We start from the raw sequence: 461,373 nt of genomic DNA, 5'->3' as shown, positions 1-461,373 counted from the left end.
TCGGGCTTGGCGCCAAGCTTGGCGGCAGTGGCAGTGTAGGTGTCGGGGTGCGGCTTGCCTTTGGGTACGTCGTCTTTGCCAATGACGACGTCGAAATGCTGACGCAAGTCTAGATAGTCGAGCAGGTAGCTCAGGGTGGGGCCGCCTGAGCCTGTGCCAAGGCCGATTTTAAAGCCTTCGGCCCGGGCCGCCTTTAGAAATTCGACCAGGCCCGGCAGGGCGCGTCGCTTGGTCCAGTACAGGGTGCGGTAGAGGAACTCACGTTGCTCGGCGTAGATTTCGAGCTGCTCTTTGTCGATGGGGTGGCGGAAAACGCTTTGGATGATTTCGCCGGCGGGCATGCCGTTGAGTCGCTTGAGGAGCTGGCGGGCGTTGGTGGTGAGGCCAAGGTCGCGGAAGAGGAGCTGGAAGGCGCGGGCCTGCACGGGCGTGTTGTCGACGAGGACGCCGTCCATGTCGAAGATGAGAGCGGGTTTCATAACCTTGCCTACGCACGGTAGGGCAGGGGCGGCGGTATCTTTGTCGGGCTTTTGCTTTTTGCTAATCTATGAAAAAGACGATGTTGCTGGCTTTGTTGGCGTTGCCCACGCTAGCCGCCAAGCCCGAAAAACCCGTGCCGCGCCCCAAGCTGGTGGTGGGCATTGTGGTGGACCAGATGCGCTACGACTACCTCTACCGCTATTGGAACAAGTACCCGGCTGGCGGCTTCCGGCGCCTGCTGGGCGAGGGCTTCAGCTACGAAAGCTGCCACTACAACTACGTGCCCACCTACACCGGTCCGGGCCACGCCAGTGTGTACACGGGCACCACGCCGGCCATCCACGGCATTGTGGGCAACAACTGGTTTGAGCGCGAAACCGGCAAGGGTACTTACGTGACCGAGGACAAGACCGTGCAGGCCGTGGGCGGCACCGAGGCGGCGGGCCAAATGTCGCCGCGCCACCTGCTGAGCACCACCATCACCGACGAGTTGCGGCTGGCCACAAACTTTCAGGCCAAAACCATTGGCGTGAGCATGAAGGACCGGGGCAGCATCCTGCCGGCCGGCCACGCCGCCACCGCCGCCTACTGGTACGACGGCGTGAACGGCGCTTTCATCAGCAGTACCTTCTACCAAAAGGCGTTGCCCGATTGGGTGCAGAAGTTCAACGCAGCCGGCCACGCCGGTGGCTACTTGGCCAAGCCCTGGAACACGCTGCTGCCCATTGCGGAATACACCGAAAGCTCGCCCGACGACGTGCCCTGGGAGGGAGCTTTCAAGGGTGAAAGCAAGCCGGTGTTTCCGCACGACCTGCCGGTGCTGGCGGCTGGCGCCCCTGCCTCGGTGACGCCGGCGCTCAACAACTCAGGTGAAACCAAGAACCCGCAGGCTCCTACTCAGAACTTCGACCTCATCCGCAGCACGCCCTTCGGCAATAGCCTGACTACCGATTTTGCCCTCGAAACCCTGCGCCAGGAGCAGATGGGCCAGCGCGGCATCACCGATTTCCTGGCCGTGAGCTACAGCAGCACCGACTACGTGGGCCACCAGTTCGGCCCCAACTCCATCGAGGCCGAAGACACCTACCTCCGCCTCGACCGTGAGCTGGCTCGCCTGTTTGAGGCGCTTGACAAGCAGGTAGGCAAAGGGCAGGTGCTCGTTTTCCTCACCGCCGACCACGCTGCGGCCCACGCCGTGGGCTTCAGCAACGCCCACCGGCTGCCCGGCGGCGGGGTGGGCCCCAACGTGATGCGCGACTCGGTGCAGCGCGCCCTCACGCGGCAGTACGGCCCCGGCCAATGGGTGCTGAGCTACGAAAACCAGCAGGTGTACCTCAACCGCCCACTGCTCAAAAAGAAAAACATCGACCTGGCCAAGGCCCAGGCCGACGTGGCCGCTGCCCTGCTCACGCTGCCCGGCGTCACGCAGTCGCTCACGGCGCTGGATTTGCAGCGCGCCCACTGGAGCGAGGGCCTGGGCATGTACCAGGAAAACGGGTTCTACGCCCCGCGCTCGGGCGACGTGCTCACGGTGCTGGCGCCCGGCTGGCTGGAGGCCTACGCCTACCCCGTGGTGAAGGGTACTACCCACGGCTCCAGCGGCGCTTATGATACGCACGTGCCGCTGCTGTTTTGGGGCTGGGGCGTGAAGCACGGTGCGTCGTCGGCTGCGGTGCGCATTATCGACATAGCGCCTACCATTGCGCAGTTTTTGCACATTCAGGAGCCCAGCGGCTGCTCGGGCGTGCCCCTGCGCGACGTGCTGGGGCGGTAGCATGTACCGCTATTGAACGTCATGCAAAGCATCTTGCCCGCCGTCACTAACTCAATCGATTGATTTGCGTTCAGCGACAAAACGCTTTGCTGCGCTCTGCGTGACCGGCAAGTCTTTTTAATTATCCAAACTCCAACCATCCGCTTGTAATTTTGACCACCCCAACCGCTAAGTCGGCGGTTGTTCACTCCTCTTATGGCCCATTTTAACCCTTGGCACGACGTGTCGCGCGGCGACGAAACGCCCAGCATCGTGCAATCCATCATCGAAATCCCCAAAGGCAGCAAAGGCAAGTACGAGCTCGACAAAGAAAGCGGCCTGCTGAAGCTCGACCGCGTGCTGTTCTCGGCCGTGCACTACCCTGCCGCCTACGGCTTTATTCCGCAAACTTATTGCGACGACAAGGACCCGCTTGACATTCTGGTGCTGTGCTCGGTCGACATCGTGCCCATGTGCCTCGTGGAGGCCAAAGTCATCGGCGTGATGCAGATGGTGGACCAGGACGAGGAAGATGATAAAATCATCGCCGTGGCTGCCCACGACATTTCCGTGAACCACTACAACGACATTTCGGACCTGCCGCCGCACACGCTGCTCGAAATGCAGCGCTTCTTTGAGGACTACAAGGCCCTGGAACACAACAAGCACGTGGTGGTGGAGCGCTTCATGGGCAAGGAAGACGCCTACCGCATCATCAACGACAGCATCAAGCTTTACGAAGAAACTTTCGGCAGCCGTCAGGCTTAATTGCTACGGCTGAGCTACCTTTTTTTTAGTCGCCCGTAAAGGCGAAGCATGGCAATATCACGTCCTGCTTCGCCTTTTTGGCGTTTTTTATACGAGAACAGTCTTATTCTCGTCATCCTGCTGCTTACGCTGGGCACGCTGGCCGGCCAGTTCGTCACGGGCTGGCACGACTACAACGACGAGCTGCAGGATATGGGCCTGGCCCAACTCTCGGCCGGGCAGTATTTCCACTCCGGTCACTTCCTGGAAGCCACATTCGAGAACTGGGAAAGTGAATTCCTGCAGATGGCTCTTTATGTGCTGCTCACCGTGTGGCTGCGGCAGCGAGGCTCCTCGGAATCGAAAAAGCTCTACGAAGAGGAGGAGGTAGATGCTGAGCCCGACTCGTCGAAGAAAGACGCGCCCTGGGCTGTGCGACAGGGCGGCTGGGTGCTCAAGCTTTATAAAAACTCGCTGAGCATTGCGTTTTTCCTGCTGTTTGCCATGTCGTTTTTCCTGCATGCCCGGGGCGGGGCCGAGGTTTATAGTATTGAACAGGTGCACGACGGCAAAGCAGCCGTAAGCACGTGGGAATACATGGGTACTTCGCGGTTCTGGTTTGAGTCGCTGCAGAACTGGCAGAGCGAATTTCTCAGCATCCTGAGCATTGTGGGGCTTAGCATCTTCCTGCGCCAGCACGGCTCGCCCGAGAGCAAGCCGGTGGATGCTGCCCACAGCGAAACCGGGAAATAAGCGCCGCATATTTTTCTGTCATCCCGAGCGCAGCGAAGGACCTTCTCACGCCTGAACTGCCAGCGTGAGAAGGTCCTTCGCTGCGCTCGGGATGACAGCAGAATTTATGCTGCTCAGGCGCCCCGGTTTACCTTCGCTCCGTGGATTCTTCAGCTTCCCTTGCCGCCCCCGGGGCCGGCCGCGGCTTGGCGCGGCGGGCGCTCGATGCCGTGCTGTTCAGCAGCGTGTGGCTGGCTGGAGCGGCGGCGGCCCAAACGGCGGCCTCGTTTCACCGCTGGCCCGCGGAGGGCGGCGTAAACGGCCGGGTGGTGGCGCTGGTATTTGCCGCCACACTGCTCGTCTACAACCTCGACGCCGTGCTGCCCTTCAAGCACCGGCAGCCGGCGGCGGGTTCGGGGCGCAAGGCCTGGCAGCAGCGGCACCGGCGCACGCTGGCGGCGCTGGCTGGTGCCGCTGCCCTTGCGGCCGGGTATTTCTTTCTGGCCGATGGCTGGTGGCGCTACCTGCCAGCGCTGCTTCCGCTCACGGTGCTGGCGCTGGTGTACTCGTGGCCGCTGGTGCGCTGGCAGGGCAAGCGGCGGGCCGTGCGCGAGGTGCCCCTGCTGAAGGGCTTTTTGATTGCGGGCGTGTGGTCGGCCATCACGGTGGGGCTGCCCGCGCTGGCTTTGCACCGCCCGCTGGCCGAGGCGCTGGGCCTGCTGGCGCAGCGCTTTGCCCTGGTGCTGGCGCTCACCATTGTGTTCGACATCCGCGACCTGACCCGTGACCGGGCGGCCGGCACCCGCACCTTTCCGGTGGTGCTGGGCGTGGCCGGGGCCAAGGCCGCCGCCCTGGCCTTTCTGGCCGCGGCCATGACGTTGGGCTACGAGCGGGGTGTGCCGCCGCTGGGGCTGGCCCTCACGGCGCTCGCCGCGGCAGCTGTGATTTTGCTGGCGGAGGAACGGCGGAGCGACTATTTCTTCGCCCTGGTGGCCGATGGGGTGCTGCTGGTGCCGGCAGTGCTGTATCTGGTGGGCAAATAGCTCTCGTTAGCATTCGTACTAGACTTCCGCCAGCGCCGGGCCGATGTGCCGCACGATATCCCCCGCCACCAGCCCGGCCTGCCCCGTCTGCAGCGCCGTTAAATCGCCGGCCCGGCCGTGGGCGTACACGCCCAGCCGCACCGCCTCGAAGGGCGGAAGCTGGGCGTGAGCGCGCAGGGCCAGCAGCACGCCCGTGAGCACGTCGCCGCTGCCGCCGGTGGCCATGCCGGCGTTGCCGGTGCTATTGAAGTGCAGTTCGCCGGTGGGCGTGGCCAAGCAGGTGTAGGCGCCTTTCAACACCACCAGGCAGCGGTGTGTGGTGGCGAAGGAGCGCAACAGTTCCAGCCGGTGGTAGTCGTCGCGGGCGGGCTCGGTGAGGCGCTCGAATTCTTTGGGGTGGGGGGTAAGAACGGTGTTTTCGGGCAGCAGCTTGAGCAGCGCGCGGTGGCTGCCCAGCAGGTTCAGGGCGTCGGCGTCGATGACGAGGGGCAGGGGCTGGCCAGTCTTTTCGAGGGGGTTGCCGGCCACTTTCAGCAGCTGGCGCAGCACGGCGAGGCTGGCAGCATCCTGCCCCAGGCCCGGGCCGATGCCTACGGCCTGGTATGGGTGCAAGTCTGGCAATTCGCTGATGAAATCGGGCTGCTTATCGGTCAGGCACATGGCCTCAGGCTGGCTGATTTGGAAGATGTCGTAGCCACAGCCGGGGATGTGGGCCGTAAGCAGGCCCACGCCGCTGCGCAGGCAGGCACCGGCCGACAGCACGGCCGCGCCCATCTTGCCCCGGCTGCCGGCCAGCAGCAGCGCGTGTCCGAAAGTGCCCTTGTGGCTGAACTTGGGGCGCGGCGGCAGCGCGGCGGCCACGGCCGTGGCGTCGGTGTAGTGCCAGGGCGAGGGCGCATCGGCGATGAATCCGGAACTCAGCCCGATGTCCGCTACATGCCACTCGCCCACAAATTCGGCATGCTGCGGCAGCAGAAACGCCAGCTTAGGCAGCCCGAAGCTGACGGTGTGCCAGGCCCGCACCACGGCGCTGTTGGTGGGCTGGGGCGCGTCGGCGAAAAGGCCGCTGGGCAAATCGATGGCAATGACGCGGGCTTGGGCCTGGTTGAGCTGCGCCACCAGGGCCGCGGCTGCGCCAGCCAGGGGGCGCGAGAGGCCGGTGCCAAATAGGGCATCAACTACCAGCGTGCCGGGAGCCAGGGCGGGCAACTGTTCGGTTTCGACCACGGCCACGGCTTTGGGCAGGCTGTGCCGGTTGTATTGCCAGTCGGCCGAGTGCTTTTCGGCGGGAAGCAAGGCCACGTGCACCGCGTAGCCGGCCTGGCACAGCAGCCGCGCGGCGGCCAGGCCGTCGCCGCCGTTGTTGCCGGGGCCGCACAGGATGAGGATTTCGCCTGCTTCGACCGGCGTAAACCGGCTCTGAAACCACGCCACAAAGGCCGTGGCGGCGCGCTCCATGAGGGCAACGGAGGTAATGCCCTGCTCCTGAATGGTGGCCTGGTCGAGCTGGCGGGTTTGGGCGGCGGTGAGGATTTTCATGGACGCAAGAGCAAGCGGTGGCGGCTACTTTTGAGCATGCAAGAAACGACGCGCGTCTTCACCGTGCCCGGCCTCGGCAGCTCGGGCCCCGACCATTGGCAAACCCACTTCGAGCGCACCCTGCCCGATTGCACGCGCATTGAGCAGCGTGCGTGGGATGTGCCCGACCGCGCCGAATGGGTGGCCCGCCTCGAAGACGCCCTGGCCGGCGAAGACCTAAGCCAGGTGGTGCTGGTGGGCCACAGCCTGGGCTGCGTCAGCATTGCGCACTGGGCCGGGCAGTACGGCCACCGCATCAAGGGCGCGCTGCTGGTGGCGCCCAGCGACGTGGACACGGCCCACTACGCCGCCTTTCCCACCACCGGCTTTGGGCCCATGCCGCTGGCACGGCTGCCGTTCCCAAGCAAAGTCGTGTTCAGCCAAAACGACGAGTGGGTGACGCCCGCCCGGGCCCGGCAGTTTGCCGAAGCCTGGGGCAGCGAGCTGGTCGACATCGGCGAGGCCGGCCACATCAACGTGGCCAGCGGCTATGGGCCCTGGCCGGCCGGGCTGGCGCTGCTGCGAGAATGGCTGTAAGGAAAAGTGCGGCGGCGCGTCTATCCGGTGCGGCCCAAAACCTCCCGGGGCTGGCCGCGTTTACTTAATTCCTCCCTCAACTCTGCTGCATATGCAAACCTGGAACGACGTCATCCGCCTTGCCAACCACCCCATTCCCTCGCCCCGCCGCGTGGAGAAAACGCCTGCCGAGTGGCGCGCCCAGCTCACGCCCGAGCAATTCCACGTGACCCGGGAGCACGGCACCGAGCGCGCCTTCACCGGCGAGTACTGCGAGGCCCACGAAGCCGGCCTCTATGCCTGCGTGTGCTGCGGCACCCCACTCTACGACTCGCGCACCAAGTTCGAGTCGGGCACTGGCTGGCCCTCGTTCACGCAGCCCGTGGATGAAAGCGCCATCCGCTACAAGAAAGACACCAGCTACGGCATGGTGCGCGTGGAAGTGCTCTGCAACGTGTGCGACGCCCACCAGGGCCACGTATTCCCCGACGGGCCCGCGCCCAGTGGCCTGCGCTTGTGCATCAACTCGGCCAGCATCAAGCTGGTGCAGAGCCAAGACGCAGCCGTAGCTCAGTAGCTATTGGCTGAGCGATAATTTAGTAGCGCGTAATTTTAAGCCGAGCTTCCGCTGCGTGTGCAGTGGGGGCTCGGCTTTCTTATTCCCACCCATTTTTCTCTTTTAAATGAAGAAAGAATTACTCCCGACAATGTTGTTGGCAAGTGTGTTGGCCCAGCCGGCAGCTGCTCAGCTGCGCCGGCACCGCGAGCCTCAGGCCGCTGCCCAGCCAGCCGCGGCCCAGCGCCTCACGTCCAATAGCGGCTTCCGCCAGCTCACGGCCCTCAAGCAGCAATACCGCGGCGGCGCCTGGCTCGATACTCTGCGCTTCACCTACTCCCGCTTCACGGCCCTGAACAAGCCCTTGCGCGAGCTGCGCGAAAATGCCCCCACCCGCGGAGCGGCTCTGCGCGCCCTGCGCCAGGAGAACTATCAGTACAACGCAGCCGGCAAGCTCACCTCGGACTCTACCTTCGTTTACACCAACGGCACTCTTACACCAACGGCACTCTCAGTACCACTGCCACCCTGGCCCTTAACTATATCTATGACGCCCAGGGCAACCTGCTGCAGGAACTGCAAAGCGTGCGGGTGAGTGGTAACTGGCGCCCCTACGGCCGCACCACCTACACCTACAACGCCCAGGGCCAAAACACGCGCATCCTCGACGAGTCATACTTCGGCTCGTCGTACCTAGCCGACGACCAGGAACTGTTCACCTACAACGCCCAAGGCCAGGTGACGATGGACGAGTTTCAGCTGGCGGATATTTCGGGCACCACGTTCAGCCCCTTTCAGCGCGATTTGTTTACCTACAACGCCGCCGGCCAGCGCCTCACCGACACCCAACAGGGCTACACCAACGGCGCCTACGTCAATACCTACCGCGTCACGAATACCTACACGGCCGCGCCCAATGGCGTGCCTGCCGCCACGCAGTTGGCCAGCTATGTGGTGGAGCGCGCCAACGGGGCAACGGCCTGGGTGCCCTATTCGCAGGGCATCGAGACCTACGATGCCGATGGCAACCTGACCACCGACCTGTACCAAGTGTACACCAACGGGGCCTATGCGAACGACTACCGCTACGTGTATACCTACCAGCGCGTGCTGGCCACCACGCCCGCAAAAGCGCTGCGGGCCGGACTGGCCGTGGCACCCAACCCCAGCCCCGCCAGCCAAACGCTGCAGCTGCACTACACCCTGCCCGCCGCCGCAGCGGTATCGGTGATGGTGTTTGATGGCGTGGGGCGCATGGTATGCAGCCAGCCGGTTGGTGCTCAGGCGGTGGGCGAACACACCCTGCCCCTAGCACAATGGTCGTCGGCGCCCGGCATTTACGCCGTACGCCTCACGGCTGGGGCACAAAGCCAGACCGTGAAGCTGGTGGTAGAATAGTAGCACACAGCTGCTTAATGGAAAGCCGCTTCTGCTTGGCAGGGGCGGCTTTTTTGTGCCTAAAAAGGGCAAGAACGAAGCCGCCTCGAGCAGCGAATGCCTAGCCGTGCCGATTTAGCGGCCGGAAACGTACACCTTTGCACCCCGCTGGCTGGCAGCGCGCCACCCTTCCCGAAACGAACCCGTTGCTGCTTGCTGTTGTACGTGTTCGACCAAGGCCCACTTTTCCCCTCAATCCCACCCATTATGTCTTTGCTCTTCACTGATTTTGCTTCCTGGCAAGCCCACTGCGCCGAAACCGGCGAGCCGCTCTACCAGCCCGTGCTGGCCTATGAGATAGAGCAGAAGGGCCGCACCGAGGAGGAAATATGGGCCGGCCTGCAGCGGGCCTACGACGTGATGCGCGACGCCGTGCACGAGGGCCTCACCGGCAACATGACCTCGCGCTCGGGCATGATAAACAACGGCGCCAAGAAAATTGCCGCCTCGCCCGTCACCGTGCTGTCGCCCGAGTTTAAGCAGCTCGTTACCCGTGCGCTGGGGGCCAAGGAAGTGAATTCCTGCATGGGCCGCGTGGTGGCCGCGCCTACGGCCGGAGCCTCGGGCATCCTGCCCGGTGTGCTGGTCACCTTGCAGGATTTGCACAAGCTCGAAGACCGCCGCATTCTGGAAGGCCTGCTCGTTGCGGCCGGCATCGCCCTCATCATCGAGCAAAATGCCTCGCTGGCCGGAGCCGTGGGCGGCTGCCAGGCCGAAACCGGCTCGGCGGCCGCCATGGGCAGCGGGGCCATTGTGTACTGCCTGGGCGGACCGGTGGAGCAGGTATTTGCCGCCGTGGCCGTCACCATTCAGTGCATGCTCGGGCTGGTGTGCGACCCCGTGGCCGGCCTGGTAGAGGTGCCCTGCGTGGTGCGTAACGCCTCGGCCGCGGCCATCGCCTTTTCGTCGGCCCAGATTGCCATTGCCGGCATCGACCCGGTCATTCCCGTCGACCAATGCGTGGCGGCGTTGGGCGAAGTGGGCCAGGCCATGGAAACCCGCTACAAGGAAACCGCCCTCGGCGGCCTGGCCGCCACCAAGCGCGGCAAGGAAATCGAGAAAATGGTGCTGGTGCAGGACGTCAACATCCTGCCCGACGAGGAAGCGAACTGAGTTCGGCCCCTTGAACCAGGCAAGCAAGCCCGCCTAATAAGTCACAAAAAAAGCCCCGCTGGCATTGCCAGCGGGGCTTTTCTATGGCCTGCGAAAGGCTATTCGCGCACGATGCGACGCAGGTCAGTACCGCCTTCGGTGGTCACGCGCAGCGTGTACACACCCGCAGCGGCGGCCGACAGGTTCAGCTGCGTTTCCGTCTGGCCAGCGGCTACCTGCTGGGTGAGCACCACGCGGCCCAGGGCGTCATACACGTTCAGCTGCACGGCTTTGGAGTAGCCTTGGAGCTTCAGCGTGAGCATGCCGGTGGCGGTGGGGTTCGGGAACAGGTACAGGGCCGAGCCGGCGAGCGGCTGTGCCGTGGCCGTCACAGTTATCGGCGTCGACAGCGCCGACTGGCAACCGCCCGTGGTGGTGATGAAGCGCACCGAGTAGCCGGTTGGCGTGGTGGTGCCCACGGCGGTGTAGGTCTGGCTGGTAGCGCCCGTGATGGGATTGCTGCCCTGGTACCACTGGTAGGTGGCGCCGGCCGGAGCTGCGCTGCTGGTGAACACGGCCGTGCCGCGCGAGGGGTAAGCCACCGTGACGGTGGGCGTGGCCGGGAGCGGAATTGCCGTCACCTGGATGGGGGTACGGGTAGCGCCCACGCAAGCCGTGCTCAGCGTGATGTTGTAGAAGTAGTAGTAAGCAGCCAGCGGCGTCACGTTCAGGCCGCCCGTGATGCTGAAGTTGCCGCTGGGCGAGGTGATGGGGAAGCTAGCGCCGGCGGGCAGCGGGTTTTCGCGCAGCAGGTCGGTGATGCCGGTGTAGGCCTTCACCACCAGCTGGTAGCCGGTGCCAGCGCTGGGCACGGTCAGGTTCAGCTGCACGGTGACAGGCGTGGTGGCACCGGAGCCGGTCACGCTCAGGGCCGGCGTGGCCGCAATTTCGGCGCCGGTGTTGTCGCGCAGGGCGAAGGTGATAGTACCCGTGCCCACGGGGTAAATCACAGCCGACTGAATAGTCAGGCCCGTAGTAGTGCTGAAAACCAGACCCGTGTCGATGCCGAGGAAGCCGGTCGTTACGGTGGGGGCCTGGCGGCCGCCAACCTCCGTCGAGCCCGTCGAAGCCTCAGCGTAGAAGGTGGTGTTCGTGGTGATGGCCGAGGTTACGACCGAGGTGGCCGTTCCCGTCGTGGTGGCGCCAGCCAGGGGCGTGCCGCCCGTGGCCGCGGTGAAGAACTGCACCGTGGTGCCGGCCGGGGCGTTGGCCGTGAGCGTGGCCGTGCTACCGGCGCATACCGATACCGGCGACGGCGTGCCCGTCAACTGCGGGTTGCTCACCGTCACGGCTACCACGTTCGAGGTTACCACCGTGGTGCCACAGGTCACCTGTGCGCGGTAGTAGGTGGTGCTGTTGATAACCGGCGTGGTGTAGGTGGCCGACGTAGCGCCTGCAATGTTGGTGAAGGTGCCCGTGGCGCTGGTGCTGCTCTGCAGCTGAATGGCGCCGTTGAGGGCACCGGCCAGGTTGAGGGCCGTGGTACCCGAGTTGCACAGCGACGGCGAAGCGGCCGACAGCGTGCCCGCCACCGGAGCCGACACCGTGATGGTGGGGTTGGGCGTCAGGGTGTTGTTGGCGGCGTTGGCATCGCCGGCCACACTGGCCGTGATGGCAAACGAGTAGGAGCCCACCGTCGAGAGGTTCACCGTAGTGCCCGCGCCGGTCAGCGGCACGTTCAGGGTGGCGCCGCCGGCCAGCGTGCCGGTGTTCAGCGTGTAGGTCAGCGTCTGGGTGGCCACGCCGGTGGGGCCGGTCACCACCACCGTGATAGTGGCAGGCGTCGTAGCAAAGTTGAGTGCAGCCGAACCCGCGTTGCGGATGCTCACCGTGACGGCTTCGGCCGAGCCGTAGCAGGCGCCCGAGGTGCCAGCTACTGCCGGGGCCACCAGGCCTGCGGCCGCGATGTCGACGGCCACTACCGTGAATTCGTACGCGCCAATGTCGGGCGTGGTGCTGCGGGTAGCGCCGGTGAAGTCTACCGTTACACCCGTGATGGGCGTGCCCACGTTATTGAGGGCCGAGTTGGTGGGCGTCAGGTCGAAGGGCACCGTCGTGGTTTGCACAAACTGCGGGTCTACGCTCAGTGAGTTAGCCTCCTGGCCGGTAGCGGTTTGCCAGGCGGCCAGAGTAGTAGCGTCGGTGCCGTTGAGGCGGCCGATGCGGGCGGCGCCGGTGGCGCCGGTGGTCACGTACAGGTCGTTGTAGTTCAGGGTGCTGCCCGTGATGGCTGTGCCCTGCTCGTAGTGGGCATACAGCGGCGTGGTAGCCGAGCCGCCCGTGCCGCCGATAATGCTGAAGATGTTGTTGCGCACGTCGATGTTCGTTGCGGTGGTCGATACGCTGGGGTTACCGTTGGCGAAGGCGGCCGAGCCGGCCGTGCCGCCGGCCGCGCTCAGCTGCCCGCTCAGGTACACCGTGTTGTACACAATCTGGTCGCCGTAGCCGCCGCCCAGGTTGATGCCCACCGTATTCCACGTCGCGCTGGCAGTGGTCGAGTTGATGTTATACAGCAAGTTGTTGTCGAGGCGCACGGCGCTGGGGTTAGCGGCCGTCGAGAGATTGGCTTGCTGCGAGTTAATGGCCCATACCTTATAGGTGCTAGTGCCCGTGTAAGCCAGGTTGTGAACCGAGTTGCGGCTCACTACGGCATTTTTGGTGTCGACCAGGTAAATACCGTAGAGGTTGTTGGTATTAGCACCCCGCACGTTTTGCACTTCGTTCGACGTGATGGCCGGGGCCACCGCGTTTGAAACGAAGATGCCCCACAGGCCGATGTTGGTGGCCGAAGCAGCCGTAGCTGGGCCCACCACGTTGTTGCTCACCACAAAGTTGTCCATGCCGCCGGCCGAAGCAGTGGCCGAACCAAAGGCATAAATCCCGTAGTAGCTGCCCTGCACGCTGTTGTTGGTCAGGGTCACGTTGTCGTTGTCAGGGCCGTTGCCCACGTAAATGCCGAAGGTGCCCACCGTGTTGCTGCCGCTCACCACGTTGGCGTTGCGCACCGTCACAAACTGATTGCCCGGGCCCGTGGAGGCCGTGCTAATGAGGCCGATGCCATAGGCGCCTGCCGTGGCGCTAGTGCTAGTCACGGTGAGGTTGCGGGTAGCACTGCCAGCGGTGTTAGACCCGTCGAGAATGATGTAGCGGGCGTTCAAAAAGGCCAGCGCTGAAGCCGCCGAAGTGATGGTCGACGTAACGCCGGTGTTCGGCCGAATGGTCAGCGTATTAGTCGCGCTGGCAGTCGTATTGTTGCCAAACACAATGGGAAAGGTTTCGGCCGTGCTGTAGGAGTTGTCCAGCAGCACAAACGTCACCGCGCCCGCCAGCGTAGCCGTGTTGTAAGCGGATGCCGCGGCGGTGAGGGTGGCGTAGGTGCGCGTGGGCTGAGGCGACGTGCTGGTGCCCACGTAGTAGGTGCCGCTCAGCGTAGCGCCGGCCTGCGTCGTGAACGTGCCCGTGCCCGCGGGGCTGCCCTGGCCCTGGCCCAGCGCCACCACCTGCACGGTGTAGCCGGTGTTGGCCGACAGGTTGGAAAAAGTAGTCGAGTAGGTCGTGCTCGTGCCGGCGGTAGTGGTCGAGGGCACGATGGTGGTGGTAGCCGTGCCGCCCGCCGTAGGCGTAATGGTCACGGCAAAACCGTACTCGTTGGTCGAGTTGTCGGTGAAGGTAACCGTGCCGCCCGTGGTGGTAATGGCGCTGAAGGTGAGGCCCGAGGGCGCCAGCACGGCGCCGCCGGCCGGCGTAAAGGTGTACACCTGGCCAGTGGCCGGCTTGGTGGTGATGGCAGTCGTTTCGGTGGTGGAGCTCGCCGTGGGGGCTGCCACCAGGTCGCTCAGCGACAAGAAGTTGCCCGCGCCCGTGCCCACGCCGGTGATGCCCACCGACGCGCCGCCCGTGGAGCCGGCGTTGTAGGTACCTGCCTCGGACCGGTACACAAACTCAATGTGTCCGTCGGCTTCGTAGAGCTTGGCCTGAAACGAAACCACGGCTGCGGTGGCCTGGTAGTTCCACTTCTCATTCAGCCATTCCACGGTCAGCACCCGGCTGCCGGCCGTGCCCGTGGTGGCGTAGGAAATGTCGCTGGCGGTGGTCAGCTGCAGGTCGTCCCAGAGCGGGGCGATGAAGGGCCGCACGCCGGTACCGGTGCTCAGGTTGTTGCCGGCGTTGCTGGTCACCTGGCCGCCCAAGCCCAGGAATCCATTGGTGCTGGCCGAAAACGTGGTGTAAGCCAGGCCGTTGTAGATAAAAGTGAAGCCGATAGGCTGCACGGCCGTCACGCCGTCATCGGTTGACGAGGCCGTAGCCACCGTGCCCCCGCTCAGCGGTGTGAAAGTGCCTGTGCTGGCCGCAAAAGTGTAGTTGGCAACGCTTTGCGCCTGGGCGCTCGCCATGCCCAACAGGGGCAGGGCCAGGGCCGCTACCGCACGGGCCCAGTTGCGCCGGGTCCGCGCCCAGCCAGAGCCGGAAGAATGTAAAGGTGTGTGCATGAAAATGAAAAATTTGGTGAGAGAAGGGGATGGAAACGGTAAGGGTTGAAGCAAGAGCCAATTGGCCCGAATGAGACGTAAATTAAGAACTATTCTCATACTCCATTGGAATGTAAGAAAAAACGTCTGATTTTCTGCGGCAACGTCCTGGTTTGAAACGCGCCATGCTTCGTTATTCGCCGTGCTTCTGCCATTCGGTTTTTCTGCATTTGGTACCGGTCGGAACGCGAGCACAGAGGCCGCCGGCCTGGCCGGGGCACGTTCGCCCTTCGCAGACAGTGGCGGCGCCGAAAGCTATATGGATGGGTCAATGCCGCGAGGTGGCAGGCCAAAAAGCAAAAATCCCCGCCGGTAACGCCGGCGGGGATTTTCAATTCGCAAACCCGAGTGGTTACTCGCGCACCAGTCGGCGGGTTTCCACGCCGTCGGTGTTGCTCAGGCGCAGCATGTACACACCCGTGGCCATGCCCGTCAGGTCGAGGGCGTGGGTAGCGGTGCCTGCGTTAGCCGGCAGCAGCTCGCTCGCCACCACGCGGCCCAGGGCGTCCAGCACCGTGAGTTGAGTAGCCAGGCGGTAGCCGGTGAGCTCCAGGGTCACCTGGCCGTTCGGGGTGGGGTTGGGGTAGAGACGCAGGCTGGCCCCGGCAATGCCGTTCTTAGCCGACGTCACCACGAGCGGAGCAGAAGGCAGCGACACGCAGCCGTTGGCGTTGGTCGTCGTCACGGTGTACGAGCCCAGCTGAGCCGGCAGGCCGGTGAGCACCAGGGTCTGGCCGGTGGCACCGGGCACTTGGTTCGGGCCCAGGTACCACTGGTTGCCCGTGGCCGCGCTCGAGGTGAGCGTGGTGGTCGAGCCGTTGTAGGCCGGGGTGATGGTGGGCGTGGCCGGGCGCGGGTTCACCGTGAAGGTGGCCGTGGCCGTAGCCGCCGCACAGCCGCCAGCAGCGGCCACCGTGTTGGTCACGGTGTAGGTACCGGCCGTCGAGGTAGCCAGGTTGATGGCACCCGTGGTGGCGTTAATCGTCAGGCCCGTGGTCGAGCTGAACGTGCCAGCCGAAGCGCCCGTGCCCAGTGTGGGCGTCACGGCGCTGGTGCTGCCCACGCAGCCGGCCGAAGTGGCGTAGCTGAACGTGGCCACCGGAGCCGCCGTGATGGTCACTGTCGTGGTGGCCGTTGCGGCGGCGCAGCCGCCCGAGGCAGCTACGGTGTTGGTCACCGTGTAGGTGCCCGGCGTCGAGGACGAGAGCGTGATGGCGCCCGTGGTGGCATTAATGGTCAGGCCCGTGGTCGACGAGAACGTGCCGGCCGTGGCGCCCGTGCCCAGCACGACGGCCGGGGCCGTGGTGCCGCTCACGCAGAACGTGGGCGTGGTGCCGTAGCTGAAGGTGGCCACCTGACCCGAAGTAATGGTCACCGATTGGGTGCTGCTGCTGCCACAACCGCCCGTTACCGTGTACGTCACAGTGTAAGTGCCGGGCGTGGAGGCGCTCAGGTTGATGGCACCCGTCGTGGCATTAATGCTCAGGCCGGTAGTCGAGCTGAACGTGCCGCCCGCCGTGCCCGTCACGGTCGGCGTCGGGTTGGTACCCGTAGCGCAGAACGTGGCGCCCGAGTAAGCAAACACCGCCGAAGTAGCCGGTGCGATGGTTACCGTAGCCGTGGCCGTGGCCGCGGTGCAGGAGCCCGAGGCGGCAATGGTGTTGGTCACGGTGTAGGTGCCGGCCGTCGAGGTAGCCAGGTTGATAGCACCCGTGGTGGCGTCAATCGTCAGGCCCGTGGTCGAGGAGAACGTACCGGCCGAAGCGCCCGTGCCCAGCGTGGGCGAAACCGTGCTGGTGCTGCCCGCGCAGTACGTGGTAGTGGTCGGGTAGCTGAACGAAGCCACCGGAGCCGCCGTGATGGTCACCGAAGCCGTGGCCGAAGTGCCGCAGGCGCCGGCCACCGTGTACGTCACGGTGTAGGTACCCACGGTCGAAGCGCTCAGGTTGATGGCACCCGTCGTGGCATTAATGCTCAGGCCGGTAGTCGAGCTGAACGTGCCGCCCGCCGTGCCCGTCACCGTGGGGGTGGGGTTCGAGCCACTGGCGCAGAAGGTGCCCGTAGCGTAGGCAAACGCCGCCGAGGTAGCCGGAGCAATGGTAACCGTGGCGGTTGCCGTAGCGGCCGCGCAAGCACCGCTGGCCGCCACCGTGTTGGTCACGGTGTAAGTGCCAGCCGTCGAGTTTGCCAGGTTGATGATACCAGAAACTGGGTCAATGCTCAGGCCCGAGGTCGAGCTGAACGTGCCAGCGGTAGCACCCGTGCCCAGCGTGGGCGTTACGGTGCTGGTGCTGCCTGCGCAGTAGGTCGTAGCCGCGGGGTAGCTGAACGAAGCCACCGGGGCGGGGCTGATGCTCAGGGCCAGGGTGGCCGTGGCGGTGGGGCAGGTGCCCACAGCGGTCGAGGTCAGCGTGATGGTCACGGTGCCGGCGGCCACATCAGCAGCCGAAGGCGTGTAGGTGGCACCAAGCGTGGTGGCGTTGGGCGAGAACGTGCCCGTGCCGCTCGTAGTGTAGGTGCCGGCTGTGGCCGAGCCGCCCACCGTGCCGGCCAGGGTGTAGGCCGACGTGCCGCAGGTGCTGGCCGTAGCAGCCGGGAAGCTGGCCGTGGCCGGCGCCGTCACGTTCACCTGTATAGCCGTGCGGGTGGCAGCGGCGCACTCGTTGGTGAAGGTCAGGTTGAAGAAGCTGTTGTAGGTGGTGTTCGAATACGAGGTCGAGCTGAAGAACGTGTACGACCCTTTCACCGACAGCACGCCATCAGCCGAGTTCAGCGGGTAGGTACCCGAGTAGGTGCTGAAGCGGCCCAGGCCGCCGGCGAAGTTCGACAGCTTGTAGTCGCCCGGGGTCAGGACGTAGTTCAGCGGTACCGTTACGCGGGTGCCCACTTGCGCGGCCGTCACCGTGATGGTCACGTCGCTGCCGGCTACGGCCGTGGAGGTGCCCGCAGGCTGCGAACCACTCACGCTGTACAGCCGGATGGTGAGGGCGCCGGCTGCAGTCGGGTACACATCAACCGAAGTCAGTATGCCGGCCTGCGTTACGGCAAAGCCCAAGGGGTAGTCCGTGGCAGTCGACTGCGAGTAGGTGCCATTGCTGGCGTTGTTGTCGGCCAGGCCGGCCACGCTGGGGCTGCCCGTGAAGGCTTCGGCGTAGTAGGTGGTATTGGCCGTGAGGGCCGGCGTGGTGTAGGTGCCGGGCGTGGTCGTGGCCAAAGGCGTGCCGCCCGTGGCGGTGCTGAAGAAGCGGATGTTAGCTCCCGTGCTGGCCGTGGCCGTCAGGGTGGCCGTACTGCCCGAGCATACGCTAACCGGCGTGTTCGTTGCCGTCACCAGCGGGTTGTTCACCGTGATGGTGCTCACGTTGCTGGTAGCGGTTTGGGTGCCGCACCGCACCTGAGCCCGGAAATAGGTGGTGCTGGTGAGCACCGGCGTGGTGAACGTAGCCGAGGTGGCGCCGCTGATGTCGGTGAAGGTCGTGTTGTCGGTCGACTGCTGCCACTGGATGTTGCCGTTGGCGGCACCAGTCAGCGTCAGGGTGGTCGTGCCGCTGATGCAGAGCGAGTTGATGGGCGTCGAGACGGTGCCGGCTACCGGGGCGGCCACAGTGCGCGTCACAGTGGCCAGTACGTCGTTGCTGGTTACCTGGTCGCCGGTCACGGTGGCCGTGATGGCGAACGAGTAAGTACCCACGGCCGCCATGTTCAGCGTAGGGGTCAGCGTCACGGTTTGCAAGGCGTTCGGAGCCAGCGTGCCGCTGCTCACCGTGCCCGTCAGGGTCTGCGAGCCGCTGGGCGTGGTCACCACGGCCGTCACGGTGGCGGGGTTCACGGCGAAGTCCAGCGTCTGGGTGCCGAAGTTGCGCACGCTCACGCTCACAGTTTCGGCGTTGCTGTAGCACGCCTGCGTAGCGGTGGGCGTTACCAGCGCCACCGGCGTCAAGTCGATGGGCAGCGGGCTGTTTACGTTGATGTTGTCGAGGTGGAAGTCGTAGTCCGGGGTGTCATCCACGGTGCCTTCCGAAGCGAAGAAGCCGAGGATGATTTGCTGCCCGGCGTAGGCGCCCAGGTTGATGGAGTAGTTGGTCAGGCTGCCGTTGCTGGGCTGGTTGGCCGCGTTGAACTGCGCGAAAGCCGGGATGCGGGCGAAGGTGGCGCCGCAGTCCGTCGAGATGCGCACTTCCACGAAGTCGTCGGTGCCGGTCATACCAGCCGGGTCGGCCGTAGCGGCGTTGTAGTCGGTCAGGCCGGCGTCAAACGTGAGCACCGTGGAGTTGGTGGCCAGGAACTTGGGCGATACAATCCACTCGTTCTTGCCCGTGCTGAACAAGTTGATTTTGGCTGTCGTGTTGTTCGCGCCGCCCACACCTGTCGTGGAAACCCACGACGACGTGGTGCCGGCGGGCAGGGTGGCGCCGCTGGCTTCCGTCCAGCCCGGGAACGCCGTGCTCAGGTTCGAACCCGTGAAGCCGGTGAAGGTGACGAGCTGCGGCTGCGTGGCCACGCCCACCACCGTGCGGGTGGCCGTTAGGTTGTCGTTGGCGGTGTTGCCGTCGCCCTGCACCGTGCCGGTGATGGCGAACGAGTAGGTGCCCACCGCCGTCATGTTCAGCGTGCCCGGCAGGGTAATGTTCTGCGTGGCGCCGCCGGCCAGGGTGCCGGTGCTCAGGGTAGTCGTGAAGGTCTGGGTAGTGCCACCCGGCAGCGTCACCACTACCGTTACGGTAGCAGGCGCCGTGGCAAAGTTCAGCACCGAAGTGCCGTTGTTTTGCACCTGCACGATAACGGGCTCGGCCGCGCCGTAGCAGCCCGTGGCGCTCGGGCCCACCAGTGCGGCAGGCTTCAGGTCGTTGGTGGCGGGGGTGAATTCGTAGGCGCCGATGTCGGGCGTCGTACCACGAGCCGCACCCGTGTAGTCCACCGTGACGGCCGCAATGGGCGTGGCCACGTTGTTGATGGCCGTGGCGCTGGGGTGCAGGTCGTAGGGCGTGGTGCTCACCTGCACAAAGGCCGGGTCGGCGCTCACCGAGTTGGCTTCCTGGCCGGTGGCCGTGCGCCAGTCGGCCAGAGTAGTAGCGTCGGTGCCGTTGATGCGGCCGATGCGGGCCACGCCGTTGGTGCCGCCCACGGTCACGTACAGGTCGTTGTAGTTCAGGGTGCTGCCGGTGTAGCTGGTCAGCGTGGTGTAGTGCGCGTAGAGCGGCGTGCTAGCCACGCCCGTGCCGCCGATGATGCTGAAAATGTTGTTGCGCACGTCAATGTTAGCCGCGGCGGTGCTGGTGATGCCGTTGCCGTTGCTGAACGCGGCCGAGCCGGCCGTGCCGGTGCTGAGCTGGCCGCTCAGGTACACCGTGTTGTAGTAGTATTGGTCGCCGTAGCCACCGTTGTTGTTGATGCCGCTGGTGTTCCACGAGGCGCTGGTGGCCGTCGAGTTCAGGGCATACACCAGGTTGTTGTCGAAGCGGATGGCCGAGGGCGTGGCGGCGGTGTTGAAGCTGCTCGTCGAAACTTGCGTCGAGATGCCGTAAAGCTTCGCGGTGCTCGTGCCATTGTAGTTCAGGTTGTGCACCGTGTTGCGGGTCACCACGCCGGTTTGCACGTCCTGCATGAGAATGCCGGTCATGTTCGCGGAGAACGAAGCGGTGGGGTTCACGATGTTTTGCACCTCGTTGCGGCTCACCACCGGGCTCAGGGCGCTGGCCACCACAATGCCGTACTGGTTGATGTTGGCCCCGGCAGCGGCCGTCGTCGGCCCCACCACGTTGCCCGTGATGAGCAGGTTGTCCAGCCCACCTGCCGAGGTGTTGGTCGAGCCGAAGGCCTGAATGCCGGTCGTCACGCCTTGCACGCTGTTGTTTTGCAGCGTCACGTTGTCGTTGTCGGCGCCGCCTATGGCAATGCCCACGGTTGCGTTGGTCGTCGCCCCGCCGCCCACGGCGTTCACGTTGCGAATGGTAGCAAACTGGTTGGCCTGGGCCTGGCCGGTTTGCGAAAGCAGGCCCAGGCTGTAGGTGCTGGCCGTCTGCGTGGTATTGGTTAGCGTCAGGTCTCGCGTGGTGCCGTTGGCCGTGTTCGAGCCGTCGATGGTCACGTAGCGGGTGCTGGCCAGCACCAGCACGCTGCCTGCCGCCGTCACTACCGGGGTAGCACCCGTGTTGGGCTTAATGAGCAGCGAGTTGGTAGCGCTGGCGTCGGGGTTGTTGAAGAAGGCAACGGGAAAGGTTTCGCCCGTAGCGGCCGAGTAGGCGTTGTCGAGCAGCAGGAAGGTAACCGCCCCGGTCAGGCCGCTGGTCGAGTAAGCATTGGCCGCAGCAGTCAGGGTGGCGTACGTGCGGGCCGGGTTGGGCGAGGTGCTGGTGCCCACGTAGTACACGCCGCTCAGGCCCTGCAGGATGGTGTATTGGTACACCGACCCCGGGTTGGTGGAGTAGGTGCCCCCCGAGGGGTTCGACGACACGTTGCCCGGCACGTCCTGCGCCACCACGTAGTATTGAATGACGTCGCCGGCGGTTACCCCGCCCAGTGCGGCGTAGTCAAGCGTGAAGGTGTAGGAGCTGCCGCTGGTGCTGGTGGCCAGCGCCGAGGTGAACGTTCCGCTGGTGCCTTTACGGTAGAACAGCCGCGGTGCCGTGGTGGTCGAAACGCCGCTGGGGTCGGAGATGGTGGCCACCAGCGTGCGGTTGGCCGTGCTGGCCGTGGCAGTCAGGGGCGTGAGCGTGATAACCGGGCCCGTCAGGTCCAGCGGGGTAAAGGCGCCCTCATCGGCCCCGATGTCGGGCGTGCTGGCGTTGCGGGTGTCGCCGTCGAAGTCGGTGGTAAAGCCGCTGATGGGTAGGGCGGCGCTTTCCACCTGCGTGGCCGTGCCCGTGGCGATGTGCAGGAAGTTGCTCGCCGTGCCGGTGGTGCTGGCAAACGGCGGGTTTTCGGTCACGGCTTGCTGGTCGCGGTTCACCATGAAGGCTTTATAAGCCGCCAGGGTTTGCTGGGCGTTGGTGGCCGTGGTGGTGCCTTCCACGTAAATCAGGTTCGTGGCCGAAGGCGTGCCGGCGTAGAACAGGTTGTTGTTCGACGTGGTGGCGTAGTTGCTCGGCACCGTGCCGGCCGTGCCGCTCGTGCGGCGGAAGGCCACGGTGTAGCCGCCCGTGCCCGCAGCCGTGCTCGTGTTCACCACGATGTTGTTGCGCAGGTCCAGCGTGGTCGTGGTCGAGTTCAGGTACACGCCCGAGGTGCCGAAGGTGGCGCCCGTGCTGCTGGCGTTCAGGTAGAGAGTGTTGAAGTAGGCGTTGACGGCGGTGCCGCCGGCCACGTTCAGGCCGGTCACGGCCAGCAGGCCGGTGGCCGCGGGCGCCCGCAGGTCGCCGATGAGGTTGTTGGCCACGGCGTAGGTGCCGCCGGCCGAAATCAGCAGGCCCGTGACGCTGCCAGCCGCGCCGGTGGCGCTCAGGTCGTAGATTTTGTTGCGCGAGAGCAGGCTGCCCGTGCCACCGCCGTTGGGCACCGAAATGCCCGTAACTGTGCCGCTGCCTGAGGCAATGGCTAAGCCGCCGATGGTGTTCTGGTTCAGCGTCTGCACGTCGCTCGAGCCGTTGGAGGCCGTCAGGATGCCGCGCAGCACGTGCGTAGTGGCCGTGCTGGTACCGCTGATGCTCAGGCCTGTTACTACGTTGTTCGACAGGTTCTCGCTGGTCGTGGAGCTAGCCGAACTGTTGATGCCCACCAGCGTGCCCGCCGTGGTGGAGGAGCCCGCCGTCACGATGCTGTTGTTAGTGATGGTGTTGCCGGTGATGGTGGTCAGGGCCGAGCCCAGCGTGATGCCCAGCAGCGTGGCGCTGGATGAGGTGCCGGTGGGCGTTTTGCTGTTGTTGGTGATGGTGTTGTTGCTGATGCTAACCGGCGAAGCGGCCGCCACCAGGCTCGACGAAATCAGCGTCATAGTGCCGGTGCCGGCAATGACGTTGTTGCTCACCGTGTTGTTGTTCAGGTTGATGGCCGAACCGGCCGACGAGGTGATGCCGAGGAACGGGGCCGTGGTGGCAGCCGCTGCCGTCGAGTTCTGCACCGTGTTGCCGGTGATGTTCACCGTGGCCGCCCCTCCCGAGTTGGTAATGCCCGTGATGGTGGCCGTGGTGGCCGTGGCGTAGGTCATCGTCACGGTATTGCCCGTGATGTTGACCGTGTTCGAAGCAGGCGTGCTGCCGATGCCGTTGTCGATGCCCGTCATCAGCGAAGTGGTGCCGCCGCTGGCCAGGGTCACGGTGTTGCCCGTGATGTCGATGTTGGCCGAGGGGCAGGCATTGCCGTAGATGCCGCGCAAGGTGCTGGTGACGGTGCTGGCAGCCACGGCCGACGTGGTGCCGCCGGCGTAGTTCAGCGTGTTGTTCACCACGTTGTTCACCACCTTGAAGGCGCTCTGGTAGTTGCCCCCAATGCCCCAGCCCGTGGCCGTGGTGCCGAAGTTGTATACTTGGTTGGGGGTAATCACCCCAATTTCGTTGCTCGTGTCGTAGTTGGCCTGCGTCGTCGAAGTCGAGGCCGTGAAGTACATGCCCGTCGCCGTGTTGGTGATGATGTTGCCGTCCACCTTGTTGTTGGAGTGGGCGCCGGAGGGTGCTGAGGCCGCCACCGACGTGGAAGAAGCCGGCGCCGAAGCTGCCCCGTAGATGCCGAAGGTGCCCGTGTTGGTTTTGTTCAGCGTCACCACGCAGTTGCGGATGATGTTGTTCTGGCAGCCATCGGTGGGCGAGGGGCGGAACAGGGCAAAGCCGAATTCCATCTGCGTCGTGGCCGTGGTGTTGGCCGCATTTTCGGCCAGCTCCAGCCCGTCAAACGTCACGTAGTCGGACCCCGCCAGGCTGATGATGGCATCAAAGCTGGTGGAGGTGCCCACGCCGGCCGTGATAACCGGCCGTGCGCCCGTGCCCGCCCGCTGAAACACGATGGGGTTGGCCGCCGTGCCCGTCGCCGTGATGGCGCCGGCCGTGGGCGAGGCGAACGTTTCGGTGTAGCCCGCCGCGATGTTGAACGTGACGCCGCCCGCGCCCACGCCCCCGGCGTTGAGGGCGGTGATGGCCGCCGCCACGGACGTGTAGTCGCCCGGAATGGCCTTCGCGCCGGTGAGCTGCGCGTGCGCCGAAGTGGCGCTCAGCAACGCCAAAAGCGTCACTGCCAGCCACCGACCCAGCCGGTGCCTTAGAAAATGTGTATGCATAGAGGTTTGGAAATAGGTGGGAAAGTGAGTGTGTTTGAAAAAGAGAAAATTGAAAATGGGTAATCGAAAAGTTACAAAGGACAATAGCGGCGTAAATTAGTCATTATTTCAAGGTGTTGCTGTTTTATAGGGGCATATTGGCCCACAAGCCAAAAAAAAATGGCTTGCCACGCCGGAGCTTTCTTTAGCTCACCCAGGCCGATGGCCGCTTATTGCTTAATCACGCGCAGCCGCACCGGCTGGTCGGTCAGCGCTACCTGCAGCACGTATAGCCCCGCTGGCAAGGCGCCCAAATCATTGATTGGCACCTGGTTATTGCCAGCGGTCAGGTCGAGCGACCTAACGAGTACCCGGCGGCCGGCGGCGTCGGTGAGCGTGAGCAGTGCGCCGGCTTGCGCCTGCGCCGCGCGCAAGGCAATGGTCACCTCTGTGGCAAAAGGCTGGGGCACGGCGCTCAGCGCCTCCACTTCGGCAAATGCCACAGCGCGTACGGGCGAGTAGGTGGCGCTGCCGTCGGCATCTTGCTGGCGCAGGCGGTAGTAGCGCCGGCCGGCTTTGTCCTTTTCGGCATCAACAAACTGGTATTGGTGGGCCACCGTGCTGCTGCCCGCGCCGGCCACAAAGCCCAGCGCGTGGAAGTCCTGCCCGTTGGTGCTCACCTGCACCTCAAAGCCCCGGTTGTTTTTCTCCGAAGCTGTAGCCCACTTCAGCGAAGTATTGGCGCCCTGGCGGGTGGCCTCGAAGGTGGTCAGTTCCACGGGCAGCGGGCCCGGACCGGGAGCCGTCACGGTGAAGCTGCCTTGGTAGTTGTTGCTGTTGTTGGAATAATAGCGAGTGCCATTGCCGCACTGGTCGTAGTCCGAATCGCCGTACACTTCCAGGGTGTAAGTGCCCGGAGCCAGACCGGCCGCCACATCGGCCGTGTTGTTGAAGCGGCTCCATTGCTGGTCGCCACCCGTCAGGTTGGTGTCGAAAGGCAAGTTCACCTGCGTGAAGCTGCCGGGCGTGCCGCCGCTGGTGCTATACACGCGGTAGTAGAGGTGGGCGTTCAGCACGTTGCAGCCGCTGTTCTTGTATGTTTTGAGCTGCCCGCCCACAAACACCAAGGACTGGCCCTGCACCACCGTGCCCAGGCTGGGACCCACAAAATCGTAAGAGGTAGTCTGGGTTGAAGGGTTGAGGTCGTAGGTATTCGTGCCGCCGTTGTTGATGTTGAGAAACACGTAGCCTTCAAAAATGCCGGTGTCGGCCTGAGCCGGTCCGGCCGCCAGCAACAGTACCAGGCCGAGCAGCGGCCACCAGGTGCGCATGGGGCGAAGGAAAGAGAAAGCGGGTAAAGAAAACTGCATAAGAACGATGTGGGAATTGGGTTGGAAAAAGCAAAAAAGAAGCATTGGCTGGGCCCAAACGAGCCCAGCGCACCGGCCCGAAGGCCAATCCGTAGTCTGGAAAGGGGGGTGGCCCGAAGACCGGTCATCGCCCCGGCCGCGCCCGAGGATGGCGCAGCCAAAACAGCCTCTCATTAAAATGCCGGGGGTAGAGGCAGAGAGGTAACAAAGTTCGTACATATTGCGAACTTTAGCAACGCACGCGGACCCGCTATTTCTGTGCCGGTTAGCGCCTTAGCTGCCCGCCCCTAAACCGCCGACTGACGCGCCGGCGCCATCATAATGCGGCTCAGGAATTCCAGCGCCGGCTGATAGCGGCTGCGCAGTTCCTGGTATTGCGCCCAGGCCGCCGCCCGGTCTTCGCACAGGCGCAGGCCCTTGTCGGCCAGCAGCTGGCAGGCCTCGTCGAAGTCGGCGCGGTGGGGGGCCTCATCATTGTCGGCGGGCAGCAAGCTGCTGGGTTCGGCGCCGGCTTTGGCGTTAAAGAAACGGTATACCCGGTTCAGGGCCAAGCAGCCGGCTTTGAAGGTGGTTTCGGCCTGCCGGGGCCGGGGAACGTCGACGGCGGCGAAGAGCAGCGCGGCCGCGTCCAGAATCAGCCCGCCGGCCGTCACCCAGGAGCGGCCCGGCTGCGGCGAGCGGAAAAACGAGAGGATGGGCAGCGAGGTGTGGCTTTCCTCAATCTCGACAAACCATTGCTCCCAGGCAGCCCACTGCGCGTCGTCGTTCTGCACTGAGCCGTCGTGGTTGAGCCAACCCAGCAGGCAGGCGGCGGTGGGCGGCGTGCCGGCCCGCAGTTCGAGCAGGGCCACGGTGGTTTCGCGCCGGGCAAAAGCCTGGTAAATGGTAGGCAGGTAAGAAAGAAGCAGCGTGAGCAGCAGCAGCCCCAGCGTGGCTTCGGAATAAGTAAGGATGCCGCCCACCACGCTGAAGTCATCAATGGTGCCCAGCGTGAGCAAGGAGCTGCCACTCAGCTGGTAGCAGTGCAGCCAACTGCCTTCGCCCACGGCCCAGTACATGCCGGTGTAGCCGAAGCTCACCAGCGCTTCCCACACCACGGGCAAAGCCACCAGGGCCACCGGGGCGTAGTGGGCCATGATTTTGTCGCGTCGCTCGTAGGAATTGGCCAGCTTGGCGGCCAGGTCGAACACCACCCTGATGCCCATGAACACCCACACGTTCAGCCGCACCACCTCATTGCGCGGCAGCACAAACGAGCGAATAGCCGCCGATAACGTGGTGATAACGAGCATCGCGCCGCCCAGCGCCGTCACCACGCGCAAAGCTCCAAACAGGAAGTCCGACATACTGAAGCAAAAACCCTGATACGGACAAGTGCCTCAAACCGCCGACCATTCAGCGGATTACCTGGCCTAGCGCGGGGGCTGCCGCTGCTGCCACAGCTCCCGGAACGAGGGCCCGCCGATGTGCAGGGCCTCGCGGCGCTTGCTCCAGCCCACCTGACCCAGCAGGCGGCCCAGGCTCCAGTCCTTCACCTTGGCGGGCAGAATATCGAGCGCCCAGCGGTGCTGCATGCTCCACTTCCACAGGCCAATGGCGAGCTTTTCTTCGGTGGGCGCGTAGCCTTCCTCCACGCTCTGCTTGCGGTTGAGCAGCAACAGATTGTGCAGCGGAATGCGCACGGGGCACACCGAGGTGCAGGCGCCACACAGGCTGCTGGCGTAGCTCAGGTGCTTGTGCTCGGGCAAGCCGCTCAGGTGCGGGCTGATGACCGAGCCGATGGGGCCGGAATAGGTGGTTTCGTAGGTGTGCCCGCCGATGTTCTTGTACACCGGGCACACGTTGAGGCAGGCGCCGCAGCGGATGCAGCGCAGAGCGGCGCGCTTGTCGGGTTGGGCCAGCAGGTTGGTGCGGCCGTTGTCGAGCAGGATAACCACCATTTCTTCGGGCCCGTCCACCTCGTGGGCCTGGCGCGGTCCGAAATACACAGTATTATAAACTGTGACCTGCTGCCCCGTGCCGCTGGTGCTCAGCAAGGGCCAAAACAAGTCCAAGTCGGTGAGCTGCGGAATCACTTTCTCAATGCCCACCACCGCAATGTGCAGCTTCGGGAAAGTGGCCGAGAGGCGAGCGTTGCCCTCGTTCTCGGTCACGGCAATGGCGCCTTCTTTCGCAATGAGGAAGTTGCCGCCCGTCACGCCCACTTCGGCGCTGGTGTACTTGTTGCGCAGCAAATGCCGGGCCGTGAGCACCAGCTTTTGCGCGTCGTCGGTGGGCTCGATGCCGAGGTGCTTCACGAAGATGTCGGCGATGTCGGCCTTGCTCAGGTGCATGGCCGGCGTCACAATGTGGTAGGGCCGCTCCCCATTCAGCTGCACTATGTATTCGCCCAGGTCCGTCTCCACCGACTCAATGCCTTGAGTAGCGAGGTACTTGTTCAGGTGAATTTCCTCGGTGGTCATGCTCTTGGCCTTCACCACCGTTTTGGTGTGGCGCGCCGCCGTCAGCTTGCCAATTTCGGCCAGGGCCTCGGCCGCGTCGCGCGCCCATATCACGCGGCCGCCGCGGGCCGTGAAAGCGGTTTCGAACTGCAGCAGGTACTCGTCCAGCTTTTCCAGCACGGTGGCCTTGAGGTAGGCGCCCCGGTCGCGGGCCAGCTCGTGCTGCTCATACAGCTTCATGCCGGCGCTCACGGCCGCGTCGTACTTGCCGATATTGAAGCGGATTTTGCGGCGGTGCTCGCGGTCGAAGGCTTTGGCTTCGGAATCGAGCTGGAACTGGTCGGCTTTTACTTTCATGCGGTCGGGCAGGTGAAATGGGCTTCACCCGGATAGTTCAGTACTTGAAATTAACAGAGAACGTCATGCAGAGCGCAGCCGAAGCATCTCTACCGCGCCGTCTGTCATCCTGAGCAAAGCGAAGGACCTTATCAAGTAAGAACGACTGTCGTCCTGCGGTGATAAGATGCTTCCTTCGTCAGCATGACAAACGGCGCGGTAGAGATGCTTCGGCTGCGCTCGGCATGACGTTCTAAACGTTCACACCATGAGGCGCTAACTACGGTTTGTTCGAATCAACCACAATGCGCCCGTCGCGGTTGGCCAGCTCCCAGGCCAGGTGAAACACCAGCTTGGCGCGCTTCTCCATCTTCGGAAACTCGATTTTGCTGATTTCGTCGGTTTCCTTGTGGTAGTCGGCGTGCACGCCATTGAAGAAGAAGGCCACCGGTACCTTGTTCACCGCGAAGTTGTAGTGGTCGGAGCGGTAGTAAAAGCGGTTCGGGTCGGCCGGGTCGTCGAAGCGGTAATCCAGGTCGAGGTTGCTGTACTGCTTGTTCTCGGCTTCCAGAATCACCTTCAGCTCCGACGCCAGCTTGTCGGAGCCGATAACGTATACGTAGTCGGGCTTGCCCTCGTGCTCCACGTCGGTGCGGCCTATCATGTCCACGTTCAGGTCGGCCTCGGTTTGGGCCAGCGGGAAAATGGGGTGCTTGGAGTAGTACTCCGAGCCAAACAGGCCCTTTTCCTCGCCCGTCACGCTCAGGAAGAGCAGGCTGCGACGCGGACCGTGGCCTTCTTTCTTGGCTTGGGCAAATGCCTCGGCCATCGACACAATGGCCGACGTGCCTGAGCCGTCGTCATCGGCCCCGTTGAATACCTTGCCATCCTGAATGCCCAGGTGGTCGTGGTGGGCCGAAATCACGATGATGTCCTCTTTCTTATCGGTGCCCTCAATGAAGCCCAGCGCGTTTTCCGTGCCCAGCGGCGTGCGCTTGCGCTCGGCCTTAATCTGCATCGGCTTCACCTTGAAATCCGATTTCACCGGCTGTTTGGTGCTATTGATTTTGGCCAGGTAGGTCTGCATGGCCGCATCCTTGGTGCCCAGCAAAGCCAGGCCCACGGCCGGCGAAATGGCGAACGTCGGCACGCGGCTCGGTTTCTGCCCTTCGCTCATCATCGCCACCGACGGGCGGCTAATGTAGGGCGCCAGGCGGGCCGTCTGCTTGGCGAAGTTGCTGGTCGGGTTGAAGCTCACGAAAAATACCGAGCGGGCACCTTTCTGGGTGGCCAGCTGCACCTTGGTGCGGTCGTTGCCCCATTTCGAAGGCGACCCATCGGCACTCAGCAAGGCTTTGCCGCCGTCGCCGGTGGGCTCGCCTTGCATAATGAGTAGGTCCTTGCCCGCTACGTCGAGACCGGCGTAGTCGGAGTAGCCGGGCTGCTCAATGCCGTAGCCCACGAACACGGGCGTCACGGTGGTTTCGGTGGCGAAGGGCGAGTCGCCGGTGCCATAGAAGTCCGTCAGCCAAGCGTAGCTGGTTTTGCCCACTTTCAGGCTGGCGCCGTCGGCCCAGCTCACCTGCTCCACATTGAACTGTTGCAGGTAAGGGTCGGTGCCGGTGGTCACGGGGCCGGTCAGGCCGGCGTTTTTGAACTGCTCGGCCACGTAGGCGGCGGCCATGTGCTGGCCCTTCATGCCCGTTTCGCGGCCCTCGTACTCATCGGAGGCCAGCACGCCCAGGTGCTTGCGTAGGCGTTCGGCATTCACGAGGTCGGCGTATTTCACGCTCCAGTCCTCGGCCACGGGCTGCGTGGCGGGAGCGGCTTTATCGTCTTTGATTTTGGTTTTGGCGGGCGCCGTCACGCCGCCTTTGGTCTTCACTTTGACCTTGCCCTGCGCATAGGCCGGGGCAGCGCTGGCCAGGGCCAGAAAGGCCAGCAGGAGAGGGGTTTGCTTCATCTTATAAGTTGTGGTGGGAATGAGTTTTAAAGGCCGTCATGCAGAGCGCAGCGAAGCATCTCGCGTGCCGCCACTAAATTCTTTCGATTGATTTACAGCTGCACGCGAGATGCTTCGCTGCGCTCTGCATGACGGCATTTTTCAGTTACGGAGTTTAAACTACGATTTCACAATCAGCACGCTGGCGTAGGCCGCCACTCCTTCCTGCCGGCCCACAAAACCCAGTTTTTCGGTGGTGGTTGCTTTGATGGAAATATCTTCTTCGGCCACGCCCATCACGGCCGCCAGCACGCGCTGCATTTCCGGGATGTGCGGGTTGATTTTGGGGCGCTCCAGGCAGATGGTCGAATCCACGTTGCCCACCTCGTAGCCACGTTCGCGCAACAGGCGCATCACGCCCGCCAGCAGCTTCTTCGAGTCGATGCCCTTGTACTGCGGGTCGGTGTCGGGGAAGTGGAAACCGATGTCGCGCAGGTTAGCGGCGCCCAGCAGCGCGTCGCAGATGACGTGGATGAGCACATCGGCGTCGGAGTGGCCGAGGGCGCCGTGGGTGTGGGGCACCTCAATGCCGCCCAGCCAGAAGGGCAGGCCCTCCTGCAGTTGGTGAACGTCGTAGCCGAAGCCGGTCCGGATTTTCATAAGCAGCAAATGCAAACGGGCCACCGCGGCCCGGCGCAAAAGTACCCGCATCCAGCACTTCTGTTGCACAAGCGCGCCGGGGCAGCTTCACAAATAAATAATGTCATTTACTTATGCTATTAAGCTAAATATATTAGCTTTGCATTGCCAACTAAATTAGTTGTCTATGCAGCCAGCCGCGCACTTTTTTTCGGCTCGGGCTAAAGTAAACGCGGGGCATCTGCGTCTTGACCTGCGCAAAAAGGCCTTGCACTGGTTGCAGACCGTAAAAATGCGTTGGAAACTTTGGGTACATTGAAAGTTTCCATTGTATCTTTGCGGCGTCAATTATGGAAATCAAAGACCGAATCCTGAACCACGCCCAAAAGCTTTTCCTGCGTAACGGCATCAAAAGCGTGAGCATGGACGACATCGCCGCCGATATGGCCATGTCGAAAAAGACCCTTTACAAATGGTTCGAAAACAAGGACCAGATTGTGATGGCCGGCATTACCAACCACCTGAACGGGGTGCAAGGTGAATGCGCCGGCGTAGCCAGCAAAGCGACCAACGCCATCGAGGAAATGCTGATGCTGGCCAAGTGGGCCGACGAGCAGTTTGCCGACATCCACCCCAGCATCTTCAACGACATGAAGAAGTACCACCCGGCGGCCTGGGAGCTGTTTCGGGCCCACAAAAACACCTTCATCCTGGCCCAGATAATCCAGAACCTGCGCCGGGGCATGGCCGAGGGCCTGTTCCGGCCCGACCTCGACGTGGAGGTGCTGGCCCGCCTCAACCTGGCCCAGATTGAGCTGGCCTTCGACTCCGAGCTGTACCCGTCCTCACAGTTCAGTCCGGTGCGCGTGAACCGGGTGTTCGACGAGCATTTCCTGTTGGGCGTGGCCACCCTCAAGGGGCACAAGCTCATCAACGAGTACCGGCACATCACCGAGGCTGAATAACCTTTCTCTGCTTACCCGTTTCTTTTTTAGCTGTTTATGAACATGCTGTTTCCAACCAGATTCCTGCTGGCGGCTGCCCTGAGCGCGGCCGTGCCGCAGGCGCTGCTTGCCCAGTCTTCGCCCGCGGCGATGCCGGCGGCCCCGCCCACCACGGGCACCATGCCGCTGAGCCTGCAACAGGCCGTGAGCTACGCCATTCAGAATAAGTCGACCTTGCTGGCCACCCGTTTGGGCGAGGCCACGGCGGCCGCCCGCGTGGGCGAAATCAAGAGCGCCGGCCTGCCGCAGGTGAATGTAGGCGCTACGGTCACCGACAACCTGAAGCTGCAAAAGTCGCTGGTTGACTTCGGCGCCCTAGGCGGTGGCTCGTCGGCTACGCCGCTGACGGCGGCCGACATCGCGGCCGCGCAGGCCGGCCAGACGGTGAACATCAAGCCCATTTCGCTGCCCTCCGAACCGGTGCCGCCGCAGGCTTTCGCCTTCGGCCTGCAGTACGCCGGCAACGCCAGCGCCTCGGTGTCGCAGCTACTGTTTGATGGTTCGTACTTAATTGGCCTGAAGGCCGCTAAGGTTTACACTGAGCTGGCTAAAAAGCAAACCCAGCAGGCCGAAATCGACGTGGTGGAGCAAGTGAGCAAGGCTTACTACAGCACGCTGGTGGCCCGCTCGCGCCTCGCGCTGCTGGCCCGCAACGTGCAGCGCCTCGACACGGTGCTCTACCAGACCAACCAGACCTTCAAGGCCGGTTTTGCCGAGAAGCTCGACGTGGACCGGCTGCGCGTGCAGCGCAACAACCTGGTGGTGGAGCAGCAGAAAGCCCAGCGCCTCACCGAGCTGAGCGTGGCGTTGCTGAAATTTCAGATGGGCCTGCCGCAGCAACAGGCTGTGCAGCTGACGGATTCGCTCAGCGCGGCCGTGGTGGACGCCGGCGCCCTGCGCCAGCGCCTCGGCGTGGCCAGCTTCAGTGTCGGCGGGGCCGGCGCGGGCAATGTGCCCACCGCCCCTGCCCCCGCCACGGGTACCGACCCCGCTACCCAAAGCCGCCTCGACCAGCAAACAGCTCTCGCGGGCGGCTTGGCCCCGGCCGCCCTCGGCGCCTTTAACTATAACAACCGCATCGAGTTTTCGACCTTGGAAACCCAGCAGGCCCTGGCCGGCCTCGACCTACGCAACCGCCAGGCCGGTGCCTATCCGCGCCTGCTGCTGACCGGTGCCTACGGCTTCACCGGCTCGGCCAAGACGATGAGCGACCTGTTTGCCTTCCGTGGGCCGGATTCGCGTAGCGGCAACGGCTTTCCCAACCAGAATTGGTTTGGCTTCGGTAACGTGGGCCTGACGTTGCAGGTGCCCGTGTTCGACGGCTTCCGCCGCAAGTACCTGGTGCAGCAAAGCCGCATTCAGCAGCAGACGTTGGAGCGCGGGTTTGAGACGCTGAAGCAGAGCATCGACCTGCAGGACGCCCAGAGCCGCACCACGTTGGTGAACGCGCTGGACGTGCTGGACAACCAGAAGGCCAACCTCGACCTGGCCACCGACGTGGCCCGCGTGACGCGCATCAAGTTCAATGCTGGCGTGGGCTCCAACCTGGAGGTGATTACCGCCGAAACCGACCTGCGCTCGGCCCAGACCAACTACTACGGCGCCGTGTACGACGTGCTGGTGGCCAAAGTCGACCGCGACAAGGCTACTGGCGAGCTGTACAACCAAGTGAAAAAATAACGCTGGGCTTAGCCCGCTTCTCTTTTAAAACACCGAAATACCTGCTTACCCATGCGTTTCAACCCAACCCAACCCGCCGCGCTATTCCTCGCCAGCACCCTGCTGCTGGCCTCCTGCGGCGGTGAAAGCAAAGACCCCAAAGCCGAGCTGGCCAAGCTGAAAAAAGAGCAGGCCGCCACGCAGGCCAAAATTGCCGAGCTGGAGACCAAAACCGGCGCCGGGGCCGAAGCCGCCGCAGCCAACATCACGCCCGTGTCGGTGCTGAACGTGCAGCCCGAGAGCTTCAAGAGCTACTTGGAGGTGCAAGGCCGCGTCGATTTTGACCAGAACGCCACCGTGGGCGCCCGCGCCGCCGGCTCGCTCACCAGCATCCGCGTGCAGCGCGGCGACCGGGTGGGCAAAGGCCAGGTGCTGGCCACCATCGATGCCAGCATCCTCGATGCCAACATTGCCGAGCTGCGCACTCGCATGGACCTGGCCCGCACCGTGTATGAGAAGCAAGCTGGCCTGTGGAAACAGCAGATTGGCACCGAAATTCAGTACCTGCAAGCCAAGAATAACTACGAGGCCCTGCAGCGCAACCTGGCCACCCTCAATCAGCAGCGCTCCCTATACAATGTGATGGCACCCTTCAGCGGCACCGTGGATGAAGTGTTGCCCAAGCTGGGCGAAATCGCCGCTCCCGGCTCGCCGGTGGTGCGCCTGACCAGCGGCTCGGGTGGTAAAATCCTGGCCGATGTGTCGGAAGCCTACGGCAACAGCATCAAGGCCGGCGACAACGCCGTGGTAACCATTCCGGACCTGGGCGGTGAGGAAATCCCCGCCACGGTGCGCGTGGTGAGCCGCAGCATCAACGCCACCAGCCGCACCTTCACGGTGGAGCTGCGCCTGAAAGGCAGCAAAGCCGCCGACCTGCGCCCCAACATGGTGGCCACGGTGCGCATCCAGAACTACGACCGCCAGAACGCCACCGTCATCCCCGTGGACCTGGTGCAGAAGGACGAGCAGAACAGCTACGTGTACGTGGTGGGCCAGGAAGGCGGCAAGGCCGTGGCCAAGAAGCGCATCATCCAAACAGGCAACGCTTACAACGGCAAGATTGAAGTGACCAGCGGCCTGAAAAACGGCGACCAGGTGATTTCGGCCGGCTACCAGAATTTGAATGACGGCCAGGTGGTGAGTGTCGCCAAGGCCTAACACAGCCCGCAGGCTGTGATTTCTCACGCTTTTTACTAGAACGCTAGAAAAGCTATGCAAGATTTAGAGAAAGAATTTGGGCCGACCTCGTGGTCCATTAATAACAAAACCAGCATCTACATCATCACGGTGCTGCTGTGCGTAGCGGGGATTTTTGCCTACATCAAGCTGGGCAAAGAGAAATTCCCCGACATCGTGATTCCGCGCATCATCGTGGCCACGGTGTACCCCGGCACCTCGCCGGCCGACATCGAGAACCTGGTGACGCGCCAGCTCGAAAAGGAGATTAAGAGTGTGAACGGGGTGAAGAAAATCAACTCCACCTCGAACCAGGACTATTGCATCGTGGACGTGGAGTTCAACTCCGGCGTGGACGTGCAGTACGCCAAGCAGCTCATCAAGGACGCCGTAGACAAGGCCGCCACCGAGCTGCCCAACGACCTGCCCACCGCTCCCACAGTGAAGGAGATTAACATCTCGGAGCAGCCCATTATGTACGTCAACCTGAGCGGCAACTTGCCCGCCGCCCAGCTGAAGAAGTACGCCGACGACTTCCAGGACAAGATTGAGGCCCTGCCCGAAATCACCCGCGTCGACATCATCGGTGCCCTCGACCAGCAGGTGAACGTGGATGTGGACCTGAACAAGCTGCGTGCCTCGCGCCTGGGCTTCTCGGACATTTCGCGCGCCATCGGTGGCGAAAACCTGACCGTGTCGGGCGGCTCCATCGACGTGGGCAACCAGAAACGCGCCGTGCGCGTGGCCGGCCAGTACGCCCGCGCCGAGGACATTGCCGACATCCAGGTGAAAAACCTCAACGGCGCCGCCGTGCGCCTCGGCGACATTGCCACCGTGACCGACGGCTTCAAGGACCGCGAAAGCTTCGCCCGCCTCGACGGCCGTCCCGCCATCACCCTGAACGTGGTGAAGCGCCAGGGCGAAAACCTGATTGATGCCTCCGACAAAATCAAGGCGCTGGTAAAGGAAACCGAGAAAACGCTGCCCAAGGAGCTGAAGGTCACCATCACCGGCGACACCTCGAACGACACCCGCGTGACGCTGCACGACCTCATCAACACCATCATCATCGGCTTCCTGCTCGTAACGGCCATCCTGCTGTTCTTCATGGGCACCACCAACGCCATGTTCGTGGGCTTGTCGGTGCCGATTTCGATGTTCCTGGCCTTCCTCATCATCCCGGGCTTCGATTTCTCGCTGAACATGATTGTGCTCTTCGCCTTCCTGCTGGCGCTGGGCATCGTGGTGGACGACGCCATTGTGGTCATCGAGAACACCCACCGCCTGCTGCACGAGCACCCGAACCTGAGCACCGAGAAAGCCGCCAAATTCGCCGCCGGCGAAGTGTTTGTGCCGGTACTGGCCGGTACGCTGACTACGGTGGCGCCCTTCGTGCCGCTCATGTTCTGGCCCGGCATCGTGGGCTCGTTCATGTACTACCTGCCCGTCACGCTCATCATCACGCTCATGTCGTCGCTGGTGGTAGCCTTCATCATGAACCCGGTGTTTGCCGTGAGCTTTATGAGCCGCGATGAGCATTTCGAAGAAGACCTGCACAGCAAGCCCAAGGCTACGCGCGGCTTCCTCATTGCCATCGGCGTGCTGGTGGCGTTGGGCATCCTGTTCAACGTCATGGCCATGGGCAAAACGCCCGAAGTGAGCCCCGAAGGGGTAACGACCGGCCTGCTGGGCCACTTCCTTGGCAACCTTTGCCTGGCCCTGGCCGGCTTCATCATCCTCGACAAGTACGTGCTGGTGAAAATGATTGCCTGGTTCCAGACCCGCGCCCTGCCCAAGTTCCAGAATGGCTACGCTAGCCTGGTGCGCTGGGCCATCGGCCACCCGGCTCTGGTGATGGTGGGCGTGCTTATCGTCTTCATCGGCTCGTTTGTGGCCGTAGGCATCCGCGGCCCGAAGGTGGACTTCTTCCCCAAAGGCGACCCCAAGTTCATCTACACCTACCTGCGCATGCCGGTGGGCACCCGCGTGGAAGTGACCGACTCAGTGACGCGCATCCTCGAAAACCGCATCTACGGCGTCATCGGCCGCAACAACCCCGACGTGGAATCGGTGATTACCAACGTGGCCATCGGCGCCGGCGACCCCAGCGAGGCTACAGCTTCGGGCGTGTCGCAGTCGCACATGGGCAAGGTGGGCGTGGCCTTTAAGGAGTTGAGTGACCGCAAAGGCCCCGCCACCAGCACCTACATGGATAAAATCCGCGAGGTGGTGAAAGGCATCCCGGGCGCCGAGGTATCGGTAGACCAGGAGGCCAGCGGCCCGCCCCAGCAGAAGCCCATCGCCATCGAAGTGAGCGGCGACGACTACCCCGCCCTGGCCAAGCTCTCCAAGAAAGTGGAGCGCTACGTCGACTCCCTGCACATCTCCGGCATCGAAGACCTGCGCTCCAACCTGGAAGACCGCAACCCCGAAATCGCCGTCAACATCGACCGCACCCGCGCCAACCGCGAGGGCATCAGCACCGGCCAGATTGGCCTGGAAGTCCGCACCGCCATCTACGGCTCGGAAGCCAGCAAATTCAAAACCCCGGATGATGAATACCCCATCCAGGTGCGCTACGCCAAGCCCTACCGCAACGACGTAGACGCCGTGGTGAATGCCCCGCTTACCTTCCGCGACGCCACCGGCGCCGTGCGCCAGGTGCCCATCTCGTCCATCGCCACCGTGAGCTACGGCAGCACCTACGGCGGCATCAAGCGCAAAGACACCAAGCGTGTCATCACCATCTCGTCGAACGTGCTCAACGGCTTCACCGGCCCCGACGTGGCCGCCCAGGTGAAGCAGGCTCTCAAAGCCTTCCCTGTGCCTGCCGGCTACAACGTGAAGATGGGCGGCGCCGAGGAAGACCAGAAGGAAACCACCGACTTCCTGCCGCTGGCCGGCCTGGGCGCTCTGGCGCTCATCTTCCTCATCCTCGTCACGCAATTCAACTCGTTCAGCAAGCCGGTCATCATCCTCTCCGAAGTGCTGTTCTCGATTGCGGGCGTGTTCTGGGGCCTGGCCATCACCGGCATGAACGTCAGCATCGTGATGACGGGCGTGGGCATCATCGCCCTGGCCGGCATCGTGGTGAAAAACGGCATTCTGCTGGTCGAATTCACCGATATTCTGCGCTCGCAGGGCATGCCGCTGCGCGAGGCTATTGTGCTGGCCGGCCGCACCCGTCTCAACCCCGTGATTCTGACGGCCACCGCCGCCACGCTGGGCCTCATCCCGCTGGCCATCGGCCTGAACATCGACTTCTACGAGCTGTTCGCCTCCGGCAACCCGCACTTCTTCATCGGCGGCGAGTCGGTGACGTTCTGGGGCCCGCTGGCCTGGACCATCATCTTCGGTCTGGTGTTCGCCACGGCCATCACCCTGCTGGTGGTGCCGGTGATGTATCTGCTGAGCGAAACGCTGAAAGGAAAAATTTCCGGAAAAAATCCGGATACCATTGCAACCAATTTGCAAGAGGTGGACTCTGAAGAAATACAGGCGGCTACGCCGCCTGTACTAGCCTAGTATTTTCCGCGTTTTGGCGCCCGTCGGCCGGTTTTTGTTGCAGCACTAACCGCTTTATCCCACCCCGACGGGCGCCTCCCCGCAGAACGCCCCTTCAGCAGACTCACCGCTTTTTTCGCAACTATTATGTACGTATCCACTAGCACCGCTCATCACACCCCCAGCATCGAGCAGCAGGTTTTTCGCATCATCAGCAAGCGCAAGGCCATCCGGGCCAGCCGCGTGCGCAAAACCGCCAGCCTCGCCCGCGACCTGCGCTTCGAAACCCTCGACGTCGTCGACATCATCCTCGAACTGGAGCGCAACTTCAGCATCACCATCCCCGACGAAGTGCCCCTCACCACCGTGGGCGACTTCGTGCGCTACGTGCGTGAGCACGCCGCCGCCGCTTAATAAGGCTGCCCGCTACCAGGCTATTACTTATTAGTTGCTATGAATTGAAAAAGGCCCCGGAACCAGGTTCCGGGGCCTTTTTGCGTTCTGTTACAATTGACTTAGCGCACGTTGCCGCCGGTGTCGAGGCGGCCGGCGTCGCTTTCGTTGCGGCTGCCTTCCCAGGTGCGCACCGTGGCGCCGCTGGTGTCGGCGGTAGGCTGCACGTCGTCGCCCTGTGTGTGCACCGGGGCCGCGCTGCTGCTCTCGGGTGAGCCCAGACCAGAGTCGGTGTTCGACTGCTGGCTGGAGGAATTGGTGGCCGACTCAGGGTGCGTGCCGTGCTGCTTGGCCGACTCAGCAGCGGGCTGGGGCGAGGAAGAATGAGCGTTGCTCGCGGGCGAGCCCGAGCGGGAGTCAGTAGTGGGGTTGTTGCTGGTGCCCGCGTTTTTAGCCGATTCGCGGGCGGGTTGGGCCCGGTCCTCATCGTAGTTGATAGGCGTCAGGCCACCCATCGAAGCGGCAGCGTTTTCGGCAGCGGCTTTGTTGGCATTGACTGCCACTACCGGCCGCGTCAGTTCCCACTCGTGGAATCTGTCCATCTCGTGCTTCAGCGTGGTCGAAAACCAGGCCACCAGCGCCACGTCGTCGAGCAAACCCAGCACCGGAATGAAGTCCGGAATCAAATCAATGGGGCTCAGGAAATAGATGAGCACGGCCACCGCGGCGGCCACCGTGGTGCCGGGCACACCGGTGTACTCGCCCGAAATCGAGGCCTTGATGAGCCGGAACATGGTTTGGAGCGTGTCCCAGGCTTCGTGGGCCAGGGTGCCGACCTCGTTCTTCTGGCTGGCTTTCTGGTAAGCGTCGGTCAGCAGCTTTTTCATACGCGTGGGCTGCTTGATGTAGCCCTCGGCGGTGCTGAGGAATTTCTTGAAAATGGCCGAGCCGGCGACGTCGTTTCCGGAGGGCGGGGTTTGTTGGTTTTGAGCCACGGAGTGCAGGTTTAGAGAGTGGAGTGCAGAAAATGAGAGGGACGAGTAAGTCTTCCTTTTTAAGGCCTGAATACTACAGTAGATGGGCTAAGGTTGTGGAAAATAATGCAGCGCGCTTTTAAGCAGTGAAATAGTCTGCCCAATGCGACAAGCGACGGAGACCTATCGCAGGCAGCCCAAAGGCATTACAGCACAACGGCCCGCTTCTGAAAAGAAACGGGCCGTTGTCGTAAGCAAAAGCGGAGGTATTGAGTTAGTTTTCAAACACCTTCACTACAAACACGTAGTCCTGCAGCTTCTTCAGCTGCTGCGGGCGGGCCGCGCCAGTCAGCTGGTTCGACTTGGGCAGGCGGTAGGGCGTGGCGGGCTGCGTGTTGCGCAGCGAATCCACGAGCCGCACCAGATACGACGACTTGGTAGCGAAGGAGGTGCCTTCCAGGTCGTTCTGCCGGGCGTTGATGACGCCAATCAGGTTGCCCTGCGCGTCGAGCAGCGGGCCGCCCGAGTTGCCGGGGTTCACCGGGATGCTGATTTGGTAAGCCGCCGTGTCGCCCTCAAAACCCGAGCGCGCGCTCAGCGAGCCTTCGCCGTACACCACGTCTTCGCGCGGGTAGCCCAGTGTAAACACCCGCTCGCCGAGGTCGGCCTGGCCAGCTTTGAAGGTGTAGGGCAGGCGGCCGAAGCCGGTGAAGCGCTTGTCGGTGATGCGCAGAATAGCCAGGTCGTGGGCTTTGTCGGAATACACCGGCTCGGCGCGGTAGCGCTGCCGGTCGCGGCCCTCCACCAGCAGCGAATCGGCTTCCTTAATCACGTGGTAGCTCGTCACCAGGTAGCCCTCAGAGGTCAGGGCAAAGCCCGTACCGCCAAATTTACCATTATTAATAGGAGGCACCACTGCCGTGCCGTCGATGCGGCGGATGGTGCGGTTGATGGCCCGCTGGTTTTGCTTCAGGTTATTGATTTCGCGGCGCATCCACTGAATGGAGGCCGGCGCCTGCACCTTTGAGCTGCGCCAGATGTCCAGGCCCAGCAGGGTGGCAAACACGGCCATCACGGCCACCGAGGCGGCCACGCCCACCGTGGCGCGGTGCCCGTTCCAGAACTCACGCAGTTTGCGCTCGGTGCGCGAAATGCGCAGCATGGGGTTCACGGAGTGCGTAAGGGGGCTGGTTTTTTCGGCCACAGGGGCTTCAGCCGGGGCCTCGGCGGCCAGCATGGCGGCGTGGATGCCGCGCAACTGGGCGCGCGTTTGCTGGCGCTGGCGGTAGGCGCGCAGCGTGCCGGTCAGCTCGTTGAAATCGGCGTAGCGGAGGGCAAAGTCCGGGTCGGCCGCCAGGCGCGCTTCGAGGCTGGCGCGGGCGGAGCCGGCCAGCTCGCCGTGCGAGTAAGCTTCAAATAAGGCGTAATAGTCTGCTTCAGTCATCATGGGGTAAGCCTGCCGGTGGGAGCGGCAGCGGTAAGCGTACTGGTTGTGAGTAGCAAGTATCGAGTAACAAGTAGCAAGACTTGGCTGGAAACGGCAATGCGTCTAACATCTTGCTACTTAGTTCTTATACTTGATACTATTCATTAAATTGGCTCTTCTTTATAGTGGGTAAAGAATAATTTTTTGAGGCGCACGAGGCACTTGTATTTCTGGTTTTTGGCATTGTCGGCGTTGGTGTAGCCAAATTCTGCCGTGAGGTCCTGCATCGACTTGTCGTGCAGGTAGAAGCCTTCTAAAAGCGACCGACAGGGCTCGCCCAGGTGGTTCAGGGCCTCGCTCATGGTAGCGAAACGGCGGTCCTGCTCCTCGGCAGCCAGCACATCTTCCTCGGCCCCCGTGTTGAGGTAGGGACCGTGCTCCTCGTCGTCGAGCAGGCGCACGCCGAAGCGGCTTTTGCTCGTGAGGCGCTTCAGCCACAGGCGGCGGCACACGGCGTAGAGGTAGGTTTTAATCTGGCAGCTAAGCTCCAGGGAGCCGTCGCGTACTTTTTCATAAAACACCATCACGCCTTCCTGGTACACGTCCTGGGCGTCGTCTTCGGAGCCGCTGTTTTGCAGCACGAAGTGCGACACCATAGGCCAGTGCAGCCGGTAGAGGTGGGCCAGCGCCCGCTCATCGCCGGAGCGAATGGCGGCAATCAGCGCATCGTCAGTAGGAGTCAAAGAAGAGGAAGTTGGATTGCCCCTGCTCATTCACTTTGGGGGTTAATACAAAAGCGGGTATCAAGTAACCCGTCGAAAAAATATTTTTCTAGCCCGGGTTACCTTTTCAAAAGGGCAGAATAAAGGGCGTTTTTAAGTTAACCCATTTTCAAAATTACCCCCAAAATGAACAACCTGTTCAAAGTTGCTGCCCTGGGCCTGGCCCTCACCGCTGGTCTGACCTCTTGCGAGTCGAAGAAGACCGAAGAAACCACCGTTGAGACTCCGGCTGCTAGCACCGAGACTTCGACCACCACCACCACCGACAGCACCGCTATGGCTGCTCCGGCTGCTGACGCTACGGCTCCCGCCGCTGGCGCTACCACCGAAGGTGCTGCTGCTCCTGCTGCTACCACCGAGGCTCCTGCTGCTGGCACCACCACCACGACCACCACGACCGAAGAGAAGAAGTAATTGGCCGCTGGTCTTGCGCCAGCAGTTAGTTCTTTTAATCAGGAAACAGCCCGAACCCACGTTCGGGCTGTTTTTTTATGCCCTGTACTCAAAGCAATTAGGCAATCAATGCCAGCAAATCGGCCGCAATGCCGGCCCAGGGCTGGTGCAGGTTGAGGGTGACAACGCGCACCGGGTGGCCGCCCAGGGTGTAGCGCACGTCCACATCCTGGGTGGCGGCAGGGTAGAGCAGAATCCCTTCGAGGGCCTGGCCGGGGGCAGGGCGCTGGTTCTGCAGGTAGGCGTAAAGCTGGTAGAGGTGGGGCGAGATGAGGCGCTGCCGGTCGTAGCGCGGGCGCAGGGCCGCGGCGTAGTACTTGGTGTCGAGAATGATTTTGCGGTCGGGTGCGTCGAGGGTCGTGTCCGTGAGCATGGTGGGCAGCAGGGCCAGGTCGTCGGGCAGCGCGGCTTCGGCCTGCCAAGCAATAGTTTCGGCGTACACGCGGTAGCGGCGCTGCTCGCGGCGGAAAAAGTTGCGGGTGAACTGCTCGAAGAGCCGCGCCATCAGGGCCTCGTCGCGCTGGAAGTCGGCAAAGCGGCGCCGGCCGTTCGCGGCTGGCTCGGGTAGGGCCGTAAGCCATACCAGCTCGCACACGTGCAACAAAAAGGCTTCCTGGCTGCCGGGCCGCTGCCGCCGCAGCTCCCGGAAAGTGGCGGCGGAGGGCGGCATCGGCGCATCGGCGGGCAACCGTCGGCGTACATGGCCCAGCTCGCGCCGCAAAGCCAGGGGCAGGTCCGTGGCACGAGCCAGCTCGGCCAGCGTTTGGGCCAGCAGGCGGTGTAGCGGCGAATCAGTGGTTAACTCATCAAACGAGCACACCGCCCGGCCCTGCGCCAGCAAGCCCTGCCCCAGGCTAGGCGCTAGCTCCACGCGGCCGCGCAGGCTGGTTAGTTCGGCCGTTTGGTTTTCAAACGTGCGCGGCAGGCCCGACTTGAGCAAACGGCGCGTGGCGTGCAAAAGCACCTGCGCCAGCAGCCCCAGTGGCCGGTGAAACGGCGTAGCCTCGGTGGCTTGCAGCACGGCGGGCTCGGGCAGCCGGTTCCAGGCGTAGCACAGGAAGTAGTAGAGCGTGGCGAGCGGTATCACGGATGGCGAAGCTAGGGGCAGGGTGGTATTTCAGTATTGCAGCTAGTGGGCTGGCAGTGCAGAAAGATGGATAGGTCTTTGATTAGAAGACCTAAGCAATAAGGCGCTGAAGGGCACCGAATGGTTGAAGACAACATAGCAAACGGCGTTTAAGCCGTAATGTGTTTTTGTTGACTGGGAAAAAGGGTGTGTTAATCGTTTGAGATACCGGGTTGGGCGAAGCACAAAAAAGCCGCTAAAAGGCTGCGGTAGCTTTGCATTGTTCAATTAACCCACCGATTCTCATGTCCCTCTTTCGTCAGTTGCTCGCCGTTATCTTGCTAAGTGGTTTGTTTGCTTCGGCCGCTCAGGCTCGGGGCATAGTAGCCGACAGCAGCAAGGTGGGAACCCCGCTGGTTGCAACGCGCACCGCCAAGGCCGTAGCTGTAGCATCACCTGTGAAGACCATTAAGCTCTCTGGCAAAATTGTGGACGGCGTGCGGGCGCTGCCGGGCGCAGTGGTCGTACTCACCGCCACCCACCAAATGACGGTGACCAATGCCGCTGGCGAGTTCTCTTTTGATGTACTCCCGCAAGCTGGCCCCTTGCAGGCCAACATCTCCTACGCCGGCTACACCGAAGCCGAAGTAACGCTAAGCACCAAGTTCAACGAGGCCACGGTGGCCCTGCTCAAAACGCGTGCTACCGGCCCGGCCCGGTCCGGGCGTCATACCAAGTAGCCTCTAGGTCAGTAGCGTGCGCAATTGCGCCGCCGCAGTCGCGGGTTGCTCCCGCCAATAGTCGGCCAGCAGCGGGCCAATTTCCTGCTCAAAAATCAGCCGTAGCCACGCGGCAGCTTGGGTTGGCTCGGCCGGTGGCTGGCAGAAATAACTGTGGCCAATTTCAAAATCAGGACCTAATTCCGGGTCGTCGGCAATGGTTTGGTTGAGCGCGGCCATGCGGGTGCAGAGCTGTTCAACCACCGCCGCAGGCACCTGCCGCGCCGCCAGGTACTGCCGCAGCGGCGCGCCAAACTGCGGCGCCAGCGCCACAAAGGCAAAACGGCGGCGCAGCGCGTAGTCGAGCGGGCTCAAAGAGCGGTCGGCCATATTGAGAGTGCCAATGACATACAGATTCTCGGGCACGAAGAACCGGGGCGCGTCCGGCGGGGCGTAGGGGAGGCGTAGGGCTTGAGCCGGGCCGCGCTTGTCAGCTTCGAGCAACAGCAGGAGCTCGCCAAAAATGCGCGGCACATTGCCGCGGTTCACCTCATCAATCAGCAGGAAATAAGGGCGGTCGGGGTCGGCAGCGGCGCGCTGACACAGCAGCGGCAGCACACCCGGCACCAAGTGGAAGTGCCCCTCCGCGTCGGGCCGAAAGCCAAGCATGAAATCCTCATAGCCGTAGCTGGGGTGAAACTGCACCAGCTCCACGCGGCGCTCGTCTTGGGCACCGAGCAGCAGCCAGGCCAGGCGCCGGGCCAGAAAGGTCTTGCCCGTGCCGGGTGGGCCCTGCAGCAGCAGGTTGCGGCGGCGCTGCAAGCCGGCCAACGCCGCATCCAGCGCGGATTCATCAATGAATAACTCGGCCAGTGCCTGTTTCCGGGTATAAGCCGACGGCGTGTAGGGAACGGCTGGCTCCGCGGCGTTGGCGGGTGCCGTGGCATCCTGGGTTTCCTTGGGCAGGCCGGTGTACAAGTCCTCCGCCTGCTGGCGGGCTACTTCCTCTCCGTCGGGGCCCGAGCCGGAGGTGAGTACCGGGCGCTTGGTGCTGATGGTGAAATCGAGGCCTTCGAGCAGAGCATTGGTGGGGGCGCCGGCGGCGCGGGGCCAGCGGGCGGCGGGGTTGCCGGTGGCCAGCCGGTAGGCCAGCTCGGCCACGGCGCGGGGTGGGTAGCGGCGGCCCCGGTACACCAGTTCGTACACGGTGCTCGGCGGCAGCGTCCGGCCTTCGCGGGCTATCTGGCGCAGGGCGCGCAGCACGTGCTCACGGGTGAGCAGCGAGGCAAGCGTACTGGCAGCATTGAGCGAATCGGACGGCATGAGGGGCAAGGTAGAACCGGAATCGGAAACGGCAGGAATTGAAAAAAGTCTCCCGGACGAACCAAGAGACTTTCTCAAATCAATAACAAAAAAATAACGGGCGGCTGCTTACGGGGCTACCGTGAATTTGCGCGTTACCGAGTTGTACGGGCCTCGGATGAGCGTGCCGCTGCCGTCTACCAGCTCCAGCTTCACGGTGTTTTCGCCAGCGGGCAATCCTTCCATCATGTAAGGCTGCCACTTCTCAATCATAAACTCGGTGCCGTTGATGGTGGCGCGCACGCGGTTGCCGCCGGGCTCCAGTGTGGTGTTTACGAGGTAGAAATCCAGCATCACGCGCTTAGCATCGGCACCGGAGTAGGTGTCTTTGGGGCGGCTGTAGAACAGGTTAGGGCCGTTCACGTTGATGATGGGCGTGGCCGGTTTGGCGCCGTTGCCCACGTTGATGATGCGCAGGTCGTAGGCACCGCGGTGCTTGAGGCTCTCATGGTAGGAGCGCGACAGGAACGACAGCACTACGTGCTGGCCATCGGGAATGGCCTTGGTGAAGGTGGTTTCGTAGTGGGCGGTGTAGGGCTCGTTGTCCACGATGTTGTGGATGTGCTGGCCCTTCATCGAGTTGGCCATTTCGGCCATGTGCGGGCCGCCGCTCATCTTGGTGAGCTGGAAGTTGGTAATCTGATAGTTAAACGTTACTTCGCCGCTGGGTACAGTAGAGTTGGCGATGGGCTGGCGCAGCTGCATCTGGGCCTCCGGGAACTTGGGCGAATCGTTAAAAGGCGTCAGGCGGATGCCGTTCGACTCCATGCTTTCTCCAGAGGTGCTGGTGCGGTTGGTAGTACCGGCCGTGCCAGCCGAGGCGCTTACGTCGGTGGCCGGCTTGCTTGTTTCGCAACCGGCGAGGGCGGCCAGCGTCAGGGTGCTGCACAGCAGCCAATGGGAAGTTTTCATGGTGTAAAAGAAGCTCAAAAAAAGTTTAGCAGTAACTTTAAGGGGTAGACCCGAAGCCGAACCCCCTTACGCAGGGCGACCGGTTCAGGGTTTTTCTTATCTTGCGGCCTTGCCCCACGGCCACTGCGGGGCTTGACGGCTCAAAGTAAACCTAAATTTCCCATGCAAGACCAACTTCTTGACCAAATTCCCTCGCTCGACCTCGCCGATTTCCGCTCCGGCGACCCCGAGCGTAAGGCCCGTTTCGTGCAGCAGCTCGGCGAGGCCTACCAGAACATTGGCTTCGTGGCCCTGAAAAACCACGGCCTCAACGACGAGCAAACCAAACAATTGTACGCCGACGTGCAGTCGTTCTTCCAACTGCCCGACGCCGCCAAGCAGCGCTACGAAAACCCCGAACTGGCCGGCCAGCGCGGCTACATCAGCAAGGGCAAGGAGCACGCCAAGGGCCGCAACACCGGCGACCTCAAGGAGTTCTACCACGTGGGCCAGGAAGTAGAAACCGAAGACCCCATCAAAAACGAGTACCCGGCCAACATCTGGCCCGAGGAAGTGCCTTCCTTTAAGGAGAGCACCTTCCGCGCCTACCGCACGTTGGAAAGCGCCGGCCAGGACGTGCTGCGCGCCATTGCGCTGTACCTGCACCTGCCCGAAAACTACTTCGACGACAAGGTGAAGCACGGCAACAGCATCCTGCGTCCCATTCACTACTTCCCCATCGAAGACCCCGACGCGGTGCCGGCCGACGCCGTGCGCGCCGCCGAGCACGGCGACATCAACCTGATTACCTTGCTGATGGGTGCCAGCGCCGACGGCCTGCAGGTGAAGCGCCGCGATGGCAAGTGGATTCCCATCACGGCCCTGCCCGACCAGATTGTGGTGAACGTGGGCGACATGCTGCAGCGCCTCACCAACGGCGTGCTCAAGAGCACCATTCACCGCGTGGTGAACCCGCCCCGTGAGAAAATGAACACCTCGCGCTACAGCATTCCCTTCTTCATGCACCCGCGCTCCGAAATGAGCCTGGCCGCTTTGGACCACTGCGTGACGCCCGACAACCCCAAGAAGGAGGCCGACATCACCGCCGGCGAGTTCCTGAACGAGCGCCTGATTGAGCTGGGCTTGAAGAAGAAATAAGGCAAGCCTAACAACAACGAAGAACGTCATGCTGAGCGCAGCCGAAGCATCTCGCTTGTGTAGCTAATCCAATCAATGGATTACTACCCCACGCGAGATGCTTCGGCTGCGCTTAGCATGACGTTCTTTTTTTGCGCTGCATGACCCTCCTGCCTCCAACGAATAACCCCGCCCCGCCGCCCTCGGCGCCTGTGTCGCTCACGCCGCCCCCGCGGCGCTCGGGGCAACGCACGCGGCGGGTGAGGGGCATTATTTTTTTGAAGGATGTGGCCCTGCTGGCCTGCACGGCCTTTGGCGGGCCGCAGGCGCACCTGGCCATGTTTTTCCGGTTGCTGGTGGAGAAGCGCCGCTACATCAGCGCCGCCGAGCTGCTGGAGCTGCAGGCCCTGTGCGCGCTGCTGCCGGGGCCTACTTCTACGCAAACCATCACCGTCATCGGCTTCCGGCTGGGCGGGCCTAACCTGGCCTACCTCACGCTGATAGTGTGGGCCGCGCCCGCCGTGGTGCTCATGACGCTGGCGGCCCTCACCCTCAGCTACCTCGACCCCGCGCGGGTGGCGGCGCTGGTGCAGTTTGTGCAGCCGGTGGCGGTGGGCTTCGTGGCGTTTTCGGCCTACAAGATTTCCGAAAAGGTCATTCACACCAAAACCGCGGTAGGCCTGATGGTGGCCGCCGCCATGCTGGCCTACTTTTTCCAACTGCCCTGGATGCTGCCGCTGCTGCTACTGGCCGGCGGCGCCGTGACCACGGTGCGCTACCGCAAGCACGCCATCGAGCAGGAGAAAAAACCGCTGCGCATCGAGTGGGCTAACTTTTTTTTGTGGTTTGGCACGCTGGCGGGAGCGGCCCTGCTGGGGCACTACACGCGTCTGCTGCCGGTGCGCTTGTTCGAGAATTTCTACCGCAACGGCTCCCTGGTGTTTGGCGGCGGGCAGGTGCTGGCGCCGCTGCTCTACGCCGAGTTTGTGGAGTTTAAGCACTACCTCACGGGGCCGGAGTTTCTGTCGGGGCTGGGGCTGGTGCAAGCCATGCCGGGGCCTAATTTTTCGATAGCGGCCTACATTGGGGCGCTGGCCATGCGGCCTACCGGCGGCACTCATATGCAGCTGCTGGGGGCCCTGGTGGGCGTGACGGGTATTTTCCTGCCGGGCACCTTCCTCATCTTCTTCGTCATTCGTTTCTGGGACCGGTTGCGGCAGTACCGCGTGGTGAAGGCCTCGCTCGAAGGCATTAATGCCGTGAGCGCCGGGCTGGTGTGCGCAGCTACGTTCCTGCTCTACCACCCGCTACCTTACCGGCTGCTCGATTTGCCCTTCCACCTCGGGCCCATCGACTCCTTGCCCCTGAACCCGCTGCTGGTGGGTACCACGTTTCTGCTGCTGCTGTGGGAGAAGGTGCCGAGCGTGGCCATTGTAGCGGTGGCGCTGCTGGCCGGGGCGATGCTGGGGTAGGAGGGAGAGGGAAAAGCGGTGCGCGGCACCTGTCATTGCGAGTGCACAGCCCGTGGCAACCGAAGGCCGGCGTAGCTAATCCGTCCTGTTTTCAGCGACCAGCCTCCTATTGCGACCAGCTCATAAAAAGCCCCGGTACCGTAGCGGTGCCGGGGCTTTAGCTTCGCTGACCTTCGGTTCTGGTAAAAGAGCGTGCCTGGTTTTGACAGGACGGATTGCTTCGCTGCGCTCGCAATGACAGCCGATTTTGTTCCTGCTACGGCTGGCGGCTCCGTGCCAGCACGGACGGGAAAATGCCCATTGGCACGGATTGACGGGGGTGGGGTGGGCCGGTTCCTTTGTGAAGGCCAATGCGTTGGCCGTGCCCTCCATCCTTTTTCTGTTCGTGCTTATGAAACCCCACGCCCCTGGGCGCTGGCTGCCGGCTGTTGCCGTAGTCGCCGCGCTGCTCCCTGCTCCCACCTTGGCCCAGAAGCTGGCCCTTGAGAAAACCCACGATGTATCGGGCAAGGCCAAGCGCGGCTTTCTCGACGATGTGAAGATTGACGAGCCGACCAACAAGGTCGACCTCGTGTTCTGCACCAAGGCCAACAACCGCAAGGTGAAGTTCGAGACGTATCACTTCGATAAGCAATTCAACTTCAAGGGCATGGACGAAAGCGAGGAGCCCGTGGAGAAAGTGAAGCGCTACAAGGGCGACCTCTACGACGTGCTGGGCGTGACCGTGGAGCCCAACATGATGGGCACGCTGGTGCTACGCCGCAAGCAGGTGCACTACAAGTGGGACTGGGTGTGGGGCGGCTACAACAAGAAGGTCGAAATCCTGGAAAAGGTGAAGCCCCGTGGCGACAATGGCGCCTACTACCAGTACCTGGCCCACGCCGACTACGACCAGACCGGTACCGTAGTGGTGCTCACCTCGGTGAAAGACAAGCTGGGCAAGGGCATGGACCCCATGAAGATGTACAAGGAGTTCCACGTCCTCAAGTTCAACAAAGACCTGGACCTAGTGGCCGACACGCCGCTGAACTTTGACAAGCCCATGAGCGTGGTCGAAGCCAAGAAGCTGGACCCGCAGGGCGACCGCGACGAAGACGCCGACGACAGCGCCGACCCTGAATACGACCTGGGCTTCGTGTTTGCGCCCTCGCCGGTGGGCGGCAAGAAAACCGCCGACGCGCCCACCAACTACGCCTTCGTGCGGGTGGGGGCCGACACCAAGGAGCGCGCCCGGGTGGCCCTGCCCTCGCCCAACGGGGCCTGGCTGGTGAACGGCATGGCCCAAAGCGCCGACGGCACGCTGTCCATCTTCGGGCCGGCCAACGACAAGGCCGACGAGTACTTCGCCAAGTATATTCCCTCGCAGGCGGCCAACGGCGGCAACCGCGAGCCCGAGGAAGAAGCCTTCAAGGCCAAGAATTTCCAGCTGGCCCAGATTAAGGACGGTGCGGTGCGCTTCGTCACTAGCACGCCCATTGATGAGTTTGAGAAGAAGCTGCAAACCCCACCGGCCCAAAAGCGCACGCCCGAATACACCGGCAAACGCTTCAAGGTGACGGGCGGCAGCATCCTGCCTAATGGAGACCTGCTCATTCAGGGCCAGGCGTTCAAGTTTGAGCGCAAGGGCCTGATTGGCGGGGCGCCGAAAACGGCATCGAGCGGCGGGGGGCTGGCCGGGGGGCTAATGAGCCTGGCCGGCAAGGGCGGCACCACCATGAGCACCACCGAAACCCTGAAAGACTACCGCGACGTGATGATGTTTCACTTCGACAATAAGGGCCAGCTGCGGGCCCAGTACGGCGTGCGCCGCCAGGAAAACAACAAGTACAGCGAGCAAAACCCCAACGAGCAGCACACCTACCTGGGCCAAGACGGCCGCAGCGTGTACTGGATGATAGGCGAAATCTCGGGCGTCCGCGAATTGAGCGGCATGGAATCGGGCACGGCCAAGGTGCTCTACTACCCGGCGGTGGCCAAAATTGACCTGGCCTCGGCCAAGCTCAGCAACTTCGCCAAGTTTGGCAACGAGCAGTATTTCCTCAACAACTCGATGCCGCAGCTGCCCATGGGCGGCAAAAACAGCATCGTGTATTTCGGCGAGAATAAGAGCGGGAAGACTATGTGGTTCGGGCAGATGCCGTTGGAATAGGGCCATTTGTCATTGCGAGGCCGTAGGCTGTGGCAATCTGGCCTGTCAACACCAGACGTTTTCTTTTACCAGACCGCCCCAGCTCCGGGAAACCTCACCCCCAGCCCCTCTCCTTGAGGAGAGGGGAGCCTGATGAATCTCTAAAAAGCCCCGACACTGCACAGTGCCGGGGCTTTGTCACAAAAGAACGGGTCTGGTGTTGACAGGACGGATTGCCGCGCTTCACTGCGTTCCGCTCGCAATGACAAACGGCACTTTAGCCCTTTTCCCGGCCCGCCAGGTATTCCTTCCGTGCTTCCTCCAACTGCCGCACCAAGCCGGCGCGCCGCTGCAGCAGCTCCTCGCCCAGCGTGGGCGTGGCGCGGAAGAAACGCAGCACCCGCAGCCGCTCGAGGCGGGCGCGCAGGGTGGTCCAGTAGCTAAGGGCGTAGAAGCCGGTGAGGGGCAGGCTGAGCACGTAAAGGGCCGTGAGGCGCCAGTCGTGCGTGAGCCAGTGCTGCACTGCGGCCGCCTGCAGCGCATAGGCCAGCGGGAAGGTGAGCATGCCCACCACCAGCATGATGGGCGCCACAAACTCCACCTCCTTGGTGGCGCGTTTGGCTATGACGGACGGCAGGATGTAGGGCAGGTAGTTGTTCAGCACGCCGTAGAGCCACACCGGCACCCCCAGAAACAAGTTGAGCAGGCCCGCGAAAGTGCCGCGGCTTTGGCCTTCCACGGCCTCGTCGGTGAGGTGATGGCGGCGCAGGTCTTCCAGATAGGTTTGGAACTGCAGGCGCATGGCCACTAAGCGGGTAGGAGCGTGCTGCTCGAACCAAGCCAAGGCCTGCAACAGCGTTTGGCTGAGCTGGAAGTTGTCGTAGAGCGTGGTGGGGTCGTCGTCGGGGTTGAGGTGGCTGCCGAAGGTGCGCTCTACCTGCTGCACAAAGGCGTCCTCGGCCGCGTCGCGGGTGATGACCAGGCGCCGCTCCAGTGCCTCCCTGATGGCGTCGGTGAGCTGGTCGGCGGCGGCTTCGGGGTCCTGGGCGTAGGCAGCGGCGTAGTCGGCCACCACAATGGGCGGGGCCACGTTCAGCAGCACGTCGGAGCGAAAGCGGCTGGGGTCGAAGTAATTGGTGGCAATGGGCACCACCTTCAGGCCCAGCTTGAAGCCGTGCCGGGCCTCGGCGCCCAGCGCAATGCGGGCGGCGCCGGTTTTGAGCGGGCGCAGGCGGCGCTCGCTCACGCTGGTGCCCTCCGGAAAAATCATGATGGTACCGCCCTTGTCGAGGTAGTCGTAGCAGCGGCCGAAGACGGCCTCGTTCTGGGCCATCACTTGCTCGGGCGTGGCCGGAGCGCCGCCCACTTCAGCGTCTTGCCGCCGGTAGATGGGGATGGAGTTGCCCGACTGCATGATGGCCCGCACAATGGGGTTGACAAAAAACGTGCTTTTGGCCAGAAAAGCCACCGGCTGCCGGGTGTGAATGGCCGTGAGCAGCGGGTCCATGAGGGTGTTGGGGTGGTTGCCGGCAAAGAGCAGCGGGCCGGGCTGGTTCAGCCGCTCGCGGTGCCGCACTTCCATGCGCCGGAAGAACACGCGCAGCGCCACCTGCACCAACGGCTTCATCACAGTATAGAAAAGCATGAGCGGGAATACGTAAGGCCTGCGAAGGTAGCCGTAAGCTCCGCAATCCGTGTGGGCACCGCCGCGTGTCTACTGCACCGAAAACCGGAAGGCCGCCGGCGTGAGCCCGGTCTTACTCTTGAACAGTCGCGTGAAATACTGCGGGTACTCAAAACCCAGCCTAAACGCGGCCTCGTTCACTGTGAGCGAGGTGCTGAGCAGCAAGTGCTTGGCCTGCTCGATGAGGGCGTGGTGCAGGTGCTGCTGGGTGGTTTGGCCGGTGAGGCTGCGCAGCATGTCGCTGAGGTAGGCCGGCGACACGTGCAGGGCATCGGCGAAATGCTGCACGGTGGGCAGCGGCCGCGCGTCCTCCGCCGCAAAGTAGCTGGTGAGCAGGCCCTCGAAACGGCTGAGCAGGTCGTGCTCGGGCGTGCGCCGGGTCAGGAACTGGCGGTGGTAGAAGCGGTTGGCGTAGCTCAGCAGCAAGTCGAGCTGCGAAATGAGTACGTCCTGGCTGAAGGCATCAATGGGCTGCTCGTACTCGGCCTTCATGTTGCGCAGCAGGCCGTCGAGCACGGCTTCTTCCTTGGCCGAGAGGTGCAGCGCCTCATGCACGTCGTAAGAGAAAAAGCTGTAGCTCAGAATCTTCTTGGCCAATGGGTACTTTGTCAGCAAGTCGGGGTGAAACACCAGCATCCAGCCGCTGATTTCCGATAAATCCAGCGTTTCATCAATGGCGAACACCTGCCCCGGCGCCTGAAACCCCAGCACGCCTTCGCCAAAATCATAGGACTGCCGGCCGTAGTGAATATTGCCTTTCAACCCCTTTTTCAGCCAGATGCTGTAGAGCTGCGGCACCACCGGCGTGAGGCCCGTGGGCCGCGCCTGCCCGCGCGTTTCGGTCAGGTCGATGATGGTGAGCAGGGGATGAGCTGGCGCCGGGCACCCGCAAAAGCGCGTGTAGTCTGTGACGGTTGGCAGCACGCGGAAGTCTTTGCTAACCTGTTTCATATCCTGTTTTTTGAAATCAATCAACGTCTAGCTCCTGCGTCAAAAACGCCAGCACCTCCGCATTCATCTCTTCGTGAAACTGCAACCGGTCGAAACCCGGCGGGTCTTGCGACGGTGGAAACGCCGCACTCACCCGCGCCGCCGGAAACGGGCTCAGGAAGGCGAAGTGCCCGGCATTGGGTACCACGCGGTGGGTGAGCCGCTGCTGGTCGGGCACACCGTTCAGCACAACTTGGGTGTGGAAATGCGTGGTGTGCTCGTCCTTTTCCGCCTCCATCAACAAGATGGGCACCCGAACGGCGCGCAAAGCGCCCTCGGCCATAAACCAGGGCGTGGCCGGCGCCAGCAGCACCAAGGCTTTCACTCGCTCGTCGTGCGGCACCGGAATAGGCCGGTTCTGCCAATCGGGCGTGTCGCGCGGTGTGGCGGTTGGTTGCCCGCCGGCCAGCGCCAAAGCCGTGTAGCCTCCCATTGAGTGACCAATGAGCCCCACCGCACTTGGTTTCAGCGAAGATGGAAATTGCTGAAGCAAGGCATCGATGCACAGTTGCAGGTGCCGCGGCCGGGCCCGCAGGTTCTGGGGCGTGTGGGCCCAGGAGTCGTCGTCGCGGTTATTGTGCGGGTGTTCCGGCAGGCCCACCACGAAGCCGTGGCGGGCCAGGTGGTGGGCCAAGTTCCGGTACACCAGCCCCGAGCCGCCAGTGCCGTGCGACACCAGTACCAGCCGGAACCCGCCCGGGCTAATGGGCGCCTCCCGCGCCACATCCAGCGTGTACGGCCCCACGCTTTCGGCCCGGCTGGGCGTTGGGCTAGGATAAAGCACGCGCAGGGGAAAAGTGAGGTTCAGCTCGGGGTCTGTCACCTGCAGCTCGCGGTAGCCAACAAAATGTTCCATGCGCTATGGGGAAATGGCCAGCAAGTTCGTCATTTCCCCGTTCGGCTAAAACCCTTCCGGGTAAGCTGCCCCGGCCTGGCTGCCGATGGGCATAATGGCTTCCAGCTCCGCCAACTCGGCCGGGCTAAGCGTGAGGCTGGCCGCCGCCACGTTGGCCTCCAGGTACTTGCGCCGCTTGGTGCCCGGAATGGCCACTACGCCCTGCGCCAGCACCCAGGCCAGGGCCAGCTGCGCCGCCGTCACGCCCTTGGCCTGCGCCAGCGTCTGCAGCTTCTCCACCAGCTCCAGGTTTTTGTAAAAGTTCTCGCCCTGGTAGCGCGGGAAAAAACGCCGCGAGTCGTTGGACTCGAAGTCGTCGGGCGTCTTGATTTCGCCCGACAAAAAGCCCCGGCCCAGCGGCGAATAGCCCACGAAGCCGATGCCCATGTCCCGAGTGGCCTGCAGCACGCCGTTGGCTTCCACGCCCCGGTCGAAGAGCGAATACTCGGTTTGCAGCGCCGTGATGGGGTGCACCGCGTGACCCCGGCGCAGCTCGTCGGCCATCACCTCACTCAGGCCCAGGAAGCGCACTTTGCCTTCTTCCACCAGCCGGCTCATGGCGCCCACAGTGTCTTCCAGTGGCGTTTTCGGGTCGATGCGGTGCAGGTAGTACAGGTCCACGTAGTCGGTGCCGAGGTTGCGCAGGGAGCGTTCGATGCTCTTGCGCACGTACTCGGGCCGGCCATTGTAGCCGCCGGTCCAGGTTTCAGCATCATCGACTTCGAAGCCGAATTTGGTGGCCAGAATCACCTCTTGCCGGCGGCCGGCAATGGCGCGGCCCACCAGCCGTTCGTTCAGCATGGGCCCATATAGGTCGGCTGTGTCGAGCAGGTTCACGCCCAGTTCCAGGGCCCGGTGCAGGGTGGCCATGCTTTCGGCCTCGTCGGCCTCCCCGTACACGCTCATGCCGTTCACGCCGGCCGTCATGCCCATGCAGCCCAGGCCTTCTACCGGTACTTCCAGGCCCTGGCTGCCCAAGGCTACTCGTTTGATGTTGCTCATCCTGATGTGGTTTAAAGTGAATGCTTTTCAGCAGCACAAAGCTCCGACCCGTGCGCCGGGCCAGAACTACACAAAACCACGCAACTGCAACACAAATCGCAGTGGGCCCCAAAGCAAAAGCGCCGCCCCACCCGGAGGCGAGGCGGCGCGGGGCCGGCTAGTGAAGCCAACTATTACTTTTTGCGGCGGGCGGCTCGCTCGGCGGCTTTCTCCTTGTTCTTGAGGCGCTCCTCGGCCAGCTTGGCTTTGGCTTTTTCTTTTTTCTCGCGCTCTTTCTCCATCTTATCGCGCTTGCCGGGGTGCAAGGCATCGAAAGACCGGAGCTTGGCCAGGCTATCGGCCACCACAATTTCCCGGCGGGTGGTCACGCGCCCGCTTAGCGACACGTGGTCGCCCTCGTTTATCTGGGTGGTGGTGCCGTTGGTGGCCGTCACCAGGCCCGTGGTGCTGATGGTGGTGCCGTTAATCAGCTTCTTGTCGGCCGTAAGCGGATTCGAGACACCCAACTCGGTGAGGATGATGCGGCCTTTGTCCATGGTCAGGCCGTCTTTGCGGCCTTCGCCGTTGGCGGCGAGCTTGGCCCGGGCGGGCACAGCGCCTCCCGGGCGGCGGGGCGGCAATTTAGTTTGTGCCTGAGCCACGGTGCCCGTCAAAAAGAACAAGGCAATAATGCTCCGAATGATGAGTGGGTATTTCATGGAAAAGTTAAAAATAGAATAAGTTAAGCAGTGGATGAATCGTTAATAGAGCGCAAGTTACACATTTTATTGCATTCGCCTTCATCTTGTCTTAATGTACGAGTGCAAAATATAAAAAGGTTTTGCGGGTTTGCGTTGGCTGTCTTTTGTCCAAAAAAAGTTGAGTAAAAAGTAGCTAATCAATTTTGATGCCCATTTATTGCCTTGCATCCGTACGGTGCGGCGCGTATCTGGGATTTGAACTGCTTCACCTGGGCATTTGCGGCGGTATAAGCCAGCTTGCAGTGGGCACCGGCATCGCGCTGCAACCAGGAGCCTCGAATGCACGAATACCGAATAACTTGCTGCCCGGCCGCGTTCCGGCCATCTTCAACCTTCTTCGGCAATGGACTATAAAGACTATTATAAAACGCTAGGGCTCGACAAAACGGCCACCGCCGAGCAAATCAAGAAAGCCTACCGCAAGCTCGCCCGCCAGCATCACCCCGATGTGAACCCCAACGACAAAGGCGCCGAGCAGAAATTCAAGGAAATCAACGAAGCCAACGAGGTCCTCAGCGACCCCGAGAAGCGCAAGAAGTACGACCAGTTTGGGGCCGACTGGCAGCGCTACCAGCAGCAGCCCGGCGGCGGGGCTGGCCGCGGCGGCCAGCCCGGTGGCGGCTTCGACTGGAGCCAGTACACCCAAGGCGGCGGGGGCGGCGGTTTCGGGGGCGGTTTTGGCGAGGGCGAAGACTTCTCCGACTTCTTCGGCTCGCTCTTTGGCAACATGGGCGGCGGGAGCGGCCGCAGCAGCCGCCCCGGCGCCGGCCAGGACTACCAGGCCGAACTGGAACTGAGCCTGGAGGAAGCCTACCACGGCGGCCCGCGCACCATCACGGTGAACGGCAAAAACCTGCGCATCACCATTCAGCCCGGCGTGGCCGACGGCCAGACCATCCGGCTGCGCGACCAGGGCGGCCCCGGCCGCAACGGTGGGCCCAACGGCTCCCTGCTCATCACCTTCCGCATCCGGCCCGATGCCCGCTACGCCCGCACCGGCCACGACCTCACCCAGGACGTGCCCGTGAGCATTTACAAGGCGCTGCTCGGCGGCGAGCAAACGGTCGACACGCTCAGCGGCCCCGTCAAAATCAAGCTCAAACCTGAAACTCCGAACGGCACTCGCCTGCGCCTGCGCGGCAAAGGCTTTCCCGTGTACCGCAAGGAGGGCCAGTTTGGTGACCTGTACCTACGCCTGAACCTGACGCTGCCTCAGCACCTCACCGACCAGGAAAAAGAACTGTTTCAGCAGCTGGCGGCCCTTCGGCCCGACGCCTAACCCCCTGTTTCGTCGCCATGGAAACACACCTCATCACCCTCACCTTCCAGGAATGCTCGGCCCGCTACGGACTCGACGTTCTGGCCTTGCAGGATTTCCTGCGCGCAGGCCTGCTCCGCTCAGCCCCCGCGCCCGAAACCGTCATCGTCGACGAGCCCGATGACCTGCCCCGCCTCGCCCGCCTTCACCACGAGCTAGGCCTGGCCCCCGAAGCCCTCGATGTAATCCTAGCCATGCGCCAGCGGCTGGTGCGCCTGCAGGCGCTCTTGGCTAGCGAAACCGCCCGCGCGCGCCAGCTGGAAAACTTCCTACGCGGCAGTGGGGCAGTGGAAGATTTCGGGTAGGAAAATCAGAGCGTCAATACCAATCCGTCATGCAGAGCGCAGCGAAGCATCTCGCCTGCAGTGGTAAATCTTATCGATTGGATTACCATTGCAGGCGAGATGCTTCGCTGCGCTCTGCATGACGTTCTTTTTCTCCCTTCTCCCGCTACGCCACCGCCAGTGCCAGCAGCAGCCCGGCCAGCGTAGCGGCCAGCTTGGGCCAGTTGAGACGATGCTCGGGGCTGGTTTCGAAGAGAATGGTGGTCGAAACGTGCAGGAAATTGCCCGCCACCAGTCCCAGCAGCCCCGCGTACAATCCGCTGCTCAGCAGCTTGCTCAGCACCACGTAGTTGCTGAAAACGATGCCCACCGGCGACGCCAGTGCGAAAATCAGTAGCCCCGGCCACACGCGCCGGAAGCTGCCCAGCCGCAGCCGTAGCAGCGTGGCCAGCGCAAAAGCCGCCGGCATGTGGTGCAGGGCCACGCCCACCACAATGGCGTAGAAATTCTGGCTGATGTCGCCCACTGCCGGCTCTTTCACCAGGATGCTGCCTTCCAGAAACGAGTGCACCACCAGCGCCCCCAGCAGCAGAAAGGGTACCCGGCCTGGCGCGTCGTGCCCGTGGGCAGCCTCGTGGTGTACGTGCCCGTGCTCCACGCCCTGCGACAGCACCTCCAGCAGCAACTGCCCGAAAAAGCCCGCCAGCACCCAGTAGCCCACCCGCTCCGAATGCTCCGGCAGCAGCTGCAGCGCCTCGGGCAAAATGTGCGTGACCGTGAGCGTGAACAGATACGCGCCGCTAAACGCCAGCAGCGGCTTCAGCCACTGGTTGCCGTACTTTCCCGGCACCCACGCGGCCGCCGCGCCGGCACTCAACACCGTGAGCAGCAGCAAGAAAATTGCAAACCCCATACAGAAAAAATGAGGAATGAAGAATGAGGAATGGGGAAGGAGAAGCGGGCCACCCAGGCATCAATTTCTCCTTCTCCATTCCTCATTCCTCATTCTGATAATGACGCAAAGCGGCAGCCCTGCTACCGCCAGCCGGCGGGCAAAGCTGCCACCCATGATGATAACCGAACGAAGCCGCGCGGGTTAGCGCTGCATTTGGTGGCCGTTTTCGGCCGTGTCTGCCTGCGTCGATTTGCCGGCGTCGTGCAGTTGGCCGCGCTTAATCATGCCCTCTTCGGCATTCGCCGAGGTAGCGGAGGCCGGCGTTACCTGCGTGGTGGCCGTGGCGGGGTCCTGGTTGCCGGCTTCGGCCGCCTTCATCAGCGGCGAGTGCATGTTTTCGATGGAGCCATTGGGCACCGAGTGGTCGTAGTTCTCGTCGTTGCGGGTGCCGGGGGCTACCTGGTCGAGCGACACTTTCTCGTCCGGGCGCCAGTCGGAGGGCTCGCTGCTGCAGGAGGTCAGGGCCAAAGTAGCGGCAGAAACGGCCAGCAACAGGGTGGAGGTCAATTTCATCGAAGTAAAATAAGCAGGGGTTGAAATTTTAAACGGTAGCCGCGCCGGCCTCGGCCGGCAGCAGGTTTTTGCGACGCAACAGGGCCTCGAACAGCTTGCGGTCGTTGTCGGCGTTGAAGATTTTGAACGGCAAATGTAAAAACACCGGCACATCAAACGTACGCGCCAGCCACAGGCGCCACGCCGCCAGCCCTTCCGGCGGCGTGCCGGGCTTCAGGTACAGCAGGTAGGCGTCGGCGTCGCGGCGGGCCCGGTCTATCATGTCCCAGGTCAGCTGCATGGCCTTGCCTTCCTTCTCAGGGCCTACGCGCAGCAGGAGCTGCTTGTTATCCATTTCAAACGCCATGCGCTCAAACAACGGCTTGCTCTGCTCCATTTGGGTGATGCCCGTGACCTGCGCCGAGCGGAACAGGACGAACAGGATGGTAAGCACTACGGCCAGTGCTATCCACCACCACGAGGGCAGGAACAGGGCCGGCAGTAGCCCCAGCACAAACGGAATCAGGGCATAGGGCCAGTCTTTTTTCCATACCTCGCCCATCACCATCTTGGTGTAGGCGTCGGTGGTGAGCTGCGTCTTTTTGGTGCGAATAGCCAGCGGCGAAGCCTGCTGTGCCTGGCGGAAACCGCCGCTTCCGCCCCGTTGGTTGGGTTGGTTCATTTATTCAGTGTAATTGAAACGTCGGAACGTTATGCAGAGCGCAGCGAAGCATCTCGCGTGCAGCAGTAAATTCTAATGATTGAGTCACTTGAGCACGCGAGATGCTTCGCTGCGCTCTGCATGACGGTCTAATTTAATATGCTTTCAGACTCAAATCTAGGCTCTTGACGGAATGGGTGAGCGCCCCTACCGAGATGTAGTCCACGCCCGTTTGGGCCACTTCGGCAATGGTTTGCTCGGTGATGCCGCCGCTGGCCTCGGTGGGGTAGCGGCCGGCCACCAGGGCCACGGCCTCACGCAGCTGGTCGGGCTTCATGTTATCGAGCATGATGCGCGTGATGCCGCCGGCGTCCAACGCCTGCTGCACCTCGTCCAGCGAGCGGGTTTCGATTTCGATAGGTAGTTGCAGGCCCTTTTCCTTCAAGTAGGCGTGCGTGGCGGCAATGGCCGCACCGATGCTGCCGGCGTAGTCCACGTGGTTGTCTTTCAGAATAATCATGTCGAACAGCCCGTAGCGGTGGTTCACGCCGCCGCCGATGAGCACGGCCCACTTTTCGCAGAGGCGAAAGTTGGGCGTCGTCTTGCGCGTGTCGAGCAGCTTGGCGCTGGTGCCGGCAATCAGATTATTAAGGTGCGCGGTGTAGGTGGCGATGCCGCTCATGCGCTGCATGCAGTTGAGTACCAGTCGCTCGGCCGTGAGAATGCTGCCCGCCGGGCCTTCCACCGTAAAGGCGATGTCGCCGTGCTTCACGCGGGTGCCATCGGCCAACAGGGGCGTCATCTGCAGCCTGGAGTCTACTTCCTTGAAGATGAGCGGCGCCAGGGCCATGCCGGCCAGAATGCCTTCGCCCTTCACCAGCAGGTGGGCCCGGTTGCGGGCATCGGCCGGGATGGCGGCCAGAGCCGAGTGGTCGCCGTCGCCTACATCCTCGGCCAGGGCCGTGCGGATGAAGGTGGTGAGGGCTTCGGGCGTGAGGTACGGGGCGGGAAGGTTTTGCACAAGGCAAAGGTACGGCCCCTGCGGCGGCTGGGAAAACTGAACGGAAACCGTCTGTCATCTAGAACGCCGTCCGTCACCCTGAGCGCAGCGAGGTACCTTCTCACCTCAGACTCTTTTAGCGTGGGAAGGTCCTTCGCTGCGCTCAGGATGACCGATGGCGCTTAGATAACAGCCATTGGCCACAAAAAAGCCCCGACCTACTCAGGTCGGGGCTTCAATCATTCTTTCGTGAAATCCAGTGTGTCTATCAGCGGGGTACCGCGTGTGGGCTTGAGCTTCACATACAAGCGGTAGGTGCCGCTGCGGCCGGTGTAGCGTCCGATGGCGTACTGAATGCCTTCGCTGCTCTGGCCCTGGTGGATGAACTCGAACGTGCTGGGCGCATTCTTGGCGAAGATGTCCTTCATCACAATCTCGGCCTGCGTGGAGTTATAGTTTTGCTTGTCACCATCAAAACCAATCTCGACGGTGGGAGCGAAGTACTGCGACAACTCGCGGGAAGAGCCATTGCGGAGGGCGGCGCGGACAGCGGAAAGGTTATCGGACTGCGCGTGCGCCGCGACGGAAACCAACAGAAAGAGCCATCCTAAGAATAGCGTCCTAACAAAATAGCGTTTCATTATAAGGGTAATAAGTGCGTCATACGCGAATAGCTTGGAGCGAAAATGGTGCCAAGAAGTGAATCGACCGGCAAACTATGGCAAAAAAGGCGTCGTCAAACTTAACGAAAAGAAAAACAACGCCAAGCCGTTGCAAAGTTAGATAATTTCAACCCATCGACGGGCTGGCCGTATCTTCGCGGCATGAATAAACAGGTTTTGTTGGTGATTCTGGATGGGTGGGGCATTGCCCCGAATACGGCCGTATCGGCGGTGGACGCCGCTAATACGCCGTTCTACCACGAGCTGTTGCAGCGCTACCCGCACAGCAAATTGCAGGCATCGGGCGAGGCCGTGGGCCTGCCCGAAGGCCAGATGGGCAACTCCGAAGTGGGCCACATGAACATCGGGGCCGGCCGCGTGGTCGACCAAGAGCTGGTGCGCATCGGCAAGAGTATTCGGGAGCGCAAGCTGGGCCAGATGCCCGCGCTGGTGAAAGCGTTTGAGTACGCCGTGGCCAACGACAAGCCGTTGCACCTCATTGGCCTGCTGAGCCACGGCGGCGTGCACTCGCACATCGACCACGTGAAAGCCCTCTGCACCATTGCCCACGAAGCCGGCGTGCGCCGTGTGTATGTGCACGCCTTCACCGACGGGCGCGACACCGACCCCAAGAGCGGCGTGCGCTTCATCAACGACCTGGAGCAGCACAACGAGCGCAACGGCGCCAAAATCGCCTCGGTCGTGGGCCGCTACTACGCCATGGACCGCGACCGCCGCTGGGAGCGCGTGAAAGTGGCCTACGACCTGCTGGTGAACGGCGTGGGCACTCCCTCGCAAAACCTGATTCAGAGCGTGCAGGAGCAGTATAAGGACGGCGTGACCGACGAGTTCCTGAAGCCCATCGTGAAAACCGGGGCCGACGGGCAGCCGCTGGCCACCATTCAGGAGGGCGACGTGGTGCTGTGCTTCAACTTCCGCACCGACCGGGGCCGTGAAATTACGGAGGTACTGACGCAGCAGGACATGAATGCCTTCCAGATGCACCGCCTCAACCTGCATTACCTCACGCTGACAAACTACGACGACACTTTTGTGGGTGTGACGCCCATTTTTGAGAAGGACAACCTGGATAATACGCTGGGCGAGGTACTGTCGAAAAACGGCAAAACCCAGATTCGCATTGCCGAAACCGAGAAGTACCCGCACGTCACGTTCTTTTTCTCCGGTGGCCGCGAAAACGAGTTTGTCGGGGAGAAGCGCATCCTGCGTCCCTCGCCCAAAGTGGCTACCTACGACCTGCAGCCCGAAATGAGTGCCGCCGACCTGCGCGACGCCTTGGTGCCGGAACTGCAGGCCCGCTCGGCCGATTTCGTGGTGCTCAACTTTGCCAACCCCGACATGGTGGGCCACACCGGCGTGTTTGAGGCAGTGGTGAAGGCCGTGGAGACGACTGACGCCTGCGCCCGCGCTGTGGTGGAAGCTGCCCGCGCCGCCGGCTACGCCAGCATCATCATTGCCGACCACGGCAACGCTGAGTACATGCGCAACGCCGATGGCTCGCCCAACACGGCCCACACCACCAACCTGGTGCCCTGCATTCTGGTGGATGACAACTACCACGGGACGCTGGCCGATGGCAAGCTCGGCGACCTCGCACCCACCATCTTGGAACTGATGGGCGTGCCCAAACCGGCGGAAATGACGGGCCTGAGCATCCTCCGTCCGGCCGCGCCGAATGCGTAAGCGCGTGCTTGCCCGGGTGGCTGCGGTACTGGCTGGGCTGGGTTGGCTCACGGCTTGCAGCGATGCCGGCCCCAGCGCGCCCGCTGCGCGCCGGCCTCTGTATTTCGACGTAAAAGGTCTGCTCGACCAGCAGATTGCGCAGCTAGCGCAGCGTCGGGCTGCTGTGACCAAGCGCGTGAGCCTGCGCAGCCAAGCCACCGAAATTGTTCGGGTGCCGGCCGTGAAGTGGGCCGATGAGCTGCAGATTTTCTTTCAGGCCGACATCAACAAAGCGGCTTTACGCGGGGCCTACGCCGTCGATTCGGTGGTGCTACCGGGCGGGCTGCTGCGCCGCACCTACACCCGCCGGCCCGGCCAGCCCAACGCCCCAGTGGCCCGTCTCACGGTGGTGCAGCAAAACGGTGCTCCGGTGGACGTGGCGGCTAGCATCGACCAGGACAACCCATTGTTTTCAACCCAAAAGCAGCTTCAACTGCAGCTGAGCGACGGGCAGCTACGGGCCTACAAAGTGGCAGGTACCCAGAAGCTGGTGCTGTTCGATACGCTGCGTTATGCGGCGGCGGCGCGGGTCGAATAAACTACTTGGGATATTCGTAGGCACCCAGCGCTGGATTGGATGGCGTAGCTGGGCGGCTCCGGTTTGGCAAATCGTTGCTTGGCACGGTGGTGCCCGGTGCCGGCGTACGCCCCCGGGCGGGCGAAGTGGGCTGCAACCGATAATTGGGGAGGCTGCTAGTGAGCGAGGTGCGGATGAACAGCGGGTCGGTCACCAGCACCAGGTTAGCCAGAGACTGGGCGCCCAGGCCGGGTTTTTTGGGGGCGTTGGTGGTGGCCTGGAAATCCTTGGTGCGCAGCAGCGTGTTTCGGATGTTGAGGGTGGCGAGGTAGTCGTCGCTATTTACAAGTTCGAGTTCGTTCTCGTAGTTGCCCCAAACAATGCTATTGGTCAGATTGACTACCAGGGAAAAATACTGCGGGTTGCCTTGGTCATCGCGCAACTCGTTGGAGAAGGAAACCGACGAAGTCTGCCGTTGGAACGAGGGCGTGTAGTTGGCAATGGTGCAGAAGTTGAGGTTGAACGTGCCACCGTAGCCGCGCACGGCGTACTCGCCGCAATTAGTGAGCAGGCAGTTGGTGGCCGTGATGCTGCTGCGCACGCCGACGATGCCGCCCGGCGGCAGCCCAGTGCCCACGTAGCTGGGGTTGGAGCCGGAAATGTTGCGTATCACCACGTTTTCTAGCTGCAAATCGGGCGGCGTGGTGTTGGTGGCATCGGTGTTGAGCAGGGAGAAGCCGAAGTTGGCGTTTTTGATTTCGGTGTAGCGAACGACGTTGTTGCGGCTGGTGCCCGTGAAGAAGATGCCGCCCCATTGGCCGGGAATTTCATTGTAGAACGGCTCCAGCCGGTCGCCTCGGAAAAGCACCGTCAGGCGCTTCGCGGCCGTAGTGTCGCCGGCCGTCGGGCTGTTCGTGTCGTTGATTTTCAGCGTGCCATTTACCTGAATGGTAGCGCCCGCGTGACAATAAATTTTCGCGCCCGGCTCAATCAGAAGGGTCGAGCCGCGTTCCACGTAAACCCCGATATCAAACGTGTTGGTGCCCTGCTTGTAGGGGGTATTGATGATAACGTGGGGCTTGTCGTTGCGCCAGACCTTCGTTCTATTGCCCGTCGGTATGTCGATTATATCAGCCCGGTGGAAATACGCATTCTGCCCATAGGCCACCAGCTTCACGTTCTGCTCGTTGCCGTTGGTGCGGAAGTTAATCTGGTCTTCGAGCAGGAAGGGCTTGGTGGTGCTGTTGTCGCCCAGCACGGCGCGCACCAGCACCAGCAGGCTGTCGTTGCCGCGGATGGTGACGCCGCTAGCCGTGTTGCCCGCGTCGCCGTTGATGATGAGCGAGTAGGTGTTGCCCTGCTGGCCCGCCAGGCTAACGTCGGTTTTCACGGCGCTGCTGTTGCGGTTGTACACCCACAGGCGCTTCGTCACGGTTTTGATGGTGGTAAACACCGTGTCGAACTTCACCGAGTCGCGGTCAAACTCCAGCTTGCCGGTGGTTTGCACCAGGTCTTCCTTCGGCTCGCAACCGGGCAGGAAGGTGAGGCAGCTGCTGAAAATGAGGAACAGCGGGAAGAGGTAGCGCATAGATACGGGCGCCCCAGTTGGTGGCGCGGCAAACAAACGACAAAGACCGGAAAAGAATTGCGATGCCAGCAAAAGGGCCGGCGTTGGCCGGCCCTTTCGTCAAACTTACTTCGTTACGCCTTCCTGCAGGCGCTCGGCGCTGTCGGCCAAGCGGAGCTGCTCCACGAAGTCGTCCACGTTGCCTTCCATCACGCTGGCCAGGTTGTACACGGTGTAGCCGATGCGGTGGTCGGTGACGCGGCCCTGCGGGTAGTTGTAAGTGCGGATTTTATCGGAACGGTCGCCGCCGCCAATCATGCTTTTGCGCACGGCGCCGTCGGCTTCGTTCTTCTTGGCCAGCTCCATCTCGTATACACGGGAGCGCAGCACGGCCAGGGCTTTGTCGAAGTTCTTGAGCTGCGATTTCTGGTCCTGGCACTGGGCCACGAGGCCGGTGGGCAAGTGGGTGAGGCGCACGGCCGAGTAGGTAGTGTTCACCGACTGGCCGCCGGGGCCGCTGGAGCAGAAATAGTCCTTGCGGATGTCGCTCATATTCAGCTCCACGTCGAATTCCTCGGCTTCCGGAATCACTACCACCGAGGCCACGCTGGTGTGGATGCGGCCCTGGGTTTCGGTTGCTGGTACGCGCTGCACGCGGTGCACGCCCGATTCGAACTTGAGCTTGCCGTACACGTCCTCGCCGCGCACGGCCACGATGATTTCCTTATAGCCGCCGGCGGTGCCTTCCATGGCGTCAATCAATTCCATTTTCCAGCCCTGCTTTTCGGCGAAGCGCATGTACATGCGCTGCAGGTCGCCGGCGAAAATGGCGGCTTCGTCGCCGCCCGCGCCGGCCCGGATTTCCACGATGACGTCCTTGGAGTCGTTGGGGTCTTTGGGCAGCAGCAGGTCTTTGATGACTTCTTCGAGGCGCTCCTGCTCGGGCAGCAGCTCGTCGAGCTCGGCCTTGGCCATCTCGCGGAAGTCCTGGTCTTTCTCGGTAGCAATGACCTCGCGGGCGTTGTCGATGTTGCTGAGCACGCCTTGGTAGTTGCGGTACTCGGCCACAATCTTGCCCAATTCCTTGTATTCTTTATTCAGGGCCTTATAGCGTTTCAAGTCCGACATCACGTCGGGCTGCATCAGCTCCTCGTTCACGTTCTCGTAACGCTGGTTGATGGCTTCTAATTTATCGAGCATCGGTGTTCAGGAATTAGTCAGTAGTTTGCAAAGATACTGAATCTAAACACCGCTATGTAGGCGAGGGGTTCATTCAGCATCTTCACCCAACAGCGGCCCCGCGGCCGGAGTTTATGCAAGTGTTGAAATTCGGAGGCACCTCGGTGGCTTCCGCCGAGAATATTGCCAAGAGTTGCGACATCGGGTTGCGTGCGCTCGAAAACGGGCCGGTGGTAATGGTGGTGTCGGCACTGGGAGGTACCACCGACGCCCTGATTAAAGCCGGCCGAGCGGCGGCCGAGGGAAACCTCGCTTATCAGGACATCCTGCAGGAACTAGAACAGCGCCACCTGACGGCTGCCGAGGAGCTCCAGCTGCCACCCGCGCCCTTGGACACCGCTACCGCCGTGATTACGGACGGCTTTCTGGAGTTGCACCGGCTGTGCGACGGTATTGCGTCGTTGCAGGAGCTGTCGAGCCGCACGCTGGACCGGCTGGTGAGCTACGGCGAGCTGCTGTCGTCGCAACTGGTGGAGCTGCACTTTCACAGCTTCTGGCTTGATACGGCGTGGGCCGACGCCCGTCAGCTCATCCGGACCAACTCGCGTTTTGGCAATGCCGAAGTAGACATTGCTACCACAAGTCGGTTAGTAAAAGAATTTCAGGCCCTACACCCCGGCGATTCCTGGATAGTGCCCGGCTTTATTGCCGCTGATGCCCACGGTAACACCACTACCCTCGGCCGCGGCGGCTCCGACTACACCGCCGCCCTGCTGGCCGCCGCGCTCGATGCCGAGAAGCTGGAAATCTGGACTGATGTGAGCGGCATGATGACGGCCGACCCGCGCCTGGTGCGCAGCGCCCGGCCCATTGCCCGCATCAGCTACCAAGAGGCCATGGAGCTGTCGCACTTCGGCGCCAAGGTGCTCTACCCGCCCACCATTCAGCCGGTGATGAAGCGCGGCATTCCACTCTGGATTAAGAATACCTTCGCCCCCGACGACTACGGCACGCTGGTGGAAGTGGCACCGCCGCGCGCCGCCACGGTGGTGCAAGGCATCTCCAGCATTGGCAACCTCACGCTGCTCAACCTGGAAGGCAGCGGCATGGTGGGCATTCCCGGCTTCTCGAAACGACTGTTTGAGGCCCTGGCCCGCGAGCGCATCAACGTGATTCTCATTACGCAAAGCTCTTCGGAACACTCCATTTGCGTGGGCGTGAACGCGCAGGACGCCGCGCCCGCACAGGTGGCCGTGGACGAAGAGTTTGCTACTGAAATAGCTGCCGGGCGAATTGAGCCGCTGCGGCCGGAGCGCGACCTAGCCATTGTGGCGCTGGTGGGCGAGAACATGAAAGACCACCCCGGCATCAGCGGCAAGCTGTTTGGAGCGCTGGGTCAGAACGGGGTGAACATCCGGGCCATCGCGCAGGGTGCGTCGGAGAAGAACATCTCGACCGTCATTCGAGCGCAGGACGTGCGCAAGGCCATCAACGTGCTGCATGAGGCGTTTTTCGAGGCCACTAAGAAGCAGGTGAACCTGTTCATTCTTGGCCCGGGCAACGTGGGCAGCAAGCTGCTGGAGCAACTGGCCCGGCAGCAGCCGCACCTGCTCGAAAAGCTCGGCCTGCAGGTGCGCGTGGTGGCCATTGCCAATAGCCGACACTGCCTAGTGGATGAAAACGGCCTCGACCTCACCGCCTGGCCCGAAGAGCTGGCCCAGGCGTCCGCCCAGACGCTGGCCGAGTTCAAGGAGCTCATCATTAGCCGCAACCTGCGCAATTCCATCTTCGTGGACGTGACGGCCAACCCGGCCACCGCCGACATCTACGCCGACTTGCTGGCCAAGAGCGTGGCCGTGGTGGCCTGCAACAAGGTGGCGGCCTCGTCGGACTACGCGCACTACGCCCAACTCAAAAGCCTGTCGAAGGAATTCAACGCCAGTTATTTGTTTGAGACGAACGTGGGTGCGGCCCTGCCCGTCATCGGCACGCTCAACGACCTCACGCGCAGCGGCGACGTAGTGCGGCGCATGGAGGCCGTGCTTTCGGGCACGCTCAACTTCGTGTTCAATAACTATGACGGCAGCCGTCCTTTCGCCGAAGTGGTGCGCCAAGCCCAGGCCGAAGGCTACACCGAGCCCGACCCGCGCCTCGACCTGAGCGGCACCGACGTGGCCCGTAAAATCCTCATCTTGGCCCGCGAGGCCGGTGAGGTGATGGAAATGGCGGATATCAAAATCGAAGGCTTTCTGCCGCCCGCTTGCTTGGAAGGCGACGTGGAGGCCTTTTACGCCCAGATGGCCGCCCACGAAGCGCACTTCAAGGCGCTGTACGATGCGGCGACAAGTGCCGGCAAACGTCTGAAATTTGTGGCCCGCTACGCCGACGGCCACGCTGCCGTGGGCCTGCAACAAATAGCGTCCGGCCACGACCTTTACGACCTGCGCGGCAAAGACAACGTGGTGCTTTTCTACACCGACCGGTATGTGGAACAGCCGCTGGTGGTGAAGGGCGCCGGAGCAGGGGCGGAGGTCACGGCTTCTGGCGTATTCGCGGATATTATCCGCGCCGCCAGATTGTAGCGTGGACTCTGCGAGTCCGCGCATGCCCTCATATCTTGAATCCTCACTATTTCATGCGCGGACTCGCAGAGTCCACGCTACAATTCATGCTTACCTCTGTTCTCGTTCACTCACCCGCCACACTTTCCAACCTCGGCTGCGGCTTCGATGTGCTGGGCCTGGCCCTTTCCGCGCCTTATGATACTATTCGCCTCACGCGGAGCAGCACGCCCGGCATCCGTATTCAGCACCTCGACCCTTACGGACTGCCCACCGACCCGCAGCAAAACGTGGCTGGCGTGGCCCTGCAAGCGCTGCTAAAAGAGGTGCCCGAAGCCATCGGCTTCGACGTGGAAATAAGCAAAGGCATCAAGCCGGGCAGCGGGGTGGGCAGTAGCGCCGCCAGCGCGGCCGGCGCGGTGGTGGCAGCCAATGCCTTGCTGGGCAACCGCTTTAGCAAGATGCAGCTGGTGGATTTTGCGATGGAAGGGGAGGCCTTAGCATCCGGCGCCCGCCACGCCGACAACATCGCGCCCGTCATTTTCGGCGGGTTCACCGTGGTGCGGGCTTTGCAGCCGACTATTGACATTGTTGCGCTGCCTGCCCCCGAATTGTGGATAGCCGTGGTGCACCCACAGATTGAGCTGAAAACCAGTGACTCACGCAAAGTGCTGCCTAAGGAGGTGCCACTGGGCTTGGCCGTGCGGCAATGGGCCAACGTGGCGGGCCTGGTGTCCGGCTTCCTCACGGCTGATTACGACCTGATTGGCCGTTCGCTCGACGACTACATTGTGGAGCCGGCCCGGCTGCCGCTCATCCCGGGCCTGGCTGAAGCGAAAACGCGCGCGTTGGCGGCCGGGGCCATCGGCGGCGGTATCTCTGGCTCGGGCCCGTCCATCTTTATGCTGAACCGGGATGAGGCCACCGCGCAAGCCGTAGGTGCGGCGCTGGGCGGCGTGTTTGCTGAGTTAGGGATAGAATTCAACGTATACGTTGGACCAGTGGGGGCGCAGGGGGCGTATGTGGTTTCGGCGGAGTAGCAACTCGCCTTGACCGTCATGCCGAGCGCAGCCGAGGCATCTCGCTCGCATTCGTCTAACGATTGATTTACTATAGCACGCGAGATGCCTCGGCTGCGCTCGGCATGACGGTCTCAAAAGACTATAATCTGCATGAAATACTACAGCCTCCGCCACCAGTCGCCGCTGGTTGATTTCCGCCAGGCCACCATCAACGGGCAGGCGCCGGATGGCGGCCTGTACTTCCCCGAAACCATCCCCAGGCTGCTGCCCGGCTTCCGGCGCGAGCTGCGCACGCTGAGCAAGGCTACCGTGGCCATGAACGTGATGCAGCCCTACGTGGGCAACACCATCCCTGACGCCGACCTGCACCGCATCTGCACCGAGGCGGTGGATTTTGCCTTTCCGCTGGTGCCAGTGGCCGAGGGCGTGGCAGCGCTGGAGCTGTTCCACGGGCCCACGCTGGCGTTCAAGGACGTGGGGGCGCGGTTTATGAGCCGCTGCCTGGGCTACTTCGCGCAGCGCGGCGACACGCCGCCCGTGACGGTGCTGGTGGCCACCTCCGGCGATACCGGCGGGGCCGTGGCCAGCGGCTTTCTGGGTGTGCCGGGTGTGGAGGTGGTCATCCTCTACCCCTCGGGCAAGGTGAGCCCGGTGCAGGAGCAGCAGCTTACCACACTGGGCCAGAACATTACCGCACTGGAAGTGCAGGGCACTTTCGACGACTGCCAGGCGCTGGTGAAGCAGGCTTTCCTGGATAAAGAGCTGTCACAAAAGCGCTTCCTTACGTCGGCTAACAGCATCAACGTGGCGCGCTGGCTGCCGCAGCAGCTCTACTACTTTTTTGCCATGCAGCAGTGGCCGGAAGGGGCCGCGCCGCCGGTGGTGTCGGTGCCGAGCGGCAACTTCGGTAACATCTGCGCCGGGCTGCTAGCCCAGGCCTCGGGGCTGCCGCTGGGGCACTTCATTGCGGCCTGCAATGCCAACGAGCCCGTGCCTGCTTACCTGCGCACGGGTACCTTCACGCCCCGGCCCGCCGTGCCCACCTTCTCCAACGCCATGGACGTGGGCAACCCCAGCAATTTCGTGCGTATCCTGGAGCTGTTCGACAACGACCTGACCAAGATGCGCGCCGCCCTGGGCGCCGACACAGTGAGCGATGCCGACACCGTGGCCACCATCCGACAGGTGTGGAACGAGCATGGCTACCTGCTCGACCCGCACGGTGCCGTGGCCTACATGGCCCTGCGCCGCTACCAGGCCCAGCATCCCGGGGCGGCCGGGATGATTCTGGCCACGGCCCACCCCGTGAAGTTTCCCGACGTGGTGGAGCCCGTGCTGGGCCGGCCCATTCAATTGCCCGAGGTGGTGCAGGCCCTGCAGGGCCGCACCAAACGAAGCGTGCCTATTTCGGTTGATTACGAAGCGCTGAAAGCCCATTTGATGTAGTCCGGCGGCCAGCTTGGGCCATTGGCGCGGCCAGCCAGACCTTTGTTGGAAACTCACCCCACGCCCGCGTTTGTGAAAACCCTGCTCTATTTAATTGCCTGGTCGGCTTTGGCACTCGGCTTCTCTGCCTGCCGGCCCGACCAGGTCGAACACCTCAAGGACAGCAAGCGCATTGGCATTGAGGCCGAAAACTGGGAGGTAAAGCGCATCATGCCCAACGACCTGCTGCGCGCCACCCGCTGGGCCGGCGACTCGCTCAGCGCCACTGCCGACACACTGCTGCGCCGCACCCTGGCCCGCGAGCTGGCCGCTGGGGGCGTGGCCCGGGCGGCGGCCTTCTGCCGCCCCGAAACCTACGGCCCTGTCGATTCGCTGGCCCGGGTGCTCAAGGCCACGGCCCGGCGCGTGAGCGAGCACCCGCGCAACCCGGCCAACAAAGGCACGCTGGCGGCGGCCGAAATGGCTGCGGACACCCTGCGCGTTGTGAAGCGGGAATCGCAGGAGGTATTTTTCTACCAGCGCCCCATTGTGCTGAACAACCAACTGTGCCTGCGCTGCCACGGCGAGGTGGGCAAGGACATTGCCGCCGCCGACTATGCCTTCCTGCAAAAGCAGTTTCCGCAGGGGCAGGGCACCGGCTACCGCTTGGGCCAGCCTCTGGCTGCCTGGCAACTGCGCCTGCGCCGCGACGGCATGGCTGAGTTCTGGACCATGAAAACGCGCAAGAAGTGGCGGGAGCATAAGATGCCCAAGCTGTTCTAGCCGCCAGACGGGCCGGCAATATCCGGGAATGATTCCTGATTAATTTTCCGACAAAAGCCGACGGCTTTTACTTATACCTCCTCATTCGGAATTGAAATGCGTGTGCAAAATTGGGCCCTGGTGTTGAGGGGGCTAATGGTGGGTCTTCTGTGCGGGTGGGGGGCAGCACCGGTGCTGGCGCAAGTGCCGGCCGGGGCCGAAAAAGCGAAAATGGCGGACTGTGTGCAAGAAATTACCGTGGACAGCGTATTGCTGTTTTACGACCTGCGCTACAACCTGACTCCTACGGCCTGCGCCGCCATTCGTCGGCATGCCCGCATCACCAGCCAGGGCGACTTCCGGGGCCAGGTGCGCGACTACACCATTGCTACCAACCAGCTACGGGCCGAACTGTATTTTGACCAGGGCCAGCGCAATGGGCCGTACGCGACCTTTTACCCCAATGGCAAGCCGGCCATGCGGGGCCAGTTCACCCACGATGAGCCTACCGGCACCTGGGAGTTTTGGTACCCCAACGGACAGCATCAGCAGACCTTTGAGTGGACCGGACAGCTGTCCCCTCGCCTGCGCATCGTGGCCTATTGGGATTCGACCGGTCAGCCCGGCGTGACCAACGGCAATGGCCGGTGGCAGGACCTGTTGCCCCAGGCCCGGCTGCGCTATGGCGGCCCGGTGCTGAACGGGCTGCCCGAGGGCGTATGGGAAAGCCATTCTTTATCGACCGACAAGACGTTGCTTACAGAGGTGTATGAGAAAGGTCTTTTTCGCAGTGGCAAAGCGCTGGACGCTCCCGCGGGCATGGCCCGTTACAAAGGCGCGTCGCGGCTGGAGCCACAGATTGAAGACCCCACCGCCCGCGGCGACCAACTGCACCTGGGCCCCACCTGTGCGGGTAGTCTGGCCGACCGGGAGCGGCTGCAGGCCATGCGCCAGCAAGTGGCCGGGGCGGCTAGCAAGAAGACCACGCCGCCCAAGCCACCGGGCGACATCACGTCCTACCTGCACCTGGTGCTCGACAACCTGTACCAAACCAACCAGCGCAACCAGTGGGAAAACATGATTGACGGCCAGGAATTTATCATTCGGGCCAGCGTTGATGACACGGGCTTTCTGCGGCTGGTGAGCGGGCAGGGAGGCAGCGGCATCGTCACGGCGCTGGGGCAAGCGGTGAGCGGGCTGCCCCGCTGGCAGCCCGCCGCCACCGACGGCAAGCCGGTGGCCAGCGACGTCCGGTTTTTAATTGTCAAAACGGGCACCCGGCTGAATATTTCTTTGCAAACCCTGGCGCGCTGAAAACCCTGGGCCCGCCTGTCCCCGTTAGCCATACACCACCTACCCGACGGGCTTTTCATGGAATCAACCACCAAACCTATCATCATCATCGGTGCGGGCATGGCCGGGCTGGCCTGCGCCACCTGGCTGCACCGCGCCGGCCGCCCGGTGCTGCTGCTCGACGCTTCTGATGCCGTGGGCGGCCGCGTGCGCACCGACGTCACACCCGAGGGCTTTCGCCTCGACCGCGGCTTTCAGGTGCTGCAAACCAACTACCCCGAGGCCCGGCGCCTGTTCGACTACGGCGCCCTGAACCTGAAGGCCTTCCGCTCCGGCGCCGTCATCCGGCTGGCCAACGGGCGCGAAACCACCCTGCAAAACCCGCTGCGTGAGCCGCTGGGCGCCTTTGCCACGCTCACGTCGCCCATCGGCACGGCGGCCGACAAACTGCGCATCCTCAGCCTGGTGCGGCACGTGCTGAAATACACGCCGGAGGAATTGCTCAACCGCCCGGCCACCGACACGCGGAGCTTCCTGCGCCGCTACGGCTACAGCGAGCAAATCATTCGCTCATTTTTCGAGCCCTTCTTCGGCGGCGTCTTTCTGGACCGTGACCTGACCACGGCCAGCAACTTCTTCGAGTTTGTCTTTCAGCAGTTCGTGACCGGCGACGCAGCCATTCCCGCCCTCGGCATGCAGCAGCTGCCCGAGCAGCTGGCGGCCCGCCTGCCCGCAGGCACCGTGCAGCTGAATGCGTCCGTAGCGGCTATCGTCGACGGCTCGCAGGTGCGGCTGACGACGGGCAAGGTGCTCGAATCGCAAGCCATTGTGCTGGCCACCGACGGCCTGACGGCCGCCCGCCTGCTGGCCGGCCGCAGCGGCAAGCCCGACGATGCCGTGAACCTGGAAGCGGCCAGCTACCCCACGGCGGCCCGCATCACCACCTGCACTTACTTCGCCACCAACGGCGGCCACTCGCCCGGCCGCAACGACAAGCTGCTGCGCCTCAATGCTGCGCCCGATGCGCTGGTGCACAATGTGGCTTTCCCGGCCGATGTGAGCGGGGAATATGCCCCCGCCGGCCGCGCCCTAATTTCGGTGAGCACCCACGGCGAGCGGGGCCTGAGCGAAGAAGAAATTGCGGCCGGCGTGCGCGAGGAACTGGCCGCTTGGTTTGGCCCGGCGGCCCGGCAGTGGGAATACCTGCGCAGCTACCGTATCACCAAGGCGCTGCCGGTGTACTTAGCCGGCCAGCCGCCCCGGCAGCCTCTGCAACTGGCGCCCAACCTCTACCGCTGCGGCGACTGGACCGCCTACCCGTCGCTAAATGCGGCGCTGGCTACTGGGCGAGAGGTGGCAGAGATGCTGATTAATGGTTAGCTATACACAAAAAGTATTCAGGCTACTCGTTAAACAACAAGGCCGCTTCCAGAGATGGAAGCGGCCTTTTTTCTGGCTGGAATTAGCGTTAGCCTAAATAAGCGCTACACCTGCGGATTGGCTGGTGCCAAGGCGTCGTAGCCAAGGCTTTCGGCGGGCTCCTGCACGGGCAGGCGGATGTCGTCGGCGTCGTGCACGCGCAGGGTGAGCAGGCCCGAGAGTATCATCGAAACGCCACCCAGCACGAGGGTGTAAATGGGTTGGTCGTGGAAGACGTGCTTGGTGAGCGGGCCCAGAATGAGGCCGGCCGCGCCCTGCGGAATCACAATGAAGAAGTTGAACACGCCCATGTAGTAGCCCATTTTGTTGGCGGGCAGCGCGCCGGCCAGCATGGCGTAGGGCACGCTCAGGATGCTGGCCCAGGCAATGCCCACGCCCACCATCGACAGCAAGATGTAGTGGTAGTCCTGAATGAAGTAGATGGAAATCAACCCCAAACCGCCCAGCACCAGGGCCAGCATGTGCGTGACGCGGCGGCTGGTAGCCTTGGCCACGATGGGCAGCAGCAGCGCCACCACGGCCGACAGGCCGTTGTATACCGAGAAGCACACGCCCACCCAGTCGCCGCCCTGGTTGTAGAGCGCTGAGGTGGTGTCGGTGGTGTGGAACACGTGGCTAGTAACGGCCTGCGTGGTGTAAATCCACATCGAAAACAGCGCAAACCATGAGAAAAACTGCACCAGCGCCAGCTGCTGCATGGTTTTGGGCATGTGGAAAATGCCCTCAAACGACTCGCGAAAGCCGTTGGCGAAGCCGGCGGTGCGGGCCTTTTCGGCTTCGAATTCGGCCAGGTCGGCGGGCGGATACTCTTTAGTGCGCAGCACCGTCCAGAGCACGGCCAGGAAAAATACCAAGCCACCCACGTAGAACGAATACTTCAGCGACAGCGAGATGTGGCCGGGCTCGGGCGTGTTTGATACGCCAAACCAGTTGGCGAACATCCACGGCAGCGAGGAGCCCACGATAGCACCCACACCGATGAAAAACGTTTGCGCGCCAAAGCCCGAAGTGCGCTGTTGCGAGGGCAGCAAGTCGCCCACCAGCGCCCGGAAGGGCTCCATGGAGATGTTGATGCTCGAATCGAGAATCCAGAGCATGCCGGCCGCCATCCACAGGGCCGTCACGTTGGGCATCACCACCAGCGCCAGCGAGGCTAGTAGCGCCCCAATGAAGAAAAACGGCCGGCGCCGGCCCCAGCGCGGGCTCCAGGTGCGGTCGGATAGGTAGCCGATGATGGGCTGCACCAGCAGGCCGGTGATGGGTGCCGCCAGCCATAGAAAAGCAATTTCATCGGTCTTGGCGCCCATGGTTTCGAAAATCCGGCTCATGTTGCTGTTTTGCAGCGCAAAGCCAAATTGAATACCAAGGAAGCCGAAGCTCATGTTCCAGATTTGCCAGAAGCTGAGGCGGGGCTTGGCACTGGTGCTAGTAGTGGGTGCGGCGGTGGGAGCGGCCATGAATGGGATGGGAAAGAGTGAAGGCTGCGACGCGCCCGAAACCGGGGCACCGCAGCCTTCAAATTTAGGGATTTACGCCGCACTGCGCATACGTTAGCGCGGCTTAATCTCGAAAATATAAGCCGACAGCGGAGCTAGCGTGAGGCTGAGGCCGTTGCGAGGCTCATCGGTGTCGAGCAGGTCGGTGTAGGTGTAGAATTTGGTAGGGCTCAGGCCCATGGCTTTCATGGCCTCGGCTGGGATGGTGATGGTGGGCCGGTAGGTTTTGTCAGTCGAGAAGTTGACCACCACCAGCACCTGCTGCTTGTCAGTATAGCGCAGGTAGGAATAGATGCGTCGCTGGTCGTACTCCTTGCCCAGGTTGTTGGCGTCCTGCAGCTCGTAGAAGCGGCCTTTGCGCAGGGCCTCGTTCTGGCTCGTGACGGTGAGCAAGCGGCCGTAAAACTCGCGCAGGCTTTTCTGCTCGGGGCTGAGCTTGGCGCCGTCGAACTTGCCCTGGTTCAGCCACTTCTGGTGCTCGGGAACGCCCCAGTAGTCGAAGATGCTGGTGCGGCCGTCTTCGCTGCTGAAGCCCTCGGCGCCGTGCGCGGGCTCGCCCACTTCCTGCCCGAAGTAAAGCATCACCGGGCCGCTGGCCAGGGTGGCCGTCACGGTCATGGCCGGAATGGCGCGCTTGGGGTCGGTGGCAAAGTCCTTACTGGCAATGCGCTGCTCGTCGTGGTTTTCCAGGAAGCGCAGCATGCGTGAGGAGAAGCCGTTGCTTTCTTCCTTCCACACCTTGGTGATATCCTCGGTGTTGCCGCCGCCCGTCATCAGGCGGCGCAGGCCGTCGTAGAGGCCTACTTTGTCGTAGAGGAAGTCAAATTTGCCCTTGTCGAGGTAGGTCTTGTATTCCTTGGCATTGTAGGCTTCGCCCATGAAAATGATGCCGGGCTTCACCTTTTTTACTTCCGGAATCACCCAGGCCCAAAACTCGACGGGCACCATCTCGGCCATGTCGCAGCGGAAGCCGTCTACGTTTTTGCCGGCCCAGAATAGGAGAATGTCGCGCATCTTCTTCCACGTGTCGGGCACGGTTTCAAAATGCGTTTTGCGGCCGTTCTGGTAGTCCACGCCGTAGTTCAGCTTCACCGTCTCGAACCAGTCGTTCACACTCGGCGCTTCCGAAAATACGTCGTTGCCGGTGGCCTTGGCGGGCATCTCGCTGTACTTGCCATCCTCGCGCGGGCCTTTCAGCGGGCCGAGCGGGTTGTAGTTGGCCGGCACTACGAAGCTCTTGCCGGGCAGGTAGTAAAAGTTATTGTTGGGCACGAAGGCCTTGGTCTTGTCATCGGCGGCGCCCAAATCGACCACGCCCTGCGGCTTGGCGTCCGACTTATAGGAGCGGGCCACGTGGTTCGGGATGAAGTCCATGATGACTTTCAGGCCGTGGTCGTGGGTGCGCTTGATGAGGGCCTCGTACTCGGGCATGCGGTTTTTCACCACCACGGCCAGGTCCGGGGCCACGTCGTAGTAATCCTTGATGGCGTAGGGCGAGCCCGCGCGGCCCTTCACCACGTCGGCGTCGTCGGCTGGAATGCCGGCGGCGGTGTAGTCCGTCATGGTGGCGTGCTCAATCACGCCAGTGTACCACACATGGCTCACGCCCAGCTTCTTGATTTCCTCCAGAGCCTTATCGGTGATGTCGTTGAACTTGCCGCAGCCGTTCTCGGTGATGGTGCCGTAGGGCTTGTTCAGGGCCACTTTGTTGCCGAACAGGCGCGTCATCATCTGGTAAATGACGAGCTTATTGTCCTGGGGCACTTCCGCGGTGGTGTTGGGGTCCTGGGCGGCGGGGCGTTTTTTGTCCACGGGCGGGTTGGGCAAAGCGAATGCAGCCAACGCAAGGAGGCTGCCAGCCAGCAACAGTTGTTTCATGATGCGGCAAGATAAGGCAGTTTTGAGTGTTGAGGGTTGAATGTTAAGTGAATGGTCGGCAGTAGGAAAAGCGCCAACTCAACATTCAACCCTCAACACTCAAAATTTCAACTCACTACCATTCCTGCGTAAGCGGGTGCAGCATCAACTCGTCCACCACTACATGGGCGGGAGCTTCCAGCACGTAGCGCACCGCCTGGGCCACGTCGGCGGGGCGGAGGTGGGTTTTCTCGGCCTCGGGGCTGCCGGGCGTGGTGTCGTTGAAGTAGGTATCGACCAGGCCCGGGTAGATGGTGCTCACCTTCACGCCGTGCGGCCGCACTTCCTTGCGCAGGCTGCCCAGCACGGCGTCTTGGGCAAACTTGCTGGCGCCGTAGGCCGTGCCGTGGGCGAAGGTGCGCTTGGCCACGTCGGAGGTGATGCCCACAATGTGGCCGCGTTTCTGGCCTTTGAAGTGCGGCACGGCCGCCTTGCAAAGCAGGAAGGTGCCCTTCACATTGGTATCGAAAATCCGGTCCCACTCGGCCGCTTCAAAGTTTTCGAGCTCGTTGAACGAGCCCACCCCGGCATTGCAAATGAGGATATCCAGGCGGCCGTAGTGGCGCAGGGTTTCCCGCACCACGTACTGGGCGTCTTCCTCGTCGGCAATGTCGGCTACGATGCACAGGCCGCGCGTTTTCTGGGTGAGTTCTTCCAGCTCGCTTTCGCTGCGGGCCACGGCTACTACTTTGGCGCCCTGCAACGCCAGCAGCAGTGCAATGGCCCGGCCAATGCCGCGGCTGGCGCCGGATACGATGGCTACTTGGTCGGTAAGGTCGGTCATGGGCGCAAGGTCAAGAGATTTAGCTTTTGTACGAGGCTATTGAAGTTACAAAGACCTGCTTTGCGAAACCTCATATGCGTAACTGCGCGCTACTTCCGCAGCTCCAGCACCCACGCCGTGTGGGCCGGCACGTTAAGCGTTTTCAAATCCGAAACCGTGGCGCCACTCACCACTTCCACGCCCGACGCAAAGCCGTCGGTGCGCTCGGCGAAGCGGGTGCCGTCTACCTTCTTGGGGTCTTTGGTGTTATTGGCAATAATCATCACGCACTCGCCCGCGTCGTTGTAACGGAAGTAGGTGTATACTCCATCCTGCGGGATAAACTGCATCAGCTTGCCGCTGCTCAGCACCGGGTGCGCCTTGCGGTAGTTGGCCAGCTTGCTGATGTAGTCGAAGGCCTCGCCGGCCTGCCCGGGGCGGCTCACGAAGTAGTTGGTTTTGTCGCCGGCCCAGCCGCCGGGGAAGTCCTCACGCACCTTACCGTCGGGGTTCGAGAAGTTCTTCATCAGCACCTCGGTGCCGTAGTAGAGCTGGGGCGTGCCGCGCAGCGTGAGCAGCCAGGCCATGCCGGTCTTGAACTTGTTGAAGTCCTCGCCAATCACCGAGTAGAAGCGGCTCATGTCGTGGTTATCGAGGAAGGGCACGTTGCGCGTGGCATCCACGTACATCCAGTCGCCCTGCAGGGCATGGTAGAGCTTGCTCAGGTCGCCATTCTCCGTTTTCAAGGCGTCGGCCACCGCGAAGCAGATTTGGAAATCGAGCACGCCGGGTAGGTTCGACTTGAAGCCATTAACGGGCGGAAAAATATTCTGCGCGAAGAAGGCCTGCTCGGCCTCGGTGCCTTCCCAGGCCTCGCCAAACAGCGCCAGCTTGGGGTATTCTTCCTGAATGGCCTGGCCCCATTGCATCAAAAACTTGGGCTCCGAATACGGGTAAGTATCAATTCGGTAGCCGTCAATACCCGTCGACTCTACCCACCACAGGAAATTCTGAATCAGATAGGTAGCCACCAAGGGGTTGCCCTGGTTCACGTCGGGCATGGTGGTGTCGAACCAGCCGTCGTTGAACAGCGTGTAGTCGCGCTTCGAACCGTAAGGGTCATTCAGCGCGAAGGCGTTGTAGTTCGAGCGCGTGAATTTCGGGAAGGCGTGGAACCAGTCGGCCGCCGGCTTGTCGAGGAACAGGTGATGGTAGCTGCCCCAGTGGTTGAGCACGATATCCTGCACCACTTTCAGGCCGTCGGCGTGCGCGGCTTTCACAAATTGCTGGTACTCGGCGTTGGTGCCGTAGCGCGGGTCAATCTTGTAGCAGTCCGTCACGGCGTAGCCATGGTAGCTAGCCTTGGGCATGTCGTTTTCAATGATAGGCGTGGGCCAGATGGCCGTGGCGCCCAGCTGCTTGAAATAGGCAAAGTGGTTCTGAATGCCTTTCAGGTCGCCGCCGTGCCGGGCATACATCGAGTCGCGGGCCACGCGGGGCGCCCGAGTACCCTTCACCACGTCGTTCTTCGGGTCGCCGTTCGCGAACCGGTCGGGCATCAGCATGTAGATAAAATCGGCCTGGGTGAGGCCCTGCGTGCGCTGCGGGTCGGCGTTGCGGGCACGCAGCTCGTAGCTGTAGGTTAACTTTTTGCTGCCTTTGAAGTCGAGTTTCAATTGGCCTGGCTTGGCGTCAGGGCCGATGTTGAGGTTGACGACGAGGTAGTTGGGGCTTTCCATTTTCTGCACGCCCTCCAGCGTCACGCCAGGGTAGGAGGCCAGCGTAGCCGTGCTGCCCCCGATGCCGGGCGCGTTTACCAATAGCTGCAGTTTGGGGTTTTTCATGCCCACCCACCAGTAAGTGGGGTCGATGCGGACGGCAGGCGCAGCCTTGGCTGTGGCCGTAGGCGGGCTCAGCTTGACTGACGCTGAAACGGGAAGCGCTAGCAGCGCCGCTGACGCGGCTAACAGTAAGTGGGAAAGTTTCATGGGCAGGGAGAGAATGAGGGCTGTGCCAACTGAAAAGCGTGCCTTGGGGGAAGTAGGCAATGGCAAAAATGAGTCAATTGCTGCACCAAGGACGCCAGATAAAGCGGCCCGTTGGAGCTCGGAACAGCACCGGTGTCAAGTTGTGCAATCGTTTGCTTTGTCAAATGTAGTATTTATCGGACGATGAGCCAATTAATCCCAACGCGAGGCTGATGGCCTGCGTTAAGAAGCAAAACTGAACCGGCCTGAAAACCAGTCAGGTCCCTTTCCTCCACCCAATTTGACTTTCCCCCATGGCTGAAAACTCCAAATTAGCTGACACGCTCAACGAACTGACCCTTTTCGTCAACGACCGCATCGAGGGCTACAAAACCGCCGCCCACGAAACCAAAGACTCTCAAAATAAAGCCTACTACGAGCAGCTGGTGCAGCAAAGCGAGCAGTTCGTGAGCCAGCTCAACGGCTTTGCCAAAGCCGCGGGCGGCGACGCCGAAAGCAGCACCACGCTCAAAGGCAAATTCTACCGCGGCTTCATGGACGCCAAGGCCCTCGTCACCAACCGCAGCGAGGCCAGCATCCTCGATTCCAACATCTACGGTGAAGAGTGGGCCATCAAAGCCTATGTTGAAGCTTTAGCCTCCGAGGAACTCACCGGCCCGGCCCGCCAGGCTGTGGAGCGGCAGCACCAGGCCTCGCAGGAAACCCTGCGCAAGCTGCAGCAAATGAAAGGCACCGCCAGCGTAGGCTAGGGCTTAATCAGCTCTTTTAATGTACCATGACGCGACTTGAGAAATAGCTTCTTGGGTCGCGTTGGCGCGCCCGTGCAGCAAGCTTAATATTGGGTTACTCCTTTATTTGTCGAATCGTTTGCACATTGCGGCTTCGTTGCGTTGGCATCTAGCTGGCCGCGACTCCCTCTTCAACCCGCATTTTCTCTCTAACGCCAGCTCCGGCCGGCACCATAATTCTCTATGGCTTTTACCTTCAAACCTTACGCGCCCGCGGCCAAATACAAGACGGCCGCGGCGTACTTCTCGATGGAATTCGCCGTCGACCAGGCCCTGAAAACCTATTCCGGCGGCCTGGGCTTCCTGGCTGGCTCGCACATGCGCTCGGGCTATGAGCTGAAACAAAACCTGGTGGGCATCAGCATCCTGTGGAGCTTCGGCTACTACGACCAGGGCCGCGCCGAAGACCAAACCATGCGCGCCGAGTTCCGCCAGAAGCACTATTCGTTTCTGCAAGACACGGGCATCATCTTCCCCATCACCATTCACGGCGCCGACGTGAAGGTGAAGGCCCTGTACCTGGCCCCGGAGGTGTTCGGCACGGTGCCCATGTTCTTCCTCACCACCGACATTCCCGAGAACGACTACATCTCGCGCACCATCTCGCACCACCTCTACGACCCGGACGCGGCGGCCCGCGTGGCCCAGAGCATCCTGCTGGGCGTAGGCGGCGGCAAGCTGCTCGATGAGCTGGGCCGCAAAACCGACGTTTACCACCTCAACGAGGGCCACGGCCTGCCGCTGGCGTTCTACCTCTACGAAAAGCACGGCCGCGACCTGGCCGAGGTGCAGAAGCGCCTGGTGTTCACCACCCACACGCCCGAGCTGGCCGGCAACGAGGAGCGCCCCATGAAGCTGCTGCTCGACATGACCTTCTTCGGCACCATGTCCGAGGCCGACGTGCGCCGCGAAGCCCGCATCGGCGAAGGCGACGCCCTGAACTACACTCTCACCGCCCTGCGCTTTTCGCGCAAGGCCAACGCCGTGAGCAAGGTGCACGGCCGGGTGGCCAACGAAATGTGGGGCCACTACGAGGGCATCTGCCCCATCATTCCCATCACTAACAGCCAGAACGGCACCTACTGGCGCGACCCGCAGCTGGCCGCTGCCCTCAAAGCCAAGGACGACGCGGCGCTGCTGGCCCGCAAGCAGGAGCTGAAAAAGGAGCTGTTCAAGATAGTGGCCGACCAGACCGGCAACGTCTTCGACCCCGAGGTGCTCACCATCGTATGGGCACGCCGCTTTGCCGGCTACAAGCGCGCCGACCTGATTCTGCGCCACTTCGAGCGGTTCGTGGAGCTGGCGGCCAATGCCAAGCATCCCATCCAAATGATTTGGGCCGGCAAGCCTTACCCGAAAGACTTCGGCGCGGTGGCTTTGTTCAACGACATCATCAAGCGCACGGCTAATCTGAAAAACTGCGCTGTGCTCACCGGCTATGAGCTGGGCCTATCAGCCGCCCTCAAAAAAGGCTCCGACATCTGGCTGAACACGCCGCGCTTCCCGCGCGAGGCCAGCGGCACAAGCGGCATGACCGCCGCCATGAACGCCAGCGTGAACCTGAGCATCGCCGACGGCTGGATTCCGGAGTTTGCCAAAGACGGCGAGAACAGCTTCATTATCGCCCACGCCGATGAGAACCTGCCCGAAAACGTGAAGGACGACCAGGAAGCTACCACTCTGCTCGATGTGCTCGAAAACGCCGTGCTGCCGCTGTACTACGACCGGCCCAAAAACTTCCTGAAAGTGGTGAAAACCGCCATGAAGGACGTTGAGCCGGAGTTTGAAAGCGGCCGCATGGCCAAGGAATACTACGAGCTGTTGTACAAAGCGTAAGGACGGCTCCTGCACCCCAGTATGAAATAAGCGCCGCGGCCCACAGGCCACGGCGCTTGTTTTTTTAAGGCCTATGACGGCTGATTATTCTTTCACGAAGCGGCGGGTCAGCGTCTGGCCGTCGGCTGCGCGCACTTGCAGCAAGTACATGCCAGCGGGCAGCTGCTGCACGGGCAGCGTGGCAGTGGCTTCGACGGTTTGGCGCAGCATCAGTTTGCCCGACACCGCGTACACGGCCAGTTCCTGCATGCCGGTGGTGCCAGCCAGTTGCACGCGCAGCGTTTCCCGCACGGGGTTGGGGGCGAGTTCCAGCGTCAGGCGGGCAGCTTTGGCCGTGGCCGAGAAAGCCAGTACCGGCGAGTAGTGGCTGGTGCCATCGAAATCGACCTGCCGCAGGCGGTAGTAGGCCGTGGGCTTGTCAGCCAAAGGCTGGCTGTCGGTGAAGCGGTAGGTGTGGGCCACCGACGAGCTGCCGGCCCCGGCCACTTCGCCGATGGTAGCAAACGCCAGACCGTCGGCCGAGCGCTGCACCTCGAAGCGCAGGCAGTTCTGTTCCTGCGCCGTGCCCCAGGTCAGCTGCACGCCTGCGGCCACTGCCTGACCGGTGAAGTAGGTCAGCTCCACGGGCAGGGCTTTGCTGTTGCCCAAGTTCACGGTTGTGGTCAGGGAGCTAAGGCCGATGGTGCAGCCCGTATTGCTGGTAGCCACCGTGAAGGTATAGGTGCCGGGGCTGAGCTTGGTGCGGTCCGTAACCGCGAGCACGCCGTTGTTGCCCGAAAGCTGCAGGGCCGTGCCGGGCGGCAGCGTGCCGTTGGTGAGGACAAGGCTGGCAATAGCGCCGTCCGGGTCGGAGTAGGTGGTCAGCACGTCGCCATTGGTGTAGTTTTCCAGTACCCGGTAGGCACCGCCGGCTTGGGTGGCGGCCTGGTCGGCATTGAAGACAAGAGCATTGGAATTGCCCGTGCTAAACGTCTTCGTCGTCTGTCCGCTTGCGGCGTCGGTAGTCGTTACCGTAAACGAAGGGGCCGTGCCAATGGGCAAGTTGGCCGGGTTGCTCACGCTGATGGTGCCGTCATTGGCCAGCGACAAGCCGGCGGGCAAACTGCCTGCGCTAATGACTGCATTCGTGATGGCGCCGTTGCCGTCAGTAGCTGTGTATAGTACATCACCGGTAGCGTAACAAGTCGTCTTTTTCGCAACGCTATAGGCGCTGGCGGTATACACGGTGGGCTGGTTAATATCTACAGCTTTGGTACTGGCGGCGCTGGTGCAGGTGCCGTTATTGGCCGACACTGATACCGTGCCGCCCGCCGTGCCGGTGTTGACGGTAATGCCGGTGGCGGTAGTGCCGTTGAGCGTGGTGCCACCGTAGGTGCCCGTAATGGCAGGCGAGGTGCCGGTAATGGTCCACCCCGTGGGCACCGTCCAGTTGTAGCTGGTGGCGCCGCTCACAGCGGTGATTTTGTATACCAAACCGGTATTCGAGGCCGTGGGGATGGCTTGGCCAGTAATGGCGCCCGGCATAGTGGCGCCCGACATCACGGCGTAGGTAGCGGCCGGGCTGTTGCAGCCGTTGCTGTTGGTGAGCGTGGCCGTCACGTTGCCGGCCACGGCAGCCGTGCCTGGCGTGGCCGAAATGCTGGTCGTTCCCTGGCCCGAATCGATGGTCCAGCCCGCGGGCACGGCCCAGGTCACGTTGTTGCCGGCCGGCAGGGTGCTGATGGTAAAGGTTTTGGCCACGCCGCCGCAGAACGAGCCGCCACCGGCGCTGCTGATGCTGGGCGCCGCCGGCTGGGCCAGGGGCGCTACGTTGAGCTGAGTGTTCTGGGTGGGCGAACTGTTGCAGGTGCCCGTGAGCGTAACGGTGATGGTGCCGCCGGTGCTGCCGGGCGTCACTGTAATCGAGTTGGTACTGGTGCTGAACGTGGTGCCGGAGATGCCGGTGGGGGTAGTCACCACCCAGCCGCTGGGCAGCGTCCAGTTGTAGAGGGCACCGGTTTGGGCCACAATGGTGTAGGTGTAGCCAGCGTTGTTGGCGCAGGGCGCGGTGCTGTTGGTGGTGCCGCTGGAGGCTGCGAACTGCGGCGTGTTCAGCGTCTGGCCCACGGCCACGGCGTAGCTGGCGCTGGGGCCGGTGCCGCAGTTGTTAATGGCCGTGGCCGTCACATTGCCCGACGTCGTGCCCACCGTCACGTTGATGGTGGCCGGGTAGAGGCCGGCCGTGGGCTGGGTTTGAATAATCCAGCCGCTGGGCACCGTCCAACGGTAGCCGCTGGCGCCACTCACGGCGCTGGCCGTGTAGTTCTGGCTGCTGTTCTGGCAGGCCGAGGCCGGCCCGCTGATGGCGGGCGCCGTCAGTGCCGCCGGGGGCGTCACCGTGTAGGAAGCAGCCACGCTGTTGCCGCAGGCGTTGCCGGCCGTCACCGTCACGGTGCCGCCGGTGGCGCTGGCCGTGGCCGAAATGCTGGTGGTGCCCTGCCCGTAGTTGATGGTCCAGCCGCTGGGTACCGTCCAGGTGTAGGTGCTGGCCCCACTCACCGGCGCAATACTGAACACAAAGCCACCGCTGCCCGCGCATACCGCCGCGCCCGGCCCCGTGATGGCGCCCGGCGTTCCGGGTGTGCCACCCGACATTTTCACCAGCTTGGAAGTGTAGTTGTAAGCCGCGGCCGTAGCCCCAATCGTCTTCAGCGTAATCACGCCTGCTGCGCTGCCCGCCGTCACCGTAATGCTCACCAAGCCTGTGCTGGCCGTGGTGTTGATGGTGGCCGTGGTGCCCCCGCCTGCGATGGTGCCGGCCGGCGACGTGGCCGTGATGGTGTAGCCGCTGGGCACCGTCCACACGTAGCTGGTAGCGCCGCTCACCGCCGGCACCGAATAGGTGTTGGTGGTGCTACCGGCGCATACCTCGCCGTTGCCGGTGATGTTGCCTGCATACAGCGAGGCCGTGGTGGCCACGTACTGGCAGCGCGTGGCGCTGGTCGAAACGCCGTAGTTAGAGCCTTGGTTGCTGTTGTTGTTAACGTCGAAAATGAGCGGGTAGCCGTTGGCATTGTTGCCGCTCACGCTGGCGTCGCAGATGTCGACCGAGCCCGTCACCTGTCCGTTCGAGGTGTTGGTGGAAGTGCCGCCGATGGTGTAGCCGCCGCCGTTGCCGCCAATGGCCTTGTCGTTCGAGAAGTTGCCGGTAATCTGCACGAACCCATCGTTGCTCAGAATGGAGTTCGTCTTGTTAATCTGGGTGAAGTTGGCCCCGATGCGGATGTTGGCCCCGGCGTAGTTCGAAAAAATGTCGCCATTGATAAAGTTGCCACCCACCATCACCGAGTCGGTGTTCATCATCAGGGCGCCGTCGTGGGTTTCGAGGTTCAGCACCCCGATGTAGTTCTCGTTGTTGATGGTAGTGCTGCCGGCCTGGTACAAGCCGCCGTTCGGCATTTTCAGCCGCCCCGTGGGCCGGTTGTAAAACGAGCTCCCGCTGCCCTGCAGGTAGAAGGCGTAAGTGGTGCCGTTCGAGTTGCTCACGATGCGGCCGGTGTTGTCCCAGCGCGTGGCCCCGTTCAGGGTAACGGTGCCGCCCACGGTCAGGGTGCCGTAGATGGCATCGTTGCGCAAGGTGCCGTCGGCCTGCGTGATGTTGCCAGTCACGGTGAGGTAGCCCTTGTTTTCGAGGTAGCTGCCCGAGTTCCAGGTTTGGTCACCGTTGAGGGTGGCGGTGGCGTTATTGGTGAAAGTGGCACCAGTCCCGTTGAAATTCAGGGCATTGATGTTCAGCGTGCCGTTGTTGGTGAGGGTATAGGCCGCGTTGCCCGTGATGCTCAGCGCCTGCGAGCCGCTGAGTGAGCCGCCGTTGTTCACCGTCAGGCCGCCGGTGCCGTTCTGACCAATGGTGAAGGACCCATCCAACGCCACGGTGTGGTCTATCACCACAAAGTCGCACGAGGTAGGTACGATGCCGCCCACCCAGGTGCTGCCCGTGTTAAAATTCCCATTTTGGGCCGAGCGAATGAGGCGCGGGGTGTTGCAATCGGCCTGGGCACGCAGAGCCCCAAACAGGCATAAGGCGCTCATAAACAAGAGCTGCCGGAGCTGTGGCGGTAAAGAGATACGCATGTGCAGGAAAGGGTTGGAATGAACTATTCCCAAAATTATCCTGCACTGAAAAGCACCTAATATGTTATTAGGCGAATACGTCCATTTGCGCTACGAATAAGCGCGCTAGCACAGTAAACGTTTCGGCCGCCCATGGCTTAGCACGTACTGCCCAACTATTTAGCCCGACGCTTCACTGCCTTGCCTGCCGCTGGCTGCTGCAGCTTCAGTTCGATGGGCACCACCACCACATTGTTGGTTTCGTCCGACTCCTGGTAGAGATTCAGGGGGTCGACTTCTACCACGATGACGTAGCTGCCGTTGGGCGTGCCCGCCGGTATCGGAATGGCCTGCCCCTCGAAGCTGATGCCGTAGTGGTCGATGCCGCCTACCGAAATGCCCTGGGTGGCGGCTTCGCAGTCCACATAGTGCCCGAAACCGAAATTGGGCAGTGTGCTTTGGCCCACGGTTTGGCCGCGGCCGTTCTGGCACACGCCGTCGGCCTCGCCGCAGTTGCCCGAGTCGAAGAGGCAGTAGCTGGCTTTGGTGCCCTTGCCCAGCACGGGCCAGCGGCGCGGGTCGGGCTGGCGCGGGTCGCGCCGTCGCAGGGTGAAATCGACCCAGGCATCGGCGTGGTAATGGTTGTGGCCGGGGCGTTCGTCGAAGTAGTTGCTGCCGGCCACGCGGGTGCGCGTGGCCATCCGGTCGCCCTCGCGCCGGTATATCACCTGCACAATTTCCTGGCGGGCGCGGCGGCCGTCGGGGCAGGTAGCTTGGCCATCTTTCACGGCTTCGGTGCCGCAGGTCCAGCGGCCGGTGCCGTGGGTTTCCATCGGGCCCCAGCCAATGTTGGCCGTGGCCACAGCCAGCCGCACCTGGCGCGGGTAGGTGGGGTCGGTGGCGCCGTATTCTTGGTGCAGCTCGCGCACTATCTTCTCCGACACCACTAGGTCGGGCAGCAGGTCGCAGGTGCCGGAGCCGTCGGGGCAGCGGCAAGCGGCGGCGCTTTTGGGGTTGCACACCGCAAAGTCGGGCTGCGCCGGATGCGGCCCGAAACTCATGCTCCACTGGTCGACGGTGCCGGTGTGGCCAGCGGCCAGGTCGTGCACCAGCAGGTACCACGTGCCGTTGGGGTTCAGGCCTTGGTTGAAGAATTGCAGCTTACCATCAGGAATGTAGGTGCCGGTGAAGGGCGACTTGCCCTCGTACACGTAGCCATTGAAGCCGTCCATGCGGAAGCAGGTGCTGCGGTAGTCGGCGCCGCGGTCGCCGCCGTTGCGGTTGGTGAGCCAGATGCTGGTGCCGTCGGGGGCCAGCAGCTCAATTTTCAGGTCGGCCGTTTTAGGATGGGTGAGGCTGAGGCAGGCGCCTTCCAGGCCGAATTGCGCGGAGGTTTGTGCAGCCAGGCCTTTCACCACCAATGGAAAGCGCATGGCCTCATCTTTCCCCGCAAAGTCTGGTACCGGGCCGCCCTGGCCAAAAAATACCTGCGCCCGCACGGGCCCCGCTACGAACATCAGCGGGAGCAAAAGCAACACAAACAAGCGAGAAAGAGCTGCCAAGCCGGCGGGCGGGCGGTGCAATACAAACAAGGCCATGCAAGGAAAATTTCTCAAAGTAACATGGCGCCCCGGGCAACTTGACAAGAAGCGGCAGCATGTAAGCCGGCACGGCCAAGTTGAATGGCGCGTCGTGAATTAGCACACCGACCCGCAGCCCCATTCCCAACGCAGCCGGGCCCTGGCGCGTAAAATCCAAGTCCCATTCTTCCTTCCCATGTGTGGCCGTTACACCTTCATCGCCCCGGCGCCCACCGTTGAGCAGCGTTTCGACGCCACGTTCAGCGAAGCTGCTCCAACCACCTACAACGCCGCGCCCTCGCAGCGCCTGCCCATCATCACCAACGCCGCCCCCGGCCAGATTCAGCTGCTGAGCTGGGGCCTGGTGCCCGGCTGGAGCAAAGACCCCGCCGCCGGCCCCAAACCCATCAACGCCCGGGCCGAGACGCTGGCCGAAAAGCCCAGCTTCCGGCAGCTGCTGGGCCGCAAGCGCTGCCTGGTGCTGGCCGACAGCTTTTTCGAGTGGCAGGCCACCCCGGCCGGCAAGGTGCCGCATCGCATTTTGCTCAGCAACGAGCAGCCTTTCGCCTTCGCCGGCCTGTGGGACGAGTGGGTGGACCGCGCTACCGGCGAGCTGCACCCCACCTTCACCATCATCACCACCGAGCCCAACAGCCTGATGGCCAACATCCACAACCGCATGCCTGTCATCCTACCTACCCGCGCCGCTGAGCAAGCCTGGCTTGACGACGGCCTTGGCCTAAAAGCTCACCAGGAGCTACTGGTGCCCTACGATGCGGCCGCCATGCAGGAGTATGTCATCAGCAAGCGCGTGAACTCGCCGGCGAATAACGACCCGGAAGTGCTGGCCGCGGCTTGAGCCTTAGTCAGCACCTGTCATTGCGAGCGCAGCGCGGCAATCGGTCCTGTTAGAACCACACACGCCGTTTTACCAGAACCGAAGGTCAGCGAAGCTAAAGCCCCGGCACTGCGCAGTATCGGGGCTTTTTCACGTTATCTAGGCTGGTCGCTGAGAACAGGACGGATTGCCGCGCTACGCTCGCAATGACGGTTTCTGATGCACAGCTCACTATCTTGCCCGCATGAACTGGCGCAACCCCTGGCTTTTACCGATACTCATTCTCGTGCTGGCCTCGGCCGTGCAGCTGGACCTGCCGTGGTGGAGCTTGGCCGTGGTGGCCTTCGTGGTGGGGCTGGCCATTGCGCCCACAGGCCGGGTCGCTTTCTGGGCGGGCTTTGCAGGGGCGGCGCTTAGCTGGTTGCTGCCTGCCGCTTGGCTGGCTTACCAGAACGAAGGGCTGCTGGCGCACCGCATGGCGCAGCTGCTGCCGCTGGGCGGCTCGGTAGCGGCGCTGGTGCTGGTGGCGGGACTGGTGGCCGGGCTGGTTGGTGGGCTGGCTGCCCTGACGGGCACGTGGCTGCGCCAGGCCTTTCGGCCAAGAGCATTGGCCCGCTAGGCCCTTACGGCTTTAGCTGCTGCACCACCCACTCCCGTATGGCTTCCAGCGCATCGGCCGAGGCCGTAGGGCGTTGCTCGGTGCCCGCTGCTAGTGCTTGCGCACTGTCCGGGGTCAGGAAATCGTGGTTAAGGCCGTCGAGCTTCTGGCTGCTGACCCGCTTGTTGGCCTTGAGGCCTTTTTCGAGCAGCGGCAAGTTAGCGGCGGGGAGCACCTGCGAATCGGCGGCGCCGTGCAGCAGCAGCGTGGGGCAGCTCACTTTGCCAAGGTCGGCCTGCGGGTTGTAAGCCAGCAGCGACCGGTACCGCGGACTGGTGAGCTGGGCGGCCCGCTTTTGGGCAGTGGCCGACGGCAGGCTGGGATAAAGCTGCTTCAGCATGTTGGCCACAATGGCCTGGGCCTGCGCGTTGTCGCTCGTTTGCCGGATGATTTCCAGCATGGCGTACTGCCGCTTATACAGGGCGTCGCTGCGTTTCTGTGCTTCGGTGTTCAAGCGCATCTGCTCCTGGGCCACGCGCACCTGCACCTGCTGCGCGGGCACACCGGCGGCCAGTTGCTTCTTGGCCTCGCGGCGGGCCAGGGTCATCACCTGTAGTTCTTTGCGGCCCCAGGCCAGCTGGGCAGTGTCGGGCTCGCCAGGCTGGTTCACCAAGCCGGTTTGACGGGCCAATAGTTCCTGGCCATTCACGCCCGCTGCCCCCAACGATACCAGAAAAGCCAGGGTGGGGGCCTGCGACGCCACTTGCAGGGCCACATTAGCGCCCTCGCCGTGTCCCAGCAGGCCTACCCGCAGCGGGTCGATTCCGGTGCGAGAGCGCAGAAAAGTGAGGGCCGACTGCGCATCTGCCACCAATTCATTGCGGGAACTTGCCGCCGGAATGACGGCCGAGCGGCCCGTGCCGCGGCCATCGAGCCGCAACACGGCCAAACCTTGCCGCGTGAGGTAGTCGGCCAGCTCATCGAGCAGGGGGTAGGTACCGACGGCGCGCTCGGCTTGGCCGCCATCGGCCAGCAGCACCACGCCCGGGAAGGGGCCAGCGCCCAAAGGCATGCTGAGGGTGCCGCCCAAGCCCAACTCGGGGTTGGAGCTGCCGGGCGTGCTCACGCGCACGTCTTCGGTTTGGTAAGCCAGCGTTTTGCCTTTGAGCACAGACGACGGCAGTGCGCCACCGACGGGTAGGCGCTCGAGCACCAAGGTGGTCCGAAAACCTGGCTGCTGCCACTGCCCACGCAGGCGCTTGCCTTCGCCTACTGACTGGGCCACAAAGCGGTAACCAACTTTGTCGGCGTAAAAAGCCACGCTATCGGGGGTATTCACCACTCGCAGCGGAGTGTTTTGCAATGCAGCGGCGGCCACTTCGAGCAAGGCCACGGTGCTACCGTCGCGCTGCTCAGCAATGGTGATGGCAACCTGTTGGCTGCCGCCGGGCATTTCTAGTCGTCCCAGCCAACGGCCTGCCAGGGAATGCCTTGTAACCGAAGCAGTGTGCGCCAGGACGCTTAAAGAGCCGGATAGAGTGACAAGTGTACTGAGAACGAGGGCGTAGTAGAATGGTTTCATGGCCAGACAACCCCGTTTTTTGACTTCAAATGGCCTGCTCAGGCGTTATCTCGACGAAGTTGTTTTCAAAAGTACAATAAATTCTTGCTTTATGGATGAACTATGTATAAAATTTATTAAAGTAATTAATGATAAAGTGTTATAAGTGTCATTGTGAATGTCTGAATTTGCTTTGATTCATTGGTGAATGGCCATAGAAAAGCCCCTTGGGCGCTGGTGCGTGCGGCCAGCGCCCAAGGGGCTTCAGCAATAGTGAAATGGGCTATGACGCCGTGTACCAGGCTAGCACTTCAAGGCCAGCGGCGTCGTCGTCGGCCTCCACTACTTCGTTGATGACGTATTGCACTTCAGCTTCCGACCAGCCTTCGTCTTCGGCGGCGGGCACCCAAAGGTCGAGGGCGGCGTAGCGGTTGGTGCCGGGCGGCAGCGTCCAGTGGACTTTCTTGCGGATGTTCATATGGGGAGGGTGTTTCTGAAAGCAAAGAAACGGTTTACGGCGCGGCCTTGATAACGGTGACGCGCACCGGCACCACGCCCGCCGAAACGATGTCGAGTTGCTCGGCGGCGCGGCGCGACACGTCTACGATGTAGCCCTTGGTGTGCGGGCCCCGGTCGGTCACGGTCACGTCGACGGAGCGGCCATTGCGCGTGTTCGTGACGCGGATGACGGTGCCGAAGGGCAGCGTGTTGTGGGCGGCCGTCATCTGGCCGGGCCGGTAGGTGCTGCCGCTGGCCGTGGGCCGGCCATTGAACTTGTCGGCATAGTAAGAGCCAAGGCCGGTTTGGATATAGGTGCCGCGCGGGGCTTTGGTGCTGCCGGTGCCAGCGTTGCGGCTGCCCCCGCACGAAGCCAGCAAAAACAGGGCCGGCAACAGCCACAGTAGGCAGCGCAAAGGCGTGCGGTATAGAATTTTGGCTTTCTGATTTTGCTTCATCTGAAATTAATGATTGGCGGCCACCTTTCGGACGAGTTTCTCACCCAACACCACCTCTTTTAACCAACTTACAACCATGAAAAACCTATTGAAACTGGCTTCGGCCGTCGCCCTTTCGTGCACCTTCCTGGCCGCCCACGCTCAGCAGGGCGACGACAAGATGATGAAAAAAGAAGCCAAAGCCGACGGCAAGATGATGAAACACGACGGCAAAATGGCCAAAGACAAGATGATGAAGAAAGAAGGCAAAGCCGTGAAACACGACGGCAAGGCCATGACCAAAGACAAAATGTAGGCCAACCGCACAGCTATATGAACGGCCGCCCGGCTTGCGCGCTTCCTCGGAGGCGGCAGGCCGGGCGGCTTTTTGTTGGCTCAGCGGCGCTGGGGCTTGGCCGCAGGCGCTTTGGGCGGTGCCGGCACGCGCAGGGCCTGCAGCTCCTCAAAGTTGCCCTGAAACACATTGAAATCGACCACGCCGCGAATGCCGGGCACGTAGGCCTCGTCGGAGTGCTGCCAGATTATCCACTTCTTGCGGGGCATGGCGGGGCGTTCCACCTCGTAGTGCGCCAGCCAGAGCGGGTAATTGTCGAAGTGCCCGGCCAGGTGGCGCTTGTAGAAGCTGTGGTTGGAGTAGAGAATGGGTCGCACGCCGTAGTGCGCCTCGATGAGGCGGAGCCAGCGGGCCACTTCGCGGCGCAGCACGGCCACGTCGTGAAAATTCGGGGCTTCCACGTCGAGCACGGGCGGCAGGTCGCCGGGCGCCAGGGGCACGGTGCGGGCAAACAGGTCGGCCTGCACCTGGCCGTCGCGGTTGGGCTGGAAGTAGTGGTAGGCCCCGCAAAGCACGCCGGCCTTGCGGGCCTCGCGCCAGTTGCGGGCAAAACGCACGTCACGCATGGTGGCGCCCTCGCTGGCTTTGATGAAGGCGAAACGGACCTTGTTGCGGGCCACCTCGGGCCAGTCGATGCGGCCCTGGTAGGCCGACACGTCGATGCCGTGCACCGAGTAGCCGGCCAGCAGCGGCGTCTTTTCGCGGCCCGTGAGGCCGCCTTTGGTGAGCGTAGCCCAGGCCCGGCGGGCGTAGCGGTTGAGCTGCACCTGGTGGCGCCAGTAATATACCGTGCCCAGGGTGAGCAGCGCCAACAGCCCCGCCAGCAGCACGCTGCGCCAGGCCCGGCGCGGGGCGCGGGGTGGGGCAGGAGGCACGGGGCGGCGGGTGGTGGAGTTCGGCATGGGCGGTGCGGCCCAAAAATAACGACCGGCCCGGCCCCGTCGTGCCCCGGCCGCCGGCTTTTCGCCAACTTTGCATTTGCCACCATCCGCCTTTGCCATGTCTTTCCTCCGCGCCGCCGACGCCCGCGACGAATCCGGCCACCTCATTAGCGAGCTGCACGGCGTCACGCTGGCCGCCATTCTCGAATACCTCGTGGCCGCTTACGGCTGGGCCGAGCTCGACGCGCGCCTGCGCATGAACTGCTTCGCCGAAAACCCCAGCATCAAGTCCAGCCTCACGTTTTTGCGGCGCACGCCCTGGGCCCGTGCCAAAGTGGAGGCCCTCTACATCAAAGCGCGCTCGGCCGAAGTGCAGGGCCGCCCGCGCCCCTAACCGCCATGGCCGACGTCTCGCAAAAATCATCGAAAGAGTCGCTGTTTGTGGGCCTGCTGCTCTTCGTGGCCTTCGAAACGGTAGCCTTCTACGGCCTGCAATACCTCACCTCGGGCCTGGGCGAAAGCAACCAGATGCAGCCTGAAAACACCATCGTGAGCAATTGGCTCAAAACGATGGTGTTCTTCGTGCTGCACCTCGCCCTGGTCATTGCGGCCATGCTGGTGCTCAGCAACAAGCTGCCGCGCCACTACCGCGGCCAGGTGATGGGCTGGTTCTACCTGGCCCTGCTGATGAGCTTCGTGCTGCTGATACCGCTGTTTGGGTAAGTGGGCGTAAGCAAAAGAAACAGTCATGCAGAGCGCAGCGAAGCATCTCGCTCGGGGTAACTAATTACTTGTTGCAAGCGAGATGCTTCGCTGCGCTCTGCATGATGTTAAAAAACAAAACCACCGCTGCGGGCGGTGGCTCAATGGTGGAACCTGGAAACTTAAAAAGTAACCGGTCGGACCCGGCGTTATCGATGGACTGCGGTGCCGGTCGGTCCCGGCGTTATAGATAGTTAATAAACAGATTGCCAGCTAAATTAATTCGGGATGTGCGCCCAGATTAATTGTGGCGAATGTCGATTTCGCGCTGCTGGTCGGTGGGGCTGACGAAGGGGATGCGCACCTGCAACTCGTGGCCTTCGTGCACGGCGTCGATGCGCGTCAGGTCGAGGTTGTTGGGCAAGTCGAGCGTCTGCACGAAGAGCGGGGCGGCCAGCTGGTCGTCGGGCTGGTGGCGGTACTCGCCGAACACGGTGAGGCGCTGCTGGTTGAGCACCACGCGGAAGCTGTCGGCCGGCACCGTAGGCATGGCTACGCGCAGAATTACGCCTTTCGGGCGCTGGTCGACGCGCAACTGGGGCTGGGCCACGCCGCCGCCGATGGTGTTAAGCAAATCGAGCTGCGGGGCAATGGAACGGATAAATTTCGGGCTGATGAGTTTCATGGCAGGGAGCCGGGTTTAGGCGTCGGCTTCGTACCTGCTATTACAAATGATGTACCAATCCGAATCAGGGCTTATCCTGTCTGAAAATCAGCCGTATTGGCCGATAAATTGGTCGAGAATTCTGTGTTTCGGCCACGCTGGCACAAAACGAATTTTCGAGGCTTAAAAAGCCGACGAAATGGCGGTTTCTCTGCGCAGTAAACACCTCAAAAGCGGCTCGTCAACCCGAAGTGAATCTTCGACGCGTTGAGAGCAAACTTCTGCCCAATGTAGTTGGACTGGCCTACCGAGTACACAAACTGAAACAGACCCGCCCCGGTGCGAAAGCTCAGCCCCGCCCCCAGGCCGGTGGGCTGGTCGCTGAACTTCTCGTCCGCGGCATCGTGGCGCAGATAGGCTTGGTCGGCGAACAAAAACACGTAGGAATCGGCGCCGATGAACTGGCGGAATTCGGCCGTAGCCAGCGCGAATGAGCTGGTGTAAAACTGGTTTTCGTTGAAGCCGCGCAAGGAGTTCAGGCCCCCCAGGCGCAGCAAGTCGTTGGTGAACAGGCGCGGGTTGAGCAGACCTTCGTTGCGCAGGCGCACGAGCAGCACCCCGGCCCGCTTCACCGGAAAGTAGCGCTCGGCCCGCAGGGCAAAGGAGGTTTGGGTGGTGTGCAGGGGCACGCCGCTGTAGAATTCAGTCGGAATTTGGGCGTTCTGGGTGATGGCCTTGGTGCCCACCGCGGCCTGACCGTTGAGGAGGTAGCCGCGGTGCGGGAAAAACAGGTCGTCGAGGCTAGTCCAGGCGTAGCCCAGCCCGTAAGAGGTGTATTTCGAGTCGATTTCCTCGGGCAACTGGCGCAGATTGGCGTACGTGATGCTGTCGTAAGTCAGCTGCGAACTGCGCTGCTCCGCGAAAAAGCTGACGCGCCCAGCCCGCACCGTGGGGTAGGTGATTTGCAGGCGCGGCCGCACCGTCAGAAAGCTGTTGGTTTGGTTGTAAAGGTTAAAGGTGCCCGACACTTCCAGCGGCGTGCCGAAGAAATTGGGGTGCACGTACTGCGCATCGAGCAGTTGCGAGAGGGCGTCGGTTTTGCGCCATTGCAGCCCCAACTGCTTGCCACCGCCTTTGATGTTGCGCAGGTTGATGGTGACGTCGCCGGTGAACTGCACGCTCGTTTGGCTGGCGTTGGCGTTCGGCAAAATGCCCACAATGGCGTCGAACTGGTTGCTGGGCCGGTCTTCAAGCAGCAGGTACACGCGGGCCCGGCCCCGGGCAAAGCGCACTTCGGGTTCGGCGCGCAGGCGCAGGTAGGGCAGCTGGCGCAGCAGCTGGGCAGCGGCCGCCACGCGCTGCTGGCTGAAGGGCTGCTCCGGAAAAATCTGCAGGTACTTGGTCAGGAAGCGCTTCTTGGTCTTGGTGTTGCCCACGATTTGCAGCGAGTCGAACACCACGGCTGGGCCGCGCTTGAGCACCACGCGCCCCGCAATGGCGTGCCCGCTGAGTTGCAGCGAATCGAGCCCGACGGTGGCAAAAGGGAAGCCCTGGTTCTCGGCCTCGGTGAGGATGCGCTCCTGCAGCCGGGCCCAGTCGTCGGGCCGGAAGGGCGTTTGGCGGAACAGCTTTTCGCGGTAGCCCGCGCGGGTCATCAGACCGTCGCCGAGGTTGCCGTTGCGCAGGTAGGCCCAGCTGAAGGCCTCGCCCACGTAGAGACGCACCCGCACCGTGTCGCGTCGCCAGCGCATCTCATCGGCCGAGGCCGTGAGGTAGGCGTCGGCCTGCAGAGCCAGCACCAGCTCACGCACCTCACGCAGTGCCGTCAGCGAGTCGGGTACGGTGGCCGGCAGCTTGTAGCGGCGCACGATGGCCCGGTCAGCGGTTTCGGCATCAATCTGCAGCACCCGCGGGTGGGCCAGGGCGCGGCGCTGGGCAGGGGCCGGCTCCGGGGCCGCGCGCGGCGGCAGGGGCGGGGAGGCTAGGCCCGGCTGGTTGGGCGCGTTGGGGTCGAGGCCGGGCGTTTGGGCGCGGGCGCGCGGGCCAGTCGCCAAGCCGGCCAACAGCAGCAGGCACCCCCAAACGCAGCGCATAAACCTGTTCATCGGGGACACAACGCCAAAGCCGGTTTTTAATTTCCCGAAGGTAACGCTGCGCGCCGAGGGCCGCCCGGCACGGGGCGCTCTACCTTTGTGCAACGCCAGCGCACGATGCGCGCCGACGCGGTGTTTCATTCCCATCACCCGGGCCCATACGCCCCGCTCTGCCATGGCCGGCCTCTACCTCCACATTCCCTTCTGTAAGCAAGCCTGCCACTACTGCGACTTCCATTTCAGCACCTCGCTAAAGCTGAAAAGCCGCCTGGTGGAAGCCCTGGTGCGCGAGCTGGAGCTGCGCCGCCATTACCTCGGCCCGCAGCCAACACTAGAAACCATATACTTCGGGGGGGGCACGCCGTCGCTGCTCACGGCTGAGGAACTGAACCAGGTTTTTACGGCCATCCACCGCCATTTCGCCGTGGCTCCAGAGGCTGAAATTACCCTCGAAGCCAACCCCGACGACCTCAGCGCCCCGAAGTTGCGCGAGTTGCAGGCAGCCGGCGTCAACCGGCTCAGCATCGGGCTACAAAGCTTCTACGAACCCCACTTGCGGCTGATGAACCGCGCCCACACCGCCGAGGAATCGACCACGGCCGTGCGCCGAGCCCAGGACGTGGGCTTCGAGAATATTTCCATCGACCTGATTTACGGCGTGCCCGCGCCGGGCCACCACATTTGGGAAGCCGATTTGGCCAATGCCTTTGCACTGGGCGTCCCGCACGTGTCGGCCTACGCTCTGACGGTGGAACCGGGCACGGCCTTCGGCCACCGCCTGCAGAAGGGTACGTTCAAGGCGGCGCCCGACGAGTTTGTGGCCACGCAGTTTGAAACGCTGCTGGCCGCCATGCGCGCCCACGACTACGAGCAGTACGAAATCAGCAACTTCTGCCAGCCCGGCCGCGAGAGCCGCCACAACGGCAACTACTGGCGCGGCGTGCCCTACCTCGGCCTGGGTCCCAGCGCCCACAGCTACGACGGCGAGAACCGGCTGTTTACCCTCGCCAACAACCCGCAGTACGTGGCCGCCGTGCTCGAACGCGGCGAAGTACCCGTGACCGTGGATGCCCTCACGGCCACCGACCGGGCCAACGAGTACCTGCTCACCACCCTGCGCACCGCCCGCGGCTGCGACCTGGCGCACCTGCGCACCCACCTCGGCTTCGATGTGCAGGCCGCCCACGCCACTTATCTGGCCGAGCTGCAGGCCAACGGCTGGGCCCGCCTCCAAAACGAAGTGCTGACGCTGACCGACGCGGGCAAACTCCTGGCCGACCACATCACGCTCGAGCTGTTCCAGGCCGCCGGTTAAACGGATTTTAGCGGACGGGAACGGATTTTTTGTGCGGCCGTCCGTAGACCTGTGGCTGCCCTATACATTTGTGCGAAACCACAAACAATCCGTTTTCATCCGCTAAAATCCGTTTCATCTGTGGTCAAGTTATTGAGCGACAGCATTGCCGACGATGCTGATTTTTTTGTGGAGCAAATTCACGTCGTGGCCATCGTCTTCGATAACACCGATGACGTGACCGTGTGGGCCACCACGCTGTTCGATGGCGATACCCATTTCTTTCACCTCGCCCTGCCCTTTAAGGCCCTCGACACACTCCTGACCCTGACCCACGACCGCGCCGACGCCTTGCAGGAGGAAGTAGCCGATGCCCTGGCCGCCCAGGAGTGGCCCGCTCTGCTCGAATACAACTCCGACGACCGGCCACCCGTGCCGCTGCCCAGCGTAGCCCTCAAGCTGTCGGTGACGTACCCGGCCACTGAAGACGGCGAGTTGGACGATGACGACCCGCAGCCGCACAACATCTTCTACCTCGAAGGCGTGTTTGTGCGCCTCGATACCTGAGCCCCATGGCCGGGCCGCCCGTCTTCTACCTCATCCCTGGCCTGGGTGCCGATGAGCGGGTGTTTCAGTTCTTGCGGCTGCATGGCGAAGTGCACGTGCTGCGTTGGCTAACCCCACAAAGCCCCACCGAGCCACTGCGGCACTACGCGGCCCGGCTGGCGTCGGCCGTGCCTGCTGGGCAGCCCTGCTGGCTAGTGGGTGTGTCGTTTGGAGGGGTGCTGGCGCAGGAGGTGGCGGCTCTGCGCCCCCTGGCCCGGGTAGTGCTCATTTCCAGCTTCATGAGCCCGCGCGAATTGCCTTGGATTGGCCGCCTGGCTCGCGCCACCGGCCTGTACCGCCTGGTGCCGACACAGGTATTGCCCCTGTTACCCCGTGTGGCAAAGTGGTTTTTCGGTGCCCGGAATGGCGGTGAATACCGGCTGTTAAAACAAATCCTGCGCGATACAGACCCTGACTTCACCCGCTGGGCTGTGGCGCGGTTGCTGCAGTGGCCGGGCCGGCCGGGGTTGCCCATCGTCCGCATCCACGGCACCCATGACCGGCTGCTGCCGGCTGGGGCCATGCTTAGCCAACATGCCTTGCCCGGCGGCCACCTCATCATCATTAGCCAGGCCGTTAAAATCAGCCGGATTCTGAATGAGTTGGCAACGTCATGCTGAGCGCAGCCGAAGCATCTCTACCGCTGGAGTAACTAATTGCGTTGCGCAATAGAGATGCTTCGGCTCCGCTCAGCATGACGTTCTTTGCTAACTGCTAACTGCTAACCGCTAATGCTTCCCACCTATCCCTTTGCCGGCCGCACCTATAGCTTCGACCCCGCCGCGCCGCTTGACATTTCCTTGCCCCTGGCACCCGGCCCCGAGCAGGTGAATTGCTTCTGGGCCGAGCCGGTGCAGTTCGACACCATTCGGGTGGGAAGCTTCGTGGGCAGCGTGGCGCTGGGCGGCAGCACCAACTACCAGCGTGTACACGTCACGCCCCACGGCAACGGCACCCACACCGAGTGCTACGGCCACATCTCGCCCGACCCGGCCGTGACGCTCAACCAGTGCCTGCGCCGTTTCCTGTGGGTGGCGCGGCTGGTGAGCGTGGCCCCGCGCCCCCAGCCCAATGGCGACCTAGTGGTGATGCTGGCCGACCTGCAAGCCGCCCTGGCCCTGCAGCCCGACCGCGCCATTCCCGAAGCCCTCGTGCTGCGCACCCTGCCCAACGACCCGGCCAAGCGCCACCGCCAGTACTCCGGCACCAACCCCACATACATCGAGCCCGCCCTGGCCGAGTGGCTGGTGGAACACCGCGTCCAGCACTTCCTGCTCGACCTGCCCAGCGTCGACCGCGAAGAAGACGCCGGCCAGCTGCTGGCCCATCATGCCTTCTGGCAGTACCCGGCGCAGCCCCGCTACGCCGCCACCATCACCGAGCTGATTTTTGTGCCCGACGAGGTAGCCGACGGCCTCTACCTGCTCAACCTGCAGATTACCAGCCTGGAGCTGGACGCCAGCCCCAGCAAGCCCGTGCTTTATGCTCTGAACCCTTTGCCCGCGGTGTAAAGCAATTAAAGGCAGCGCTACCATGCGCCGCCCTGCTCATGTTCAGCGCGTATTCTGAACGTTAGGCTTGGCAAGTGCAGCCATTGGGCCAGTAGCACCAACCAGTTTGCAAGGCATTTGCGATATTGCTTACCAGTTGAAAATAAGGTGGAAAGCCGTGCTTTGGCCGCTTTATTTCAGCTATTCGGCTTTACTCGCTTCTCTGCTATGTCGATTGTTCGCACGCTAAAGCTTTTCACCTTCAGCATCAGCTTGCTTTCGGGGCCATTGGCCACGGCCGCTGTCCTTCCTGCTGCTGAGGTGCCACCCACGCCGCCCGGGACACCCCGGCTGTTGCTCAAGGGTGGCTTGCGCCTCAACCACCTTTTTTATTTACCCGACCAGCAAAGCTGGCAACTGGTGTTGCCTTCCTCGCTGGGGCTGGAATACCGCTTCACGCCTCGCTTCAGTCTCTACAGCCAGTTGGAAGCCGATTTGTCGGCTGGCCGTGCGCCCCGCGGACGTCGGCGCGCTCAGCTTCCTACCACTTCTACCGACTTTGCCCTCGGCGCCCGCTACTACTTCAACCAACCAGCCGCCGGCAGTGCGGCCGCGCACCCCGAGCCCTGGGGCAATTACCTGGCCTTGGAAAGCAGCGCGGAACTGGCCCAAATTGGCCGGGGTGGGCGGCGTGGCCACAACCTGACGGTGGGCCGCGTCACGCCGGCCCTCTTCGTGCTGTGCGGCACCCAGCACGGCGGACCCGGCCGGCACTTGCTCTATGACCTCAACGCCGGACTGGGCATTGTGGCCCCGCCCGCTTACGCCGCTGAAGCCAAGGTTTCGCCGCCCTGGACTGTGGCTTCGCAGGTAAATCTACGGGTGTATCTGGTTAATCATCAGCGGCCGCCTAAGCTGGCCGGCCACTAAGCGAAACCAAACGCGAAAAGGGCTGCCCGGTAGGAGCAGCCCTTTTCTATGCTAGCGTGCTGGCAATTAAGCCGGTACGGAAACGACTTCGCGGGGAATAACCGTCACGAACGAACGGTCTTTGCGGCCTTTCTTGAACGACACTTCGCCGTCAACGAGGGCGAACAGCGTGTGGTCTTTGCCCATGCCTACGTTCTCGCCGGCGTGGTGCTTGGTGCCGCGCTGACGCACGATGATGTTGCCGGCAACGAGGGCCTGGCCCCCGAAAATCTTGATGCCGAGACGTTTGGAATGCGATTCGCGGCCGTTGTTGGACGAGCCGACACCTTTCTTGTGAGCCATGGTATTGAAGCTATTGCTACCGGCAAATGGCCAGTAGCGGCTGGTTTAAAATGGGATAGATAGCAGGCAAACGGCTGGTAATTAGCCGATGCTGTTAATCATTACTTTGGTGAACTGCTGGCGGTGGCCATTCATCTTCTGGTAGCCCTTGCGGCGCTTCTTCTTGAAGACGAGAACTTTGTCGCCTTTCACGTGGGCGAGAATGGTGCCGGTTACGGCAACGTTCAGCTCGGGAGCGCCTACGGTGATGGTGCCGTTGTCATCGGTCAGCAGGGCGTTGCCCAGCGTTACGGTGTCGCCAACATTGCCGGCCAGTTTGTGAGCGTAAACGAATTTGTTGGCCTCAACCTTGGTCTGCTGGCCAGCTATGTTAACAATTGCGTACATCAGCTTTCGCGGGTTTTTTCTAAAATGGGAAGGCAAAAGTACGGCTTTGATTTGGCAATTCCAAACCTAAGTTGTTAATCGTCATTGGCTGGCCCCCGAATGTGCGCGCAAAAGGCCGCGGAAGCACCCGGCAGCTGTGTTACGGCACCGTGAAGAAAAACGCCCGGGTACGTACGTACAATAAGCAATTTTGGGGACAAGTGTACTTATCCACAGGCGAAATGTGGACAACTCGGGCAAAAGCAACTGATTTTGAGGCAAAATTAGTATTGAACGGTGTCGTTAGCTTGTGGAAAACCCCTATGCCGCGCTGTGAAAAAAGCCCGGACTTAGCAAAAAATTAACGAAGAAAAAAGCTCGGATGGGCGCCCATCGGCCTAGGGGTCGGGCCTATATTTGAACCAGCAAGGTGAACTTCATCTGCGGCGCGGGAGCCAAACATCTGCCCGCTGCTGCAAGTTGAGGAACGACCTTCCCCGCTGAAATCCGTCATCAAAGACCCGAGAAAATATGGAGCCCCTCCTCGCCGAAAATCCCAACCGCTTTGTGCTTTTCCCCATCCAGAACGATGAGGTGTGGCAGTACTACAAGAAGTCGCAGGCCTCGTTCTGGACGGCGGAGGAAATCGACCTCTCGCAGGACCAGAAGGACTGGAACACCCTGAACGACAACGAGCGGCACTTCATCAAGCACGTGCTGGCCTTCTTCGCCGCCTCCGACGGCATCGTAAACGAGAACCTGGCCGTGAACTTCATGCAGGAAGTGCAGATGCCCGAGGCACGCTGCTTCTACGGCTTCCAGATTATGATGGAAAACATTCACAGCGAGACGTATTCGCTGCTGATTGATACCTACATCAAAGACCCCAAGGAGAAGGATTACCTCTTCAATGCCCTCGAAACGGTGCCCGCCGTGCAGAAAAAGGGCGAGTGGGCCCTGCGCTGGATTAACTCCGAGAACTTTGCCGAGCGCCTCATTGCCTTTGCGGCGGTGGAAGGCATTTTCTTCTCGGGCTCTTTCTGTTCCATTTTCTGGCTCAAGAAGCGCGGCCTGATGCCGGGGCTGACGTTCTCGAACGAGCTGATTTCGCGCGATGAAGGGCTGCACTGCGACTTCGCCTGCCTGCTCTACAGCTACCTCGTGAACAAGCTGCCCGAGGCGCGGGTGCAGGCCATCATCCGCGACGCGGTGACGATTGAGCAGGAGTTCGTGACCGACGCGCTGCCAGTGAACCTCATCGGCATGAACGCCAAGGCCATGTCGCTGTACATTGAGTTTGTGGCCGACCGCCTGCTGGTGTCGCTGGGCTGCAGCAAGATTTACAACGCCACCAACCCCTTCGATTTCATGGAGATGATTTCGGTGCAGGGCAAAACCAACTTCTTCGAGAAGCGCGTGGCCGAGTACCAGAAAGCCGGCGTGATGAGCGAGCGGAACGACAATGTGTTCTCGCTGGACGAAGATTTCTAAGCCACCCGCGGCCAAATATGATAAGCCCGCAGCCGCCCGCTGCGGGCTTTTTTGTGCTTGCTTCTCAACGGGCAAGCAACCCCGGGCGGCAGAATATTTTCTTTAGCAGGCACACTCACCTTACACTTCTTCTGCGCCATGACCAAAGCTTTATTACTCGCTATCTGCCTGTTGCTACTCAGCCCGCTGGCCCGCGCCCAGGCCGGCTTTGCGGCCCTCAACGCCCAGGCCATGACGGCTTACACGGCCAAGCAGTATACCGAGTCGGCCAAGCTGTACGACCAAGCCTTCAAGGCCAAAGACAGCAAGCCTACCAGCACCGACTTATACAATGCAGCCTGCTCCTGGGCGCTGGCCGGCGATGCTAAAAAAGCTTTTGCCTACCTCGACCGGGCCACCATGGCCGGCTGGGACAACCCAGCCCACGTGAAGCAGGATGCCGACCTGCGCGGCCTGCACTCCGACAAACGCTGGGCCCCAATGCTGCAGAAGCTGGAAGCCACCGTGGCCAAAACCGAAGCTAACCTGAACCAGCCCCTGAAGCGGGAGCTGGAAGGCATCTACACCACCGACCAGGGCGTGCGCAGCAAGGTGGATTCGGTGCGAAAAAAATTCGGCATGAAGTCGCCGCAGTGGGACGCTCTGATGGCCGAGATGCGCACGATTGACGAGCGCAACACCAAGCGCGTCACCGAAATCATTGACCAGTACGGCTGGCCCGGTAAGAACCTGGTGGGCCGCATGGGCAGCCTCACGGCATTTCTGGTCATTCAGCACGCCGACGCACCGGTGCAGCAGAAGTACCTGCCCATGATGCGCGAAGCCGCCGCCAAGGGCGAGCTGGCCAAAGGCAACCTGGCCCTGCTGGAAGACCGGGTGCTGGTGCGGCAGGGCAAGCCCCAGATTTACGGCAGCCAGCTGCGCACCAACCCCGATACCCAGAAGATGGAGTTTTCACCCATCGAAGACGAGGCCCACGTGGACGAGCGCCGAAGCGCCGTGGGCCTGGAGCCCATTGCCGTGTACGCCAAGCGCTTCGGGCTGGATTACGCCCCGCCCCAGAAGTAAGCACTTGCGAGAGTAGAAGAAAGAAATGGTAGTTTTGTAGGATTGCGGCCATCCAAAAAGTTGGGCGGCAGGCAACGCTGGCCTGCTCGAAACCGAGTAGGCAAGCGGACGGCCCGGCGGGCTTTCCTTCCGCATATTACCATTCCTTTTATCCCTACTGCTTACATGAAATACGGTTTACTACTTCTGCTTGCGCTGCTGGCTGCCGAGCCTGCCGCTCATGCCCAAACAGCTCCGGCAGCTGTTGCTCCCACTGCGTCGACAGCTAAGCTGCCGCGCTACACCACGGCCACGGGCCTCATCACCTTCTTCTCTTCGGCCCCGCTCGAAGACATCGAGGCGCTGAACTCGAAGGTGGCGGCCGTGTTTGAGCTGGCCACCGGGCAGTTGGCTTTTTCCATGCTGATGCGCGACTTTCAGTTCAAGAACACGCTGATGCAGGAGCACTTCAACGAGAACTACGCCGAGAGCGAGAAGTATCCGCGGGCACGCTTCACGGGCACGCTGGTGACCATGCCCGACGAGGCCACGCTGCGCAGCGGCCCGCAGCCGGTGTACGTGCAGGGCGTGCTCACCATCCACGGGGTGAAGCGCAAGGTGCGGGTGCCCGGCACCCTGCACTTGCGCGACAACGACCTGGTGGTGACTTCGAAATTTGCCGTGGCTCCGGCCGACTACAAGATTAAAATCCCGGCGCTGGTGCGCAACAACATCGCCAAGAGTATTGACGTGAGCGTGATAATGACCTGCCAGCCCACCACGGCCGCCACGGCCAGCATTGCCAAGTAGCGCCTACCTTAAGGGCATGAAAAAGCCCTACGCCAGCAATCCGGTTTGCCTCGGCTTGTTGCTTCTGGGTTGGACGCTGGTGTGGATAGGGCACGCCTACGTGGTGCCCACGCTGCGCACGCCCTGGCTCATTGGGCTGGCCGACCCGGCGGTGCACGGGCTGGTATCGGCGTTGCTGGTGCTGCCCCTGTGGCTGCGGCGGGTAATCGATTTTCGGGTGGCCCTGCTGGCGGTGCTGCTGGGCGTACTCATCGACTTGGACCACGCCGTGGCGGCGGGCTCGTTTTCATTTAAAGCCATGCTCTCGCTGCCGGGCCGGCCGTTGGGGCACAGCTTGCTGGTGGCTACGCTGGAAGCCACCATCGTGGCGCTGGCTTTGCGCGGTTGGAGCGCCCGCTACGCGAGTTGGGGACCGTTTTACCTGTTCTGGGTTTCGTTGGCTTCGCACATTGCGCGCGATGGGGTGACGCCCTGGGCCTGGCCCGTGGCTGCGCCACCCATTCCGGCGGCGGTGTTTTTTGGCCTGTTCGTGCCGCTGAGTCTAGCGCACTGGTGGGCCGGGCTGGCGTGGCAGCGCAAGGCCAAGGCAAGCATGAGGGCGGAATACGAAACCTGAGCGGCTTGCCGTTGCGGAGGCTATGACAAAGCTTCGACGCTTCCGGGAGTGGCTGCGGCCGCGCATGCCTTATCTGAACATTTGGTTGGCGGGGGCGGCGTGGACGGCGAACTATTGCATTCAGGTTTTTTGCCAGCCGGTAGCCTGGGCGGCCGTCGCGTTGGTACTGGCTTTTGGAGCTTTTTTGGCTTGGCCGTGGCTGCGCCACGCTGCAACGCCGATACGCTATGCGGCAGTGTTTCTGCAGGGCCTTGGGCTAACCATTTGCGGGTATTGCGTGCTGTTTATGGGCTGGGGTACCATGCTAATCAGTACGCTGATTGGGTTCTTGCTTTTCCCGTTGCTGGCATGGGTTCCGGTTGTTTTCGGCCTTCAGATAATCTGGCGGCTGGCGCGGAACCCGCTCCGTGGTGCGTGGGCAGTGGGGCTGCTAGGGGGCTTTGTGCTGCTGCCCGCACAATGGTGGTTTTACCGCCAATACCGGCAAATTGAAGAAACCGCAACCCGTTTGGAGCAAGCCAACAGCCTGACCGTTGATGCATTGGCGCGGGAATTACCGCGCAGCTACGTGGCCGAACGCGTGGTGGGGATGCACTTTCGGTACCATACCCGGTTTGAAGAACTGGACGGTTGGCGCCCGCCGCTGCACGACCCGTTGCTGGATGTCTGCTGCGCGGATGTAAAGACTCGCTCACGCTGGGGATAAATCTTAACCGAGTGGCATTGTACCGTCTTTTATTTCCCGACTTGCCCCTGAAACCGGACTGCGTTTGCGCCCATAGTCGAGACGGAGAATCGTACCGAAACTGGCAGCCAGACTCTACAACATTGGTATATCTCAGGTAAAGTGGATACAGCTGGCTCTAGGAGAAAGCAGGTCGTGGATTTCAAAAAATGGCCTGGCATCGCCCTTCAGGTCCTATGTGGAAAACTTCCGGAACTTTTCCTTGCCCTTCGAAAACACAGGAGGTAATTTCCGGGATTCAATATCGAGCCGGCTGTTGATACCCCAGCCGTCGGTTCAACTCTTTCACAACTGCCTCAACAACTTGCCGCCGGTACTGTGCCGCGTCGGCTCCTTCAGTATATAAGCAAAAATTCCCAACCAAACACCACTGGTATGCTAGTAATTAAACGCGATGGACGCCGCGAATCCGTCAAGTTCGACAAAGTGACTGCCCGTATTGAGAAGCTCTGCTACGGGTTGAACCAGGACTACATCTCACCCATTGAGGTGGCCAAAAAGGTGATTGACGGCATCTACGATGGCGTAAGCACCATTGAGCTGGATAACCTGGCCGCTGAGACGGCTGCCTCGCTCACCACCCGCCACCCCGATTACGCCATTCTGGCGGCCCGCATTGCGGTGAGCAACCTGCACAAGGTGACCAGCAAGTCCTTCTCGAGCACGATGAAGCGGCTCTACACCTACGAGGACCCCAAGAATGGCGACAACGCCTCGCTCATCGCCACCGACGTGTGGGAGGTGATTCATAAGAATGCCGCCACGCTGGACTCGGCCATTATCTATGACCGGGACTACAACTACGACTTCTTCGGATTTAAGACGCTGGAACGTAGCTACTTGCTGCGCCTGGAGGGCAAGGTGGTGGAGCGGCCCCAGCACATGCTGATGCGCGTGTCGGTGGGCATCCACAAGGACGACATTGACTCGGTTATCAAGACTTATAACCTGCTGAGCGAGCGGTGGTTTACCCACGCTACGCCCACGCTGTTCAACGCCGGCACGCCGAAGCCGCAGATGAGCAGCTGCTTCCTGCTCACGATGAAGGACGACTCCATCGACGGCATTTACGACACGCTGAAGAACTGCGCGCTGATTTCGCAGAGCGCCGGCGGCATCGGGCTGTCGGTGAGCAACGTGCGGGCCACGGGCTCCTACATCAAGGGCACGAACGGCAACTCGAACGGGCTGGTGCCCATGCTGAAGGTGTTCAACGACACGGCCCGCTACGTGGACCAGGGCGGCGGCAAGCGCAAGGGCGCTTTTGCCATTTACCTGGAGCCCTGGCACGCCGACGTGTTCGAGTTCCTCGACCTGAAGAAGAACCACGGCAAGGAGGAAATGCGCGCCCGCGACCTGTTTTACGCCCTCTGGACGCCTGACCTGTTTATGAAGCGCGTGGAAGCCAACGGCGACTGGACGCTGATGTGCCCCCACGAGTGCCCGGGCCTCGACACGAGCTGGGGCGAGGAGTTTGAGAAGCTCTACATGAAGTACGAGCGCGAGGGCCGCGGCCGCCGCACCATCAAGGCGCAGGAGCTGTGGTTTGCCATCCTGGAAAGCCAGACGGAGACGGGCACGCCCTACATGCTGTTCAAGGACGCGGCCAACGGCAAATCGAACCAGCAAAACCTGGGCACGATTAAGAGCTCGAACCTGTGCACCGAGATTATTGAGTACACCGACGCCGACGAAATTGCGGTGTGCAACCTGGCTTCGCTGGCGCTGCCCCGCTACCTGGTGACCGACGCCCAGGGCAACACCACCTTCGACCACCAGAAGCTGTACGAGGTGACCTATCAAGCGACAATCAACCTGAACAAGGTGATTGACGTGAACTACTACCCGGTGCCCGAAACGCAGAAGTCGAACTTCCGCCACCGCCCCATCGGGCTGGGCGTGCAGGGCCTGGCCGACACGTTCATTGCCCTGCGCATGCCCTTCGAGAGCGACGAAGCCTCGGGCCTGAATAAGGACATCTTCGAAACCATCTACTTCGCGGCCATGACGGCCTCGAAGGACCTGGCCATCAAGGACGGGCACTACGAGTCGTTCCCCGGCTCGCCCCTGAGCCAGGGCAAGTTCCAGTTCGACCTCTGGGGCGTGACGCCCGACTCGGGCCGCTGGGACTGGGAAAGCCTGCGCGCCGAGGTGGTGAAGCACGGCGCCCGCAACTCGCTGCTGGTGGCGCCCATGCCCACGGCCAGCACCGCCCAGATTCTGGGCAACAACGAGTCGTTTGAGCCCTACACGAGCAACATTTACGTGCGGCGCGTGCTCAGCGGCGAATTCATGGTGGTAAACAAGCACCTGCTGAAAGACCTGGTGGCCCTGGGCCTGTGGAACGACGCGATGAAGCAGGAAATCATCGCGGCCAACGGCTCGGTGCAGAACATCCAGCGTATTCCGCAGCACATCAAGGACCTGTACAAGACGGTGTGGGAGATTTCGCAGCGCCGCATCATCGACCAGGCCGCCGACCGCGGGGCCTACATCTGCCAGAGCCAGAGCCTGAACCTGCACGTGCAAAACGTGAACTTCGGCAAGCTCACCAGCATGCACTTCCACGCCTGGAAGCGCGGCCTGAAAACCGGCATGTACTACCTGCGCACCAAAGCCGCCGCTGACGCCATCAAGTTCACGGTGGAAAAGCAAGCCGCCGAAACCCTGGAGCCCCTGGCCCTGGTGGAGCAAAACCAGTCCGACATGGCCTGCTCCCTGGATAACCCGGAAGGCTGCGAGGCCTGCGGGTCGTAAGGAGAGTGTTTCAACAAAAAAGAAGGCGGCTGTAAACTAGCCGCCTTCTTTTTTGTTGAAATAGGTGCAAGTCGAGAAAATTTCTCTTCTTTGCACCTATAAAAAGCCAATAAGATGCTAGTAAGACTCACAGTGGAGAATTTTCTGTCCTTTAAAGAAAGGGCTGAACTTTCTATGGTTCCCGGTAAAACCCAAAGACAAGAGAGCCATGTTTATAAGTTTAAGGGTAAAAGCGCTGTCAACCTCTTGAAGGGAGCAGTAATCTATGGAGCTAATGCATCAGGTAAATCGAACCTAGTTAAAGCTGTACAGTTTGCCAAAAAGTTGGTGACGGGAGGCACTCGCTCAAATTCTCCCATTCCTACTGCTCCTTTCAAATTAAATTCAAATACACCAAAGCAGGCTACGAGGATTGAGTTTGAGGTAAACCATAAAGGCATGCATTTAGCCTATGGATTTGAAGTAACTGCTAGCCGAGTTCTAGAGGAATGGTTATACAAAGTGAGTTCTAAATCAGAACGCAAAATTTTTACGCGAAAGTGGAATTCTGCTACCCAGAAATTTGATACTGAATTCAAGAATATAAAGTTTAAGAATAATGATGAGGCTCAATTTTTAAACTTTATAGCCAAAGCCACTAGAGAAAACCAATTATTTCTGGCAGAAGTATTGGACCGCAAGGTCGAGGGCAATGTGGATGGTATAGATACTATTCTTGCAATGCTTAACTGGTTTGATAAAGTACTTGTAATTATCACACCGACATCAATATTTCATGGGCTAGAGGGGCGTATTCAAGACAATGCAAGAACATCAGATATTTATGCAAAGTATTTGAGTTACTTTGACACAGGAATATCAGGTTTAAGTCTTGTATCAACAGATATAGACCAAATACCTGATATGCCAGCGGATATTAAAGATGACTTGCTGGAGGCCACAAAGACAGAGAAAAAAGCTAGGGCATTCATTGGCGGACCGGATAATCAGCGATACATGTTTTGCAAAAACGGTCCTGGAGAAGACGAATGGGAAATGATGAGACTAGTTACTCAGCATAAGCACTCGGATTCAGATGCAGTATCATATTTTGAGATTAACGAAGAATCAGATGGTACTCGAAGACTAATGGATTTGATTCCTGCTGTATTGGATTTCGGTGTGGAGGAAAAGGTGTTTTTTGTTGATGAGTTAGACAGGAGCTTGCATCCTATAATAACTAGGACTATCGTTGATAACTTTTTTAACAGAAGCCCAAATGCAAAATCCCAGTTGATTGTCACAACTCACGAATCAGGTATTCTAGACCAAGATATTTTGAGGAAAGACGAGGTATGGTTTGTTAAAAAAGCTAAGGATAAATCTTCGATGCTCTACTCTCTTGAGGAGTTCAAACCACGTTTCGATACCGATATCCGAAAAGGTTACCTTAACGGTCGGTTCGGTGCTATCCCATTTATTCACTCTCAAGAAGGCCTGCAAGGGCTAATAGAAAGCTAGTCTTTCAAGTATATGGGACGTGAGCGGAGGCCGTACACAAGAACATCAGAAGTCCGTGATGCAAGGCTTTTTGCCATAGTTACGGAGGGGCAAAAAACAGAATATGAGTACTTTTTAGGTTTGAGAGAACATTTAGACGGAGAGCCTACTCGTATTCATGTTAAAGTTTTAGAAAGAGAGGAGAGCAATAGCTCACCTAAGTATATTATTGGGTTAATGGATGAGTTTGTAGAAAAGCATCAATTAACGCTCGATGATGACGATGAATTATGGTTAGTCATTGACCGGGACGCACAAAGCTGGGGGGAAGGGCAAATCAGTGAGGTAGCACAAGAATGCTTTCAGAAGGGGTATAGTTTGGCACTGAGCAACCCCTGCTTCGAATTATGGTTGCTATTGCATTGGCGGGATGTCGATAGCTACTATTCAACAGAAGAGAAAGAGGAATTATTTCTTAATAAGAAGATTTCAAGTTCTAGAACAGTATTGAAAAGAGAAGTGGGGCTGGTGATGACTGGCTACAATCCTTCAAATCCAGATATGGGGAAATTATTACCATTTATAAAAGACGCTGTTGAACGCGCGCGCGCACTAGACATAAACCCTGCTCATAGGTGGCCACTTTCTCTTGGTACGCGGGTGTACTTGCTAGTTGAGAAATTGCTTGTGTATGCCAAATCATAAGCTTCGCCAGCCGCTGCCGCCCCGGGAGCGGCTGGGTTTGTTTAATGCCAGCGCCTTATAAATTGCCTGCTACAAAATCTAGCTCACACGACATTATGCAAGTCAAGAGTATTCAGCACGAGGCAAAGCTGTCGTTTCGAAAGATTTGCGAATTATTAGGCAATAGCTCTTTGAGGCTAGACGATGAGATAACGCCGTTAGAAGTGCTGCGCATACGAGATTATGCATCAAGGCAAGCAGAAGCTAGAAGGAAGGATGAGCAGCAGAAGGCTATTGAGCAAGCAAAGCCTAAGGGACAAAGGAAAAAGGAGAAGAGAGCGAGAAGAGAGGCTAAACATTCCCCTAAATCGAAGCATAAGCCGGTTAATCCATTGAACCCAAACGCTTATGTTTTCTCCAAAGAGGTGATAAGCAAAGGTGTTATATATACCCCGGTTAATGGGAAGGTGAAATAGGGCCTTAAGCTTCTTCAGTCGCCTTCGCCCCGGGGGCGGCTGGGGTGGTGTTGAGGTGGCTCGCGCCATTAGGTAGAAACACGAAGCATCGCTCAGCCGCGGCGGGACCGGGGGCGGCGGGGTGGGGTTGGGGCTATTCGTAAGTTTCGGGTATGTATAACTTCTCACCTTCCACGCTTGCATACCTAACCCAAGCCGGCTGGGAGGTTGGGCGAAAGGAGTGGACCATCAAGTACCGCGCTTTTCTGAGCGGTGAGGGCTATGACTGGTTTCCCGCAGTAGCTGATTTTCTGGCTGAGTTTGGCGACCTCCTGATAAGGTTTAAGCGGGAAGACGGTAGCTCCGACACCATCGACTTGGATGCGTGCAACGCCAGTTCTGGCTTCGATTCGCGCTGGGTGACGGAAGATTATACTCGCCGAATCGGCCAGACGAAGTTCTGTGCCATTGGTCAAGCCTACAGCAACCACATGTTACTGTTCATGGACGAAGCGGGCCGAGTGTACGGCGGCTTTGATGACTTCTTATGCTTCATCGGCAACAGCGGAGCCGAAGCCATTGAGGTTATCAGCTCGAATCAGCGGGAGCGGATAAAGGAGATACCAGAGTAGTATCACTAAGCCGCTTCGCCCCGGGAGCGGCGGGGGTGGGTTTGGGGTCGCTCGCGCGGAATGGCGAGAAACACGAAGCATCGTTCAGCCGCGGCGGTGCCGGGGGCGGCGGGGGTGGGGCCGTGCAACTCACTTCCCGTGTTGGCTTGAATTTGGTAACTTCGCGGCATGTCGAAGGCCGAAAGCATCCCCGAGTTTTACCAGTACTACTTCAAGGAGCTGCCGGCTAGTTTGCAGCCTGAGGCGGGGCAGGCCAATGTGTTTCGGCTGGAAGACTCGCTGGCGCCCGGTGCCCAGCCCAAGCAGTACAGCCGCCGCGACTACTACAAGATTACCCTCATTCGCGGCCACAACGCCTACCACTACGCCGACAAGAGCCTGCAGATAGACGGGCCCACGCTCATGTTCTTCAACCCCCAGGTGCCCTACACCTGGCAGCCCCTGGCCGACGACACCACTGGGTATTTCTGCATCTTCCGCGAGGAGTTTCTGAACGCGCCGGGCGGCCAGGGCCTGCTCGACCTGCCGCTTTTCCGGCCCGGCGGCGACCCGGCCTACGCCCTCACCGCCGCCCAGGACCAGGAGGTGAGCGCGCTGTTTGAGAAGATGCTGGCCGAAATCGAATCTGATTATGCGCTGAAATACGACCTGCTGCGCAACTACGCGGCCGAGCTGGTGCACTACGCCCTGAAGCTGCGCCCCTCCACCACCCGCTACCAGCACCCCGACGCCAAGTCGCGCCTCGCAGCCGTGTTCAGCGAGCTGTTGGAGCGGCAGTTTCCCATCGAGTCGCCGGCCCACCGGCTGGGGTTGCGCTCGGCCAGCGACTTCGCCCGGCAGCTGGCGGTGCACGTCAACCACCTCAACCGCTGCGTACGCGACACCACTGGCAAAACCACCACCGCTCACATTGCCGACCGCCTCGCCGCCGAGGCCCGGGCCCTGCTGCGCCACACCGACTGGAACATTGCCGAGGTGGGCTACAGCCTGGGCTTCGACGAGCCGGCCCACTTCAACTACTTTTTCAAAAAGCAAACCGGCCAGACGCCCTCGGCTTTCCGCTTGGTTTGAATTTGGTAAGCATCGGCTTGAATTTGGTAAGCAGTGGCCTGAACGGCCGGCGGACCTTTGCAGAGTCAATCAGCAACCCAAAAACAACCCCATGGAAAAGCAAAAAGTGTGGTTTATTACCGGTGCCTCCAAAGGCTTCGGGCTCGAACTGGTGAAGCAGCTGCGGCAGCAGGGCCACCAGGTAGCCGCTACCTCCCGCAACGTGGCCGAGCTGCGCCAGGCCGCTGGCCCCGAAGCCGACGATTTCCTGCCCCTGGCCGTGGAGCTGGCCAGCGAGGCCAGCGTGCGGGAGGCCATCGCGGCCACGGTGGCGCAATTTGGGCGCATCGATGTGGTGGCCAATAACGCGGGCTACGGCCAGCTCGGCAGCCTCGAAGAGCTATCCGATGCCGAAGCCCGGGCCAATTTTGAAGTAAACGTGTTTGGCACGCTCAACGTGGTGCGGCAGGCCCTGCCGCAGCTGCGCCAGCAGGGAAGCGGACACATTCTCAACTTCTCGTCCATTGCCGGCATTATGGGCAGCTTCCCCGGTTGGGGCATTTACTGCGCCACCAAGTTTGCCGTGGAAGGGCTGTCGGAGTCGCTGGCGGCCGAGGTAGCGCCCTTTGGCGTGAAGGTTACGCTGGTGGAGCCGGGCTACTTCCGCACCAACTTCCTGGATTCTGGCTCGCTGCGCACGCCCGAAAATCAGCTGGATGCCTACACGCTGGTGCGCGAGTCGGAAGCGGTGCACCTCCAGCAAATCAGAGGCAGCCAGCCCGGCGACCCGGTGAAGGCCGTTGCCGCCATCATAGCCGTGGCCGCGGCGCCCAACCCGCCCCTGCACCTGCTGCTGGGCCAGGACGCCTACGACATGGCCAACGCCAAAATCAAGGCCTTGCAAGAAGATATGGCGCAGTGGAAGCACGTGACTGTGGCTACGGGCTTTGCCGAGCCGGCTACTGTTTAGGGGCGCGTCCCGCCGGCATGATACCCAGCCGCTGCCGCTTAGGTAGCGGCTGGTTTGTTTTTGGAGCCTAGGTACCCAGGGGCTATGGCCCCGGAGTAGCGGGAGGGGCTGTAGCTTGCGGCATGAATTCTTTCCGGAGTAGCTGCAAGGGGGCCGGGTGGCAATTGGTGTCGGCCCTGTTGGTAGCCGGTTGCAATGCAGCACCACAGGAAAAGAGTCAGGCGGCTGGCTCCGGCACCCCGCCCGTAGCCACAGCGGCCAGGTCAGAGGACAGCGTGAGGAAGCCACTGCCGGCCTTTCGGCCAGGCATCAGCTGCAAGCTTCCTATCTACCGACTTGCCAAGCTGGAGCCAGCGCCAGCCCGGCGGCTAGATTCGGCATTTGTTGCGCGGCTGGTGGTTCAGGTATCGCGGCTGCAACGCAGCTTCGGCAGTTACTCGCGCTACGACGACATATTTGCTTTGGATACCGTGGCCTGCCAGGGCTTTTTTCTGGTGTCGTGGCTGCACCGGCACGAAGACTGCTGCGAGGAGCTGTACTACCTGACCTTCGACAACGGAGAAAGAAGGCTGCTCGACATAAAGCAAGTGGCCTCCGGCGGCGCCGACGGCGACTGGCAGGCGCGCAGCACGATGCGGCTGGGGAAAGACGGACGGCTGCGCACCACAACCACCGCTCACAACGCCATTTCCCCGCGCGACGTCCGGCCCGACGGCAGCATTCTGGCCTACGAGCACACCGATGTGGTAGTAAAGGAATTTGCCCTGAACCCCAACGGCCAAATCAGCTGCGTGCTGAAAGACAGCACACGGCGTTGAGGTGCATTTGCAGCCGTCTTAGCTTCTTCAGCCGCCACGGCCGTGAAGGCAGGCGGCACAGGAATAAAGGGGCTTGCTGATTACGCAAGTATGGCAATATATTCGGCCTTCAAGCTCCTTTGCCTGTATCCCTGCTTATGAACAGCCGATATTTTGCCCCGCTTTTCCTGGCGTGCTTGCTGCAGCTAAATGGCTGCAACAACGAAAAAACGAACCAGACCACCGCCGCCGCCGCACCCCCACAAGGGTCCGCCGACCCGCTCGACCACTTCGCTCGCTTCTTCATGCCGCTGGCTGGCTGTGCCGGCATCATGGAGGTGGAGCTGGGCAAAATTGCCGCCCAACGAGCCACCGAGCCCCGTGTCAGGGATTACGCCAACCAAATGGTGAAGCAGCACACGGCCATAAACAACGAGTACCGGGAGCTGATGCGGCGCAAAGGGCTGGTGCCGCCCGATACCATGATGCGCGAGCAGCAATTGAAAGTGGACAGCCTCCAGCACATGAGCGCCGCCGAGGTAGACCGGCGCTACACCACCATGATGGTGAACGACCACGCCATGGCGGTTAAGCTATTTGATATGGCCTACGACAGTGCCCAGGATGCCGAGTACCGCGAATGGCTGGGCCGGATGCGCCAGGTGGTGCGGGAGCATCATGCGCACGCCCTGGCCTTGCGCACCGGGGCGCAGCACCATTAGTATGGCCAGCGGCCAAAGCCGCGCCTCGCGCCCTTAGTCCGGCGAGAGGCGCGGGCCGGCGGGCAGCATGCCGTGCTTGCGCATGAGGGCGTCGCGCTCGGCCTGGGTAGGGTTTTGCAGCTGGCGGGCCTCGGCGAAGTAGGTTTCCATGGTGCCGGCCGGGGCGTGCATGATGACGAGCCGGGCGGGGCCCTCGCTGGTTTTCACGAAGGCGTGGGGCACGTTGCGCGGCCCAAACAGCGAGTCGCCCGCCTTCAGGTGGAATAACTCGGCGCCAACCTGGAACTTGAACTCGCCGGCCGTCACGAAAAACCATTCGTCGAGGTTGGTGTGCGTGTGCAGCGCGGGGCCAACTTTTTCGAAGCGCGTGGTGTCGTAGATGCTCATGGCCCCGTTGCAGTCCTTCCCCGATACCTTCAGGTCGAAGTGTGCGCCCAGGAAGGTGAAGCTTTTGCCGAAACGGTCTTGGCCCGCGGGCACCAGGATGCCGGTGGCTGGTCCATCCTCGCCCCCCGATAATACAGCGGCCAGAGAGGGCACGGCGGGCAAGGCCAGCGGCAAGGCGAAGAAGGTGCGGCGTTTCATAAAGCAGAGCTGACAGGAAGCAAAAACGTGAAACAGCAGGATTTGCATTAAATATAAAAAATAATATTTGTTTATAATCAGGCTGTCGAGCATGCTGCCGGTTTCGCATCGATAAATAGAGCCCCTGAGCTTCCCTCGCTGCTTTGCCCTCGGTGCTGGGGGTGGCTAGTGTGGTCCAAGGCACCACCACGGCGGCCCAGGCCGGAAGCTCCGGCTACGTCATTCAGACGGTGGCCGCAACCCCGGAAAACCTCCTGCGCTAAGCCGCTGCTCGGGTGGCCGGTGCAGGGGCTTGGGGTTGGCAGGCTGGCTTGCAAAGCCCCTACCGGAATCAGGTGGCGTTTGGGGGCGTGCGCCTAGTGTCGGGCCGCTACCGCCTTTGACGCCGGCTGGGCGCTAGGAGAGCAGGTGAAAAGAATGGCCGGGCAGTAGCTTGCGCGACCTTTCGCTACCCGTTGCTTTCCATTCCTGCATGAAGCTCACCTTCTATCCCGGCCGTATGTTGGCCGGCGTGGTTTTGTTGGCGGGCCTGGCTGCCTGCGCCGGCACCAAAAACCAACCCGCTGCTCCAGCCTCGGCCGCTACCACCGACATCCTGCTATTGGGCTGCAGCCACTTGGCCCAGCTGTATAAGGCTGATAATCCAAACTCCGACGTGCTCACGCCCAAGCGGCAGGCCGAGCTAAGCTCCGTGCTCGACGGCCTGCAGCGCTACCGCCCCGACGGCATTTTGGTGGAAGACCTGCCCGAAAACCAGACCCGCCTCGACAGCCTGTACCAGCGCTACCGCCAAGGCCAGCTCGACCTGAACACACTGCCCGGTGGCCGAAGCGAGGTGTACCAGCTGGGGTTTGCGCTGGGCAAGCGCCTCGGGCTGCCTCGTATCTATTGCGTGAACGCACCAGGTGGCACCTCGCAAAGCATCCTGCACGAGGGTAAGAACATTGAGCTATACAAGCAGGGCACCGACCAGTGGCGCGCTTTTTCCGACCCCATTGGCCAGCGGCTGCTGGCGGGCAGCAGCACCATCGGGCAATACCTGCGGGCGGTGAATGAGCCGGCCACCCTGCGCCAGCTGCACACGCTGGTGTACCGCACCCCGGCTCGCGTCACCGAAGGCCGGCTCAAGCCCGACGAAATGGTGGACGCGGCGTTCATCAACCCCAGGTACGTGGGCGCGGAGTTCATCTCGGTGTTCTACAACCGCGACCTGAAGGTGTACTCCAACATCGTGACCACCCAGCTGCAAACCCGGCAGCGCCGGCAGCTGCTCATCATCGGGGCGCGGCACGTGGCTTCGCTGCGCGGCATTCTGGCCGACGACCCGGCGTACCGGGTGGTAGCGCCGGCGCGCTACCTGGGCCGCTAGTGGTGGCCTTGAGGTGTAATTTAGGCGTTCAAAACCGCCACCCTCTGCCTGTCCTTCCCTGCTATGAACAAACGTATTAAGACCGCCGCCCTGCTGCTGAGCCTAGGGGTAAGAGCTATTTCGGTAGCCCACGGCCAGGCCACGCCCGGCGTCGCCCAGGCCGTGGCCGACCCGGAAGCTGCCAAGAAAGCCGCCGAGTGGACGGCGGCGCTCCAGCTGAAAGACGCCAAAAAGGAGGCGGCCGTGCAGCAGGTCATTTCCACGCACCTGGCGGCCATTCGGGAGTACCACAACGCGCACCCCTATACCGAAACCCCGGCCGGCCTCAACCCCGGCACCGGCCAGCCGCTGAGCACCATGGACCGGACGCTCATCACGGTGTCGGCCATGCCGAAAAGCATTCACGACAATCTGATGGCCGGCCTGCGCCAGCAGCTCACGCCCGAGCAGGTGGAGGCCGTGCTCGACAAGTACACCATCGGCAAGGTGGCTTTCACGCTGAACGGCTACAAATCCATCGTGCCCGACCTGACGCCCACGGAGGAGGCCGTCATTGTGGCCAACCTGAAGCAGGCGCGGGAGCAGGCCGTGGATTTTAAGAACATGAAAGAGATTTCGGCCGTGTTTGAAATCTATAAAAACAAAAACGAGGCCTACTTGAACACCCACGGCCGCAACTGGCGCGAGCTGTTCAAAGCCTATGTAGACGCTGCGAACGCCAAAAAAGCCGCCGACAAGGCCAAGGCGGCCGCGGCTCCGGCCGCAGCGCCGGAGTAGCAGCGGCCCGGCTCTAATGTTGGTAGGGCCGTATGGATGAGGTATCACCATCATCGGCGGCCGCGGCTTCGCTGCGGGCTGCGGGTGCTCCTCGTTCATGCCCTACTACACCATTGCGCTGCTGCTGCTCGGCGTGGCCATCCTGGGGGTGGCCTGGCTGCCGTCGTTGCTGGAGCGCTACCCGCTTTCGTACCCCATCCTCTACATCTTGCTGGGGCTGGGAGTGTGCAGCCTGCCGCTGCACCTGCCCCCGGCCGACCCGCTGGCGCACCCGGTCTTCGTGAAGCACCTCTCGGAGCTGTGCGTGATTGTGGCCCTCACGGGCACGGGACTGAAGATTGACCGGGCGTTTTCGCTCCGCACCTGGCGCTCGCCGCTGCTGCTGGTGCTCGTGCTCATGGTGTTCATCATTGCCGGGCTGGCGCTGGCGGGGCACTGGCTACTGGGGCTGGCCCCGGCCTCGGCGCTGCTGCTGGCCGCCGCCCTGGCCCCCACCGACCCCGTGCTGGCCGGCGACGTGCAGGTGGGCGACCCCGGCGAGGGCCGCGAAGACAATGTGCGCTTTGCCCTGACCGGCGAAGCGGGCTTGAACGACGGCCTGGCTTTTCCCTTTGTGTACCTGGCCCTGGCGCTGCTGCCCACCGCCGTGCCGCTGAGCGAACGGCTGCTGCACTGGCTGTGGATGGACGTGGGCTACCGCGTGGGCATGGGCGTGCTGCTGGGGTGGCTGTCGGGGCAGGTGCTGGCGTACCTGATATTCAACCTGCCCAAGCGCGTCAGCATCAAAACCGAAGGCTACGGGTTTGTGGCGCTGGCGGTCACGCTCACGTCCTACGCCGTCACGGAGCTGCTGCACGGCTACGGGTTTCTGGCCGTATTCATTGCCGCCATCACGTTGCGCAGCCGCGAGCGCAAGCACGAGTACCACCGCCTCATGCACGCCTTCACCGACCAGATGGAGCGGCTTTTCATCGTGGTGATTTTGCTGCTGCTGGGCGCCGCCATTGCCGACGGGCTGCTGCGCGCGCTCACCTGGCCGGGCGCGGCGCTGGGAGTGCTGCTGGTGTTGGTGTTGCGTCCGCTGGGCGGCATGCTCACGCTCATCCGGTCGTCGCGGGTGAACCTGGCCGAGCGGGCCGTGATTTCCTTTTTCGGCATTCGGGGCATCGGCTCGGTTTTCTACGTGGCCTATGCGCTGGGCGAGGCCGACTTCCCACAGGCCCGCCAGATTTGGGCCGTGCTGGCCTTCACCATGCTGCTGTCCATCACGGTGCACGGCATGCTGGCCACGCCCGTCATGAACTGGCTCGACCGCCGCCACGGCCGCCAAACCGCGGCCGAGCTTTCGCAAGCCCTGGCGGAATAGAAAAACGGGCGGTGCTCAACGACAAAAAGCCCGCGGCGGACGACGTCAGGAACCTTCCCGTCGAAGCAGGCGCCCAGCCACGCACCCCTCGGAAGGCCGGGTGCGTTGAGCAAAGCAGAAGCGTGTCGGCTGGCCGCGAGAGGCAGGCTAGCTGGTTAGTTTTGTTTTCTGCTCCACAAAATGAATACGGCCATGGATTGGAAGGATAAGGAAGCACTACCCCAGCCAATTCCTGCTTCGCAAGCCGCATCCACATGGCGCACTCGCCTGGCGGAGTGGCAGGATGCCGCCCGCGAACCCGCCCTGAGCGTGCTACTGGCCGTGCAGGTGGTGTTCATCTTCGTGGTGGAGCCGCTGGTGAACACGGGCGTGCTGCCGCACTGGCTGCTGGAGGTGTTTCAGCTGCTGCTGCCGCTGGTTTCTTTTTTTGTGATGCCCCGCCGCAGCAAGGTGCGGCCGCTCATTCTGCTCACGGCGGGTCCCATTCTGGCCCTGGAGCTCATTGAGGACGGCGTGTTTGCCGGCCTGCTGCTGCGCATGCTGGTTACGGTGGCCATCACCATTCTGGTGGCGCGGGCCGTGTTCCGGGCCGAAAACGTGACCACGCACCAGTTGCTGGGCGCCGTGGTGGTGTACCTGAATCTGGCCCTGCTATTCATGGGCATCTTCTCAGCCATCCGGCACGCCGTGCCCGCGGCCTTCGAAACCTTCACCCACCAACCCCTGAAGCCGGGCGAATTGCTGTACTACAGCATCACCACGCTCACCTCCACCGGCTACGGCGACCTCCTACCCGTGCACCCCCTGGCCCGCAGCATGTCCAATCTGGAGGCCGTGTCGGGCCAGCTGTTCTTGGGCACCTTCCTGGCCCGGGTGGTCACGCTGCACGGGAGGAAGAAGCGGAGTTAAGAGTTAAAAGTGAGGGCTTAGGCGTCTGTCATCCTGAGCGCAGCGAAGGACCTTATCAAGTTAGAACGGCTTTCGTTCAGCGGTGAGAAGGTCCTTCGCTGCGCTCAGGATGACAGACGCTCCTAATTCCTCGCTTCTGGCTCTCAACCCAAACTTCCTACTCCTTCATCACCCGCCGCGTCTGCTGGTACCCGGTGCCGCTCAGCTTCAGCACGTAGATACCGGGGGCCAGGTGGGCGGTGTATTCGCGCAGCTGGCTTTGCAGGGCCGCGGGCGTGCCTTGGAGCGAGAGCATGGGCGTGCCCTGGGGCAGGGAGAAGTCGAGTGTGAGGCGGCCGACGCGGGCCGGCACATCGGCCAGGCTGAAGGGCACCTGCCCGGCGGGCGGGTTGGGGTACACAAACAGGCGCGAGGTGGGCCGCGAGGTGTTTGCGTTGGTCATGCCCGAGAAATTCACCCCAATGAGCACCGGGTCGTGGTCGGAGGAGCGAAACGGGGTGTTGATGTCGGTGGCCGCGCCGGCGTTGGAGTACTCCAGCACGCTGGGCTCGGCCGAGTTGATGTGCCACTTCTGCACGTCGATGAAGCCCACCAGGTTGTTGGTAATCACGGCGTGGTCGAGCGAGCCCGTGAGGCCCTTGAACACGTAGGAGGCACTGGTGGGCGGCGTGGCCGGCACCAGCCCCGCGGCCCGCATAATGTCCATGGGGTCTTCCTCGTAGTTAGCGTTGTAGTCGCCGGCGCTCACCACGCGGGCCGCCCCGGCCGGAATCACGGTCTTGTTGATGAACTGCACCAGCGCGGCGGCCTGCAGCTTGCGGCGGGCGTTGGAGCCGCCCTGGCCGTCGTTCTGGTCGGCGTCGGCGCCCTTGCCACTGCCCTTGCTCTTGAAATGGTTGATGACGAAGCCCAGCGTATCGGGCCGCTCCTTGCGCTTGGTGATGAAAATCTGGGCCAGCGGCGGGCGCTCAAACACGTCGGGGGTGGTGAAGAGCAGCGGCGGCCCCATAGGCGCCACCACAGCCGGCTTATACAGGATGGCGCAGTGAATGAGGTCGGTGTTGTTGGGCTGGTGGTTGGCGTCGCCGTCGTTCACAAAAATGTAGGTACCCGCGCCCATCACCTTGTTCAGGCCGTCCACCAGGTCCTGAATGGCCGAAGTGGAGCCATTGCCGTCGTTTTCAATCTCGGTGAGGCCCACCACATCGGCATTCATCTGGCTGATGGCCAAAATAATTTTGGCCCGCTGCCGGGCAAAATCCTCGGGCGTTTTGGCCCCGCGCGGCGTGGGGAAGCCGCCGCCCACACCGTCGCCGTTGAAGTAGTTGAGCACGTTGAAACTGGCCAGCTTCAAGTCGAGGGTGCTAAACACGGGCGGCCCCTTCGGCCGCGAGGTGCGCACCACCGGCGCCGCCTCGCCCGGCAGCGGCTGCACGCGCCACTTGCCATACCCGTAGCCCATGATGCCGCGCAGGCCCGTGAGGGTGCTGCCAATGCGCACCGTGCCGGTGTTGGGGTCGAGGTAGGGGGTAGGGGAGGGGTTATTGGCCGAGCTGCCGTCATCGAGCACCAAGGACTTGTCCTCGTTGGCTTTCTGGTAGGCGTTCACGGCGGCCACGTTGCTGGTGCCGCTGCTGTGGGTGCCGGTGGCGGGGTCGTCGTTGGGGTCGATAAACTGCGTGGGCTGGTAGGTGAGGCCCTGGGCCGAAACGGTAAGCTCGCCGCGCTGCTTGAGGCTGTAATTATCCGTCACCGTCATGGGGGCCGAAAACTGCACCCGCATGCCCTCGTACCGCTCGGCGTTGGCGGCCGAAAACGTGGTGTTGTCGATGGTGACGAAGGCCGGCAATGCCTGGCCCGAAGCCAGTACTTCAATGCTGGGCTCCGTCAGAATGGCTTGGTTGAAGGAGGGTGCGCCCGCATCCTCGCGCACCACGCCGCTGATGCGCACCTTGTCGCCGATTTTCACGGTGGGGTTGGGCGCCACCACAAACAGCGCGTCCGAAGTAGCCGGGTTGCCGTCGGCCGTGGCCGTTTCGTCCTGCACGTAGAAGCCGGCCGGGTTCAGGCCCGCGTACACGCCCGTCACCACCGCCTCGATGGTGTAGGTGCCGGGCTTGGCGGCCGCACCGCTGCCCTGAATGGCGCCAATGGGCGTGGCACCGGCCGCACCAGCGCCCAAAATAAAGCCAGTAGAAAGGAGGAGCTTACCGAGCATTAAGCAAGAAAAAAATAGGATGAAAAGCGGGCTAAAGATAGACCCACAATCATTCTAAGCGGTAGCCCGGCTGATTTTAGCTTACCTGTTGCCCCAGCCACTGGGTAGCCTGGGCGTCGGTGTCGAAGGTGCGATACGTCAGGGGCAGGCCCTGCACATTGGTGGTGACGAAGGCCGTGGCCAGCCGCACCAGCACATCGGGCGACACCACCACGGCACCGAAACGGTAGCCACCCTCGGCCACGGCGCGCGGCAGCCAGTCGGCGGCCACCCACTGCTGCTCGGCTGGGGTGAAGGGCATCATGTGGATTTGATTGATGAGAATGCGGCCCCAGCGGCGCTGTTGCAGCCCGCGCAACATGGCGTTGAACAAGCCTTGCGTGTCGGCCAGGGTGCGGCGCTTGCTGCTCCAGGTGGTGCGCAGAAAGCCCGCGGCATCCGCTTCCAAACGCCCCGCCTGGTTTTCAAAAAGTAGCTCAGGCGTTGGTCGATTCATCAAGGCAAAGGTACCGCCGGGCTTTGTTTCGGTGGCTTGTTTTTAAAATGAAATAGCCGGCCTCGCCGACGCGCCCGGCTTAAAAGCCGTATACTGCGGCCTATGATTCCGCTGATAACCCAAACGCCCCGCCTCACCATTCTGGCCGCCAGCCGTGCGCTGCTCACGGCCGAACTGCACAAGCCCCACTACTTCCCCGTGCTGCTGGGCGCCGCGCTGCCCGCCGACTGGCCCTCGGGCGAGTACGACCGCGCCACCGCCGAACACGCCCTCGAAAAGCTCACCGAAGGCGGCCGCCACGCCGCCGGCTGGTACGGCTGGCACGCCCTGCGCAAAGCCGAGGGCGACACGCCCCGCACCCTGGTGGGCAGTGCCAGCTTCGCGGGCCCGCCCGATGCGGCGGGCACCGCCGAAATCGACTTCGCCATTGCCGCCGACTGGCGCCGGCAGGGCCTGGGCACCGAGCTGCTGGCCGGCTTGGTTGCCCACGCCGCCGATACCGGCATGGTGCGCCGCCTGGTGGCCCACGTGGCCTCCGACAACCCCGGCGCGCAGGAGGTACTGCGCCGCAACGGCTTCGAACCCACCGGTGCTGCCGACGACGGCCGCCAGCGCTTCGAGCGGGCCGTGGAGCCGGCGGCGAAATAAGCTCTTTCGAAAGGGGCGGGAAGGCGCCGGGTGTGGCCTACATTTGCCGCATTCCTCCCTATATGCCCGGTTATTCCATGAAAAACGCGCTGCTGAAATTCGGTTCCTTCGTGCTGCTCCTCGCCCCGCTGGGCTGCAAAACCAGCAGCCCGGCTGCCACGCAAGCCACCACGGCCGAGGAATGGACGCCGAAAAAGGCCGATAAGTGGTTTCGGAGCCGCGTGTGGGCCAATGGGCTGAAGCTGAACGTGCAGGAATCGGTGGATAAGGTGGAGTTTGCCAAGCAGTATGCCGCCAACAAGGCAGCCTGGGACAAGGCCTTTGCCTACTTCCGCGACACCAACCTGGAGGAACTGCCCGTGGGCAAGTACCCCATCGACGGCGACAACGTGTTTGCCGCCGTCACCGACAACCCCACCAAGGAGTACGCCGACACCAAGTGGGAGTCGCACCGCAAGTACATCGACATGCAGTACGTGGTGCGCGGCGCCGAGAAAATGGGGCAGGTGCCGCTGGCGTCCGCCACCGTCACCAAGCCCTACGACGAAGCCCGCGACGTGGCCAACTACAGCGCCGAAGGCCCGCAGTACGAAGCCAAGCCCGGCACCATTTACATCTTCTTTCCGCAGGACGTGCACCGGCCCAACATCAAAGCGCCGGGCTTCGACAAGGACAAGAAGGTGGTGGTGAAGGTGCGCGTGGCGCAGTAGAAAGCCTGAGGCGCCGCCTACCAGGGCCGTAGCTTCTTGACAGCCAAACTGGCACTGGGGCCGTAGAAGGCGGAAGAAACCCTTCTTCCACTTCACTTCCCCCTGCGCTATGTCTAAACTGCTGTTTCTCGTTTTCCTGTTTGTGTCGGCTGGGCTGGGCGTGCCCGCGGCCGCGCAAACCGGCACATCCGACGTGCCGCCCCGGCCCAACCCGTTCCATTTTGTGAACGACGAGGCCAACCTCATGGCCCCGGCCGACGCCAAAAAGCTCGACAACGGCCTGCGCCGCTACGCCAATAACAACGGCACCCAGATTGTGGTCGTGACCGTGCCCTCGCTGGGCGGGCGCGACGTGGCCGCCTACGGCAAGGCCATTGGCACCGCCTGGGGCGTGGGCCAGAAAGACAAAAACAACGGCGTGGTCGTCCTCATCAGCGCCCAGGACCGCAAGCTCAGCATCCAGCCGGGCAGCGGCCTGCAAAGCACCATCACACCAGAAGTCACCCAGCAGGTTATTGCCCAGATGGGGCCCAACTTCAAGCAGGGCAACTACTTCGCCGGCCTGCGCACCGGCCTCAATACTCTGATGGCCGCTGCCGACCCCAACGCCGGCCAGCGCCAGCAAGCCGGCAGCCCGGCTACCGGCGCCGGCACGGCTGCCAGCACTGCTGCCACCGAGCCCACGCAGTCGAGCCTCGACCAGCAAACCACTACCTCGACCACCACCAACGACCCCATCATGGCGCCGCCGGCCGAGCCCGCCTCGTCGGGCCCCGGCATGGGCACGCTGCTGATTGGTGGTTTGATAATCGGCGGCATTCTGTGGTTTGTGATAAAGATGTTCCGCGGCCGCAGCGCGGCCAACAACCAAGCTTCTTACAATAACCCGTCGGGTGGCACGCCCAACTTCCTGCCCAACCGGCCAAATGGCCCCAGCGGCGGCTACAGCCAGGCCCCCGGCAACTACGGCCCCGGCTACGGCCAGGCGCCCGCATCGGGCGGCGGCATGGGCGTGGGCGGCATGCTGGCCACCGGCGCGGCCGCGGCCGCCGGTGCCTACCTCGGCAACCGCATGGCCTCGGGCCACGACACCTCGGGCAACAGCTACATGGGCGATGGCAACAACTCCAACCTGAACGCTGGGGCCGGAGCGGCTGGCATGGCTGGTGCGGCCGGCTCGTCGGCAGGCAGCGACTACTTCTCGAACCGCGACGGCGGCACGGCCGACAGCGGCGGCACCGACTATTTCTCCGATGCCAACACCGCTTCGGACAACTCCTCGGACTACTTCTCTTCCGACGACAACTCTTCCTACGACGACAGCTCGTCGGGCGACATGGGCGGCGGGGGCTTCGACAGCGGCGACGATAACAGCGGCTCCTGGTAAGCCGCTAGCTGAGCCGATAAGTATAGCGGGCTCTCATGCGCAAAGCATGGGAGCCCGCTTTGTTTTTAGGGCAGGACAGCTGCCCTAGAATTGGCCGCGTGCTTGGGTAAAATCGCCCTATCTTTCGCCCTCACTTCATCGCCCAAAACGACTGCCCAATGCTACAAGGACTGCGCACCGTGGTGTATCCGGTAGGAGATTTAGCCAAGGCCACGGCCTGGTACAGCACCGCCCTGGAGCAGGCGCCCTACTTTGAAGAACCGTTTTATGTCGGCTTCAACGTAGGTGGCTACGAGCTGGGCCTGATACCCCAAAACACCGCCGCCGGACAGGCCGGCCCCACCGCTTACTGGGGCGTGCCCGATGCCGCCGCGGCCTACGCCCGCCTGTTGGAACTCGGTGCTCACCCCAGCGAGGAAGTGCAGGACGTGGGCAGCGGCATCCTGGTCGGCGCCGTGCTCGACCCGTTCGGCAACCTGCTGGGCGTCATTCAAAACCCGCATTTCAAGCTGCCCGCCTAAGCCGGCGGCCTTGTTTTCCACTGCTGCTATGAGCGTCACCAGCCCCGCCCTGCCCGCCGTCCCCGTCCTCGAAACCAGCCGGCTGCGCCTGCGCGGCTTCCGCGCCGAGGACTTCGATACCTGGTTTGCCATCAGCCGGAGCATCGAGTACCACCGCTATTTCACCCCCGAACCCATGCCGGCTGAGGAGGTGTGGAAGCTGCTGCTGCGCAGCGCCGGCCACTGGGCCGTTATGGGCTACGGCTTCTGGGCGGTGGAGGAGAAGGCCACTGGCCGCTTCGTGGGCGGCATCGGCTTCCTCAACCTGAAGCGTGACATCGACCCTCCCCTGGGCGACGCCCCCGAAATGGGCTGGGTGCTCGACCCCGCCATCCACGGCCGCGGCTACGCCACCGAGGGCGTGACGGCCGCGCTGGAATGGGCCGAAAACCACTTCGGCCCCACCCGTATGGTATGCATCATTCACCCCGAAAACCTGCCCTCGCTGCGCGTGGCGGCCAAGTTCGGCTTCCACGAATACGCCCGCTCCACCTACCACAGCGCGCCCATTGTGCTACTGGAGCGGCCGGCATCAGAGTTAAAAGTGAAGAGGTAGAGGCTAAGAGTTGCCGCTTTTGCAACACTTGCTACTCAAAATTAACTTTTAACTCCTAACTCTTAACTCATCCATCCCATGCCTCCCCGCCCTTACATCCTCGCCGAAGCCACCTGGAAAACCGTGCAGGCCAATGCCTACCAGGTGGTAGTGCTGCCCTGGGGCGCCACCGAAGCCCACAACTACCACCTGCCCTACGCCACCGACAACATCCAGTCGGACTACGTGGCGGCCGAGGCGGCACGCAAGGCCTGGGAGCAGGGCGCCAAAGTGGTGGTGCTGCCCTGCATTCCCTTCGGCGTAAATACCGGCCAGCTCGACATCACCCTCGACATCAACATGAGCCCCAGCACGCAGCTGGCTTTGCTGCGCGATGTGGTGCAGGTGCTGGCCCGCCAGGGCATCCCCAAGCTCGTCATTCTGAACGGGCACGGTGGCAACGACTTCCGCCAGATTCTGCGCGAGCTGCAGGCCGAGTTTCCAACGGTGTTTCTAAGCACGCTCAACTGGTTTAAAGCGGCCGACCGCAACCAGTACTTCTCAGCACCCGGCGACCACGCCGATGAGCTGGAAACCAGCGCCATGCTGCACATCGTGCCCGACCTGGTGAGCCCCCTCAGCGAAGCCGGCGACGGCGCCGCCAAGCAATTCCGCATCGCGGCCCTGCGCCAGGGCTGGGCCTGGGCCCAGCGCGAGTGGAGCCAGGTATCGGCTGATACCGGTGTGGGCAACCCCGCCGCCGCCACGGCCGAAAAGGGCCAGGCGTTCCTGGAGGCTTGCACCACCAACATTGCGCAGTTTCTGGTCGAGCTGGCAGCTGCCGACCCGCGGGATTTGTATGAGTAGAGGCAATGAAAAGTGAATAATTAACATCAGGAAGCATCCCCTGTTCATTGTTAACTATCCACTGCTAACTGATTTCATGCCTACCCAATTCGATAGTGTGATTTTTGACCTCGACGGCACCTTGTGGGATGCCTCCGAGGCCATTGCCCGAGCGTTCCAAGCCGCCAAAAACAGCGTCGACTACATTGAGAACGACGTAACCCTAGCCCAAGTGCAGGCCGTGACGGGCCAGCCCTATACCGTGGTGTACGAGCGGCTGTTCCCCAAGCTGCCGGCCGATAAGCTCGACGAATACCGCGCCCTCTGCGCCCGCCACGAGCTAACCGCGGCCGAGGAGCACGGCGGCGCACCCTACCCAGGCCTGGAAGACGCCCTGCGCTACCTGCGCGGCCAGGGCTACCGCCTGTTCATTGTCAGCAACTGCCAGCTGGGCTATGTGGAGGCGTTTTTCAAGCACAGCGGGCTGGGACATTTCTTTGAAGGCCACCAGTGCTTCGGCACCCGGCTGTTGCCCAAATCGGAGAACATCCGCGAGGTGGTGGCCCAATACGGGCTACAGGCGCCCGTGTACGTGGGAGACACGCCCGGAGACCTCGCCGGCAGCCAGGCGGCCGGCGTCCCCTTCATCTTCGCCACCTACGGCTTTGGGGCACTGAGCGAAACCGAAGCGCCCGTACGCATTCAGCAGCCCGCCGATTTGCAGCGAATACTTTAAAAAACCTGTCCGGCGTAGCCTTAGCATTTGCCGGGCTGCGGCAAATGCGTAGTTTTGAAGGAATGAAGTTCCCGGTCTCTCCCCGCATCACCATCCATCCGGCCATTTGTGATGGCCAGCCCACTGTGCGCGGTCTGCGCTACCCCGTGTGGCAGGTGCTGGAATGGTTGGCGGAAGGCACCCCGGAAGCCGAAATCCTCGCGCAGCACCCGGAGCTGGAAGCCGCCGACCTGCGCGCCTGCCTGGCGTTCGCCGCCGAGCGGCTGAAGCCGCTGCAACGCGCCACGCAAGGGCCCGAAGACAAGGAATCGGAGGAGTGGATGCTGAACCGGCAAAGCCAGTGGCTGGCCGAGCAGGAGTTTCTGAAGCAACTGTGGGAGCGCAGCCCCTCGCCGGCCCGGGCTAGCATCAGCGCGCCGCATTCCGGCCAGCCGCAGAGCCCCCGCAAATAGCCGCAAAGCTGGAATAGATGCGTAGATTTGAGTGCCAGGCTGGCCGCCCCTGACGGGCGTCGGCTGGCCTTCTGCTATGTATCAGGAACTTGCTTCCACGGCTTTTCTGCAGGTTGTTTACCGGCCCGATTCGTGCCTGCTCATCGGCCGCTGGCTGTGCTCCATCACCGAAGAGCAGCTGCACGAGGGCTACGAAACCATGCGCCTCGCGGCCCGGGAGCACAAGTGCCGCCACTGGCTGATGGACGCCCGCCGCCGCACCGACCGCCGCCGCAACGGCCCCGAGTGGGTGGTGACCAGGTTTCTGCCCCAGGTGCAGCAGGAGATGGGGGGCAAGCTCTACGTGGCCTTTCTGGTGCTGCCCAACCACCTAATCGAAATTGAGGCCGACCCCAGTGTGCCTGAAAAGCCACCCGGCGCCTCGGCACCCTTCCAGTACGCCCGCTTCATCGACGAAGGCGCCGCCAACACCTGGCTGGAGCAGAAGCGACGCGGGAAAGCGCGGGAGTAAAATGGGTATGCGGGCTGCCGGCTTTTCGCCGGCTGTCCGCTCGTCGTTGGGGCGAAATCGTTTGGCCGACGAGCGGACAGCCGGCAGCCCGCCCCTAATTCTCACCGCTGGCTTTCCTGCGTTTGCATGGGGGTGGCTACCTCCACGTTGGAGGCATTGGGGAAAGCCAGGAAATGCGTGACGCGTGGCCGCTCCGGGCCGCTGTGCAAGCTCAGCAGCTGTGCCTCCACCACCTGGTCTTCTACCGTGAAGCGGTGGTGCTGGCGCTGGTGCTCGCCCCAGGTGGCCACGTAGTAGAACTCGGTGAGGCGCGTGGGGTGGGCCACATCAGCAAACATGCCGGCGCGAAGGGCTCCGTCGCGCAGGCGCAGGCGCCGGAGCTGCTCGGCCGCGGCGCGGAAAGCGGGCCAATTGGCCGGCTCCACGTGGTATTCAATCATGACCACCACGGGGCCGTCGTCGGGGTCAATGGCGCCTTCGGTTTCGGGGTCGGGCCAGTGCTCGGCGGGCGTCAGGTTGAGGCCCTCGGCCGGGCGCATGGGAAAAGGCAGGGCCAGCACGGTGCTCGCCAGCATCCAGCCGGCGGCAATCAGCAGGGACGTTTCGAGGCTGAGGCGGTCAGCCAGCTCGCCCCAGGCCAGGCTACCCAGCGACATGCCGGCCTGAAACACCAGCATGTACACGCTGATGACGCGCGCCTGCACCCAGCGCGGCACGTTGAGCTGCACGGTGGTGCTGAAACTGGTCATCACCATCAGCCAGGCAATGCCGGAAAGGAACATCACGCCGTAGAGCAGGTAGATATTGTCGATGAGCGCCAGGGCCACGTTGGTGCCCGCAAACGCCAGCACGCCCAGCAGCACCCGCTGGTTGAAGCTCAGCCGCGAGCCCGCCCGTCCCATCAGGAAAGCACCCGTGACGGCCCCCGCGCCCAGCCACGACAGCATCACGCCGTAGTGTCCCGAACTCAGATGCAGGCGCCGGGCAATGACCACCGACACCAATGCCCACATGGCCGTGGCCCCAAACGAAAACGCGAACGTGCGCACCAGCACCCCGTAAATGGCCGGCGAGTACTGCACGTAGCGCAGCCCGGCCCGCAGCGCGCCCACGAAGTTTTCGGCAGGCCCGCTGGCCACGTCCGGCTCGCGCTTCCAGAAATACACCACCGCCCAGGTGCCCAGAAACGACAGTCCATTGAGCACAAACACCCAGCCGGCCGAGTAGTACGCAATGATGACCCCGCCAATGGCCGGCCCGATGGCCCGCGCAATGTTGTTGCTCACGCCATTGAGGGTGATGGCAAACGGCAGCACCGGCCGCGGCACCAGTTCCGTAGTCACGGCCTGCCAGATGGGCGAGTTCAGGGCCGCGCCCATGCCCAGCAAGAAGGTAAACCCCAGCACGCCCAGCGCTGACACGTTGCCCGAGAGTGTGAGCACCCCCAGAATAGTCGCCACCACCGCCATAAAGCCCTGCGTGAACAGCAGCAGCCGGCGGCGGTCTACCAAATCGGCCATGGCCCCGGCCGGCATGCTCAGCAGAAAGGCGGGCAAGCTGGTGGCGGCCTGCATCATGGCCACCAGCAGGGCCGAGGTGGTGAGGGTGGTGACGAGCCACACGCCGGCCACGTTCTGCATCCAGGTGCCCACGTTGCTTACCAGCCCCGCAATCCAAATAGCCCGGAAAATGGCAATGGTGAACGGCGTGAGCAGCGTGGCCTTAGGGGCCGGGGCGGTGGTGGGCGTCATCGAAAAGTAGTAGGAATCCGCTTGTGTAACAGGCAAGCGGGCGGAATGGCTTCCTACGGCTTTTGAGTGGAGCGGGGTTAATAGAACTTCACACAACAGAACGTCATGCCGAGCGCAGCCGAGGCATCTCGCGTGTGGTAGTGAACCCTAACGATTGGATTACTTCGGCACGCGAGATGCCTCGGCTGCGCTCGGCATGACGTTCTGTTGACTCAATATCTCCCCGACTACCGCTTCTGCGACGACTCGCGCACCAGTAGCTTGGGCTTAAGCACGATGGGCTTGGGCGGCGTCTGGCGGTTGGGGCCGCCTTTGAGCATCTTTTGCAGCAACTGCACCGCGGTTTTGCCCATTTGCTCGCAACGCTGGTCCACGCTGCTGAGCATGGGCTCGGTGAGCAGTGTGAACATCTCGTTGCTGAAGCCTACCACGGCCACGTCGCGTGGCACGCGCAGGCGCGCACTCTTCACCGCCTGAATGGCGCCGATGGCCGCCAGGTCGTTGCTCGAAAACACCCCATCAGGGCGCTTGGGCAGCTTCAGCAGCTGGCGCATGGCCTGGGTACCGCCCTTCTGGTTCATCTCGCAGAACACAATCAACTCCTCGTCGATGGGCAGGCCGTGGGCCGTGAGGGCGTCGCGGTAGCCCTGGTGGCGGTTTTTGTGGATGTTGAGGTGCAGCGGGCCGCTGAAGTGGGCAATGCGCGTGCAGCCTTGCTCGATGAGGTGCGTCACCACCTGGTAGGCGCCCTGGTAGTCGTCAATCATCACGGCGCTCACGTTGCTGCCGCTAAAGTCTTCCACTACGCGGTCGAAAAACACCAGCGGAATGTTCTGCTGGCGCACGGCCTCGAAGTGGCCGAAGCTCTGCGTGGTGTTGGCCAGCGACACCAGGATGCCTTCCACCTGCGAGTTCATCAGCAGGTCGATGTTTTTCTGCTCCTGGCGGGCGTCTTCGTTGCTCTGGCAAATCATCACGTTGTAGCCCAGCTTGGTAGCCTCGGTGGCGATGCCGTGCACCACTTGTGGGAAAAAATGGCCCGTGATGTGGGGCACCAGCACGCCCAGCGTGTTGCTGCGGCCGCGGCGCAGGGCGGCGGCCAGCTGGTTGGGCTGGTAATGCATTTCTTCGGCCAGCTGGCGCACGCGGGCCTTGGTGGCTTCGCTCACGTCGTCGTGGTCGCTCAGGGCCCGCGAAATAGTAGAAGGAGAAAGTCCCAGCACTTTGGCCAGGTCAGTGATAGAGGCGCGACGATGGGCCATCTGTGAGTTGTAGCGAGGTGAAAAAATACCCGCGCCGGGGCCAGGGGCAATGTTTATGCCCCCCGACGCCAAGCCCTAATCGGGCCGGCACGCGGTGCTGACAAGTTACCGAAAGCAGACCGGTAGTACGGCTATCGAGCTACCGCTTTCGGGCATAGATGGGAATTCAGCCGCAATCTACTAGCCGCAAACGAAACCGGAAGTTGCCCCGCGCATTTTTGTCCTTGCTTTCGGGCTGCACCGCGTTATTCTACCACCAGTCCGAACTTGGCTACCACGCCCAGCAAACCGTGCAAGGTGAACTTCGCCCCCTGCAGCGGGTTGGTTTCGGGGTCGATGACGAAGCCGGTGGCGGTGGTAAAATCAGCACCCGGCAGGCGGGTGTTCTGAAACACGGCGCCGGCCAGATTGCAGTCCTGAAATACTGCCTGGCTCAGGTCGGCGTCGGCAAAATCGGCTTCTTCTAAGTGGCAGCCCACGAAGCGGGTGCCCGGCATGGTGCGCCCGGCAAACGAGGCATAGCGCAGCTGGCACTGGTCGAAGTGCACGCTGAAAAGCATGTCGCGGCAAGCCGTGAACTGTAGGCCCAACAGCTTGCACTCCTCAAACGCCACGTTTTGCAAGGCCGTGCCCGCCAGCTTGGCTGCCGCCAGGTTGCAGCGCTCAAACCGGCACTCGCTGAAGCGCAGCCGGCTCAAGTCGGCCCCGCCAAAGTCGCAATTGATGAAGTGGTATTCGTCGAACTCCGTATGGCCCAGCAAGTGCCGGGCATCCCAGCCGGTGACGATGTTTTCCTCGGGGAATCGGTCGGGTTTGCGCAGGGCAGGGGCGGGCTTGCGGCGGGGAGGTTTCATGATTGTAAAGCGTACCGCAAAGAACGTCATGCTGAGCGCAGCCGAAGCATCTCTATCGCGCAAGTAATTCTCTCGATTGAATTAGTATTGCGGTAGAGATGCTTCGGCTGCGCTCAGCATGACGTTCTGTTTGTTCGCAGAAGAAGAAACCTACTCCTTCACCACCCGCTGCACCTCGCTCAGCCCCTCACCGCGCAGGCGCACCAGGTACGCGCCCGGTGCCAGCGCAACTGTGTGGCGCGCCAGTTCAGCCTGCAACTCAACTGCCGTGCCGCGCAAGGCCAGCACCGGCTGCCCAAGTTCCGAAAGCACTTCCAGCGTCAGAGGTTTCCCATCAGCATTAATGATGCGGATGTTGAACGCGCCGGGGGCGGGATTCGGGAATACTTGCAGGCGCGTGGTGGCTTTTGCGGCCGTGGCGGCCGTCACGGTGCTGCGGAAATTCAGCCCCACGAGCACGGGGTCGTGGTCGGAGGAGCGGAAGGGGCTGGTGATGTCGGTGGCCGCGCCGGCCACGTCGTATTCCAGAAACTCGGGCTCGGCGGCGTTAATGTGCCACTTTTCCACGGCGGCGTGGCCCACTAGGTTGGGCGTCAGCACGGCGTGGTCGAGGCTGCCACTGAGGCCGTTGAAGAGGTAGGAGGCGCTGGCGGCCGGGCTGCCCAACACGAAGCCCGCGGCCCGCAGGATGTCCATGGGGTCTTCTTCGTAATTGGCGTTGTAGTCGCCCACGCTCACCACGTAGCGGGTGCCGGCAGGCTTCACCACGTTGTTGATGAACTGCACCAGCGCCGTGGCCTGGCCTTTGCGGCGCAGGTTGGAGCCGCCCTGGCCGTCGCCCTGGTCGGCGTTGAGGCCGGTGCCGCTGGCCTTGCTCTTGAAGTGGTTCACCACGATGGCAAACGTGTCGCGGGCGGCCGTCGGGCGGTTGGTGGTGAAAAGCTGGGCGATGGGCGGACGCTCGAACACGCCCGTCACGGTGCTCAGCAGGAAGTTGCCGTAGGGCGTCACCACGGCTGGTTTGTAGATGATGGCGCAGTGAATCAGGTCCGTGTTGTTGGGCTGGGAGTAGAGGCCGCCGTCGTTAATGAAGGCGTAGGTGCCCGCGCCCTGGGCCTGGTTCAAACCATCCACCAGGTCCTGAATGGCCGAAATCGGGCGGGTGCCGTCGTTCTCAATTTCCATCAGGCCAAACACGTCGGCGTTCATCTGGGTGAGGGCGGCCAAAATCTTGCTGCGCTGGCGCTGAAAATCGGCCAGCGTGGCGGCCCCGCGCGAGGTAGGAAAGCCGCCTCCCGCGCCGTCGCCATTAAAAAAGTTGAGCACGTTCATGCTGGCCAGCTTCACGTCGATGTTGCTGAAGGTGGGCACCGCGGGGCGCACCGTGATAACCTGCGGCGCGTCGGCCCCGGCCAGCGGCTGAATGCGCCAAGCGCTGCCGCCATAGCCCATGATGCCGCGCAGGCTGGCAATGGTGCTGCCCACGCGCACCGTGCCGAGGGTGGCGTCGAGGTAGGGGGTGGGCTGTGGGTTCACGGCGGCGCGGCCGTCGTCGAGCAGCAAGGACTTGGCCACGTTGGCGGCCTGGTAGGCGTTCACGGCGGGCACGTTGCTGGTGCCACTGCTACTGGTGCCGCTGGCCGGGTCGTCGTTGGGGTCGATTATTTGGGTGGGTTGGTACACCAAGCCGCGCACCGAAATGTCCAGCTCGCCCCGCGATTTCAGCGTGGACAAATCCGATACCGTGACCGGGGCCAAAAATTGCACCCGCATGCCTTCGTAGCGCTCAGCGTCAGTGCTCGAAAACGTGGCGTTGTCGAGCATGGTGAAGGCTGGGAGCGGGCTGCTGGCCGCCAGCACCGTGATGCTGGGGCTGGTGAGCACGGCCTGGTTGAACGAGGGTGTGCTGGCAATTTCCTGCACGGCGCCCGTAATGCGGACCTTATTGCCCACGACCACGGTGGGGTTGGTTTGCACCACAAAAAGGGCGTCGGAAGTGGCGGGGTCGCCGTCGGCCCCGGCCGCGTCGTTTTGCACATAGAAGCCCGCCGGACTCAGGCCAGGGTAAACAGCCGTCACTACCGCCTCGATGGTATAGGTGCCCGCCGTGGCCAGCGCGCCGCTGGTTTGGATGGTGCCAATGGGCGTCACCGTTTGGGCCTGAACGGTGCCGGCCGCCAGCAGCGTGCCAAAACCAAGGAGAAAAGAGCGGGCGAAAACCTTCGTCATAGAATCGAAAATCGAAATAATCCCAATGCGGGGCTATAAATGTACTGGGGAATTGGCGGTTGGGAACGGAACGGGAAACGGCTGGGCGCTCCAGTACCGGGTAAGCTCAACCGCAACGGTGCGGCCGGCAACTTGCAGGCGGTTCGGGCACGTAAGCAAAGCCGTTCATTCCTTAGTTCCACTTTTCCAATCCGTTTCCGCATGCTCCAGGAAAATCCCTACGTGCCCGCCGTGGCCGAAACGACGCCGGACGACGCCGGCTGCGACACCTCGCGCCGGCAGTTCATCAACCACGCCGGGCGCGGCTTGCTGGCCGTGGGCGTGGCCGGCGCTCTGCCCGTGGCCGCGGCCAAAGCCGCCAAAGCGCCCGACGCCACCCCGCCGCCCGCCACCGGCCCGCTCGACATCAAGCTGCCGCCCCTCGAAGCACCCACCGACCCCAAAGGCGCCGAGCCCTTCAACCCCGACGCGCCCGAGCGCCGCGTGGGCTACGCCCTGGTGGGCCTGGGCCACCTCACGCTCAATGAAATCCTGCCCGCTTTCGGCCAGTGCAAGCACGCCAAGCCGGTAGCCCTGGTGAGCGGCGACCCTGAGAAGATGCGCAAAGTGGCCCAGCAGTACGGCATTAAGCCCAGCAGCTGCTACTCCTACCAGACCTACGACCAGCTCAAGGACAACCCCGAAGTAGAGGTGATTTACATCGTTCTGCCCAACTCCATGCACCACGAATTCACCATTCGCGGGGCCAAGGCCGGCAAGCACATTCTCTGCGAAAAGCCCATGGCCAACAGCGCTAAGGAGTGCGAGGAGATGATTGCGGCCTGCAAAAAAGCCGGCAAAAAGCTCATGATTGCCTACCGCATTCAGTACGAGCCGCTCAACCGCATGGTGCAGAAAGCGGTGCGCGACAAGACCTACGGCCGCACCAAGATGATTCAGATGATGAACACGCAGAACCAAGCCCACGACCAGCAGTGGCGCCACAAAAAGGCCCTGGCCGGCGGCGGCTCCCTGCCCGACGTGGGCCTGTACTGCCTCAACACCACGCGCTTCCTGCTGGGCGAGGAACCCACCGAGGTTTCGGCCCAGATATACACCACGCCGGGCGACGACCGATTTAAGGAAATTGAAGAAAACGTGAGCTTTACGCTGCGCTTCCCCAGCGGCGTCATCTCGCAGTGCATGACGGGCTACGGCTCCTTCAACAACAAGAGCTACACGGTGTATGCCGAAACCGGCAGCATCGAGATGGACCCCGCCTTTCCCTACCACGGGCTGCGGCAGGAGCGTACCCACGCCCCCGGCGGCAAGCAAATGAAAGAGGTGCCCAACGACCCGCAGAAAGACCAATTTGCTCTTGAAATGGACCACATGGCCGAATGCGTGCGCCAAAACAAAACGCCCTACACCCCCGGCGAAGAAGGCCTGCAGGACCAGCGCATCATGGAAGCTATCTATCAGTCGGCCCGCGAAAACAAGCCCGTGAAACTGCCCGCCGTGAGTAAGCTCGATGCCTTCCGGGGCGAGGCGCCCAAGGATGAGGAAGCCTAAGCCGCGGCGGTTTCGTCGGCCATAATAGACGCTTTAACAAAAAGATGAGCCGACAAATAACCTCGACCGGGGTTTTCCGGTTGAAGCCCACAGCCGCTCGCGCCGATGCGTGGGCGGCTGTTTTTTGTTTGCTTCGATGGTGTTAATGGCTGCTGCTACCCGTACCCTTTATTTTGAAAACAGCCACGGGCGCATCTGGGAAGAGCCCGCTGGCTACGTGCGCCTCGAGTACAAGGCCGGCCCGCGCGAGACCGTGCAGTTTCGGGCCCTGCTCACGCACGCGGCCCAGGCCATGAGCCGCCACCGCTGGAACGGCATGCTGGTCGACCAGCGCAACATGGCGCCCTTTAGCACTACCGAGCAGGACTGGATGACCAGCAAGTGGCTACCCCGCGCCGTGAACGAGCACGGCTACCGCCGCGGCGCCGTGCTGGTGGCCCATAACGTATTTGCCCGCCTGGCCATGAACCAATTTGTGATGGCCTCGCGCGGCCTCTCGCACACCTACCGCACGTTTGAGGACGAAGCCGAGGCCTTGGCGTGGCTGACCGGCCCGGGGGCATAGCATGCCAATGCTGGGCAGTTCTGAAAGCCTACGCGTAGGTAGCTTTGAACCTTATCCTTTCTTTCGACTGATGCGCAAAATTCTCGGCTTCTTCGCCCTGCTGCTGCTTGCCTCAAGCTCCGCTTTTGCCCAGGCGCCGGCTGCTTCCACTCGCAGCGCCGCTTTGCAATATGAACACTGCATTTTGGTGGCAAGCAGCCGGGATTATGACCAGGTTGAGCTAAACTATGGGCAGCACGGCAAAGGGGGCTCCAGCGATGCGGCGATGATGCGAACCGACCAGGAGGTCCGCAAGCTGCGTTCGGCCGTGGCCGCCCTAAACTACCTCAGCACCTTAGGGTGGGAGTGCATCGGCGTTAGCACCATCCCATCCAACACTATTACCGACCAAACGGGCTACCTGCTGCGCCGCGCCAAATAACGCGTTGCCTACCCGACCTTTTCCTCGGCCACGGCGTCTACCTGCCCGGCTAGCAGGTCCTCAAACGTCTGGCGCTTACGAATGAGGCGCAGCTCGCCGCTTTCCGTCAGCAGCACTTCGGCCGGGCGGGTGCGCGAGTTGAAGCTACTGCTCATCTCGAAGCCGTAGGCGCCGGCGTTGTGGAAGGCCAGCAGGTCGTTTTCGTGGATTTCGGGCAGCAGCCGGTCCCAGGCAAAGGTGTCCGTCTCGCAAATGTTGCCCACCACGGTATAGAGCCGCTCGGCGCCCTTGGGGTTGGTCAGGTTGCTGATGTGGTGGTAGCTGTCGTAGAACATGGGCCGGATGAGGTGGTTGAAGCCCGAGTTCACGCCCGCAAACACGGTGGCCGTGGTTTGCTTCACCACCGCCACGTTCACCAGCAGGTAGCCGCTTTCGCTCACCAGGTACTTGCCCGGCTCAAACCAGCACTCCAGCTCGCGGCCGTATTCTTTCTCAAAGGACTTGAAGGCCTTGGCCACCTGCTCGCCCAGCGAGTTCACATCGGTTTCGGGGTCGCCGGGCTTGTAGGGCACCTTGAAGCCCGAGCCCAAGTCCAGAAATTCCAGGTCGGGGAAGCGCGTGGCCGCGTCGAACAGGATTTCCAGGGCGCGCATGAACACGCCCACGTCCTTAATTTCGGAGCCGGTGTGCATGTGCAGGCCGCGCACGTGCAGGCCGGTGCCCTTCACCACGCGCTCGAGGTGGCGCATCTGGTGAATGCTGATGCCGAATTTGGAGTCGATGTGGCCGGTTTGAATCTTGTAGTTGCCGCCGGCCTCAATGTGCGGGTTCAGGCGCACGCACACCGGGTAGGAGCCGCCAAACGTGGCCCCAAACCGCTCCAGCAGCGAGATATTATCAATGTTGAGGTTGACGCCCAGGTTCTTGGCTTCCACCAACTCCTCGAACGTCACGCTGTTGGGCGTGAACAAAATATCATCGGGCGCGAAGCCCACGTGCAAACCCAGCCGCACCTCGTTGATGCTCACGCAGTCGAGCCCCGAGCCCAGGCTGTGGATGTGGCGCAGAATGGCCACGTTGCTCAACGCCTTGCAGGCGTAGAAAAAGCGCGTTTTGTGCCCCGCAAAAGCCGTCGTCAGCTTCTGGTATTGGCGCGTAATAGTAGCGGCGTTATAAACGTATAGCGGGGTGCCGAACTGGTCGGCAGCGGCGCGCAGCGCCTCGGTAATATCAGACATAATCACAAAAGTACGGCCTAAAGAGGGTCGTTACATGGGCTGTTCCCACCCAATGAACGTCATGCAGAGCGCAGCGAAGCATCTTTACCGCAATAGTAAATGATTGCGTTGCGCGGTAGAGATGCTTCGCTGCGCTCTGCATGACGTTCTTTCTTGCCGCTTAATTCCCCTATAGCATCCTCACCTCATTCTCTATGTCATCTCCCGCACCCCTCGAAATTTGGCTGCGCGGCCCTATAGCCGGCGTGCCGCCGCTGCTCCAGCCCGTAGCCCATGCCCTGCTGCAGGCCCGCGACGAAGTGCGCACTGCCATGCAGGATTTCCCACCTGAATTGGTGAACGAGCGGCCCGGCGGCGTGGCCTCCGTAGGCTTTCACCTCCAGCACCTCGCGGGCGTGCTCGACCGCCTGCTCACCTACGCCCGCCAGGAAACCCTGACGGAGGCCCAGTTCGCCGCTTTCAATGCCGAAGTACCGCCCCTAGCTATCAGCCATGACACGGTTGAGAAACTAGTGCAGGAGTTCAGCAGCACGGTGGAGAAGGCCCTCGCGCAACTGCGCGCCACCGACGAAGCCACCCTCACCGAAGTGCGTGGCGTGGGACGGGCGCAAGTGCCGTCCACGCACCTGGGGCTGCTGTTTCACGCGGCCGAACACACCATGCGCCACCTAGGGCAATTGCTGGTAACGGCCCAGTGGGTGCGAAGTCTGGCTTAATGAAATCGCTCGTCATCCTGAGCGCAGCGAAGGACCTTGTCACGTTCGAATGATTAACTGTTCCAACGTAATAAGGTCCTTCGCTGCGCTCAGGATGACAAACGTTTCCAACCATTCATCATATTCAGCAACGCGCCCTTACCGTGGCCCCGCTGCTACTTCTTTGTGCACGCGCGGCTTGGCGCGCTCATACTGGGCCGGCCAGGGCACTTCCACGCCCAAGTCCTGCGCAGCGAAGAGCGGGAAGTAAGGCTCGCGCAAAAACTCGCGGGCCAGCAGCACCAGGTCGGCCTGGCCGTTGGCCAGGATGGCTTCGGCCTCGACGGGGCTGGTGATGAGGCCTACCGCGCCCGTGCGGATGCCCGCTTCGGCCTTGATGCGCTCGGCAAACTGCACCTGGTAGCCGGGGCCCACGGGAATGGGGGCCTTGGGTACGTTGCCGCCGGTGGAGCAGTCAATCAAATCCACGCCGCGCGTTTTGAGCATGGCCGCCAGCTGCACGGCCTCGTCGGCGTTCCAGCCGCCCTCGGTCCAGTCGGTGGCCGAGATACGGACGATGAGCGGCAGGTTTTCGGGCCACACCTCGCGGGTGGCAGCCACCACTTCCAGCAGCAGCCGAATGCGGTTTTCAAAGCTGCCGCCGTAGGCGTCGGTGCGGTGGTTGCTCAGCGGCGACAGAAACTGGTGCAGCAGGTAGCCGTGGGCCCCATGCAGCTCAATCACCTGAAAACCGGCTTCCAGGCAGCGCTGGGCGGCGGCGCGGAAGTCGTCAATGACTTTCTGGATGCCGGCCACGTCGAGCGCCTGCGGCTGCGGGTAGTTGGGGGCAAAGGCTTCATTGCCGGGGCCTACCACGGGCCAGCCGCCTTCGGTTTCGGGCACGGCGCCCTCGCCGCGCCAGGGGGCGTAGGTGCTGGCCTTGCGGCCGGCATGGGCCAACTGCACGCCCGGCACGCTGCCCTGCGCCGCGATGAAATCGTTGCTGCGGCGCAGCATGGGCACCTGCTCGTCGTTCCAGATGCCCAGGTCTTCGGGGCTGATGCGGCCCTCGGGCGACACAGCCGTGGCTTCCTGGATGATGAGGGCCGCGCCGCCCACGGCTCGGCTGCCCAGGTGCACCAGGTGCCAGTCGTTGGCGAAACCGTCTTTGGCGCTGTACTGGCACATGGGCGACACGACAATGCGGTTTTTGAGCGTGATGCCGCGCAGGGCCAGGGGTTCAAATAGCTTAATCATAAAGGGTAAAAGTGAAGTCAGAAAGCAAGCTCTCTTAACCGGGTTTGGGCTTGTGAGGTTATAGGCGGGCGCCCCACTGCCGTATTTTTGCCGCCTCCCTTGTATTCCCACGTAAACATGTCGGCCCCGGCCTTTCTGCTGCTTTTCAACCTGCTTTCGGCACTGCTGCCAGCGCAGAAGCCCGCCACTACGTTTCCGGTGCCCAGCGGCGTGCCCAACCAGCTGTTCTACCTGCAGCGCGACCCCAACACCAACACCGTTATCTACCAGCTGAACGTGGACCGCGCCGGCCGCCTCAACGAAGACGAACCCGTGAACGTGTTCTGGATTCGGTACGACGAGCACGGCGAGCGCAAGGACCTGAACTTCATTCAGCGCAAGTTTGCCTACGGTCTCACCGCCGAAAAGCTGGCGGCCGAGAAGTACGAGCTGAAGTTTGCGGCTTACAACAAGGTGCGGTTTTTCCTGCTGCGCTCGCCCGTTGACAAAAGCTTCCACGTCTACACCACCCTTGGCGGCAAGCAGCTTCAATTGGAGCGGGTGTTCCTGCGCATCGAGGGCGGCACGTTCTGGGTGCCGAATGTCAAGTATATCGAGTTCAAGGGCTTAAACACGGCTACCCGCGAGCCGCTGGTGGAGCGCATCACGCTGTAGCGCCGCCTTTCAATTCGCTCCTGGCAAGCACAACTTCATTTGCATTTCTGCCCGCCGTGCCTACCTTGCAGCCGCAAACCACCTCATGATGCTCCAGTCGCGCGCCCTGCTCAGCTATTATTACCTCTACGCCACTGCGTAGAGCGTGCCGCCGTTTGTAGCTAACCCTCAGACTTTTTCAGCGCCGCTCCTTCATTGGGCCGGCGCTTTTTTAATGCCTCATTCCGTCATGTTTTCTACGCCGCAAGTCGCCTCTTATTACGCCTATTACTACTTCTTCCCGAAGAAGCCGGCCCGCTGTTGCCTGAGCTAACCGCTCGCTGCCAACACCACCAGGGCCCCACACGGAGGCCCTTTTTTATTGCCCAAACCCCACGCTCACCTTCCCCGGATTCACCATGCAAGTTTCCGTTGCCAGCCGCCTGGCCCATACCGGCGAGTACTACTTCTCGCGCAAGCTGCGCGAACTGGCGGCCCTAAATGCGGCCGGTGCCAACATCATCAACCTGGGCATCGGCAGCCCCGATTTGCCACCGCACCCTAGCGTGACGGCGGCCCTCGCTGCCAGCGCCGCCCAGCCCGGCGCCCATGGCTACCAGGGCTACCAGGGCACGCCTGCCCTGCGCAGCGCCATGGCTGGGTTCTACCAGCGGCACTACGGCGTGGCGCTCGACCCGACTAGTGAAATTCTGCCGCTGCTGGGCTCGAAAGAAGGCCTGATGCACGTGGCCATGACCTTTCTGGAAGCTGGCGACGCGGTGCTCATCCCCAACCCCGGCTACCCCACCTACCGCGCCGTGGCTGAAATCAGCGGGGCCGAGATGCGCGAATACGACCTCACGGCCGCCACCGGCTGGCTGCCCGATTTGGAGGCCCTGGCCGCCACCGACCTCACGCGGGTGAAGCTGATGCTGGTGAACTACCCGCACATGCCCACCGGCGCCGCAGCCGATTTGGCCTTCCTGACGCGGCTAGTGGCCTTTGCTCGGGCCCACGGCATCCTGCTGGTGCATGACAACCCTTACGGGTTCATTCTGAATGAAACGGCGCCCCTGAGCCTGCTGGCCGTGCCCGGCGCCCACGATGTAGCCTTAGAGCTTAACTCGCTTAGTAAGAGCCACAACTTGGCGGGCTGGCGCGTGGGCATGCTATGCGGCCGCGCCGACCTCATCGCCGCCGTGCTGCGCTTCAAGAGCAACATGGACTCAGGTATGTTTCTGCCGGTGCAGCAGGCAGCGGTAGCCGCGCTGGCGCTGGGCGACGACTGGTTCCAGGAGTTGAATGACACCTACCGCGCCCGCCGCGCACTGGTGCTGGAACTGCTGCAGGCACTAGGCTGCGAGGCGGCGGCCGGCCAGGTGGGCCTGTTCGTGTGGGCCGCTGTGCCGGCCGAATATGCCGACGGCTACGCCCTGAGCGACGCCGTGCTGGCCGAGGCGCGGGTGTTCCTCACACCGGGTGGCATTTTCGGTAGCAATGGCCGCGGTTACGTGCGTGCTAGCCTGTGCCAGCCGGAAAGCGTGCTGCGGGAGGCACTGGCGCGGGTGCAATCGGCTGTAATCCTGAGCGCAGCGAAGGACCTTATCACGTCTTAGCCAACCTAATTGCGCGCGGTAGTTCAGGCTTGATAAGGTCCTTCGCTGCGCTCAGGATGACAGCCGACTGCATCATTCTACCAATCCACCACTCCACCATTCCACAACCCCACCACATGACTGTCACCATCATCGGCCTCGGCCTCATCGGCGGCTCGCTCGCCCTCAGCTTGCGGCAGCACGGCTTGGCGCAGCACCTCATTGGGGTTGAAGCCAATTCATCGCACGCCCATCGCGCCCAGGAGCTGGGCTTGGTTGATGCCATTGAAACCGACCTGACTGCAGCCGTGCGCCGCGCCGACCTGGTGGTGGTGGCTGTGCCGATGGATGCCATGCTTGCGGTGCTGCCCGCTGTGCTCGACGCTGTCGGGCCGCAGCAAGTCGTCATCGACGTGGGCTCCACCAAACGCGCGTTGCTGGCCGCCGTGGCCGAACATCCCCGCCGCAGCCGCTTCGTGGCCGCGCACCCCATGGCCGGCACCGAGTATTCGGGGCCCGATGCGGCAGTGCAAGGCCTGTTCGAGAACAAAACCGTGGTGTTGTGCGACACCGAATGCAGCGACCCGGACGCCGTGCTACTGGTCGAGAGGCTGTTTCGGGAGCTACGTATGCGGCTGCTGCATCTGGATGCGGCGGCCCACGACCTGCACACGGCTTACGTGTCGCACATTTCGCACCTCAGCTCGTTTGCGCTGGCCCTTACGGTGCTGGAAAAGGAGAAGGAGGAGCAGCGCATCTTCGATTTGGCCGGCGGCGGGTTCCAGTCGACGGTGCGGCTGGCCAAGAGCGCGCCGGCCACGTGGGTGCCCATCTTCCGTCAAAACCGCCTGAACGTGCTCGATGTGCTCGACGAGCACCTGCATCAGCTCCAGCACCTGCGGGAGCTGCTGGTGCGGGAAGACTATGACGGGCTGGCGGCGCAGATTCAGCAAGCCAACTACATCCGGAAAATGCTGCCCTGATGAATTGTGAGAACAACTAAACGATAAAAAAAGAACGGTCATGCCGAGCGCAGCAGAGGCATCTCGCGTGTGCCACGCAATTCAATCAGTTCAACGAAGCGAGCGAGATGCCTCGGCTGCGTTCGGCATGACGGTTGAAGCCGACTTCTAACTACTCCAAACAATCAATAGACAAATGAATCAAGCCTCCATCCCCGCCATGAAGTCCGCCTTATTCAACCGCCAGCCCGACGACAAGCCCTTCCTCATCGCCGGACCGTGCTCGGCCGAAACCGAAGAGCAGGTGCTCGAAACCTGCCAGCGCCTGGCCGCCACCGGCAAGGTGCAGGCCCTGCGCGCCGGCATCTGGAAGCCCCGCACCAAGCCTGGCGGCTTTGAGGGCGTGGGCACCCGGGGCCTGCCCTGGCTAAAACGCGCCAGCGAGCTGACCGGCCTGCCCACGGCCGTAGAAGTCGCCACCGCCAAACACGTGGAAGACTGCCTGGCCTTCGGCATCGACATCTTGTGGGTGGGCGCCCGCACCACTGGCAACCCATTTTCGGTACAGGAAATAGCCAGTGCCCTGCGCGGCGTCGACGTGCCGGTACTCGTCAAAAACCCCATTCACCCGGAATTGGAGCTGTGGGTAGGCGCCGTGGAACGCCTGCAAAAAGCCGGCGTGCCGCAAATTGGCCTTATTCACCGTGGCTTCTCCAGCTACGGCAACACCGATTTCCGCAACGCGCCCATGTGGCATCTGCCCATCGAGATGCGTCGCCGGCTGCCTGGTTTGCCGCTACTCTGCGACCCCAGCCACATTTGCGGGCGGCGCGACACGCTGGCCGCCGTGGCCCAGCAAGCCCTTAACTTGGGCTTCGACGGCAACATGCTGGAAAGCCACATCGACCCGGATAATGCCTGGAGCGACGCCAAGCAGCAAATCACCCCCGAGGTACTGCGCGCCCTCATCCAGGACCTGGTGTGGCGCCACGAACCCACCCACGAGCAGGAATTCCTCTCGGCCCTCACCGGCCTGCGCGAGCAAATCAACCAGCTCGACGCTGAAATGATGCAGCTCTTGGGCCGCCGCATGGCGGTAGCGGAGAAAATAGGCCACTACAAAAAGGAAAACGACCTCACCATCCTCCAAACCAACCGCTGGAATGAAGTGCTTGAACGTGCCCAGCGCCAGGGGGCTTCCGTGGGCCTCACGCAAGAATTTGTGGAGCAGTACCTGGCCGCAGTACATTTGGAATCCATCAACCGCCAGAATAAGGTGATGGAAAGCTGAATCAACGGGTACACACACCGGGTGAAACAGTAAGCAAAATGCGTTTTGTGCGCGTTTTATACTTGTAGTATATAAAAAAGCCGCCTTAGCTCATGCAAGGCGGCTTTTTAATGCTGTTTCGGTAGGTAATTAAGCTCTGTATCGTTTGCGCAGGCGCTTCAGACCATAGGCCGCGCCGGCCGCTAGCAGCAGCGAAGCGCCGCCATCGAGCGGCACATCAGTGGGCGTCGTCGGCGTGGTGGGCGTGCCCGGGCCGGGGCCACCGCTGCCGGGCTGCGCCAGCGCCTGTGATACTGCTCCCGTGGCCAGCCACAGCGCGGCGGCTGTTAGCGCCAGGCGCCAGGTGTTGGGGTTTTTCATGTTGAGAAGAATGCAAAAGATGAGGAGAATGCTCACGCCCATGCTGGTAGGAGCCCCCGGCCGTCCACAGCAGCCGGGGGCTTGGGACGGGAGGTATTATTCAATCGTCAGGCGCTTGCTGACGGTGCCGGCGGCCGTTTGCAGGCGCACGGTGTAGATACCCGGGGCCAGGCCGGGCAGCGAAAGCGGGCGGAGCAAGTCGGTGCTGGCGGGCAGGGTTTGGTGCAGCACGGTTTGGCCCAGGGCGTTCAGCAGCGACACGGCCACGGCCTGCGAGCCCAGCGCGGCGGGGAGGCTCAGCGAAACGCTGCCGTGGGCCGGATTGGGGTAGAGGGCCACTTGCTGGCTGAGGGCGGCCGGCGCCGTGGCCAGCACCCGGTTTTGGGTGATGAGCAGCGCGAAGCGGCCGGTGGCGGCCGGGCCAGCTGCCAGGCTCACGGTGTAGCCAGCGGGCTGGCTCAGGTCGAACAAGATGCCAGTTTGGGCGTCGCGCAGGTAGGCATAGCGGCCGGCAGGCAGGTTCAGCAGCTCGGTGGCGCGCAGGGTGTACGCGCCGGCTTGCGGAGCCACCACGCGCAGGGCCACGCTCACGTCGGCAGCGCCCAGGGCCGGCAACGTGTTGATGGACAGAAATTCGGTGGCGCTTATTTCGCTGGCCAGCACAGGCGCGCCGCTGGCGGTCAGCTTGTAGGCATCGGCAGTGGCATCGAAGCCGGCGCTGGCGCCGCTGGCGAAGCTGACAACGGTTTCATCGGCGGGGCCGGTGGCGGCGCGCAGGTCCAGGCGCACCAGCGGGTCGGTGGTGGTGCTGCGCTGGAAGACGGGGCTGGCGTAGGTAGTGGCGCGGGCCGTGTTAGAGAAGTTGATGGCGCCCGGCGTGGCCGCCGAGCTGGTGCGCACAAAGAATCCCTGCGCCACGGGCAGCAGGTTGGCGCCGCCGTTGGTGCTGGCGCCGCCGCGCACGTAGCTGGAGTAGGTGCCGGCGTATTGGCCGCTGGAACGGAACACGTACACGGCCGCATCGAGGCCCGTGGTACTCACGGTTTCCCAGTCGAGCGGGGCAGGATAGGGGTTGCCCAGCAGCTGCCAGCCCGACTCCGGCTGGGCGGTGCGCGTGAGGCCGCTGCGGCTGATGGCGCCGTTGTTCAGCGCGCCCACAAAGTCCACGGTCTGGCTGGCCGGAATGTTCACGGTGTAGCCCTGGCCGGGGTTCAGCGCGTCGCTCAGCGCAGTGGGCGATTCCCAGCCGTAGTCGAACGCGCTGGTGGCGAGGTCGGCCGAGGCGAACAGGCGCGACGGGTTGTAGGCGAACACCGTGGGGAAGGTCGTCACGGTATTACCCTGCGTGTTGTAAGCCGGGTTCACCACCGGCGTGTAGCCGCTGGTTTGCAGGTCGGCCACGGTGCTGCCGCTCACCGGCGGCGCGTAGTGGCGGTAGCCCAGGCCCGGGTTGGCCTGGTCGATGTAGCGCTGCACAGTGGCATTGCCCACCACGGTGCCGTTGGCGTTCACCACCATAGCCGTGCCGGTGGCATCGGAGAGCAGCGTGAAGGTGCGGCCGTTGGTGGTGAGGTTGCCGGCCAGGCTCAGCAGCTGGCGCACGCCGGCGGCGGCGGCCAGGTTGGCTCCGGCCGCGCCCACAGTCAGGTTCTGAAAATTGGAAACGCTGGTGCCGCCGATGGTTTGGGCGGCGGTGCCGGCCAGCACAATGGTGCCGTTGCCGCTGCCGGTCAGCGCACCGCCGTTGTTGGTCAGGTTGCCCGTCAGGGTGAGGGTGCTGCCGGCGGGGGTAGTGAGGGCGGCGCCGCTGCCCGATAGCGTGACGCTGCGAATGGCCTGCGCCCCGCTCACCGTGGGTTGGTTGGCGGCATAGCCGGGGAAGAAGGCGTCGTCCGTGGCCAGGGGCAGGGTATAGGTCGAGTTCCGCGACACCAGGGCGTTGGCGGGGGCGCCGTTGTTGGCTATCCAGTTGCTGGCGGTGCTCCAGGCGCTGCTGGTGTTGCCGGTCCACATGGGGCCGGTGTAGGTGCTGGCCACGTAGTTGCGCAGCCACACCAGGGCCGGGCGCTCCGTGTTGTCGGCGTTGGCCAGGTTGGCGCCCTGGGCGGTGCGCCAGTGGCCCACGCGGTAGCCCCACATGGTGATGCCGCGCACGGCCGGGTTTTCCCAAAACAGCGGAAACACGCGCTGGTAATTGGCGAGCTGGTCGGCATCGGCCAGGCCGTCGAGGTCGAACTCGGTGACGTAGAGCGGCAGGTTGGTGGCGGCCAGCGTGGCCATGTTGGCCTGAATGGACGCCGTGGACGTGGACGCCAGCGAGAACGAGTGCCCCTGAATGCCAATGGCGTCAATCAGCCCGCGGGCCTTCAGCAGGTTGGCGATGGTGACGTAGGTGGCGGCCCGCGCGGGCTCGTTTTCCACGCTGTACTCGTTCAGCATCAGCTTGGCATTTGGGAAATACTGGCGGGCCAGCTGGAAGGAGGTAATCACCCAATCCCAGCCGGTGGTGCCGCTGCCGCCCAGCGCGGCGATGTAGCCGCCGCAGTCGGCCACGCCGGCCCGTACTACCGGGGGCTGGTGCGTGGGCTCGTTCACCACGTCAATAAAATCGATGCGCTTGCCCGCGAAATGGTCGCGCACGGCCGCAAACCACTGGTTGATGGCCGTCAGCTGGTCGGCTTGCGAGAGGCCCACCAGCCAGGTGGGCTGCTGAGTGCCCCAAATGAGCGTGTGAAAGCGGAACGGGCCGCCCGTGGCCACGGCCTGCGCGTAAGCCGCGTCGGCCTCGGTCCAGTTGTAGGTGCCGCGCGTGCCTTCCACGCTGCCCCACTTGCCGCCATTTTCGGGCGTCACGGCGTCCCAGTAGTTGCCGAAGAAGGGCGCCTGGGCCGAACTGTAGGCGCAGCCTAGGTACTTGGGCTTGCCCGTGGCAAAAGGCGCACCGGTGGGCGTGAAGGTGACCGGCGGCGTGCTGGAGCCCTGCGCGCCGGCATCAAGGTTGGCCACTGTGAAATACCGCCCGGTTTCGCCAAACACGAACTTGTCAAAATCAAGCCCATCCTCGCGGGCCCCAATCTGGAAGGTCTGGATGAGGGCGCCGGCCGGCACGGTGAAGTTCACCAGCGCGGCCCCGCCGAATGTGTACTTTGAAAGGTTAATCCATTTCCACACGCCGGTGCCGGCCGCGCCGCCGCCGTCCACTACCTGGGTGGCGCCGGTGTAGCCGATGTTGAAAAGGTTGTTGCAGTTCACCCAATCCGAGGCTGTGGTCACGCCCTTGGCCCCGAAGCTGTTGCCGTAAAAAAAGCTGTCGTCGTTGGCTCCGTTGGCCCCCACGCGGATGCGGGCGTACAAATCGTAGGTGCCCGCTCCGGGGAAGGTCACGGTGTAGCTCAGCACCCGGTTGGCGTTGCCCGGAAAGCTTCCGCCGCCGGTGATGGACGTCACATCAGTAAGCGAGGTGGCATACGTGACGGCGGGAGTGCCCGTGGTGCGGAAGGCCCAGTCGCCCTGTGCCGCGCCCGCAATAGCCCCGCCGGCCGAGGTGCCGCTTTCGGCTTGGAAAGGCACGGGCGCATTCTGCGCCGAAAGGGTGAGGTGGCCGCTCAGGGCAACTGCCAGCGTGAGAAAAACGCGTTGAAGTTTCTTCATAGGAAGGACGGGGGTTGGTGGGAATTGTAGAAAAGAAATCGGCTGCTTTTGCCGCGTCCGGCGCTGGCATCCGGTTTAAAAGTATGCCCCGTCCTTATTGAATAAATGCCTGTTTTTCTGCTGGAAAGACACTTTTTTCAGCGGCAACGATTGTGATAGTTACCCAATCGTTTGCGATAGCCGGGCCAGCACAAAATTTTATTGCTTACCCGCAGCCGCTATTTTCCTCATCCACGAAAAAAGGGGCTCCCGCTGCCGCGGAAGCCCCTTTTCGTAAGCTCATGTGTAGTGTTTAAACGGCTTATTCCACCACCAGCCGCTGAGTGCCGACGCTGTTGCCGGCGCTCACCTGCACCAGGTAGAGACCGGGGGCCAAGTTGCGCAGGTTCAGCTCGTGGCGCCGGCCGGCGGCGGGCAAGGTCACGGCTTCAGTGCGCAGGGTACGGCCCAGCGCGTCGGTCAGCATCAGCGTGGCGGAAGTGGCGCCGGGCACGACGGGCAGCTGCACGCTGGTGGTGGCGCGGGCCGGGTTAGGCGCTAGCTCAAATGTGAAACTGCGGCTGGGAGCTGCCGTGGCCGTCACGGTGGCATCGGTGAGGGTGGCCAGGAAATTGGTAGCGCCGGCCACGGTGCTGGTCAGCGTTTGGGAGCCGAAGGTGGCCGTCCGCTGGAAGCTGCCCGCCACGTAGAGCCGGGCGCCGGCCAGGGCCAGGCAGGCGGCGTCGGCGCTGGCGGGGGTGCCGCCGTGTTGCACCCAGTTGGCCGTGGCCGTGGGGCCGATATCGGCGAGGCTGGCCACCAGGGCGCTGCCGCTGGTGTTGGCAAAGGAGGCACCGCCCAAGGTAATGGCGCTGCTGGTGAAGGAGCCGGCCAAGTAGAGGCCGCTGGTTCCATAGGTAGTCAGTACGGTGGCCTGGTCGTTGGCAATACCACCGGCGGGCTGGGCCCACTGCCAGGCGGCGGTGCTGCCGCCATCAGCCACGGCCGCCAAAAAGGCATCGGAAGTGCCACCCGCGTCGGCATTGGCAATGCTGAGGTTGCCTAGCGGCATGGTGGTACTCGTGAAGCTGCCCGCCACATACACCCGGTTGGCGCGCACGGCCAGGGCCTGGCCCACGTCGCGGCCGGCGCCGCCGGCCTGCAGCGCCCACTGCCAGGTGCTGCTGGTGCCAGCATCGGCTATTTTGGCCACGTAGGCATTGGCCGTGCCGCCGGCATTGGGCAGGCTGCTGCCGCCAAAATTCACCAAAAGCCCCCCAAAGGACCCCGTGGCGTACACGTTGGCTCCGCTCACGGCCAGGGCGTTGACGGCCTTGGCCGCCGGGCCCGTGATGGCCTGCGCCCAACTCACGCTGGTGCTTGTGCCGCCATCCACGAGCTTGGCGATGAAGCCGTCGGCAAACGTGGGCGAGGCGGTGGAATTGGTGAGCGAAACGCTGCCGAAGCTGGCCGTGGAACTGGCAAACTGCCCGCCCACGTACACGCTGTTGCCGTTGGCCACCAGGGCCGTGGCGGCGTCTTGGCCGGTGCCGCCCAACTGCTGTGCCCAGTTGAAGCTGGCGGTGTTGCCGGCATCGGTGAGCTTGGCCACGAAGGCATCGGTGCTCACGGTGCTGTAGCCGCTGGCGTTGCTGATGTTGATGCTGCCGAAGCCAGCCGAGGGGCTGAAAAAGGTGCCGGCGAGGTATACCTGGTTGCCGTTGAGTGCCACGGCCGTTACCTGGTCGAGGTCGGAGCCGCCAAGGCTGCGGGCCCACACAAAGTCGTTGGCGACGGGGCTCCACTTGGCCACAAAGCCGTCGGTGCCCCCTAAGCTTTGCAGCGTAGTGTTGCCGATGGTGACGAAATTGGAAAAGCTGCCGGCCACGTACAAATCGCCGCTGGCCGACGCGGCCGTGGCCTTAATGAGCAGATTGGTATTGCTGCCGCCCACCATCATTGCCGACTGCCAGGTGGGCGTTTGGGCCCGGCCGGCAGCGGCGGCCAGCACCAACAGCAGCACCCATAGCCAGGTCGGCGTAACAGGTCGTAAAAGGCGGGTAAATAGTATCTTCATGGGTGGGTGACGGAGAATAAATGACGCCAATACGTGACGTCTGCTACGAATGTTGGACCTGAAAAAAAGCTTCAATGCACGGCATCAGTGCTGCCTTATTCTACTACCAGCCGCTGGACGTCGCGTGTGCCCTCGACCTGCACCTGCACGGCGTAGAGGCCGGGCGCGAGGCCGCGCAGGTCCAGCTCGTGGCGACGGCTGGCGGCGGACAGCGGCACGGTTTCATTGCGCAAAGTGCGGCCCAGCGCGTCGGTCAGTGTCAGAGCGGCGGCGGTGGCCCCGGGCACGGCGGGCAGCTGCACGGTGGCGGTGGTGCGGGCTGGGTTGGGGGCCAGAGAGAAACGCAAGTCGCCTTTTGCCGCCGTAGTGGCTGTGAGGGTGGGGTCGGTGAGGGAGGCCAAGAAGCCAACTTGGTTGTACGTGCTCTGGCCGCTGGCCGTGTTGATGGTTTGCGAACCGAAGCTGGCCGAGGGGCCCGCTGCCCCTGCTACCATAACGTTTGCCCCGACTAAGGCAATGGAATTGGCGTAGTCGCCCTCGCTGCCGCCGGCTTGTTGCGCCCAGGCAAAGCTGCTGCTGGTGCCGGCATCCACAAGCTTGGTCACAAAGATGTCGCGCGATAATCCACGGGTCATGCTTCTGGCATTGCTGAGCGTGGTGGTGCCAAAATCGGCTTGCTGGCTGTCATAAGCGCCCGCCACGTACACGTTGTTGCCGCGCACGGTAACGGCCGTGGCCGAATCCATGCCCGTGCCACCACCGCGTTGGGCCCAGGCATAGCTGCTGGTAGTCCCCGCGTCCGTTATTTTGGCCACGAAGGCATCGTAGGTGCCACTGTTTGGCAAGGCGATGGTGCCGAAGGAGGCTGGCGGATACGCTGGTCCCGCCGGGTTCACGTTGTTGCTGCCGTAGTAGCCGGCCACGTACACGCTGGGGCCGTTCACGGCCAAAGCGAGGGCCAGGTCGAAGCCCGTGCCGCGCACCTGCTGCGCCCAGGTGAAACTGGCGGTGGAACCGGCATCGGTTAGCTTGGCCACAAAGGCGTCGCATGCAGTAGCGGTAACGCCCCCCGCAAATTGCGTTGTATTGGTGAGGGTGATGGCGTCGAAAAGTGCGGTGTTGCTGTAAAAATACCCCGACACGTACACGTTGGCTCCTTCAACGGCCAACGCCGTGATGGTACCATAATTCAACGCGCCGCATTGCTTGGCCCACACAAAAACCGGCCCCGTGCCGGTGTCAGTGAATTTGGTTACGAAGCTGCCCCCCAGCTGATAGGGATTGGTCAGCACCGTGCTGCCCAGGGTCAGCGTGGGATAGAAGGGGCCGGCAGCGTATACACTGGTGCCGTTGGCGGCCAGCGCCGAGGCCCCCACACCAGGCTGTACCCACGCGAAGCTGGCACTGGTGCCGGCATCGGTCAGCTTCGCGATGAAGTTAGTAGACAGCTGGTTCGGGTTGGTGGGGGGCGGAACGGAAATGGCTCCGAAGGTGCCGTCGCCACTAAACGAGCCGCTGATGTACACATTGTTGCCGTTCACGGCAATGCTGCGGACATGCATTGCGAACCGGCCGTCGCTCCCGGCTTGTTGCGCCCACACGAAGCTCCGGCTGGCCGTGCTCCATTTGGCTACAAAGAGATTGAGGTAGTTTCCCGTGGGAGTCAGGGTGGTGTTGCCAAAAGTGGTGGTGCTGGTGAAGGTGCCCACCGCGTACACGTTGCCATTGGCATCGGTGGTGGTGGCGCTCACCTCTGAAATACGAGGGAATCCCACCTGGTCGGTCGCCACGGCCGTTTGCCAGGCCGGGGCTTGAGCAAAAGCCGACGGTCGGGCCAGCACCAAAAATAAAATCAAGCCGACCCAGTAGCCCCCGAAAGTGCGCGTAAGAAGTTTTTTCATAGGGATTTGTGGGAAAGGAAACACGGCGGAGCCTCAATGGCAGGCGCCAGTTATGGCCGTGCAATAACCAAGCCACTGCTCCCAGTGCCCACCGACCACCATAGTCCCGCGGCTGTCCCACATAGCACCTGCTTCGTGCCACCCAACCCCCAAAGCCTTATTCAACTACCAACCGCTGGGCGCCGTGCGTGCCTCCCGCGCTCACCTGCACGGTGTAAAGGCCGGGCGCGAGGCCGTGCAGGTCAAGTTCAACACGGGCGCCGGGCATGGCCGTTTGGGTGCGCATGGTGCGGCCCAGTACGTCGGTAAGCGTGAGCAGGGCCGTGGCGCCGCCGGGCAGCTGCACGAAGGCAGCGGAGCGGGCCGGGTTGGGGGCCAGCGAGAAGCTTAGGCTGCCCTGGGGCGCTGTAGTGGCTGTGAGGGTAGGGTCGGTGAGGGAGGTCAGGAAAGCGGAAGGGTTGCCTGCCGAACTTGCTACCGTGTAGCTGTCGAAAGTAGCTGGCGGGAAAATGTAGCCGTATACGTACACTGCATTTCCGTTAATAGCGACCCCGTTTGCGGTGTCGTTTCCGGCACCGCCGAATTGCTTGGCCCACGTGAAACCGGCGCTGTTTCCTGCTTCCGTGATACGTGCCAAGAAGCCCTCAAGAGAGTTGGTGGAGTTGGATAATGTGGTGCTCCCAAAGCTTGTCGAAACACTGCCGATGCTGCCCGCCACGTAAACATTGCTGCCGCTCACCGCCAAATTAAAGGGAGTATCAACGCCTGCGCCCCCCGCACTCAACGCCCAAGTGAAGGCAGCGCTGTTGCCAGCATCGGTGAGTTTGGCAACAAATACATCTTCCCGGCCCGCGCTTGTTGCCGTTAGATTGCCAAAGCTGGTGGTTGGGCCATTGAAAGTCCCCGCTATGTACACGCTGCTGCCACGTGCAGCTATGGCGAAGTCTAATTCCTGGCCAGTGCCGCCTGCTTGCTGCACCCAAGCGTAGCTGCTGGTGCTGCCTGCATCTACTAGTTTGGCTACAAATACATCGTAGGAGCCCACGGCGGTCAGCGTAGTGTTTCCAATAACAAGGGTCCCTCTGAAACTCCCTAGCAGGTACACATTTGCTCCGCTGACAGCCAGTTGAACAAACGCAGCCCCACCCTGACTAGCGACCAATCGTGCCCAGGCATAACTGCTGGAGTTGCCTCCATCCGTCAGCTTGGCTACAAATGCGGGGTCACCAGAGTTTGCGGTCAACGTCGTATTGCCCAGGGTGAGGGTAGTAGACCGAAGCGCGCCTGAGATGTATAAGGCGGTGCCGCTAGTGGCTAAGATAGCAGACGCATCGCCGAGCTGCTGGACCCACGGAAAAGCGACCGTGCCTCCGGTATCCGTCAGCTTAGCCACGAAAGAATCGTAGCTTCCTGCGCTAATCCTATTCAGGGTATTGCTCCCGATTGTAACCGCAGGACTGTAAAAAGCACCGGCCAGATAGATGCTCGTACCGCTCACAGCCACAGTGGAAGGAAGCTCATTTCCGGTTCCCCCGATGCGCTGCGCCCATACAAAACCGCTGTTGTTGTACTTTGCTATAACGATATCGGTGCCGCCAGCGCTTGTCAAGGTAGTGGCGCCTAAGGTAACTGTGCCCGTAAAAGAGCCCGTTACGTAGCCGTTTCCGGTGGCATCCATTACCACGGTTCCGAAAGAACTGGTGGCGCCGCTACCATGAACTGGCGTAACGGGCATTTGCCACGCCGGTGCCTGGGCCCACACCGCCGGCCCCGCCAGCCACAAAAGGACCAACAGCGCCACTGGGCAGCCGCGCCACAAGGAGAAGAAATGCTTCATAAATAAGAAGAAAAGGCACGTCATTAGAATGCCGGGCTAAATATAGCAGCATGAAAAAGCCCCGATGCACGAGCACCGGGGCTTTGTTCTCAACGGGCAATCAAAGGACAATTAAGCAGCGCGAAGGCACGAGTTAAACGTCCGTCCTGCCTACCAAATCACCGCCCTATCGGCCGGTTTGCGAATCATCTTGTCGCCCTCCTTGCACCCAAACGCTGCCTGAAACTGCGGCATGTTCATCAGCGGACCGATGGTGCGGTACTGGCCGGGCGAGTGCGGGTCGGTGGCAATTTGCTGGCGCAGGGCTTCGGGCCGGATGTTGGTGCGGCGCAGCTGGGCCCAGCTCAGGAAGTAGCGCTGCTCGGGCGTGAAGCCGTCGTACTTGGGGCGCGGGCCGTTCCCGTAGCGCTGCTGCAGCTGCTTCTGCAGCGCCCCATACACCACCGTGAGGCCGGCGAAATCGGCCAGGTTTTCGCCCATGGTCAGCTGGCCGTTCACGTGCACCGAGTCAAGCGGCGAGAAGGCGTCGTACTGGCGGCCCACCACGGCGGCGCGCTTCGTGAACTCGGCCGCGTCTTGTGGCGTCCACCAGTCGCGCAGGTTGCCCTCGGCGTCGTACTGCCGGCCCTGGTCGTCGAAGCCGTGGGTCATTTCGTGGCCCATCACCCCGCCAATAGCGCCGTAGTTCACCGCGTCGTCGGCGTTGGGGTCGAAGAAGGGCGGCTGCAGGTAGCCGGCCGGAAACACCATCTCGTTCATCACCGGGTTGTAGTAGGCGTTGATGGTGGGCGGCGTCATGCCCCACTCGTTGCGGTCGATGGGCTGGCCCAGGTGGGCAGCCTCGCGGCGGTTTTCCCACTGGCGGGCGGCCAGCAGGTTTTTCAGGTAGCTCTCGCGGCTGATTTTCAGGGTCGAATAATCCTTCCACACATCGGGGTAGCCAATTTTCACGCGCAGCGCGGCCAGCTTTTTCAGGGCTTCGGCCTTGGTGGGCGCGCTCATCCAGGTGTTGGTTTGGATGTGCTCGGCCATGCTGGCCTTGATGTTGTTCACCATTTCGAGCGCCCGGGCCTTGGCCGCAGGCGGAAACGCCTGGTCCACATACAGCTGCCCGAAGGCCTCGCCAAGGGTCTGGTCGGTCACGGCCTGCATGCGCTTCCAGCGCACCGCCTGCTGCTTGGCGCCGCTCTGGGCCTGGCTGAAGCGGAAGGCCGCCTCGGCAAAGGGCGTGGGCAGGGCCGAGGCCGTGCTGCGCAGCAGGTGCCAGCGCAGGTAGGCCTTCAGGTCGGGGATGCTCTCGGTTTTGAGCACGGCATTCACCTCATCAAAAAACGCCGGCTGGCCCACGATGATTTCCTGGGCCTTGCCCATCTGCAGGCCCGCCAGCAGGCCCTTGGGGTCGAGGGCGGGGTAGCGCTTCTGGGCCGCAGCCACGGTCATCTTGTTGTAGTTGGTTTGCGGGTCGCGCAGTTCCACGGGCGTGCGCGAAGCCTTGGCCAACCGCGTTTCGATGCGCTCCACAGTGGCCGCGTCGAGCTGGGCCATCGGGGCCGGCATGCCCAGCAGCTCCAGCACCTGCTGCATGTAGGCGCGGTAGGCGGCCTTCACCTTCTCGCTGCGGGCGTCGGTTTTGAAGTAGAACTCGCGGTTGGGCAGCGTGAGGCCGCCCTGGTTCAGCTGCACGGCGTACTGGGTGCTGATTTTCTCGTCGATGTCGACGCCCACCCGGTAAAACACGCCAATGCCTAGGTCCTGCAAATGAATGATTTCGGCGCGCAGGGCGGCCGCGTCACGCACGGCGCCCACGCGGTCCAGCTCCGGCTTCAGCGGCGCAATGCCGGCCCGGTCGATGGCCGCCGTGTCCATGGCGGCGGCGTAGAAGTCGCCTACTTTCTGCGCGTTCGAGCCGGGCGCGGCGTTGCGGTTGGCCGCTGCATCTTCCAAAATCTTGCGCAGCATGTCCTGCGTGCGGTTGCCGAGCAGGTTGCGCGGCCCCCAGCTGCTGGCGTAGCTCGGCACGGGGTTGTTGCGCAGCCAGTTGCCGCCCGAAAACTGAAAAAAGTCGTCGCAGGGGTTCACCGTGCGGTCGATATCAGCCATGTCGAGGCCCACGCCTTTTGGGTAGGTTTCGGTGGGCGCTGAAGCCGGCGTGGCGGCCGTGGTGGCAACGGGAGCAGCGGGCTTGGTGCCGGCGCAGCTGGCCAGCACCAGCGCGGCCGCCAGCCAGGGGCGGGAGGAGCGGTTTTTCATAAGCAGTTCAGGGTTTCAGGAGCAAAGTAGCGCCAAAGACCCTGAAGGCGGCTGGGGATTGCATGAGTGGCTCCTGATTAAGAAGGATGTCCTCCCGAGCGCAGCGAAGGACCTTGTCGTGTCCGAACCCAAAGCTCAAACTCGATAAGGTCCTTCGCTGCGCTCGGGAGGACAGGCGGTTTCAGGGTAGTAATCTGCTCTACCGCAGCCCTAGCCGCTCGCGCAACTGCTGATACAGCTTTTCGCCGTCGCTGGGGTGGTAGGCGCTGGCTTCCACCAGCTGGCCGTTCTTATCGAAAACCATGTACGTAGGCAGATACGGCACTACCTTCTCCAGCGACTTCTGCACGGCTTCCGAGGCCAGGTAGTGGGCGCCGCGCAGGTTGTTTTTGGCCGCCAGCGCCGCCCACTTGTCCCGAAAGCCGGCTTTATCAACCGAGATGTAAAGCACCTCAATCCCGTTTTTGCTGGCAAACTCGTGCAGGCCCGGCTCGTACTTGAACTCCGCGATGCACGGCCCGCACCACGAGGCCCAGAAATCGACAAACACCGGCCGGCCCGCAAACTGCTGCCGCACCAGGCTAGCCAGCGTCCGCACCGTGTCGAGGCCCGGGGCGGGGGCGAAGGCCAGCGCGTGCGTGCCCGCGGCCAGGGTGCCAAATGTCTGATTCTGGCCGGCGGCGACGGGGGGCGGCACCTTGGGCAGGGCTTTGGTAATGATGGGGGTGTACGGACTCGCCGGAAACAACCGTTGGTAATCGGCCGCCAACTGGGCAAAATCGGCCGGGCTCGTGGTATTAAAAGCCAAGGCGGTGAGCGTCAGGTCGCCTACGGCCTTGGCCTGCAACGGGGCCGGCAGGTAGTCGAAGCGCCCCAGGTCGCCGTACACCTGCTCGAACTTCGGGGCGTGGCCGGCCCAGGTGTGGGCCGTGGGCGCGGGGCTGGGCAGCACGCCCTGCTTGCGCAGCCCCGCCACAATGCCCAGGTTGCCCAGCGCGGAGTAGCGGTAGCGAGGCAGGGCGGGGTCGTAGCGGGCGCACAGGGCCTGGGCAAGCTGGCGGGCCTCGCTCTCGGACATTTGCAGGTGCAGGTCGGCCTTGATGGGGTTCTGAAAGTGAAAATCCAGCGCCTGCCCGGCCCAATACAACACGCGCTGCTCCACCTCGGCCGTGAGCACGTCATAGCAGCGCTGGCTGATTTGGTGCTCGCGGAGGGCGGCCGTCAGCAGAGCCTTGGGCGCAACGGCTTCGGCTTCGAGGGCGGCCAGGCCGGCCGTGGCCGTAGGGGCAGCGGCCAAGGTGGCGCGCATGCGGCTGCCATCGGGCGGGCCGCCGTTCAGGAGCTTGCCCTGCACCAGCAGGTTGTTGCCCGCCGCGTTGGTACCCTCAAAGACTACTGTGGGCGGCGCGTTGTCGGCGGCGGGCTTCAGGGTGAAGGTGATGCGGGCCCCCGGCTCCACAAACGACAGATTGCGCGGAACATACTGGCCATCGTAGCGCACAAAGCCCGTTTGGCCGTGCCGCAGCTGGTAGCGAAGGCGTCCCCCGCGCACCACTGCCTCATTAGGCCCGTCGGTGAAAAAGTAGTTCAGCGGCACGCCCGGCATCGGCTCAAACACGGCCACTGTGGTAGAGTCCGGCACGCCGTTCATTTGGCCCGAAATGGTAATGGGCGCCGCCGGAGCCGCGGCTTTTTGGGCACGCAGCCACCCCGGAGCGACGGCGAGCGCCGCCCCAAGCAAGCAGATTTGGTACTTCATTGCAGAAAAAAGGCGAGCTAGCGGGTGTATGATTCTGAAAGAAACTTGCCCGCGCCATCAAACGTGAGGTAGGCCGGCCGGCGGCCCAGCACAATCTCGGCCTGGTAGCGCGAGGAGCCGCCGTTGGCGTCCTTCAGCTCCGTCACGCCCAGCAAGCGGGCGGCGGGGTAGTGCTGGGTGATATAAGCCAGCGCGGGAGCAGCCAGGTAAGGCACGCTGGCGGCCTGGGCCGGCGTTGGGGTCGGCGCGGGGGCGCCGTTCAGTTTGGCATTGAAGGCGGCTACCTCAGCACTGTTTTCGTTTGCTTTGGTGGTCACTATTAACACGCCTTTGCTGGCGTCCGCCCCGAAAAGCTCGAGTGCCCGGCCGTCCTTAAACACGCTGATGTTGGCAATATTATTTGGCCCAATGTCTTTGATGTCGCCCGTATAGCGCTGGCCGTCCAGGTACACGAGGGGCGATCCCTGCTTGCCCGGGACATGCAAGGTTTGGTCAGTAGGGGCTGCTGCGGAAACGGCCTGCCTCGAGCGAGCCGCCGCGGGCGCCTCCACCAGCTGCTCATTGGCGTTGAAAAACAGCTTGTGCTTCTCGCCGTCGCGGGTCGTCACACTGGCGTAGTATTTCACGTGCGGCGCCTTCTCCGACGCCTTGTCGCTGATAAAATAGCCGCCGATGGTGCTGCCGGGGTAGGTTTTGGCAACGTAGGCCTTGATGCCGTCAGGCAGCTGGTGGTCGGCCGGGTTCACAGCCGCAGTGATTTTAGCAGAGGTAGCGGCCTGCACCGTGGCCGTAGCGTGTGCGGGGGCACTGGCTGAGGCCACGGCTGGCGGCACAGCCGGCCCAGCGCCCTGCGCCCGCGCGCCCGAAAAGCCCAGCGTGGCGGCCAGCACCAGCGGCCCGGCCAAGAAGTAGCGGGCCAGCTGCCCGGTCGAAGAAAGCGGTGTGTTCATCATGGCAACACGGTTTTTGAGGGTTGGAAATGTGAAATGAGAAACGAGGGCGGGGCCGGGCTGCGCCTGGCTCAGGCGCAGCAGGCTGTACTGATAGGTGCGCCGGTCGAGGCCGGTTTGCAGGGCGGCGTGGTCGGCCAGGTATTCCAGATTGTCGAGCAGAGCGCGGCGTAGCAGCCAGGCGGCCGGGTTGCACCAGGCGGCGGCCTGCGCCAACTGGGCCAGCAGCACATCCAGCGTGTGTCCCTGGCGCACGTGCACCTGCTCGTGGCGTAGCACGGCCGCCAGCTCGGGCGCCGGGTGCTGCGCGGGGTTCAGGTAAATAGTGCTGCCAAAGGAGAACGGGCTGACCTCGCCTTGCAAGGCCCGTACCGCCACGCCCTGCACCACCGCCGGACGCGACCGACGCCGCAGCCGCCAGAGCGACAGCAGCTGCACCAGCAGCCGCCCCAGCCCCAGGGCCGCGCCGGCGCCGTATACGGCCAGCGCCACAGCGTTCCAGTCGGTGGGCGCCGGGGCGGGGCTGGCGGCCACCGCGGCCCCGGCGGCCGTGTCCATCACCACCACGGCTACGGGCACGGCGGCCACCGGAGGCAGCAGCGCCGGCATCGGCAGCAGCGGGTACACCGCCGAAAACAGCAGCGCAAACAGCAGGTAAACCCGGTTCAGCGTGAAAAACGTGAGCCGGCGCAGCAGCCCAAAATACGCCAGGGCGAAGAGCAGCAGCGCACCATTGGCTTTCAGCAGATAGAGGAGGGTGGGCGAGAGCATGGCTAGTCCTCCTTCTTGCTTTCGATAAGCTTGATTATCTCCTGCAGCTCCGCGGCGCTGATTTTATTGTCTTGCGCGAAAAACGACACCAGCTCCTTGTAAGAGTTCTGGAAGTGCTGCTTCACCAGCGTACCCAGGGAGCGGCGCTGGTAGTCGTCGGCCGTCACCACGGGCACGAAGCGGTAGGAGTTGCCTAGCTTTTCGGCGCGCACGTAGCCCTTGCGCTCCAGGTTGCGCAGGGTGCTGGCCAGGGTGGTGTAGGGCGGGCGCGGCTCAGGCAGCTGGTCGAGCACGTCTTTCACGAAGCCGCCAGCGGGCAGCGGCCACAGCACGCGCAGGGCGTCTTCTTCGGGTTGGGTGAGGCGTTCCATAAGCGGCTTGGCTTGGTGATTACGATTGTGTCGTAAATCTACGAAGTTTTCGTAATTGTGAAACGCTCCACTTGAAAATAAGTTGTGCTAATAATAAAAAAGCCCGTTCCAAGGTCTGAAACGGGCTTTTTGATGAAAAAATAAATGTTGTCATGCAGCGTGCAGCGAAGCATCTCGCGTGCTGAAGTAAACCAATCCATTGAGTTACCACCCCAAGCGAGATGCTTTGCTGCGCGCTGCATGACGTGCAAACGCTCAAATCCAGCTACGTCCGCACCTTGTCGGTCTGCTGAATCTGGAGCCAGCGAATAGCCGCGCCTTCATCGTTGAAAAACGAGGTGGCAAAGGGCTTGTCGTCGTAGGCCTCGGCCGACACGTAGCCCGGGTGGCTCACAATGGACTCGTGTAGGGCCGGGCCCACCAGGTAGGCAATGTAGAGGCGGCCGCCCAGTCGGTTCGCCATTTCCGGAAAGAATTTATTGAGCAGCCAGTTGGTGGTGCCGGGGTCGTTGAGAGTGCGCCGGCGAATGTCCTGCAGCCAGAAGCGGGCCTGGTCGCGCACGGCGGCCTCGCACATTTGCCGGTAAGCGGCGGGCAGTTCGTGCGGGTCGGGCTGGTAGGCCCAGCGGCTCACCAGGATGTCGAGGTCGGCGCGGTACGAAAAATCGAGGAGCGGGGCAGGAATGTCGGAATTCATAGCAAGGTGGAAGCAGTACTGGCAAATTACGCGTTTGCGGCCCGGCCTGTTTGCTCACGGCCCGCCGGCCGACCTTAGTGCGCGGGCATGGCCTCGGCCGCGGGGGCGCCGGCTTCCACGGGCGGGTGCCGCCGCAGCGAGCGCAGGGCCAGCGCCGCGCTGCCCAGCGCCAGCACCGCTCCTAGCAGAAACGGCGCGCCCGGAAAGTGCACCGGCGCTTCGTCGCGGGTGAAGTAGCGGAACAGGCCCGTCATAAGCAGCGGGCCCACCACGCCGGTCACGCTCATCAGGCTGGTGAGGGCGCCTTGCAGCTCGCCCTGCTCGTTGGCCGGCACCTGGCCCGAAATGGTGCTTTGCAGCGCCGGCCCCGCAATGCCGCCCAGGCAGTAAGGCGCCAGAAACGCTAGCATCATCCAGCCGCGCCAGGCAAAGGCAAACAGCACGAAGCCCACCGTGTAGCACAGCAGCCCCAGCACGATGGCCCGCGCCGCGCCCAGTTTTGGGATGGCCACGCGCACCAGCCCGCCCTGCACCAGCGCCGAAAACAAGCCGATAACGCCCAGCGAAATGCCCACCATCTTCTCCGCCCAGCCAAACTTAAGCTCGGTGTAAAACGTCCAGACCGACTGAATGGACGAGCCGGCCAGGTAGATGAGCACCAGCGAGGCCACCAGGCCCAGCACCGCCGGGTAGCGCTTCAGGCGCAGCAGCGAGGCCACGGGGTTGGCCCGCGTCCACTCAAAAGCCCGGCGCTTGTCGGGGGCCAGCGACTCGGGCAGCACCAGCAGGCCATACAGGAAGTTGCACAAACTCAGCCCCGCCGCCACCATAAATGGCACCCGCGAGCCGAAGCCCGCCAGCAGCCCGCCCACCGCCGGCCCGATGATGAAGCCCAGCCCAAAGGCCACACCCACCATGCCGAAGTTCTGGGCCCGGTTTTCGGGCGTGCTGATATCGGCAATGTAGGCCGTGGCCGTGGTGAAGCTGGCCCCCGTGATGCCCGCCACCACGCGCCCCACAAACAGCCAGGCCAGTGTAGGCGCGAAGCTCAGGAAGATGTAGTCGAGCCCCAGGCCCAGCAGCGCCGCCAGTAGCACCGGCCGCCGCCCCCACTTGTCGCTGAGCCCGCCCATGATGGGCGCAAAGCAGAACTGCGCCCCCGCGTAGGCAAACGTGAGCCAGCCCGAGTACACGGCCGCTTGGCTCAGCCCCTCGCCCGTGAGCTGCCGAATGAGTGTGGGTACCACCGGAATGATGATGCCAAGCCCGCTGACGTCAATCAGCAGCGTGACGAAGATGAACCCAAGGGCCGGGGAGCGCTGCGATGCCATGGCAATAAAGCTAAAGTAGATAGCAAAGATGGGGAATTAGGCCGGCGCGGGCTGCGGTCCGCGCCCGCCAATGGCGCCGCGCCGGGTCGCCTTTCGACCGGGCGCCTATCCATTTGCCGGCCGTTGGCGTATGAGGCGCTATCCCGGCCCGGCCGGTTTTCCTTGACTATCTTCTTTTAAGACTTTACAGCCATGAATCAGAAACGCACGTTTGGCACCATTCTCACGGTTTTAGGCATCGTCGGCATCATCATCGGCGCGCTGGCTTTCCTGGGCATTGGCGGCATCGGCCTCAGCAAGATGAACTCCATCGTTCCCTTCGTGGTGGGCCTCATCTTCTTCTTTGCCGGCATCAACCTCGTAAAAGCCACCGGCGACCGGGCCTAGCGCCCGAGCGACGGAAAAATTACCAGCTGTTGGCTAGCAGGTTAGCCGTGTTAAGCAATTATTATCGACCAAATAATTGCCGGCTCAGAAAAACGCCGTACTTTTGCAGAACCAAACAGTGCGGGGTGGAGCAGTTGGTAGCTCGTTGGGCTCATAACCCAAAGGTCACTGGTTCGAGTCCAGTCCCCGCTACCTAGTAAAAAGGCCGTTTCTAATCTGGAAACGGCCTTTTTTTTCGCTACAAATCGCCTCCGAAAAGGTGAAAAAAGGGCCCCGACCTTCACCGGACGGGGCTCTTTTCATGCGGGGCTATTTATGCTTGCTTGGGCCGCCTACTCTACCGCCACGCGCCCCACGTATCGCTGACTTTGCGCATCGGTGGCCCGCAACGAGTACATCCCCGGCGCCAAGCCCTGCACCGACACTTCGGCTGCGGCCGAAACGGTGGTTTCGCGCACGACGCGGCCCAGCGCATCGAGCAGCTGCACGCGGGTGCCGGCGGCGAGGCCCGGCAAGTGCAGCTGCGCAGTAGCCGGGTTGGGGTAGGGCTGCAGCGCTTGGCCGGGGAGGGGAGCATCCTCGAGGGGCTCGGCCGGGGGCGCGGCCTGCGGCGAAGCGGCTAGCTCGGCCACAAAGCCGGCCCAGGCATAGCCGTAATAAACCGGAATGGCATCGAAACTAGCGCTGGTACCCGTGTAGCCAAACACGCGCAAGCGGCCTTCGGCGGTGAAGCCCAGGCTGAAACCCTCGTCGTCCTGGGTGCCGCCGGCCCGCTGCAGCCAGTTCAGCTGGCCCTTGGGGGTGAACGCAGCCACCACAATATCCAGCTGGCCAGCCGAAGCCAGAGCCGTGCCGCCAAGGCGGGCCTGAGGCGCATAGCCGCCCGTGACGTAGGCATTACCAGCGGGGTCTACGCACAGGCCGCGAAGGATGTCGGCGCCGGGACTGGTCAGCGACTGCGCCCACTGCTCAACGCCCTCGGGCGAATATTTTACCAGAAAGCCGTCCTCGGCGCCGGCGCCGGCCAGCGTGGTACTGCCAAACCGGAGCGACTGCTTAAATGAGCCCGTGATGTAGAGGTTGCCAGCGGCATCGGTGCGGGCATCGGTTAGCTCGTCCCAGTCGGGGCCACCAAAGGTGCGGGCCCATTCTACCAGGCCCGAGGCGTTGTATTTGGCTACCAGCACATCGGGGCTGGCCGTCTCAGCGAAAGCCAGCCCGGTGCTGAACGAAGGAGCTGCCACGTAATTGGCCACCAAGTAGGTGCCGCCGGTAGGGGTGGTAAGCAGGCGCTGCTGAAAGGCCAGGCCGCCAGCCGTAACCGATGGGGAAATGTACAGGATGGGCTTTAGGCTCAGCGGCGTGCCGGTAGTAGCCGAAAAGCGGGCCAGGTATACGCTGTTGGCTCCCGGCTTGCTCCGGTTGGGCAAGGGCGTCGACGGCAGCATGCCACCGAAGCCGAAATTGGTGGCCAAACCATAGACGCAGGTCACGTTTACGTGATTAGCCGAATCGACCTGTACCCCGAGCACGCGGGCTGTAGGCGGGCAGGTGGGTAGCATCGTGCCAGGGTAAGAGTCATTGTGCTGGGCCCACAGCGGGGTGCCGTTGGGGGCGTACTTGGCGATGAATACCTTCTGGCCGGAATTGGGGGCTGCATCCAGCCTGACGCCGTTGCCCAGGTTCAAGGCCTCCGTGTAGGTGCCCACTACATAGGCGTTGCCGGCCGCATCGAATGCTACATCCGCGGCTCCATCCTCGCCCGCAGAGCCAAACTGCCGCACCCAGGCCGTGGTGCCGTCGGCGTTGTACTTGCCCAGGTAGCCATCGTAGCTGCCTTGGCTATACAGGTAGGTTCGGCCCACACTGGCCGCTACGCTAAATTGGCCCACTTCGTACACGTTGCCCGCGGCATCGAGATGGCGAATGCTACCACTGTGGATGGACAGGTAGTCGCGTGTGCTGGCCGCGCGGGTCCAGGCGGGGGTGGTTTGGGCGTGGGCACTGCCCTGGCTGCACAATAAGCCGCCTAGGAGCAGGCCGGCAATTCGAACGGATGCAAGAGTAGGAGTAGGCATAAGCGGCTCAGGGGAAAGGTGGAAGATTAAATGGCGTAAGCTTCTTCGTGCGTTTTGCGGAGTAAGGGTATTGTTGCAAGTGCTTGGAGGAGAGGCTGTATTTTGTTTGCTTTTACACGTTTGAAACCGGCGGCTGCCTGGGTGGCTGTTAGTGGCTGGCCGGCTTGCTGCAGGGCGTGGCGCCGGGCCTGCATCTGCTGGGCCAGTTCGGCGGGCCAGGCTTGGAGAGCGATTCCCCCCGTCTGAAGGGAGGACCGGCCGGGGGCCGGAAAGGCTGCTGCGGTGAGCAAAGAGAGTTTCGCCTGCTTAGTTTCGGGGGCTTGGTAGGCGGGGCGCAGGTAGCGCTGGTGGCCGGCCTGTTCCTCGCGGGCGCGCTCGTGGTTGAGGCGCACCAGGCGCGTGAGCCGCTCGGCCTCGGGCAGGGCGCGCTACTCTACCGTCACGCGGGCAGCGTGCGGCTGGCCTTGCTTGTCGGTGGCGCGCAGGGTATAGATGCCCGGCACCAAGCCAAGCACGAATACTTCTCCGGTAGCCGAAACAGTGGTTTCGCGCACGGTGCGGCCCAGGGCGTCAAGCAGTTGAATGCGGGCCCCCACTAGCGTTGCCGGCAGGTGCACTTGCGCGGTGGCCGGGTTGGGGTAGGCCGTCAGTGGCAACGTACCCGCCACACGGGTGCTCGTGATGGTGGCGTCGATGCCCAAGCGCGCCACAAACGAGTCATCCGCAGCACCGGCTGGGAGCGTGAACAGGTTGGCGCCGAAGTAGCAGTAGAGGCTGTTGTTGCAGCGCCCGAACACGGACAGCTCGTTGTTGGGGCCAAGGGTTAGTTGCTCGGCCACTTCATGGCCGGGGCCGGAAGACTGCTGCACCCAGAGCACCTGCCCTTGCGGGGAGTAGCAGGCCACCACGAGGTCGAGGGAGGTGGTGTTGCTGGTCACGGTCAGCGGCCCAAACTGCGCGCTGGCCGAGAAGGTGCTCGCCAGATAGGCGTTGCCGCTCGCGTCGAGGCGGAGGCACCGTTCGCCCATCATGCCATTGGTGGGGCCCCCGCTGGTTTGCACCCACTCCAGCGTGCCTTGGGGCGTATACTTGGCCAAGTAGTTGTCGCGGGGGCCGGCACTGGCCACGGTGGTGCTGCCAAAGGTGGCCGCGGCACCGCAGGTGCCGGCCACGTACACGTTGCCCGCGGCATCGGTTTTCGTGCCGCATACCCAGTCGGCGCCGACGCCGCCCAACTGCTCTATCCATTCGGCCTGGCCCTGGGGGTTCAGCTTGGCCAGTAGTACATCGGAGCCACCCCGGCTACTGAACGCGCTGCTGCCGGTGTTGGTGTTGGCCTCCAGTCGGTTGGAGAAGAGCGCGGCCAGGTATAATTCGCCGGCGGGGCCGGCGGCCACCTGCAGGTAGGCCGAAAGGCCGTTGACGGCGGGTACGCGCACATAAACGGGCATGGCCAGCAACTGCGGCTGGCCGGTGGCCGTCGCGAAGCCCGCCACGAACACGCCTTGTCCGTAGGGCGAGCCGCCGGGCACGGCCACCGTGGTGGCCCCCAGCCGGGCGGCCACGGTGAACACCCCGGACACGTACAACATGCCGGTGGGCGTCACGGCCATGCTGTTGACGGACGTGGTGCTGGCCAGCGCCGGAGAAAGAACCGGCGAGGTGGTTTGCTGCGCCCACTCGGGCTGGCCCAGCGGGGAGTAGCGCACCACAAAAAGGTAATTGGTGGGACCATCGCGAACGGGCGCAAACGCCAGGGCCAGCGTTGGGCTCAACTGAATGTTGCCGCCGAAGGTGCCCGAGACGTACACGTTGCCGGCCGCGTCCAGGGCCAGGTCGCCGGCCTTTTCGTTTCCGGGCGAGCTAAGCTGGCGCACCCAGGCCAGCTGGCCGGCCGGCGTGTACTTGGCCAGGTACACGTCGAAGCTCTGGCCGCTGCTGAGGCTGGTGCCGCCCACCGACACGGTGCCGGTAAAGTCGCCCAGCACGTAACTATTGCCGGCGGCGTCCGTCTCGGCCGCCTTCATGCCCAGGGCCAAGTGCCCATTTGAGTTGTTCAGGCTGCGCACCCCCACCCAAGTGGGTACAGTTTGGGCCACCGAACCCAGCGCAAGGCACAGGCCCATGCATACGGCAACCAGCCGGGCCACCAGAAAACGTGTAGAAAAGTGCATAGAACCCAGCTAAAGCGTGAAGCCGCCCGAGCCGACCGGCCCGAACCCTACGGAGCAAACTGCCCCGCAGCGGTTTCTCGGAGCAAGGATAGTGCCGCAAGTGTATTTAAAAGTGGCAATACTTTGTCCGCTTTCACGCGGCGGAACTGCGCGGCTACCTGCGCGGCCGTCACGGGTTGGCCGGCCTGGCCCACGGCGTCGCGCAGGGCCTGCATCTGCTGGGCCAGCTCGGTGGGAAAGGGGATAGGGGCGGAAGGCACAGGGGATGCGGCCAGGGCCAGGTCGGCCTGGGTGGCCGTATTCCCTATCCCTTGTTCCTTATTCCCTTTCGCCTGGTAGGCGGGGCGCAGGTAGCGGACGTGGCCGGCCTGCTCCTCGCGGGCGCGCTCGTGGTTGAGCCGCACCAGGCGCGTGAGAATCTCGGCGTCGGGCAGGGCGGGGGGCCAGGCGTAGGCCTCGGCCACGGCGGCGTCGAGCTGCTGGTGCAGGCTGAGGACGACGGAGGCCAGGCCCTGCTGATTCACGGTCTGGTCTTTGGGGGTGAGGGGCTGGTTGGCGCGCAGCTTCTCCACCACGTTGTAGAGGTCGGTGAGGCTGCGCTCTGCATGACGCGCTAATTGATTTTAACGACTGCTTAAATAATCTTTTAAGGTGGAACACGTCTGGGCAGGATGCGCGTCGTCCCTTCCCAATTCCTTCAGAATCGAGCGCGATGTTTGGCGCAGTAAATGCGTAAGCGCCTGTTATGAAGAAAATCCCGGAAGTCACCCTGCTGTTCTGGATAATGAAAATCTGCGCTACCACGCTGGGCGAAACCGCCGGCGACCAGCTGGCCCAGACTATGAAGGTGGGTTATGCCGTTAGCTCGCTCATTCTCATTGGGTTTTTCCTGGCGACGCTTGCCGGGCAGCTGGCGGCCCGGCGCTACATTCCGGCGCTGTACTGGGCCGTGATTCTGGCCACCAGCACGGCCGGCACCACCATGTCGGACTACATGGACCGCACCCTGGGCCTGGGCTACGCCACCGGCGCGGCCCTGCTGGTCGCCATCCTGCTGGCCATCCTGGGCGGGTGGTGGCTGAGCGAAAAGTCGCTTTCCGTAACCGAGGTGCAGTCGCGCCGGGCCGAGCTGTTCTACTGGGCCGCCATCCTGTTCTCAAACACGCTGGGCACGGCCCTGGGCGATTTCCTGGCCGACGACTCGGGGCTGGGTTTCGGCGGCGGGGCGCTGCTCATCGGTGGCGCGCTGGCAGTGGTGGTAGCGCTGTACTACTTCACCCACATTTCGCGGGTGCTGCTGTTCTGGGTAGCGTTTGTGCTCACCCGGCCCTTCGGCGCCACCTTCGGCGACCTGCTCACCAAGCCGGTTGAGAAGAACGGGCTGGGCTTCGGCACCCAGGGCTCCTCGCTGATTTTGCTGGGCCTGCTGGTGGCGCTGGTGGTGTACGACTCGGTGCGCAAGCGCCCGGTGGCGGTGCGGCCGGAGGAAATGATTTGAGCACGGAGCCCAAGGCCCAGCCGCAGAACCCTGCTTAAAGCGGGCCCGCGGCAGCACCGATGGCGCGGGTACCTTTGCCGCGTTAACCAACTCGCAAAGGGCACTTGAAAACGTATTTCCCGGCCCTGACGGGCGTGCGGGCCGTGGCGGCCTACATGGTCGTGCTGGTGCACTTCGCCTCGGTGGAGGCGTCGCCCACGCTGCCGTTTTTCAAAATGTGGGTGGTGCAGTACCTGAGCCAGTTCGGCCTGGGCGTGGTCATTTTTTTCGTACTCAGCGGCTTTCTCATCACCATTCGCTACGCCGAGGGCCTCGAGCTGAGTTGGGCCTGGTTTCGGCGCTACCTCCAAAACCGCTTTGCCCGCATCTACCCCATTTATTTCCTGCTCACGGCCTTCACGTTCGGCATCATGCTCTTGCGGCCCACCCACGGCTGGTGGGAATGGACCGCCGCCTACTCGGGGCCGGAAAAGGCGGCGGCTGTTTTTTTAAACCTCACCCTGCTGCGGGCCTATTTCGGCCAGTTCGCCACGCTGGGGGTGCCCACGGCCTGGTCGCTCACCGTCGAGGAAACGTTTTACCTGTGCGCGCCGCTGTTGCTGCTAGGCTTTCGGCGGCGCCCCCGCGGCCTGGTGCTGGTGCCCGTGGCCCTGCTGGCGCTGGGGCTGGCGCTGATGGCTTTTTGCACGCGCGAGCTGCCCTATTATGGCCTGATGCAGGATGCGCGCTTCGTGCTGGGCACGACGTTCTTCGGGCGCAGCGCCGAGTTTGTGTGGGGCATGGCGCTGGGTCTGTGGGTGGTTCGGCAGCCGCGCCCCCTGGCCCGACGCGGCCACTACACGCTGCTCGGGGCTGCCGGCATTCTGCTCTACATGCTGGCCACGGCCATCATCAACCACCAGTGCCCCACCTGCTTCGATAGCACCGGCCCCGACTGGTACCTCGTCGAAATGCTGGCCGGCAGCGTGGTGCTGCCGGTGTTCGTGTGCAGCCTGCTTTGGGGCCTGATAAGCGAGCAAACCTGGTTGCGCTGGGTGCTCGAAACCAAGTTGCTGAGCTTGCTGGGCCGCGCTTCCTACGTGCTCTACCTGCTGCACCTGGGCACGGTCGATTACCTGTTTCGGGTGTATGTGTCGAGCAACAGCCTTGTCTGCCTGCTGGCTTACACGCTCATCAGCATCGGCCTGTACCAAGTGGTGGAGCGTCCGCTGCAGCGGTGGCTGCGGGCGCGGCCGGCAGTAGCGAGTGCGCATGCCTAATGGCGCGGGCGGAGCCCTACTTCACCACCGCCTGCTTGCTGGCCGAGCGGCCGAACTTCGTGGGGAAGTACACCAGCTCGGCCTTGGCCGGGTTGATGGTGTAAGTGCCCTTGAAGCGCGGCTGCAGGGCAATGCGGAACTGGTGCCGCCCCACGGGCAGGTAGTCGACGAAGATGCCGGTTTGGTGGCGCAGGTATTCGCGGTGGGTTTCGAGGCCGTTGGTGGGGGCCGGGTCGCCGTAGGAGCAGCCGGCCGGGATGGGCACTTCCAGCAGCACGTAGCGGGCCTCGGCCTTCACGTCCACGGTCACAAGCAGCTCGGCGGGCTGGCCGGCGCGCAGCGTCACGCGGTTGCCGGCCTGGCCCGCTAGCTCCGTCCGCACCGTGAAGGCGGCCGACACCGGCGCCGGGGTGGGGTTCCAGTGGCTTTGGTAGGCCGTGGCGTAAAGCGGAAGCAGGCCCTCCTTGCGTAGCGTGAGCGGCCCGCTGCTGGCCGCCAGCTTGGCGGTGAAAGGAAACTTGGTCACGGTTTCGCTGAGCCCGCCGCTGAGCTGGGCGCGGGCAAAGGTGGCCGGGCGGCCCGCCGCAAACAAATCAGGCCCAATGGTTTCGAGGATTTCGGCTGCTTCGTAGGTGCTGGTCCAGTGGCCGCCCACGCGCAGGTTGAGCAGGCCCACGCGCAGGCGGGCCAGCTCGGCCTCGTGCCCGCCAATGGCGCGCAGGGCGCGGTAAGCCAGCAGGGTGGTACCCACCCGGTCGCGCAGCAGGTAGCCGTAGTAGGTCGATTGATGCAGGGTGTCGCCATAAAACACGCCGCCGAGCTGGGTGCGCAGCCGGTAGCGCCGCAGCGTGTCGAGCTGATAGGGCAGGCCCAACTGATGGCGCAGGGTCAGGAGGGCCAGGTAGCGGTCGAGGGGTTGGCGGCCGGATTGCAGGCGGTTGAAGCGGGACACATAGGTTTTGAAATCGGCGGGCGCGCCCAGGCGGTGCAGCAGGGCCAGCAGGCGGATGAGGTCGTCGGGGGCGTGGTAGTAGGCGTAGTAGCTGGGCAGCGGGCGGCCGCGCAGTTGGGCCACGGTGGCGGCTTCGCTCAGGTGGTCGTCGAGCTCGCCCAGCAGATAGCGTTGCGTCGCCGCCCGGTCGAAAGTCACCTTGTAGCCGGCCTTCTCAGCCTCCAACAAAGCTTCCAGTACGTGGGTGGTGGCCCAGGGGCTCACTGACGAGGTAGGCCAAGTGCCCCACAGGTGCTCGGGCTTGTGCTGGCCGGCTAGCAGCTTCTTGATGAGAAAGTTCACGGCCCGGTCGCCGCGGAAAGGCTGGCCCTGCACCTCTCGGATGCGGCGCTCCAGCAGCAGCGCCTTCAGCTTGGAGGCGGCCTGCTCGTTGCAGAGGTAGGCATAGTGCTGCAGGTGCTCAATTTCGGAGAGCAGCAGGGGCAGGGCGTCGCTTTCCAGGTGCACCGTCACCTCGCCCAAAGCGGGGTTGATGGGCAGCTGCAGCGTGGTATCGGCAGCGGTGAGGGTGGCGAAGGTGCCCACGCGCTCCAGGGTGCCGGCGGGCAGCAGGGGCAGGCTGCGCTGCTCGCCGTCCTGGTAACCGTTGGGCTGGGCCAGGGCGAAGCTGAGCGTGACCGAGTCGGGCGCCGTGGCAGCGGGAGCAGTGAAGGTGAGTGTATCCAGCGCCACCGGGCTCACCCGTTGGTTTTGAGTGCGCAGCACCTGCGCGCCGGCCCGGAAGGTGGTCGTCACTTGCGCCGTATCAAAGCCGTAGTTCAGACTTTTGCCCAGCAGCTGGGTGCGGTCGCCGGCCACCAGGAAGCGGGGCGTGGCCAGCTCGGCCCGCAGCTGCTTGAACGACTTGAGGCGGGCCGTGGCCCGCCCCAGGCGGCCGTGGTTGTCGGAGGCCAGCACGAAGCTGTCCCAGCTGGTCACGTCGTCGGGCAGCACCACCTCGGCGCGGGCCTGGCCGCGGGCGTCGGTTTCGAGCAGCGGGTGCCACCAGGCGTAGTCGCGGAAGTGACGGCGCAAAGCCAGGCGCGGGTCGGCGCCGTTGGGCACGTCATCGGCACTGCCTTTAGTGGTGATAATGATTGCGCCATTGGCCGCCTGCGAGCCGTAGAGGCTGGCTGCTTCGGTACCCTTTATCACCCTTAGGCTGGTAATGCTGGCCGGGTCGATGTCAGCTTGCAGGCCATCAAAGGGTAGGCCATTGAGCAGAATGAAGGGCTTGTTGCTGGCGCTGATGGAGGCAGCCCCGCGAATCATTATGCGGGCGCCGGGGGCGCCTTCAATCTGCACGCCTGCCACTTGGCCTGCCAGGCCGCGCAACAGCGGTGCCGCCGAAACGGTCGAAACGGCTGCACTCATGTTCCGCCGTTCCGTTGTGCCGTAGCCTACGACCACCACTTCATTCAACTGCTTGGTATCGGCAGCCAGCTTTATCACCAGCGTGCTTACCCCGCTCACGGCAACTTCTTGGGTAATATAGCCCACGCTGCTAATTCGAAGCGTGCTGCTTCCATCCGGCGGCACTTGCAAGGCAAAGCTGCCGTCGGCATTAGTTGAGGTGCCCATGGTGGTACCCTTGATAAGCACCGTCACCCCGGGCATACCTTCCTCGCTGGCCCGGTCGAGCACCTGGCCGCGCAGGGTACGCCAGCCGGGCTGGGGCGTGGCGGGCGTTTCCACCCGGATTTCGCGGCGGGCGGGCACGCTGTCGGCCGGGGTGACGTGCATTGCCTTGGGCCGCCGCAGCCACAGCTGCTGGTTGATGCGGCGGCTGAGGCGGCCGGCGGGCACCTGGTCGGTGCGGCGGAGCTGGAAGTAGGTCTGACCGTTGGGTTGGACGAGGACATCCTCGGCCGGGGCCAGGCAGGAGCTGTCGGCCAGCAGCATGGCTACGCGGTAGCGGCCCGGCGCCAGTGCGTGGATGAGGCCGTAGCCGCGCTCCAAACGCAGGAATTTGGGCTGGCCGGGGCGGGTGAGCAGCACGTAGCGCGGTGCCGCCAGCTCTTTATAGGTGGGTCCGGCATCGGCCGGCCGCGGCGGAAGGCGCAGCTCCAGCCGGCCCTGGCCTTGCGGCGTGGCGTAGGGCACGTCGAGCCGGGCGTTGAGGTATTCGGGCGTGACAGCGGCCTGCCACTCGGGCTTGCGCTTGAAATCGGCTTCGGTGTAGGCAAAGCCCTGTAGCGGCAGCGCCTTGCCGTAGCCGTTGTACTCATAGCCATTGAGCGGACCCAGCAAGCCGGCATCTAGGCACTGCATTTTCAGCAGGTTGGCTCCAAACGAATATTTGTACAAGGGCTCAAACAGAAACTTGCGCCGCAGTCCGTAAGCATCACGCAGCAGCACCGAATCGGGCCGGAAAGGGCCGCTGACCACGGCCTCGCGGTAGTAGCTCCGCGTGAGGGGGCGAAGCGTCGGGCCCTGTCGCAGCGTGGCGGCGGCCAGAAACGTGCCGTCAAGCACCACCACTGAGCGTTGCAGGCCCAGCAGCTCGGCGGGGGCCAGCTCCGGCCGGCGTGTTTCCACGCTCAGCTCGGCGCAGGGATGGTTCACGTCGATGCTCAGCGTGAGCTTGTGCAGCGGGCGCAAATACACCTCTCGCAGCCGCACGAAGCGCGTGGCCGTGCGCACGCTGATGGTGTGAAAGCCGCTGTCGGCCACCACGGTGTAGGGGTCGTTGTGGTTCACGTCGTGGATGTAGCCGGGCTGCCCGTCCACGTACACCGCCACAGGCGGCAGCACCCGGCCGGAGTCGACCAGGAAAACCGCTACCTGCGTCAGCCCGCCCGGCGCCGGCCGGTACTCGTGAAAGCTGCCCGTTTCGGGGTACAGAAACTGGTAAAACGTCAGTGAGTCGAGCCCCAGCACGTGCCGCCAGCGCGCCCAGGGCAGCAGCTTCTGGGCCGAGGAACCCGCAAAATCCTTGCCCAGCTTGAAGCGGCGCAGCGACTGCCGGCCCTGCACCGGCCGGGCCACCCGCAGCTGCGGCAGCGCAGGCGCGGCGGTTTGCTCAAACTTGCTGGTGTAGGCGTAGCTCGTCAGGTCGGCGTGGGGCACGGGGCGGCCCCGCTCGTCGGTCACGGCGTAGCGCAGGCTGATTCGCTGGCCGGGATACGCCACCGCAGGCTGCTCGGCACTGATGAGGAGCTGCGGCGCGGGCAGCGCCATCGTGAATTCGGCCGAGCGCAGGGCGTCGCCCCACCAGTAGTGCAGCGAGGCAAACCAAGGCTCCGCGCCCGCGTGCGGAATGGCCATATTGAGGGCATCGGCGTAGCCGCGGTAGCGCAGGCGGTTGCCCTGATAGAGGTAGTACCAGAAGTGCAGCCCGTGCGGGTTGCTCACGGCCAGCACCAGCGAGTCGGCCCGGCGGTCCGAAAGCAAGGTGAGTTCGGCGTTGCCTTCATTGATGTCGAGCCCGGCCCAGCGGCCCTCTGCATCACGCAGTTCGTAGGAGTCGGCGTGGGCGTCCACTTTCAGCGCCAGCGGCAGCTGCACCGGCCCCCGAAACAGCCAACCGCTGCCCAGCTCGCTGGCCGTGGAGATGCGGAGCGTGGCCGCGTGCGGCTGGCTGTGGCCCAAGTGGCGGTACTCCAGGTGCACCGAGTCGGCGCGCAGCTCGGCGTGCAGCTCGCCGGCGTCGTGGCGGAAGTCGACCTGGGCGCTTTCGGTGCGGCGCTCGTTGTCGGAAGTCAGCAGCGTGGCCTGCACGTTGTACTTGAAATCCACGTCGGGCAGGGCGTTGGCGGGCAGGTTGAGGCGGGTTTCGCCCAGCGCGTCCAGCGCCTGGCGGTGGGTCCAGAGTGTGTCGGGCATGAAGAGCTGGCGGCCGGGTAGGGCGCCCGGCGCGCCGGACGGCGTCACGCTCAGCCGCAGGCGGGCGTCGAGCAGGTTGAGGTCGTTGGCGTCGGTGCCGCGCACAAACACGGCCTGCGGCTGGCCCTGGCGCTGGGTTTTCTCCGCCACGCGCAAGGTGTAGTGGCTGTTCTTCAGTTCGTAGTCTTCGAGCCGAAACTGCCCGCTGGCCCGCACCTGCCCGCGCCGGTCTTTCAGCCGGAAGCCCACGTAGGTATCGGGCCGCAAGCCCAGCGAGTCGGTCAGCGGCAGGGTGTAGGCGTAGCTGCCGGGCCGGCTGGGGCGCAGCCGGGCAATGCGCTTGCCGGTTTCGTCGCCGTAGCCATTGCCGCCCAGCCAGAGGGTGAGCGGACGGCGGTAGGGGCGGCCGTTTTTCTGGCGCAGCACGCGGGCCTTCAGACGCAGGGTATCGGCGGTGGGGCGGTAGCGGGGCTGGCTGGTGGCCACGTAGCTGGTCCAGCGGGGATGGGCTTCTGTTCGGTCTTCGCGGCGGCTTTGGCGCTCGTCGCGCACGTCTTCGTTAAAAATGGAGCGCAGCAAGCCAATGGGGCCGGTGCTCACGCCGGCCGGGTAGTGCAGCTCCTGCACCAGCTTGCGCACCGGCCCGCTGAGGTAGCCCAGCGGAAAGCCGTAGAGCACACGCCAGCCCGCGCGCCGCAGCCAGTGCCCGTGCTGCCGGACTCGCTGCCCGCCGCGCGGAAACGTCTGGTCGAGGGCATGGAAGGTGGTGCGCCCGCCGGACGTCACGGCCACCAGGCCGGCGCGGCCGCCGCGGGCTTGCAAGTAGGTTTGGGTGGCGGCGTCGAAGGCTAGCGGCTTGCCGCGCAGGGCCACCTGGGCGTCGGGCAGCAGCCGGCCCAGCGAGTCGCGCACCACCAAGCTCAAATCCACCTGATTGTCGACCACCAGCACTTCGCGGTCGGCTTCGGTGCGGAGCTCATACACCAGTTGCGGGCCTTCGGTGTGGGCCACCAGGTAGTAGCCCAGCGGCAGCCGGCGCGAGGCGGGCTTGTCGGTGGGAAAGGAGTCGACGGCCTGCGTAAAAAACTCGGGCCGGGCGGCGTCGAGGCCGCGCTCGTACAGTTGGCGGGCCTGCTCGTCGCTGAGGCGAAACACCTTGGTGAGGTAGCTGGTTTGGCGGGCCTGGGCCACCAACTGCTGGGCGCGGGCTGGGTGAAAAAACAGGCAGAACAGGGCGGCGAAAAGTAGCAGAGGGCGCATACGCAGGCAGAAAAGCGTTTCCCATCCGATGCAGCCCTGCTGCGGAATGCACATCGCCGGACGCAAAAAGGCCCGGCGGTGGCCGGGCCTTTTCGTGACTAAAAGCAGAAAGCGAGAGCTTAGATGTTGAGCTTCACCAGCTTCATGCCCATTTTCTTCTCCTTCTTCAGGTAGTCTACCAGCATCACGTAGCCGGGCTTGGCCGGGTACAGGAAGGAGGTGGTGGCGTTGCTGGTGCCGTCAATCTTGTCAAGTTTGAACTGGCCGTTGTCGCCAAAGGCCACGTTGCCAATGATTTTCTTGGTGGCTTCGCCCTTCTCCTTATCGTAGTTGATATACACCACGTTAAACTGCGAGTTGGCGTCGTTTTTCTGGATGAACTGGTAGTCGAACTGGCCCGACCGTTTGAAGTAAGAGCCTAGCATGCCCGTACCCGACAAGCTCTCGTACTGCGGAATCACGACTTTCGACGCGTCCTTGGCGTAGAATTTTACGTCGGTCAGCTTGTCGTTGGGGTCGAGGGCAAACACCAGTAGGTTGGCAACCTGACCTTTGGCGAAGGAGGCCGTGCTCGAACCCAGCAGCGAGAGGGCAATGCCCAGGCCGTCGCCCACCACTTTGTACTGCTCGGCCACGATGTAGGTCTTGCCGTTGGAGCCGCGCACCACCGACTGCGTGTAGTTCACGAAGCCGTCTTCCAGGCTCTGGCGGGCTTCGGCGGGCAGGGCGGCGGCCACCTCGTTGTGCCAGCCGTAGTTTTTCACGCCCAGCAGCTTGCCATCTTCGCTGTAGCGCTTGATGAAGAAGCCCTGGCTTTTGTTCACGAATGGTTTGTCGTTCAGCTTGTAAAACTCGCCCATGGCGATAAACTCGCGCTTCAGCGGGTCGAAGGTGAACGAGGTGAGCGACAGCTGCTCGGTGGCGCTGTTTTCCACCGGCAGGTCGAACAGCTTTTTGCCCGTCGTCACCTCCAGGGCCACGATGTAGGCATCGATTTTCTTCGACGCCGTGCTGGTGCGACGCTGAATGGTAGCCAGAATGTACTTGTCGACGGCCTGGGTTAGGTTTACCGACTCGACGAATTTCGACTTGGGGTCGGTGCTCAGGCGCCAGCGCGGCGTCAGCTTGTCGTCGTACATCTGCAGGTTGAAGCCCTTCATGGTGCCGTTGGCGCCCATGCCCTCGAAGCTGTTGCGCACAAAGCCGTAGTTCGGCACCGGAAACAGCGTCATGTTCTGGCCCGTGTCGGTGCCCTCGATGCCCTGCGTGCCGAAGGCTTGGTAGGTCATGTACAAATCGGCCTTGTTGAGGTCGCCAATAGCCTTGGTGGCAATTTTCTTGAGGCCGGTGTCGTAGGTTTCAATCTCCAACGTCTTGTCCTTCATGTTGTAATAGTACATGGCGAAGGCCGAGCCGTTAAAGGCGTTGCGCAGCAGGAAGTACTTGCCCGCCGGCTTTTGCATGGTGATGCTGCTCACCTTGGTGAGGTCCTGGTCATAGAAATCGAGCAGGAAGTTGTCGTTCTTCTTGTCGGCCTTGTCGCCGCGCGAATACATCACGTAGCCCTTCACTTCGTTGCCGGCATACACCGGCTCGATGGCCGAGCGGCGCACGGAAGCCACGCCGTCGAGGGTTTGGGTTTGGGCGTGCAGAGCCGCCGAGGCCGCCAGCGTCACAGCAGCCGCCAGCAGGGTATTTTTAACAAGCATGTAGAGGGGGTAAAGGGTTGGGAATAAGCGGAATGTTTAATGGAGTATGATGGTGTGTGGCTTCTGCGTCGTCTGTCATCCTGAGCGCAGCGAAGGACCTTCTCACGCCAGAATGAATGTGAATAACCTAACACTATCTAACGTGAGAGGGTCCTTCGCTGCGCTCAGGATGACAGACGTATAGCGCGTACTAACGGGCGCTACCGCAGCGACTTCTTGCCCGTCGAAACAACCGGTTTCGGGAACAGAAGCTTCGTGAACTTGCCGTCGTGGTAGCGGCTTTGGTACTGCTGCTGCAGGGTGGCGGCGCCGGGCTCGCCGGCCAGGGCGGCAGCAGCGTAGGCAGCGGCATGGGCGTACTCGTCGGCGGGGGTGGCCGGAGCGGAGGTATTCTGGGCGAAGCAGGCCAGCAGGCCTTTGTAATCGTCGGCCTTCCAGGCGTAGAGCGTGGTCAGCATCTGATTGAAATTCTCGGGGTGGTGCTTCGATACGTTGCCCACCACTTCGTAGAAATCGTGCTTGATGAGGTGCTCGCGCAGCTCGTACAGGCTCAGCGTCACCACTGAGCGCAGGTAGGCATTCTGAGGCTCCTCGTGCAGCAGCTGCAGCGCTTCAAACAAGGCGTGGTCGTAGCAGTCGTAGTCGAACCAGCTTTGCACAGACTCCAAACGGCTCAAGGACACGATGCGGGCAAAGGCCGGCGTGGGGGCCGTAGGGGCGTCGGTAATCTGGCCCTGGGCCAGCTCGCTCAGGAAGCGCATGCGCTTGGCGCAGTCGGGGTGGGTTTTGAGGGTGTCGGTGGTTTCGAGCACCGTCTTGGTGGGCGCCGCTACCGTGAAAATGGACTTGGGCTTGGCCGGGGCCTCGGGCAGCGGGTAGGGGAATTTTTCGCAGCCGAAAAACTGGCCCATTGCCAGGGGCTCGGGCGAGAGCGGCTGGTCGATTTTATCGAGCAGCTGCAGCACACGGTAGGCCTGCTTGGCGTCGAAGCTCGTGCGTTTCAGCAGGGCATAGCCCAGCGAGTCGGCCTGCTTTTCGTACTGGCGGTGGTGGAAGGTGCTGTTCAGCGACAAGCCCAGGGCTAGCGCCTTCAGCTTCGAACTGATGTTGTACTCATCGGCCACAATGCGCTTCACTTCCTTGCGCACCTGCTTGCTGTGGATTTTGGTGAGCTGCGAGCGCAGGCCTCGCTCCATGTGCCCACACTGGATGTGGGCCAGCTCGTGGCACAGCACGTAGGCCAGCTGGCTTTCGTTTTCGAGGCGGCCCAGCAGGCCCACGTTCAGCATCACGGTGCTGTTGCCTACGGCGTGGGCGTTGGGCTCGGGGTTGCGGCTGAGCACGAGCTGTACGGCCGGCAGCTGCGGGTTGGCCTTCTGAATTTGCGCGAACACGCCCTGCACGTAGGGGTTCAGCACGGGGTCGACGAGGGCGGAGTAGCGGACGGTGTTATACACGTCGGTGGCTGCTTCCTGGGCAATTTTCTTGTAGTGGTCCTTGTACTCGCCGCTTACCGATTTGGGCGTTACCAGGTACTTCTGCACGGCCGCGCGGTGGGCCACCGCCATGTCGTGCACCCGCACGGTATCGGAAGAGTAGTAGGGGAGGTAAGGCGCCTGTTGCGCCAATGCCGGGGTAGCCAGCAAGCTGCCCAACGCGGCCAGCCAAGATAAAAGACGCATAAAGCCGTCGCAGGGATAAAATTACAGGAAGGGAGCCAATTGGTCGAACCAAAGGTAGAACGACGAATTGCTATAATCCTAGCTGCGCATCTGCGACGGCAAAAGATTTTTTGGCTGTGGCAGCCAACGCCTTAAAGCGGGTAGCGCGGCCTTTTGGCCAGCCGCGAAGCCTGCCGCCGGGCCAGGCCTCAGCGCGGCGCCACCCGGGCCACTACGGCAAAAAGCGGGTCGGAGCGGCCGGGCGGCAGCGGGCTGCGGTCGAGCAGCTCAATGGCGTGCCAGCCGGCGGCGGCAGTGAGGTACTCGCGTACCAGGGCGAGGTGGCCGCGGTCGTCGAGAGCGTGCCAGGCGGCCACGGCCTTGCTGGGAAAGGAGCGGTTGGAGAAAGTGATGACCAGCGGGGCCTCGGGCCGCAGCACGCGGGCCAGCTCGCGCAGCACCGCCACCGGCTGCGTCAGGTAGTCGACGGACACGCAGATAGCCGCCCCGTCGAACTCATCGTTTGCGAAGGGCAGTACAGGCTGCTGGTTGAGGTCCTGCACCACGAAGGATTCGAGGCGCGGGTTGGCCGCCAATTCGGCTTGGTTCATGCCCAGGCCCACCACGCGGCGGTAGGGCACCTCGGGCGGCAGGTGGCTCACCCAGCTGCTCATCAAATCGAGCAGCGCGGAATCCAGTGGGAAGTACTCGCGGTAAAGCTGCGTGACGGCCGCAATGGCGCGGTCGTCGATGTGCGTGACGAAGCGCGGGTGGTGGTAGAATTCCGCGTCGGGTGTTTCGTTCTGGCGGCGGAAGAGGTTAGGTGGGAGGGCGTCGTTGGGGTTCATGGAGGTGTGTATTGATAAAGAAGAAAAGCATCATGCAGAGCGAAACATCTTTGTTGCTTCTCCCTCCGTGCTAACCTCACCCCCGGCCCCTCTCCTTGGGGAGAGGGGAGCCTGACAATTCCAAAAGTCTGCTGACGACTGGCACCCATCTCCCCAAGGAGAGGGGCCGGGGGTGAGGTTGGCGTTGCGTCTTTACCCCGCCAGAAACTCCCGCAGATACGGCGCTGTGCGGCTCTCGCGCACTTTGGCCACCTCGCGCGGCGGGCCCGCGGCCACCACGCGCCCGCCGTCTTCACCCGCGCCGGGGCCGATGTCGAGCACCCAATCGGAGCCGGCCACCACGCGCATCTCGTGTTCCACCACGATGACGGTGTTGCCGGCTTCCACCAAGCCTTCGAGCTGGAGCATCAACTTCTCGGTGTCGGAGGGGTGCAGGCCGGTGGTGGGCTCGTCGAGCACGTAGAGCGTGTTGCCGCGGCCGATGCGCTGCAGCTCGGTGGCGAGCTTGATGCGTTGGGCCTCGCCGCCGCTTAGCTCGGTGGCGGGCTGGCCCAGGCGCAGATAGCCAAGGCCCACCTCGCGCAGCACGGTGAGGGCGCGATGGATGGCGGGCTCGTCGGCGAAGAACTCCCAGGCGTCGTCCACGGTCAGGCCCAGCACCTCGGCGATGTTGCGGCCGCGGTACTGCACCTCCAGGGTTTTGGCGTTGTAGCGGGCGCCGTGGCACACCGGGCAGGGCGCGTACACGCTGGGCAGAAACAGCAGCTCCACCATCACGAAGCCCTCGCCCGAGCAGTTCTCGCAGCGCCCCTTGGCCACGTTGAAGCTGAAGCGGCCGGCGTCGTAGCGGCGCTTGCGGGCCTCGGGCGTGGCGGCGAACAGCTTGCGCACGTGGTCGAACAGGCCGGTGTAGGTGGCCATGTTGGAGCGCGGCGTGCGGCCGATGGGCTTCTGGTCGACGCGCACCAGGCGCTTGATTTTGTCGAGCCCGGCCGTAATATGGCCGCCGAGTGTGGCAGGGGCGGGCGGGGCCAGCGGGTCGGTTTCCTCTTCTTCGGCCTCAATGGCCTGGCCCAGGCTTTCGGCCACCAGCTCCACTAGCACCTGGCTCACCAGGCTGGACTTGCCCGAGCCCGACACGCCTGTTACCGTCGTGAACACGCCCAGCGGAAATTCCACGTCGAGGTTGTTGAGGTTGTTGCGCGTCACGCCGGCCAGTTTCAACCAGCCAGTGGGCTTGCGTGGCGGCACGTCGGGCAGCGCGGAGGTGTCGAACAGAAACTGGCGCGTCTGCGAAGCTTCGACTGTTTTTAGGCCTTCGGGCGGGCCGCTGTAGAGGATTTCGCCGCCTTTCTCGCCGGCAGCGGGACCCACGTCCACCAGCCAGTCGGCCCGGCGGATGACGTCCAAATCGTGCTCCACCACAAACAGCGAATTGCCAGCGCCCTTGAGGCCGTCCAACGCCTTAAGCAGGGCCTCAGTATCGGCCGGGTGCAGGCCGGCACTGGGCTCATCGAGCACGTACACCACGCCGAACAGGTTGGAATAGAGCTGCGTGGCCAGCCGCAGGCGCTGCAGCTCGCCGGGAGAGAGCGTGGGTGTGCCGCGCTCCAACGACAAATAGCCCAGCCCCAAATCGAGCAGCACTGCCAGCCGCGCCGCCAAATCTTCGGCAATGCGCTGGGCCACAATGGCCTGTTCGGGGTGCTCTTTGTCGTGGGCCTGCTTGCGTGCTTTGCCTTCGGCAAAAGGCTGCAAAAGCGCCGCCAGCCGCTTCAGGGGCAGGCGCGACATCTCGGCAATATCCAGCCCGGCAAACTTCACGCTCAGCGACTCCACCCGCAGGCGCTTGCCGTGGCAGGTGGGGCAGTCGGAACCCAGCATGTACTGGGCCACGCGCTTCTTCATCAGCGCGCTTTGGGTGGTGGCAAAGGTGTGTAGCACGTACTTCTTCACGCCCATAAACGTGCCCATGTAGTTCGGCGGCTCACGGCGCTTGATGGCGCGCTGCGTCTGCTCGGGCGAGTAGCCCGGGTACACCGGCAGCACGGGCTGCTCCTCGGTGAAGAGTATCCAGTCCCGGTCCTTCTGCGGCAGGTCTTTCCAGGGCGTGTCCACGTCGTAGCCCATGCTCACCAGAATGTCGCGCTGGTTTTGGCCGCCCCAGGCTTGGGGCCAAGCCGCAATGGCCCGCTCCCGGATGGTAAGCGTGGGGTCGGGCACCATGCTCTGCTCCGTCACCTCGTACACGCGGCCCAGGCCGTGGCAGGTGGGGCAGGCGCCCTCGGCGGTATTGGGCGAAAAAGCTTCGGCGTAGATGATGCCCTGCCCGGCGGGGTAGTCGCCGGCCCGCGAGTAAAGCATGCGCAGCAGGTTCGATAGGGTTGTCACCGAGCCCACCGACGAGCGGGTGCTCGGCGCGCCGCGCTGCTGCTGCAAGGCCACCGCCGGCGGCAACCCCTCAATTGCTGTCACTTCGGGCACGGCCATCTGGTGGAACAGCCGCCGCGCGTAGGGCGACACCGATTCCAGGTAGCGGCGCTGGGCCTCGGCGTAGAGTGTGCCGAAGGCCAGGCTGCTCTTGCCCGAGCCCGACACGCCCGTAAACACCACCAGCGCATCGCGCGGAATGTCGACGTCGACGTTTTTGAGGTTGTGCTCGCGGGCGCCGCGCACGCGCACGAAGCCGGTGAAATCCTGCTTGTTCGATGGATGAGTGGACTGGGCCATGCGGTTGCGCTAAAGAATGCCGGGCAGCAATGAAAGGAAATAGGGCATACGGATGCCGGGTCGGAGTATCCATTTGCAAAACCGGAAAAATTTAGGCCGCCTCAAGCAGGTGACGTCCTAATTTGTTCAGCCAATGGTTATTTAAGTGACTTCTATTCTTCGCAAATCCCTAAAAACACCGCGCCCAATCCGTATCGGTTGAAGGGCACTAAACCCTTAGGTGTTTTCTCACCTCATGTCAGCCTACGGTTCGTCGTCGAAATTGCGCAGCCGCTTTTTGCTGAGCTCGTAGCTCAGAATGGCGGGGATGTAGAACGTGACATCGGCCAGGAGCTTGGCCAGCAAAATACCCGCCGCAAAGTGGCCCAGCCAGCGCGGCAAATAGTACATCAGGGCCGGGCGGATGACGAGGCTGTCGAGCACTTCGGCCGCGCCAAACTCCACGGCCAGCGCCCGTAGGTTTTGGCCGAAGGTGCGCCAGGTATAGGCGTAGCCCCGCTGACGTCGCGCCCGCCGGGCCAGGCGCACGTCCTGGGCCAGCAGCAGCCCGAAGTAAGCCACGTTGCCGGCCCAGGTGCCGGCCAGGGCCGCCCGCACGCCGCTGCGCGAGGCCCGCATTACCAGCCCGGCCGCCGCCAGCGTGGCCAGGGCCGAGAGCAGCTCGGCGGGCAGGTAGCGCCGCAGCCATTCGCGCAGCCGGTGCTTCATGGCAGACAGAAAACGGGCTTGTGGAAAGTAATGATAAGTAGTGCCCAACCGCTGGCTCAATCCTGCTTTTCCAGGCTGGCCGAGTTCATGCAGTAGCGCAGGCCGCCGGGGGCGGGTCCATCGGGGAATACGTGGCCCAGGTGGCCGCCGCACACGTTGCAGCGGGCCTCCATGCGCTCCATGTTGAAGCTGGTATCGAAGAAATACGCAATAACCCCGCGACTGGCCGGCTGCCGGAAGCTGGGCCAGCCCGAAATGGCGTGGTACTTCTCGTCCGCCTCGAACAGCACGGTGCCGCAGCCGGCGCAGGCGTAGCGGCCGGGCGCGTAGGCGCGGCAGTAGGCGTTGCGGTAGGGCGGCTCGGTGGCGTGCTGGCGCAGCACGGCGAACCGCTCGGGCGGTAGCCGCGCGGCCCATTCGGCTTCAGAAAATGCCACGCGGTGGGGCGGCTCGGGGTTGCCGTATTTGGCGAAGGTGATGATGTCTTTCCAGCGCAGCATTCAGAGGCTTTGGCAAAAAACTCATTGCGCCAGCGAAGCCTCCGAAGGAGCCGCGGCCGGCTGGGGCTGGGCTGCTGCCGTTGAAACGGTAACCGCCATCCGCCCGCGCATCAGCCCCAAGTACACCACCCCCGACACCAGGAAGCCCACGAACCAGGAGTAGTTGTAGAGGCTCACCAGCGCGGGCCACACCGCTTCCTTACCCAACGCACCTACCACCACCAGGAAGCCCGGCACGTTGGGCAGCACCCCCAGCACCAGGGCCCAGATGGCGGCCCGGTTTATGCCGCCCTGGTAGGCGTAGAGGCCGTGGTACTGGTAGAGGCCCGCCAGGTCGAGGCGCTGCTTGCGCAGCAGGTAGTAGTCCACTATCATGATGCCGCCAATGGGGCCCAGCAGGCCCGAATAGCCCACCAGCCAGGTGAAAATGAAGCCCGTGGGGTCGGCAATGAGCTTCCAGGGGAAGGTGAGCAGGCCGATGATGCCGGTGAGGTAGCCGCCGGTTTTGAAGCTGATGCGGGCGGGCGAGAGGTTGGCGAAGTCGTTGGCGGGGCTCACGATGTTGGCCGCAATGTTGGTGGCCAGCGTGCTCAGGGCCACGGCCAGCATGGCGAAGCTCACCAGCAGCTTGCTGTCGAACTTGCCGGCCAGCACCACCGGGTCCCAGATGGTGTGGCCGTAGATGACAAACGTGGCCGACGTCACGACCACGCCCACGAACGAAAACATGGTCATGGAGGTAGGCAACCCGATGGCCTGGCCTAGCTGCTGGGCCCGCTGGCTGATAGCGTAGCGCGTGAAATCCGGAATATTGAGCGAGAGTGTGGCCCAAAAACCCACCATGCCCGTGAGCGAGGGAAAGAAGAACGCCCAGAACTGAGTGCTGCTCGTAAACTTGCTGGGCTGCGCCAAAATCGGCCCCAGGCCCTTGCCCGCCGCAATGGCCCACCACAGCAGCGCCAGCGCCGCTATAGGCAGAAAAAATGCCTTGAAGACGAGTAGCTTACGAATGCTGTCGACGCCCTTGTGCACCACGTACATATTCAGTGCCCAAAACAGCAAAAAGAGAAAGGCCGGCCCCGTAGCCAGGCCCCAGCTGGCCGGAAACACGGCCGGCAGTGTGGCCAGCGAGGGCACCCACAGCACCGCCATCTGGTAGAGCGCGTAGCCGCCTATCCAGGTCTGAATGCCGAACCAGCCGCAGGCGATGACGGCTCGCAGCAACGCCGGCACGTTGGCCCCGCGCACCCCGAAGCTGGCCCGCGCAAACACCGGGAACGGAATGCCATACTGCGCGCCCGCCCGGCCATTGAGCAGCATGGGCACCAGCACAATGGTATTGCCCAGGAAGATGGTGAGCAGGGCCTGCCACCAGTTCATGCCGCCCTCGATGAGTGAGCTGGCCAGCATGTAGGTGGGGATGCACAAACTCATGCTTACCCAGAGCGCGGCGTAGTTGCCGGTGCCCCAGGTGCGCTCGGCGGGTAGCACGGGCGCCAGGTCGGGGCTGGTGAGGCCGGCATCGGGGGCGGTTGCGGTAGCGGTGTCCATGGCGGTTGAGAGCAAAGAAGTTACCGGAAAATGGTCTAGTGCTTTTCGGCTGCCGCGCGGCGCTGGCGCCGCACGGTTTCGGCTTGGTAAAAGGAGGCCTCGTCGGCGTAGGCGTCGACGGCCCAGCTGGGGCGGTCGCGCGCAATGAGCTCGCGCGAGCTTTGGAGCATGGCCCAGGTTTCGGCGGTGCCCAGGGCGCTGGTGGAGTCTGCCAAGAGCGCCGCCTGGCACTGCTGCAGCAACGATTCCTGGTAGGCAATCTGGGGGCCGCCGGGGCCTTTGAGCTTGCTGGAAGGTGTGCGCTTCTGGTAGTAGGAGGCGCCGTGGTAGGTAGCGGTTGTCACGTAGCGGTCGGAAGAAGCGTCCTGGTGCTTGCGGTTGCCCGCCACGGCGGCATCAACGCCCAGCCGCGTGCCCAGCGAAATGGCATGGATAAGATTGGCTTGCGCCGAGGCCGCGCCGGCCGCGCCCAGCAGCGCCAACAGAAGTAGAAAGTGTTTCATACGAAGAAGTTGGATGAGCAGGAGAGGCCCGACAAGGGGCAGCCAAGATACACGGACGGCTGCAAAAAACGGCATCGCCCTATTCATGGCAGCTCGGATGATGCAGGGCGCGATAACCCGAAATCCGGCCCCAGGGGTTAGGGTTACTTTTGAGTTCTTTGACTGAGCATTTGCCGATGAATTTCCGCTTCCTCAACCACAATTCGGCTGGCGTCTTGCTGCTGGCTCTGCTGGCCGTGGCCTGCCAACGCCAGCCCATCTCGCAAACCGTGGTTTCGCCCGCTGCCCCGGCTCCGTCGGTGGTGCAAAGCGCCCTGCCACCTGTTGAGAAAGGCGTTTCGGAGGCCTTAGCCGTAGCGCGCAAGCAGCGCATCAGCCGCGTGGTTTATGACCTCAGCCTGAATATTCCGTCGGAGCAAGCCAAGCCCATTGCGGCCGAGGAAACCGTGACGTTTACCCTGCGCGACGTCGCCGGCCCGGTACAGCTCGATTTTAAAGCGCCCACCGCCAACCTGCACGGCCTCAAAGTGAACGGCCGGCCGGTCGAAATCGACCACCGCAACGAGCACCTCGTGCTGCCCGCCGCCGCGCTCAGGCCCGGCCGCAATGTGGTCGACATCAGTTTCACGGCCGGCGAGCAGTCGCTCAACCGCAACGCCGATTACCTCCATACGCTGCTCGTGCCGGACCGCGCCCGCACGGTGGTGCCGGTGTTCGACCAGCCCGATTTGAAGGCCGCTTTCAGGCTGACGCTCACCGTGCCGAGTTTGTGGCAGACAATGGCCAATGCGCCTTTGATTGACTCTCTTGAAAGACGTAGCAGCTTCTTGCCTGGAATAAAAACGTACACCTTTGGCCCCTCCGACAGCATCAGTACCTACCTGTTTTCGTTTGCCGCTGGCAAATTCAGTCGGGTAAACCGCACGATGGAAGGCCGCGCCATGAGCTTGCTGCACCGCGAAACCGACCCCGCCAAGCTGCGCTTTAGCCTCGGCCCCATCTTCCAGCTACACACCAACGCGCTGGCGTTTATGGAGCAGTACACGGGCATTTCATACCCGTTTCAGAAGTTCGATTTCGTGGCCATTCCCGACTTTCAGTACAACGGCATGGAACACGTGGGAGCCATTGATTATAAAGCCTCCACGCTGTTTCTGGACGAGGGCGCCACGCAGGACCAGGTGCTGGCCCGCGCCAACGTCATTGCCCACGAAACAGCCCACATGTGGTTCGGCGATTTGGTGACCATGCGCTGGTTCAACGACGTGTGGATGAAGGAGGTGTTTGCCAATTTTATGGCCGACAAAATGGTGGCTGCCAACGGCACTGTGGCGGTTCCGGACCCAGAGGGCAATTACTGGTTGGGCAAGCCTCTCGATGCGGTGCCACCGCCCAATCAACTTCAATTACTCAAGTTCGTCATCGACCATTACCCCGCCGCTTACGGCGTAGACCGCACCGCCGGGGCCAACCCCATCCGGCAGCCGCTGGCCAATTTGCAGGACGCGGGCTCACTCTACGGCAACATCATCTACCACAAAGCGCCCATCATGATGCGCCAGTTGGAGCGCCTGATGGGCCCCGGAGCATTTCAGACTGGCTTGCAGGAATACCTGAAGAAGTACGCCCACGGCAACGCCACCTGGCCCGACCTCATCGCCATCCTCGACGCCCGCACCCCCGCCGACCTGCAGGCCTGGAACCAAGTGTGGGTGAACCAGCCCGGTCGCCCGGTGTTCAGCTACCGCATCAGCGGCGGGCACGACCAGCGCTACGGCCTGTATGTGACGCAAGCCGCCGAGGACGGCTCCGACCGCCTGTGGCCGCAGGAGTTTGAGGTTTTGATTGAGTCGGCCAGCGGCGAGCAGCGGCAGCTCACCGTGAAGATGGAAGGGAAGGAGGTGGGCGTCCGCATCCCGTTTTTGCCCCGCCGCATCGTGTTCAATACCAGCGGACTGGGCTACGGGGTGTTTCCGGTGGCGCCGGAGTTGCCCCCGCACACACCAGCCAAGCCACTGCGGCTGGAAAGCCCGGTGGCCCGCGCCGCCAACTACATCAACCGCTACGAGAACATGCTTGCCGGCCGCAGCCTCCAGCCCCGCGAGCTCCTGTTCGATTGCCTGGCGCAGCTGTTTGGCGAAAGCGAAGAGCTCAACACCCGGCTGCTGACCACTCAGCTGGGCACCATTTTCTGGCAGTTTTTGCACCTAAGCCCCGCCGAACGCCTGAAGCTGGCCGACACGCTGGAATACGAACTGTGGCAGGCCATGGAAGATGCTCCGACGTCTGGCCGCAAGAAGCTGCTGTTTCAGGCTTACCAGCGGGTGGCCCTCACAGGGCGGGCGCAGTACAAGCTTTACACCATTTGGAGATACCAGCATCCGCCCAAAGGTGTTGTGCTGACCGAGGACGACTACACCGCCCTGGCCTTGGCGCTGGCCGTGCGCGACTACCCGGCGCCCGAGCCCATTCTGCCCCAGCAGCTGGCCCGCATCAAGAACGCCGACCGCCGCCAGCGGCTGGAATTCCTGATGCCGGCGCTGGCGCCGGACGTGGCCACGCGCGACGCCTTTTTTGCCTCGCTCAAAGACGAGAAAGGCCGTGAGAAGGAAGCCTGGGTGACGGCGGCTTTGGGCTACCTGCACCACCCACTGCGCCAGGCTACGTCGGAAAAATACCTGCCCGCCAGCCTCGATTTGCTGGAAGAAATTCAGCTCACGGGCGACATTTTCTTTCCGTATTCTTGGCTGCAGGCCACGCTGGGCAGCTACCAGTCGGCCACGGCCGCCGCCACGGTGCGCGCCTTCCTGGCCGCCCACCCCAACTACAACCCCCAGCTGCGCGCCAAGCTCCTGCAGGCCGCCGACGACCTGTTCCGGGCCGAGAAGCTGGTGCGGTAGCGCCCGGCTAACTTGCGTTGGCAAAGCCCGCTTGGGGCGTCATCCCACGCCATGCCTGACGAGTACCCCCTGCTCACCGTTGAAGCCATCGGCCAGCCCGCGCCCGGTGCCCGCACGCTGGTGCTGCGCCCCGCACCCGGCCAAGCCCTGCACTACGCGGCCGGCCAGTACCTCACGCTGGTGCGGCAGATTCACGGCCGCGAAATGCGGCGGTCCTACTCGTTCAGCTCGGCGCCGGGGCTGGGCGAGGCGCCCGCCATCACCGTGAAGCGGGTCGATAACGGCCTGTTTTCGCGCTGGCTCGTGGATGACGTGCGCGTAGGCGATGTGCTGCGCACCAGCGGCACGGGCGGCTTTTTCACCCTGCCCGCCGATGCGCAGGCCTACCAGCAGCTCGTTTTGCTGGCGGCCGGCAGCGGCATCACGCCCATCTTTTCTTTGCTCAAAGCGGCCCTGCACCAGCAGCCGCACCTGTCGGTATTGCTGTGCTACAGCAACCGCACCCCGGCCGGGGCGCTGTTTCTGGAAGAGTTGCAGGCGCTGGCCCGGCAGTTTGCCGGTAGGCTGCACCTGGAGCTGTTTTTCAGCCACGACCCCGTGCTCTATCGCGCCCACCTGCACCGCGAATTGCTGGAGCAGCTAGTAGCGCAATACGCACCCGCGCCGCCCGCGCGCACCCTGGCTTACCTCTGCGGCCCGCTCGATTTCATGCGCATGGGCACCTACGGCCTGCACGAGGCTGGCTTGCCGCTCGCGCACATTCGCCGCGAACTGTTTCAGACCGGTGCGCCGGCGCCGGCCCCGCTCGCGCCGCCCGATATGGCCGCGCACACCGTCACGCTGCAGCTGCGCGGCCAGGCGCACCGCCTCGTGGTGCAGTACCCGCACACCATTTTGCAAGCCGCCAAGCTGGCCGGCCTGAGGTTGCCTTACAGTTGCGAGGTGGGCCAGTGCGGCAACTGTGCCGCCCGCTGCACCCAGGGCCGGGTGTGGATGAAAACCAACGAGGTGCTCACCGACCGCGAGCTGGCGCGCGGCCTCGTGCTCACCTGCACGGGCTACCCCGTGGGCGGCGACGTGACGCTGCAGTTGGATTAATTTTGTGTCCTGTTATGGGTGCGCAGTGCGGCTTGATGGCACGCCATGCTTTGCCGCGCCTGGTACCACGCTCCCGAAAACGGCTATCCGCCTAGCCCACGTACCGCCGCTTCCAGATGCGGTACCAGTGGGGGTTTCGGGGGTAGTTGCGGGTAGGAGTTATATTATTGACCACCAGTGCCACAGCCAGCAGCACGCAGGCGCCCGATAGCACCGGCACCAGCACGTACCAATAGCCCAGGGCCTTAATCTGCGCCGAGCCAATGACGGCAATCAGCGCCGTGGCGCCGCCGGGTGGGTGCAGCGTTTTGCTGATTTGCATCAGCACAATGGACAGGGCCACGGCCAGCGCCGCCGCCAGCCAGGGCTCCTGAGGCAGCAGGCGTTGCGCCGTCACGCCCACTAGGGCGCTCAGCACGTGGCCGCCCACCAGGTTGCGCGGCTGCGCCAGGGGGCTGTTGATGACGCCGTAAATCAGTACCGACGAGGCGCCGAACGAGCCGATGAGCAGCGGCGCGTCGGCCGGGGCCACGTGGTAGCGGTGCAGCAGGCCAACCAGCCCAATGCCCACAAACGCGCCCAAAAACGTCCAAAGGTGTTCGTTGAAATCAAACAGGGTTTCTTCGTAGACCACCACCTTCAATCGGCGGGCGTGTCGACGCAAGCGGGTTCGCATAGCTGAAAAGGGAAGGGTGAGGGGCTGCGACAGCCCGGGCGCAAAGGTAAACTGCCCGCAAACAGCGCCCCTTTGCACCCGTCTCGCCACACCCGTCCGGCTCCTCAGGCCAGCGGCTTCTCCAGCACCAGCAAGGTCAGCGGCTGCTTGGGGATGCCGAAGCGCGGGTCGGTAGGGAAGGGTTCGGTGGCGCCGGTTTGGCGGTAGCCCTGGCGCTCGTAGTAAGCCAGCAACTCGTGGCGCACCGAAATGACGGTCATCTTGCTCACGGTGCAGCCGTGTTGCCGGCCATAGTCCTCGGCCGCCTTAATGAGGAATTTGCCCACGCCCTGCGCCTGGCCGGTAGGCTCCACGGCCAGCATGCCGAGGTACACTTTCGGGCCCGTAGCGTGCGCGTAAAAGCTGCCCAGCAGTTCGCCTTTTTCGTCCAGGCACATGAGAAAGGCGGCGCCTGGCACGGCCAGCATCTCCCGCAGCCCGTCCTCGTCAATGCGCTGGCCGTCGAGCAGGTGGGCCTCGGTGGTCCAGCCCTGGCGGGAAGCATCGCCGCGGTAGGCGCGGTTTACGAGGCGGACGAGGCGGGGGACGTCAGTGGCGGTGGCGTGGGAGAGGGAAAAGGCGGATTTCATAGTTCAAAAATAGAAGCGTCTGGCACGCGCATGGGGCTGAGCAGGGGCGGGCAGAAGCCTGGAAAGACCTTTGGCGCACGCCAAGCGCGGAGTTGCCACTGCTGCAAAGCCACGCTTATTTGTCTCAGTGACTGGGCGTAATTTCGACTTCTAACGCTACTTGCCAGGCGATTGGTCCGAAAAGAATAATCTATGAAAAAATACGTTGCCTTTGCCTTGGCGAGTGCCGCCCTGCTGCTGGCTTTCCGCCCGGCCCCACCGCCCACTGAGGGCCTTAAAGCCGAAGCGTTGCAGGATTTGCAGGCCCATTACGCCGAATACCGGCAGGCGGCCCAGCGCATCTGGGGTTTTGCCGAGGTGGGGTATAAGGAAACCAAAAGCGCGGCCCTGCTCCAGGACATGCTGCGCAAAAACGGCTTCGCGGTGCAGGCCGGCGTGGCCGACATGCCCACGGCCTTTGTGGCCACCTACGGCAGCGGGCAGCCGGTTATCGGCATTTTGGCCGAGTACGATGCGCTGCCCGGCCTGGCCCAGCAGGCCGTGGCCGAGAAGGCACCCATTGCCGGCCAGGATGCTGGTCATGGTTGCGGCCACAACCTCTTCGGCACGGCCAGCGTGGCGGCGGGCATCGAGCTGAAAAAGCTGCTGAAGGAAGGTAAGCTGCACGGCACCATCAAGGTATTTGGCTGCCCGGCCGAGGAGGGTGGCAGCGGCAAGGTGTACCTGGTGCGGGCCGGCCTGTTCAAGGGCGTCGATGCTGTGTTGCACTGGCACCCGTCGAGCGTTAACGCCACCATGGTGGGCAAGTACATCGCCAATACATCGGCCAAATTCCGGTTTCACGGCACTGCCGCGCACGCGTCGGCCGCACCCGAGCGGGGCCGCAGCGCCCTCGATGGCGTAGAGGCGATGGACCACATGGTGAACATGCTGCGCGAGCACGTGCCCCAGGAAACCCGCATTCACTACGTCATCACCGGCGGTGGCAAAGCGCCCAACGTAGTGCCCGACTTTGCCGAGGTGTACTACTACGTGCGCCACCCCAACCGCGCCGAGGTGGAAGCCGTGTTTGCTCGCGTGGTAAAAGCTGCCGAAGGGGCGGCCCTGGGCACCGGCACCACCATGGACTATGAAATCATCGGCGGCACGCACGATTTGCTGGTGAACGAAACTCTGGCCCACGCCCTGCAGCGCAACCTCGAGCGGGTGGGTGGCGTGCCCTACACGCCGGAGGAAGCCGCCTTCGGCCAGAAAATTCAGGCCTCGCTGGGGGCGCCCGCGCCGCCCGTGGCACAGGCCGCCGAAGTGGCGCCTTATACCCGCGCCGACCTGGGCGGCAGCTCCGACGTGGGCGACGTAAGCTACGTGGTGCCCACTGTAGGCTTATCGGCCGCCACCTGGGTGCCTGGCACGCCCGCCCACAGCTGGCAAGCGGTGGCGTGCAGCGGCCAGGAAATTGGCAGCAAGGGCCTGATGGTGGCCGCCAAAACCATGGCCCTCACCGGCATCGACCTGTTCAGCGACGCCGACTTGCGGGCCAAAGCGCAGGCCGAGCTCAAACAACAGGTGGGCAGCTACGTGTACAAACCTCTGCTGGGCGACCGCAAACCCGCGCTCAACTACCGCGACTAGCCGGCTGAGCCAGCGCTACTGCCGCAGGTACCCGCTCAAATCCGACACGCTGGCAATGCCCAGCGCCCGCGCCTGCGGCCCGCGCATGAGCAGGGCGTAAGTGTTGTTGAAGCCCAGCGGGGCCAGCCACTCCAGCCCGTAGCGCCGCCGAAACTCGGTCCGCACGTAGTTGAGCACCGCCGCGGGCCGGCCGCCCAGCGAGTCGACCACCGCCGGCCGGGGCTGCAACAGCACCAGCAAGCCGGTGCCAGTGTATTCGGGGTACAGGTCGATGGCGCCGCTGCGCAGGGCCTCGAAACAAATGTTGGTGGCCCCCAAGCCGGTTTTGGTTTCCACAGCCAGGTCGGTCTGGCTTCGGATGAGGGCCGCGTACATTTCGATGAGAATGTATTGCTCAGCAAAAATCTTGGAGCCCAGCCGCACCACGGGTTCGCCCGCTACGGCCGGGCGCGGGGCCCGCCACAGCCCGCGCTGTTTAAGGAACTGCGCGGCAATGGCCTTCGGGTCTTCGTGCAGGTAGTCGGCCCGGTAGTTCAGCTCAGTCATCACCGAATCGGAAATCTGGCCGTCGAGCTGGGCCAGCACGGTGCGCAGTTCGGGGTGGGCGCGCAGCAGGGCGGGGCGCACCACGGGCACGGCGTAGTAGGGCGGGAAAGCGCGGCGGTCGTCGCGCAGCACGCGCAGGCCGTAGGCCCGGATGCGCCCGTCGGTGCTGTAGCCGTCGATGACATCGACGTGGGCGTTGTGGGCCGCTTCGTACACCAGCGCGGGGGCCAGCACCACGCTGGGCAGGTGCGTGAGGCCATAAATTTTAGTGAGCCCGGGGAGGCCGTCGGCGCGGCCCACAAATTCGGGGCTGAAGCCGGCCATGAGCTTGCCCGTAGCCCGGGGCAGCAGGTAGCCGCCGGCCAGCAGCGGCAGCGCCAGCAGTAGGGCCGCGCCGGCCTGCCGCAGCCGCCGGGCGCTGAGCTTCTGCACGCCGCCCAGCAGCGCATCGAAAGCCAGTGCCAGCCCGGCCGCGGGCAGCGCCCCGGCCAGTATCATCACCGGGTTGTTGAGGTTGATGCCGCCGAAGATGAACTCGCCCAACCCGCCGGCCGCCACGTAGGCTGCCAGCGTGGCCACGCCCACGTTTATCACCGCTGCCGTGCGAATGCCAGCCATGAGCACCGGCAGCGCCAGCGGCAGCTCCACCTGCCGCAGCACCTGCCCGTTGGTCATGCCCAGGCCGCGGGCCGCCTCCACCACGGCCGGCGGCACGCCCCGGATGCCTTCGTAAGTGTTGCGAATGATGGGCAGCAGCGCATATAAAAACAGCGCACAGATGGCCGGCACCGCCCCAATGCCCAGCAGCGGAATCAGAAAGCCGAGGAGGGCAATGCTGGGTACCGTCTGCAGCACGCCGGCCCCGCCCAGCACCGCCGGGGCCCAGCGCGGCCGGCGCGCTAGCCATAGCCCCAGCGGCACGCCCACCAGCACCGCCAGCAGCAGTGAGGCCGCCGTGAGGCCGATGTGCTGCACCGTTTGTTCGCCCAGCTTGCCGGCCTGCTCGTGCCAGAAGGCGAATAGCGCGGTTAGCGTTTCCATGCGTCCTCCTCTCGTTGCAAAGCCGCGCCAAAGGCTGCCATGAGCTGGGCCACACTGAAGCGGCCAGTGGTGCCGACGGCGGTGCCCGTCAGGGTTTCCAGCGCCTCATGCACGGTGGTATGTGGGTTGGCGTCATGTAAAAATTCATTATCGAAAACATCGTCCAAAGTGAGCGTGCGCAGCTGCAGGGCCAGCCGCTCGGCCGCAAAAAAGTAGCGCACAAAATCGTTGGCGGGCCGAAACAGCAGCTCGCGCGGCGTGCCCAGCTGCTGTACCCGGCCAGCGTTGAGGAGCAATATCCGGTCGGCCAGCTCAAAGGCTTCGGCCACGTCGTGCGTCACAAGCACCACGGTTTTGCTGCGCAGCTCCTCCAACTCCCGAAACTCGCGCCGGATGCCGGCCCGCGTGATGGGGTCGAGGGCCCCGAAGGGCTCATCCATCAGCACGATGGGCGGGTCAGCGGCCAGGGCGCGGGCCAGGCCCACGCGCTGCTGCTGCCCGCCCGAGAGCTGCTGCGGCAGCTGGCCGGCATAGCGCGCAGGCGGCAGGTGCAGGCGGGTGAGCAGGGCCTCGGTGCGGGCCGCAATGGCCGCCGGGGCGTGGCCCAGCAGCCGGGGCACCACGCCAATATTTTCGGCCACGGTGTAGTGCGGCAGCAGGCCCACTTGCTGGATGACGTAGCCCATGCCGCGGCGCAGCGTTTCGGCCGGCTGCTGGCGCACATCGCGCCCGTTGATTTCGACGCTGCCGCCATCGGGCTCAATCAGGCGGTTGAGCATTTTGAGCAGCGTGGTTTTGCCACAGCCGCTGGGGCCCAGCAGCACCAGCGTTTCGCCGACGGCCAACTCGAAGGACACGTCCTGCACCACGGCGTGCGCGCCGAAGTGCTTGCGCAGGTGCGAAACGCGGATAACGGGCGGGGGAGAAGCAGGCACACGGCAAAGTAAGCCCAACCGGAATACCAGCGCCACGTCTGTCATCCTGAGCGCAGCGAAGGACCTTCTCACCTCTGTACTAATTGCCCAAATGTAAGAAGGTCCTTCGCTGCGCTCAGGATGACATGGAAGTTTCTGTTTTGCTCTCTACCAAAGCCGAATGTCCGTCATGCCGGTAGGAATGGGCGGCAATTCGCTGAAGCCCAGTACGCACCAGTTGGCCTGCACGCCGAAGGCACCGCCTTGCAGCACGTAGCTGACCCAGCGGGTCAGGACCTGGCCGGTGAATTGTTCGGTTTCGGGTTCGAATTCGCGCAGCAGCAACTGGTCGCCCACCTGAAAGCCCCGGTCGTTTTCGCGCACGTCGAAGGGTTTGGTGCCGGCCTTCACGGCTGCGAAGCAGGATGGCCAGATTTTGAGCTCGTGCGATTGACGTTGCGAGGGGTTGGAGGTGTGAAACTGCGGAACGAAAGCTTCGGGGAAAGTGAGATTCGAAGTCATGGTATGAGTTGTTTAGGGAGGGAGCGGCTGGCGGGCGGCTCACGCGGGTGGGCGGCGGGGCAGGGCTTAGGCTCCCTTGGTTGATGGCCTGTTTTCTCAAGTTAAGCAGAAAATTGAGGCCAAGTGAGTTCAACGCTAAGTAAATCAGTGTAGTTCTGGTGCAATGGCCACAGCGTAATGAGCAAGCCTACTGCCGGGGCTGCCCCATTTCGCCCTCCACACAATCGATTGGATGGCCTGCATTCGGGGCTTTGAGTCCGCGGCCAGGCCGCTCAATTAACGCCGGGCGCCGCGCATGCCGCCTGCCGTCCGGTCCGAAAAAATAACACGCGCAATGCCCGGCATGCCGTTCTTTGAAGCCTCACTTTCGAATTCATTTATGAAAGCTCTTCTCTCCACGCTTGCCTTAGGCGGCCTGCTGCTTGGCGCTGCCGCCCACGCCCAGGCCCCGCTCACCGTGCCCAAGCCCGTGACAGCCGCCCTGGAGCAGGTCAAGCCCGCCGACATCAAAGCCCACATTGCCTACCTGGCCGACGACCGCCTGCAGGGCCGCAAAGCCGGCACCCCCGGCTACCAAATGGCCGTCGACTACGTCACCCAGCAGCTCAAAAGCATGGGCGTGCAGCCGGCCGGCGAGGGCGGTACCTACATCCAGAAAGTGCGCCTGCGCCGCGCCTTCCTGCAGCCTGGCGCCACCTTCGAGGCCCGCGACGCGCAGGGGGCTGCGCTGCCCCTCACCGCTGGCCAGGACTACGTGGTGTACCCCAGCCCCGAACTGCCGGCCACCAGCATCAAGAACGCGCCGCTGGCCTTTGCCGGCTTCGGCATCAGCGCCCCCGAGCTGGGCTACGACGACTACGCCAGCCTCGATGTGAAGGGCAAGGTGGTGATGATAGTGCGCGGCGCGCCCCGCACCTTCGTGTCGACGGTGGCCTCGGCCAGCCAGGATTTAGCGGTGCTGCTCAAAACGGCCGTTAGCCACGGCGCGGTGGGCCTGCTGGTGGCCTCCACCCACGCCACGCCGCCGGCCAGCATTAAGGCCGGCACCTACAGCGTGCTGGGCGCCAACGGCAAGGTGGCGGCCTCGCGCACCTTCGCGCCGGGCAGCCAGCAACAGTTCTACGGCGCGGTGAATGCCGTGGCGCTTCAGCGGTTTTTGCAAACCGCGGCGCTCGATACCACCCAGGTTTTCGCGGCAATTAAGAGTGGCAAGCCGGCCTCGGCTGTGCTCAAAACCAACCTCACGGCCAGCGCAAAATCGACTTATCAGGACATTGAGAGCTACAACGTGGTGGGCAAATTTCCCGGCTCCGATGCCAAGCTGAAAAGCGAGTACGTGGTGCATTCGGCTCACCTCGACCACCTCGGCATTACGGCTCCGGTGAAGGGTGACTCCATCAACAACGGCGCCCACGACAACGCCTCGGGCGTGTCCTGCGTGCTCGAAATCGCCAAGGTTTACTCCAAGCTCAAGGAAAAGCCCAAGCGGAGCATGCTCTTCGTATTCATGACCGGCGAGGAGCTGGGTCTGCTGGGTTCAACCGCCTTCGCTGCCAACCCCACCGTGCCCAAGGCCAGCATCGTGGCCGACATCAACATGGACATGCCCACTATCATTGCGCCGCTGCTGAGTGTGGTGGCCCTGGGCGCCCCGCATTCCACCCTCATCGAGCCCGTGAAAAAGGCCTGCGCCTACATGGGCATCGACCTCGAAAACGACCCCGAGCCCGAGCAAAACCGCTTCATCCGCAGCGACCAGTACAGCTTCGTGACGGCCGGGATTCCGGCCCTGCACATCAAATACGGCAACAAAACCGCCGACGGCCGCAACAACCTCAGCGAAGAAGTGCAGAAATGGCGCGCCGTCACCTACCACAAGCCGCAGGACGACATCAACGGCCGCTTCGATTTTGATGCCGGCCGTAAGTACGTGCAGCTCTGTTTCCTTATCGGCTACCAGGTGGCTCAGGACCCCACGCGGCCGACCTGGAACAAGGGCGACTTTTTCGGGGTGCGCTACGGCAAGCGGTAGGCTGGCCAATTTATAAATCGAGCCCCGGCGGGACGACAATTTCTCACCAAATGTCGCCCAGCCGGGGCTCGATTTATTGCGCTGTAATTGGCCGTCTATCGGCATCGATTGCGGTAGATTCACGATAAAATGGGTTAAAAACCAATTGGTTGCGCGCGTCAAAGGCGCTTCTATATTTGCGCCCATTCCCAGCCGAAGCCTGTTCCCTTTTTATCTAGAGGAGCTCCGGCCTGGCCCGTTTCTCCGCGTTTTCAATACCCAAAATTCCCATGCGCAACCCCCTGAATCTGAAAGCTCCTGCTGCCGCCCTGGCCGCCTCGCTGGCCCTGCTGGCTGCCTGCCAGTCCACCGAAACCAAGCAGGAAACCACTGCCACTACCGTCCCCGCCGAAACGTCTAAAACCGATTCGGCCGCTGGGCCCAAGTTCCTGTCGCAGCCGCTGGTGAAGGACATTTATACCGCCGACCCTTCGGCGCACGTCTTCGACGGCAAGATTTACATCTACCCCTCGCACGACATCGAAACGGGGATGCCGGAAAACGACAAAGGCGACCATTTTGCCATGAACGACTACCACATTCTGTCGATGGACAGCGTGGGCGGCCCTGTAACCGACCACGGCGTGGCCCTGGCGGTGAAGGACATTCCCTGGGCCGGCCGCCAGCTGTGGGCCCCCGATGCAGCCTTCAAAAACGGCACCTATTACCTCTACTTCCCCGTCAAGGACAAGCAGGACGTGTTCCGCATCGGCGTGGCCACCAGCAAAACGCCGGCCGGTCCCTTCAAGGCCGAAGCCACGCCAATTGCTGGCAGCTTTAGCATCGACCCGGCCGTGTTCACCGATACCGACGGCAAGTCTTACATGTACTTCGGCGGCCTGTGGGGCGGCCAGCTCCAGCGCTGGCAAAAAGGCACTTACGACGCCAACGCTCCCGAAAAAGAGCCCAGCGGCGACGTGCCCGCCCTCAGCGCCCGCGTGGGCCAGCTGTCGGCCGACATGAAGCACTTCGATGGCCCGGTACAGGACGTGAAAATCCTCGACGAAGCCGGCAAGCCCCTGCTGGCCAGCGACACCAAGCGCCGCTTCTTCGAGGGCAGCTGGATGCACAAGTACAACGGCAAATACTACTTCTCTTACTCTACCGGCGACACCCACCTGCTGGTGTACGCTGTGGGCGACAAGCCCACCGGCCCCTTCACCTACAAAGGCGTCATCATGGAGCCCGTGCAGGGCTGGACCACCCACCATTCCATCATCGAGGTGAAAGGCAAGTGGTACATCTTCTACCACGATACCCAGTTGAGCGGCAAAACCTGGCTGCGCAACATCAAAGTGACGGAGCTGAAGCGCAAGGCCGATGGCAGCATCGAGACGATAGTGCCGTAGGGCGCACTGAAAAGAAACTCAAACCGTCATGCCGAGCGTAGCCGAGGCATCTCGCGTGCTGTAGTAACTCCTAACGTCAGGATTACTTCGGCACGCGAGATGCCTCGGCTACGCTCGGCATGACGTTCTTTCACTAGCTGCTATACCTCCGAAACTTTCCACCGGCCTCATTGCTTTAAGCATTCGTATTTTTGCATCCTCATGCGGCCGCGCCGCTTTTTTATAAATCATTACGACAATGGCAGTTTATCCCGAATACATGGTGGCGCCCATCCGCCAAGACCTCACCGAGGTTGGTTTTGAGCAGCTGATGACCCCCGAGGAAGTAGAATCGGCCCTGGCCGACAAAGAAGGCACCGTGCTGGTGGCCGTGAACTCGGTGTGCGGCTGCGCCGCCGCCAAGGCCCGCCCCGCCCTGAAAATGGCTCTGGCCAGTGCCGACAAAAAGCCAGGCAAACTCGTGACCGTTTTCGCCGGCATGGAAACCGACGCCGTGGCCAAGATGCGCGAGCACCTGCTCCCGTACCCTCCTTCCTCGCCCTGCATCGCCCTGTTCAAAGACGGCGAGCTGGTGCACATGATTGAGCGCTACCACATCGAAGGTTCCGACGCCATGCGCATCGTGAACAACCTGCAAGGCGCGTTCGAGGAGTATTGCTAGTCAGTCCTAAGCCCTCGGCTTGGATTCGTAGATGGTCGTCCCGGTTTCGGGGCGACCATCTTTTTTATTATCCGTTGGCTTCTCAGCCGGCTTGGCGAAGGCAATAAGCAAGGCGCCGCCCGCCATGAGGGCCGCGCCCAGCATCACCTGCCACGTCAGCTTCTCCTTGAGGAAAATGGCGGCCAGCGTTACCGAAAACACCAAGGCTACATTGGTGAGCGGCGACACCCGTGAGGCATCGCCGAGCGAGAGCGCCCGAAACGACAGCAGCGATGACGTGGCCGTAAGGACGCCCGCCGCAATCAGAAATATCCAGCTTTTGCGCTCAATCTTGCCCAGGTCGGGGAGCAGGTTCTGCCACAGCACCGTACCCCATGAAACAATGATGATGAGCACGGCCTGAATGGCGAAAGCCAGGCTGGGCGGCACGTTCTTGATGCCGGCTTTCGACAAGGTGACCACCGTAGCCGACACCAATGCCGCCAGCAAAGCAAAAACAACCCACATATATAATTTGCTAAGTGTTTGCCAAGCAGCACGCTAAGCATCTCTGGCAATACGCGGCGATGGGCCTAGAGTTCGACGCACTTGTGCTGCCGAAAACAAAAATGCCGCTCGGAGAAGCGGCATTTTTGTTTGCAGGAGCCCAGTTTGTCCATCGGCCGGCATTACAGCCCCAGCGACTTGAAGAAGGCTTCTTGGTTGGGCTCGCGGCCCAGGAAGTTTTTCACCAGGTTGTATTCCTCGTCGGTGCCGCCTTTGGCCAGGATGTAGTCGCGGTAGCGCAGGCCGGTTTTGCTGTCCATGATGCCGTTTTTCTCGAACACCGAGAACATGTCCTCGGCGTACACCTTCGACCACATGTAGCCGTAGTAGCCCGCGCCGTAGCCCGTCAGGTGCCCGAAAGCAGCCTGCATATTGGTACCGTCGAGGTAGGCGAAGGGTGTAATCTGGTTTTGCAGCTTTTTCAGCACGTCGGTGGTCGTTTCGGTGCCGTTCGGGTCGAACCGGTCGTGCAGGGTCATGTCGAGGGTGCCGTACAGAATCTGCTGCGAGGCGGCTAGGCCCGAGCCTACGTTGCGGGCGGCCCACATCTTGTCATACAGCGGCTTGGGCAGCACCTCGCCGGTCTGGTAGTGCTTGGCGAAGGTCTTGAGGGCGTCGTAGTTCCAGGCCCAGTTTTCCAGAATCTGCGAGGGCGCCTCCACGAAGTCGCGCTTCACGCTGGTGCCCGACTGACTCGACAGCTCGGCCGTAGTTAGCAGGTTGTGCATCACGTGGCCAAACTCGTGGAAGAAGGTCACCACCTGGCTGTGGTTCATTAGGGCCGGCTTGCCGGGCGTGGGGGCGTTGAAGTTGCAGAGCAGCGCCGCCGTGGGCAGCTGGTAGCCCTGCGCCGTGGCCCGGCCCGACTGAATGCCGAAGCAGGCCGCGTGCGTGTACTTGTTCTCGCGCGGAAACAGGTCGATGTAGAAGCGCCCGATGAGCTTGCCGTCGCGCTGCACCTCAAACATGCGCGCGTCTTGGTGCCACACCGACGGACTCTTCACCTCGTTGAACTTCAAGCCGAACAGCTGCTGCGTGGTGTTGAAAAGACCGTCCACCACGTGGTTCACCTCGAAGTATTCTTTCACCTTCTCGCCGTCGAGCTGGTACTTGCTCTGCATCAGCAGGTTGTTGTAGAAGCTGGTTTCCCAGGGCGCAATGGTTTTCACGCTGGGGTCCTTCAGGTAGGTGCGCTTCACGGCCAGCAGCTCCTCTAAGTCCTGCTGGCTTTTCTGCTTCACGCGGTCCACCAGCTTGGTTTCGAAGGCCCACACAGTTTCAGGGTTTTTCACCATGCGGCTGCTGGTTTGGTAGGCCGCGTAGGTTTTGTAGCCCAGCAGCTGGGCCTTTTTCTGGCGCTCGATGAGCAGCTGCTTCAGCACCGGCAGGTTGGCTTCGGATGCGCGGTTGTTGTAGAGCGTGTAGAGCTTTTTGCGCAGCGGCTCCGACTCGGCGTACTTCATGAACGTGCCGTAAGAAGGGCCGTCCACGTTGATGCGGTAGGCCGCGCCCTCGCGCGGGCGGCTCTTGATGTAGTCGTCGGGCAGGCCTTTCAGGTCGGCTTCGCTCACCAGCATGTGGCTCCGGTCCTTGGCAATGTTGGCCCCGAAGGCCAGGCTCAGGTCCGCAATTTTGTCGTTGAGCTTCTGCAGCTCCTGGCGCTTCTCCGGGCTCAGCGCGAAGCCGTTGCGCTCGTACTCTTCCACCGTTTCGGTCAGGAACTTCTTGCGCGGGCCGGTCAGGGTCTGGGCTTCCTTGGTTTTCGAGTAGTCCTTCACGGCCCGATACAGCTTCTCGTCCAGCTCCAGCTCGTTGCCATACTTGCTGATGAGGGCCAGGCTGCGCTCGGCCTGGTTGCGCACTGCCGAATCGGGGCTTGCATTAAATAAAATGCTGATGGGACCCGCCACGCTGCCAAAGTTGTCGTTCAGCGCATCAAGCGGTAGCATGGTGTTGGCAAACGTGCGCTTGGCCGTGGGCACGTTGTAAATAGCCGTCAAGGCCGTTTTGGTGTTGGCAATGGCCAGCGTCGTAGCCTGCTGCACATCAGCCTTGGTAGCCTTGCTGAAAGCAATAGGCTGGTTAAAAGATGGCATCAGCGGGTTGGCCGGTGCGGCCGTAGGATGGCCAGCCGCTGCCGCATCCAGCGTAGCTGCCGAGAGCAGCACCACCGCGCCGCGCGAAGCGGCTCGAAAAGAGAAAGAAAGCATCATACTTTAATGCAGAAAAATGAAAAAGTCTGGCAATTTAATAGGCTTCTGGTTTTGGATGAATGTTTTCAGGCGCCTGTCATCCTGAGCGCAGCGAAGGACCTTCTCACGTTAGAAACCTTGACGTGAGAAGGTCCTTCGCTGCGCTCAGGATGACAGGCGTATCAAGCAAATGCCCCAACGAAACAGCCTCTGGGAATAGGTTGCTTCGTTGGGGCTTCTGCAGCCGGCAAACGCCGGAATTAATTAGCTACCTCACTCAGGAATTTCACGCGCACCAGGCGCAGCTCCTCTTCCGTAAAGTCGTTGCCCAGCTCCTTCATGGCCACGGCAATGTTGTCGGTGCTGGCCGTCATGAAGTAGTCATAAATCTCGTCGCGCACTTCTTCTTCCACCATTTCCTCCAGGTAGTAGTCGATGTTGAGGCGGGTGCCCGAGTAGCAGATGTGCTCTATTTCCTCCATCAGCTCCACCATCGAAATGCCCTTGGAAGAGGCAATGTCTTCCAGCATCATCTTCTTGTCAATCTGCTGGATGACGTAGATTTTGATTTTGGAGCGGTTCACGGCCGACTTCACCACCACGTCCTCGGCGGTTTCGATATCGTTGTCTTCCACGTACTTCTTGATGGCTGCCACGAAGGGCGCCCCAAACTTCTGGGCCTTGCCCTGGCCCACGCCCGACACGTGCGTGAGGTCGTGCAGCGTGGTGGGGTAGGTGGTGGCCATCTCCTTCAGGCTCGGGTCCTGGAAGAGCACATAAGGCGGCAGGTTTTTCTGCTTGGCTACCTGCTTGCGCAGCTCCTTGAGCTGGGCAAATAGGGCCTCGTCGTGGCCGGCGGCTTGCTGCACTTCCTCTTTTTCCTCGTCGGCCTTCTGCTCGGCGTCAAAATTGTGGTCGCGCGTGAGGGTGATGGAGTACGGGTTTTCGATGAAATCCATGCCCTTGTCGGTAATGCGCACCAGGCCCAGGCTGTCGATGTCCTTCTCCAAAAAGCCGTTCAGCAGGCACTGGCGCAGTACCGAGTGCCAGAACTGTGCGTCGCCCAACTCCTTGCCCTGCCCGTAAATCGGCAGCGCGTTGTGGCCGTAGCTCTCGATGTGCGGGTTCATCAGCCCTAGCAGCACCTGCCCAATGTGCGTCAGATTGAACCGGGCCTCGGTTTGCACCACGGCGCGCAGGGCCAGGCCCACGGCCGCTTCGCCCTCAAACCGCTCCTTGGGGTGCTTGCAGTTGTCGCAGAAGCCGCAGTCCTTCTCCAGCGTCTCGCCGAAGTAGTGCAGCAGCTGCCGGCGCCGGCATACCGAACTCTCGGCGTAATTCGTCATCTCGGCCAGCAGCTGATGGGCGTTGTCGCGCTCGGTCACCGGCTTGTCCTTGCTGAACTTTTCGAGCTTCAGAATGTCGTCGTAGCTGTAGAACATCAGGCAGTTGCCTTCCAGGCCGTCGCGGCCGCCGCGGCCGGTTTCCTGGTAGTAGCCCTCAATGGATTTGGGCGCGTCGTAGTGCACCACGAAACGCACATCGGGCTTGTCGATGCCCATGCCGAAGGCGATGGTGGCCACAATCACGTCGCACTCCTCGTTGAGGAAGGCATCCTGGTTGTCGATGCGGGTCTGCTGGTCCAAGCCGGCGTGGTAGGGGCGGGCGCGCACGTCGTTCACGCGCAGCAGCTCGGCAATTTCCTCCACCTTCTTGCGGCTCAGGCAGTAAATGATGCCCGCCTTGCCCTTGTGCTGCTTCACATACTGAATCAGCTGTTTCTTGGTGTTGTGCTTGGCGCGCACCTCGTAGTAGAGGTTGGTGCGGTTGAAGCTGGTTTTAAACACCGAGGCGTCGTCCATGTGCAGGTTTTTCTGGATGTCCAGTTGCACTTTGGGCGTGGCCGTGGCCGTGAGGGCGATGATGGGCACGTTGCCGCCCAGGTTGTCTATGATGCCGCGAATCTTGCGGTACTCGGGCCGAAAGTCGTGGCCCCACTCCGAAATGCAGTGGGCCTCGTCGATGGCCACGAAGCTGATAGTGCTTTTCAGCAGAAACTCGATGGTGTCGTCCTTGGTGAGGCTTTCAGGAGCCACGTACAGCAGGCGCACCTCGCCGTTCATCACGTCTTTTTTGACGCGATTCATCTCGCTTTTGGTCAGGGTCGAATTGTACACCTGCGCATTCACGCCGAAGGCGCCGAGTTGGTCGACCTGGTTTTTCATCAGGGCGATGAGGGGCGAAATCACAATGGCCGTGCCTGGCAACACCAGCGCCGGCAGCTGGTAGCAGAGGCTCTTGCCCGCCCCGGTGGGCATGATGACGAAGGTGTTGCGCCCCGCCAGAATGTTTTGAATAACAGCCTCCTGTGTCCCTCGAAACTGGCCGTAGCCAAATACTTCCTTCAGTGTGTGTTTCAAATCGGCCGTCAGGACCGGGGATTCTTGCAGGGCAGCTGTTGACATAGCTTGTAAACTCAGATGAGAGGCGTGGGGAAGCGCGGTTCTTAACGAAGATAAGCAAGCCGATTGGTTTTTATCGTGAAAAATGGTGTTTTTCTTGAATCAGAAGCAACAATTTCATAACCCCAAACCCAGCTCAGTCGGCTCCAAAAAAAGCAAATGCCAGACGAACAGAAGGTTTTGAAAAGCGCCGCGAATCGTCAAGTATTAGGTGCGTGAAAACGTTTGTTCAATTATCTGCTTTCCATGCCAGCGCCTGCGTAGCAGCCGGGTCAGCCACGGCTAAGCTTCTGTGCCCGAATTTTGCGAACTCATCTCCGCTTTGTCTATGTCCGCATTCCCCGAATCCGCCCCTTCCGCCACCAGCGCCGCTTCGGCCGATGTGCTGCGCATTGCCCGCCAGGTGCTGCACGAGGAAGCCGCCGCCCTGCACGACGTAGCCAACGCCCTGGCCGCCACGCCCGACTTTGAGCGCTGCGTGCAAGCCATTCTGCAGCTGAAGGGCCGCGTGGTGGTCACGGGCATTGGCAAAAGCGCCCACGTGGCCGGCAAAATTGTGGCCACGCTCAACAGCACCGGCACGCCTGCCCTGTTCATGCACGCCGCCGATGCCATCCACGGCGACCTGGGCATGATTCAGCCCGAAGACTTTGTCATCGCCATCAGCAAGAGCGGCGATACGCCCGAAATCAAGGTGCTGGTGCCGCTGCTGCGCCGCAAGGGCGTGCCCCTAGCCGCGCTGGTGAGCCGGGCCGATTCTTACCTGGGCCAGCAGGCCACTTACATCCTGCACGCCCCGGTGACCAAGGAGGCCTGCCCCAACAACCTGGCGCCCACCACCAGCACCACGGCCGCCCTGGCCTTGGGCGACGCCCTGGCCGTGTGCCTGCTCGAAAGCCGGCAGTTTACCGCCGCCGACTTTGCCCGCCTGCACCCCGGCGGCACCCTCGGCAAGCGCCTCTACCTGAAAGTGGGCGACCTCAGCCGCCAAAACCAGCGCCCCCAAGTACTAGAAGACGCCCCCCTGAAAGAAGTGCTGCTCGAAATCTCCGGCAAGCGCCTGGGCGCCACTGCTGTGTTGAATACCGAAGGTGCCCTGGCCGGCATCATCACCGACGGTGACCTGCGCCGGATGCTGGGCAGCTTCTCCGACCTGGAAAGCCTACGGGCCCGCGACATCCTCACGCCCCGCCCGGCCACCATCGACATCGACGACTTCGCGGCCGAAGCCCTGGCCCGCATGCAGCAGCGCAACATCACCCAACTGGTAGTGACGGAAGCCGGAGGGTTTGCCGGCTTCATCCACCTACACGACTTGCTGCGCGAGGGGCTGGTGTAAGAGAAATCAGACTTAAGTAATGACGTCATGCTTCGGCTGCGCTCAGCATGACGTTTTGGTTTGTGGACTGTGGCCTGACGCGGCCCACGTTCGGCTCCGGCGTTACCTTTGCTATAATGAATTCCACTTATCTCGTTGTTATGGCTGGCGGTATTGGCAGCCGCTTCTGGCCCTTCAGCCGTACCCACCACCCCAAGCAGTTCCACGACGTTCTGGGCGTGGGCCGCTCCATGTTGCAACTCACCGTTGACCGGTTTGAAGGCGTATGTCCGCGCGAAAACGTGTTCGTCGTCACGAACCGCGACTACACCCAGCTGGTGCAGGAACACTTGCCCGACCTGCCCGCCGACCAGATTCTGGGCGAGCCCATTGGGCGCAACACGGCCCCGTGCATCGCCTACGCCAGCTACCGCATTGCCCAGCGCGACCCTAAGGCCACTATCATTGTGACGCCCGCCGACCACGCCGTGCTGCGCGAGGATGAGTTCCGCCGCCTCATCCGCAAGGCAGTAGATGCCGCGCGGGCCCATGATGTGCTTATCACCCTCGGCCTTCAGCCCTCGCGGCCCGATACCGGCTACGGCTACATCCAGTACATGGACGAGCAGAGCCTGCCCGGCGGCGAGCTGCACAAGGTGAAAACCTTCACCGAGAAGCCCAATCTGGAGCTGGCGAAAATGTTTGTGGAAAGCGGCGACTTCCTCTGGAATTCGGGCTTGTTTGTGTGGCGGGTCGATGTCATCATCAACGCCTTCCACCAGTACCTGAGCGACATTTCCGAGGTGTTTGAAGAGGGAGCCGCCCAGCTCGGCACCGCCGAGGAGGAGAATTTCATCAGCGAAGCCTACTCGCGCTGCCGTAACATCAGCATCGACTACGGTGTGATGGAAAAAGCCGACAACGTGTATGTGCTGCCCGCCGACTTCGGCTGGAGCGACGTGGGCACCTGGGATTCGCTGCACCGCATCGGCGAGCGCGACGAAAACAACAACATGGTGAGCGGCGATGTGCTACTCTACGACACCACCGGCTGCGTCATCAAAACGCCCTCGGAGCGTTTGGTTGTGGTGCAGGGCCTAGAAGACTACATCGTGGCCGAGTACGACAACGTGCTGCTCATCTGCAAGCGCACCGAGGAGCAGCGTGTGAAGGACTTTGTGGCCGATGTGAAGGCGAAGAAGGGCGCGGGGTATAACTAAGCGCCTGCGCTTTGTCTGTCATTGCGAGGCGGAGCGAAGCAATCCGTCCTGTCAAAACCAGACACATTCTTAAGCGAAAAAGCCCTGGCACTACGCAGTGCCGGGGCTTTTTCACAACTCAGAGCTGGTCGCGGTCGAGAGGACATATTGCCGCGCTGCGCTCGCAATGACAGACGGAGCTCTACTCCGCTGCCACCCGCTGCCGGGCCACCTCAAACAGCATAATGCCAGCGGCCACGCCCACGTTCAGGCTTTGAATCTGGCCGGTCATGGGCACCTTCAGCTTCACGTCGGCCAGGTTCAGCAGGTCGGGCGAGATGCCGTCTTCTTCCGAGCCCATGAGCACGGCTACGGGGCCGCTTAGGTCAACGTCAGCCGAGCCAATGGCTTCTTCGGCTTTCTCAGTACAAGCTACCACCGTGATGCCTGACTGCTGGAGGAAGCGCACGGTTTCGTGCAGGCTCATCTCGCGGCATACCGGTAGTATGTTGAGTGCGCCGGCCGACGTTTTTAGCGCATCGCCGTTGATTTGGGCGGCGCCGCGGCTGGGCACCACAATGGCCTGCACTCCCAGGCACTCGGCCGTGCGAGCAATGGCGCCGAAGTTGCGCACGTCGGTGATGCGGTCGAGCAGCAGCAGAAAGGGCACCTTGCCTTCCTCAAACAGCCCCGACACGATGTTGTCGAGCGGTGCGTAGTCGATGGGCGACACGAAGGCCACGGCGCCCTGGTGGTTTTTGCGCGTCAGGTTGTCGAGTTTCTCCACGGGCACCATCTGTACCTGAATACCGGCCTCGCGGGCGGCGGTGGAGATGTCCGTTACGAGGCTGTTTTTGGTGCCGCGCAGCAGGAAAATCTTTTCCAGGGTGCGGCCCGCGCTCAGCGCTTCCAGGATGGGGCGCAGGCCAAACAGCATGTCGATGCTGGACGATTGGGCTTGGCGGTTTTCGTAGCGCGGCCGGTCCGTGCCGCCTTCGCGGCGCTCGCGGAAAGGCGGGCGGCTCTCGCCCCGGTCGTTGCGCGGGGGGCGGTTGTCAGCGCCAAAGTCGTCGCGGTTATCGGAGCCGCCACGACCGCGGGGGCGGGCGGGGCGGTCGTCAAACTCGTCGGCCCGGCGGTCGGGGCGGAACTGCTTGGGCGTGACGGGCCGGTTGGCGCCGTCGTAGAAGCGGCGGCCGGCTACCGGGCGGGCAGGGCGTTGGGGGCGTTCGGGCCGGTCAGGGCGGTCGGTGGGGTTCTCCATTTTTCAACGGCGGCATACCAGGGCAGTTCGTACTCGGGTCGGCGCACCAATTCGTAATAATCAGGGGCAAAGGTACTCGGCCGCGGCCGGAAGCTGTAGGTGATGGGGCCGCCGTCGGTGTTACCGTCGGGATAGTACCACCGCTCCTCGCCGTCGGACAGGCGCCGCACGCTGGGCGGCGGCCCCAGCACCACGTACAACAGGCCCCGGTCCGTGAGCCAGCCGGCTTTGTGGGCGGCAAATAATTCGTTGGCCGCCATCACGCGGTTGTAGTAGCGTCGAATCAGGTCTTTGCCCAATTGTTGGTCACCTTTGGCGATGTCGAGCCAGAACTTATCGACGGCGCGCTTGGGGTTGGGGGCGTCGGTGAGTTTCTGGCGCTCCTGGCTGGTTGTGAGGTAGCGCAGGGGCTCGATGAGCTCGGCGGCCGTGGTGAGCTCAGGGTAAAGGTTAGGCGCCACCAGCACGGCTAGCACGGGCGGCTTGGTGTTCAGCGGGCCCACGCGCAGAGCATACAGGCCAGGCTCGGCGAAGCGCAGGGGCTGGCCGGGGCGGAAGGCAGCTGAGTCGAGTACGGGCAAGGTGCGCGGCCCGGCGGGCATGGCGGCCGGGTTGGTCATGGGCGGCAAGGCGGGGGTGGGCGTCACGGCGTAGCGCTTGCTGCGCACGGGCTGGTACAGGCCGAAGCAGTCCACGCCGAAGGTTTCGCCGGCCTGCACGTAGCGCCGCAGCAGGGGCTGGCCCACCGAATCGACGAGCACGAAGGGTCGGGCCAGCACGGCTTCGGTGAGGCGCAACCAGGCCGTGGTAGTGGGCTCCTGGTAGTCTTCCTTGGCATCGGGCGGGGCGGTGCTGATTTGCAGCACGGTGCCCGCGGGCAGGCGCGACGCGGCCACGCAGAAGCTCAGGCGCACGCCGTCGGGGAAGGGGATGGGATGCTGCTGGCGGCGGGGCACGCTGTCTTGCCACAGCGGCGCGCGCGCCTCGTAGCTGGGCCAGGCCGTGAGGCGCAGCGCGTGGCCGGGGCCCAGGCGGGCGGGCGGGGGCAGGCGCAGGTAGACGCGCAGGCTGTCGCCCTCGCGGCGGGTGTCCACGTCGAGGCGGGCCACGTCGCGGTAGAGGCCGGCAAAGTCGGGACGCGGGGCTTGGGGACGGCGAGCCACCGTGGCCGCTAGGGTGGCCCAAAGCAGCAAGCCCAGGAGGCAGAGGCCGGAAATGCGTTTTAGAGGCATGATAATGCGGGGCGCGGGGAAGGGCTGATGAAGGTAGCCATTTCACCCGGCAAACGCCGCCGGGCGACCATTGTTGCGGCCGAAAAGTCCTTTTCTGCGCCCTGCGAATGTGTCCTGACGGCCTCGTAAAGCTTTCAATACCACCAATAACATCGACTTCATGACAGTTCTAAATGTCTGATTTGCACAAATTTTTATTTGCGTTTCATTAAACACCCCGCTACGTTTGAACAGTGCCCGACCCGCAATGACGGCCTCCGGATTCTACCAAACCCAGCCATGAAATTAACGCCTGCTTTGCGCGGCAGCACCGGCTACGTCCTTGCCGCTTGATAGAGTACAGGCTTAGCAATTCATTTTTCGCCATGAAGCCAACCCTGCTTTTTCCTCTGGCCGCCGCGCTGCTGGCCGCGGGCTGCAAAAAAGACGACCCCAAAGCTATGTTGCCGCCAGCCACACAGGAAGGTAAAAACGTGGGCGGCTGCCTGATTGAGGGAGAGGTATGGCAGACCTCCCCGGGGCAAGGCCTTTTTGCGTCAGCTACCGGCACCCGGGCGCTGGTCAGCAAGAGGGCTGGACAGAGCACATATACTATCAAAATCGGCTTATCGAGCGATTCCCCCTCCAGTCGGCTCATAGAATTTGCCTGCTTCGGGGCATCTGGGGTGGGGGCATACAGTTTCACGCAGAAGTTACCGTCCTACACTTCGCCGACGCCCGAGCCGGATAATGCCCAGTACCATAACCGCAAGGGAAATGGACCGACCGGAGACTTTTCAACCGGACCCGCGGCGCCCGGCCAAATGACAATCACCCGCTTCGATTTACAGAAGCATATTGTGGCGGGTACCTTTTCTTTCGTTGCGCAGGATTCGGTAAGTGGGCGCAAAGTCAACCTAACCGATGGCAGGTTTGATGTCGAATTCGTTTATCTAGAACTTCCCTAACGTGCAGGCTCCCGGCGCAGATGCGCACCGGCGCTGCCCGCACGAAAAAGGCCGGCCCGCACTGCGCGGACCGGCCTTCGTTCATTTAAGCAACTACCAACTTACCGTGGGTAGTACTGGCTCATCAGGCCGTAGGCCTTCTCGGCGCGGGCTTTGTCGCCGGCCGCCTCAGCAGCGCGGTACACGCTTTGCAGGCCCAGCAGGTAGCCGCGCATGTCGTCCTCAAAGAGGCTGCCGTCGGGCTTGGTGCTGTAGTAGGCCAGCATCTGCTCCGAGCGGCGCGTCATGGTGTCGAGCAGTTGGTCGGCCTTCTGCTTCTCGCCGCCGGCTACCAGCGCGGGCACCAGCTGCGGCGAGTAGTAGTCGTAGGGAATGGCCGCGTCGGGCATCAGAGCCAGGCACTTGTCGGCCACTTCCTTGGCCTTGGCGGTGTTGCCATCGGCCAGGTAGGCGTTGGCTAGGCGGGCAAACTTGTCGCGGTAGTTGGCCGGGAAGCGAAGGTTGTTTTCGTCGTAGAAGATGTTGGCGTCGGTCAGGCCGCGGTAGCTGAACTGCTTCATCAGGCGGTCGTAGGTGAGGTCTTTCTCCACAAAGCCCTCGTCGCCGCCGCGCGGGTCGTAGTTCGGGTCTTTCAGGGGCAGCAGGCGGTAGGCCATGCCTTCGAGCTGGAAGTAGGGCTGCAGGTTCATGTAGTCCTGCGGGGCCACGGTGCTGCTGAAGTAGATGGGCCGTTGCCAGTTATTGGTGGCAATCATGTCGAGAATCACCAGGTTTTTCTTCTCGATGGCGCGCTTACCCATGCTCCATTCCAGTTGGGGCACCAGTTGCTTTTCCCGGTCTTTGGGGATGATGCCGAGGCGCTTCACCGCCGCCGTGTCCACGGGCAGGAAGAAGTTGGGGGTGGGGAAGGAGTTCATGCTCGGGCCGCCTTCCTGGTACTGTACCTGCAGCAGCGGGTTATTGGTGTTGATGAGCTGCAGGAACTGCTTCAGGTTCACGCTCTGCACGGCCGGGTTGGCGGCGTAGGGCAGCATGTCGTTGGTACCCTGGGCGTAGGCCTCGGGGCCCATGCTGATGGGGAAGGGCTGCGACTTGTAGGCGCGGCGCTTCATCTGGGCAATGTACCAGTCGGTGTTCAGGTAGCTCAGCACGGCCACGCGCACGTCGGTCCGAATGCCTTCCACTTCCTGGGCGTACCACAGCGGGAAGGTGTCGTTGTCGCCGTTGGTGAACAGGATGGCGTTCGGGGCGCAAGAGTTGAGCAGGTTCTTGGCTGAATCCACCGAGTTGTAGCGGTCGGAACGGTCGTGGTCGTCCCAGCCCTGAGCCGCCATGATGCCCGGCACGAGCAGGCCCACCACCAGGGCTAGGCCGGCACGCAGGCCGTCGTTTTTCACGGCCCTGCCAAACAGCTCGGCTAGACCTAGCACGCCCAGGCCTATCCAGATGGAGAAGGCAAAGGTGGCGCCGGTGAAGGTGTAGTCGCGCTCCCGCGGCTCACGCGGCGGCTGATTGAGGTAGAACACGATGGCCAGGCCAGTCATGATGAACAGGAGGCCCGTCACCCAGGCGTCTTTGCTGTCGCGGCGGCTCTGGAAAAACAGGCCAATGAGGCCCAGGATGAGCGGCAAGGCCAGGAAATTGTTGTGCGCTGGGCTCTCGCCGATGCGGGCGGGCAGCGAACCTTTGCCCGGGCTGAAAGGCGTCACCACGCCGGCCTGCTGAATATCAGACTCGCGGCCCACGAAGTTCCACATGAAATAGCGCCAGAACATATGGCCCATCTGGTAGCGGAACAGGAAGCCCAGGTTCTGGCCCATGGTGGGCTTCACGCCGTCCTGAATATCCACCCACTTCTTGTAGTTGGCAATCTGGTCGGGCTCGTAGCTGTAGATGCGTGGGATGAGCATCTTGTCCTCGTCGGCGTAGGTGTACTCCGGCTGCGGAGGCAGCTCCTTGTACTTGCCGGTCTTGGTGTCACGGGCGTAGCGGGCCGCGCCGGGCTCCTGGCCATTGGGCTGGGCGTTGAACTGCGGGCCGTAGAGCAGCGGGCGCGAGCCGTACTGCTCCCGCTTGAGGTAGCTCACGAACGACAGCACGTCGCTCGGGTCGTTTTCGTTGATGGTGGGCTTGTAGCTGGCCCGGATGGGCACAATCAGGTAAGACGAGTAGCCAATCAGAATGAACACGAAGCAGAGCATCGACGTGTTCAGCAGCTGGCTGCGGCGCTGGTAGGAGAGGCGGAAACCAAACCAAATCAGCCCGATAAACAAGGCCAGGAAGATAATCAGGCCCGAGTTGAAGGGCAGGCCTACGCTATTCACGAAGAACACCTCGAAGCCGCCCGCCAGCGTGGGCAGGCCCGGGATGATGCCCACCAAAATGGACCCCACGATAATCATGCTTACTACCATCACAATGAGGCCGCCCGCGAACGAGGGGTTGGCGTTGCGGCGGTAGTAGTAGATGAAGCCCAGCGCCGGCACCGTCAGCAGGTTCAGCAAGTGGACGCCGATGCTGAGGCCGATGACGTAGGCAATGAGCACAATCCACTTGTCGGAGTCGGGCTCGTCGGCGTGGCCTTCCCACTTCAGCATCAGCCACACCACGGCCGCCGTGCAGAGGGCCGACATAGCGTATACCTCGCCCTCTACGGCATTAAACCAGAACGAATCGGAGAAGGCGAAGGCCAGCGCGCCCACCACGCCTGCGCTCAGGATGAGGAAGCTCTGGCCCTGGGTCGGCTCGATGCTTTCGGCCTTGAGGTTGCTGTTGCCTACGGCCTCGCGCAGCACCAGCTTGCGGGCCATGCGGGTAATAATCCAGAACAAAAACAGGACGGTAAACGCGCTGCTCAGCCCGGAGAGGGCGTTGATGAGCACGGGCACCTTCGTCACGTCGCCAAACGAAAACAACGAGAACAGGCGGCCCAGCAGCAGGAAGGTGGGCGCTCCCGGGGGGTGCGGCACCAGCAGCTTGAAGGAGCAGGCAATGAACTCGCCACAGTCCCAGAACGAAGCCGTGGGCTCCAGGGTGAGCAGGTAGGTGACGGCGGCAATGGCAAAAACCAGCCAGCCCACGAGGTTATTCAGGCTTTTAAAAGAACGCATACAAACGAATGAGGCACGCAACGCCGGCCGTCGGCATCAAACCGCAACCGGAAAAAGAAGCTAGTAAATCAGTTAAAGGGCAAAAGTAGGCAACACGAGGTTGCACTCGGCACGAATCTGGGGACCGATTCAGCCCAGAAACACAAAAAGCAGCCATTGGCTGCTTTTTGGTTCTCCGTTTCGGCAAAGAAACCGCTAGTTCTGCAACACGAGTCGTTTCGTGCTCACCACTTTGCCATCCACGAGCAGGCTGTAGACGTACAGGCCGGCGTGCAGGTCGCTCAGGTCGAGGGGCAGGCCGGCGGCGGATAAGTCGGGCTTGAGGGCCACGGTGCGGATTTCCTGGCCAATGATGTTGCTCAGGCGCAGCTTGTAGTCGGCGCCGGGCTTCTGGTCCAGCTTCACCGTGACGAGGCCGCGGCTGGGGTTGGGGTACACGCTCAGGTTAATGCCGGCGGCGGCGGGGTCGAGGGTGGCGGAAGGGGTGCGGGCCACCACCGTGAGCACGCCGTACTGGCCGAGGCCGGGGGCGCCGTGCGCCGTGCAATGGTAGGGGTAGGTGCCCACCGTGTTAAACGCCGGCAGCGTGACCGAGCGGCTGGTCGAGTTCATCTGGAAGGTGGCCCAGGCGCCGTTGTCCGACATGGTAGGGTGGCTGGACTGGCCCGAATAGGTGAACGTCACCACGTCGCCCTGGGTGATGGTGCGGATGTCGGCGTCGTTGGTGGTATTGCCCGGGCCGTGGTAAAAGTTGTCGCCCACCACAATGGTGATGTTGGCGGCTAGCACTGGCGCCAGCGGCATGGCTAAGATGGCCGCAACGGCTAAAACGCGAGTAAAGAGTTTCATGTGAACAGCAGAAAAGGGTAAGGTGAAGCGTAAGATACGAGTTAAAAATGTAAAGACAAGCACCGTGCCGGGTTTGGTAATCAACGCCGGCCCAGCATTTTCGGTTTGATGGACTGCCGAAAAAGCCATAGGTTGATTATCTCAACAAAAACAACTCGGCAAAAAAGGCAGGATGGTTGCTTCGTTGTGAAATTTTTTTATTGGTAGGTTTGAATATTCTGCTAGCCCAGGGGGCAGAGGACGCGGGCTGCCGGCTGCCAGCCGGCTGTCCGTTCGTTGCTAAACAATGACCGCCTGCCGACAAGCAGACAGCCGGCCCAAAGCCGGCAGCCCGCTCAATTGATACCCAAACCGCCACTAGAGTTGCTACAGGTACCGAATTTCCTGCAAGCCGAACCGGTGCAGCTCGTTGCCTATGGCCACGGCCAGCCGTCCATCTTCTTCCACCCCAACAATTTGACCCCGCACTTCCTGCCCATCCACCAGAAACGAATGCACCTCCTGATAGCGATACAAGGCCTGCAGATAGGCCTGCCGCAACGGCCCCACTTGCCCGGCCCGCAGCTGCAGGTACCGCCGCTCCAGGCATTCGAGCAGGCGGGCCGTCACGGCGGCGCGGTCGTAGGCGCGGCCGGTAATCTGGCTCAGCGAGGTGGCGGTGGGTACGGCAAAGGACTGCTGGTTAACATTCAGCCCAATTCCAATGATGCTATATTGAATCTTTGGCCCGCTGAGGGTGTTTTCAATCAGAATGCCGCCAAATTTTTGGTCGCCGTAGTACAGGTCGTTCGGCCATTTCAGCTTCAGTTTGGGGTCGGCCCCCAGCAGGGTGGCGGCCCAGTCGTGCACCCCTAGGGCCACGGCTTGGCTGAGCTGGAACTGCTGCGCGGCCGCCAGAAACGTGGGTTGCCACACCACCGAAAGCATCAGGTTTTCGGCGGGGGCGCCTTCCCACCGGTTGCCGCGCTGGCCCCGGCCGGCCGACTGAAAGTCCGTAATGACGGTGCAGCCCTCGCTGGCCCGGTTTTGGACTATCAAGGCTTGCGCCTCCGTGTTGGTGGAGGGGCAGGCCGGCAACCAAACCAGTTGCTGGCCCGTGAACAGGGTTTGAGGGGTGACAACCACGGCCTTCTTTCGCGTATCGTAACTTCGTAGACTTTCGGCTGCAAAGCTCACACCTAACCCCACAATATGAAAAGCACGTTGGTCCGGCAGGATTCGGACACATTGGCAGATTTGGTCATCCGCGGGATGCAAGACAAGAAGGCATCTGACATCGTGGTGCTGAATCTGAAAGAATTAAAAAATGCCGTGGCCGATTATTTCGTTATCTGCTCGGCTAACTCCGATACCCAGCTCGAAGCCATTGCGCGCTCGGTGGAAGAAGAGATTGAAAAAGTAACCGGCGAAAGCCCCTGGCAAACCGAAGGCCGCACCAACCGCGAGTGGGTGCTGCTCGACTACGTGGACGTGGTGGTGCACGTGTTTCTGCGCGACCGCCGTCAGTTCTACGCCCTCGAAGAGCTGTGGGGCGACGCCGACATTCGCTACGTAGAGGAAGAGCCGGCGTAAGTTTTTGTCATCCTCATCTGGCGTCCGCGCAGCGAAGGACCTTATCAGGTAAGAACATTATTCGTTCGCACGTGATAAGGTCCTTCGCTGCGCGGACGCCAGATGAGGATGACAAACGATAAAAAACGTTGCCAGCCAAAATAAAAAGCCGGCCGCCGCGTCTTCTGCCTGGCCGAACATTTGCTTCTGAGGCGATGTTAGGTTCGTAGTAAAACCTGATTCTAATTAGCTATTTTCATGTCGGATAAAAATCCCAATAACAGCAAGAAAAAGAAGCCCCTGACCCCGGCGCCCAACCCGCGCCCAGGGTTGCAGCTGTGGGTACTGGCCGGCTTGCTGGTGTTCGTGTTCGGGGTATATGTGATGAGCAGCCTGAACGCGCCGGCCAAAATCAACCAGCAGCGGTTCGAAACCATGTTGGCCGCCGGCGAGGTGAAGGACATCACCATCGTCAACGAAAAAGTGGTGGAGGTGACCCTCAAGCCCGAAGCGTTGGCCAAGCCAGAGCACCGTCAGGAGCTTACGCGCCGCACGCCGTTTGCCGCAGCCGGCACGGGCGCCCAGTACTTCTTTCCCATTGTCGATGCCAAGCTGTTTCAGGAAAACCTGGACAAGCTGCAGGCCAACTTGCCGCCCACTCAGCGCTTGCCGCTCAACATCGATACCCGCTCGAACCCGACCGAATACTTCTGGAACGGTGGCTTCATCCTGTTGATGATTTTCGGCTTCTGGTTCCTGATGCGCCGCATGGGCAGCGCCGGCGGCCCCGGCGGCCAGATTTTCAACATTGGCAAGAGCAAAGCTGCTTTGTTTGAGGGCGGCGATAAGGTGAAGGTTACCTTCAAAGACGTGGCCGGCCTCGAAGAGGCCAAGGAGGAAGTGCAGGAGATTGTGGAGTTCCTCAAGAACCCCAGCAAGTTCACCATCCTCGGCGGTAAGATTCCGAAGGGCGCGCTGCTGGTGGGCCCTCCCGGCACCGGCAAGACCCTGCTGGCCAAAGCCGTAGCCGGCGAGGCCGACGTGCCGTTCTTCTCCCTGTCGGGCTCCGACTTTGTGGAGATGTTCGTAGGTGTGGGTGCAGCCCGTGTGCGCGACTTGTTTAAGCAAGCCAAGGCCAAAGCACCCTGCATCATCTTCATCGACGAGATTGATGCGGTGGGCCGCAGCCGTTCGCGCGGCTCGGTGCCCGGTGGCAACGACGAGCGCGAGAACACCCTGAACTCGCTGCTGGTGGAAATGGATGGTTTTGGCACCGATTCGGGCGTCATCATCCTCGCTGCCACCAACCGCCCCGATACGCTGGACTCGGCCCTGCTGCGCCCCGGCCGTTTCGACCGCCAAATCAGCATCGATACGCCTGACATCAACGGCCGCACCCAGATTTTCCAGGTGCACCTCAAGCCGCTCACGCTGGGCCCCGATGTGGATGCCAAGCGTCTTTCGGCCCAGACGCCGGGCTTTGCCGGCGCCGAAATTGCCAACGTCTGCAACGAGGCCGCCCTCATTGCCGCCCGCCGCGATAAGAAGTTCATCACCAACCAGGACTTCACTGATGCCATCGACCGTGTGATTGGTGGTTTGGAGAAGAAGAACAAAATCATCAGCCCCGAGGAAAAGAAAATTGTGGCCTACCACGAGGCCGGCCACGCTATTGCGGGCTGGTTCTTGGAGCACGCCGACCCGCTGGTGAAGGTGAGCATCGTGCCCCGCGGCGTGGCCGCGCTGGGCTACGCGCAGTACCTGCCCAAGGAGCAGTTCCTCTACAACGTGGAGCAGATGACCGACGAGATGTGCATGACGCTGGGCGGCCGTGCCGCCGAGGAACTGGTGTTCGGCAAGATTTCGACCGGTGCGCTGAGCGACCTGGAGCGCATCACCAAAACGGCGCAGTCGATGGTGGCCATCTATGGCATGAACAGCAAGCTGGGCAATATCTCCTACTATGATTCGAAGGGGCAGAACGAGTACGGCTTCTCGAAGCCTTATTCGGAAGCCACGGCTCAAATCATCGACGAGGAAATCCGCAACATTATCGAGCAGGCCTACATCCGCACCAAGGAACTGCTGACCGAGCGTCGACACGAGTTGGAAGTGGTGGCCAAGGAGCTGTTGGAGAAAGAGGTGCTGCTGCAGGACGACCTGGAGCGCTTGGTGGGCAAGCGTCCCTTCGAGTCGCAAACCACTTACCAGGCCCACATGCTAGGCACCGACCGCAGCGAAACTGCCAGTGAGATTAAGGGTGAGCACGCTGCTGGTGGCCTGCTCAACGACCTACCTGAGTTGAAGCTGCCGGGCATCGATGACAACCGCAGCAACGAGGCGCCCGCCGCCAGCGGCAGCGCCGTGGCGGGGTAGTCGAGCCTGTTTGATTTGAGAAGAAAAGCCAGTCCTTGCGTAGGGCTGGCTTTTTTATTTCCCCCACCGGTACTTTTGTCTTATGTCCGAATCATCCCGCGATGCTGTATTGGCCCGCATCCGCCAAGGCCTAGCGGCGGGGCCAGCGGCGCTGCCGCCCCGGCCCGACTTCACTACGCCTGTGCACCCACCGTTGAACGACCCCGACCCGGTGGTGGCCTTTGCCGAAAGCTTCCAGCGGGTAGGTGGGGAGTTTTACTATTGCGAGTCGCTGGCGCACCTGGCGGCGCAACTGGCGGGTTTTCGGCAACGGCAGCAGGTGGGCGCGCCCTACGTGTGGGAGCCAGCCATGCAGGCACTGCTGGCCGAAGCCGGCGTGGCGTTTCGGGCCGATGAAATGGAATTTATTGAGCAAGCCGACTTGAGCCTGACTTCCTGCGAAGCGTTGGTGGCGCGCGCGGGCAGCGTGCTGGTGTCGGCCGCCACGGCCAGCGGGCGCCGGTTGAGCATTTACCCCGACCAGCACCTGGTGCTGGCCCGGCCCAGCCAAGTGGTGGCCGAAATTGGCGATGCGCTGCAACTGATGCAACGCCGCTACGGCGCCCAACTGCCGTCGATGGTGTCGCTGACCACCGGCCCCAGCCGCACGGCCGACATTGAGAAGACCTTGGTGCTGGGTGCGCACGGCCCGCGCCGCATTGCGCTGTTTTTGCTGGAAGAGGAGTAGCCGTTAGAGAGAACGTAAGAGAATGTCATGCCGAGCGCAGCCGAGGCATCTCGCCTCGGGAAACTAATTACTGCCACACGCGAGATGCCTCGGCTGCGCTCGGCATGACGTTCTTTAGACCTGATTAAACCGAATGAAGCAACCCCATACCCTGCCCGACCTTGCGTTGCCGCCCGGCAAGAAGGTGTACTTCGCCTCCGACTTCCACCTCGGCGCGCCTAACGCGGCGGCTTCACTGGCAAGGGAGCGGCGCATCGTGCGCTGGCTGGACGAGGTGGCGCAGGACGCGGCGGCCATCTACCTGCTGGGCGACTTGTTTGACTTTTGGTTTGAGTATAAGCACGCCGTGCCGCGCGGCTTCATCCGGCTGCAGGGCAAGCTGGCCGAGCTGACGGACGCGGGCATGCCCATCACCATCTTCACCGGCAACCACGACATGTGGATGTTCGGCTACTTCACGCAGGAAATGGGTATTCCGGTGCTGCGGCGCGAAGTGTCGCAGCGCATCGGCAACCAGCTGTTCCACATCGGGCACGGCGATGGGTTGGGCCCTAAGGATTACAGCTACAAGGCCCTGAAGCAGGTGTTTACGTCGAGCATTGCGCAGTGGCTGTTTGCACGGCTACATCCCAACTTCGGCATCGGCATGGCCAACCGCTGGAGCCGCCGCAGCCGCATGCAGGCCGGCAAGGACGACACCAAGTATTTTGGCGACGAAGAATGGCTGCTGCAATACTGCCGCGAAGTCGAAACCCGTTCTCACCACGACTATTACGTGTTTGGCCACCGCCACCTGCCGCTCGACGTAGAAGTGGGGCCCGGTAGCCGCTACATCAACCTAGGCGAATGGGTCAATTATTGCAGCTATGGCGTGTATGATGGCAACGAGCTGGCTTTGCGGCATTTTGAGCAGTAACGGTGGGCAGTTTAGGTGCCGCGCCTTCTTGGCTATTGGTTCTTGGTTCTTGACTGTGAACTTAGCTCACGCCCAGGTTACTGTCCCCTCGGCTGCCTCCACGGCCCCGGCCTCTCAGCAAGTTGTGTCGCCGGTAACGCCGGCCCCCGCGCCACCGCTTGACTCCGGCCCGGCCCCTACGGCCGCGCCCTGGAAGCTGCTGCGCGACATTAAGCTGCCCAACCCCGGCGCGGCCTCGCTGGACCGGCGCGGGGCGCTGTACGTGGCCGATGCCGACAACAACCTGCGCCAGTACGGCCCGGAGGGCCTGCCGCTGAACACCTACGCGCCCACCCAGCCCGGCCACGTGGCCCAGGTAGAGGCTTGGAATGTGACCACCACGCTGGTATTCAACGACGACCGGCAGCAGCTCATTCTGCTTGATAGGTTCCTGGCGCTCATTGGTGAGGTGCGGCTGGCCGACTACGTGGACGGCACCATTCGGGCGGCCACGCTGGCGCCCGACAACCGCATCTGGCTGCTCGATGAAAGCAACCTCGTATTGCGCGCCTTCGACCCCAACGCCCTGCGCATGGTGCAGAATACGCCGCTCGATTTGCTGATTGGCCGCTCCCGACCCGACTTTCGCTTCCTGCGCCAGTACCAGAACAACATCTATCTGGTGGACCGCAGCACGGGCATCTATGTGTTCGACAACCTCGGCAACTACAAGAAAAAGCTGCCTTTCACCGGGCTGAGCTTTATTGGCTTTCGGGGAGATGAACTGTATTACCTCGACGCCGGTGCACTACATTTTTTCCATCTCTACAATCTGACCGAGCGCCGCGTGCCACTGCCCGCCGGCCTCGACCCTGCGGCCGTGCGGCAGGTGCTGGTGGGCGAAACCTACGGCTACATTTTCACGGCGGCCGGTGTGGCTGTGTATCAGCTGCAATAGGGCGGGATAATGCTGAGATTGACTCATATTGATGGAAAGTAACGGTAACCCCTGAGAAAGCGGGGCCGTTAGGAATGGAAGTTATTCCTTTCCACTTCCAACCCCTTTTTCATGAAAGCTCTACGCATTCACGGTGCCCGCGACGTGCGGGTCGACAACGTTGACGACCCCGAAATCCAGGACTCGCGCGACGCCATCATCCGCGTGACCAGCACGGCCATTTGTGGTTCCGACCTGCACATCTACAACGGCAGCATTCCGCAGCCCCGGCCCATGACGCTCGGCCACGAGTTCATGGGCATTGTGGAGGAAGTGGGCAAGGGCGTAAAAAACCTGAAGCGCGGCGACCGGGTGGTGGTACCGTTTCCCATTGCCTGCGGCCACTGCTTGTTTTGCAACCACGACCTGCCCGGCCACTGCGAAAACTCCAACCCCGAGCACTACGGCCCTGAAGGCGGCCTGATGACCGAAAAAGGCGGCGCCCTCTTCGGCTACACCGACCTCTACGGCGGCTACGACGGTGGCCAGGCCGAGTACGCCCGCGTACCCTACGCTGACTACGGCCCGCGTAAAGTGCCCGATAACCTGACCGACGAGCAGGTGCTGTTCCTCACCGACATCTTCCCGACGGGCTATTCCGGCATCGACTGGGCCAACGTGAAGGGCGGCGAAACGGTGGCCATCTTCGGCTCGGGCCCGGTGGGCATCATGGCTGCGAAATCGGCCTGGCTGCGCGGTGCTTCGCGCGTCATGATTGTGGACACCCAGCAGTACCGCCTCAACTTGGCTGCCAAAGCTGCCCGCGCCGAAGGCATCCTCTGGGAAAGCCACGACCAGGTGGTGGATGAAATCCGCAGCAAAACCCGCGGCTATGGCGCCGATGTAGTGGTAGAGGCCGTGGGCTTCGAGCCCGACCGCAACCTGGCCGACCGCGCCAAGGCCGTCATTAACATCGAGAAAGGTTCCGACAAGGTGATGCTAGCCTGCTTCAGCGCTGTGCGCCGGGGCGGGTTTGTGTCCATCCTGGGCGTGTATTCCTCGCCCTACGACAACTTCCCCATCCACCAGATTTTTGACAAAGGCATCATCATCCAGGCCGGCCAGGCTCCGGCCCACAAGCACATCGACCGCCTGCTGAAGCACGTGTCAGATGGCGACGTGCGCTTGGATGACATCATCTCGCACCGCCTGCCGCTCTCGCAGGCCCCGCACGGCTACGACATCTTCCGTCACAAAAAAGACAACTGCACCAAAGTGGTGCTGAAGCCGGGCGCGTAGGCCCGCGAGTAGCTTTAAAAACCTAAGAAACGCCCCGGCCGGTTTGGTCGGGGCGTTTTGCGTTGGAAAGAATACTTTTGGCTAACGCTTACTTTTCATCTTCATGAGGCTTTGCTGGAAGCACTGGTGTGCAATGCTACTGCTTCTGCAGCTAGTTGTGAGGGCTAAAGCCCAGGTCATTCTGTTCGTTCCCGGCAAGGAAGCTCCCTACACTTCGCGGGCTGAGGTAAGCACGCTGGCCGGCGCGGCCGAAAAATGCAGCGTTGATGCGGTGGGTACCAAAGCACGGTTTGCTTATCCCATGGGGCTGGCAATAGCTGCCGATGGAACCCTGTACGTGGTCGACGAGGAAAATCAAACCATTCGCAAAATCGCGCCAACAGGCACCGTGAGCACGCTGGCAGGGGCTACCGGCAGCAAAGGCAGTGCCGATGGGGCCGCATTGGCTGCCCGCTTTTTCCACCCCGTAGGCCTTGCGCTGGCTGCCGACGGCGCCCTCTACGTGACCGATGCCGACAACCATACCATCCGGCGGGTTTCGCCCACCGGGGTCGTTACTACCATAGCCGGTACGCCCAGCCGCAAAGGAAGCGTTGATGGCCGTGGCCCAGCGGCCGCGTTTCGCCGCCCCCACGGGGTGGCGGTGGATGCTAACGGCACCGTGTTTGTGGCTGATACCGAAAACCACACCATCCGCAAAATCACGCCCGAGGGCAGCGTCACCACGCTGGCGGGGGCCAGCGGGCACAAGGGCAGCGCCGATGGAGTGGGAACTGCCGCCCGGTTCTACCACCCGGCTGGCCTGGCGCTTGATGGCGCGGGCAACCTCTACGTGGCCGACAACGGCAACCACACCATTCGCAAAATTGCGCCAGATGGCACGGTTAGCACACTGGCGGGCCAGGCCGGCCGCCACGGGGGCACCGACGGCCCCCAATCCACCGCCCGATTCCTGTTTCCCACCGGCGTGGCAGTAGACGCCATCGGCAATGTGTATGTGGCCGACCACCTCAATGCTACCATCCGCAAAATCTCGCCCACTGGCGAAGTGTCCACGCTAGCCGGTAGCGTGCTGCGTGCCGGCCAGGAGGATGGTCCCGGGCCAGCGGCGCGTTTTGTCGGGCCCTTCGGGATTGTGGTAGACGCCAGCGGCGGCCTATACGTCACGGACGGACCAACTATTCGCTTAATTAAATAGGGCTAGGGCCGCATTTCGTAGAGTGAATAGACCATGGCTTCTGCCAGGCTCCTCGCCTCCACCGGGCATCAGTATATTTGGCAAGCATCCTTTCCACTACTCTACAATCACCCTTTCGCCTATGCGGCCTTTCCCAAGCACCAACGCGAAACGCCATTCGTCTCGGCTGCTTGCGCTGCTGTTGCTGCCTCAGTTACTATGGGCACAGGCCCCGCCCGCCCGCCTCGCACCCGTCAGCAAGCTCGCCCCCGGCTTGCAAGCCATGGCCAATGCGCCGCGCCTCCTGCGTGTGCGGGTAGCCGACGGCGCGGCCTTCCGCCACTGGGCGCGGCAGCACCAGCCCGCCGCGGAGGTCGGGCCAGCCAATGCTGACGGCCGCACGCTCACGGTGAGCGGCCTCACGGCGGCGCAGCTGGCCGCTGCCCCGGGTGTAGAATTTGTGGACGTGGCCGACCGTCGCGCTCACGAGGAGCGCCGCCTCAGCAACTCTGATATTGCGGTGAATGCCATTTCGGCGGTGCACGCTCGTTTTCCCGGCCTCACCGGGCAGGGCCTCACGGCATCGGTAAAGGAAGGTGCTTTCGACCCCGAGGATATTGACTTGAAAGGCCGCGCTGTAAATCCGGCCGCGTTTGCCAAGCCTGCTTCCGACCACGCCACGGCCATGGCCACCCTGCTCGGCGGGGCCGGCAATTCCGATGTGCTGGGCCGGGGCGCGGCCCGCGCTGTGCGGCTGGCTACGTCTGATTTCGCCCGCCTGCTGCCCGATGATGCGGCTCAGCTCACCCAAGCCGGTATTTCGGTGCAAAACCATTCCTATGGGGTGGGTATTGAGAATTATTACGGCCTCGAAGCACAGGCTTACGACCAGCAAACCCGGCAGCTGACCGAGCTATTGCACGTGTTTTCATCAGGCAACGTGGGCACTTCGGCCAGCCCCAGCGGCCCCTATCAGGGCCTGGCGGGGTATGCCAACCTTAGCGGGCAGTTCAAAATGTCGAAGAACACCCTGACTGTGGGGGCCACCGACCCCAGCGGGCAGGTGGCCACCCTGAGCTCGCGCGGCCCGGCCTACGACGGCCGCCTCAAGCCCGAGCTGGTGGCCTACGGCGAAGGCGGCTCCTCCGAGGCCGCCGCACTGGTGTCGGGCACCAGCATACTGCTGCAGCAGCAGTACCGCGACCAGCACGCCGGTGCCCTGCCGCCCGCCGCCCTCGTGAAAGCCGTTCTCCTGAACAGTGCCGACGACTTGGGCGCAGCGGAGGTTGACTACGCCAGCGGCTTCGGCCAGCTCGATGCGCTGAGAGCAGTGAATGCGATGCGCGCCGGCCAGTTCTTTGGCGGCAACGCCACCCAGGGCACCGACCAGGTATTCCGTTTCACTGTGCCTGCCGGCCAGCAGCAGCTAAAGGCGACGCTTGTGTGGAGCGACCCCGCTGCGGCCGCCAACGCCGCTACGGCCCTCGTCAACGACCTTGACCTGGAGCTGGTGGCCGTGGGCACCGGCCAGCGCTGGCTGCCCTGGACACTCAGCGCCTACCCCAACGCCGACTCGCTGGCCCGCCCCGCCCGCCGCCGTCCCGACCACCGCAACAACGCCGAGCAAATTACCCTCACGCTGCCTGCTGCCGGCGTCTATGAGTTGCATGTGCGCGGCTACGCCGTGCCACAGGGACCACAGGCCTTTAGCCTGGCCTACGAGTTCAGTGCCCCAAGCCTCACCTGGACCCGGCCCGTACGGCCCGACAACTTGCGCCCCGGCCCCGCCACCCTGCGCTGGCAGTGGAGCGGCCCGGCCGGCGCCACCGCCCGCCTCGATTACCGCCCCGTAGGCCGCGCCGGCTGGCGTGTGGTAGGTTCGGCGGTGCCGCTGAGCGACTCTAAAACCACCTGGGCCGTGCCCGATACCGCCACCCTGGCCCAGCTGCGGCTGGTGAGCGGCGGCAATGAGTTCGTGACGGATACTTTCAGCATTGCCCGCGCCCCGGCTCTGCAAGTTGGCTACGCCTGCGCCGAGGAGGCTTTGCTGCAGTGGCCCCGCATCCCGGGCGTGGCCCGCTACCAGGTGTATCAGCTAGGCGCCGCGTACCTGGAGCCGCTGCTCCAAACCACTGATACGGCCGTGGTGCTCAGCCGCGCGCAGCTTCCGGCGCTGTACTTCGCCGTGGCGCCCGTGGTAGGCGGGCGCGTGGGCCAGCCCGGCGCCACCATCAACTACACCACGCAGGGCACGGCCTGTTATTTCCGTTCCTTCCTGGCGCGGCAACTAATCGATGAAACCATTCGCTTTGATGTGGTGCTCGGCACTGTGTACCGCCTACAGTCGGCCACGCTGGAGCGCCAGCGGCCCGATGGCAGCTTCGCGGCGGAACAAACCATCAGCCCGGTCAGCAGCCCCACGTTCACCTTCACCGACCAGCCTTCAGCCGCCGGCCGCTACCACTACCGTGTGCGGCTCGATAATGTAGCCGGCCAGCAATTCTACAGCAACGTTGAGGAAGCCTTCCTGCTGACGGCCGGCCAGGTGCAGGCCTACCCCAACCCGGTCACGGCCGGCCAGCCGCTCTACCTGGTAGCCAACACAACCGGCCCGGTTACGGTGCAGATTTACGACTTATTGGGGCGTATTCAGCGCACGGTGAGCATTGATGGCCAAATCAATGAGCTTGATACCAGTGGACTGCGTCCGGCAATGTATCTGTTGCGCATGCAGGCCCAAGGGCAGGCCACTCAGGTAATAAGAATGGTGGTGCAATAGGCTGTCATCCGGAGCATTTCGCTTGATGCGCTGAATGCTTCGGATGACAGACGGGCCTCGCCTCCTGGAAAATAAGCCAAACAAAAAGCCCCGGCTCATGCGAGCCGGGGCTTTTTGCCACTTACTAACCGAAGCTAGTAGATGTAATTTAGAGCGGTGCGGTCGTTGGTGGTGAAGGGCCGGTTTACGCCATTGCCCACGCAAGCCAGCATCCAGGAGTTCGGCTCGGCCGTGGAGGGCGTGCCGGGGATGAGGATGGCACCCACCGTGCTGGCGCCTTCGTTGGAGGCGCTGCCGCCGCAGCTATAGGCGCGGTTGTAGTAATCGGTGTGGCGCATGCCCACGCAGTGGCCCATCTCGTGCGCCATGATGGTGGCGATGTAGTTCACGTTCGAGCTGTTAATCACGTTGGGGACCAGCGTAAAGCCAGGTGCAGGGTTGCCGCCGCTGGGGAAGCCGCCCGACTGGCCTAGCACGCCCGGGCCGAGGTTAGACGAATACTTCACGGGCATTTCAGCCCCCGAAGACACCCGGCGGAAGGTGATGCGCAACCCTTCCGCGTTGTAGCGACGGATGGCTTCATCGATGGCCTGCACGTAATAGGAGTTGAACGAGCTGCTGATGCTCACGGTGATGACGCGCGGCAGGTTGCCCACCAGGTTGGTGGTACGGTACTGCTCCACGTCGCCCACGCGCAGGGTAGAGTAGCCGGGGGCACTGGCGAGCAGCTCATTGGTGAGGAGCATGTCGCCCTCCACCACGTAGCCGCCGTCCACGGCTTTCACGTCTTGCGTGCCAAAGCCCAGGGCTTGGATTTGGGCCTTGACCTCTTGCGAAACGGCTGCGGGGGTAGCCACGGTCGCTTCTTCTTTTTTGCTGCACGATGTGGCGGATAGAGCCGCGCCGGCCAGCGCAATCAGGGGCAGAAGTTTGAATTTGTTCATAGGGTTTTTGTGGTATGAAGGTTTGGTGAAGGATGGGCGAATATATAGAGCTGCAATTGCGAATTGCATCATCAATTATTGTGAAGGTTGAAAATAATTTAACCAAAATGCCGATTTGAAGTAATAGGCCCACATATCATTGATTTTTATTGAAATAAATGACAAAATTTTGTAAGTGCCAGTTTAATAAACTATTGTAATAATTATACACGTTGAGTACCCACCGCAGTGCTTAAGGCGCGAAGCGTGTTGCGCAAGCGAATTACCCCTTCTACATGGCCCGCCAAAAACGCCCTCTACTAATTGCGTATCTTTGCTAGTAACCGAATTTTCGTGGAAAACCGGGCGCTGACGCCGTTTTCCCTCAACTATATATTCTCAGCCAGATGGCTTGTTCAACTTGTTCCACCGGTGGGGGCTGCGGCACCACCAAAGTAGGCGGCTGCGGCTCCAAAGGGGGCTGTAGCTCCGGCTGCACCCGCCTCAATGTGTTTGATTGGCTCCAGGATGTGGAGGTGCCCGACTCATTTGCCGGGTTTGACATTGTCGAAGTCCGCTTCAAGGGCGGCCGCAAAGAGTTTATGCGCAACGACCAGCGCCTGCCCCTCGTGACGGGCGACGCCGTGGTGGTAGACGCCGCCGGCTCGGGCTGGCACCTCGGCCACGTGTCGCTCAAAGGCGAACTGGTGCGCCTGCAGATGCGCAAAAAGAAAGTGCCCACCGACTCGAAGGAAATCCGCAGCATCCTGCGCATTGCCACCCCCGACGACGAAGAGCGGTGGCAGGCCGTGCGCGACCTCGAAACCGGCACCATGTTCCGGGCCCGCGCCGTGGTGAGCGAGCTGCGCCTGCGCATGAAGCTCAGCGACGTGGAGTACCAGGCCGACCGCACCCGCGCCCTGTTCTACTACTCGGCCGAAGACCGGGTGGATTTCCGCGAGCTCATCCGCCGCCTGGCCGACGAGTTTCGGGTGCGCGTGGAGATGCGCCAGATTTCGCTGCGCCAGGAAGCCGGCCGCATCGGCGGCCTCGGCATCTGCGGGCGCGAGCTGTGCTGCTCCACCTGGCTCACCGACTTTAAAACGGTGAGTACTACCGCCGCCCGCTACCAGAACCTCAGCCTCAACCCCCAGAAGCTGGCCGGCCAGTGCGGCCGTCTCAAGTGCTGCCTCAACTACGAGCTGGACGCCTACCTCGACGCGCTGAAGGACATCCCGCAGGTGCAGCGCCCGCTCAAAACCAGCAAGGGCGAGGCCTTTCTGCAGAAAACGGACATCTTCCGCCGCCGCATGTGGTTTGCCTTCAAGGGCGACAACAACTGGGTGATGCTGGACACGGCCCGCGTGCGCGAGCTGCTGGACATGAACAAGCGCGGCGAAGTCATCGAGAGCCTGCTGCCCCCGCGCGAAGAAGCCCCCGCACCCGAAGTGTCGGCCATTGTGGAGGGCTCGCTCGACCGCCTCGACGACAAAATCAAGACCAGCAGCAAGCGCAGCAAGCGCAAAAAAGGCAAAGGCGACAAAGAAGCCGCTGGCTCCGGCGAAGCTGCCGAAGCCAAAGCGCCACGCGAAGGCCGCGAGCCGCGCGAACCCCGTGCCCCCCGCCCCGAGCGGGAGCCCCGCGCTGCGCAAGAAGCTGGCACAGAACAGCCCCGCGAAGGCCGTGAGCCGCGCGAAGGCCGCCCGCCCCGGGAAGGCCGCGAAGGCCGGCCGGGCCGCGACGGCCGCCGCCCGGCTGGTGTCGCGCCCGGCGGCCCCCGCCCGCCCGAGCAAATGACCAGCCCCGGCCCCGGCGACCCCGATAACCCCGTGCCCGCTTTGGGCGATACGCCCGAGCAGCGTGGCCGCCGCGGCGCCGCCGCTCGTCCGCTCAACCGCCGCGGCGGCCGCGGCCGGAGCGACTCGCAACGCCCTGCCGACGCCAAGGACGGGGCCGCTCCCACCGGCGCCACCCCGCGCCCCGAAGGCGGCCGCAACCGTCGGCCCAACGCCGAAGGCGGCGAGCCCCGGCCCCGCCGCGAAGGCAGCGAGCCGCGTGGCGAAGGCAGTGGCGAACGCCGCGAGGGGCGCGGTGGCCGTAACCGGCGCGGTGGCCGGGGCCCGGCCGGCGAAGGCGGTGCGACCTCCGCTCCGGCGCCGGCCGGCGCTTAGGCCCGCGGCCGTGTTGTTTTTTCGAATGCCAACTCCCTTTATGAATCAGCGTTTTGCTTTCCGGGCGGCCGTGGTGGCCGTGCTGCTCTGCGTACTTTCGGCCTGCGACCCCAACCGGGTGTTCGAGCAGAACATCGACTTTGCCAACAACTCCTGGGACGTGCAGCAGAAGCCGTCGTTCTCCTTCACTATTGAGGACACGACAGCCGTGTACGATGTGCATTTCAACGTGCGCTACGCCTCCGTGTATAGGTATTACAACCTTTATGTGAAGCACACCCTCACCGGCCCCGGCGGCCCGGTGGGCCAGCCCGGCCTGCACCAGATGCTGCTGATGGACCCCAAAACCGGCGAGCCCAAAGGCAGCGGCACCGGCGACATCTACGACATCCAGTTTCTGGCCCTGCCCAAGCGGCATTTCTCCAAGGCGGGCCAGTACACGCTCACGCTGGAGCAGTACATGCGCCAAGACCAGCTGCCGGGCCTCATGGCCATGGGCGTGCGCGTGGAAAAGCACACAGAGAAGAAGTAAGGCCTAAAAGAGCAAACCAAAAAGCCGGCCCCGCGCAATGCGGGGCCGGCTTTTTGGTGGCCGATGAAGCTAAGACGACGCGTGTTTAAAGGCCATGTTGGCTGTGTTCAACATGACCGGAATTGGGCTTGCTCCTACGCTATTGAATGCGCGTGACTTGCACCGCGTTGGGACCTTTCTTGCCGGCTTTGATGTCGAACTGCACCCGGTCGCCCTCCTGAATTTCGTGGATGAGGCCGGTTTGGTGAACAAAGATTTCCTCCTGGTTATCGTCGGCAATGATGAAGCCGAAGCCTTTGGTGTCGTTGAAGAATTTGACGGTGCCGGTAAGCATGTGCGTAGGGATAAAAGTGAATGACCGGGAATAAAAGCCGGTGCCGAGACAAGGCTCAGGCCGGGCAAAGGTAAAATGGGCGTAATGAACCAAAGCTGCGCCGCCCGAAATGCGAGCCGGCGCCGGACCGCCGAAAACAACCAACTAACCGGCGCGTATAGACGAGGAGTTTATTTCTCACGCTTTCCGCCCCCGCGCCACCCATGGACAACGAGCAACTGAACCTGAACACCGAGCCCAACGACATCGCCGGCAACCGCATCGACGGACCGGTGGGCAACACGGCCACGCAGCACACCGCCCCGGGCGCCGGGGTAGGGTTGCCCGGCGGGCCGCCCCAGCAGCAAGGTGGTGCTACGGCCACGCCCGACGTGAGCAGCCCCGCCGCTCCGGCGTCGAGCGAGTCGTTGGCCGCGTCGGAAACCAGCATGGGCAAGGGCGCCGTCGAGGCCAACCCCCAAACGCAGGAAAACAAAGAAGCCGACCCGGCCGACGTAGCCCCGGAAGGTGCCTACGGCGGCAATTTCAGCAACAGCACCCAGGGCAGCTACCACGACCAGGCCCGCCGCGACAACCAGGACAGCGACGCCAGCCGCGGCGAATTTGGCGCGCAGGACTTGGGCGGCACCACCCACGGCGGTTTCGGCAACCAAAACCGACTGGCCGACTACGAGCCCCACAACACTGCCGAAGACCGGTACTACGGCGGCCCCGGCGCCCCCGGCCCGCAGGACAACGCCTACCGCGCCTACGACGGCCGCGACGAGCGGCCCGACTCACGCACCCAATATGGCTTCGAAACCGGTACTCCGGTGAACCAAAATTTTGGCGCGGGCCGAACCCTGCCCAACGACAACGGCTCGCCCCAGGGCAACGACAGCGGCTACGCCGACAACTACGGCACCACCTCGCTACGGGGGCAGAGCACCGCCACCGCTGCGCCTCAAGCAGGTGCCACCGTGCAGCCCGACCAACGCAACCAAACCGAAAACTACATGCCCACGCCCGGCGCGCCAGCCGATAAGCAGCAGGTGGCCCCCTCCGCTGGTTCCGCGCCCGCCGACCCCGAAATCGGTGGCCACCGCCCCGCCAGCAGCCAGGGCTACGGCGACCGGGGCCGTGAGCAGCTCCGCGAAACGCCCAATTTTGCCACCGGCGACGACCGCAACGGCTACGCCCAAAACCCCGAGGCTAACAAAGGCGACGCCAGCCAGGGCATTGGCTCGCGCGGCGGCTCCTACAACGACGCCTACGACGACAGCCAGCCCGGCAGCCGCACCGGCTCGCCCGCCCAGGGCGAGCAGCGCCACGAAGACCGCGCCCAGAACTACGGCCAGGAGGCCCGGCAAGAAAACCGCTCCGGCGATGCCAACGACGCCGACCACGGCTCGCCCCGCCGCAACGCCGGCCGCGACGGCGAAAAGGACGAGTAGGGGAGAGGGGGAAATAGGGAGAAGGGAAGAGGGGAAGATGGGAAAATGGGAGGTAGGAGTTCTGCTTGTATTAACAGGCAAAACACCCACCTCCCATTTTTTAACCTCACCTTCTTCCCCTCTTGCCATCTCCCTCTCTACCGATGCACCTTCACTTTGATATCGTATTGATAGCGAGGGGGACCTCCTAGCGGAATGGCGAAGAAGGGCAGGGCGGTGTCGTACTGGTCGGTCACATACATTACCATGTCGTTGGGCGCGGGCTTGGTCGACGTCAGGCGGAAATCGAGACTGAGGCCGTGCTCTTTGTCGGCAATGGGCAGGGTGCTACTGGTCCAAACGCCGTCGCCGCTCATGGCGCCGGGCTGGCCGTTTTTGGCAATGCTGAACACGTTGAGCGTGGCGGCGTTGTCCACGTCGTAGTTGCTTTGCTTGATGCTCACCACCTTGTCATTCACGAAAGGGTAGAGGTGCACGGTGGTTTTGCTGGCCGTGGCCGGCAGGCGGAAGCAGTACTCGTAAGTGAAAGCATTACCGCCTTCTACCGACACGTTGGCGGTGGGGCTGGTGCTAAAAAAGTAGCGGTACAGGTTGCCGTCGTTGCCGCTCAGGCCGCGCGCCACCAGCTTGAAAACGTGCCCTTTGAACTCGTCTACCTTTTCGCCCTCCAGCGGGTTGAGAGGGCCAAAGGTGTACCACTTGCCGTCGTACTTGGCATCGGCGCCGAAAGTGACGGTTTTGAGCAGGCGGCCCGGCGGCACGGGGTTGGTGGGGCGCGGTTCGCGGGCCTGGGGGCCGCTGAAAGTGCCCGCACCACCGTACAGGCTAAACGAAGTCGTGGTGTTGGCGGGGCCTTTCAGGTCGTCGTTCTTGCCCCCGCAGTCGGGGTCCCACACGCGGATGTAGACAGGAGTGCGCTGGTTTTCCGGCACCAAAAAGAAGAAAGTCTGGCTGAAATCATCATCGCCCCACTGCTTGTCCGACTGCGCGCCGAAGGTGACAAGGCTCTCCACCCGCTCGCCGGGGTTGGGCACGGCCTGGGCCACGGCGTCGGCCACAGGGGCCGCCAATAGCGCCGCCACGGCACTCTGAAGTAAGAAACGGTGTTTTCCCATGCAGCCAAGATACCTAGTGCCGGCCAATTGCCTAAGCGAAGGCAGAGGTATTGCGGCCGCCAGTGGTCTGAATCGATTGCTAAATTGTATGTTTACGGCTCGTTAGTTCCTGCGCCCATGCCTGCTGCCGTCCGCGCCACCGCTGATTTCTTCGACCAATTGACCAACGACCTGCTGGTGTTGCGCGTCGTGGCGCAGCAGCGTTTCCGTCCTTTGAGCGCCGAGGAGCTCAACCGCCGCCCCAGCCCCAGCCGCTGGAGCGCCGGCCAGTGCCTGGAGCACCTCAACATTGTGGGCGGCTATTACCTGCCCAGCATTGCGGCCCGCATTGCCAAGGCGCAGGCCCGCGGCTCCAAGCCGGCGCCGTTTGCTAAGTCGGGCTACATCGGCCGGCGGTTTATTGAGGCCATGCGGGCGCCGGTCAGCGTCAAAACGTATGAGTCGCCCCAGCGCTACGCGCCCACCGGCACCCGGCTGCCGCGCACGGTGGCCGAGGTATTCAGCCGCCAGATTGACGAGCTGCTGCGCCTGGTGCTGCTGGCCCGCCAGGTAAACGCCAACGCCATCCGCATTCCGAACGCCATTTTTCCGCTCCTCATGTTTCGGCTCACCGACCAGTTGGAGTTTATGGTGGTGCACATTCAGCGGCACGTGGCCCAAGCCGAAGCCGTGCTCGTGGGCAACGGCGTGACGAAGAGCGCCAATGCCGCCTAAGTAGCCTATTAGTCTGTCATCCCAAGCAAAGCGAAGGACCTGATTACGTTAAAACGGCTCTCGTTTCAACGTAATCAGGTCCTTCGCTTTGCTTGGGATGACAGCGCCTCAATGACTCTCAACCATTATTTGCCGCCAAAGAAGTAGTTGGCTGACAGTTGAAACACGCGGTTGTAGCTCTTGGCGCCGGTGTCGTTGCCGTTGGTGTCCTTGGGGGTAAAGTTCACGAGGCCCAGGCCGTAGCCCAGCTGTGCCTGAAACGGCCCCACGCGGTAACCAATGCCGGCGTTGAGGCCGGCATCGAAGCGCTTCACCGTGATGGTGGCCGTGAGCGTGCCGGGGTTAGTGGAGGTGTTGTTGTTATTGGCGTTGTCGTTCTGCTTGTCGCCGAATTCAACTTTGAGGGTGGCCGGAAACGAGGTCATGCCGCCCAAGGCCATCTGCAGGTCGGGGTCGTTGGTGTTGATGGTGGCCTTGGCCGAACCCTCACCGCTCACGCCCATGGCCACGTAAGGCCCGGCAAACACCTGAAAGCCGTCGTGGCCGCCGAAGGTGTACACAAAGTTCAGGGGCAGTTCCAGGTAGCCGATTTTGGGCGTGGCCGTGGCTTCGATGCTGGTTTTGTAGGCTGGGTTGAAGGGGAAATCAGACTTGCCGATGAATTCAGCGCCTTTGCGCGAGTAAATCAGCGACGGCTGGAACGAGAAGTTGTCGTTGATGCCCACGTTCAGGGTGGCGCCTACTTGCACGCCCACAATCGACTTGGTTTCCTGGCTGAATCCAGAGCCGGGGTCGGGGGTGCCGCTTTCCTTCACGGTCGACACGTTTAGCCCAAGCCGCGGGCCGAACTCAACGGTGGACTGGGCCCGGGCGGTGGTAGCGGCGCCCGCGAGGCCAGTCAGTAGCATTGCAGAGAAAAGGTTTTTCATAAAATGAGGAAAATTGGAAAGGGTAAAAAAGTGAAAAAAAGTCCCGCCTTGTGGTGGGCACATACCATGCAAAGGTAATGCTGCCGCCGGCCCGAACGCGCCAACGAATTAGAAGCCGGAAAACGTCTGGGGCATGTGCAATAAAACCCGGTGGGGCATCTTTATAACCTCAGCCCTGCATTGGGGCTTGTTCCTGCCTATGCGTTTTCTCCTCGCTGCCTGCCTGCTTCTGCTCATGACGTTCAGCGCCGACTCTGCTTCCACTCCGCCACCCGGCTCCTACGCCGCCCGCTGGAAAAAAATTGATGCTTTGCTGGCCAAAAGCCAGACTGCCACGGCCGCGCCGCTGGTGGAGGCCATCTACCAACAAGCTAAAAAGACGGGCGACAACCCCGCCTACGTACGGGCGCTGCTTTACAAAATCAGGCTGCTGGAGGCCAAGGAGGAAGATGCCGAAGAGAAAGGCATTGCCCTGCTGGAGCGCGACGTGAAAACGGCCACCTTCCCGGCCCGGCCCATTCTACACTCGCTGCTGGCTGAGCTTTACACCGACTACCTCAACCAGAACCGCTACCGCCTCTACCAGCGCACCGCCGGCGCCACGCCCACCACCGAAGAGCAGGAACCGGCGGCTGCCGGCACCGGCCTCGCTACCTGGGACATGGGCCGGCTGGGCACGGCCGTTGTGCAGCACTACTACCAATCGGTGGAAGACGAGCCCCGCCGCCAACTTCAAACCACGCTGGCGCAGCTGGGCGACCTTGCAACCGGCGGCAACGCCGAGGGCCGCGCGCTGCGCCCCACACTGTACGACCTACTGGCCCAGCGCGCCATCGAGGGCCTGCAAAACCAGGAGCTGTACGTGACCAAGCCCGAGCAGCAGTTTCAGCTCACGCAACCCGAACTGTTTGGCCCCGCGGCCGAGTTTGCGGTCCTGAAACTGACGGCTCCGGCCGGCGACTCGCTCAACGGGCAGTATCACGCGTTGCGATTGTTGCAGCAGCTCACGGCAGCGCGCCTGCCGCTGGCGGCGCAAAACCCGGCCGCGCTGGCTGATGTGGATTTGCAACGGCTCGACTACCTGCACGGCATTACGCAGGGCACCGACCTGGCCACGCAGTACGCCCCGGCACTGGAGCGTCTGGCGGAAGCGTACAAGGCGCTGCCCATCAGCACAGAATTTATGGCGCGCCGCGCCGAAGCCCTGCATGAAGCTGGCAACAACGTGGCCGCCGTGCGCCTGGCCAAAGAAGCCGAGGCCCGGTTTCCGAAGTCGCGCGGCGCGGCGCGGGCGCGGCAGCTGCAGCAGGAAATTGAAAAGCCGGAAGTAGCCTTTGAAGCGTCCGAAATGGTGGTGCCCGGCCAGCCCTGGCGACTCGACCTCAAGGCGCGCAATGTGACCGGCTTGCACGCCTGGGCTTACCGCATCGCGCTGAAGGATTGGGAGAAGTCGAAGCAGTACGATGAGCGAAACCGCACCATTGCCCAGCGCTACGCCCGGGCTTTGCGGGCCGCACCGGCCGCTACCTGGGCGGTACCGGTGCCTGCGCATTCGCCAGATTACAAGGAGCAGAAGTTTGCGGTGGCGGGCGCGGCGCTGCCCGTTGGGAATTACCTAATTATAGTTAGTAATCACGCTGCGAAGCCGCTGGAGGCGCGGTCGGGGGCCGTCACGGCCACGGCGTTTGTGGGGGCGAGCGAGCTGAGCGTGGTGCACCGAACCGCGTTGCGCACCGGTAATACGTCGCTGCTGGTGCTCAGTCGCCGGAGCGGCGCTCCGCTGGCTGACGTGCACGGCCAGGCCCTGTTTCGGAAATATAACCGCGAGCGGGAGCGTGACGAGCAACGGCTGGGCGCCGTGCTCCAAAGCAGCGCAGCAGGTGAAATGGAGATACTCGGGCCGGACAGTGGCAACGATGCCTTGGGCCGTGAGCAACTCGCCAATGTGCGGATGTGGCGCGGGCGCGATACACTTTTACTGCCGCTCAACACCAATTACTATCCGGGCCGCTACGACCAGCCTGAGCAGGCCCAGCGCCACACCTTTCTCTTCACAGACCGCGCCATTTATCGGCCGGGCCAGACGCTGTACTTCAAGGGCATTCTGACCGAAACGCTACGCGGAAAAGCTAGCTTGCTTAAAAGTGAACCGGTGAGCGTGCGCCTACTCGACGTGAACGGCCAAACCGTGCAGACGCTGAATTTCACCACCTCTGATTTTGGCTCGTTCAATGGCTCGCTGGTGTTGCCCACGAGTTTGCTGAACGGGGAGTTTCAATTGCAAACTGACCAAGGCAGCCTGAGCTTCGCGGTGGAAGACTACAAGCGGCCCACCTTCCTGGTCACGCTCGATTCGGTGCCGGGCCGGCCGCAGCTGGGCCAGCCGCTCACAGTGGGTGGGCGGGCCCGGGCCTACTCCGGGCAGGCCACCGACGGCGCCACCGTGCGCTACCGCGTGACGCGCCGCGAGCTGTTCCCGCTGTTCGACTACGGCTACGGCGGACGTGGGCGCTACCTGCCCGGCGCCAACCGCAACACCCAGGAAATTGCCCACGGCACCGCCACCACCGATGCGGAGGGCCGCTTCAGCCTCACTTTTACGCCGCCGCTGGTGCCCAAGCCCACGGGCCGCCGTTGGGAGCCGGGCTACTTGTTCGAAATCACGGCCGACGTGACCGATGCGGCCGGCGAAACCCGCACCGGCACCCGCAGCGTGTCCATCGGCCGCAACCCGCTCAGCCTGCAGCTCACCGGCCCCGAACTGGCCAACAAGCAGCAGCTGCCCGCCTTCCGCCTGTTAAGTACCAATGCCACCGGCGAGCCCCTGCCCGCCACCGGCACCCTGCGCCTGCTGGCCCGCCGCTACCGCCCCAACCCGCCCGGCGTGCAAGGCCCCGCGCCCGAAACCGATGAGAACGAAGCCCAGCCGGAATTGGTCAAAACGCTGCCCTTCGACACCAAGGCCAGCGCCGTGCTCGACCTGCAGGCCGCGCTGGCCGCCCTGCCCACCGGCCGCTACCGCCTCGAAGCCTTTGCGGCCGAAACCGACACGGCCCGGCTCAACTTCACGCTCTACGACTCGCAGGCTGCCACCGTGCCCTACGCCACGCCCGATTGGGTGGTGGCCCCGGCCGATACAGTGGCGCCCGGCCAGCCCGCCACCCTGCTGCTGGGCAGCAGCGAAACCGATGCCCGCATCCTGCTGGAAGTGGAGCGCGAGGGCCAGCTGCTACGCTCCGAATGGCTGACGCTGCGCGCCAACGAGCAGCGCCGCCTGAGCATCGAGAGCGGCCCGGCCACGGCCCTGAGCCCGCTCTACATCCACACCCTGCAGGTGCGCGACGGCCGCCTCTACCGCCACGATGCCACCGTGCAGGTAGCGGAGAAACCGCAGCCGCTGCGCCTCAGCATCGCCACCTTTCGCGACAAGCTCCAGCCCGGCCAGAAGGAAACCTGGCGTGTGAGCATCCGCCAGGCCAATGGCCAGCCTGCCGATGCCGAACTATTAGCCACGCTTTATGACCAGAGCCTCGATGTGTTTCGGGCTCATAGCTTTATGGGGCTGGAGTTTTGGTCGGCGTATTATCCGGCGCGGTTTGGGTGGCAGGGAGAGTTCGGGGATATAAGTTCGGAGGAAATGTTCGGTAGCGAAAACGCTGGAATGTTGCTTGGTGTGCGCTACCCGCAGTTAATGACTTGGGAGAGATATGCGGAGGAAGTTCCCGACCAGGAAGAACTACAGGATAAAGCTGTGGTTACGGTGACTGTCCGCGGTAACGCGGTGATGAATGAAACGATGGCTGCTCCTGCGCCAATGGCAGCTAAATTGAGGTTTACTGCACCAGTTGTCAAGAGGGATGAAGAGGTAAAAGTCTTAGCAGGTCGAACTTATGCTCAGGACGCAGGTGTGTCCGCTGGTGGCGCCCCCGACCTCTCCGCCGTGCCCACCCGCAGCGACTTCCGCGAAACAGCTTTATGGCAGCCAGCCCTGCGCACTGACAAAAACGGCGAGGTGGTGCTCGAATTCCAGATGCCCGAGGCCGTGACGCGCTGGCAGCTGCTGGCCCTGGCCCACGACCAGCAACTGCACAGCGGCCAGCTGGCCCGGCAGCTCGTCACCCAAAAGGAAATTCAGATTACGCCCAACGCGCCGCGCTTCCTGCGGCAGGGCGACACCTTCACCTTCCCCGCCAAGTTCTCAAACCTAACCGACCACGCCACCAGCGGCACCGCCCAGCTTTTCCTGCTCGACGCCGCCACCGGCCAGGACCTCACCAGCCAGCTGCTAAAGGGCCCGGCGCAGCAGGCGGTATCAGCCGCCGCGCACCAGAGCGCCGCGCTGGGTTGGGAAATCAGCATTCCGGCCGATTTTGCGCCGGCCGCCGTGACGTACCGAGTAGTTGCTAGTTCTTCGTTGTCAGTTGTTAGTGAAGAAAAAGGCAGGGCACCAAAAACCAAGAAAAGGAAGAAACCGACAACTGACAACCGACAACTGACAACTACTTTCTCCGACGGCGAAGAAAACACCCTCCCGGTGCTACCCAACCGCATTCTGCTCACCGAGAGCCTTCCGCTGCCCATTGTGGGGCCCGGCAGCCGCACATTTGAGCTGAGCAAGCTCACGAGCACCAGCAGCCCCACGCGGCGCAACTACTCGCTCACGCTGGAGATGACGGCCAACCCCGCCTGGTATGCCGTGCAGAGCCTGCCCTACCTCATGGAGTACCCCTACGAGTGCTCCGAGCAAACATTCAGCCGCCTCTACGCCAACCTACTGGCCGCTCAAATTCTGCGAGCCAACCCGCGCTTCAAAACCGTGCTGGCCGAGTGGACGCGCCAGGCCCAAAGCGGCACCGCCGCCCAGAAAAATGCCCTCGAAAGCAAGCTGGCCCAAAACCAGGAGCTGAAAAACCTGCTCCTCCAGGAAACACCCTGGGTACGCGACGCCCAGAACGAAACCGCCCGCCTGGCCCGCCTCGTCGAGCTGTTTGATGAGACCCGCCTCAAAGGCGAAACCAGCCGCGCCTTGCTCAAGCTCCAGCGCATGCAGTTAGAGAGCGGCGCGTTTCCGTGGTTTGAGAAGATGCCCGAGGACCGGTACATCACCCAACTCATCGTGGCCGGCTTCGGCAAGCTGAAAAAGCTAAGCGCCTTCGATGCCAGCCAGGACGACGTGGCCCGCGGCATCCTGCAGAATGCCCTGCGCTACCTCGATGCCAAGCTGGCCGACGACTACGCCCGCTTGCGCAAAACCAAAAACGTGAAGCTGACCGACAACTACCTCGGCGACGAGCAGATTCAGGCCCTCTACGCCCGTAGCTTCTGGCCCCAGCAGCCCGAGGCCGCCAGCGCCAAAACCGCCTTCGCCTACTACCGCGAGCAGGCGGCTAAGTACTGGCCCGCCCAAACGCGCTACTTGCAGGCCCAGGCGGCCCTGGTGCTGTTCCGCCACGATGCCAAGGCGCCCGCCGCTGCCGAGATGCTGCGCGCCTTGAGCGAAAACGCCCTGCACTCGCCCGAACTGGGCATGTACTGGAAGGAAGTGCGCGGGGGCTACTACTGGCGCGAAGCCCCCACCGAAACCCAGGCCACGCTCATCGAAGCCTTTGATGAAGTGAAAAACGACCAAAAGGCGGTGGACGAAATGAAGCTCTGGCTGCTTAAGCAGAAGCAGACGCACAGCTGGGAAAGCACCCGCGCCACCGCCGACGCCTGCTACGCCCTGCTGCTGCGCGGCTCCGACTGGCTGGCTCCCACCCAGCCGCTGCAAGTCACGGTAGGCGGTCGAGCCGTGAAACCCGAGGCGGCGCAGGCTGGCACCGGCTACTTCAAAACCAGTTGGCCCGCCGCTGAGGTGCAGCCCGCCCAGGGCAAAGTGACCGTGACCAAGCCCGACGCGGGCGTGGCCTGGGGCGCGCTCTACTGGCAGTATTTTGAAGACATGGACAAGGTGACGCCCGCCGCCACGCCGCTCAGCCTGGAGCGCGAGCTGTACCGCGAAACCCGCACGGCAGGTGGACCGGTGCTAGAAAAGCTCACACCCGCCTCGCCCTTGAAAACCGGCGATGCGCTGGTGGTGCGCCTCGTGCTGCGCACCGACCGCGCCCTCGAATACGTGCACCTCAAAGACCAGCGCGCCGCCGGCCTCGAGCCCATCGGCCAAACCAGCGGCTACCGCTACCAGAACGGCCTGGGTTACTATGAAAGTCCGCGCGACGCGGCCACGAACTTTTTTCTGAGCGAAGTGCCGCGCGGCACCCACGTCTTCGAGTACCGGCTGCGTGCCAGCCAGGCGGGCGACTTTTCGGGCGGCCTCAGCCAGGTGCAGTGCCTGTACGCCCCCGAGTTTGGGGCGCATGCGGCCGGGGGGCGGCTGCAGGTGGCGCCGTAGCCAGTCAACTGGGTAAAATAGGCCGCTGGGCTGCGGAAACGGCTCCTATAGCGTTTAAAACCACTTTGGCCTTGCATTTAAACGGGTCAAACAGTAGATTTGTCTTCTGTTGGTTTTACATTATTCGTTTATGAAGCATCTGTTAGTCGTCCTTTTAGCCCTGCTTACGTGGAGCAGTGCCCAAGCCCAAAACGAGAAGCAAGTACCCGTTACGAAGCTCCCCGGCGAGGAGAACCTGAGCCTCCGCGAGCGCGCCGAGCGCGATTTCCTGATGCCCGTGCGCCGCAAGAAAATCGTGACCGAGGCCCCCAAAGCCGCCGCCGACGACAACACCGCCGCCCCCGAAACCGACGCCACTGCCCACTACTCCGAGGCCACCGACGAGTCGGCCACCATCACGGCCCGCACCGCCCGCAGCTACGAAGCCAGCCACGCCGAAGCCCGCGCTGCTGCCCGCGCTGCTGCCCGCCGGGCCGCCGCCCGCCGCGAAGAGGCCCGCGCCGAAGCCCGGGCCGAGGCGCGCGCCGAAGCCCGCCGCGCCGCCCGCCACAGCAAATCGAAGTCGCACAAGTCGTCGCACAGCAGCAAGTCCAGCAAGTCGAAGTCGCACAAATCGTCTTCGCACAGCAAGAGCAAATCGAGCAAGTCGAAGTCCAAAGCTAAATCGGAGTCGCACTCGAAATCCAGCAAATCGAAATCGAAGAGCAAGAGCAGCAAAAGCAAATCGTCTTCCAAGAAAAGCTCCTCGCACAAATCCTCCTCAAAAAAGAGCACGCCTTCGAAGTCGAAAAGCAAATCGAAGAAGCACCGCCGCTAGCCGGCCGCCTTTCTTAAAACAGCAACGCCCGACACATCTGTGCCGGGCGTTGCTGTTTGTTAGGTCTATAAGAGTATCGAAGAATCGTCACGCAGAGCGCAGCGAAGCATCTCGCGTGTAGTAGTAATCAAATCAGTTTCACGATTGAGTTACTTCGGCACGCGAGATGCTTCGCTGCGCGCTGCATGACGTTCAGTAGAAAATTGTAAAAGCGAAAGGCCCGGCCATCCATGAGGACGGCCGGGCCTTGTCATTGTTAGCAAACCTGACTTACCGCTTGTTGCGCACGATGAAGTTGTTGAACATCGCTGTTGTATCCTCGGCGCCCTGGGCTACGAGGGCCACGCGCACGCCCCGGTCCCAGGGCGGGAGGTAGGTGCCGTTGAGGGAGAAGCTTTCGGTGGGCAGGGGCTGCCAGGTGGCGCCGTCGGTGCTATAGGCGAAGCGGTAGCGCTGGCCGCCCCATACTTCGAGGCGCAGCGTGAGCGTGTCGCAGGGCTCCACGAAAAGCTGGGCCAGGGTTTGCTGCTTGCCGCTCTTCAGGTGCCAGATTTGCACCTGGCCGTTGCCGGCCACCAGGGCCAGAGCGTTGTAGGGGTCGCCCACTGCGGCCAGGCCGGCGTAGGTATCGACGGGCAGGTTGGCGAAGTCGATGGTGGTGGCAGCTTTGTAGGTGGCGGCGTGGGTGCGGCGGCCCACGATGGTGCCCAGGCGCGAGGCGCTGGCTGCGAGGTGCAACTGGCCGTCGCGCACGGTAGCCTCAGGCTTGGGGGCGCTGATGGGCCACTGCCATTCCAGGCCTAGGGCATCGCCTTCAAACTCCTCGGCAATGTTAAACTGGCCCATATCGGTGAGGGCGGGAGCCTGGGGGCTGCGGTTCACGAATTCGGGCCACTCCTGCGCGTTCCAGGTGAACTCGGAGAGCAGGCCCTGGCGGCCCACAAACTCGTGGCTTTCGGCGGCGTAGGCGTGGTGCAGCAGGAACCAGCGGCCGTCTAACTCGGTCACGGTGCCGTGGCCGGGGCATTTCCACACGTCGTTGCGGTCGAGGATGGGGTTTTGCTGGTGCTTCTCCCAGGGGCCGAGCAGGCTGCGCGAGCGGGCCACGCCGGTGGCGTAGTTGCAGCCCTTGCCGCAGCAGGAGTTGCCGGCAAAGAAGTGGTAGAACCAGCCGTTGTGGCGCACTAGGGCCGAGCCTTCCACAAGCGGGCCTTCCCACTTCACGTCGTTGGTGAACAGCTCGGTGGCTTCGCCAATGAGGGCGGTGCGCTCGGAGTTCAGGCGCTGGGCCCAAATGGGGGTTTCCTGCTGGCAGGAGTTGCCGTCTTCTTTCCAAACGAGGTAGAGGTCGCCGTTTTCATCGGGCATGGCGAAGCCGTCGATGGAGCCGGCTTCCTGGCCTACCAGGGGGCCGTGGTCGCGGTAGGGGCCGGCCGGGTGGTCGGCGCTGGCCACGGCCACGCACAGCATGCCGCCCTGCTTGCTGCGGGCGGTGTAGTACATGTAAGTGCGGCCGTTTTCGTGGTGGAACTCGGGCGCCCAGAAGTTGGAACTGGCCCAGTCGGGCTGCTTGTCAGGGAACACGTGGCCGACCAGCTCCCAGTCGAGCAGGTTCTTCGAGGAGAAGATGGGGAAGATGGCGCCCCACTCGGCGGTGGTGGCGCTGGCCCAGTAGGTATCGCCGATTTTGGTGACGGTGGGGTCGGGAAAGTCGCCGGGCAATACGACACGGTCGTAGGTGGTGCGGGCCGGAAACGTTTGGGGGGCGGCGCCGAGCGATACAGGGGTCAGCGGGGCCGACATTTCTAGTTCGATGGACACAGGAGAGGGGTGCAAAGAGGATAGAAAAGAAAGCCGGTCGGATTGAAAATGGCTTTCGAGGTTAGAAAGGTAGGGGTTTGAATTGAAACCAAAGCCCAAAGTATACTTTTTTGGGTCGAGCCCCCTAAAATAATCGGCGAATGAATAGTTTCGGCAGGTGAAAAATTTACGAATTTATACGGGTCAGCTCCATTGGAAACTGCACCCGCTAATAGCAAAGGGCTATATTTTGCCAGTCATATGCCTGTAAAATACGTAAGCACATTTTGGGCCAAGCTAATGAGCGGTACTGTATAGTATCAGGCCGGAATTTAACTTTATAAAGAAGGTGGGCTGGATTTAATACGCAGTTAGGTCTTTAACTGAAGGGCTGTTAGCGTAAAAAATCCCTCTTGCAGAAAAGGCGAGTTTAATGAAGAGGGGGCTCTTCGTTAGTCAACCACTTTTCAGCATCCAAGGGGTTGTTAAAAGCGTGCCAGATTACTTTGCTGGCAATTGAGGTGTTATGTAGTGCTTAATGATAAAGGCCTTACATCCAGGATTGAGCGTAGTGAATGCCGGCGACTCCTTGCGGGTGGTAAAGGCAATGGAATGGGCCAATTGCCAAGCCCTTGTAGAGAGCACGGCAAGGCCAGGTTGTTTGTGGCCCAAGCCACAAAACGAAGCTGCCCGCTTCGGTAGGGAAGCGGGCAGGGGGTAGGGCATTTGCGAAATTTGCTAGTTGGCCGTCAGTTGGTTCATCACATCGGTCAGGGTGGTAAGGCCCCAATGCTCGATGAGCCGGCCCTCACGCAGGCGGTAGATGTCGATGACGTCGATGGTGACAGGCCGATGGGTGGGGGCAAGGCCCAGCAGCTCGCCAGTGTGCAGGCCTTTGATGGCTTTGCGGGTGGTTACCTTGTCGCCCTCGGCTACCTGGTCGAGGATGTCGACCTGCAGGTTGGTGAAGGCGGGCTGCAGGATGTGAAGGAAGAAGTAGTGCATGCCGCCGGGGCCGGCGTCCATGCCGGCGGGAGCGGTGCGATTGACGAAGTCGGGTGCCAGCAGCTCGTTGAGAGTAGCCACGTTGCCCTGGGTGATGCCTTCGTGGTTGAAGCGGCGAATAATGGCCTTGTTTTCCTCGGTTTGGGTGCTCATGTCAGCAGCATTTTAGGAGTGAAAAAGAATGCTGTAAAGTTGAGCGGAGGCGAGAGGGGTGAGTTAGGGCGTTTCGGTCAAAAACTGTGGCAGGGCAGTCAAATTGGGGCGTGTTGTTCTGACTAGGGCCTCCCCCAGGCCCCCTCTCCAAAGGGCGAGTCTGGCAATTGAGTTTACTATAGGACGCGAGATGTCTCGGCTGCGCTCGGCATGACTTCCTTCCTTCCTTCCTTCCTTCCTTCCTTCCTGAGCAAATGCGCTAGCCTGCCACCAAGCCTTGCTGCTTGAACTTAGTGGGCGACACGCCGAAGGCCTTCTTGAAGGCTTCGGAGAAGCTGGAGTGGCTTTCGTAGCCCACCTGCTGGTACACGTCGCTGGGCGGCTGGTGCTGGTGGAGCAGGGCGGCAGCGCGCTGCATGCGCTGCTGAAGCAGCCATTTCTGCGGAGGCTGACCGTAGCTGGCGGCAAACCGGCGTTGGAACGTCGACACGCTCATGTGGCAGAGGAAAGCCAGCTCATCCACGGTGATGGGCTGGGAGAGGTGAGTTTCGACCACCTGGCGCAGGGCCAGTTCGGGCGAACTGGCGCGCGGCGTGCGCTGGAATTTGCCCAGGGCGGCGGGGTTGGTGTGAAGCAGGTAGAGCAGCAGCTCCTGTAGCTTGAGGCGTTGAATTTCAGAGCTGGGCGGCGTGGGAGCCGCAAGGAGCAAACGCAGCGACTCGATGTAGTTGCGAATGAAATCGTCTTTGGCGAAGGTGACCAGGGGCGAGCCGGCGCTGGCCGCGGGCAGCTGAGCGGCGTGCCGGGCGTAAAACTCGGCCAGCACCGCAGGGCTGAAGTAGAGCAGGATGCTGCGAAACTGGCCGTCGTCGGAGAGCAACTCGCTGGTGAGGGTGTGGCCCGCGGCCATAAGCAGGATTTCGTCCTGGAAAATGGTAACGGTACCGGCGGCCTGCACCAGGGTTTTGCGCCCTGCTATAAGCAGGTTAATCATGTGGTAGTGCAGCACCAGCCGGTTCTTGACGGACGGCTGCTGCGAGGCGTAGCTGCGGATGAGCACGTCGGTGGGGGCGGGGCTACCGGCCGGCAGTAGGTCGTGGGGAAGGTTGTAGACGGTCATGCTGAGTTGAAAATACCGCAGGGCAAGCAGTATTGGCCACCAGGCTAAGCTTGTTCTCTCTGATGTTGGCAATTAGTATTAGCCCATTGCTACCCGAAGCTCCGCGGCCAGGGTGCGCACCAGCTCGGCGGCGGGCAGGGCCCGGGCGCGGCCGGCGCCGGTGCCCGCCCACTGCACGGCAAACCCGGGCTCGTGGGCCTGCTGGGCAGCGGCCACCAGGGCTTTGCCGGCGGCGTAGGCACGGGAGTAGGCGGCCACGGGCGGCCGGCCGGGTTGGTCGACATCAAGCACGAAGCGGTTGACGAGGCCGCGGGCGGGGCGGCCGGAAATGACGGCGGTGAGGGCCGTGGGCAGGGGCGGCTGTTGGAGCAGCGCGGCCCGGTAGGCGGGTGCAGCGGACGACTCCGGGCTGGCCACAAAGGCAGTGCCGAGCTGGGCGGCTACGGCGCCGGCCTGCAGCGCCGCCGCGATGTCGGCCCCGTCCATCAGGCCGCCGGCGGCCACCACGGGCAGGCGGGAGGTGCGTGCCAGGTGGCGGGTGAGGTCGAGGGTGGGGATGCCAGGCTCAATGTCCTGGTTGAAGGTGCCGCGGTGGCCACCGGCTTCGATGCCCTGGGCCAGGAGCATGTCCACGCCTGCGGCTTCGGCGGCGCGGGCCTCGGCGGGGGAGGTGACGCAGGCCAGCAGCAGGCTGCCAGCTTGCCGCAGGGCGGCCAGCTGGGCGGCGGCGGGCAGGCCAAAGTGAAAGCTGACTACCCGGGGCCGGGCTTGCACCAGCACGGCCAGCAGGGCGTCATTGCCCAAAAAGCTGGGGTATAGCTCCTCTAGATGGGGTGGTGGTGCGCTACCCAGCTCCGTAAAAAACGTCTGCAGGTAGGCCAGCCACTGAGCGTCGTGTGCGGGGTTGGGCGGGGCGGGCTGGTGGCAAAACACGTTCACGTTGTACGGCCGGGCGGTGGCGGCTTGCAGCTCGGCCAACTGCCGGGCCACGGCCTGGGCATCGGGAATGGCGCCCGTGGCAAACGACCCCAGCGCCCCGGCTTCCGACACGGCCGCGGCCAATGCCACCGTTGATACCCCCGCCATGGGGGCCTGGATGATAGGGTGAGCGAGGCCGAGCTGTTCGCAGAAGCTGTTCATACGAGGTGCGTAAGGTGACAAGAAACAACCGACCTACGAAAAGAAAGGTTGAAAGCGGCATCGGGCCTAGGCCGCTCGGGGAGCCAGTGGCTGGCGCCGCCGCTTTAGGTAGAGGTAGGCAATTGCGGGCAAGGCCAGCACTTGGAACAGGAACACCACCAGCGACAGCATGTCCTGCAGCCTGTGTTGATTGGCCGGCACCAAGAGCTGCGGCCCCAGCGGGCCCGCGGAGAAGACGACAATGTGGGTAAGGTTCCAGCCGAAATGCAGGCCGATGGGTAGGTAAAGGGAGCCGGTTTGGGCGAAGGCCTGGGCATACATGAGCCCGGTGATGGCCGTCATGAAAAAGATGAAAGCCATTTGCACGGGGTTGCCGAAGGCGCCGTACGAAAACCAATGGTAGACCCCAAAGCAGGCGGCCGACAGCAGGCAGGCTTTGGCAGTTCCGAGCCGCTGCACGGCCAAGTAAAGCAGTGCGCCCTGAAAAATCAAAGTTTCGTACAGCACCGATTTTAGCACCCAGAAGCTGCTCCTGGCAAACGCGGCGGCGGTGTAAGCAGGATTAAGCGCCCAGCCATTGCCCGCCAAGTACATGGCGGCGTGATAAGCGGCGCACACCAGCCCGGCCATCAGCATCCCCGCTATTAGCTCTAGCCCCCGCACCTTGTCCGGCCATAGCCCCAACGCCGCCAAGCTGCGGCTGGCAACCAGCCGGAGCAGCAGCCACGACAGCACAAGCTCAACGAGGATGCCAATCATGGAGGCGGGGCTTGAAAATCAGGAATTAGGGAAGAGGGGAGGCGCGGGTGGAGTTCACGCGTCGAGTAAGCGGCGATGGTAGTTGATTTGGCCCAGATGGTAGGTGAGGTGGGTGGTGAGGTGCATTAGGAAGTGCACAGTTGTCATCTTGTTTTCGAGCACCAGAAGGGGGTATTCCTGGCCCAACTGTTCATCGGTGAATGGGGCGAGGGCCGCGGCCACCACAATGCGCGTGGCTTCGATGCTGGCCACGAGGTCGGCGCGGGGCACGTATTGCTGGGAGAATTCCAGCTCCCGCTGCCGGATGTAGCCGCTGCCACCCAACTCGGCCCCAATGTAGGTGTTGAGGTTACCGATGAGGTGCAGGCAGAGGTTGCCGGCTGAGTTGCTGATGCCTTTTTCGACCCGCCAAATGGCTTCTTCGCGTTGGTAGGATTCGATTTCGACGCGCAGCTTGTGCAGGTCGCGGTCGAAGAGGGTTTGGAGGGTGGCGGCTAGCATAGGGGCAGTGAGGGTTAGTGGAAAGTCGGCGGGTGACCCGTGGCATACCCGGAGAGCGAAGGTAATCAGCGCTGGAAGTGCGGCCCGGGGAGACCTACTGGCCGAGCTGCTGGCGGGGGTGCGTACCCTCGACGAGGACATGAAGAACTTTAAGCTGCTGAACTGAAAGCTGTACGCGGGCTACTTGCAGGCGCGCAAGATTCTCAACTCCGGCGGCGGGAAGCCGGAGAAGCAGGCGTAGCTTTCCGTAGCGTTGGAAATGAAGCCGCCCGCTGCCGTGAGGGGAGCGGGCGGTTTTTTGGTGTTAATTACTGGCAGACTAAGGGCATCCAGATATTCCTAAAAAGAATTCTTTCTGTTCGGCAGTAAGCGCCTTTAAACCTCCCATAGATTCTACTTCTTGGCGCAGCTTTCTTTCTTGCTTAAACGTGCCACTATTTAAGTTGGCCTCCTCGTAGAGTCCAGGAGCGTCTATCCGCTGACCATTATCAATAAGAAGCGTAAGATAGGCGCCAGGTCGAATTTTCTTTTTGCTAAAGAAAGTAACTATACCATTTTCTGGTACGGTTCCATGCATCCGGTGCTCCACCGTTAGCTTATAATGCTGATGGGCGATTTTTTGCACCAGACCAGATACCAGAACGGATGTATTGGTAACTGCTGGATTCTGCCTTTTGCTAAGTAGTTGGCCAGATGTTATGTCAAATACAAACGTGTTTAATTCATAGGTAGAAATCGTCAGGGAATGGGTTAAAGGAGCGAATCTATAGTCGACAAACCATCTGAAATGACTTACTGACGATGAAATACTGCCACAGGAACAGAGAAAGTCGTGAAGGACATATTCTTTGATTTTGCGGCCGCGTTCATAAAAGCTGAGAACCCCATAATTATAGAAGGGAATTCCAGCGCTCCAATCATCTAAGACAGCAATTCGGTTGCCATTATCTGAGATGAGCGCCGTTTTTGAAGCAATGTTGTCGTTGCTTTCCTCAAAGGAATACAGTTCCTTATGGGTGGCTACGATAAACATTCCCCATCTACTGGTAATAGGATAAATTGCTTTACCTGCTTCATTAATATACTTTCTAGCAGTGTCTTTTCTAGTTCGAAGTAGTTGGAGTTCATATATACCGTCCTTACTCTTGAAATTAGTCTGGGAACGTGGCTCGTCAGCCCTGCAATTCAACGCTAATAGAACAAAAAATAAGGCTTGGAGGAAGGGTTTCATATTACTAGAAAAGAAATATTAAATATAATTATACATTAGCTTGCCGCCCTTCGTCACCTTTTGCTGCCCCAGAAACCACCGCGCCCGCCGCTGCCCGCTGAACCAGCCGCGGGGTGGTGGAAGCGATAGGTGCTGAATTTTACCTCGTCGGTTTTGAGGGGGCGGCCATCGGCGGAGTGGAAGCCGCCGTTGATGACGAAGCCGTAGGGGCGGCCGGGTTTCAGGGCTACTTTGTAGGTGTAGGATTTCTTGCCGGCGGAGAAGGCGCCCCGCGATGGGCAATTGGGCTTCGCCGCCTACTTCTTAGCTCACCGCTACGGTGGCGGCCGGCAGGTTGATGGTGAACGTGGTGCTCACATCTGGGCTGGATTCGACAGTGATGTGGCCCTTGTGGGTTTTCACGATGTCCTGGCTGATAAACAGGCCCAGGCCGGTTCCTTTGGAAGTGGGCTTGGTGGTGAAGAAGGGCGAGAACAGCTGCTCCTGCTCGGCGGCAGAAATGCCCGTGCCATTGTCGCGGACCTGAATTTCGACGCCTTCTTCCTGAAAAACCGTGGCCACGGTGAGCGCGGGGCGGAAGTCCGGGTTGCGCAAGGACTTCTCGTGTACGGCATACAGGGCGTTGTTGAGCAGACTGGACAGGACCGCGGCCATCTCCGTGGGCACTAGCCGCACGGTTATGTTCTCGGGGTTGTCGCCCGGCATCAGCTCCAACGGTACCCCCCGGTAGGCCTCGTCCAACTCCTGCCGGTACGCTGCCAGCTGCTCAGCCACAAACACGTTGGGGTCGACTTCCACGAAATCCGTCGACTTGACTTGCAGCAGCTTGTCCATGCTGCGCACGATGCGCGTGAGGCTGGTGCCGTGCTGCTTGATTTTGCCGATGTTGCTTTCCACCATTTCCAGTAGGGGCACCACTTCCTCCTGCAGATGCTCATCGGCGGCGTAAGGCTCGGCCGCGAGCAGCTCGCGGCATTCGGCCAGCAGCTCGGTCGACACGTCCGAGAAATTGTTGACGTAGCTCAGCGGGTTCAGCAGGCGGTCGACGAGGCCCTTGGTAAGCTGGCCGATGGACGCCAGCTTCTCCTGCCGGATGAGCTGCTCCTGGGTGTCGCGCAAGTCGGCCAGGGTGCGCTGCAGGCCTTCGAGCAGGTCGTCGGACTTTCGTTTTTCCACCATCAGCTCGCTGGTGCGGGCTTCGAGCTGCTGGCGCGTGGTTTCCAGGTCGGTCACCATCTTGTTGAAGGCGGTGCCGAGCTCGCCAATCTCGTCGCGCGAGTTGCTGTCCACGCGCTGGGTGAGGTCGCCGCGGCCCACTCTGGTGGCGGCGTCGCGTAGCTTGAGCACCGGCACCGAAATGTTTTTGGCCAGCACAAAGCCGATGCCAATGCCGATGCTGAACACCAGGAAGCTGAAAAATAGCGAGGTGACGCGAATATGCCGCTTGCTTTGCACGATTTCGCGGGTCGAAAAAGCCAGCATGATTTCGCCGCTCATCATGGGCGTGCGGAAGGCGGTGCGCTTCACCACCGTCGAGTCGTTAGACATGGCGTTGACGTCGACCTTTTTCGCCTCGGGATAAGTCTTGAACACCGTGCGCGTGATGCGGTACCGGGTGTGGGCGGCGTCCCAGGCGGTGTCGGTTTGGAGCAGGCTCACGAACTGCAGCAGCGGGTCCTTCTTCACAAAATCCATGGCCGTTTGCACGCCCTGGAAGTTCTGCTCGGTCATGGCGATTTTCACGCCCAGCGCCACCGTGTTGGCGTGGTTTTGCACGTCCTTATTGAAGTTGGCCAGCAGGCTGCGCTCCTGAATGACGGGCAGGTAGAAGAGGACGAAAAACGAAAACAGCAGCACAATGCTAGTCACGGCCAGCCAGATTTTGGTCTTGACCGTGAGGCGCAAGTGGCTGATGACGCGCAGGATGGACGGGTGGCGGAGGCTCTTTACCATACCAAGCAGGGGCTGAGTAAACGGATGAAGGCCGGGGCAGCCCTTACAGATACTTTTTCCCCTCGACGGTGATGGTTTTGCTGGTGGGCACGGGTTGATTTACCACGCCAATGGCCCCAGCGGTTTGCGCCACAAACTCGGCCAGCTCGGCTTCGGAGTTGAAGAAGTTGGGCGCATCGGCTTTGCCCTGGAACACGAGCGCCAGCCAGTACTTGTTCAGCTCGTTGGCGCTCATGTTGTAGATTTTTTTGCTGGTGCTCTGGCCGATGGGCGTGGTGGTTTTCAGCAGCGCAATCACCACCTTGCTGCCGTCGGGCCAGCGCAGCTTTTCGCCGCGCATGGTGGCCCGGAGCTGGGCCATGTTCATGTCGTTGGGCACGCCCTTGCCGTTGCCAATAATTACGAGGTTCTGGTCCTGCGCCCGGGCCGGGGTGAGGCCCGCCACGAGGAGGAAAAGCAGAAACAACGTCAGTCGATAAATCCGGGCCATCTGCATCACGAATTAAAAGCCAACGGCAATTTGAAAGGTTACCTTGTCGGCGATGGGATACATGTGGCTTTTGGTGCGCTGGTATTCCAGCTTCAGCACGGCCAAGTAGCTCATTTCGTAGCGCAGGCCCCCCACGAAGGACTGGGTGTTGTTGTCCATGAAATACACTTCCCGGTTTTCGGTAAACCGGATGTCGTCGACGCGCACGTAGGGAATGATTTTGTCGGTGACGCGCAGGCCCACGTAGGCGTAGGTGGCCATGGCCCGTTGCGTACCCAGGCTGTCGGAGCGGTTGTTCACCATGCTGGTTTCGGCCAGCAGCTCAAATTTCTTGGAGAAAACGGAGTCGTTGTAAGCAATGGAGCCCGTGAGAATGTCCTGGTTGACGCGGGTGAGGGCTACCGGCGTAAGGCCGCTACCCCCGTGGTTGTGCGCGGTACTGCCCCTCGAGATGGCGTCGTGGTAGTAGGAGGCCCCCAAGCGCATGCCGTCCCGGGGCTTGATGTGCATCGCCAGGGTGACAGACTTCACGGGGTTGTTGTCGGCCACGTCGCCCGAGCCGATGCCGTTGCCTACCATGGCGTCGTAGCCAAAGCGCATGGGGCCCAGGTTCTGCCCCTGCAGGCTCACGCCGGTGGTGTGCAGCGGGATAATGCCCTGGGCAAACAGCAGCGGCCGGTCGATGGTAGGGAAGAATACCCGGCCGTGGTGGTAGGTGTCGTTCCAGTAGTTGATGGGCGTGTGGTGCTTGCCCAGCAGCACGCTGTGGTTGCCGGCGTAGTTATACTTGAGAATGACGCGCTCGATGCTGATGTCGAAATCAGTAGCCGACTCGGGCGAGAACTTGGCCACGGTTTCGCCCAGAAACGACAGGCGCTCAGTAATCGTGGAGGTGATGAACAAGTCCTGCTCGCCGAGGCCAAAGTTGACTTTGCCGTTCTGGTAGTAAGCCAGCGCATCTACAAAGCCACGTACCTGGGTGCGTTGGGCCCGGGCGCACGGCACCGCACCCAGCAGCAGTCCCAGCAGTAGAAACAAGGGTAAAGAGTAACGGTTTATCTTCATACACTTCGCTTGGGAAGGGGTCGGGACTTGGAGGGAGCAGGCTGGCAGCCTTGGCGCGTTTCTCAAGAAAGCGCAACGGTAGCTCCAACAATTGTGGGTCAGCAGGGTATTCTGTGGCTAATGTGCCAAAGGTACTGCAAGAAAAAGCTCTTTTAGTGCTAAAAAGTAGAGGTGTGGCGGTGTATTCAAAGCGCACTTCAAGGCCGGGGTGTTGCTGCACTGATTGTCGCGAATAGCCGAGAGGCGCCGGTTAAGCCGCTCTTGAACGGCTACCCGTGAGCCCGCAATTATTAACGCTGGCGACGAGGCGCAGGTATCGGTAGGGTTGGAAATGAAGCCGCCCGCTTCCGGTTGGGGAGCGGGCGGGAAGTCATGTTTATCCGGCTAAAAAAGGTTTTCGTCAGTTGTCTATACTCTCCCATGTACCTTTCTTAAAATACATGTTGCCGAATTTCGGAGAATTAAACACTAAAAAGAAACTCCGTATGCCGCGGTACACTGTGGGGTCGGTGGTCAGAACGTGGTGCGTCGGCGCGGGCATATGGATGATGAGTCGGGCTGAGCCGTAGGGGTCGGAGGTTGAAATATGTCCTTCGTATACTGTTGCCGGCCCATCCTTAGGGGTTGAATAAAAGCGAATGGAGTTGTCGAGGTTGATGATGAAATGAAAATTGCTGTATTGCCAATTGGCTTGTTTGCCAGGGAAGTAGCTGCGGTCGATGACGTACTCGCCATAGTAGTCCTCCTGCGTAAGAACTTTCTTTTCAGACAGGGGCCGAGCAATGGTCGAGCAAACACCAAGCGCAAGGGCTGAAAGCCAGATGACGCCCAACGCTTTGCCAAAAAATGCTTTTCTGGTTAACGCCCAAATTACCAGTAGCAACAACGTCAGCGGGATGAGAAAGAGGCCGACAAGCATGTTGCAATCGTCGCTGGTGGAATAATAATTTACTTCCGCGCCGGCTTGGCCCCCATCACAAACACCAGTGTGCCGCCCTTCGCCACATCCGCTTGCGCCAGAAACGGCTGCGCCAGCCGCTGGCCGTTGAGGGTGGCCGACTGCACGTAGACGTTCTTGGCGCTTTGGTTTTTCACCTGGATGGTGAAGGTCTGGCCGTTTTCGAGGTGGAGAACGGCGCCGTGCACCAGCGGGCTGCCCAGCGCGTACTGACCCGAGGACGGCGCCACCGGGTAGAAGCCCAGGGCCGAGAAGAGGTACCAGGCGCTCATCTGGCCGCAGTCGTCGTTGCCGCCGAGGCCGTCGGGGGTGGGGTGGTACTGGCGGGCGAGGATGTTGCGGACCTGGGCCTGGGTGTGCCAGGGCTGGTCGGTGTAGTTGTAGAGGTAGGCCGCGTGGTGGGCGGGCTCGTTGCCGTGCACGTAGCCCCCGATGATGCCCTCGCGGGTGATGTCCTCGGTTTCGGCGAAGAAGCTGTCGGGCAGGTGCATGGTGAAGAGCGAATCGAGGTGGGGCACGAACTGGCGGTTGCCACCCATGAGGGCGATGAGGGCCTTGGGGTCGTGGGGCACGGCGAGGCTGTAGTTCCAGGAGTTGCCCTCGATGAAGCCCTGGCCGTTGGTGCTGAGCACGTCGAATTTCTCGCGAAAGTTGCCGTTGGCCAGGCGCGGGCGCATGAAGTTGTGGCGCGGGTCGAACACGTTTTCCCAGAAGCCGGCCCGCTTGCTGAACTCCTTCTCCACATCGGCGTGGCCGAGCTTGCGGGCCAGTTGGGCAATGCACCAGTCGTCGTAGGCAAATTCGAGGGTGTTGGAGACGGAGGTACCGCTGCGCTCGTTGGGCACGTAGCCGAGGTCGAGATACTCGCCCAGACCGTCGTACCAGCGGTGGCGGGCGGTGGCCACGCAGGCGGCCAGGGCGCGCTCGGCCTGGGCGGGCGGGACCACGCCGTTGATGACGGCATCGGCCACTACCGATACGCTGTGGTAGCCGCTCATGCACCAGTTTTCGTTGGCGTGGTGGCTCCAGACGGGCAGCATGTGCTCGGGGCTCTGGTCGTAGTGGGCCAGCATGGACTGCACCATGTCGGAGTTGCGCTTGGGCTGGAGTAGGTTGAAGAGCGGGTGTAGGGCCCGGAAGGTGTCCCAGAGCGAGAAGGTGGTGTAGTTGGTGAGGCCCTCGGCGCGGTGGGTTTGCTGGTCGAGGCCGCGGTACTGGCCGTCGGTGTCCTGGTACACGGTGGGGCTGAGGTAGGCATGGTAGAGGGCCGTGTAGAAGTTCTCCTTATCGGCCCGGTTGGGCGTCTGAATGGCCACTTTCTGCAGCTCCTGCTGCCAGAGTTGCTGGCTGGCGCGGCGGGCCTGGTCGAAGTTCCAGCTGGGCAGTTCGGCGCGCATGTTGGCCAGAGCGCCATCCATGCTCACGGGCGAGAGGGCAAACTTGACCTTGATTTTCTCGCCCGCCACGGTGGCGAAATCGAAGTAGAGGCGCAGCTGGCGGCCGGCCTGCTCGGGCCAGTTCTTGCTTTGGTCGAAGCGGCCCCAAAAGCCGCGGTAGGTTTCCTTGGTGTCGTACTTGCGGGCGCCGTAGCCGCGGAAAGGCTTCGAGAACTGCATGGCGAAGTACTCGGTGCGGGTGCGGCCCCAGCCGGTGGTTTGGCGGTAGCCGGTCACCAGAGAGTCGTTCACCACGCGCACGTAGCTCCATACGTTCTTGTCGGGGTAGTTGTAGATGCCGGCCATCATGTCCAGAATGACGTGGGCCGGCTCGGTGCCCGGAAAGGTGTACTGGTGAAAGCCCACCCGGGTAGTGGCCGTAAGCTCAGCCAGGATGTTGTGGTCGTCGAGCTTCACCCGGTAATAAGCTGGTTCGGCCACTTCATTCTGATGAGAAAACGCGGAACGGTAGCCGCTTTGGGGTCGGTCGGCGGTGCCGGGGTTGAGTTGCAGCGGGCCGGTGGTGGGCATGAGCAGGAAGTCGCCCAAATCGGAGTGTCCCGTGCCGCTGAAATGGGTGTGGCTGAAGCCCACGATGGTTTTGTCGTCGTAGTTGTAGCCCGCGCAGTACTTGTAAATGTCGGGGTTGTACTTGCCGTTCTGCTCGTAGCTCAGCGTGTCGGTATCGGGCGAGAGCTGTACCATGCCGAAGGGAACCGTGGCACCGGGGTAGGTGTGCCCCATCTTCTGCGTGCCCACGATGGGGTGGGCGTACTGCACGAGGTTTTCGGGGGTAGTGGATGCTTTTTGGGCGAGAGCGACGAAGGGCAGGAGGACCAGGGCTGGGAGCAGTGACTTCATGCGGCAAAATACAGCCGGACAAGGGCTCTGGCATATGGCTCATGCACAACCAGGGCATTGCTTGATTTAAACTACTTACAAGGAAAGTAAGCGGCTGCCGTTATTCGAGGCCACATCAGGCATTCCTAACCATGGCGCGACAGATAATCTACTCGATAATTGTTGCCCTACTGGCGGGCGGCCTGTTTTTTCAACACCACCGTCATCAGCAAGAGCAGCGCCGAATCTGGGTGAAGCTGCGGCTGCTCAACGCTTCACTACTAGTCGCAAATGAGCAGAATGAGGAGGCCGCTCGCCGTTCTGCAAGAGAAACTGAAAGCTTAGTGAGGCGCATTGGTAGCCAACAACAGGGCGTGCGCGTGGTGAAGCAAAACGAGGAAATTCTTCGTCGAACAACTCAGGTAGTGGGCGTGCTGCGCAACATGCGCTCCCGCCTATTGCACATCCTTCCCCGGGTAGAGCATCTGTCAGACCTTGCCAGCAACAAAGGAGGAGTAGCTGCGGTGCTGGCCGACTCCACGGGCGGCGCCAGTGTACACCGCCAACTGGCTGATTACACCGCCTTCATCAGGCAGTTTCTGCCGGAGCTTCCGCTGTTGCAAGCCCGCCAAGCCCGGGACCCCGTGCTGAAAGAGGCGCTAGCGGACGCGGGCGGCGCCGGCCAGTTTTATTACGACCAAGCTTCCTTCTCCGAAGCGTTGGTGATGCTCACGCAACAAGAAACGGCGGTGTGGGCATATGCGACCGCAGCGCTCGGCAATCAATCCTTAAAAGTGACCTATTGTGGCGTGCTCGATAAAGTAAGGGCTCGCGTTATGACGGTTGCCGACACGGTGGCGGCGGGTGAGAAATACCGTGCGGCGCTGTTTTTGGGAGCTTTGCAAGACTACCGCGACTTGCGCATGAGCGTGAATGGCAAGGCCATATCCGTGCTGCCAAATGGGGAAGGGCGCGTAGAATTTATTGTGCCGAAGTCGGGCGCGGCCCCGGGCGTATCGCCCACGTTCTGGAGGGGAGCCATTCAAACCTCCATGTATGGGCGCGACAGTACGTTTGAAGTATTGGTCCGCTACTTCGTTCGACACAATTAAAAACCCGCCCTGCAGCACGCAAAGCGGGTTTTGTCTCATGTAGCCGCGACGAGAATCGAACTCATATCAAGCGTTTAGGAAACGCCTATTCTATCCGTTGAACTACGCAGCCGTAGCGCAAAGATAAGAACAGACGGCACGCCCTACATCTTATACAGCAGCGCGATGCCGAACGACAGCGCCGTCAGAATCAGCCCCACCATGAAGATGGTGTAGCTGGTGCGCAGCAGGCGGTACTTGCGCGTCAGCACCTCGCCGAGGTAGTACACGTCGGTCACCATGTTGTTGTAAAGCATGTCTTTGGTGCGCATCAGGTCGCGCATGCCGTGCTGGAAGTTGTCGAGGCTGAGCTTGGTGAACTGCCCGAAAAACAACAAGTTGACGCGGCGGTTGGTGGCAATTTCGGGGCTCTTTTTCAGCCAGGCAAAGCTGGTCACGTCGGGCTGAGCCGAGAGGATGGCCGTGATAACTGAGCCCAGCGCCGTGACTAGCAGGATGCCCATTGGGATGCCCAGCACGGGGTTGCCGCTCATCATGGGGCCCAGGGCGCCGGCCTTGCCCATTTTGGCGCCTAGGTATGTGATGATGACCGACATTAGCACGGCGTTGAGCTGTATCATCATGCTGGCTTTTTTGTCGGCCATGTCGCTCAGTTTCATGTGGTTCGAGTACATGGTGCGGAACATGGTTTCGATGCCCCGCTTGGGCTCGGCGAAGGTGTCGTTCTTCTCTTTGGCCTTCTTCTTGTCTTTCTTCTCGCGCTTTTTCAGCTCGTCGCGCTGGTCTTCGATGTTGTCTTTGAAGGCCTTTTTGTAGCGGTCCTTGCCGGCGTCGGAGTGGTACTTGTGGGCCAGCATGAAGTTGAGCTGTAGCTCGGCCCACTCGGGGTTCGAGTAGGTTTGGCCCAGCACCAGTTCCCACTCGGTGCGCAGCAGCTCGGCCCGGGAGCGGAAGTCGTCGCGGGCCAGGTTGCTCATGTCGGCGTCGACGAGCAGCTTTTGCAGCTCGGTTTCGGGCTTCTCGTCGCGGTGGGTAGCCTTTATCATGTCCTTCACCAGCTGCACGCGGTTGGCGGGCACGCCGTGCTCGGTGAGCCAGGCACCGGCCCGCTCCATGCTGCGATACTCGTGCCCGTCGTACACATCAATGTAGCCGGCGTCGTGAAACCAGGCGGCCAGCAGCAGCAGCTCGGTGTCGTCGGGGCTGAGGTTGGCGGCGGGGGCCAGGGCGCGGGCTTCCTTCACCACCGCTTCTGTGTGGGCCAGGCTGTGGTAGGTGAGCTTGGGCGGCAGTTCGCGGCTAAAAAGGTCGGTGAGGTAGGTCTCGGCTTCTTTCACCAGGGGCGAGGCTTTGGCCTTGGGGGGCTTGGCATCGGCCGCGGCGGCGGGCGGTGGAGCAGATTTATCTAGGGAGGCGTCCGGGGCGTCGGCGGGGGCCGGGGTGGGGGTGGCCTCGACGGCTTCGGGGGAAGTTTCTTTCATGGGGAGCGAAGCTACGGGCGGTTCGGTGGGCCGGCTTTCGGGCTTTCAACGCGAAGCACCGGCCGGAAGTTGAAACCCCCGCCTTAACCGCACTGCGGCGCTTTGCGTAACGGGCCCTACCGGAGGTGTCGGCCCCAGGCCTGCGCGCCGGTATTTCGCTTTCAGTACCCCTTTACATGACCTCATTTCGCCGCCTCCTTTTTCTGCTTGCCTGCTGCCTGCCTTTGGGGGCTTATGCGCAACCAACCCAGCCGGCCAACGCTAAGGCCGTCAAGCCTCCGAAGCCACCCAAGGAAACCCAGAAGGAGATTCCCTCGCCCGGCGAGTCGGACCAGAACCCGCACCGCAGCCGCCCCAACTACCGCAAAACCGGCGTGAACTGGCAGCGCAACACCCCACCCGATTCCACGCGCATCCGCTACCGCGTGTTCCTCATCGGCGACGTGGGCAACCCCATTCTGCCCGACAAAGGCGGCGAACCCAGCCTTAACTACCTGCGCCAGCAGATTATGAAGGCCGGCAAAAACAGCACCACCATCTTTCTGGGCGACAACGTGTACAACTACGGCATGCCCGAAGAGGGTGCCTATGACCGCAAGATTGCCGAGAAGCGCCTCACCACCCAGCTCGACATCTTCCGGGGCTATCCCGGCGAGAAGTACATGACGCCCGGCAACCACGACTGGATTCAGGGCAACCCCGGCGGCCTGGAGCAGGTGAACCGCGAACAGGCCTTCGTGGAAAACTACATGATGAAGGACTCGGCGGCCTTTGCCTACACCGGCGACTTCTTTGTGCCGCGCGACGGCTGCCCCGGTCCCTTCGAGGTGCGCGTGCAGGACGACCTCGTGCTCATTGCCCTGAACTCGCAATGGTTTGTGACGCCGCCCGCCAACCGCCCCTCGGGCCGCGACGGCGGCTGCGGGGCCGACAACGAGGATGATGTGTACGCCGCGCTGGAAGAAGTCATTACTCGCAATAAGGACAAGCACATCATGGTGTTTGCCCACCACCCGCTGTTCTCCGATGGCATTCACGGCGGCTACTTCACGCTGGCCGACCACATCTTCCCGCTCAGCATCGTTTTCAAGTACGCCTTCATTCCGCTGCCGGTCATTGGTTCTATCTATCCGTTTGCGCGCAAGTACGGCGGCATCAACCAGGACATTCCGCACCCGGCCTACCAGGCTTACCGCAAGAACCTGCTAGAGATTTTCGGCCGCCACCCCAACGTGGTGTACGCGGCCGGGCACGAGCACAACCTGCAGTACTATAAGGAAGGCAGCTCGCACTTCATTGTGAGCGGCTCGGGCTGCAAAACCCAGCACGTGAAGCCCGGCGATGGCGGCGGGGCCATTTTCTCTGATAAAGAAAAGGGCTGGGCTGAGGTGAACTACTACGACGACGGCCAGGTGTGGGTGGAGTACTTCATTCCGCAGGGCAACGGCACCGCGGCGCGCCGGGTGTTCCGCACGCCCATGTACGCCAAAACCACCGGCGCCATTGCCACCAACCCGGCCCAGCCCGTGTCGGAAACGGCCCTGACGACCACCAACGGCGTGCCCGGCGGTAAGGAGCTGCCCCAGACCAAAGACGACATCAAGGAGAAGGAAAAGGACAAGGAGAAAAAGAAGGAAAAGGAAGCTGAGGCCATTGCCAAAGCTCCCATCCCGACCAAGCGGCCCGACTTCCGCGACAGCTCCGTGACCGTGGCCATCAACCCGACCTACGACCGACACGGTCGTTTCCACAACTGGCTGCTGGGCGAGCACTACCGCAAGGAGTGGGCCACGCCCGTGAAGTTCCGCACCCTGGACCTGGCCAACGACAAGGGCGGCCTGATGCCCTACAAAACCGGCGGCGGCAAGCAAACCGCTTCGCTGAAAGTGCGCAACGAAGCTGGCTACAACTACTCGCTGCGCGGCATCGACAAAGACCCCGCCGCTGTGCTGCCCGAGCAGCTGCGCACCGGCCTAGCCAAGGCTGTGCTGCAAGACCAGATTTCGGCTCAGCACCCGTATGCCTCGTTTGTACTGCCGCCGCTGGCCACCGTGGCCGGCATTCTGCACACCAACCCCGAACCGGTCTACATTCCGCAGGACCCCCTGCTGGGCCAGTACTACGCACAGTTTGCCAACCTGCCCGCCGCCTTGGAAGAAGACGCCAAAGACAGCCAGGACAATGTGGCCAGCCTGGGCTTCGCCACCAAGCTGGTGAGCACCGACAAGATGCTGACCAAGCTGATTGACGACAATGACAACCAGGTAGACCAGGTGGCCTTCGCCCGCTCGCGCCTCTTCGATATGTGGATAGGCGACTGGGACCGGCACGAGGACCAGTGGCGCTGGAGCGAAACCAAGCAAAAAGACGGCGACCGCACCTACACGGCCGTGCCCGAAGACCGGGACATTGCTTTCTTCAAGGGCGACGGCGTGCTGCCCTACCTGATTTCGCGCAAGTTTGCAGTGCGCAACTTCCAGAACTTCGGCTACGACTACGCCGACTTCAAGGGCCTGAACCAGACCGGCATGAGCAACGACCGGGTGTTTATGAGCGGCGTAACGCGCGAGCAGTGGATAGCCCAGGCCGAGTACATGAAAAGCCACCTCACCGACGAGGTGATTGAAAAGGCCTTCCGCGACAAGTGGCCCCAGCAGATTTACGACCTGCACGGCAAGGAAATCATCGCCAAGCTGAAAAGCCGCCGCGACCTGCTGCCCAAGCTGGCCGGCGACTACGCCGACGTGCTGGCCGAAATAGTGGAAGTGCGTGGCTCGAAAAAGCGCGAGAAGTTCATTGTGGAGCGCCTGCCCGAGGGCAAGACCCACGTGACGATGCGCAAAATCAATAAGGAAGGCAAGCTGACCAAGACGCTTTACGACCGCACCTTCGACAACAAAGTGACCGACGAGGTGCGCCTCTACGGCATCGCCGGCAAGGACGTGTACGACGTGCGCGGCGACGTGAAAGACGGCGTGAAGCTGCGCATCATTGCCGGCAAGGGCCGCGACACCATCCGCACTGCCGACCACGTGGGCGGCCTGCTCCACAAAACCCAGATTTACGACGCCGACACCGGCAACGTCATCAACGCCAGCTCCGAAGCCCGCCTGCGCCTGGAGCCCGGCTACGAAGTGAGCCGCTACGACTACCCCCACCGCTTCGACCTGAAAGACTACCGTCTCGACTACGTGGGCCCGGCCCTGTACTTCGGCTACAACATCGACGACGGCGTGCTGGTGGGTGGCGGCGTTACCTACCGCCACTACGGCTTCCGCCGCGAGCCCTACTCCTGGGAGCAGAGCATTGCCGCCAACTTTGCGCCGGCCCGCGAGGCCTACAACATCCGCTACACCGGCCAGTTCACGCGCATTTTCAAGAAGACCGACCTGCACATTGCGGCCCAGTACTACGGCCCGCAGCTGCTGTACAACTTCTTTGGCATCGGCAACAACACCGCCAACCTGGCCACCGAAGACGAAAACCGCGACCGGGTGACGAACCGCACCGTGAACAGCGCCTACCGCGTGCGATTCGAGCGCCTCACCATCGCGCCCACCTTCGAGCGCAAGCTGTTCACCTTCCTCAAGTTCGGTATCGGGCCGCAATACGACCAGTTCCGCGTCGACAAAGACAAAATTGGCACCGTCATCAAAGACAGTCTCACCAATAAGAACGGCGACCTGACCTACGAAAACCGCCGCTTCGGCGTGCGGTCGTCCGATTTCCAGGTGAACCAATACCTCGGCGGGCTCATGTACCTCAACCTTGATGCCAGCTCCTCGGCCAAAAACCCGCGCATTGGCCTGCGCTGGTACAACGAGTTCCAGTACAACTGGCAGCTCAACCAGGAAAGCCTGAGCTTCGGCCGCATCAGCACCGAGTTCCGGGCCTACCTCACGCCCAACTTCCCCTTCCACCTCACCTACGCCGGCCGCATCGGCTACCAGCGCAACTTCGGCGACTACCGCTTCTACCAGGCCAACACCCTGGGCGGCACCACCAACCTGCGCGGCTACCGCCGCACGCGTTATGCCGGCCGCACGGCCGTGTACGCCAACTTCGAGCCGCGTCTGGAGCTGTTTTCGTTCAACGCCTACCTCTTCCCCGGCAAGTTCGGCATCATGGGCCTGGCCGACGTGGGCCGCGTGTACTCCGACAACGACACCGGCGAGCACAAAGGCCTCAACGCCTTCCATAGCGGTTTCGGCGGCGGCATCTACATCGACATCCTCAAGCAAGCCGTTATCAACGCCACCTATTCGGTAGGGGAGGAGAAGTTGGTTTTCGTGGGCTTCGACTTCCTGTTTTAAGCCCAGCGCTGGTTACTGACAAAAGCGCCCGTCTCCGGTTCGCGGACAAAGTCTGCAACGGGGACGGGCGCTTTTTTTCGATTTGAAAGCGTGCGAAATTTTGGCTTTGCTCAAAGTCCCTCAGGATGCCAGGATGTAGGGGTGAGATAAGTCGAATTTTAGTAAGTTCAATAATTAATTAAAATTATTACAATTATTGATAGTTATTATGGCTCAGGAATAATAAACTGTTAAAGAAATAAATTTGGCTAGTCAAAATATTTTGCTAGTTTAGTCGCCAAGTAAACCACATTTTTCACTCCTTTCCCCAACCTATTTTCCACAGCTACATGAAAAAGACTTACCTCTCCGCGTTGGCCCTGTTGGGCAGCGCCGGTACCCTGATGGCCCAGGACGTGGCTAGCCGCATGGCCCCGTCGGTTAAAGATGACGTAACCCCCGTTATCCTGCGTCGTTCCTGCGCCTCCCACGATGTGCTGCAGGCCCAACTGGCCGCCGACCCCGGCCTGGCCCAGCGTATGGCAGCCATTGAGGCTCAGACGCAGCGCTTCGTAGCTGCTCGCGCCGCAGCCCAGTTGCGCGGCGGCAACAACACCGGCGGTTCCACGGGTGGCTCCACCAGCGGTACTACCTCGCAACTTAGCGGTATCGTTACCATTCCGGTGGTGGTGCACGTGGTGTATAACACGGCCGCCGAAAACATCAAAGACGAGCAGATTCAGTCGCAGATTGACGTGCTGAACGAGGACTTCCAGAAAAATAACGCCGAGCGCAACAACACTTATCAATATTCCAACCTGTCCGTAGCCACGCCGGTGCAGTTTGTGCTGGCTCAAGTCATTCGCAAAGCCACCAAAACTCGTTCCTGGAGTACCAATGATGCGGTGAAAAGCTCCAAGCGCGGCGGCGACGACGCCCTGGACGCCAGCAAGTACCTCAACCTGTGGTCGTGCAACCTGGGCAATGGCCTGCTGGGCTACGCCCAGTTCCCCGGTGGCGCCCCCGCCACCGACGGCGTGGTGATTCTGTACTCCGCCTTCGGCAGCCGCGCCAAGTTTCCTGGCGGCACCTACACCACCACCTACGACCTGGGCCGCACCGCCACCCACGAAGTGGGCCACTGGATGAACCTGCGCCACATCTGGGGCGATGACTCCGGTGCTTGCACCGGTTCAGACCAGGTACTCGACACCCCCAACCAAGGCGCCGAAAACTACGGCTGCCCGGCCGTTGGCAAAGCTTCGTGCAACAACGGCGGCGACATGTACATGAACTACATGGACTACACCGACGACCGGTGCATGTTCATGTTCTCGCAGGGCCAGTCCGACCGCATGACGGCCATCTTCAACACCGGCGGTGCCCGCTCTAGCTTCGCCGCGGCCAGCGGCGCCCTACGCCAGACAGCTACCAGCCCGGCCCTCTCCTTCTTCCCGAACCCTGGCCGCGAAGCCGTGAGCCTGACCCTGCCCGCTGGGGCTGATGCCGCCGCGTACTCGGTGCGCGTGTACGACATGCGCGGCTACGAAATGCGCCAGGCTCGCTATAGCGGCACCGGCGAACTGAACGTGGCGGCCCTGCCCAAAGGCATCTATTACATCAGCATCGGCAACGGCGCCACCACCACCCGCCAGCGCTTTGAGAAGGAATAGCGCCATCAATTTTCAGTAAAAATCATGCTTCAACGCCCTGCCCATCCGGCAGGGCGTTGTTGTTTTTAAAGATTTGTATAAGAGTTCTTAAAAATATTTTCAGAAGCACAAACGATTGCAAAATGAACGATTGGTGAAATTGCCAATTATTGTAATAATTATTAGTGATAAAGTGGTAAAAATTAGAAATAGTATGGTATATGCCCGTATTTTATTGTCATTGTTGTAAATTATTTTCAATAGCTTGCCGGCGTAATTTTTCCACAAACCAACCTTTTTCACATGAAGAAAAATGTTTACGCAGTAGCCCTGGGCTTACTGGGATTGTCGTGCGCCGCTACCCCGGCTTACGCGCAAAAGGCGCAGCCGCGCACTTGCGCCAGCGACGATGTATTGAAAGCGCAACTGGCCGCCGACCCTGGCCTGGCCCAGCGCCTGACGGCCATCAACCAGCACGCCTTGCAATACGCCGCTTCTCATGCCGGTGCCGCGCAGCGCACGTCAGCCATTTCGGTCACCATTCCGGTAGTGGTGCACGTGCTCTACAGCACGGCCTCGGAGAATATTTCCGACGCCCAGATTCAGTCGCAGATTGACGTGCTGAACGAGGACTACCACAAGCTCAACGCCGATTACACCAAAACCCCCAGCGCCTTTGCCGGCTTGGTGGCTGATGTGGGCATCCAGTTCACGCTGGCCAAGCGCGACCCCAACGGCAACGCCACCACGGGCATTGAGCGCAAAAGCAGCACTACCACCAGCTGGGGCACCGCCGACAAGATTAAGAGCACCAGCACCGGCGGTTTGAACGCCTGGAACTCCAGCCAGTACCTGAACCTGTGGGTGGGCACCATTGGGGGTGGCATCCTGGGCTACGCGCAGTTTCCAGGCGGCGCGGCCAGTACCGACGGCGTGGTGATTTCGCCTGTGTACTTTGGCCGCACCGGCACCGTGACGGCGCCCTACAACCTAGGCCGAACCGCCAGCCACGAAGTCGGCCACTGGCTGAACCTGAACCACATCTGGGGCGACGACAACGGCGCCTGCACCGGCACCGACAACGTGAGCGATACGCCCAACCAGGGCGCCGAAAACTACGGCAAGCCCACCTTCCCGCACGTGAGCTGCTCGAACGGCCCGAATGGCGACATGTTCATGAACTACATGGACTACGTTGACGATGCCGCCATGTACATGTTCTCGACCGGCCAAAGCTCGCGCATGAACGCGCTGTTTGCCAGCGGCGGCGCCCGCGTCAGCCTGCTCACCTCGCAGGGCGGTGTGGCACCCAGCGGCGGCACCACCCCGCCGCCTACCGTCACGTACTGCACCAGCAAGGGCAGCAGCGTGGCCTACGAGTACGTGGACCTGGTGCAGCTCGGCAGCATCAGCCGCAGCTCGGGCGCCGACGGCGGCTACTACAACGGCACGGCGCTGAGCACCAGCGTGGCCGCTGGCTCGACGCAGACCATCTACTTCTCGGCTGGTTTCGCTACTAGCTCGGCTTACACCGAGTACTTCAAGATTTACGCCGACTGGAACCAGAACGGCGTGTTCACCGACGCGGGCGAAACCATTGTATCGGCGGCTGGCAGCACCAGCTCGGCCACGCGGTCGGCTTCGTTCACGGTACCGGCCACGGCCAAGAGCGGCAGCACCCGCTTGCGCGTGGTGATGAGCGACAACTCGGCCACCACCAGCTGCAACAGCTACAGCTACGGCGAAACCGAGGACTACACCCTGAACGTGACCGGCGGCACAGCCCGCACCGAAAGCGCCGTGGTAGCCCGTGCCGGCAACACCAACGCCCTGCCCGACCGCTACACCGTGTACCCCAACCCGGCTACGGAGGTGCTAAGCATTGCCCGCCCGCTGAACGCCGACCCGGCCCAGCCCTTCACGGTGCGCGTTTTCGACGTGCGTGGCGCCGAAATCAAGGGCCTTTCCTTCGACGAAGGGCAGGTGAACGTGTCGGGGCTGCGCAGCGGCATCTACACCATTTCCATCAACGACGGCAGCAGCACCACACACCAGCGCTTTGTGAAGCAATAGGCGCCGGCCAAAGCGCTAATAGCGCTGCCGCATGATTCAAAAAGCCCCGGCTGCCAAGTCGGGGCTTTTTTTGCGAAGAGAATAAGGCATTGGCAATAATAGTCAAATTGCTGGTGTTGAATAGGTTAGTGCGGAAAACGCGGAAGATTGTGACCTGGTTATGAACTTTTACTATTGAAAATCGTTGGGCAAAAAAGATAAACGATGTACATACATTTTATGTACAAACATTTGTTATCTTTGCATCACCAAACCAAACTCAAAACCCCAAACGCCATGTCTGAAATCACTGCTTCCGCCGCCAACACCACCGCCACCAAATGGACGCTGGACCCCACGCACTCCGAAGTGCAGTTCAAAATCAAGCACCTGGTTATTTCCACCGTAACGGGCTCGTTTAAGTCCTTCCAGGGCACGATGGAGTCGGCCAGCGAAAACAACTTTGAGAATGCCCAGGTAGAGTTTTCGCTCGACGTGGACAGCATCGACACCAACCAGGAGATGCGCGACGGCCACCTGAAAGGCGAGGAGTTCTTCGACGTGGCCAAATTCCCGACCATCAAATTCGTATCGACGTCGATGGTGAAAGACGGCGACAGCTACAAGCTGACCGGCAACCTCACCATGAAAGACGTAACCAAGCCCGTGACCCTGGAAGCCGAATACGGCGGCTCGGCCGTGGACTTCTACGGCAACACCAAAGCTGGCTTCGAGGTAACTGGCAAAATCAACCGCAAGGAGTTCGGTCTCACCTGGGGTGGCATCACCGAAGCCGGCGCCATTGTGCTGGGCGACGACGTGAAGCTGATTGCCAACGTGCAGTTTGCCAAACAGGCGTAATTGCAGCAAACGGAGCGTATAGTGTAGCGGCGGCCTCGAAAGAGGCCGCCGTTTTTTTATGGGCGGTGCAACGCCAGCGAGCGGTTGGCGGTCAGGGCCCTGATTCCGCTTCTCGCACTTTAAAGGCCCCGCTCATGCTTCGTACTTTTTCCGCTCTCGGCTTGGCTGCGCTGCTGGCCGGCACGCTCCTTGGCTGCAAAAAACACTGTGCTGACCCACAGCCTGCCTGCTACAGCGGCGCGGTGGTGGCCTCCACGTGCATGCTGGGCATGTTGGTCGACGTCGACCCGGCTTACCCCATTGGCGCCAAAGCCTATTCGGTGTACGGCAACCGCTTTTTGGGCAACAACGTGGTGGCCGTGTCCAACACGGGAAGCCTCCCACGCCTGAACCGCGTTGGCCAGCGCCTGCATTTCACCTACACCAGCGCGCAAACCAATCCCGGCATGGTGTGCCTGGCCGCCGATGGAACCACCACGCCGGTGCCCTTCGTGACGCTCAGCAACGTCTCGACGCTGTCTTGCGACTCGGTTCAGGCCCGCTAAGGGGTTTGTTGTCAAATAACTATACGCTTTTTTGCCATGTTGACCCAACGCTTTTTTTTTGCTCTCGCGCTGGCAAGCGCCGGCCTTGCCAGCTGCCAAAATGCCGATAAAAACGATGTGCCACCCACGCCCACGTGTATTTCGGGGGTGGTGCTGGGCGACCGGTGCTGGGACGGCGTCCTGATTCAGGTCGACAGCCAGTTTCCCATTGGCAAGTCCATTCAGCCGTTCACCGCTCCAGATAGCCTGGGCAATACCAACGTCGTGGCCGCGGCCAACTTCGCCGATTTGGGTACCCTCAACAAGCGGGGCCAGCGCGTGTATTTCACCTACGACCCCAAGGCCGGCGAACAACCCGTGCAGCGCTTCTGTCCCGCCAACGGTGCCCCCTTTCCCGTTCCACACCTGCGGCTGACCAGCGTGTACGGCGTGCACTGTGATATTCCCAATCGCTAAGCGGGCGCGTGTGAGCGGCAGGCACCACAACGAAAAAGGCGACCCAACGGGTCGCCTTTTTTCATTAAGAAAGGGTAGGGGCTAGGCCGAAAGCAATTCCTTATCCGGCACGCTCTGGTCTTTGAGCGTGGCCGTGCCGCGCTCCTTGCGCGTGATGCGCGAGTAGAGGCTAATTTCCTGGTCGAAGAGGAAGCGGAAGAAAAGCTTGGTGTAGCTGGTGTGGGCCAGCAGCGGCTCGTAGAACTCGGGCGCCACGGATTTGAGCTTGGGCAGGTTGTTCCACGGAATGCTGGGCATGTCGTGGTGCTCGTTGTGGTAGCCCACGTTCATGTTGATGCCGTTCAGGCGGCCGTAGTAGGAGTAAGTTTCCTGCTCGGGGCTGAGGGTGAGGTAGTGCTCCTGAATCCAGCGGGCGCCCAGCGGGTGCAGGCCCACCGAAAACCAGAAGCTCAAAAACAAATACAGCAGGGCCGTCCAGCCGAAGAAATAGACGATGGCGGCATCAAAGGCTACCTGGGCCACAATGTTGGCCGCCACATACTTATCGATGGTAGCTACCTCGCGGCAGCGCGCCGTGCGAATGACCTGGAACACCGGGAAGAAAAACAGCCAAATGGCCTTGCCGATGCTGTAGTTGCGAATCAGCTTGGCCTCGTACCAGTCGGGCAGGTCGGCATCCAGCTCATGCACGCCCTGGAACACGTGGTGCTTGATGTGGAAATTTTTGAAGCTGATGGCCGTGGGAAACACCGACGGAAAATTGGCCAGAATGCCGGTAGCCACGTTCTTCCACAGCCCGCGAAACACCAGGTTGTGGGCCGCCTCGTGAATGACCACAAACAGCGTGTGCGAGAAAAATGCCCCTACCAGGTAAGCTACCGGGATGGTCCAGTACCAGGCTTGGTTGCGCAGGAAGTAGGCCAGGCCCACCTGCGCCAGCACGCAGCCCAAGCCGATGAGAAAGGTGGCGGGGTTGCGCGTCATCAACTGCTTCACCTCTGGGTGGGCCTTGATGATTTGGCGGGTGCGCACGCGGTGCGGCTCGGTGGCCGTTACGAGGGTAAAAGCGGTGGGAGCGGAAGCCATAGAAGAGCAAGCCGGCGCGGCGGAGTGAAACCGCGCTTCGGGCTATCGACAAAAATACGGCAAATAGGTTCCGCTCCGTGCGCGCCGCCCTACGGCAGGCTGCGCAGCCAGGCTTCGGCGTCTTCGAGCCGGTCGAACATCTTGATTTCGAACTGGTCGCTGATGCGCTGGTGCAGGTCCTGCATCGAGAGCTGGCCGAAGATGCCCGGCGCCAGCACCTGCGCAAAATAGCGCAGCCCCGCCTGCATAATGCGCGGCGTCCAAACCTCAGCAATCCACTCGTTGGCCCCCACGAAGCGGCCCACCAGCTCGCGGTGGTCGTTCAGCAGCTTGGGGCAGGGCTCGGCGGCCAGCATGTCGAGGTAGGCCAGGCCGCCGGTCTGGATGGTTTCCAGCGTTTGCACACCGCTCCACTGGGCATGAATCCAGCCGTTGGCCCGGTCGCGGGTGGCGGTGAGAAATACGTGGCCATCGGGCCGGCGAAAAATACGGGTATCGGCGGGGTTCACGAGCAGAAAGGCGGGGCGGAAAGGATGGCCAAGTTACAACCCCCGCAGCCAGGCCTTGGCGGTTTCGAGGTCGTCGAAGGTCGACACCACCGGGTCGGTGCCGGTGAACTGCAGCGTGAGGTCGGTGGAGAGGCGGCTGTAAACGTTGGGCGAGTACACCCAGGCGAAGTATTGCAGGCCGGCGGCCGTCATGGCCGGAAACCACACCTGGCCGCCCCACTCGGCAGCCTCGCTCCACATACTGGTCACGCGGGTGTTGTCGTTCAGTACTTTGTGGCTGCGTTGCTGGCCCATCAGGCGCAGCATTTCGAGGGCGCCGTGCTGCACCGAGGCCAGGTTTTGGTCGCCGTGCCAGTCGGCCAGTAGCCACTGGTCGGAGTGGTCGTAACTAATGGTGATATGAGGGGCTTCGAGTAAAGTCTGTAAGGACATAGCGGGCGTTGAGAGGGCAATCGACCTACTACGGCAAATACGTAGCGAAGGATGTGGCGTCTGCTTAAAATAGGCCGCATAGCTCCGCTGTAGTCGTGCCAAGCAAACATTTCGCTTGCCTTTTGATAAACCTGAATAAATACGTAGGTGGCCATTGGGTGCACATTTCAACAGCCTGAAATGCGCTCTGTTCCAGCCCGCCTTTCGGCTACCGGATTAGCTTGCTGCCCCAGGGGGGCGCAAGCCGCGAAGGGTTCTGTTTCGTATAGACTTGCGCTACGCGCTTGTAAGGGCGGCGGCACTGACGCGTCTACCCGCCCGAAACCCACCGCTTGGGCCATCCCGACTTCTCTCATTCTTATGAACAACCGACTGAAATCCTTCGCCAGCGTCAGCCTGCTGGCTTTTGCCGTGGCCTGTGGCTCGCCGCAACCGGCCGATGCGCAGAACCCGCCGCGCTCCACGGCCGGTTTCGCGCCCACCAACCTCACGGGCCTGGCCGTGGCCACGTTTGCCGGCGGCTGCTTCTGGGCTCAGGAAGAGGCTTTTGAAGAAATCAAGGGGGTGAAGCAGGTGGTGAGCGGCTACGCCGGCGGCACCAAGGCCAACCCCACCTACGAGGAAGTGGCCGACAAAACCACCGGCCACACCGAAACGGTGCAGATTTACTACGACCCCAAAGTGGTGAGCTACCAGAAGTTGGCCGACATCTTCTTCACCGCCTCGCACGACCCCACCCAGCTCAACCGCCAGGGCAACGACGTGGGCCCCGAGTACCGCTCGGCCGCTTTCTACCGCACGCCCGAGGAAAAGAAAATCCTGGAAACCACCATTGCGCGCGTCAACGCCTCGAAGGAGTACCCCGGTAAAATCGTGACCGAAGTAGTGCCGTTCCAGAAGTTCTGGCCCGCTGAGGACTACCATCAGGGCTACTACCGCCTGCACCCCGAAAACCCCTACATCACCCACGTCTCGGCCGTCAAGGTGGAGCACGTGCAGCGGGCCTTCCGCAAGGATTTGAAGAATCCATTGTAGCGGCTGGTATCGTTGGTTCTGGCTTTAGCCCACAAGCCCCGGCCGTTTTGGTTGGGGCTTTTTTGGGCGTGTCGGTTTGGCACAGCCAGGGCCTTATCTTTGATAACGGAAGCGGCATATACCGGCTTCGTGTTGCCGAGTTCTGCCTGCTATGCCTCCCCCCGCCGTTCTGCCCGCTCTGGATTTTGAGCTGCTGTTTGCCGCGCTGCCTGCCCCGCACGCGGTGCTGGCCTCCGATGGCACCGTGGTGGTTTTGAACACGGCCCTGGCCCGTCTTCTTCCGGCCGAAGCCGCAGCCACGCTGCCCGGCCAGCCCCTGGCCTTCTTGCACACAGCCATTGAAAGCGCCGGTATGGTGCTCGCGGCTCCCGTGGCCTGGGAAGCTGGCCTGACCGCTGCGCTGAACGGTACTCCCCAGACGCTGACTCCCATCTGGCTGGCCACTACGCCCCAGCCCGCTCCGGGTGGGTATTGGGAAGCTTCCTTGCAGGCGGTCCCAGCCACCGGCGCGGCCCGCTACGTGCTGCTGCGGTTGCTTGAAGTAACGGAGCAGATGCGCAGCCGGCAGGCTGCCGAGCTGGAACACGAACAATTCCGGTTTCTGGCCGAAAACCTGCCCCAGCTGGTGTGGATTACCGCCGGCAACGGGGAGGTGGAGTACACCAACCAGCAATTTATCAACTACACGGGCCAGGATGTGGTGCAGTTGGACGAAGCGGGGCGCACGGCTTTGTGGGACGAAATCATTCATCCCGACGACCTGCCGAACATGTACGCGCGCTGGGGCGAGGCCCTGGCTTCGGGCGAGCCGTTCGACATTGAATTTCGGCTGCGCGGGACCGACGGGGCCTACCGCTGGTTTTTGTCGCACGTGATAGCGCAGTTTGGGGCCCACGGGCAGGTGCGGCGCTGGTTTGGGGCCTGCACCGACGTAGACGCCCAGCACCGCGCCCAGCTGCAGCTGGAGCAGCAGCAGGGCCACATGCAGCGCATTCTGGACCAACTGCCGCTTACCATCAGCACCATGACGGGGCCGGACCTGACCTTTAGCTTTTTGTCGGCCAAAGCCAAAGAAGCCATGGGGGCGCGGGCCGAAGTAGGCCGCAGCGTGGCCGACAGCCTGCCCGAAGTGGCCGCCCAGGGCTACGTGCAGCTGCTGAACCGGGTGCGGGAAAGTGGCGAGCCGCACTTTGGCACCGAAGAGCCCACCGAGCTGATTGACCCCGCCACCGGCGAGCTACATACGAGCTACAACGACTACGGCTACGTGCCCCTGCGCGACGCGGATGGTACCAGCGTGCTGGCCTATGGCATGGATGTGACCGCGCAGGTGCTGGCCCGCCAGCGTAACGAGGCCCTGCAGGCCGACGCCCGAGCCGCCGACCAACGCCTGCGCCGCGTGACCGAAAGCCTGCCTTCCATCACTTTCATCAGCGACCAGGAAGGGCAAGTGCTCTACCTGAGCCCGCAATGGTATGCCTACACCGGCACCACCCCCGATGACGACCTGAACCAGACCTGGCAAGCTTGCGTGCATCCGGCCGACCATGTTCGGGTGGCAACGGAGTACGCGGCTGCCTTGGAGGCCGGTACCCCCTGGCGCTACGAGCTGCGCCTGCGCCGGCACGACGGCCAGTTTCGCTGGTTTGTGAGTCAGGGCGTGCCCGAACCCTTGGAAGAAGCCCAGGCCGCCGGCCGCCTGCGGCAGTGGTTCGGCTCCGACCTCGACATTCACGAGCTGCACGAAACCCAGGAGCGGCTACAGGCCAAAGACCAGCAGCTCAGCCAGATTCTGGAACAGCTGCCGGCCTTTGTGGCCACGCTGGCCGGGCCCGAGCACCGCTATTCCTTCTTCAACCCCGCCTATGCCCGGCTGGTGGGCCACCGTGCCCGCCTGGGCGAGCCCGTGGCCGAACTGCTGCCCGACCTGGCCGAGCAAGGCATGGCCAAGCTCCTGGACCACGTATACAACACCGGCGAAACGCAGGTGCGCCAGGAGCTGGCCTTGCGCTTGCGCAACCCCGGCCAGCCCGAAAGCCTCACCTACCTGGACCTGACGTACCTGGCCCTGCGCAACGAGCGCGGCGAGGTGGAGAGCGTGCTGAGCTTTTCGAAGGACGTGACGGTGCGCGTGCAAGCGCGTCAGCAAGCCGAGCAGCTGGCTACCGAAATGCGCCGGCGCGACGAGCAGGTGCGCGCCCTCACGTCCTCGGTGCCGGTATTCATCTTCAACTTCGACCCGCAGGGCGACATCACCTACACCAACCCGTACTTCTACGAGTACACCGGACTGTCCTCCGACGGCCCGTCCAACGACGCGTGGGAAGTGCTGCCCGCCCCCGACCGGCACCGGGTGGGGGCGCTGGCCCAGGCCGCCATGGCGCAAGGGCAGGGCTGGCAGGCCACGTTTCAGGTGCGGCGGCGCGACGGCGAGCTGCGCTGGTTCACCACCAAAGCCCAGCCTTACACCGATGCCGCCGGGCAGCTGGCCGGCTTCAGCGCGGCCACGGTGGAGGTGCATGAACTGCAGGAGCGCACCGAGCAGCTCACCCGCAGCCGCGCCGACTTCGCCACCCTGGCCGACAACATGGCCCAGCTGGCTTGGATGGCCGACGCCACGGGCTACATCTTCTGGTATAACCAGCAGTGGTACGACTACACCGGCTCCGACTTTGAGGCTATGCAGGGCTGGGGCTGGCAGCGGGTGCACGACCCCGCCCTGGTGGAGGGCATCAAGGCGCGCTACGAGGCGGCCATTGCATCGGGCGAGCCCTGGGAAGATACTTTCCCGCTGCGACGGCACGACGGCGAGATGCGCTGGTTCCTGAGCCGGGCGCGGCCCATTCGGGACGCGGCCACCGGCGCTGTGCTGCGTTGGTTTGGCACCAATACCGACGTGACCGAGCTGCGCGAGCTACAAAACCGCCTCGGCGAAAGCGAGGAAGAGCTGCGCATTCAGGCCGAGAGCATTCCGCAGCAGGTGTGGACGGCCCGGCCCGACGGCACGGTGGATTTCTACAACCACCGCACGGCCGCCTACGTGGGCCAGGCCATGGAAAAAGACGGGGCTGCCCACTGGCTGGAATTTGTGCACCCCGACGACCGCGCCCCGATGCAAAAGCGCTGGGAGCAGGCCATTGCCACGCAGCGCTACTACGAGGCCGAGTTCCGCCTGCGCCGCTACGACGGTGAGTACCGCTGGTTTCTGGGCCAGGCGCAGGCCCGCCGCGCGCCCGGCGGCCAGGTGATGAAGTGGTACGGCACCAACACCGACGTGCACCAGCAGCGCCTGCTGCAGGAGCAGGTGCTGGCCAGCCAAACGCGCTTCCAGCAGCTGCTCGAAACCCTGCCCCAGATGGCCTGGACCTCGCGCCCCGACGGCGCGGTGAGCTACTACAACCAGCGCTGGTACGACTTCACGGGCGGCACCTTCGAGGAGCTGCAGGACTGGGGCTGGGAGCGGTTTATTCACCCCGACGACCTGCCCGGCACCCTGCGCCGCTGGGAGCACAGCCTGGCCACCGGCGAGGCCTTCGAGGCCGAACACCGTTGGCGCGACCTGCAGGGCCAGTACCGCTGGTTTCTGGCCCGGGCCGAGGCCATTCGGGACAAGGAGGGCGCCATTGCCGTGTGGGTGGGGGCCAACACCGACGTGCACGAGTTCAAGCAGGTGCAGCAGCAGCTGGAGGAGCAGAACGCCCGCCTGCTGCGCACCAACGAGGACCTCGACAACTTCGTGTACACGGCCTCGCACGACCTCAAGCAACCCATCAACAACATGGCCGGCATCTTTGAGGAGCTGACGCGCACGGCCTACTTCCGCGACCCCGACGCCATCAAGCTCATCAGCTACTTTGAGCGGGCGCTGGGCCAGATTTTTGGCACCATCGACGACCTGACGGCCATTGTGCGCGGGCAGCGCCAGCAGCAGGAAGTGCCCGCCGAAGCCGTGGCCCTGGCCCCGCTGGCGGCCGAAATCATCAACAGCCTGCAAGACCAGGTGACGCAGCTCGGCGCCACTTTCGAGCTCGATTTTGACACCTGCCCCACCATCACGTTTGTGCGGCCCAACCTGCAAAGCCTGCTCTACAACCTCCTCAGCAACTCACTCAAGTACGCCGACCCCAAGCGCGCGCCCGTCGTCCGCCTCAGCTGCACGCCCGATGCAGTGAGCGGCCGCCCCATCCTCACCGTGCAGGACAACGGCCTGGGCATTGACATGGAACGCTATGGCAACCAGCTGTTTCAGCTCTTCCGCCGCTTCCACACCCACGTGGAGGGCACCGGCATGGGCCTGTACCTGGTGAACCGCATCGTGCAAATCCACGGCGGCCGGCTGGAAGTTAGCAGCGCCGTGGGCGAGGGCACCACGTTCCGCATTCATTTGTAGGTGGCTGCGGGCTCATGATTGCAGGCTGAAACAATGCGCCCGCTGGCGCATCTGGCTGGCGAGCCCCGACCGTGCGTGCTTTATTTGCGAACCCCGTCCTTGTTTCTTTGCCTATGAACGCACCATCCCTACCCGCCGTGGCGCTGCAATCCAAACTCCCCGATGTCGGCGTCAGCATCTTCTCCCAGATGACGGCGCTGGCCCAGGAAACCGGCGCCATCAACCTGGCCCAGGGCTTCCCCGACTACGACCCGCCGCAGGCGCTGCTGGAGTCGCTGGCCCGCCACGCCCGCACGCCGGGCCACCACCAGTACGCGCCCATGCCCGGCCTGCCGCGCCTGCGCGAAGCCATTGCCGCCCAGGTGGCCCGCCTGCAGCCAGAGGCGCCCGCGCCCGACCCGGCCACCGAAATCACCGTTACGGCTGGCGCCACCGAGGCGCTCTATGCGGTGCTGGCCGCCGTGGTGCGCCCCGGCGACGAGGTACTGGTGTTTGAGCCGGCCTACGATTTGTACGGCCCGGCCATCCGGCTGCAGGGCGGGGTGCCGCGCTACGTGCGCCTGCCGGCTCCGCATTTCCGGCCCGATTGGGACGCCGTGCGCCGGGTGGTGTCGGCTCGCACCCGGCTGGTGATGGTGAACACGCCCCACAACCCCAGCGGCGCCGTGTTCACGGCCGAGGACTGGGACGCCCTGGCCAAACTGCTGGACGGTACCAACGCTCTGGTGCTGAGCGATGAAGTTTACGAGCACCTGGTGTTCGACGGCGCCCCGCGCCTGAGCGCCCGCCAGCACCCGGCGTTGCGGGAGCGCAGCTTCGTGCTTTCGTCCTTCGGCAAAACCTACCACGCCACGGGCTGGAAAGTGGGCTACTGCATCGCCCCGCCGGCGCTTACCACTGAGGTGCGCCGGGTGCACCAGTTTCTCACCTTTTCGGTGAGCACACCCACCCAGCACGCCCTGGCCGACGCCCTCGAAGCCGACCCCACCGACGCTCACGCCCGCGGCCTGTCGGGCTTCTACCAGGAAAAGCGCGACTTGTTCCGCCACTTGCTGCTCGACGGCGGCTGGGACCTTCTGCCCGTGCCCGGCGGCTACTTCCAACTGGCCCGCTACGATGCCTTCTCGCCCGCCAGTGACCTGGCCTTTGCCCAGTTTCTGGCCCGTGAGAAGGGCGTGGCCGTGGTCCCGGTATCGGCCTTCTACCACGACGGTTATGACGAGGGACTAATTCGGTTTTGCTTCGCGAAGGAAACCGCCACGCTGGAAGCAGCAGCGCAGCGGCTGCGGTAAAGAAGAAATGTTAAGGTGTGATGTGGCCACACTGCGCAATAAAGCAGTGACGAAGCACCTTATTGCGCAGCGTGTTCTGCCGTTGGCGTGTTTCAGAACGGCTTCACCGGAAAGGGGTTGCCCGAAGGCCGCTGCGCTGTACTTTGGCGCACTCATTCCCCTTCCTTATGTCGAAACACTTACGCTTAGCCAGCCTTGCGCTGGCCCTCGGTACCAGTCTGGCCGCCTTTGCCCAAACTCCTAAGCAGGATGCCGAAGCCAAAGGCCTGAATGCCATTCGACTCATGGACGAGGGCAAGCTTGATGAAGCCATTGGCCTGTTGCAGGAAGCGCAAAAGCTCGACCCCGCCCGCTCGGACTATGCGTACGAGCTGGGCTACGCCTACTACCAGCAAAAAAAGTATCCGCAGGCGCTGCAAATGCTGGAGCCACTGATAAAGCTGCCTAATGCCAGCGACCGCACGTTTGAGCTGCTCGGCAATGCTTACGACGATAATGGCAATCCTAAAAAAGCCATTGAAGCCTACGAAGCCGGGATGCGCAAATTTCCGGCTTCGGGGCGGTTGCCCTTGGAGCTGGGCATTGTGTACATGGGGCAAAAAGACTACGACAAAGCCATCGGCTACTTCGAAAACGGCATCCGGGTGGCGCCGGAATTTTCTTCAAACTATTACTGGGCTTCCAAACTCTTCTGCAACTCGTCGGAGGCGGTGTGGGGAATGATTTACGGCGAGCTGTTCATCAACCTGGAACCCAACAGCAAACGCACCTTTGAAATCAGCCAGCTGCTGTACGACACTTACAAAAGCCAGATTACATTCGCCGGGGCCGACACGGTGAAAGTGAGTTTCAGCAAGAACAGTATCATTGTGCCGGCGAAAGGAAAAAAGCTGAAGCTGCCGTACGGAAGCATGGTGTATGAGCCGGTGATGCTGATGTCCACTATTGGAGAAAAAGGCGTGAACCTGGACGCGCTGGACCGCATTCGGACCAATTTTGTAGTGAATTACTACCGCTTGCCAGCGAGCAAAGACATCCCCAACGTGTTATTTGACTACCAGCGCCAAATCAAACAAGCCGGGCACTTCGAAGCCTATAACCACTGGCTGCTGCTGGCCGGCGATGAAACGGGATTTACTCAGTGGGAAAAAGCCAACTCAGAGAAATGGAACGGCTTTCTCAGTTGGTACAAGGCTAACCCATTGCAGGTCAACAGCAAGCATTTGTTCTATCGGGCGCAGTACTAATGATGCGTTGTTCATAGTTCCCGCGGTTAAGCTCATCATTTCTATCCATGTCCGACCTCACCGTCTCCTTCCTCCAAACCGAGTTGCATTGGCATGATGCCGCAGCAAACCGGGCGGCCGTGGCCCGGCACCTGGCCGGCCTCACCCGGCCTACCGACCTGGTTGTGCTGCCCGAGATGTTCACCACCGGCTTCAGCATGGAAGCCCGCGCCCAAGCCGAAACAATGGCCGGCCCGACCGTGGCCTGGCTGCGCGAGCAAGCCGCTGCCCACAATGCCGTCATCACCGGCAGCGTCATCATCGAGGAAGACGGTGCTTACTACAACCGCCTGCTGTGGGTGCGGCCCGACGGCAGCCTGAGCCACTACAACAAGCGTCACCTCTTCACGCTGGCTGGCGAGCAGCACACCTACACGCCTGGCCAAACCCGGCTGGTAGAAGACTGGCGCGGCTGGCGCATCTGCCCGCTGGTGTGCTACGACCTGCGCTTCCCCGTGTGGAGCCGCAACCAGCCCGCCGCGCCCTACGACCTGCTGGTGTACGTAGCTAACTGGCCGTCCGTACGTCGCACCGCCTGGCGCACCCTGCTGCGCGCCCGCGCTATCGAGAACGTGGCCTGCGCCATTGGCGTGAACCGCACCGGCCACGACGGCCCTGGCCACGAATACAGCGGCGACTCGGCCATCATCGATGCCAAAGGCACTTACCTGGTGGAGGCCCACAGCCAGAACGGCCTGTTTACTCACACCCTCAGCCGGGCCGAGCTGGATGATTTTCGCAGCAAATTCACCGCCCTACAGGATGGCGACGCCTTTGAGCTGATAGGGTAGGGGCCAACTGTCATTGCGAGCGAAACGCAGTGAAGCGCGGCAATCCGTCCTGTCAATACCAGAAACCTAATAATGTGACTAAGCCATAATAAAAAGCCCCGATACCATTGCGGTACCGGGGCTTTCTGGTAAAAGGGCGTGTCTGGTGTTGGCCGGACGGATTGCTTCGCTGCGCTCGCAATGACAGCCATTTTTGCAACGACAGGCGATGCGTCTACTGCACCGCCAGGCGCTGCACGGCGGTGGCACCGTCGTTGCCTACGGCGCGCACCAGGTACACGCCGGGGGATAGCCCGCTCAGAGTCAGCGCGTGGCGGCGCTGGGCAGTACCAAGGGTTTGCACCACGCGGCCAGTGAGGTCGAGCACGGTGAGGCGGGTGGGCTGGGCGGTTTCGACGGTGGCCGTGGCGATGGCCGGGTTGGGGTAGATGCTCAGGGCCAGGGCTGCAGCGGCTTCGGCGCGGGTGGCTGTGGTGGTGCGGTTGATGGTGCCGAAGCTCAGCAGGCCACCGGCCTGCGTGCCCACCAACAGCTCGGGGGCGCCGTCGCCGTTCAGGTCGGCGGCGGTCAGGCCGTAGTGCGCGTACACGTCCAGCCCCAGCCGGGCGGGTTCGTAGCTGGCTTTCAGCGGATTGTAAATCAAGTCGGTACGCTCCGTGAAAAGGGCGGCACTCTGGGCCCGAAAGTTCGAGAACAGGCGCAGGTAGCCCGAGGCATCGGCCGTTACCAGGTCGGGCAGGCCGTCGCCATCAAAATCGGCCACGGCGGGGGCCAGGTTGAGGGGGCGGGCCCCATTGGCGTCCCGAATCCGTCCAAAGTCGTTGTTCACCAGTACAAAGGCGCTGTCCAGAGGGCCGCGGGCACGGTTGCGGAAGTAGCGCAGTGCCATACCGGGCTCGCGTATCTCATTGGTGCCGATGAGCAGGTCGACGTAGCCGTCGTTGTCCACGTCGGTGAAGAAAGGCATGTCGCCTTGGCGGTAGGGCAGGGTGCCGTCGGTGAGCGAGGGGTTGGTGGGCGGCGTGGTGGTGCCGGAGCCCTGGCCCTTGAAAGTCCGCACCGCTGCCGGGTCGAACGAGGCGGGCTGGCCGGCCCGGGCCGTGTTCAGAATGTAATAAATCTGGTTGGTGGCGAGGCCCCAGGCCGCATAGGCCAGGTCGAGGGCGCCGTCGCGGTTCAGGTCCACCAGCATGGGCTTGAGGCCTTGCAGGTTTTGGGCCGACAGGCCCAGGTAGTCGCGGCTCACAAGCTGAAACACCGGGCGGGCGCGGGTGCCCACGTTGCGGTAGTACGCCAGGGCGGCGCGGTACACGTTGTTCACGCGGTCGGCGTGGTTGCCGATGAGCAGGTCGGGCAGGCCGTCGCCGTCGATGTCGCCCAGGGTGGGGGCGGCGCCTTCGCTTACGTCAATCATCGTGTTTTGCAGGAAGCCCGCGGCCTGGTTGGTGTAGGCGGGCGCGCCAGTGGCGGCCGCGTTGGTGAACAGCTGCACGTTGTTGCGCATGCTCACCTGGTCTGCCTGGTTGGTCAGCATGTTGGGCGCCACCACCAGGTCTGGGGTACCGTCGAAATTGGCGTCGAGCAGGTAGCCGGCCGGAAACACCGGCACCCGCGCCGGCGTGGCCGCCGACGGGAAGCTGGCCGAAATGCCCGCCTGCGTGAGCAGCGGCGCCGCCGTGGTGCCTTGGTTGAGCAAGCGGGTCAGCTCGGGGCAGTTGTCGCGGCCGTCGAGCAGGTCCTGGTCGCCGTCGCCGTCCAGGTCTACCAGCAGCAGGTTGTGGCCGCCGGTGTGCGTGGTTTTGGCGGCCGTGAAGCAGGGGGCGGTGCCGATGCCAAACTCGGCGCAGGCGCCGCAGGCCCGCAAATCGCCCCACTGGGTGGCGGTGCGGGCGAAGGTGAGGGCGCTGCCGCAGGTGCCGGGGCTGGTGTTGATGTATTGCTCGATGACCACGGAAGCAACGAAGTCGTAGCTCATGATGTCGAGCTTGCCGTCGCCGTTCACGTCCTGAATGGCAGGTAGGTTGTAGGCCCCAATGTTGAGGTTGGCCGTGCCCGAAAAGTTGCCCGAAAAGCGCAGCTGGCTGAACGCCCGCTGGAAGCTGGGGCGGCCATTGGCCAGCACGTTGCGCAGCACGGCAATGTTGCCACCGCTGGTGTACGTGAAAATGTCGGGGCGGCCGTCGCAGTCGTAGTCGCGCAGCAGCACCCAGTTGCGCAGGCTGTCGGGGAAAATGGACTCGTATTGCGGGGCGTATTGCCAGCGGCGGCCGGCGGTAGTGCCCGGCGCGGCCACGTTCAGAAAGGTGTAAACGCGGCTGCTTTCGTGGTCGAAGGCAAACAGGTCGGCCCGCCCGTCGTTGTCCAGGTCGATGTGGCTGAACTGGGGCGTGTTCAGGCCGCCGGCCCAGGCATTGGATAGCGTGTCGGTGCCTTCCACCACCTTGGCCGCGGCCCGGTACTCAAAGCCGAAGCGCGACTGCGCCCGGGTGGCGAAAGAAAAGGCCAGCAGCGCCAGCAAAAACGCGTAAGAACGAAACATAAACAGCAGGTGAAATGGGTTGAAAAGCAGGACTGCCCCGCGCAGTACAAAAATCACGCCCACCTTTGTAGCAAGTTACACCCGGTCATCCGTTTCCGTTCATGCCCACGCCGCTTTATTCCCAGTACCTGGCCGCGCACGGCCTCGTCAGCACCGATTCGCGCCAGGCCCAGCCCGGCACCCTTTTCTTCGCCCTCAACGGCCCCAGCTTCCGGGGCGCGGCGTTTGCCCCACAGGCCCTGGAGAAAGGCGCGCGCCACGCCGTGGTCGACGATGCCGACCTGGCCGCTACCGACCCCGCCCGCTACACCTTTGCGCCCGACCCGCTGCTGGCCCTGCAGGAGCTGGCCCGCGAGCACCGCGCGCAGTTTGAGATTCCGGTGCTGGCCGTGACGGGCTCCAACGGTAAAACCACCACCAAAGAGCTGCTCACGGCCGTATTGGCCCAAAAATTCCGGGTGCTGGCCACCATTGGCAACCTCAACAACCACATCGGCGTGCCGCTCACGCTGCTGCGCTTGCGAGCGGGCGAGCACGACTTTGCCGTCATTGAGATGGGCGCCAACCACCAAGGCGAAATTGCGGCTTACTGCCAGTGGGCCCGGCCCACCCACGGCCTCATCACCAACATCGGCCTGGCCCACCTCGAAGGCTTTGGCGGGCCCGAAGGCGTGGCCAAGGGCAAAGGCGAGCTATTCGACTACCTGGCCCGTACCGGCGGCACGGCCTTCGTGAACACGCTGGATGCCCGCCTGCCCGGCCTGGCCGCCGCCGTGCCCACCCGCCTGAGCTACCCCGGCCCCACTGACAGCTACCCCGCCACGCTGCTGGCCGCCGACCCTGCCGTGGCCCTGCGCCTGGCCGACGGCACCGACGTGGCCGTCCAGCTCACCGGCGACTACAACTTCCCCAACCTGGCCGCCGCCGCCGCCGTGGGCCTGCACTTCGGCATTGCCCCAGCTAAAGTGGCCGGCGCGCTGGCTCAATACAACCCCCAGAACAACCGCTCGCAGCTGGTGCGCACCGGCCGCGGCAACGACCTCGTTCTTGACGCCTACAACGCCAACCCCAGCAGCATGGCCGCCGCGCTGCGCAGCTTTGCGGGGCGCCCCGGCGCGCTGGCCGACAAGGTGGTGATACTAGGTGATATGTTCGAGCTGGGTGAGGCCAGTGCACAGGAGCACGGCGCGCTGGGCGAACTGCTGGCCGAATTAAACTTCGGCACCGCCGTCCTTATCGGCCCCGAAATGGCCCAGGCCGACAGCAAAAGCGGCTCTGCCACCACGCGGCATTTCGCTACCAAGGACGCTGCCGCCGAGTGGCTCAAAAGCCAGCCGCTGGCCCACCGGCACATCCTGCTCAAGGGCAGCCGCGGTATGGGCCTGGAAACGCTGCTGCCGCTGCTGTAAGGGGAGAAAGGAAAAAGGGGAGGTGGGGAGTTTGATGTTCTATGTGCGCAAGCCGCGCCAGCAGAACGTCAAATTCCTCACCTCCCCTTTTCTTTCATTAGCCATTTAAAATGGACTGTCTAACTCTGCGAGGGTGGGCAGCACGGCGTCTTTGGGCGAGATGATGGGCTCCTCGACGCCCCAGGCGATGCCCAGCGCGGGGTCGTTCCAGAGCAGGCCACCCTCGGAGGAGGGGGCGTAATAGTCGGAGCACTTGTAGAGAAACAGCGTATCTTCTTCCAACGCCACAAAGCCGTGGGCAAAGCCAGCGGGCACAAACAGGACGTTGCCCTTATCGGAGCTTAGCTCTACGGCGGCGTGCTGGCCGTAGGTGGGCGAGTCGCGGCGAATGTCCACCACCACGTCGAGGGCGCGGCCCTGGGCCACGCGCACCAGCTTGGCCTGCGCATGGGGCGGGCGTTGGAAATGCAGCCCGCGCACCACGCCGGGCTGCGATTTGGACTGGTTGTCCTGCACCCAGTGCAAGTCGGCGGGCAAGCCCAGTTCCTGCATCAGGCGGGCGCTGTAGGTTTCGTAGAACACCCCGCGCGGGTCGCCAAACAGGCGGGGCTGAAATTCGATGAGGCCCGGCAGGGCGTGGGATTTTGCTTGCATCAGGGGCAAAGGTAGGCGGGCGGCCCGGGCGGCGCCGGGCCCGGCAGGCGTTATTTTTTCACAGCGGCCACGGCCGCGAGGTACTTATTGAGCACGATTTGCTCGTCGAACTTAGTTTCGGCCAGGTAGCGGCTGTTTTGGCCCATGCCGCGCAGGTCGGCGTCATTTAGGCGCAGCACCTGCAGCATTTTGGCAGCCAAATCCTCGCCGCTGCGCACCTGGCAGAGGTAGCCGTTGCGGCCGTCCACCACGGTTTCGCGGCAGCCGGGCACGTCGGTGGTCACCACGGGCTTGCCGCAGGCAGCCGCCTCGAGCAGGGTTTTGGGGGTGCCCTCGCGGTAGCTGGGCAGCACCACGCAGTCGGCTTGGTGGATGTGGGCGGCCACATCATCGGAGCGGCCCAGGTATTCGATGTCGCCGCTTTTCAGCCACTCCTCAAACGTGGCGCGGGGCACACCTACACCGCCGGCCTCATCGAGCCCGCCCAGCAACTGGATGCGGGTGCCCGGCACGGCCTCCCGAATGATTTTGGCGGCTTCGAAGTACTCCACCACGCCTTTCTCGTACAGCACCCGTGCCACCATCAAGAACACGAAGGGCTGGTTGCGCCGAAACTCGGCCGCCGGCCGAAACTTGTTGGTGTCGACACCGGAGCCGGGCAGCAGGTCGGTGATTTCACGCTTCACCAAGCCATTTTCCAGGAACAGCTGCCGGTCGTCGCCGTTCTGGAAGAAAATTTTGGCCGGGAAGCGGAAGGCAAAGCGGTAGAGCCCCAGCGCCACCTTGCTCACGAAGTTCTTAATGATGAACACCGTGCCCAGCCCGCTCACGTTGTTGATGCTGGGAATACCGGCCAGCTTGGCCGCAATGCTGCCGTAGATGTTGGGCTTGATGGTGTAGTGCAGCACCACATCGGGTTTTTCGCGCTTGTAAATCTGGTAGAAGCGGCGCGTGAGGGCGGCGTCCTTCACCGGGTTGGTGCCCTTGTTTTCCATCAGGATGGGCACGTAGCGGCAGCCCAACTCGGTTTCGAGGCGCTTGGAATAGTCGTCGGGCGGGGCAATGGCCAGCACTTCGTGGCCGGCCGCCTGCAAGGCCCGCACGAGGCTGGCCCGGAAATTCCAAATATTCCAGCTGGTGTTGATGACGAGGGCGACGCGCAAAATGGTGGAGTGGTGGGTTGGTGGAGTGGTGGATTAGACCAGTGTTTTGGGCCTTCTCAACGCAAAGGTCGGAGCTATGTTCCTGTTTAAGGATGTGGCATCAGAACAATCCACCAACCCACCACCTCATCAATCCACCATTTTCGCCGGTACTTTGTGGCCCGATTTTGTGTTAGGCCCGTTATGATGTTTCGTTTCGCTCTGTTTCTTTCGTTGCTGCCGCTGCTGGCCCAGGCCGGTCCGCCGGTACTACCCGGCCAGGCCATTTACCAAAAAAACTGCGCCCGCTGCCACGGCGCCGACGGCAGGAAAGGCGCCAACGGCGCCCACGACCTCACCAAAAGCAACCTCAACGCCTTCGGCCGCACCTACATGGTGACGAAGGGCATGGGCAAGATGCCCGCGTTTGAGAAAGTCCTCACGCCGGCGCAGGTGCAGCAGGTAGTGGCTTATTCGCTGACGCTGAAGTAGCGTTTGACCGTTGAAAAATTTGTCATCCTGAGCGTAGCGAAGGACCTTTTTACGTTTGCTGCGTTTGATATTGCTGCAAACCGTTCTTTGGTGATAAGGTCCTTCGCTTTGCTCAGGATGACAAATAGCACCACCCACCCAACACCTAGCATTCATTCATGGCAACTTCCCAATCCGGCGGCCGCAAGCACACCAACAGCACCCGCCACCCCGGCGCCACCGACAACGTGAAGGGCCGCGCTGGCCGCATCCTGGCCAAATCGGCCGACAACGGCACCTACGAAACCGCCAAAGAGCAGGAAACCGCTGTGCTCGTGAGCGTGCCCCCGCGCCGGCAGTCCGAAGCCCAAACCACCGAGTACCTCGACGAGCTGGCGTTTCTGATTGAAACCGCCGGTGCCACCGCCACCAAGCGCTTCGTGCAGCGCCTCGAAAAGCCCGACATCCGCACCTACGTGGGGGAGGGCAAGCTAGCCGAAATCAAGGCCTACGTGCAGCACGAGGGCACCAGCATGGTCGTGTTCGACGATGACCTGTCGCCCTCGCAATTGCGCAATCTCGAGGCCGAGCTGCTGGTCAAAATCGTGGACCGCTCGCTGCTCATTCTTGATATTTTCGCCCTGCGGGCCAAGTCGGCCACCTCGCGCACGCAGGTAGAGCTGGCCCAGTACCAGTACCTGCTGCCCCGCCTGACGGGCCTCTGGACTCACTTGGACAAGCAGCGTGGCGGCGTGGGCATGAAGGGTCCGGGTGAAACGGAAATCGAAACTGACCGCCGCATCGTGCGCGACCGCATTGCCTTCCTCAAGGAAAAGCTTGAAGAGCTGGACAAGCAGAGCCACACCCAGCGCAAAAGCCGCGGTGGCCTGGTGCGCGTGGCCCTGGTGGGCTACACCAACGTGGGCAAAAGCACACTGATGAATGTGCTGGGCAAGGCCGAAGTCTTTGCCGAAAACAAGCTTTTCGCCACCGTCGACGCCACCACCCGCAAGGTGGTGCTCGACAACCAGCCCTTCCTGCTGTCCGATACGGTTGGGTTTATCCGCAAGCTGCCCACCAAGCTCATTGAGAGCTTCAAGAGCACGCTCGATGAGATTCGCGAAGCCGACCTGCTGCTGCACGTGGTGGACATCTCGCACCCCGGCTTCGAGGAGCAAATTCAGGTAGTGAACGACACGCTGGCCGACATCGGCGCGGCCGACAAGCCCATGCTGTTGGTGTTCAACAAAATCGACCAGTACAAGCCCGACGACGCCCAGCACGACCCCTTTGGCGAAGTGCAGGAAGACGAGGGCGAGGAGGCCGCCGCGCCGCGCCCGCCGCTGCAGCAGCTGCAAGCCACCTACATGGCCAAGCTACACGACCCCGTGGTGTTCATTTCGGCCCAGGAGCGCACCAACCTGGAAGAGCTGCGCGAGCTGGTGGCCAAGCGCGTGGCGGCCCTGCACCAGCAGCGCTACCCCTACCAGAGCGCCGGCTACGGGCAGGAGTAAGCACGGCCTTGGCCGTTTTAAGTTGTTGTGAAAAGGTCCGTTTGTCAGCAAGCGGACCTTTTTGTTTTTTGACTGGGCGGAGCAATCCTCATTTTTTCTTCATCTGATAACCTTGGCCGTTGGCCATAGCGGAGGTTTTCGCGTAAGGGAGCGAACCGGGCCGGACATGCCTGGTTTGTCTTATGTCATCTTCTATTCTTCGGGTTGGGCTGCTGACGGCTGCGTTAGCGGGCAGCATAGGGGCGGCGCGGGGCCAGGTGCAGGAGCGGGTGTACCCGCCGGCTGCGCCCGTGGGTGCCGACAGTGCCGCCGACCGCCAGACCTTCGCCAACCCTTCGGTGCTGGGCATGGGCCCGAGCAAGGGCCTGATAGTGCGCTACGAGCGCATGCCCCGGTTCGGGGTGTCGTCGTCGGCGCAGGTGCAGGGGCTTAGCGACTTCAGCACCGAGGCCACCAAAAACGCCCGGCTGTCTATCAAGGGCTACATTCCGGCTTGGAACCGGCCCCACCTCAAGGTCATCGTGGGTTTGAGCTACGAGCGGGAAGAGTTCAAATTTGAAAAGCTTCCCACCAGCTACGAGCTCTACGACAACATCGAAAACAAGGGCCTGAAAAGCACAGCGGCCCAAATTGCCATCATCCGGCCCGTCGACGAGGTTCACTGGTACCTGGCCCGCGTGAAGGGCGAGCTCAGCGGCGACTACACCTCCGACCAGCTCACCAAATCGGACTATTCGCGCTTTTCGGCCGAGGCCATTTACGGCTGGAAGCGCAGCCCGAACTTCTCGTGGGGCGTTGGCTTTCAGTACGGCTACACGTTTGGGCGGCTGAGTATTTACCCGGCCGTGGTGTACAACCGCACCTTCAACCGCCGCTGGGGCATCGAGGCGCTGGCGCCTGCCCGCATCACGCTGCGCTACAATGCCAACGAAAGCTCCATTTTCTACGCCGGCTACACCGTGGACGGCTACAACTATATCGTAAAGCTGAACCGGGCCCCGCTCACCCGCAAAAACGCCGACGGCAGCCCCGACCTGAGCAAAGCCGCCCTCAGCACCCTGGAGCTGCGCGAAACCGAAGTAAAATTCCGCCTGCGCTGGGAGCGCGAGCTGCTGAGCTTCTTGTGGCTGGGCGCCGAGGCCGGCTACCGCTACAACTACGCCTTCGACGCCTTCGACCGCACCAACGCCGACCGTGAAAAAATCATCGACTCGCAGCTGAACGGCGCGCCCTACGCCAGCCTGGAGCTGTTCATCACCCCGCCGCGCAAGCTGCTGGAGAAGTCTGGCGTGCGCCGGTAAACAATTGGCCAGCGACCCATTGGTCCTCAAGGTTTTTCAAGGCTCGCCCCTCGGGGCGGGCTTTTTTGTTGATGCTCATGCTGACTTCATGCAATGGGTGTTGATTTGTATTTGTGAAGGTGTTTTTAGATTTAAGGCATTGAATTGGTTTCAATTAACCTGATGATTGTCGAGTTTGTATTTCGAGGGTTGGTTTAAACTTTCTGGGTTGGCGCCCATCTAGACAGCCAGAGCAAACCATGCTCTGGCTGTCTTCTTTTTATCATCTTCAGAATGCCCCACAACTACATGAAGCCACTTTTCTCTTTGCGGCCCGCCACCGGCGTGGTGGCGCTGCTGTTGCTGCTGCTGGCCGGGCCACGCGCGGCCCGGGCCTATGTCATCACCACGCAGGCGGTGCAGGGCGGCACCAGCTTTTGCGCCGGCGCCGCGGTGCGGGTGCCCTACAGCGTCGACCAGCCCTTCAACAGCGGCAACGTGTTCACGGCCGAGCTGTCGGACGCCAACGGCTCCTTTACCGCGCCCGTGACGCTCGGCAGCCTCTCGGGCACTTCCAATGGCATTGTGCAGGGGGTGATTCCGGCCGGCACAGTGGCCGGCACCGGCTACCGCATCCGGGTGACGGGCTCCGCCCCCGCCACCGTGGGCGCCGACAACGGCACCGACCTGACCGTGAATAACCTGGGCGCACTGACGGCCAGCGCCAACACGCCGCTGTGCGTGGGCGACAATCTGCTGCTCTCGGCCAGCTTGGTGCCCGGTGCCAGCTACTCCTGGACTGGCCCCAACGGCTTCACCTCACTGCTGCGCAACCCCAGCATCGCCAACGTGAGCACCAGCCGCTCGGGCACCTACACGGTGACGGCTGCCGCCAACGGCTGCTCCGTTTCGGCCCAGGTGGTAGTGGCCGTGAGTCCGCTGCCGGTGGTCAGCATCACGCCGGCTAACAACGCGGTTATCTGCTCCGGCTCGTCGGTGCAGCTCACGGCCTCGGGCGGCGCCACGTATTCGTGGAGCCCCAGCACGGGGCTGAGCAGCAGCACCATTGCCAACCCCATTGCCTCGCCCACCACTTCCACCATTTACACCGTGACGGCCACCTCGGCGGCGGGCTGCTCCAATACGGCCCAGGTGACGGTAACGGTGCGGGCCACGCCCACCGTGAGCGTGAATCCTACCGCGCCATCCATTTGCGCGGGCTCGTCGGTGACGCTCGCGGCCACGGGGGCGCAGAATTATCAATGGTCGCCCACCACGGGCCTCAGCAACCCGTCAGCGGCCAATCCCATTGCTTCGCCCACCCAAACCACCACCTACACCGTGACGGGCACCAGCAACGGCTGCACCAGCACCAGCCAGGTGACGGTGACCGTGGAAAACCCGCCCGCCGCTAATGCCGGCCCGGCTCAGGTGTTGTGCTCGGGCCAGGCCACCACGCTGGGCACGGCCGCTGTGCCCGGCCTCACTTACTCGTGGAGCCCCAGCACGGGCCTGAGCTCGACCAGCGCCGCCCAGCCCACCCTGACGCCGACTAATACCACGAACGCCGCCCGCACCACTACCTACACCCTCACGGTGGTGTCGGCCTCGGGCTGCGTGAGCACCAGCTCGACGCAGGTGACGGTAAACCCGGCCGTGACGGCCACGCCCGGGCCTGCGCTCAGCCTCTGCCCCAATCAGCCGGGCCAGCTGGGCACCACGGCCGTGGCCGGCGTCACGTACTCGTGGAGCCCCACCACGGGCCTGAGCAGTGCCACCGTGGCCAACCCCACCGTGACCTTGCCCAACGCCACCAATGCCCCCATCACGCAGACCTATACCCTCACGGCCAGCCGCAACGGCTGCCAAAGCACTGGCACCGTGGCCGTGACGGTGAACCCCACGCAGAATGCGGGCTTCAGCTACGGGGCCGCGGTGCTGTGCACGGCCGGCGGCAACCCCACGCCCACACTCAGTGGCTCGGCCACGGGCACCTTCACGGCAGCCCCAGCAGGCTTGGTGTTCGTGAGCGCCACCACCGGGCAGATTAACGCTGCTGCCTCGACGCCCGGTACTTACACCGTTACCTACACCACCAACGGGCCCTGCGCCAGCACTGCTACCAATACCATTACGCTCACCACCACCCCTAGCGCGGCGTTTCAGTACCCGAATGCCACCTACTGCCTCGGCGGCGGCACGGCCGTGCCCGTGCTGGCCAGTGGGGCCATCGGCGGCACGTATACTTCCACGCCTGGGCTTAGCCTGAATGCCTCCACCGGCGTTATCGACCTGACGGCCAGCACGGCGGGTACCTACACCATCACCAACACGGTGGGCAGCGGCGGCACTTGCTCGGCGGTAGCCACCACCACCGTCACGCTCACAGCCGGGGCCAACGTGGCCGTGTCGGCCGGCCAGCCCACCCTGTGCGCCGGCCAGAGCACCACGCTCACCGCCACCGGTGGCATTACTTACACGTACACCGGCGGGGGGCAAACGCTGACCGGCGCCACCGTTACGGTTTCGCCCACTCAAACCACCACCTACACCGTGACCGGCACTACGGCTGGCGGCTGCACCAGCACGGCTACCGTGACGGTGACCGTGAACCCGGTGCCCGTCCTCACGGCGGGGGCCAGCGTGGCGGCGGTGTGCCCCGGACAGTCGGCCACGCTCTCGGCCAGCGGGGCCAGCACTTTCACCTGGACGGGCGGCGGCCAGACGCTAACCGGCCCGCTCGTGACCGTGACGCCCACTCAAACCACCACCTACACCGTGACCGGCGCCAATGCCAGCGGCTGCACTGCCACCAGCACCGTAACGGTGACGGTGAACGCCCTGCCCACGGTGTCGCTCACGCTGCCCACCAACTCGCTGTGCTCGTCTTCGGCCACGCTCACGCTCAGCGGCGGCAGCCCCGCCGGGGGTACTTACAGCGGCGTGGGCGTGTCGAATGGCGTGTTCAGCGCGGCCAGCACTGGCCCCGGCACCTACACTATCAGCTACACCGCCGCCAACGCTCAGGGCTGCACCGCCACGGCCACCCAGCAGCTGACCGTGACCACCTGCCTGGCCACGAAATCGACCGCCCCAGCCGCCGAACTGGCTGTGTTCCCCAACCCCAGCACTGGCTTGGTCACGCTCACGCTAACGGGCGCACAGCGCGCCACGGCCGGCACGGGTGCGGTGCTTAACACGCTGGGCCAGGCAGTAGCCCGCGTCGAGTTGCCAGCGGCCGGTTCCGGTCCGCTCACTCAGACGCTGGACTTGCATGAGCTGCCCAGCGGCGTGTACCTGCTGCGCCTCAACCTGGGCCAGGACCAGTGGCTAACGCGCCGGCTGGTGCTGCGGCACTAGGCAGTTGCAAGTTTGAGAATAGTGTAAAAAAGCCCCGGGAACGAGTTTCCCGGGGCCTTTTTATTTCAAAAATCAAAATCTCCTGTCATCCTGAGCGCAGCGAAGGACCTTGTCACGTCTGGCCAACAATTGCGTTGATGTAACAAGGTCCTTCGCTGCGCTCAGGATGACAGGCGTGAGAAACACGCTTTTTCTAAACAGCGTGAGAACATTTTTCTGCCGTTACGCCCGCTTCCGTTGCTGCCGCCGCTTCAAGCCTTTCAGCCAGGCATAAGTTGCCTCCTGCGCCCGCAGCGGCTTTCCGCCTTCTGCAGGCCCGATAAACTTGTTGTCGAAGTCGCGGGCTTTCACGTTGTCGTGACGCTGGAAGTCGAGCAGCTGGCGTACTTCGGCGCGCAGGCCCTCATCCAGGATGGGGAAGGCAACTTCCACGCGGCGGTCGAGGTTGCGGGTCATCCAGTCGGCCGACGACACGTACACCTTTTCTTCGCCGCCGTGGCCAAACACGTACACCCGGCTGTGCTCCAAGTAGCGGTCCACGATGCCGCGTTGGTGGATGTTGGCGCTGCATTCGGGCAGGCCCGGCACCAGGCGGCCGATGCCGCGCACAATCAACTCGATGCGCACGCCGGCCTTGCTGGCTTCGTAGAGCTTGGCCATAATGCCGGTGTCTTCCACCGCATTCACCTTGAGAATGATGTAGGCGTCTTTGCCTTTGCGGGCTTGCTTGATTTCGTAGTCAATCAGCTCGTTTAGCCCCGTGCGCAGGCCAAAAGGAGCCACCAGCAGGTACTGCAGCTCGGGCACCACGCTTTGGTCGTGCAAATACTCAAATACAGCGGCCGACTCGCGGGTGAGGCGCTCATCGGCCGTGAACAGGCCGTGGTCAGTGTAGAGGCCGGCGGTGCTTTCATTGAAGTTGCCGGTGCTGAAGTATGCGTAGCGGCGCGTGGTTTCGTCGGCTTCGCGGCGGGCAATGAGCAGCAGCTTGCTGTGGCACTTGAGCTCGGGTGGGGTGAAAACGACGTTGGCGCCGGCGCGCTTCAGCTTGTCGGCCCAAAACAGGTTCGATTCCTCGTCAAACCGCGCCTTCAGCTCCACCACGGCCGTCACTTGCTTGCCGCGCTTGGCGGCTTTGAGCAGGGCTTTCACCACGGCGCTCTTGCTGGCTACGCGATAGAGCGTGATGCTGATGGCCGATACGCAAGGGTCCTCGGCGGCTTCGCGCAGCAGGCGCGTCAGGTAGTCGAAGCTTTGATAGGGTGGGTGCAGCAGGTGGTCGCGCTGGGAAATGGCGGCCAGCAAGCTGCCCGTGCGCGGCAGGGTGGGGTGGGCCAGCGCCGGCCACTCGGGGTAATGGAAGGCCGGCTCCTCGAAGCTCGGGAAGCCGAAGAAGTCGCGGAAGTTGTGGTAGCGGCTGCCTTCCACCAACTCTTCATCGGTGATGCCGGTTTTCTGCTTCACGGCGCGCAGGGCCTCGGCGGGCATTTCGGGGTCGTAGAGCAGGCGGGCGGGGAAGCCGGTAGCGCGCTTGGCCAGGCTGCTGCGGATTTTCTCCATCAGGTCGCCCGATACTTCTTCCTCGATGTCCAGCTCAGCATCGCGCGAGAGCTTGATGGCGTTCACCGTCACCTGCTCGTAGGCCGGAAACAGCTCGGCCGCCCCCACGCGAATCACGTCGTCCAGAAACAGCACGTACCGCTCCTCGCCCTCGTCGGGCAGGCGCACGAAACGGCCGCCGTGGCGCTTGGTGGGCAGCTCCATGGTGAGCACCCGCTCGGCGTCGAGCTTGGCCTTGCGGTCGTGCGGTTGGCGCAGGAAGAAGGTGAGGTACACGGCCTGGTCCTTCAGAAACAGGTGGTGCAAGGTTTCATCGAGCACCACGGGCGAAAGCAAGTCGCGCACCTTCTCGCGGAAGTAGCGCAGCGTCCATTCGCGCTGCTTATCCGTCAGCTCGGTCTCGCTCAGCAGGTGAATGTGCTGCTCGTTTAGCGCCGGCAGCAGTTGTTCCCGGAACGTAGCCCCGAATTCCTGCTGCTGCCGGCCCACTTCGGCCAGCACCTCCTTCAGCACGCGGCGGGGGCTTTCGCCCAGCTTGGCGCGGGTTTTCTTCTTGAGCTTGGCCAGGCGCCGCAGCGTGGCCACCCGCACCTTGAAAAACTCATCGAGGTTGCTGCTGAAAATGGCCAGGAACTTGAGGCGCTCCAGCAGCGGCACGTTGTCGCTCTGGGCTTCCTGCAGCACGCGGGCGTTGAAACGCAGCCAACTCAGGTCGCGGGAAAGGGCTTTCATAGGTTATGTTCTGTCATTGCGAGGCGGAGCTGAAGCAATCCGTCCTGTTAGAACCACACACTTTCTTTTGCGACCAACTCATTCCGATGGTCCACCGCCTTTACGGCTGCGTTTAGAAAAAGGCTGGTCGGAAAAGGAAGTGTCTGGTTTTGACAGGACGGATTGCCGCGTTCCGCTGCGCTCCACTCGCATTGACAGCCTACTACTCCACGTTCTTCGGGTAGTCGTAGAAATAAAACTCGGCGTTCTGCTTGCTGGCTTCTTCCCACTTGTCGGTGTCGAAGTGCAGGCACACCACGGCCGCCGTGGGCATTTCATTGAACGAGGTGGGCGACAGCGCATTGGCCGTTTCGGTGATGGTGGGGTTGTGGCCCACCAGCAGCACTGATTCGGCCGTGTCGGGTAGCTCGTGAATGATGGCCAGCAGGCCGTCCACGTCGGCGCCGTAGATGCCGGGCTCCACCGCAATTTTGTCGTGCGGATACTGCATCTCGCGGGCCACCAGCATGGCCGTGCTCATGGCGCGTACGGCGGGCGAGCTTACCACCAAATCGGGGCAGATGCGGCGTTTGGCCAAGGCCTTGCCCATGGCGGGCGCGTCGTCGCGCCCCCGGTCGTTGAGCGGGCGCTCCTGGTCGCTGAGCTCGTCGAAGCTCCAGCTGGATTTGGCGTGGCGGAGGAGGTACAGGGTTTTCATGGGGGCGAAGCTAGGGGCGTTTGGCTTACCCCGGGCATTAGGAAAAGGTTATGCCGGCCCCGAGGAGTGCCGGCTATTAGCCAATGCCGGCTCGACCAGCCCGACATGACGTTCTTTAGGCTTCGTTTCAGAATCCGGATTCCTCATGCGTCGTTTGCTGCTGCTGAGCCTGCTTGCCGCCACTGGCCCCACGTATTCCCAAAGCCTGCCTGTGCTCTCCCAAAACCCGCCCGCGTTGCGCTGGCGTGAGGTACGCACGCCCCATTTTCGGGTGTTGTATGCGGGCGGCATCGACACGGCGGCGCAGCGCACGGCCGCCCGCCTGGAGCGGCTGCACGGGCCCACCTCGGCCACGCTCGGCGTGCGCCCTCGCCCTATTTCGGTGGTGCTGCAAAACCAGACCACCGTGCCCAACGGCTTCGTGACCTTTCTGCCGCGGCACGCCGAGTTTTTTACCACGCCGCAGCAGGGCTTCGGGCTGGGCACCGTCGATTGGCTCGACGGGCTGGTGGTGCACGAGTTCCGGCACGTGGGACAGTTTGAGAAGGCCCGGCAGGGCGTGGGCCGCGTGCTGGGCCCGCTGCTGGGCGATGGCGCGCTGGGCGTGGCCGCCGTGGGCGTGCCGCAGTGGTTTTTCGAGGGCGATGCCGTGGGCACCGAAACGGCCCTCACGCGCAGCGGGCGCGGGCGCATCCCAAACTTCAACGTGGGCCTGCGGGCCAACCTGCTCTCGGGCCGCCGCTACAGCTACCAGAAATCGGTGAATGGCTCCCTGCGCGACAACGTGCCCGACTGGTACGTGCTGGGCTATTTCATGACCTCCTACCTGAAGGCCCACTACGGCGCCGACGTGTGGTCGCGGGTGTTCGACCGGTACTACCGGTTTCCGTTCTACCCGTTTTCGTTTTCCAACGCCGTCAAGCGCACCACCGGCCTGCGGGTGGAAGACTTGTATGAGCGCAGCATGAGCGAAGCCGACTCGCTGTGGATGCGGCAGCACGCAGCCGCATCCAGTCCCACCGAGCCACAGTTCACCGTGGTGAAGCTGCTGCGGCAGGAAGACCTGAACCCCGTTTTCACCCAGTACCAATACCCGCAATACCTGACCGATAGCACCGTGCTGGCCCTGAAAACCGGCCTCGATAATATTCCGCTTTTCGTGCGCTTGAGCCGGAATGGGCGGGAGGAAAAGGTGTTCACACCCGGCCAGCTCAACATCCCCGAAATGCTGTCGGTGAACGGCGGCAAAGCCGTGTGGCCGGAATACCAGCAAAACGCGCGCTGGGGCCAGCGCATTGCTTCGGAGCTGAAGGTGCTGGACTTAAAAACCGGCCAGCTCACGCGCCTCGGCCGCGGCCAGCGCTACACCGCCGCTGCCCTCTCGCCCGATGGCCGGCGCCTGGTGGCCGTGCGCGAAAATCCCAACTATCAGCACGTCCTGGCTATTCTCGATGCCCAGACCGGCACCGAGATTCAGGCACTGCCCAACCCGCATAACGACATTTACATCCAGCCCCGCTGGCACCCCGACGGCCGCCGCCTCGTGGCCGTGACGCTGAGCGCCGCCGGCAAAACCATTGCCATTCTCGACCCCGCCACCGGCACCGCCCAAAACCTGCTGCCCGTGGCCAACCTCAACTTAGCCAACCCCCAGCCCTGGCGCGGCTTCGTGCTCTACAACTCCTCGCAAAGCGGCATCGACAACCTCTACGCCGTGAGCGCGCGCACCGGCCGCACGTTCCGCGTCACCTCGCGCCCATTCGGGGCCTATCACGCCGCCGTGGCGCCCGACGGCCGCACGCTGGCCTTCCACGACTATTGGGCCACTGGCGCGCGGGTAGCTGAAATACCGCTTGATTCTACCGCCTGGGTGCCGGTACCCGTCGCTACCCAGGACACCTCCGGCCCCTACGCCGAAACCCTTGCGGCGCAGGAGCCGGCGGGAGCGCAAGTGGCTGCCCTGCTGGCGCGGCCTGATTCGGTGGCGCCGCGCTACGGGGTGCGGCGCTACTCGCCGCTGGCGCATGCCTTCAACCTGTTCAGCTATGGGGTGGTACAAAGCCCCAGCGGCAACACGGTGGCCGTGGGCTTGCGCTCGCAGGACTTGCTGAACACCACGCAGGTATTCGCCGGCCTGGGCTACGACCAGGTGGAGCGCACCTTCAACGTGACCGGGGCCGTGAGCTACCAGGGGCGCTACCCGGTGCTTGACGCCGACGTGACCTATGGCGGGCGCGACGCGGCCATCATCTCCCAAGGCCGCAGCTACCGCGACCAGTGGCAGTACACCCGCCTCTCGGCCGGGGTGCGCCTGCCGCTCAACCTCACGCACTCTAAGTACCTGCAGGCCCTGTCGGTTGGCACGTATTTCCTGCACGAGGAAGTGTACGACTACCAGTTGCCCACCCGCCGGGCTACCGAGCCGTCGCCCACCGCCGCCCTCAACGCCCTGCAAACCACCCTCGGCTACGCCACGCAGCTCAAGCGCAGCGTGCGGAGCGTGGCGCCCAAGAGCGGCGGCACTTTCCTCGGCACCTGGCGCACCACGCCCTTCGGCCGGGGGCTCGAAGCCACGCAGTGGGCCGCGCAGGCCAGCGTGTTTTTGCCCGGCCTGGCCCACAACCACGCCATCCGGCTGCGCGGCGGTTACCAGTGGCAGGACCAGTCGGCCGGCGCGCGGCTCTACCAGTTTGCGCCCGCCGTGTCGTTTCCGCGCGGCGAGGGCTACACCAGCTTCGACCGCCTGCGCGTGGGCAGTTTCGACTACTACCTGCCACTGGCCTTCACGCACTGGGAGCTGGGCCGCTGGCTCTACATCCAGCGCCTGCGGGCCACCGTGTTCGGCGATGTGGCACAGGGCGACGCCATTCGGGGCCTCGATTACCAGGTGAAATACCAAAACGTGGGCGTTGATGCGCTGGTGCTCTTCAACGTGCTGCGCCTGCGCACACCCATCGAGGCCGGCGTGCGGGTAGTGTACAGCTCGCAGCTGCGGCAGTGGCTGGTGCAGCCGCTGGCGTTTGACATTCGGATTTGATGACCAGGCCGACGTCTGTCATTGCGAGGCCGCAGGCCGCGGCAATCCGTCCTGTCAAAATCAGACACGTTCTTTTACCAGAAAGCCCCGGTACCGCAATGGCGCCGGGGCTTTTTTTGGCTTGTCACATTATTTAGGTTGGTCGCTGAGAACAGGACATATTGCTTCGCTGCGCTCGCAATGACAGGCGTCAGTTCGCCGCCTACGCCCGAATAATCTGGGGTTTCAGTGAGGTCAAATCCCCAATTTTCACCGGTTTGCCCGTGTCGATGCTGTGGCGGGCGGCGATGCCCACCAGGCAGGACATGGCCCCGTCGCGGGTGCCGGCCGACTGGCGGTAGGGGTCGGCGCCGGGGGCGAAAATTTGCTTGCGCAGGCGTACGTCGCCGCCGCCGTGGCCTTCCTCATTGTTGGGGATGCGGATGATTTCGCGCTTGCCAAAATTGGGCGTGAACTGGATTTCGTCGAAGGGCTCCTCGTCCCAGGTCTGGCGCTCTTTAATCCAGGCTTCGAGGCGGCCCTTGGTGCCGTTGAAGGCAATGCGGTAGCCCTCGTAGGGCGAGTAGGTGGTGAGGCTGTAGCTCACCTGCACCTGGTTTGCGTATTTGATTTGCACGGCCATCTTGTCGAAGATGTCGATGTCTTCCTTCCACACGCAGCCGTCGCGCAGGTAGCCGTCGTACTTCTCGTTGTCGACGTAAATCTTGGTCAGGCGGGCGTCTTTGGTCACGTCCCAGTAGAACTGGCACTTGTCCTTGTGCGGGCAGGGGCGGCAGTTGGTGTGCCGGAAGGAGTTGTTTTTGCCGTAGAAGTTCAGTTGCCCATTAGCATACACTTCCTCGGGGTCGGAGTCGAGCCACCAGTTCAGCAAATCGAAATGGTGGGTGGCCTTGTGCACCAGCAGCGAGCCGCTGTTCTGGCGCAGGCGGTGCCAGCGGCGGAAGTAGTCGGCGCCGTGGTGCACGTCGAGGTACCAGTGGAAATCGGCCGAGGTGATGTTGCCGATGACGCCGGCGCGCAGCATTTCAAACAGCTTCTGGCGGTGCGGCGAGTAGCGGTAGTTGAAGGTCACCTTCACCTTCTTGCCGGTGCGTTTTTCGGCGTCGATGATTTCCTGGCACTTCTTCTCGTCGGTCGTCATCGGCTTTTCGGTCACGATATCGGCCCCATACTCCATGCCCTTCACGATTAAATGGTTGTGTGTGGCATCCACGGTGGTCACGATGAGGACGTCGGGCTTCACCTGCTTCATCATCTTGTCGAAGTCGGTGAAGGTGGGGCAGCTTACGCCCAGCATTTTTTTGCCGGTTTCCACGCGGCCGGGGTTGATGTCGCAGAGGCCCACGAATTCCATTTTGTCGCCGTGCTCTTTCAGCACATCCACGCCCCACATGCCCAGGCCGCGGTGGCCGGTGCCCACCATGGCCACGCGGGTTTTCTTAGCTGGCGCCAGCACCGAGGCCAGCGCATTATTGGTGAGCAGCGAGCCGGCCAGGGCGCTGCCGGTGAGCTGAGTAAAAGTGCGTCGTTTCATGAGCCGCCTAAGGGTGAGTGGGAAAAGTTAGCCCGTGAATTTGCCGGTCTTTTCGCTGAAAAGCATCATGCCGAGGCGGAAACATTTGCGCAATCGTTCCCGGCGGCGGGCACGAAAAAGCCCCCGCTGGTGGGCGGGGGCTTCGCTTAAATACCGTGTAGACCATCTGTCATCCTGAGCGCAGCGAAGGACCTTCTCACGGCTGAATGGTTACGCAGCGGTGAAAAGGTCCTTCGCTGCGCTCAGGATGACAGGTTTTATCCTACAGCACCGTTTCGTGGTGCAGGAAGTGGTCCATGGCCGAGAGGGTTTGCTGCGGGGCGCTGAGGTGGGGGCAGTGGCCGCCGGTTTCTATCACCTTCAGGCGGCTGTCGGCCAGCTGTTCATTGATGTAGGTGCCCACGGCCAGCGGGGCGATGATGTCGTGGGCCGACTGCACGATGAGCGTGGGAATGGTGAGGAAGCCCAGCTCGGCGCGGGTGTCGGAGAAGAACGTGACGCGGGCGAAGTGCTTGGCGATTTCAGGGTTGGTGCGCACGAAGCTGTTGGTGAGGCCCATCACCAGCTCGGGGCTTTCGTTCTGGCCCATCATCACCGGCGCGAAGCCGTGCGACCAACCGTTGTAGTCGCCTTCCATGGCGGCTAGCAGCTCGTTGATGTCCTTCTGCTCGAAGCCGCCGGCGTAGCCGTTCTCGTTGATGAAGCGCGGCGAGGGCGACACCAGCACCATCTTCGAAAACCGCTCGGGCTCGCGCACGGCTGCAATCACGCCTATCATCGACGCCACCGAATGGCCCACAAACACCACGTCGTGCAGGGCCAGGGCGCTGAGCACTTGCAGCAGGTCGTCGGCGTGGCCGGCCAGCGTGCTGTGCTTGGTGGCAGGCTGGTAGGCCGACTGGTCCGACTGGCCGGCACCCACGAGGTCCATGAGCACCACTTGGTACTGGTCTTCGAAATGCGGGGCAATGAGGCGCCAGTCGCTCTGGTCGCCGCCGAGGCCGTGCAGAAATAAAATGGTAGGCTTATTGGGGCCGGTGGCGCCGGAAACGGTGACGTGGCTGCGCTCTAGCACGGAAGTATCGTTTGGAGTCATCTAAGCTTGATAAAGTGGCAATGCAGTTAAGAGGCGCAACATACGTCCGGTCGGTTGAAATGGATTTAGGAAGTATTTTCTGTAAAAAGCGCAAGCGAGGAGTGGGAATAATATCGATTTATTAATGTTGCCCCTTGTTCAGTAGTTTAGCCAGCATTAGGGTTAGACTGGCGCCAGGGAAGAGGGTGTGCGGGTTTAAAAATAAATTTCGAGCAATGAAAAAGCGGCATTAGCGCCATTCATAGTTTGCCTGTTGGCAAGTGTAGCCACCACTCTTGGCCGACCCCGCCCGCCTGGGCAAGCAGTTCTTGGAACCCGTTATAACATTCTGGACAAGTTTCCGAAGGGTAAGACGGGTTCCTGAGCCGCCCATGGCCCCCGAGTGCACCACGACCGGCTCCAACGGCCGAGCGTTGTTGTCGGAATTTATATTATCGCCTTGCCCTCTTCCATATCGGCTTCCACCAACGGGGCCTTGGTTTTGCCGATAATGTAGCGCAGGCCCTTGTCGTAGCTGAAGTAGCTCCAGGTCCATTGCAACAGCACCATCAGGCGGTTGCGGAAGCCGATGAGCGACACCACGTGCACCACGCTCCAGGCCAGCCAGGCAATGAAACCGTCGAGGTGGTACTCCTTGCCGAAGAGCTTGATGTCGGCCACGGCGTGGTTGCGGCCGATGGTGGCCATGGCACCCTTGTCGTCGTAGTGGAAAGGTTCCATGAGGCGGTGAGTGAGCACGCGGTGCAGGTTTTTGCCCAGCCGGCGGCCCTGTTGCAGAGCGGGTTGCGCCACCATGGGGTGGCCGTCGGGGTAGTCGTCGGTTTTCATCAGGGCGATGTCCCCGATGGCGAAGACGTTTTCGTAGCCCCGCACGCGGTTGTAGTGGTCCACGGCGTAGCGGTTGCCGGGAAGCAGGCAGCTCGCGTCCAGGCCCTGCACGGGCGCCCCCGTGACGCCGGCCGCCCATATCAGGGTGCGGGCCACCAGCTGCTGGCCGTTGTTGAGCGTGGCCGTGTAGCCGTCGTACGACTTCACCCGCGCATCGAGCCACACCTGCACCCCAAACTTCTCCAGCGACTCCAGCGCCCGCTTAGAAGCATTTGCCGACATGCCCTTGAGCAGCACCGGCCCGCTCTGCACCAGGTGAATGTCCATCTCCTTGAAGTCGATTTCCCGGTAGTCCTTCGGAAACACGTGGGTGCGCAGCTCGCTCAGGGCCCCAGCTATCTCCACGCCGGTGGGGCCACCGCCCACAATCACGAAGTCGAGCAGGCTGTTGAGCTGCTCCATGTCGCCGAGCTGCAGGGCCTGCTCGAAGTTGCACAGCACCGTGTTGCGCAGCTCCAGGGCATCTTCCACGCTTTTGATGGCGATGGCGTTTTTGGCCATCACCTCATCACCAAAATAGTTGGTGGTGGCGCCGGTGGCCAGCACCAGGTAGTCGTAGCGTACGCAGCCAATGCTGGTTTCCACAATCTGGGCCACGGGGTCAACGGACTGCACTTCGGCCAGCCGGAAGTAGAAATTTTCCTGCTCGTTGAGAATCTTGCGAAACGGCGACACAATGTCGCCCTCGTCCAGCCCCGCCGACGCTACCTGGTACAGCAGCGGCTGAAACGTGTGGTAGTTCTGCTTGTCGATAAGCACCACCTGCACCGGCGCATGGGCCAGCGCCTTGGCCAGTTCCAGCCCCCCAAAGCCGCCGCCCACAATCACGACGCGCGGCTTGCCGAGGTCGTCAATCTTCGTTAACCCTTCCATGCCTAAAGATGTAGCCGGATGGCGGCTTACACAGGGGACTTTACCGGATTTCAACCGGTGGGGTTGTCGGGCCTAATGATACGCCAGATAAGCCGCTACTGCCCCGCCCGCCGAAACACCAGGCGCGGTGCCACCGTCGAGCCATCGTACAGCCGCAGGGCATCGCCGCTGATTTCATAGCGCGTGGTGGCAGCCAGGTTGTTGAGGTAGCGGGTTTCGAGGGCTTGCACCGGGCAGGACGTCTGGGTCGGAATTGGCATCGAAAGCTGCAATTGCTGTCCGCCGCCCAGGCTGAAGCGCCCGCTGAAGTTGTTGCACGGCCCCAGACCTACAGTGCTGTTGCCCAGGGCCGAAAATTCGATGTATGAACGGGCTGTACCCGAGTAGCTCGACGTCTGCACCGGTACCTCGTCAACGTAGGTCAGCATCCAGCGGGCCTCCAGCAGCGAGGCGGCAGGCGCTGCGCCCCCGTCTTTCTCGCAACTGCCGAGAGCAAAAGAAGTCAGTAAAGCCAACGGCAGGAAGCGACGAAGTGTCATAAGAAATGGAGAGGAGGCAAATCGTAAAGCCGATACGCAATATTCATAAAAAGGTGATAAAAATTGCAGCGAGGCGGCCAGTATTTTGTAAAGAATGCCAGTCAAAACCAGCTGTTATCGAACTCTTTCCGTAAGCAGCCCTGTTACCGGCCTACTTCCACCAGCTTCTCCATTTGCTTATGACCCTGCTGCCCTTCGCTTCGCTTTTTCTGGGTGCTTCGCTGCTATCGGCGCCCCCCGCGCCTAACGAGCTTCAGGCTGTAACGGTCACGGTTACCTCGCTCGTATCGACCACAGCGGCCGTGAAGCTCTATTTTTACAATACCCGGGAAGGCTTTTTGAAAAGTGGCAAGTGGGCGTTTTCCAAATCGGTGAAACCGGGCGGCAAGAGCGAATTCACCTTGCCGGTGGAGCTGCCGCAAGGCGATTGGGCGGTGGCTATCACCCAGGATTTGAACAATAACGATAAAATAGATAAAAATTTTCTGGGAATTCCGACTGAGCCCTATGCTTTTTCGAATAACGTGCGGCCCACCGTGGCTGCCCCCGATTTCAACGAGTGCAAGTTTAAGGTCGACGGACCCGGCCGCGTCGTCAACATTGTGCTGAAGCCCTAAACCCCTTTTACAGGTTATAACACTGCTTTTGTAAGCCCCCGGATGCTACGGCATACGGGGGCTTTTGCATGGTGTAGATTTTGGATAAGTGCAAATTTTTAGAGAACAGGTTAAATATTTTAATTTGTATTTAATGGGTAATTGACTGCTTATAAGGGTTTTGACTTTGCTTCATGGTAAAACACGGCCGTAGCTTTGTGCCATCATTGCTTCGTTCATTTTTCTCTTTTTATGATGCAAACTGTTACTTCTCTTCAGGGGCGTCCTTTTTCTTCGTTCGCGCGGTTGCTGAAGGCGGCAGCCTTGCTGTTCGTCCTCGTTGCACCGGCTGGTAGCGTTTGGGCCACTAGCTATACTGTGGCCAACCCGGACAAGAACAATACTTTCGTTTTGAACACGGGCGACGAGCTCACCATCAACTTCAACGTTAACTTCGGCGGCACGATAACCGTCCAGGGCAACGGCGTGGTCATCACCAACAACGGCAGCATCTCCACCAACGGGCGCATCACGGTGAACAGCGGCACGTCGGGCACGGTGTTCAACAACCAAGGCACGGTCCCGAGCCAGAGCGTGTTCCTCAACGCCCCCACCACCATCAACAACGGCAGCACTGGCAACACGGCCGGCGTAACCTGGGCAGGCTATGTGGGCAGCAATTTTACGGCGGCCCCTGTCATCAACAACTATGCGAACTGGACGGCGCAGATTCAGCCCCTGCCGGGCGGCACCATCAACAACAAGAACGGCGCCATCTGGAACGCCTACATGACCGTGAGCGGCCCCCTGACGGTAAACAACGAGGGCACCTGGAACTCGCAGGTGCAGCCCAGCGGCAACCCCACGTTCACCTTCGTGAATGCGGGCACCTGGGCCGGCACGCTGACGGCCAACGGCTATACCACGGCCATCACTAACAGCGGCACCTGGAGCGGGCAGATTGACTACAGCGGCTCGCTTAGCATCACCAACAACGCCGGCGCTAGCTGGACCGGCCTGCCCAACGGCAACTCCGGCCAACTGGCCATCACCAACGCTGGCGCCTGGACCAAGGGCGGCTTCAACTTCCCCAGCACCGGCCCCAACGTTTTCACCAACCAAGCCGGGGCCACGGCCAGCTTCAATGCCATTGTGGGCCTGAACGGGGTGACCTCCTTTGTGAACAGCGGCACGCTGTCGATTAACCAATCGTCGTTGTTGCCCTACGGGGCCAGCATCATCAACAATGCCGGCGCCACCCTCAACCTACCGCTGGGCAGCGGCTCGCCGTCGACGTTTACGAACGTGGGCACCATCACCAACGACGGGCAAATCAATTCCACCAGCGGCGGCTTCACCAACAACGGCACCCTCAACAACGGCCGCGCTACCATTTCCATCACCGGCGACTTCACCAACACTGGCACCGTGACCGGGCCTGCCGCGCCATTCCGGGGCAGCATCACCGCCACGGGAGTCTCCGTGAACTCGGGCACCTTCGGCACTACGGGTCGGCTGGATTTCTGCGACGCCGGGCGCCCCGCCAACGGCTTCGATACGGCCGCCGGCACCATTGGCAGCGCCACTACTTTCTGCTTGGCCACGCCGCTGCCCGTAGAGCTAACCCGCTTCTCGGCGCAGGCCGCCAAGGGCAAGGTGCAGCTGCAGTGGGCCACGGCTACTGAGCGCAACAGCGCGGCTTTTGTGGTAGAGCGCAGCACCACCGGCGAAGGCTTCACGGCCGTGGCCGAAATCAAGGCCCAGGGCAATTCGACCCAGGCCACGGTGTACGCTGCCATCGATGCCAAGCCCCTGGCCGGCACCAGCTACTACCGCCTGCGCCAGGTAGACCTGGACGGTACTGTGGCATACTCCAAGGTAGCCACCGTGCACGTAGAAGCCACCAATCAGCCCATCGACCTGTACCCCAACCCGGCCACCGACCGGCTCACGCTGGACCTGAGCGCCACCGCCGCACCCTGCGATGTGCGCCTGACCAACCTCACCGGCCAGGTGGTGCTCACGACGACGCTCGCCGGTGGCCAGGCGCAGGAACTGCCCCTCACGGGCGTGCCCGCCGGGCTCTACCTGCTGCACGTGCGCACCGCCGCGGGCAGCACCGTGCAGCGCATCGAAAAGCGTTAATTCTTAATCAATCACCCCGAAACGGGTGCAGGCCCCGCGCCAGTCGTTCCGTGAGTGTCACGGCGCGGCGGGCGCGGGTTTCTGTTTGTTTAGCCTCGGCCACCAGCCGGGCCATGGCGCGGCGGTGGGCGCCGCTGTAGCGCTGAAAGGCGGCTTCGGCCTCGGGCCAGGCGGCCAGGGCCTCGGCCAACTCGTCGGGCAGGTCCACGTGGTCGGGGTTGGGGTCGGGCGCAATGGCCACGTCCAGCCACTGGCCCAACTCGATGCCCACGGCCCGGCACACGTCCTTGTTCAGCATGAGGTAGCGCCCGCCGCCTTCCAGCGGCAGCAGCCCCAGCCGCAGCTCCTGCCCCTGAATGCTGACCAAGACGCGCTTGGCGGCCTTGCCGCCCAGGCCCGCCAGCACCTCGGCGGGCAACACAATGGTTTGGGTGGGCATGAAGCTTGGGCCGCCGGGCTCGAGCTGGGCACGGAAAGTGAGCGGGGTATGCATGGCCGTAAAGGTAGAAGACGGCCCCGCCCGCGCCTAGCCCGCCGCCGGAGCGGCCAGCTCGCGCAGCTGCTTGTTGATGAAGTCCACTTCCTCAAACGTGAGCTGAAAATCCATGGCGCGGGCGTTCTGCACGGCCTGGGCGGGGTTGCGGGCGCCCACCAGTGCCACCGAGATGCCGGGCTGCGCCAGCGTCCAGCGCAGCACGAGCTGGCCGAGGGTGGCGTTTTTGGTTTCGGCCAGCGGACGGATTTTGTTGAGCACGGCGTTCACGCGCTGCACGTTTTCGGGCGTGAACAGGCGGTGGCCCCGTCGCAAGTCGCCCTCGGCAAACTCCTGGCCCGGCTTCACCTTGCCGGTGAGCAGGCCCAACTGTAGCGGGCTGTACACCAGAATGGCCTTGTTGTGCTCGATGCAGTAGGGCACCACATCGGCCTCAATGTCGCGCCGCACCATGCTGTAGGGCACTTGGTTGGAGGCGAGGTTGATGGTTCTTTCCGCTTCCTGCATCTGGGCCACCGAGTAGTTGCTCACGCCGCCAGCGCGCACCTTGCCCTGCTCCACGAGGCGGCTCAGGGCCTCCATGGTTTCGTCGATGGGCGTGGTCACGTCGGGCCAGTGCTGCTGGTAGAGGTCGATGTAGTCGGTGCCGAGGCGGCGCAGGCTGTCCTCGCACTCTTTGATGATGCTGTCGCGGCCGGCGTACTTGTACACGTCGAGGTCGTGGCCCTGGTTGTCCTTGGTTTTCATGGCGAAGTCGCCCTTGGCCAGGTCCCAGCGCATGCCAAATTTGGTCAGAATCTGCACCTTGTCGCGCGGCAGGCCCTTGATGGCTTCGCCCACAATTTCCTCGCTGAAGCCCATGCCGTACACCGGCGCGGTGTCGATGCTGGTCACGCCCAGGTCGTAGCTGGCCCGGATGGCGCCCACGGCGTCGTTCTGCTCGGTGCCGCCCCACATCCAGCCGCCGGCCGCCCAGCTGCCAAAGGTGATGCGCGAAACACGAACGCCGGAGTTGCCTAATTCTTGAAATTCCATGAGAAGGGGAGAAGTAAAATGAAAGGCAAGCCTGCCCGTTCGGGCTTGGCGCCAGGGGTGCTAACTGTGCCGTGCGGCCGAATGTTACGCGTCTTGCTCCATTGGCCCAGGCTGAATGGCGGCAAGCTGCGCCGCAGAAAATTAAAGCTACTGATAGCGAAAGTTCTCGAAAGCTCCTCCGGAACCCGAAGAATGGGCGGGCGTAGCCTAATCAGCTTGTGCTTGTAGGCCAGTGTGTTACTGTTGAGTCTAGTGGCTTGCGGCCCTTGGTTCTCCTTGATGCGGTTCCGCGCTAAGCCGATGCCTCGCGGCTTCTTATCTGCTTTTCCTTTCCACCCTTATTCCCTTTCCAATGAACCAGTTGAAAACCATGCGCGACCTGTTGGCACACGACATCCAGATGATGTACAGCGCCGAAACCCAAGCCCTCGAAGGCCTGACTACCCTTGTCGAAAGCGCTACCGAACCCCAACTCAAGGCTGCTTTCAAGAAACACGGCACCGAAACCCAGCGCCAGATAGCCCGCCTCGAAGAAATTATGACGGCCATGGACCTCAAGCCCAGCCGCGAGGTGTGCTCCGGGATTCAGGGCATGCTGGCCGATGTGGAAAAGCTGCTGCGTAAGGAAGCCACGCCCCAGGTGCTGGACGCCATGCTCATCGCGGCAGCCCAAAAAATGGAGCACTTCGAAATTGCCTGCTACGGCACCGCTGTGCGCATGACCGAAGACCTGGGCATGACGCAGGCCTGCGAACTGCTACGCCAAACGCTGGAAGAGGAAAAGCGCACCGACGAGATTCTAAATGAAATTGCCATTCAGCGCGTGAACGCCAAAGCTGAGGCGACGATGTAAGGCCTCAGCCGCGTCATGCAGTGCGCCAGCGAAGCACCTTTACTTCAATAGTGAATCAATTACTGCTGTGGTAAAGTGACGGGCTTGTTTAGCTCATTGACAAACTTTTTGGCAGCATATAATTGTTGTAGCTACATCAATTCACCTGGCTATTGCATTATGAAAGTTGAAATCTGGTCCGACGTAGTTTGCCCTTTTTGCTACGTGGGCAAGCGCAAGTTTGAGAATGCGCTGAAAGGCTTCGCGCATCGCGACGAAGTGGAGGTGGTGTGGCACAGCTTCGAGCTAGACCCCAATTTTGAACCTACGCCCGGCCTCACCATCCATGAACACCTAGCCAAAAAGAAGGGCGTGTCGCCCGCCGAAGGCCGCCGCATGAACGACTACATGACCGGCGTAGCTAAGGAAGTGGGGCTGGCTTACGACTTCGACCGAGCCATTCCGGCCAATACCTTCCTGGCGCACCAGCTTATTCACCTCGGTGCCCACCACGGCCGGCAGGACGCCACCAAGGAGCGCCTGTTTGCCGCCTACTACACCGAAGGCCAGAACCTGAACGACCTGGAGACGCTGGTGAAATTAGGTGCCGAAGTGGGCCTCGATGCCACTGAAATCCGCGAAGCCCTCACGGCTGGTACCTATGCCGAAGCCGTGCGGCTCGACGAGTACCACGCCCAGCAAATCAACGTGCGTGGCGTGCCCTTTTTCGTGTTTGAAGACAAGTACGCCGTGTCGGGCGCGCAGCCCAGCGAGCTGTTTGCCGAGGTGCTGGAAAAGGTGTACGAGGAGTTCAAGTCCGCCAAACCAGCCCTGGTTTCACTGGGCGACGGTGACGCCTGCGGGCCGGACGGCTGCGCAGTGTAAAGCGCCGTTGGCTGACTATAAAAACGTCATGCTGAGCGCAGCCGAAGCATCTCTACTGCGAGAGTAATCATTTACTTCCCCGGTAGAGCTGCTTCGGCTGCGCTCAGCATGACGATTTTTTTATGCTGTGCTGTTAGGCCGCGCCTTGCCCGTTTTGCAATTGGGCGCGCAGCGTTTCGGCGTGCTGCTGGGCCAGGGCTTTGTCAGTGACCTCGACGACGAAGGCGAGGATGCCCAACGTTTGGCCCTGCTCGTTGCGCAGGGGCTGGTAGCTGAAATCGAAATAGTGGTTGGTTTGCTGGCCGGTGGAGGGGTTGGTGAGCTGAATGGGCATATCGCGGCCCTGGAAAGGCTCGCCGGTGGCATACACTTGGTCGAGCAGGCCAATAAAGCCCTGCTCCACCGCTTCGGGGAATACCTCGGCAGCCGTCATCCCCAATTGGGCCCGGTGGCCCGACAGCGTCTGGTAGTGCTCGTTCACGAACGAAAAACGGTGCTCAGGGCCGGTGAGCGTGGCAATGCCGGCCGGCACCTGCCCCAGAATCTGGCTCAGCAAGAGCTGCTGCTGGGCGGCGTGGGCGCGGTGCTGCTCGGCCTCGGCCAGGGCGGTTTGCAGTTGCTTGGTGCGCTCGGCCACGTTGCCTTCCAGTAGTTGCTGCACTTTGAGCACCTCTTCCTGGTTGGCCAGCAGCTCCGCGTTGCTTTCGTGCAGGGCACGGTTCAGGGCCGCGAGCTGGCTGTTCAGGTCCTGGATTTGCTGGCGGGCGCGCACCTGCTCGCTCACCTCGGTGGCCACCACCATGGCGCCCGTGATGGTGCCGTCGTCTTCGCGCAGCGGCAAATACACGAAGTCCCAGTACACCGACTCGGGCTTGCCGTTGCGCACAATGGTGGACAGCATTTCCTTGGCCACGTGGTTTTCGCCGGTGGCCATCACGTGGTTCAGCAGGTCATCAAAACCCTGGCCGGTGATTTCGGGCAGCAGCTCAAACAGCGGCGTGCCAATGGCCTGCTCGGGCGTGCGGTCCCAGAGGGCCAGCACCAGCGGGTTAGCCATTTCGATGATGAACTTGGGGCCACGGTAAGTAGCAATGGCCACCGGGGCCTGCTCGAAAATGCGGGCCAGCTCACCGCGTTGCCAGTCGGCGGCGTCGCGCGCGGCTTGCTCGCGCACCTGTGCATCGTGTAGCTTCGCGGCCGCATTGGTTTCGGCCGTGATGTTGACGACGGTCTGAATAAGGTGCGTGACGCGGCCTTGGTCGTCGAGGACTGGCGTGTTGCGAGCCTGCCAGTAATGTTCGATGTATTGGCCGGGGCGCTCGGGGTCGGGCAGGGCGTAGCGTTGCGCGGGCAGCTCGTTGGGCTGGCCGGTGGCCAGGACGCGTTCCAGCGCCGCCCGCACTTCGGCCACGGAATGGGCCGTGGGGTCGGTGGGGTTGTCGGGAAAAACGTCGAACAGGTAGCGGCCCAGCATGTCGGCGCGCGGCGTGCCCGACACGGCCACGAAGCTGTCGCTGGCCGCTTCAATCACAAACCCGGGCGAGAGCAGCACGCAGGCGCTGGGCAGGGCACTAAAAACGGACAACAGGTCCGAAGCAGGGGCGGGCATAAACGTGGAAATAAGACCGGCGGTAAGGGAGTGCGAAATACGCAATTCCCAATTATTTGGCTACGCCCGCCGCATCGGAATGTGCGGAATGCCGTCTTCCACGTACATCGGCCCGCACTGCTCGTAGCCGAAACCGTTGTAAAACGCCTCCAGATGCTGCTGTGCGCCGATTTTGTTGGGTTGTGGGCCAAACAGGGTGTCAGAATGCAACAGGGCCTGGCGCATCAGCTCGCGGCCCAGCCCATATTGCCGGAACGCCGGCGCCACAATGACGCGGCCGATGCTGGCCTCAGTGTAGCACTTGCCCGCGTCGAAGAGGCGGGCGTAGGCGGCCAGCTCGCCGGCTTCGTTGTAGCCCAGCAAGTGGTAGGCGTCGGGGTCCTGGCGGTCAATATCCTGGTAAACGCAGTTTTGCTCCACCACAAATACCTCGGAGCGCAGGCGCAATACGTCGTAGAGGATGAGGGGCGGAAACGATTCAAAGGCGATGCAGTGCCAGCGGATGGTCATCTTGAAACGAGTTATTGTTTAGGCATTTGGGCAACCTCCTTTAGGGTCACCACCCGGTAGGGAATGCCCATTAGGGCGGCATTCTGCTCCACGGTATTCTTGAAACCTGCTTTTCGGCGGCGGGCATTCACGTCGGCTGCGTCGCGGATGGGCCACACAAAGGGCCGTTGCCCCTCACGGCGGCCGGTGGCCGGGTTTGTGACGTTGTAGCCCATGGCCTGGGTGCCGTAGAGCTGCTCTTTGCCCTGGCGCATCAGCTGGCGGTCCAGCATCTGAGCGTAAAGGTAAAAGGGCAGTTCGCCTTTATTAGCGGCCTTTTTAATGAGCGGCAGGTATTGCTTGATGTCATCGGAATGCTGGATGACATACCACGCCGCCTCGTTTGTGGGCTCGCCCACCAGCGACTTGCCGGGGTAGCCGTACTGCTTGATAAGCTGCTTCACCCGCACCCGGTTGGCCGAGTCCGAGCGCACCATCTGCTGGGGAATGTAAGTGGGCAGGCTCTCGCGCGTCACCCCCAGCGCCCGGGCCACCGAGTCGGGCCGGAAACGCTGGTGCGGGTCGAAGAGCAGGCTGCGCCACTTCTGGTCCACGGCGTAGATGCTGTCCAGCTCGTGCTTGAGGCGCGGGTTGAACGAGGCCTGGGCCGCGCCCAACTGCGGCAGCAGCCCCAGAAGGAGCAGAAGAAGCAGAAGTTTCATGGCAACAAATTACGTCGTCAGCGCCGGCTCAGCGGCCGCCGTCACGTTCAGTGCCTGCTGGGCCTGTTGCAGTTTGTCGCGCAAATCGTAGAGGCGCTCGGCGGCCTGCACAACCCCGCCCGATGGCGCGCACTTCTCCACCTGCTCGATGGCCAGTTGAAGCCATTGCTCCGCCTCCGAAAATTGTCCTTCGGCATAAGCCACAGCGGCGCGGGCCACTAACCCTTCTTCCTTGGTGTAGGGCTTGGCTACCTGGGCGCGGTCGAGCCAGAAGCGGGCGTGTTCAGCGTTTTGGGTGAGCACGGCGGCCACGTAGGCAGCTTCGCCCAGCACGTGCTGCTGCACCGAAGCGGGCGCGCTGGCCACGCTATCCAGGCTCCGGTTGAGGTGAAAGAGCAGCCGTTCTTGGTTGTTGCAATCGAGAAAATGGCTGTAAACCAGCAGATGGGCGTAGCAGTCCAGCACGCTGTTGCTGTGATGCGTGGCATACTGGGCCACCAGGTTGGCATCCCAATCGCGCGGGCGCTGTCCAGCATACATCTGGCTCTGGAAATACAGCATGCCCAACTGCTGGTGCATGGCCGCCCCGCCCCGCAGGAACTGCCAAAGGTGCCGGCCATCAATGATGTGCCCCGATTTCAGCTTGAAGGGCATCAGGTTCAGTGCGCCGACTGCCACCGACAGCCAGCCGAAAATCAGTAGCGCATTCAGCAACACGTAACTGCCCAGCGAAGCCAACGGCGCAGCGGAGTGCGCGGCCAGCCGATGGTGCAGGTAAAGCGTCAATGCGCCGGTGGCGAGGTTGGCCACGGGCCCTCCGGCCACAAACAGGCTGTAGCGGCTGCGCAGGTTGTTCGTATGGGTTGGCGTGGCGTGCACCATGCCGCCCACTTTGGCCTGGGGCTTCACAAGGCGAATTTCCCAGCCGGTGGCTTTGCGCCTGATGCGCAACCAGTTGGCCGCGAAGGACTGAATGCGAAACCGCGCGAGCAGCCCACCCACCACGTGGCCGCTCTCGTGGGTGGTAATCATCAAAAAATAAAGCACGGGAAGCCCCAGCATCCAGCCCAATGCCAGCACCACCCAGGGCACCCCCAATATTTCGGCCCGGAGCTGAAACTGTTGTGCCCAAGTGTCGCCCTTCAGCCAGAGTATTATCAGTACCTCAACCGCCAGCACCCAGTACAAGGACACCGTCAGTTTGCGTCTGGACCGTGCTGGGGCGACATTGGGCTGCGAATCGGAAGACATACACGGAAGCGGGAAGAAAGCGAGATGCAATAAAAATAGGCGCTATCCCCGGAAGGATAACGCCTATCAGCCGATGCCTTGGCTTGATGCCTTACGCCGTCACCGCCTCCGCGCTGCCCAACTCGCTCAGCACGCGCTTGGCCTGCTGAATGGAGCGCACCTCGTCGAACGTCACGATGAGCTGTTCCTTATGCTCCTTCAGCTTGGCCGTGCGCGGGTGCGTCTGCACGTAGTTGAGGATGGTGCCGAACTGCTCGCCCTGGAAATAGGCCTTGTGGTCGTCGTCGGCGGGCAGGTAGCCTTTCAACGTGTCGCGCTTGAGCGTGATTTTGTGGAAGCCCACCTTGCAGGCCTGCCAGCGCAGCCGCACGATGTCGGCCAGCTGCTCCACCTCGGGCGGCAGGGGGCCGAACCGGTCGGTCATGCTGGTGAGCAGCTTCTGCAGCTCCTCCGGCTTCTGGGCGCGGTCGAGCTTGGCGTAGAGTTGCAGGCGCTCCGACACGTTGCTCACGTATTTCTCGGGGATTAGCACCTGCTGGTCCGTCTCTACGTTGCACTCCTGCACGCGACCAGCGCCGGCGGCGGCTTGGAGGCGCTGCTGCGAGTTGGCATCACCGATAAACAGGTCGCGGAATTCCGTTTCCTTCAACTCCTGCACCGCCTCGTCCAGAATCTGGTGGTAGGTTTCGTAGCCCAGGTCGTTGATGAAGCCTGACTGCTCCCCACCCAGCAGGTTGCCCGCGCCGCGGATGTCGAGGTCGCGCATGGCCACGTTGAAGCCCGCCCCGAGGTCCGAAAACTCCTCCAGCGTGCTCAAGCGCTTGCGAGCGTCGGAGGGCAGCTGGGCCACCGGCGGCGTGAGCAGGTAACAGTAGGCCTTGCGGTTGGAGCGGCCCACGCGGCCCCGCATCTGGTGCAGGTCAGAGAGGCCGGCCAGATGGGCCCGGTTGATGATGATGGTGTTGGCGTTGGGAATATCGAGGCCCGATTCGATGATATTAGTCGAAACCAACACGTCGAACTCACCTTCCACAAACTTCATCATGCGCTTCTCCAGCATCTCGCCGTCCATCTGCCCGTGGGCATAGGTCACCTTAGCGTCGGGCACCAGCCGCAGAATGGTGTTGGCCATTTCCTCGATGTCCTTCACGCGGTTGTGCACGAAAAACACCTGCCCGCCGCGCTTTAGCTCCCGCGCCACGGCGTCGCGAATCAGGATTTCGTCATACACGTGCAGCTCCGTAGTCACCGGCTGGCGGTTGGGCGGCGGCGTGGCAATCACGCTCAGGTCGCGCGCGCCCATCAGCGAGAAGTGCAGCGTGCGCGGAATCGGCGTGGCTGAGAGCGTAAGCGTGTCCACGTTCACCTTCAGTTCCTTGAGCTTGTCCTTGGTCTTGACGCCGAACTTCTGCTCTTCGTCAATGATGAGAATGCCCAGGTCCTTGAACTTAATGTCCTTGTTCGTGAGCCGGTGCGTGCCGATGAGGATGTCGGTTTTGCCCTCGGCCACGCGCTGCAGCGTTTCCTTAATCTGCTTGGTCGTCTTGAAGCGGTTGATGTACTCCACCGTCACGGGCAGCGTGGCCAGCCGGTCGCGGAAGGTCTTGTAGTGCTGCATGGCCAGGATGGTAGTGGGCACCAGCACGGCCGCCTGCTTGCCGTCGGCCACGGCCTTGAAAGCCGCCCGAATAGCTACTTCCGTCTTGCCAAAGCCTACGTCGCCGCACACCAGCCGGTCCATGGGGTGGGGCTGCTGCATGTCGTTTTTCACGTCCTCGGTGGCCTTGGCCTGGTCGGGCGTGTCCTCGTAAATGAAACTCGATTCCAGCTCGGCCTGCAGGAAGCCGTCGGGTGAGAAAGCGAAGCCGGGCGCGGTTTTGCGCTTGGCGTACAGACGAATAAGGTCGGCGGCAATGTCCTTCACCTTCTTCTTCACCGACTTCTTCTTGTTCTCCCACTCCGGCGAGCCCAGCTTGCTCATCGTCGGCGGCGAGCCCTCGGCCCCGCTGTATTTGGCAATCTTGTGCAGGGCGTGAATGCTCACCGTCAGCACATCGTCGTCGCGGTAAATCAGGCGAATAGCCTCCTGAATCTGCCCGTTGATATCCACCTGAGTCAGCCCCGCGAAGCGCGCGATGCCGTAGTCTTGGTGCGTCACGTAGTCGCCGGGCTGCAGGGTTTTCAGCTCGCGCAAGGTCAGAGCCTTCTTCTTCGAGAACTTTCGGGTTTCCTGGGCCCGGTAGTAGCGCTCAAAGAGCTGGTGGTCAGTATACACGGCCAGCTCCAGTTGCTCGTCCACGTAGCCCTCGCGCAAGGCCAGCAGCAGATGCTGAAACTGCACGTTGTTGTCGAGTTCGTCAAAAATCGTCCGCAGTCGGTCGGCCTGCCGCACGGTATCGGCCGTGATGATGGTGGTGAAGCCGCGCTGCTGGTTCTCCTTCAGGTTCTTAGCCATGCGCTCAAACTCCTTATTGAAGCTTGGCTGCGGCTTGGCGGTAAACTGGAAGGTTTCGGCGTTTTTGAAATGGAAGCGCTTGCCGAATTCCACCACCGCAAACTCGTCGAGCAGCTTCTTGAAGTTCTTGCCGCTCTCAAATAAGTCGGCCGGCTTGCTCACAATCTGCATCCCGCCGCTCTCGCTCAGCATCTGCTGAAAGTTCGCCTCGGCCTTGTCAAACAGCTCGCTCACTACATCAATGGTCTGGCGCACGTCTTTCAGCCAGATGCACGCCGTGCGGGGCAGAAAGTCGAAAAATGCCTCCCGCGTCTCGGTCAGCATCTTGGTCTGCACGTTCGGGATGATGCTGATGCTGGGCCGTGCCTCAACCGACAATTGCGTCTCGGGATTGAACGTGCGAATGCTTTCGATTTCATCGCCGAACAATTCCAGCCGGAACGGCAGCTCGTTCGCGTAGCTAAACACGTCCACAATGCCGCCGCGTACCGCGTATTGCCCCGCCTCGTACACAAAATCTGTCTTCTCGAAGTCGTACTCGCCCAGCAGCTCGCCCAGGAAGTTCACGTCCAGCTTGTCGCCCACCTTGGCGTTAAAGGTGTTTTTCACCAGGCTCTGCCGGTTGATTACCTTCTCCGTCAGCGCCTCCGGGTAGGTCACGATGAACACGCTGTTGCCGGTGCCGGCCGCTCGCGTGGTGTTCAGGCGGTTCAGGGCCTCGGCGCGCATCAGCACGTTGGCGTTTTCGGTTTCGTCGAACTGGTAGGGCCGCTTGTAGGAGCTAGGAAATAGGAGCGCCTCGGGACCCTCGGGCAGCAGGTGCTGCAGGTCCGAGAGGAAGTAGGCCGCCTCGTCCTTGTCGTGCAGCACGAACACGTGCGGGTGCTGCCCGTGGGCCACCGCGGCGGCTACCACGGCATCCTGGCTGCCCACGAGGCCGCGCAGGTGCAGGCGCACGCCGCTGGGGTCGGGCTTGGCGGCGCCGCGCAGGTGCGATGCCAGCACTTGCAGCTCGGGCGAAAGGCGATAGAGGCGAAGAAAGTCAACTACTTGCACAAGATGTCAGGCTAGAGGGGCAAAAGAGCTAGCCCGGCCAGAAGATTTTCCGGTCGGGCTGCGGGGTAAATACACGGCAAAGGTGGCGAAGGTTTCCGCAGGGGCGGCGGTAGCTTCGCGGTCGGTTTTGGTCGCCTGTCACCCTGAGCGCCGCGAAGGACCTTCTCATGTCAGAACAAGTGTCGTTCAAGCGTGAGAAGGTCCTTCACGGCGCTCAGGATGACAAACGTTAAACTGACGACAAATAACTGATAACTAAAATATGCGCGGTTCTTCCCACCTGGCCATCGGCCTCATCACCGGCGTGGCCATTGCGGGGCTGGTGCCGGGCCTGCCATTTTCGGTGCCCGGCATCGCTTTGGCCGGCTTTTCCAGCCTGGCCCCCGACCTCGACCACCCCGAAAGCCGCCTCAGCAAGCGCCTTGGCTTCACCCAGAATTACGTACGCTGGGCCTTCGCTGCCGGCGCGCTGGCCATTGCCGCCTACGCTTATTTCCAGTTGAGAGCGGGCGCCGAGCAGCGGCTCTACTACACCGTGGCGCTGGCGTTTGGGCTGCTGGGGGTAGGCATGCAGGGCGGCTCGGCCCGGCGGCTGGCGCTGCTGTTTACCGGGCTGGCCACGGTGGTGGCCGGACTTTACACCGAACAATTGTGGCTGAGTTTGCTGGGAACGTTTGTGGCGCTGGCGCCCTTCACCGCGCACCGTTCCTGGACGCACACCATCTGGGCCACGGCCCTCTGGACCTACATCGGCCACCTTGCCAACCAGCACCTCGGCTGGCACGGCGTGGCCCTGTTTGCCGGCAGCGGCTATGCTTCGCATTTGATAGCCGATACCCTCACCAAAGCGGGCGTGCGGTGGTTTTTGCCGCTTTGGGACCACTCGTTCAAGATTCCGCTCATCAGCACGGGTTCGGCCTCGGGCAACATGCTGGAGGTGGCCATTTGCGCAGGCTACGGGCTGCTGGTGCTGGGCCTGGTGGTGGGCCGCATGGGGTTTTAGTGGAGTGCCAACTGTTGAGTAGTCCGGCATTTAGCGCATGCTGGGCCGCCGCGCGGTTTCGTCCTAATTAACTTACTGTTGCATAAATGGCCGCCGCCCGTTAGCTTCGCAGCAGATATACCGACATATTACGGTCGTATTGAGCCGAAGACGTGCTATTATCCAGCGTTTTCGGAGCTTGCGCCCACGTCTCATTCCTCTACGATACAATAATTTTAACTCCTCCGGCCGCCGGCCATTATCCTACTTCCGGCCCCACTACCGACCCTTACTATCCCTGGCTGCTACCACCCACGACGGCACTTCGGCACCGTGGCAGTGTCAGCCGTTCTGCTTCATTCCTAACACCTTGTCCCACTCATAACGCTTTTTCTAACTTTACCCCATTCCATTACGCATGAACCAGATGAACAGCCCCTTGATTCGGGTTGGTGTCTTTTATGACGGCAACTATTTCTTAAAAATCAGCGACTATTATTATTTCCAACACGAGCGCAAGGCCCGAATCAGCCTTGAAGGGCTGCACGAATACATCCGCCACCAGGTAGCCGAAGAAGAAGACGTGGACGTGCGCCTGGCGCAAATCACCGACGCCCACTTTTTCCGCGGCCGCCTCTCCGCCACCGAAGCCCGCGACAAGGACCGCCTGTTCCACGACCGCCTGCTCGACGACATCCTGATGAACCTGGGCGTGCAAACACACTACATGGCCCTGAAAACCCGCGACGGCCGCCTGCAGGAAAAAGGCATCGACGTGTGGCTGAGCCTCGAAGCCCTCGAACTGGCCCTGCACAAAACCCTCGATGTGGTGGTGCTCATCGCCGGCGATAGCGACTACGTGCCCCTCATCCGCAAGCTCAACACCGTGGGCACCCGCGTGATGCTGCTGAACTGGGACTTCAAATACGAGGACTTCAAGGGCGAAACCCGCGTGACGCGCGCCTCGCAGCAGCTGCTGGAGCAGGTGACTTACCCCGTGGCCATGCACGACGTCATCGACCGCGGCCTGCAGCAGCAGGACGAAGTGGTAGAAGCCCTGTTTGTGAACCAGACCGAGCCCGCCGCCTTCGCCCCCAGCACCGCCGCCGCGCCCAAGCCCGTGCGCCCCACCGGCCCCACCGCCGCCGGACCCGTGGGTACGCTGGGCATGAGCACCATCAAAAACCTGAAAAACGGCTTCGGCTTCGTGGTGATGCCACCGAACAACCTGTTCTTCAGCTACGCCGACCTGACCGAGGGTGACTTCAACGACCTGCGCGAAGGCGACTGGGTAGAATTCACCGTGGGCCGCAACCACCGCGACGAGGATTGCGCCCGCAACGTGCGCAAAGTGCCCGCCCCGCAAATGGCCGACGGCGACGACGAGTACGAGCCCGTAAGCATGCACGCTTCGGCGGAGCTGTAAGGAGGTAAGCACGAGGCGGAACTGTCATTGCGAGCGTAGCGAAGCAATCCGTCCCCTCAGCATCAGACATGCCCTTTTACCAGGAAGCCCCGGTACCGCAATGGTACCGGGGCTTTTTAATTGACTTAACCACAACTCAAGGCTAGTCGCGGTTGAGAGGACGGATTGCCACGGCCTGCGCCCTCGCAATGACAGGCGCCACACGCTACATCACCAGCTTCGCAAAGTCACGCTTGTTGGCCGGGTAGCGGTTGAAGGTGCCCAGGCCGCGCGCCACGGCCACGTCTTCCTGCCCGTTCTGCACGCGGTAGATGACGCAGCTGCTCACTACCAGTGAGTTGCCGGCATGGTCGACTGTGCCGAGTGCCACCAGCTCATCGTGCAAATGCACGGCGTGCAGGTAATTCATCTTGAATTCGACGGTCGACACAAACTCCAGCTTGGTGAAAGCCAGCGTGAGGGCCGCGGCGCCCAAGGCGGCGTCCATGAGGCCGGCCAGCACGCCGCCGTGGCAGGTGTTGGGGGAAGAGAGGTGCTCTTCGCACACGGTCATGCGGTACTCGGCGCGGCCGGGCTCGGGCACGGTAAGAGCCATACCGTTGGCGCGGCCGTAGTGGTTCATTTGGTTATAAGCAGCCACCATAGTGGCCAATTCCGGCACTGGTGATGGGATGAGTTCAGACACGAGGCTTTATGGAAAAGTGAGTTGGCGGCAGCAAGTTTGAGCAAAATACGTTTAGATGGAAAATCAGTGTTGCCTTTGGCTAACTCTGAAATTGCCATTCCAGCCATCCAGCTCCTTTTGCCATGTCTGCGTTGCCCCTCACGTTTGCTGAATTTTACCCACGCTACTTGCGCGAGCACAGCCGGCGCGGCACCCGCGTGCTGCATTTCATAGGCACCTCGCTGTTTTTGCTTTGCCTGGTAATGCTATGCATCAGTGGCAACTGGCAGTGGCTGGTGGCGGGCATCGTGGCGGCCTATGGGTTGGCCTGGGTGGGACACTTCTTCGTGGAGCACAACCGGCCGGCCACCTTCCAGCATCCATGATATTCGCTACTGGGCGATTTCAAATTGTACGCTGATTTGTGGCGCGGCCGGGAAAAGTTTGGGGATAAGTAGTGTAAGCGTCAGCTCTGAGCGTTCACGCCGCTTTACAGCTGCTTTTGCATCAAAAAGTGCGGAATGACGCCGAACAGCAGATGCGAGGGCTCCACCACCGCGTAGCCCAGCTTTTCATAAAAGCCTACGGCCGCCTCGCGCGAGTGCAGCACTACTTCTGCCAGCCCTGCCGCGCGGGCCTGCGCTTCCAGATACGCCACTACCTCACGCCCCAGGCCCTGGCCTGCCGCCTCGGGCGCCACGGCCATGAAGCGGATTTGCCCTTGCCCATTGCCGGTAGGTTGCAACATGCCCACGGCTAGCGCAACGGGCGGTTCGGCTGTCTCGTCGGCCAGCAACAGGGCGTGCACGGTGCCAGGCTCGTCGTCGGCCGGAACGCGCTCCGAGCCGGGGGGCTGCTGCCAGGGCTGGCGCAGCACGGCGTAGCGCAAAGCGTAATAGGCGGCCCACTCGGCGGGGGTGCGCGGCGGGCGAACGGGGAGGGTGGAAGTCATGAGGAAAGAATGAAGAAGAGCGCAACCCCGGCCGGTGCCGGGCGTTACCTTTACGCCCCGGCTGCGACCGGTTTCTCTTCCCAAAACTACTTCTCTTCCCGCTATGGCCTCCTTCGATATCGTCAGCAAAGTGGACCCGCAAACCCTGGAAAACGCGGTGAACACTGCCATCAAAGAACTTGCCACCCGCTACGACCTGCGCGACACCAAAGGCGGCATCGAGCTCAACAAAAAGGAAAATACCATCCTGCTGTCGTCCGAAAATTCCATGCGCATCAAGGCCTTGGAAGACATCCTGCTGGGCCGCGTGGTGAAGCAGGGCATCGACGGCACCAGCCTCGACTTCACGGCCGAGGAGCAGCCCAGCGGCCAGCTTATCAAGAAAACCATCAAGGTGCGCGCCGGCGTCGACAAGGAGTACGGCCGCAAAATCATCAAGGCCATCAAAGACGCCAAGGTGAAGGTGGAAGCCCAGATGCAGGACGACCAGGTGCGTGTCACGTCCAAGAAAATCGACGATTTGCAGGCCGCCATCGCCGTGCTGCGCAAGGCCGATATCGGCCTGCCCTTGCAGTTCGTGAACATGAAATCCTAGAGAAATGGAGTAGCTGTCATCCTGAGCGCAGCGAAGGACCTTATCACCGCTGGCTGGTTTTGTGGTAATAAAAACGACCCAGGCGCGATAAGGTCCTTCGCTGCGCTCAGGATGACAGCTGCTTCACCATTCATTTCAAATATCTACTTCAAAACCAGTGTACGATTTCGGAGCCTTTGCCCACGCCGCCACCTGGGTTAGTTTGCTGACCCTCACGTTCATGGAAATCGTGTTGGGCATCGACAACATCATTTTCATTTCTATTGTCGTCAACCGATTGCCCAAGGAGCAGCAGGCGCGGGGGCGTACCATCGGCCTGCTGATGGCGCTGCTGTTCCGCATCGGCCTGTTGCTGAGCATCTCCTGGATTGTGAGCCTACGCAATCCGCTGTTCAACCTGCCCGAGTTCCCTTGGCTCGACCAGCCCTTCGGCGTAACCGGGCGCGACCTGATTCTGCTGGCCGGCGGCTTGTTTTTGATGTACAAGAGCACCACCGAAATTCACACCAAGCTGCAGGGCGAGGAAGAAGATGAAACGGCCGGCAAAGGCCAGGCCTCGATGCTGAACGTGATTCTGCAAATCATCGTCATCGACATCGTGTTCAGCTTCGACTCCATCCTCACCGCCGTGGGCCTCGTCGACAACGTGCTGGTGATGATTGCGGCCGTGATTTGCGCCATGGGCATCATGCTCACGTTCAGTGGCGCCGTGGCCAACTTCGTGAACAACAACCCCACCATCAAGATGCTGGCGCTGTCGTTCCTCATCATGATTGGCTTCATGCTGGTGATGGAAGCGGCTCACAAGGAAATTGAGAAAGGCTACCTCTACTTCGCCATGGCTTTCTCGCTGATTGTGGAGCTGCTGAACCTGCGTCTGCGCAAAAAAGCTAAACCCGTGCAGCTGCGCGATTCGCAGTACGACTAAGGCAGGGCCTGGAAAAGCTGGAGCAGCGTAGCAGCCAGAAAAACAACGTTGGCCATGCTGGCGACGAGGCGTTGGTCGGCACTGAGCATTGGTGCCAGGCCGGCCAACGCGCTGATGAGCAACCCTACCCAAAAGATGACCCTGGGCCCCGAGTACATGGAGCTGCAGCCGATCGACGGCTCGGCGGCACTGAAACGGACCGAAAGGGCCGTGCCCCGCATGGGCGTGCGCCGCACAAGCACTTGGGTGCCAATGGGCATTTCCGCATCGACGGAAAAAACGCCCTGCTGCGTCCAGTAACTGGTGCTATTGCTGGCGTCGTAGCGGCGGGAATGAAAGAGATATTGCGCATCAACTACCGCCTCGGGGTGCTCGGTGGCCAGTGCTAAGTCGGCCATCACGCCCAGGCCCAGCACCAGCGAAACCAGCAGCAGCGGCCGGGCCAGCCGGAGCGCCCGGGCGTATTCGGCCGCGTAGGGGGCCGCGGCGGGGGCCGGAGGGCGTGGGGTGGGCCGGGTCCGCCGCGCACGTCTGGCTGCGTCGCGGGCTCGGCCTGATGCCGGTGCCGCCGACGAAGAAGCTGTTGGTTGATGCAACTCCCCGTCGTACTGCGCCCGGCGGCCGGGGGCACTCAGTACCTCGTAGGCGGTATTCACGGCCAGGTAGCGCGCATGAGCGGCTGGGTCCGGTGTGCGGTCGGGATGGGTCAGCAACACCAGCCGCCGGTAAGCGTGCCGGATATCGGCGGCGGAGGCGTTTTCAGGCAATTCCAGGGCCTCGTAGTGCGTCATGAACCGCTAAGTAACGGCTCGGTTGCTCAAGCCGCCAAAGCCGCCACTGAGTCGGCTTGGTCGAGCACGCGGCGCAGGGTCATTTCCAGCAGTCGTCGGTTCAACTCGGAGCGGTGCTGGCGGTAGTAGGCATATTCGTCGGTGGTGAACTGGCCGGAAATCAGGCCCGCCACCGTGTAGCGCAGCTTGGTGTTGCGGGTCAGCAATTCGGTGAGCTGGTGGTGCTGGTCGGTGGGGCGCAGGGCGATGTGATGGTCGCACACAAAATCGGCTACCACGGCCAGCAGCAGGTCGTTTTGCAGCTTGAGCACCGGGCGTAAGGTAGCGTGCAGGAAGGCGCCCACGCTACCCTCGGCGTCGGTGGCTTCGGTAGGCACGTGGGGGCGCAAAGCCTTTAGGGCGTCGTTGGGGCGAAGGTTCTGAGCAGGGGAGAGCATGCCCGAAAAACGCGGCGTCGCGTCAAGGGTTGTGGCGGCCCTTACACCACGCCCAGCTTCACCAGTGCATCCCAGAGCACCACGCCGGCGGCCACGCCCACGTTGAGCGAATGCTTGGTGCCAAACTGCGGGATTTCCACGGCCATATCGCACAGGGCCAGCACGGCATCTTCTACCCCGAAAACCTCATTGCCCAACACCAGTGCCAGTGGCCGGCCGACTTCGGGCCGAAACTGCGGCAGCAGCACGCTGCCGGTGGTTTGCTCCACGGCTGCTATTTGGTAGCCGGCAGCTCGGAGGGCGGCCACGGCTGTGACAGTTTCGGCGGCATATTCCCAGGCCATGGATTCCTCGCTGCCCAGCGCGGTTTTGGTGATTTCGCGGTGCGGCGGGCGCGGGGTGTAACCGCAGAGGACGATTTTTTCCAGCGCGAAGGCATCCGCCGTGCGAAAAATGGCGCCCACGTTGTGCATGCTGCGCACGTTGTCGAGCACCAAAACCACGGGGCTTTTGGGCGTACTTTTGAAATCGTCCACCGAGGCCCGGTTCAGCTCGGCCATTGTGAGTTTTCGCATGGAAATAGCGCGAACTTTGCGGTTCGCTTTGTCGGTTTAAAATAGGGTGGCCTGCTGGTTTGACGTGTTGCGTCAGGCCACGTCCGCAGCTTTGGGAACGGCCGCCCTTTCCTTGTTCACATCAAAAATGCTGCGGCCTGCAAAGGTCGCGCGCCGTTGCCTTGCCTGCACCCAAAAAAGAATTCGTCATCAAGTCCGTCGGCCCCGACCACTTCACCACGCCCATTCCGGCCGTGAGCGAAACGCCGCTGATGAAGCAGTATTACCAGCTCAAGCAACAGCACCCGGGCGCGGTGCTGCTGTTCCGGGTGGGCGATTTTTACGAAACTTTCGGCGAGGACGCCGTTACGGCCGCCCGCATTCTCGACATCACGCTCACCAAGCGCGGCGCGGGCAGCAGCAGCGAAGTGGCCCTGGCCGGCTTTCCGCACCACTCGCTCGACAACTACCTGCCCAAGCTGGTGCGCGCCGGCCAGCGCGTGGCCATCTGCGACCAACTCGAGAACCCCAAGGAAGCCAAGGGCCTCGTCAAGCGCGGCATCACCGAACTGGTGACGCCCGGCGTGAGCATGCACGACAACGTGCTTGAGCGCCGCTCCAATAATTACCTCGCTGCCATTCACTTCGGCAAGCAGGAGGCTGGCATTTCCTTCCTCGACATCAGCACCGGTGAGTTCCTAGCCGCCCAGGGCACGCTCGATTACCTGGGCAAGCTGATGCAGAATTTCAGCCCCGCCGAGGTGCTGTTCTGCAAGAAAAGCCGTTCGGATTTTGAGTTGCATTTCGGCCCCGACTATTGCACCTACGCGCTCGACGATTGGGTTTTCGGGGCCGACTACGCCCACGACACCCTCACGCGCCACTTCCGCACCACCTCGCTCAAAGGCTTTGGGGTTGATAACCTGAAAGAAGGCGTCATCGCGGCCGGTTGCATCCTGCACTACCTCGCCGAAACCAAGCACACCGATATCCAGCACATCGCCAGCCTCGGCCGTTTAGAGGAGGACAAGTACGTGTGGCTTGACCGCTTTACGGTGCGCAACCTTGAGCTGGTGCAAGCCCAGCACCCCGGCGGCGTGCCCCTCATCGACGTGCTCGACCAAACCCTGACGCCCATGGGCGCCCGCCTGCTGCGCAAGTGGATAGTGCTGCCCCTCAAGGAAGTAAGCCAGATTCAGCGCCGCCTCGATACCGTGGCTGCCTTGGTGGCCGACGAAGAATTGCTTGGCGACCTCACCCAGCACCTGCGCCAGATAAACGACCTGGAGCGCCTGATTTCCAAAGTAGCCGTGCGCCGCGTGAACCCACGAGAGCTGCTGCAGTTGGCCCGCGCCCTCGAAGCCGTGGCGCCCATGCGCGAGCGGCTGGCCGCCTCCGGCGTGAAGGCCCTCGTGAAGCTGGCCGACCAGCTCAACCCCTGCACCACCCTGCGCCAGGAAATCCTGACCAAAATTAAGCCCGACGCGCCCATCCTCACCAACCAGGGCGGCGTGCTGAACAGCGGCATCGATGCCGAGCTGGACGAGCTGCGGGCGCTGGCTTTCTCGGGCAAGGATTTTCTATTGCAGCTCCAGATGCGGGAGCAGCGCAACACCGGCATCTCGTCGCTGAAAGTGGCTTATAACAAGGTGTTTGGCTACTACCTCGAAGTGACCAACGCCCATAAGGACAAGGTGCCGGCCGAGTGGATTCGCAAGCAAACGCTGGTGAACGCCGAGCGCTACGTGACCGAGGAGTTGAAAAGCTACGAGGAAAAAATCCTCAACGCTGAGGAAAAGCTGTTCGTCATCGAGCAGAAAATCTACAACGACCTCGTGCTGGCGGCCCTCGATTTCGTGCCCCAGATTCAGCAAAACGCCCGCGCCATTGGTGTCACGGACTGCCTGGCCAGCTTTGCGCTCACGGCGCGGCAGCAGCGCTACGTGCAACCCGTGGTGAACGACGGCACCCTGCTCGACATCAAAGCCGGCCGCCACCCCGTCATCGAGCGCCAGCTGCCGCCCGGCGAAAGTTACATCCCCAACGACATCTGCCTCGACCAAGACGAGCAGCAGATTGTGGTGATAACCGGTCCCAACATGGCCGGTAAGTCTGCGCTGCTGCGCCAGACTGCCCTCATCGTGCTGTTGGCCCAGATTGGCTCCTTCGTGCCTGCCGACGCGGCCACCGTGGGCATCATCGACAAGATTTTTACCCGCGTGGGCGCTTCCGACAACCTGAGCAAGGGCGAAAGCACCTTCATGGTGGAAATGACCGAAACCGCCTCCATCCTGAACAACCTCTCCGACCGCAGCCTCGTGTTGATGGACGAAATCGGCCGTGGCACCAGCACCTACGACGGCATCAGCATTGCCTGGGCCATTGTGGAGCACCTGCACAACAATCCCAAAGCCAAGGCCAAAACCCTCTTCGCCACCCACTACCACGAGCTTAACCAGCTGGCCGACGACTGCGCCCGCGTGCGCAACTACAACGTGGCCGTGAAGGAAGCCGACGGCCGGGTGCTCTTCCTGCGCAAGCTGCAGCCCGGCGGCTCAGAGCACAGCTTCGGCATCCACGTGGCGCGCTTGGCCGGCATGCCCACCTCGGTGGTGCTGCGAGCCAACGAAATCATGCACCACCTCGAAGTGGAGCGCACCAGCGCGGGGGCTGATGATAATGCAGCTACCGAGTTTGACGATGTGCTGGCGGGCATTGAGTCTGGCAACGGGCGAACCGGCATCGCGGTGCCGCCTGCCCGGCAGCCGGCCACGCCGCAGCCTCGCGCCACGGCAGCCGTGGCTACCGCACCCCGCGCCCAGCTCAGCATCTTCGAGCCCTCTGACCCGGCGCTGGAGCGCATCCGCGAACTGCTGCAGCACCTCGATGTGAACACGCTCACGCCCATTGAGGCGCTAATGAAGTTGAACGAGCTAAAGCTGACGTTAGGAAAAGGTTAAATTTTTCGGCCTGAAAATGAAGCGGAAAGGCTTTTGGAGCGAAAATTTCCACGCCGGGTACTTGCTTCTCCAAAAAATGCCCCTACCTTTGTCGCACCATTCAGCACAAGGCCACTTGTTCTGAACCTCAAGCGAGAGTAGCTCAGTTGGTAGAGCGCGACCTTGCCAAGGTCGAGGTCGCGAGTTCGAACCTCGTCTCCCGCTCCAAAAAAACGCCGCCTTCGGGTGGCGTTTTTGTTTTTAGCCCTGCTCCATATCAAGGTTTAGGGTTAATTTTGGCGAATGCCAGCCATGCCGGAGTGGTGGAATGGTATACACGAGGGACTTAAAATCCCTTGCCTTCACGGGCTTACGGGTTCGAGTCCCGTCTCCGGTACTTGCAAAAAGACCTTCACTGCATTGCAGTGAAGGTCTTTTTTATTGTCATTACAACGCCGTTTAAGCTTAGCGCCCAACGGCATTGAAGATTACACAAACGGTTGTCTTGCCGCTTCCCTTCAGCCAACGGACCTTTGCCGGTGTGGGTGAACAAGTGTTTTACTCGGTTTTACTTTATCAAAAATCGCATGAGGGCATCATTTAACCGCTGGGCTTTGGGCGGACTGGCCACCGTTGTTCTTTCATCAACGGCCCTGCTGGCGGCAGGCCAAACGCGGCAGGAGTATTTGCTGACCACGGATTGGAAATTTGCCAAAGGCGAGCAGCCCGACGCGGCCAAGTCCGATTTCAAAGACGCGGGCTGGCAGACGGTGCGCGTGCCGCACGATTGGGCCATCTACGGGCCTTTCGATGGCAACAACGACCTGCAAACCGTCAAGATTGAGCAGAACCAGGAGCAGAAAGCCACGCAGAAAGCCGGGCGCACGGGCGGCCTGCCGTTTATTGGCACGGGCTGGTACCGGCGGCGGCTGGCGGTGCCGGGCTTCAAGGCCGGGCAGCGGGCGGTGCTGCTGTTCGATGGGGCCATGAGCGACGCGCACGTGTTCGTGAATGGCAAAGAGGTGGGCAACTGGCCCTACGGCTATAACTCGTTTTCCTTTGATATAACTTCGTACCTAAAAGCCAGCGGTGACAATACGTTGGCTGTGCGCTTGCGCAACCAGCCGGAGGCCTCGCGCTGGTACCCTGGCTCCGGCCTCTACCGCAATGTGCACCTCATCGTGACCGACGATGTGCACATCCCCGTGTGGGGCACTTACCTCACCACGCCCGACATTACGGCCCAGACTGCTACCGTGAAGCTGCGCACCCAGGTGGCGGCGGGCAGCACGCGCCCGGCGCTGCGCCTGGTGACGGAAATCAAGGACGCGGCGGGCAAGGTGGTGGCCACCTCCACCAGCAACCTGGCGGCTGCGGGCGCGCCGGAGTTTGAGCAAACCTTGCAGGTGCCGCAGCCGAAACTATGGTCGCCGGAGACGCCGGTGCTGTATACGGCTTCGTCGAAGCTGTATGCGAGGCAGGCTTTGAAGGACACCTACACCACACGCTTTGGGATTCGCTCGTTTAAGTTTGAAGCGGGCAAAGGCTTCTCGTTGAATGGACAGCCGCGCAAGTTTAAGGGCGTGTGCAACCACCACGATTTGGGCCCGCTGGGCGCGGCCATCAATACCGCCGCTTTGCGCCGGCAGTTGGCCTTGCTGAAAGACATGGGCTGCGACGCCATCCGGACCTCGCACAACATGCCGGCGCCGGAGCTGGTACAGCTGTGCGACGAAATGGGCTTTATGATGATGGTGGAGGCCTTTGACGAGTGGAAGGCGCCGAAGGTGAAAAACGGTTACAGCCAGTATTTTGACCAGTGGTCGGAAAAAGACCTGGTGAACATGGTGCACCGCGACCGCAACAGCCCGTCGGTGATAATGTGGAGCATCGGTAACGAGGTGCCCGACCAGAGCAACGCCAACGGCCCCGTCATCGCCAAGCGCTTGCAGGACATTGTGCACCGCGAAGACCCCACGCGCCCCGTGGCCGCGGGCATGGACCGGTTTGATGACGACTTCAAGTACGGCATGGCGCCCGTGATTGAGATTCCAGGCTTCAACTACAAGCCCCACCGCTACGCTGAGGCGCTGGCCAAGCTGCCGCAGGGCTTCCTGCTGGGCTCCGAAACCGCTTCCACCATCAGCTCGCGGGGCGTGTATAAGTTTCCGGTGGTGCGGGCCAAGCAGAAGCAGTACGACGACAACCAGTGTTCGTCGTACGACCTGGAGGCCTGCGTGTGGTCGCAAACGCCCGACGAGGAGTTTGTGAAGCAGGATGACATGCTTAATGTGCTGGGCGAGTTTGTGTGGACCGGCTTCGACTACCTGGGCGAACCCACGCCCTACGACGAGAAGTGGCCCTCGCACAGCTCCATGTTCGGCATTCTGGACCTGGCCGGTATACCAAAAGACCGGTACTACCTCTACCGTGCCAAGTGGAAACCTACCGCGCCCACCCTGCACCTGCTGCCCCACTGGACCTGGCCCGGCCGCGAAGGCCAGACCACGCCCGTGTTCTGCTACACCAACTACCACTCGGCCGAGCTGTTTGTGAACGGCGTGAGCCAGGGTCGCCAAATCAAAGGACCGTCTGACCAGCCCCAGACGCGTTACCGCCTGATGTGGAACGACGTGAAATACGCGCCCGGCAACATCAAAGTGGTGGCCTACGATGCCCAGGGCAAAGCCGTGGCCGAAGAAACCGTACGCACTGCCGGCAAGCCGCACCACCTCAAACTGGTGGCCGACCACCCCGCGCTGAAAGCCGACGGCCAGGACCTGGCCTACGTGACCGTGCGCGTAGAAGACGCCCAGGGCAACCTCTGCCCCGATGCCGCCGACGCGCTGCAAATGAGCGTGAGTGGCGCCGGCCGCTTCCGCGCCGTGGCCAACGGCGACCCCACCAGCCTGGAACTCTTCCACCAGCCGCAGATGCATGCCTTCCACGGTCAGTTGGTAGCCATTGTGCAGGCTTCGGACAAGGCTGGCGACGTGCAATTGAAAGTGACAGGCGCGGGCTTGCAAGCCGGTACCTTGCAGCTGAAAGTGGGGTCGAAGTAGAACTCGTCTTATAACAAAAAAGCCGGCTGCTTAGCAAGCAGTCGGCTTTTTCTTGTCTATACCAAAGGCGCTACGCCCGAGCGGCTATTCGCGCACAATGCGGCGGATTTCCAGGCTGGAAGCCGTGCGCACCTGAAGCAGGTAGAAGCCGGCTTCGCAGTGGCTCAGGTTCACTTCCTGGGTGCTGCCCTGCGGGTTGGGGGCGGCCACCATCGATTCGGCCACCTTCCGGCCCAGGGCGTCGAGCACCGTGAGCGCCACCGGCTGCGCGTAGCCGGTGAGCGTGACTTGCAGGCGGCCGTCGGGCGTGGGGTTGGGCACTACACGCAGGCTGGTGCCGGGCGCGGCCCGCACCGCCGAGAGCACCGTGAACGGTGCCGACATGGGCGAGGTATACGTCACGCCGCCCGCTACAATTGTCACCACTACCGTGTAAGTGCCTCCACCGGTGGGCGTAATGGTCTGGCCGGTGGCGCCAGGAATGAGTTGGCCGTTGAGATACCATTGGTTGCCGGTGGCATAGCTGCTGCTCAGCACAGCGCCGCTGGCTGTGACGACCGGCGCCAACGGCATCATGAGGGTCACCAGCACCGAGGTGGTGTCGCCGCAACCCCCACCAAAGCCCCCGGTGGGCGTTACGGCCAGCAGATAGCGGCTGGGGATGGTAGGCGCCACCGTGATACTGGCGCTGGTGGCCTGCGCCGGGTTGAGGCCATTGCCGCGCACCTGCCACTGATAGCTGTAGCTCTGGGCAACCGTTGTGCCAGAGGCAAGCAGCCGCAGCGAATCCGGCCGCATGGCCAGGCCTCTCAGGTCCAGCGTGCTGCCAATGGGCAGGCTGAGGGTTGTTACGCGGGCGGTGGTACCGGCCAGGGCAATGGCAGCCCGTAGGCTCTTGTGTATTTTAATCACAATCACCCGGTTCTGCCGGCCTTTCACGGGGCAGGCGTTGTCTTCCACGCGCACGTTGATGCGGATGGTGCGCCCGGCGGCCGCGGCCGAAGGCTGCAGATAGAGCGTGCCCCGCGGCCGGGCCGTGCCGTTGCCGCTCAGGCTGAACGTGCCCACGTCGCCGCCGTCCAGCAGCAGGGGGTTGGTGTTGAGGTCGGTCGGGACGGTGACGGTGAGCAGCTGGCCGGCGCTGGGCGTGCGCAGGTTGTCGGGGTCGGTGAAGTCGAGCGTCAGGCGCGAATAGCTGCAGGCTTCCACTTCCACCTGGGTCGAGTCCAGGGCATTGATGATGCGGGCACCGGAATTGATGGTTTGGTTGGCCACCTGCACGGGGTTGGGCACCGTGTTGCTGCCGCCGTCCACCACAATCAGCACCATTTCGTGGCGCACGCGGCCAATCAGGCGGCGCACGCCGTTCACGTAGCGGTATTCATCGGCCTGCACGGCCTGCAGGTATTTGTTGTTGCCGCTGGCCGCTGTCGCGCTGGCATCGAAAAAATAGGGACTGACGACGATGGTGCGGGCTTCCTGGTTGAAACGCAGCGTGCGAAGCACTCCCGTTCTGTTCGGGCAGGTACCAAGAGTGTCGAAGCCCATGTTTATGGGGTAGGAAGGTGAAAAGTACCCAGGCATGAAACTATTGGGAGTAAAGAAACACGTCACGGGCCAGGGGATTGGATACGGGTAGCTCTGCCACCAGACGGGTCTGTAGGCAAGAGGCGTGTTGCAGGCCTGCAGCGGAGCCACCAGCGAACACGCCACAGAATCCCCGTCGGGCTCCAGGGCCGAGAAGCTGAAGGTTGTAAACTGTTTCCAGTTCACGTACTGCACCGGAATGTCCTCGGCGTCGAATTGGGGCGAGTTGTTGGCCACGCTGCTGCCGCGGTTGTCGAGGAAGGCCTCGGTATACAAGTCGCCCGAAACGACGTTGGCCAGCGACGGACGGGAAGTCTGGTAGGTACTCAGCGTCCACTGGCCGGGGGCCAGTGTCACCGTGGCCTCGTAATTCACGAAGCGAAACATCGGATAGTTCGACACCGGGTTCTGACAGGTGTTCACCGCGCTGGTGCACAAGGCCGCGGGCTCAAAAGCCGCGCCTTGCTGCAGCAGCGGCGCCGTGAGGGTGGCGGGAGTATTGCACCCGCCGCCGTTGCGGCATTCCAACGTAAGGGCCGTGGTGGGGGCACCCGAACAGTCCTGGTAAAGCCGGAACCTGACCCGGTACTGGTTGTTACCCAGCGAGCGATAAGTCATTTCGCCGCCTAGCATGTGCGAGGCCTGCGCCGCGGGCAGGCCGCCCAGCAGCGCCCAGGCCAAGATAGTCCTGAGAATGAGAAGTAAGGAGGCTTTCATAGGAGTACAGCCAAGGGTTGAAGTCTGCTCAGTGGAAAGAACCAATTGGAATTGAATTAGCCCCGCGGTGGGTGGAGCGAAAGGCCTACTGGCGCACAATGCGGCGGATTTCCAGGCTGGAAGCCGTGCGCACCTGAAGCAGGTAGAAGCCGGCTTCGCAGTGGCTCAGGTTCACTTCCTGGGTGCTGCCCTGCGGGTTGGGGGCGGCCACCATCGATTCGGCCACCTTCCGGCCCAAAGCGTCAAGCACCGTGAGCGACACCGGCTGCGCGTAGCCAGTGAGGGTGACCTGCAGGCGGCCGTCGGGCGTGGGGTTGGGCACCACGCGCAGGCTACTGCCGGGCAGAGGCCGCACCGCCGAGAGCACCGTGAGGGCCGCCGACATGGGCGAGGTGCAACTGCCCGATGCGCCCGTCACCACGGTTTGCACCGTGTAGCTGCCGCTGGCGGTAATGGTGATGCTCTGGCCCGTAGCGCCAGGAATAGGCTGGCCGTTGAGATACCACTGGTTGCCGGTGGCGTAGCTGCTGGTCAGGGTCTGACCGTTGCGGGTGATGACGGGCGTGGCCACCCCCGGCCGCACGCGCACCACCACCGACGTGGTGTCGCCGCACCCTATAGTGTAGCCCAGGGTGGGGGTCACACGTAGGATGTAGCGCGTCGTCACGGTGGGGTTCACCGCAATGTCGCGCGTGTTCGTCACGGCCGGCAGGCCATTGCCGCCCGCATTGGTGCTCCACTGGTAAGTGTAGGGCTGCAGCTGGGAGGTATTGGTGGTAAAATTCCGAACCGAGTCGGCACGCAATATCTGGCCTTGCAGCGTCATGCTGGCGCCCTGGCACAGCGGGGGCGGCGAGAAGGGCATAATGACGGCGTAATTGCCCCGAAATATACGAATATCAAACACCCGGTTTCGCACACCCTTAACGGGGCAGGCGTCGTCCTCAAGTTTCAGGTTGAACCGGATGGTGCGCCCTTCGGCGGTGGGCGAGGGCTGGAAGAGCATCACCGCTTTGGGGTTGGTGCTGCCGTTGCCCGTGAGGCGGAACGTGCCCACATCAGTGGCGCCGAACAGGGTGGGGTCGGTGTCGAAGTTTGGCGGCAGCGTCACGGTCAGGCGCTGGTTGGCGCTGGGCGTGCGCAGGTTGTCAGGGTCGGTGAAGTTGAGTTCTACGCGCGTGTAGCTGCAGCTGCGCACCTGAATACGCGTCGTGTCTTGAAGGTTGATGCCATTGCTTGCCACCGGCGGATTGGGCACAGAGTTGCCGCTGCAATCGGTCACCAGCACGGTTATTTCCCGGCGCACCGTGCCCACCACGCGGCGCACCCCGTTGATGCGGCGATACTCGGTTATCAGCATGGCCAATTGATAGCGGTTGTTGCTGGTGTTGCCGGTTGGCGCATTGTAGACGCCAGGCGTAAAAGTGATGGTGTGGGCCTGCGCGTTGAAACGCAAAACACGGGTAATTCCGGTCCGCGTGGGGCAGAAGCCAACGGTATCGACCCCCAGCCAAATGGGGCTGGTGGGGCCATAGTAGCCGGAGCCCGTGCCCGCATAGTTGAAAAAGCACGGGCCGCTGGTGCTGGAAACGGGTGCTAGCACCGGCGCAACAGCGAATGAGGAATACGTCACCGGCGTGTTGCAAGCCTGCAGCGGCGCGGCCAGCGCGTATGCCAGCGAGTCGCCGTCGGCTTCGGTGGCGGGCAGCGTGAGCGTGGTGGGCTGCCGCCAGCACACGTACTGCACCGGCGCCTCCTGCGCAGCAAACTGCGGCGAGTTGTTGGACACGGCCGCGCCCGTGCTGGAGTTGCGGTTATCCAGGGTGGCTTCCACGTACAGGTCGCCGGCCACCGTGTTGGTCATCGCCGGGCGGGCGCTATACAAGGTGCTCAGTTGCCACTGGCCCGCGGGCAGCGTCACGGTGGCCGCGTAAGTAAAAAGTTGGTAGCTGGGCAAGCCCGTGGGCCCCTGGCAGGGCGTGGCGGAGATGGCTGCGCAAAAAGGATTGCCGGCCTCAATGGGCCCTTGCTGCACCAGTGGCGCCGTGAGCGTGGCGGCAGAGCCGCAACTGCCGTTACGACACGTGAGCGTGAAGGGAGCAGGCAGCACGCCCGAGCAGTCCTGGTAATAATGCAGCGTGACGCGGTACTGGTCATTGCCCAGCGACACATACGTCAGGTCGCCGCCCACAAATTGGGTGGCGTGGGCCTGCGGGGTGCCGCCGGGCAGCCAGCCACTCAGCAACAGCAAAAAGAGAAGCGACGATAAATAGTTTTTCATGCTCAGTTGGAAAGGAGGAAAGAAACTGGTCACGGCGGTGAAACCGTGCGCGGTCTGTTTAGCCCGGCCGTGCGCTAGCCAGCCAACCGCTCTCGGTTGACCAATTAGACCACGGCCGGGCTAAGCCTTATTGCCGCACGATGCGACGAACTTCCAGGCTAGTGGCCGTGCGTACCTGCAAAAGGTAGAAGCCGGCTTCGCAGCCGCTCAGGTTCACTTCTTGGGTGCTGCCCTGCGGGTTGGGGGCGGCCACCATCGATTCGGCCACCTTCCGGCCCAGGGCGTCGAGCACGGTGAGCGACACCGGCTGAGAGTAACCGGTGAGGGTGACCTGCAGGCGGCCGTCGGGCGTGGGGTTGGGCACCACGCTCAGGCTGGTGCCGGGCGCGGCCCGCACCGCCGAGAGCACCGTGAGGGCCGCCGAGGCCGGCGTCACGCAACTGCCCGTCGGGCTGGCCACGTAGGCCTGCACGGTGTAAGAGCCGGTGGTGGTCACATTAAGGCTCTGGCCGGTGGCGCCGGGCACCGCCTGCGCGTTGCGGAACCATTGGTTGCCGGTGGCGTAGCTGCTGGTCAGGGTCTGACCGTTGCGTGTCACCACGGGCGGCGCCACAGTCGGCAGCACGCGCACCAGCACCGAAGTGGTGTCGCCGCACGTGCCCTGGGAAAAACCGAGCACGGGGTTGACGCGCAGCAGGTAGCGCGTCGTCACAGTGGGGTTTACCGAGATGCTCTGCGTGTTGGTAATGGCGGGCAGGCCGTTGCCTCCCGCGTTGGTGCTCCATTGAAAGTAATACTGCTGACTCACCGTGGTGTTGTTGGCAATGCGACGGATGGAGTCCGGTTGTGCCACCGCACCTTGCAACACCGTAGAAGCCCCAAGGCACAGCACGGGCGGATTGTTCAGCAAAATGGACGCGGTGGCGTTGCTGCGCAGCACCCGAATAACCACCACGCGGTTTTGCATGCCCTTAATGGGGCAGGCGTCATCTTCTACCCGGAAACTTATCCGGATGGTGCGGCCCACAGTAGTGGACGAGGGCTGGAAGAAGAATACCCCTTTGGGGTTGGTGGTGCCGTTGCCGCTCAGCACAAAGGAGCCGACGTCGCCCGAATCCAGGTAGTGAGGGGCCACGTTGATGTCGGTGGGCATGGTCACCGTGAGGCGCTGGTTGGCGCTGGGCGTGCGCAGGTTGTCGGGGTCGGTAAAGTTGAGCTCCACGCGCGAGTAGTTGCAGCTGCGCACGTCAATGCGCGTGGTGTCCACAGTGTTCACGGTGGTGGTGCCCGAGTTGGCCGTCACGGCTGTTGGGCGCACCGTGGTGGGCACGGTATTCCCGCCGCAATCAGTCACAATTACGGTTGCTTCGCGGCGCACCGTGCCGATGACGCGGCGCACGCCGTTGATGCGGCGATATTCCGTGACGAGCATAGCCAGTTGGTATTTGTTGATGCCACTGCCAACTACCGCGCTGGGGTCGTAATAGCCGGGCGTGAACGTTACCGTGCGGGCTTGCTGGTTGAAGCGGAACGGCCGCATGACGCCGCTGCGGGTAGGGCAGGTGCCCACCGTGTCCAGGCCCAGACGAATGGGATAAGTGGGCGTGTACGTACCGCCGGGCATGCCGGGAAAAGTAAAAATGCAAGGCGGGTTTCCCGGCAAGGGGTTAATAATGGGGTTTACGTTCGGATAGATGTTATAAGTAGCCGGCGTGCCGCAAGCCTGCAGCGGAGCCGCCAGCGAGTACACCAGCGAGTCGCCATCGGCTTCGATGGAGGAAAAGGCCATCGTGGCGCTCTGCTTCCAGCACACGTATTGCATCGGAATGTCCTGGGGGTCGAACTGGGGCGAGTTATTGACCACGGCCGTACCGCCCTGGTTGCGGTTGTCGAGGGTGGCTTCCACGTACAGGTCGCCGGCTTGGATGTTGGCCAGGGCCGGACGGGCATTTTGGTCGGTGCTCAGAATCCACTGCCCAGGGGTCAGGGTCACCGTGGCCACCCACGTAGTAATGTCGTAGTTGGGCAAACCCGACGGGCCTTGGCATGGCCCCGCCGATACGGCCGCGCAAAAAGGGTTGCCCGCCTGTGCCGTCCCTTGCTGCACCAGCGGGGCTACTATAGTGGTAGGGGAGCTGCAGCCGCCGTTTTTGCAGCTTAGGCTGAACGGGCCAGGCACGATACCCGAGCAGTCCCGGTATAGGCGAAAGCTCACGCGGTACTGGCTATTGCCCAACGATACGTAGGTCAGGTCGCCGCCCAGGTAGTGGGAGGCTTGGGCCACGGGCGCGCTGCCCAACAGCCCCGCCAGCAGGAATGAAAAAATCAGGAGTAAATGATTTCGCATGGGTGAAAAGGAAAAAATGTGACCGGTTTATATAGCTATTTCAGCAACCACGAAGCCCGCTGCCTGCCGCGTGAGCCCTATAGGCAGCCCAACTATTTAATTGAAAAGCACATTAGGCTTATGGCCTTGTGTTTTTTCAGGTTAGCAATTTTGGTTCCATAAAGCCTGATTTTTTTTGAATTCAAATTTTTTAATCAAGCCAAGTTGGCCGCGGGCGCTAGCTTGCCACCCTCTAAGCACCCTTTCCCATGCCAACCGTAGTTGATTTTTCCCCTAACCATCTTCTCGTCTTTGCCCGCGAACCCGTGCTGGGCCGCGTCAAAACCCGCCTCGCGGTCGATATTGGCCCCGAGGCCGCCCTGGCCGTGTACCGCGAATTGCTTGGCCTGACCGCTACCGCCGTGGCCGCCGCGCAGGTGCCCGCCACCGTGTGGCTGGCCGAGGCGCCCGCCGGGGCCGACCCCGCCGCGCCCCGGCCCGAGTGGCCCGGCCTGCCCTGGCGGGTGCAGCCGGCCGCCGAATCGCTCGGCGAGCGCATGAGCCACGCGTTTGGGGAAGCCTTTGCCGCCGGTGCCGCGCGGGCCGTTATCATCGGCACCGACTGCCCGGGCCTAACGCCGGCGCTACTGCGCGCCGCCTTCGAGGCGCTAAATGCCCACGATGTGGTGGTGGGGCCGGCCGACGACGGCGGGTATTACCTATTGGGGCTGCGGGAATTGCAGCCTGCGCTTTTTGCCAATAAAAACTGGAGCACGGCCACCGTGCTGCCCGATACCCTGGCCGATGCCGCCCGCTTGGGCCTTAGCGTAGCGCAGCTGCCGATGCTGCATGACGTTGATTCGGGACGGGACCTGGCCACCTGGCGCGGTTCGTCAAATCAATAGAACACGGTCAAGTCGAGCGCAGCCGAGACATCTCGCATGCTTGAGTAAACCAATGGATGGGATTACTTCGGCACGCAAGATATCTCGGCTGCGCTCGACATGACCGGTTTATAATTATAACAAACCCCCTTACGCCACGGTGCCGCCGCAGCTGGAGCCGCTGCCGGCCGTGCAGCCGTAGCAGTGCTGGTTCACGACGATGGGGCGCTGACCCAAGGCCGCGGCATCGAAGTCGCGGATGTGCTGCACGGTGCTGGCCACGTGCAGGTCCAGCATCTGGTTGAAGTCGCAGTCGTAGAGGCCGCCGTCCCAGCCCACCGAAATGGTGTTGCGGCACATCACGCCGGCCGCCGCCACGGGGTTGAAGGCCGTGACCAGCTTCTCCATGTAGCCTGCGTAGTTGCCCGACTCAATGAGGTAGTCGAGGTAGCGGCTCACGGGAATGTTGGTGATGGCATACAGCTCGTTGAACACGATGCCGTGGTCCTTCAGCAGCACCCGCTTGAACTGGTTCTGCAAGCCCTTCTGGGAGCCTGGCAAGAAGGCGCCGGCGGGGTTGTACACCAGGTTCAGCACCAGGCCCGAGCCGGGCTGGCCGTAGCCCACGGCGTTCAGCATTTTCAATGCTTTGATGGAATCCTCAAACACCCCGTCGCCGCGCTGGCTGTCGGTCTTCGAGGCGCTGTAGAAGGGCAAGGAGCTTACCACTTCCACGCCGTGCTTTTTAAAAAACTCGGGCAGGTCGTGGTATTTCTTGTTGGCCACGATGATGGTCAGATTGCAGCGCACCAGTACTTTGCGCCCCAACTTGCTGATTTCCTCCACAAACCAGCGGAAGTCGGGGTTCATCTCGGGTGCCCCGCCGGTCAGGTCCACGGTCGGGATATCGGTCTGGGCCAGCGCATCGAGGCAGTATTGCATCGTTTCGCGGGTCATGATTTCCTTGCGGTCGGGGCCGGCGTCTACGTGGCAGTGCTTGCATACCTGGTTGCACATCTTGCCCACGTTGATTTGCAGCACGGCCGGTGCCACGGGCGTCAGCGGAAACAGCGCCGCCTCGCGCAGCTTCTCATGAAACAGCGGCAGGTGCAGCGTGTCGGCCACCTCGCGGCGCAGCACGGTGAGCTGAAAGGCAGAGTCAGCCAGTTGATTGCCAGTGGCTTTGAGGGACTTAATCATTCGAATTAGAAGAGGACACGGGATTGGCGGCTACAGCCCAACCGTAAGAATAGAAGCAAGTTAATAGCCGGCGCTGCCCACCGAACCTTACGAGAAAGCCGAAGCTGGCAGATTTACCAACCCCGTCATTCGTAGAAATGTCGCATCCGGCGCATGGTGGTCCGCACCACCCAGTCGCCGAGCCGCGGAAAGTAGGTGTGCACCAGCACAATCAGTTGCCCCAGGGCCGAAATAACCGTGCGCTGCCGCCGCCGCTGGATGTGCCGCACGATGATGGACGCTACTTCGGCCTGGCTTTTTTGCCAGCGGGGCGGGCGGTGGGCAATGGACACTGGCTGCCCGTTGGCGGCCAGCACGCGCTTTTCTGGGTCGTTCTGGGTAAAGCCGATGTGCACCACGCCAAAATGCACGCCCGTTTCGGCCAGTTCCAGCCGCAGGGTGTGGGCCAGGTTGGCCACCGCCGCCTTGCCCGCGCAGTAGGCCGAGCCGCTGGGCATGCCATTCAGAGCAGATATAGAGGAAATGAACGTGACGCTGCCCTTCGATTTTATCAAATGGGGCAGGGCCGCTTTCAGGGGGAACACCGAGCCGTACACGTTGCTGTCCATCACCTGCCGAAACACGGCGGGCTGCATGTCGGCGAAGTAGGCGCGCTGCGAAATGCTGGCGTTGGTGACCAGTATATCAAGCCAACCAAAAGCATCGATGGCCGTGCTAACAAGCTGCTCGCAGGCGGCGTAATCCGTCACGTCGGCTACGCAGCTGGCTACGGCGTGCCCGGCTGCTTCCAGCGCGGCGCGGGTTTGGGCCAACCGCTCGGCATTACGACCGTTGAGTACTACAGCCGCGCCGCTTTCGCAAAGCAGGCGCGCCGTTTCGCGCCCGATGCCCGACTCCGAACCCGTGACAATGGCCACCTTGCCCGCAAACGGACCGGAGCTACCGGCCAATCCGACTTCAGACATAACGGTGGGCTTTAAACCAGGCAAAGGATTCGGCCACGGCTTGGGTGATGGGGGTATGGGGCAGGGCCAATTCGGTGCGGGCCTTTTGGGCAGTAAAGTAATGGCCGTCGTTGGCCACGGCGGCCATGGCCGCATTCAGCTGCGCCGGCCGGCCGGTTAGCCAAGACTTTACGTCGCAGAGCTGCCCGTAGATTGCGGCCAGCCCCGACGGAACGGGCCAGCGCGGCGGCGCCACGCCCAAGCAATTCGCAATCAGCTGAAAAGCCTCGCGGTAGCTCAAGTTTTCATTGCCCAGAATATAGGACTCGCCCACGCGGCCCATCGTGAGGGCGTTGACGGTGGCTACGGCCACGTCGCGCACGTGCACGTAGTTTTTGCCGCCGGGCGGGTAGCCGGGCAGGCGGCCGTGGTATAGTTCCAGCAGCAGCGCGTTGGAAGTCGGCTTGGCATCGCCCGGCCCCAACATGAAGGTGGGATGCACCAGCACGGCCGGCAGATTTTCTTCCCGAATAGCGCGCAACACTAGTTCGGTTGCGGCCACTTTGCTGTCCATGTAGTCGAGGCCATAGTGCCGGCCAGCGTAGGGCCGGGCTTCATCGCCTGGGTTTTGCTGGGTGCCGAAACCGAAAACGTTGGCCGTGCCCACGTACACAAAACGGCTAACGCCAGCTTTGCGGGCCATGCGCAGCGCGTTTTCGGTGCCGCCAATGTTGGCGAGCACCACCTCCGGATTTCGGGCAGGATTTACCTGGGCCAGCGCGGCGGCATGAATAATGGCATCGCAACCTTCGGCCAAGCTACTTAAATGGGAAATATTGACGGGCCGGGCCAGGTCTTCTTCGCAATACTCCACGCCCCAGGCTGCCGGGAAGGGCGGCGCAGTACCGGGCCGCAGCATCGCCCGCACGGGGTAGCCGCGCTGCACCAGCTCCTGCACCAGGTGGCGCCCCAGAAAGCCGTTGGCGCCCGTCACGAGTACGCGGCCGGGCATCAACGGTAGTTGAGCAGGGCCTTGTAGGTGCGGGCAATGCGCGGGGGCGGCACGTTCAGGAAGAACATCATAAACGCCGTGAGGTTGGCCAGCTGCACGCGGAGCCAGCTGTTGGTTTCGTACTTCCGGGCCGACACCACCACGTCCTGCGGCACAATATAGAACGAGGCCACGCGCCGAATGCGCCGGATGATTTCAAAATCCTCCATGATGACGAACCGCTCGTTGAACCCACCCAGTCGCTGAAACAATTCTTTGGTGATGAACAAAGTCTGGTCGCCGCCGCGGCTCATGATGCCCTTAAAGCGCGTGCCGTAGCTGTTGATACGCAGCAGCGGGTGCGGCGAATCGAACCGGAAGCGGTAGCAGCCGGCCTCGTGCCCCGCCGCCACCGCCCGCCGGATGGTAGCCACGTAGTCGGGGTGAATGCCCACGTCGGCGTGCACGAAGTAGAGAACGTCGCCGGTGGCGTGGGCGGCGCCGTGGTTCATTTGGGCGGCGCGGCCGGGCTTGGGGCTTAGCAACACGGTGGCCCCGGCCTGGCGGGCGAGGTCGGCGGTGCCATCGGGGCTGTGGGCATCTACCACCAGGATTTCGACCTCGCTGGCGGGGGCGTGGCGGCGCAAATCGGCCACCAGGCGGGCAATGTTGGGAGCTTCGTTGAAGGTGGGGATGATAACGCTGAACGTCATGGCAGGCAGGAAAGGGAGCGCAACTTCCGGCTTTTTCGGCAAACTTGGCGCAGGCTATTTGCCTAGCCTTACGCAGGGCTGGCAAAGTTGAGTTTGGAACCGGTCAATCTTTTTGGTAGCCCCCGCCCGTATATTCCGGCCACCGACCCTTTTATGAAAAAAAACGCCTTCGTCTTCCTCGCAACCAGCGCCTTCGCAGTTGTTGCCACTGCAGTTGCGCCGGCACGTGCCGCGGTACCTAGCCGCGCTGTAGTGGCTCCCGTCGCCACCGCGGCTGTTGACCATTCGGCCTTCGATAAGCTGCTCAAAAAGCACGTCAGCGACAAAGGCTTGGTCGACTACAAAGGCTTCAAAGCCGATGAGAAGGCCTTCAATCAGTACCTCGACCTGCTGAGCAAAAACAAGCCCGGCAGCAACTGGAGCAAGCAGGAGCAAATGGCCTTTTGGATAAATGCCTACAACGCCTACACCATCCGCCTCATCCTCGACCACTACCCGGTGGAAAGCATCAAGGACATCGGCTCGAAAATCAAGATTCCGTTCGTCACCACGCCTTGGGCCATTAAGTTTTTCAGCATCGGCGGCGAGAAAATGAGCCTCGACAACATCGAGCACGGCACGCTGCGCAAGAAGTACGACGACCCGCGCATTCACTTTGCGCTGGTGTGCGCTTCGATGAGTTGCCCGCGCCTGCGCAACGAGGCCTACACCGCTGCCAAGCTCGACGCTCAGCTCGACGACCAGGGCCGTGACTTCCTGAACAATCCGGCCAAAAATAAAATAACCAAAAGCAGCGCCCAGCTGTCGAAGTATTTCGACTGGTACAAGGGCGATTGGACCAAAAACGGCCAGTCGGTGGCGAAGTGGGTGAACAAGTACTCCACCACCAAGATTGACGAGAAAACGCCCATCAGCTACCTCGACTACAACTGGAAGCTGAACCAGCAGTAGGCAGTTTTCTTGGCCGAGCCTCATGGCAAAAAACGTCATGCAGAGCGCAGCGAAGCATCTCGCGTAAATTAGTAATTAGTTGAAGCACGCGAGATGCTTCGCTGCGCGCTGCATGACGTTCAGAACGAAACCGAAACTTCACTCAGCCCCTACATCTCAAGAATGAGTTACCTCGAAACCACCGCCGACGTGTACCGCCAGGCGGCCCAGGAGCCCCAGGTGGGCTTGTGCTGCACCACCAACCCCGTGTGGCAGCTGCCCGGCCTGAGCATCCCGAAGCGCATGCTGGCCATGAACTACGGCTGTGGCAGCACCGTGAACCCGCGCGACCTCACCAACAGCCCCACCGTGCTCTACGTGGGCGTGGGCGGTGGCATGGAACTGCTGCAATTCGCCTATTTCAGCCGTCGCCCCGGCGCGGTCATCGGTGTGGATGTGGTGGACGAGATGCTGGAAGCCTCGCGCCAGAATATGGAAACCGCCGAGCAGGAAAACGACTGGTTCCGGAGCGAATTCATTGACCTGCGTGCCGGCGACGCCCTGCACCTGCCCGTGGAGGACGAGAGCGTGGACGTGGCCGCCCAAAACTGCCTGTTCAACATCTTCAAGACCGACGACCTCAAGCGCGCCCTGCAGGAAACCTACCGCGTGCTCAAGCCCCACGGCCGCCTCGTGATGTCGGACCCCACTTGCGAACAGCCTATGAGTGACGAGCTGCGGGCCGACGAGCGGCTACGGGCCCTGTGCCTCACCGGCTCGCTGCCGCTGCAGGAGTACCTGAACATGATTACTGAAGTCGGCTTCGGCACGGTGGAGGTGCGGGCCAAACGCGCCTACCGCGTGCTGGCCCCCGGCCACTACGCCACCGATGAGCTCATCTACATCGAGAGCGTGGAAGTGTGCGCCATCAAAGACCCCATGCCGGCCGATGGGCCGTGCATCTTCACCGGCCGCACCGCCATATACTATGGTGGCGAAGAGTACTTCGACGACCAAAAAGGCCACGTACTGCTGCAAAACCAGCCCCTGGCTGTGTGCGACAAAACCGCCGGCGCCCTGCTCGCCCTGGGCCGCAACGACATTTTCGTGTCGCCGTCCACTTTCCACTACGACGGGGGCGGCTGCTGTTAGGCCGTCGTTTTAATGAACAATTGAACGTCATGCAGAGCGCAGCGAAGCATCTCGCTTGTGACAGTAAACCAAAAATTAGGATTTACTGCTGCACGCGAGATGCTTCGCTGCGCTCTGCATGACGTTCTTTTCAGCAGGAATAAACCTGTTCTGATGCGAAAGCTACTTCCGCCGCTCTGCCTCTGTGTGCTACCGCTGGCCGTCCTGGCCCAGCCCGCCAAGCCAGCGGCCGCCGAGGTGCGCCGCTACGCCATCGAAGTGGCCGGCCTGCGCGTGGGCACCATGACGGCTACCCGTCAGCCGCCCGTAGGCCCAGAGGAGGTATACACGCTGGTGAGCGACGTGAAAGTGAATTTTCTGTTCTACCACCTGAAGATTTACTATCAGGTAATGAACCGCTTCCGCAATGGCCAGCTGCTGCTATCCACCGTGGAAGCCCACACCAACCAGGACGATTTTCAGTCACGCACCGAGTGGAAGGGCGACCATTACACCATCTTGGCCGACCAGTATAAGCACCACTACGAAGCCACTGAAAAGCAGCCCATCCGCTACGCCGTCACCAACCTATTCTTTGGCGAGCCCACGGGCCAGACCCGCGCGTTCGCGGAGTATTTCGGCGATTATTTCACCTTGAGCCGCGCTAAAGACGGCATCATCCGGGCCGTGCGCGACGGGCGGGAGGACGAGTACCAGTACGCCAATGGCCAGCTGGTTACGCTCGTCAAGAAAAATCCGCTCAAGAATTTCGTTATCCGGCTATTGCCCTGATGCGCGGGCTACCGCTCGGCAAACGTCTGGCCGGTGCGCACCATGCGGCGCAGCAGCGGGCTGGCGCGGTACCGGTCCTCGTGGTATTCCTCGTACAGCGCGTCGAGCGTGCCTAGTACTTGCGGCAGGCCCAGCTCGTCGGCCCAGGCCAGCAGGCCTTTGGGGTAGTTCACGCCCTTGGTCATGGCCAGCTCCAGGTCCTCTTTCGAGGCTACGTTGAGCGCCAGCGCGTCCACAGCTTCGTTGATGAGCATGGCCAGTACGCGTGTCAGAATCTGGCGGCCCAGGGCTTCGTCGCGGGTGGGCTCGGGCATAGCGGCGCCCTCCGCATAATTGTAGAAGCCGCGGCCCGACTTACGGCCGTAGTAACCGGCCTCGAACAGGCGCTTTTGGGTGAAGGAAGGCTTGAAGCGCGGGTCGAAGAAGAAGGCGGTGAATACCGATTCGGTAACGCGGTAGTTCACGTCGTGGCCGATGAAGTCCATCAGCGCAAACGGGCCCATGCGGAAGCCGCCCAGCTCGGTCAGGACCCAGTCGATGGTGGCCATGTCGGCCACACCTTCTTCCAGCAGCCGAATGGCCTCGCCGTAGAAGGGCCGCGCCACGCGGTTCACGATGAAGCCGGGCGTGTCTTTCACCAGCACCGGCAGCTTGCCCCAGCCTTGCACCAGCGCCCGCACTTCCTCAGCCAGCCCGGCGCGCGTTTGCACCGCCGGAATGATTTCCACCAGCGCCATTAGCGGGGCCGGGTTGAAAAAGTGGATGCCAATAAACCGCTCCGGCCGCTGGCAGGCGCTGGCAATGGAGGCGATGGACAGCGACGACGTGTTGCTGGCCAGAATGCAGTCGGCCGGCACCACTACTTCCACTTGGCGGAACAACTGCTGCTTCACGCCCAATTCCTCCACAATGGCTTCAATCACCAAACCGCAGCCCACAAAGTCCTGCATGACGGTGGTGGGGTGCAGGCGGGCGGTGGCGGCCTGAGCGGCCTCGGCGGTCATTTTGCCTTTTTCGGCCAGCTTGCGTAGGGTGCTGGCAATGTTGGCGGTGGCCTTCTCCAAAGCGGTGGCGCTCTGGTCGAGCAAATACACCTCGTGGCCGGCCACGGCCACCACTTGCGCGATGCCCGCGCCCATGGCGCCGCTGCCGATAATTCCGATGGTCATGTTTGGTGGGTTGGTGGAGTAGTGGATTGGCGGGTTGGTGAAAGGCAGCCAATTAATCCACTACTCCACCAGCCCACCAATCCGCCTAGTTGTGGCACTTGAAATAGTCAAACGGCTCGAGGCAGTCGTCGCACTGGTAGTGCGCCTTGCAGGCCGTAGAGCCGAACTGGCTGACCATATGCGTGTGCGTCGACTTGCAGATGGGGCAGCGCACGGCGGTGTCCTTGCCGAAGAGGTTGAGCACGTGGCCGGTAGCCGTGCCGTCCACGGGCGGGGCAATGCCGTAGGCTTCCAGCTTGGTGCGGCCAGCCTGGCTCATCCAGTCGGTAGTCCAGGCCGGGCTGAGCTGGTTGTGAATCACCACGTTGGGAAACCCTTCGGCCAGCAGCCGCAGCCGGATTTCGGTGGCAATGACGTTCATGGCCGGGCAGCCCGAGTAGGTGGGCGTGATGGTGACGTGGATTTCGTCGCCCGTCACCTTCACCCCGCGCACAATGCCCAAATCCAGAATGCTGAGCACCGGCACTTCCGGGTCGCTCACTTCGCCCAGTAAACGCCACACTTTGGCGGTCAGCTCTTGATGATTTGCTACTAGCTTTTCCATAGCGCCTAGTTGTTTGAGAAAGCCAGTAGCCAGCAACTAAAGGCTAACAGCTGAGTTGAATCACCACTTCAGGCCGGGGTAGGTGCGCTGCATGTACTGCAACTCCGACAGCAAATAGCCCAGATGCTCGGAATGACGCCCAGTTTTGCCGCCCAACTGCGCGAAAACGGCCGTGGGCAGCGGCACGGTGGCTTCGGCAAACACGTGCTCGGCATGCGCCTGCATGGCGGGCAGCAGCGTGGCATAGTCGGGCACCAGGCCGGTGGCTTGTAGGCCTTTTTCCGTTTCGGTGGGCGTCGTCAGCTCGCCCCCGAAGCGCCAGAGCGTGGCAATGGCTTTGTCAAGCCGCTTGCGGCTTTCCTCCGTGCCGTCGCCGAGGCGGATAACCCACTCCGAGCTCCATTTCAAATGGTAGGCGGCTTCCTTCACCGACTTCTCGGCAATGGCGGCCAGCTGTGCATCGGGGCCGTCTTTCAGCTCGCGCAGCAGGTGGTAGTGGAAATTATCGAACAGAAACTGCCGCACGATGGTGTGCGCGAAGTCGCCGTTGGGCTGCTCCACCAGCAGAGGGTTGCGGTACTCCACGGCGCTGCGCAGGTAGGCGAGGTCGTCTTCAGTGCGGCCCTGGTCTTCCAACTCGGCAGCGTATTGGTAGTAGCTGCGGGCTTCGCCCAGCAGGTCCAGCGCAATGTTGGCCATGGCCAAATCCTGCTCCAGTACCGGCCCGTGCCCGCACCATTCCGAGAGGCGGTGCGCCAGAATCAGGCTGGTGTCTGCCAGCTGCAGCACAAAGGGAAACAGCGAGCGCGGGGCACTGGCTGGCACGGCCGCAGCCGTAGGTTCAGGCAAGGTTGCAGACATAAACGACAGGCTTACATGTGTTTGATGGACTCCGGTACTTCGTAGAACGTGGGGTGCCGGTACACTTTGTCGGCGGCGGGGTCGAAGAAGGCCTCCGAATCGTCGGGGTTCGAGGCGTGGATGTGCTTCGATTCCACCACCCAGATGCTCACGCCTTCGAGGCGGCGCGTGTACACGTCGCGGGCGTTTTGCACGGCCATGGTGGCGTCGGCGGCGTGCAGGCTGCCCACGTGCTTGTGGTCAAGCCCCTGCTTGCTGCGGATAAAAACCTCCCACAGAGGCCATTCGGATTGGTTCATGTGCTTGAGAAAACCTCACCCCCGGCCCCTCTCCTTGGGGAGAGGGGAGCCACGGCGGCGCGGCCATTACATAGGTGTTAAAAGATGTCAACTGACTCCACTCTCCTTAGGGAGAGGGGCCGGGGGTGAGGTTTTACGCCGCCACGGCCGCGCCACGCGCCGCACGCTTGGCGGCGTGGGCGTTGGCTGCCTCGCGCACCCAGGCGCCTTCCTCGTGGGCGTCAACGCGGGCTTGCAGGCGCTCGTGGTTGCAGAGGCCGTTGCCCTTCACCACGGCCCAGAACTCGTCCCAGTTCACCTCGCCGAAGTCGTAAGCCTGGCGCTCCTCGTTCCACTTCACCAGCGGGTCGGGCACGGTCAGGCCCAGGAATTCGGCCTGGGGCACCATCATGTCCACAAATTTCTGGCGCAGCTCGTCGTTGGTGAAGCGCTTGATGCGCCACTTCATGCTTTGCTCGGTGTTGGGCGAGTCGGCGTCTTTCGGGCCAAACATCATCAGCGTGGGCCACCACCAACGGTTGAGGGCTTCCTGGGCCATGGCTTTCTGCTCGGGCGCGCCTTCGCACAGTGTTTGCATCACCTCAAAGCCCTGGCGCTGGTGGAAGCTTTCTTCCTTGCACACACGCACCATGGCGCGGGCATAGGGGCCGTAGCTGGTGCGACACAGCGGCACCTGGTTCAGAATGGCGGCGCCGTCCACGAGCCAGCCCACGCAGCCCATGTCGGCCCAGCTAAGTGTAGGGTAGTTGAAAATGCTGCTGTATTTGGCCTTTCCTGAGTGTAAGTCGGCCAGCATCTGGTCGCGAGTGGTGCCCAAGGTTTCGGCGGCGCTGTAGAGGTAGAGGCCGTGGCCGGCTTCGTCCTGCACCTTGGCCAGCAAAATGGACTTGCGCTTGAGCGAAGGGGCGCGCGTAATCCAGTTGCCTTCGGGCAGCATGCCCACCAGCTCGGAGTGCGCGTGCTGCGAAATCTGCCGAATCAGAGTTTTGCGGTAAGCGTCCGGCATCCAGTCCTTGGGCTCGATGCGCACGTCGGCGTCGATGCGGGCCTGAAACTGTTCTTCCGGAGTGAGGACTTGTTCGAGCGTTTCCATGGGACTGGGTGGGATGATGGTGGGATTGGAAAGGTAGAAAGGAATTCAGAACGTCATGCTGAGCGAAGCCGAGGCATCTCGCGTGCAGCAGTAATCAATCTTAACGCAACGAAGCGGGCGAGATGCCTCGGCTTCGCTCGGCATGACGTTTCTACAAGGCAAAAGCGCCTTACTGGTCAAAGTCAACCGTCACCTCGGGGGAGGTCGGCCGAGCCTGGCAGGTTAGTACGTAGCCTTTGGCCACTTCGGTGTCGGACAGCGAGTAGTTTACGTCCATCTCGGTGGTGCCAGCCGTCACGCGGGCGCGGCAGGTGCTGCACATGCCGTTTTTGCACGAGTACGGCGCATCTACGCCCACTGCCAGCAGGGCATCAAGCACGGTATCGCCGTAATACGACATGGCCAGCGGGTAGGCGCGGCCGTCGAGGCGCACCGTCACCTGGCTTTTCTGGTCGTCTTCGCCCACTGGACGCGGGGCGTTGGCGCGGGCGTTGGCCGGGCTGCTGCTGGTGGCAAATAGCTCGAAGTGAATTTTCTCTGCTGCTACGCCGGCCTCGACCAGGGCCTGCCGCACGCCGTGTATCATCTCCTCGGGCCCGCAGATGTAGGCCTCATCGAGCCGCGCGGCGGGCAGCATCTTTTGCAAAAGCTCAGCCGTCTTGGCGTAATCCAGTCGGCCGAAAAACAGGTCGCTGTCGCCCTGCTCGCGGCTCAGCACGTGGTACACGCTCAGCCGGTGCAGAAACTTATTCTTCAAGCCCTCAATGGCTTCTTTGAAGATAATGGAGTTACGGCCGCGGTTGCCATAGATGAGGTATACGTGGCTGTCGGGCTCGGTGAGCAGCACCGTTTTGGCGATGCTCAGGATGGGCGTGATGCCGCTTCCGGCTGCAAACAGTGCGTAGCGCTTGGCCTGGGCAGGATGCAGGCTGGGCGAGAAGCGGCCCTGTGGCGGCATCACGTCCAGGGTGTCGCCCACGTGCAGGTTCTCCACGGCCAAAGTCGAGAAGCGGCCCTCGGGCACCTTCTTGATGGCCACGCGCCACTCGTCATCCAGGGGACTGCTGCAAATGGAGTAGGAGCGCCGCAGTTCCTCGCCCTGGTGCTCGCGGCGCAGCGTGAGGTACTGGCCGGGCGTGTAGCTAAAGGCCTCGCGCAGCTCGGCCGGCACGTCAAACGCTACCGACACGCAGTCAGGCGTCTCACGACGGATATTCTTGATTTTCAGTTGATGAAACCGGCTCATGGGTGGGAAGGGAATGAGCTGTGGAAGCAACCGCCCAGCTATTGGTCAAAACCCTTGGCACTGGCGCAGGCCAAGAACAGCCGCTGGGCAATAATGCGTTTCCAAAAGTAGTCATTATAACCCAAAAAGCTAACGAGTGTTTGTTATTTTATGGGCAATGTATCCGCTGCCTAGCTCCAGTAAAAAACTAGTAGTGCTACGCGCGCCGAGGTGTCACCAAACCCGCCCGCAGCAGCACAAAGAGGCCCGCTACCGGCAGAGGGCTCACCATGAAATCGAGCAGCTGCCGGCTGAGGCGATAAGCCCACCGCACATCGCCGCCCAGCTTGCCCAGCACCACCAGCGCCGCGTACACCACCAGCCCGCCCGCGTAGAGGCGCCACACCAGCCGCCACTGCTCCGGCAGCAGCAGGCGCAGGAGCAGTAGGCTAATGGCTAGGTAGATGGCGGCATAAGTGGCCACGGCGGGCAACAGGCGCTTGGCTACTTGCCCGTTGATGCCCTGCTGAAAGGCGGCCGCCTGCCGCTGCAGCCCCAATGCCCCGAGCACGCGCTGCCAGCAAGCCGTTAAAAAATCAACAACAGGCTCTTGGTAAAACCCCAGCAGCAGCAAGGCCAGTAACAGCAGCGACACCAGCGCCCAGTGCCCCCGCGCCGGCCGGGAAGCATGAGATGCGGGCAGCATATCAGTTGAGCGGAGTTAGGGCCGAGGCATTGGGAGCTAGGCGCCGGGCCCACAGCATCCAGAGACCGAAAATGCAGCCGTACACCACCACGTTGAAGGTGTAGTGGTGGTTAAAATCGACGGTTTGGTGCGAATAGTGGTGGTTGATGGCCAGGGCGGCCACGCGCAGCACGTTCAGCACCCAGATGAGGGCTACGCCGGCCGGAATAAACCACACCTTGCGCCGCCAGGGCCCCGGGAACGCCAGCACGAAACCGGCAAATAAAGCATACAGCACCAAACCGTTGCAAGCTGGGTACACCACCACCGAAGGCTCCGCATTCATGAGCAGTAACTGCGCATTGGCGGGGGCCACAGCCGCATCGAACCCTACGGCCCGCAGCAAACCCACGCTGGCACTGGCAATCTGCCCGCACAGCGCAACGTCAAGCCGCCCATCGGGCTCCAGCCATTGCTGGTAAAGGAAAAACCAGGCCAGGTACATCGCCCCGGCTACGAGAAGGAAGCGGAACAGCAGCCGGTTGTCGGGCGGCGCGGCTACGGGAGCGGTGGTGGACATGGGCAGGACGTCTAACGAGTGTAAAGCTGCAAAAAAACGACGGCCCACCAGTCAAGGGAGGCCGTCGGTGTCCAAATATATACGTCGGGTGCGTCTATGCTTTTTTGCGACGGTCGCGCAGGCGCTTCAGGCCGTAGGCTACCCCGCCGGCCAGCAGTAGCGAAGCCCCGCCGTCGAGCGGCACATCGGTGGGCGTCGTCGGCGTAACGGGCGTGCCTGGGCCCGGGCCGCCGCTGCCAGGCTGCGCCAGCAGGGTGCCTTCAACGGCCACTGTTAGGATAAGTGCTGGCAGCAAGCGAGTTAGGAGAATTGATTTCATATGGAAGAATTGAAAAAGTGGTGAAGGCATGTGAAATATAGGCGGGAGTAAATGTAAAACAATGTTCGGCAAATAAAAACCAGGGTACTACAGAGTAGCCTGATTTTTGCATTAAGTTTAAAAGAATCGGGATTTGCTTTAGGTAGCCATCCCATGTTCTTGGACGAAACAGCCCTTTACGTATTAGTTGGAAATTAGGTGCTGCACTAGGGCCAGTTTGCCGCGGCGGGCTTGGCAAACAAACTAAATTCCGGCCGGTACCTACCTTGCAAGGGTTGTTTGGTCCGTTCTTGTTCTATGCTTCCTTCTTCCAACGCTGCGGCACCGGCCGATGCGCCCGTCGATTATCATCCCCTCATCCGCCAGGTGTTTGCCGAGATGGGCAAAGTGGTGGTGGGCCAGCAGCCGCTGCTTAGCCGCTTGCTCATTGGCCTGTTCACGGGCGGGCACATTTTGCTGGAGGGTGTGCCCGGCCTGGCCAAAACACTCACCATCTCCACGCTGGCCAAGGTGCTGCACCTCCACTTTCAGCGCGTGCAGTTCACGCCCGACCTGCTGCCCTCCGACCTGGTGGGCACCATGATTTACAATCAGAACCAGTCCATCTTCGAGGTGAAGAAGGGGCCCATTTTCGCCAACCTCGTGCTGGCCGACGAAATCAACCGCTCGCCGGCTAAGGTGCAAAGCGCCCTTCTCGAAGCCATGCAGGAAAAGCAGGTCACCATCGGCGACACCACCTACGCGCTCGACCTGCCCTTTCTGGTGCTGGCCACCCAAAACCCCGTGGAACAGGAGGGTACCTACCCGCTGCCCGAGGCACAGGTCGACCGCTTCATGCTGAAGGTACACGTCGACTACCTCAAGAAAGCCGACGAGCTGGAGGTGATGCGCCGCATGGCCAACCTCAGCTTTGTGGAGGACGTGCAGCCCGTGCTCACGCAGGCCGATATTTTCGGCATCCGCCAGCAAATCAACCAAGTGCAGATTTCCGACACGCTGGAGAAATACCTCATTGAGCTGGTGTTTGCCACCCGCCGCCCGGCCGACTATGAACTGCCTGAGTTCGCCCAGGCTGTGCAGTTTGGGGCCAGTCCGCGCGCCAGCATTGCCCTGCACCGCGCTTCCAAAGCCGTGGCCTACCTCGAAGGCCGCGACTACGTGCTGCCCGAGGATATCAAGGAAGTAGCTGCCGACGTCCTCAACCACCGCATCCTGCTCACCTACGAGGCCGAGGCCGACGGCATCCGCACCCAGGACTTAATTGAGGCCATTCTGCGCAAGGTGCCTATCAGCTAGCCGTTGCCTTGAAAAGGCCACAAAAAAAGGGCTGACCGTGCGGTCAGCCCTTTTTTTGTGGGAAACGGGGAGGTTATTCTACCACCACGCGCTTCACCACTACGTCGTTGCCCGACTTCAGCGTCAGCGAGTACACGCCGTTGGCGAGGTTGCTCACGTTGAAATCGGCGGTGCCGCCGGCGGCGGGCAGGTTCAGCTGGCGCACGAGCACCACTTGGCCCAGAGCGTTGCTCAGCGTAGCGGTGGCGGCGTGCAGGTTGCCGGCCGGCACGTTCAGCTGGAAGCTGCCGTGGGCGGGGTTGGGAGCCAGGCCCACCGTGGCGGCCAGGGCTTCGTTGCGGGTAGCGGTAACAGTGCTCAGGACTACATCAACAGCGAGGCGCGAATTGAGCGTAGACGTATTGATGTCGGTCCAAGTAGTGCCAGTGGTCGTGAAGAAGAAAGTGCCGGGGCGCAGGGGCGTTTCGGTCTGATAAGCTACCCCAATGTTGTCAGCACCAATTGTTTTGATGCCAACGAAGAAGTTGCCGTTTACAGGAGTGTTGGGAATGCTTACCACATCTTGGACAATAGTGCCAGCCGCTCCGGCCGGGCGGGGACGAGCCGGCGAAGTGTAGAGCACCGTCCCGGGCTGGCCATTTGCGGCAGCTGCGTACACAAGTATTTGGTAGGTAGAGCCCGTAGTAGCTGCGCCGCCGAAGTAAGGTGTTACGGTAGTAACGGCAGCAGCACCTGTGGTGCGATAACCCGTTGCTATCACGTTGCCAGCAGACGACAGGCCAGCGGCACCATCAAAAGAAGTGCCCGAAACATAGCTCAGGGTATTGGTCGATAGGGTCTGGGTAAAGGTCTGGGTATTGTTGGTGTTTACCCCATCATTTGGAACCGTTGCCGTCAAGGTGTTCGTGCCAGTAGTTGCCGTCACGGGATAAGTGAATGTGAGCGTAGTCGAGGCGCCCGGGGCCAATGTGGCAATGGTCTGCGTGTTGGTGTAGGTCGTGGCGCCGCTTACCGTAAGCGTTGCCGTTTGGTTGGTGAGGGCAGCAGAGCCGGCGTTGGTGATAACTACCTGGGCTGTAACGGGAGAGCCGAATGAAGTGGAGACTTTGCCCAGCGTGTAGATGGCCGTGACGGCAGCATCATTGGAAGCTAATACGGTCGGCACGAAGCGGTAGGTCCGGCCAGCGTCCGGCAAAGCCGAGTTGCGGATGTTGTGCGTCGAGCCCGGGTAGCTGCCGGTGATGAAGGTCGTGGTCGACCAAGCGCCTGCGCCCGTGGTTTTGCTGGCCAGCAGGTCTTGCCCGGTAGCCGCGCTCGAGCCTTTGAGGCCCACGTTGGGGAAGCGGCTTTCGGGCGTTGCCGTCGAGGCCGTGGCCGTGCCGTACACAAACTCGATGTTGTTCGTGGTTTCGTAGAGCTTGGCCTGGAAGCTAAAGTTGGTGTACTGCTTGTTCGAAGGCGTGGCGTCGGCTTTGTCGCTCACGTTTTTCCATTGAATGGTGCACACCCGGTTGGGGGCCGTGCCGGTGGTAAACACCCGGTATTCGGGTGTACCGGTGCCGGGCTCCAGGTCGAAGTTGAACGGCAGAATCAGGTTAACGTCGGCCGGGTCGGTGCTTTCCACGGGGTCAACGTTGGTGCAGCCAACCACGTTGCAAATAAACAGGTTGGTGGCCGAGGGCGGCGTGCTGCCCAGCTTGATGAAGCCGTTCGTGCTCAGCACAAACTGCGTGAAAGCAGTGCCGTTGTAGGTGAACGAGAAGCCAATTGGCTGGGCCGCCGAATTGGCGTCGTCGTTGTTGGCCGTGGCAATGACCGAACCCGTAGTACCCAGGTCAGTGTAGGTGCCTGCGGTATTCACCGCGTTCGCCGGTGCATAGTTGAATTGCGCTTGCGCCGCGAAGGGCAGTAGCGCAACCGGCAATAGCCGGCTGGCCTGTTTCAGCCGAGTTTGTATGGATGAGAACATGAAAAAGGGAAAAGGTGGTGAATAAGAAAAAAGGAAAACAATGACAAAGGAATTAACCCAACAACCGGCTGTTTGAAGGTCCGGGCATAATCGAGACCCAAATAACGGCAGCAACGAGCAAACCGCTTGATAAAACAGTCGAGCATCGGCCCGCCGCGCTGCTAAATGCCGCTGGCCGCTACCGTTCGCAACAAAGTAGCGGCATTCTCGGCCGGGTTGCACCCGGCTACGGGCACCAGGGTGAGGGCCTGTTCGCCCGAGCGCGGAGTCAGGCCGTGGGTGTAGGTCTTGTCGTAATAATCGAGCACGCGCTCCACCATGCGCTCAAAATCGCCGGCTTCGACGGCTGCCAGCGCCTGCTGGGTGGCCAGGCCGCCCAGGCGCTTGTGCAGCCGCTCAATGGCGGCCGCCAGCTCGGCTGGGTTTTCGGCGCCGTACTCGGCGGCCAGCTTGGCCACTCGGGCTTCGCGGGGCACTTGCAGCACGTAGCGCGGGGCCTGGCGCATTTGCTCAAACATGGGCAGCGGAATGGTGAGCCGCCCAATCTGGCGGCTTTCGTCTTCTACCCACACCGGCACGTCGGGGGGCAGCTGCTCCAGGGCAGCAGCCAGGTTATTTTCAAATTGCTCCTGCGTGGGCTGGGCCGGCTGCCCAATGGCCCCAAAGGCCGAGCCCTTGTGATGGGCCAGCCCTTCGAGGTCGAGCACCGGCTGCCCGTGCGCGGCCGCCAGAACGCGCAGCACGTCGGTTTTGCCACTGCCCGTGAGTCCGCCCAGCACGCGCCACGGCCGCGGCGCGGCAAAGGAGGCCAGTACCGCCCGGCGGTAGTCCTTATACCCTTTATCGAGCAAGTGTACTTTAAAACCCGCCAGCTCCAGCAGCCACAGCACGGCGCCGCTGCGCATGCCCCCGCGCCAGCAGTGCAGGCGCACTTCCTTGCCGGGGGCCAGCTTTTTGGCTTGCTTCACCATCGCCGACATCTTCGGCCCGAAAAACTCCAGGCCCATGTGCACGGCCCGCTCCTGGCTCACTTGCTTGTAGGCCGTGCCGATGCGGGCCCGTTCTTCGTCGGTGAACAGCGGCAGGCTGAGGGCGCCCGGCACGTGGCCCTGGGCAAACTCAATCGGGGCCCGCACGTCGAGGATGGGGTAGGGCAGGGCGTCGAACTCAGCGAGGGAGTGGCGGGGCATAGGGTCAGTTTGAAAAGGGTAAGTCGCACGTTCTGTCTCGGCTACGCTCGATAGGACGTTCTTTAGCGACAGGTTGGTCGTAAATGCTGGCTACCGCAGCTGCCGCTTATACAGCTGCACGGTGTTTTCGAGGCCCAGGTAAATGGCATCGCAAATCAGGGCGTGGCCAATGCTCACCTCGGTCAGCTCGGGCAGCTGCTGGTGCAGGAAAGCCAGGTTGTCGAGGTCGAGGTCGTGGCCGGCGTTCACGCCCAAGCCCAGCTGGCCGGCGCGGGCGGCCGTGGCGCGATAAGGGGCTACGGCGCCCTCACGGTCGGCGAGGTACTGCACGGCGTAGGCTTCGGTGTAGAGCTCGATGCGGTCGGTACCCGTGGTCTTGGCTGCTTCCAGCAGGCGCAGGTCGGGGTCGAGGAAGATGCTCACGCGGGCGCCGAACGACTTCAGCTCGGCCACCACCTCGCGCAGAAAATCTTGATGCGTGATGGTGTCCCAGCCGGCGTTGGAGGTGATGGCGTCGGGCGCGTCGGGCACCAGCGTCACCTGCTCGGGACGTACCTCGCGGCACAGGGCGATGAAATCGGGGGTGGGGTTGCCTTCCACGTTCAGCTCGGTGGTCACCACGTGCTTGAGGTCGCGCACGTCCTGGTAGCGGATGTGGCGCTCGTCGGGCCGCGGGTGCACGGTAATGCCCTCGGCCCCGAACCGCTCAATGTCGCGGGCAGCCTGCAGAATGTCGGGGCGGTTGTGGCCCCGGGCGTTGCGCAGGGTGGCCAGTTTATTGATGTTGACGCTGAGCTTGGTCACGGGGGGCGGGTTGGTGGATGAGTGGAGTGGTGAATTTGCGAGGCCAAAGTTCGTCATGCCGGGCGTAGCCGAGGCATCTCGCGTGCGGTAGCAAACCAATCGACTGGCCTACTTACGTAAGCGAGATGCCTCGGCTACGCCCGCCATGACGTTCTTTGCATCGTTCTGCTTGCCGGCCCGCCGCCAAGCCACCCATCCGCTAACCCACCACTCCACCATTCCACCAATCCGCCTCATGCTCAAAAACGACATCGACGCCGCTATTAAGCAAGCCATGCTGGCCAAAGACAAAGTGCGCCTCACCGCCCTGCGCAGCATCAAATCGCAGATTATGCTGGCTGAAACTGCAGAAGGCGCCAGCGCCGCCGGCCTCACTCCCGAAGCCGAGCTCAAGCTCCTCAACAAAGCTGCCAAGCAGCGCCGCGACGCCGCCGCAATCTATAAGGAGCAGTTCCGCTCCGAACTCGAAGAAAATGAGCTGGCCGAGCTGGCCATTATCGAAGAATTCCTGCCCGCCCAGCTTTCCGAAGCCGACTTGGTGGAGAAGCTGGTGCACATTATCCAGCGCGTAGGCGCCACCGGCCCTTCCGACCTAGGCAAGGTGATGGGCGTGGCCGCCCGCGAGCTGTCAGGCCAAGCCGACGGCAAGCGCATTTCCGACGCCCTGAGCCACCTGCTGAATAACACGAACCTGTAGGGAATGAGGGTAGGAGGGGATAGGGTAGGAGGTACGCCTGCTAAACCCAATGCCCTCATGCCCCCATACCCTCCTACCCTCATTCCCCACCCATGACTGCCCTCGACATCCTGCTGCTGTTGCCTTTGGGCATTGGGGCCGTGAAGGGCTACCGGCGCGGGCTGGTGCTGGAAGTGGTGTCGCTGCTGGCCTTTGTGCTGGCCGTAGTGGGCGGGCTGAGCTTGCTCTCGGCGGCCGTACCGCTGGTGCGGCAATACGTGGGCGATGCTTTTGGCATGCTGCCGTTGCTGTCGTTTGCGCTGGTGTTCGTGGGCATCATGTGGGGCGTGCACCTGCTGGGCGGCTTGCTCAAAACTGCCGTTCACCTCACTCCACTGGGCGTGCTCGACAACCTGCTGGGCGGTGCGGCCGGCGTCCTGAAATGGATACTCGGCCTCAGCCTGCTGCTGTACGGCACCGGCGTGGCTGGCGTGCACCTGCTTTCGCCCAATCTGGTGGCCGGCTCGCAGGTACTGCCCATCGTACGTCAGGCCACCCCGCTGGCCCTGCAAATCACCGGCTACGTGCTGCCCATTGCCCAAGACTTGCTGGTGCGTATGCGGGCGGCGTTTGTGAAGGGTTGAGTTTTAAGGGTTGACTGTTGAATGAACTAGCAGGGCATTCCGTGTTCAACTCTGCACTCCACCCTTAAAACTCAACCCTCAAAAAATGCGTCTGCTGCTGCTCGATAATTTCGACTCCTTCACCTTCACGCTGGCCGATTACCTGCGACAGCTCGGAGCCGAAGTCATCGTGCGGCGCAACGACGTGGCGCTGAAGGAACTGCAAGGGCTGAATTTCGACGCCATCGTTCTCTCACCCGGCCCCGGCACGCCTGCCGATGCGGGGGTGATGCCCGCCGTCATTCAGCACTACCACCAGCGGGTGCCCATGCTGGGCGTGTGCCTGGGGCACCAGGCGCTGGGCGAGTTCTTCGGGGGGAGCGTGACGCGCGCGGCCCGTCCGGTGCACGGCAAAGTATCGGAAATGCAATGCGCGTCCAACGAGCCACTGTTTGCGGGACTGCCTGCCATTCAACCAGTCACGCGCTATCACTCGCTGCTGGTGCGCGAGCCGCTGCCCGATGCTTTGGTGCCGCTGGCCCGCACCACCGGCCCGGTGCCCGAACTCATGGCCTTGCGTCATCGCACGCTGCCGCTTTACGGCGTCCAGTTTCACCCCGAAGCCTTGCTCACGCCGCACGGGCTGGCAATTTTGGGCAATTGGCTCCGTTGTTGTATCATTGCCAAAACCGCCGGGAATTGACGAGAAACGAGATGGAATTGCGCCACCAGCACCAACACGGGTACGAGTACGTGGACGAAGGCCAGGGCCCCGTGCTGCTGTTGCTGCACGGCCTGTTTGGCGCGCTCAGCAACTGGCAGGGCGTGGTGGAGGAGTTTGCGGCCGACCACCGCGTCATCATCCCCCTGCTGCCCATCTACGACATGCCCCTCACCCAGGCCGGGGTGCCGGGCCTGGTGGCCTACGTTGAAGGCTTCGTGAAAGCTATGGCCCTGCCACCGTCCTTCACGGTGCTGGGCAACTCGCTGGGCGGCCACATTGCCCTGGTGTATGCCCTGAGTAACCCGGCCCGCGTGAGCCGCCTCGTGCTCACCGGCAGCAGCGGCTTGTTCGAAGACAGCATGGGCGGCTCCTTCCCCAAGCGCGGCAACTACGCCTACGTGCAGGAGCGGGTAGGCTACACTTTCTACGACCCCAAAGTGGCTACCCAGGAGCTGGTTGATGAGGTGTTTAATGTTACCAACTCCAATGCGAAGTGCCTGCGCATCATTGCCATTGCCCGGTCGGCCCAGCGCCACAACCTGAGCAAGGAGCTGACGAAAGTGACGGTGCCCACACTGTTGGTGTGGGGGCTGAACGATACCATCACCCCGCCGCCGGTGGCCCACGAGTTTGCCCGCCTGCTGCCCCACGCCGAGCTGCGCTTCCTCGACCACTGCGGCCACGCCCCCATGATGGAGCGCCCCATCGGCTTCAACGCCTACCTGCGCCACTTTTTGCGTACTACTGCCAACGTACCGGCCGTGGCTGCCTAAACGGCGGTTATCTTTTCGGCGGCCCGATTGTTGTTCACCAAACCATCACGCCACGGGGACGTTTTTTATTTATCCTTTCCACCCAATCCCGTTCTTATTGCCGTTTACCTCATTATTAGCCGAATAATATGCCTGCCCTGCTCGCCGAGGACTTACTCAACGAAATGATTCCGCCCCTGAAAGGCACCGATTCGGCGGGCAAAGCAGCGCGCTGGCTCGATGAGTTTCACGTGGCCCAGCTGCCCGTGCTCGACAACCGCCACTACCGCGGCCTCGTCACCGAATCGGATTTGGCCGATTTCGATGACCCTGAAACCTTGCTTTCTGAACTGTCCTTGGGCTACGCCGACGCCTACGTGCGGCCCGACCAGCACTTTTATCGCGTGATGGAGTTGGCCATTGAAAACAAGATTCAGCTCGTACCCGTGGTCGATGAGCACCAGGAGTATGCCGGTGTGGTCACTATTGCCGATGCCCTGGCCGCTTTTGGCCAGCAGCCCACCGGCGGGGGACAGGGCGGCATCATCGTGCTTACGATGGAAGAGCGGGACTATTCGCTTACCCAAATCAGCCGCTACGTGGAGGAAAACAACGCCAAGGTGCTCAGCGCCTTGGTGGCGCAGGATGAAGTCGACCCCTACCGCATCCGCCTCACCCTCAAGCTCAACACCGACAACCTGGCTCGCATCACGGCTACACTGGAGCGGTTCGGCTATGTTGTCACGGCCCAGTTCAGCGGTACCGCTGCCCCCAACGAAGACGAGCAGGACCGCTACGACGCCCTGCTGCGGTACCTGAGCGTCTGATAAGCGGGTGCTTGGAGTTCTGTTACTATTGCTGCGGATGCTGCTGCCCAGCCAGGCGCCCGCCGACACGCTGCCGCGGCCGCTAAAGCCCGTGGTGGCCCCGGCTGACACTCTGGTGCGGGTGCTGCCCTGCCCCAATGTGGCGCGCGCCGCCGTGGGTTCCATCCTGTTTCTGGGCAATGCCGTTACCAAAGAGCGTATTCTGCGGGTCGAGCTCGACTTTCACGAAGGCGACACCTTGGCCGTGGCCGACATAGCCGCCCGGCTCGAAGCCAACCGCAGCCGCCTGTTCAACCTGCAGCTGTTTCACGCCGTGGTGGTGCAGGCCAGTTGCAGCGGTGGCAAGTGGCTCGTTGTGTTCGGGCTGCAGGAGCGGCTCTACACCTTCCCGGTGCCCATCCTCTCGCTGGCCGACCGCAACCTGCGCTCCTGGCTCGACCGCTCCGACCGCTGGCGCCGCCTCGACTACGGCGTGCACCTGGTGCGCACCAACTTCCGCGGCCGCAACGAGCAGGTCAGCGCCAACCTGCAGCTCGGCTTCAACCGCAAGTATGAGCTGTTTTACGAGGCGCCCGGCCTGGGCCGCTACCGGCGTCTGGGCCTCGGCGCGGGCGCATCGTTCTACCAAAGCCACACGCTCGACTACATCACCCAAGCCGACCGCCTCGTGCCCTTCCGGGCCGATGAGAGCTTTCCCATTCAGCGCTTCTACGCCACGGCGGGGCTGCGCCTGCGCCACACCGTACAGTTTCTCACTGCCTTCGATGTGTCCTATCACCGGGAGCGAATCACCGATTCCATTAATTTTTATAACTCCAATTATTTTTTGGGCCGCACCCAGCGCGAGTACCTCGACTTCACGCTCACCAGCACCCGCAACCAGCGCAAAACCTTCGCCTACCCACTCACCGGCCAATATGCACAAGTCTCGCTGTCACACCGCGTTTTCCTTGGCGGCGTCGCGCCCAGCATCACCACGCTGCACCTCAATTATTCGCGCTACTTGGCTCTGGGGCACAACTTCTACTACAGCATCGGCCTAAGCGGGCAAACGCGCCTGGCCCGGCGCCTGGCCTACGCCGACTCCCGCGCCCTGGGCTATGCCGACCTTGTGCGGGGCTACGATGAATATGTCATCGACGGCCGGCACTACGGTTTGGTCCAGCAAGGAATATCCTATGCCATTCTGCGTCCCCGCACTATTCGGCTGGGCAGCATCGACAATCCGAAAATCAATACCATCCCGCTGGCTGTTTACCTCAATATCTTTACCGACGCCGGCTATGTGGTCGCGCCGGTTGTGCCTCCGCAAAACCGCCTACCCAATCAGTTATTAAGTTCCGTTGGCCTCGGCCTGCACCTCGTCACTTACTACGACCGGGTCTTCACTGTGGAGTACACCCTGAACGGCCTGGGCCGGACCGGCTACTTCTTCCGCGCCGAATTCCCTATATAAATGGTTTTCCGCCCTGGCCCTGGGTTATTAATTTGTTGTGAATCTTCCGGCGGACCTGCGCTTGCTGCTGGCAAAGGCGTGTTCGCTCTCTCCGCATGAAAATCGCCATTCTCGGCAAGCCCTTCAACGACGAAGCCGCTCCCGCCATCCAAGCCCTGCTCGACGACCTGGCCGCGCGCCGGGCCGAAGTCCGCATCGGCGAATCCTTCCGCACCTTCCTCGACAACCGCCTGCGCCTGCCACCCGGCACCACCGAGTTCCGGCGCGGCGACTCGTTGCGCGGCGTGCAGTTCGTACTCAGCATCGGCGGCGACGGCACCCTGCTCGATACCGTCACCTACGTCGGCAGCCTGCAAATCCCCATCCTGGGCATCCACACCGGCCGCCTGGGCTTCCTCGCCACCATCACCCCCGACCGCATTGCCCAGGCCATCGACGCCCTATACAAAGGCCACTTCACCTTAGAAGAGCGTAGCCTGATTCGCGTCGACACCGACCCTGATGTATTCGGTACTCTCAACTTCGGGCTCAACGAGTTTAGCGTCCTCAAGCGCGATACCTCGTCCATGATTGTGGTGCACACCTACATCGACGGCGAGTACCTGAACTCCTACTGGGCCGACGGCTTGGTGGTAGCCACGCCTACCGGCTCTACCGGCTACTCTCTGAGCTGCGGCGGCCCCGTGATGCTGCCCCAGACAAACAATTTTATTATTGCTCCCGTATGCCCCCACAATCTGAATGTGCGCCCCCTCGTGGTGTCGGACCAGAGCGTAATTTCCTTCGAAATTGAAGGCCGCAGCACCAGCTACATGCTAGCGCTCGACTCCCGCTCCCTCCCCGTCGAAGCATCCGTTCAGATTGCCGTTCGCCGCGAAACCTTCAACGCCCGCCTCGTAAAACTCAATCACGTAAACTTCCTCAGTACCCTGCGCAGCAAACTCAATTGGGGCTTGGACCGCCGAAACCCGGTTGGTATACAAGTCTAACGGTCAGGTTTTTTTATGAAAAAATTGGAGAAACTTTTTTAAGTTCCCGATTAAGCCTACTTTTGTCACTGTCTGAAACTGCGCATTCACTGCACTGCCCTCACACCTCGAAACTCGAATCATCATTTTCGTTGCCTTATGAAAAATATTTTCACTTATTCCTCAGCAATTGCGCTCGGGTTGGCCTTGGTGGCTGCGCCGGATGCAGATGCTCAGCAGTTCAGCAAGCGGAAGCAATACAACTCGATTGGCTTCAGCCTGAACGCCATGAACTACTTCGGCGATGTAACGCCGGTTACTAATTTCACCAGCTTGCGCCTCGGTGCCACCCGCGTAGGGGCTGGCATATCCATAACCCGCCGCTTTTATCCGCGTGTATCCGGTCGTTTTGGTCTTTCCTATGGCCGTATCTCGGGCGACGACGCCTTAGCTGCAAACCAGAATGACCCAGACGCTCGTTTCCGCTACAACCGGAACATGAGCTTCCGCAACGACATCTTGGAAGCTTCAGCTGTGGCCATCATCGACCTGATTGAGAATCGCAACAACTACCTGAAGCGTCCTGACTTTGTGCCTTACGTGTTTGCTGGTGTAGCTGGCTTCTACCACAATCCCAAAGGTTTGGTAGGCAAAAACAACCTCGGTCTGACTGAGGGTGAGTACATTGCACTTGCCGACTTGCGCACTGAAGGCCAAGACAGTAAATATGGCCAAACTCAATTCTCGATTCCTTTTGGTGGCGGTATCCGCTACCGTATTAATCGGAACTTTGATGCAAGCCTTGAAATCGGTTGGCGCAAAACATTCACCGATTACCTGGATGACGTAGGAGGGAAGTACGGTGACGTATCTAACGGCACCCCCGCCCAGAAGTATTTTGGTCGCGACATTACGCGCAGTATTTCGCTGCGAGATGGCACCTTTAACGAAGGCACCTTCCCTGGCTTTACCGCTCCTGGACTGGCCCAACGCGGCGATAAAGGCAATAAAACCGACTGGTACATCGTTACCGGCGTCACCCTGAACTACATCTTGACGCCCCGTATCAAGAACCCCAAATTCCGCTAACCAGCGGCCGCTGGTTGAGGCGCTTTCCTAGCCAGCAAATAGTTTAAATGACGAATTCAACTATCAACACCGCACTCCTCGCTTGCCTAGCGCAAGCGGGGAGTGCGTTTTTTTGTGCGTCGGCGAATGCACAAAACACCAGCGAACTAGGCATAGGCATTGGCGCTACCAATTACCGCGGCGAAATCTCGCCCGAGTTTCAGCTGCAGAATAGCCGCCCTGCTTTCACGGTATTCTACCGCAAAGACGTGTCGGTGCCCGTCACATTGCGGGGGGGATTCACGGCCGGGCTACTGCGGGCCGACGACGGCAACGTGAGCGGGACCAACGGTGGCGTGCCGCCCGTGCTTGGTTATCGGCAGGCCAATACTAAGGGAAGCATTTTGGAAGCTTCGGCGGTGGTGGAATATAACTTTCTGGATTACCACTACCGCACCGATAAGATACACTTTACGCCGTACCTGTTTGCCGGCGTGGCAGCTTTCTATGCCAATACCACCACGGTGACCAACGACTCTGCTCTCGGCAACGACTTCAGTCGGGACGGGGCCATGCTGGGCTTTTCCATTCCGATGGGGGCGGGTTTAAAATACGCGTTGTCGGAGCACTTAAACCTTGGCTTGGAAGTAGGCGCGCGCAAGGCCTTTACCGACCAGCTCGACCACTTGGGCGACCAAGACCCGTTGCTCGTGAACCCCCACGACCAAGATTGGTACTATTATAGCGGCCTGAGCCTGTCTTATACTTTTTATAAAATACCCTGCCCCAGCCAATACAGAAAGAATAAAAAGTTGCTTAAATAGCTGCTATTGGGGAACAAGCATCTGAAAAACAACGGGCTTAAGCCAGGCTGCAGCAGCTACGGAGGCACGGCCCCGCCGCTGAATGCAACCATTTCCGTAACTTGCGGGCTCTTTTAGCGAAACCGCAAAGATGACCGGCAAGGCCGAAATTGATACTCAAAATATCCCCGCCCACGTGGCCGTCATCATGGACGGCAACGGGCGTTGGGCAAAGAAGCGGGGTGGCTTGCGGGTGTTTGGACACCAAAGCGCCATCACGGCTGTGCGCGAAACTGTGGAAGAAGCCGCCCAACTTGGGGTGCGCTACCTGACGCTGTATGCTTTCTCGACGGAAAACTGGAACCGTCCAGCCCTCGAAGTAATGGCTTTGATGCAACTGCTGGTGCACACCATCCGGCAAGAAACGGCCACACTACTCAAAAACAGCATTCGCCTGGAAGCCATCGGCGATTTGAGTACACTGCCGGGCAACTGCCAGCGCGAGCTGACCGAGGCCATGGAACTCACCAAAGGGGGCAACCGCATGACGTTGGTGCTAGCCCTGAGCTACAGCGGGCGCTGGGACCTGACCCAGGCTGCCCGGCGCATGGCCGCCGACGTGGCCAGCGGCAAGCTCCAGCCCGCTGCAGTGAATGAAAGCACGGTGGCGAGCTACCTGACGACGGCCAATATGCCCGACCCAGAATTGCTCATCCGGACGAGTGGGGAGCAGCGCATCAGCAATTTTCTGCTGTGGCAGCTGGCTTATACAGAACTGTACATTACGGATTTGCTGTGGCCGGATTTCCGGAAAGAGCACTTTCAGGAGGCCATTCGGGTCTATCAGAGCCGGGAGCGGCGCTTTGGTAAAACGAGTGAGCAAGTAGCTGTCTCATAAATTTTTGTAAATTTTATTGTGCGTAGTTTAGTTGTAAAATTAGTGCTGGCCTTGGGGCTGCTAGGAGGTGCGATGGGCCATTCAGCACACGCACAGCAAGCGGCAGTGCCAGCCGGCGACGAGCCCAAGAAGTACCAGCTGGGCGGCATCACCGTGAGTGGAGCGCGCAACCTGGACCCCAACACGCTGATTAGCCTTTCCGGCTTGCGGGTGGGCGACGACATCAATATTCCGGGCGAGGAGATTGGTAAATCCATTCGCAAGCTGTGGGGCCAGGGCCTGCTGGGCGATGTGAGCGTGACCATTTCCCGCATTGAAGGCAATAAAATTTACCTCGACTACAACGTGAAGGAGCGGCCGCGCTTGTCGAAGTTCACTTTCACGGGCATTCGCAAGGGGCAGACGGAAGACCTCACCAAGAAAATTGCGCTGATTCGGGGCAAGGTGGTAACTGATGCCCTGCTGAACAACACCCGCACTCAGGTGCGCAAGTTCTTTGTGAACAAAGGCTACCTCGATGCCAAAGTCAACGTGTTGCAGGTGGCCGATTCGGCCCTGGCCAACAGCGTTGCCCTGCGAATCGATGTAGACAAAGGCTCGAAAGTGCGCATTCACGACATTGCCTTTGAAGGCAATAAGGCTTTTTCGGACCGCAAGCTGAAGGGCAAACTGAAGAAAACCAAGGAGCGTAAGCCATACAAATTCCTGACGGCGGGCAAGTTCCAGCGGAGCGAATACGAGGAGGATAAGAAAAAGCTTATCGAGTTCTACAACGCCGAGGGCTACCGCGATGCCGCCATTGTAAGCGATACCCTGATTCGCGACGACCAAGGACTGGCCTTGCGCATCAAGGTGGACGAGGGGCCGAAGTACTACTTCCGCCACATCACCTGGACGGGCAATTACCTCTACGACGATAAAACCCTGGCCAATGTGTTGGGCATCAAGTCTGGCAGCCCGTACAGCAAAGAGGTGCTGGACAAGCGCATGAACTACAACCCGACGGGGCAGGACATTTCCTCGCTGTACTTGAACGACGGCTACTTGTTCTTTACCATCGACCCGGTGGAAACAAAGGTGGAAGGCGATTCCATCGACATCGAGATGCGCATCAGCGAGGGCGTGCAGGCGCACATCAAAGACATCAACATCGCGGGCAATACCAAGACCAGCGACCACGTGCTGCGCCGCACGCTGCGCACGCTGCCCGGCGACAAGTTCAACCGCGAACTACTGATTCGCTCGCAGCGCGAGATTGCAACGCTGGGCTATTTCGACCCTGAGAAGATTGGCATCAACCCCGTGCCGAACCAGGCCGATGGCACCGTGGACATCAACTACACGGTGGTAGAAAAGCCCTCGGACCAGGTAACGCTGTCGGGCGGCTGGGGCGGCTACGCCGGCTTTATTGGCACGGTGGGCTTGGTGTTCAATAACTTTTCGTTGCGCAAAGCCGGCAACTTCCGCAACTGGACGCCGGTACCGGCCGGCGACGGCCAGCGCGTGGCCCTGAACGTGCAGGCTAACGGCGTGCAGTATCAGGCGTATTCGCTGTCGTTTACGGAGCCCTGGCTGGGCGGCCGCCGGCCGAACTCGTTCTCCTTTAGCCTCAACCATAGCGTGCAGCGGGCCGGCGCGGCGCTGGATGCGTCATCGGACCAGTTCATCAAGGTGAACAGCGCTACGGTGGGCCTGGGCCGCCAGCTGCGCGTGCCGGACGACTATTTTACGCTCAGTAACTCGCTGTCGTATAGCCAGTACCAGACGCAAAACTACATTGCTATTGCCGGCGCCACCACGGGTACGTTCAACAACATCACGCTGAACACCACGCTGGCCCGCAACAGCATTGACAACCCGACCTATACCCGCCGCGGCTCCTCACTGAGCCTGAGCGTGAGCCTGACGCCGCCTTACTCGCTGCTGAACAACAACCACACCAGCAACGAGTGGATTGAATTCCACAAATGGATGTTCGATGCCTCATGGTTTACACCAATCGTGGGCAAGCTGGTGCTGAACACCCGTGCGCACTTCGGCTACCTGAGCACCTACAACTCAAACCGGGCTGTAGGGCCGTTCGAGCGGTTTAAAATGGGCGGTGCGGGCCTGGGCTACAACGGTGGCGGCAACTTCCTGGTGGGTGCCGACTACATTGGTCTGCGCGGCTACGACGACCCCGGTCAGGCCTTTGCCATCCCCTCGGCGCAAGCCAACCAGCCGGGCGGCATCGCCTTCAATAAGTACGTGCTGGAAATGCGTTACCCGGTGAGCTTGAACCCCGCCGCGACGGTGTACGTGCTGGCGTTTGCCGAAGCTGGCAATGCCGTGGATAATTACACCAACTACAACCCTTACAAGCTGTACCGCTCAGCCGGGGTGGGTGCCCGTATTTTCATGTCGGCCTTCGGTCTGCTCGGGTTCGACTTCGGCCACGGCTTCGACTCGGTGATACCACCCGTGGGCACGGCCGCCGGCACTAAGCAAGACCCCAATCACTTCCACTTCATCATCGGCCAGCAAATTCGCTAGCCGGGCACTAGCCGGCAACATTTCACGTTTCCTCACCTATGAAGAACATCAGTGGCCTGTGGCTGGCCTTATTGTTGCTGTTGGCTGTGCCGGGCGCGCATGCGCAGAAGTTTGGTTGGGTCGATTCGGAGTTTATCATGGGCAAAATGCCCGAATACGCCAAGGCCAAGGCCGAGCTTGATGCGCTGTCTGACACTTGGCAGAAGGAAATTGAGGCCCAGAAAAAGGACCTCGACAAGCTCTACCGCACGTATCAGGCCGAAGAGGTGGTGCTCACTGAAGCCATGAAGAAAAAGCGGCAGGATGAAATCCTGAAGAAGGAGCAGGATATCAAAGCCTACCAAAACAAGCAGTTTGGCTACGAAGGCCAACTGTTCAAAAAGCGACAGGAGCTGAACAAGCCGGTGCAGGACAAGGTGTTTGAGGCCTGTGAAAAAGTGGCCAAGAAGAAGCAGCTGGCGGTGCTATTTGACAAATCCGGCGACCTGACCATGCTTTACACCAATCCGGCGCACGATTACACCGAATTCGTGTTAGAAGAATTGGGTTTGGGTGCCGAAGACCGCAACCAGCCTGGCCCGAAAGGCGCGGTGAAGACCGTGGCACCGCCTAAAACGCCGGTCGACCCGAACTTCGAATCCGATTCGGGAGCGCCCGAACCGACCACCCCGAGCAAAGCGCCGGTGAAAACGACCAGGCCTGTGAAGAAGCCCACGAAGTAATTACCTTTGTTCCAACATTTTTCTGACCCTTTTTCTTTTGATGAATCTCGTGAAAATCTTTCGTCTGACGCTCGCCGCCGCTCTGCTGACCGCCGGAACCCTGGCCGCCACTTCGGCCCAGGCCCAGGCTCCCCTGAAAATTGGGTACACCGACGTGCAGTACGTGCTGTCGCAGATGCCCGAAAGCAAGCAAATTGAATCGGACCTGAAAGCCTACAATACGCAGCTGGAAAACCAGCTGAAGAGCAAGACCTCCGAGCTGGAAACGAAATACAAAGCTTACCAGGCCGGGGAAGCCACGATGACCGACGTGGTGAAAGCCGACAAGCAGAAAGAGCTGCAAAACATGCAGCAATCTATTCAGGAGTTTCAGCAGAGCGCCCAGCAGTCGTTGCAGCAAAAGCAGCAGACGCTGCTGAAGCCGGCCCTCGACAAGCTCCAGAAGAACATCGACCTGGTGGCCGACGAGAACGGCTTCACCTACGTGTTCAACTCCGACGGCGGTGGCAGCCCGCTGCTGCTGCATGCTCCCAAAGATGGCGACATCTCGGACCTAGTGCTGAAGAAAATGGGCATCACGCCCGGCGCCAACGCCCCTGTAGTACGTCAGCCTACCCCGGCCACGAACGCCACGCCGGCCCCGAGCAAGGCCCCGGCTACCAAAACCAAAACGAAGACCAAGTAAGGCATAAATGGCCGCCGCGGCGACCCGAGAAAGCCGGAGCATCCGCTTCGGCTTTTTTCGTGCCACCTGGGCTAGAAATCGATGGAAGAAACGCTAGACGAAGAACTGCTGGGTACAGGGCCCGATGAGGAAGGCGATGAGCTGTATGAACACCACCGTATAGTAGTTGACCGCGGGCAGGAACTGCTGCGCATCGACAAGTTCCTGAAGAACCGCCTGCGCAACACCTCGCGCAACAAAATTCAGGAAGCCATTCGGGCATCGGCAGTAGAGGTGAACGGTACGGCCGTTAAGCCCAACTACCGCGTCAAGCCACACGATACCATCACCATCACGCTGCCCGAGCCGCCGCGCGATGTGCGGGTGTTGCCCGAGGAAATGCCGCTGGACATTCGCTACGAGGACGCCGAATTGCTCATCGTGAACAAGCCCGCCGGGCTGGTAGTGCACCCGGCTTTTGGGCACTGGCAGGGCACACTAGTCAATGGCCTAGCCTTTCACCTAGCAAACCTGCCTACGGGGCGTAACGGCGAAATCCGGCCGGGTCTGGTGCACCGCATCGATAAAGACACATCGGGGCTGCTCGTAATTGGCAAAACGGAGTTTGCCATGACGCACCTGTCCAACCAATTTTTTCACCATACTATTCAGCGCAGCTATCTGGCGCTGGTGTGGGGCACGCCGCCCGGGCCTACGGGCACCATTCGCGGCCATATTGGCCGCAGCGTGCGCGACCGCAAGGTGCAAGCCGTATACCCCGAAGGCGACCAAGGCAAGGCCGCGGTGACGCATTATGAGGTGCTGGAAAGCTTCGGCCCCGTCACACTCATCCGCTGCGTGCTCGAAACCGGCCGCACCCACCAAATTCGGGTGCATATGCAGTACCTGGGCCACCCACTGTTCTCCGATGCCACTTACGGCGGCGACCGGATTCGCGTGGGGCAGAATACCGGCGCCTATCGCGACTTTGTGGAAAATGCTTTTCGGCTGATGCCCCGGCAGGCATTGCACGCCCGTTCGCTCGGCTTCGTGCATCCTGTTTCCGGCAAGCAGCTATTCTTTGAAGCCGAACTACCGGAGGACTTTGCGGCAGTGCTGGAAAAATGGCGCGCTTGGGCGGCGTCGGCTTGAATTGATTACAACAAAAAGCCCCGGCACCACAGTGCCGGGGCTTTTGGCTTTACAGCCCGGTCATTACTTTTTCTTGACCGGTGCTTTGGGCGCTGCCTTCGTAGGAGCTTTAGGCTTCGCTTTCAACACCTCGATGTTGTTTTTGGCACCTTCGTTGGTGGGGTCCAAGGCAAGCACTTGCTCGAAATTCGATTGTGCCGCTGCCTTATCGCCTTTCTGGTAGTTATAAACACCCAGGTAACCATAAGCAGCTACGAGGCCTTCCTTGAACTTGGCTTGGTCGGCACCTTCGGCTTTCGACAGCTCGATGTACTTCTCATAATAAGGCTTGGCCAAGCCCTGCTTGCCTTCAGCATCGCGGGCGGCATTCACTTTGGCACGGGCCAGCACAGCCGGAGCATAGGTGGGCTTGGCCGTGTTGATGATGCCATACACGCTGTCGGCTTGTGCGTACTGCTTGTTGTTGCCATACGCCACAGCCAAACGGAATTGGTCGGTCAGGTCACCGCCGTTGGCCAGTTTCTGGCGGTACACGCCAATTGCCTTGGCGTAGTCCTTGTTGGTCATGTAAGCCGTAGCCAGGTCGTTCTGCAGGTCAGCCTTTTTAGCCGGGTCAGTCGTGCTGGCGATGGCCTTGTTAATGGTGGCGATACCCTCGGCAGGCTTGCCAGCGCGGGCCTGAATGCGACCCAGGTACGAATAGTCCTCCGGAATAATTTTCTCAGCAGGAGCTATTTTCATGTAGTTGTCCATCGCTGCCAGAGCACCTGCAAAGTCGCCGGTTTCGTACAGCGAGTAGGCTTTCAGGCGGTTCATGGTCAGGTTGTTAGGGTCAGCCGCCAACACTTTGTTTACCTCCGTCAGAGCTTCCGGATACTTCTTGGTCAGGTACAGGAACGATGCATACTGCGCATCAGTGGCAGGCGAACGCTCAGCCAAATCCGTGTACTTTTTAATATTCTCAAGCGCCAAGTTGTACTGACCGGCGTAGTAGTACATATCAGCCAGTTCGCGGTAAGCGGGAGCGTAGCTGGGGTCCAACTCAATGGCTTTGTTCAGGGCTTCGCGGGCGGCATTGTAGTTGCGGGCCCGTACATCGAGTACACCTTTCTTGTAATAAGCTTGGGCGTAGCTCGGGTTGGCCGCAATGGCGCGGTCAAAGCTGGTCATGGCCTCGCCACCGCCGGTATCGGAGTGCAAGTAAATATCGCCGCGGGCTACCATCAGGGCCGGGTCGTCCTTCTTGAAGGCCGTTTGTGCAGCCGTCAGGTAGGTCTGCGACTTGCCAGCCTCTTTAATATCCGACTCGCCGTAAGCCTGCGCAATCATGGTCAGGACTTTGGTGTCCTTGTTTTTGGTGGCTTTAGCAGCGGCGTCGAACTGAGCCTCAGCCGGGGCCAATTGGCCTTTGGCCAGCAAGGCACGGCCAGCAGCTACCTGGCCAAACGGCGTCGAGCCAGCGGCTTTATTGAAGTAATAAGCAGCCGAATCCGGCATATCGCGCATCTGGTACACACGGCCAAGCTCGAACGCCGTTTCGGGCGAAGAGCCGGGGCGCAACAGGGCGCGGGCTTCGTTGTAGCGGCCTAGCTCAATGGCGCGCTGGGCTTTGGATACGTCTTGGGCGGTGGCTGCCGTAGTGCCTGCTGCCACGAAGAGGGCGGCGAGCAGCGGCTGTTTCCAGGGCTTGAAACTCATGGGATGGAGAAAAGATGAAAAGCGTAAGAGAAAAAGCGTACGCGCGGAAGGCGCTTACAGTTTAGGCGTGGTCACGATACGGGCCTGCATCTGGGCCGGCAGCAAGCCCGACTTCTGAAATATCAGCTGACCATTCTTGCCTGCCACGAAGGATGCAAACCCTGTGCCTAATCCTGCCCGCGCCTCCCGGCTGATGATGTAAAGGTTGCGCCGCAGCGGGTAATTCTGCAACTCGGGGTGTTCGGCCAGTTGCTCCGGTGTCTTTTCGGCCAGGTATACTTGATAGGGCTGAATGTAGTCGTCGGGCCGCGGGTTGGGCCGGGAGGTGATGCTGGCCACCCGCACCTTGCGGGCAAATTTCATGGCCGTGGGGTCGTCGCGGTCCGATATCCAGTTCACGCCCACCACGCCAATGGCGTTCGGGTGCGAGGCAACATAATCGAGCAGCGCCGGGTTCGAAGCAGCTGCGAATACCCGGGGCGTGAGAGCCGCGCCGCGTGTCACCGAGTCGCGGATGAAGCGGGTGGTGCTGCTACGGTTGGCATCGAAAACTACGTTGATGGCGGCCAAGCCTTTCTTGCCGCTCACTTGGCTCCAGTTACTGGTTTTGCCGGTGAAAATATCGGCTAACTGAGCCACCGTCAGCAGCGAGTCGGGATTAGCCCGGTTGAGCACGATGGCCAGGCCGTCGATGCCAATGCGCGTGATGCGCGGCGTGATTTTCTGCTTGGCGAAGTCTGCCGTTTCCTCGGCGTTCAGCTCTCGTGATACCACGGCCAGTTTCACCTGGTCGTTAATCAGGTCCACCATCACCTTTTCCTCGGGCTGGAAGCTCATCTTCACGTGGGCGTTGGGATAGAGCTTGGAGAAGGTATCAATTTGTGCCTGCAGAATAGGCGCGAAAGTCTCGTCCACACCCACGCTCACGTTGCCGCTGGTGGGCGTGTCTTGCGCGCCCGGTGAGCCCGGGCCATTGCAGGAAACGGCGGTGATGGCCCCGGCCAGCACCACGAAAGCGCCGGTGGTGAAAAGATGTGCGCGCTTATTCATTATCGTCAGAAGAAGGTTTTTTGCGGAAATGCGTGGTGTAAACGCGGCCCAGGCGCAGCAAGCCATAAAGCACCATCACGACGCCCAGAATGCGGCGCGGCGTGGCACCCAGCTGAAAAATGCTGTCGGGCGTGGGCGCAGTGTAAGACGAAACCCAGGCCCAGATGCCCAGGCCAATGTAAACCAACGCCATTATCAGCACGAAGTAGCGCACCATGCGCTGCGGCGATTTACCGAGCCGTTCCTCGGTGGTGGGAAGGTTAAGCATAGAATTATAAAATGCAGGAATGGAGATGTATAAACCGTGAAACTGCCGCTAAAGGTTCGGCCGGAAAATGCAAGCCCATTCTAATGGCGCACAAAAAAGCCGAAAATTAGCCGCTTTTCATAGCTGCGGCTAATTTTCGACTCGATTGATGGCTGCGCTGTGGTGTTATTCAAACTGAAAGGTAATAGGCAAGGTGAAGCGCACCGGCACCGGGTGGTGGTTTTGCAGGCCAGGCGTCCAGGCGGGCATCTCGCGCACTACGCGGGCTGCCGCTTCCTCTGTACCGTAGCCCAGGCCTTTGAGCACCGTCACCTCGCCAACGCTGCCGTCCGTCTGCACCACAAAGGAAACGAATACTTTGCCCGATACCTGCGCTGCCAGCGCCGCCGCTGGAAAGCGCAAGTGTTTCTGCAGATAGCGCTGCAACGCCGCACGTCCGCCCACAAAGTCAGGCATTACTTCAGCAAATATCACTACTTCCTGCTTCGGCGGTGCTGCCGGGCGCGCTGTGTCCGTGCTGGTTCCGGTTGCTACGCCCGTGCCGCCGGTGGCTCCTGTAGTGTTTTCTCCGCCAGTAGAAGTCGGCCCAACTGCGCCATTGTCCTGCGGCAAAGTAGAGGACGCGGGCGGCGTTTTCACTTGCTCATCCGGCACTACGTGCGTGAGAATCTGCGTGTGTGGCTTCACCGTCAATGCCGGCTGGGCGGCTGCGGGGGGTGGCAGGGGCTTGGCCTCCGGTAATTTAAAGTCACCCGGCTGTGCATGGGTTTCCTTCGGCAAGGTGGGCTGCGGCCTTACGGCCACCTCCGGCCAGAAGTACCGAACCGCCAGCGGCAGCAGCAACAACAGCAAACAAGCCACCACGGTAATGAATAGAGCCGAACTCAGGTGCCGTTGATAATCACGGCGCAACTGGAAGGCTCCGTAAGCTTGGTTGCGGCCTTCAAAGACGATGTCGTCAAGGGAGCCGGTGAGAATGATGGGCGTTGACATGGCAGCAATGGGTTGAGGTGAGACAATCAAACCCAAGCCACGCGGGCGGGGGCCCTCCGCCACTGGCTTGCCCTTTCTCAACGAGCTATGTTCTTATAATAGTATGCAAGCCTACAAATTTTTTTAAACCGCCAGAACAGCCAAAGAAAAACCCCGAACCGAGCCGTGAAGCTCAATTCGGGGTTTCTCATTTCTAGCTGAGGCCAGAGGCAAACACTACTGAATTTTGAAGGTAATCGGCACCGTAAACGATACGCTTACAGCGCGGCCGTTCTGCTTGCCGGGGATGAACTTAGGCAGGGTTTTCACCGCCCGAATCGTTTCCTCGTCCAAGCCCGAACCCAAGCCTTTCACCACCTTCACGTCCGAAACGTCGCCTTGGGCATTCACCGTGAAGCTCACGAAAATGCGGCCTTCGACTTGGTTGCGGAGCGCCAGGGGCGGGTACTTGGTGGCCTTCTGGATGGCTGCTACGATGGCAGCGTTGCCGCCGCCGCCGGGCAGCTGGGGCATCTGCTCCACGTAGGTGTAGACTTTGTTTTCTACTACCTCTTCCACCACTTTGTCACCTTCGCCGGAGAGTTCCGACAGGTCCGGGGCAGCATCGGTGTTGCCTTTTACGGTCACCGTGGCCACGGCCTTGTCCTTCAGCTCTTCCTGGTCCGGCACCTCTTCCTTCTTCACTTCCTCATCTTTTTTCACCACCGGGGGGGTGAATTTGATGGTGGTCAGCTTGGGCGGAGGGGGCGGCGGAGCCTCGGGCGGCGGGGGAGGGGGTGGCGGCTTGGTTTCGTCCAGGGGAGGAGCGTCCATCAGCACGTTCTCCTGCAGGTTCTTCTTGGGCTCCTTCGGCATCTTATCTTTCAGATACTGCTGAATGAGCGGGAAGAAAATCAGGAGCGCGAATACCGACGTGGCAATAATCAGGGCCCGCGTTACGTGGCGCTGATAAAGCCGACGCAGCACATAGGCTCCGTATGCCTTGTTGCGACCCTCAAAAACGATGTCGTTTAAGCTGGCGCGGGCAATTTGCGCATTGTCCATCATAAGCCAGAGTCTTTAATAAGGTTCTCGTCGTTTTTGTCAATCTTCACCAACGCGTATTTCTTCTGGTTGGTGATGTTCATCTCGTCCAGGATGTCGACCATGTTCTTGTACTTGGCGTCTTCCGTGGGTTTGATAAGCACAATCGGCTCGGGGGCCCGGCGCTTACGGTCGAGCAACACCTGGCGAATGCCGCTGGCCGAGAAGTTCGTCACTTTCAGTTCGGGCTTCTGTACGGTGGGGTCGTTGGGCGTGTTCAGGCCGAAGTAGTAGTAGGCCTTGTTGTCCTTGCCGAGCAGAATGGTCACGGCTTGCGAAGCCTTGATTTTGGTCTGCTCGTCGGGGTTGGGGTTCTTTTCCTTCACCGGCATCGTGAGCTGCATCACGTTGGGCTTGGCGAAGGTGGTGGTCAGCATGAAAAAGGTAAGCAGGAGGAAGGCCAAGTCCACCATTGGGGTCATGTCGATTTTGGTCGACATTTTCTTGGCCCGCTTCTTCCCACCTTTTCCACCGGAGTCGGCTTTGCCTTGTATTTCTGCCATGGGAATTTAAGGAGTGAATGGATTGGGAAACGAGCGGCGCTTACTGAGCAGCCACCGGTTTGTTTTCCATGTCCGTAATGAGGTTGAAGCGGTTGATGTCGCGCTCCTGCAAAATCTTGATAACCTTCTGCACCGTGGGCACATCCGCGTCGCCGTCGCCTTTGATGGCGATGTAGGTCGGCTTGTGGAAGATGGACTGGTTGGCGCGACGCGACTCCAGCACCCAGTCAATCAGCTGGTTGTTGAGTGAGTCGGTGGGCACACCTTCGGCCGATTTGTTAATCTGCTTGCGGTCTTCCTTGCTCATATCCAAGTAGGAGCCGAGCTTGTTAATCGGAATACCGAAGTTGGGCAGGTCGCCAAACTCTTTGGCCTGGGCAGCGGTGAAGTTCACGCCATACTTGGCGCCTACGCGCTGCAGGGCCTGCACTTTGGTTTGCTTGGCATCGACGCCGAAGAAGACGCGCTTGTTCTTGTCGATGGTGAGCGTAATAACGTTGTTTTCGGGCAATTTCAGCTCCGAGATGGACGACGGCGTGTCCACCACCACGGATTCCTCGGGGGCAAACTTGGTAGTGAGCATGAAGAATGTCACCAGCAAGAAGGCCAGGTCCACCATCGGCGTCATGTCGAGCGACGGCGAGGTACGGTGCGGTTTTACTTTAGGCATTGCGAGGTGGGGTTAAAAGGGGGCGATTCGTCACTGAGAACGAACCGCCCCGCGTTTTAGTGCGTCAGCAAAGACGACTGCCAGCCAGAAAATTAAACCGTGCGGGCGGGAGCGCCAGCCGTGCTGCCGTGCTGGCCAGCGAAGGTCTGGATGATGCTGAAGCCAGCCTCGTCGATGCTGTAGGTCAGCTCGTCAATTTTGCTGGTGAAATAGTTGTAGGCGATGATGGCCAGGGCCGAAGTACCGATACCCAGAGCCGTGTTAATCAGAGCTTCCGAGATACCGTTTGCCAGTGCCACGGCGTCGGGAGTACCAGCCTGCGCCAGAGCGGCGAAGGCGCGAATCATGCCGAATACCGTGCCGAGCAGACCGGTCAGGGTGGCGATAGAGGCGATGGTCGAGATGATAACCAGGTTCTTTTCCAGCATGGGCAGCTCCAGGGCGGTGCTTTCCTCGATTTCCTTCTGGATAGCGAGTACCTTCTGGTCGGTGGTCATGTTGGTTTCGCGCACCATCTCGTTGTACTTCATCAGGCCGGCTTTCACCACGTTGGCTACCGAGCCTTTCTGCTGGTCGCACACGGCGAGGGCACCGTTGATGTCGTTCTGGTTCAGCTTCTGGCGTACCGAGCGCACGAAGCTTTCGATGCCTTTCGAGCCTTTGGCTTTGGCGATGGTCAGCATGCGCTCAATCGAGAACGTGATAACGCAGAGGAACATGGTGAGCAGGAACGGCACGATAAAGCCGCCTTTGTACACCACGCCGAGGTAGTCGCCGGGGTTGGGGTTGTTTTCGTTGTTGCCGCCCTGGAAGTGGCTGGCGTCGCCAAACACGAATTTATAAACGCAGTAGCTGATGACGAAAGCAAGAATGATAACGATAACGGAGAACAGCGAGGCGCCACCGCTGCTAGCTGCTTCGGCTTTAGCGGCCGTAGCGGCGGGCCGGGGGCTCGTGTTCATGGCATTTTTCTGTTCCATTGTTCCGGAGTGTTTGGGGTTGTTGTTTGAAGTAGTTGAATTGAGTGGGTAAAGAAAATGCAAAAAGTTGGTAAGGAGCGCAACGAGCGGCAAACGCTATTGATAATCCCGCAATGAAAGGACTAAAAATGGCACTTACCTAAGTTCAAATTACCCCTGAGCCTTCTTAGTTGGGCAAACCTAACCAAAAAGCTTGGCCCGACCAAAGAAATTCACCCGTTGCTAAACGGATTAATTTATGATGAAGGATGGAATGCGCCAACGCTAGTCCAGGGCATTTGGTTGGCGAAGGTGCCGTTTGGCTTCCTCCCAATACACGTCCATTTGGGCCAAAGTGAGGTCGGCAAGGCGCTGGCCGGCGGCCGCCGTAGCGTTTTCAAGGTACTGAAAACGTTGAATAAACTTGCGGTTGGTACGTTCCAGGGCCTCTTCGGGGTTGATGCCGGCGAAGCGGGCAAAATTCACCAAGGAAAACAATAAATCGCCAAATTCTTCGGCGGCCCGCTCGGTGTTCATCTTCTCAGGTTGGCCGTGGCCGTACTCTTCGCCGAACTCAGCCAACTCCTCCTGCACTTTGTGCCACACCTGCTCGGGCTGCTCCCAATCGAAGCCAGCGCCGCGGGCTTTTTCCTGGATGCGCATGGCCTTCACCAACGCCGGCAGCGAGGTGGGCACGCCACTGAGCACGCCCTTGTTGCCTTTTTCTTTCAGCTTGAGCTGCTCCCAGTTGCGCTTCACGGCGTCTTCGTCGTCGGCCTGCACGTCGCCGTAGATGTGGGGATGGCGCGAGATGAGCTTCTCGCACTGGGCGTTGAGCACGTCGGCGATGTCGAAAGCGCCTTGTTCGGCAGCGATGCGGGCGTAGAAAATCAGGTGCAGCATTACGTCGCCGAGCTCCTTTTTCAGCTCGGGTAAGTCGTCGCGCAGGATGGCGTCGCTGATTTCGTAGGTTTCCTCGATGGTGAGGTGGCGCAGGCTCTGCAGGGTTTGCTTTTTGTCCCACGGACACTCGGTGCGGAGGCGGTCGAGCACGTCGAGCAGGCGGCCGAAGGCTTCGAGCTGGGCCGGGCGCCGGGCGTTGGTAAGCAGGGTGCTAGGGGCGGGGGCGGAATTTTCCATTGTTCCAAAGATAAATCGGGCGCCGCCAACCGGGCATTCATGCCTAATTTTGGTCTTTCAAAAATTCTACTGCGTGACTCTCATTAAATCAATATCCGGCATTCGCGGCACCATCGGCGGACCGGTTGGGCAAGGCCTGACGCCCCTCGACGTCGTGAAATATGCCGCCGCTTACGGCTCGTGGGTGAAAACCCAGGCCACGACTAGTAAGCTTATCGTGATTGGCCGCGACGCCCGTCTATCCGGCGACATGGTGAGCCGGCTGGTGGCCGCCACGCTGCAAGGCCTCGGCCTCGACGTGTGCGACCTGGGCCTGAGCACCACGCCCACCGTGGAAATGGCCGTGCCCGCCAAAAACGCGGCTGGCGGCATCATCCTCACCGCCTCGCATAACCCCAAGCAGTGGAACGCGCTGAAACTGCTGAACGCCAAGGGTGAATTCATCTCCGATACCGAAGGGCAGCAGGTGCTGGCCTCGGCAGAGAGTGAGGATTTTGACTTCGCGCCGGTGACCAAGCTGGGGCAGTACACGGTTGACAACACCTTCCTCAAAAAGCACATCAAAGCCATTCTGGCGCTGCCGCTGGTGGATGTGGAAGCCATCAAGGCCCGAAACTTCCGGGTGGTGGTGGATGCGGTGAACTCCTCGGGCGGTTTTGCGGTGCCGCAGCTGCTGGAAGCGCTGGGCGTGACAACCGTCGAAAAGCTGCACTGCGAGCCCACCGGCGACTTCGCCCACAACCCCGAGCCCCTGCCCGAGCACCTGCGCGACATTGCCAAGGTGCTGGAGCGCGGCGGCTTTGACCTCGGCATCGTGGTGGACCCCGATGTGGACCGCCTGGCGTTGGTGAGTGAAAACGGCGAAATGTTCGGCGAAGAATACACGTTGGTGGCCGTGGCCGACTACGTGCTGAAGGCGCTGGGCGGCGGCAACACTGTGAGCAACCTAAGCAGCACCCGTGCCCTGCGCGACGTGACCGAGAAGGCCGGCGGCCAGTACGCCGCCGCCGCTGTGGGCGAGGTGAACGTGGTGACCAAAATGAAGGAAACCAACGCCGTGATTGGCGGCGAGGGCAACGGCGGCATCATTTACCCCGAGCTGCACTACGGCCGCGACGCCTTGGTGGGCATTGCCTTGTTCCTGACGCACCTGGCTAAGTCGGGCCTGACCATGAGCCGGCTGCGCAACTCCTACCCGAGCTACTTCATCTCGAAAAACAAGATTGAGCTGACGCCGGAAATTGACACCGACAACGTGCTGGTGCAGATGCAGAAGCGCTACGCCAAACAGCCGGTGAACACGATTGACGGCGTGAAGATTGAGTTCGACAAAGAGTGGGTGCACTTGCGCAAGTCCAACACCGAGCCCATCATTCGCATCTACGCCGAGTCCGATTCGAACTCGACGGCCGATTACCTGGCCCAGAAAATTATCGGCGACATCAAAGAAATCATCGCCGTGAAGGCATAGGCAACCGGGCCCGGAACCACGTTCTGGGCCCGGCTTGCTTTGGGGCAATTGGTAGCCACAGAAATGGTTTCGGCCAAAAGCCCGAGGTTTGTGTTTTAGTACCCTGGTTCGGCGGGAGCACCCACTCCCAGCCGTTTCGCTTTTCCCTCATTCCATGGCCCTCACCCCCGCCCCCGCTTACGTTTATTTCGACAACGCCGCCACCACGCCGCTCGACCCGGAGGTGCTGGATGCCATGCTGCCGTTTATGCAGCAGCACTACGGCAACCCTAGCAGCCTGCACGGCCCCGGTCGGCAGGTTCGCGCCGCCATCGAGAATGCCCGCAAGACGGTGGCCCACCTGCTGAATGCCGCGCCGGCCGAAATCATTTTTACCAGCGGGGGCACCGAGGCCGACAACTACGCCGCCTTCGGCAGCGTGCGCACGCTGGGGCTGAAGCACGTCATCACCTCCAAACTGGAGCACCACGCGGTGCTGCACCCCTTGCAGGCGCTGGCCAAAACCGGCGAAGTGGAATTGCACTACGTGAAGCACGACGCGCAGGGCCGGCTGGATTTGGGGCACTTAGAGGAAATGCTGGCGGGGCAGTCGCGCACTTTCGTGAGCCTGATGCACGCCAACAACGAAATTGGTAACCTCAACGACATCGAAGCCATTGGCGAAATCTGCGCTCGCTACGACGCCGTGTTCCACACCGACACGGTGCAGACCATGGGCCACTACCGCCACGACGTGCAGCAGCTGAAAAACCATTTTCTGGTGGGTTCGGCGCATAAGTTTCACGGGCCGAAGGGCGTGGGCTTTATCTACACCCGCAGCGGCTTGCAGGTGAGCCCGCTCATTCACGGTGGCTCGCAGGAGCGCAACGTGCGCTCGGGTACTGAGAATGTGTACGGCATCGTGGGCTTGGCCAAGGCTTTGGAAATTGCGGTGCGCGACCTGGATGCCCACCATGCGCACGTGCAAAGCTTGAAAACCCGCTTTGTGGAAAAGCTGCGCGCCGAAATCGACGACGTGCAGTTCAACGGCCTCTCCGAGCACGCTGACCGCAGCCTATACACGGTGCTGAGCGTGAGTTTGCCCCCCTCGGCCATCAACGAGATGCTGCTCTTCAACCTTGACATCAGCAAGGTGGCGGCGTCGGGCGGCTCGGCTTGTACCAGCGGGGCGCAGGCGGGCTCGCATGTGCTCGAAGCCTTGGGCTGCGACCCCGACCGCGCCACGGTGCGCTTCTCCATGAGCAAAATGAACACCGCCGCCGAGGTGGACTACGCCGTGGCCGCGCTGGCCAAGCTCTACCGGCCGGTAGCGGTGTAAAAACACAAGGTGAGGCGCGCTGGTTTGTCGGCCGTGCGGGGCTGAATCCTGTGCAGCGGTTTTCTCGTTTGCCGAGCATGGCTGATATCAACATTCAACGCAAAAAAGCCTCGCCGAGCCCGTGGCTGCTGGTGCTACTGGCCGCTGTGGTGCTGGGCTTGGTGGCCTATTTTTTCCTGCGCCCCGACCCCGCCGACGAGCCCACGCCCTCGGTTGCTGTCCCGGAGGCGGCCGCACCCGTCACCACTCCCGATACGCTGGCCGCTGCTGCCGCCGTGGACCAAGCCACCCGCCGCGCCGCTATTGATGCCATTCCGCAGGGCGACACCGCGGGTAGCCAGGAAACGGCCGAGTCGCTGGCCAACCAGGCGGCGTCGGACCCGGCCGCGCCCGACTATGCGCGCAACGGCCTGCAGAAACTCACCGGCGTGCTCGTCGCCCTGGCTGACCGCGACGACCTGCGCGACGCCACCATCACCGAGCAGCGCGACAACCTGACCAGCGCCACCGACCGTGTGGGCGAGCCCGGCGCCAGCCTGCGCCCGGGGTTTGTGGCCGCCGCTAACCTAATGCGGGCCATGCAGCAAAAAGCGTATCCCAATCTGGAAAGTCAGGCCAATGAACTGACGCGCTTGGCTAGCCAGCTGTCGGGCCGCAGCGCCACAGCCGCCGACCAACAGCAGAACAAGCAATTTTTGACCAAGGCGGCTGAAGCCGTGCGTGAGCTCAGCGAACCGGCCTCTAATTCCTTAAATTAATTCCCGCCATGGAAGCTCCTGTTTTGCGCCGCCTGCGTGACCTCACCGATTTCGAAGTGGCCGACGACAACCCCGATGTGCGCGGCTGGACCGTGCGTGGCGGCGACGGCCAGGCCCTGGGCACCGTGTACGAGTTGATTGTGGAGCCCGAAGCTATGAAGGTGCGCTACCTCGATGTGGAACTGGATGGCCGCTTCCATATCAACGAGCACGAAAACCACATTCTGCTGCCCATCGGCGTGGCCGCCCTCGATGCCGACGATGACAATGTGTTTGTGCCCGCTCTCAATGCGGAGTCGGTGCTGAACTACCCGCCCTACGTCGAAATTCAAATCACCCGCGAATACGAAGAAGCCATGCTGCGGGCACTGGGCCAGGATGCGGCCACGGGCAACCCGCGGTTTTACGAGCAGGAGTTCTTCGATGCCGACAGTTTCTACAGCCGGCGGCGGGCGTCGTAGAAAAGAGCAACTAGTATTCAGAAAAGAACGGCATGCCGAGCGGAGCCGAGGCATCTTGCTTGTGGTAGTAAACCAATCGATTGAGTTACTACCACAAGCAAGATGCCTCGGCTCCGCTCGGCATGCCGTTCTTTTCTTGCTTTTCTGTAGACTAATTCTGACGAATCATATCCGCTACCGCGTCTACCCAATAAGGCTCCGAGTTCAGCGAGGGCACCAGCTGCCAGTGTTTGCCGCCGGCCTGCTCAAACATCTCTTTGAATTCCTCGCCCACTTCAATAGTCGTTTCTAGGCAGTCGGCCACGAAGGCGGGGGAGAAGGCCAGAACGTTATTAATGCCTTTGGCCGGGAATTCCTTGATGACTTCGTCGGTGTAAGGTTGCAGCCAAGGGTCGCGCAAACGGCTTTGCAGGCGGCTCTGGAAGGTGACGGTGTACTGGTCGTCGCGCAAGCCCAGTTCTTTGGCCAGCAGGCGCGAGGTGGCAAAGCACTGCGCACGGTAGCAGTAGCGGTTGTTTTTGTTGTAGCTGGCGCAGCAGGTGCCCAGCTTGCAGTAGCCCTTGAAGCTGCCCTTGAGCACGTGCCGCTCCGGGATGCCGTGGTAGCTGAACACCACGTGGTCGTAGTCGTGCCGGGCCATTTCGGCCTTGCCCCGCGCCGCGAAGCTGCCGATAAAACCAGGGTCATCGGCAAAGGTGCTGATGAAGTTGATGTTGGGCACTATCCACCAGTCTTTCACGATGTCCATCACCTTCTCCTGCACCGAGCCGGTGCTGGCCGAGGCGTATTGCGGAAACAGCGGCAGCACGATGATGCGGTCCACGGCCGCGTCACGCAGCTCTTCCAGCGCCTTCTCGATGCTGGGCTTCTGATAGCGCATGCCGAAGGCCACCACGTACTCTTTACCCAACACTTCTTTCAGCTTGGCCTGCAGGTCGAGGCCGTGGAAGAGCAGGGGAGAGCCCCGCTCATCGTCCCAGAGCTGCTGGTAGATTTTGGCCGATTTCGGTGCGCGCAGGGGCACTACAAGGCCTTGGAAAAGCGGGTAGCGCACGGCAGCCGGCATGTCAATCACACGGCCGTCGGTAAGGAATTCGTTGAGGTAGCGGCGCACGTCGGGCGTGCTGGGCGAGTCGGGCGTGCCGAGGTTGACGAGCAGAACGCCGATGCGGCGTGTGGGAGTAGCAGGGGAATTCATTAGAGCAAAGGTCCGAAGCAATGCGCAGATGGAAACATGCGGCGCATCAGGCAAACAGCTGTTTGCCGTCATGGTTTGGCATACCAAAACATAGAAAGCAGCCCAACGTTCCGCTTCTCTGTAGCCTTAGATAAAGGGTTACCTAGCTTTTGCGCCCGGAAAGCCGTACCTTTGCGGCCCTGATTATCAAACCCATCCCTCGTGAACCCCGAAACCAAACCCCACCGCGCCGGCTTTGTGAGCATCATTGGCAAGCCCAACGTGGGCAAGTCGACGCTGATGAATGCGCTGGTGGGCGAGCGGCTGAGCATCGTCACGAGCAAGGCCCAGACAACGCGCCACCGCATCCTGGGCATCCTCAACGGCGACGATTTCCAGCTGATTTACTCCGACACGCCCGGCATCATTCAGCCCAAGTACGAGCTGCACAACGCCATGATGAGCTTCGTGTACTCGTCTTTGGAAGATGCCGACGTGGTTCTGTTCGTGACGGACATCTACGAGAAGCACGATGAGGAGCCCGTGGTGGAGCGCCTGCGCAAGATGGTGGACACCCCCATCATCCTGCTGGTCAATAAAATCGACCAGGCCGAGCAGGCCGATGTGGAAGCCAAGCTAGCCTATTGGAAAGAGCAGCTGCCCAACGCCGCTGAGGTACTCCCTATCTCGGCCCTCAATGCCTTTGGCACTGAGCGGGTACTGGAAATGGTGCTCGAGCGCCTGCCCATCCACCCCGCCTACTACCCCAAAGACGAACTAACCGACAAGCCCGAGCGTTTTTTCGCCGCCGAAATGGTGCGCGAGAAAATTTTCAAGCTTTACAAAAAGGAGATTCCCTACAGCTGCGAGGTTGTCATTGAGGAGTTTAAGGAAGAAGACGCCATCATTCGCATTCGCGGCATCATCTACGTGGAGCGGGCCAGCCAGAAGGGCATTGTCATCGGCCAGGGCGGTGAGGCGCTGAAGAAAGTAGGCACCTGGGCGCGCGAGGAAATGGAGAAGTTTTTCCTGAAAAAAGTGTTTCTAGAGCTGCACGTGAAAGTAAACGAGAACTGGCGCACTGACTCGAAAGCGCTGAGCCGGTTCGGCTATCAATCTTAACCGTCATGCCGAGCGCAGCCGAGGCATCTCGCGTGCTATAGCAAATCAATCGTTAGACGAATGCGAGCGAGATGCCTCGGCTGCGCTCGGCATGACGGTCTACAAATACTTATTCCGACCATTTATAACTAAACAACCCCGGGCACTGCCGAATCTAGGTCGGGTCGGCGGCTGGGGCCACACAACATGTCTAAGCAGAATACCATCGCCATCGTGGGGCGGCCCAACGTGGGCAAATCCACGCTTTTCAACCGCCTCGTGGGCCAGCGCAAGGCCATCATGGACAATGAGAGCGGCGTGACCCGTGACCGCCACTATGGCTACGGCGACTGGATTGGCAAGAACTTCACCGTGATTGACACGGGCGGTTACGTGCACAATTCGGAAGACATTTTCGAGGGCGAAATCAACAAGCAGGTGAAACTGGCCATTGAGGAGGCCGATGTGGTGCTCTTCATGGTGGACGCCGATGCCGGCGTGCACGGCCTCGACGAGGAGTTTGCCAACGTGCTGCGCCGCTACCAGGGCCAGAAGCCCATCTACATCGTGGCCAACAAGGCCGACACTAACCTGCGCGCCAACGGCGTGGGCGAGTTTTATTCCCTGGGCTTGGCCGCCGACGAAATCTTCGCCATCAGCAGCCAGAACGGCCACGGCACCGGCGAACTGCTCGACCAAGTGGTAAGCCACTTCGAGGACCCCGGCGTGGAAGAGCCCGAGTCGGAAATCCCGCGCATTGCCGTGGTGGGCCGCCCCAACGTGGGCAAGTCCAGCCTCGTGAACCTGCTGCTGGGCGAAGACCGCAGCATCGTGACCGACATCGCCGGCACCACCCGCGACTCCATCTCGGCCCGCTACAACGCCTTCGGCAACGAGTTCATCCTGGTAGATACCGCCGGCCTGCGCCGCAAAGCCAAGGTGAGCGAGGACATTGAGTTCTACGCCAACATGCGCAGCCTGCGCGCCCTGGAAGAATCCGACGTGTGCATTGTGATGCTGGACGCCACCCGCGGCATTGAGGCCCAGGACGTGAACATCATCACCCTGGCCGACAAGAACCGCAAGGGCATCGTCATCCTGGTGAACAAGTGGGACTTGGTGGAGGACAAGCAGACCAACACCGCCAAAGAATTCGAGGCGAAAATCATGGAGAAGATTGCGCCCATTGCGTATCCGCCCGTTGTTTTCATCTCGGTACTCAACAAGCAGCGCGTGCACAAGGCCATTGAAACAGCCATTGAGGTGTACCACAACAAGCGCCGCAAGATTCCGACCTCGCAGCTCAACGATGTGATGCTGAAGGAGATTGAGAAGTATGGCCCGCCGGCCATTAAGGGTAAGCTGGTGCGCATCAAGTACGTGACGCAGTTGCCCACGCACAACCCGGTGTTTGCCTTCTTCTGCAACCTACCGCAGTACGTGACGGCCAGCTACACCCGCTACCTGGAAAATCGAATGCGCGAGCAGTTCGATTTCAAGGGCGTGCCGATTGGGATTGTGTTCCGAAAGAAGTAAGCTTTGAGGTGGTGAAGGGTGACCTCATAAAAACTTCACAAATTTTTATTCGGGGCGGGTTACCTCTACCGCGTGTGGGTATAAAGCCCCGAATCTGAAATTTTAGCTTGGCTAAAATCGCAGAAGTTGCTTGAAATCTCACCCCATAACAAAACCTCAAGATGAAAAAAGTATTGTTCCTCGCCCTGGCTGCTGCCTCGTTCTCGTTCACCGCTTGCGAAAGCAAGAAAGAAGAAGCTGTGGAGCAGCAGGCTGACAACGTAGAAGCTGCTGGCGAAGCCAAAGCTGATGCCATGGAAGACAAGGCTGACGCCGTACGTGACTCGGCCGACGCTAAGGCTGACAAAATGGAGGATGCTGCCGACAAGATGGCTCCTGCTACCGAAACCCCCGCTGAAGAAGTGAAGAAGTAATTTCTTCGCCTTCGGGCACAAAAAAGCCTCTCCGGCAACGGAGAGGCTTTTTTTATTAACCTTCTATTTCGGTTTCGGGTGCGCCCAGCCGGCGGTTCAGAATATTATCTATCACTTCGAACAGGCGGCGCGGCTCGTAGGTGCGCCAGGGCAGGTCGTCGAGCTGGCCGCCGAAATTGACGTAGTTGTCCACGTTATATTGCTTCATTTCGCGCTGCACGTGCTCCAGGAAGTTCACGCCCGCAATCCAGCCGTCTTCCACGTCCTCGTACCACTCTTCGTAGTACGAATCGTCGGAGCCGTGGAAATTGAACACGTTTTCGCCAATGAGGATGAACTTGCGGATGCCCTCATGGGTCAGAATATCAATGATATTCCGTTTAAGCTCCATGATGTCGTTCTCGATGGCGTCGTTCCACTCGCCAATGAATTCAAGCACGGCAATGCCCAACTCATAGTCGGCGAATAGAATTTTGAAAAACAGCGTGTCGGAGCCCAGGCTGTCCCACTGTGGGTGGATGTAGTAGCCGTAGATGGTGTTGGTGTAGGTGTCGAGGCTGTTTTCGGCTTCGAAGAGGGGCGAGCGAGGGTCTTCGGAGGCCGAGTATTGCTCAATCCAGTTGTAGTGCGGCTCGATGGTGTGCATGATAAAGGGCACACGCTGGAGCCTGTGCGTTTTTAGAAACGCGAAAAAGGCTGAATCGTTCGGCGCAGGAAATAAGCCCGTGAGACACAAGCCGAAGCTTTTGCTACGACTTAGTTGCCTCCAGTGCCGCCCGCACGCTGCCGTGCTGCTTCAGCAGTTGCACGGCTTCGGCTTCGGCAATGCCCAGCTCGTCCATCAGCATTTTCTCGCCGCGGTGCACCAGCTTCTCGTTGGTGAGCTGCATGTCGACCATCTTGTTGCCCTTCACCCGGCCCAGGCGGATGAACGTTGCGGTGGTGAGCATGTTCAGCACCAGCTTCTGCGCGGTGCCGGCCTTGAGGCGCGTGCTGCCCGTCAGGAACTCCGGCCCCGTCACCACTTCCACCGGAAACTCGGCGGCGGCAGCCACGCCCGAACCGGCGTTGCACACCACGCAGCCGGTGGCCAGGCCAGCGGCCCGTGCCTTATTAAGCCCCCCAATAACGTAGGGAGTGCGGCCCGAGGCAGCAATGCCCACCAGCACGTCTTTGGCGTTGATGTCGTGCTTTTGCAAGTCAATCCAGGCTTGCTCGGCGTCGTCCTCGGCGCCTTCCACGGCTTGGCGAATGGCACCGTCGCCGCCAGCCATGATGCCCACCACCAGCCCGGCCGGCACGCCAAACGTGGGCGGGCACTCCGAAGCATCCACCACGCCCAGTCGACCGCTCGTGCCCGCCCCGATGTAGAACAGCCGCCCGCCCGCGCCCAGCCGGGCCACAATGGCATCGACCAGCGCCTCAATCTGCGGCAGGGCTTTGGCTACGGTATCGGGCACTGTGTGGTCGAGCTTGTTCATGCCGGCCAGCAACTCGGTGGTGGAGAGGGTTTCGAGGTGGTTGAATTCGGAGGGGGCTTCGGTGGTCATCATAGAGCGTGGAACAGGCTTTTGCTTGTTCGGGGAATAAATTTTTCAGGCAATAAACAGGCAAGAGCCTATTCTACTGCAGGCGGCCAATTACCGGAAAATTATCGAAAACGTTGGCCGTGTGCGGGGCGTCCTTGTCCAGCTCGGCGGTGAGGTCCTGGCCGGCCCAGTGCTCGTAGTGGTTGCCGCGCTGCCAGAGCCGTGAGCGGGTCACATCATAAATCTGGCCCTGGTACGCCACCCAGATTTCGGCGCGGTCCTGGCCGTTGCGCAGGGCCAGTTGGCGGGTGGTGTAGGTGGGGAGGTCTTGTTGTTCTGAAACGGTCATGCTGAGCGTAGTCGAAGCATCTCTACCGCTTCGTTGGGATGGCATTGATTTACTGTTGCGGTAGAGATGCTTCGGCTGCGCTCAGCATGACGTTCTTATAAATCGTTCTTACAAACTGTTCTGCTAGCTCAGCAGCGCCTGCAGTCGAATCCAGCGTTGCGGCAAGTCGCCTTGCGAGGCGTTCAGGTAGTCTTCGTAGGTGCAGGGCACTACGCGCTTCACCGAGTTGTCGCCGAGGCGCTCCACTTCCATCCACCACTTCTCGGCGCGGCGCGATTTGTAGAAAACCAGCTTATCGGGGTTGCCGGGCAGCACCACGGTGTAGGTGAGGAAGCGGAAGGTGCCGAAGCCGGTTTCGGGCCGGCGGTGGTAGAAGCCTTCCACGAAGTACCAGAGCATGGTGGCCAGGGTGGCGGCGGCCAAGCCATTCACGTCCTGGTCGGTGCGGTAGCCGTAGAGGCCAAAGGAGCTGAGCTGCTCGTTGTGGCCGGCGTACCAGCACAGCTGCGTGGCCTCCTCGTTGCCGAGGCCGAAGGGGTAGGCGGGGTAGTAGCCGGGGGCGTCCTGCCAGCGGATGGCGGCAATGTCGACGCTCATGAAATCGGCCTGCCGGATGAGCGGCTCCGACAAACGCCGGTCGGCCCGCACTTCGCCCACGCTCATGGTTTCGAAGTGCATCTTTTCGAGCGCCACCAGCACCTCCGGCGGCGTGAGGTACTGCTGGTGGGCCAGGTGGGCTAGGCTGAACACGAAGTTGGGCTCATGCACCAGCATGCGGCGCAGGTGGCTGTCTTCGGGCGCGGTGCCGGGGCCGGGCTCGGCCATGTCGGGCCGCGAGTCGACCATGGCGAAGCTGATGGCGCGGTTCTGGGTTTCGTAGGCCAGGAACTGGCCGTAGTCGAGGTCGTGGCTGCCGCCGAGCAGGATGGGCACCGTGTTTTCCTCAATCAGGGCGGCCACAATCTCGCGCAGGCGCTGGTAGGTGTCTTCCAGCGTGAGGCCGGGGCGCAGGTTGCCGAGGTCGACGAGGCGCACGGCGCCGCTGCCTTTCTGCAGATTGTAGAAGCGGTGGCGCACCTCGTTGGCGCCGTGGCGGCTGGGGTGGCCGGTGCTGCTGCCGCGCCACTCGTCCAGCCCGATGAGGGCCAGGTCGGCAGCACGCCAGTCCGGAAACGTTTCGGTGAAGCGGGTGGCGTAGGCGGCCAGCGTGGTAGGCGCGGGCGTGGCGGCGGTCAGCGTTTCCGGCAGCGGGTCAAAAAACAGGGCCAGATTCATGAGGAGCGTAAATGCAAGCAGCCCAAAATTACACAGGAAAAGGCCGTTCGAGCGGTTTTTTGACCGTTTTTGCGGCTCGTTTGGTTTTTACCCGTATGAGCAAGCCTACGGACGGGCTCTTCGGCCGTAGCTTGGCCCGGAAAAAAGCTCTTTATTTAAGCTGAAATTCACCGCAACGCCTTATCTCACCCCACCCAATGGACGTTCGTCGCGCCTTCGATATACTACAGCACCAAATCGCCACCGCCCCCAAACCCGACGCGCTGGCTTCCAAGATAGACGGCCAGTGGGTGCCCATCAGCAGCCAGCAACTTCAGGACCAGGCCAATGCCGTCAGCCTCGGCCTCGTGTCGCTCGGCCTCAAGCGCGGCGACAAAGTGGCCATCATCAGCATGAACCGCCCTGAGTGGCTGATGGCCGACTTCGGCATCTCCCAAATCGGCGCCACCAGTGTGCCGATGTACCCCAGCATCACCGTCGAGGACTACAAATACATCTTCACCGATGCCGGCGTGCGAGCCGTGTTCGTGGCCGATAAAAAGCTGTTCGATAAAGTGAAGGAAGCCACGGAGGGCCTCGATATTCCCGCCGAAAACGTCTTCACTTTCGATAAAGTCGACGGCGCCCGCCATTTCGACGAACTGCTCGAAATCGGTAAAAAAGGCAACCCGGCCGACCTCGACCCGCTGAAAGCGGCCGTGGAGCCCGACGACCTGCTCACGCTCATTTACACGAGCGGCACCACCGGCAGCCCCAAGGGCGTGATGCTCACCCACGACAACATCCTGAGTAACTGCCGTAGCTCGCAGCGCTTTGTGCCCGTGACGAAGGACGATAAAGCCCTGAGCTTCCTGCCGCTCTGCCACATTTTCGAGCGCATGGTGACCTACCTGTACATGATAAACAGCGTGAGTATTTACTACGCCGAAAGCATGGACACCATTGCCGACAACTTGCGTGAGGTGCATCCGCAGATTTTCACCACCGTGCCGCGCCTGCTCGAAAAAGTGTACGACAAGATTGTGGCGAAGGGCCACGAGCAGGAAGGCATCAAAAAGAGTCTATTCTTCTGGGCTCTGGACTTGGGCCTGAAGTTCGACACCCAGAAAAACCAGGGCTTCCTGTACAACACGCAGTTGGCACTGGCCAACAAAATCATTTTCAACAAGTGGCGCGAGGCGCTGGGCGGCAACCTGCGCTGCATCGTGAGCGGCGGTGGCGCCCTGCAGCCGCGCCTGGCCCGGGTTTTCTGGGCAGCCGGCATTCGCGTGATGGAGGGCTACGGCCTGACGGAAACGTCACCGGTTATTGCCGTGGGCGGCTACGAGCCCGAAAACAACATGATTGGCACGGTGGGCCCGCTTATCGACAACATGGACGTGAAAATCGCCCAGGACGGCGAGATTCTGACCAAGTCGGCCTCCGTGATGAAGGGCTATTACAACAAGCCCGACCTCACGGCCGAAGCCATCGATAAGGATGGCTGGTTCCACACCGGCGACATCGGCGAGATGGTGAACGGCAAGTTTTTGAAAATCACTGACCGCAAGAAGGAGATGTTCAAAACCTCGGGCGGCAAGTACATTGCCCCGCAGGTCATCGAAGGCAAGCTCAAGGAAGACCCGCTCATCGAGCAGGCCATGGTGGTGGGCGCCGACCAGAAATTCCCCTCGGCCCTCGTCATCCCGTCCTTCCCCGACCTCAAGGGCTGGTGCAAGCGAAACGGCGTGCCTGACGCGCCCAATGAGGAGCTGATTAAGAATGAGAAAGTGGTAAAGCTCTACAAAGAGCTGATTGAGAAGTATAACAAGAGCTTCGCCCAGTGGGAACAAGTGAAGCGCCACGTGCTGCTGCCCACCCTCTGGACGGTGGAAAGCGGCGAGATGACGCCCACCATGAAGGTGAAGCGCAAGGTCATTTCGGAGAATAACAAGGACGTTATTGCCGACATCTACGAGCGGGCCGAGAAGGAGCCGCACGAGCGCACAGCGCACTAAGCAGCAGTAGCGCGGCTTTTTAGTATGCGAGTGGCAAGGCTCACTCGTGAACTAAAAGGCCGCGCTGCTTTTTTGTGAACTGTTATGCAAGCCGAATATATTTTTTCGTAAGTTTACCGCACTTACTCCCCGCCCATGAAACCTGAAGAAACCGTCGATTATAACATCAAAGTAGCCTGGCACGCCATCTCGCGGATGTATAACACCCAGGCGGCGCAGAACGATATCACCACGAGCATCGGCTTCGTGCTGCTGAACATCGACCAGGACAAGGGCACGCCGGCCACCAAAATTGCCCCGCTGCTGGGCCTCGAAACCCGCAGCCTCACCCGCATCCTGCGCAGCATGGAGGAGAAGGGCCTCATCTATAAGCAGGGCGACTCGGTGGACAAACGCTCGGTGCGCATTTTCCTGACGCCGCTGGGCCTAGAGAAAAAGGAGGTTTCGCGCCAGACGGTGCGGCACTTTAATCTAAAAATCCGCGAAAAAATCCCGCAGAATCAATTGGATGTCTTTTTCAAAGTAGCTGCCCAGATTACGGGCATGATTGAGGGCAAGGCCTTGTTTGAAGACTTCGTGATTAAGCCGTTGCGTACGGAAGCTTCGGCTTCCTAAAAAAGACCAAAACTTAGAACGTCATGCTGAGCGCAGCCGAAGCATCTCGCGTGCAGCAGTAATTAAAGCCATTGCAACGAAGCGGGCGAGATGCTTCGGCTGTGCTCAGCATGACGTTCTTTTTATTCATAACCCAACCCACCTCACCACCCCAAAAGAGAAAGAGGATGAATAGAACCATCAAGAAAGTGGCCGTGCTCGGCTCCGGCGTCATGGGCTCGCGCATTGCCTGCCACTTCGCCAACATCGGCGTGCAGGTGCTGCTGCTCGACATCGCGCCCAAGGAGCTGACGCCCGACGAAGAGAAAAAAGGCCTGAAGCTGGAAGCCCCGGCCGTGCGCAACCGCATTGTGAATGCCGCGCTACAGGCTGCAATCGTTGCCAACCCCTCGCCGCTCTACCGCAAGGCCGACGCCGCCAAAATCAAGACCGGCAACTTCGACGACAACCTCAAGGACATTGCCGGCTGCGACTGGACGATTGAGGTCGTAATCGAGCGCCTTGATATCAAAAAGAGTCTTTACGAGCGGGTGGAGCAGTTCCGCAAGAAGGGCACGCTCATCACCAGCAACACCTCGGGCATCCCGATTCACCTGCTGGCCGAGGGCCGCTCGGAGGATTTCAAGCAGCACTTCGCGGGCACGCACTTCTTCAACCCGCCGCGCTATCTGAAGCTGCTGGAAATAATCCCGACTGCCGACACCAAGCCGGACGTGCTGGATTTCCTGCAACATTACGGCGACCTGTACCTGGGCAAAACCGTAGTGCTGGCCAAGGACACGCCCGGCTTCATTGCTAACCGTGTAGGCGTGTGGGCCCTGCTTGACGCCATGCAAACCATGCAGAAGCTGGGTTTGACCGTGGAGGAAACCGACAAACTGACCGGCCCGGTGATTGGCCACGCGAAGTCGGCCACGCTGCGCACTTCCGACGTGGTGGGCCTGGACACGACCATCAACGTGGCCAACGGCCTGGCCCAGGGCCTGCCCAATGACGAGGCCAAGGACGTATTCGTACTGCCCGATTTCGTGCAGAAGATGGGCGAAAGCAAGTGGCTGGGCGACAAAACTGGTCAGGGCTTCTACAAGAAAGTGAAAGGGGAGGGCGGCAAGTCGGAAATCCACGCGCTGGACCTCAACACCCTGGAATACAAGCCGAGCCAGAAGGTGAAATTTGCCACGCTGGAAATGACCAAATCCATCGAGAAGCTGGCCGACCGGTTCAAGGTGCTGGTGGGCGGCAAGGATAAGGCCGGTGAGTTTTACCGCCTGAGCTTCGGCGGGCTGTTTGCCTACGTAAGCAACCGCGTACCGGAAATCTCGGACCAACTCTATAAGATTGATGACGCCCTGCGCGCCGGCTTCGGCTGGGAGCTGGGCCCGTTTGAAACCTGGGACGCGCTGGGCGTGCAGGCCGGCGTGGACCTCGCCAAAGCGGCCGGCCGCACCGTGGCCCCGTGGGTGGAAGAAATGCTGGCCGCGGGCAATTCGACCTTTTACAAGGTGGAAGACGGCGTGCGCAAGTTCTACGACCAGGCTTCCAAAACCTACCAGGCCATTCCGGGCGTGGAGAATTTCATCATTCTCGACAACCTGCGGGCCAGTGGCAAGGTGCTGTGGAAAAACGCCGGCGCGTCGGTTATCGACCTCGGCGACGGCATCCTGAACGTGGAGTTCCACTCCAAGATGAACTCGCTGGGCACCGACGTGATTCAGGGCCTGCTGAAGGGCGTGGAGATGGCCGAAGCTGGCTACCGCGGCCTTGTGGTGGGCAACGACGCGCCGAACTTCTCGGCCGGCGCCAACCTGGGCCTCGTGTACATGCAGGCGCTTGAGCAGGAGTTCGACGAGTTGAACCTGATGATTCAGCAGTTCCAGCAGGCCATGATGCGGATGCGTTACAGCAGCATCCCGGTGGTAGGCACCCCGCACGGCCTCACGCTGGGCGGCGGCTGTGAACTGAACCTGCACTGCGACCGTGTGGTAGCAGCCGCCGAATCCTACATTGGCCTCGTGGAGTTCGGCGTGGGCCTGATTCCCGGCGGCGGCGGCACCAAGGAAATGACCCTGCGCACGGCCGCTAAATACGAAGAAGGCGAGCCCGAATTCAACCTGCTGCGCAACACCTACATGACCATCAGCACGGCCAAGGTTTCGACCTCAGCCGCCGAGGCCATGGACTTGGGCTTCCTGCGCCGGGGCGACGAAATCGTGGTGAACTCGAACCGCGTCATCGCCCAGGCCAAAGCCGCCGCGCTGGAACTGGCCGACGCCGGCTACACCCAGCCCACCCAGAAAACCAACATCAAGGTACACGGCAAAGGCGCGCTGGCCATGTTCAAAACCGGCGTGTACGCCATGCAGCAGGGCAACTACATCTCGACCCACGACCAACTCATTGCCGACAAGTTGGCCTACGTGATGTGCGGCGGCGACCTGTCGTCGCCCACCGAAGTGAGCGAGCAGTACCTGCTGGATTTGGAGCGCGAGGCGTTCCTGAGCCTCTGCGGCGAGCGCAAGACGCTGGAACGGATTCAGTCAATTCTGACGACGGGCAAGCCGCTGCGTAACTAATTATTTGTCATGCTGACGAAGGAAGCATCTTATCACGGCAGCCTTTGTTAGCGGTTTAAACCTCAGTAGCGCAGGCGTGATAAGGTCCTTCGCTACGCTTAGGATGACAATCAACATACCATGTCTCAACAAGCATATATCGTAGCCGGCTACCGCACGGCCGTGGGCAAAGCCCCGCGCGGCGGCTTCCGCTTCACCCGGCCCGACGACCTCGCCGCGGCCGTTATCAAACACCTCGTGGCCGAAGTGCCCGCCCTCGACCCCACGCGCATTGACGACGTCATCGTGGGCAATGCGGTGCCGGAGGCCGAGCAGGGCCTGCAAATGGGCCGTCTGATTTCGCTGCTGGCCCTGCCCATCAACGTGCCCGGCCTCATCGTGAATCGCTACTGCGGCTCCGGCGTCGAAACCATTGCCATGGCCGTGGGCAAAATCTCGGCCGGCATGGCCGACTGCATCATCGCGGGCGGCACCGAGAGCATGAGCATGGTGCCCACCGTGGGCTGGAAAACCGTGCCCAACTACAAGCTGGCCATGCAGCACCCCGACTACTACATGGGCATGGGCCTCACCGCCGAAGCCGTGGCCAACGACTACAAAATCAGCCGCCAGGACCAAGACGAATTCTCCTACAACTCGCACCAGAAGGCCATCAAGGCTATCGAAGGCGGCAAGTTCAAGAAGCAAATCGTGCCCATCACGGTAGAGGAAACCTACCTCGACCAAGCCACCGGCAAGAAAAAAAACCGCTCCTACGTGGTGGATACCGACGAAGGTCCCCGTGCCGATACCTCGATTGAAGCCCTCGCCAAGCTGCGCCCCGTGTTTGCCGCCAACGGCACCGTAACCGCCGGCAATTCCTCCCAAACCTCCGACGGCGCCGCTTTCGTGCTGGTGATGTCGGAGCGCATGGTGAAGGAGCTGAACCTGGAGCCCGTGGCCCGCATGGTGAACTACGCCTCCGAAGGCGTGGACCCGCGCATTATGGGCATGGGCCCCATCAAGGCCGTGCCGAAAGTCCTCAAGCAAGCCGGCCTCAAGCTAGACGACATCGACCTGATTGAGCTGAACGAAGCCTTCGCCTCGCAGTCCATCGCCGTGGTGCGCGAGTTGGGCATTGACCCCGAGAAGCTAAACGTGAACGGCGGCGCCATTGCCCTGGGCCACCCGCTGGGCTGCTCCGGCGCCAAGCTCAGCATCCAGCTCTTCGACGAGCTGCGCGAGCGCGGCAAGAAGTACGGCATGGTTACGGCCTGCGTAGGCGGCGGCCAGGGCGTTGCCGGCATCTACGAACTGCTGAAGTAGCGCTGTCTTGTAACCTCAAATGGAATTCACTCAGGAACAGCTTAAAGCAGCCCGAATGGGTGAATTCCAAGAGCTTGCTTGGCACTTTCGAGTTGAGCTAAAGCCAGAACTGTCGACTCTGCAATGCCAGGTTTTCTTCAGTGACTTGATTGATTTCACTGAATCGAACAAACTGGGGTTGGGTGGAGAACCTAGTGATTTTTACTTGGTTTCGCTTTTGAATCGTAAAGCTGTTACAGCTACAGAGCAAAAGCTATTGACTGATTGGCTTCTTGCACGATTTGAAGTAAGCCAAATGACAATTGCAGAAACTGGATTAGAAGGTGGGCTCACAGATGCTTGGTTTATAATGATGCTCGTGTCTGCTGAAGGGATAACGACTCCATCCTTTCACCGATTCTTCTCCTAAGAACACATAATGTGCAAAAGAAAACCCCGCTCATTCGGGGTTTTCTTTTTATTAAATACTCGGCACGCCTAACATTTTTTCTTATCTTGCAACACTAAAACTGCCGGCCCGTTGTTTCTCAAAATAGTAGGCTAGCCTAATACTTTTCAACTTCACACCCACCCTCCCCGACATGGAAACCACGCAGCAAGCCAGCCTCAAGGGCGGCGAATTCATTATCAAGCCGACCGACGCGCAAACCGTTTTCACGCCGGCCGACTTCACCGAGGAGCAGAACTACATGCACCAAACCTGCCTCGACTTCGTGCAGGCCGAGGTGCAGCCGCTGCTCGACCGTCTCGACAACCACGAGGGGGGTCTCATGCGCGGCCTGATGGAGAAGGCCGGCCAGCTCGGCTTGTTCGGCGTGAGCATTCCGGAGCAGTATGGCGGGCTCGACATGGACTTCACCACGGCCCTGCGCGTGACTGAAGGCGTGGGCGGCGGCCACTCGTTCCCGGTGGCGTTTGCGGCGCACACGGGCATCGCCATGCTGCCCATTCTGTACTTCGGCAACGACGAGCAGAAGGCCAAGTACCTGCCCGGCCTCACCAGCGGCGAGCTAATGGGCGCCTACTGTCTCACCGAGCCCGGCTCGGGGTCTGACGCGCTGGGCGCGAAGACCAAGGCCGTACTGAATGCCGAAGGCACCCACTACGTGCTGAATGGCCAGAAAATGTGGATTACCAACGCTGGCTTTGCCGACGTGTTCATCGTGTTTGCCCAGATTGACGGTGACAAGTTCACCGGCTTCATCGTGGAGAAAAACACGCCCGGCTTGAGCCTCGGCAACGAGGAGCATAAGATGGGCATCAAGGGAAGCAGCACGCGTCAAGTATTCTTTGCCGATGCGCTAGTGCCCAAGGAGAACGTGCTGGGCGAGATTGGCAAAGGCCACCTCATCGCCTTCAACGTGCTGAACATCGGCCGCATCAAGCTGGCCGCTGCCTGCCTGGGCGCCACCAAAATGGCCTCCACGCTGAGCGTGAAGTACGCCAACGAGCGGGTGCAGTTCAAGCTGCCGATTTCGAAGTTCGGCGCCATCCGGCACAAGCTGGCCGAGCAGGCCATCCGCATCTACGCCGTTGAATCGGGCATCTACCGCGCCGGGGCCGACATCTACCGCATGGAGCAGCAGCTCATGGCCGAGGGCAAAGGCGCTAACGAGGCCCTGCTGGGCGCCGCCCGCGAGTTTGCCGTGGAGTGCGCCATCCTGAAAGTGGAAGGCTCGGAAGTACTTGACTACGTGACCGACGAAGGCGTGCAGATTTACGGCGGCTACGGCTTCTCGGCCGACTATCCCATGGACCGCGCCTACCGCGACTCGCGTATCAACCGCATTTTTGAGGGCACCAACGAAATCAACCGCCTGCTGGCCGTTGACATGATTCTGAAGAAGGGCCTGAAGGGCGAAATCGACCTGATGGGTCCGGCCCAGGCCGTGCAGCAGGAACTGATGAGCATCCCGAGCCTGAGCCAGGACGAAGAAACCGGCCTGTTCAGCAAGGAATACAAGACCATTGCCAACCTGAAAAAGGCAGTGCTGATGGTGGCCGGCTCGGCCGTGCAGAAGTTCACTGCCACCCTGGCCAAGGAGCAGGAGCTGCTGATGAATATCGCCGACATGGCCATTAAAACCTACATCGCCGAAAGCACCCTACTGCGTGTGGAGAAGGAAGCCGCTGCCAAAGGCGAAGAAGCCCTGGCCCTGCAAGCCGACATCGCCCGCGTGTACCTAGCCGACGCCGTGGACCTCGTGGAGAAAGCCGGCAAAGACGCCATCGGCAGCATGGCCGAGGGCGACGAGCAGCGCCTGCTGCTCATGGGCCTCAAGCGCTTCACCAAAACCGAACTCATCAACGTGAAGGAGTCGCGCCGCCGCATCGCTGCCAAGCTGATTGAGGCAAACGAGTACGCTTTCTAGACCACGGATTAGCTGCGCTGAACTTCGTTTCGTTCGGTTTTTTGGATTTTACGAATTTTGTAGCCGATTATAAAAGGCCGCTCCTGAGTGCAGGAGCGGCCTTTTTTCATAGATGTAAACGGCAAGAGCAGCCTTTGGCCATCTGAATTGGTCTAGAAAGAAAAATACAGTTTCCTGCTTGCCTGTTGGTTCGTCTTTTGCCCCATTGGGTTAACCCATATACCTAATCAATGCTATGAAAAACATCGGTACACTTCTTTGCTGGTTGATAACTGCCCTGCTGGGGACGCAACTCGCTGCTCAGGCTCAGTGCGGAACCGCGGTCAGTTACACCGGAATTCCGGTTTTCACAGCTACTTCGGCCACTTTTAGCTTTGCGCCCGTAGCGGGCGCTACCTCCTACACGGCGGAGTGCTATACCGCAGGCCGCTTCGGCCAAACATTTACCATTACTGGTTCTCCGGTAACATTTACCGACATGCTACCGGGTACCCGGTATACGGCCACCATTGTCGCACATTGCGGCAGTGGCAGTAGTTCGCCGATGGCTGCTTTTGGGTTTTCAACGCTTGGCCCGGTTGGCAATTGCGGCTACCTTGGCAACGTTAGTGCCTCCGCGCTTACGCCCACTTCCGCCACGCTTAACTTCACGCCGCTGCCAGGAATAAGCAGCTACCAGGTGTGGTACCACACGGCCGCGTCAGGAACCACGGCCTCTCCGAGCGTGATAGTTACCGGTTCGCCGGTGACGCTGACGGGGCTTTTGCCCGGCACGAGGTACTACTACGAAATAGCTGGAAACTGCGCAACGGGCGGCTTTACCCCGGTTTATTCTGGCAATTTTGGAACTACAAGCGTAAGCGTTTGTGGCACCGTAACCAATGTAACCGTAACTGCTACCAGCAGCTCAACAGCCACTGTAAACTATACGCCGGGCAATGGCAATACCCAATACAGCATCAGTTGGTCTGCGCCGGGCGATTCGACGCATCGAACTTACTCCAATGGGACTTCGGTCGTCCTGACCGGCTTGATTCCCGGCCGGACGTATACCGTGCAGGTGACCAGTACTTGCGGCTCCAGTGGCGGTACATATACTTACAGCGGCAACACCAATACCACGTTCAACTTTAGAGGTGTATTGGCCACGCAGCCCTCCCTGGGTGGGGGCACAATGGCCATCTACCCCAACCCGGTACATCACACCGCTACGCTTGTGTTGCCCGCGGTGGCTGGTGCGGAGCATGCGCAGGTCTTGCTCATCAACGCCCTTGGGCAGCCAGTGCGAACAACCAAAGTGCCGACAGCCCACGCCGGAGAAACCCGTGTGCAACTCCACTTGGATGGCATCGCGCCGGGCCTCTACACGGTGCAAATACTAGCGGGCAGTCAGTCTGCCAGCCAACGTTTGGTGGTCGAGTAAGTAGTGGAATAAGTAAAAGTAAAGGCCGCTCCTGATTTCAGGAGTGGCCCTTTTTCTGACTGTGTATTGGTAAAAGCATCTATATAAAATTTTTGAAAAATATAGAGTATTTGGAGAAGCTTTCCCTCGGCTCGTCTGGTCTGATAGAGAACAAGGCAGCGGCCCGGTTTTATTTTCCCATCTTTCCATTTCGTGTTTATGAAAACTTTTACTCTCTTCCTAGTGATGCTGGTAGCGGCGCTGGGCTGGCAGGCGCCAAGTGCGCAGGCGCAAACTTGTGCCCCACCCACCAACGTTGCGGTTTCCAACGTGACGAATACTGGCGCGGTGGTCAGCTTCATGCCTTCGGTTTCGGCTGTCAGCTACACGGTACGGTTTTTCTCCATCGACAGCACGGCGGCGGGCATCACCAGCATCAATACCACCACTTCGCCCGTGACGCTGACGGGGCTGGTGGCAGGGCGCTTGCACTGGGTATCGGTGATGAGCAACTGCGCGGGCGGCTACACCACAAGCTCGCCTTGGGTGCGGTTCCAGACGGCCGGCGGTACCCCCGCGGGCTGTGCCGCCCCAACGGGCTTGCGCATTGCGTCATTGACCACCACATCGGCTTCCATCGCCTTCACGGGCACGAGCAGCAGCTACCGCGTGGTGTACTACGCCGTGGGCGACAGCGTAAACGCCATCACGCAGACGGTGTCGGGCTCGCCTGCATCAATCAACGGCCTGCTGCCCAATACGTCTTACGCAGTGCGCATCTTCAGCAACTGCAACGGCGCCACTTCGACGCCGGCGCGCTTCACCTTCCGCACGCCGTCTTTGCCGGTTGTGTGCGGCGCGGTCAGCAACGTGGTAGTGACGGCCACCAGCGCCACCACAGCCTCGGTTAGCTTCACGTCCGGCGCCAACAACACCAGTTTCACCGTGACCTACTACGTGCCTGGCGACTCATCACGCTGGGTAATTTCTAACGCCTCACCCATTACTATCACTGGCCTCGTGCCCGGCCGCACCTATACTATTCAAGTCACGAGCACCTGCGGCACTGGCACCACCGTTAGCTACACGGCCGGGGCGCCCATCACCTATTCGTTTCGGGGCGTGCTGGGCGTGCTGTATGGCTTCGGCAGCGGTGCCGTGGAATTGTACCCTAACCCGGCCCACCGCGCCGCCAGCTTAGTGCTGCCGGCTGTACCTGGCGCTGCCCAGGCCCGCCTGCTGCTTCTAAATGGCTTGGGCCAACAGGTGCGCACCCTCACCGTGCCGCTGGTAGGCGCAGAAACCCATGCTTCGCTCGATTTGTCGGGCGTGGCGCCGGGCCTCTATACCCTGCGCGTGGCGGCGGGCAGCCAGGTAGTCAGCCAACGGCTGGCGGTTGAGTAAGCTGTAACGCACGAATGTAAAAAAGGCCATTCCTGACAGAGGAATGGCCTTTTTTATGAATGGTACTGATGCGTTATCCTACTCTTTTACCAGCTTTATGTGTTGGGTTTTGCCTCCCATTGGGAAGTGTAGCACATAGAACCTGCGGGGCAGCTGGGTGTGGCGACGGCCAGTTCTGGCGCATCAACAACGGTAGCCCTGCACCGCGGTGCTGTTAGCGCTGACACTCGGCACAAAGCCCACCGCCCGGAATTCGTGGCCACATCGATGTAGGGAGCGTTGCCGGAACCCGAAGCTGATTTTGTTACTGGGCTAACTAATTGAGTGGTGTGTTAATCAGTAAATTAATCGTGCTACTTGACCACAATTTTCTCCAGCTGCAGCGCGGCCGATTTTTTGCTCGGCCGGCTCACGCCCACAATGGTTTTCTCGCTTAGCCAGGCGGTGAAATCTTTCACGTAGGCCAGCTGCCGGTCATCGGCCACGTTCAGCTTGAGGCGTTCGGGCGCGCTCACCACGCCGGTTTGGGCATTCACCCGGCGCAGGTAGAGGTCTGATTTTTTGTCCAGCGTTTCCAGCGTGAGCAGCTGCACGGTGTTGCCAAACACCGCTGCCCGGTAGCCGATGCCGGTGTAGGCGTCCACGGCCGGGGCCACCTGGTCTTTGGCCACGAGGCTGTGCCAAGTGGGCGCACCAAATTCGTTGTAGCCAAACAGGTGCAGCTCGCGGGCGTGCACCGGCGTCTCGCTGCCGCCTTCCTCGTAGTGCTTTTCGGCCACCACCACCAGTTGCTTTTCGGCCGTGAGCAGCAAGTCGCCGAGGTACACATCGTCCAGCCGCTTCACATCCACGCCGCTGGCCTTGCTCACCTCGGCCAGGTAAGCCGGCGTGAAGCGGAACTCCGGCGAGAATTTCATGTCGCCGTTGCCGCTGAAATCGTACTTCACCACCTTCAGGCTGTAGTACTCGCCGGTTTGGTAGTCGGCGCACAGCGCGGCGGCGTAGAGGCTGCCATCGTTCAGCACCGTGAACTTAGTGTCGCGCACGGTCACGGCGCGGCCGCCAAACACGCCGCCCACCGGCACGCCCAGCACCTTCACTTCCTTGTTAGCGCCGGGCAGGTAGCGGCGCACGGTCAGCTTCTTCATGCCGTCGCTCACCAAGGTCACGTACTGTGTGCCGTCGTTGGCTACGTGCACGGCCGGCGAAAAAAAGTCGCCGATGTCGCGGAAATCGTAAGCTTTTTCTTCCAGCTGCAGCACGTTCTGGTCAAACAGCGTGGCCGCAATGCTCTTCACCTGTTGCCCGTAGGTGAGGTAGCGGAAAGCCAGCAGCCGGCTGCCGTCGGGCGAGATGGATACGCCGGGGCGCCGGTCGCGCGGGCTGGCGCTCATCACCACTTTGGCGGGGCTGCGCTGGCCGCTCTGCAGGTTCACGGCCACCACGGCCAGGTTCTGGCCGGCGTCGTCTTTGTGGTGCAACACCACCAGCGCTTGCTTGTCGCCCCTTCCGAAAGCTTCCAGTGTTTCGCCGGGCGATACCGGAATGGTCGTACTCCACTGCTTTTTCAGGTCGGCGTCGTAGCGCTCCACGGCGTAGCCGCCTGCGCTCTGGTGGGCCAGAATCACAAAGCCTGAGCCGTCGGCCAGGGGCAGGGTCTTGCGCGGCACCCGCATGTCGTAGCGGTCGGTACCCTGCTCGGGTAGGTAGCTAAACGGGGTCGACTTTACTTTTTGCGCCCAAGCCGGCGCGGCGGCCAGCGCCCAGCCCATGGTGCCCAACAGGCATACCCGCCGCAGTAGTATTTTTGCGTGTGATTGAATCATAAATAAAAAATTTAGCTTCACTGGCCAGTCAAAAGTAGCCATTCCACTCGTTCTTAGCCCTATTTCCCACGATTTGCCCCTCATACGTAAGGTGGCGATAAGAAAAAGTTAGCCGAACCATAACACTATTTCCGTCACCCTCGTACAGGGGAGCCGTTTACTTTGTGCTGGTCGATTGGTCTTAAGCGAAGGCCCTTTTCCAGTGCTTCTCTACCCTCATTTTTGCTTTTGGCTCCCAATCGGCTGGGCCATAAAGTTTTGGTGTACTGCTGCAATAAAACGTGGTACTTCATTATCTTTGAATCCGGCCGTTATATATAGATATTATGAAATCACTTCTCAAGTTCTCGCTCTTATCGGCCCTCATCATTGGCGGTAAGTTTGCTAAAACGACTCTACCCGCCACGGCCGCTCAATCCAACACGTTCCAGGGCCACACTGATACTTCGGTTGTATTGGTGCACCAAGTGCTTACTTCCGAACCTGTGAAACCAACCCAGGAGCAGACCCCGCCGCAACGCCAGCAGAGCGGCAGCGGCCTGATAACCGAGTTGTTCTAATCGGAACATTCCAACGACTTTAACCAAGTCGTTTTTTTTTGGCCTACTCCCGTTAAGAAATATCTTCTTTAGCTGATTCGGCTCCAATTCACGGCCGTAGCCGGTAAGCTCTCAATGTGCCGCCGGATGTTGGCATTTTCGGGATGGGTCAGGTTCGGGTCTTCGGCCAGCAGGGCCTGGGCGGCAGCCCGGCTTTCGCTCAGAATGCGGCCGTCTTTGGCCAGGTCGGCAATCAGCAGGTCGAGTACGCCGCTTTGCTGGGTGCCCATCAGGTCGCCCGGGCCGCGCAGCTTCAGGTCGATGTCGGCAATTTCGAAGCCGTTGTTGGTGCGTACCATCGTTTCAAGGCGAGTGCGGGCATCCTTACTGAGCTTGAAGCCCGTCATCAGGATGCAGTAGCTCTGGTCGGCGCCGCGGCCCACGCGCCCGCGCAGCTGGTGCAGCTGCGAGAGCCCAAACCGCTCAGCCGATTCTATCACCATCACCGAGGCGTTGGGCACGTTCACGCCCACCTCAATCACGGTAGTGGCCACCATTATCTGCGTCTCGCGCTTGAGGAAGCGCTGCATCTCGTAGTCCTTTTCCTCGGCCTTCATGCGCCCGTGCACGATGCTGATTTGCATCTCTGGAAAGGCCCGTGCCACGCTCTCGTAGCCGTCGGTCAGGTCCTTATAGTCCATCGTTTCCGACTCCTCAATCAGCGGGTACACGATGTACACCTGCCGCCCAATCTTCACCTGGTCTCGGATAAACTCGAACACTTTCAAGCGGTTGGCATCGAAGCGGTGCACCGTCACGATGGGCTTGCGGCCGGCCGGCAGCTCGTCAATCACGCTCACGTCCAAGTCGCCATACAAGGTCATGGCCAGCGTGCGCGGAATGGGCGTGGCCGTCATCACCAGCACGTGCGGGATGACGTGCGGGTTTTTCTGCCACAGCTTCGAGCGTTGCGCCACCCCAAAGCGGTGCTGCTCGTCCATGATGGTGAGGCCCAGGTTGCGGAACTGCACCACGTCTTCCAGTAGGGCGTGGGTGCCCACCAGCATGTGCATGGTGCCGTTGCGCAGTTCTTCGTGCAGCACGCGGCGCTCGGCAGGGCGGGTGCTGCCCGTGAGTTTGCCAATCTTGATGCCCAGCGCATCGGCGTACACCTTCAGGCCCACGTAGTGTTGGTCGGCCAGAATTTCGGTGGGCGCCATCAGGCAGCTTTGCGCCCCGTTGTCGGCCGCCATCAGCATTGAGATAAAAGCCACGATGGTTTTGCCCGAACCCACGTCGCCCTGTAACAGCCGGTTCATCTGCTTGCCCGCGCAGAAGTCCTTGTAAATGTCGTGTATAACCCGCTTCTGCGCGCCGGTCAGGTCGAAGGTGAGGTGGTTTTTGTAGAAGTCGACCAACGTGGGCACTTCCTTGAAAATCTGCCCGGCCAGCGTCACCTTGCGCTGGTCGCGCTGCCGCAGCAGCTTGAGCTGCACAAAAAACAGCTCCTCGAACTTCAGCCGGAACTTGGCCGCTGCCAGCAGCTCGGGGCTCTGCGGAAAGTGTATCTGCTGCAGGGCCTGCGCCTTGGGCATCAGTCCGTAATGCTCAATCAGGGCCGGCGACAATGACTCCTGAATGTGCGGCTGCGCCAGTTTCAGCAGCTCCGCCACCATCCGCATAATGGCCTTGCTGTCGATGCGGTGGTAGTTCTTAAGCTTCTCCGACGTGTTATAAACCGGCTGCAAAAAGCTCTGGCCAGGCTTGTTCTCGCTCACCTCCTCCAGCTCCGGGTGCGCCATCTGTGGCCGGCCGTTGAACATCGTGGGCTTGCCGAAAACAATGTACTCCTGGTTGTTTTTGGCCACCTGCTGCACCCACTTAATGCCTTTGAACCATACCAGTTCAAGCTCGCCGGTGCCGTCGCCCACCTTGGCCGTCAGGCGCTGCTTGGGACCTTCGCCCACCAGTTCCTTGCCGCGCAGCACGCCGCGCACCTGCACATAGGAGAGGTCATCGTGGAGGTCGGCCACCTTGTACACCTGCGTCCGGTCAAGGTACCGAAAGGGGTAGCGCTGAATCAGGTCCCCGTAAGTAAACAGGTTCAGCTCTTTGCCCAGCAGCTGCGCCCGCTGCAGGCTGCCCACCGAGCGCAAAAACTCCAGCCGGGTGTTAAAAAAATTACTCATTGATTAGCTACAAGCCGTCAGCTACAAGCTGCAAGCTTTCGGCTGGATAGTTATGGGGATAAGCTTGCAGCTTGTGGCTGAAAGCTTATGGCTCAATTTTTATACTTAAGCGTATTCAGCATCCGCACCATGTCCGTCTTCACGTACTCAATCACCGGGGCCAGCGAGTCGTTGGCCGTGGCCGTGCGGAAATAGAGCGCGCCGCGCAGGAAGTGCTTGGTGCTGTCGGTGGTGTAAAACTGAAACTGGCTTGGCACCTCACCCTGCAGTTCAAACACCGACGCCTTCATGCCGCTCGGCGTGCGCAAAATGCGTTCATCAATGGCCGTGGCCTTGATTTCGTGCTTGCCCGTAAGCTTGCGCGCGTCCTCCATCATCTTATTATAGAGGCGCCGGTCACGCTGCACGTCCATGTAAGTAATCTGCACGTTGGCGTGCAGCTTGGGGTAGTACACGTTCAGCCAGTGCGGCTGCGCCATATAAGAGGAGTCGCGCTTTATCACCGCTTCTTTTGAATACTCAAACGAATACGGGTGCCCGCCCGGTAGCTCCTGGTAGCGGTGCGCGGGCAAATCGATGCGGTTGTAGCCCTTGGGCTTGGGCGTAAAATCCGGCGTCGACGAACAGCTAGTCAATAGCGCCAGCCCCAGTAGCCCCGCCACGGTTGAAAAATATCTCATGCAAAAAGCGGCCTCAGCTTAAAGCGCCCCAGCCTTCCTGATTTCAAAGGTAACCAGTCCGGCAACGAAAAAAGCCCCGGCACAGTGCCAGGGCTCCTTGCTTATAATCGATTTGGACAGCTGCAGCCACAGGCCCGTCAGTCCAACTCCCGGTATTCAGAACGGCAGCTGGTCCAGCTCCGGCTCCTGCCGGAAGGTCTGCTGCGTTTCGGCCGGCGCGGTGCCGTTGCTTTCGCCAGCGGCGGCGCCCGCACCCTGCGGACGGCCGCCCAGCATCGAAATTTCATCAGCAATGATTTCGGTGATGTAGCGCGTCTGCTGGTCCTTGTCCTGGTACTGGCGGGTGCGCAGCTTGCCCTCGATATACACCTGCTGGCCCTTTTTGAGGTATTTGTCAGCCATGTCGGCCAAGCCGCGCCAGGCCGAGATGTTGTGCCACTCGGTGCGCTCCACGCGGTTGCCTTGCTTGTCCTTGTAATAGTCGTTGGTAGCGAGGGTGAAATGAGCCACGCTCACACCACCTTCCAAATGGCGCACTTCGGGGTCTTTCCCCAGGTTGCCTACCAAAATCACCTTGTTCACTCCGGCCATATTATTGCACGTTAGGAAATACAGAATCGAGCAAGCCACCCGGCTTGTTCTTGTCTCAAAGATAATAGCTTGAACCGGGAAAGCAATACCTTTTGCTAATAATTTTTGCCAAAAAATCTAAAAATATTGGTTAAAGCAATGGCCTGATATTCTGCTCAACATAATTAGCAATCAGTTGCGGCTTGGGCAGGGCCTCGATTTCCTCTACCGAGTAAGCCCGCAGCCCTAAGTCACGCAACGCCGCCTCGGGCAGCGGCTCCGCCAACGCCATTGGATGAAAGCGCACCTCCAGCTTCTGGTGGCTCAGCACGTGGCGGTAAGCCATAGTGGGCTCCGATGCCAGGCTGGTGTCCAGAGAGGCACCTAGGGCATCGAGGTGGCGCACCAATTCAGCGGCCGGCAACTCCGGCGTGGCGGTTTCGGCCAAAGCAAAGTCGTAGAGGCCCTGCCAGATGTCTTTCTCGCGCCGTTCGCGCAAGTAGGTTTGCTCGCCGTGGCGCAGCACGAAGTAGTGGAAGTAGCGCGTGCGCGCCGCCTTGGCCTTGCTCTTCACCGGCAGCAGCGCCACCTGCCCGTGCTGAAACGCCCAGCATTGGCTTTGCAGCGGGCAAAACAGGCAGTCGGGCTTGAGCGGCGTGCACTGAATGGCCCCAAACTCCATAATGGCCTGGTTGAAGTCAGCCGGTGCGGTAGCGGGAATGTGCTGGTCGGCCACCGCCTGAAACTCCTTGCGCGAACTGGGCGCCGCGATGTCGGAATGCAGCCCGAAAATGCGCGCCAGCACCCGGTACACGTTGCCGTCGAGCACGGCTACAGCCTCGTCGAACGCGAAGGAGGCAATAGCCGCGGCTGTGTACGGGCCTATCCCGCGCAGCTTCAGCAACTCGGTGTAGGAGTCGGGAAATTTGCCGCCGTATTCGGCCACAACTTGCTGGGCGGTGCGGTGCATGTTGCGGGCCCGCGAGTAGTAGCCCAGGCCTTGCCAATAGCGCAGCACCTCTGCCTCGGGCGCGGCGGCTAGCGCCTGCACCGTGGGGTAAGCCGCCAGGAAGGTTTCATAGTAGGGGAGGCCCTGAGCCACACGGGTTTGCTGCAAAATGACCTCCGACAGCCAGATGGCGTACGGGTCGCGGGTATGGCGCCAGGGCAGGTCGCGGTGGTGGCGCGGGTACCAGGCTAGCAGGGCCGACGCGAGAAAGGAAGGACGGGAAAGGGTTTTTGCCAAAATTTTGAAAGAGAATAAATTGTGCCCAGCCTTTGTTTGGGAGGGTACATTGGTAAAACGAAAAAATGGGGTTACCTTTGTGGCCCCAATTCGAGGGCGAACCGCCTACCAGGCAAAGGCTTACGCTGGAATTCGGGATTTTTTTGCCTAAAAACGTAATTTTTTCAACCACCTAAGTACCATACCAACGTGACTAAAGCTGAGGTAATCGCCGAAATCTCCACCAAGACCGGCATCGAGAAAGCAGACGTATTGATGACTGTTGAGGCTTTCTTCAAAGTCGTGAAAGATTCCATGACCGAAGGCAACAACATCTATGTTCGTGGCTTCGGCTCATTTGTCAACAAGAAGCGCGCCCGGAAAGTGGCCCGCAACATCTCGAAAAACACGTCGCTCATCATCGAGGAGCACTACATCCCGAGCTTCAAGCCTTCGAAGACTTTCGTTGCTAAAATCAAAAACAGCAAGAAAGTAAAGTCGACCGCTGCTAAAGCTTAGTCTATCAATGATTAACGGTTAGTGGTTGGCAGTCATTGACTAAAAACCACTGAAAATTGCCGGCCGCGCCGCCGGTGTCTTTTCCGCAAGGGAAAGCCCCGGCGGCCGGTTTTTTTCAGCCATGGCCACAACGTCCCGTTCTACTTCGCACCAACTAATTGTCCTTGCCGCGGCGCTTGCGCTGGTGGGCGGGCTTTTTGTGTTGCCGAAAGGCATCATGAAGCCCAAGGAAAGCCGTTCGGAGCTAAGCAAGGACGCGGCCGCCACGGCCAACCGCGACGGCGGTGGCTCCAAAACCAACGGCTCCAAAACGGAGGCTTCCTCGGGCCCGGTGCCAGCTACCGCCACCGACAACGGCGGCGCGCACTCCGACGATGACGGGCACGACCACAGCGCCACGGGCACGGCCGCCGCGCCGCACACCGCCGCTACGGCTGCCCAGCGCCAGGAGCTAAACCGCCTGCTGAAGGAATACAACGCCGCCGCTACGCCCGCTGCCAAGGCCACGGTGGCTACCACCCTGGCCCGCCGCTACAACGGTGTGGAGCGGTTCGACAGCGCTGGCTATTACCTGGAGCAAGTGGCCTTGGCCAAGCCCACTGCCGCTAACTGGCAGCAGGCCGCCGACGCTTACTACCAGGCCTTTAGCTTCGCGGCCACCGACGAGCGGGTGAAATTGCTTGGAGGCAAAACGCGCGAGCTGTATGCTAAAGTGCTGGAGAAAGAACCCGGCAACCTCGACGCCAAAACCAACCTCGGCATGGCCTACATGGCCTCCGACAACCCCGTTCAGGGTATTTCCTATCTGCGCGAAGTGCTGGAAGTTGACCCCCGCAACGAGAAGGCCCTCTACAATATGGGCATCTTGGCGGTGCAAAGCAACCAGTACGACAAAGCCGTGCAACGTTTCAAGGACTTGGTGAAAGTCAATCCGAAAAATGTGAACGGCCAATTTTACCTCGGCGTAACTTTGGCCCGCACCGGTGCCAAAGCCGAAGCCAAGCAGGCATTCCTCACCGCCAAAAGCCTCAGCAACGACCCGGCGCTGGCCGCTTCGGTAGAAGAGGAAATTGCCAAATTGAAGTAGGTTTTTGGTTGGTTGTTTTTGGTTTTTGGCAGTTCATTAGAATTGGATAAAGCCAAAGACAAATAACTAAAAACCACAAACAAAAAAACAGATACATCAACCCAACTTAACCCCCAAGCATCATGCCCTGCGGTAAAAAAAGAAAGCGTCATAAGATTGCCACCCACAAGCGCAAGAAGCGCCTGCGCAAGAACCGCCACAAGAAGAAGTAAGCCTCACGGGGCGTAGCGGCGGCCGGCAGTTTTCCTAACGGGAAGGGAGCCAGCCGCCTATCTCTCACGTAGCCTCCTGGGTGTGGCCGCGTTGGGCGCTTTTCCCGTGGCTCGCGAGGGAAGCCAGAACTTAGGGTTCTGGCTTCCCTTTGCCGGTTTCGGGGTAGTGCTGCGGCGGCGCGCAGGTGCAGGTTACTTTAACAAAACCAAGGCTTTGAGTAATGAATTAGTCATTAATTCTACTCAGGAAGGCGAGCGGATTGCGTTGCTGCAAGACAAGCGGCTGATTGAATACCATTTCGACCGCAACGACACCAACTACTCGGTTGGCGACATCTTCCTGGGCACCGTGAAAAAGGTGATGCCTGGCCTGAACGCAGCTTTCGTGGACATTGGCTACGAAAAAGACGCGTTTTTGCATTACGGCGACCTCGGCGAGCAGTACAACTCGTTCACGAAGTGGGCGCGCACCGTGCAGAGCGGCCGCGCCACCTCTGCCGGCCTCGAAAAATTCACGTTTGAACCTGTCCTCGACAAAGTAGGCAAGGCCGAGAACGTGTTTAAGAAAGGCCAGCAGATTGTAGTTCAGATTATTAAAGAGCCCATCTCAACGAAGGGCCCCCGCGTGAGCACCGACATCTCGATGGCCGGGCGCTACCTCGTGCTGATGCCGTTTTCGAACACCATCAGCGTGAGCAAAAAGATAGTGAGCAAAGCGGAGCGCGACCGCCTCAAGCGGCTCATTGCCAGCATCAAGCCCGATAACTTCGGTGTCATCATCCGCACGGTAGCGGAGGGGCGTGAGGTGGCTGAGCTTGACAAGGACATGCAGGACATGGTGGCCAAGTGGGAGCAGCTGTACACGACGCTGCGCACGGCCAAGCCCAACGATAAGGTGCTGGGCGAGCTCGGCCGCACGTCGTCCATGCTCCGCGACATGCTAAACGAGTCCTTTGACAGCATCATGGTCGACGCGCCGACCATGTATGAGGAGATGCGGGGCTATTTGCAGAAAATTGCCCCCGACAAGTTGGGCTTGCTGAAGCTGCACAACTCGAAAATCAAGATTTTCGAGCAAACCGGCATTGAGAAACAGCTGAAAACGCTGTTTGGCAAAACGGTGACCGTCCCTGGGGGCGGCTACCTCGTCATCGAGCATACTGAGGCCCTGCACGTCATCGACGTGAACTCGGGCAGCAAGAGCAACCAGGAAAACGACCAAGAAGCTACTGCGCTGATGATTAACATGCTGGCGGCCAAAGAAGTGGCCCGGCAGCTGCGCCTGCGTGACATGGGCGGCATCATCGTGGTCGACTTCATCGACATGCGCTCGGCCGAAAGCCGCAAGAAGGTGGAAGACGCCGTGCGCGACGTGATGAAGCACGACAAGGCTAAGTTTACAGTGCTGCCCATTACCAAGTTTGGGCTGCTGCAAATCACCCGGCAACGGGTGCGGCCGGCCGAGAACATCGTAACCGGCGAGGTGTGCCCCACCTGCGGCGGCACGGGCAAGATTTCGGCCTCCATCCAGGTGACGGACGACATCGACAACAGCATCGACGACCTGCTGGTAAACCAGAACCAGTCGGGCATCACGCTGTCGGTGCACCCGTTCCTGCACGCTTACTATACCAAAGGGCTGGTTTCGCGCCAGATGAAGTGGTATCTCAAGTACTATAAGTGGGTGAAAGTGGTGAAAGACAGCAGCCTCGGCCTCACCGACTACCGCATCGAGGACGAGCGGGGCGAGGAGATTCAGCTGCGCAGCCAGGCGGCGGCCATGAGCCGCTTGCAGGACCGCGAGGTGGAAATCGAGGATTAGCGTTTCGCTATTTCTCTCTGCTTGCCATAAGTAAAAAGCCCCAGCTTCGTGAGAAGCTGGGGCTTTTTGTTGGCGCTATGGATTTAGAACTTGATACCTAAGTCGAGGCCAAACGAACTGTTTTTGATGGTAACGTCGGAGAAGTCGCGCTTGCTTTCGAAATAGTGGTCGATGTCGACAAGGCCGCGGTGGTAGCCGAGGCCGGCAAAAAGCTTGGTGCTGCTGCCCAGCGCGTATTCAACGCCAGCACCTACAAGAGCATCGGCGTCAAAGAAATACATGTAGTCGCTGGCCTTATTCTCGGTGCCGGTACCAGGGTCGGTGTAGAATTTGCTTCCGTTGATGCGGGTGCCAATGGGTACATTTAGCGAGCCGCCGACCTGGAAGTAGAGGCGCGTGGCCGATGCAATTTCGTTGGTGAATAGCTTGACCGTGAGCGGTAGCTGCAAGTACTGCGTGGTCATTTTGTACGAGTTCTGGAACGCATTGCCCACACCGCTGCCGTTGTTGTAGTAATCGGTGTAGCGGATGCTGCCGCCCTTGCCGGCCAGTTCCAGGCCGGTACTGAAGGCGTAATTTTCGCCAAAGAAATAATCGACCACTAGGCCGCCGCTGAAACCAAGCTGGCTGCCGTCGCTGGCGAAGGCGTTTTTGGAAGCCGATTCGGCCCGTAGGCTGGTGATGGCAGGGGAAACTTTAAGGCCAATTTCGACTTGAGCCGAGGCAGTGCCAATAGCGGCGATAGAGGCGAGGGCGGCGAGAAATAGTTTTTTCATGCGTACGGGATATGGCTACTGCGAATGAAACCCACCGACTGCCGGTAGGATTTGGCTATTTTTACGCCAAAGTAACGAGCGTGAATACGAATAATTTCGCCTGGCGGCGCTGGCTGCCCCTGTTTTTAGTAGGAAGCCTTGGCCTCGCTGCCTGCGACAAAGGCCCCGCCGAAGGCTGCCGCGAAGATGCGGCCGCCGAAGCCGCACCGGTGCGCGTGCGGCTGAAGCATCTGGAATCGGCATTCTTTGCCATCAAGACGCCCGCCGATGCCCAGCGGTTTATGGACGCGAACCCGGCCTTTGCGCGCTACTACCTGCAACGCCAGCCGGCTACTGAGAAAGAGCTGGAAAATGGCCTGACGCAACTGGCCACCAATGCCGCACTGCAGCAGTTGGGCCGTGAAACGGCCGCCGCCTTCCCCGACAGCGCGGCGCTGCGGCACGATTTGGGAGAGATGTTCCGGCGGGTGCACCACTACTTCCCCGATTTCCGGGTGCCGCCCGCCAACACCTACGTAAGCGGTTTTCTGGCCAAGGATATTTATGTCAACGACAGCCTGTTGGTGATGAGCTTGGATTGGTTTGCCGGCCCCAAAGCCAGCAAGCGGCCCGACCTGCCCCAGTACATGCTGCGCCGCTACACGCCCGCTGGACTACTGCCGCTGCTGGCGCATAACGTATCGAGCAAATACAACCGCCACGAACTGACCGCCAACACCATGCTCGACGCCATGGTGCACGAAGGCAAGGCCCTCTACTTTGCCAGCCAGATGCTGCCCTGCGCCCCCGATTCGCTGCTCATGGGCTACACCCAGCGCGAAATGGTGGGCCTGGAAGCCAATGAACCCCGGGTGTGGGGCCATTTCCTGGAAAAAAACTTGCTGTATTCGACCACGCCCTTTCTACTGCAGAAGTACGTGGGCGAGCGGCCCAACGTGCCCGAAATCGACAAAACCTGCCCTGGCCGGGTGGGCCAGTGGGTGGGCCTGCAAATTGTGCGCAGGTACGTGGCGCAGCACCCCGACGTGACGCTGGGCCGCCTGATGGCCGAGAAGAATGCCCAGCGCATCCTGAACGAGTCGCACTACCGGCCCATGCACGAGTAATGGCAAAAATTATAGAGTTGTCATCCTGAGTGCAGCGAAGGACCTTATCACTGCTGAACATCTAATGTTCGACGTGGAAAGGTCCTTCGCTGCGCTCAGGATGACAGACTTTCATTAAGGCATGCACATCGCCGTTTTCAGCCAGTACCACACCAGCCCCGACTGCCCGGCCACTAGCCGGCACTATACGCTGCTGGCGCACATGGCCCGCACGCACCGGGTGACGCTGCTGACGACGCCGGCCTGGAAGCCCCAGCAGCTCACCCATGAGTTTCTGTGGGTGCCGGCCGGGGTGGAATTGCGCGAGGCGCAAGTGCCTTACGAGAATAAAATGGGGCCCTCGCGGCGGGCTTTGGCTTTTGCGCAGTACGCCGCCTGGGCAGTGCGTGAGGGTCTGCGAATTGACAAGCCCGACGTGATTTGGGGCATTAGCACGCCGCTCACGGCCGCCTGGGCGGCGGCGCAGGTGGCGCGCTGGCGGCGGGTGCCGTGGGTGTTTGAAGTGCAGGATTTGTGGCCGTCATTTCCTATTGCCATGGGGGCGGTGCCCACGGCGCTGGCCCGGCAGCAGCTGTTTCGGCTGGAGAAGCGCCTGTACCAAAGCGCCCGGCACGTTTTGCCGCTCTCGCCCGACATGACGCGCTACGTAACCGAACTGGGCATTGCGCCCGAAAAAGTCACGACCGTGCTTAATGGGACTGATTTGGAGCTAGCGGCCCGGGCTACGCCGGAAACGGTGGCGAAGCTCCGCCGGGAGCAGGGCCTGGCCGGCATGCAAGTCATTCTATACGCTGGCACATTCGGCCGGGCCAATGACATCCCCACGTTGGTGGCCGCCGCCGAAGCTATGGCTGCGACTGAGCCGGAGGCAGTGTGGCTGTTTTTGGGCCATGGGTTTTACGAGCCGCTGGTTGCGGCGGCGGCGGCGCGCTGGCCGGGGCGCATCCGGCTGGTGGGCGGGCAGGCACGGCACGAGGTATTCAACTGGTTTGCGCTGGCAGCGGTGTCGGTGGTGTCGTTTCTGGACATGCCGGTGCTGGATACTAATTCGCCTGCCAAGCTTTACGACTCGCTGGCGGTGGGTACGCCCGTCATCGTCACCAACCGGGGATGGACAAAGTCCTTGGTCGAGCAACACGGCTGCGGCTGGTACGTGCCCGCTGGCGATGCCGAGGCGTTGGTGGGGCAATTGCGCGCTTTGCTTGGCCAACCAGATAAGCTGGCGACTGCCGGAAAGCGAGGCCAGCACTTAGCTATTCAGGAATTCGACCGCCAACAACTCGCGGCAACAGTGCAGCAGGTGCTCGAAAAGGCAACACAATAGTTTTGTACTGCCGGTCGCGGCCTTTGTGCGGCCTTGTACCTTGAATTGAACTTTGTGTGCTAAAACTGAGGGTGAATTTTGATTTTGCGGTTGCGCAAGTTGCCTATGGCCCTATTCTCCGGGCAATGGAACGTAAGCCGCAGCTTTGCCGAAATGCTTCTCAAAGTAGGCGCAGCTGGGAGCCAGTGGGCAAATGCTGCACTTAGGCGAGCGTGCCACGCAGATGTAGCGGCCGTGCAAAATGAGCCAATGGTGCGCTTTGGGAATCACGTCTTCCGGGATGTATTTCACCAGGCCTTTCTCCACAGCCAGTGGTGTAGTAGCCGTTTTGGGCACCAGCCCGATGCGGTGCGACACCCTGAACACGTGCGTATCGACCGCCATGGTAGGCTGGTTATAAATGACAGACGCCACCACGTTGGCAGTTTTGCGGCCCACGCCAGGCAGGCGTTGCAGCTCATCAAGCTGGCTGGGCACTTCGCCGCCGAAGTCTTCGGTGAGCATGCGGCCCAGGCCGGCCAGGTGCTTGGCCTTGTTGTTGGGGTAGGAGATGCTGCTGATGAAGGGCAGGATTTCCTCGGCCGAGGCGGCGCCGAGGTGCGCGGCTGTTGGAAACTGCTGCAGCAGCGGTGGCATCACCATGTTCACGCGCTTGTCGGTGCACTGCGCGCTCAGCACCACGGCCACAATCAGTTCGTAGGGGTTGCCGTAAACCAGCTCGGTTTTGGGCTCCGGAAAGTTGGTGGTGAAGTAGTCGATGAAGTACTGAAATCGGTCGGCGCGGCGCATGGCGTTGGGTTGGGTACTCCACAAAAGTAAACGGTCATGCCGGGCGCAACCGAAGCATTTCGCGTCTAATAGCAAATCCAATTATCAGGATTACTACTGCACGCGAGATGCCTCGGCTGCGCCCGGCATGACCGTTCTCAGTTATAAATAAGATTTTCTAACTCCGTTGTTTCCGGGGCCGGCGCAGGGGCTGCAGCGGGTGCCAGAGGAAATTGAACGGACTTAGGATTTGGCTAAAAAAGTACGCGAGTAGCGCAAAATGGCCTCGGAGGTTCGGGCCCGCGGCTCGAGGCGAACGCCGTCGAGAGCCCGCTGGGCCAAAAGGAGGTCGGCGCACGTGGCTGCCAGTTCCGGGTCGTGCTGCAACGCCTCCTCTACCTCGCGCTGCCTTTCAGGAGGCAATTCGTTGTACACATACTGGAGCAGTGTCGAATGGGGTAAGGTTTGAATCATAATCGAGGGTGTTTGCGGTCATTTTCTTCCGCAGGTTTATCAGCGCATAGCGCATCCGGCCCAGGGCCGTGTTGATGCTAACGCCGGTTGCGTCGGCAATCTCCTGGAAGCTCATGTCGCCGTAGTGGCGCATCAGCAGCACCTCCTTTTGGGCGGCGGGCAGTTCCTGAATTAACGCCCGAAGGCGGGTATGGGTTTCCTCGCGGGCCAGGATGTCGTCCGGACCGTCGTCGGCGAGGGTGAGGGTGTTGCTCAACCGGTCGTTGTCGCTGAGGCTCACGTGGGGCGTGCGCTTGCCGCGGCGGAACGAGTCGATGGCCAGGTTGTGGGCAATGCGGCAAATCCAGGGGGCAAACTTGCCCTCTTCGTTGTAGCGCCCGCCTTTAAGGGTGTGAATGGCTTTGATGAAGGTGTCCTGCAACAGGTCCTCGGCCACGTCCTCGTCGCGCACGATTAGGAGGATGGTCGTGAACACACGACTGCGGTGCCGCTCCAGCAGGATAGCGAAGGCGGATTCCTGGCCAGCCAGGTAGAGCGAGATGAGCGCGGAGTCGCTCGGTTGCAAGAGGTCCATAAAGGGCTACGGAATAAGGGAACGTAGAGCTTTATGCCATAGTATGCAGTTACCGAGAAAAATTTTGGGAGCGACCGGTAGTCGGGATTTTTACCCGCTAGAATCGTTCCAAATGTAGAATAACGAAAAGCACTTGCGCAATACCCCTCAACGAAAAAATGCCAAAATTCTGTAGGTAAAAGCAAGCAACCTTCCGCAAAACTTCATCTACAACGTACTAGCGCATTTTTTGGGAATAAAAAATCTGAAAAAAGTTTCAAAAATATTTTTTAATTTTTCAAAAAGCTGAATTTAGGCTCCTAACCACTGATAGGCAGTTGCTTCTTCGGTGAAAATTTTGGTGTGGTAGCCGTGCTCAGGCCGGGTAGCGGCGCTGATGGCGGCTACCGAACTGGCCTGTGACTGTCGGGCGGCGCGCAGGGGCGAGATGAGAAAGGCAATGCGCACCGGCGCGGCATAGCGGCCAGGCAGCAGCGGGAAGAATTCGGTCTCGACCCACTGATTGATTTCGGCTGAGACGACTTCGTCGCGGCGGCGCAGGTCGAGCAGCCAGCGCCCGCAGCCGAGCGCATCGGCCGCGGCCAGGATGGCCTGGTAGCCAGCCTGCAACTCGGGCGCTGTGATTTCGCGCTGCCAGCGGGCCACAATGGCGGGCAGGTCGGGTCGCGGAGTGATTTCGAGGCCGAAATTGGACATGGGCCGGATGAGCGGTGAGAGTCAGTTTACAAGGTAAGCGCAAGGTGGGGCTGTGCCCAAAGGCTGGGCCGGCGGGGGCTACTTTTGCGGGCACGCGCCGTAAAGCGTCCTTTCTACGTTATCCATGCTGCCTTCTGCTGATTCGGCTCCGGCCCACGACCCATACGCGGCCCTGCGCGTGCCCGATTTTCGCCGCTTGGTTTCGACCCGCACGCTGCTCACCGTAGCCACGCGCATTCAGGGCCTGGTAGTGAGCTGGCAGATTTACCACCTCACCGGCGACCCACTGGCACTGGGCCTCATTGGGCTGTCGGAGGCCATTCCGAGCATCGTGGTGTCGCTTTACGCCGGTTACGTGGCCGATACTGTGCGGCGGAAGCGCATTGTGGTGCTGGCGTTGGCCGTGCTGGTGCTGTGCGCGGCGGCGTTGGCGGCGCTGGCCAGCCCCTACGGTATCGGGCTGTTGGCTAAAGGGTCGCTCTACACGCTGCCGCTGTACGCCGTGATTTTTGTGAGCGGGTTAGCGCGGGGCTTCATGGGGCCGGCGCTGTTTTCGTTTATGCCGCAGCTGCTGCCCGATAGGGCGCTGCTGCCCAACGCCATTACCTGGAACAGCACTACCTATCAGGCATCGGCGGTGCTGGGGCCGGCGCTGGGCGGTTTTCTCATTGAGCCGCTGGGCGTGGCCTGGTCCTACGCGGTGGGGCTGGGGCTGCTGGTGCTGGGGCTGGTGCAGTTTGCGCGCATTGCCGACCGGCCACTGCCGCCCATGGAAGGCGAACGCCTGAACCTGAAAGACAGCGTGCTGAGCGGCCTACGCTTCATTTTTGGCAACCAACTGGTGCTGGCGGCTTTGTCGCTGGACATGTTTGCGGTGCTATTTGGAGGGGCGGTAGCGCTGCTGCCGGTGTTCGCCTCCGACATTCTGAAAGTGGGCGCCCGCGGCTTCGGGCAACTGGAGGCAGCGCCGGCCATTGGCTCGGTGCTGATGGCCATTTTCCTGACCTATTACCCGCTGAAGCGCAAGGCCGGGCTGAAGCTGCTGGGTGCGGTGGCGGGTTTTGGGCTGGCCACCATCTGCTTCGCGCTATCGAAAAACTTTTACCTGTCGCTGTTCCTGCTCTTTATGACGGGCGTGTTCGACTCGGTGTCGGTGATTGTACGCTCCACGCTCATTCACGTGTACACGCCGGAGTACATGAAAGGGCGGGTGTCGGCGGTGAACAACATCTTCATCGGCTCCAGCAACGAGATTGGGGCCTTTGAGAGCGGCACGGCGGCGCGGCTACTGGGCACGGTGCGCTCGGTGGTGTTTGGCGGGCTGATGACGCTACTGGTGGTGGCCATCACCACCTGGCGGGCCGACAAGCTGCGCAAGTTGGAGTCGGGCACGAAGTAGCAAAAAAAGCCCGCCGCCCGGCCGTGGGTGCACGAGCGGGACGACGGGCGAATTGATGAATTAAAGTTGGTGCGGACGCTTACTGAACCTGCACGGTAATGGTGCGCGAGCAAGTGTCTCGCTCAAAATTGGGCCGGGCCGCGTCGAGGTCTAGGCTGGCTTTCACCGACCCGTTCACGATGAGGTCGGTGTGGATTTTGCCGCGAGGCGCGGGGTTGTAGGGGTAATATGGGTTCACTACGACATTGGGGTACCAAACCCGGAAGGTGTATTCACCAGTGGGAAATTCGGCCGGCGGGGTCACCTCGGCCGTTCCGCCGTAGGAATCGGTGTTGCCCCCCACCTTGAGCAAGTAGGACGGCGTGCCGCTGGTCCGTTTCACCTGCACGTAGGCCATGCTGTTGGTGGCGTCGGTTTGCAGGCGGCTAATGGAGAGTTTGGCCGTGGCAGCGGTAGGAGAGGGAGAAGATTTTTTGCCGCAACCGGCCAAGCTGGCCAATGAAAGCAGGCCAACCGCAAGCAGCGGCAGGGCAGAAGTGGGTAGCGTTCTATTCATGCCGGGAAGTACCAGATAAAAATCGGCATTTGCCCTCACAGAGCAACATAATCTTCCGCTGTGTCGACATCGACTGCGCCACCGGCAAACGTCACGGCGGGCAAGTGCACGTAGCGCTGCAGCAGGTGGCGGGCGCCGGCAGCCCCGTCCAAGGCCCGCAGCTCATCGAACACGCTGCGCGCAAACAGCGCCGGCACCCCCCGGGTGCCGGCGTAGGCCGAAGCCACTACCGCTTGCCCAGTAGTTAGAAATTGCTGCCTAAGCTCTTGCAACACCTCCGCCGAAAGCAAAGGCTGGTCACAGAGCATCACCACGACGGCCGTCAGGTCGGGGTGTTCGGCCTCCAGCGCCTGCAGGCCTGCCGCGATGGAACTACCCATGCCTGTGGCCCAATTGGGGTTGCGGTGAACGGCAAAACCCAATCCATCGACTTCCGGAAGTAGCTCGGCGTGGAGGGCGCCGGTGAGCAGCAGGCGCGGGGCACAGCCGCTGGCCGCTGCTGTTTCGGCTGCGTGGCGGAGCAGGGTGCGGCCGCGGTAAGGCAGCAACTGCTTCGGCCGGCCCATGCGGGTGGAGGCGCCGGCGGCCAGCAGCAGCAGGGCGATAGAAGCGTGAGGAGTAAGCATTTAAGGAACGGATGTCATCCTGAGCGCAGCGAAGGAACTTGTCACGACTGAACAGCTACTGTTTAAGCGTGAGAAGGTCCTTCGCTGCGCTCAGGATGACAGCTGGATAAACCAACAGCTGGATAAAATTACACCGACTTCGTGCTCAAAATCTTGTCCGGCGTAATGGGCAAGTCGCGCACGCGCTTGCCGGTGGCGTGGAACACAGCATTGGCCACGGCAGCCGTCACGCCCACCATGGAGATTTCGCCGATGCCCTTCACACCCATGGCGTTTATGTATGGGTCGTGCTCGTCGATGAACTCTACGGTCATGTCCGGAATGTCGGCATTCACGGGAATGTGGTAGTCGCCGAGGTCGGCGTTGGTGTAGCGGGCGTAGTGCGGGTCGCGGGCGGTAGCCTCCATCAGGGCCGCGCCGATGCCGAAAATGCTGCCGCCGATAATCTGGCTGCGGGCCGTTTTGGCGTTGAGAATGCGGCCGGCGCCGTGCACGCTCACCCAGCGCGTCACGCGCACAGTGCCCAAATCGGGGTCGACCTGCACCTCGCAGAAGTGCGCGCCGAAGGAGTGCATAGAGTGCTTGGCCTCCGATTCGGTGTTGTTTTGGGGGCCGGCGGGGTTGCTGGGGCGGCCGGTTTCGTAGCCGGCGCCGTATTTGCCCTGGCCACTACCTTCGATATCGTCCATTCCAGCGCGCTTCATCAGGGCCATGAAATGTTCACCTTTGGCGGCGTCTTTCTTCAATTGCAACCGCCCATTTTCGGCGGTAACGTCTTCGGCTTTGGCTTGGAAGAGCGGCGATTTGGGGTCTTTGATGGCCACTTTGGTGAGGCGTTCCCACACGTCTTGCGCGGCCATGTAGACGGACGACGACACCGTGCCCGCCGCCACCGAGCCGCCCGAATTGGGCGCGGTGGGCAGCTTGGTGTCGCCCAGCTCGAAGCGGATTTTGTCGGGCGCCAGGCCCAGCGAGTCGGCTGCCACCTGCGTCATCACGGTGTAGGTGCCGGTGCCCAGGTCGGTGGCGCCCGCTTGCACCACGGCGTGGCCGTCGGCGTAGAGGCGCACACGGGCTGTGCCCTGCGAGTTGTGCACCGGGTAGCTGGCCGTGGCCATGCCGTAGCCCACCAGCAGGCGGCCGTTGCGGGTGGCGCCGGCTTTGGGGTTGCGCTTGCTCCAGCCGAACAGCTCGGCGCCGCGGGCGTAGCACTGGCGCAGGCTTTTGCTGCTCCAGGGCTGGCCGGTGCTGGGGTCTTTCTCGGCGTAGTTGCGCAGGCGAATTTCAATGGGGTCGATACCCAACTGGTAAGCCAAATCATCCATCGAGCACTCAATGGCGAAGGAACCCGGCGCCTCACCGGGGGCGCGGGTGAAGGTCGACGTCATCACGTTGGCCCGGCCCAACTCGTAGTGCGACTCGAACGTGGGGCTGTCGTAGAGAAGGTTGATGATTTTGCTGTTGGCCTCGGCGTAATTATCCCAGGGCGAGGTGGTAGAGGTTTTCTCGTGAATGAGCGCCAGCAGCTTGCCTTCTTTGCTCGCGCCCAGCGTCAGCGTCTGGGTCTGGTCTTCGCGGTGGCCCATGCTGGTGAATTGCTGCTTGCGCGAGAGCACCAGCTTCACCGGCCGTCCCACGGCCTTGGCGGCTTGCACCGTGAGCACCGTGTGCGGCCAGCACGAGCCCTTGCAGCCAAAGCCCCCGCCCAGAAACTTGGTGATGACGCGCACCTGGTCCTGCGGTAGGCCCAGGTAGGCGGCCAGCGCCTTCTGCGTGCGCGTCACGCCCTGGGTCGACTCGTACACCGTCACGCGGTCGGGCGCCTCCCAAATGGCGGTGGTGGCGCCCGGCTCCATGGGGTTGTGGTGGTTGATGGCGTGGGTATAGGTGGCCGTTAGCTTGATGGGGGCGCTGGCCAGGGCCGCTTGCGCATCGCCACGGCGGGTGTAGCCATCCTGCTTGCCGTCCTGAATTTTCTCGGGGTTGAACAGCCGGGCGCGCTTGTCGGTATAGGCGGCAATAGGCGCCTCGGCGGCGTAGTTCACCCGTACCAGCGCGGCCGCCTGAGTAGCACGCTCAAACGTGTCGGCTACCACCAGCGCTACCGGCTGACCAGCGTAATGAATGACGTCCGAAGTCATGGGTAAAAAGCCCATGGGGGCGCCAATGGCCTTTTTGCCCTCGGGGTCGTTGGGCGTTTTGGCCAGTTTGGGCAGGTTGAGGTGCGTAAGAATCTGAACTACGCCGGGCTCCTTCATCGCCAGGCTGGTGTCGATGCTCTGCACGCGGCCTTTGGCGATGTCGCTGGTTTTGAGCACGCCGTACACCAGGCCCGGCAGCGGGTACTCGGCCGAGTATTTGGCCTTGCCCATCACCTTGTCCCGGCCGTCCACGCGGTTCAGCGGCTTGCCTACCACGCCGGGCGTCGGGGAGGTTTCGAAAAAAGCGGGTTCGTTTTCCATGACCATTTGGATTGGTTGGGACGACCCAGCAGGCCGTCATGCAGAGCGCAGCGAAGCATCTCGCCTGTGGTAGTAAATCAAAAGACTGGATTAGCAATGCAAGCGAGATGCTTCGCTGCGCTTTGAAGACGTTCTATGGTGCCTATGCCGCCGACAGCTCCAGCAGCGCCCGCACCAGCGTATTCTGCGCCAGCTCCACCTTGAAGCGGTTTTGCTCACGGGGCTGGGCATCGCGCAGGGCGGCGGCCGCTGCTGCCCGAAACGTAGCCTCCGTTGCTGGCGCGCCGGTAAGTATTTTCTCAGCGGCCACCGAGCGCCAAGGCTTGGTGCCCACGCCGCCCAGCGCCACCCGCGCCGAACGAATCTGCCCGCTTTGCACGTCGAGCCCCACGGCTGCCGAAGCCAGCGCGAAGGCATAGGAGGCCCGGTCGCGCACCTTCAGGTACTTGGATTTGCGGGCGTGGGCTGCCGCCGGCACCGTCACTGATACGATGAGCTCACCGGGTTCCAGCACGGTTTCGCGCTGGGGCGTGTTGCCGGGCACCACGTGGAAATCGACCAACGGCACGCGGCGCTGCTTGCCCTTGGCGTTTTCCAGCAATAGCACGGCATCGAGGGCGGCCAGGGCCACGCCGAGGTCGCCGGGGTGGGTGGCGATGCAGGCTTTGCTGCCGCCCAGAATGGCCAGGTTGCGGTTTTCGCCCTCCTGCGCCGGGCAGCCCGAACCGGGATTGCGCTTGTTGCATGGAAACGCCACGTCGCGGAAGTAGCCGCAGCGCGTGCGCTGCAGCAGGTTGCCGCCGATGCTGGCCATGTTGCGCAGCTGCGGCGAGGCGGCCAGCAGCAGGGCTTGCGAAATCACCGGGTAGTTCTGCACCACCAGCGGGTGCTCGCCCACGTCGCTCATGCGCTCCAGCGCGCCGATGCGCAGCCCGTCAGCTGTCTGCTCAATGCCTTTAAAGGGCACCATATTAATATCGACAAGCTGGCTGTGGTTTTCCACGTTCAGCTTCATCAAGTCGAGCACCGTGGTGCCGCCCGCAATGAAGGCCGCGCCTTTGGTACCGGCCACGGCGGCGGTGGCGTCTTTGGCCTGGCTGGTCTGGAGGTAGGAGAAGTTGTTCATTAGGCTAGTTGTTAGTTGCTTGTTGTCAGTTGTTAGAGCGTTGAAAATGGTCTGGCTTGTGCTGACAACTAACAACGAGCAACCGACAACTAATTACCCCTTAAACCCGCTCTTCTCCACTTCCCGAATAGCGGCCACAATGTTGGGATAGGCGCCGCAGCGGCAGAGGTTGCCGCTCATCCACTCGCGCACATCGCCGTCGGTTTTGGCGTGGCCTTCCTTGATGCAGGCCACGCCCGACATGAGCTGGCCTGGCGTGCAGTACCCGCACTGAAAGCCGTCGTGGTCGAGGAAAGCTTGCTGCAGCGGGTGCAGCTCTTCGCCTTTGGCCAGCCCTTCCACGGTGGTGATTTCCTTGCCCTGCGCCATCACGGCCAGCATGAGGCAGCTGTTAACGCGGCGGCCGTCCACCAACACGGTGCAGGCGCCGCACTGGCCGTGGTCGCAGCCCTTTTTCGAGCCGGTGAGGTCGAGTTTTTCGCGCAGCGCGTCGAGCAGGCTCACACGCGGCTCAGCCTTGAAGGTGCGTACCGTGCCGTTAACTTTTAGACGCATTTCGGTCACGCCCTCCACCTTTTTTGACATGGCGGTCAGGCGCTCGGCCTGGCTCACCAGCGGCGGGGCCAGGGCCAGCCCCAGCAGCCCTGAAGCTTGCTTCATGAATGTGCGGCGGCCGTCATTAGACGGCAACTCGTCGGAACCAGCGGGGGAAGTGGTAAAATCGTCGGTCATAGCGCGCGGGAGTTTGAGCGGGCTAGTAATACTTGATTTACACCGGAATTGTTGGCAAAAGGCCTCGGCTTATCGGCTGGATAAAGAGCCGTTTAAATAGTGCATTATGGTGGAGCTGCAATATGCCGGTAGTCGCCCGGAGGCCCTGTTGGCTTCATTGCTTGGGCCGTCTTTCGCTGGGCTAGCGCTAATTGAAAATCCGTCGGACCCTGTGGCCGGGTTCAGCACGGCAGCTACTCAACGCGCACGTAGGGCCGCATCTTCTCAATATCGGCGGGCTTGAGAACCGGAACTTGCTTTAAATCTTCCACCGATTTGAAAGGCCCATGCTGCTGCCGATAGGCCACAATGAGGCGCGCCCGTGGCTTGCCTATGTAGGGCTGCAAATACAGTTCATCGAAGGTGGCCGTGTTCAGATTCACGGCTCTGGGCGTGAAGCCAGGTGCCACAAAGGTGTATTTCTTGAGGCTGTCGCGCAGGTCGGGCGCGTCGCGCAGCACAAACACCTCGTCCAGCTGGTCTTCGCGTACGTAGCCACCCAGCTGGTTGCGGTACTTTACCACCCATTTGGCCCGGCCGGAGCCGATGCCGCGAATCTGCATCAGCTGCGTGGTATCGGCCAGGTTCAGGTCGAAGGGCTGCAGGTTGCGAGGCTTGCGGGGGAATTTTGAGGGCGCTGCTTCGCTGGCGGCAAAGGCCGGAAACCTGCCATCGGGACCGGGTCGGCCGGCGGCGTAGTCGGGCCGCTCGCGCTTGGGGGCCTCATCGGGCAGCTGCATGAAAGGGGCCAGGCGCTGGTACACGGAATCCTCCAGCCCGTACATCTTTTTCACTTGCGCCTTGGCCTTGAAGCCTCCGGCGGCCTCGCGGTATTTCACGATGCGGGCGGCCACAAAGTGAGGCACGCCCCGCGCCTCCCAGCCTTCGGCCGTGAGGGCATTGGGGTCGAAAGGGCTGAGGGGCACCTGGGGCACGGTTGGGAACCGCGACTCATTGCGCTCTAGCTTTTGGTAGTCGCGTTTCGGGTAGCGGGTGGCGTAGCCCTGCTCCACCGTGCGGTGTTCCTTCAATTGGGCGGCTAGCTCATCAAGGCCCTTTTGGTCGGCGGCGGGCAGGTAGGTGGGCAGCTCCGGCCGCAGTAGAATGGGGGCCACAATGGTGAGCAGCATGAGCAGCAGCAGCCCCGCCAGGCCCCGCGCTTCGCTGCGCGAATAGCCAAAGGAGCGCCGCACCCAGCGCATCGGGGCCGAGTCGTCCCAGGTGCGTGAAGGCCGGGGCGGGGGAGTAGGTGCCATAAGGGGGCAGGGCCGCCAAGTGGCCCGAGTGGGTAGAGGCAAGGCAGAAAGCCAGCCCGTTAGGCCGGCTGCTGCGCAATGATAGAAATAAATTCATCATTCCCGCTACTCCGAAGAGGGCGTGGCCCGGCCTAGCTGCGGGTGCGGTTGGTGCTGGGCGTGCGGTTCACCTTGCGCGAAGGGCCGGGGCGCTTCACGGTCACGGGCAAAGGGCCGCCGGGTGGCGTGGTTTCGCGGGCCACCCAGCTGTGTACGAGCTTCAATGCCTCGGGCGAAAAAACGGCTTGCGGGGCCCCATTCACCAGCGGCCACGCGGCCGCCGGGGCCTGAAACAGGTGGTTGACACCGGTGAGCTTGTAGGAGGTGGCCGTGCGCTTGGCGTGACGTAGGGCCTTGTAGAGCGGCGTCATGTTGCGCCGGGCCGATACCTGCAGGTCGGCCGTGCCATTGAGCAGCAGCACCGAGCACTGCACCTTGTCGAGCTTGGCCTGCGGGTCGAAATCGAAGAAATAACGCGCCCAGGGCGAGGTGAGCTGCACGGCGCGGGCGCGGGCCATGCTGCCGTCGAGGCCCAGGTTGGCGCCCGCCAGCAGGGCGGCCACCTTGGTGCGCGCCGCGGCATTGTCGGGCGTTTGGCGAATGATGCTCACCGTGCGTTGGTACACTTCCTGTGCGGCTTTCACCTGTGCCGGGTCGGCCCCGATGAGGCGCATGATTTCGCCCTGCTGACGCAGCAGCACGTCGTAGCCTGTTTGCCCGTAGCCCGCCAACGACACCACAAACGCCGGCGCCCGGCCGGCCCCAGCCGCCGCTAGCAGGGCCACGTTGGCGCCTTCGCCATGCCCCAGCAGCCCCACGCGGTGCGCCGCCACCAGCGGGGTAGCCCGCAGCTGAGCCAGCGCCGCCTGGGCGTCGGTCACCAGGTCGGCGGTGGTGGCGCTGGCGTAGGTGCCGCCCGATTTGCCCACGCCCCGGTCGTCGAAGCGCAGCACGGCCACGCCGTGGCGGGTGAGGTAGTCGGCCAGCTGGCCAAACATGCGGTAGCCGGGCACTTCCACCTCCCGGCTTTGCGGGCCCGAGTCGGACAGCAGCACCACGCCCGCAAACGGGCCTTCGCCGGCGGGCACGGTGAGAGTGCCGGCCAGGCGGTGCTTGGTGACGGGGTTGGTGAAGGTGATGTCGGTTTGACGATAAGGCGGCGTGGCCTTGAACTTGGTAGCGGCCTGGGTAGAAGCAGTTGCCTGCTTCAGCACCATGGGGGCCGTCACGCCGGGCTGCTTCCAGGTGCCGCTGAAGGTGGCACCGTTGTCCTGAATCTTGCCCACGAAGCTGCTGCCCGCCTGCTCAATGCGCAGGGTGAGGTTGTCGTCTTTCACCTCCACCTCCACCGGCATGCGGCTGATGCGCTGCTGCGGCGCGTCGAGGGCGGCGTAGTAAGTGCCGTTGGTGAGTGGCACAATGGTGATGACGATGTTGATTTCGCCCCCCAGCAGTTTCAGAGGGCCGCGCCATTGCCCATTGAGGGGTGTCGGAGCCAGCGGGTTGGCTACCGCAACTGAGAATTGGATAATCGAAGCCAGAAAAAATAATGCGGCTTGTATAAATCTTGTCATGGAATCGGACAATAAAAACGCGTATCGAATAGCTTACTGAGGCAAATTTATACTAAAAAGTACAACATAAGTTTTGACAGAAGCCAAATGAGCGGCTTTGAAATAATCAATTATTAAGCAAAAAGCCCGCTCTGGGATAGCGAGCTTTAGCAGGAAAATTTTAAAAATATACCTCGCTACTTCCGGGTGTGCTGTGCTATCCAATCACCAATTAGCTGAAGCGCAGACGGCGAAAAAGTCTCTTCTATAGTCCCGTATTCCTCCGGCCCACCGGTGCCGGCGGTCTGGAAAAGGTGGTTGAGGTCGGGTAGTTCCTTCACGGTCACGTCGCGGTTGCCAGCGGTTTTGAGGGCGGCGGCCGTGGCAGCTAAGTTTTGCGGGGCGGGCACTTGCCGGTCTTTGCTGCCGCCGAGGGCTAGCACCGGGCAGTGCACCTTGGCGAGCGTTTGGGCGGGGCGGTCGGCCAGCAGGTGGCGGTAATCGGGCGAAGTGGCTACGTCAATCTGCGACTCCACCTGCGCGAGGAAGGACGGGTCGGTTGATTGGCCGTAGTTCAGGAGGGGCCGCAGCTTTGCACGGGCTTGCTCATCATTCGGGTTCTGCTCAATTACTTCTATAACTTGCCGTTGCGCCCGTTCCACGTACAGCAGCTGTACGGCATCAACGCCGCTCACTTTAGCAAGGCTTAGCACTTGCTGCACAATCAACTCATCGCCGGGCAAGGCCGGCGCGGCCAGCAACACCAGAAAATCGGGCCCGCCCTGCTGGCCGGCTGCGCCAATTGCCGCCGTGCCGCCCTGGCTGTGCCCCAGCAGCCCCGTGTGGTTTTTTTTCACGCCGGGTTGGGCGCGCAGCCAGGCCAGGGCCGCTTGAGCGTCGGTGGTGTAGTCGGCGCTGGTGGTGCCTTGCAGCGTGCCGCCGCTCTGGCCCACGCCCCGGTCATCGAAGCGTAGCACGGCCACGCCGTGGCGAGTGAGGTAGTCGGCCAGCACGGCGAAGGGCTGGTGGCCCAATATGGTTTCGTTGCGGTCTTCGGGCCCCGAGCCGGTGAGCAGTGCTACGGCCGGAAACGGGCCTTTGCCCGCGGGCACGGTGTAGGTGCCAGCCAGCGTAATGCCGGCCTTCTCATTTTTAAACGTGATGTCGGTAGATTGATAGGGGAAAGGCGCCTTGGGCGTCTGCGGACGTTTGGGGGGCGCTTTTGTAGCGGCGTCCTTGCCGCGGCTGAGGGTGAGCGGAAACGTGCGCGGCCCCTGCTGCCACTGGCCCACCAGCTGCTGGCCGTCGGCCGAGCGGCGGCCGGCAAACTGCGCGACCACAGGATTGGTAAGGCGCAGGTACACGCTGTCGTTGGGCGCGGTGAACTGCAGCGTCAGGCCCTGGGCGTGCTGGGCCGGGATGTCGAGCGTGGCCGTGCGCGGCCCGGTGGCCGGGTCGGTGAGGTGGGCCGTGAGCTCCAGTGGGCCGAGCGTGCCCACCCAGTCGCCGGTAAGATTGGGGCGGCCGGGTTGGGCGCAGGCGCTGGGGAGACTGAGCAGCGCGGCGGCGAAAGCGGCCAGGGCTAGGCGGGTAGGAGTGGGCATAAAAAAGGAGTGAGGGTGCAATGGTACGCAGGTGGTTGAGCCGCTTCAATTATTTAAAACAATTTATTCAGCCCCTCGCCCCGGCCGTACCTTCGCGCTCCCGGCAAATGCCCGCGGCCGAAACCTTCGGACCCGGTTTTGCTGTTAGCTCGTTTATGCCCAAAAAAGACGCTTTGCAGGTGTCGGCCCCGGCCGACAACGCCATTGATGCCCTCGACCCGCGCGAATTCATTCTCATCAAAAACGCCCGGGTTCACAACCTTAAAAACCTCAGCGTGGCCCTGCCGCGCAACCAGTTCATCGTCGTCACGGGCCTGAGCGGCTCGGGCAAGTCGAGCCTCGCCTTCGATACCTTATATGCTGAAGGCCAGCGCATGTATGTGGAGAGCCTGAGCAGCTACGCCCGCCAGTTTCTGGGGCGCATGGACAAGCCCGACGTGGACTACATCCGCGGCATCTCGCCAGCCATTGCCATCGAGCAGAAGGTTAGCATCAAGAACAACCGCTCGACGGTGGGCACCAGCACCGAGATTTACGACTACCTCAAGCTGCTGTTTGCGCGGGTGGGCCGCACGTACTCGCCCGTGAGCGGCGAGCAGGTGCGCAAAGACAACGTGGCCGACGTGGTCGACTTTCTGGGCGCGCAGCCTGAGGGCACCAAGGCCATGATTCTGGCCCCACTGCACCGCGCCGACAAAACCCGCCCTATGAGCAAGGAGCTGGATTTGCTGCTGCAAAAAGGCTACAGCCGCGTGGTGGTTAATGGCGAAACTTCGCAAATCGAGGACCTGATAGGGGAGGGGCAGCCCGAGGTGAAGGGCGACGTCTACATCATGATTGACCGCGCCGTGCTGCGGCCCGGCGACGAGGACCTGCTGTTCCGCATGTCGGACTCGGTGCAAACCGCGTTTTTTGAAGGCCACGGCACCTGCGTGGTGCACCTGAACGGCGACGACGTGCGGACCTTCTCCGACAAATTTGAGCTGGATGGGATGACCTTCGAGGAGCCCAGCGTCAACTTCTTCTCCTTCAACAACCCTTACGGCGCCTGCCAGACCTGCGAAGGCTTCGGCTCGGTGCTGGGCATCGACGAAGACCTGGTGATTCCCGACAAGAGCCTCACGGTGTACGAGGGCGCCATTGCGCCCTGGCGCACCGAGAAGCAAGGCGAGTGGCTGAAGCCGCTGCTGAAAAACGGCATCCGCTTCGATTTCCCCATTCACCGGCCCTACAATGAACTGAGCGAGGCCGAGCAGCGCCTGCTCTGGACCGGCAACAAGCACTTCCAGGGCCTCGACGCCTACTTCAAGTGGGTGAGCGAGCAGACTCACAAAATCCAGTACCGCGTGCTGCAAAGCCGCTACCGAGGCCGCACCACCTGCCCCGATTGCCGCGGTACCCGCCTGCGCAAAGACGCGCAGTACGTGAAGATTGACGGCCGCAGCATTGCCGACCTCGTGCTGCTACCCATCTCGGAAGCCCTTGCCTTCTTTGAGAACATGACCCTGAGTGAGCACGAGCAAAAGGTGGCCGACCGCCTCGTGACCGAAATTAACAACCGCCTCGGCTACCTCAACCGCGTGGGCCTGGGCTACCTCACCCTGAACCGCCTGAGCAACACCCTGAGCGGCGGCGAAAGCCAGCGCATCTCGCTGGCCACCTCCCTGGGCTCGGCGCTGGTGGGCTCGATGTACGTGCTTGATGAGCCTAGCATCGGCCTGCACCCCAAGGATGCCGAGCAGCTCATTGGCGTGCTGCGCTCCCTGCAGCAGCTCGGCAACACCGTGGTGGTGGTGGAGCACGAGGAGAAGATGATGGAAGCCGCCGACCAGATTATCGACATCGGCCCCGAGGCCGGCAGCGGCGGTGGCAACCTGATGTTTCAGGGCACCATGGACGCGCTACTGCAGGACACCGAAACCTACACCGGCCAGTACCTGAGCGGCCGGCTGGAGGTGCCCGTGCCCAAAGTGCGCCGCCCCTGGCGCAACGCCCTGGAGCTGACCGGCGCCCGCGAAAACAACCTCAAAAACGTGAGCGTGAAGCTGCCACTGAACGTGATGACCGTGGTGACGGGCGTATCAGGCTCCGGCAAGAGCACGCTCATCAAGCGCATTCTGGCGCCGGCCCTGATGAAGATGCTGGGCGGCGGCGCGGGCGAAAGCACTGGCAAGTTTGACCGCCTCACCGGCGTGAACGGGCAGGTGACACACGTCGAATTCGTGGACCAGAACCCCATCGGCAAGTCGTCGCGCTCCAACCCCGTCACCTACGTGAAGGCCTACGACCAGATTCGGACGCTCTTCTCGGAGCAGCCGCTGGCCAAAGCGCGCGGCCTCAAACCTTCACACTTCTCTTTTAACGTGGACGGTGGGCGCTGCGAGGTGTGCCAGGGCGAAGGCCAGGTGAAAATCGAGATGCAGTTCATGGCCGACATTTACCTGACCTGCGAAGGTTGCGGCGGCCACAAATTCAAGCAGGACATTCTGGAAATCAAATTCCAGGACAAAGGCATTGACGAGGTGCTGGAAATGACGGTGTCCGACGCCGTGCAGTTCTTCCAGAGCCAGCCCAAAGTGGCAGAGCGCCTCAAGCCGCTGGAGGATGTTGGCCTGGGCTACATCCGCCTCGGGCAGTCGGCCAACACGCTGAGCGGGGGCGAGGCCCAGCGCGTGAAACTGGCCTCGTTCCTCACCAAAGGCGCTACGCTTCAGCAGGATAAGATACTGTTCATCTTCGACGAACCCAGCACCGGCCTGCACTTCCACGACATTGCCAAGTTGGTGGGCGCCCTCAACGCCCTCATCGAGCAGGGCAATTCCGTGCTCATCATCGAGCACAACGTCGACATCATCAAGTGCGCCGACTGGATTATCGACCTCGGCCCCGAGGGCGGCCTCAACGGGGGGCATTTGCTGTTTGAAGGCACCCCGGAAGACATGGTAAAACTGAAAGATACCAATCACACTGCGCGGTTTTTGGCCGAGAAAGTGTAACGTTGTAGCCCCAAGCGCAGCGCCACAAGCAAAGGGACGGCCGTTGCTTCCGAATTTAAGGGAAGCCACGAGAGCTTTTGGCGAGCGAACTGGGGCTACGGGCCTAATCCAACTAATTCATTGGCACGTAGGTAGTAAATCCCACCCTTCTGCACAATGCCACCCTCCACCGTCACGGCACCCGACCAGTACGCTGCTCCCAACACCACCGCTTTCGGCTATGCCTGGCGTTGGCTCACGGCCTTGGCCATTTGGGGCACTATTTTCATCAACTACTACGCCAACGTCCACCCCTTCAATGGCCAGACCATGGGGCAGGTGTCGGCCACGTACCCCACGCTGCTCACGCCGGCGGGCTACGCGTTCAGCATTTGGGGGCTGATATTTCTGAGTTTGCTTGTGTATTCGGTGTGGCAGCTGCTGCCCGCGCAGCGCAAGCTCTCGTTGCCCGACGCCGTGGCCAAGCCGCTCACGCTGGCCTGCCTCGGCGCCAGTGCCTGGGTGGTGCTGTTTGCCTACGAGCTGATTTTGCCCGGCGTGGGTGTGATGCTGCTCATCCTCGGCAGCTTGGCTGTGGCCTACGGCCGGGTGCGGCGCCGCATCTTCGCCGAAGCCGCGCCGGTGTGGGTGGGGGTTCCTTTTTCGCTGTTTCTGGGTTGGATTTCGGTGGCTTCGGTAGTCAACATCACGCTCGGCCTGCGGCACTTGGGCTGGCAAACCGCCGAGGGCGTGTCGGTGACTCTGTCATTGGTCCTGCTGCTGGTGATTGTGGGGCTGTCCCTGATAATGAGTCGGGCGTTCCGCGACCTGGTGTTTCCGCTGGTGGTGGCTTGGGCGCTGGCGTGGCTGTGGGTGGCCCGCGTGCACGAAGTGCCCGAGTTGGGTTGGTTGGCGCTGGCCGGCGCCGTGATGTGCCTCGTGCTCGGCATCACGCTTTCGCGCGTGGGGGGACGTAAAACGGCTTGGCAACTGCGCGACGAAGCCGCCAAAGCCATCGAGGCCGAGATTGCCGCCCGCAACGCGGCCCGGCAGAACCACTAGGCCCGGCCGGCGGTTTGCCCCGTAGCTTTGCGACGAACTCCCATCCTTAATTCGCCCCGCTTAGTATGCGCCAAAACCTCGTTGCCGGCAACTGGAAAATGAATCTGACCTACCAAGAAGGCCTGGCCCTGGTAGAAGAAATTGTACGCCTGAACCAGGCCAACGGCGCCGGGCCCGAAGTGGTGCTGTGCCCCCCATTCCCCTTCCTGACGGGCGTGGGCCAGGCCCTGCCGCAGGGTGGCAAGCTGCACCTGGGCGCCCAAAACTGCCACCAGAAAGAAAGCGGTGCCTTCACCGGCGAAGTTTCGGCCAAGATGCTGGCCTCGGTGGGCTGCGAGTACGTCATTTTGGGCCACTCGGAGCGCCGCCAGTACTTTGGCGAAGACGACGAGCTGCTGAGCCAGAAGCTAAAAGCCGCCCTGGCCGCTGGCCTGAAGCCCATCTTCTGCGTGGGCGAGTCGCTGGACACCCGCGAGGCCGACGAAACGTTCGATTTCATTGGCCAGCAGCTGGCCGCGGGCCTGTTCCACCTCAGCAACGAGGAGTTTGCCCAGGTCACTGTTGCCTACGAGCCCATTTGGGCCATTGGTACGGGCCGCACGGCCACCAGCGCGCAAGCGCAGGAAGTGCACGCCTTCATCCGCGAGCAGATTGCCCGGGCCTACGACGCCCAGGCCGCCCTCGACACCACCATTCTCTACGGCGGCTCGGCCAACGCGCAGAACGCGCGCGAGCTTTTCTCTCAGCCCGACGTGGACGGCGGCCTCATTGGCGGCGCCTCGCTGAAAGCGGCTGATTTCACGACGATTATTCAGTCGTTTTAAAAGAGGGTTGAATTTTTAGGGTTGAATGTTGAGTTGAAAAGCACAACGCGGCATTGGATTTGACATTCAACCCTTAACAATCAAAACTCAACACTGCTCTGATGTTCTTCTCCCTGTTGCTCACGGCCCTGCTGGCCACTGCGCCAGCTCCGGCAGCTGAAGCCCCGGTAGCCAAAGCCACCCACGCTGCCGGCCCGCTGGAACCGTGCAAAATCTTCGGCTCAGTGTACCTCGAAACCGACCCGGCCCGGCGCAGCTACTGCTACGGCACAGTGTACGTGGAGCCCGAAGAAGCCTTTGCCGACGTGCTGGTTTTCAAGGAAAACAACAAGCTATTCGCCGACAAGGCCGGGCTGTGGGCCGATGCTCCCGCCCGCGATTTTGCCGATTATGTGCTGCTGGTGGTGAAGGACCGCAGCCGCGCCGATTTCAGTATTCACTACACCACGGTGCGCTCGTTTGCCGGCTGCAAACAAAACTAGCGAAAGCGTCAAAAAGAACGTCATGCCGAGCGCAGCCGAGGCATCTCGCGTGCAGCAGTAAATCAATTACTATTGCACACGAGATGCCTCGGCTGCGCTCGGCATGACGGCTTCTATATCTCTACCGTTCAATGGAATTAACCCTACAACACCTCACCAAGTCCTTCGGCCCTAAAACCGTGCTGCGCGATTTGAGCCTGACCGCCCAAACCGGCATGTGCGTGGGCGTGCTGGGCCGCAACGGCGCCGGCAAAAGCACGCTGTTCAACCTGCTCACCAACGTGCTGCTGCCCAGCAGCGGCCAGATTCTGCTCGACGGGCAGCCGCTGGGCGAGACGTTTCCGGTGGCGGTGAAGCGGCGCATGGGCGCGCTGGTGAACCAGGCTTATCTGGTGGAACAGCTGACGCCGGAGGAATACCTGCGCTTCGTGGCCCGCATCTACGACCTGCCCGATGCTCAAACGCGCATTGAGAGCCTGCTAGCTCACCTGCTGGAAGACTACGACGCCGTGCGCCACAAACGCCTCAGCTCGTTCTCGACGGGCATGAAGCAGAAGGTAGCCATTGCCTCCTGCCTGCTGCACCGCCCGGAATTGCTGATTCTGGACGAGCCCTTCAATGGCCTCGACGTGTTTTCGGCCGAGAGCGTGCTGGCGCTGCTGAACAGCTACCGGCCCCAGGCGCTCACCTTCGTGTCGTCGCACAACCTGGCCCACATCGAGAAGGTAGCCACCCACCTGCTCGTCATCGACGAGAGCGAGGTGAAGTACTGGGGCGCGATGCAAGATTTCCTGAATGGCCAGCAGGCCTTCCTGGGCGACGCGCTGCTGCAACTCATTCACCCCGCCGCCAACACCAACCAGGACCTGACATGGCTGACTACGCAACGCTAGGGCACTTTCTGCCCTACCTGCTGCGCCGCCGCCTGCAGGCAGTGCTCTGGCCCGAAAGCGCGGCGGGGCGCGTTTCGGCCCTGTTCCTGTTGCTGCTAATGACGGGCTACGGCCTTGGCTTCGGTCTTTTGCTTCGTAATAGCAACTCGGACAAGGTGGCCGAAATGCTGCCCGAACTGCTCATCGGCGTGAATGCCGGCCTGTTGGCCTCGGCACTGCTGGTCGATTTCCTGCCCGCGCTGCGGCCCGTGACGCGGCCCCTGCCGGAGCATTTCCCCGTATCGGCCCGCCAAAACGTACTCACGGCCTTCCTGCTCGATTTGATTACGCTGCGGCGGCTCATCATCGTGGCCGCGCTGCTGGCGGCGGTGGCCGTGGCGCCGCGGCAGGGACTGGTGCCCGGCTTCACGCTGCTGCTGGTGCTGGGCGCGGCGGCGCTGAGCTTCAACGTGCGCCTGCTGGGGGCCTTGCGGCGCTGGCGGCACCCGCTGCTGGCCCTGCACGCCCTGAGCCTGGGCCTGATGCTGTGGTGGCTGGCGCACCCCGCGGCGCCTTACTACACGGCGCTGGGCGTAGGCATGGCCCTGCTGCCGTGGGCGCTGTGGGCAGCGCAGCTCTACTGGCTGGCGCCCTATTTCAGCGCCCGCTACCTGCCCGTCAAAACCGGCGCGGCTACCGGCGCCACCCTGGCCCGCCTGCCGCTGGAGTGGAAGGTGTACGTCCGCAAAACCTGGATGCCGCTGCTTATGGGCTTGGTCTTCAAGGTGGGCATGGTGAGCGTTACGGGGCTGTACATGCTGGGCGAAGACGGCAGGATGGAGAACCAGGGATTTTTCTATTTCGCCTTCATGCCCGTCATCGGCTTCACCTACGCCAACAACAACCTGTACGGCTACCTGGGGCCGTTTGTGGCCAACGAGTTGCAGCGGCTGGGGCTCACCTCGCGCCTGCTGGTGCTGTACGCGCGCATCGTGGGGCCGGTGGTGCTGGTCGACTGCCTGCTGTCGGCGGTGTTGCTGCTGGGCTTGTACCCGGCCCGGCACTGGCCGCTACTGGGCCTGCTGCCGCTGAGTGCGGCGGCATTCAGCAGCCTGGGGCTGTGGGGCAGTCTCTACCAGGCCAAGCCAGTGGCTGGACCAGTGGATTTTGGCGCGCTGCGCAACAACGCATCTAAAGTGATGAGCTTGTGCACCATTGTGCTGGCGGCGCTGCTGTACTTTATTCCGTGGTGGTGGCTGCGCATTTTAGTGGCGGGCCTGGCCACGGTTTCGGCCGCGTGGCCGCTGCGCGAGGTGCTGCGCAACAACGGCGAACTGCGGCGCAGCCTGTGGCGCGGCATTGGGGCCTGAGTTTTTGGGCGACCTTTGTTGGACGAAAAGAGAACGTCATGCTTCGGCTGCGCTCAGCATGACGTTCCTGATGCTCATTTCTCATTAACACAAAAATGGATTTCATTGAACTGACCGTCGAAGCCCCGCGCGAGCTGGCCGACATACTGGTGGCCGAGCTGGCCGAAGTAGGCTTCGACACTTTTGAAGATACCGACGACGGTTTCCGGGCCTACACCACCGAAGACATCTTCAATCCCGACGCCGTGGAGGAAATCATGGCCCGCTACTCGGGCATTGGCGACCTCAACCACTCGCACCGCACCATTACCCGCCAAAACTGGAATGCGGAGTGGGAGAAGAACTTCCAGCCGCTGGTCATTGCCGAGCGGGTATCGGTGCGGGCGCCGTTCCACCCCGAGCCGGCGGGCGTCGACTACGACATTGTGATTATGCCGCGCATGTCCTTCGGCACGGGCCACCACGAAACCACGGCTTTGATGATTGAAAACCAGCTCGATATTGACCATAAAGGCCTGCGCGTGCTCGACATGGGTACCGGTACCGGCATTCTGGCCATTATGGCCGAGATGCTGGGCGTCCGCCAGGTGCTGGCGGTGGATACCGAGCCCTGGACGGTGGAAAACGCCCGCGACAACGCCGCCGAAAACCAGTGCCACAACATCGAATGCCGCCTGGGCGGCGTGGAAACACTGGCGAATGAGGAGCCTTTTGACCTCATCCTGGCCAACATCAACCGCAACGTGCTGCTCGAAGACATGCACGAATATGCCCGCCTGCTGCCCAGCGGCCGGCCCATCCTGTTCAGCGGCTTCTACGAGGAAGACCTCCCGAAAATTCAGGCCGAGGCCAGCAAGCACGGCCTGCGCTACCAGCGCCACCGCACCTTGCGCAGCTGGGTGTCGGCCATTTTTGAGAAGGAGTAGCGTGAGGGTAGGATGAAGGGCCGAAAATGGCATCGTTCCCGGCAACGATTGCGCGAATAAAAAGCCGCCTGGCAGCACAGGCCGGGCGGTTGGGGCGTCATATTTATAGGGGAATTACCGGGCGGTGCAGTCGCGTTGCGGCCGTAAGACCCGGTAATTTTTGCTATTCTACTCCCAATTATTTCGCCATGATTTCTTTTTCCTCTCGCTTTATTTCTTCGGCCCGCGTCCGTTTGGGACTGGGGCTGCTGGCCACGGTGAGCGGCCTGGCCGCCACGGCGCCGGCTCAGGCGCAGCAGCTGGCTTTTCCGGGCGTGGAAGGCGCCGGCCGCTTCGTGACGGGCGGCCGCGGCCGCGCGGCGCAGCCCACCACGGTGTTTGAGGTGACCAGCCTGGCCGATACCAACACGCCGGGCACGCTGCGCTACGCCATCAGCCAGTCGGCCACGGCGGCTCCCTACCGCACCATCGTGTTTCGGGTGTGCGGCACCATTCACCTCACCAACCGGATGAACATTCCGGCCAACACCACCATTGCGGGCCAGACCGCGCCGGGCGACGGCATCTGCTTGGCCGACCGGCAGGTGACGGTGAACGGCAACAACGTGATTATCCGCTTCATGCGTTTCCGCACCGGCGATGCTTACCCGCAGCAAACCGGCATCGGCATGACCAACGGCAACGGCGACGAGGACGCCCTGAGCAGCACCGAGCGCAAGAATATTGTGATTGACCATTGCACCATGAGCTGGAGCATGGACGAGGCCTTCACCTTCTACGGCGCCACCAACGACTCGATGACCCTGCAGTGGAACCTGATTTCGGAGCCGCTGAACTACTCCTACCACTTCGAAACGGGCGATACCGACTACGAGCGCCACGGCTACGGCGGCATCTGGGGCGGCCGGCGGGCCACGTTCCACCACAACTTGTTTGCCCACTGCGTGAGCCGCACGCCGCGATGGAACGGCACCCGCTACGGCGCCGCCATCGGCTCGGAAAACTGTGATTTCCGTAACAATGTCATCTACAACTGGGGCACCGGCGCCAATGCCTACGGCGGCGAAGGCGGCAACTACAACATGGTGAACAACTACTACAAGTACGGCCCCAGCACCGGCACCAGCACCACCGGCCGCTCGCGGGTGTTCCAGGCCTACAAGCAAACCAGCGCTCCGGTGCTGCCTTATCCGCAGCTGTACATCGCGGGTAACTACGTGGATGGCAACCCGTCTGTGACGGCCGCCAACTGGAAAGGCGTATCCATGAACGGTGGCTCGGCTGCCGACACGGCACTGTCGAAGGTGACGACGCCCTTCAACATTGCGCCGCTTAATACCCAAACGGCCCAGGACGCTTACGCTTCGGTGCTGCAGGGTGTGGGCTGCGTGCTGCCCGTGCGCGACCCGCTCGACCAGCGCATCATTAACGACGTACAGAACCGCACCGGCGCCATCATCGACGTGCAGGGCGGCTTCCCGCACGGCACTCCCATCAGCACCTCGCAGGTGGCCTGGCCGGTGCTGAACTGCGGCGCGGCCCCCGCCGACTCGGACCACGACGGCATGACCGACGCCTACGAAACGGCCAACGGCCTCAACCCCAACAACGCCGCCGACCGCCAGTTCATCGCCGCCAACGGCTATACTAACCTCGAAAACTACCTCAACGGCCTCGTTACCATCGTGACGGCCAGCAAGCCCACCGGCGCCACCCTCACGCCGCTGCAGCTCTACCCCAACCCCGCCAGCGAACAAATGACCGTGATGCACCCCCGCGCCACGGCTGCCGCCACCCTCACCGTCTACAACTTCGTGGGCCAGCGCGTAGCTTCGTTCGCGCCCAGCGCCGGCGGTGTGGCCACGCCGGTAAACCTGAGCCGCTTGGCCAAGGGCAACTACCTGGTGGTATTCACTGATACTGATGTGAGCCTGACGGCGAAATGCACGCGGGAATAGGTTTGAATCAGAATGCAGAATAAAAAACACCCGCTTGGTAATTCAAGCGGGTGTTTTTTATTCTGCATTCTGGTTTTGCTACCTCGCCACCTTTGCTACCGGGCGCGACGACTCGCGTACCACTAGCGTGGTGGGCAGCTTGATGGTATTGGGACCGGTGCTCTTGCGCTTGCGCTCAATGAGCTCGATGAGGCGCTCGGCGGCGAGCTGGCCAATTTCCTGGGCCGGCTGCGTCACGGTGCTCAGGGGTGGGCTCAGCAGGTGGGCCGATTGGGAGTTGGTGAAGCTGAGCAGCGCCACCTGCTCGGGCACGCGAATGCCGCGCTGCTGCAGGGCGCCCAGGCAGCCCAGCGCCAGCCGGTCGGAGGCTGTGAAAAACGCATCCGGGGGCGGGGAGAGGGCCAGCAGCTCGTCCACGAGCGGCTGGGCCTCGTCGGGGCCGAAGGTGCCGTAGCGCACCAGGTTTTCGTCGTAGGGCACGCCGTATTGCTCCAGGGCGGCGCGGTAGCCGGCCAGGCGCTCCTGCGCAATGCTGAGGTAGGGCGGAATGGTGAGGTGAGCAATGCGCCGCCGGCCCGTTTGCAACAGGTGCGAAGTGGCAGCGTAGGCCCCGCCGAAGTTGTCGGCCACCACCTGCGTCACATCCAGCTCGCCGGCTACGCGGTCAAACAACACCAGGGGCATGCCCTGGTCGATGACGGTTTGCAGGTGCTTCACATCGGAAGTTTCGCTCGACAGCGAGAGGAGCAGGCCATCGACGCGACGCGACACGGCCTGCTGCACGTTGGCCACTTCGCGCTCGTAGCTTTCGTGCGTCTGAAAGATGATGACGTGGTAGCCGCGGTTGTAGGCAATGGCCTCAATGCCGTTGATGGCCTGCGAAAAGAAGTTGTTCGCAATCTGCGGCACAATCACGGCCAAGGCCTTGCTGCTGCTGCCCTTCAGGCTGAGGGCAATGGGATTGGGGCGGTAGTTCAGCCGTTCGGCGTACTCCATCACCAGCCGCTTGGTTTCGGGGCTGATTTCGTAGCTGTCGCGCAGGGCCCGCGATACCGTCGACGTCGACAGGTTCAGGGCGTGCGCGATATCCTTGATGGTGACGGGGTCCAAGCGCGTTGAGAAAGGAAGTAAGAAAAACGGCGGCCGTCGGGGCCGCTCACCTGAGGCTAGTGGCTGGACGGCGCGAATAGTTTCATCCGGTAAAAAAGCGTTGCCTGCCGCCCAGCTTCGCCACTGCCGGGGGCCGCCGCGCACTCCTTACAATGGGACTTCATCGGGCCAATCCGGGTACAAGAGTAACGAAATTATCACTAAGTCGGGTGACGCTAGGCCTGGAGACTCGACCAAAGCCCCATTTCATCGCCTGTGGTGGCGCCGTTGGCTTCACGGCGTCGCCATCTTTGCGGCGTAATCTCGCGGGCAGTTCCGGCCCGCCGGCCTACCTTTTCGGTTCCGAACGTTTCCCCGACTTTTATGCGCTTGCCCAAAGCACTTTTTGCTGCCCTGTTGGCCAGTGGCGTGGCCCTCTCCGCGTTTCGCCCCCGGCCCACCGACGAAACGCTGATTCAGCGCATTGCGCGCCAGCTGGGCGAATACTACACCTCCGCCCGCCAGGAAAAAGCCTATCTGCACCTCGACCGCCCGGTGTACGCCACCGGCGAAACCATCTGGTTCAGCGCCTACGTGGTGGACGCCACGCGCCACCAGCTCGACTCGCTCAGCGGGGTGCTGCACGTCGATTTGCTGTCGCCCCAGCGCAAAGTGGTGGCCCGGCGCACCATTCGCCTGCAGGGCGGCCGCGCCAACGGCGACATCGACATTGCCGACTCGCTGGCGGCCGGCACCTACGTGCTGCGCGCCTACACCAACTGGATGCGCAACGCCGGCGAAAACTTCATTTACAGCCGCCGCCTCAGCGTGTGGCCCGCCTCGCCCCTGAGCCCGCCCGATGTGCCCACCAGCACCCCCGGCGGCGCGGGCAGCAACGTGCGCCGTGTGGCCAAGCCCGGCCAGCCCGACATCCAGTTTTTCCCCGAAGGCGGCTACATGGTAGAAGGCCTACCCGCCGTGGTGGGCGTGAAAGCCACCGACGCCACCGGCCGCGGCCTGGCCGTGAAAGGCCAGATTCTGAATGCCCAGAACGCCGTGGTGGTGCCGGCCTACACCAGCCGCCACGCCGGCATGGGCCGCTTTGCCTTCGTGCCCGGCGCAGGGCAGCGCTACCACGCCCGCATTGTTTTGCCCGATGGCACCGCCACCGAATACCCGCTGCCGGCCGTGCAGCCCACCGGCTACACGCTGCACGTGGTGGAAACCCCCGACGACTTCCTGGTGGAAGCGCGCTACCGGGGCACGAGCGCGCCCGGCGCCGTGGTGCTCATGACCCAAGTGCGCGGCGTGGTGGCCTACCCCGGCCCCCGCAACCTGACGGCCGATGCGCCCGCCAGCTGGCGCATGCCCAAGAAAAACTACCCCAGCGGCATCGTGCATTTCACCTTGTTTGATGGGCAGGGCGCGCCGCAGTGCGAGCGGCTGGCCTTTGTGCAGAACGGGCCCAGCGCCTTGCGCATCAGCGTCACGCCCGACCAGGCCAGCTACGGGCCCCACGCGCCGGTGCAGCTCAACGTGCGGGTGACCGATGCCGCCGGCAAGCCCGTGGCCACCAATTTCTCGCTGGGCGTGAGCGACGCCGGCTTGACGGCCCTTGACCCGCAGGCCGAAACCATTGCCACCAACATGCTGCTCACGTCCGATTTGGTGGGCTACGTGGAAAGCCCCGGGTACTACTTCCGCGAACCCTCGGCGGCCACCGCCCAGGCACTCGACGACCTGCTGCTCACGCAGGGCTGGCGCCGCTTTGTGTGGAAGGAAGTGCTGGCCGGACAAGGCCCACCTGTGCACTTCACGCCCGAGCGCGACATCAGCCTGGTAGGCCAGATAGTGAGTGCCAGCGGCAACCGGCCCATTCCCAATAGCCAGCTCACCTATCTGCAGATGCGCCCCGGCAAAGTAGTAACCACCGGCACGTCGGATGCCAACGGCCGCTTCAGCTTCGCCGGCGTGCCCGTCACCGATACGGCCGTCATCACGCTGCAGGCGCGGCGCGCGCAGGGCGGGGCCAACGTGCTCATCAAGCCCGATTTCGGGCCCGACCCCACGGGCGGGCCGCTGCCGCTGCTGCCGCAGCTTTCGGCCGCGCCGGCGGCGGTGTCCACGTTTGTGAAGCGCAGCCGCCAGGCCCAGGCCGCCGAGCTGGATATGCACCCCGAAAAGGCCATTCGCAACATCAACCTCGGCAACGTGGCCGTGACGGCCAAGCGCGAAGTGGTACCGCGCGACGACCCCCGCCGCCTCTACGGCGCCTCCGGCGGCACCGTGATTGACTTTGCCGACATGCCGGCTGCGCAGTCGGGCATGAACATTCTGCAGCTGCTGCAGGGCCGCGTGGCGGGCCTCACCATCAGCGGTAATCCGCCCAACATGACGGCCCAGATTCGGGGCAGCGGCAGCCCGCAGTTTATTCTGGATGGGATGAAAGTCGACATCGACGTCATCAGCAGCCTGAGTTCATCGGACGTAGAAGCGGTGGAGGTTTTCAAGGGCAACGAAGCGGCCATTTTTGGCAACAGCGGCGGGGCCATTGCCATCTACACCAAGCGCGCCAACCCCAACTACAAGGGCAAAGACCTGCCGCCCGCGCCCGGCATCGCCACCGTGAAGCTACCCGGCTTCTACGCTGCCCGCGAGTTCTACCAGCCGCGCTACAACGCCCTGCTCACCAACCCGCCTGCCGACCCGCGCACCAGCACCCTCTACTGGAACCCCCTAGTGCGCACCAACGCCAGCGGCCAGGCCGAGCTGCACTTCTTCACCGCCGACGGCAGCGGCACTTTCCAGGCCGTCGCCGAAGGCGTAAGCCTGGACGGCCAGCCCGCGCTGGGTAGCTCCAGCAACTTCTCAGTGCGGGGCAAGTAGCCATGATGTAATCGAGGAGCATTCTGCAAAAAGCCCCGCTGCGAGCAACAGCGGGGCTTTTTTATGTCGCTTATTGAGTCGTTTTCCAGCATATGATTGTCGGGTCACTGTGTTGCCCGCTTCTATGCAACCGCTGCCAGGTTCCTGCAATTGTGCCATGCCCCTAAATCAAAAAAGCGTCCCTGGCTAGGCCAGGAACGCTTTCATGCATGGGAGTAGCAAAAACTACTCCTTCACGATGCGGGCGCTGCTGCGCTGCGTGCCGTCGGCGTACTCTACCAGGTAGAGGCCTTTGGGCAGGGCGCTCAGGTCAACGGGCGTTTCGGTGCTGCCGGCTTGGGCAGCAAAGGCGGCCACCTTGGAGCCGGTGGTGCTGAACACCGTCACGCGGGCGTCGCGGCTGGCAGCGGTATGGGGCACGTTGAGCTGGTTCTGCGTGGGGTTGGGGTACACAGCCAGGTTGGTTTGCACGGCCGAGCGGGCCGCCAGCGGGGCTTGCAGGCTCTTCAGCGTGAGGTCGCGCATGAGGGCGTAGCGGCCGGTGCTGCTGCTGCTGCTGCTCACGTAGATGCGCACGGTCAGGGTTTGGCCGGGAGCAATGGTGACGCCGGTGGCGCCATTCAGGGGCACGCTGTAGCGGAAAGCGCGGTTGAGGGGCGTATTATTGGCGATGGTGAAGCTTTGCGTAATCGGGAACGTATTGTTCAGCGTGGTGCCGTTGGCCGTGCCGGCCACCGTGCCCGTGGGAGTGCGGGCGCTGCCGCTGGCCTCGGTGGAGTCGGCCGGTGAGGTGAAGCCATTCTTCGAATAAACCACGCCCAGGAACGTGCCGCTCACCGAGCTGGCAATGGCCAGGTTCATGGCAATGGAGTCGGCGCGGAGCGTGACGCCGGCCGGGGCGGTAGCGGTGCACTGCACGTAGAAGTAGCGACGCAGGGTGCTGCCCGTACCGCCGGCCGACGTGGACCATCCGCCGCCGTCGGCGGCGGGTGCGAAGGCCATGCCGAAAAGCGAGCTGTAGGGCTTGGGCGGCGTAGCGGCCGTACCGTTCGAGAGCACAAACTTGCGCAGCGTCACGTTGCTGCTGGTCATGGTGCTGGGCGAGCGCAGGGCGGCGCTGTCCTGTGCGCCGGCCCGCAGCGACCACACTTTTAGCACGGGCGTGGTCTGGGCCACGGCCTGGCCCGAAAAAGCCAGGCCGGCAGCCAACAGTCCCGAAAGAAGTAAAGAATTTTTCATGATAATGGGTTGTGAATGGATGGGTGCGCGGGAAAGTGCAAAAAAAGCCTCTATTAGCTATTGAGAGAGGGTTTTGCTCATGCAATCTGAATATTTATACGAGAAATATCAAGCGCTTTGTTGCCTTTAATTGCGCAATCGTTCCCGGTAACGATGTCGGTCGAATCGACTAGTTGACGAGGTTATCGAACTGGGTTCAAAGGCCCGTTGCGAGAACGTTCCCGGCAACGATTGCGCAAAAAAAGGCGCTTGGCCGGCTAAAATGAGGGGCCGAAGACCTGCGAACGGGCCTAATATTGTTAGGGCAACCCTGTTTTCGTTTCTTTTCGCACGGGCCAAATTCCTGGGTTTGGCTCCTTCTTTAATTCCCATGAAATCAACTTCGATGCTGCTGCTGGCCGGGCTGGCGGCTTCTTTATCGGTCGGCTTTCGGCCAGCGGACGCGCCTAAAACCCAGGTTTTCCTGGTCGGCGACTCGACCATGGCCGACAAGGCCGACCTGACCAAACCCGAACGCGGCTGGGGCATGGAATTCGGCCAGTACTTCGATAACAGCGTCGTCATTCGCAACACGGCCCAAAACGGGCGCAGCACCAAGAGCTTCTACCGCGAAGGCCGCTGGGCCAAGGTGCTCGAAGGCCTGAAGCCCGGCGACTGGGTGTTCATTCAGTTCGGCCACAACGACTCGAAGCTGGACGACAGCGTGCGCGCCGCCCCGGCACAAACCACGTACCGCCAGTTCCTCACCAAGTTTGTGCAGGAAGCCAAGGCCAAGGGTGCCAACCCCGTGCTGCTCACGCCGGTAGGCCGCCGCTACTTCGACGACAAAGGCCAGCGCAAGGACGACCACGGCGAGTACCCCGGCGTGGTGCGCGAAGTAGCCAAAACGCAGAAAGTGCCGCTGATTGACTTGCACGAGCAAAGCTGGAAGATGTACTCGCAGCTGGGCGAGACCGGCACGCGGCCGCTGTTCTGGAGCTACCAAAACGGCTACTACCAGCCCAACCCCGTGCCGCCCGCCAAGAACGACAACACCCACTTCTCGGAGTACGGCGCCACCCGCGTGGCCCAGCTGGTGGCCGAAGACGTGCAGGCCCAGCACCTCGGGCTGGCCAGCCACCTCAGCCGCACGCCTTTCGAGGGCAAGCTGCTGGCCGACCTGCCGGTGGTGCTGACGCCTTCGTTCAAGAAAGACACCTTCAACCTGGCTAAGTACGGCGCCGTGGCCGACGGCCAGACCCTGAACACCGAAGCCTTCCGCAAGGCCATTGATGCCTGCGCCGTGGGCGGCGGCACCGTGCTGGTGCCCCGCGGTCTATGGCTAACCGGCCCTATTGTGCTGAAAAACAATGTGAACCTGCACCTGGCCACCGGCGCCCTGGTGCAGTTCACGGCCGACCGCAGCCAGTACCCACTCGTGAAAACCACCTGGGAAGGGGAGGACGCCATCCGCAGCCAAGCGCCCATTTCGGGTGTGGACCTAACCAACATTGCCATCACCGGCAACGGCACCTTCGACGGGGCCGGCGACGCCTGGCGGCCAGTGAAAAAGAGCAAGCTCAACGAGACGCAGTGGCAGCAGCTGGTAGCCTCGGGCGGCGTGCTGAGCGAGAAAAAAGACATGTGGTACCCCTCGGCCAGCTCGCTGAAGGGTAACCTAATGGCGGCCTCGGGCCAGAAGCGCACCAGCCTCAATCCCGCTGAATTCGACGACATCCGCGACTACCTGCGGCCCAACATGCTTAGCCTCACGCGCTGCAAGCAGATTCTGCTGGAGGGTTTTGTGATTCAGAACTCGCCGGCCTGGACTATTCACCCGCTGCTCTGCGAAAACATCACCCTGCGCAACGTGACGGCCCGCAACCCCTGGTACGGCCAAAATACCGACGCGCTGGACCTCGAATCGTGCCGCAACGGCATCGTGGAAGGCTGCACGTTTGACGTGGGCGACGACGGCATCTGCATCAAATCGGGTCGCGACGAGCAGGGCCGCAAGCGCGGCGTGCCCACCGAAAACTTCATCATCCGCGACACCAAGGTGTACCACGCCCACGGCGGCTTCGTGATTGGCTCGGAAATGTCGGGCGGCGCCCGCAACCTCTACGTGAGCAACTGCACCTTCATCGGCACCGACGTGGGGCTGCGCTTCAAGACGGCCCGCGGCCGCGGCGGCGTGGTCGAGAACATTTTTGTCGATGGGGTAGACATGACCAACATTGCCGGTGAGGCCATCTTATTCGACATGTACTACGCGGCCAAGGACCCTGTGCCCATGGCCGGCGAAAGCTCCGCGCCGCCCGTCATCGCGGCCATGCCGCTGAACGAAGGCACCCCGCAGTTCAAAACCTTCCGCATCAAGAACGTGACCTGCAAGGGCGCCACCACTGGCATTCTGGTACGCGGCCTGCCCGAGATGAGCATTAAGGACATCAGCATCGAAAATGCAGTGCTCGAAAGCAAAAAGGGCCTCGTGTGCCAGGAAGCCGAGAACATTCGCCTGAAAAACGTGACCCTGCTCTCGGCCGATACCGCGCCGGTGATGGAAGTGCAGAACAGCCGCAACCTAGCCTTCGACGGCATTCGCTACGCCAACGGTGCCGAGCTGCTGCTGCGCGTGACCGGCGACCGCAGCAAGGACATTCGCCTGACCAACACCGATACCAAAAAGGCCAAGAAAGACGTGCAGCTGGGCGACAAAGTGGCCAAGAAAACGGTGAGCGTGGCCCAGCGGTAAAGCGTAAACTAAACGAACCAGAACGAAAGAAAAACGTCATGCTGAGCGAAGCCGAAGCATCTCTACCGCAGCAGTAAATCAGATTACCTGCGCAGTAGAGATGCTTCGGCTGCGCTCAGCATGACGTTTCATTTGCAAAACAATCCACCCCTCATGAAACACACTTCCCGCTTCCTGCTGCCGCTCCTGGGGCTGGCGCTGCTCAGCGAAACCGCCGCTGCCCAAACGGCTGCCAAGCCGTACTCGCAGCGCATGGCCGATGCCTTCATCTCCTGGAACCCCGATTCCATTGTGGTAGGCAACGCTAAAGTCAGCCGCTGGAACTACGAGCAGGGCCTGATGTACACCGCCCTGGAGCGCGTGTGGGAGCGCACCGGCGACGCCCGCTACTACACATACATTCAGAAGGACCTCAACCGCTTCGTGCAGAAGGATGGCAGCATTCGCACCTACAAGGCCGAGGAGTTTCAGCTCGACAACGTGACGCCCGGCCGCGGGCTGCTGCTGCTGAGCCAGCTGTCGTCGGTGCCCGAGCAGGATAAGTACATCAAGGCGGCGCAGCTGCTGCGCAAGCAGCTGGATGAGCAGCCCCGCACCAAGGAGGGCGGCTTCTGGCACAAGAAAATTTACCCCAACCAGATGTGGCTCGACGGCCTCTACATGGCCGCGCCGTTCTATGCCGAGTACAGCCGCGTGTTCAACCAGCCTGCTGGGCTCGACGATGTGGCCAAGCAGTTCGCACTGATTGAGAAGCACCTCGTCGACCCCAAAACCGGCCTGCTCTACCACGGCTACGACGAAAGTCGCGAACAGCCCTGGGCCAACAAAGCCACCGGCCAGAGCCCCAGCTTCTGGGACCGCGCCGTGGGCTGGTACGGCATGGCCCTGGTCGACGTGCTCGACTATTTCCCCGCCAGCCACCCGCAACGCCCCGCTCTCATCAAAGCCCTGCAACGCCTGGCGCCCGTGCTGGCCAAGTACCAAGACGCCAAAACCGGCACCTGGAGCCTAGTGATGGGCCAGGAGGGCCGCAAGGGTAACTACGCCGAAGCCTCCGGCAGTAGCATGTTCGTGTATGCGCTGGCCAAGGGCGTGCGCCTGGGCTACCTCGACAAGAAGTATTCGGCCGTAGCCAAAAAGGGCTACGACGGCATCCTAAAGACCTTTGTTGCCACCGAGGCCAATGGCGCGCTGGCCTACAACGGCACCGTGAGCGTGGGCGGCCTGGGCGGCAAGCCCTACCGTGATGGCACCTTCGACTACTACCTCACCGAACCGCTGCGCAAAAACGACCTGAAAGGCGTCGGCCCCTTCATCCTGGCCAGCACCGAGATGGAAATTGCAGCCGAAGACGGCATCGGCCAGGGCAAAACCGTGGGCTTGGACTACTTCTTCAACCACGAGATGCGCAAAAATCCGCTCACCGGCGAGCAGGAGCAGTGGCACTACACCTGGGAAGAGCGCCAGCACGGCGGCTTCTACCAGTGGGGCATGCAGTTCCGCGAGCTGGGCGCCCGCACCGTGGCCGTGTCCGCCGCGCCCACAGCCGCCAGTCTCAAGCCCCTGAGCGTGTACATCATCGTAGACCCGGACTCGCGCAAGGAGTCGCCCAAGCCCAACTACGTGCAGCCCACCGATAGCAAAGTCATTACCGACTGGGTGAAGGGCGGCGGCACCCTCGTGCTGCTGGCCAACGACACGGCCAACTGCGAAACCAAGCATTTCAATGAGCTGGCCAAAAACTTTGGCGTGCAGTTCACCAGCCAGAGCGTGAACATGGTGCAGGGCTCGCAGTTCGAGCAAGGCAAGGTGGATTTGACCTCGGGCAAAGCCGTCTTCAAAAACGCCGGCACGGCCTACGTGAAGGAGCTGTCGGTGCTGTCGGTGGCCGCGCCGGCCCAGCCGCTGGTGACGAACAACGGCAAAATCATCATGGCCACGGCCCGCCTGGGCAAGGGCAAGGTGTTCCTCCTCGGCGACCCGTGGCTGTACAACGAGTACGTGGACGGCCGCAAAATCCCGGCGACGTTCCAAAATTTTCAGGCGGGCAAAGATTTGGCCACTTGGCTGCTGGGCAAATAATGCCCCGTCTGTCAACTGAGCGCAGCGAAGAAGCTTATTGCGCTAGAGGTTTCTGATGCGAAAAGGGCCTTCGTTGCGCTCAGCATGACATGCAATTTTAATGCACCAAAAAGGTCGGGCTCGCCCGGCCTTTTTTTGTGCCTACCCAATAAAAATTTTCAGGCTCTGCGTGGTCATATATGCAATCGAAACCGATAGCTGACTTACACAACCGTTTGCGTAATCCGGCCGCGACTTTCGGGGATTTATTTGCAGAAAACCTTTCAGAAGCCGTTTTTTTACCGGAACATTACTTTCCCATAGCTTCGCCAACCCTGCGCCCAGTGGCGTGCGGCGGCAGCCCAACGCCTTAATTCCCACTCTTCCCTCAATGAACCAACACACCCTTAGTACGATTGACTATATCGTATTTTTCGTCTACTTCATCATCGTATCCGGCTACGGCATCTGGGTATATCGGCGCAAAACCGGCCACGACGGCACCTTGGAGGGCAACTCCAAAGACTACTTCCTCGCCGAAGGCTCCTTGACGTGGTGGGCCATCGGCTCCTCGCTCATCGCCTCCAACATCTCAGCCGAGCAGTTCGTGGGCATGTCGGGCTCAGGCTTTTCGATGGGTCTGGCCATTGCCACCTACGAGTGGATGGCGGCCATCACGCTGGTTATCGTGGCTGTGTTCTTCATTCCGGTGTACCTGAAGAACAACATCGCCACCATGCCGCAATTCCTCAGTCAGCGGTATAACTCGACAGTAGCCATGATTATGGCCCTGTTCTGGCTGGCGTTGTACGTGGTCGTAAACCTAACTTCGATTCTCTACCTCGGCGCTATTGCCATCAGCAGCATTGCCGGCCTGAACCTGACTTTCTGCATGTACATGCTGGCGGCCTTCGCCGTCGTCATCACGCTGGGCGGCATGAAGGTGATTGGCTTCACCGACGTGATTCAGGTATTCTTCCTGATTCTCGGCGGTTTGGCTACCACCTACCTGGCCCTGGACTTGGTATCGGACCACCAAGGCGCTATCAAAGGCTTCAACCTGATGGCTGAGAAAGCTCCCGAACACTTCCAGATGATTTTCAAGCGCGACAACGAGCATTTCCTCGACCTGCCGGGCCTCACCGTGCTGCTCGGCGGCATGTGGATTGTGAACCTCAACTACTGGGGCTGCAACCAGTACATCACCCAGCGCGCCCTGGGTGCCGACCTGCCCACGGCCCGCTCCGGCATTTTGTTTGCCGCCTTCCTCAAGCTGCTCATGCCCGTGATTGTGGTGCTGCCCGGCATCGCGGCCTTCGTCCTGTATAAGAGCAACGTGTTCGGCGCTGCCGAATTTGGCTCGGGGGCGGACCTGAACCCCGACCGCGCCTACCCGGTGCTGCTTAACATCCTGCCTGTGGGCCTCAAAGGCCTGTCCTTCGCTGCCCTCACGGCCGCCGTGGTGGCCTCGCTGGCCGGCAAAGCCAACTCCATTGCCACCATCTTCACGCTCGACGTGTACCACAAGGTGTTCAAAACCGACGCCACCGAGAAGCAGTTGGTAGCCACCGGCAAAATTGCCGTGGTCGTGGCCATGATTCTGGGCGTGCTCATTGCCCCGCACCTAGGCATCGACAAGAAGGGTGGTTTCCAGTACATTCAGGAATACACCGGCTTCGTGTCGCCGGGCATTTTTGCCATGTTCATCCTGGGCTTCTTCTGGAAGAAAACGACCTCCACGGCAGCCCTGTTCGCCACCATTGGCGGCTTCCTGTTGTCGGTGATGTTCAAGTTCCTGCCCACCTACATGGACCTGTCGTTCCTGGCGCCGTTCGGCTTCGCCGTGAAAGGTTCGTCGGGCGTTTACGAAATTCCCTTCCTCGACCGCATGGGCTTTGTGTTCGTCATCTGCATTATCATGATGATTATCATCAGCCTGATTGACAACGCCCGCGGCGTGAAGCCGAAAGGCCTGGAAGTAGACAGCAGCATGTTCAAGCCGCAGCCCAGCTTCGTCATTGGCACGGCCGCCATTGTGGTTATCCTCACCACGCTCTATACCATCTATTGGTAGGCAAGCGGGCTGGTTTTTCAACAGTTCCAAATTGTGTGGCCCGTTGGCGAAAGCCGGCGGGCCACACACGTGTCGGGGCTGCTGGCAATTAGTGCAGGGAAGGCAAGCATTTTGATTGAGAAATAGACTTATTCTTGAGCCAAACTGGCAAATACATAGGTTCAACGAATATGAATTAGGACTGGTCGGGAATAAACTCTTAAATTCGCCCTACCCAAATCAGTCCTCTGTGGCTTATTTCATTTCCCCCAATCCCACCCGTTAGCTATGCCTAAACTTCTCCTCCTTGCCTTGCTGTTCATCAGCCTTACCGGGTTTGCCCAAACCAAAAACGTGGTGGTGGCCCAGGACGGCTCCGGCAACTACCGCACTGTGCAGGCCGCCCTCGACGCCGTGCCCCTCAACAACCGCACGCCCACTGTCATCTTCATCCGCAAAGGCATCTACAAAGAGAAGCTGAACCTGGCCAAGAAGAAGAATTTCGTACGCCTCAAGGGTGAAGATGTGAACACCACCATCCTCACCTTCGACGACTACAACGGCCGCACCCCCGCCAACGGCGAGCCCCTGGGCACCTCGGAGGCTTCCACGTTCCGGGTGTTCGGCAACGACTTTTCAGCTGAGAACATCACCTTCGAAAACACCGCCGGCACGGTAGGGCAGGGGCCCGCCATGTGGGTCTACGGCGACCGCGCCCGCTTCGTGGGCTGCCGCTTCCTGGGCTTCCGCGACACGCTGTACGTGTATGGCTACGGCAGCCGGCAGTACTACAAAGACTGCTACATCGAGGGCACTACCGACTACATCCTGGGCTCGGCCACGGCCTGGTTTGAGGACTGCACGTTGTTTTGCAAAACGGGCGGCACCGTCATCGTGGCCGCCTCCACGCCCGACAGCATTCGCTACGGCATCGTGATGCAGCGCTGCAAGATTGGCGGCGAGGCCCCGCCCGAGTCGTACTTCATTGCCCGCCCCTGGAAGCCAGCCGCCAAAACCGTGCTGCTCAACTGCGAGCTCTCCAACATCATCAAGCCCAAAGGCTGGGACCACTGGGGCAAGGAAAGCAATAAGCAGGAGGCCTTTTTTGCCGAATACAAGTCCATCGGCCCCGGCGCTGCTCCCAAGGCGCGCATCCTGTGGTCGCGCCAGCTCACGCCGCAGCAGGCCGCTTTCTATACCCGCGAAGCCGTGCTGGGCAACTGGGACCCCAACGCCAGCGTGGAGTAAATTTCCTGGAAGGAACGCAGCAGCATTCGGGCCGGCAACCGTACCCTTGGGGTACGGTTGCCGGCCCGAATGCTTTTAAATGAAGCCCGAGAATGGATTTCTATTGCCAGCTGATTTATTTGAAAAGTTCAATTTGTGGCAAGGCCGTTCTCAGGAATTGACGGGGGAGGGTTTTGGCGTTTTTTAGCTTATTGAGGGCATTTTTAGTAGGGACTTACCCAAGTGTTTGGTCTATGGCATCGTTCCCGGCAACGATTGCGCGAAAATAGATTGTCCAACTCTTGCTTTTGGCGGAAGCCGATGAAATATTTATGAAGCAAAGCCACCCTCAAATAGGTTGCTTTGCAGATTTCATCTTCTCTTTCTCCTTCGCATAGTCCCTTTAGTATGACTGCTTTCTCTTCCGCATTTAGTTTGGCTGGTAAGCGCGCCCTCGTTACGGGTTGCGACCGGGGTATCGGGCAAGCCATTGCCCTCGGCCTGGCCGAGGCCGGCGCCGACATCATCGGCGTATCCATCCACATGCCGAAGGGCGGCGAAACCGAGCTGGCCGTGCAGGCCCTGGGCCGTGAGTACAAAGGCTACCAGGCTGACTTCGGCAAGCTGGAAGAGTTGCAGGGCTTCATCAAGCAGGTGCAGGCCGACTTTCCGGTCATAGACATCCTATTCAACAACGCCGGCATCATCCGCCGCGCCCCCGCTGCCGAGCACTCCGACGAAGACTGGGACGCCGTGCTGAGCATCAACCTTGATGCGCCCTTCCGCCTGGCCCGCGCCATCGGCGGCCAGATGCTGCAAAACGGCTCCGGCAAAATCATTTTCACGGCCTCGCTGCTCACCTTCCAGGGGGGCATCAACGTGCCTAGCTACGCGGCCAGCAAAGGCGGCGTGGGCAGCCTGGTAAAAGCCCTTGCCAACGAATGGGCCGGCCGCGGCGTGAACGTGAACGCCATTGCGCCCGGCTACGTGGCCACCGACAACACCGCCGCCCTGCGCCAGGACGAGGAGCGCAGCGCCGCCATCCTCGCGCGCATTCCGGCCGGCCGCTGGGCACTGCCCACCGACTACGCCGGTCCGGCCGTGTTCCTGGCCTCGGCCGCTTCAGACTACGTGCACGGCACCATCCTCACCGTCGACGGCGGCTGGATGGGGCGGTAATTGAAATGTTGAGTTTAGAGGGTTGAATTTTGAGTTTTCGAAATCAACCCCGATTTCAGGAACAACAGCCCTGAATAACTCAACATTCAACACTCAAAACTCAACACTGAAAAAATGACCCAGCGCTTTGCCATCGGTCCCCGCGAAACTGCCACGCTCAACACGAACGGCATCCGGGAGCATTTCCTGATTGAAAACATCTTCACGGCCGGCGAAATCGAGCTGACCTATACGCACTACGACCGCATGATTGTGGGCGGGGCCCAGCCCACCGGCGCGGCCCTGACCTTGCCCTGCCCGGAGTCGCTGAAGGCCAATTTCTTTCTGGAGCGCCGCGAGTTGGGCGCCCTGAACGTGGGCGGTGCGGGAACTATCACCGTGGACGGCACGGTCTACGAATTGGGCAACCAGGACTGCCTGTACGTGGGCATGGGCAGCAAGGAAGTGGCCTTTGCCAGCGTGGACGCGGCCAATCCGGCCAAGTTCTACCTGCTGTCTTCGCCGGCGCATGCGGTGCACCCCACCACGCGCCGCACCCAGGCCGAAGCCACGCCCGTGGAAATGGGCGCCATGGAAACGGCCAACGAGCGCACCATCTACAAATACATCTACCAGGAAGGCATCCAGAGCTGCCAGCTGGTGATGGGCCTCACGCAGCTGAAGCCCGGCAACGTGTGGAACACCATGCCTAGCCATACCCACGACCGCCGCATGGAGGCCTACCTCTACTTCAACCTGCCCCAGGGCCAGCGCGTGCTACACCTGCTGGGCGAGCCCACCGAAACCCGCCCCTTGTGGGTGAGCAACGAGCAGGCCATTCTCTCGCCCCCGTGGTCCATCCACACGGGCTGCGGCTCCAGCAACTACGCCTTCATCTGGGGCATGGCCGGGGAAAACCGCGAATACACTGACATGGACGCCGTGCCCCTCGACGCACTGCGCTAAGCTGATTTTTAAAAACTCCCACCCAATCATTTCACTCATGAAAAAACATTTCCTCCTGGTCTGGCTCCTGTTCTTTGGGAGCATCGGACTGGCTATGGCGCAAAGCCGCCAGGTGCAGGGCGTTGTCAAATCGGCGGACGGTGAGACCTTGCCGGGCGTAACGGTGCTGGTTGAAGGCACCACCAACGGCGCCTCGACGGGCGTCAACGGCGAATACAGCATCACGCTGACTCCGGCCCAGGCAGCGGGCGCTAAGCTGCGCTTCAGCTTTGTGGGCTACGTGTCGAAAGAAGAAACCGTAGGCGACCGCACCACCATCAACGTGACGCTGGCTTCGGACAGCAAGCAGCTGGAAGACGTGGTGGTTATCGGCTACCAGGCCGTGCAACGCCGCGACGTGACCGGCTCGGTGTCGTCGGTGAGCGCGCAGCAGATTAAAGACATTCCGGTGAACTCGGCTGCCGAAGCCCTCACGGGCCGCCTGGCCGGTGTGCAGCTGACCAGCGCCGAAGGTACCCCCGGCAACCTCAACGTGCAGGTGCGCGTGCGCGGCGGTGGTTCCGTAACGCAGGACAACTCGCCGCTGTACGTGGTGGACGGCATTCAGATTGAAAACGCGCTGAGCGTGATTGCCCCGCAGGACATTGCCTCAGTCGACGTGCTGAAGGATGCTTCGGCCACGGCCATCTACGGTGCCCGCGGTGCCAACGGCGTAATCATCATCACTACCAAGAAGGGCTCTGAAGGCCGCACGGTGGTGAGCTACAACGGTTTCGCCGGCTTCCGCAAAATCTCGAAGACGTTGGGCGTGCTCGGTCCCGACGACTATCTGAACTATCAGTACGAGCGTACCCGCCTCATCGGCAACCAGTCGGGCGGCCTGCCCACGTTCAAGAGCCTGTTCGGCAGCTCCAACTTCAACAGCGACACGCTGCAGCGCGCCCGTAGCGCGCCGTTCATCAACTGGCAGGACGAAGTGTTCGGCCGCGAGGCGTTCCAGCAAACCCATAACGTATCGGTAGCCGGCGGCTCGAAAGCCACCACCTACTCGCTGAGCTTGACGCACAACGACGAGCAGGGCATTCAGCGTGGTTCGGACTACACCCGCAACCTGGTGAACTTCCGCTTCGATACCAAAGCCACCGACAAGCTGCGCGTGGGCCTCAACGCCCGCTTCAACGACCAAGGCACCCTGGGTGCTGGCACCTCGACCTCGGGCTCGAACACGACTTCGCGCCTGCGCAACTCCGTGCAGTACCAGCCGCTGCAAGTGCCCAAGGCCAACGGCCAAGTGGTAGACGTGTCGGCGTTTGACCCTGAATTCTTCGACCAGTCGTCGCTGGCCAACCCCGTGCTCACCATCGACAACGAGTACCGCAAAGACAAGCGCCGCACCATCAACATCGGCGCCAACGCCTCGCTGGAACTGGCCAAGGGCCTGACTTTCCGCACCACGGCCGGCTTCGACATCACGGACTTCAACCTGGGCACCTTCAACGGCCAGTACTCGCCGGTGCTGCGCTCGGCTTCGGGCGGCTATGCCAACCTGCCGTTTGCCACTATCACCCAGAGCACCCAGACCACGCTCAACAACTCGAACGTGCTGGACTACTCTAACAAAATCGGCAAGCACTCTTTCGGCATCCTGCTGGGCGAGGAAGTGTACCAGCAGCAAACCAAGCAGCTCTACATCCAGACCAACTTCCTGCCGGTTGACATCACCGCCGAGCGCGCGCTGGCCAACATCAACCAGGGCGTGCTGCCCGCCGGCCAGACGGCCCAGCCGGTGCTGCCCCAAACCAGCATCCCGAGCGACTACCGCCTGCTGTCGGGCTTCGGCCGGATTACCTACTCCTACGACGACAAGTATCTGTTCACCGGCACGCTGCGTGCCGACGGCTCGTCGAAATTCCCCTCGGGCAACAAGGTGGGCTACTTCCCCGGTGCCTCGGTGGCCTGGCGCGTGTCGCGCGAGGAGTTCTTCAAAGGCATCCCCACCATTTCGGACCTGAAACTGCGTTTGAGCTACGGCCAGGCCGGCAACAACCGCATTAACGACTTCCTCTACGCGCAGCTGTTCACGGCCGGCAACGCGCCGTATGCCCTGAACCACAGCATCGTGCTGGGCTCGTCGGCCAGCGGCCTGGCCAACCCCAACCTGAAGTGGGAAACCACCACCTCGCGCAACATCGGTATCGACCTGTCGTTGCTCGACAACCGCTTCCAGTTCACGGCCGACGCCTATTATAACACCACTGACGACCTGCTGCTGAACAAGCCAATTCCGGCCTTCCTGGGCTACACCTCGCAGCTGCAAAATATCGGCTCGACCTCGAACAAAGGCCTGGAACTGCAGCTGACGGCCACCGTGCTGCGCAACGAGAACTTCACCTGGACGGCCACGG

At 61.9% G+C, this 461,373-nt stretch carries 366 protein-coding genes, 4 tRNA genes and 1 pseudogene (2 of these 371 running past the window's edge); 191 read left to right on the top strand and 180 right to left on the bottom strand.

What is annotated here, in order from left to right; all coding sequences use genetic code 11:
* A protein-coding gene (locus I2I01_RS14130; RefSeq protein WP_196287129.1) for an HAD family hydrolase crosses the window boundary here: on the bottom strand, positions 1 to 479 show its 5' portion. The gene continues 214 nt to the left of window position 1, outside the view; 479 of the gene's 693 nt are visible here — the first part of the coding sequence; the start codon lies at positions 477 to 479; its stop codon lies off the left edge, out of view.
* 68 nt (positions 480 to 547) lie between these two features.
* Between I2I01_RS14130 and pafA the strand changes: the two genes are divergently transcribed.
* From pafA to I2I01_RS14110, 4 genes are all read left to right on the top strand, one after another.
* Positions 548 to 2,254 (top strand): alkaline phosphatase PafA, encoded by a 1,707-nt coding sequence (gene pafA / locus I2I01_RS14125; protein WP_196287128.1) that lies wholly within the window; start codon positions 548 to 550, stop codon positions 2,252 to 2,254.
* 195 nt (positions 2,255 to 2,449) lie between these two features.
* Positions 2,450 to 3,001, top strand: a complete 552-nt coding sequence (locus tag I2I01_RS14120) for an inorganic diphosphatase (protein ID WP_196287127.1) — start codon at positions 2,450 to 2,452, stop codon at positions 2,999 to 3,001.
* A 48-nt stretch (positions 3,002 to 3,049) separates the two neighbouring features.
* Positions 3,050 to 3,733 (top strand): DUF6766 family protein, encoded by a 684-nt coding sequence (locus I2I01_RS14115; RefSeq protein ID WP_196287126.1) that lies wholly within the window; start codon positions 3,050 to 3,052, stop codon positions 3,731 to 3,733.
* A 140-nt stretch (positions 3,734 to 3,873) separates the two neighbouring features.
* Positions 3,874 to 4,755 (top strand): UbiA prenyltransferase family protein, encoded by an 882-nt coding sequence (locus I2I01_RS14110; RefSeq protein WP_196287125.1) that lies wholly within the window; start codon positions 3,874 to 3,876, stop codon positions 4,753 to 4,755.
* An 18-nt stretch (positions 4,756 to 4,773) separates the two neighbouring features.
* Here I2I01_RS14110 and I2I01_RS14105 read toward each other — a convergent pair whose 3' ends face one another.
* Positions 4,774 to 6,294, bottom strand: coding sequence for an NAD(P)H-hydrate dehydratase (locus I2I01_RS14105; RefSeq protein WP_196287124.1), 1,521 nt, complete (start codon positions 6,292 to 6,294; stop codon positions 4,774 to 4,776).
* Between the two features lie 36 nt (positions 6,295 to 6,330).
* On the opposite strand from I2I01_RS14105, the gene I2I01_RS14100 reads away from it, so the two are divergent.
* The 5 genes from I2I01_RS14100 (at position 6,331) to sdaAA (ending at position 9,955) form a co-directional block, all read left to right on the top strand.
* The gene (locus I2I01_RS14100) at positions 6,331 to 6,870 is read left to right on the top strand and encodes an RBBP9/YdeN family alpha/beta hydrolase (RefSeq protein ID WP_196287123.1); all 540 of its coding nucleotides are present in this window, start codon (positions 6,331 to 6,333) and stop codon (positions 6,868 to 6,870) included.
* 91 nt (positions 6,871 to 6,961) lie between these two features.
* Positions 6,962 to 7,426, top strand: a complete 465-nt coding sequence (msrB, locus tag I2I01_RS14095; protein WP_196287122.1) for a peptide-methionine (R)-S-oxide reductase MsrB — start codon at positions 6,962 to 6,964, stop codon at positions 7,424 to 7,426.
* A gap of 106 nt (positions 7,427 to 7,532) precedes the next feature.
* A complete protein-coding gene (locus I2I01_RS14090; protein WP_196287121.1) occupies positions 7,533 to 8,000 on the top strand; it encodes a hypothetical protein in 468 nt (155 codons plus the stop codon).
* Positions 7,997 to 8,803, top strand: coding sequence for a T9SS type A sorting domain-containing protein (locus I2I01_RS14085; RefSeq protein WP_196287120.1), 807 nt, complete (start codon positions 7,997 to 7,999; stop codon positions 8,801 to 8,803). The genes I2I01_RS14090 and I2I01_RS14085 overlap by 4 nt, the downstream gene beginning before the upstream one ends.
* Positions 8,804 to 9,049: 246 nt before the next feature.
* Positions 9,050 to 9,955: an L-serine ammonia-lyase, iron-sulfur-dependent, subunit alpha gene (gene sdaAA, locus I2I01_RS14080; protein WP_196287119.1), complete on the top strand. Its 906-nt coding sequence runs from the start codon at positions 9,050 to 9,052 to the stop codon at positions 9,953 to 9,955.
* A 98-nt stretch (positions 9,956 to 10,053) separates the two neighbouring features.
* Here the strand turns inward: sdaAA and I2I01_RS14075 are convergent, their stop codons facing one another.
* The 7 genes from I2I01_RS14075 to ispF all read right to left on the bottom strand — a co-directional run bounded on the left by I2I01_RS14075 (position 10,054) and on the right by ispF (position 30,456).
* Positions 10,054 to 14,484, bottom strand: coding sequence for a beta strand repeat-containing protein (locus I2I01_RS14075; RefSeq protein WP_196287118.1), 4,431 nt, complete (start codon positions 14,482 to 14,484; stop codon positions 10,054 to 10,056).
* A gap of 391 nt (positions 14,485 to 14,875) precedes the next feature.
* Positions 14,876 to 23,728 (bottom strand): Ig-like domain-containing protein, encoded by an 8,853-nt coding sequence (locus I2I01_RS14070; RefSeq protein ID WP_196287117.1) that lies wholly within the window; start codon positions 23,726 to 23,728, stop codon positions 14,876 to 14,878.
* A 209-nt stretch (positions 23,729 to 23,937) separates the two neighbouring features.
* The gene (locus tag I2I01_RS14065; RefSeq protein ID WP_196287116.1) at positions 23,938 to 25,038 is read right to left on the bottom strand and encodes a phage tail protein; all 1,101 of its coding nucleotides are present in this window, start codon (positions 25,036 to 25,038) and stop codon (positions 23,938 to 23,940) included.
* Positions 25,039 to 25,364: 326 nt separating this feature from the next.
* Positions 25,365 to 26,423 carry a hypothetical protein gene (locus I2I01_RS14060; RefSeq protein WP_196287115.1) on the bottom strand — a complete coding sequence of 353 codons (1,059 nt, stop codon included), beginning with the start codon at positions 26,421 to 26,423 and terminating at the stop codon, positions 25,365 to 25,367.
* A gap of 66 nt (positions 26,424 to 26,489) precedes the next feature.
* Entirely contained in the window at positions 26,490 to 27,875 is a 1,386-nt protein-coding gene (locus I2I01_RS14055; protein WP_196287114.1) for a LutB/LldF family L-lactate oxidation iron-sulfur protein, read from the bottom strand.
* A 259-nt stretch (positions 27,876 to 28,134) separates the two neighbouring features.
* Complete coding sequence (locus I2I01_RS14050) at positions 28,135 to 29,817, bottom strand: M28 family peptidase (protein WP_196287113.1); 1,683 nt, start codon at positions 29,815 to 29,817, stop codon at positions 28,135 to 28,137.
* A gap of 159 nt (positions 29,818 to 29,976) precedes the next feature.
* Complete coding sequence (gene ispF, locus I2I01_RS14045; RefSeq protein WP_196287112.1) at positions 29,977 to 30,456, bottom strand: 2-C-methyl-D-erythritol 2,4-cyclodiphosphate synthase; 480 nt, start codon at positions 30,454 to 30,456, stop codon at positions 29,977 to 29,979.
* 329 nt (positions 30,457 to 30,785) lie between these two features.
* On the opposite strand from ispF, the gene I2I01_RS14040 reads away from it, so the two are divergent.
* From I2I01_RS14040 to I2I01_RS14020, 5 genes are all read left to right on the top strand, one after another.
* Entirely contained in the window at positions 30,786 to 31,400 is a 615-nt protein-coding gene (locus tag I2I01_RS14040; RefSeq protein ID WP_196287111.1) for a TetR/AcrR family transcriptional regulator, read from the top strand.
* Positions 31,401 to 31,436: 36 nt separating this feature from the next.
* Positions 31,437 to 33,119 carry a TolC family protein gene (locus I2I01_RS14035; protein WP_196287110.1) on the top strand — a complete coding sequence of 561 codons (1,683 nt, stop codon included), beginning with the start codon at positions 31,437 to 31,439 and terminating at the stop codon, positions 33,117 to 33,119.
* Between the two features lie 51 nt (positions 33,120 to 33,170).
* Positions 33,171 to 34,316, top strand: coding sequence for an efflux RND transporter periplasmic adaptor subunit (locus I2I01_RS14030; RefSeq protein WP_196287109.1), 1,146 nt, complete (start codon positions 33,171 to 33,173; stop codon positions 34,314 to 34,316).
* A 54-nt stretch (positions 34,317 to 34,370) separates the two neighbouring features.
* A complete protein-coding gene (locus tag I2I01_RS14025; protein WP_196287108.1) occupies positions 34,371 to 37,859 on the top strand; it encodes an efflux RND transporter permease subunit in 3,489 nt (1,162 codons plus the stop codon).
* Positions 37,860 to 37,985: 126 nt separating this feature from the next.
* Positions 37,986 to 38,252 (top strand): acyl carrier protein, encoded by a 267-nt coding sequence (locus tag I2I01_RS14020; protein WP_196287107.1) that lies wholly within the window; start codon positions 37,986 to 37,988, stop codon positions 38,250 to 38,252.
* Positions 38,253 to 38,863: 611 nt separating this feature from the next.
* Here the strand turns inward: I2I01_RS14020 and I2I01_RS23670 are convergent.
* The 3 genes and pseudogenes from I2I01_RS23670 to I2I01_RS14005 all read right to left on the bottom strand — a co-directional run.
* Positions 38,864 to 39,025, bottom strand: a pseudogene (locus I2I01_RS23670) (YkvA family protein); the annotation flags it as partial.
* A gap of 454 nt (positions 39,026 to 39,479) precedes the next feature.
* Positions 39,480 to 40,652 (bottom strand): S1 family peptidase, encoded by a 1,173-nt coding sequence (locus I2I01_RS14010; RefSeq protein ID WP_196287106.1) that lies wholly within the window; start codon positions 40,650 to 40,652, stop codon positions 39,480 to 39,482.
* A 143-nt stretch (positions 40,653 to 40,795) separates the two neighbouring features.
* The gene (locus I2I01_RS14005; RefSeq protein WP_196287105.1) at positions 40,796 to 41,404 is read right to left on the bottom strand and encodes an RNA polymerase sigma factor; all 609 of its coding nucleotides are present in this window, start codon (positions 41,402 to 41,404) and stop codon (positions 40,796 to 40,798) included.
* Between the two features lie 135 nt (positions 41,405 to 41,539).
* On the opposite strand from I2I01_RS14005, the gene I2I01_RS14000 reads away from it, so the two are divergent.
* Positions 41,540 to 41,827 (top strand): hypothetical protein, encoded by a 288-nt coding sequence (locus I2I01_RS14000; RefSeq protein WP_196287104.1) that lies wholly within the window; start codon positions 41,540 to 41,542, stop codon positions 41,825 to 41,827.
* 97 nt (positions 41,828 to 41,924) lie between these two features.
* Here I2I01_RS14000 and I2I01_RS13995 read toward each other — a convergent pair whose 3' ends face one another.
* Entirely contained in the window at positions 41,925 to 42,953 is a 1,029-nt protein-coding gene (locus I2I01_RS13995; RefSeq protein ID WP_196287103.1) for a 5-methylcytosine restriction system specificity protein McrC, read from the bottom strand.
* Positions 42,954 to 43,237: 284 nt separating this feature from the next.
* Between I2I01_RS13995 and I2I01_RS13990 the strand changes: the two genes are divergently transcribed.
* Entirely contained in the window at positions 43,238 to 43,672 is a 435-nt protein-coding gene (locus I2I01_RS13990) for a carboxypeptidase-like regulatory domain-containing protein (protein ID WP_196287102.1), read from the top strand.
* 3 nt (positions 43,673 to 43,675) lie between these two features.
* Here I2I01_RS13990 and I2I01_RS13985 read toward each other — a convergent pair whose 3' ends face one another.
* On the bottom strand, positions 43,676 to 44,974 hold the full coding sequence (locus tag I2I01_RS13985) for an AAA family ATPase (RefSeq protein WP_196287101.1): 1,299 nt from the start codon (positions 44,972 to 44,974) through the stop codon (positions 43,676 to 43,678).
* A 108-nt stretch (positions 44,975 to 45,082) separates the two neighbouring features.
* Positions 45,083 to 45,925, bottom strand: a complete 843-nt coding sequence (locus tag I2I01_RS13980; protein ID WP_196287100.1) for a hypothetical protein — start codon at positions 45,923 to 45,925, stop codon at positions 45,083 to 45,085.
* 162 nt (positions 45,926 to 46,087) lie between these two features.
* On the opposite strand from I2I01_RS13980, the gene I2I01_RS13975 reads away from it, so the two are divergent.
* From I2I01_RS13975 to I2I01_RS13965, 3 genes are all read left to right on the top strand, one after another.
* A complete protein-coding gene (locus I2I01_RS13975; protein ID WP_196287099.1) occupies positions 46,088 to 47,062 on the top strand; it encodes an isopenicillin N synthase family dioxygenase in 975 nt (324 codons plus the stop codon).
* Between the two features lie 140 nt (positions 47,063 to 47,202).
* On the top strand, positions 47,203 to 48,513 hold the full coding sequence (gene chrA, locus I2I01_RS13970; protein ID WP_196287098.1) for a chromate efflux transporter: 1,311 nt from the start codon (positions 47,203 to 47,205) through the stop codon (positions 48,511 to 48,513).
* Positions 48,514 to 48,904: 391 nt separating this feature from the next.
* Positions 48,905 to 50,662, top strand: coding sequence for a hypothetical protein (locus tag I2I01_RS13965; protein ID WP_196287097.1), 1,758 nt, complete (start codon positions 48,905 to 48,907; stop codon positions 50,660 to 50,662).
* Between the two features lie 256 nt (positions 50,663 to 50,918).
* On the opposite strand, the gene I2I01_RS13960 is transcribed toward I2I01_RS13965, so the two are convergent.
* From I2I01_RS13960 to I2I01_RS13940, 5 genes are all read right to left on the bottom strand, one after another.
* Complete coding sequence (locus I2I01_RS13960) at positions 50,919 to 52,286, bottom strand: lysophospholipid acyltransferase family protein (protein ID WP_196287096.1); 1,368 nt, start codon at positions 52,284 to 52,286, stop codon at positions 50,919 to 50,921.
* Positions 52,287 to 52,355: 69 nt separating this feature from the next.
* A complete protein-coding gene (locus I2I01_RS13955; protein WP_196287095.1) occupies positions 52,356 to 53,276 on the bottom strand; it encodes a helix-turn-helix domain-containing protein in 921 nt (306 codons plus the stop codon).
* 16 nt (positions 53,277 to 53,292) lie between these two features.
* Positions 53,293 to 54,171 (bottom strand): alpha/beta hydrolase family protein, encoded by an 879-nt coding sequence (locus I2I01_RS13950; protein WP_196287094.1) that lies wholly within the window; start codon positions 54,169 to 54,171, stop codon positions 53,293 to 53,295.
* 45 nt (positions 54,172 to 54,216) lie between these two features.
* Positions 54,217 to 55,212, bottom strand: coding sequence for an aldo/keto reductase (locus I2I01_RS13945; RefSeq protein WP_196287093.1), 996 nt, complete (start codon positions 55,210 to 55,212; stop codon positions 54,217 to 54,219).
* Between the two features lie 173 nt (positions 55,213 to 55,385).
* The gene (locus tag I2I01_RS13940; protein ID WP_196287092.1) at positions 55,386 to 55,910 is read right to left on the bottom strand and encodes a DUF6799 domain-containing protein; all 525 of its coding nucleotides are present in this window, start codon (positions 55,908 to 55,910) and stop codon (positions 55,386 to 55,388) included.
* Positions 55,911 to 56,295: 385 nt separating this feature from the next.
* Between I2I01_RS13940 and I2I01_RS13935 the strand changes: the two genes are divergently transcribed.
* Positions 56,296 to 57,231 carry a DnaJ C-terminal domain-containing protein gene (locus I2I01_RS13935; RefSeq protein ID WP_196287091.1) on the top strand — a complete coding sequence of 312 codons (936 nt, stop codon included), beginning with the start codon at positions 56,296 to 56,298 and terminating at the stop codon, positions 57,229 to 57,231.
* 17 nt (positions 57,232 to 57,248) lie between these two features.
* Entirely contained in the window at positions 57,249 to 57,575 is a 327-nt protein-coding gene (locus tag I2I01_RS13930) for a hypothetical protein (protein ID WP_196287090.1), read from the top strand.
* Between the two features lie 145 nt (positions 57,576 to 57,720).
* Here I2I01_RS13930 and I2I01_RS13925 read toward each other — a convergent pair whose 3' ends face one another.
* The 5 genes from I2I01_RS13925 to I2I01_RS13905 all read right to left on the bottom strand — a co-directional run bounded on the left by I2I01_RS13925 (position 57,721) and on the right by I2I01_RS13905 (position 61,303).
* Positions 57,721 to 58,467, bottom strand: a complete 747-nt coding sequence (locus I2I01_RS13925) for a ZIP family metal transporter (protein ID WP_196287089.1) — start codon at positions 58,465 to 58,467, stop codon at positions 57,721 to 57,723.
* Positions 58,468 to 58,650: 183 nt separating this feature from the next.
* A complete protein-coding gene (locus I2I01_RS13920) occupies positions 58,651 to 59,022 on the bottom strand; it encodes a hypothetical protein (RefSeq protein ID WP_196287088.1) in 372 nt (123 codons plus the stop codon).
* Positions 59,023 to 59,050: 28 nt separating this feature from the next.
* On the bottom strand, positions 59,051 to 59,683 hold the full coding sequence (locus I2I01_RS13915; RefSeq protein WP_196287087.1) for a hypothetical protein: 633 nt from the start codon (positions 59,681 to 59,683) through the stop codon (positions 59,051 to 59,053).
* A 133-nt stretch (positions 59,684 to 59,816) separates the two neighbouring features.
* A complete protein-coding gene (gene nadC / locus I2I01_RS13910) occupies positions 59,817 to 60,683 on the bottom strand; it encodes a carboxylating nicotinate-nucleotide diphosphorylase (RefSeq protein WP_196287086.1) in 867 nt (288 codons plus the stop codon).
* 218 nt (positions 60,684 to 60,901) lie between these two features.
* The gene (locus I2I01_RS13905) at positions 60,902 to 61,303 is read right to left on the bottom strand and encodes a DUF4783 domain-containing protein (protein WP_196287085.1); all 402 of its coding nucleotides are present in this window, start codon (positions 61,301 to 61,303) and stop codon (positions 60,902 to 60,904) included.
* A gap of 183 nt (positions 61,304 to 61,486) precedes the next feature.
* Between I2I01_RS13905 and gpmI the strand changes: the two genes are divergently transcribed.
* Together gpmI and I2I01_RS13895 are read left to right on the top strand one after the other, a co-directional pair.
* The gene (gene gpmI, locus I2I01_RS13900; protein WP_196287084.1) at positions 61,487 to 63,028 is read left to right on the top strand and encodes a 2,3-bisphosphoglycerate-independent phosphoglycerate mutase; all 1,542 of its coding nucleotides are present in this window, start codon (positions 61,487 to 61,489) and stop codon (positions 63,026 to 63,028) included.
* A complete protein-coding gene (locus tag I2I01_RS13895) occupies positions 63,021 to 63,605 on the top strand; it encodes a hypothetical protein (protein WP_196287083.1) in 585 nt (194 codons plus the stop codon). Before gpmI ends, I2I01_RS13895 begins: the two co-directional genes overlap by 8 nt.
* Before the next feature lies 1 nt (position 63,606).
* Here I2I01_RS13895 and I2I01_RS13890 read toward each other — a convergent pair whose 3' ends face one another.
* Complete coding sequence (locus I2I01_RS13890; protein WP_196287082.1) at positions 63,607 to 65,172, bottom strand: hypothetical protein; 1,566 nt, start codon at positions 65,170 to 65,172, stop codon at positions 63,607 to 63,609.
* Between the two features lie 105 nt (positions 65,173 to 65,277).
* On the bottom strand, positions 65,278 to 66,351 hold the full coding sequence (gene prfA, locus I2I01_RS13885; RefSeq protein WP_196287081.1) for a peptide chain release factor 1: 1,074 nt from the start codon (positions 66,349 to 66,351) through the stop codon (positions 65,278 to 65,280).
* A gap of 113 nt (positions 66,352 to 66,464) precedes the next feature.
* Between prfA and thrA the strand changes: the two genes are divergently transcribed.
* The 6 genes from thrA (at position 66,465) to I2I01_RS13855 (ending at position 74,773) form a co-directional block, all read left to right on the top strand.
* Positions 66,465 to 68,912, top strand: a complete 2,448-nt coding sequence (gene thrA / locus I2I01_RS13880) for a bifunctional aspartate kinase/homoserine dehydrogenase I (protein WP_196287080.1) — start codon at positions 66,465 to 66,467, stop codon at positions 68,910 to 68,912.
* Between the two features lie 86 nt (positions 68,913 to 68,998).
* A complete protein-coding gene (locus I2I01_RS13875) occupies positions 68,999 to 69,931 on the top strand; it encodes a homoserine kinase (protein ID WP_196287079.1) in 933 nt (310 codons plus the stop codon).
* A 132-nt stretch (positions 69,932 to 70,063) separates the two neighbouring features.
* Positions 70,064 to 71,359: a threonine synthase gene (gene thrC / locus I2I01_RS13870; protein WP_196287078.1), complete on the top strand. Its 1,296-nt coding sequence runs from the start codon at positions 70,064 to 70,066 to the stop codon at positions 71,357 to 71,359.
* A 72-nt stretch (positions 71,360 to 71,431) separates the two neighbouring features.
* Positions 71,432 to 72,121 carry a c-type heme family protein gene (locus I2I01_RS13865; RefSeq protein WP_196287077.1) on the top strand — a complete coding sequence of 230 codons (690 nt, stop codon included), beginning with the start codon at positions 71,432 to 71,434 and terminating at the stop codon, positions 72,119 to 72,121.
* A 222-nt stretch (positions 72,122 to 72,343) separates the two neighbouring features.
* Positions 72,344 to 73,414: a toxin-antitoxin system YwqK family antitoxin gene (locus I2I01_RS13860; RefSeq protein ID WP_196287076.1), complete on the top strand. Its 1,071-nt coding sequence runs from the start codon at positions 72,344 to 72,346 to the stop codon at positions 73,412 to 73,414.
* A 57-nt stretch (positions 73,415 to 73,471) separates the two neighbouring features.
* Positions 73,472 to 74,773: a protoporphyrinogen/coproporphyrinogen oxidase gene (locus tag I2I01_RS13855; RefSeq protein ID WP_196287075.1), complete on the top strand. Its 1,302-nt coding sequence runs from the start codon at positions 73,472 to 73,474 to the stop codon at positions 74,771 to 74,773.
* Between the two features lie 104 nt (positions 74,774 to 74,877).
* On the opposite strand, the gene I2I01_RS13850 is transcribed toward I2I01_RS13855, so the two are convergent.
* From I2I01_RS13850 to I2I01_RS13835, 4 genes are all read right to left on the bottom strand, one after another.
* Positions 74,878 to 76,290: an MFS transporter gene (locus tag I2I01_RS13850; RefSeq protein ID WP_211537953.1), complete on the bottom strand. Its 1,413-nt coding sequence runs from the start codon at positions 76,288 to 76,290 to the stop codon at positions 74,878 to 74,880.
* Positions 76,291 to 76,383: 93 nt separating this feature from the next.
* Positions 76,384 to 78,207, bottom strand: coding sequence for an alpha-amylase family glycosyl hydrolase (locus I2I01_RS13845; RefSeq protein WP_196287074.1), 1,824 nt, complete (start codon positions 78,205 to 78,207; stop codon positions 76,384 to 76,386).
* Between the two features lie 115 nt (positions 78,208 to 78,322).
* Positions 78,323 to 79,030 carry an SDR family oxidoreductase gene (locus tag I2I01_RS13840; RefSeq protein WP_196287073.1) on the bottom strand — a complete coding sequence of 236 codons (708 nt, stop codon included), beginning with the start codon at positions 79,028 to 79,030 and terminating at the stop codon, positions 78,323 to 78,325.
* Positions 79,031 to 79,119: 89 nt separating this feature from the next.
* The gene (locus tag I2I01_RS13835; protein ID WP_196287072.1) at positions 79,120 to 80,997 is read right to left on the bottom strand and encodes an alpha-amylase family glycosyl hydrolase; all 1,878 of its coding nucleotides are present in this window, start codon (positions 80,995 to 80,997) and stop codon (positions 79,120 to 79,122) included.
* Positions 80,998 to 81,290: 293 nt separating this feature from the next.
* Between I2I01_RS13835 and I2I01_RS13830 the strand changes: the two genes are divergently transcribed.
* Both I2I01_RS13830 and glgP read left to right on the top strand, forming a co-directional pair.
* Positions 81,291 to 81,746 carry a PA2169 family four-helix-bundle protein gene (locus I2I01_RS13830; protein WP_196287071.1) on the top strand — a complete coding sequence of 152 codons (456 nt, stop codon included), beginning with the start codon at positions 81,291 to 81,293 and terminating at the stop codon, positions 81,744 to 81,746.
* Between the two features lie 222 nt (positions 81,747 to 81,968).
* Positions 81,969 to 83,621 carry an alpha-glucan family phosphorylase gene (glgP, locus tag I2I01_RS13825; RefSeq protein ID WP_196287070.1) on the top strand — a complete coding sequence of 551 codons (1,653 nt, stop codon included), beginning with the start codon at positions 81,969 to 81,971 and terminating at the stop codon, positions 83,619 to 83,621.
* An 84-nt stretch (positions 83,622 to 83,705) separates the two neighbouring features.
* Here glgP and I2I01_RS13820 read toward each other — a convergent pair whose 3' ends face one another.
* Together I2I01_RS13820 and I2I01_RS13815 are read right to left on the bottom strand one after the other, a co-directional pair.
* Positions 83,706 to 87,734: a T9SS type A sorting domain-containing protein gene (locus tag I2I01_RS13820; RefSeq protein WP_196287069.1), complete on the bottom strand. Its 4,029-nt coding sequence runs from the start codon at positions 87,732 to 87,734 to the stop codon at positions 83,706 to 83,708.
* 155 nt (positions 87,735 to 87,889) lie between these two features.
* Positions 87,890 to 89,251: a proprotein convertase P-domain-containing protein gene (locus tag I2I01_RS13815; RefSeq protein WP_196287068.1), complete on the bottom strand. Its 1,362-nt coding sequence runs from the start codon at positions 89,249 to 89,251 to the stop codon at positions 87,890 to 87,892.
* A gap of 238 nt (positions 89,252 to 89,489) precedes the next feature.
* On the opposite strand from I2I01_RS13815, the gene I2I01_RS13810 reads away from it, so the two are divergent.
* Both I2I01_RS13810 and I2I01_RS13805 read left to right on the top strand, forming a co-directional pair.
* Complete coding sequence (locus tag I2I01_RS13810; RefSeq protein ID WP_196287067.1) at positions 89,490 to 90,152, top strand: SOS response-associated peptidase; 663 nt, start codon at positions 89,490 to 89,492, stop codon at positions 90,150 to 90,152.
* Between the two features lie 223 nt (positions 90,153 to 90,375).
* A complete protein-coding gene (locus I2I01_RS13805; protein WP_196287066.1) occupies positions 90,376 to 90,750 on the top strand; it encodes a hypothetical protein in 375 nt (124 codons plus the stop codon).
* Positions 90,751 to 90,754: 4 nt separating this feature from the next.
* On the opposite strand, the gene I2I01_RS13800 is transcribed toward I2I01_RS13805, so the two are convergent.
* The 3 genes from I2I01_RS13800 to I2I01_RS13790 form a co-directional block, all read right to left on the bottom strand.
* Entirely contained in the window at positions 90,755 to 92,182 is a 1,428-nt protein-coding gene (locus I2I01_RS13800) for an alpha/beta fold hydrolase (protein ID WP_196287065.1), read from the bottom strand.
* A gap of 391 nt (positions 92,183 to 92,573) precedes the next feature.
* Positions 92,574 to 92,768: a hypothetical protein gene (locus I2I01_RS13795; protein WP_196287064.1), complete on the bottom strand. Its 195-nt coding sequence runs from the start codon at positions 92,766 to 92,768 to the stop codon at positions 92,574 to 92,576.
* 34 nt (positions 92,769 to 92,802) lie between these two features.
* Positions 92,803 to 93,246: a septal ring lytic transglycosylase RlpA family protein gene (locus I2I01_RS13790; RefSeq protein WP_196287063.1), complete on the bottom strand. Its 444-nt coding sequence runs from the start codon at positions 93,244 to 93,246 to the stop codon at positions 92,803 to 92,805.
* 76 nt (positions 93,247 to 93,322) lie between these two features.
* On the opposite strand from I2I01_RS13790, the gene I2I01_RS13785 reads away from it, so the two are divergent.
* The gene (locus I2I01_RS13785) at positions 93,323 to 93,541 is read left to right on the top strand and encodes a hypothetical protein (protein WP_196287062.1); all 219 of its coding nucleotides are present in this window, start codon (positions 93,323 to 93,325) and stop codon (positions 93,539 to 93,541) included.
* Positions 93,542 to 93,621: 80 nt separating this feature from the next.
* On the opposite strand, the gene I2I01_RS13780 is transcribed toward I2I01_RS13785, so the two are convergent.
* On the bottom strand, positions 93,622 to 94,482 hold the full coding sequence (locus I2I01_RS13780; protein WP_196287061.1) for a glycoside hydrolase family 25 protein: 861 nt from the start codon (positions 94,480 to 94,482) through the stop codon (positions 93,622 to 93,624).
* A gap of 97 nt (positions 94,483 to 94,579) precedes the next feature.
* Here I2I01_RS13780 and I2I01_RS13775 point away from each other — a divergent pair, with 97 nt between their 5' ends.
* Both I2I01_RS13775 and I2I01_RS13770 read left to right on the top strand, forming a co-directional pair.
* Positions 94,580 to 94,855 carry a VF530 family protein gene (locus I2I01_RS13775; protein ID WP_196287060.1) on the top strand — a complete coding sequence of 92 codons (276 nt, stop codon included), beginning with the start codon at positions 94,580 to 94,582 and terminating at the stop codon, positions 94,853 to 94,855.
* Between the two features lie 5 nt (positions 94,856 to 94,860).
* Complete coding sequence (locus I2I01_RS13770) at positions 94,861 to 95,184, top strand: hypothetical protein (protein ID WP_196287059.1); 324 nt, start codon at positions 94,861 to 94,863, stop codon at positions 95,182 to 95,184.
* A gap of 280 nt (positions 95,185 to 95,464) precedes the next feature.
* Here I2I01_RS13770 and I2I01_RS13765 read toward each other — a convergent pair whose 3' ends face one another.
* Both I2I01_RS13765 and I2I01_RS13760 read right to left on the bottom strand, forming a co-directional pair.
* Positions 95,465 to 95,848, bottom strand: a complete 384-nt coding sequence (locus tag I2I01_RS13765) for an Hsp20/alpha crystallin family protein (protein ID WP_196287058.1) — start codon at positions 95,846 to 95,848, stop codon at positions 95,465 to 95,467.
* A gap of 206 nt (positions 95,849 to 96,054) precedes the next feature.
* Positions 96,055 to 97,920 carry a BamA/TamA family outer membrane protein gene (locus I2I01_RS13760; RefSeq protein ID WP_196287057.1) on the bottom strand — a complete coding sequence of 622 codons (1,866 nt, stop codon included), beginning with the start codon at positions 97,918 to 97,920 and terminating at the stop codon, positions 96,055 to 96,057.
* 175 nt (positions 97,921 to 98,095) lie between these two features.
* Between I2I01_RS13760 and hemW the strand changes: the two genes are divergently transcribed.
* From hemW to I2I01_RS13735, 5 genes are all read left to right on the top strand, one after another.
* On the top strand, positions 98,096 to 99,235 hold the full coding sequence (gene hemW / locus I2I01_RS13755) for a radical SAM family heme chaperone HemW (RefSeq protein WP_196287056.1): 1,140 nt from the start codon (positions 98,096 to 98,098) through the stop codon (positions 99,233 to 99,235).
* A 120-nt stretch (positions 99,236 to 99,355) separates the two neighbouring features.
* Positions 99,356 to 99,781: a hypothetical protein gene (locus tag I2I01_RS13750; protein WP_196287055.1), complete on the top strand. Its 426-nt coding sequence runs from the start codon at positions 99,356 to 99,358 to the stop codon at positions 99,779 to 99,781.
* A gap of 5 nt (positions 99,782 to 99,786) precedes the next feature.
* The gene (locus I2I01_RS13745; RefSeq protein ID WP_196287054.1) at positions 99,787 to 100,440 is read left to right on the top strand and encodes an alpha/beta hydrolase; all 654 of its coding nucleotides are present in this window, start codon (positions 99,787 to 99,789) and stop codon (positions 100,438 to 100,440) included.
* A gap of 111 nt (positions 100,441 to 100,551) precedes the next feature.
* Complete coding sequence (locus tag I2I01_RS13740; RefSeq protein ID WP_196287053.1) at positions 100,552 to 101,331, top strand: cyclase family protein; 780 nt, start codon at positions 100,552 to 100,554, stop codon at positions 101,329 to 101,331.
* A gap of 207 nt (positions 101,332 to 101,538) precedes the next feature.
* Positions 101,539 to 102,240: a hypothetical protein gene (locus tag I2I01_RS13735; RefSeq protein WP_196287052.1), complete on the top strand. Its 702-nt coding sequence runs from the start codon at positions 101,539 to 101,541 to the stop codon at positions 102,238 to 102,240.
* A gap of 66 nt (positions 102,241 to 102,306) precedes the next feature.
* On the opposite strand, the gene rpmA is transcribed toward I2I01_RS13735, so the two are convergent.
* Entirely contained in the window at positions 102,307 to 102,582 is a 276-nt protein-coding gene (gene rpmA, locus I2I01_RS13730; RefSeq protein ID WP_196287051.1) for a 50S ribosomal protein L27, read from the bottom strand.
* Positions 102,583 to 102,663: 81 nt separating this feature from the next.
* Positions 102,664 to 102,969 (bottom strand): 50S ribosomal protein L21, encoded by a 306-nt coding sequence (rplU, locus tag I2I01_RS13725; RefSeq protein ID WP_190926885.1) that lies wholly within the window; start codon positions 102,967 to 102,969, stop codon positions 102,664 to 102,666.
* A gap of 510 nt (positions 102,970 to 103,479) precedes the next feature.
* Here rplU and I2I01_RS13720 point away from each other — a divergent pair.
* The 14 genes from I2I01_RS13720 (at position 103,480) to I2I01_RS13655 (ending at position 117,203) form a co-directional block, all read left to right on the top strand.
* Positions 103,480 to 104,439 carry a ribonucleoside-diphosphate reductase small subunit gene (locus tag I2I01_RS13720; protein ID WP_196287050.1) on the top strand — a complete coding sequence of 320 codons (960 nt, stop codon included), beginning with the start codon at positions 103,480 to 103,482 and terminating at the stop codon, positions 104,437 to 104,439.
* Positions 104,440 to 104,577: 138 nt separating this feature from the next.
* Entirely contained in the window at positions 104,578 to 105,507 is a 930-nt protein-coding gene (locus I2I01_RS13715; protein ID WP_211537952.1) for a DUF6624 domain-containing protein, read from the top strand.
* A 165-nt stretch (positions 105,508 to 105,672) separates the two neighbouring features.
* Positions 105,673 to 106,296: a YceI family protein gene (locus I2I01_RS13710; protein ID WP_196287049.1), complete on the top strand. Its 624-nt coding sequence runs from the start codon at positions 105,673 to 105,675 to the stop codon at positions 106,294 to 106,296.
* Positions 106,297 to 106,312: 16 nt separating this feature from the next.
* Positions 106,313 to 106,912, top strand: a complete 600-nt coding sequence (locus I2I01_RS13705) for a metal-dependent hydrolase (RefSeq protein WP_196287048.1) — start codon at positions 106,313 to 106,315, stop codon at positions 106,910 to 106,912.
* Between the two features lie 22 nt (positions 106,913 to 106,934).
* Positions 106,935 to 107,618: a hypothetical protein gene (locus I2I01_RS13700; protein ID WP_196287047.1), complete on the top strand. Its 684-nt coding sequence runs from the start codon at positions 106,935 to 106,937 to the stop codon at positions 107,616 to 107,618.
* A gap of 414 nt (positions 107,619 to 108,032) precedes the next feature.
* Positions 108,033 to 110,414 carry a ribonucleoside-diphosphate reductase subunit alpha gene (locus I2I01_RS13695; protein ID WP_196287046.1) on the top strand — a complete coding sequence of 794 codons (2,382 nt, stop codon included), beginning with the start codon at positions 108,033 to 108,035 and terminating at the stop codon, positions 110,412 to 110,414.
* A 132-nt stretch (positions 110,415 to 110,546) separates the two neighbouring features.
* Positions 110,547 to 111,914 (top strand): AAA family ATPase, encoded by a 1,368-nt coding sequence (locus I2I01_RS13690; protein WP_196287045.1) that lies wholly within the window; start codon positions 110,547 to 110,549, stop codon positions 111,912 to 111,914.
* Between the two features lie 12 nt (positions 111,915 to 111,926).
* A complete protein-coding gene (locus tag I2I01_RS13685) occupies positions 111,927 to 112,598 on the top strand; it encodes an RloB family protein (protein WP_196287044.1) in 672 nt (223 codons plus the stop codon).
* Between the two features lie 95 nt (positions 112,599 to 112,693).
* The gene (locus tag I2I01_RS13680; RefSeq protein ID WP_196287043.1) at positions 112,694 to 113,053 is read left to right on the top strand and encodes a hypothetical protein; all 360 of its coding nucleotides are present in this window, start codon (positions 112,694 to 112,696) and stop codon (positions 113,051 to 113,053) included.
* Positions 113,054 to 113,205: 152 nt separating this feature from the next.
* Positions 113,206 to 113,664 (top strand): SUKH-3 domain-containing protein, encoded by a 459-nt coding sequence (locus I2I01_RS13675; RefSeq protein ID WP_196287042.1) that lies wholly within the window; start codon positions 113,206 to 113,208, stop codon positions 113,662 to 113,664.
* A 168-nt stretch (positions 113,665 to 113,832) separates the two neighbouring features.
* A complete protein-coding gene (locus I2I01_RS13670; RefSeq protein WP_196287041.1) occupies positions 113,833 to 114,735 on the top strand; it encodes a helix-turn-helix domain-containing protein in 903 nt (300 codons plus the stop codon).
* Between the two features lie 91 nt (positions 114,736 to 114,826).
* Positions 114,827 to 115,684, top strand: coding sequence for an oxidoreductase (locus I2I01_RS13665; protein WP_196287040.1), 858 nt, complete (start codon positions 114,827 to 114,829; stop codon positions 115,682 to 115,684).
* A gap of 395 nt (positions 115,685 to 116,079) precedes the next feature.
* Positions 116,080 to 116,502, top strand: a complete 423-nt coding sequence (locus I2I01_RS13660; RefSeq protein ID WP_196287039.1) for a hypothetical protein — start codon at positions 116,080 to 116,082, stop codon at positions 116,500 to 116,502.
* 137 nt (positions 116,503 to 116,639) lie between these two features.
* Complete coding sequence (locus tag I2I01_RS13655) at positions 116,640 to 117,203, top strand: DUF4142 domain-containing protein (protein WP_196287038.1); 564 nt, start codon at positions 116,640 to 116,642, stop codon at positions 117,201 to 117,203.
* A gap of 33 nt (positions 117,204 to 117,236) precedes the next feature.
* Here the strand turns inward: I2I01_RS13655 and I2I01_RS13650 are convergent, their stop codons facing one another.
* Complete coding sequence (locus tag I2I01_RS13650) at positions 117,237 to 117,788, bottom strand: cupin domain-containing protein (protein WP_196287037.1); 552 nt, start codon at positions 117,786 to 117,788, stop codon at positions 117,237 to 117,239.
* Positions 117,789 to 118,260: 472 nt separating this feature from the next.
* On the opposite strand from I2I01_RS13650, the gene I2I01_RS13645 reads away from it, so the two are divergent.
* The 4 genes from I2I01_RS13645 (at position 118,261) to I2I01_RS13630 (ending at position 122,209) form a co-directional block, all read left to right on the top strand.
* Positions 118,261 to 119,157: a DUF5694 domain-containing protein gene (locus I2I01_RS13645; protein ID WP_196287036.1), complete on the top strand. Its 897-nt coding sequence runs from the start codon at positions 118,261 to 118,263 to the stop codon at positions 119,155 to 119,157.
* Positions 119,158 to 119,220: 63 nt separating this feature from the next.
* Positions 119,221 to 119,934, top strand: coding sequence for a DUF3826 domain-containing protein (locus I2I01_RS13640; protein ID WP_196287035.1), 714 nt, complete (start codon positions 119,221 to 119,223; stop codon positions 119,932 to 119,934).
* A gap of 97 nt (positions 119,935 to 120,031) precedes the next feature.
* Positions 120,032 to 121,300: a cation:proton antiporter gene (locus I2I01_RS13635; RefSeq protein ID WP_196287034.1), complete on the top strand. Its 1,269-nt coding sequence runs from the start codon at positions 120,032 to 120,034 to the stop codon at positions 121,298 to 121,300.
* Positions 121,301 to 121,480: 180 nt separating this feature from the next.
* On the top strand, positions 121,481 to 122,209 hold the full coding sequence (locus tag I2I01_RS13630) for a potassium channel family protein (protein WP_196287033.1): 729 nt from the start codon (positions 121,481 to 121,483) through the stop codon (positions 122,207 to 122,209).
* Positions 122,210 to 122,366: 157 nt separating this feature from the next.
* Here the strand turns inward: I2I01_RS13630 and I2I01_RS13625 are convergent, their stop codons facing one another.
* Together I2I01_RS13625 and I2I01_RS13620 are read right to left on the bottom strand one after the other, a co-directional pair.
* Entirely contained in the window at positions 122,367 to 124,427 is a 2,061-nt protein-coding gene (locus I2I01_RS13625; RefSeq protein ID WP_196287032.1) for an ExeM/NucH family extracellular endonuclease, read from the bottom strand.
* A gap of 76 nt (positions 124,428 to 124,503) precedes the next feature.
* Complete coding sequence (locus I2I01_RS13620) at positions 124,504 to 124,923, bottom strand: hypothetical protein (protein WP_196287031.1); 420 nt, start codon at positions 124,921 to 124,923, stop codon at positions 124,504 to 124,506.
* A 102-nt stretch (positions 124,924 to 125,025) separates the two neighbouring features.
* Between I2I01_RS13620 and I2I01_RS13615 the strand changes: the two genes are divergently transcribed.
* The 9 genes from I2I01_RS13615 to I2I01_RS13575 all read left to right on the top strand — a co-directional run bounded on the left by I2I01_RS13615 (position 125,026) and on the right by I2I01_RS13575 (position 131,308).
* Positions 125,026 to 125,571, top strand: coding sequence for a GNAT family N-acetyltransferase (locus I2I01_RS13615; RefSeq protein ID WP_196287030.1), 546 nt, complete (start codon positions 125,026 to 125,028; stop codon positions 125,569 to 125,571).
* A gap of 62 nt (positions 125,572 to 125,633) precedes the next feature.
* On the top strand, positions 125,634 to 126,281 hold the full coding sequence (locus I2I01_RS13610; RefSeq protein WP_196287029.1) for a YhcH/YjgK/YiaL family protein: 648 nt from the start codon (positions 125,634 to 125,636) through the stop codon (positions 126,279 to 126,281).
* A 109-nt stretch (positions 126,282 to 126,390) separates the two neighbouring features.
* On the top strand, positions 126,391 to 127,668 hold the full coding sequence (locus tag I2I01_RS13605) for a TPM domain-containing protein (RefSeq protein WP_196287028.1): 1,278 nt from the start codon (positions 126,391 to 126,393) through the stop codon (positions 127,666 to 127,668).
* 158 nt (positions 127,669 to 127,826) lie between these two features.
* Positions 127,827 to 128,189, top strand: a complete 363-nt coding sequence (locus I2I01_RS13600) for a VOC family protein (RefSeq protein ID WP_196287027.1) — start codon at positions 127,827 to 127,829, stop codon at positions 128,187 to 128,189.
* A 28-nt stretch (positions 128,190 to 128,217) separates the two neighbouring features.
* Positions 128,218 to 128,784, top strand: coding sequence for a GNAT family N-acetyltransferase (locus I2I01_RS13595; RefSeq protein ID WP_196287026.1), 567 nt, complete (start codon positions 128,218 to 128,220; stop codon positions 128,782 to 128,784).
* Positions 128,785 to 128,862: 78 nt separating this feature from the next.
* On the top strand, positions 128,863 to 129,630 hold the full coding sequence (locus tag I2I01_RS13590; protein WP_196287025.1) for a creatininase family protein: 768 nt from the start codon (positions 128,863 to 128,865) through the stop codon (positions 129,628 to 129,630).
* Between the two features lie 76 nt (positions 129,631 to 129,706).
* Positions 129,707 to 130,345, top strand: a complete 639-nt coding sequence (locus tag I2I01_RS13585; protein WP_196287024.1) for an HAD family hydrolase — start codon at positions 129,707 to 129,709, stop codon at positions 130,343 to 130,345.
* 62 nt (positions 130,346 to 130,407) lie between these two features.
* A complete protein-coding gene (locus I2I01_RS13580) occupies positions 130,408 to 130,797 on the top strand; it encodes a DUF433 domain-containing protein (protein WP_196287023.1) in 390 nt (129 codons plus the stop codon).
* Between the two features lie 76 nt (positions 130,798 to 130,873).
* Positions 130,874 to 131,308, top strand: coding sequence for a hypothetical protein (locus I2I01_RS13575; protein WP_196287022.1), 435 nt, complete (start codon positions 130,874 to 130,876; stop codon positions 131,306 to 131,308).
* Positions 131,309 to 131,409: 101 nt separating this feature from the next.
* On the opposite strand, the gene I2I01_RS13570 is transcribed toward I2I01_RS13575, so the two are convergent.
* The 4 genes from I2I01_RS13570 to I2I01_RS13555 form a co-directional block, all read right to left on the bottom strand.
* Positions 131,410 to 133,059 carry an MFS transporter gene (locus tag I2I01_RS13570; RefSeq protein ID WP_196287021.1) on the bottom strand — a complete coding sequence of 550 codons (1,650 nt, stop codon included), beginning with the start codon at positions 133,057 to 133,059 and terminating at the stop codon, positions 131,410 to 131,412.
* Positions 133,060 to 133,286: 227 nt separating this feature from the next.
* Complete coding sequence (locus I2I01_RS13565; protein WP_196287020.1) at positions 133,287 to 134,321, bottom strand: LacI family DNA-binding transcriptional regulator; 1,035 nt, start codon at positions 134,319 to 134,321, stop codon at positions 133,287 to 133,289.
* A gap of 245 nt (positions 134,322 to 134,566) precedes the next feature.
* On the bottom strand, positions 134,567 to 135,175 hold the full coding sequence (locus I2I01_RS13560) for a pentapeptide repeat-containing protein (protein ID WP_196287019.1): 609 nt from the start codon (positions 135,173 to 135,175) through the stop codon (positions 134,567 to 134,569).
* A gap of 150 nt (positions 135,176 to 135,325) precedes the next feature.
* On the bottom strand, positions 135,326 to 137,404 hold the full coding sequence (locus tag I2I01_RS13555; RefSeq protein ID WP_196287018.1) for an ExeM/NucH family extracellular endonuclease: 2,079 nt from the start codon (positions 137,402 to 137,404) through the stop codon (positions 135,326 to 135,328).
* A 201-nt stretch (positions 137,405 to 137,605) separates the two neighbouring features.
* Here I2I01_RS13555 and I2I01_RS13550 point away from each other — a divergent pair, with 201 nt between their 5' ends.
* The 3 genes from I2I01_RS13550 (at position 137,606) to I2I01_RS13540 (ending at position 139,941) form a co-directional block, all read left to right on the top strand.
* Positions 137,606 to 138,955, top strand: coding sequence for a Gfo/Idh/MocA family protein (locus I2I01_RS13550; protein ID WP_196287017.1), 1,350 nt, complete (start codon positions 137,606 to 137,608; stop codon positions 138,953 to 138,955).
* A 145-nt stretch (positions 138,956 to 139,100) separates the two neighbouring features.
* Complete coding sequence (locus I2I01_RS13545) at positions 139,101 to 139,520, top strand: SpoIIAA family protein (protein ID WP_196287016.1); 420 nt, start codon at positions 139,101 to 139,103, stop codon at positions 139,518 to 139,520.
* 70 nt (positions 139,521 to 139,590) lie between these two features.
* Positions 139,591 to 139,941, top strand: a complete 351-nt coding sequence (locus I2I01_RS13540; RefSeq protein WP_196287015.1) for a hypothetical protein — start codon at positions 139,591 to 139,593, stop codon at positions 139,939 to 139,941.
* Positions 139,942 to 139,949: 8 nt separating this feature from the next.
* Here I2I01_RS13540 and lysA read toward each other — a convergent pair whose 3' ends face one another.
* Positions 139,950 to 141,179 (bottom strand): diaminopimelate decarboxylase, encoded by a 1,230-nt coding sequence (gene lysA, locus I2I01_RS13535; protein WP_196287014.1) that lies wholly within the window; start codon positions 141,177 to 141,179, stop codon positions 139,950 to 139,952.
* Between the two features lie 194 nt (positions 141,180 to 141,373).
* On the opposite strand from lysA, the gene I2I01_RS13530 reads away from it, so the two are divergent.
* The gene (locus I2I01_RS13530) at positions 141,374 to 141,895 is read left to right on the top strand and encodes a DinB family protein (protein WP_196287013.1); all 522 of its coding nucleotides are present in this window, start codon (positions 141,374 to 141,376) and stop codon (positions 141,893 to 141,895) included.
* Between the two features lie 138 nt (positions 141,896 to 142,033).
* On the opposite strand, the gene I2I01_RS13525 is transcribed toward I2I01_RS13530, so the two are convergent.
* The gene (locus I2I01_RS13525) at positions 142,034 to 143,131 is read right to left on the bottom strand and encodes an NADH:flavin oxidoreductase/NADH oxidase (protein WP_196287012.1); all 1,098 of its coding nucleotides are present in this window, start codon (positions 143,129 to 143,131) and stop codon (positions 142,034 to 142,036) included.
* 99 nt (positions 143,132 to 143,230) lie between these two features.
* Between I2I01_RS13525 and I2I01_RS13520 the strand changes: the two genes are divergently transcribed.
* The 4 genes from I2I01_RS13520 (at position 143,231) to I2I01_RS13505 (ending at position 147,612) form a co-directional block, all read left to right on the top strand.
* Positions 143,231 to 143,785 (top strand): DUF4833 domain-containing protein, encoded by a 555-nt coding sequence (locus I2I01_RS13520; protein ID WP_196287011.1) that lies wholly within the window; start codon positions 143,231 to 143,233, stop codon positions 143,783 to 143,785.
* A 398-nt stretch (positions 143,786 to 144,183) separates the two neighbouring features.
* Positions 144,184 to 145,380, top strand: coding sequence for a pyridoxal phosphate-dependent aminotransferase (locus I2I01_RS13515; protein ID WP_196287010.1), 1,197 nt, complete (start codon positions 144,184 to 144,186; stop codon positions 145,378 to 145,380).
* 116 nt (positions 145,381 to 145,496) lie between these two features.
* A complete protein-coding gene (locus tag I2I01_RS13510) occupies positions 145,497 to 146,342 on the top strand; it encodes a prephenate dehydrogenase (protein WP_196287009.1) in 846 nt (281 codons plus the stop codon).
* 199 nt (positions 146,343 to 146,541) lie between these two features.
* Positions 146,542 to 147,612, top strand: a complete 1,071-nt coding sequence (locus tag I2I01_RS13505; RefSeq protein ID WP_211537950.1) for a chorismate mutase — start codon at positions 146,542 to 146,544, stop codon at positions 147,610 to 147,612.
* Between the two features lie 129 nt (positions 147,613 to 147,741).
* Here the strand turns inward: I2I01_RS13505 and I2I01_RS13500 are convergent, their stop codons facing one another.
* The 11 genes from I2I01_RS13500 to I2I01_RS13450 all read right to left on the bottom strand — a co-directional run bounded on the left by I2I01_RS13500 (position 147,742) and on the right by I2I01_RS13450 (position 165,546).
* Complete coding sequence (locus I2I01_RS13500; protein ID WP_211537949.1) at positions 147,742 to 147,972, bottom strand: PID-CTERM protein-sorting domain-containing protein; 231 nt, start codon at positions 147,970 to 147,972, stop codon at positions 147,742 to 147,744.
* A 96-nt stretch (positions 147,973 to 148,068) separates the two neighbouring features.
* On the bottom strand, positions 148,069 to 151,623 hold the full coding sequence (locus I2I01_RS13495; protein ID WP_196287007.1) for an endo-1,4-beta-xylanase: 3,555 nt from the start codon (positions 151,621 to 151,623) through the stop codon (positions 148,069 to 148,071).
* Positions 151,624 to 151,924: 301 nt separating this feature from the next.
* On the bottom strand, positions 151,925 to 153,679 hold the full coding sequence (locus tag I2I01_RS13490; RefSeq protein ID WP_196287006.1) for a T9SS type A sorting domain-containing protein: 1,755 nt from the start codon (positions 153,677 to 153,679) through the stop codon (positions 151,925 to 151,927).
* A 95-nt stretch (positions 153,680 to 153,774) separates the two neighbouring features.
* The gene (locus I2I01_RS13485) at positions 153,775 to 155,580 is read right to left on the bottom strand and encodes a T9SS type A sorting domain-containing protein (RefSeq protein ID WP_196287005.1); all 1,806 of its coding nucleotides are present in this window, start codon (positions 155,578 to 155,580) and stop codon (positions 153,775 to 153,777) included.
* 157 nt (positions 155,581 to 155,737) lie between these two features.
* Complete coding sequence (locus I2I01_RS13480; RefSeq protein WP_196287004.1) at positions 155,738 to 157,417, bottom strand: T9SS type A sorting domain-containing protein; 1,680 nt, start codon at positions 157,415 to 157,417, stop codon at positions 155,738 to 155,740.
* A 150-nt stretch (positions 157,418 to 157,567) separates the two neighbouring features.
* On the bottom strand, positions 157,568 to 159,667 hold the full coding sequence (locus I2I01_RS13475) for a M13 family metallopeptidase (protein WP_196287003.1): 2,100 nt from the start codon (positions 159,665 to 159,667) through the stop codon (positions 157,568 to 157,570).
* Positions 159,668 to 159,866: 199 nt separating this feature from the next.
* On the bottom strand, positions 159,867 to 161,426 hold the full coding sequence (locus I2I01_RS13470; RefSeq protein ID WP_196287002.1) for a TlpA family protein disulfide reductase: 1,560 nt from the start codon (positions 161,424 to 161,426) through the stop codon (positions 159,867 to 159,869).
* Positions 161,427 to 161,443: 17 nt separating this feature from the next.
* On the bottom strand, positions 161,444 to 163,147 hold the full coding sequence (locus I2I01_RS13465) for a M56 family metallopeptidase (RefSeq protein ID WP_196287001.1): 1,704 nt from the start codon (positions 163,145 to 163,147) through the stop codon (positions 161,444 to 161,446).
* Positions 163,148 to 163,149: 2 nt separating this feature from the next.
* Entirely contained in the window at positions 163,150 to 163,518 is a 369-nt protein-coding gene (locus I2I01_RS13460; RefSeq protein ID WP_196287000.1) for a BlaI/MecI/CopY family transcriptional regulator, read from the bottom strand.
* Between the two features lie 265 nt (positions 163,519 to 163,783).
* The gene (locus I2I01_RS13455) at positions 163,784 to 164,215 is read right to left on the bottom strand and encodes a hypothetical protein (protein WP_196286999.1); all 432 of its coding nucleotides are present in this window, start codon (positions 164,213 to 164,215) and stop codon (positions 163,784 to 163,786) included.
* Between the two features lie 74 nt (positions 164,216 to 164,289).
* A complete protein-coding gene (locus I2I01_RS13450) occupies positions 164,290 to 165,546 on the bottom strand; it encodes a TCR/Tet family MFS transporter (RefSeq protein WP_196286998.1) in 1,257 nt (418 codons plus the stop codon).
* Between the two features lie 192 nt (positions 165,547 to 165,738).
* Here I2I01_RS13450 and I2I01_RS13445 point away from each other — a divergent pair, with 192 nt between their 5' ends.
* Entirely contained in the window at positions 165,739 to 165,933 is a 195-nt protein-coding gene (locus I2I01_RS13445) for a hypothetical protein (RefSeq protein ID WP_196286997.1), read from the top strand.
* A gap of 119 nt (positions 165,934 to 166,052) precedes the next feature.
* A tRNA-Met gene (locus tag I2I01_RS13440) sits at positions 166,053 to 166,125 on the top strand.
* A 140-nt stretch (positions 166,126 to 166,265) separates the two neighbouring features.
* On the opposite strand, the gene I2I01_RS13435 is transcribed toward I2I01_RS13440, so the two are convergent.
* The 3 genes from I2I01_RS13435 to I2I01_RS13425 form a co-directional block, all read right to left on the bottom strand.
* Positions 166,266 to 168,011: a T9SS type A sorting domain-containing protein gene (locus tag I2I01_RS13435; RefSeq protein ID WP_196286996.1), complete on the bottom strand. Its 1,746-nt coding sequence runs from the start codon at positions 168,009 to 168,011 to the stop codon at positions 166,266 to 166,268.
* Between the two features lie 428 nt (positions 168,012 to 168,439).
* On the bottom strand, positions 168,440 to 170,185 hold the full coding sequence (locus I2I01_RS13430) for a T9SS type A sorting domain-containing protein (protein ID WP_196286995.1): 1,746 nt from the start codon (positions 170,183 to 170,185) through the stop codon (positions 168,440 to 168,442).
* A 47-nt stretch (positions 170,186 to 170,232) separates the two neighbouring features.
* The gene (locus I2I01_RS13425) at positions 170,233 to 170,757 is read right to left on the bottom strand and encodes an RNA-binding protein (protein ID WP_196286994.1); all 525 of its coding nucleotides are present in this window, start codon (positions 170,755 to 170,757) and stop codon (positions 170,233 to 170,235) included.
* Positions 170,758 to 170,930: 173 nt separating this feature from the next.
* Here I2I01_RS13425 and I2I01_RS13420 point away from each other — a divergent pair, with 173 nt between their 5' ends.
* Both I2I01_RS13420 and I2I01_RS13415 read left to right on the top strand, forming a co-directional pair.
* On the top strand, positions 170,931 to 171,683 hold the full coding sequence (locus tag I2I01_RS13420; RefSeq protein ID WP_196286993.1) for a COG4705 family protein: 753 nt from the start codon (positions 170,931 to 170,933) through the stop codon (positions 171,681 to 171,683).
* A gap of 104 nt (positions 171,684 to 171,787) precedes the next feature.
* Entirely contained in the window at positions 171,788 to 172,942 is a 1,155-nt protein-coding gene (locus I2I01_RS13415; RefSeq protein ID WP_196286992.1) for an acyltransferase family protein, read from the top strand.
* 16 nt (positions 172,943 to 172,958) lie between these two features.
* Here I2I01_RS13415 and I2I01_RS13410 read toward each other — a convergent pair whose 3' ends face one another.
* The 9 genes from I2I01_RS13410 to I2I01_RS13370 all read right to left on the bottom strand — a co-directional run bounded on the left by I2I01_RS13410 (position 172,959) and on the right by I2I01_RS13370 (position 189,228).
* Positions 172,959 to 179,018 carry a carboxypeptidase-like regulatory domain-containing protein gene (locus I2I01_RS13410; protein WP_196286991.1) on the bottom strand — a complete coding sequence of 2,020 codons (6,060 nt, stop codon included), beginning with the start codon at positions 179,016 to 179,018 and terminating at the stop codon, positions 172,959 to 172,961.
* Between the two features lie 119 nt (positions 179,019 to 179,137).
* Complete coding sequence (locus I2I01_RS13405; RefSeq protein ID WP_196286990.1) at positions 179,138 to 180,727, bottom strand: DUF6770 family protein; 1,590 nt, start codon at positions 180,725 to 180,727, stop codon at positions 179,138 to 179,140.
* Between the two features lie 200 nt (positions 180,728 to 180,927).
* Positions 180,928 to 182,409: a M48 family metallopeptidase gene (locus I2I01_RS13400; protein WP_196286989.1), complete on the bottom strand. Its 1,482-nt coding sequence runs from the start codon at positions 182,407 to 182,409 to the stop codon at positions 180,928 to 180,930.
* Positions 182,410 to 182,597: 188 nt separating this feature from the next.
* Entirely contained in the window at positions 182,598 to 183,236 is a 639-nt protein-coding gene (locus tag I2I01_RS13395; RefSeq protein WP_196286988.1) for a class I SAM-dependent methyltransferase, read from the bottom strand.
* Positions 183,237 to 183,428: 192 nt separating this feature from the next.
* Entirely contained in the window at positions 183,429 to 185,966 is a 2,538-nt protein-coding gene (gene uvrA, locus I2I01_RS13390; protein ID WP_196286987.1) for an excinuclease ABC subunit UvrA, read from the bottom strand.
* A gap of 243 nt (positions 185,967 to 186,209) precedes the next feature.
* A complete protein-coding gene (locus tag I2I01_RS13385) occupies positions 186,210 to 186,674 on the bottom strand; it encodes a hypothetical protein (RefSeq protein ID WP_196286986.1) in 465 nt (154 codons plus the stop codon).
* 56 nt (positions 186,675 to 186,730) lie between these two features.
* Positions 186,731 to 187,174 (bottom strand): peptide-methionine (R)-S-oxide reductase MsrB, encoded by a 444-nt coding sequence (gene msrB, locus I2I01_RS13380; RefSeq protein ID WP_196286985.1) that lies wholly within the window; start codon positions 187,172 to 187,174, stop codon positions 186,731 to 186,733.
* Between the two features lie 21 nt (positions 187,175 to 187,195).
* Entirely contained in the window at positions 187,196 to 188,725 is a 1,530-nt protein-coding gene (locus tag I2I01_RS13375) for an NCS1 family nucleobase:cation symporter-1 (protein WP_196286984.1), read from the bottom strand.
* Positions 188,726 to 188,760: 35 nt separating this feature from the next.
* Positions 188,761 to 189,228, bottom strand: coding sequence for a hypothetical protein (locus I2I01_RS13370; RefSeq protein ID WP_196286983.1), 468 nt, complete (start codon positions 189,226 to 189,228; stop codon positions 188,761 to 188,763).
* Positions 189,229 to 189,404: 176 nt separating this feature from the next.
* Between I2I01_RS13370 and I2I01_RS13365 the strand changes: the two genes are divergently transcribed.
* Both I2I01_RS13365 and I2I01_RS13360 read left to right on the top strand, forming a co-directional pair.
* Positions 189,405 to 192,128 (top strand): M1 family aminopeptidase, encoded by a 2,724-nt coding sequence (locus tag I2I01_RS13365; RefSeq protein WP_196286982.1) that lies wholly within the window; start codon positions 189,405 to 189,407, stop codon positions 192,126 to 192,128.
* A 51-nt stretch (positions 192,129 to 192,179) separates the two neighbouring features.
* Entirely contained in the window at positions 192,180 to 193,226 is a 1,047-nt protein-coding gene (locus I2I01_RS13360; RefSeq protein ID WP_196286981.1) for a ferredoxin--NADP reductase, read from the top strand.
* Positions 193,227 to 193,317: 91 nt separating this feature from the next.
* Here the strand turns inward: I2I01_RS13360 and I2I01_RS13355 are convergent, their stop codons facing one another.
* Both I2I01_RS13355 and I2I01_RS13350 read right to left on the bottom strand, forming a co-directional pair.
* A complete protein-coding gene (locus tag I2I01_RS13355; protein ID WP_196286980.1) occupies positions 193,318 to 193,902 on the bottom strand; it encodes an HPP family protein in 585 nt (194 codons plus the stop codon).
* 104 nt (positions 193,903 to 194,006) lie between these two features.
* Complete coding sequence (locus tag I2I01_RS13350; RefSeq protein WP_196286979.1) at positions 194,007 to 194,531, bottom strand: GNAT family N-acetyltransferase; 525 nt, start codon at positions 194,529 to 194,531, stop codon at positions 194,007 to 194,009.
* A gap of 192 nt (positions 194,532 to 194,723) precedes the next feature.
* On the opposite strand from I2I01_RS13350, the gene I2I01_RS13345 reads away from it, so the two are divergent.
* The gene (locus I2I01_RS13345) at positions 194,724 to 196,163 is read left to right on the top strand and encodes an amidohydrolase (protein WP_196286978.1); all 1,440 of its coding nucleotides are present in this window, start codon (positions 194,724 to 194,726) and stop codon (positions 196,161 to 196,163) included.
* Positions 196,164 to 196,178: 15 nt separating this feature from the next.
* Here the strand turns inward: I2I01_RS13345 and I2I01_RS13340 are convergent, their stop codons facing one another.
* The 3 genes from I2I01_RS13340 to I2I01_RS13330 all read right to left on the bottom strand — a co-directional run bounded on the left by I2I01_RS13340 (position 196,179) and on the right by I2I01_RS13330 (position 199,186).
* Positions 196,179 to 197,750 (bottom strand): ABC transporter permease/substrate-binding protein, encoded by a 1,572-nt coding sequence (locus tag I2I01_RS13340; RefSeq protein WP_196286977.1) that lies wholly within the window; start codon positions 197,748 to 197,750, stop codon positions 196,179 to 196,181.
* On the bottom strand, positions 197,738 to 198,685 hold the full coding sequence (locus I2I01_RS13335; RefSeq protein WP_211537948.1) for an ABC transporter ATP-binding protein: 948 nt from the start codon (positions 198,683 to 198,685) through the stop codon (positions 197,738 to 197,740). Before I2I01_RS13335 ends, I2I01_RS13340 begins: the two co-directional genes overlap by 13 nt.
* A gap of 147 nt (positions 198,686 to 198,832) precedes the next feature.
* Positions 198,833 to 199,186, bottom strand: coding sequence for an ASCH/PUA domain-containing protein (locus tag I2I01_RS13330; RefSeq protein ID WP_196286975.1), 354 nt, complete (start codon positions 199,184 to 199,186; stop codon positions 198,833 to 198,835).
* A 379-nt stretch (positions 199,187 to 199,565) separates the two neighbouring features.
* On the opposite strand from I2I01_RS13330, the gene I2I01_RS13325 reads away from it, so the two are divergent.
* The 3 genes from I2I01_RS13325 (at position 199,566) to I2I01_RS13315 (ending at position 203,267) form a co-directional block, all read left to right on the top strand.
* A complete protein-coding gene (locus tag I2I01_RS13325) occupies positions 199,566 to 201,218 on the top strand; it encodes a M28 family peptidase (RefSeq protein ID WP_196286974.1) in 1,653 nt (550 codons plus the stop codon).
* Between the two features lie 269 nt (positions 201,219 to 201,487).
* Positions 201,488 to 202,606 (top strand): glycoside hydrolase family 43 protein, encoded by a 1,119-nt coding sequence (locus I2I01_RS13320; RefSeq protein ID WP_196286973.1) that lies wholly within the window; start codon positions 201,488 to 201,490, stop codon positions 202,604 to 202,606.
* A gap of 238 nt (positions 202,607 to 202,844) precedes the next feature.
* Complete coding sequence (locus tag I2I01_RS13315) at positions 202,845 to 203,267, top strand: BrxA/BrxB family bacilliredoxin (RefSeq protein ID WP_196286972.1); 423 nt, start codon at positions 202,845 to 202,847, stop codon at positions 203,265 to 203,267.
* 6 nt (positions 203,268 to 203,273) lie between these two features.
* On the opposite strand, the gene I2I01_RS13310 is transcribed toward I2I01_RS13315, so the two are convergent.
* The 3 genes from I2I01_RS13310 to recQ all read right to left on the bottom strand — a co-directional run bounded on the left by I2I01_RS13310 (position 203,274) and on the right by recQ (position 208,470).
* Positions 203,274 to 203,774, bottom strand: a complete 501-nt coding sequence (locus I2I01_RS13310) for an EamA family transporter (RefSeq protein ID WP_196286971.1) — start codon at positions 203,772 to 203,774, stop codon at positions 203,274 to 203,276.
* Positions 203,775 to 203,935: 161 nt separating this feature from the next.
* Positions 203,936 to 206,026 carry a M3 family metallopeptidase gene (locus I2I01_RS13305; protein WP_196286970.1) on the bottom strand — a complete coding sequence of 697 codons (2,091 nt, stop codon included), beginning with the start codon at positions 206,024 to 206,026 and terminating at the stop codon, positions 203,936 to 203,938.
* 239 nt (positions 206,027 to 206,265) lie between these two features.
* A complete protein-coding gene (gene recQ / locus I2I01_RS13300; RefSeq protein WP_196286969.1) occupies positions 206,266 to 208,470 on the bottom strand; it encodes a DNA helicase RecQ in 2,205 nt (734 codons plus the stop codon).
* Positions 208,471 to 208,795: 325 nt separating this feature from the next.
* On the opposite strand from recQ, the gene I2I01_RS13295 reads away from it, so the two are divergent.
* Together I2I01_RS13295 and I2I01_RS13290 are read left to right on the top strand one after the other, a co-directional pair.
* Positions 208,796 to 209,806 carry a KpsF/GutQ family sugar-phosphate isomerase gene (locus I2I01_RS13295; protein ID WP_196286968.1) on the top strand — a complete coding sequence of 337 codons (1,011 nt, stop codon included), beginning with the start codon at positions 208,796 to 208,798 and terminating at the stop codon, positions 209,804 to 209,806.
* A gap of 116 nt (positions 209,807 to 209,922) precedes the next feature.
* Positions 209,923 to 211,005, top strand: a complete 1,083-nt coding sequence (locus I2I01_RS13290) for a mannose-1-phosphate guanylyltransferase (RefSeq protein ID WP_196286967.1) — start codon at positions 209,923 to 209,925, stop codon at positions 211,003 to 211,005.
* Positions 211,006 to 211,186: 181 nt separating this feature from the next.
* Here I2I01_RS13290 and rlmB read toward each other — a convergent pair whose 3' ends face one another.
* Complete coding sequence (gene rlmB / locus I2I01_RS13285; protein WP_211537947.1) at positions 211,187 to 212,248, bottom strand: 23S rRNA (guanosine(2251)-2'-O)-methyltransferase RlmB; 1,062 nt, start codon at positions 212,246 to 212,248, stop codon at positions 211,187 to 211,189.
* On the bottom strand, positions 212,185 to 213,480 hold the full coding sequence (locus tag I2I01_RS13280) for a GWxTD domain-containing protein (protein ID WP_196286966.1): 1,296 nt from the start codon (positions 213,478 to 213,480) through the stop codon (positions 212,185 to 212,187). The genes rlmB and I2I01_RS13280 overlap by 64 nt, the downstream gene beginning before the upstream one ends.
* A gap of 365 nt (positions 213,481 to 213,845) precedes the next feature.
* Here I2I01_RS13280 and I2I01_RS13275 point away from each other — a divergent pair, with 365 nt between their 5' ends.
* Positions 213,846 to 214,427, top strand: a complete 582-nt coding sequence (locus I2I01_RS13275) for a DUF6252 family protein (protein ID WP_196286965.1) — start codon at positions 213,846 to 213,848, stop codon at positions 214,425 to 214,427.
* A 101-nt stretch (positions 214,428 to 214,528) separates the two neighbouring features.
* On the opposite strand, the gene I2I01_RS13270 is transcribed toward I2I01_RS13275, so the two are convergent.
* The 3 genes from I2I01_RS13270 to I2I01_RS13260 form a co-directional block, all read right to left on the bottom strand.
* Positions 214,529 to 217,537, bottom strand: a complete 3,009-nt coding sequence (locus I2I01_RS13270) for a glycosyltransferase family 117 protein (RefSeq protein ID WP_196286964.1) — start codon at positions 217,535 to 217,537, stop codon at positions 214,529 to 214,531.
* Between the two features lie 195 nt (positions 217,538 to 217,732).
* Positions 217,733 to 218,386 (bottom strand): T9SS type A sorting domain-containing protein, encoded by a 654-nt coding sequence (locus I2I01_RS13265; RefSeq protein WP_196286963.1) that lies wholly within the window; start codon positions 218,384 to 218,386, stop codon positions 217,733 to 217,735.
* A 366-nt stretch (positions 218,387 to 218,752) separates the two neighbouring features.
* Entirely contained in the window at positions 218,753 to 219,511 is a 759-nt protein-coding gene (locus I2I01_RS13260; protein ID WP_196286962.1) for a biotin--[acetyl-CoA-carboxylase] ligase, read from the bottom strand.
* A 66-nt stretch (positions 219,512 to 219,577) separates the two neighbouring features.
* On the opposite strand from I2I01_RS13260, the gene rsfS reads away from it, so the two are divergent.
* The 8 genes from rsfS (at position 219,578) to I2I01_RS13220 (ending at position 230,127) form a co-directional block, all read left to right on the top strand.
* Positions 219,578 to 219,958: a ribosome silencing factor gene (gene rsfS / locus I2I01_RS13255; RefSeq protein ID WP_196286961.1), complete on the top strand. Its 381-nt coding sequence runs from the start codon at positions 219,578 to 219,580 to the stop codon at positions 219,956 to 219,958.
* 237 nt (positions 219,959 to 220,195) lie between these two features.
* Positions 220,196 to 222,313, top strand: a complete 2,118-nt coding sequence (ftsH, locus tag I2I01_RS13250) for an ATP-dependent zinc metalloprotease FtsH (protein WP_196286960.1) — start codon at positions 220,196 to 220,198, stop codon at positions 222,311 to 222,313.
* Positions 222,314 to 222,395: 82 nt separating this feature from the next.
* The gene (locus I2I01_RS13245; protein WP_196286959.1) at positions 222,396 to 223,040 is read left to right on the top strand and encodes a LutC/YkgG family protein; all 645 of its coding nucleotides are present in this window, start codon (positions 222,396 to 222,398) and stop codon (positions 223,038 to 223,040) included.
* Between the two features lie 133 nt (positions 223,041 to 223,173).
* Positions 223,174 to 223,956, top strand: a complete 783-nt coding sequence (locus tag I2I01_RS13240; RefSeq protein WP_196286958.1) for a UDP-2,3-diacylglucosamine diphosphatase — start codon at positions 223,174 to 223,176, stop codon at positions 223,954 to 223,956.
* A gap of 55 nt (positions 223,957 to 224,011) precedes the next feature.
* A complete protein-coding gene (locus I2I01_RS13235) occupies positions 224,012 to 224,893 on the top strand; it encodes a hypothetical protein (protein ID WP_196286957.1) in 882 nt (293 codons plus the stop codon).
* Between the two features lie 111 nt (positions 224,894 to 225,004).
* Entirely contained in the window at positions 225,005 to 226,171 is a 1,167-nt protein-coding gene (locus I2I01_RS13230) for a zinc-dependent alcohol dehydrogenase (protein ID WP_196286956.1), read from the top strand.
* 157 nt (positions 226,172 to 226,328) lie between these two features.
* Complete coding sequence (locus I2I01_RS13225; RefSeq protein ID WP_196286955.1) at positions 226,329 to 227,369, top strand: NHL repeat-containing protein; 1,041 nt, start codon at positions 226,329 to 226,331, stop codon at positions 227,367 to 227,369.
* A gap of 181 nt (positions 227,370 to 227,550) precedes the next feature.
* A complete protein-coding gene (locus I2I01_RS13220; RefSeq protein ID WP_196286954.1) occupies positions 227,551 to 230,127 on the top strand; it encodes a S8 family serine peptidase in 2,577 nt (858 codons plus the stop codon).
* A gap of 134 nt (positions 230,128 to 230,261) precedes the next feature.
* Here I2I01_RS13220 and I2I01_RS13215 read toward each other — a convergent pair whose 3' ends face one another.
* A complete protein-coding gene (locus I2I01_RS13215; protein WP_196286953.1) occupies positions 230,262 to 231,071 on the bottom strand; it encodes a M57 family metalloprotease in 810 nt (269 codons plus the stop codon).
* A gap of 386 nt (positions 231,072 to 231,457) precedes the next feature.
* Here I2I01_RS13215 and ricT point away from each other — a divergent pair, with 386 nt between their 5' ends.
* Both ricT and I2I01_RS13205 read left to right on the top strand, forming a co-directional pair.
* The gene (gene ricT / locus I2I01_RS13210; protein ID WP_196286952.1) at positions 231,458 to 233,221 is read left to right on the top strand and encodes a regulatory iron-sulfur-containing complex subunit RicT; all 1,764 of its coding nucleotides are present in this window, start codon (positions 231,458 to 231,460) and stop codon (positions 233,219 to 233,221) included.
* A 40-nt stretch (positions 233,222 to 233,261) separates the two neighbouring features.
* Complete coding sequence (locus tag I2I01_RS13205) at positions 233,262 to 233,753, top strand: gliding motility lipoprotein GldH (RefSeq protein ID WP_196286951.1); 492 nt, start codon at positions 233,262 to 233,264, stop codon at positions 233,751 to 233,753.
* Positions 233,754 to 233,892: 139 nt separating this feature from the next.
* On the opposite strand, the gene I2I01_RS13200 is transcribed toward I2I01_RS13205, so the two are convergent.
* Positions 233,893 to 234,087 carry a cold-shock protein gene (locus I2I01_RS13200; RefSeq protein ID WP_196286950.1) on the bottom strand — a complete coding sequence of 65 codons (195 nt, stop codon included), beginning with the start codon at positions 234,085 to 234,087 and terminating at the stop codon, positions 233,893 to 233,895.
* Between the two features lie 203 nt (positions 234,088 to 234,290).
* On the opposite strand from I2I01_RS13200, the gene I2I01_RS13195 reads away from it, so the two are divergent.
* Complete coding sequence (locus I2I01_RS13195; protein WP_196286949.1) at positions 234,291 to 235,520, top strand: hypothetical protein; 1,230 nt, start codon at positions 234,291 to 234,293, stop codon at positions 235,518 to 235,520.
* Positions 235,521 to 235,657: 137 nt separating this feature from the next.
* Here the strand turns inward: I2I01_RS13195 and I2I01_RS13190 are convergent, their stop codons facing one another.
* Complete coding sequence (locus I2I01_RS13190; protein WP_196286948.1) at positions 235,658 to 236,635, bottom strand: hypothetical protein; 978 nt, start codon at positions 236,633 to 236,635, stop codon at positions 235,658 to 235,660.
* Positions 236,636 to 236,752: 117 nt separating this feature from the next.
* Between I2I01_RS13190 and I2I01_RS13185 the strand changes: the two genes are divergently transcribed.
* Complete coding sequence (locus I2I01_RS13185) at positions 236,753 to 237,349, top strand: DinB family protein (RefSeq protein ID WP_196286947.1); 597 nt, start codon at positions 236,753 to 236,755, stop codon at positions 237,347 to 237,349.
* A gap of 125 nt (positions 237,350 to 237,474) precedes the next feature.
* On the opposite strand, the gene I2I01_RS13180 is transcribed toward I2I01_RS13185, so the two are convergent.
* Positions 237,475 to 238,278: a porin family protein gene (locus I2I01_RS13180; RefSeq protein ID WP_196286946.1), complete on the bottom strand. Its 804-nt coding sequence runs from the start codon at positions 238,276 to 238,278 to the stop codon at positions 237,475 to 237,477.
* 199 nt (positions 238,279 to 238,477) lie between these two features.
* On the opposite strand from I2I01_RS13180, the gene I2I01_RS13175 reads away from it, so the two are divergent.
* Together I2I01_RS13175 and I2I01_RS13170 are read left to right on the top strand one after the other, a co-directional pair.
* A complete protein-coding gene (locus tag I2I01_RS13175) occupies positions 238,478 to 244,669 on the top strand; it encodes an alpha-2-macroglobulin family protein (RefSeq protein WP_196286945.1) in 6,192 nt (2,063 codons plus the stop codon).
* 130 nt (positions 244,670 to 244,799) lie between these two features.
* A complete protein-coding gene (locus I2I01_RS13170; protein WP_196286944.1) occupies positions 244,800 to 245,486 on the top strand; it encodes a hypothetical protein in 687 nt (228 codons plus the stop codon).
* A gap of 270 nt (positions 245,487 to 245,756) precedes the next feature.
* Here I2I01_RS13170 and I2I01_RS13165 read toward each other — a convergent pair whose 3' ends face one another.
* The 12 genes from I2I01_RS13165 to I2I01_RS13110 all read right to left on the bottom strand — a co-directional run bounded on the left by I2I01_RS13165 (position 245,757) and on the right by I2I01_RS13110 (position 259,958).
* Positions 245,757 to 247,307 (bottom strand): family 43 glycosylhydrolase, encoded by a 1,551-nt coding sequence (locus I2I01_RS13165; RefSeq protein ID WP_196286943.1) that lies wholly within the window; start codon positions 247,305 to 247,307, stop codon positions 245,757 to 245,759.
* A 717-nt stretch (positions 247,308 to 248,024) separates the two neighbouring features.
* Entirely contained in the window at positions 248,025 to 248,444 is a 420-nt protein-coding gene (locus I2I01_RS13160) for an ester cyclase (RefSeq protein ID WP_196286942.1), read from the bottom strand.
* A 259-nt stretch (positions 248,445 to 248,703) separates the two neighbouring features.
* Positions 248,704 to 249,564 (bottom strand): helix-turn-helix transcriptional regulator, encoded by an 861-nt coding sequence (locus tag I2I01_RS13155; protein WP_196286941.1) that lies wholly within the window; start codon positions 249,562 to 249,564, stop codon positions 248,704 to 248,706.
* 78 nt (positions 249,565 to 249,642) lie between these two features.
* Positions 249,643 to 250,704, bottom strand: a complete 1,062-nt coding sequence (locus I2I01_RS13150; protein ID WP_196286940.1) for an NAD(P)H-dependent flavin oxidoreductase — start codon at positions 250,702 to 250,704, stop codon at positions 249,643 to 249,645.
* A gap of 66 nt (positions 250,705 to 250,770) precedes the next feature.
* Positions 250,771 to 251,463, bottom strand: coding sequence for a CPBP family intramembrane glutamic endopeptidase (locus tag I2I01_RS13145; protein ID WP_196286939.1), 693 nt, complete (start codon positions 251,461 to 251,463; stop codon positions 250,771 to 250,773).
* A gap of 54 nt (positions 251,464 to 251,517) precedes the next feature.
* Positions 251,518 to 251,964 (bottom strand): DinB family protein, encoded by a 447-nt coding sequence (locus I2I01_RS13140; RefSeq protein WP_196286938.1) that lies wholly within the window; start codon positions 251,962 to 251,964, stop codon positions 251,518 to 251,520.
* Positions 251,965 to 252,283: 319 nt separating this feature from the next.
* Positions 252,284 to 253,195: a hypothetical protein gene (locus I2I01_RS13135; protein WP_196286937.1), complete on the bottom strand. Its 912-nt coding sequence runs from the start codon at positions 253,193 to 253,195 to the stop codon at positions 252,284 to 252,286.
* Positions 253,196 to 253,498: 303 nt separating this feature from the next.
* The gene (locus tag I2I01_RS13130) at positions 253,499 to 255,148 is read right to left on the bottom strand and encodes a sensor histidine kinase (RefSeq protein ID WP_196286936.1); all 1,650 of its coding nucleotides are present in this window, start codon (positions 255,146 to 255,148) and stop codon (positions 253,499 to 253,501) included.
* Between the two features lie 43 nt (positions 255,149 to 255,191).
* A complete protein-coding gene (locus I2I01_RS13125; protein ID WP_196286935.1) occupies positions 255,192 to 255,638 on the bottom strand; it encodes a hypothetical protein in 447 nt (148 codons plus the stop codon).
* 12 nt (positions 255,639 to 255,650) lie between these two features.
* Positions 255,651 to 256,703 carry a hypothetical protein gene (locus I2I01_RS13120; RefSeq protein ID WP_196286934.1) on the bottom strand — a complete coding sequence of 351 codons (1,053 nt, stop codon included), beginning with the start codon at positions 256,701 to 256,703 and terminating at the stop codon, positions 255,651 to 255,653.
* A 400-nt stretch (positions 256,704 to 257,103) separates the two neighbouring features.
* Complete coding sequence (locus I2I01_RS13115; RefSeq protein ID WP_196286933.1) at positions 257,104 to 257,622, bottom strand: hypothetical protein; 519 nt, start codon at positions 257,620 to 257,622, stop codon at positions 257,104 to 257,106.
* Positions 257,623 to 257,651: 29 nt separating this feature from the next.
* Positions 257,652 to 259,958 carry a GH92 family glycosyl hydrolase gene (locus I2I01_RS13110; RefSeq protein WP_196286932.1) on the bottom strand — a complete coding sequence of 769 codons (2,307 nt, stop codon included), beginning with the start codon at positions 259,956 to 259,958 and terminating at the stop codon, positions 257,652 to 257,654.
* A 131-nt stretch (positions 259,959 to 260,089) separates the two neighbouring features.
* Here I2I01_RS13110 and I2I01_RS13105 point away from each other — a divergent pair, with 131 nt between their 5' ends.
* Positions 260,090 to 261,049: a hypothetical protein gene (locus tag I2I01_RS13105; RefSeq protein WP_196286931.1), complete on the top strand. Its 960-nt coding sequence runs from the start codon at positions 260,090 to 260,092 to the stop codon at positions 261,047 to 261,049.
* A gap of 40 nt (positions 261,050 to 261,089) precedes the next feature.
* Here I2I01_RS13105 and I2I01_RS13100 read toward each other — a convergent pair.
* Positions 261,090 to 261,161 (bottom strand) — tRNA-Arg (locus I2I01_RS13100).
* Between the two features lie 31 nt (positions 261,162 to 261,192).
* The gene (locus I2I01_RS13095) at positions 261,193 to 262,530 is read right to left on the bottom strand and encodes a Pycsar system effector family protein (protein WP_196286930.1); all 1,338 of its coding nucleotides are present in this window, start codon (positions 262,528 to 262,530) and stop codon (positions 261,193 to 261,195) included.
* Between the two features lie 176 nt (positions 262,531 to 262,706).
* On the opposite strand from I2I01_RS13095, the gene I2I01_RS23250 reads away from it, so the two are divergent.
* From I2I01_RS23250 to I2I01_RS13065, 6 genes are all read left to right on the top strand, one after another.
* Positions 262,707 to 266,843, top strand: a complete 4,137-nt coding sequence (locus I2I01_RS23250) for a metallophosphoesterase (RefSeq protein ID WP_211537946.1) — start codon at positions 262,707 to 262,709, stop codon at positions 266,841 to 266,843.
* A gap of 329 nt (positions 266,844 to 267,172) precedes the next feature.
* Positions 267,173 to 268,495, top strand: a complete 1,323-nt coding sequence (locus I2I01_RS13085) for a M43 family zinc metalloprotease (protein WP_196286929.1) — start codon at positions 267,173 to 267,175, stop codon at positions 268,493 to 268,495.
* Between the two features lie 282 nt (positions 268,496 to 268,777).
* The gene (locus tag I2I01_RS13080; protein WP_196286928.1) at positions 268,778 to 270,547 is read left to right on the top strand and encodes a GEVED domain-containing protein; all 1,770 of its coding nucleotides are present in this window, start codon (positions 268,778 to 268,780) and stop codon (positions 270,545 to 270,547) included.
* A 276-nt stretch (positions 270,548 to 270,823) separates the two neighbouring features.
* The gene (locus I2I01_RS13075; protein WP_196286927.1) at positions 270,824 to 271,387 is read left to right on the top strand and encodes a YceI family protein; all 564 of its coding nucleotides are present in this window, start codon (positions 270,824 to 270,826) and stop codon (positions 271,385 to 271,387) included.
* Positions 271,388 to 271,521: 134 nt separating this feature from the next.
* Complete coding sequence (locus I2I01_RS13070) at positions 271,522 to 271,932, top strand: hypothetical protein (RefSeq protein WP_196286926.1); 411 nt, start codon at positions 271,522 to 271,524, stop codon at positions 271,930 to 271,932.
* A gap of 36 nt (positions 271,933 to 271,968) precedes the next feature.
* The gene (locus I2I01_RS13065) at positions 271,969 to 272,388 is read left to right on the top strand and encodes a hypothetical protein (RefSeq protein WP_196286925.1); all 420 of its coding nucleotides are present in this window, start codon (positions 271,969 to 271,971) and stop codon (positions 272,386 to 272,388) included.
* A gap of 81 nt (positions 272,389 to 272,469) precedes the next feature.
* On the opposite strand, the gene I2I01_RS13060 is transcribed toward I2I01_RS13065, so the two are convergent.
* The 3 genes from I2I01_RS13060 to I2I01_RS13050 all read right to left on the bottom strand — a co-directional run bounded on the left by I2I01_RS13060 (position 272,470) and on the right by I2I01_RS13050 (position 274,415).
* On the bottom strand, positions 272,470 to 273,474 hold the full coding sequence (locus I2I01_RS13060) for a fatty acid desaturase (protein ID WP_196286924.1): 1,005 nt from the start codon (positions 273,472 to 273,474) through the stop codon (positions 272,470 to 272,472).
* Positions 273,475 to 273,563: 89 nt separating this feature from the next.
* On the bottom strand, positions 273,564 to 273,983 hold the full coding sequence (locus tag I2I01_RS13055) for a hypothetical protein (protein WP_196286923.1): 420 nt from the start codon (positions 273,981 to 273,983) through the stop codon (positions 273,564 to 273,566).
* A gap of 33 nt (positions 273,984 to 274,016) precedes the next feature.
* On the bottom strand, positions 274,017 to 274,415 hold the full coding sequence (locus I2I01_RS13050; protein WP_196286922.1) for a hypothetical protein: 399 nt from the start codon (positions 274,413 to 274,415) through the stop codon (positions 274,017 to 274,019).
* A 360-nt stretch (positions 274,416 to 274,775) separates the two neighbouring features.
* Here I2I01_RS13050 and msrA point away from each other — a divergent pair, with 360 nt between their 5' ends.
* The 5 genes from msrA to I2I01_RS13025 all read left to right on the top strand — a co-directional run bounded on the left by msrA (position 274,776) and on the right by I2I01_RS13025 (position 283,209).
* Positions 274,776 to 275,450, top strand: a complete 675-nt coding sequence (gene msrA / locus I2I01_RS13045; RefSeq protein WP_196286921.1) for a peptide-methionine (S)-S-oxide reductase MsrA — start codon at positions 274,776 to 274,778, stop codon at positions 275,448 to 275,450.
* Between the two features lie 151 nt (positions 275,451 to 275,601).
* Positions 275,602 to 279,840 (top strand): PAS domain-containing sensor histidine kinase, encoded by a 4,239-nt coding sequence (locus tag I2I01_RS13040; protein ID WP_196286920.1) that lies wholly within the window; start codon positions 275,602 to 275,604, stop codon positions 279,838 to 279,840.
* Between the two features lie 113 nt (positions 279,841 to 279,953).
* Positions 279,954 to 281,132 carry a methionine aminotransferase gene (locus I2I01_RS13035; protein WP_196286919.1) on the top strand — a complete coding sequence of 393 codons (1,179 nt, stop codon included), beginning with the start codon at positions 279,954 to 279,956 and terminating at the stop codon, positions 281,130 to 281,132.
* Between the two features lie 167 nt (positions 281,133 to 281,299).
* Positions 281,300 to 282,379: a tetratricopeptide repeat protein gene (locus I2I01_RS13030; protein ID WP_196286918.1), complete on the top strand. Its 1,080-nt coding sequence runs from the start codon at positions 281,300 to 281,302 to the stop codon at positions 282,377 to 282,379.
* Positions 282,380 to 282,426: 47 nt separating this feature from the next.
* On the top strand, positions 282,427 to 283,209 hold the full coding sequence (locus I2I01_RS13025) for an amidohydrolase (protein WP_196286917.1): 783 nt from the start codon (positions 282,427 to 282,429) through the stop codon (positions 283,207 to 283,209).
* Between the two features lie 214 nt (positions 283,210 to 283,423).
* Here I2I01_RS13025 and I2I01_RS13020 read toward each other — a convergent pair whose 3' ends face one another.
* A complete protein-coding gene (locus I2I01_RS13020; RefSeq protein ID WP_196286916.1) occupies positions 283,424 to 285,748 on the bottom strand; it encodes a T9SS type A sorting domain-containing protein in 2,325 nt (774 codons plus the stop codon).
* A gap of 101 nt (positions 285,749 to 285,849) precedes the next feature.
* On the opposite strand from I2I01_RS13020, the gene I2I01_RS13015 reads away from it, so the two are divergent.
* A complete protein-coding gene (locus I2I01_RS13015) occupies positions 285,850 to 287,157 on the top strand; it encodes a UDP-N-acetylmuramoyl-tripeptide--D-alanyl-D-alanine ligase (RefSeq protein WP_196286915.1) in 1,308 nt (435 codons plus the stop codon).
* Positions 287,158 to 287,262: 105 nt separating this feature from the next.
* Here the strand turns inward: I2I01_RS13015 and rfbC are convergent, their stop codons facing one another.
* Positions 287,263 to 287,811: a dTDP-4-dehydrorhamnose 3,5-epimerase gene (rfbC, locus tag I2I01_RS13010; RefSeq protein ID WP_196286914.1), complete on the bottom strand. Its 549-nt coding sequence runs from the start codon at positions 287,809 to 287,811 to the stop codon at positions 287,263 to 287,265.
* A gap of 50 nt (positions 287,812 to 287,861) precedes the next feature.
* On the bottom strand, positions 287,862 to 288,974 hold the full coding sequence (locus I2I01_RS13005) for a glycosyltransferase family 4 protein (protein ID WP_196286913.1): 1,113 nt from the start codon (positions 288,972 to 288,974) through the stop codon (positions 287,862 to 287,864).
* A gap of 183 nt (positions 288,975 to 289,157) precedes the next feature.
* On the opposite strand from I2I01_RS13005, the gene I2I01_RS13000 reads away from it, so the two are divergent.
* From I2I01_RS13000 to I2I01_RS12985, 4 genes are all read left to right on the top strand, one after another.
* Complete coding sequence (locus I2I01_RS13000) at positions 289,158 to 289,445, top strand: c-type cytochrome (protein WP_196286912.1); 288 nt, start codon at positions 289,158 to 289,160, stop codon at positions 289,443 to 289,445.
* Between the two features lie 158 nt (positions 289,446 to 289,603).
* Positions 289,604 to 290,938, top strand: a complete 1,335-nt coding sequence (gene hflX / locus I2I01_RS12995; RefSeq protein ID WP_196286911.1) for a GTPase HflX — start codon at positions 289,604 to 289,606, stop codon at positions 290,936 to 290,938.
* 182 nt (positions 290,939 to 291,120) lie between these two features.
* Complete coding sequence (locus I2I01_RS12990) at positions 291,121 to 292,239, top strand: DUF6268 family outer membrane beta-barrel protein (protein ID WP_196286910.1); 1,119 nt, start codon at positions 291,121 to 291,123, stop codon at positions 292,237 to 292,239.
* A gap of 273 nt (positions 292,240 to 292,512) precedes the next feature.
* Positions 292,513 to 295,578, top strand: a complete 3,066-nt coding sequence (locus tag I2I01_RS12985) for a T9SS type A sorting domain-containing protein (RefSeq protein ID WP_196286909.1) — start codon at positions 292,513 to 292,515, stop codon at positions 295,576 to 295,578.
* Between the two features lie 222 nt (positions 295,579 to 295,800).
* On the opposite strand, the gene ppk1 is transcribed toward I2I01_RS12985, so the two are convergent.
* On the bottom strand, positions 295,801 to 297,870 hold the full coding sequence (ppk1, locus tag I2I01_RS12980) for a polyphosphate kinase 1 (protein ID WP_196286908.1): 2,070 nt from the start codon (positions 297,868 to 297,870) through the stop codon (positions 295,801 to 295,803).
* A gap of 202 nt (positions 297,871 to 298,072) precedes the next feature.
* Entirely contained in the window at positions 298,073 to 298,567 is a 495-nt protein-coding gene (locus I2I01_RS12975; protein WP_196286907.1) for a SixA phosphatase family protein, read from the bottom strand.
* Positions 298,568 to 298,712: 145 nt separating this feature from the next.
* Here I2I01_RS12975 and I2I01_RS12970 point away from each other — a divergent pair, with 145 nt between their 5' ends.
* Complete coding sequence (locus I2I01_RS12970; protein ID WP_196286906.1) at positions 298,713 to 301,604, top strand: TolB-like translocation protein; 2,892 nt, start codon at positions 298,713 to 298,715, stop codon at positions 301,602 to 301,604.
* A 202-nt stretch (positions 301,605 to 301,806) separates the two neighbouring features.
* Here the strand turns inward: I2I01_RS12970 and I2I01_RS12965 are convergent, their stop codons facing one another.
* From I2I01_RS12965 to I2I01_RS12950, 4 genes are all read right to left on the bottom strand, one after another.
* Positions 301,807 to 303,138, bottom strand: coding sequence for a Gfo/Idh/MocA family protein (locus I2I01_RS12965; protein WP_196286905.1), 1,332 nt, complete (start codon positions 303,136 to 303,138; stop codon positions 301,807 to 301,809).
* A 262-nt stretch (positions 303,139 to 303,400) separates the two neighbouring features.
* The gene (locus I2I01_RS12960; protein WP_196286904.1) at positions 303,401 to 304,234 is read right to left on the bottom strand and encodes an alpha/beta fold hydrolase; all 834 of its coding nucleotides are present in this window, start codon (positions 304,232 to 304,234) and stop codon (positions 303,401 to 303,403) included.
* 426 nt (positions 304,235 to 304,660) lie between these two features.
* Positions 304,661 to 305,995 carry an NAD(P)/FAD-dependent oxidoreductase gene (locus I2I01_RS12955; protein WP_196286903.1) on the bottom strand — a complete coding sequence of 445 codons (1,335 nt, stop codon included), beginning with the start codon at positions 305,993 to 305,995 and terminating at the stop codon, positions 304,661 to 304,663.
* A gap of 95 nt (positions 305,996 to 306,090) precedes the next feature.
* Entirely contained in the window at positions 306,091 to 306,534 is a 444-nt protein-coding gene (locus tag I2I01_RS12950) for an META domain-containing protein (protein ID WP_196286902.1), read from the bottom strand.
* A 179-nt stretch (positions 306,535 to 306,713) separates the two neighbouring features.
* Between I2I01_RS12950 and I2I01_RS12945 the strand changes: the two genes are divergently transcribed.
* Together I2I01_RS12945 and I2I01_RS12940 are read left to right on the top strand one after the other, a co-directional pair.
* Entirely contained in the window at positions 306,714 to 307,151 is a 438-nt protein-coding gene (locus tag I2I01_RS12945) for a DUF2141 domain-containing protein (protein ID WP_196286901.1), read from the top strand.
* A 390-nt stretch (positions 307,152 to 307,541) separates the two neighbouring features.
* Complete coding sequence (locus tag I2I01_RS12940) at positions 307,542 to 309,275, top strand: T9SS type A sorting domain-containing protein (RefSeq protein ID WP_196286900.1); 1,734 nt, start codon at positions 307,542 to 307,544, stop codon at positions 309,273 to 309,275.
* Between the two features lie 7 nt (positions 309,276 to 309,282).
* Here I2I01_RS12940 and I2I01_RS12935 read toward each other — a convergent pair whose 3' ends face one another.
* Both I2I01_RS12935 and I2I01_RS12930 read right to left on the bottom strand, forming a co-directional pair.
* Entirely contained in the window at positions 309,283 to 309,768 is a 486-nt protein-coding gene (locus I2I01_RS12935) for a YdeI/OmpD-associated family protein (RefSeq protein ID WP_196286899.1), read from the bottom strand.
* Between the two features lie 33 nt (positions 309,769 to 309,801).
* Positions 309,802 to 310,803, bottom strand: a complete 1,002-nt coding sequence (locus tag I2I01_RS12930; protein WP_196286898.1) for an aldo/keto reductase — start codon at positions 310,801 to 310,803, stop codon at positions 309,802 to 309,804.
* Positions 310,804 to 311,155: 352 nt separating this feature from the next.
* Between I2I01_RS12930 and I2I01_RS12925 the strand changes: the two genes are divergently transcribed.
* Together I2I01_RS12925 and I2I01_RS12920 are read left to right on the top strand one after the other, a co-directional pair.
* Complete coding sequence (locus tag I2I01_RS12925) at positions 311,156 to 311,656, top strand: YciE/YciF ferroxidase family protein (protein WP_196286897.1); 501 nt, start codon at positions 311,156 to 311,158, stop codon at positions 311,654 to 311,656.
* Between the two features lie 159 nt (positions 311,657 to 311,815).
* The gene (locus I2I01_RS12920) at positions 311,816 to 312,520 is read left to right on the top strand and encodes a DsbA family oxidoreductase (RefSeq protein WP_196286896.1); all 705 of its coding nucleotides are present in this window, start codon (positions 311,816 to 311,818) and stop codon (positions 312,518 to 312,520) included.
* 133 nt (positions 312,521 to 312,653) lie between these two features.
* Here the strand turns inward: I2I01_RS12920 and I2I01_RS12915 are convergent, their stop codons facing one another.
* The 5 genes from I2I01_RS12915 to mfd all read right to left on the bottom strand — a co-directional run bounded on the left by I2I01_RS12915 (position 312,654) and on the right by mfd (position 320,102).
* Complete coding sequence (locus I2I01_RS12915) at positions 312,654 to 314,129, bottom strand: PAS domain-containing protein (RefSeq protein ID WP_196286895.1); 1,476 nt, start codon at positions 314,127 to 314,129, stop codon at positions 312,654 to 312,656.
* Positions 314,130 to 314,189: 60 nt separating this feature from the next.
* The gene (locus I2I01_RS12910) at positions 314,190 to 314,639 is read right to left on the bottom strand and encodes a GNAT family N-acetyltransferase (protein WP_196286894.1); all 450 of its coding nucleotides are present in this window, start codon (positions 314,637 to 314,639) and stop codon (positions 314,190 to 314,192) included.
* A gap of 11 nt (positions 314,640 to 314,650) precedes the next feature.
* The gene (locus tag I2I01_RS12905) at positions 314,651 to 315,340 is read right to left on the bottom strand and encodes a DUF6624 domain-containing protein (protein WP_196286893.1); all 690 of its coding nucleotides are present in this window, start codon (positions 315,338 to 315,340) and stop codon (positions 314,651 to 314,653) included.
* A 9-nt stretch (positions 315,341 to 315,349) separates the two neighbouring features.
* Positions 315,350 to 316,591 carry a M50 family metallopeptidase gene (locus I2I01_RS12900; protein ID WP_196286892.1) on the bottom strand — a complete coding sequence of 414 codons (1,242 nt, stop codon included), beginning with the start codon at positions 316,589 to 316,591 and terminating at the stop codon, positions 315,350 to 315,352.
* A gap of 91 nt (positions 316,592 to 316,682) precedes the next feature.
* Positions 316,683 to 320,102: a transcription-repair coupling factor gene (mfd, locus tag I2I01_RS12895; protein WP_196286891.1), complete on the bottom strand. Its 3,420-nt coding sequence runs from the start codon at positions 320,100 to 320,102 to the stop codon at positions 316,683 to 316,685.
* A gap of 262 nt (positions 320,103 to 320,364) precedes the next feature.
* On the opposite strand from mfd, the gene I2I01_RS12890 reads away from it, so the two are divergent.
* Together I2I01_RS12890 and I2I01_RS12885 are read left to right on the top strand one after the other, a co-directional pair.
* On the top strand, positions 320,365 to 321,105 hold the full coding sequence (locus I2I01_RS12890; protein WP_196286890.1) for a metal-dependent hydrolase: 741 nt from the start codon (positions 320,365 to 320,367) through the stop codon (positions 321,103 to 321,105).
* A 397-nt stretch (positions 321,106 to 321,502) separates the two neighbouring features.
* Positions 321,503 to 322,510, top strand: a complete 1,008-nt coding sequence (locus tag I2I01_RS12885; RefSeq protein WP_196286889.1) for an NYN domain-containing protein — start codon at positions 321,503 to 321,505, stop codon at positions 322,508 to 322,510.
* A 205-nt stretch (positions 322,511 to 322,715) separates the two neighbouring features.
* On the opposite strand, the gene I2I01_RS12880 is transcribed toward I2I01_RS12885, so the two are convergent.
* On the bottom strand, positions 322,716 to 323,195 hold the full coding sequence (locus I2I01_RS12880) for a PaaI family thioesterase (RefSeq protein ID WP_211537944.1): 480 nt from the start codon (positions 323,193 to 323,195) through the stop codon (positions 322,716 to 322,718).
* A gap of 122 nt (positions 323,196 to 323,317) precedes the next feature.
* Here I2I01_RS12880 and I2I01_RS12875 point away from each other — a divergent pair, with 122 nt between their 5' ends.
* Complete coding sequence (locus I2I01_RS12875; protein ID WP_196286888.1) at positions 323,318 to 323,560, top strand: DUF962 domain-containing protein; 243 nt, start codon at positions 323,318 to 323,320, stop codon at positions 323,558 to 323,560.
* 104 nt (positions 323,561 to 323,664) lie between these two features.
* Here I2I01_RS12875 and I2I01_RS12870 read toward each other — a convergent pair whose 3' ends face one another.
* Positions 323,665 to 324,126 carry a GNAT family N-acetyltransferase gene (locus I2I01_RS12870; RefSeq protein WP_196286887.1) on the bottom strand — a complete coding sequence of 154 codons (462 nt, stop codon included), beginning with the start codon at positions 324,124 to 324,126 and terminating at the stop codon, positions 323,665 to 323,667.
* A gap of 103 nt (positions 324,127 to 324,229) precedes the next feature.
* On the opposite strand from I2I01_RS12870, the gene I2I01_RS12865 reads away from it, so the two are divergent.
* Positions 324,230 to 324,721 carry a YajQ family cyclic di-GMP-binding protein gene (locus tag I2I01_RS12865; protein ID WP_196286886.1) on the top strand — a complete coding sequence of 164 codons (492 nt, stop codon included), beginning with the start codon at positions 324,230 to 324,232 and terminating at the stop codon, positions 324,719 to 324,721.
* A gap of 157 nt (positions 324,722 to 324,878) precedes the next feature.
* Positions 324,879 to 325,649 (top strand): TerC family protein, encoded by a 771-nt coding sequence (locus I2I01_RS12860; RefSeq protein ID WP_317196892.1) that lies wholly within the window; start codon positions 324,879 to 324,881, stop codon positions 325,647 to 325,649.
* Here I2I01_RS12860 and I2I01_RS12855 read toward each other — a convergent pair.
* Genes I2I01_RS12855 through I2I01_RS12845 form a run of 3 tightly spaced genes read right to left on the bottom strand, consistent with a single transcriptional unit; the run spans position 325,646 to position 327,452 of the window.
* Positions 325,646 to 326,440 carry a J domain-containing protein gene (locus I2I01_RS12855; RefSeq protein WP_196286885.1) on the bottom strand — a complete coding sequence of 265 codons (795 nt, stop codon included), beginning with the start codon at positions 326,438 to 326,440 and terminating at the stop codon, positions 325,646 to 325,648. The genes I2I01_RS12860 and I2I01_RS12855 overlap by 4 nt on opposite strands.
* A gap of 26 nt (positions 326,441 to 326,466) precedes the next feature.
* Entirely contained in the window at positions 326,467 to 326,877 is a 411-nt protein-coding gene (locus tag I2I01_RS12850) for a hypothetical protein (protein ID WP_196286884.1), read from the bottom strand.
* A gap of 41 nt (positions 326,878 to 326,918) precedes the next feature.
* On the bottom strand, positions 326,919 to 327,452 hold the full coding sequence (locus I2I01_RS12845; protein WP_196286883.1) for an RNA methyltransferase: 534 nt from the start codon (positions 327,450 to 327,452) through the stop codon (positions 326,919 to 326,921).
* 251 nt (positions 327,453 to 327,703) lie between these two features.
* On the opposite strand from I2I01_RS12845, the gene mutS reads away from it, so the two are divergent.
* The 4 genes from mutS to galB all read left to right on the top strand — a co-directional run bounded on the left by mutS (position 327,704) and on the right by galB (position 333,432).
* Positions 327,704 to 330,391 carry a DNA mismatch repair protein MutS gene (mutS, locus tag I2I01_RS12840; RefSeq protein ID WP_196287579.1) on the top strand — a complete coding sequence of 896 codons (2,688 nt, stop codon included), beginning with the start codon at positions 327,704 to 327,706 and terminating at the stop codon, positions 330,389 to 330,391.
* A 131-nt stretch (positions 330,392 to 330,522) separates the two neighbouring features.
* Positions 330,523 to 330,598: transfer RNA gene (locus I2I01_RS12835), tRNA-Gly, on the top strand.
* Between the two features lie 86 nt (positions 330,599 to 330,684).
* Positions 330,685 to 330,767, top strand: a tRNA-Leu gene (locus I2I01_RS12830).
* A gap of 190 nt (positions 330,768 to 330,957) precedes the next feature.
* Complete coding sequence (galB, locus tag I2I01_RS12825; RefSeq protein ID WP_196286882.1) at positions 330,958 to 333,432, top strand: beta-galactosidase GalB; 2,475 nt, start codon at positions 330,958 to 330,960, stop codon at positions 333,430 to 333,432.
* An 84-nt stretch (positions 333,433 to 333,516) separates the two neighbouring features.
* On the opposite strand, the gene I2I01_RS12820 is transcribed toward galB, so the two are convergent.
* The 3 genes from I2I01_RS12820 to I2I01_RS12810 all read right to left on the bottom strand — a co-directional run bounded on the left by I2I01_RS12820 (position 333,517) and on the right by I2I01_RS12810 (position 340,364).
* A complete protein-coding gene (locus I2I01_RS12820; protein WP_196286881.1) occupies positions 333,517 to 335,736 on the bottom strand; it encodes a T9SS type A sorting domain-containing protein in 2,220 nt (739 codons plus the stop codon).
* A gap of 85 nt (positions 335,737 to 335,821) precedes the next feature.
* A complete protein-coding gene (locus I2I01_RS12815; RefSeq protein WP_196286880.1) occupies positions 335,822 to 338,017 on the bottom strand; it encodes a T9SS type A sorting domain-containing protein in 2,196 nt (731 codons plus the stop codon).
* A gap of 127 nt (positions 338,018 to 338,144) precedes the next feature.
* Complete coding sequence (locus tag I2I01_RS12810) at positions 338,145 to 340,364, bottom strand: T9SS type A sorting domain-containing protein (RefSeq protein ID WP_196286879.1); 2,220 nt, start codon at positions 340,362 to 340,364, stop codon at positions 338,145 to 338,147.
* A gap of 248 nt (positions 340,365 to 340,612) precedes the next feature.
* On the opposite strand from I2I01_RS12810, the gene I2I01_RS12805 reads away from it, so the two are divergent.
* Entirely contained in the window at positions 340,613 to 341,248 is a 636-nt protein-coding gene (locus I2I01_RS12805; protein WP_196286878.1) for a TIGR04282 family arsenosugar biosynthesis glycosyltransferase, read from the top strand.
* A gap of 129 nt (positions 341,249 to 341,377) precedes the next feature.
* On the opposite strand, the gene arsS is transcribed toward I2I01_RS12805, so the two are convergent.
* From arsS to I2I01_RS12785, 4 genes are all read right to left on the bottom strand, one after another.
* Complete coding sequence (arsS, locus tag I2I01_RS12800) at positions 341,378 to 342,424, bottom strand: arsenosugar biosynthesis radical SAM (seleno)protein ArsS (protein WP_196287578.1); 1,047 nt, start codon at positions 342,422 to 342,424, stop codon at positions 341,378 to 341,380.
* A 128-nt stretch (positions 342,425 to 342,552) separates the two neighbouring features.
* Positions 342,553 to 343,392: an SDR family oxidoreductase gene (locus tag I2I01_RS12795; RefSeq protein ID WP_196286877.1), complete on the bottom strand. Its 840-nt coding sequence runs from the start codon at positions 343,390 to 343,392 to the stop codon at positions 342,553 to 342,555.
* Positions 343,385 to 344,383, bottom strand: coding sequence for an NAD-dependent epimerase/dehydratase family protein (locus I2I01_RS12790; RefSeq protein WP_196286876.1), 999 nt, complete (start codon positions 344,381 to 344,383; stop codon positions 343,385 to 343,387). The genes I2I01_RS12795 and I2I01_RS12790 overlap by 8 nt, the downstream gene beginning before the upstream one ends.
* Positions 344,383 to 345,075, bottom strand: coding sequence for a TIGR04283 family arsenosugar biosynthesis glycosyltransferase (locus I2I01_RS12785; protein WP_196286875.1), 693 nt, complete (start codon positions 345,073 to 345,075; stop codon positions 344,383 to 344,385). Before I2I01_RS12785 ends, I2I01_RS12790 begins: the two co-directional genes overlap by 1 nt.
* Positions 345,076 to 345,327: 252 nt before the next feature.
* Here I2I01_RS12785 and I2I01_RS12780 point away from each other — a divergent pair, with 252 nt between their 5' ends.
* From I2I01_RS12780 to I2I01_RS12770, 3 genes are all read left to right on the top strand, one after another.
* Positions 345,328 to 346,026 carry a DUF547 domain-containing protein gene (locus tag I2I01_RS12780; protein WP_211537941.1) on the top strand — a complete coding sequence of 233 codons (699 nt, stop codon included), beginning with the start codon at positions 345,328 to 345,330 and terminating at the stop codon, positions 346,024 to 346,026.
* Positions 346,027 to 346,188: 162 nt separating this feature from the next.
* Positions 346,189 to 347,157, top strand: a complete 969-nt coding sequence (arsM, locus tag I2I01_RS12775) for an arsenosugar biosynthesis arsenite methyltransferase ArsM (RefSeq protein WP_196286873.1) — start codon at positions 346,189 to 346,191, stop codon at positions 347,155 to 347,157.
* 153 nt (positions 347,158 to 347,310) lie between these two features.
* The gene (locus I2I01_RS12770) at positions 347,311 to 347,928 is read left to right on the top strand and encodes a DUF6134 family protein (protein WP_211537940.1); all 618 of its coding nucleotides are present in this window, start codon (positions 347,311 to 347,313) and stop codon (positions 347,926 to 347,928) included.
* A gap of 8 nt (positions 347,929 to 347,936) precedes the next feature.
* On the opposite strand, the gene I2I01_RS12765 is transcribed toward I2I01_RS12770, so the two are convergent.
* The 9 genes from I2I01_RS12765 to I2I01_RS12725 form a co-directional block, all read right to left on the bottom strand.
* Complete coding sequence (locus tag I2I01_RS12765) at positions 347,937 to 349,097, bottom strand: 3-hydroxyacyl-CoA dehydrogenase NAD-binding domain-containing protein (protein WP_196286872.1); 1,161 nt, start codon at positions 349,095 to 349,097, stop codon at positions 347,937 to 347,939.
* Between the two features lie 85 nt (positions 349,098 to 349,182).
* Positions 349,183 to 349,701 carry a 1,2-phenylacetyl-CoA epoxidase subunit PaaD gene (gene paaD, locus I2I01_RS12760; RefSeq protein WP_196286871.1) on the bottom strand — a complete coding sequence of 173 codons (519 nt, stop codon included), beginning with the start codon at positions 349,699 to 349,701 and terminating at the stop codon, positions 349,183 to 349,185.
* A gap of 60 nt (positions 349,702 to 349,761) precedes the next feature.
* Positions 349,762 to 350,562, bottom strand: a complete 801-nt coding sequence (gene paaC, locus I2I01_RS12755) for a 1,2-phenylacetyl-CoA epoxidase subunit PaaC (protein ID WP_196286870.1) — start codon at positions 350,560 to 350,562, stop codon at positions 349,762 to 349,764.
* A gap of 11 nt (positions 350,563 to 350,573) precedes the next feature.
* On the bottom strand, positions 350,574 to 350,861 hold the full coding sequence (paaB, locus tag I2I01_RS12750; RefSeq protein WP_196286869.1) for a 1,2-phenylacetyl-CoA epoxidase subunit PaaB: 288 nt from the start codon (positions 350,859 to 350,861) through the stop codon (positions 350,574 to 350,576).
* A gap of 133 nt (positions 350,862 to 350,994) precedes the next feature.
* Complete coding sequence (gene paaA / locus I2I01_RS12745; RefSeq protein WP_196286868.1) at positions 350,995 to 351,954, bottom strand: 1,2-phenylacetyl-CoA epoxidase subunit PaaA; 960 nt, start codon at positions 351,952 to 351,954, stop codon at positions 350,995 to 350,997.
* A gap of 169 nt (positions 351,955 to 352,123) precedes the next feature.
* Entirely contained in the window at positions 352,124 to 353,200 is a 1,077-nt protein-coding gene (gene paaE, locus I2I01_RS12740; RefSeq protein ID WP_196286867.1) for a 1,2-phenylacetyl-CoA epoxidase subunit PaaE, read from the bottom strand.
* Positions 353,201 to 353,396: 196 nt separating this feature from the next.
* A complete protein-coding gene (locus tag I2I01_RS12735) occupies positions 353,397 to 353,885 on the bottom strand; it encodes an XrtX-associated membrane protein (protein ID WP_196286866.1) in 489 nt (162 codons plus the stop codon).
* A 1-nt stretch (position 353,886) separates the two neighbouring features.
* The gene (gene xrtX, locus I2I01_RS12730) at positions 353,887 to 354,444 is read right to left on the bottom strand and encodes an exosortase X (protein ID WP_196286865.1); all 558 of its coding nucleotides are present in this window, start codon (positions 354,442 to 354,444) and stop codon (positions 353,887 to 353,889) included.
* Positions 354,445 to 354,538: 94 nt separating this feature from the next.
* A complete protein-coding gene (locus I2I01_RS12725) occupies positions 354,539 to 354,763 on the bottom strand; it encodes a PID-CTERM protein-sorting domain-containing protein (protein WP_196286864.1) in 225 nt (74 codons plus the stop codon).
* 297 nt (positions 354,764 to 355,060) lie between these two features.
* Between I2I01_RS12725 and I2I01_RS12720 the strand changes: the two genes are divergently transcribed.
* The gene (locus tag I2I01_RS12720) at positions 355,061 to 356,059 is read left to right on the top strand and encodes an AAA family ATPase (RefSeq protein ID WP_196286863.1); all 999 of its coding nucleotides are present in this window, start codon (positions 355,061 to 355,063) and stop codon (positions 356,057 to 356,059) included.
* 73 nt (positions 356,060 to 356,132) lie between these two features.
* On the opposite strand, the gene I2I01_RS12715 is transcribed toward I2I01_RS12720, so the two are convergent.
* The 3 genes from I2I01_RS12715 to I2I01_RS12705 all read right to left on the bottom strand — a co-directional run bounded on the left by I2I01_RS12715 (position 356,133) and on the right by I2I01_RS12705 (position 360,022).
* Positions 356,133 to 358,028, bottom strand: a complete 1,896-nt coding sequence (locus I2I01_RS12715) for a T9SS type A sorting domain-containing protein (RefSeq protein ID WP_196286862.1) — start codon at positions 358,026 to 358,028, stop codon at positions 356,133 to 356,135.
* Between the two features lie 161 nt (positions 358,029 to 358,189).
* Complete coding sequence (mnmH, locus tag I2I01_RS12710; protein WP_196286861.1) at positions 358,190 to 359,218, bottom strand: tRNA 2-selenouridine(34) synthase MnmH; 1,029 nt, start codon at positions 359,216 to 359,218, stop codon at positions 358,190 to 358,192.
* A gap of 90 nt (positions 359,219 to 359,308) precedes the next feature.
* Positions 359,309 to 360,022: a pyridoxine 5'-phosphate synthase gene (locus I2I01_RS12705; protein ID WP_196286860.1), complete on the bottom strand. Its 714-nt coding sequence runs from the start codon at positions 360,020 to 360,022 to the stop codon at positions 359,309 to 359,311.
* Between the two features lie 235 nt (positions 360,023 to 360,257).
* Between I2I01_RS12705 and I2I01_RS12700 the strand changes: the two genes are divergently transcribed.
* From I2I01_RS12700 to I2I01_RS12635, 14 genes are all read left to right on the top strand, one after another.
* Positions 360,258 to 360,719 (top strand): GatB/YqeY domain-containing protein, encoded by a 462-nt coding sequence (locus I2I01_RS12700; RefSeq protein ID WP_230679104.1) that lies wholly within the window; start codon positions 360,258 to 360,260, stop codon positions 360,717 to 360,719.
* 92 nt (positions 360,720 to 360,811) lie between these two features.
* Complete coding sequence (locus I2I01_RS12695; RefSeq protein ID WP_196286858.1) at positions 360,812 to 361,342, top strand: CvpA family protein; 531 nt, start codon at positions 360,812 to 360,814, stop codon at positions 361,340 to 361,342.
* 85 nt (positions 361,343 to 361,427) lie between these two features.
* On the top strand, positions 361,428 to 362,024 hold the full coding sequence (locus I2I01_RS12690) for an anthranilate synthase component II (RefSeq protein ID WP_196286857.1): 597 nt from the start codon (positions 361,428 to 361,430) through the stop codon (positions 362,022 to 362,024).
* 11 nt (positions 362,025 to 362,035) lie between these two features.
* Entirely contained in the window at positions 362,036 to 362,818 is a 783-nt protein-coding gene (locus I2I01_RS12685; protein ID WP_196287576.1) for an alpha/beta fold hydrolase, read from the top strand.
* Positions 362,819 to 362,946: 128 nt separating this feature from the next.
* Positions 362,947 to 363,624, top strand: a complete 678-nt coding sequence (locus tag I2I01_RS12680) for a CBS domain-containing protein (RefSeq protein WP_196286856.1) — start codon at positions 362,947 to 362,949, stop codon at positions 363,622 to 363,624.
* A 37-nt stretch (positions 363,625 to 363,661) separates the two neighbouring features.
* Positions 363,662 to 365,080 carry a BamA/TamA family outer membrane protein gene (locus tag I2I01_RS12675; RefSeq protein ID WP_196286855.1) on the top strand — a complete coding sequence of 473 codons (1,419 nt, stop codon included), beginning with the start codon at positions 363,662 to 363,664 and terminating at the stop codon, positions 365,078 to 365,080.
* A 95-nt stretch (positions 365,081 to 365,175) separates the two neighbouring features.
* Entirely contained in the window at positions 365,176 to 366,069 is an 894-nt protein-coding gene (locus tag I2I01_RS12670; protein WP_196286854.1) for an NAD kinase, read from the top strand.
* Between the two features lie 138 nt (positions 366,070 to 366,207).
* The gene (locus I2I01_RS12665) at positions 366,208 to 367,137 is read left to right on the top strand and encodes a DUF6089 family protein (RefSeq protein WP_196286853.1); all 930 of its coding nucleotides are present in this window, start codon (positions 366,208 to 366,210) and stop codon (positions 367,135 to 367,137) included.
* Between the two features lie 47 nt (positions 367,138 to 367,184).
* Complete coding sequence (gene porG, locus I2I01_RS12660; protein ID WP_196286852.1) at positions 367,185 to 367,940, top strand: type IX secretion system protein PorG; 756 nt, start codon at positions 367,185 to 367,187, stop codon at positions 367,938 to 367,940.
* A gap of 130 nt (positions 367,941 to 368,070) precedes the next feature.
* Complete coding sequence (locus I2I01_RS12655; protein WP_196286851.1) at positions 368,071 to 368,817, top strand: isoprenyl transferase; 747 nt, start codon at positions 368,071 to 368,073, stop codon at positions 368,815 to 368,817.
* Between the two features lie 18 nt (positions 368,818 to 368,835).
* Positions 368,836 to 371,349 (top strand): outer membrane protein assembly factor BamA, encoded by a 2,514-nt coding sequence (gene bamA / locus I2I01_RS12650; RefSeq protein ID WP_317196891.1) that lies wholly within the window; start codon positions 368,836 to 368,838, stop codon positions 371,347 to 371,349.
* Between the two features lie 38 nt (positions 371,350 to 371,387).
* Positions 371,388 to 372,071, top strand: a complete 684-nt coding sequence (locus I2I01_RS12645; protein WP_196286850.1) for an OmpH family outer membrane protein — start codon at positions 371,388 to 371,390, stop codon at positions 372,069 to 372,071.
* A gap of 49 nt (positions 372,072 to 372,120) precedes the next feature.
* On the top strand, positions 372,121 to 372,756 hold the full coding sequence (locus I2I01_RS12640; RefSeq protein ID WP_211537938.1) for an OmpH family outer membrane protein: 636 nt from the start codon (positions 372,121 to 372,123) through the stop codon (positions 372,754 to 372,756).
* Between the two features lie 81 nt (positions 372,757 to 372,837).
* Complete coding sequence (locus tag I2I01_RS12635; RefSeq protein ID WP_196286848.1) at positions 372,838 to 373,887, top strand: RluA family pseudouridine synthase; 1,050 nt, start codon at positions 372,838 to 372,840, stop codon at positions 373,885 to 373,887.
* Positions 373,888 to 373,950: 63 nt separating this feature from the next.
* Here the strand turns inward: I2I01_RS12635 and I2I01_RS12630 are convergent, their stop codons facing one another.
* The 9 genes from I2I01_RS12630 to mazG form a co-directional block, all read right to left on the bottom strand.
* Positions 373,951 to 375,585 (bottom strand): tetratricopeptide repeat protein, encoded by a 1,635-nt coding sequence (locus tag I2I01_RS12630; protein ID WP_196286847.1) that lies wholly within the window; start codon positions 375,583 to 375,585, stop codon positions 373,951 to 373,953.
* 54 nt (positions 375,586 to 375,639) lie between these two features.
* Positions 375,640 to 376,635, bottom strand: coding sequence for a PstS family phosphate ABC transporter substrate-binding protein (locus I2I01_RS12625; protein WP_196286846.1), 996 nt, complete (start codon positions 376,633 to 376,635; stop codon positions 375,640 to 375,642).
* Complete coding sequence (locus I2I01_RS12620; RefSeq protein ID WP_196286845.1) at positions 376,628 to 376,903, bottom strand: hypothetical protein; 276 nt, start codon at positions 376,901 to 376,903, stop codon at positions 376,628 to 376,630. The genes I2I01_RS12625 and I2I01_RS12620 overlap by 8 nt, the downstream gene beginning before the upstream one ends.
* Positions 376,904 to 377,068: 165 nt before the next feature.
* Positions 377,069 to 377,896, bottom strand: coding sequence for an energy transducer TonB (locus I2I01_RS12615; RefSeq protein ID WP_196286844.1), 828 nt, complete (start codon positions 377,894 to 377,896; stop codon positions 377,069 to 377,071).
* A gap of 216 nt (positions 377,897 to 378,112) precedes the next feature.
* On the bottom strand, positions 378,113 to 378,943 hold the full coding sequence (locus I2I01_RS12610) for an energy transducer TonB (protein WP_211537937.1): 831 nt from the start codon (positions 378,941 to 378,943) through the stop codon (positions 378,113 to 378,115).
* Entirely contained in the window at positions 378,940 to 379,482 is a 543-nt protein-coding gene (locus I2I01_RS12605; protein WP_196286843.1) for an ExbD/TolR family protein, read from the bottom strand. Before I2I01_RS12605 ends, I2I01_RS12610 begins: the two co-directional genes overlap by 4 nt.
* 40 nt (positions 379,483 to 379,522) lie before the next feature.
* Positions 379,523 to 380,152 (bottom strand): ExbD/TolR family protein, encoded by a 630-nt coding sequence (locus I2I01_RS12600; RefSeq protein WP_196286842.1) that lies wholly within the window; start codon positions 380,150 to 380,152, stop codon positions 379,523 to 379,525.
* 92 nt (positions 380,153 to 380,244) lie between these two features.
* Complete coding sequence (locus I2I01_RS12595; protein ID WP_211537936.1) at positions 380,245 to 381,132, bottom strand: MotA/TolQ/ExbB proton channel family protein; 888 nt, start codon at positions 381,130 to 381,132, stop codon at positions 380,245 to 380,247.
* Positions 381,133 to 381,396: 264 nt separating this feature from the next.
* A complete protein-coding gene (gene mazG, locus I2I01_RS12590) occupies positions 381,397 to 382,251 on the bottom strand; it encodes a nucleoside triphosphate pyrophosphohydrolase (RefSeq protein ID WP_196286841.1) in 855 nt (284 codons plus the stop codon).
* Positions 382,252 to 382,324: 73 nt separating this feature from the next.
* Here mazG and glmM point away from each other — a divergent pair, with 73 nt between their 5' ends.
* From glmM to I2I01_RS12570, 4 genes are all read left to right on the top strand, one after another.
* Positions 382,325 to 383,722: a phosphoglucosamine mutase gene (glmM, locus tag I2I01_RS12585; RefSeq protein ID WP_196286840.1), complete on the top strand. Its 1,398-nt coding sequence runs from the start codon at positions 382,325 to 382,327 to the stop codon at positions 383,720 to 383,722.
* 154 nt (positions 383,723 to 383,876) lie between these two features.
* Positions 383,877 to 385,040 (top strand): cysteine desulfurase family protein, encoded by a 1,164-nt coding sequence (locus I2I01_RS12580; RefSeq protein WP_196286839.1) that lies wholly within the window; start codon positions 383,877 to 383,879, stop codon positions 385,038 to 385,040.
* Positions 385,041 to 385,117: 77 nt separating this feature from the next.
* Positions 385,118 to 385,798 carry a hypothetical protein gene (locus I2I01_RS12575; protein ID WP_196286838.1) on the top strand — a complete coding sequence of 227 codons (681 nt, stop codon included), beginning with the start codon at positions 385,118 to 385,120 and terminating at the stop codon, positions 385,796 to 385,798.
* A gap of 8 nt (positions 385,799 to 385,806) precedes the next feature.
* Positions 385,807 to 386,259 (top strand): PRC-barrel domain-containing protein, encoded by a 453-nt coding sequence (locus tag I2I01_RS12570; protein WP_196286837.1) that lies wholly within the window; start codon positions 385,807 to 385,809, stop codon positions 386,257 to 386,259.
* Between the two features lie 151 nt (positions 386,260 to 386,410).
* Here I2I01_RS12570 and hemH read toward each other — a convergent pair whose 3' ends face one another.
* Entirely contained in the window at positions 386,411 to 387,457 is a 1,047-nt protein-coding gene (gene hemH / locus I2I01_RS12565; protein WP_196286836.1) for a ferrochelatase, read from the bottom strand.
* Between the two features lie 201 nt (positions 387,458 to 387,658).
* Here hemH and era point away from each other — a divergent pair, with 201 nt between their 5' ends.
* The 3 genes from era to I2I01_RS12550 all read left to right on the top strand — a co-directional run bounded on the left by era (position 387,659) and on the right by I2I01_RS12550 (position 390,486).
* On the top strand, positions 387,659 to 388,558 hold the full coding sequence (gene era / locus I2I01_RS12560) for a GTPase Era (RefSeq protein ID WP_196286835.1): 900 nt from the start codon (positions 387,659 to 387,661) through the stop codon (positions 388,556 to 388,558).
* A 186-nt stretch (positions 388,559 to 388,744) separates the two neighbouring features.
* The gene (der, locus tag I2I01_RS12555; protein WP_196286834.1) at positions 388,745 to 390,073 is read left to right on the top strand and encodes a ribosome biogenesis GTPase Der; all 1,329 of its coding nucleotides are present in this window, start codon (positions 388,745 to 388,747) and stop codon (positions 390,071 to 390,073) included.
* Positions 390,074 to 390,234: 161 nt separating this feature from the next.
* Positions 390,235 to 390,486 carry a hypothetical protein gene (locus tag I2I01_RS12550; protein ID WP_196286833.1) on the top strand — a complete coding sequence of 84 codons (252 nt, stop codon included), beginning with the start codon at positions 390,235 to 390,237 and terminating at the stop codon, positions 390,484 to 390,486.
* Positions 390,487 to 390,541: 55 nt separating this feature from the next.
* Here I2I01_RS12550 and I2I01_RS12545 read toward each other — a convergent pair whose 3' ends face one another.
* From I2I01_RS12545 to I2I01_RS12530, 4 genes are all read right to left on the bottom strand, one after another.
* Positions 390,542 to 391,132 carry a hypothetical protein gene (locus I2I01_RS12545; RefSeq protein ID WP_196286832.1) on the bottom strand — a complete coding sequence of 197 codons (591 nt, stop codon included), beginning with the start codon at positions 391,130 to 391,132 and terminating at the stop codon, positions 390,542 to 390,544.
* A 103-nt stretch (positions 391,133 to 391,235) separates the two neighbouring features.
* Complete coding sequence (gene murQ, locus I2I01_RS12540) at positions 391,236 to 392,036, bottom strand: N-acetylmuramic acid 6-phosphate etherase (RefSeq protein ID WP_196287572.1); 801 nt, start codon at positions 392,034 to 392,036, stop codon at positions 391,236 to 391,238.
* Between the two features lie 73 nt (positions 392,037 to 392,109).
* Complete coding sequence (locus tag I2I01_RS12535; RefSeq protein ID WP_196286831.1) at positions 392,110 to 392,364, bottom strand: cytochrome b5 domain-containing protein; 255 nt, start codon at positions 392,362 to 392,364, stop codon at positions 392,110 to 392,112.
* A gap of 123 nt (positions 392,365 to 392,487) precedes the next feature.
* The gene (locus I2I01_RS12530; RefSeq protein WP_196286830.1) at positions 392,488 to 393,639 is read right to left on the bottom strand and encodes a formimidoylglutamase; all 1,152 of its coding nucleotides are present in this window, start codon (positions 393,637 to 393,639) and stop codon (positions 392,488 to 392,490) included.
* A gap of 197 nt (positions 393,640 to 393,836) precedes the next feature.
* Between I2I01_RS12530 and I2I01_RS12525 the strand changes: the two genes are divergently transcribed.
* The 8 genes from I2I01_RS12525 (at position 393,837) to I2I01_RS12490 (ending at position 405,307) form a co-directional block, all read left to right on the top strand.
* Positions 393,837 to 395,636, top strand: coding sequence for an AMP-dependent synthetase/ligase (locus I2I01_RS12525; RefSeq protein WP_196286829.1), 1,800 nt, complete (start codon positions 393,837 to 393,839; stop codon positions 395,634 to 395,636).
* Positions 395,637 to 395,771: 135 nt separating this feature from the next.
* Positions 395,772 to 396,251, top strand: a complete 480-nt coding sequence (locus tag I2I01_RS12520; RefSeq protein WP_196286828.1) for a MarR family winged helix-turn-helix transcriptional regulator — start codon at positions 395,772 to 395,774, stop codon at positions 396,249 to 396,251.
* Positions 396,252 to 396,418: 167 nt separating this feature from the next.
* A complete protein-coding gene (locus tag I2I01_RS12515) occupies positions 396,419 to 398,824 on the top strand; it encodes a 3-hydroxyacyl-CoA dehydrogenase/enoyl-CoA hydratase family protein (protein WP_196286827.1) in 2,406 nt (801 codons plus the stop codon).
* 120 nt (positions 398,825 to 398,944) lie between these two features.
* Positions 398,945 to 400,129, top strand: coding sequence for an acetyl-CoA C-acyltransferase (locus tag I2I01_RS12510; RefSeq protein ID WP_196286826.1), 1,185 nt, complete (start codon positions 398,945 to 398,947; stop codon positions 400,127 to 400,129).
* Positions 400,130 to 400,148: 19 nt separating this feature from the next.
* Positions 400,149 to 400,538, top strand: coding sequence for a 50S ribosome-binding protein YggL (locus I2I01_RS12505; RefSeq protein WP_196286825.1), 390 nt, complete (start codon positions 400,149 to 400,151; stop codon positions 400,536 to 400,538).
* Between the two features lie 172 nt (positions 400,539 to 400,710).
* The gene (locus I2I01_RS12500) at positions 400,711 to 402,501 is read left to right on the top strand and encodes an acyl-CoA dehydrogenase family protein (protein ID WP_196286824.1); all 1,791 of its coding nucleotides are present in this window, start codon (positions 400,711 to 400,713) and stop codon (positions 402,499 to 402,501) included.
* Positions 402,502 to 402,736: 235 nt separating this feature from the next.
* Positions 402,737 to 403,924, top strand: coding sequence for a fibronectin type III domain-containing protein (locus I2I01_RS12495; protein WP_196286823.1), 1,188 nt, complete (start codon positions 402,737 to 402,739; stop codon positions 403,922 to 403,924).
* 198 nt (positions 403,925 to 404,122) lie between these two features.
* On the top strand, positions 404,123 to 405,307 hold the full coding sequence (locus I2I01_RS12490) for a fibronectin type III domain-containing protein (protein WP_196286822.1): 1,185 nt from the start codon (positions 404,123 to 404,125) through the stop codon (positions 405,305 to 405,307).
* A 353-nt stretch (positions 405,308 to 405,660) separates the two neighbouring features.
* On the opposite strand, the gene I2I01_RS12485 is transcribed toward I2I01_RS12490, so the two are convergent.
* On the bottom strand, positions 405,661 to 407,133 hold the full coding sequence (locus I2I01_RS12485; protein ID WP_196286821.1) for a hypothetical protein: 1,473 nt from the start codon (positions 407,131 to 407,133) through the stop codon (positions 405,661 to 405,663).
* 326 nt (positions 407,134 to 407,459) lie between these two features.
* On the opposite strand from I2I01_RS12485, the gene I2I01_RS12480 reads away from it, so the two are divergent.
* Positions 407,460 to 407,693: a hypothetical protein gene (locus tag I2I01_RS12480; RefSeq protein WP_196286820.1), complete on the top strand. Its 234-nt coding sequence runs from the start codon at positions 407,460 to 407,462 to the stop codon at positions 407,691 to 407,693.
* 68 nt (positions 407,694 to 407,761) lie between these two features.
* Here the strand turns inward: I2I01_RS12480 and recG are convergent, their stop codons facing one another.
* The 4 genes from recG to mutY all read right to left on the bottom strand — a co-directional run bounded on the left by recG (position 407,762) and on the right by mutY (position 412,357).
* Positions 407,762 to 409,861, bottom strand: a complete 2,100-nt coding sequence (gene recG, locus I2I01_RS12475) for an ATP-dependent DNA helicase RecG (RefSeq protein ID WP_196286819.1) — start codon at positions 409,859 to 409,861, stop codon at positions 407,762 to 407,764.
* A 92-nt stretch (positions 409,862 to 409,953) separates the two neighbouring features.
* Complete coding sequence (gldD, locus tag I2I01_RS12470) at positions 409,954 to 410,541, bottom strand: gliding motility lipoprotein GldD (protein ID WP_196286818.1); 588 nt, start codon at positions 410,539 to 410,541, stop codon at positions 409,954 to 409,956.
* Between the two features lie 156 nt (positions 410,542 to 410,697).
* The gene (locus tag I2I01_RS12465) at positions 410,698 to 411,132 is read right to left on the bottom strand and encodes a single-stranded DNA-binding protein (RefSeq protein ID WP_196286817.1); all 435 of its coding nucleotides are present in this window, start codon (positions 411,130 to 411,132) and stop codon (positions 410,698 to 410,700) included.
* A 130-nt stretch (positions 411,133 to 411,262) separates the two neighbouring features.
* A complete protein-coding gene (gene mutY, locus I2I01_RS12460; protein WP_211537934.1) occupies positions 411,263 to 412,357 on the bottom strand; it encodes an A/G-specific adenine glycosylase in 1,095 nt (364 codons plus the stop codon).
* A 189-nt stretch (positions 412,358 to 412,546) separates the two neighbouring features.
* Here mutY and I2I01_RS12455 point away from each other — a divergent pair, with 189 nt between their 5' ends.
* The 3 genes from I2I01_RS12455 (at position 412,547) to I2I01_RS12445 (ending at position 415,976) form a co-directional block, all read left to right on the top strand.
* Positions 412,547 to 412,855 (top strand): HU family DNA-binding protein, encoded by a 309-nt coding sequence (locus I2I01_RS12455; protein WP_196286816.1) that lies wholly within the window; start codon positions 412,547 to 412,549, stop codon positions 412,853 to 412,855.
* 121 nt (positions 412,856 to 412,976) lie between these two features.
* Positions 412,977 to 413,942 (top strand): tetratricopeptide repeat protein, encoded by a 966-nt coding sequence (locus I2I01_RS12450; RefSeq protein WP_196286815.1) that lies wholly within the window; start codon positions 412,977 to 412,979, stop codon positions 413,940 to 413,942.
* Between the two features lie 426 nt (positions 413,943 to 414,368).
* Positions 414,369 to 415,976, top strand: a complete 1,608-nt coding sequence (locus tag I2I01_RS12445) for an Rne/Rng family ribonuclease (protein WP_196286814.1) — start codon at positions 414,369 to 414,371, stop codon at positions 415,974 to 415,976.
* 83 nt (positions 415,977 to 416,059) lie between these two features.
* Here I2I01_RS12445 and I2I01_RS12440 read toward each other — a convergent pair whose 3' ends face one another.
* Positions 416,060 to 416,752, bottom strand: coding sequence for a porin family protein (locus I2I01_RS12440; RefSeq protein ID WP_196286813.1), 693 nt, complete (start codon positions 416,750 to 416,752; stop codon positions 416,060 to 416,062).
* A gap of 80 nt (positions 416,753 to 416,832) precedes the next feature.
* On the opposite strand from I2I01_RS12440, the gene I2I01_RS12435 reads away from it, so the two are divergent.
* Both I2I01_RS12435 and I2I01_RS12430 read left to right on the top strand, forming a co-directional pair.
* Complete coding sequence (locus I2I01_RS12435) at positions 416,833 to 417,858, top strand: gliding motility protein GldB-related protein (RefSeq protein WP_449555671.1); 1,026 nt, start codon at positions 416,833 to 416,835, stop codon at positions 417,856 to 417,858.
* Positions 417,859 to 417,979: 121 nt separating this feature from the next.
* Positions 417,980 to 419,182, top strand: a complete 1,203-nt coding sequence (locus I2I01_RS12430) for a glycosyltransferase family 4 protein (RefSeq protein ID WP_196286811.1) — start codon at positions 417,980 to 417,982, stop codon at positions 419,180 to 419,182.
* Between the two features lie 111 nt (positions 419,183 to 419,293).
* Here I2I01_RS12430 and nth read toward each other — a convergent pair whose 3' ends face one another.
* The 3 genes from nth to I2I01_RS12415 form a co-directional block, all read right to left on the bottom strand.
* A complete protein-coding gene (gene nth, locus I2I01_RS12425) occupies positions 419,294 to 419,971 on the bottom strand; it encodes an endonuclease III (protein WP_196287570.1) in 678 nt (225 codons plus the stop codon).
* A 391-nt stretch (positions 419,972 to 420,362) separates the two neighbouring features.
* Positions 420,363 to 420,998 carry an RNA polymerase sigma factor gene (locus I2I01_RS12420; RefSeq protein WP_196286810.1) on the bottom strand — a complete coding sequence of 212 codons (636 nt, stop codon included), beginning with the start codon at positions 420,996 to 420,998 and terminating at the stop codon, positions 420,363 to 420,365.
* Between the two features lie 291 nt (positions 420,999 to 421,289).
* Positions 421,290 to 421,694, bottom strand: coding sequence for a hypothetical protein (locus I2I01_RS12415; RefSeq protein ID WP_196286809.1), 405 nt, complete (start codon positions 421,692 to 421,694; stop codon positions 421,290 to 421,292).
* A gap of 124 nt (positions 421,695 to 421,818) precedes the next feature.
* On the opposite strand from I2I01_RS12415, the gene I2I01_RS12410 reads away from it, so the two are divergent.
* Positions 421,819 to 423,093 (top strand): MFS transporter, encoded by a 1,275-nt coding sequence (locus I2I01_RS12410; RefSeq protein ID WP_196286808.1) that lies wholly within the window; start codon positions 421,819 to 421,821, stop codon positions 423,091 to 423,093.
* Positions 423,094 to 423,172: 79 nt separating this feature from the next.
* On the opposite strand, the gene I2I01_RS12405 is transcribed toward I2I01_RS12410, so the two are convergent.
* From I2I01_RS12405 to I2I01_RS12370, 8 genes are all read right to left on the bottom strand, one after another.
* On the bottom strand, positions 423,173 to 423,649 hold the full coding sequence (locus tag I2I01_RS12405) for a hypothetical protein (protein WP_196286807.1): 477 nt from the start codon (positions 423,647 to 423,649) through the stop codon (positions 423,173 to 423,175).
* A 35-nt stretch (positions 423,650 to 423,684) separates the two neighbouring features.
* A complete protein-coding gene (locus tag I2I01_RS12400) occupies positions 423,685 to 424,275 on the bottom strand; it encodes a nucleotidyltransferase family protein (protein WP_196286806.1) in 591 nt (196 codons plus the stop codon).
* A gap of 128 nt (positions 424,276 to 424,403) precedes the next feature.
* A complete protein-coding gene (locus I2I01_RS12395; RefSeq protein ID WP_196286805.1) occupies positions 424,404 to 426,737 on the bottom strand; it encodes a xanthine dehydrogenase family protein molybdopterin-binding subunit in 2,334 nt (777 codons plus the stop codon).
* Between the two features lie 142 nt (positions 426,738 to 426,879).
* Positions 426,880 to 427,863, bottom strand: a complete 984-nt coding sequence (locus I2I01_RS12390) for an FAD binding domain-containing protein (RefSeq protein ID WP_196286804.1) — start codon at positions 427,861 to 427,863, stop codon at positions 426,880 to 426,882.
* Between the two features lie 93 nt (positions 427,864 to 427,956).
* Positions 427,957 to 428,595: a (2Fe-2S)-binding protein gene (locus I2I01_RS12385; RefSeq protein ID WP_196286803.1), complete on the bottom strand. Its 639-nt coding sequence runs from the start codon at positions 428,593 to 428,595 to the stop codon at positions 427,957 to 427,959.
* 233 nt (positions 428,596 to 428,828) lie between these two features.
* Positions 428,829 to 429,890: a ComEA family DNA-binding protein gene (locus tag I2I01_RS12380; protein ID WP_196286802.1), complete on the bottom strand. Its 1,062-nt coding sequence runs from the start codon at positions 429,888 to 429,890 to the stop codon at positions 428,829 to 428,831.
* Positions 429,891 to 430,021: 131 nt separating this feature from the next.
* Entirely contained in the window at positions 430,022 to 431,503 is a 1,482-nt protein-coding gene (locus I2I01_RS12375; protein WP_196286801.1) for an alpha/beta hydrolase family protein, read from the bottom strand.
* A 176-nt stretch (positions 431,504 to 431,679) separates the two neighbouring features.
* The gene (locus I2I01_RS12370) at positions 431,680 to 433,086 is read right to left on the bottom strand and encodes an alpha/beta hydrolase family protein (RefSeq protein WP_196286800.1); all 1,407 of its coding nucleotides are present in this window, start codon (positions 433,084 to 433,086) and stop codon (positions 431,680 to 431,682) included.
* A 155-nt stretch (positions 433,087 to 433,241) separates the two neighbouring features.
* Here I2I01_RS12370 and uvrA (I2I01_RS12365) point away from each other — a divergent pair, with 155 nt between their 5' ends.
* The 8 genes from uvrA (I2I01_RS12365) (at position 433,242) to I2I01_RS12330 (ending at position 443,555) form a co-directional block, all read left to right on the top strand.
* Positions 433,242 to 436,082 (top strand): excinuclease ABC subunit UvrA, encoded by a 2,841-nt coding sequence (uvrA, locus tag I2I01_RS12365; RefSeq protein WP_196286799.1) that lies wholly within the window; start codon positions 433,242 to 433,244, stop codon positions 436,080 to 436,082.
* A gap of 156 nt (positions 436,083 to 436,238) precedes the next feature.
* Positions 436,239 to 437,123 carry a hypothetical protein gene (locus tag I2I01_RS12360; protein ID WP_196286798.1) on the top strand — a complete coding sequence of 295 codons (885 nt, stop codon included), beginning with the start codon at positions 436,239 to 436,241 and terminating at the stop codon, positions 437,121 to 437,123.
* Between the two features lie 65 nt (positions 437,124 to 437,188).
* Positions 437,189 to 437,947, top strand: a complete 759-nt coding sequence (gene tpiA / locus I2I01_RS12355) for a triose-phosphate isomerase (RefSeq protein WP_196286797.1) — start codon at positions 437,189 to 437,191, stop codon at positions 437,945 to 437,947.
* A gap of 101 nt (positions 437,948 to 438,048) precedes the next feature.
* On the top strand, positions 438,049 to 438,429 hold the full coding sequence (locus I2I01_RS12350) for a hypothetical protein (protein ID WP_196286796.1): 381 nt from the start codon (positions 438,049 to 438,051) through the stop codon (positions 438,427 to 438,429).
* Between the two features lie 131 nt (positions 438,430 to 438,560).
* Positions 438,561 to 439,322 carry an ABC transporter ATP-binding protein gene (locus I2I01_RS12345; RefSeq protein ID WP_196286795.1) on the top strand — a complete coding sequence of 254 codons (762 nt, stop codon included), beginning with the start codon at positions 438,561 to 438,563 and terminating at the stop codon, positions 439,320 to 439,322.
* Positions 439,301 to 440,671 (top strand): hypothetical protein, encoded by a 1,371-nt coding sequence (locus I2I01_RS12340; RefSeq protein ID WP_196286794.1) that lies wholly within the window; start codon positions 439,301 to 439,303, stop codon positions 440,669 to 440,671. The genes I2I01_RS12345 and I2I01_RS12340 overlap by 22 nt, the downstream gene beginning before the upstream one ends.
* Before the next feature lie 95 nt (positions 440,672 to 440,766).
* On the top strand, positions 440,767 to 441,597 hold the full coding sequence (prmA, locus tag I2I01_RS12335) for a 50S ribosomal protein L11 methyltransferase (protein ID WP_196286793.1): 831 nt from the start codon (positions 440,767 to 440,769) through the stop codon (positions 441,595 to 441,597).
* Between the two features lie 188 nt (positions 441,598 to 441,785).
* The gene (locus tag I2I01_RS12330; RefSeq protein ID WP_196286792.1) at positions 441,786 to 443,555 is read left to right on the top strand and encodes a T9SS type A sorting domain-containing protein; all 1,770 of its coding nucleotides are present in this window, start codon (positions 441,786 to 441,788) and stop codon (positions 443,553 to 443,555) included.
* Between the two features lie 78 nt (positions 443,556 to 443,633).
* Here I2I01_RS12330 and I2I01_RS12325 read toward each other — a convergent pair whose 3' ends face one another.
* Positions 443,634 to 444,665 (bottom strand): LacI family DNA-binding transcriptional regulator, encoded by a 1,032-nt coding sequence (locus tag I2I01_RS12325; RefSeq protein WP_196286791.1) that lies wholly within the window; start codon positions 444,663 to 444,665, stop codon positions 443,634 to 443,636.
* A 363-nt stretch (positions 444,666 to 445,028) separates the two neighbouring features.
* On the opposite strand from I2I01_RS12325, the gene I2I01_RS12320 reads away from it, so the two are divergent.
* Positions 445,029 to 447,530, top strand: coding sequence for a TonB-dependent receptor plug domain-containing protein (locus tag I2I01_RS12320; protein WP_196286790.1), 2,502 nt, complete (start codon positions 445,029 to 445,031; stop codon positions 447,528 to 447,530).
* 225 nt (positions 447,531 to 447,755) lie between these two features.
* Here the strand turns inward: I2I01_RS12320 and I2I01_RS12315 are convergent, their stop codons facing one another.
* Positions 447,756 to 448,769, bottom strand: a complete 1,014-nt coding sequence (locus I2I01_RS12315) for a T9SS type A sorting domain-containing protein (protein WP_196286789.1) — start codon at positions 448,767 to 448,769, stop codon at positions 447,756 to 447,758.
* Between the two features lie 370 nt (positions 448,770 to 449,139).
* Between I2I01_RS12315 and I2I01_RS12310 the strand changes: the two genes are divergently transcribed.
* The 7 genes from I2I01_RS12310 to I2I01_RS12280 form a co-directional block, all read left to right on the top strand.
* On the top strand, positions 449,140 to 451,503 hold the full coding sequence (locus I2I01_RS12310; RefSeq protein ID WP_196286788.1) for a glycosyl hydrolase family 28 protein: 2,364 nt from the start codon (positions 449,140 to 449,142) through the stop codon (positions 451,501 to 451,503).
* Between the two features lie 153 nt (positions 451,504 to 451,656).
* Positions 451,657 to 453,585 (top strand): glycoside hydrolase family 88/105 protein, encoded by a 1,929-nt coding sequence (locus I2I01_RS12305; protein ID WP_196286787.1) that lies wholly within the window; start codon positions 451,657 to 451,659, stop codon positions 453,583 to 453,585.
* Positions 453,586 to 453,955: 370 nt separating this feature from the next.
* Entirely contained in the window at positions 453,956 to 455,638 is a 1,683-nt protein-coding gene (locus I2I01_RS12300; RefSeq protein WP_196286786.1) for a sodium/sugar symporter, read from the top strand.
* Positions 455,639 to 455,905: 267 nt separating this feature from the next.
* Positions 455,906 to 456,865, top strand: coding sequence for a pectinesterase family protein (locus I2I01_RS12295; protein WP_196286785.1), 960 nt, complete (start codon positions 455,906 to 455,908; stop codon positions 456,863 to 456,865).
* Between the two features lie 387 nt (positions 456,866 to 457,252).
* Positions 457,253 to 458,023 carry an SDR family oxidoreductase gene (locus tag I2I01_RS12290; RefSeq protein WP_196286784.1) on the top strand — a complete coding sequence of 257 codons (771 nt, stop codon included), beginning with the start codon at positions 457,253 to 457,255 and terminating at the stop codon, positions 458,021 to 458,023.
* 114 nt (positions 458,024 to 458,137) lie between these two features.
* Complete coding sequence (gene kduI / locus I2I01_RS12285; RefSeq protein WP_196286783.1) at positions 458,138 to 458,968, top strand: 5-dehydro-4-deoxy-D-glucuronate isomerase; 831 nt, start codon at positions 458,138 to 458,140, stop codon at positions 458,966 to 458,968.
* Between the two features lie 37 nt (positions 458,969 to 459,005).
* A protein-coding gene (locus I2I01_RS12280; RefSeq protein ID WP_196286782.1) for a SusC/RagA family TonB-linked outer membrane protein crosses the window boundary here: on the top strand, positions 459,006 to 461,373 show its 5' portion. The gene runs 917 nt beyond the window's last position; only the first 2,368 of its 3,285 coding nucleotides appear in the window; the start codon lies at positions 459,006 to 459,008; its stop codon lies beyond the right edge, outside the window.

Source organism: Hymenobacter properus (assembly GCF_015694735.1).
Classification (GTDB): domain Bacteria; phylum Bacteroidota; class Bacteroidia; order Cytophagales; family Hymenobacteraceae; genus Hymenobacter; species Hymenobacter properus.
The sequence above is the reverse complement of the archived record's forward strand: the minus strand, read 5'-3'. Positions and strand labels throughout refer to the sequence as shown.

What these genes read in the sequence shown, in the direction of transcription:
- I2I01_RS13705 (WP_196287048.1), top strand. Translation starts at nt 106,313, where the DNA reads ATGAAAAAGCCCTACGCCAGCAATCCGGTTTGCCTCGGCTTGTTGCTT.
- I2I01_RS13150 (WP_196286940.1), bottom strand. Translation starts at nt 250,704, where the DNA reads ATGAACAGCTTCTGCGAACAGCTCGGCCTCGCTCACCCTATCATCCAG.
- I2I01_RS13050 (WP_196286922.1), bottom strand. Translation starts at nt 274,415, where the DNA reads ATGTCCTTACAGACTTTACTCGAAGCCCCTCATATCACCATTAGTTAC.
- I2I01_RS12330 (WP_196286792.1), top strand. Translation starts at nt 441,786, where the DNA reads ATGATTTCTTTTTCCTCTCGCTTTATTTCTTCGGCCCGCGTCCGTTTG.
- paaB (WP_196286869.1), bottom strand. Translation starts at nt 350,861, where the DNA reads ATGAACCAATCCGAATGGCCTCTGTGGGAGGTTTTTATCCGCAGCAAG.
- I2I01_RS12950 (WP_196286902.1), bottom strand. Translation starts at nt 306,534, where the DNA reads ATGACACTTCGTCGCTTCCTGCCGTTGGCTTTACTGACTTCTTTTGCT.
- I2I01_RS13770 (WP_196287059.1), top strand. Translation starts at nt 94,861, where the DNA reads ATGGCCGACGTCTCGCAAAAATCATCGAAAGAGTCGCTGTTTGTGGGC.
- I2I01_RS13470 (WP_196287002.1), bottom strand. Translation starts at nt 161,426, where the DNA reads ATGAAGTACCAAATCTGCTTGCTTGGGGCGGCGCTCGCCGTCGCTCCG.
- I2I01_RS13180 (WP_196286946.1), bottom strand. Translation starts at nt 238,278, where the DNA reads ATGAAAAACCTTTTCTCTGCAATGCTACTGACTGGCCTCGCGGGCGCC.
- hemH (WP_196286836.1), bottom strand. Translation starts at nt 387,457, where the DNA reads ATGAATTCCCCTGCTACTCCCACACGCCGCATCGGCGTTCTGCTCGTC.
- I2I01_RS12600 (WP_196286842.1), bottom strand. Translation starts at nt 380,152, where the DNA reads ATGCCTAAAGTAAAACCGCACCGTACCTCGCCGTCGCTCGACATGACG.
- I2I01_RS13110 (WP_196286932.1), bottom strand. Translation starts at nt 259,958, where the DNA reads ATGAAGTCACTGCTCCCAGCCCTGGTCCTCCTGCCCTTCGTCGCTCTC.
- murQ (WP_196287572.1), bottom strand. Translation starts at nt 392,036, where the DNA reads ATGACCACCGAAGCCCCCTCCGAATTCAACCACCTCGAAACCCTCTCC.
- I2I01_RS14060 (WP_196287115.1), bottom strand. Translation starts at nt 26,423, where the DNA reads ATGTCGGACTTCCTGTTTGGAGCTTTGCGCGTGGTGACGGCGCTGGGC.
- I2I01_RS13040 (WP_196286920.1), top strand. Translation starts at nt 275,602, where the DNA reads ATGCCTCCCCCCGCCGTTCTGCCCGCTCTGGATTTTGAGCTGCTGTTT.
- I2I01_RS12375 (WP_196286801.1), bottom strand. Translation starts at nt 431,503, where the DNA reads ATGACAAGATTTATACAAGCCGCATTATTTTTTCTGGCTTCGATTATC.
- I2I01_RS12975 (WP_196286907.1), bottom strand. Translation starts at nt 298,567, where the DNA reads ATGAAAACCCTGTACCTCCTCCGCCACGCCAAATCCAGCTGGAGCTTC.
- I2I01_RS12440 (WP_196286813.1), bottom strand. Translation starts at nt 416,752, where the DNA reads ATGAAAAAACTATTTCTCGCCGCCCTCGCCTCTATCGCCGCTATTGGC.
- I2I01_RS12300 (WP_196286786.1), top strand. Translation starts at nt 453,956, where the DNA reads ATGAACCAACACACCCTTAGTACGATTGACTATATCGTATTTTTCGTC.
- I2I01_RS13140 (WP_196286938.1), bottom strand. Translation starts at nt 251,964, where the DNA reads ATGCTAGCCGCCACCCTCCAAACCCTCTTCGACCGCGACCTGCACAAG.
- I2I01_RS13120 (WP_196286934.1), bottom strand. Translation starts at nt 256,703, where the DNA reads ATGAAGATAAACCGTTACTCTTTACCCTTGTTTCTACTGCTGGGACTG.
- I2I01_RS12595 (WP_211537936.1), bottom strand. Translation starts at nt 381,132, where the DNA reads ATGGAACAGAAAAATGCCATGAACACGAGCCCCCGGCCCGCCGCTACG.
- I2I01_RS13965 (WP_196287097.1), top strand. Translation starts at nt 48,905, where the DNA reads ATGAAACCCCACGCCCCTGGGCGCTGGCTGCCGGCTGTTGCCGTAGTC.
- I2I01_RS12635 (WP_196286848.1), top strand. Translation starts at nt 372,838, where the DNA reads ATGGAAGAAACGCTAGACGAAGAACTGCTGGGTACAGGGCCCGATGAG.
- I2I01_RS13385 (WP_196286986.1), bottom strand. Translation starts at nt 186,674, where the DNA reads ATGAAGCACCGGCTGCGCGAATGGCTGCGGCGCTACCTGCCCGCCGAG.
- I2I01_RS13410 (WP_196286991.1), bottom strand. Translation starts at nt 179,018, where the DNA reads ATGCGCCCTCTGCTACTTTTCGCCGCCCTGTTCTGCCTGTTTTTTCAC.
- I2I01_RS13720 (WP_196287050.1), top strand. Translation starts at nt 103,480, where the DNA reads ATGGAGCCCCTCCTCGCCGAAAATCCCAACCGCTTTGTGCTTTTCCCC.
- I2I01_RS12480 (WP_196286820.1), top strand. Translation starts at nt 407,460, where the DNA reads ATGAAATCACTTCTCAAGTTCTCGCTCTTATCGGCCCTCATCATTGGC.
- I2I01_RS13685 (WP_196287044.1), top strand. Translation starts at nt 111,927, where the DNA reads ATGGGACGTGAGCGGAGGCCGTACACAAGAACATCAGAAGTCCGTGAT.
- I2I01_RS13665 (WP_196287040.1), top strand. Translation starts at nt 114,827, where the DNA reads ATGGAAAAGCAAAAAGTGTGGTTTATTACCGGTGCCTCCAAAGGCTTC.
- I2I01_RS13920 (WP_196287088.1), bottom strand. Translation starts at nt 59,022, where the DNA reads ATGAAATTGACCTCCACCCTGTTGCTGGCCGTTTCTGCCGCTACTTTG.
- I2I01_RS12855 (WP_196286885.1), bottom strand. Translation starts at nt 326,440, where the DNA reads ATGACGCACTACGAGGCCCTGGAATTGCCTGAAAACGCCTCCGCCGCC.
- I2I01_RS12410 (WP_196286808.1), top strand. Translation starts at nt 421,819, where the DNA reads ATGCTGCCTTCTGCTGATTCGGCTCCGGCCCACGACCCATACGCGGCC.
- I2I01_RS13290 (WP_196286967.1), top strand. Translation starts at nt 209,923, where the DNA reads ATGAATTCCACTTATCTCGTTGTTATGGCTGGCGGTATTGGCAGCCGC.
- I2I01_RS13800 (WP_196287065.1), bottom strand. Translation starts at nt 92,182, where the DNA reads ATGCCCGGCGGCAGCCAACAGGTTGCCATCACCATTGCTGAGCAGCGC.
- I2I01_RS13765 (WP_196287058.1), bottom strand. Translation starts at nt 95,848, where the DNA reads ATGAAACTCATCAGCCCGAAATTTATCCGTTCCATTGCCCCGCAGCTC.
- I2I01_RS13320 (WP_196286973.1), top strand. Translation starts at nt 201,488, where the DNA reads ATGCGCAACCCCCTGAATCTGAAAGCTCCTGCTGCCGCCCTGGCCGCC.
- I2I01_RS13940 (WP_196287092.1), bottom strand. Translation starts at nt 55,910, where the DNA reads ATGAAATACCCACTCATCATTCGGAGCATTATTGCCTTGTTCTTTTTG.
- I2I01_RS13935 (WP_196287091.1), top strand. Translation starts at nt 56,296, where the DNA reads ATGGACTATAAAGACTATTATAAAACGCTAGGGCTCGACAAAACGGCC.
- I2I01_RS13905 (WP_196287085.1), bottom strand. Translation starts at nt 61,303, where the DNA reads ATGAAACGCTATTTTGTTAGGACGCTATTCTTAGGATGGCTCTTTCTG.
- I2I01_RS13645 (WP_196287036.1), top strand. Translation starts at nt 118,261, where the DNA reads ATGAAGCTCACCTTCTATCCCGGCCGTATGTTGGCCGGCGTGGTTTTG.
- I2I01_RS12765 (WP_196286872.1), bottom strand. Translation starts at nt 349,097, where the DNA reads ATGACCATCGGAATTATCGGCAGCGGCGCCATGGGCGCGGGCATCGCG.
- I2I01_RS13465 (WP_196287001.1), bottom strand. Translation starts at nt 163,147, where the DNA reads ATGCTCTCGCCCACCCTCCTCTATCTGCTGAAAGCCAATGGTGCGCTG.
- I2I01_RS12360 (WP_196286798.1), top strand. Translation starts at nt 436,239, where the DNA reads ATGCCACCCTCCACCGTCACGGCACCCGACCAGTACGCTGCTCCCAAC.
- I2I01_RS12490 (WP_196286822.1), top strand. Translation starts at nt 404,123, where the DNA reads ATGAAAACTTTTACTCTCTTCCTAGTGATGCTGGTAGCGGCGCTGGGC.
- I2I01_RS13315 (WP_196286972.1), top strand. Translation starts at nt 202,845, where the DNA reads ATGGCAGTTTATCCCGAATACATGGTGGCGCCCATCCGCCAAGACCTC.
- I2I01_RS13460 (WP_196287000.1), bottom strand. Translation starts at nt 163,518, where the DNA reads ATGGAACGCCTCACCCAACCCGAAGAAGACGCCCTGCGCGTGCTGTGG.
- I2I01_RS13145 (WP_196286939.1), bottom strand. Translation starts at nt 251,463, where the DNA reads ATGATTGGCATCCTCGTTGAGCTTGTGCTGTCGTGGCTGCTGCTCCGG.
- tpiA (WP_196286797.1), top strand. Translation starts at nt 437,189, where the DNA reads ATGCGCCAAAACCTCGTTGCCGGCAACTGGAAAATGAATCTGACCTAC.
- I2I01_RS14020 (WP_196287107.1), top strand. Translation starts at nt 37,986, where the DNA reads ATGTACGTATCCACTAGCACCGCTCATCACACCCCCAGCATCGAGCAG.
- I2I01_RS13160 (WP_196286942.1), bottom strand. Translation starts at nt 248,444, where the DNA reads ATGAGCACCCAAACCGAGGAAAACAAGGCCATTATTCGCCGCTTCAAC.
- I2I01_RS14005 (WP_196287105.1), bottom strand. Translation starts at nt 41,404, where the DNA reads ATGAGCAGGGGCAATCCAACTTCCTCTTCTTTGACTCCTACTGACGAT.
- I2I01_RS13060 (WP_196286924.1), bottom strand. Translation starts at nt 273,474, where the DNA reads ATGGCTTCCGCTCCCACCGCTTTTACCCTCGTAACGGCCACCGAGCCG.
- I2I01_RS13240 (WP_196286958.1), top strand. Translation starts at nt 223,174, where the DNA reads ATGAAGCAACCCCATACCCTGCCCGACCTTGCGTTGCCGCCCGGCAAG.
- I2I01_RS14035 (WP_196287110.1), top strand. Translation starts at nt 31,437, where the DNA reads ATGAACATGCTGTTTCCAACCAGATTCCTGCTGGCGGCTGCCCTGAGC.
- rplU (WP_190926885.1), bottom strand. Translation starts at nt 102,969, where the DNA reads ATGTACGCAATTGTTAACATAGCTGGCCAGCAGACCAAGGTTGAGGCC.
- I2I01_RS14065 (WP_196287116.1), bottom strand. Translation starts at nt 25,038, where the DNA reads ATGCGCACCTGGTGGCCGCTGCTCGGCCTGGTACTGTTGCTGGCGGCC.
- I2I01_RS13155 (WP_196286941.1), bottom strand. Translation starts at nt 249,564, where the DNA reads ATGACCGTCTACAACCTTCCCCACGACCTACTGCCGGCCGGTAGCCCC.
- I2I01_RS12605 (WP_196286843.1), bottom strand. Translation starts at nt 379,482, where the DNA reads ATGGCAGAAATACAAGGCAAAGCCGACTCCGGTGGAAAAGGTGGGAAG.
- I2I01_RS13895 (WP_196287083.1), top strand. Translation starts at nt 63,021, where the DNA reads ATGCGTAAGCGCGTGCTTGCCCGGGTGGCTGCGGTACTGGCTGGGCTG.
- I2I01_RS13000 (WP_196286912.1), top strand. Translation starts at nt 289,158, where the DNA reads ATGATGTTTCGTTTCGCTCTGTTTCTTTCGTTGCTGCCGCTGCTGGCC.
- I2I01_RS13630 (WP_196287033.1), top strand. Translation starts at nt 121,481, where the DNA reads ATGAATACGGCCATGGATTGGAAGGATAAGGAAGCACTACCCCAGCCA.
- I2I01_RS12345 (WP_196286795.1), top strand. Translation starts at nt 438,561, where the DNA reads ATGGAATTAACCCTACAACACCTCACCAAGTCCTTCGGCCCTAAAACC.
- I2I01_RS12850 (WP_196286884.1), bottom strand. Translation starts at nt 326,877, where the DNA reads ATGCTCTCCCCTGCTCAGAACCTTCGCCCCAACGACGCCCTAAAGGCT.
- I2I01_RS14025 (WP_196287108.1), top strand. Translation starts at nt 34,371, where the DNA reads ATGCAAGATTTAGAGAAAGAATTTGGGCCGACCTCGTGGTCCATTAAT.
- I2I01_RS13980 (WP_196287100.1), bottom strand. Translation starts at nt 45,925, where the DNA reads ATGAAAACTTCCCATTGGCTGCTGTGCAGCACCCTGACGCTGGCCGCC.
- I2I01_RS12320 (WP_196286790.1), top strand. Translation starts at nt 445,029, where the DNA reads ATGCGCTTGCCCAAAGCACTTTTTGCTGCCCTGTTGGCCAGTGGCGTG.
- I2I01_RS12675 (WP_196286855.1), top strand. Translation starts at nt 363,662, where the DNA reads ATGCTGCTGCCCAGCCAGGCGCCCGCCGACACGCTGCCGCGGCCGCTA.
- I2I01_RS12550 (WP_196286833.1), top strand. Translation starts at nt 390,235, where the DNA reads ATGAAAAAAGTATTGTTCCTCGCCCTGGCTGCTGCCTCGTTCTCGTTC.
- I2I01_RS12985 (WP_196286909.1), top strand. Translation starts at nt 292,513, where the DNA reads ATGCCCCACAACTACATGAAGCCACTTTTCTCTTTGCGGCCCGCCACC.
- I2I01_RS12795 (WP_196286877.1), bottom strand. Translation starts at nt 343,392, where the DNA reads ATGTCTGAAGTCGGATTGGCCGGTAGCTCCGGTCCGTTTGCGGGCAAG.
- I2I01_RS23250 (WP_211537946.1), top strand. Translation starts at nt 262,707, where the DNA reads ATGACCTCATTTCGCCGCCTCCTTTTTCTGCTTGCCTGCTGCCTGCCT.
- hemW (WP_196287056.1), top strand. Translation starts at nt 98,096, where the DNA reads ATGGCCGGCCTCTACCTCCACATTCCCTTCTGTAAGCAAGCCTGCCAC.
- hflX (WP_196286911.1), top strand. Translation starts at nt 289,604, where the DNA reads ATGGCAACTTCCCAATCCGGCGGCCGCAAGCACACCAACAGCACCCGC.
- I2I01_RS13275 (WP_196286965.1), top strand. Translation starts at nt 213,846, where the DNA reads ATGAAGCCAACCCTGCTTTTTCCTCTGGCCGCCGCGCTGCTGGCCGCG.
- I2I01_RS14100 (WP_196287123.1), top strand. Translation starts at nt 6,331, where the DNA reads ATGCAAGAAACGACGCGCGTCTTCACCGTGCCCGGCCTCGGCAGCTCG.
- I2I01_RS12965 (WP_196286905.1), bottom strand. Translation starts at nt 303,138, where the DNA reads ATGAAACGACGCACTTTTACTCAGCTCACCGGCAGCGCCCTGGCCGGC.
- I2I01_RS13035 (WP_196286919.1), top strand. Translation starts at nt 279,954, where the DNA reads ATGAACGCACCATCCCTACCCGCCGTGGCGCTGCAATCCAAACTCCCC.
- rlmB (WP_211537947.1), bottom strand. Translation starts at nt 212,248, where the DNA reads ATGGAGAACCCCACCGACCGCCCTGACCGGCCCGAACGCCCCCAACGC.
- I2I01_RS13015 (WP_196286915.1), top strand. Translation starts at nt 285,850, where the DNA reads ATGCCCACGCCGCTTTATTCCCAGTACCTGGCCGCGCACGGCCTCGTC.
- I2I01_RS13515 (WP_196287010.1), top strand. Translation starts at nt 144,184, where the DNA reads ATGCAAGTTTCCGTTGCCAGCCGCCTGGCCCATACCGGCGAGTACTAC.
- thrC (WP_196287078.1), top strand. Translation starts at nt 70,064, where the DNA reads ATGAAATACTACAGCCTCCGCCACCAGTCGCCGCTGGTTGATTTCCGC.
- I2I01_RS14055 (WP_196287114.1), bottom strand. Translation starts at nt 27,875, where the DNA reads ATGAAAGTAAAAGCCGACCAGTTCCAGCTCGATTCCGAAGCCAAAGCC.
- I2I01_RS14050 (WP_196287113.1), bottom strand. Translation starts at nt 29,817, where the DNA reads ATGAAGCAAACCCCTCTCCTGCTGGCCTTTCTGGCCCTGGCCAGCGCT.
- pafA (WP_196287128.1), top strand. Translation starts at nt 548, where the DNA reads ATGAAAAAGACGATGTTGCTGGCTTTGTTGGCGTTGCCCACGCTAGCC.
- I2I01_RS12725 (WP_196286864.1), bottom strand. Translation starts at nt 354,763, where the DNA reads ATGAAATCAATTCTCCTAACTCGCTTGCTGCCAGCACTTATCCTAACA.
- I2I01_RS12920 (WP_196286896.1), top strand. Translation starts at nt 311,816, where the DNA reads ATGAAAGTTGAAATCTGGTCCGACGTAGTTTGCCCTTTTTGCTACGTG.
- I2I01_RS13360 (WP_196286981.1), top strand. Translation starts at nt 192,180, where the DNA reads ATGCCTGACGAGTACCCCCTGCTCACCGTTGAAGCCATCGGCCAGCCC.
- I2I01_RS12680 (WP_196286856.1), top strand. Translation starts at nt 362,947, where the DNA reads ATGCCTGCCCTGCTCGCCGAGGACTTACTCAACGAAATGATTCCGCCC.
- I2I01_RS12905 (WP_196286893.1), bottom strand. Translation starts at nt 315,340, where the DNA reads ATGAAACTTCTGCTTCTTCTGCTCCTTCTGGGGCTGCTGCCGCAGTTG.
- I2I01_RS13890 (WP_196287082.1), bottom strand. Translation starts at nt 65,172, where the DNA reads ATGCGCTACCTCTTCCCGCTGTTCCTCATTTTCAGCAGCTGCCTCACC.
- msrB (WP_196286985.1), bottom strand. Translation starts at nt 187,174, where the DNA reads ATGCTGCGCTGGAAAGACATCATCACCTTCGCCAAATACGGCAACCCC.
- I2I01_RS12785 (WP_196286875.1), bottom strand. Translation starts at nt 345,075, where the DNA reads ATGACGTTCAGCGTTATCATCCCCACCTTCAACGAAGCTCCCAACATT.
- I2I01_RS13170 (WP_196286944.1), top strand. Translation starts at nt 244,800, where the DNA reads ATGAAGCATCTGTTAGTCGTCCTTTTAGCCCTGCTTACGTGGAGCAGT.
- I2I01_RS13305 (WP_196286970.1), bottom strand. Translation starts at nt 206,026, where the DNA reads ATGATGCTTTCTTTCTCTTTTCGAGCCGCTTCGCGCGGCGCGGTGGTG.
- I2I01_RS13430 (WP_196286995.1), bottom strand. Translation starts at nt 170,185, where the DNA reads ATGCACTTTTCTACACGTTTTCTGGTGGCCCGGCTGGTTGCCGTATGC.
- I2I01_RS13525 (WP_196287012.1), bottom strand. Translation starts at nt 143,131, where the DNA reads ATGATTAAGCTATTTGAACCCCTGGCCCTGCGCGGCATCACGCTCAAA.
- I2I01_RS12645 (WP_196286850.1), top strand. Translation starts at nt 371,388, where the DNA reads ATGAAGAACATCAGTGGCCTGTGGCTGGCCTTATTGTTGCTGTTGGCT.
- I2I01_RS13345 (WP_196286978.1), top strand. Translation starts at nt 194,724, where the DNA reads ATGAAAAAATACGTTGCCTTTGCCTTGGCGAGTGCCGCCCTGCTGCTG.
- kduI (WP_196286783.1), top strand. Translation starts at nt 458,138, where the DNA reads ATGACCCAGCGCTTTGCCATCGGTCCCCGCGAAACTGCCACGCTCAAC.
- I2I01_RS12575 (WP_196286838.1), top strand. Translation starts at nt 385,118, where the DNA reads ATGGCTGATATCAACATTCAACGCAAAAAAGCCTCGCCGAGCCCGTGG.
- I2I01_RS13545 (WP_196287016.1), top strand. Translation starts at nt 139,101, where the DNA reads ATGGCTGCTGCTACCCGTACCCTTTATTTTGAAAACAGCCACGGGCGC.
- rpmA (WP_196287051.1), bottom strand. Translation starts at nt 102,582, where the DNA reads ATGGCTCACAAGAAAGGTGTCGGCTCGTCCAACAACGGCCGCGAATCG.
- prfA (WP_196287081.1), bottom strand. Translation starts at nt 66,351, where the DNA reads ATGCTCGATAAATTAGAAGCCATCAACCAGCGTTACGAGAACGTGAAC.
- I2I01_RS12625 (WP_196286846.1), bottom strand. Translation starts at nt 376,635, where the DNA reads ATGAATAAGCGCGCACATCTTTTCACCACCGGCGCTTTCGTGGTGCTG.
- I2I01_RS13625 (WP_196287032.1), bottom strand. Translation starts at nt 124,427, where the DNA reads ATGCTCGGTAAGCTCCTCCTTTCTACTGGCTTTATTTTGGGCGCTGGT.
- I2I01_RS13085 (WP_196286929.1), top strand. Translation starts at nt 267,173, where the DNA reads ATGAAAAAGACTTACCTCTCCGCGTTGGCCCTGTTGGGCAGCGCCGGT.
- I2I01_RS13175 (WP_196286945.1), top strand. Translation starts at nt 238,478, where the DNA reads ATGCGTTTTCTCCTCGCTGCCTGCCTGCTTCTGCTCATGACGTTCAGC.
- uvrA (WP_196286799.1), top strand. Translation starts at nt 433,242, where the DNA reads ATGCCCAAAAAAGACGCTTTGCAGGTGTCGGCCCCGGCCGACAACGCC.
- I2I01_RS13070 (WP_196286926.1), top strand. Translation starts at nt 271,522, where the DNA reads ATGCTTCGTACTTTTTCCGCTCTCGGCTTGGCTGCGCTGCTGGCCGGC.
- paaE (WP_196286867.1), bottom strand. Translation starts at nt 353,200, where the DNA reads ATGAGCCGGTTTCATCAACTGAAAATCAAGAATATCCGTCGTGAGACG.
- I2I01_RS13695 (WP_196287046.1), top strand. Translation starts at nt 108,033, where the DNA reads ATGCTAGTAATTAAACGCGATGGACGCCGCGAATCCGTCAAGTTCGAC.
- I2I01_RS12900 (WP_196286892.1), bottom strand. Translation starts at nt 316,591, where the DNA reads ATGTCTTCCGATTCGCAGCCCAATGTCGCCCCAGCACGGTCCAGACGC.
- I2I01_RS13805 (WP_196287066.1), top strand. Translation starts at nt 90,376, where the DNA reads ATGAACTGGCGCAACCCCTGGCTTTTACCGATACTCATTCTCGTGCTG.
- I2I01_RS12720 (WP_196286863.1), top strand. Translation starts at nt 355,061, where the DNA reads ATGCTTCCTTCTTCCAACGCTGCGGCACCGGCCGATGCGCCCGTCGAT.
- I2I01_RS13480 (WP_196287004.1), bottom strand. Translation starts at nt 157,417, where the DNA reads ATGAAGCATTTCTTCTCCTTGTGGCGCGGCTGCCCAGTGGCGCTGTTG.
- I2I01_RS12925 (WP_196286897.1), top strand. Translation starts at nt 311,156, where the DNA reads ATGAACCAGTTGAAAACCATGCGCGACCTGTTGGCACACGACATCCAG.
- I2I01_RS12960 (WP_196286904.1), bottom strand. Translation starts at nt 304,234, where the DNA reads ATGACTCCAAACGATACTTCCGTGCTAGAGCGCAGCCACGTCACCGTT.
- I2I01_RS12910 (WP_196286894.1), bottom strand. Translation starts at nt 314,639, where the DNA reads ATGACCATCCGCTGGCACTGCATCGCCTTTGAATCGTTTCCGCCCCTC.
- I2I01_RS13650 (WP_196287037.1), bottom strand. Translation starts at nt 117,788, where the DNA reads ATGAAACGCCGCACCTTCTTCGCCTTGCCGCTGGCCTTGCCCGCCGTG.
- I2I01_RS12865 (WP_196286886.1), top strand. Translation starts at nt 324,230, where the DNA reads ATGGCCTCCTTCGATATCGTCAGCAAAGTGGACCCGCAAACCCTGGAA.
- I2I01_RS13130 (WP_196286936.1), bottom strand. Translation starts at nt 255,148, where the DNA reads ATGGTAAAGAGCCTCCGCCACCCGTCCATCCTGCGCGTCATCAGCCAC.
- I2I01_RS12700 (WP_230679104.1), top strand. Translation starts at nt 360,258, where the DNA reads ATGCTCAAAAACGACATCGACGCCGCTATTAAGCAAGCCATGCTGGCC.
- I2I01_RS14090 (WP_196287121.1), top strand. Translation starts at nt 7,533, where the DNA reads ATGAAGAAAGAATTACTCCCGACAATGTTGTTGGCAAGTGTGTTGGCC.
- I2I01_RS12615 (WP_196286844.1), bottom strand. Translation starts at nt 377,896, where the DNA reads ATGTCAACGCCCATCATTCTCACCGGCTCCCTTGACGACATCGTCTTT.
- I2I01_RS13930 (WP_196287090.1), top strand. Translation starts at nt 57,249, where the DNA reads ATGGAAACACACCTCATCACCCTCACCTTCCAGGAATGCTCGGCCCGC.
- gldD (WP_196286818.1), bottom strand. Translation starts at nt 410,541, where the DNA reads ATGAGATATTTTTCAACCGTGGCGGGGCTACTGGGGCTGGCGCTATTG.
- I2I01_RS12970 (WP_196286906.1), top strand. Translation starts at nt 298,713, where the DNA reads ATGCGTCGTTTGCTGCTGCTGAGCCTGCTTGCCGCCACTGGCCCCACG.
- I2I01_RS13330 (WP_196286975.1), bottom strand. Translation starts at nt 199,186, where the DNA reads ATGACTTCGAATCTCACTTTCCCCGAAGCTTTCGTTCCGCAGTTTCAC.
- I2I01_RS12620 (WP_196286845.1), bottom strand. Translation starts at nt 376,903, where the DNA reads ATGCTTAACCTTCCCACCACCGAGGAACGGCTCGGTAAATCGCCGCAG.
- I2I01_RS13615 (WP_196287030.1), top strand. Translation starts at nt 125,026, where the DNA reads ATGATTCCGCTGATAACCCAAACGCCCCGCCTCACCATTCTGGCCGCC.
- I2I01_RS12945 (WP_196286901.1), top strand. Translation starts at nt 306,714, where the DNA reads ATGACCCTGCTGCCCTTCGCTTCGCTTTTTCTGGGTGCTTCGCTGCTA.
- recG (WP_196286819.1), bottom strand. Translation starts at nt 409,861, where the DNA reads ATGAGTAATTTTTTTAACACCCGGCTGGAGTTTTTGCGCTCGGTGGGC.
- I2I01_RS14120 (WP_196287127.1), top strand. Translation starts at nt 2,450, where the DNA reads ATGGCCCATTTTAACCCTTGGCACGACGTGTCGCGCGGCGACGAAACG.
- der (WP_196286834.1), top strand. Translation starts at nt 388,745, where the DNA reads ATGTCTAAGCAGAATACCATCGCCATCGTGGGGCGGCCCAACGTGGGC.
- I2I01_RS13985 (WP_196287101.1), bottom strand. Translation starts at nt 44,974, where the DNA reads ATGCCGTCCGATTCGCTCAATGCTGCCAGTACGCTTGCCTCGCTGCTC.
- I2I01_RS13855 (WP_196287075.1), top strand. Translation starts at nt 73,472, where the DNA reads ATGGAATCAACCACCAAACCTATCATCATCATCGGTGCGGGCATGGCC.
- I2I01_RS13540 (WP_196287015.1), top strand. Translation starts at nt 139,591, where the DNA reads ATGCGCAAAATTCTCGGCTTCTTCGCCCTGCTGCTGCTTGCCTCAAGC.
- I2I01_RS12295 (WP_196286785.1), top strand. Translation starts at nt 455,906, where the DNA reads ATGCCTAAACTTCTCCTCCTTGCCTTGCTGTTCATCAGCCTTACCGGG.
- paaD (WP_196286871.1), bottom strand. Translation starts at nt 349,701, where the DNA reads ATGGAAAAGCTAGTAGCAAATCATCAAGAGCTGACCGCCAAAGTGTGG.
- I2I01_RS13840 (WP_196287073.1), bottom strand. Translation starts at nt 79,030, where the DNA reads ATGACCGACCTTACCGACCAAGTAGCCATCGTATCCGGCGCCAGCCGC.
- I2I01_RS13405 (WP_196286990.1), bottom strand. Translation starts at nt 180,727, where the DNA reads ATGCTTGTTAAAAATACCCTGCTGGCGGCTGCTGTGACGCTGGCGGCC.
- I2I01_RS13435 (WP_196286996.1), bottom strand. Translation starts at nt 168,011, where the DNA reads ATGCCTACTCCTACTCTTGCATCCGTTCGAATTGCCGGCCTGCTCCTA.
- I2I01_RS13700 (WP_196287047.1), top strand. Translation starts at nt 106,935, where the DNA reads ATGACAAAGCTTCGACGCTTCCGGGAGTGGCTGCGGCCGCGCATGCCT.
- I2I01_RS12815 (WP_196286880.1), bottom strand. Translation starts at nt 338,017, where the DNA reads ATGAAAAACTATTTATCGTCGCTTCTCTTTTTGCTGTTGCTGAGTGGC.
- I2I01_RS13420 (WP_196286993.1), top strand. Translation starts at nt 170,931, where the DNA reads ATGAAGAAAATCCCGGAAGTCACCCTGCTGTTCTGGATAATGAAAATC.
- I2I01_RS13635 (WP_196287034.1), top strand. Translation starts at nt 120,032, where the DNA reads ATGCCCTACTACACCATTGCGCTGCTGCTGCTCGGCGTGGCCATCCTG.
- I2I01_RS13655 (WP_196287038.1), top strand. Translation starts at nt 116,640, where the DNA reads ATGAACAGCCGATATTTTGCCCCGCTTTTCCTGGCGTGCTTGCTGCAG.
- I2I01_RS12530 (WP_196286830.1), bottom strand. Translation starts at nt 393,639, where the DNA reads ATGAATCTGGCCCTGTTTTTTGACCCGCTGCCGGAAACGCTGACCGCC.
- I2I01_RS12885 (WP_196286889.1), top strand. Translation starts at nt 321,503, where the DNA reads ATGAACCAGATGAACAGCCCCTTGATTCGGGTTGGTGTCTTTTATGAC.
- I2I01_RS12545 (WP_196286832.1), bottom strand. Translation starts at nt 391,132, where the DNA reads ATGCACACCATCGAGCCGCACTACAACTGGATTGAGCAATACTCGGCC.
- I2I01_RS13375 (WP_196286984.1), bottom strand. Translation starts at nt 188,725, where the DNA reads ATGGACACCGCTACCGCAACCGCCCCCGATGCCGGCCTCACCAGCCCC.
- I2I01_RS13230 (WP_196286956.1), top strand. Translation starts at nt 225,005, where the DNA reads ATGAAAGCTCTACGCATTCACGGTGCCCGCGACGTGCGGGTCGACAAC.
- I2I01_RS13205 (WP_196286951.1), top strand. Translation starts at nt 233,262, where the DNA reads ATGAATCAGCGTTTTGCTTTCCGGGCGGCCGTGGTGGCCGTGCTGCTC.
- I2I01_RS13740 (WP_196287053.1), top strand. Translation starts at nt 100,552, where the DNA reads ATGCTTCCCACCTATCCCTTTGCCGGCCGCACCTATAGCTTCGACCCC.
- I2I01_RS13395 (WP_196286988.1), bottom strand. Translation starts at nt 183,236, where the DNA reads ATGAACCCCAACGACGCCCTCCCACCTAACCTCTTCCGCCGCCAGAAC.
- I2I01_RS12430 (WP_196286811.1), top strand. Translation starts at nt 417,980, where the DNA reads ATGCACATCGCCGTTTTCAGCCAGTACCACACCAGCCCCGACTGCCCG.
- rfbC (WP_196286914.1), bottom strand. Translation starts at nt 287,811, where the DNA reads ATGCAAGCAAAATCCCACGCCCTGCCGGGCCTCATCGAATTTCAGCCC.
- I2I01_RS13450 (WP_196286998.1), bottom strand. Translation starts at nt 165,546, where the DNA reads ATGGCATCGCAGCGCTCCCCGGCCCTTGGGTTCATCTTCGTCACGCTG.
- I2I01_RS13675 (WP_196287042.1), top strand. Translation starts at nt 113,206, where the DNA reads ATGTATAACTTCTCACCTTCCACGCTTGCATACCTAACCCAAGCCGGC.
- I2I01_RS12990 (WP_196286910.1), top strand. Translation starts at nt 291,121, where the DNA reads ATGTCATCTTCTATTCTTCGGGTTGGGCTGCTGACGGCTGCGTTAGCG.
- I2I01_RS13185 (WP_196286947.1), top strand. Translation starts at nt 236,753, where the DNA reads ATGCCTGCTGCCGTCCGCGCCACCGCTGATTTCTTCGACCAATTGACC.
- I2I01_RS13775 (WP_196287060.1), top strand. Translation starts at nt 94,580, where the DNA reads ATGTCTTTCCTCCGCGCCGCCGACGCCCGCGACGAATCCGGCCACCTC.
- I2I01_RS13265 (WP_196286963.1), bottom strand. Translation starts at nt 218,386, where the DNA reads ATGAAACTCTTTACTCGCGTTTTAGCCGTTGCGGCCATCTTAGCCATG.
- I2I01_RS13295 (WP_196286968.1), top strand. Translation starts at nt 208,796, where the DNA reads ATGTCCGCATTCCCCGAATCCGCCCCTTCCGCCACCAGCGCCGCTTCG.
- I2I01_RS13760 (WP_196287057.1), bottom strand. Translation starts at nt 97,920, where the DNA reads ATGCGCTGCGTTTGGGGGTGCCTGCTGCTGTTGGCCGGCTTGGCGACT.
- porG (WP_196286852.1), top strand. Translation starts at nt 367,185, where the DNA reads ATGACGAATTCAACTATCAACACCGCACTCCTCGCTTGCCTAGCGCAA.
- I2I01_RS13080 (WP_196286928.1), top strand. Translation starts at nt 268,778, where the DNA reads ATGAAGAAAAATGTTTACGCAGTAGCCCTGGGCTTACTGGGATTGTCG.
- I2I01_RS13020 (WP_196286916.1), bottom strand. Translation starts at nt 285,748, where the DNA reads ATGTTTCGTTCTTACGCGTTTTTGCTGGCGCTGCTGGCCTTTTCTTTC.
- I2I01_RS12395 (WP_196286805.1), bottom strand. Translation starts at nt 426,737, where the DNA reads ATGGAAAACGAACCCGCTTTTTTCGAAACCTCCCCGACGCCCGGCGTG.
- xrtX (WP_196286865.1), bottom strand. Translation starts at nt 354,444, where the DNA reads ATGTCCACCACCGCTCCCGTAGCCGCGCCGCCCGACAACCGGCTGCTG.
- I2I01_RS13925 (WP_196287089.1), bottom strand. Translation starts at nt 58,467, where the DNA reads ATGGGGTTTGCAATTTTCTTGCTGCTGCTCACGGTGTTGAGTGCCGGC.
- I2I01_RS13455 (WP_196286999.1), bottom strand. Translation starts at nt 164,215, where the DNA reads ATGAATTCCGACATTCCTGCCCCGCTCCTCGATTTTTCGTACCGCGCC.
- I2I01_RS12935 (WP_196286899.1), bottom strand. Translation starts at nt 309,768, where the DNA reads ATGCATACCCCGCTCACTTTCCGTGCCCAGCTCGAGCCCGGCGGCCCA.
- I2I01_RS12810 (WP_196286879.1), bottom strand. Translation starts at nt 340,364, where the DNA reads ATGCGAAATCATTTACTCCTGATTTTTTCATTCCTGCTGGCGGGGCTG.
- I2I01_RS13095 (WP_196286930.1), bottom strand. Translation starts at nt 262,530, where the DNA reads ATGAAAGAAACTTCCCCCGAAGCCGTCGAGGCCACCCCCACCCCGGCC.
- gpmI (WP_196287084.1), top strand. Translation starts at nt 61,487, where the DNA reads ATGAATAAACAGGTTTTGTTGGTGATTCTGGATGGGTGGGGCATTGCC.
- thrA (WP_196287080.1), top strand. Translation starts at nt 66,465, where the DNA reads ATGCAAGTGTTGAAATTCGGAGGCACCTCGGTGGCTTCCGCCGAGAAT.
- I2I01_RS12520 (WP_196286828.1), top strand. Translation starts at nt 395,772, where the DNA reads ATGAAACCTGAAGAAACCGTCGATTATAACATCAAAGTAGCCTGGCAC.
- uvrA (WP_196286987.1), bottom strand. Translation starts at nt 185,966, where the DNA reads ATGGCCCAGTCCACTCATCCATCGAACAAGCAGGATTTCACCGGCTTC.
- I2I01_RS13400 (WP_196286989.1), bottom strand. Translation starts at nt 182,409, where the DNA reads ATGCGTCTTTTATCTTGGCTGGCCGCGTTGGGCAGCTTGCTGGCTACC.
- I2I01_RS13735 (WP_196287052.1), top strand. Translation starts at nt 101,539, where the DNA reads ATGTCGATTGTTCGCACGCTAAAGCTTTTCACCTTCAGCATCAGCTTG.
- ricT (WP_196286952.1), top strand. Translation starts at nt 231,458, where the DNA reads ATGGCTTGTTCAACTTGTTCCACCGGTGGGGGCTGCGGCACCACCAAA.
- msrB (WP_196287122.1), top strand. Translation starts at nt 6,962, where the DNA reads ATGCAAACCTGGAACGACGTCATCCGCCTTGCCAACCACCCCATTCCC.
- I2I01_RS12690 (WP_196286857.1), top strand. Translation starts at nt 361,428, where the DNA reads ATGCGTCTGCTGCTGCTCGATAATTTCGACTCCTTCACCTTCACGCTG.
- I2I01_RS12450 (WP_196286815.1), top strand. Translation starts at nt 412,977, where the DNA reads ATGGCCACAACGTCCCGTTCTACTTCGCACCAACTAATTGTCCTTGCC.
- paaC (WP_196286870.1), bottom strand. Translation starts at nt 350,562, where the DNA reads ATGTCTGCAACCTTGCCTGAACCTACGGCTGCGGCCGTGCCAGCCAGT.
- I2I01_RS12305 (WP_196286787.1), top strand. Translation starts at nt 451,657, where the DNA reads ATGAAACACACTTCCCGCTTCCTGCTGCCGCTCCTGGGGCTGGCGCTG.
- I2I01_RS12875 (WP_196286888.1), top strand. Translation starts at nt 323,318, where the DNA reads ATGTCTGCGTTGCCCCTCACGTTTGCTGAATTTTACCCACGCTACTTG.
- I2I01_RS13245 (WP_196286959.1), top strand. Translation starts at nt 222,396, where the DNA reads ATGTCCGAATCATCCCGCGATGCTGTATTGGCCCGCATCCGCCAAGGC.
- I2I01_RS13640 (WP_196287035.1), top strand. Translation starts at nt 119,221, where the DNA reads ATGAACAAACGTATTAAGACCGCCGCCCTGCTGCTGAGCCTAGGGGTA.
- I2I01_RS14105 (WP_196287124.1), bottom strand. Translation starts at nt 6,294, where the DNA reads ATGAAAATCCTCACCGCCGCCCAAACCCGCCAGCTCGACCAGGCCACC.
- I2I01_RS13835 (WP_196287072.1), bottom strand. Translation starts at nt 80,997, where the DNA reads ATGAAACTTTCCCACTTACTGTTAGCCGCGTCAGCGGCGCTGCTAGCG.
- I2I01_RS12805 (WP_196286878.1), top strand. Translation starts at nt 340,613, where the DNA reads ATGCCAACCGTAGTTGATTTTTCCCCTAACCATCTTCTCGTCTTTGCC.
- I2I01_RS13370 (WP_196286983.1), bottom strand. Translation starts at nt 189,228, where the DNA reads ATGAAACACTTTCTACTTCTGTTGGCGCTGCTGGGCGCGGCCGGCGCG.
- I2I01_RS13065 (WP_196286925.1), top strand. Translation starts at nt 271,969, where the DNA reads ATGTTGACCCAACGCTTTTTTTTTGCTCTCGCGCTGGCAAGCGCCGGC.
- I2I01_RS13605 (WP_196287028.1), top strand. Translation starts at nt 126,391, where the DNA reads ATGTCTAAACTGCTGTTTCTCGTTTTCCTGTTTGTGTCGGCTGGGCTG.
- I2I01_RS13595 (WP_196287026.1), top strand. Translation starts at nt 128,218, where the DNA reads ATGAGCGTCACCAGCCCCGCCCTGCCCGCCGTCCCCGTCCTCGAAACC.
- I2I01_RS12930 (WP_196286898.1), bottom strand. Translation starts at nt 310,803, where the DNA reads ATGGAATTTCAAGAATTAGGCAACTCCGGCGTTCGTGTTTCGCGCATC.
- I2I01_RS12915 (WP_196286895.1), bottom strand. Translation starts at nt 314,129, where the DNA reads ATGCCCGCCCCTGCTTCGGACCTGTTGTCCGTTTTTAGTGCCCTGCCC.
- I2I01_RS13190 (WP_196286948.1), bottom strand. Translation starts at nt 236,635, where the DNA reads ATGGGAAAACACCGTTTCTTACTTCAGAGTGCCGTGGCGGCGCTATTG.
- I2I01_RS12610 (WP_211537937.1), bottom strand. Translation starts at nt 378,943, where the DNA reads ATGATGGACAATGCGCAAATTGCCCGCGCCAGCTTAAACGACATCGTT.
- I2I01_RS12385 (WP_196286803.1), bottom strand. Translation starts at nt 428,595, where the DNA reads ATGACCGACGATTTTACCACTTCCCCCGCTGGTTCCGACGAGTTGCCG.
- ppk1 (WP_196286908.1), bottom strand. Translation starts at nt 297,870, where the DNA reads ATGAAAGCCCTTTCCCGCGACCTGAGTTGGCTGCGTTTCAACGCCCGC.
- I2I01_RS13025 (WP_196286917.1), top strand. Translation starts at nt 282,427, where the DNA reads ATGTCCGACCTCACCGTCTCCTTCCTCCAAACCGAGTTGCATTGGCAT.
- I2I01_RS13485 (WP_196287005.1), bottom strand. Translation starts at nt 155,580, where the DNA reads ATGAAAAAACTTCTTACGCGCACTTTCGGGGGCTACTGGGTCGGCTTG.
- I2I01_RS13475 (WP_196287003.1), bottom strand. Translation starts at nt 159,667, where the DNA reads ATGAAAAACCGCTCCTCCCGCCCCTGGCTGGCGGCCGCGCTGGTGCTG.
- I2I01_RS13810 (WP_196287067.1), top strand. Translation starts at nt 89,490, where the DNA reads ATGTGTGGCCGTTACACCTTCATCGCCCCGGCGCCCACCGTTGAGCAG.
- I2I01_RS12955 (WP_196286903.1), bottom strand. Translation starts at nt 305,995, where the DNA reads ATGGAAGGGTTAACGAAGATTGACGACCTCGGCAAGCCGCGCGTCGTG.
- I2I01_RS13550 (WP_196287017.1), top strand. Translation starts at nt 137,606, where the DNA reads ATGCTCCAGGAAAATCCCTACGTGCCCGCCGTGGCCGAAACGACGCCG.
- chrA (WP_196287098.1), top strand. Translation starts at nt 47,203, where the DNA reads ATGACCCTCCTGCCTCCAACGAATAACCCCGCCCCGCCGCCCTCGGCG.
- I2I01_RS12890 (WP_196286890.1), top strand. Translation starts at nt 320,365, where the DNA reads ATGCGCGGTTCTTCCCACCTGGCCATCGGCCTCATCACCGGCGTGGCC.
- I2I01_RS14010 (WP_196287106.1), bottom strand. Translation starts at nt 40,652, where the DNA reads ATGATGACTGAAGCAGACTATTACGCCTTATTTGAAGCTTACTCGCAC.
- I2I01_RS13975 (WP_196287099.1), top strand. Translation starts at nt 46,088, where the DNA reads ATGCAAGACCAACTTCTTGACCAAATTCCCTCGCTCGACCTCGCCGAT.
- I2I01_RS13710 (WP_196287049.1), top strand. Translation starts at nt 105,673, where the DNA reads ATGAAATACGGTTTACTACTTCTGCTTGCGCTGCTGGCTGCCGAGCCT.
- sdaAA (WP_196287119.1), top strand. Translation starts at nt 9,050, where the DNA reads ATGTCTTTGCTCTTCACTGATTTTGCTTCCTGGCAAGCCCACTGCGCC.
- I2I01_RS13510 (WP_196287009.1), top strand. Translation starts at nt 145,497, where the DNA reads ATGACTGTCACCATCATCGGCCTCGGCCTCATCGGCGGCTCGCTCGCC.
- I2I01_RS12870 (WP_196286887.1), bottom strand. Translation starts at nt 324,126, where the DNA reads ATGACTTCCACCCTCCCCGTTCGCCCGCCGCGCACCCCCGCCGAGTGG.
- I2I01_RS12420 (WP_196286810.1), bottom strand. Translation starts at nt 420,998, where the DNA reads ATGGACCTCTTGCAACCGAGCGACTCCGCGCTCATCTCGCTCTACCTG.
- I2I01_RS12670 (WP_196286854.1), top strand. Translation starts at nt 365,176, where the DNA reads ATGAAAATCGCCATTCTCGGCAAGCCCTTCAACGACGAAGCCGCTCCC.
- I2I01_RS13135 (WP_196286937.1), bottom strand. Translation starts at nt 253,195, where the DNA reads ATGAAACCCTTCCTCCAAGCCTTATTTTTTGTTCTATTAGCGTTGAAT.
- I2I01_RS13795 (WP_196287064.1), bottom strand. Translation starts at nt 92,768, where the DNA reads ATGAACATCCGCAAGAAAGTCCACTGGACGCTGCCGCCCGGCACCAAC.
- I2I01_RS13945 (WP_196287093.1), bottom strand. Translation starts at nt 55,212, where the DNA reads ATGAGCAACATCAAACGAGTAGCCTTGGGCAGCCAGGGCCTGGAAGTA.
- I2I01_RS13830 (WP_196287071.1), top strand. Translation starts at nt 81,291, where the DNA reads ATGGCTGAAAACTCCAAATTAGCTGACACGCTCAACGAACTGACCCTT.
- I2I01_RS13445 (WP_196286997.1), top strand. Translation starts at nt 165,739, where the DNA reads ATGAATCAGAAACGCACGTTTGGCACCATTCTCACGGTTTTAGGCATC.
- rsfS (WP_196286961.1), top strand. Translation starts at nt 219,578, where the DNA reads ATGAAAAGCACGTTGGTCCGGCAGGATTCGGACACATTGGCAGATTTG.
- I2I01_RS12505 (WP_196286825.1), top strand. Translation starts at nt 400,149, where the DNA reads ATGGAATTCACTCAGGAACAGCTTAAAGCAGCCCGAATGGGTGAATTC.
- I2I01_RS13270 (WP_196286964.1), bottom strand. Translation starts at nt 217,537, where the DNA reads ATGCGTTCTTTTAAAAGCCTGAATAACCTCGTGGGCTGGCTGGTTTTT.
- I2I01_RS13560 (WP_196287019.1), bottom strand. Translation starts at nt 135,175, where the DNA reads ATGAAACCTCCCCGCCGCAAGCCCGCCCCTGCCCTGCGCAAACCCGAC.
- I2I01_RS13565 (WP_196287020.1), bottom strand. Translation starts at nt 134,321, where the DNA reads ATGGCCCATCGTCGCGCCTCTATCACTGACCTGGCCAAAGTGCTGGGA.
- I2I01_RS12535 (WP_196286831.1), bottom strand. Translation starts at nt 392,364, where the DNA reads ATGACCGTTTCAGAACAACAAGACCTCCCCACCTACACCACCCGCCAA.
- I2I01_RS13780 (WP_196287061.1), bottom strand. Translation starts at nt 94,482, where the DNA reads ATGCCGAACTCCACCACCCGCCGCCCCGTGCCTCCTGCCCCACCCCGC.
- I2I01_RS13600 (WP_196287027.1), top strand. Translation starts at nt 127,827, where the DNA reads ATGCTACAAGGACTGCGCACCGTGGTGTATCCGGTAGGAGATTTAGCC.
- I2I01_RS12350 (WP_196286796.1), top strand. Translation starts at nt 438,049, where the DNA reads ATGTTCTTCTCCCTGTTGCTCACGGCCCTGCTGGCCACTGCGCCAGCT.
- I2I01_RS13850 (WP_211537953.1), bottom strand. Translation starts at nt 76,290, where the DNA reads ATGGCCGCTCCCACCGCCGCACCCACTACTAGCACCAGTGCCAAGCCC.
- I2I01_RS13580 (WP_196287023.1), top strand. Translation starts at nt 130,408, where the DNA reads ATGAAGTTCCCGGTCTCTCCCCGCATCACCATCCATCCGGCCATTTGT.
- I2I01_RS13105 (WP_196286931.1), top strand. Translation starts at nt 260,090, where the DNA reads ATGGCGCGACAGATAATCTACTCGATAATTGTTGCCCTACTGGCGGGC.
- I2I01_RS12390 (WP_196286804.1), bottom strand. Translation starts at nt 427,863, where the DNA reads ATGAACAACTTCTCCTACCTCCAGACCAGCCAGGCCAAAGACGCCACC.
- I2I01_RS13030 (WP_196286918.1), top strand. Translation starts at nt 281,300, where the DNA reads ATGTCGAAACACTTACGCTTAGCCAGCCTTGCGCTGGCCCTCGGTACC.
- I2I01_RS13195 (WP_196286949.1), top strand. Translation starts at nt 234,291, where the DNA reads ATGGACAACGAGCAACTGAACCTGAACACCGAGCCCAACGACATCGCC.
- I2I01_RS12515 (WP_196286827.1), top strand. Translation starts at nt 396,419, where the DNA reads ATGAATAGAACCATCAAGAAAGTGGCCGTGCTCGGCTCCGGCGTCATG.
- I2I01_RS13355 (WP_196286980.1), bottom strand. Translation starts at nt 193,902, where the DNA reads ATGCGAACCCGCTTGCGTCGACACGCCCGCCGATTGAAGGTGGTGGTC.
- I2I01_RS13365 (WP_196286982.1), top strand. Translation starts at nt 189,405, where the DNA reads ATGAATTTCCGCTTCCTCAACCACAATTCGGCTGGCGTCTTGCTGCTG.
- I2I01_RS13280 (WP_196286966.1), bottom strand. Translation starts at nt 213,480, where the DNA reads ATGCCTCTAAAACGCATTTCCGGCCTCTGCCTCCTGGGCTTGCTGCTT.
- I2I01_RS13990 (WP_196287102.1), top strand. Translation starts at nt 43,238, where the DNA reads ATGTCCCTCTTTCGTCAGTTGCTCGCCGTTATCTTGCTAAGTGGTTTG.
- I2I01_RS13340 (WP_196286977.1), bottom strand. Translation starts at nt 197,750, where the DNA reads ATGGAAACGCTAACCGCGCTATTCGCCTTCTGGCACGAGCAGGCCGGC.
- I2I01_RS12570 (WP_196286837.1), top strand. Translation starts at nt 385,807, where the DNA reads ATGGAAGCTCCTGTTTTGCGCCGCCTGCGTGACCTCACCGATTTCGAA.
- I2I01_RS13960 (WP_196287096.1), bottom strand. Translation starts at nt 52,286, where the DNA reads ATGCTTTTCTATACTGTGATGAAGCCGTTGGTGCAGGTGGCGCTGCGC.
- I2I01_RS14070 (WP_196287117.1), bottom strand. Translation starts at nt 23,728, where the DNA reads ATGCATACACATTTTCTAAGGCACCGGCTGGGTCGGTGGCTGGCAGTG.
- I2I01_RS13620 (WP_196287031.1), bottom strand. Translation starts at nt 124,923, where the DNA reads ATGAATCGACCAACGCCTGAGCTACTTTTTGAAAACCAGGCGGGGCGT.
- I2I01_RS13350 (WP_196286979.1), bottom strand. Translation starts at nt 194,531, where the DNA reads ATGAAATCCGCCTTTTCCCTCTCCCACGCCACCGCCACTGACGTCCCC.
- I2I01_RS12580 (WP_196286839.1), top strand. Translation starts at nt 383,877, where the DNA reads ATGGCCCTCACCCCCGCCCCCGCTTACGTTTATTTCGACAACGCCGCC.
- I2I01_RS13115 (WP_196286933.1), bottom strand. Translation starts at nt 257,622, where the DNA reads ATGCTTGTCGGCCTCTTTCTCATCCCGCTGACGTTGTTGCTACTGGTA.
- nth (WP_196287570.1), bottom strand. Translation starts at nt 419,971, where the DNA reads ATGCGCCGCGCCGACCGATTTCAGTACTTCATCGACTACTTCACCACC.
- I2I01_RS12735 (WP_196286866.1), bottom strand. Translation starts at nt 353,885, where the DNA reads ATGCTGCCCGCATCTCATGCTTCCCGGCCGGCGCGGGGGCACTGGGCG.
- msrA (WP_196286921.1), top strand. Translation starts at nt 274,776, where the DNA reads ATGAACAACCGACTGAAATCCTTCGCCAGCGTCAGCCTGCTGGCTTTT.
- glgP (WP_196287070.1), top strand. Translation starts at nt 81,969, where the DNA reads ATGGCTTTTACCTTCAAACCTTACGCGCCCGCGGCCAAATACAAGACG.
- I2I01_RS12510 (WP_196286826.1), top strand. Translation starts at nt 398,945, where the DNA reads ATGTCTCAACAAGCATATATCGTAGCCGGCTACCGCACGGCCGTGGGC.
- I2I01_RS12310 (WP_196286788.1), top strand. Translation starts at nt 449,140, where the DNA reads ATGAAATCAACTTCGATGCTGCTGCTGGCCGGGCTGGCGGCTTCTTTA.
- I2I01_RS13955 (WP_196287095.1), bottom strand. Translation starts at nt 53,276, where the DNA reads ATGAAACAGGTTAGCAAAGACTTCCGCGTGCTGCCAACCGTCACAGAC.
- I2I01_RS13075 (WP_196286927.1), top strand. Translation starts at nt 270,824, where the DNA reads ATGTCTGAAATCACTGCTTCCGCCGCCAACACCACCGCCACCAAATGG.
- I2I01_RS13790 (WP_196287063.1), bottom strand. Translation starts at nt 93,246, where the DNA reads ATGAAGCAAAATCAGAAAGCCAAAATTCTATACCGCACGCCTTTGCGC.
- I2I01_RS13575 (WP_196287022.1), top strand. Translation starts at nt 130,874, where the DNA reads ATGTATCAGGAACTTGCTTCCACGGCTTTTCTGCAGGTTGTTTACCGG.
- I2I01_RS13585 (WP_196287024.1), top strand. Translation starts at nt 129,707, where the DNA reads ATGCCTACCCAATTCGATAGTGTGATTTTTGACCTCGACGGCACCTTG.
- I2I01_RS13570 (WP_196287021.1), bottom strand. Translation starts at nt 133,059, where the DNA reads ATGACGCCCACCACCGCCCCGGCCCCTAAGGCCACGCTGCTCACGCCG.
- I2I01_RS14075 (WP_196287118.1), bottom strand. Translation starts at nt 14,484, where the DNA reads ATGCACACACCTTTACATTCTTCCGGCTCTGGCTGGGCGCGGACCCGG.
- I2I01_RS12370 (WP_196286800.1), bottom strand. Translation starts at nt 433,086, where the DNA reads ATGCCCACTCCTACCCGCCTAGCCCTGGCCGCTTTCGCCGCCGCGCTG.
- galB (WP_196286882.1), top strand. Translation starts at nt 330,958, where the DNA reads ATGAGGGCATCATTTAACCGCTGGGCTTTGGGCGGACTGGCCACCGTT.
- I2I01_RS13310 (WP_196286971.1), bottom strand. Translation starts at nt 203,774, where the DNA reads ATGTGGGTTGTTTTTGCTTTGCTGGCGGCATTGGTGTCGGCTACGGTG.
- ftsH (WP_196286960.1), top strand. Translation starts at nt 220,196, where the DNA reads ATGTCGGATAAAAATCCCAATAACAGCAAGAAAAAGAAGCCCCTGACC.
- I2I01_RS12500 (WP_196286824.1), top strand. Translation starts at nt 400,711, where the DNA reads ATGGAAACCACGCAGCAAGCCAGCCTCAAGGGCGGCGAATTCATTATC.
- I2I01_RS13950 (WP_196287094.1), bottom strand. Translation starts at nt 54,171, where the DNA reads ATGGAACATTTTGTTGGCTACCGCGAGCTGCAGGTGACAGACCCCGAG.
- recQ (WP_196286969.1), bottom strand. Translation starts at nt 208,470, where the DNA reads ATGTCAACAGCTGCCCTGCAAGAATCCCCGGTCCTGACGGCCGATTTG.
- I2I01_RS13610 (WP_196287029.1), top strand. Translation starts at nt 125,634, where the DNA reads ATGCCCGGTTATTCCATGAAAAACGCGCTGCTGAAATTCGGTTCCTTC.
- I2I01_RS12790 (WP_196286876.1), bottom strand. Translation starts at nt 344,383, where the DNA reads ATGCCCGGCCGCGTACTCGTGACGGGCGCCAACGGCTTTCTGGGGCGC.
- I2I01_RS13490 (WP_196287006.1), bottom strand. Translation starts at nt 153,679, where the DNA reads ATGAAGATACTATTTACCCGCCTTTTACGACCTGTTACGCCGACCTGG.
- I2I01_RS12485 (WP_196286821.1), bottom strand. Translation starts at nt 407,133, where the DNA reads ATGATTCAATCACACGCAAAAATACTACTGCGGCGGGTATGCCTGTTG.
- I2I01_RS12770 (WP_211537940.1), top strand. Translation starts at nt 347,311, where the DNA reads ATGCGAAAGCTACTTCCGCCGCTCTGCCTCTGTGTGCTACCGCTGGCC.
- I2I01_RS12415 (WP_196286809.1), bottom strand. Translation starts at nt 421,694, where the DNA reads ATGTCCAATTTCGGCCTCGAAATCACTCCGCGACCCGACCTGCCCGCC.
- mutS (WP_196287579.1), top strand. Translation starts at nt 327,704, where the DNA reads ATGAAGCAGTATTACCAGCTCAAGCAACAGCACCCGGGCGCGGTGCTG.
- I2I01_RS12495 (WP_196286823.1), top strand. Translation starts at nt 402,737, where the DNA reads ATGAAAAACATCGGTACACTTCTTTGCTGGTTGATAACTGCCCTGCTG.
- I2I01_RS12340 (WP_196286794.1), top strand. Translation starts at nt 439,301, where the DNA reads ATGGCTGACTACGCAACGCTAGGGCACTTTCTGCCCTACCTGCTGCGC.
- I2I01_RS12715 (WP_196286862.1), bottom strand. Translation starts at nt 358,028, where the DNA reads ATGTTCTCATCCATACAAACTCGGCTGAAACAGGCCAGCCGGCTATTG.
- I2I01_RS12380 (WP_196286802.1), bottom strand. Translation starts at nt 429,890, where the DNA reads ATGGCACCTACTCCCCCGCCCCGGCCTTCACGCACCTGGGACGACTCG.
- I2I01_RS12315 (WP_196286789.1), bottom strand. Translation starts at nt 448,769, where the DNA reads ATGAAAAATTCTTTACTTCTTTCGGGACTGTTGGCTGCCGGCCTGGCT.
- I2I01_RS12290 (WP_196286784.1), top strand. Translation starts at nt 457,253, where the DNA reads ATGACTGCTTTCTCTTCCGCATTTAGTTTGGCTGGTAAGCGCGCCCTC.
- I2I01_RS14000 (WP_196287104.1), top strand. Translation starts at nt 41,540, where the DNA reads ATGAACAACCTGTTCAAAGTTGCTGCCCTGGGCCTGGCCCTCACCGCT.
- I2I01_RS13505 (WP_211537950.1), top strand. Translation starts at nt 146,542, where the DNA reads ATGAAGTCCGCCTTATTCAACCGCCAGCCCGACGACAAGCCCTTCCTC.
- I2I01_RS12655 (WP_196286851.1), top strand. Translation starts at nt 368,071, where the DNA reads ATGACCGGCAAGGCCGAAATTGATACTCAAAATATCCCCGCCCACGTG.
- ispF (WP_196287112.1), bottom strand. Translation starts at nt 30,456, where the DNA reads ATGAAAATCCGGACCGGCTTCGGCTACGACGTTCACCAACTGCAGGAG.
- I2I01_RS13715 (WP_211537952.1), top strand. Translation starts at nt 104,578, where the DNA reads ATGACCAAAGCTTTATTACTCGCTATCTGCCTGTTGCTACTCAGCCCG.
- I2I01_RS13670 (WP_196287041.1), top strand. Translation starts at nt 113,833, where the DNA reads ATGTCGAAGGCCGAAAGCATCCCCGAGTTTTACCAGTACTACTTCAAG.
- I2I01_RS12685 (WP_196287576.1), top strand. Translation starts at nt 362,036, where the DNA reads ATGGAATTGCGCCACCAGCACCAACACGGGTACGAGTACGTGGACGAA.
- I2I01_RS13200 (WP_196286950.1), bottom strand. Translation starts at nt 234,087, where the DNA reads ATGCTTACCGGCACCGTCAAATTCTTCAACGACACCAAAGGCTTCGGC.
- I2I01_RS14040 (WP_196287111.1), top strand. Translation starts at nt 30,786, where the DNA reads ATGGAAATCAAAGACCGAATCCTGAACCACGCCCAAAAGCTTTTCCTG.
- paaA (WP_196286868.1), bottom strand. Translation starts at nt 351,954, where the DNA reads ATGGAAACGCTCGAACAAGTCCTCACTCCGGAAGAACAGTTTCAGGCC.
- I2I01_RS13590 (WP_196287025.1), top strand. Translation starts at nt 128,863, where the DNA reads ATGCCTCCCCGCCCTTACATCCTCGCCGAAGCCACCTGGAAAACCGTG.
- I2I01_RS13745 (WP_196287054.1), top strand. Translation starts at nt 99,787, where the DNA reads ATGGCCGGGCCGCCCGTCTTCTACCTCATCCCTGGCCTGGGTGCCGAT.
- I2I01_RS13680 (WP_196287043.1), top strand. Translation starts at nt 112,694, where the DNA reads ATGCAAGTCAAGAGTATTCAGCACGAGGCAAAGCTGTCGTTTCGAAAG.
- I2I01_RS13915 (WP_196287087.1), bottom strand. Translation starts at nt 59,683, where the DNA reads ATGAACCAACCCAACCAACGGGGCGGAAGCGGCGGTTTCCGCCAGGCA.
- I2I01_RS13845 (WP_196287074.1), bottom strand. Translation starts at nt 78,207, where the DNA reads ATGAAACAACTGTTGCTGGCTGGCAGCCTCCTTGCGTTGGCTGCATTC.
- I2I01_RS13215 (WP_196286953.1), bottom strand. Translation starts at nt 231,071, where the DNA reads ATGAACAAATTCAAACTTCTGCCCCTGATTGCGCTGGCCGGCGCGGCT.
- I2I01_RS12465 (WP_196286817.1), bottom strand. Translation starts at nt 411,132, where the DNA reads ATGGCCGGAGTGAACAAGGTGATTTTGGTAGGCAACCTGGGGAAAGAC.
- I2I01_RS12695 (WP_196286858.1), top strand. Translation starts at nt 360,812, where the DNA reads ATGACTGCCCTCGACATCCTGCTGCTGTTGCCTTTGGGCATTGGGGCC.
- prmA (WP_196286793.1), top strand. Translation starts at nt 440,767, where the DNA reads ATGGATTTCATTGAACTGACCGTCGAAGCCCCGCGCGAGCTGGCCGAC.
- lysA (WP_196287014.1), bottom strand. Translation starts at nt 141,179, where the DNA reads ATGTCTGATATTACCGAGGCGCTGCGCGCCGCTGCCGACCAGTTCGGC.
- I2I01_RS14030 (WP_196287109.1), top strand. Translation starts at nt 33,171, where the DNA reads ATGCGTTTCAACCCAACCCAACCCGCCGCGCTATTCCTCGCCAGCACC.
- mazG (WP_196286841.1), bottom strand. Translation starts at nt 382,251, where the DNA reads ATGGAAAATTCCGCCCCCGCCCCTAGCACCCTGCTTACCAACGCCCGG.
- I2I01_RS14115 (WP_196287126.1), top strand. Translation starts at nt 3,050, where the DNA reads ATGGCAATATCACGTCCTGCTTCGCCTTTTTGGCGTTTTTTATACGAG.
- I2I01_RS13325 (WP_196286974.1), top strand. Translation starts at nt 199,566, where the DNA reads ATGAAAGCTCTTCTCTCCACGCTTGCCTTAGGCGGCCTGCTGCTTGGC.
- I2I01_RS13125 (WP_196286935.1), bottom strand. Translation starts at nt 255,638, where the DNA reads ATGGCCCGGATTTATCGACTGACGTTGTTTCTGCTTTTCCTCCTCGTG.
- arsM (WP_196286873.1), top strand. Translation starts at nt 346,189, where the DNA reads ATGAGTTACCTCGAAACCACCGCCGACGTGTACCGCCAGGCGGCCCAG.
- I2I01_RS13555 (WP_196287018.1), bottom strand. Translation starts at nt 137,404, where the DNA reads ATGACGAAGGTTTTCGCCCGCTCTTTTCTCCTTGGTTTTGGCACGCTG.
- I2I01_RS12820 (WP_196286881.1), bottom strand. Translation starts at nt 335,736, where the DNA reads ATGAAAGCCTCCTTACTTCTCATTCTCAGGACTATCTTGGCCTGGGCG.
- I2I01_RS12525 (WP_196286829.1), top strand. Translation starts at nt 393,837, where the DNA reads ATGGACGTTCGTCGCGCCTTCGATATACTACAGCACCAAATCGCCACC.
- I2I01_RS13500 (WP_211537949.1), bottom strand. Translation starts at nt 147,972, where the DNA reads ATGAAAAACCCCAACACCTGGCGCCTGGCGCTAACAGCCGCCGCGCTG.
- I2I01_RS12845 (WP_196286883.1), bottom strand. Translation starts at nt 327,452, where the DNA reads ATGCGAAAACTCACAATGGCCGAGCTGAACCGGGCCTCGGTGGACGAT.
- mnmH (WP_196286861.1), bottom strand. Translation starts at nt 359,218, where the DNA reads ATGCCCCGCCACTCCCTCGCTGAGTTCGACGCCCTGCCCTACCCCATC.
- I2I01_RS13875 (WP_196287079.1), top strand. Translation starts at nt 68,999, where the DNA reads ATGCTTACCTCTGTTCTCGTTCACTCACCCGCCACACTTTCCAACCTC.
- I2I01_RS13530 (WP_196287013.1), top strand. Translation starts at nt 141,374, where the DNA reads ATGTCATCTCCCGCACCCCTCGAAATTTGGCTGCGCGGCCCTATAGCC.
- I2I01_RS12630 (WP_196286847.1), bottom strand. Translation starts at nt 375,585, where the DNA reads ATGAGTTTCAAGCCCTGGAAACAGCCGCTGCTCGCCGCCCTCTTCGTG.
- I2I01_RS13820 (WP_196287069.1), bottom strand. Translation starts at nt 87,734, where the DNA reads ATGCGTATCTCTTTACCGCCACAGCTCCGGCAGCTCTTGTTTATGAGC.
- I2I01_RS12665 (WP_196286853.1), top strand. Translation starts at nt 366,208, where the DNA reads ATGAAAAATATTTTCACTTATTCCTCAGCAATTGCGCTCGGGTTGGCC.
- I2I01_RS13495 (WP_196287007.1), bottom strand. Translation starts at nt 151,623, where the DNA reads ATGAAGAAACTTCAACGCGTTTTTCTCACGCTGGCAGTTGCCCTGAGC.
- I2I01_RS13785 (WP_196287062.1), top strand. Translation starts at nt 93,323, where the DNA reads ATGAAAAACCTATTGAAACTGGCTTCGGCCGTCGCCCTTTCGTGCACC.
- I2I01_RS12400 (WP_196286806.1), bottom strand. Translation starts at nt 424,275, where the DNA reads ATGCTTACTCCTCACGCTTCTATCGCCCTGCTGCTGCTGGCCGCCGGC.
- I2I01_RS12405 (WP_196286807.1), bottom strand. Translation starts at nt 423,649, where the DNA reads ATGAATAGAACGCTACCCACTTCTGCCCTGCCGCTGCTTGCGGTTGGC.